Source organism: Gordonia sp. CPCC 206044, from assembly GCF_048537895.1.
GTDB lineage: Bacteria > Actinomycetota > Actinomycetes > Mycobacteriales > Mycobacteriaceae > Gordonia.
Genome location: NZ_JBCLVL010000002.1, coordinates 1 through 461,373 on the forward strand (window position 1 = coordinate 1; position 461,373 = coordinate 461,373).

Consider the following 461,373-nt stretch of genomic DNA (forward strand, 5'->3'; position numbering starts at 1 on the left):
CTACTCGATCAGCAGGTACAGGCCCACCCCGCTGGCTCCGACGCTACTGAATTCGGCAGGCACACATACTGCTGGTCGAGTAGGCGCCGAGGCGCCAGCCGAGGCACCGTATCGAGACCAACGACCCGGCGCGAGATCTCGATACGCGGCCTCGCTAGCGCTCGGACGCTACTCGATCAGCAAGTACAGGCCTACCCCACTGGCTCGGACGCTACTCGATCAGCAGACAAGTCCTTCCTTTGTGCAACAACAGGACTGACCATTCCGAACCGTCGGAGGGCGACGCTACAATGGCAGCAAGGTGATGACTGTCGAATTGAAACATAGTGGGGCACAGTGGAATTACCTGTGTACAGCCCTTCCTTGGGCACATATGTTCGACTACAATCGAATCATGTCGTTGGACACCCTGGTTCCGTTGCTCTGCGTGAGGTGACGATCGACGCTGATGCGTCTGGTCGCCAGGTCTTCGAGTCCACGAAGACGTTGATGGACGTGCGTAACCTGGTCGATCATCAGCTGGCCGTGCACGCGGCTGGTCTTGATCGTCTAGGGTTGGCGCAGCGCTCTGGCGGGAAAAACGCGGAGCCTGTTGATCGAGATGGGGGCTGCTCCGGCTGTTGCCGACCGCTGGCTGCGCATCGGGGCCGCCCTGGACCGGTTGGAACGGGTGGCTGCGTATTCTGCGGACGGGGTGTTCTCCGGTGAACACGTCGACGCATTGGTGCGGGGGATGGCCCACATCGACCAACGGGCATCCGAACCACTATCGGCTGGGTCGGTGATCGAACACGAACTGGCGTTGATCGCCCAAGCATTCTCCGGCGCCACCCCACGCGAAGTACTGGCGGCGGCACGCGCGCGAGGCAATCAGATCGCCGAGGATGAGGGTGGGGTGCCGGCGGCCGAAGACCGCTCGATCAACGAGGTCTCCACGACCGTGGCCGCCGATGGCCGGTTGGAGGTGTTCGCCAACCTCGACATCGTCACCGGCGAAAAACTCGTATCCGCTGTCGAATCCTTGTCCCGCAAACGGCCTGAACCCGACGGGTCCGAGGATGCCCGATCAGCCGGGCAGCGGCGCGCTGATGCGTTGGAAATGATCCTCGACGCCGCGGCCAAAGCCACCAGAACAGGTGACGCCGACATGGTGGTCGCCCCGAAAACACAGGTGAATCTGACCGTGCCCGCCGACCACCCCGATCGGGCAACCCTGGAATGGTTGGGACCGGTCTCCCAAACAACCGCCCATCTGGTGGCGTGTGATTCGACCGTCACCATATTCGACCTCGACGAACACGGCGCACCCCTCGGCGTGAGCAACGGGCCACGCCTGTTCACCTCCCAACAACGCAAAGCACTCATCGTGCGTGACCAATGCTGTGTGAAATGCGGAGCCGCCGCCGGATATACCCAGTGTCACCACATCATCTACTGGTCACACGGGGGCGCCACCGTCATCGACAACGGCTGCTTGTTGTGCACCTCGTGCCACGCGCAGATCCACGCGTCGGACTGGGAGATCATCATGGGTGCCGACCGACACCCCTGGTTGATTCCACCGGTCGACGTCGACCCCACACGCACACCGTTACCGGCCTACAACCGACGCACCATGACCCTCGCCGCCTGACACCGGTCACCGCCATCAGGGATGCGTTCGGCATCCAATCCGCACCCTCGACACCCACCCACCGCCGATCGAGTAGCCCGCGAGGCGCAAGCCGAGCGAGCGTATCGAGATCACCCTCCCAACATCGCCACATTCATGGCCATCGAAACAGACTGACCCACCAGGACTTTCACCACGCCTAAACCAGCAACCCGGGACAACCCGGGTTGTGCACGACCCTTGACAACTCCACAGCGTGAAATGGGAAACCCTTCGGGTGCCCGCCGAGCAGTGAGCCAGCGGGCACCCGAACGGTGGGCCCCAGAGCGACGAGCGCACGGTCACCGGATTGCTGCACACTCGTGCGGCCGATACGTCCGAAACCAAGAACGTCGCAAAAGTCGTTTCTGAACGACCAGAGTGTGCCGGACGTCGACCGTCAGGTGCGCGTCGGCGCAGCCATCAACTCCGAAAGCCGTTCCGCGGCCAACGCCTTGATGTCACTCGATTTGATCTTGGCACTGCCCGTCAACGAGATCTGATCGTCGGAGAAGAACAGGACATGCCGCGGAACCTTGTACGCCGCCAACTGTTCTCGGAGGTAGCCGCGCACGCGTTCACCGTCGAGGTCGGCATCGGCGTGCGGAACGATACATGCCACCACCACCTCGCCGAGCGTCTCGTGTGGCACGCCGACCGTACGCGCGACCTTTACCCCAGGATGTCCGATCAGCACTTCGTCCACCTCCAACGGTGAGACGTTGGCCCCACCGGTCTTGATGATGTCGGTGAGACGACCTTCCCAGAACAGCCGATCGTCGGCGTCGAGATATCCGCCGTCGCCGGTGTGGAAGAAGCCCTCGTCGTCGACGGTGTCCATCAGCGCGGTGCCGAGGTAACCGAGCATGAGTGTGGGCCCCTTGACGCAGATCTCGCCCGATTCACCGATCGGGAGGACGGCACCGTCGATCGGGTCGACGATCTTGACGGTGTTCCCGGGCAACGGCAACCCACTGCTTCCCGCGATCATCTCGTCCGGTGTGTTCGCCGGGTAGCAGGTCGTGATGGTGAACGTCTCGGTGTTCCCATAGGCGTGCCCCGGCTCCGTGTAATCGGTGGAAACGCTGTGGTGGCGGGCGATCGGAGTCTGTCGATCCACGAACCGCATGCTGCTCAGATCGACGGACGGCCAGTTCGGCGCTGCCTCCAACTGCGCCCACTGATGCGGCCAGGCGACCGGGAAATCCACCTTCTCCGCCTCCATGAGCTCCAACGCCTCGATCGCATCGAACGTCGACTGCAGTACCAGCGAACCCCCACTGGCCAACGTGGAGCCGAGGGCCATCCCGAAGTTTCCCGACCAAAAGAAGCCGTTGGCCGACCAGCATCGGACGCGATCCTGCGGCGACAGTCCGTACATACGACGGAAACGCCACATCTGGATCGCGACGCCGCGGTGCGCGCTGAGTATGCCCTTCGGTTTACTGGTCGATCCGGAGGAAAAGAAGATCACCGCACTATCGCTCGGAGATGTTGCGGTGCCGGCTGTCTCGACGGTCTCGCGGGTCACCGACCGTCCGTGGTCGAGAAAGTCGCGCCAGCCGTCGATACCATCGGTCGCCTCGCCCACAACTGCCAGGTGACGTAGGAACGGATACGTCACCGACTCCAGTGGTGCGGATCCCCGAGACGCGATCTGCGGCTCCAGCTCGGTCAACACCCTGGCCAGATCGGTGCGCACCACGGTCCGCTCGAACAACAGCACCGACACTCCGGAAACCCGGAGCAGATGGTCGAGTTCGGCCGGCGTGGAGAATGTACTCAGCGGCACGGCAACCCCGCCCGCCAGCGCGGTACCGAACACCGCCGACAACCACTCCGGCCGGTTCGTCATCAGCACCCCGACGCGACAGTCACGACCGATCCCGAGCGCCCGCAGCGAACGGGCCACCTCCACGGATCGCTCCCAGAGGTCTGCGTAGGTCCATCGCACCGTCTCGTCGGCACGCATCACGAGGACCTCACGATCGGCATACTCCGTCGTGACCTCGCGGAGGAATCCCGGGAGGGTCAGTGCCCCCAGCCCTGGCTCGTCTTCGAGTGGCGGACCGACGGCAATCGACGGGGCCTCGGTGGTTGTCGGGGTGCTCATGGCATACCTCGCTTGATGCTTCCGTTGGGCCGCAATCGATCCCGGCCGGTCAGTCGGCGCTAGAGTGGGAGTTCGACCTCTGCCGTGCACGACACCAACATGTCGCCGTCCTGGTTGGTCAGCTTCAGCTTGATCTGGACGAGCGGCACACCCCAGTCGGACTGGGTGATCTTGTCGACGACCTCGCCGTCGAAGTAGGTGACGTCACCTTCGAAAGCAGGACTGCGGAAGTCGGCCTTGGTGTGGCGGACCATGCCGTCGTGCCCCGCCCAGTTCGCCAGGAAGTCGGTACACCAGGCACCCATCGTCGCGCCGTACCCGTACGATCGTGCCATTCCGACCTCGCCGGCCTTCTCGGCGTCGATGTGCCCACGCGACGGGCCGACGTAGAGTCCGTCCCGCTTGCGCGGGTCGATCTTCGCGTCCTCCTCGTCGAATGCGAAACCCTCTGTCCAGCCGGGATCCTGATAGACCCACGGGTCCTCGACACCCTCGGGCGCCACCCACTCGAAGGTTCCCCAGATGTTGAACAGGAAGGCCCGGTACTCGGTGGTGAACGACGCGATGCTGTGCGGACCGATCACGCGCCGCGGCAGCGTGTCACCGACCTTGACCTCGTCGAAATGTGGTGACACACCGAGCCGGTTCGACAGCAGCCACTCGCGACGCAGGCTCTCGATCTCGGACAGTTCCTCGGGTGTCCACCGCTTGACCACGCCCACCTGGTCGTCGTACATGCCGCGCTTGGTGGCCTCTTCGGAGAGATAACGAATCGCCGTCGAACGCTCGCGAGCGACGAGTGCTCCATGTTGATTGGTGTGCGTCGTGTCGCCGCGCGAGAACATCGTAGGCCCGGCGAACTTGGTCTCGGCGATCTTGTAGTCGTGAAACCGTCGCTCCTGGAACAGTTTGTCCCCCGGACGTACCGGAGTCCCGTAGAACCACCACTCCTCACCACCGAAGATCAGGTGGCTACCCGGAATCCGACCGACGCAGGCCGGTGCCGCACCATGCCCGTAGTCGAGGGCGACGGCGATCGACTGCGGCGCGACGATCCCGCCGAACCGCGACTCCTGTGCGAACTTCTCGTCCCAATGGATCGGGTTCGGATTGTCCATCGCCATCACCCATCGACGAATGTCGGAGGTGCTGCACGGATCCCACAGCTGTCCCCCGCCGATGGGTTTTCCGACGCGGTGATCGACGTCGGACAGATCCATCTCGACGGTCTTCTTGGTTCCGGTCTTGGTGGTCATGTGTTCTCCCGACCTATCGATTGACGTCGACGACGATGCGCCCGCGCACCGTGCCGTCCATGAGCTTGTCGGCCGCCGACACCGCGTCGGTCAGCGAGATCTCGGTCGCGACAACGTCGAGCGCGGCCGTGTCCAGATCGCGGGCGAGCCGTTCCCACGCGCGCACACGACGCTGGCGTGGCGCCATCACGCTGTCGATCCCGGCAAGGGTGACACCGCGCAGGATGAAGGGGGCGACGCTGGCCGGGAAGTCCATTCCCTGCGCCAGGCCACAGGCCGCGACGGTGCCGCCGTACCGCGTCTGTGCACAGACGTTGGCCAGGGTGTGGCTACCCGCGGTGTCCACCGCGCCCGCCCAACGTTCCTTCTGCAGGGGTTTGCCCTTCTCGGCGAGCTCGGCACGGTCGATGACCTCGTCGGCGCCCAATTGTCGAAGGTAATCGGCTTCGGACGACTTCCCGGTGGCTGCCGTCACCGCGAAGCCGGCCTTTGCCAGCAGCAGGATGGCGATGCTGCCCACTCCACCGGTGGCCCCGGTGACGACGATGCTCCCCTGATCGGGTGTCACGCCCGCATCGACCAGGGCGTCCACACACAGGGAGGCCGTATAGCCTGCGGTGCCGATCGCCATCGCCTGCTGCGAGGTGAACGCGTCGGGCAGGCCGATCAACCAGTCCCCCTTCAGACGCGCCCGCTGGGCGAGCCCGCCCCAATGCGTTTCACCCACGCCCCAACCGTTCAGGACGACACGGTCACCGCTGTTCCATTCCGGATGTGAGCTCTCGACGACGGTGCCCGCGAGGTCGATTCCGGGCACCATCGGAAATGTGCGGACCACCGGTGACTTTCCGGTGATCGCCAGTGCGTCCTTGAAATTGAGCGTCGAGTGGTCCACATCGATCGTCACATCCCCCTCGGGCAGATCCGCGATGTCAAGGGTCTGCACACCGACCGACTGTCCGGCCTCGCCCTTGTCGATGACCACTGCTGCGAACTTCTGCAAAGCCGTTCCTTTCCGAAGCCGGCACCGTTGGCGCCGACATTACTCAATCCTAGTAAGGATTGAAATACTTGTAGGTCAAATCCTCATCGTGCAGTCCACCCACCGTCGACGACGATGGTCTGACCGGTGACGTAGGCGCCGGCATCGCCGGCCAACCACAACACCGCGCCGACGATGTCGTCGGCGGAACCCTCGCGCGGCAGTGGGGTGTTCCGACGCAAGTATGCGAGCGACCGCTCCCCCTCGTACAGAGGCGCAGTGATCTCGCTGCGGAAGAATCCCGGGGCCACGGTGTTCACCCGGATCGAGTGTCGTGCCCACTGCACCGCCAGTTCGGCGGTCAGCCCCGACAGCCCCGCCTTGCTGGCCGCGTACGACGCCTGCGGGATTCCGGGGATGCCCACTCGTCCGCTGATCGAGGAGATGTTCACAATCGATCCCCGGCCGACGTCGCGCATGTGCGGAAAGACATTCTGCGCGAGCAGGAACGGCGCCACGAGATTGAGATTCATCGTCTGCCGGACGGCTTCGGCCGGCTCGTCCTCCGCGCGTTCCTCGGTGAACATGCTGCCGGCCGCGTTGACCAGGATCTCCGGCGGCCCGAGCGTCTCGACCACGTGTGGCACGACCGCGGCGATGTCCCCCGGATCGCTCAGATCGCAGGCAAGAGCCGTCCCGCCGATGCGCTCGGCGAGGTCGTCGAGCCTGTCCTTTCGCCGGGCCACCACTGCCACCCGGGCCCCCGCGTCGGCGAGCACCTCCGCCACCGCGACACCCAGACCCGACGACGCCCCGGTCACCAGGGCGACGCGGCCACCCAGATCGAATCGAGCCCCTGGGTCACCGGACATGGACCGTCACCCCTTCACCGGAGGTCTCGACGAACTCGGCGAGATCCGCCCGCAGCACCTTCCCCATCGCGTTCACCGGCAGCGCCTTGGTTCGCGACCAGAACTCCGGGACCTTGTAGCCGGACAGCTCACGTCTGCAGAGCCCGACCAGCGAGTCGAAATCGACGTCACCGTCGGCACTTTCGACGACCGCGGCAACACGTTGCCCGAGCCGCTCATCGGGCACCGGGTAGACGGCCACACGAGTCACGTGTGGATCGGTGGCGATCACCCGTTCCACCTCCACCGGGTACACGTTGGCGCCGCCGCGGATGATGACCAGCTTCTTGCGATCGAGCACCGACAGCCAACCGTCGTCGTCGACGGTGCCGATGTCGCCGGTCGCCATCACGGTTTCGGCGATCGGCTTCAGCCCACAGTCGAAATACCCGAGCATGGGTCGCCACCCGTCGCCGCGGCCGTCCCCGGCGGCGGCGATCTTGATCTCTCCCAGTTCTCCTGCCGGTAGGCGGTGTCCATCATCGTCGTATGCGGCGACGTCGAGGTGCCCGAGCACCTGCCCGCTGGCCCGGGGGCGGTGGTCGCGCCCGGGCGGATCGATCGAGACCACCGACGGCGCCTCGGTGAGCCCATATGTCGCACGCGGCGCCAACCCATGTGCGGCCTCGAACTCCGCGCACAGGGCGTCCGAGGTGTCTGCGCCCCCACTCCAGACCTCTTCGAGCGTGCCGAGGTCGATGTCTGGACGACGAGCGAGATCGTAGAGCTGCGCGGGCGCACCGTTCCAGACGGTCACCCGGCGGCTGGTGATCCAGTCGATGACGCCATCGCTGTCGCGGCGGTCGAAGATGACCGCGCACCCACCGGCCTGTGCGGTCAGCAGCGGGGAGAGCACCATGAGATTGAGGATCGTGAGCGGGAAGCTGTCGCCCTTGCGCAGGCTTGGTCCCCACCCACGGCTGTCACGCAGCACCGCACCCGGCAGGAGCAGGTTGTGTTGGCTGTGCACAACGGCTTTCGGTCGCCCCGACGTCCCGCTGGTGAACCCGATGGCAGCCGGAGCGTGGACATCGATCTGCACCTCGGGAGCAGACTCGTCCCGGTCGAGCAACTCGGCCCAGCGGTCGGTCGTTATTCGCGATCCGGACGTCACCGTGTATCGCGCACCGGCCAGGGTGACCGTCGGTTCGCAGAGGTCATGGAGACCCGCCTGCTCTGCCGATGACAGCGCCTCTCCGATTCCCGCCCAGATCGCACCGATCCGCTGTGCACCGTGGAAGGCGACGACTATGTCGAGGTCGTTGGGCAGACATGCTGCGACCCGATCGCCCGGTCGAACACCGAGCGACCACAACGCACCCGCGGCCCGACGCGCCCTGTCGTCGAGCTCTGCATACGAAAGAACTCCCGAAACTGCTTCGACAGCAGGTGAATTCGGCGCGCTGGTCACGGTCGGCCGAAGAACGTCGCCGATGGTGGTGGATTTCCGCACGCACCATTCATACCACTATCCTTGTAAGTATTGATCTGATAGCCTGATCCGGTGACTCGAGGGAGACATGCCCTGGCCGCGCATCGTGCGACACGACACGAATCGCCGTGCGCATGAGTGCCGGCGGCCCTTTGACCGGGGTGCGGGTCGTCGATCTGACGGCCATGGTGATGGGCCCGTACTGCACCCAGATCATGGCCGACATGGGCGCCGACGTGGTGAAGATCGAGCCACCCGCAGGCGACAACACCCGATACATCTCGGTGGGGCCCGAGCCTGCGATGGGTGGGGTCTTCGTCAACGTCAACCGCGGCAAGAAGAGCGTGGTGCTCGATCTGCGCACCGACGACGGCGTCACCGCACTGCGCGAGCTCATCGCCGGAGCCGACGTCTTCATACATTCCATGCGGGCGTCGGCGATCGGCAGACTCGGCTTCGGCTATACCGATGTCGCAGCGATCAACCCGGCGATCGTCTACACGAACTGTTACGGCTACAGCCGCCGGGGACCGGACGCCGATCTCACCGCCTACGACGACACCATCCAGGCCGAGTGCGGACTGCCGTCGGTGCAAGAGCAACTGACCGGCCAGGCCGGCTACGTCGGGACCATCATCGCGGACAAGGTGGCCGGCATGACGGCCCTCTACGCCACCATGATGGCGCTGTTCCATCGCGAACGCACCGGCGAGGGCCAGGAGGTCGAGGTGGCGATGTTCGAGACGATGGCGTCGTTCATGTTGGTGGAGCACGCCAACGGCGCGATGTTCGATCCACCCCTCGGCCCGGCCGTGTATCCGCGCGTCACCGCACCGAACCGAAAACCGTACCGCACCAAGGACGGTCACATCTCCGCGCTGGTATACAACGACAAGCAGTGGTCGGCCTTCGTCGACGCCGTCCAACCGGCGTGGGCAGGCGAACAGTACGCCACGCTGGAGCAGAGGGCTCGACAGATCGACACCGTGTACGCACTGCTCGGCGAGACCTTTGCCGAACGAACCACGGCCGAGTGGCTGGATCTGCTGCGTTCCCTGGACATCCCGGCTGCGCCGGTGCGCAGTCTCGACGAGCTCTTCGACAACCCCCACCTGAACGAGATCGGTTTCTTCGAGGAGGTCGAGACCGCCAACGGGACAGTCCGTTTCCCCGGACCACCGACCTGGTTCTCCCGCACCCCGGGACGGGTGCACGGCCCCGCACCACGACTCGGTGCCGACACCGCCGAGGTGCTGGGATCTCTCCGGTCCCCCGCAGTAGGTTCATCCGAATGATCAGGGAGACAACCGATGACGGTGAACGGCACTGACGCACCGCTGACCGCCGAGATCGATCTGACCCGTATTCTCCGCCCCGGCGACCACATCGTCGTCGGTCAGGCATGTGGTGAGCCGACCACGTTGATCGAGAGTCTGATCGCCCAGAGCCACGCCATTCCCGGGCTCACCGTGTTCGTCGCGACCAGCTTCTCCGACGCCTTCACCGCAACCAAGAACTTCACGTTGTCCAGCATGGGTGCCATCGGATCGCTGCGACCGCTCACGAAAACAGGGGATCTCCAGATCATTCCCTGCCATGTCGGCCAGATCGGACCGATGATCGAATCCGGCCAATTGCGCTGCGACGCAGCATTTGTCCAGGTGAGCGCTCCGGATTCCTCCGGCCGGCACAGCTGTGGATTGATCACCGACCACGTTCGGTCGGCGGTGTCGTGTGCCCGAGTCGTGGTGGCCGAGGTCAACAACCGGGTGCCCTTCACCTTCGGTGAGGCGCTCGACCGTGATGAGATGGACCATGTCGTCGAGGTCTCCCGCCCGCTCGTCGAAGTCGCTTCCGCCCCGGTCGGGGAAATCGACGCGGCGATAGCCGGTCACGCCGCTGCCTTCATCGACGATGGCGCGGTATTGCAGATGGGTGTCGGCGCCGTTCCCGATGCGATGCTGCGTCTGCTGCACGATCGCACCGACCTCGGCGTTCATTCGGGCATGGTCGGCGACGGATTGGTCGACCTCGTCGAGTCCGGCGCAGTCACCAACGCGCGCAAGACCATCGACCGCGGCATGACCATCACGGGTGCCTTGATCGGGACCCGCCGACTGTACGACTTCGCCGATCGCAATGACTCCCTGCGGATGTGCGCGGCGTCCTACACCCATGATGCAGGGGTGATGGCCCGTCTCGACTGCCTCGTCACCATCAACTCCGCGATGGAAGTGGACCTGACCGGACAGGTGAACGCCGAGCAGAGTGGCAACGCGTATGTCGGCGGGACCGGCGGTCAGGTGGACTTCGTCCGGGCCGGTGCCCGCTCTCGCGGTGGGCATGCGCTCATCGCGCTGCCATCGACGGCCAAACGCGGCACCGTGAGCCGGATAACGACTCTGCTGTCCGGACCGGTGACGACGGCACGCAGCGATGTGGACGTCATCGTCACCGAGTTCGGAGCCGCACAACTGGCCGGTCAGACACTTGCCGAGCGGGCTCGTCGCCTCATCGGCATCGCCCATCCGGACTTTCGTGAAGACCTTGAACGAGAAGCACATTCGATTCTGCAGAGAGGATTCTGATGGAGGATGCGGTTCGCTTCGACGTCCTCGACGACACCATCGCGGTGATCACCCTGAATCGGCCCGAGACGCGGAACTGCCTGTCGGCCCCGGTGCGTGACGGCCTCGCGCAGGCATGGTCCCGGTTCGAACGCGACGCCCGGCTTCGCATTGCTATCCTCACCGGTTCCGGCGAGGTGTTCTGTGCCGGAGGCGATCTCAAGGAGATGGTGGATACCGCTATGTCGGTCCCGCCACGCGACATGTTTGCCCTCCCCTACGACACGGTGGAGCTGACCAAACCCACGATTGCCGCAGTGAACGGAGCAGCGTTCGCGGGCGGATGGATGATCGCCCAGGCATGCGATCTGTGTGTGGCCAGTACGTCGGCCCGGTTCGCGGTCACCGAGGTCAAGGTCGGGCGGAGCTCACCGTGGGCGTCGCCGCTGATCCACATGATCCCGCAGCGGGTCATGATGGAGATCCTGCTCACCGGACGACCGATCACGGCACAGCGGGCATACGAGATCGGCTTGGTCAATCGGCTGGCCGAGCCAGAAGAACTGCTACAGTGCGCGATCGACCTCGCTCGAGAGATCTTGAAAGGCGCACCGCTGTCGGTCAAGGCCGCCCGTGAGACCGTCATGCTGGCAACCGAGATGGGGCGATCGGCCGCGCTGGCCGCCGCACGAGCGGCATCGGAACTCTGCTATCACAGCGACGACGCGCAAGAAGGCCCACTGGCCTTTTCCGAGAAACGTTCACCTCGTTGGCGAGGCCGCTGAGCCACACCCCGGCCACACCCCCTGCGGTCGAACACTGCCCGACCCAGCCCAGCCACACCCCCGCCGGTCGAGTAGCGCCCGAGCGCAGCGAGGCCGCGTATCGAGACCGACGCCAACCCACACCGCCACACCCCGGCCACACCCCCGCCGGTCGAGTAGCGTCCGAGCGCAGCGAGGCCGCGTATCGAGACCGACGCCAACCTACGCCGACTGCTCGCCGGCCCGAAACGGCAGAAACGGCGCCAGTCCCGGCTCCGCCTGTATCCCGAGGGATCGCAGGAAGGCGGCGAGCATCGCATAGCAACCCACCGTGAAGATGATGTCCATCAGCCCGCGATCGTCGAAATCCTTTGACAAGACACCCCATGTCGCGTCGTCGATCTTCCCGACGTCGAGGATCTGATCCACCGATGCCAGCAAGGCCGCCTCCGTGTCGCCCCAGCCCACGGCGCCGCCTCCCTCGCGGACACGCGCTATCTCGTCGGGGGTCACCCCGGCGCGTTCGGCGAGGATCACGTGTTGAGCCCATTCGTAGTCGGCGTCTCGGACATGAGCCACTCGCAGTACCAGGAGTTCCCGGTGCCGCACGGTCAATGCCGATCCACCGAGCAGGTGGCGGTTGAAAGTCAGGAACGACGTCGCGAGATCCGGATACCTCGCCAGGGTTCCGAGAAGGTTGTCCCCCGCCTGCCTGCCCTCTTCCGGTCCCGCGCTGGCCACCGATGAGCGGAACCCGTCCACGAACTCACGCATCTCGGGTTCCCAGTCGACCTTGCGGAGAGGTCCGATCCGCAGCGGCTCGTCGAGGCCGCTCACGTGTTCCGACCGCCGTTCACTCCGATGAGTTGGCCGGTGATGTAGCCGGCCTCGTCGCCGACGAGGAATGCGGTTGTCGCAGCGACATCCTCGGGCTGACCGATCCGCCCCACTGGGGTCCGCCCGATCTGTGTGTCCACGTCGACCATGCCCGCATCGACCGTCTTGCGCAGCATCGGGGTGTCGATGAAGCCGGGTGGGATGCTGTTCACCGTGATGCCGTGTTTGCCGAACTCGAGGGCGAGGACCTTGGTCAGTCCGACGACCCCGGATTTCGACGTCACGTAGGCACCGAGTCCTGCCGATCCGCTGTGCACGCTCGACGACGAGATGTTGACGATTCGGCCCCACCCTTCTGCGACCATGTCCGGTATCACCACCTGACAGCAGTCGAAGGCGCTGGTGAGATTCACCGCCAGGGCAGCCTGCCAGGCGTCCCGGGTGATGTCCAGGAAGCCGCAGGCAAGCGTGGCACCCGCACAGTTGACCAGGATCGTCGGCCGGCCCAGCTCGGCGCGGACGGCCTCGATGCCTGACTCGATCTGTGCACGGTCGGTGACATCGACCCCCAGGCCGATCGCCTTCCCACCCGCCTGCACGATCTCGTCGGCAGCGGATTCTGCTGCGGCGCGGTTGATGTCGAGAATCGCCACCAGGTTTCCGTCGGTGGCGAGACGGCGGCTGATCGCGCCGCCGATTCCCGAGGCTCCGCCTGTGACGATCGCGGTGCGGCCGCTCACTTGATCTTCTCCTGACCCGCGACGGTGGATCGGTGCATGACGCGTGGTCGGGTGTGGTCGAAATCGCAGACGCGATGCACCAGGCCGGTGTTGTCCCAGATCACGGTGTCGCCCTCGTTCCAGCTGTGTCGGCACACCTTGCCGGGGCCGGTGGTGCGGTCTCGTAGGTCGTCGAGCAACGCCCGCCCCTTCGCCACGTCCATCCCCACGATGTGTGAAGCGGTGGCACCCAACACCAGTGACCGCCTGCCGGAATCGTGTTCCCACACCAGCGGATGTTCCCGGACGGCTCGCGTCGCCCACTCCTCCAATTGCTCGGGAGTCGGATCGTGATAGGTGAGCCGCTGCACGGCCTCGAAGGTGTGCACCACACGCAGGTTCGCGAAGAGTTCCTTCTCCATGTCCGAAAGCTGGTCATAGGCGTCGTAGGTGCTGGCGAATTCCGTCTCGCCACCGGTTTCGGACGTGACCCGGGCGGTGAGGATGGACGTCTTGGGGGCGATCTCGTCCAGGAGTCCGTCGATGTGCCAGAAGCTGTTACTGGCAAAGTATTCCGCGTTTGGGTTCGAGGGATCGAAGCTGATCTCCATGACCTCGGCCGTCTCAGGCGGTAGGTGAGAGAAGTCGATGAGGGTGCCGAGCTTACGGCAGAATCTCACCAGCGCGTCGTTGCTCGCGTTCAGCTCGGGGAACACCAGAACCCCGAATGTCTCCAGTGCCTCGGCGACCGCGTCCGGAAGGTGGACGTCGTCCACCAGGCGCTCCGTGTCGACGTCGCGTACCAATGCCCCGGTGGTTTCGGTGAGTTCCTCCATCGTCAACGTGCTCATGGTTTCTCCTTGTTCGATGATCTGCGTCAGTCGGGTACGCGCGGTTCGCGCCGATTGGTCAACGGGCGGTGATAGGACGGGTCTGTGTGACTGCGCGCAGGCTCCCCGTTCGCATAGAGATCCGGCACGTCGGCGAACGGGAGTTCTGCGCTGGGGACCATGCCCGACCACTCGATAACGTTGGTACGTAGGCTGATCCTCCACTGGTCGTCTCGACGCTCGAGACGATCGATGTAGCGCCCACCCGCAGTCCAGTTGGACTCGTCGCGATTGCGGCCCACGAACAGGTAGTACGTCTCGGTGTGTGCGATGTCGCCGTCGATGTCACAGGTGTGGTTGAGCAGATTGTGCATCGTCGACCGCTGCCCCTGCTCGTGCATCCGTGTCGCCCACTTGTAGAGATCGATGGGCGATCCGACGAAATCGCCTGCGGCGATGGTCGCATCGGGATGAAATGCGGACAAGAACAGCGTGCGATCGAATCGATCCGTCCCACGACAGAATCGCGTCAGGCAATCCAGGATGTTCTGCCGGTCCAGCAACACCTCCACCGACGTCAACGGCACCGGTTCCGGGATGGTTGTACTCATCGTTCACCTCTCCTCTCGTGTCGCGTGTCAGACCGGCGCCCAGATCGGCTCGCCACGCGTGCGGCGTGATGACGGGATCGTGCTTCCGTCCAGGTCGGTGATCCCGTACATCTGGGCGAGTTCGGCGGTGATGAACGTTCCACCGCTATGTCGCATCAGTTGCGGATCCTCTGCGAGCGCAGCGATGACGCGACCGGGAAACTCTGGTGTGCAACCGTTCTCGGGGCGCGTGGCGGCCTGTTCCCCGAGGCCGGCAATGGTGGCCAGGTTCCTCTCTGCGCGTTCGGTGAACGTGAGGCCCTGCCAGATCGAGATCGACGCGACGCCATATGGTTTGAGTTCGACCGCCATGTCTCGCGCCATGCGATCCGCGGCGGATTTCGCCACTCCGAAGACGACCCCGTAGGTATAGCTCACGCCGGTGTAACCCGATGTCGCCACGATCAGGCCGGACCTTTGCGAGGTCATCAACGGTGCGGCGTGATGGGCGGCGACGAAACTCGATCGCACTCCTACGTCGATCATCTGCCAGTTCGACAGTGGTTTACGCCAGAACGGTTCAGGATCCGTCAGATCGTCGGGGAGGGCAAACGCGTTGTTGACCAGGATATCGATGCGGCCGTGGTCGGACCGGACCCGATCGAACAGTGCGGCCACCTGGTCGTCGTCGGCGTGGTCGACCTGGACAGGTATGCCCTCGCCGCCCCGACGATCGCACTCGGCCGCGGTCGCCCCGACTGTACCGGGCAGATCATGTGACTCGGCATCGACGGTCCGACCGGTGACGTACACCGTCGCGCCGTGGTCGGCAAGAGCAACGGCGATACCCTTACCGATCCCTCGACTTGCTCCGGTGACAACGGCAACCCGCCCCGACAAGCCACTCACGACGAGGCCGGTGTGTATCCGAGGATGCCTTTGGTCTCCAGGTAGTCGTCGAAGCCGAATGCGCCCCACTCGCGGCCGTTGCCGCTCTTCTTGTAGCCGCCGAACGGTGCGCAGAAGTCGAATCCGTCGTTGATCGCCACCGAGCCGGATCGGATGCGACGCGCGATGCTGCGGGCCAGGTCGAGGTCGTCGCCTGCGACGAATGCCGCGAGGCCGTATTCGGTGTCGTTGGCGATCTCCACGGCATGGTCGACACTGTCGTAGCCGATGATGGTGAGCACCGGTCCGAAGATCTCCTCACGGGCGATCGTCATGTCGTTCTTCACATCCGCGAACACGGTCGGCTTGACGTAGAACCCCTTGGCCAGCCCGTCCGGCCGTCCCGGTCCGCCGGCAACCAGCGTCGCCCCCTCGTCGATGCCCTGTTGGATCAGGTTCTGGATCTTGACGAACTGCGATTCCGCCACCACGGGGCCGATGGTCGAGTCCCCCTGCGGGTCACCGACCGTGACGGCTGCCGCCGCCGTGCGGGCGACATCGATGACCTCCTCCATGCGGGCACTCGGCACCAACATGCGCGACGGTGCGCTGCAGGTCTGGCCGGAGTTGAGCATCATCGTGACGACACCTTTACCGACGTTGTCGGCCAGGCTTGCGTCGTCGAGGAGGATGTTCGGTCCCTTGCCGCCCAATTCCTGGGTGACCCGTTTGACTCCGGGCGCGGCGTTCTTGGCGATCTCGACACCGGCCCGGGTCGACCCGGTGAAGGACACCATGTCCACGTCGCGGTGGCCGGACAGCGGCACCCCGACGCTCGGACCGTCGCCCTGCACGACGTTGAACACACCGGCCGGAACGCCTGCCTCGTCGAGGATCTCGGCAAAGATCTGTCCGCTGAAGGGCGAGCGCTCCGAGGGTTTGAGAACCATCGTGCATCCCGTAGCGAGCGCCGGGAACACCTTGACGGCGATCTGGTTGAGCGGCCAGTTCCACGGCGTGATCAACGCGCACACACCGATGGGCTCTCGGACGATCAACGACTGCCCGAGTTCTTGCTCGAAACTGAAGTCCCGCAATGACTCGATCACGGTGCCGAGATGCCCGGCCCCGAGGTCGAGTTGGAACCCGTTGGCCAGCGCGGACGGTGCACCCATCTCCTCGGTGAGCGCGGCCGCCAGATCGTCGCGCCGCTTCGTGTAGACCTCCGAGATCGAACCGAGCAGGTCGACGCGATCGGCGACCGAGCTCACCGACCAGGCCGGAAAGGCCTCGCGTGCCGCGGCAACCGCTCGGTCCACATCTGCGGCCGACCCGACGGAAACCCTGCCCGCCACCTCCTCGGTAGCTGGATTGACGACGTTCATCGTGGCCGACTGCGCCGGATCGACCCAACGACCGCCGATGTAGAACTTCAGGTATTCACGCATGTTGTCCCCTTGTGCTGAAAGGTCTTTCGTTCACCGGATGACGAGGCTCGATGACACTCGGCGCCGCGGGTCCATGTGAACGTCTCGAGGTCATTGCTGCCCCTCGGCGTACCAGGTGCGGAACTCGTCGTAGCTGGGCATCTCCTCGGAGTTCGCCTTCGGGTCGACCGGAACGTGGATCACCCCGGGCTTGCCGCTCGCAAACGCCCTCTTGATCGCCGGCGCGATCTCCTCTTCGTGTTCGACGTACTCGCCGTAACACCCGAGGCCCTCGCCGATCTTGTCGAACCGCGTCTCGGTGCTCCAGTGCACCCCGGTCTCCAGCGAACCCTGCCCGTACGTACGTTTGTAGACGCCGACCTCGAGGCCCCACGCGTAATCGACCGCGACCACACAGACCAGTGGAAGATTCTGTCGGGCAGCCGTTTCCAATTCGGCGATATGGAATTGGAAGGAGGAGTCGCCGGTGATGAGCATCATCGGACGCTTGCCACCGTCGGCGACGCCGGCACCCACCGCATACGGTAGCCCGGTCCCCAGGTGTCCGAAGTTCTGATTCCACATCACGTCATGCGGCTTGGACTGATCGTAGGTCCACCCGAAGATCGTGGTGGCACCACCGTCGCGCACCATGATGCCGTCTGCGGGGAAGTCCTTGGTGGCCTCCACGATGAGACGTGCCGGATGGACCGGGGTCCGCCCGGAGGGCGCGGTCTCGGCGAGTTCTGCCAGACGGGCCGCATCCTCGCGGATCCATCGGTCGAGGTCGGCGGACGGAGTACGCGGCGTATCGGCGAGCGCGGTGACCAGCTGTGGCACAACGGCCCGCAGGTCGCCCACGAGTGGCACGTCGATGGGGCGATTCACCCCGATGGCCGACGGATCCTGCTCGATCAACAGCCATTTGCGGTTCGCCTCCCCGTCGACCCAGTGTCGGCCACGGCCGAAGTGGACCGGTTCGCCGAGTTCGGTTCCGATGGCAAGGCACAGGTCCGAGCCGACCACGGCCTCCACCGCCGACGGGGAGAACCCGTACGGGAAGGTGCGATCCTCCAGCCCCTCGATGTAGGACGTGCCACCGGATGTCTGGATCACCGGACACGCCATGAGGTCCGCCAGGGCCTTCACCGAGGCACCGGCGCGGGCGGTGTGTACTCCGTGCCCGGCGAGGATGATCGGACGTTCGGCATCGCGGATCAGTTGGACGGCATCGGCCACCTGCTCTGCGCCTGCGCTCTGCCCGACGAGCCGATACCGCTCCGGCGGCAACGCATCCGGGACGTCGAGCTCCTCCTGGATCACGTGCGACGGATACTCGATGTACACCGGCCCGGGCGTACCGGACACCGCCTTGCGGATACCTTCGCGGATGATCTCGTCCGTCTGGTCGGCGTATTCGATACTCGCGCTGTACTTCACCGACGGCTCGACCAGTCCCGCCTGTTGAACGAACTGGATCCGACCGCGCCGCACGCGTTGTTCGGTGATTCGTGCCCGCTGTCCGCCGAGGAAGATCACCGGCGAGTTCTCCACTTTCGCGCACATCATCGCACCGGCCATGTTGGCGATGCCCGGTCCGAGCGTCGCGATGCAGACTGCGGGCTTCCCGGTCATCCGCGAGACCGCTTCGGCCATGAAACCTGCAGCTTCTTCGTGATGCGGCGACACCACGTTCCAACCGCGCTCCTCTGCGGTGTGGAACAGATGGACGAAGTTCGGGTCCGGGATGCCGAAAATGGTGTTGATTCCCTCGGCCTCGAAGAGATCGAGGATACGTTCGTAGACCTTAACCGACATGTGCGGCCCCCTCCTTGGTGATCGCGAAGCTTCTGCTGATGTGTTCGTTGTGCCCAGATGGGACGACCGGCAGGATCCACGGGTCGTCGGTGTTGCGGATGGCGTCGATCTGATCGCCGACTTCTTCGACGGTCCAGGACGGTCGATAGACGCCGGACGTCTCGGCGACGAAGGCGCGGGCTATCCGACCCGCGATCGCGACCAGCATCTCGCCGGTGATCGTGCAGGATTCGTGCGCCAGCCATCCCACCGCCGGCGCGACCAGTTCCGGTCCCATCGGCGGATATGCCGAGGTGTCGAGCCCTTCGGCGAGCCGAGTGAGGGCCGCCGGGATGATCACGTTCGAGGTGACCCCGTGCTCGCTCCCCTCCAGCGCCGCGACGTTCGACAGCCCGATGATCCCGGCTTTGGCCGCACCGTAATTCGCGACCCTGTGGTTCCCGTAGATCCCACCGATCGACGACGTCAGCACGATCCTTCCGTAACCGGCATCGCACATTCTCGGAAATGCGGCTCGGACAACGTGAAACGCTCCGCGCAGATGCACGTCGAGAACCGACTCGAAATCCTCGAAGGACATCTCCGACAACGCCGCATAGCGATTGTTGCCCGCGTTGTGGATCAGGATGTCGATCTGCCCGAACGCGTCGATGGCCGTGTCGATGATCGCCTGCCCGCCCGCCGGTGTCGCCACCGAGTCGGTGCACGCGACCGCCTCACCGCCTGCATCCCGGATCTCGTCGACGACCGCGGACGCGGGGCTGAGGTCCGCCCCGTCTCCGGCGATGCTGCTCCCCGGGTCGTTCACCACGACCTTGGCGCCTCGCGACGCGAGCAGCAACGCGTAGGCTCGGCCCAATCCCCGGCCGGCGCCGGTGATCACCGCCACCCGATCGTCGAAACGCGATGCGGTCACTTCTCGACCACCAGACCATCCATCTGTCCGGTGGACCGCCATCCCTCGAGCAGTTCGGTGAGCTCGTAGAACCCACCCCAGTACGGCTCGCCGAGGAAGTTGCGGCCGTTCGGTTCGCCCTCGCTGTTGTAGTAGCCCGGGGTGCATTCGGTGACGAAGGTCGAGTTGTCGACGGTGTTGTCACGGATGGTCTGGATCCACTCTTCCTCGGCCTCTGCCGTCGGTTCGACGTAGGTGGCCCCCCTCGACTGTGCCTCGGCGATGATGTAGGCGATGTGGTCGGCCTGCTGCTCGAACATCAGCGTGGTGGTGGCGGTGACACCGCCTTGGGTGAACCCGGTGGCGAAGTGGTTCGGGAAGCCGTGCGCCATGATCCCGTGCAGGGTCCGGAATCCCTTGCCCCAGTGGTCGTAGAGCGAGATACCGTCTCGGCCCGCGAACGGTTTGATGTCGAACTGCCGGTCCAACGACGTCGTGATCTCGAACCCGCTTGCGAAGACGATGCAGTCGAACTCGTGCTCGACTCCGTTGGCGATGATCCCTTTCTCGGTGATCCGCTCGACTCCCTTGGTCTCCGAGACGTCCACCAGGGTGACGTTGGGCCGGTTGAACGTCGGTAGGTAGTCGTCGTTGAAAACCGGTCGCTTGCACAGGTTTCGGTAGTAGGGCTTGAGTGTTGCGGCCGTGTCCGGGTCGTCGACGATCTCGTCGACACGTTGCCGCAGCCGCTCCATCACCTCGTAGTCGGTGACCTCCTTGAGCTCCATGAACTTCGCGGGATCGGCCAGCGCTGCCCATCCGTTCGTCTCATCGAGTTTGCGGGCCATGTTCCGCGACACCTCGGTCCAGCCGTCGCAGATGAAGTCGGGCTCGCCGGGTGAGTAGAACGCAAAGGTCGCGTTGTGGAAGTTGTGCTGCCGCGCGGCCCGCCAACCGGGTTCGAGGGACGCCACCCACTCCGGGTCGGTCGGATGGTTGGCCCGCTCGAAGATGTACGACGGCGTGCGCTGGAAGACGGTCAGCTGTTTGGCCCCGCGCGCCAGATGAGGAATCGCCTGTACACCACTGGAACCGGTGCCGATCACGGCAATCCGTTTGTCCCCGATCTTGTCCAGACCACCGTGCAGGTTTCCCCCGGTGTAGTCATAGTCCCACCGCGCCGTGTGGAACACGTGGCCCTTGAAGTCTTTGATACCGGGAATGCCGGGGAGTTTCGGCCGGTTGTAGGGCCCTTGACACATGACGACGAAACGAGCGCGGATCTCGTCGTCGCGGTTGGTCTGGATTCGCCACCGATTGATGGTCGGGTCCCACTCCAGCGAGGTGATCAACGTGTGGAAGAGCGCCTTCTCGTAGAAGCCGAAATGCTCACCGATACGCTGCGCCTGCTCATAGCATTCGTCACCCTTGGAGAACTTCTCCTTGGGCATGTACCCGGTCTCCTCGAGCAAGGGCAGGTAGCAGTACGCGTCGGAGTCGATCTGTATGCCGGGATAGCGATTCCAGTACCAGACGCCACCGAAATCCCCGCCGAGTTCGATGATCCGGAAGTCGGTGACACCGGCTTGCTGAAGCCGGTGTGCGGCGATGAGGCCGCAGAAACCCCCGCCGAGCACGGCGACCTCGATCTCGGTATCGAGGGCGTCGCGTGGTTGGACAGGAAGGTGCGGGTCACCTTCGTAGAACTCGGCGAACTCGCCGCCCGCCTCCACGTACTGCTGCTGACCGTCTGATCGCAGTCTCTTGTCGCGTTCGAACAGATACTTCTCGCGGAGGGCCGCGACATCGACTTCAGGGGTCTGCGTACGTTCGCAGTTCTGCATGCTCATTCCTTGCTCGTGTGATGCTCGTCGTGATCGGCGGTGATGAGGTCAGCCGAGATCGGTCGGTTCGCCGGTTCCCATGTACTTGGCCAGGTTGTGGTGCAGGTTCACCACGCTGCGTTCGCGGTACGGGTTGGGTTTGCAGCCCGAGAACCCCTGCGACTTGATGCCCTTCTGCACCGCGGCCATGTTGGAGAAGTCCTGGGGTAGCACGGTGCGCCATTCCGGCGAGCTCTCCGGGGTGAACTCCCATTCTGTCTGGGGCTCTTCACCTTCGGGGAACAGTTCGTAGACCGCCGCCTCGAAGATGCACTTGTCCGGGTCGTCGCCGTACGGTCGGGCGCTGTAGCAGAGCATGTTGTTGAGTGCGTGCCCGATCTGGAAGTTGGGGAAGATCTGCCACGCGGTTCCACTCTTCGCGACGATCTGCGGGTCGACGGTGGGCCAGACGACGCCACGGGCCTCGTCGTCGCGTCGGGCCGATGCCAGCCAATGTGCGAGCACCTCGTTGGGCGGTGTGCCCTCCGGAAGTTCCTCGATCAGACGCTGCGCTGCGTCGACGAGGGTGCGGGTGGTGTTGGTGTTCGCGTTCTCCCAGGTGAAGTTCTGCAGATCGATCGTCGATTTCCGGGCGTCCGGACCGTCGGCCACGCGTAACTTCGCCTGGTTCTCCTCCATGCCCTTGGGCACGTCGTAACCGATGTTGCTGTGTTTGCCCTGGGCGCGCGACCAGCCGAGGAAGGTGCCGTAGGCACGGAACTCGGGATGGGTGTACGGGACGTGATAGGTCTCCATGAATGCCTCGAGCGCGACCTTCCAGTTGCAGTCGAAGACCAGCCACCGGCGCCACCGGTACCGCATGTTCTCCAACTGGAACGGATCGAGCAGCGAGGCAGCCGGTTCCAGATAGTCACGGAGCGGCTCGGCATCAGGGTCTGGGTTGATCCAGATCCACCCTCCCCAGGTGTCGACCTGAACATTGCGCAACCGGGTCTTCTCGTCGGTGAGGCCGGTCGGCCAATCCTCCCTCTCCGCGGCCCAGGTGTTGTTGCCCTCGAGATCGTAAGTCCACCCGTGGAATCCGCAGACGAAGGTTCGGCACTTGCCGTGCGCTTCTCGTTTGCCCTCGGGGGTGTCGACGAGTCTGCGTCCCCGATGCGAACAGACGTTGTGGTAGGCGCGGATCGTGTCCGGGCCCGAGCGAGCGATGATGAACGAGTCGTCCATGATCTCGTAGGTGAGGAAGTCGCCGACGTTCGGGATCTCCTCGACCCGGCCGACCTGCTGCCACACCTTGTGCCACAGTTTGTCCCGCTCGGCGCGGAGGTAATCCCTCGAGATGTAAGCCTCCACGGGGATCTCGACGGGAGTGCTCAGCGCCTCGTTGGTTGCCTCGATGCTCTCGGTCTTGTTGTCGATGGTGTCGGTCATCGCATTCTCCTACCCGAAAGTTGTTGTTTCAGTGCACGATCAGGGCTGGGTGATCGCAGCTCGGAACGACTCGTCCTTGAGGAACAGGGAGGTGTGGTCGGCGCCCATGTGGGTCCATTTGAGATTCAGACCGCCGTCGACCAACAGTGTCTGCCCGGTGATGTAGCTCGACAGGTCGGAGAGCAGGAACAGGATGGCACCTGCTTGCTCCTCCGGCCTCCCCCGTCGTCCCATCGCGATGGCGCGACGGTCTCGATCCACATCTTCGTCGACATAGGTCGTCGACGCCGGTGTGGCCGTCACGCCGGGTGCGACCGCGTTGACGCGGATGTCGTCAGTGGCCAGCTCGACGGCCATGGTGCGGGTCGCCGCAACGAGCGCCGCCTTGGCAGTGCCGTATCCGACGTGGAACGGCGCGGTGTTCATCCCACTGATCGACGAGATCGACACGATCGATCCCCGGCGATGGTGCGACTGGAGCTCGGCCGCAACGGCTTGACTCATGAAGAACATGGTCTCGAGATTTGCGGTGAACAGTTCACGCCAGTCCTGCCGGCTCACCCGCACCGACGGCATCCAGGTCGCCGGGGCGGCTCCGCCTGCGACATTGACCAGGCCGTACATAGGATCGGGCGCACGTCGAGCGGCGTCGATCACGGCGGCGATGCCATCGTCGGTGGCGACGTCGGCGGGTACCGGTATCACCGAAAGGCCGTCGGTGACAAGCGGATCGATGTGAGTCGTGAGGTTGTCGACCGACCGACTGACCGCGATGACGGTGGCACCGGCCTCGGCCACCATTCGGGTGACCGTGGTCCCGATACCGCCTCCCGCAGCGCCGGCGACGATCACCGTGCGCCCGGACAGGTCGACGAAATCGTTGGACATCAGTGGTTCACGCTCCCTTCCGCACGGCCAGGACGCTGCCGTCGGCGTCACCGGAGACGTACAGCGTTCCGTCCGGTCCCGCCGAGATTCCGGCGAACGGCCCCTGAGGCCCCGAGAAGGGCTCCAATCCCCGCAACGGTTTCGGCGTGATCCCCGGAGGCGCGCCGACCGGCAGGTGTTGCGCGATCGTCTGCCTGCTCTTGGTCTCGAGATCGAAGCCGACCAGCGTCTTGGCCGCGGTGTCGACGATGTACAGCGTGCTGCCGACCACCGTGATCCCCTGCGGCGCTTCGAGACCGTCGATGACGGTGTCAGTGCCCGAGCCGCGTACTGCGACGATCCGGCCCGCCCCGGTCTCCGCGACCAGGCAGGTGCCGTCGGTCGTGAAGGCCACGCCGGTCGGGTGATCGAGGTCGCGGGCGGCGACCGTCGAGCTCGATCCGTCGACCATGATCACGGTGCCGGCACCGAGATCGGCAGCCGCGATCACGCCATCGGCGGAGACGGAGACCCCGTAGAGTTGGTCGAATCCTTCTGCGACGACTTCGGACTCATTTCGCGCAGGTGCGTACCGGGAGATGGTGCCGTTGCCGGTGACCACGAACTCGCCGTCACCGGTCGCGGTCAATCCTCTGATGTATCCGGGATAGCCTGGGCTGAAGAGCATTCCGGCCACACTCAAGGTTCCGCCGGTCGTTCGAGCCAAGAGGAAGGTTCCGTCGGCGATGTACAGCGTTCCGTCCGTCCCGACGGTGAGGTCGAGTGGCCAGGTGAGCCCATCCTCGAGCGCGATACGCGTCTCACCGGTCGCGAGGATCTCGGTGATCTGACCGGTGAAGCCGGAGACGAACAGTCGACCGTCGACGAAGGTCAGATTGTCCAGGCCCGGGGACAGTTGGGCGAGGAGGGTCTGCTCCCCGTTACGCGGATCGATGCGCAGCACCTGCCCGGACCCCACCTGGGTGGTGACGATGTTCCCGGCGGCGTCGAACTTGACGGCGTCGGGCCCACCGAGTCCATCGGCAACCCGTTCCGGCTCACCGCCATTCGGATCGATTCGCCAGATCTCGTTGGCACCGAGAAGCGGATAGTAGAGCTTGCCGTCGGGTCCCACCTCCATGGCATTGGGCATCGGCAGGTTGTCTTGCAAGACTTTTGGTGCACCACCGTCGAGCGGCAGTTCCATCAGACGGCCACCCGGACGGCATTCGTTCACGAACAGACGGCCTTGATGGAATGTGATGCCGTTGGCACCCGGCAGATCGTCGCGGAGCAGTTTGGTGGCCCCGTTCGCTTCTCGGATGCTGACGCGGCCGTCGTAGTACTCGGTCACGTACATGTCACCGTTGTCGGCGAACGCGAGATCGTCCGGAGCGATGATGTCACTGCCCTGGGCACTGACGGTCTCCAGAGCCCCGTTGTCGATGTCGATTGCGGTGATCTGACTTCCGGCCACCTGGGCCACGTACACACGCCCGTCGGGTCCGGTGCGGATTCCGTTTGCACCGAACAATCGGCTGGGACTGGTCAATCGTTCGAGATGCCATCCTTCGGCCAGGTCGAAGGATGTGGCAGCGGTGTAGCGGGCCGTCGAGGTCAAGGTCGGCCTCCCGTCGTGAGGAGCGGTGATGTCGGCAAAGCGCGCGGTACCCCCACCACGCGTTCCCACCCCCGGGCTGCCTCGTGATGTAGACCACACTTTGCTGAGTGCCGAGTCTAACCTCATACCCGCAATGTTTACAAGGATTGCGAGTATTGCATTGTCGGGTGACGTCGAGGCCCTCGCCCGGCTTTCTCCGCCGTGGATTCGGACCCACCGCGCCCCTCGGAAACCGCCCCAGAAGTGCGCCCACCAGCGCGTTCTCGGTGACGTGATGTCAACGGCGCCCGTCTGGCGGGCGGTTATCCGGGGCCGCCGATTCTTTGGGTGGGATTTGAGGCCGGGCTCGGGGTGAGGCTTTGGGGGCAGGTTTCGGCAGTGGGCACCGATTCAGGAACGGATCTGGACTGCCCGGCCTCATCGTCCACAAACTCTGAGCTCTCCACAGATCCCGCGCTCCGGCCGTTCGATCGGCCTCGGACCACGGAGATCCGCCCACACTCACGGTGTGGACTTCCAACAGCTCGTCGAGCACAACGGTGTGGTGACACTTCTTCAACAACGAGTAGGAGTCTGTGTCGGCTCGACCGAAGAACACCGGTTACCCACCCACGTGGAGGTTGGGTGCAGACTTTGGTGGTCGGCAAGAGCCTCGGCGAAACGCCAGACGGCCCTTGCGGCGGCCCAGTTCTCCTGGTTCACGCAGGCGCCGCCGCATCCACAGCTGCGGTGAGTTCGCCAATGGTGCGCGGTTGTACCCATTTCCCGTCGAGGAACAACGTGGGGGTGCCCTGCACACCGAGGGCCAGACCGCCTGCAATGTCGGTGCGGATCCGTTCGAGCGTGGCGGGGCTCTTGTAGGCGGTGTCGAAGGTCGCTACGTCGAGGCCGAGGTCGATGGCGAAGCTACGGAACAGGGTCGTCGGCGGGGACCCGCCGTTCGCCCCACTGGGATTGTGTGGTGAACATGCGCTGACACATCTGCTCGAATCGGCCTTGTTGGGCGACGGCTTCGAACGCGCGGGCAGCGCGTTCGGCGTTGAAATGTCCGGACATGGGAAGCAGCGGACGACGAATGTGATTCAGTCGCCTTAGGTGCTTCGTAGGTCCTCGATGATCGGGTAGACGGCGCCGCAGGCTTCGCACTCAAAGTCGAATGTGCGCTCGTTCGAAGTGGTGCCAGCGCTGCTGAGGATGAGCGGCGGAAGCGGCTGCTGCCATCTCGGTGCGGTGGACCCTCTCGCCGGGTCACTGATGCGTGGCATGACCAGTCCCTTCTGTGCTGCAGCAGTCGCACCCATCGGGCTCGCCGGCGCGCTGGCCGATACTGGGTGCGCAGCATGCGTCGCCCTTCCAGGCGTTGATGCCCTCGCGGACTGCGATCGCCGCGATAACCAGCGCCGCGATCGGATCAGCCCACGACCATTCGAGCAGGCTGTTGAGAACCAGCCCGACCAACAGCACTGCCGAGAGGTACGTGCACAGCAACGTCTGTTTGGAGTCGGCGACCGCGCTCAACGAGCCGAGCTCACGGCCGGCGCGACGTTCGGCCCACGACAGCAGCGGCATGATCAGCAAACTGACCGCTGCCAGTGCGATGCCGATCGAGGAGTGACGCGCCTCGTCACCCACACCGAGTAGGGACCGTAGCGAGTCGATACCGACGTAGGCTGCCAGGGCGAAGAAGGAAAGCGCGATGATCCGCAAGGCGACCTTCTCGCGGCGCTCCGGATCGGAACCGGTGAACTGCCACGCGACCGCGGCGGCCGAGGACACTTCGATCACCGAGTCCAGCCCGAAGCCGATCAGTGCCCCTGAGGACACACGTGCGCCCTCGCTGATCGCGATGATGGCCTCGATGACGTTGTAGGTGATGGTCGCGGTGACGAACCAGCGGATGCGGCGCTGCAACAACTCCCGACGCGCACCGTCGAGGGCGGGTCGACCCACCGACGGTAAGCCCAGCTCGGCGGCCATCAGCAGCATCCCTGCTCGTCGGCGGTCGGACAACAGGCCGGGTCGACCGCGAGAACTAATCCGAGGAGGTCATCCAGGGCGTGGGCGATGCGGCCATCGGTCAGCTCGTACCGAGTGCGGCGACCCTCGGGCACTGCAACAACAAGACCACACCCCCGCAGGCAAGCAAGATGGTTCGACAACGCCTGCCGCGACACCCCGATAGCCTCAGCCAACTCCGCAGGATACGCGCCGCTGCCCCGCAGCCGCAACAGCACCTGCGTGCGCGTCGAGTCCGACAACGCGTAACCAAACCTCGTCAGCGCATCGCGCTGACTCACAGCGACAGTCTCCACGAAGCCAACGGTACACGGATTACTGTATTCAGAAAAGAATGAATAATGCTCGATCGGTGACTGTCAATGAACTCGTCGACCTGTCGTGCGGCTGGCGATCTCGCAGTGGCCTGCCGCACCGGGGAGCACCTCAAGGCCGAGCAAAATCCTGGGCGGAATTCGGGCACGCAGGCGACAGACCGGGCAGAAAGCTCGGTGGCGACCAGGAAGCCAGAGCTGGCGGCACCACGTATCCGGACCGGAAACCGTTTGGCGAGCACTTATTTCGAGGTGGACCAAGCCAAACGACCGAGAAACGAGATGCAATCCCAGGAAGCACGCACCCGTCCAAGGCGGACCTCACGAAGCGAGCCGAGATCCCCTGCCGACGTCCGGCCCCCAGCGAAACGGACGACGTCGATACACCCGCGCCTACGCCACCGGCACCGGGAACCCACCTGCGTGCAGGACCGAACCGGGCAAGCGACGACCGAACAGGTCCTCGAGCCACTCTCCCGCCTCGTGCAACGACGACGCGTCCAGACCGTGCCGGATGCCGCTGCGATCCAAGGCGTACACGAGGTCCTCGGTGGCGATGTTGCCCGTGGCGTTGGGCGCGAACGGGCAACCACCGATGCCGCCGAGGCTGGCATCGAGCACCGTCACCCCGGATTCGACGGCCGCCAGCGCGTTGCCGATACCGCAGCTGCGGGTGTCGTGAAAATGTGCCCGAAGTGGTGTCTCGGAGACGAGATCACTTGCCACAGAGAATCGTTCACGCACATCGCGCGGCACCGCGACACCGATGGTGTCGGCCAACGACAGTTCGGTCGGCGGCTCTTCGAGAACGCCGTCGAGCACCGACCGGAGCCGATCCACCGACACCTCGCCCTCGAACGGACAACCAAAGGCGACCGCGATCGTCAGGTTGGCGGTGATGCCGTGTTGGCGCGAGGTCTGTGCGATTCGCTTCCAGATCTCGATGCCACCATCGACGTCGGTGCCCTGATTGCGATTGCTGAACGTATCGGTGCAGTGGACCACCGCATTGATCTCGCCGACACCGGCGGCAACCGCCCGGTCCAGACCACGCTCGTTGAGCACCAACGCGCTGTAGACCACACCGTCGTCGTCGGGCAGCAGGCCGACGAGGTCCTCCGCGTCGGCCATCACCGGGACCTTCTTGGGATGCACGAAGCTCGTGACCTCGACGTTGCGTGCGCCGAAACGCACTGCACGCTGCACCAATTCGAGTTTCTGCCCGGTCGACAGTTCGACCTTCTCGTTCTGCAGTCCATCGCGGGGAGCGACCTCGACGATGGTGACGTGGGGCTGTGTCGAATCGGTCACGCTCATGACGACATCTTACCGAAAGACGAGATGTTCTCGATCGCGGCGTCACTGCCGATGACCCGGAGTTGATTGTCCATCTCGGCCCGCAATGCGCCGGCGAGTCCGTGCGACCACGACTCGTTGAGCATGCGTTTCGTACCAGCCAGAGCGGTCGGTGAGAACGCAGCCAACCGCTGCGCGATCTCGTCGCCGACCCCGCGCAGTTCCTGTTCATCGACGACCCGGTTGATCATCCCCATGGCCAGGGCCTGCTCGGCAGGCAGTTTCTCGCCGAGCAGACACAGCTCCCGCGCCCGACGCTCCCCGATCAGCCTCGGCAGCAGCCAGCTGGCACCGCTGTCCAGCGAGAGTCCTCGATGGATGAACAGCTGCGCGAACCTCGCACGATCACTGGCGTACACGAGGTCGCAGGCCAACGCGAGATTGAGCCCGGAACCGGCCGCGATCCCGTCGACGAGTGCGATCGTGGGGATCGGCAACTCGTGCATCGCGAGTACGCATCCGTTGGAGACCTCGATGCGCTCCGGCAGCGAATCCGGATCGTCGAGCAGGCCTCCGACGTCGGAACCGCCGCAGAATGCGCCACCCGCACCGGTCACCATCAGGACCCGGTCGCGACCGCCGACGTCGAGGCCGTCGAGGTGAGTGGCGAACTGTGCCCACATCTCGTCGGACATGGCGTTGCGTTTCTCGGGACGATCCAGGGTGATCAGCGCGACACCGTCGGCCCGTTCGAGTCGAACAGTCATGACCGACCTCCGGTTGCGGCGAACCCGTAGTCGGATTCGAGTGTGCGACCGATGATCTCACGCATGATCTCGTTGGTTCCGCCGAAGATGGTCTGGATCGGGGCGTCGAGATAGGCGCGGGCGATGGGGTATTCACGCATGAACCCGTACCCGCCGTGAAGCTGCACGCCCAGTTGCACGATGTCCTGCTGCAGCTCGGTGGTCAGCAGTTTCGCCTTGGCCGCATCGTGCCCGGAGACCTCACCGTTGTTGTGGCGCAACACCAGACGATCGAAGAGCATCTCCACCGAGTCGAAACGGGCGGCCAACTCGGCGAGCTTGAAACGGGTGTTCTGCATGTCCAACACTCGCTGACCAAAAGCTTCGCGCTGCGCGCAGTAGTCCACGGTGTGGCCCAGAGCGGTACGGCATGCCGAGATCGCCGAAGCGGACAGCCCCAACCGTTCCTGGGCGAGGTTCTGCATGAGGATGCTGAAACCCTTGCCCTCGCCACCGATGAGGTTGGCGGCGGGTACCCGGGCATCGTCGAAGAACAATTCGGCGGTGTCCTGACTGCGCAGGCCGATCTTGTCCAGGTGACGACCTCGGGTGAAGCCCTCCGTACCGTCCTCGACGGCGATCAGGCTGATGCCCTTGCGTTTCTGGCCGGGGTCGGTCTTGGCGGCGACGACATAGAGGTCGGCATTCAAGCCGTTCGTCACAAATGTCTTGGCACCGTTGATCACCCAGCTGTCTTCGATACGAGCCGCGGTCGTACGGATGGATGCGAGGTCCGAACCCGTCCCCGGTTCGGTCATCGAGATGGCACCCATGATCTCACCGGTGACCATCTTGGGCAGCCAGCGGCGACGCTGGTCGTCATCGGTGGCGTGCATCAGGTAGGGCAGCACCACATCGTTGTGGAGCGTGATGCACATTCCCGATCCGATGACACCTGCACGCTGCAGTTCCTCGCCGATGATGACGTTGAACCGGAAGTCGTCTTGCCCGAGCCCGCCGTATTCCTCGGCCACCGCCATCCCGAGGAATCCGAGTTCGCCCGCCTTGGCGAACATGTCGCGGTCCACTCGACCGGCCTCCTCCCACTTCTCGTGGTGGGGGACGATCTCGGTGGTCACGAACGAACGGAAACTCGCCCGGAAATCCTCGTGTGTCTCGTCATAGATCTCGCGTTTCATCTCGCCGCCTATCGCGCCGTCCAGCCGCCGTCGACGGCCAGGATCTGTCCGGTCAAGAAGGTGCTCGACGGTGATGCCATCATCAGCAGCGGTCCGTCGAGTTCGGAGAGCCGTCCGGGACGACCCATCGGGGTATTGCGCTTGATCCAGGCCGCCGACTTCTCGTTCTCGAACATCTCATCGGTGAGCTCACTCGGAAACCATCCCGGCGCAATGGCATTCACGCGAATGCCCTTCGACGCCCACTCGGCGCCCAGCTGCCGGGTCAGGTTGATCACGCCGCCCTTGGCCGCGCAGTACGCAGCCTGCGCGACCGGCCACGACCCGACCAATCCGAGAATCGAGGCGATGTTGATGATCGAGCCTCCGTCCGGCATGGCTTTGGCCGCCTCGACGGACACCTGGAAGATCGCGGTCAGATCGACGTCCAACGTCTTGCGGAAATGCTCGACCGAGGTCTCCAGCGCAGGTTTGTCGTCGGCCCACCCGGCCGCGTTGACCACGATGTGCGGTCCGCCGAGGCGCTTCGCCGCGCCGATGAGTGCCACCACGTCGTCGGAGTCGGTGACGTCGCATTCCTGCGCAACCGCGGCGCTACCGTCGGCGACCAGTTCGTCGAGACGGTCCTTTCGGCGAGCCGCGGCCACCACCTGGGCCCCGTTGCTGCTCAGGACCGAACAGAAGTGCCGACCGATACCGCTCGATGCCCCGGTGACGACGGCCACCAGGCCGTCGAGATCCGCGCTGACCGTCACGAGAGACGCTCGATGATCGTCGCGTTCGCCATACCGCCGCCTTCGCACATGGTCTGCAGTCCGTAGCGACCGCCGGTCCGCTCGAGCTCGTGCAGCAGGGTAACCATCAGCCGCGCGCCCGACGCACCCAACGGATGCCCCAGGGAGATTCCGCCACCGTTGACGTTGAGCTTGTCGACGTCGGCCTTCAGTTCACGCTGCCAGGCGAGCACGACCGGCGCGAATGCCTCGTTCACCTCGAACAGATCAATGTCGTCGACGCTCAGATCGGCCTTCTCCAAGGCCTTTTGGGTGGCCGGGATCGGCGCGGTCAGCATGGCGACGGGATCGTCGCCGACGACGGTCATCTGTCGGATCGCGGCTCGCGGCTTGAGCCCGAGCTTCTCGGCGACGTCATCGCGCATCACGAGTACGGCGGCGGCGCCGTCGACGATCTGCGAGGCGTTGCCCGCGGTGACGCTGCCTTCGGGGAGGAAGGACGGCTTGAGCGCTGCCAGCCCTTCGGCAGTGGTGTTCTCGCGGATCGGCTCATCGGCGGTGAGCTCACCGTCGATGGTGATCTCGCCGCTGTCCTTGTCGCGCACCTTGCGCGTGACCGCGAAGGTCTCGCGATCGAAGCGTCCCTCGGCACGTGCGGTCGCGGCCCGCTGCTGACTCGCCAGCGCGTAGTCGTCGAGTTCCGCGCGGGTCAAGCCCCACTTCTCCACGATGAGCTCAGCGGAAAGTCCCTGCGGGACAAGCCCGGGTGTGCCAAAGGTCTCCCGATCGGCGTAGCGCGCCTGGAGTTGCTCCCCGTAGACCTCGCGGATGTCACCACCTGGCGCGTTGGAGAACATCGCGACAGTGCTCATGCACTCCACACCCGCCGCGATGACGATGTCCATCGCACCGGACAGGACGGCCTGGGCGGCGAAATGGACAGCCTGCTGGCTTGAGCCACACTGACGGTCGATCGTGGTGCCCGGGACCGTCTCCGGAAGCCCCGCCGCCAACGCAGCATTGCGGGCGATGTTGGTCGACTGCGGCCCGATCTGGGTGACGCACCCGACGATGACGTCGTCGATGAGAGCGGGGTCGATACCTGCACGCTCGACGAGTTCGGCGATGGTGGCACCGGCGAGTTCCACCGGGTGCCATCCCGACAGCGATCCGCGGCGTTTGCCGATCGGTGTCCGGACTGCTTCGACGATGACTGCTGTGGACATGGGGGTGTCCCTTTCGAGATGGGTGGATGAGAGTTGTGTGGTGTGTGCGACGATCCGAGGACGCGGGTACGCCGAGATGCCGCGCGCCGGCAGACGTGCCGCGAACCGTCTCCGGGCCCGCCTGCGCGACGCGGGAACGGGACACGGGTCAGCTCCGCACGGAGCAGGTACTCCGGCAGGGCGCGCGGCCGCGCAGAGGAACGAGCGCTCAGGCGACGGCGTGGACCAACAGGTCCACACAGCCGGAAGCGACTGCGCGGTCACGCAACCGGGCCGGTGTACCACCGATCGCCGCGGTCGCCCGCGAGCGCCGGAAGAACAGATGCGCGTCGTGCTCCCACGTGAAGCCGATGCCTCCGGACACCTGGATGAGTGAACTCGCAGCGGCGGCGAACCCGTCACCCGCATCCGCGCGTGCGAGCAGCGTGAGCTGTTCGGCGGAGACGGCATCGCCGCGGTCGACCGCATCGGCGGCCGCGGCTACGAGTGCCCGCGCCGCGACGGTCGCGACGGCGGTCTGCGCGCATCGATGCTGGATGGCCTGGTAGGTGCCGATGACCTTGCCGAATTGTTCCCGGACGGTGGCATAGTCGACCATTCCGGCCAGGCATCCCTGCGCGCCGCCGACCTGCTCCGCAGCCAACAACAGCGCATCCAGGGTGCGGTGTGCCGTCGCGGCGGCATTGTCACCGCCCGAGGTGAGCAGGACCGCAGGAACGTCGGAGACAACCACGTCGGCCAACGGCGTCGACAGATCGACGGTGGGCACCGAGATGCGCTCCACCCGCGTCGGACGCGCCGCGGGCGCGATCAACGCGATCGCCGGTCCGTCGACCGTCGTCACCGTCGACAGCACGATGTCGGCAACCGCACCGTGGGTGACCGCCCCGAGGCGGCCGGTGACCCGACCGTCCCGGAACTCCGCACCCGACTCACCGACGATCGTGGACACCCCCGCGACGGTTGCGCCACTGAGGAAGTCGCCGATCACCGATCGCAACTCGGTCGGCACGTCGTCGGGGACGATGCCGTGCAGCGCCGCGGCGAGCAGCACGCTTGCGCGCGCCGGCCCCGGGTAGAGAGTGGCCCCGCATTCCTCCACGGCCGCCACGAGATGGGAGGTCGGCAAGCCCAGTCCGCCCCACGTCTCGGGTGCCGCGATACCGGTCAGACCGACCTGTTCGGCCAACACACTCCAACCGTCGCGGTCGAAACCCGCTCCTGCGGCGACGTTCTCGTCATCACGGTTGCGCCGCACCTCGTCGATCCCGGGCCAGTCGCGAAAGTACTCGCGTAGCGACGCGCGCACCTCGTCGACCGAGATCTCCGGTGTCACATGCTGGTCCACGACCGCTCCCCCATCCACTCGCTGATGGTCTCGACGGCCTTGTTGAGGTAGGGGATCTGCTCCTTGCCCGAGTAATAGTGGGTTGCACCCTCGATGGTGTGCAACGTCTTGTCGTGGTATCCGACTGCGTCGTACAGGCGATGCGTATGGCTCGGGGTGCACGCATTGTCGGCCGAGTTGCCGATCACCAGGGTGGGCACCTCGAGATCGGCCGCACAGCGGGGACCGTCGCCGTGGGCGTCGTCGTAGCTCCACTGCGACAACCAGCTCCGCAACGTGGTGAAGCGAGCGAGACCGACCGGACCCATGTTGACGATTCGCGGATCCCCCAGGTAGCAGCCGGGTTTGCGATCGTTGGGGTCCAGGGTGAGATCGAGCCAGCGCGGGTCGGCCATGGTGCCGTGCACGTTGAAGGCACGCTCCATCAAGGGTTCTCCACGGCCGCGCAGGTCGGCGAGCTGTTCTTTGACCCACGCGGTGATCCGACGGTTGCGGTCGATCTGGGCTGTCCGGTAACGCTCGATGAACTCCGGGGTGTACGGCGCCTGGTTCGGATTGTTCGGGTTGTAGATGTCGAGCTCGGGGTCACGCTTGTCCGGGTCGTTCTCGTCGAGGATGGACGGGTCCATCCATTCGGTCAGCGTGCCGTGACGGCTGACGTGAGCGGCGAGCAGCATCATGCCGTCGGCGGCCGGCAGGTCCAGTTGTGTCAGGTCGGGGCCCTCGCCTGCGGGCGTCTGGGTCACGGTCGCGTGCTGTGCCTGCTGCTGGTAATACAGCGACAGCGCACCGCCACCGCTCCAGCCTGCCAGCACGACGTTCTTGTAGCCCAGGCGTTCTCGTGCGTCCTTGACGCACGCGCCGAGATCCTGGACCACCTTCTCCATGATCAGCGCGCTGTCCACGCCGCGGTAACGGCTGTTGCAGTAGATGACGTGGTGTCCGGCACGCGGGAGTGCGTTCGACATCGGCAGGTAGGCGCCGCCGCCGATCGGGTGCATGAAGATGATGACCGTGTCGGCGGGCACCCCCTTGGGCTTGAGCAGGTAGCTCTCGAGGACCACGCTCTCGGTGACGCCTCCGTAGGTGTCCCGGTAGGCGGAGGTGTCGTCGAAGACGACCAGATAGGGGATGCGGTCGTACTCGAAACGCTTGCTGCTCATACCTGAACCTCTTCCTGGACCTCGACGTGCGTCGAGTTGATCATTGCGGGCGTCGGGGTCAGACGCTTGTGGGTGTCGATCGAGATGACCTGCCATTCGACACGCTCGTCCTGCTCGAATCGACGCCGGGCGCGTTCGCGGGCACGCTCGGGAATCCCGTGGTGAATGCCTTGCGGGGCATGGCCGATGAGACCGGGAGGCATGTCGATTCCGAACACGCTGCCCCCGTGGTAGAAGGCGATCTCGTCGAAGTCGGTGTTGCGGTGGTACCACGGCAGACGTTCGACTCCCTTGCGCCCCTCGGCGGGACGCGGCAGGAAGTTCATCACGTACACGCCGGTGGCCTGCATGAACAGGTGCACCGTCGGCGGCAGATGCACCGTCTCCGAGGTGATCACGTCGTAATCGGAGAGGTTGAACGTGAACGCGAAGTTGTCGCCCTTCCAGCCCTCGACGTCGAGGGGGTTGAACGCGTAGAAGATCGAGGTCTTCCCCTCGCGCTGACGGAAACGGACCTCGTACTCCTCACGACCGTCGTCCGGAAAAGCTTCGGCTTCCGGCACCACGGCCAGCGACGAATCGAACGGGAAGAACCGGCCGAGAACACCGGCCTCGGGAACCCGGAACTCCTCGACGGCTTCGATGATCAGGAAGTGACACTGGTCTTCGGGGATCTGACGGTATGTCGTCCCCTTGGGGATGTACACGTAATCGCCTGGGCGATAAGCAAGCTTGCCGAATTCGGTCTCGAAGTGACCGGTGCCCGCATGGACGAAGATCAGCTCGTCTCCGTCCACGTTGCGGGTGTAGAACGGGGCGGTCTCGCTGCGCCGGCTCAGCAGGATGCGGCAGTCGTCGTTGTAGAACATGAGCAACGGCTCGCCCGCAGGATCGATCTGATCTGTCGGCGTGAGGTCGTAGGTCTGTCGGTCGAGGCCGCCGAGGTCGCCGACCGCGCGGTACTGGGTCGGATCGTTGCGGCGGTAGAGATGCGCGGTACGGCCGGTGAACCCGTATCGGCCCAGCTCGTCGTCCTTGAGGTCCTCCACATCTCGGTGGACCTGTCGCGGTGTGCGCCCCTTGCGGTGCTGGATGAATGATTCCATGTCGGAACTCCTGTTGTCTGGGCGATCTGGAAGTTGTTGCGGGGCAGCTATCGGCGCGGCAAGCCGAGGCCGCGCTGCGCGATCACGTTGTGCTGGATCTCGTCGGTACCCCCGGCCAGGTGCAGTGCCGGGACACCGAGCACGAACTCCGACCATGCGAACGCGTCCTTCTCGCCGTGATCGATGAAGGCACGCTCCCCCAACACCGCCTCGGCCAGTTTCGCGATCTCGTCTGCCGCCTGCGCCATCAGCATCTTGAGCACCGAACCTGACACCGGCTCGAGCCCGTGCGACCACGATCCCGGGGAGAGACCCGCGGCCGCGCGCATCGCGGTCACCGCGGCAACAGTTTTCGCTATCTGCGGGCGGTGCACCGGATCTGCGTCTGCGCCCAGACGTTTCACCAGTTCCACGGTGCGTTCCATCACGTAGGGCGTCAACGGCCCGGCCGCCCCGCTCATGGTGGAACGCTCGTTGCCGAGGCTGGTCGAGGCGACCTTCCAGCCCTCGCCGACCCCACCGATGCGCTGACTGTCCGGGATCCGGACTCCGTCGAGGAAGACCTCGTTGAAGGCCGCGCCGCCGGTCATCTGTCGGATGGGCCGGACGGTCACACCCGGCGCGTGCATGTCCACCAGGAACATGGTCAGGCCTGCGTGTTTCGGTGCGTCCGGATCGGTACGGACGAGGGCCTCGCCGACATCGGCGAGGTGTCCCATCGAGGTCCACACCTTCTGCCCGTCGAGTACCCAGTCGTCTCCGTCGCGCACACCTCGGGTGTTCACTCCGGCGAGGTCGGAGCCTGCGCCGGGTTCGGAGAAGAGTTGGCACCCGATGAGGTCACCGCGGTACAACCCCGTCACCACACGCTCGCGAAGTTCGGCCGGGGCGTGATGCACCAGCGCCGGTGCGACGATGTTCAGACCGACGAAAAGAGCTTCCCGCGTCGGGAATCCCATCTCGTCGAGGATCTCGTCGACGACCGTGTCGTGGATCGGGGGCAGCTCCAACCCGCCGAGGTCGGCGGGCCCGCTCGGCCAGGCGATGCCGGCGTCGTACAACACCGACTGCAGTTTGCGCATGCGAGCGACCTGCTCGTCGTGCCCGGCACGCAGTTCCTCGACGGCGGCGATGCGGTCGTCGTCGGTGTCGGAGTCGACGGCTTGGGTGAATTGTCCGACGAAGGGCGCCAACCGTTCCCGCACATGCGCGGCGAAAGATGCCACTTCGTGCGGAACCTGGACAGTCGTCATGCCAGCCCCGCGAGTTCGAGCGCCAACCTCTTGGCCTTGTCCATGTCGTAGTGCTTGCGCGCCACCAACCGCTGCGCGTAGAGGCCGCCACCGGACTGGATCATGGTGACCAACTGCCAGCCGCCGTAGGCGTCAGCGGTGAAGTCACGGATGGCGTGGAAGAGCTTGGTTCGGTACTCGCCGGAGATGCCTTCCTTGGTGGCCATGTACTTCTTGATGAACGGACCGACCTCGTCGTTCTCCAGATCTGCCACCGACGGTGCGGTGAGGATCGACCCACCCCCGATGTCGTGCAGATGGCGCACCATCAGGCTGTATTCCGCTGCGGCGTAATGCTTTGCGGCGTTGGTGTAGAGCTCGCTCGGGAAGTACCAGCCCTCCGGGCTCGGCTCGGCATTGGCGATGGCTGCTTCGAGTCCGGACCGGGTCATGGTCGCGTAGATGACCATCTCGGCGATCTTCTCGCGGATGTGGTTGATCTTCTCGGTGCCGTTGGCCTCGGCGATGAGCTGTGCCAGCCCGACGAGCTGGTCGGCGAACTCGGACATGTGCGCGGTGCCGCCGAGCCGTTCCCAGAGCCCGAGCGCATGCGCGAAGGTGGCCGAGTGGCCTGTCTCGCCTGCGAGGAACACGCGCTCGTGGGGAACGAACACGTCGTCGAGGATGATGAACCCCTCGGGCATGTTGTGCTTCGAGCTGACCGGAAAGTCCTCTTCACGCTCACGCGGCGCATAGCTGGTGTTGACGATCCGCACACCTGGTGCGTTGACCGGGATCGCACAGGCGACCGCGTAGTCCTCTTCCCCGGGCTTCATGTTCTTGGTCGGCATCACGACCAACTCGTGGCAGACCGCCGCCGACGAGATGTGCAGCTTGGCGCCGCGGATGACGATGCCGTCCGGGCGACGCTCGACGATCCGGGTGTAGACGTCGGGATCGGTCTGGGCGCCCGGCGCCACTCGGCGGTCGCCCTTGGCATCGGTGATGGCCTGCACGCACCGCAGGTCGTTGCGCTTGCAGTATTCGAAGTACTCCTCGATGCGCTGCGCGAGCTCGGGGTGGTCGGCACGCATCCGGGCAGCCGCGGTCAACAGCGCGAGCAGGCCCTGGCTGGTGGTCACGGTGACCATGTCCCATTCGAGCAACTCATCGAGGATGACCTTCAGGTCGTCCTTGCTCTTCGGGACCTTGAAATAGGGCCCGCTCGCGTCGTCGCCGGGAACGTGGTTCTGCTCGTAGCCATCGCCGATCGAATCGATCGCGGTGGCGAACTGCGGGTGATGGGCGAGGTCCTTGACCTCTTCCCCTTCGGCGAAGATCCGCCGACCGTCGTCGAGCGACGCAAGGTAGTCATCCCTGGTCATCATCGCCATCTGGTCACTCCTTCGGGGTGGGTTCTCAATCTCGCTTTCTGATGCTAGATTCAGTTTCAGAAAATGACAAGGGCCACCCACCCACATCGGCTGGAGCGGCTCGTAGGACGCCGGCACCGCGGTGAACGGCTCCGATCCCGGACAGCGAGGACGATGCATAATTCAGACAGTGCGCACGCCGACGGCGCGCCGTGTGGTCGGCCCGCTGGACGGGAGACGGAGAGGACAGGAGCGCAGGCAGGTGCCACCAACCACCAAGGGACGACGGACCGAGGCAGCATTCCTCGACGCCGCACGACAGGTCTTCGCGGAGAAGGGCTATCTGAACACCAAGATCTCCGACATCGCGGAGACGGCAGGCCGGTCGACGGGTTCGTTCTACAACTACTACGAGAACAAGGAGCAGTTGCTCGAGGCGCTGCTCGAACAGTTCACCGGCGAGGTGGTCGAGGCATCGCTGTCGACCAAACATCCCGATCCGGAATCCGGCGTCCGGGCGGCGGTGACCGCCTATTGGACCACCTACCGGAAGTATCTGCCGGAGATCGTCGGCCTGTTCCAGATGTCCATGCTCGACGACACGTTCCGCCAACGCTGGCGAGAGAACCGCGCGTCGGGCATCAAGCAGGTCCTGTCGGGCCTGCAGGGGGCAGACCGCGCCGGATATCGCGTCGACCTGCCCCTCGACGTGCTGGCCTCCGCTCTGGTGTCGGCACTCGAATCCTCTTGTTACACATGGCTGGCGGCCGGCGGTGACCTCAATGTGGCACGGCCCGACGACGAGACGGCCATCGACGTTCTCTCAGCTATCTGGTACCGCACCGTCTACGGCCCGGGGACTGCGGACTGACCTGATCTTCCGGGCCACGGAAAGGAACCCGGAATGAGCAAGGGACCATTGGACGGCGTGACCGTCGTCGAACTCGGCGGCTTCATCGCCGGACCGTTTGCCGGTCAGCTGCTGGGCGATTACGGCGCGCGCGTCATCAAGATCGAACCCCCGGCCGGAGATCCCATGCGGCACTGGGGTGTCCAGCACGACGACCGCAGCCTGTGGTGGCCGGGTATCGCCCGGAACAAGGAGTCGGTGGTGCTCGACCTGAAAGACGACTCCGACCGCGCACTGGCACGTGAACTGTTCGTCAAGGCCGACGTCGTGCTGGAGAACTTCGCGCCGGGCAGGCTCGCCGCCTGGGGTCTCGACTACGCGTCGGTCGCACCGGACAACCCGGCGTTGATCATGGCCCACGTCTCCGGATTCGGGCAGGACGGCCCGCGCGCCGCCGATCGCGGCTTCGGCAGTGTCGCCGAGGCGATGGGTGGCCTCCGCGCCCTGATGGGATTCCCCGACCTCCCGCCGGTGCGTGCCGGTATCAGCCTCGGCGATGCGCTCGCGGCCATGTTCGCGGTCATCGGAACCCTGGCGGCGCTGCAGGAACGTGAGCGCACCGGCCACGGCCAAGAGGTCGACGTCGCCCTCTACGAGAGCGTTTTCGCACTGACCGAATCCCTTGTCTCCGACTGGGAACTCGGCGGTGTGGCACGTGGCCGATCGGGCAGCACGCTGCCCGGGGTCGCGCCGTCGAACGTGTACACGGCGAGCGACGGTGTCGAGGTGCTCATCGCGGCCAACGCCGACACCGTCTACCGGCGACTGTGCCAGGCGATGGACCGCCCGGACCTCGCCACCGACGAGCGGTACGCCACGCATCAGGCCCGGGGTGCCAACGCCACGGAACTCGACGGCATCATCGCGCACTGGGCGGCGACGCTCGACGGCGAACAACTCGAGAAGGTGCTCGACCAGTTCGAGATCCCACGGGGCCGCATCTACACACCCGACGACATCCTGTCGGATGTGCAGTATCGCGCCCGAAAGATGATCACTCGCGTCGACGCCCCCGGGTATCCGGCTCCCGTACCGATGCCGAGTGTGGTGCCCAAGTTCACCAAGACCCCGGGCACGATCCGCACGCCGGGCCCGGAACTCGGCGAACACACCGAGTCGGTGCGAGCGGAGTTCCTGCCGGGCTGACCTCACGCGGGCGCCGGGACGACATACATCGTCGCGACTGAATACATTGCTCGCATGAGAATTAGTGGGCCCGCTGTGGGACCCGGACATCGTCGCATCGGCATCGTCGTGTTCGACGACGTCAAGATGCTGGACTTCTCGGGTCCCGCAGAGGTCTTCGTGGAGGCCAACCAGTACGCGAGCGGTTACTCGGTCAGCGTGCTATCTCCTGCGGGCGGCGAGGTGCGGACGTCGGTCGGCGTGCGGGTGAGCACCGAGCCGATCGCTGGCTCTGGAACCTTCGACACCGTACTGATCGCGGGCAGCGAGCTCCCTCCCCCACTGTTCATCACCGACGATCTCGTCGACTCGGTCCGTGACCTCGCGCGTCGGACCCGACGGTTGGCATCGGTGTGCACCGGTTCGTTCGTTCTCGCCGCAGCAGGACTGCTCGACGGACGCGTCGCCACCACTCACTGGAAGTTCACCGCCGACCTGGCTCGCCATCACCCCTCGGTCCGGGTCGATGCCGACGCCATCTTCGTCCGCGACGATTTCGTCTACAGTTCCGCCGGCGTGGTCGCCGGTATCGACCTCAGTCTGGCTCTGGTCGAGGAAGACCACGGAGCAGCGGTGGCACGTCGCACCGCGCAGGGACTGCTCGTGTACATGCAGCGAGGCGGGGGACAGTCCCAGTTCTCGTCCTCGCTGCGCGGACCGGCACCTCGGACGAGCCCGGTGCGCCGAGCAACCGATCACGTTCGCGGCAATCCACACCTTCGACACACGGTGGACAGCCTGTCGTCACATGTGAACGTCAGTGCACGGCAGCTGACGCGCCTGTTCCGCGACGAACTCGACACCACACCGGCCGAGTACGTCGCCACCGCACGATTCGAATTGGCCTGTGACGGTTTACATGCCGGGTACACCGTTTCCGCCGCCGCGCACGCGGCCGGGTACAGCAGCGCCGAGGTCATGCGCCGGGCATTCATCGCCCGCATCGGGATCTCCCCACGCAGATACCAGCAGCGGTTCACCTCGACGAGGACGAGCACGCCGGAACCGGTCGCAAGCGTGGCGCAGATGTAGGTATTCGTGGCGCACAAAGTGGGACCGTCATGCCTTGTCGCACGGCACACTGGAGGTGATCGGGTGACCCTGCGCCGTGACATCTCGCCACACCCGATCTTCACCACCTCGTGAACGGAGTCCACATGCCCACGATCACCACCGACGACGGCGTCGAGATCTTCTACAAGGACTGGGGTACCGGCCAACCGATCGTGTTCAGCCACGGGTGGCCCCTGTCTGCGGACGACTGGGACACCCAGATGATGTTCTTCCTGGCCCAGGGATATCGCGTCGTCGCCCATGACCGCCGCGGTCATGGCCGGTCGTCCCAGGTGTCCGACGGACACGACATGGACCACTACGCCGACGACCTGGCCGCTGTCGTCGAGCATCTCGGACTCACCGACGCGATCCACGTCGGGCACTCCACCGGCGGCGGTGAAGTGGCGCACTATCTCGCCCGCCACGGGCAGGACCGCGCCGCCAAGGCCGTCCTGATCAGTTCGGTGCCACCGATCATGGTCCAGAACGAGAGCAACCCGGGCGGAATCCCCAAAGAGGCGTTCGACGACATCCAGGCACAGGTCGCGACACGACGGGCGGACTTCTTCCGTGCGTTCGCCGAGGGCCCGTTCTACGGATACAACCGACCCGGTGCCGAACCGTCCGAGGGCGTCATCGCGAACTGGTGGCGTCAAGGGATGAACGGGAGCGCAAAAGCGCACTATGACGGTGTCGTCGCCTTCTCCCAAACGGATTTCACCGAAGATCTGAAGCAGATCACGATCCCGACGCTCGTGCTGCACGGTGAAGACGACCAGGTGGTTCCCTTCGAGAACACCGGGGTGCGATCGGCCGAACTCCTGCCGAACAGCACTCTCAAGACCTATCCCGGATTCCCGCACGGCATGCCCACCACCGAGGCTGCGGTGATCAACGCCGATCTCCTCGAGTTCTTCCGGTCCTGACCACGTGGCGGCGGGCGCTTGTCGAACGAGCGCCCGTCGACCATCGTGGTCTACATGACGATCGACGTGCGGCCGGCGACCGTGTTCGACGATGTCGCGACCATGGTCGGGCCGAAACGTCCGGACGCGAACGTCTGCTGGTGCCTCAGCTACCGGATCCCCGGCAAGCTCAATCGTCAACTCGTCCGCCGCGAGCGCGGCGAGTACGTCCGAGCCCTGTGTGAGAGCGAGGCTCCTCTCGGTGTGCTGGCCTACGAGGATGGTGAGGTCGTCGGGTGGGCGGCGGTCGCGCCGCGCGCAGACACCACCTTCGCCACCAACCGCAAGATCCCGCACGTCGACGATCTCGACGTCTGGTCGGTGTGGTGCATACGTGTTCGGCCCGGGCACCGGAAATCCGGCATCTCACATCTGCTGCTCGCCGGCGCCGTCGACCATGCGCGAGCGAGCGGCGCGCCCGCCGTCGAGGGGTACCCGGTGGACAACGCCGGCGCACGGGTCGACCTCACCATGGCCTACGTGGGTACGCGTAAGCTCTTCGAGGACAACGGCTTCCGCAAGGTGGCCGACACCACGTCGGTGCTGGACGGATTTCCGCGCGTCCTGATGCGACTGACCTTCTGAGTGCGGCTCACACCAACTGTCCCACCGTGCACTGCGGCACGTGAATCCACCCCTCGCGCGCTGCGACAGGTGCATCGACCGCCCCCGGCAGACACGTGTGCCCGAGAGCGGCCGCACGTGCGATCAGGGCCGTCACGACGGCATCGAAGGCGTTGTCATCGTGGACCATCCGCTGCCGGTGGGCCGCGAGGTCCAACCACGGAGCCGAGACGCTCAGATCCTCGATCATCTCTCGACGGGTGATGTGGTTGGCCTGCCCCTTGTAACCGCGCGACGTGAATCCCCACTGCTGCAACGCCGCAGCCGGGTACGCCTCCACGACCCAGCCGTTCACCCGGTCGGTCACGCCCAGATCGGCGATCAATCCCACCGCCCGGAACGCGACATGCGCGATCTGGTCGGCGGCGACACTCAGCGGGCGACCCCATCCGTTCTCGATGACCACACGATCGGTGTGCCGGTACGCCAGCCGACGACGGTTCTCGATGTCGTCGAGTCCGCGTCCGCCCGGGAGTTCGCCACGGTGATGCGCGGCAACGAAATCCACGAAATCGTCGGGCCATCCGAGGGGTGCGTCGACACCGATGCGGTGTGCGCCGGCGGCGATCGCCCGGATGCGGGCATCGTCGGCCGGCATCACCAATTCAGCAACACGCGCACCTGAATCGGACCAGTCGACGACAGCGATCGCGGTGTTCTTGGGGGATGCGGCGAGATCGACGCCGACCGTCCGCATCGACGTCATCGGGAGCATCCCGTCGATCAGAAGTTTCCGTTCAGGAACTCCGCGTACGCGGGCAGGTCGAGCTGACCGTGTCCGGACAACCCGATCACCACGACCTCGTCCTTGTCGCTTCCCGCCACATGGGCAGCGCAGGCCGCGATCGCATGCGTCGATTCCGGCGCGGGCACGATCCCCTGGGTGCGCGCGAACTGTACACCGGCCGAGAACGCGTCGTGCTGGCCGATCGCGACCCCCTGCACGAGTCCGAGCTCGACGGTGTGACTCAACGCAGGCGCCATCCCGTGGTATCGCAATCCGCCGGCATGAATCGGGTCGGGCACGAAATCCATTCCGAGCGTGTGCATCTTGAGCAGCGGGGTCAATCCGGCCACGTCGCCGTGGTCGTAGCGATACTCGCCCTGCGTGATCGACGGACATGCGGCGGGCTCGGCGGCCACGACCCGCGGCTGCGACCGCCCGTGCAGCTTTTCCCGCAAGAATGGGAAGGACAGACCAGCTAGATTGGAACCGCCACCCGCACAACCGAACACGACATCGGCGCCGCCTGGCTCGACGGCATAGAGCTGCTCGACCGCCTCCTGACCGATGACACTCTGATGCAGGACCACGTGGTTGAGCACGCTGCCGAGCGCGTAGCGGGTGTCGGGATCACCGGCGGCCACCTCCACGGCCTCGCTGACCGCCATGCCCAAGCTGCCGCTGGTTTTCGGGTCCTTGGCCAGCATGGCACGCCCCGAGGAGGTGAGGTCCGACGGCGACGGGTGCACGGTCCCGCCGTAGGTGCGGATCAGATGCCCGCGATACGGCTTCGAGTCGTACGATGCGCGCACCTGCCAGACCTCGACACCGATACCGAACTGCGCCCCTGCGAAGGCGAGCGCACTGCCCCACTGGCCGGCTCCGGTTTCCGTGGTCAGCTTACGAACGCCGTCGACGCTGTTGTAGTAGGCCTGTGCCACAGCAGAATTGGTCTTGTGGCTGCCGACCGGACTCACGCCTTCATACTTGACGTAGATACGCGCCTTGGTGTCTAGTGCCTGTTCGAATCGACGCGCGCGGATCAGCGGCGACGGCCGCCACATGGTGTAGATGTCTCGAACCGCCTCGGGGATCTCGATGTACGGCTCGGTCGAGACCTCCTGAGCGATCAGCCCGGCAGGGAAGAGCGCGGCCAGGTCGTCGGGCCCGACCGGCTCCTTCGTCCCGGGGTGCAGGTGCGGAGGGATCGGGGTGTCGAGTTCCGCGGCGAGGTTGTACCAGTGTGTCGGCACACCAACGGTGACCAGATCGGAGTTGGTGGCGTCCACGTTCATCGTCATGGGGTCACTGTAGTGCGGTCTTGTGGGGCGGCGGGCATGGTCTCGATACGCACGCTCACTCCGTTCACGGGCTACTCGACCAGCAGAGACGACGGCGGAGCAAGGTCTCGATACGCACACTCACTCCGTTCACGGGCTACTCGACCAGCAGAGACGACGGCGGAGCAAGGTCTCGATACGCACACTCACTCCGTTCACGGGCTACTCGACCGGCAGAGAGGCGCCGGCACTATGACCAGGTCCAGTCCCGGATCTCGGGGAGGTCCTCGAAGTTCTCCCGCACGTAATCATGGTGGCGCGCCAACTGACGCCGACAATGCTCGACGAGGTCCTCGCTGCGTTCGGGCACCCGGCGTGATCGACGCAACGCCTCGATCACCAGGTGATACCGGCTCATCTTGTTCAGCACGACCATGTCGAAGGGGGTCGTGGTGGTGCCCTGCTCGGAGAACCCTCGGACGTGGAAACGGTCTGCGTCCGGCCTGCCGTGCAGGAGCTGATGCACCGCCCGCGGATATCCGTGGAAGGCGAAGATGACGTGGCCGGCCTCGGTGAACAGGTCGATGAAGTCGTCGTCGGACATGCCGTGCGGGTGGTCGTTCTGCGGCAACAACACCATCAGATCCATGACGTTCACGACTCGGACCCGCAGATAGGGCACCCATTCGCGCATGATCTGCGCGGCCGCGAGGATCTCTTGGGTCGGGACGTCGCCCGCGCCGACGAGGACGATGTCCGGATCGTCGACGCTGTCGCCCTCTGTACCGGCCCACGGCCAGATCGATGCGCCCGCCGCCGCCTGTTCACTGGCTTCCTCGAGCGACAGATACTGCAGGTGCGGCTGCTTGTCCACGACGAGCAGGTTCACGTGATCGCGACTACGGAAGCAATGCTCGGCGATGGACAGCAACGAGTTCGAATCCGGCGGCAGCCACACCCGCACCACGTCCGGTGCGAGGGGCAGCACGGCATCGATCAGACCGGGTCCCTGGTGCGAGAAGCCGTTGTGGTCGTTGCGCCAGCACGTGGAGGTCAGCAGAATGTTCAACGACGCCACCGGTTCCCGCCACGACAACTGCGCCGCGTGCTGCATCCACTTGGTGTGCTGGATGACCATCGAAGCGCTGACCATCGCAAAGGCCTCGTAGGTGGCGAACAATCCGTGCCGGCCACTGAGCAGATAGCCCTCCAGCCAGCCTTGGCAGAGATGCTCGCTGAGCACCTCCATCACTCGGCCCGAGGCGGAGAGATTGTCGTCGTGCTCGGTGGTGGGCAGCTGCCAGCAACGGTCGCTGGCCTCGAACACCGCGGCGAGCCGGTTACTGGCCGTCTCGTCGGGGCAGAAGAGACGGAAGCTGCCGCCGCCGTCGGCACTGTTCTCGACGTAGATGTCACGCATGTACTCACCGAGAACCCGGGTCGTCTCATGCAAAGTCGCACCGGGTTTGTCGACATCGAGCGCATACTTCTCGACCGGTGGGAGTTTGAGCGGTGTGAGCAGACGTCCACCGTTGGCGTACGGCGTCGACCCCATCCGCCGGTCCCCGTCAGGAGCGAGCGCGGTGATCGAGCCGACCACCCGACCCGCCTCGTCGAAGATCTCGTCCGGGCGATAGGTCTTGAGCCATTTCTCCAGTATCGCAAGGTGTTCCGGGTTCTCCCGCACCCCCGAGAGCGGCACCTGATGCGCCCAGTGGGTGCCCTCGATGAGTTGGCCGTCGACCTCATGCGGCCCGGTCCATCCCTTCGGGGTCCGCATCACGACGGCGGGCCACTTGGTGTTCGGTGTCGGACCATCGGCTCGCGCGGCGGCCTGGATGTCACGGATCACGCTGTGCGACTGATCGATCGCGGCCTTCAGATCGGCGAACACCTGCCGCGGGTCGTCGCCCTCGACAAAGATCGGCGTCCATCCCTGTCCGCCGAGGTAGTCGGACACCTCCTCGTCTGTGCTGCGTCCCAGCACCGTCGGCGACGCGATCTTGGCGCCGTTGAGATGCAGGATCGGCAGGACCGCACCGTCGCGGGCCGCGTTGAGGAAGGCCGGGATCTTCCATGATCCGGACAGCGGACCGGTTTCGGCTTCACCGTCGCCGACCACACAGGCCACGATGAGCTCGGGATGGTCGTAGGCGGCGCCCGCCGCATGTACGAGTGCGTAGCCGAGTTCGCCGCCCTCGTGGATGCTGCCCGGGGTCTGCACACTCACATGGCTCGGTATCCCACCGGGCGTGGAGAATTGGCGACAGAGGCGACGGAGGCCGTCGGCATCGCGCGAGACGTGCGGGTAGATCTCGGAGTACGTGCCCTCGAGATAGACATTGGCCACCAGGGCGGGGCCACCGTGACCGGGCCCGGTGATGTAGAGCCAGTCGGAGTCGGTCTCGCGGATGACCCGATTGAGGACGGTGTAGATCGCCGACAGGCCCGGGCTCGTTCCCCAGTGGCCCAACAGTCGCGGCTTGATGTGGTCGACGGCGAGCGGTTCACGCAGCAACACGTTGTCTTGGAGATAGATCTGCGCAACGGTGAGATAGTTGGCGGCCGCCCACCACCTCAGATCGTCGTCGAGGTCGTCGTCGCGGTAGGCAGCACGGGCCGCGCGGGTCTCGGTCATCTGGACTCCTTCGGACACTCCGGACGTCAGATTGCTTCCCTCCCTGTCCTATCGTGCCCGAAGGACCGCCTCATGCAGGTCGAACGCGCCAAATGCGTGTCATTGCAGCCCATTGGAGAGGGTGATCGAGTCACCTGAGCGGCAGCGCACGCGATCGGTGACCAACGAGCACACCGTGGCGGCGACGTCTTCGGGCTCCAGCAGGCCGGGGCGGGGCCGTCCCTGCACGAACATCTCCTCCACGTCGTCGCGGCCCGGGTCGGGAAGGTCCGGACGGATCAACCGATAGGTCGCCGGATTGTGGATCATCGGGGTGTTCACCCCCGAGGGCAACACGGCGTTCACCACGATCCCGTACTCGGCCACCTCGTAGGCGACCGACTGCACGAGCGCGACCACGCCCGCCTTCGCGGCTGCGTAGTGTCCGGAGTTGGTCGCGCCGGTGGTCGCGACGATCGACGACGTTGCCACGACATGGCCACGACGGCGGTCGATCATGTGCGGCAGGACCGCGCGAAACGTGTTGAAGACACCGGTGAGATCGACGTCGATCATGGTGCGCCATCGCGCTTCCGACATCGTCGCGATCGAGCCGCTGCTCGCGATACCCGCGTTGGCGACGAGCACGTCGATCCGATCGAACATCGCAACGGTCCGCTCGGCGACATCCTGCATCGAGGCCAGATCACGGACGTCGGCCGTGATCGCGAGACACCGTCGATCCGACGACTCCACTTCCCGCACCGTCTGCGCGAGATCCTCGGGTGTGGCCGGTGCGTAGTCGACCTCGGCCACCGGTGCGGCGATGTCGCAGGCGACGATGTCGGCTCCTTCGCGCGCGAGGGCGAGGGCGTGCGCTCTCCCCTGGCCCCTCGCTGCGCCGGTGATCAGTGCGACCTTGCCGTCGAGTCGGCCCATGATGTGTGCACCTTCCGCAGATCGATGTCGTTGTTCGGGTAGACCGGCCGCGGTCGCGGAACTCGTCGGTCTGCCACGCAGTGATCTCCGCGTCGGTGCACCACCGATCCGCCCTCAATCCGGCAACATGGGCGCATCGTCGCCGTGGTGGCGACCGACGAGAACCGCGCGGGTCACCGCATCTCGACCGAATCGGTCACGTAACTGATCCATCGCGATGTCGAGTTCGGCACCGTGGTCTGCCTCGAAAGGCAGCGTGAGTTGAATGCTGTCGTGGTCGTCGAGGTTGGTCAGCGACAGGCCGATCAACGTGCACCCTCGATCACGGATGAGCGGCATCGCATCGTCGAGCAGGCCACGAGCGACAGCCATGATCATGTCGGTCCGATCGGTGGACTCGAGAAAGGAACGCGACCTCGTCGCGCGACCGAAATCGTCGAACCGGAGTCGCAAGACCACTGTGCGACAGACACGTTCAGCCGTCCGCAGTCGCTTTCCGAGTCGGTCGACGATTGCCACGAGCGTGGCCTCGATATCCGCATCGGATTTCGGACGACGTCCCAGCGCCCGTTGTGACCCGATGGATCGCCTGCGTCGACCGGTCTCGACACGCCGTGGATCTCGCGCCATCGACAACGCGTACAGGTGGCGCCCGACTCCGCCGCCGAGTAGCGAGCACAGCCCGTGTTCGCCGAACCGCGAGAGATCGCCGACCGTACTGATCCCCGCGTCGGCCAGCTTGGCCTCCGTGATCGCTCCGACGCCCCACAGCCGCCGCACCGGCAGCGGATGAAGGAAGTCCAGTTCTGTTCCGGCGACGACCTCGAGCAACCCGTCGGGCTTACCCACCGCGCTGGCCACCTTCGCCAGGAACTTGGTGCGCGCGATCCCGACGGTGATCGGCAACCCGACCTCGGCGGCCACCCGAGCCCGCAGCCGCGTGGCGATCTCCACCGGCGACCCGCTGATCCGCGCCAGCCCGCCGACGTCGAGGAATGCCTCATCGACGGAAATGCCCTCGACGATCGGGCTGGTGTCGCGGAAGATGTCGAACACCGCGTTGCTCGCCTCGACGTAGGCCTCGAAACGGGGCCGCACCACGACGGCTCGCGGACACAGGGCCCTCGCCTCCCGTCCGGGCATGGGGGTTCGCACCCCGAATGCCTTGGCCTCATAGCTGGCCGCGAGCACCACACCTCCGCCGACGATGACCGGCAGGCCCCGCAATGCCGGATTGTCGCGTTGCTCGACCGACGCATAGAAGGAGTCGAGATCGGCATGCAGGATCGTCGCGTCGGCCCGTTCCTTCCGTTCGATACGCACTGCATACACCTCCGGCAATCATCGAACGTATGTACGAATACTAGCTCCGGGGTCGGACACTTTCGACGCCGTAGTGCCGCCGACGGGCGGGGCATGCATCATCCACCCAACCCGGCCGAACAGCAGCGGTGTTGCCATGCCACATCGACAGCTGTCAATATAGATGAATGTCTATATTGGTCGACTCCGAGTTCGCCACCGCCGCGGCCAGGCTCAAGGCGTTGGGAGATCCCGTTCGCCTGCGCCTCTTACAGGCCATGTCCACGCGTCCGGGCGGCGAGTCGTGCGTCTGCGATCTGTTGGGATTGTTCGAGGTATCCCAACCGACGATCTCGCATCATCTCAAGGTGTTGCGGGAGGCGGGCCTCGTGGCGGGCGAACGGCGTGGTACCTGGGTCTACTATCGCGTGGTTCCCGAAGTGGTGCAACAGCTCTCACAGATCCTGGAGCCGCTGGCTGCGGTCACGGGTACGGGAGAGGACTGCCGGTGACCACACGTGACGCTCCCGACATGGTCGTCGGGCGACTGTCGATCCTGGACCGTTGGTTACCCGCGTGGATCGGCGTTGCGATGGTCGCCGGGTTGGCGCTCGGCCGGTTGATACCGAGTATCGGCGAGGGACTCGGTGCGATCGAGGTGGACGGCATCTCACTTCCGATCGCAGTCGGCCTGCTGGTGATGATGTACCCGGTGCTCGCCAAGGTGCGCTACGACCGACTCCACAGCGTGACCGGCGACAGACGCCTCCTGGCGGGCTCGTTGGTACTCAACTGGCTCGTCGGCCCCGCAGTGATGTTCGCACTCGCCTGGCTGATGCTGCCGGATCTACCCGAGTACCGGACGGGCCTCATCGTGGTCGGATTGGCTCGCTGTATCGCGATGGTGATCATCTGGAACGACCTGGCCTGCGGCGACCGCGAGGCCGCCGCGGTGCTGGTGGCACTGAACTCGCTGTTCCAGGTCGTGATGTTCGCCGTGCTCGGCTGGTTCTATCTGTCGGTACTGCCGGGCTGGCTGGGTCTGGAGACCACCGGCATCGAGACGTCACCGTGGCAGATCGCGAAATCGGTTCTCATCTTCCTCGGGATCCCACTTCTGGCCGGTTTTCTCACCCGTCGCTTCGGCGAGAAACTCAAGGGCCGCAATTGGTATGAACACCGCTTCCTACCTCGCCTCGGGCCCTGGGCGCTGTACGGATTGCTGTTCACCATCGTGGTGTTGTTTGCGCTGCAGGGCGATCAGATCACCTCACGACCATGGGATGTGGTCCGTATCGCGGCACCTCTGCTGGCCTATTTCGCGATCATGTGGTGCGCGGGCTATGTCTACGGCGTCCTGTCCCGCCTCGGATACGCACGCACCACGACCATGGCATTCACCGCGGCGGGCAACAACTTCGAACTCGCGATCGCCGTCGCCATCGGCACCTGGGGCGCCACATCCGGCCAGGCTCTGGCAGGGGTCGTCGGACCGCTCATCGAGGTTCCGGTCTTGGTCGGCCTGGTCTACGTGTCGCTGGCGCTACGTCGTCGATGGTCGACCGGCCGCGAGCCCGAGCGGTCGGGCGCGCGATCGGAACAGGAGGTGGCCCAACATGACTGAGCGTCCATCGGTGGTCTTCGTGTGCGTCTCCAACCGAGGGAAATCGGTGATGGCCGCGGCCTTGATGCGCCGGCATGCGGGCGCCACCGTCGACGTGTCGTCGGCAGGAGTTTCGGCGAAGGCCGGCGGCTCGGTCAACGAACTGTCCGCCGAGGTCCTCGCCGAGGTCGATGCCGCCGACGGGCTCGACGACCACGAGCCGCGTCAGCTCACCGAAGCGATCATGACCGAGGCCGACCTGGTGGTGATCGTCGGCCCGGCCGAACTCGATCCACCCGCCAGCGTGACGATCGAGCGATGGGCAGTCGACGAACCTTCCATCCGGGGGATCGACGGGATCGAACGGATGCGTCTCATCCGCGACGACATCGACGGCCGCGTAGCCGATCTCGCCGATCGATTGTCGCGCCGACGCTGATGTCAGGAGCGGGTCCGCACACTCGGCCCCACGCCAGAGCCGTTCAGCAGCAGGCGCTCGTCTGGCCGGAACCGCCGCAACACACTGCACCGGTGGCACTCGAATCCTCTCCGGCCAACAGGTTCGGGCTGCGACCGAACTCTTCGCTGTCGGCGAGTTTCGTGTAGACCTCCCACTTCTCGTCGTCGGGACCGGTCACCCAGACCTTGTCCTGGGTGGCGAAGCAACAGGTCGTGTTGATCTCCTCCTCGGTGAACATCCCGGCATCCGAGAGCCGAGCGATCTCGGAGTGCACGCGGTCGCTGGATTCCACCTCCACGCCGAGATGATTGATCGAGCCACCCCTGCCGGGATTTTCCATCAGGACGAGCTTCAGTGGGGGTTCGGTCACTGCGAAGTTCGCGTAGCCCGGCTTGCGTTTCGCCGGTGCGGTGTTGAACAGCGATGTGTAGAAGTCGATCGCCGCATCCAGATCATCGACGTTGAGCGCCAGCTGCACCCGAGACATGAGAACCTCCACCTGTGAGACTTACATCGAATAGGTACTCACAGCCTCTCACCTTTTCGACATATGTCAAGCATCCGATTAGGCTGGATGCATGCCGAAGTCGTTGCCCGTGATCGACGTGAGCGCCCCCATCTGTTGTGCACCGCTGTCTGCCGAACCCATCGAGGAGGACGCCGCCCTCGAACTGGCCCTGCGACTCAAGGCCTTGGCGGATCCGGTGCGCGTGCGACTTCTGTCGATCTTGCTCACCGCGCAGGCGGGCGAGGTGTGCACGTGCGATCTCGCACCGGCGGTGAGTCTGACCGAGGCAACGGTCAGCCATCATTTGACCCAACTGCGACGGGCCGGACTCGTCGAGTCGCGCCGGCAGGGCATGAACGTTTATCACCACGCCCGCACCGACTCGCTGGAAGCACTGCGTCAGGTGTTGATGCCCAACTGCTGCTGACGGGGCAGCTACCGTCGACGTATGGGTGAGCATGGGCACGATCAGGGTTCCGGCGCCGGGAGCGCAGCGAGCGGGCCGAATGTGACCGGCGCCGGGAGCGCAGCGAGCGGGCCGAATGTGACCGGCGCCGGGAGCGCAGCGAGCGGGCCGAATGTGACCGGCGCCGGGAGCGCAGCGAGCGGGCCGAATGTGACCGGCGCCGGGAGCGCAGCGAGCGGGCCGAATGTGACCGGCGCCGGGAGCGCAGCGAGCGGGCCGAATCAACACGGCGCCGGGAGCGCAGCGAGCGGGCCGGTCATCGACAGCGCGGCGGAGTGGGATGAGCGCTACCGCAATGCGGATCGGCTGTGGACGTCGGACGTCAATCCGGCGTTGATCGCCGAGGTCGCCGAGCTGGCCGCGGGGACAGCACTGGACATCGGCTCGGGTGAGGGAGCGGATGCGCGGTGGCTCGCCGATCAGGGCTGGCAGGTGACCGCGGTCGACATCTCGCAGGTGGCGGTGGATCGGGCGCGGGAGATCGATCCGCGTGACACCATCACGTGGCTGCGGGCGGACGTGTCCGTCGATGCGATTCCGGGGCGCGACTTCGGCCTTGTCTCGCTTCAGTATTTCCCGATTGCGCGAACCGACGAGTCGACGGTGCGCAAGATCCTCGACGCGGTGGGCCCCGGGGGACATCTCCTGGTGGTGTCACATGAGGCCGAGGGCGTGCGGGCGCATGGTCGCAATCCGGATGACTATTACCAGCCTGCCGATTGGGCCTCGCTGGTGGCCGGCGCCGGGAGCGAAGCGAGCGGGCCGAATCAGCACGGCGCCGGGAGCGAAGCGAGCGGGACCGGCGCCGGATGGACGATCGTGACTCACGACAGCCGCGAACGCGGCATCGCCGCGGGCGGCGGCGCTCACACCCACGACGTCGTCTTGCACGCACGTCGCGACTGACCGGTCATCACCCCTCGTTCTTCCCCCGGGTTTCTGTTCTTCCCCCGCTGGTTTCCGGGGGAAGAACAGAAACCCGGGGGAAGAACTGCGCGGAGACCGGGCCGCAGATGGGACCGGCGCGGCTACACGCCGTAGCGGCGATCCAATAACCGGATGCGCCCGCCGGCGACGGCCCGGTCGGGATGCCCCGCCGGCAGTCGGTGTTCCAGACGGCGCCACGCGGCCAGGTCATCACGGCCGTGCACCGACGCGGTCCACTTGCGCAGGGCGCCGACGTCACCTTCGGCGATGATCCGGGATCGCACGTCCTCACGGATTTCTTCGAAGAGTTCCCGTACACCCGGCGCCGACGATTCGACCAGCAGTCCCCCTCGACCGAGTTCGTCGATGACGGAACTCAATTCGCCACCGGACGCCACGCGCTCGCGGATGTCGGAGACGTCCGAGCGCAGGTCGATGGTCAGGCGGTAGGGTCGCGAATCGACCACGTCGTTTCCGAGATCCCTTCGTAGGCGCGAGATCTCGGCCCTGACGGTGACCGGGTCGATACCGTCTTCGGCGAGCATCACCGCCAGTTGCTCGGTGTTGAGCCCGTCGGGATAGGTCTGCAACAGCAGCAGTATCTCGGCGTGGCGACGGGAGAGATTGCGCTCGCCGGCCGCATCGGCACCACGCCGCCACCGGCAGGTGCCTGCGCCCAGCACCGTGAGTCGTGCGCCGCGGGCCGGCACGAACACCGCGGGGTCGGCGAGATCGACGGCACGCGAGTTCAGCTCCCGTTCCACCGCGGCGACTACAGATCGCACCGCGGCGAGCGCGAATGGCGCCGCGACCTCACGCCCGCCGGTCACGTCGACGACGCCGACGACGTGGCCGGTGACCGGGTCGTGCACCGGCGCGGCCGCGCAACTCCACGCCTGCACCGGGCCTGCGAAGTGTTCGGGACCGACAACCTGTACGCCACGGTCCACGGCCAGGGCCAGGCCCGGCGCGTTGGTGCCGACGACATCCTCGCTCCACAGCGAGCCCTCGACGAAGTTGATGTCGGCGGCCTTGTCGCGCGCATCGGTGGCACCTTCGACCCACAGCAGCCGACCCATCTGGTCGGTGAGGGCGACGACGACACCGGTGTCCGCGATGTCGTCGAGCATCAGCGACTGCACCAGCGGTCGCACCGCCGTAATCGGATGCGTGCTGCGGTACTCGGCGAACTCCTCGGCCGTCATCGTCGTGGCGGTGTTCTCCGGAACCGCTTCGCCGGGGTTCACACCCTTCTTGATGGACCGCACCCATGAGTCGCGCACCAGGGATCGGACCGAGTCCCCGGGCGGGGTCACGCCGGAGAGGAAATCCTCGTACGCCTGCCGGACACGCAATGACGCCGCGACCGAATCGCTCATACGCCCTCCGTGCCTCGTACCTGCATCACCCGTCGACGCGCTCACGCTGTGATGGGTGCAACACTCGTGTCTGCCCAGACTAGCGCGTGCCTCCACCGTTCGACCTCACGCGCCGGGGACCGGAACCAGCATCACTCGAACCGCGCGGAGAACTGTCCCGGCGTCATACCGGTGACCGTCCGGAAGTCACGCACGAGGTGTGCTTCGTCGGCGTAGCCCAACTCGGCTGCCAGGGTGGCCAGCGTCTCGCCGGACTCACGTAGGCGTTCGGCGGCCTCCTGCAGGCGCCGACGCTGGATCAACCACTTGGGCGTCAACCCGAGTCGGCGTTGGGTGAGCCGCTGCAAGCTGCGTTCGGTGAGATGGAAACGATCGCAGATCTGGCTCACCGACGTCACCGTCGAATCGGTCTCGACGAACTCCACGATCGCGTTGATCAGCAACCCGTCGTCGTCCACCGGCAAGAGGGTCCGCAACCAGCCCTCGATCAGATCGGTCGCCTCGTGTTGGACCGACACGTCCCCCGGGTCGGCGGCCATGACGGCCCGGACAGCGGAGGCGAGCGTCACACCGACGCCTCCCGCCGCCACCGTCAGATCATCGAACCGATCGGTCCACTCGGCGACCGGACCCCCGGTGATCAGCGATCCTGCGGCCGGCGCCAGCATCGTTCCGACAGCCCAACCGTCGCCGGTGAGCACGGTCTCGGACAGCCCGGTGGAGACGCCGTAGAAACGGCAGTAGTCGGCCGTCACCACAACGAGGCAGACCGGGTACTGCAGCACTTTCTGGGGGGCCGCACGTCCTTCGGGGACGGACCACGTCGGCACCCAGAACCGCCGGATCAGGTCGTCCAAGTCGGGCGAGGGCGCCCACCGTCCGATGGTGAACGACGTGTCGGCCGGATCGACGAGATGGGCGCGTTCCACGTCGCCGACCCGTAGGCCCGCCCCGTCACCGGATCTGTCGGATTTCATCAATCCTCACTCGATTCGAACTCGTTACGTTTCCATCATGACCACTCACTCCGACATCTCCCACAACCACGACCTCGATCTGGTCACCCGTTTCCGACATCTCGCGGATGGCTTCGGTGCGGTACTCGAAGACGCCGACGGCACCGGCACCTGGGCGGCGGCTTCCCCCTGCGAGGGCTGGACGGCACGCGACGTCGTCGGCCACGTGATCGACACACAACGCGACTTCCTCACCGGCCACGGGGTGTCCCTCGGCGAGCAGCCCTCGCTCGACGACCCGGTGGCTGCTTGGCGATCTCACAGCGCAGCAGTCTGCGCCCAGCTCGCCGACCCGGCGGTGGGTGACATGCCGTTCGACGGCTACTTCGGACCGACAACTGTGGGCGAGACACTCATGCGTTTCTACGGCTTCGACATGGTCGCCCATCGATGGGATGTGTCCGTCGCGGCGGGCCGAGAGCTGCGCTTCACCGACGACGAGTTGACGATGATGGAATCGGCAGCCGACGGTTTCGGTCCCGCGTTGTACGGCGACGGCGTCTGCAAGGCGGGTGTCGAGGTCTCCGCGGATGCGGATCGTCAGACCCGACTGTTGGCTCGACTCGGCCGGGCCACCTGACACGTCACGGTTGCCATCCGTTGCGTCGTGGGTGCCGTGCGCGCAACAGACCGTAAAGGTACGTGGACACCAGCAGGATTCCGCCCACGATCACGGCGGGCCAGAGGAAATCGTTGAGCATCGAGTCACGCACCGAGACGACCGCCCAGCCGATGACGAGCAGCACGAGCGCGATGGTCGCGAGGAGTCGCACCGCCAGCACCAGCGTGGTGATCACCGTCAGGAATGCCTCGCGGCCACGGTCACTCACAGCGCCAGGGTAACTGGTCTGCGCTTCCGAGAAGGCGTGACGACGCACACTGCAGCGAAATACCGTTTCATGGCGCCCGGCCGGGTGACAAGCGGACAATGGGGTGATGAAGACCGTTCTCAACGTGATCTGGCTGGTGCTGTGCGGCGTGTGGATGGCCCTCGCGTACGTGGTCGCCGGGATCATCTGCTGCATCCTCATCATCACCATCCCGTTCGGGATCGCGTCCTTCCGGATGGCCAACTACGCGTTGTGGCCCTTCGGGCGCACCGTCGTCCGCAAACCGACGGCCGGAGCCGCGTCGTTGATCGGCAACGTGATCTGGCTGATCTTCGCCGGGATCTGGTTGGCGATCGGTCACATCACCACGGGAATCGCTCTGTGCATCACGATCATCGGCATCCCGCTGGGGATCGCGAGCTTCAAGATGGTGCCGATCTCGCTGCTGCCCCTCGGCGCCCAGATCGTCAGTTCGGATCAGTACATGCCCACGGGCTACTCGCCGTCGCAGCGCCCGGCATGACACCCGGGCCGTAGCCCGAGGGTTCGGCCCACCCATCCGACCGGTGCTCCGCTCCGAACCACAGGCATGAATCCTTCTTCGGGGCGGTCGATCGCCGTCGTCGGGAGCGGCGTCGCAGGATTGGTCGCCGCTCATCTGCTGGCCGATCGCCATCGCGTCATCCTGTTCGAGGCCGATACTCGGCTCGGCGGTCACGCCCACACCCACACCGTTTCGATGCCCGACGGTGACGTCCTCTCGGTCGATTCCGGTTTCATCGTCCACAACCACCGCACCTATCCGACACTGCAGCAGGTCTTTTCCGACCTCGGGATCCAGACCCTGGACACCGACATGTCGATGTCGATCCGCAATGACGTCACCGGACTCGAATACGCGGGGGGTGCGGGATTCGGTGGCTTGTTCCCCACACCGCGCATCCTGACCCGCGGTCGGTATCTCGCGATGTTGGCCGAGGTGCTCCGATTCCATCGGGAAGCGCGCCGACTCCTCGCCACCCCTGATTCCGACGAACCCCTGTCGGAGTTCATCGTTCGCAACCGGTTCTCGGGCTTCTTCACGGAGAACTTCCTCCTGCCGTTGGTCGCCTCGGTGTGGTCGTGCGACGAACGTTCGGCGGCAGCGTATCCGGCCCGCCATCTGTTCACGTTCCTCGACCATCACGGGATGTTGTCGGTACTCGGTTCGCCGCGATGGCGCACCGTCGTCGGCGGATCGAGGACCTATGTCGATCGGATCGCCGATCGGGTCCGGGGCTCCGGCGGTGCCGTACACGTCGACAGCCCGGTCCGCTCGGTGTCGTCCGACGGCACCGGCGTCCGTCTGTGCGTCGGCTCCACCACGGTGGATGCCGACGCCGTCGTTGTCGCAACGCATCCGCACCAGGCCCTCGACCTCCTCGCCGCACCGACCGACACCCAACGACGAGTCCTCTCACGCATCCCCTACTCGGCCAAGGATGCCGTACTGCACACCGACACCTCGCTGTTGCCACGCGCTCGCCGGGCGCGCGCATCCTGGAATCACCAGGTCCGGGCGGACGGCTCGGACGTGGCGGTCACCTACGACCTCACCCGATTGATGCGACTGCCCACCCGACATCCCCGCATGTTGGTCACGTTGGGCCGCACCGATCTGGTCGAGGAATCGACGATCCTCGCCGAGATGAGATATGAACACCCGCTCTACACCACCGATTCCGTGGCGGCACAAGCCCTTCTACCCGACCTGAACACGGACACCATCGTCTTCGCGGGCGCCTATCACGGCTGGGGATTCCATGAGGACGGCGCCCTCTCCGGCGCCCGGGCCGCCGCCGCACTCGGCGCCACCTCACCGAGGATCGCGGGAATCAGCGCATGATCGGCGAAGTACCGACACCATCGGTGGTCCGCACCCGAATCCGGCACGTGCGTACGTCACCCGTCCGTCACGCGTTCACCCATCGGAGCGCGTCATGGCTGGTCGACATCGACGAGATCCCACGACTCGCCTTGGCCATCAGGCAGTTCGCACGATTCCGTCCTGAAGACCACTTCCCCGAACCGGTCCGGCACGGGGAGTCGCTTCGGGATCGTCTGAACCGGCATGTGCTGTCCGCCGGCGTGGATGTCCCGTCCGGGCGGGTGCTCGCGCTCATGTCGCCACGGGTTCTCGGCTACGTGTTCAATCCGCTGAGCGTGTTCTGGTGCCACGACGCCGACGGCGCTCTCGCGTACGCACTTGTCGAGGTCCACAACACCTACGGACAACGACACAGCTACTTCGTGCGACCCGACGAGCACGGACATGCTCGGGTGGACAAGGCATTCTACGTTTCGCCGTTCAACGATGTGGACGGGTCCTACCAGCTGCGTGTTCCCCTTCCCGATCCCGATGGGCGCGTGGCGATCGCGGTCACGTTGCAGCGCGCGGGTGCCGCGCCGTTCGTGGCCACACTCGTCGGCACGGCACGACCGTCGACGTCACGCGAGATACTCCGCGCCCAAGTCGGCGCGCCACTCGCTCCGCTGGTGGTTGCGGCACGCATTCGTTGGCACGGAATCGCCCTGTGGTGCAAAGGCCTTCACGTTCTTCCGCGTCCACCGCACTCGGCGAATACCAGCGTGTCCACCAGGCTTCGGAGATCAGCATGACAAAACCCATCGAGGACATGTGTCCGCACACGATCAGCAACTGGACGGATGTGACCCGGGTGCCGTCGGGTCCGATCTCCGGGATCCGCGGTGGCGTCGCGGCGCGACTCTTTCGCAGCGCCGCCCGGCGGGTCGACGTCGAGGTCGACCATCTCGACGACATCGGAGGCACCCGAGCGTCCGAGGCACATCGTCGGCGACCGGTCCCCAGAATCGTCGTCCGCGACCCCGATGCCTTCGCCCGACGCATCGGCGCATTCGGCCTGATCGGATTCGGCGAGGCCTATATGGCCGGGGACTGGACGGCCGACGACCTCGTGGCCGCACTCACCCCGTTCGCCGCACGGATGAGCCGACTGATCCCCCGGCCGTTGCAGTGGCTGCGCCCGATCGTGCTCCCACGACATCCGCTGTCCGACGACAACTCCGAGTCCAACACCCGATCGAATGTCGCCCATCACTACGATCTGTCGAACGATCTGTTCGAGAGTTTCCTCGACGATACGATGAGCTATTCGAGCGCACTCTTCGCGGATCTGCAGCCCGGAACCCGCGCACCGTGGTCGGATCTCACTGCGGCGCAACACCGTAAGATCGATCGCCTGCTCGACCTCGCCGGCGTCGGTCCCGGGACGCGCCTTCTGGAGATCGGTACCGGGTGGGGTGAACTGTGCCTACGCGCGGCCGCGCGTGGTGCGACAGTACAGTCGGTGACACTGTCGACCGAGCAGTTACATCTGGCCCGGCGACGGGTCGCACAGGCCGGGCTCTCCGATCGGGTGCAGATCGATCTGCTGGACTACCGCCAGGTCCAAGGAACCCATGACGCGGTCGTGTCGGTGGAGATGATCGAAGCCGTCGGCGAGCGGTACTGGCCGGCGTTCTTCGACACGATCGATCGGGTACTGGCGCCCGGCGGACGGGTGGCGATCCAGGCGATCACCATGCCCCACCGTCGGCTGGTCGCCACCCGTCACACCCACACGTGGGTACACAAATACATCTTCCCCGGCGGACAACTCGTGTCGTTGAAAGCGCTCGACGATGTCACTCGTGCACACACGACGTTGCGTCTCAACGGTTCCCACGCCATGGGAACGCATTACGCCGAGACCCTACGGCTCTGGCGTGAACGCTTCCTCTCCGCCCAGGACAGGCTCGCGGGTCTGGGATTCGACGACACCTTCCGACGCATGTGGGAGTTCTATCTCGCGTACTCCGAGGCAGGCTTTCGCGCCGGCTATCTCGACGTGCACCAGGTGCTGTTCACGCGCCCCGAGCAAGGAGGGGCCCGATGATGTCGGGCCAGAGCGGATGGGTCGCCTTCCTCGTGATCGCCGCCGCCTCTGTGGTGTTTCTCGCTGTGCTACACGGCATCACGATGCTGATCGGTCATCGGATAGGTCGATACAACGTCGTCGATGTGGCCTGGGGGCTCGGCTTCGTGGGCATCGCCGCGCTCGCACTGGTACTCGGGCCCGGAGATGTCTTCCGACGCTGGCTGCTGATGATCCTCGTCGGCGTCTGGGGACTACGTCTCTCGTGGCACATGTACCTCAAGTCCGCAGGCAAGGGTGAAGACCCCCGATACACCGAATTGCTGTCGCGGTCCGGTGGTCACGGGCTGCGCACCGTGGCACGGAAGATCTTTGTCATCCAGGGTGTCTCACAGTGGTTCGTCTCGCTCCCGATCCAGGTCTCGGCGGTCACCGAGCCCACCCGCGGCATCGCCCTCGTCGCCGTCGTCGTCGGTGTTGCCCTGTGGCTTCTCGGCTTCACCTTCGAGGCGGTCGGCGACGCACAGTTGCGTCGGTTCACCAGCGACCCGAACTCTCGGGGCACGATCATGGATCGCGGGTTGTGGGCGTGGACCCGACATCCCAATTACTTCGGCGACAGCAGTGTCTGGTGGGGCATCTGGCTGATCGCCGCGTCGTCTTGGCCGGGGGTGCTCACCGTCCTCTCCCCCGTTGCGATGACCTACTTCCTCGTCCACGCGACCGGTGCCAGACTGCTGGAGGAATCGATGAGCCGCCGGCCGGGATATCGCGAGTACCAGCAACGCACGTCGTACTTCCTGCCGTGGCCGCCGCGGGCACCGCGTTCGCCGTGATTTCCCAGCTGTACGACCATCCATTGAGGCTTCGGGTCCAGCCGGTTACGCTGACCGACGATGAGTACTGGACACCCTCGATGACCGTGGACTCCGCCACGGGCGGGACCTCACTCCCGGTCCTGCTGGCGAGGATCGCGTCGGGGGATACGGCGGCGTTCTCCGAGTTCTACGATTCGACGTGCGACCGGGTGTACGGGATGGTCTTTCGCGTCCTGCGCGATCCCGGTTACAGCGAGGAGACCACGCAGGAGGTCTTCCTTCAGGTCTGGCGGTCGGCGGGCACCTACGACCCTCGGGCCGGGTCGGCCATTTCCTGGCTCATCACGGTCGCGCACCGCCGTGCCGTCGATCGGGTACGAGCGGAATCGGCCGCCACACGTCGCGACATCACCTACGGCGCAGAGGACCAGCGGACCGGTTTCGACGAGGTCGCCGAGTCGGTGACCGCGCAGGAGACAGCCCGTGAGGTCGTCGACTGCTTGCAGACGCTCACCGGAATCCAACGTGAATCGGTGGATCTCGCCTACTACCAAGGACTCTCGTATCGCGAGGTCGCCGACCGCCTGTCGGTGGCGCTGCCGACCATCAAGTCCCGGATCCGCGACGGTCTGCGACGCCTCCGCAACTGCCTGGGAGTCGACGATGACTGACGACGAGATCCTCGAACTCGCGGTGCCGGTGGGACTCGACGCGGTGTCCGACGCCGAACTGGCCGATGTCACCGCAGCAGTCGCCGAGGCGTCGCCCGACGTCCGGGCACAGTTCTGGCGCGAGGTCCGAGCCACCCGCGAGGCGATGGCTCGCGTGTCGGACGCAACAGCGATGAGACCCCCGGCCACACTGCGCGCCCGAGTGCTGGCCGTGGTCCGTGCAGAGGTCACCGACGCCGCACAGACGCAAGCCGATCGGTCGGACACGGTACCGGTACCGATCCGCAGCCGCCGTCGCCGATTCGTCTATCTCGCCGCCGCGGCCGTCGTCGCGATCGCCGTCGGCGCCCTCGGCTGGGTGATCGGTGCTTCGTCGAACACCGATGAGTCCGGCCAACAGCCGACAGCCGCACAGGTGTTCGCGGCACAGGACGTACGCACATCGTCTGGCGCAGTCGCGGGCGGTCACGCCACCGTCACCTACTCCCCGTCCGAGGATGCCGGCGTCCTGGTGATGAACGACGTACCACCACCTCAGCCCGGCACGGTCTACCAGATGTGGTTGATCGGTCCGAGCGGCAGCACATCTGCGGGCACGATGACAGACCAGGACGTGGCCCCGTCGACCACCGCGGTCATCCCGGATCTCGGTCAGGCTGCGGCCCTGGGCATCAGCGTCGAACCGCCGGGCGGTTCCGACCAGCCGACCGGACCGATGGTCGCCGAACTGCCGCTGGGCTGATGCTCGCGGAAGATCGACGACCGGAGACCGGAGACCGATCAGGGCAGCATCGTCCGGATCACGTCGATGGTGTCGGCCTGCTCGGACGTCTTGTCGGGGCGATAGCGGACCACCCGGGCGAAACGCAGCGCGACCCCACCGGGATACCGTGAACTGCGCTGCACACCATCGAGTTCGATCTCGACGACGATCTCAGGACTCAGATGCACGGTGTGCGCGTCGCGATGGGTCTCGTGCTTCGGGAACTCGTCGGTCTGCCACTGCAACAGCGCGTCGGTCAGGCCCTTGAACGTCTTGCCCACCATGATCGGCCGCCCACCGTCGGCGTCGCGGGCGCCGAGGTGGAGATTGGACAGGTATCCGGTGCGCCGTCCCGAGCCCCATTCGGCTGCGAGCACCACCAGATCGACGGTGTGGACGGGTTTGACCTTCTGCCAACCTTTTCCGCGCCGCCCGGCCGCGTAATGTCCGTCCAGCGACTTCACCATCACACCTTCGTGACCGGCGGACAGCGCGGCGTCGAAGAACCGCTGGGCCTCGTCCACTCCGGCACCGAGGACGAACGGGATACGCAGCCCCGAGGCAACCGTGGTCAGTGCCGCCAGACGATCTCGCAGCGGCCGGTCGATCAGATCCACCCCGTCGAGGTGTAAGCAGTCGAAGAAGAACGGTTTCAGCACGGATCGCGGGTCGTCACCGAGATCGCCGGACGACCCGAATCTGCTCATGGTGTCCTGGAACGGGCGTGGCCGTCCGTCGTCGTCCAGTGTCAACGTCTCGCCGTCGAAAATTGCTGTACGGCAAGGTAGGTCGCGCACCACCGTGACGATGTCCGGGACCGCTGCGGTCACGTCGCGCAGCGTGCGGGTATAGACCGACACGTCGTCGCCGTTGCGATGCACCTGAATCCGCGCGCCGTCGAGTTTGTAGTCGACGATCAATTCCGGGCCGAGAGAATCGATGGCCGCGCCCAGGGATTCGGCAGGCGTGGCCAGCATAGGCGCGACAGCCCTGCCCACCTCGAGTCCCACCGATGCCAGCGCATCCGAACCACCCTGCACGGCCAGTGCCGCGGTCTCGGTCAACGACCCGGTCAGCATGTGGGCGCGACGGACCAGGTCGACAGATTCACCGGCCACGGCGCCTATCGCGTCGACCATCACGCCCGCCAACGCGCCCTGCCGGAGCTCTCCGGTCAACAGACGCCGGAGAAAGTCCTGCTCGGGAGATGTTGCCGCAGCGAACAACTCGGTCAGGATCGTGGTGCGCAACGCGCCTGACCCGGCTCCGGTGGTCCGCACGAGTCCGCTCAGCAGTTCGTCGACGCCCAGGACCGTGAGTGACGGCGAGTCGGCCACCGCGACATCGAGGGACACCAGCGAGCGCCATCCGACCCCGAGCCGGCCCTGTCGGGCGGCACCGGACAACCACGCCACCACGACCGGGATCTCCTGTCTTGTCGAATCCCCGAGAAGCGCAACGAGTTCGGCGGTCTTCTGCTTGCGAGATCGAGTCGCGGCGACCGCTGCCGACGTCTCCACCACTCGGGCCAGTGCCATCATCGCGGCACCGTCCCGTCTGCTCGCATGACCGCGCCCGCCCGACCTCGGGTGGTCGTGGGCGGGCGCAGGCAGGTCATTGTCAGAGGTTACCCGGCCGATGGTGCCGGACACGGCGGTTCAGGCCCGCCGTCGGCCCGATCAGGAAGCCGGCGCAGGTTCCGGTTCGTCGGCGGCCGATGTGGTCGCCGCGCGCCGGACGCGCAGGTTGTCCACGGCCAGCATGCCCGGGCCGATGAAGACCAGGAGCGCCAGCGACCAGCAGAACATCGCAGACGACTCTCCGTCGTTCTGGATGGGCAGCAGACCGTCGGCCTGATGCTTCCAGAAATAGGCGACCGCCATCGATCCGGAGCCGATGAGCGCCGCCCACCGGGTCTGCCAACCGACGAGCACCAGGCCACCGCCGACGAGCTGGATGATGCCTGCCCACCACGACGGCCATGCCCCGAACTCCGCGGTCGCCCCGCCCTGTGGTTCCACAGGCCATCCGAGCAGCGTGGACGCGCCGTGACAGAAGAACAGAAAGCCCACGACAATCCGGAAAGCACCGATCGCCCACGGCGATTTACTGTTAAGGAAGGTAAGCATTACCTAACCAAAGCAGGCATGTCCGGTTCGGTCCATCTCACATCGCCAGATGTGACCCATGCAACACCGATCAGCTACCGCGTTTGATCCACTCCTCGAGGTGCGGCGCCTCGTCGGCGACCTTCGTCCCCTCGCCGTGACCGGTGTGCACCGCCGTCTCCGGGTCCAGGGTGAAGATCTTGTCGCGGATCGACTCGATGATCGTCGGGAAGCTCGAGAACGACCGGCCGGTCGCGCCCGGACCACCGTGGAACAGCGTGTCACCGGAGAACAGCACCTTGGCCTCGGGCACATGGATCACCGACGAGCCGGGCGAGTGTCCCGGTGTGTTGATGATCTGCAGTGTGGTGCCGGCGACGTCGATTCGCTGTCCGTCCTCGAGGTTCTCATGGGCAACACCGGGATGTGTGTCGTTCCAGAGCATGTCATCGCCGGGATGCAGCCAGATAGGCGCTCCCGTCGCCTCCGACAGCTCGGGCGCGACGGTGACGTGATCGTTGTGACCGTGGGTCAGCACGATCGCCTTCACCGTCCGATCACCGACCGCGTCGAGGATCGGCTGTGCGCTGTGCGCCGCGTCGATGATGACGACCTCGTCGTCGTTTCCGACCAGCCAGATGTTGTTGTCCACGTCCCAGGTCCCGCCGTCGAGCGAGAAGGTGCCCGAGGTGACGACGTTGTCGATGCGCAGGTCGCTCATCTGTTTCAATCCACTCTTTCTTCACGGAGGTCGTGTGCATGAATCGTTTCGACTCCCAGCGTATCGAGCCAGAGCGCTCGGAGAAGTTGCACGTTCCGCGGGTTCGGTAAAGCTCATAGACATGAACCACGCACGGCCGGGACCCTCACCCGCTCTGACCCGCAGAATCCGTGATCTTCTCCGAACGGAAGTGTTGTCCGGAGCATTTCCGGACGGACGGTTGCCGAGCGAAGAAGAACTGCGCACCGAGTTCGGGGCCTCACGAGCGGTAGTCCGTTCGGCACTCGATCAGTTGCAGCGTGAGGGCCTCGTGACCCGCCGCCGCGGCGTCGGCACCGTGGTGACCCACACCAGGACGACAGCCTCGCTCGCCGAATTGCACGGCGTCGTGGACCCGGAACCGTCCGGAATCTGGTCGGGGGTGATGCGAACGCAGATCATCGAATGGGCCGATACACCGGCGGGTGAGGCCTTGGCCAGACGTTTCGACGTGGCGATCGGAACACCTTTGCTCCGTATCGACTACATCGCATTGCTCGGCGACATCCGACTCGGCACTGCCTGCAACTACATGCGCTATCCGCACGCTCACCGTGTCACGCGCCAGATGATCGGCGTCGACTGGTACCGGATGCTGTCGATCGCCGGAATCGGGGTGGGTTCTTCGACCTTCCTCTTCGAGGCGTCGGTCGCCGACGCCCACGACGCCGAACTGATCGATGTGGAGGTCGGAGCACCTGTCTTGCTTGCCGAGCAGCTCATCCGGGACCCCGACGGAACGATATTCGACATCGCCTTCATCCGAAACTCTGCTGATCATGTGGAGTACCGGTCGACCTGGCGCAGCGAGGCGGAAGCAGCCGAGATCTCGGCGCAGCGGCGCCCACCGGCGCCCTGACCAGCACATCCACTCACAGGCGTCGGCGAAACCGCAGCGTTACGCCGACGATATGGGCCGACAATCACCAGAGATCCAGGATTGCTCACATGACGATCACGAATCCCGTCGGACGCCGCGACCGACAGTCCCGATGGCTGCGGGACATCCTGCGTAGCGACATCCTCAACGGCGACAGGCCGTCGCGATCGCACTTGCCTGCTGAGAGCTCGATCATGGTGTCCGAAGGTCAGGTTCGTGCGGCCGTACGCGGAGCGCTGGGACTGTTACGCGACGAGGGCGTCATCGAGAGAATCCCGGGAACCGGAACTCTTGCTGTGGCACAACGGTTCTCCTTCCGGATCACGGAGTTGCACGGATCAGAACCAATCGCTGACCGCGGCGTGACCAATCACGTGCTCGAGAAGACCGTCATACCGATGCCGCGACGTGTCGCAGAAAAACTCGACTGCTCAGTGGGCGAACCATGTCTGCTGCTGGAGTACATCGGCTATCACCGGGGACGCCCGGCCGGCATCTACACCAACTACATCCGCTTCCCGGAGGCCGCCGCAATCGACGCGACCATTTTCTCCGGCGACTGGTGGACCCTCCTCGCCGACGCCGGGTTGTCCGTCGGCGCCACAGAGCTGCGCATCGAGAGTCTTTCTGCGGATGAAGAACTCGCTTCGGTACTCGAGACCGAGGTCGACAATGCGATCCTCGGCATGGAGCAGTTGATCCTGGACGCGGACATGCGGCCCTTCGACTATGCCCTGTTACGCAACAGGGGCGACCGGATCGCGCTCTCCTCCGTGGCCCAGCGTGCCGACCGCGAAATCCCGGAGGCGTGATGGTCGCCTTCTTCTGCCGGCGAATGGCTTTCGCGATCCCGATCCTGTTCGGAGTCGCGGTCATCGTCTTCTTGACCGTCAAACTGATTCCCGGAGACCCCGTCGCCCTCCTGGCAGGCACCGGAGCCTCGGAAGAGACCAAGCAGGCACTCACACAGCAGATGGGCCTGGATCGCGCGCTGCCCGTACAGTTCTGGGAATGGCTCAGCCGGGTTGCCACCGGCGATCTCGGTACCAGCATCTCCCAGCAGCGCCCGGTCTTCGGTATGGTTGTCGATGCGTTCGCGAACACCCTCGTCCTCGCGGTCTACGCGACGGTACTCGCCGTCGGACTCGGCCTCATACTCGGTGCGATCGCAGCTCTTCGTCCGCGTGGCGTCGGCAAGATCGCCTCCGTCAGCAGCTCTGTCGGCCTGTCCGCACCCCAGTACTCGGTGGCGCTGATCCTCATCGTCTACATTGCATTGCCCACCAACCTCTTTCCCGTGTCGGGAATGTCCGGGTTCGGCGACGATCCCGGCGTCCTGGACACGCTCTGGCACGGCTTCCTGCCTGCACTCACCGCAGCCCTCGTTCCCGCCGGTGTCATCGCCCGAACATTCCGGTCATCACTGTCGAGCGTGATGTCGATGGAGTTCATCGAGGCCTTGCGGGCAAGAGGCCTCTCTCGTAATCGGGTGCTGGTGCACGCCTTCCACAACGCGACGCCCAGCCTTATCACCATGATCGGCCTGCAGATCGGTTATCTCCTAGGCGGCGTCGTCTTCGTCGAGACCATCTTCAACTGGCCGGGTCTGGGACTCGTACTGTTCCAATCGATCTCGTCTCGCGACCTGCCGGTGACGCAGGCGGGTGTCCTGATCTGCGCTGTTGCCTTCGTCCTGATCAACATCGTCGTCGACATGACGCTGGCAATGATCGACTCCCGAGTGAGGACCTCATGACCACTGTCGCCACCGAACCCCGTGCGCTCGGCGAACCCGCCGGCCGCACCCGGGTCGCCGACGTCCTCACGTCGACGCGGTCCCGGATACCGACGGGCACACCCGCCCTCTGGATCTACGGAGGTCTGGCGACAGGGCTCGTGCTCCTCTGCGTGGTCGGTCCGTACCTGGTGACGGATCCGACGTCGGGCGATCTGGATCAACGCATGCTGGGGGTCGGCTCCGACGGGCATCTACTCGGGACCGACGGCCTCGGCAGGGACGTACTCGACCGTCTCGTCGCCGGTGCCCGTCCGAGCATGGCCGCCGCATTGCTTCCGGTCATCATCGCGGGCTCCATCGGCTCCTTTCTCGGCATCGCCGCGGGGATGGCCGGTCGCACGGTTCATTCCGGCATCATGCGAACCCTCGACGTCTTCTACGCATTTCCCGCAGTGCTGTTGGCGATCGCGATCGCGACCTCGCTGGGGGCCGGGACCACGAGTACCGTGGTCTCGCTTGCCATCGTGCTCATACCCCCGGTGGCCCGGGTCGCCGAAACCGAGACATTGTCGATCACCGGGATGGATTTCATGGAGACCGCGCGCGTCAGCGGCGCATCCCGCCTCTCGATCGCTTCGCGCCAGATCTTGCCCAACGTCGCGCCCACCTTGGTGGTCTATTGCACAAGCCTTGTGGGGCTCTCCCTCGTGTTCGCCGGTGGACTCTCGTTCCTCGGCCTCGGCGTAGCACCCCCTGATCCGGAATGGGGCCAGATGATCAACGACCAACGCCAGTATCTGTTCTCTCATCCCGCGGCAGCGCTCATCCCTGCGTTCCTGATCTTCGCGGCGTCGTTCATCTTCAACATGCTCGGTGACGCACTCGACACGTCCCTCGACATCCGGCGGCGGACCCGATGAGCCCACGCCTGGAGGTCACTGACCTCACCACGACCTTCGGCGCCGGAGAGTCGGCGGTCCGCGCGCTTCGCGGGGTGTCCCTGAGCGTGAACGCCGGCGCCACCCTGGTCCTCCTTGGTGAAAGTGGTAGCGGGAAGTCGGTGACCGCCCGCAGCATCCTGAGGCTCTACGGATCGTCGGCGCACAGCCGAGGCACCGTACGTTTCGAAGGCCGTGATCTGCTGTCCTTGAGTGAGCCCGACATGCGGTCGATCCGGGGGCGGACCATCGGTATGGTCCCGCAAGATCCCGCCGCAGCGCTCGACCCGTTGCGCAGCGTCGGCGCACAGCTCGCAGAGGTGCTCCACGTGCACCGCATGACCAGGACGCGTCGGCAAACCAACGACCGGTGCGTCGAACTCTTGGGACTCGTGGGAATCGCCGATCCGGTCAGAGTGCTGCGCAGCCGCCCGCATCAGCTCTCCGGAGGGATGCGGCAGCGTGTGGCGATCGCGATCGCGGTCTCGTGTCAACCCGACGTCCTCATCGCCGACGAACCCACCAGCGCCCTCGATGTCAGCGTGCAGGCGCAGGTGCTCGAACTGTTCACCGAGCTGCAGGGCCGCATGGGGATGACACTGGTCATGGTCACCCACGATGTCGGTGTCGCCGAGGAACTCGACGGCCAGGTTGCGGTGATGTACGCCGGAGCCATCGTCGAATCAGGCACGGCCCGTGAGGTTCTCCAAACACCTCGTCACCCGTACACGACGGGCCTTCTGGCCTCGCTGCCGTCACCCACCGCAAGGCGCGGTGAACTGACCGTTATCGGCGGTCGGCCCCCGCTCACCGGCGAGGTCGGCGCCGGATGCGCATTCGCACCTCGCTGCCCGATTGCGCGCGCTGAGTGTCGCGACGAAGAACCCCCACTGATGCAGATCGCGCCGTCCCGGTCATCCGCCTGCCCTGTGACGACCGCCGAATCGCCTGACGCACAGGAGCACGCCGTATGACTGACATCCTGCTCGAGGCCCAGGGCATCACCAAGACTTTCGGCAACGGTGTGCGTGCCGTGAACAACGTGGATCTGACCGTGTCCCGCGGCGAAACGCTCGGCATCGTGGGCGAATCCGGCTGTGGAAAGTCGACGACGATCAAAGTGGTTCTGCGGCTTCTCCAGCCCGACAGCGGGCGGGTGTTCTTCGAGGACGAGGACATCGCACGACTGCGCGGCCGCGGCCTCAAGGAGTTCCGTCGCCGGGTTCAGGTGGTCCCGCAGAATCCGCAGACGAGCCTCAATCCGCGACTGACGCTCTTCGATTCCCTGGCCTTCAACCTCCGCGCGCACGGTCACACGCGGTCCCAGCGCCGACAGCGCATTCCGGACCTACTCGACCGAGTCGGCCTGGACCCCGTGTACGCCGATCGCTATCCGCACCAGATGTCCGGCGGACAGTTGCAACGCGCCGCGATCGCCCGAGCGCTGGCCACCGAACCAGATGTGGTGATCTGCGACGAGGCGGTCAGCGCACTCGACAAGAGCGTGCAAGCACAGATTCTCAACCTGTTGTCGGACCTCCGACGCGATCTCGGCCTTGCGTTCGTGTTCATCAGCCATGACCTGGCCGTGGTTCAGCACGTGTCGGACCGTGTCGCGGTCATGTACCTCGGCCGCATCGTGGAACAGGCTCCTGCAACAGACTTGTGGTCAAACGCATATCACCCGTACACGTCGGCGTTGTTGTCTGCCACCCCTGGCCTCGGACGCGAACGCATCGTGCTCGAAGGTGAGCTACCAAGTCCCACAGCCCCGCCGAGCGGCTGCGGATTTCGCACTCGGTGCCCGGTCTCTGTTGCGGAATGTGCCGAACTGTGGCCGGATCTCCGGGCCAGGGCAGCACAGCATCTTGCGTCCTGTGTCCACCGAGATCCCGCCGAACTGATGTCACCCGCCGTCGGCTGATCCGACCGGCGATCCCGCGGCCCGACACCCGGACCCGCGGCGATATCCCCTGCCCGAAAGGAGGGTCGATGACCCACATCCGGCCGACGCGAGTCGTCGTGGCGCTGCTCACCGCGGTCCTCGTAACGACGGGATGCCAGAGCCAGGACGCGCACGACACCGCCACTCATCCTGGCTCACTGCGGATCGCGATGACCGCGTCCGACATCCCGTCATTGGACACCACCCTGGCCGGGAACCAAGGCTACGAGGGCAACAGATTCGTCGGCAACTCCCTCTATGAGGGACTGACCCGCTACGATCTTCTGCAGTCGAACGAGACGCCGAAAGTCGTACCAGCACTGGCACAGTCATGGGAGATCTCTCCGTCGCGAACCCGGTGGACATTCCATCTCCGTCGGGGCGTGCGGTTCACCGATAACACTCCCTTCGACGCCGACGCGGTCATGTTCAACCTCGACCGCTACCTCGACCCGAAGTCTCCGCAGTACAGCGCTTCCGCCGCCGGCCGTGCCGCGCTGTCCTTGGCAGGTTTCGCCGACTATCACAAGATCGACGACTCGACGATCGCTATCGACACCAACGGGATCTACTCACACCTGCCCGAGGACCTGGTCTTCGTCTATATCGCCAGTCCGTCCGCGATCACGAAGTGGGGCAGCGCATTCGGATCACACCCCGTCGGTACGGGGCCGTTCGTATACGAGTCCATGCGCCGTGGACAACAAGTGGTCTTCCGTGCCAACCCCGACTACTGGCGCGGAGAACCGAAGCTGAAGAGACTCGTGCTCTTACCCGTTCCGGATGCATCATCTCGGCTCGCGGCACTCCGCTCGGGGAGTGTGGACTGGGCCGAGGCACCCAACCCAGATGACATCGCGTGGCTCGACTCACATGGCTACCGAGTCCTGACCAATTCCTACGACCACGCCTGGCCGTGGATCTTCGATGTACGCAAGAAACCTCTCGACGACGTCCGGGTGCGGCAGGCGCTCAACTATGCGATCGACCGGCCTTCGATCGCCGACAACCTCTTGGCAGAGACGGCCGACGCTGCCAACCAGATCGCACCCCGGGCGAGTCTCGCCTATCGGCCAGGCAACGACGTCTACCGCCACGACCCGCACAAAGCGCGCCAGCTGCTCGCCGAAGCTGGTTTCCCGCACGGATTCTCGATGTCGGTCTCCTACCCCACCAGCGGCTCCGGAAATATGCAGCCCGGTTCGATGAATCAGGCGATGCAAGCCGATCTTGCGAAAATCGGCGTCCACGTCGATCTCAAGCCGATCGAATGGGCCACCATGCTCACCGCATTCTCCGGAGGCACGATCCCCGACGACGCCGACGCGATCAACATATCGCTGACCTTCATCCAAGAGGCTTTCTGGACCCTCCTGTTCACCAGTGGATCGCCCACGAATATCGGTCACTACTCGAATCCGGCCGTGGACACGTTGCTGGCCCGTTCAGCGGCCACCATCGACGCCGAAGCTCGCAGTCGGATCTATGCGGAGGTCTCCGGGCTGCTCACACGCGACGCCGCATGGCTCACTGCATTCAACGACCGCGATCCGCGCGCGCTCAGCCCCGCCGTGCACGGCTTCGTCCAACCAAAATCCTGGTTTGTCGACCTCACATCCGTGAGCGTCGCCTGAAAGAGAGGAAAACCGATGGAAGACAAGACCATCGTCGAATCCCTGCTGCAGATGCACGGATTGACCCCGACCGACGACGATCTCGAGTTGTTGGTCGCTGGATTCGCACCCAGCCGCGCTCGTGTGGAGCAGCTCTACGCGATGCCGGGCGTGCGATACGAGGAGCCGGCGCTGACCTTCGACCCGCGTTACCAGAGGAGCTGAGATGCCCACGTTGACCACACTCACAGACGCCGCGACAGCACTTGCCGATGGCTCCGTCTCAAGTTCCGAACTCGTCGAACAGGCGATTGCCGTGGCCGACGCACACGACGAGGCGACGGGCATGTTCCTGAGTCGCTTCACCGACCAGGCACGTCGAGCCGCCCGTCACGCCGATCACGAACGCGCAGCCGGTCGGATCGCAGGTCCGCTGCACGGGATCCCGATCGGCATCAAAGACATCATCACCACATCCGAGGCGCCGTCGACTGCGCAAAGCCTGATTCTCGATGCCGCGTGGGGCCACGGCGACGCAGTCGTGGTTCAGCGGCTGCGGGCCGCCGGGGCCATTATCATGGGCAAGCTGACGACGATGGAATTCGCCATCGGCGCACCCGATTTCGACAAACCTTTTCCGATTCCACGCAATCCCTGGAACACCGATCATTGGACGGGAGGTTCCAGTTCAGGCTCCGGAAACGCGGTGAGTGCGGGCGCAGTACTCGGCGCGCTCGGCACCGACACCGGCGGCAGCATTCGCATTCCGGCCGCCTTCTGCGGTATCACCGGCCTGATGCCCACGTTCGGCCGAGTTCCCAAATCAGGTTGTGTACCACTTGGTTACAGCCTGGACCACATCGGTCCGATGGCACGTAGCGCTCGAGACTGTGCACTCATGCTCGACACTCTTGCCGGCCATCACCCCAGCGATCCGACTGCCATCGACATTCCGGTCGACGACTACTGCGCTGCCCTGTCCGGGGACCTGACGGGTCTGCAGATCGGCGTGGACCGTCTGGAGCGTTTCGTCGGCGATACCGAGGACGAATCACTACCCGCTCTGTGGATCGCGGCACTCGACGACCTCCGCTCCCGAGGCGCGGAGATCGTCGACGTCGAGCTGCCCTACTACGAGGAGATGAGCATCGCCGACATGGTGATCATGCTCAGCGAGGCCCTCGCCTATCATCGCGACGATCTCTCGACGCGGTGGGAGGACTACTTCACCGCGACCCGGATCACCGTGGGCTCGGGTGTGTTCTACAGCGCCGCCGACTATGTGCAGGCACAGCGCTGCCGTCGCGCGGGACGACGCGCCCTTGCCACCCTCCACGAGGATGTCGACGTGATCATCACGCCCACGACTTCCGTGGCAGCCCCGAACTATTCGGAGATGGGCTCGTTTGTCGAGCGTCTGTCAGCGGGCAGCACCGGCCCGATGCACACCGGATATTGGGACACCACTGGCAATCCCGCCCTCAGCGTGCCCATTGGGTGCAATGCAGCCGGGCTCCCCTTGGCGATGCAGATTGCCGGACGGCCGTTCGAGGAGGCGACGATCCTGCGCGTGGGTGACGCCTACCAGCAGGCCACGGCGTGGCACCGCGACGTTCCGGCGCTGCTCGACTCACCAACCGAGGTGCCGGCATGACCGTCGTATCACCGCAGGATTCCACTGCACTCACTCTGACCGACGCCGCCGAGGCCGTCGCGACCGGAAAACTCACGAGCACCGATCTCGTCCGACAGTGTCTCGACACCGCCGATCAGCACGATGCAGCAATCGGAACCTACCTGGCGCGGTTCTCCGAGCAGGCCCTGGCCTCGGCCGCGGCCGCAGACGAAATCCGCTCTAGCGGCCGTCCATTGGGGCCGTTGCACGGTATACCCGTGGGCATCAAGGACATCATCACCACGGCCGAGGTCCCGTCGACTGCTCAGAGCCTCGTCCTGGATCCGGCTTGGAGTCACGGGGATGCCGTGGTGGTCCGCAGACTCCGCGAGGCGGGTGCAGTCATCATGGGCAAACTCGCCACGATGGAATTCGCATCCGGACTCCCAGACCTCGACCGCGATTTTCCCTTGCCTCGTAACCCGTGGAACCTCGAACACTGGCCAGGGGGTTCGAGCTCCGGCACCGGATCAGGGGTGGCCACCGGGATGTTCCTTGGCGGCCTGGGCACGGACACCGGTGGGAGCATCCGCATCCCTGCCGCATACTGCGGCATCACCGGCCTCATGCCCACGTTCGGACGGGTACCCAAATCGGGTTGCGTACCACTCGGTTACAGCCTCGATCACATCGGACCGATGGCACGCAGCGCTCGCGACTGTGCGGTCATGCTCTCCGTGCTGGCCGGGGACGATCCGAGCGATCCGACATCCATCGATACTCCGGTCGACGACTACTTCGCGAACCTCACCGGCGACCTGACCGGGCTGCGAATCGGCGTCGACCTGCGCAGCGGCTTCGATGCAATCGCAGCCGAACCCACTCTCGTACCCCATGTTCTGGCCGCGGTGGCCGTTCTCCGAGCTCGCGGGGCGACGGTGACCGACGTGCGGCTGCCGTACTACGACGAGCTCATCTCGGCGTTGTTGGTGACAAACGCTGGTGAGACCCTCGCATACCACCGGCCGGATGCGCAGAGCAGGCTGGGCGACTATTCACCCTCACTGCGGCTGTCCCTTCCGGGAGGAACCGCCTACAGCGGAGCAGATTATGTTCAGGCGCAGCGTGTCCGACGTGTTGCGCACAAGGCGGTGGGCGATCTGCTGACGGACGTCGACCTGATCGTCACACCCACGTGCTTCACCGGCGCGCTGTCCTACGCAGAACTAGGCGTCGACCTTTCATGGTTCAGCAAGGTCAATACTGCGTACTGGGACGCAGTCGGAAATCCGGCGATATCAGTGCCCATCGGATTCACCGACACGGGGCTCCCGATCGCAATGCAACTCGCCGGACGCCCTTTCGAGGAGTCGGTCGTCCTGCGGGCGGCCGACGCATACCAGCAGGACACCGCGTGGCATCTTGCCGTCCCGGCGATCATCGGAGAATGAACCATGACCACAGCACTTCTCATCATCGACATGCAGAACGGGTTCGCCCACCCGGAAGGTTCTCTACCACTTGCCGGCCGCGGGCTGCCGGACATGGAGCGGGTCATCGCGAGAAATGTCGATGCCGTCGCAGCGGCTCGTGAACGTGGGATCCCGGTGATCTACACACGACATTGCTACCGCGCGGACTTCCTGGACATGCCGACGCTCGTCTCGGGGCCGCTCCCAGCCGACCCACCACCTCTCGTGCGTGGCAGCTGGGACGCCGACGTGATCGACGAGCTGACCCCTCAGCCCGGTGACGTCGTCATCGACAAGAACCGGTTCGACGCCTTTCTCTACACTGATCTCGAGGTTGTCCTGCGCGCGAAAGGCATCACCAGTCTGGTCGTGACCGGCGTGGTGACCAGCGTCTGTGTGGAATCGACGGTGCGCTCGGGGCAGCAGCGCGACTTCGAGATGTTCGTGGCCTCCGACGCGACGTCTGCTCCTCCTGAGCAGCATCAGGCTGCGCTGAACGCGATGGCGGCCATCTTCGGCACGGTCGGCCCGACGCTCGACCTGCTCGAACTCGCCTCGTCGGATCGAACCCCGGCAGCACCGTTGCTCGCCGGGTGATCTGGCGGGGCTCCCTCACTGATCACGAGAGGGAGCCCTGCCAGATCTTGGTCAGAGCTCCACCACCGACCGCAACACTTTGCCTGCCTCCATCGCCGAGAACGCGGCTTCGACGTCACCGAGACCGACCCGCTCGGTGACGAACTTGTCCAACGGCAACCGGCCCTGCTCGTAGAGATCGATCAGCATCGGGAAGTCACGCTCGGGCAGGCAGTCGCCGTACCACGACGACTTCAGTGCCCCGCCGCGCGAGAAGAAGTCCACCAGCGGCAATTCCAGGGTCATCTCGGGCGTCGGCACACCCACCAACACCACGACACCGGCCAGGTCACGGGCGTAGAACGCCTGCTTGTAGGTCTCCGGACGGCCGACCGCGTCGACAACCACATCGACACCGTTGCTGTCGGTCAGATCCTGCACGGCACTGACCACGTCCTCGACCTCGGCGCCGTTGATCGTATGGGTGGCACCCAGATCGGTCGCCCACTCCAGCTTCGCCGCATCCCGATCGATGGCGATGATCGTGGTGGCGCCTGCCAGCTTCGCACCGGCGATCGCCGCGTCGCCGACCCCGCCGCAGCCGATCACCGCGACCGAGTCCCCACGCCCGACGTTGCCGGTGTTCATCGCCGCGCCCAGACCGGCCATCACCCCGCAGCCCAACAGCCCGGCCACAGCCGGATCGGTTTCGGGATTGACCTTGGTGCACTGCAATTCGTGAATCAGGGTCTTCTCGATGAACGCCCCGATCCCCAACGCCGGGGTCAACTCGGTCCCATCGGTGAGCGTCATCGCCTTACTCGCGTTGAAGGTGTCGAAGCAGTACCACGGTCGCCCTCGCTTGCAGGCCCGGCACTCGCCGCACACCGCCCGCCAGTTCAGCACGACGAAGTCCCCGACCGCGACATGGGTCACGTCGGAACCGACCGACTCCACGATGCCCGCGGCCTCGTGTCCGAGCAGGAACGGATACTCGTCGTTGATACCCCCCTGCTTGTACGCGAGGTCGGTGTGACAGACCCCGCACGCCTGGATCGTCACGATCACATCGCGCGCTCCGGGATCGGGCACCACCACGTCGACCAATTCGGTCGCCGCACCCTTGCTCCGTGAAATGACACCCTTGACGGTCTGCGACATTGTCCGCTTGCTTCCTTCCGCGACTGCATACGCTGAACTTCCGGTGGACCCACCCTATGGGCGCGCCACAACGATGTCCACTCAGGTTAAACACTGTTCACCCGAGTCGACTCCGGCTCGACACATCCCATCCTAGACAGGTGTCCAGGCCGTTGCCAGGGGATGCCCGCAGTCGGCGGCGCGCCTTCGGGGAGGTCCGACGGACCGGTGTTCGACACGATCGGGCCCGTCGGTCGGCTCAGACCGATCCCGACCCGTGCGTCTACTGCAATGCCTCGATGAGCTGGGCCTTGGTCATCGAGGAATACCCTTTGATGCCCTTGTCCTTCGCCTGTGCCCGCAACTGGACCACGGTGGGCCCGGTCCGCCGGTCCGGCAGCGACGTCGGCCAGTTCGCGACAGCTTTACGAGCCGGCGATTCCGCGGCGGACTCCGGTGACGGCGGCGCACTTCGCGTGGTCGCCGGTCGTGGCGATGCCTTCTTGGCGGGGGTTTTCCGTGGCGCTGCCTTTCGCGGGGCCACCTCGGGCGAGCTTGGCGTCGTCGGCGTGGTCGCGTCATCATCCGCGGTGGTCGCCGACTTCGACTTGTCGGCAGCGACTTTGATCTCCGGTACCGAGGAGGCGGCCTCGCGATCCGGCTCGCTCGCGGCCGTACCCTTCGACGCTGTCGCCTTCTTCTGTCCGGTGTTCTTCGCAGATTCTGGCGCGGACTCGACTATCGCCGAGTCGGCCTCGCCGCCTTGTTTCTTCCCGGAGCCTGACGAGGACTTGCCGGGCTTGATCTTCGTCGATTCCTTCGTGCCTGCCTTGGCAGACTTCGAGCCATCGCCGCCGGACTTCCCAGCCGGGACGGCTTTCTCGCCGCGGGCGTCCCGGCTCACCCGCTCGCTCAGTTCGGCACGCAGTCGGGCAGCTTCGCGCTCGGCCTTCTTCACCCGCTTGCGCGCCGACTTCTGCGCGTCGGCGAGTTCATTGGTGAGGCGCTCGATCTCGGCCTCGAGCCGTTCGATCAATTTGCGTTTCTTACCCATGTCCACCGCTCCGATCATGAGGAGGTGCTGTCGGGCAAGAGTAGCCACCCGAGCAGGCCGGACCAGGTAGGACACGACGCGACGACGATGATCGATGCTCAGCGGCCCGGGGCCGGTGCCACCGTTTCCCGACGATCCGGTGCCGCCAGCACCCTGGTGACGAACCGCGCCAGATCATCGCGCAGCACATCTCCGGCCTCGAGAGCGCCGAAATGCCCGCCCGCGTCGACGTCCGACCACTGAACGATGTGGTTCGACCGTTCGGCGAACCGCCGGATGGACGGATCTCCCCGCAGCGCGAGAACCGCAGTGGGTACACCGGACGACACGAATGCCTCGGGATCGGCGAACAGGCTGCGGTACTCGGCGTACACGTTGTTGGCGGTGGAGGTGGCGTTGCGCCGGAACCAGTATGCGGAGATGTTGGCCAGCATGAGGAAGCGGAACCGGGCGTCGTCGAGGATGCGCGAATCCCCGGTCCATGCCTCGAATTTCTCCAGCATCCAGGTCAGCAGCGCAACCGGCGAGTCCTCGAGCCCGTAGCCGATTGTTTGCGGGCGAGTGGCCTGAATGACGTTGTAGCCATTGCCATCTGTCAGGAAATCGTCGATCAGCGCCAACCGCTCCAGATCTCGGGAGCTCAGCGCACCGCGCTCGTCGTCGTCGACCGGACCGAACGGCATGAACCCGAGAGTTGCTGCGTTCACGTGTATTCCGAGAACCGAGTCCGGTGCGACGCGCCCCAGATGCGGGCCGATCACCGCACCGTGATCGCCGCCTTGCACGACGAACCTCGCATATCCGAGCAGGCTCATCAGCCGAACATATGCGCGGGCGGTCCGGTCGACTCCCCAACCGGAGGATGTGGTCGGCTCCCCCAGTCCCGTGCCCGGATGTGAAGGGACGACCACATGGAATGCGGGGTGGCCCACCTCTGTCGGTTCGGTGAGCGTCGGCACGATATCGAGGAACTCGATCACCGAGCCCGGCCAGCCGTGTAACAGCAACAACGGCACCGCGTCCGGTCGCGATGATCGTCGATGGACGAAGTGGATCGGCTCGCCGTCGATCTCCACGATGAACTGGGCGAGCCGATTGATCTCGTCCTGTACCGACCGCATGTCCAGCTCACGCCACGCCTGTGCGAATCGCCGGGCATCGGCCACCGGCACCCCGCGGCCACTCTCACCGCCAGGTATCTGCTTCGGCCATCGGGTCCGGTCCAGCCGGGCGTGCAGATCTGCGATCTGCGCTTCGTCGATCGCGAATTCGTAAGGCTCGGGCGCGGTGTCGGTGGCCATGTCGCTGTCCTGTCGGTCGGGATCATCGATGAGTCCGATGATCACCGCCATTGCGGTCAGCTGATGTCCGCGTTCCCGTCGCGACACCCAGCCGCGCCACCCACCGCCCCGACAACGCACGTCAGGACGTGTCGTACCTCAGCATGAAGCGGATGCGGTCCCCTCGGATTCGGCGACGTAGATAGACCGTGGGCCTGCCGGTCTCGTCGACGTTGACGCCGTCCCGGAGCATGACCGGACTCCCGGCGGGAACCGACAGCAACGCGGCATCATCACGGTTCGCCACGATCGCCGTCAACGACCGCCACGCATGCTGTAGCCGCAGACCGTGGTCGTCGCGCAGCAACGCGTACAGTGCGACTCGACTCCCCACCCGATCCGCGAACCCGGGAAACCGCACCGCTTCGAGCCAGTAACTGCACACGAACAGCGGTTGGTCGCCGGTCGCCACGACCGTGTCGATGCGCACGAACGGGCCGTCGACCCCCAGCGCCTCGACAGCATCGTGATCGCGGTCGTCGGAAACCGCGTCCACCAGTGTCTCGGTCTGGCCCTCCTGTACGAACTCGGCGATGGATGCGGTGCTGCCGGCGTCCGCGTCGGTCGACGGCATCCGGGGAAGGTCGACGTCGACGACGACGGGCCTGTCGCTGACATAGGTGCCCGACCCCTGGCGGACCGTCACATGTCCGGCGCGCGCGAGCTCGCCGATGGCCTGACGGATGGTGAGTCTGTTGACGCCCCATTCGACCGCGAGGTCACTCTCGGTGGGCAGCCGCTGTCCCGGCTCCAGTTCGCCCTCCCGGATTCGGCGCAGCACCTCGCTCTCCACCTGACGATAGACCGGCGGCCGGCGTCCACTGCCCTGCTGCTGCCGACTCATCGCAACCCGGAACGGACGAAGGCATTGACAACCTGACGCTGCAAGACCACGTAGACCGCCAGGATCGGCACGCACAATGAGCCGGCAGCCGCCATCATCGCACCGTAGTCGGTGCCTGCCTCGGTGATCAGGCTGCGGAGCCCGATCTGCACGACCGACGCCGGATCGGACAGCACCAGAAGTGGCCAGAAATACTCGTTCCACGCCGTGACGAAGAGCAAGATGGCAAGTGCTGCAAGAGGTCCACGCATCGACGGCACGACAACGGTCCACAGCGTGTTCCAGTGCGATCGACCATCCATCCGCGCGGCGTCGAGCAGTTCACGCGGGAACGAGCGCATGTGTTGACGAAGCAACAACACCGCGAACGGCGCGGTGACCTGCGGAATGATCACCCCGGTCAGAGTATTCAGCCAGCCGAGCTGTGACAAGAGGACGTAGTTGGGCAGCATCGTCACCTGGAACGGCACCAGCCACGTGGCCACGAAGACCAGGAACACCACCTTGTCACCGCGAAACCTCCAACGCCCGAACGCATATGCCGCGAGGAGAGCGGTGAACAGCTGACAGGCGGCGACTCCACAAGCCATCAGTGCAGTGTTCCCGATCAGGCTGCCCAGCGGGAGGAGGTCCGCGGCCACGCGCAGATTGTCCAGGCTCATCCCGTGCGGCAGGACCGAACGATCGAGCACCTCACCGCGAGGCCGCAGAGCCGTGAGATACATCCAGAGGATGGGAACCAAGCTGAACACCGCGATCGCGCCGAGGACCAGGTGTCCTCCGAAGCCCCGAACTCGATCGCGAATGGCGTTGTCAGTCATCATGAAAGCTCCATCGGTCCATCAGCCACACGGCACCCCACGCGATCAGTCCGAAGCCCAGAAAGAACAGGACGCTGGCGGCCGAGGCCAGCCCGACGTCGAACGAACCGAAGGCGGTGTCGTAGAGCAGGTAGTAGAGGTTGGTCGTGGAATCCCCGGGCCCACCCATGGTCAACGTCTGGATCATCGGGAACATCAGCTGGGCGGCCGACAAGATGGTGAGCGTCGCCATGAACAGAAGCGTCGGCGACAGCAGCGGGAGAGTGATCTTGAAGGTGATCTGGCGTTCGGTGGCACCGTCGGTGCGCGCGGCGGCCGCATAGTCCTCGGATATGCCCGACATACCCGCCGACACGACGAGGACTGCGAAGCCGAGCAGTTGCCAACCGACGATCAGCACGATCGACCACATCGCCCAGTTGGGGTCGCGCAGAAAGGAGATCGGCGCGATGCCGAACATCCCGAGTATCTGGTTCACGAGACCGCCGGGGTCGAGCAGCCACCTCCAGATGATGGCGGTGACGACGGGCGCGATCAGGTACGGCGCGAAGATGACCGCACGGTAGAACGCTCGGGCCCTCCCGTGGATGCGCTGTGAGACGAGCACGACGATGACCGGGATGACGATGGTGAACGGAAGCAATCCGATCAGGTACAGCAGGGTGTTGATCGTCGCGCGGCCCAGCTGGGGCAACTGCAGCGCTTCGACGTAGTTGGACCACCCTGCCGGGTGAGCCGGGGACGTGGGGACGAGATTCCAGTCGTAGAACGATAATTGAAAGGTCTGTACCAACGGCGAGTAGACCCAGATCACCAGGCCCGCCAACGCCGGCACCAGGTACAGATACGGAACCGCGGACCCGGCCAGGCGACGCAGCACAGGTCGCTTGGCGACCGGCACCTCACCGGAACGGACTTCCGGCGGTACGCACTCGACGAAACGTCCGGGGGTGCGATACGGGGAGTCGACGAGAGTGGTCATGTCATCTCCTCACTTCTCCATCAGGGCCTGGGCCCCGGATTGTGCGGTGCTCAAGGTGTGCTCCGGATCGGCGTTGCGATACACGATCGCGTCGGCGGCCTTGTTCAGCAGCGTTCGGATCTGCTGATAGTTCGGCCCAGGGAACGACACCCACGGTTCGAGCCGGTCGAGCTGGGCGACGTTGGGCCTGACGAAACCGGGATGCGCATCGGCGAACGACTTGAGGTATTCCGGATCGTCGATCAGAGAGGCCCGCAACGGGACGTACCCGATGTTCTCGGTGATCGTCGTCTCCGACTCCGGACTCGTCAGGAACTTGATCAGCTCCCATGCGGCCCGCTGTTTCGCCGGATCCTTTGCGAGGATGAACAACGCCGAACCCGAGTTCGTCGGCACTGCGGGTGCATTGCCGAAGCCCGGCATCGGCGCAGCCGCCGCCTGCCACTTGCCCTCCGACGATGTCAGGATCGAGTTCTGCAGTGCTGCCGAGGTGAGCAGCATTCCCAGATCGCCTCGGAGAAAGGCGTCTTGGGCATCCGAACCGCTGACGTTGGCGAGTGCGTTCGGACCGGCGTGCGCGATCTTCTGCATCTCGGCGAACGCACTCACGGTGCGTGGATCCGTCCACGGAACGCTCGCCGCGTCCTCGGACAGCAGCCGACCACCTGCCGAACGCACGATCCCGGTCAGACACCAGTCCCCACCGGACGTCGCGTCCAGGCAGCTGAGGTAGGCACCACCCGTGGTCCCCGGCAACCGGCCGATCGCGGCGGCGGCGGTTGCCACCTCGTCCCAGGTCTTCGGAGTCTTCGTGGGATCCAGACCGGCCTTGCGGAACAGGTCGCTGTTGATGAAGAGCATGGGCGTGGAGAACACGTACGGGATTCCGTAGGTCTTGCCGTTCACATCACCGAGCACGGCGGCGCGCGGTGCGTACGGATGTGGACCACCGGTCAGCAGATCCTGGACCTCGCTCTTCCCGACCAGATCGTCGAGGGGTTGAGCGCCGAGGTCCTGTGCGGCATAACGCAGGTCGGCGAAGGTGAGCTGACCGACATCCGGAGGATCGCCCGCGATGACCTGGCGCTGCACACTCTGCGCCACCTCGGCGACGCCGCCTTGCGGGGGCACCGCCTCGACGTGGATGTTGGGATGAGCTCTCTCGAAATCGGCGACCAACTTCTTGGTGGTGTCACCGAAAATGCCTGCGCTGGAGAGGTTGTAGCTCTCCCAACGGATCGACACCTGTTGGTCCGGCGCGAGGGAGGGGATCATCTGGGTGCCCGCGGCAGAATCAGAGGACGCCGTGGGTATGTTCGCGCATCCGGCGATCGTGGCGGTCAGCGCCAGGGCGATCGCCGGAATCACTTGGCGAATGGACATAGGTCGCGACTTTCCGATCACAGGGCCAGCGCCGGAACGGATTCGGACTGCCATGTCAGCCGACGGCCGCTCTGCGCAGAGAACAGGTGGATACGTTCGGGATCGACGGCGAGTGTCGTCGACTGCCCCGACGTCAGACCGATCGGACGCGGACCACGGACACTGATCCGCGTCTCGCCCAGCAGACAGTCGGCAACTTCCTCGCTGCCCAGGTTCTCGACGATGTCGACCCGTCCCCGCAGTGTCGGACCGGGGTGGTTTGCGCTCACCGGGACGAGGTGTTCGGGGCGGATTCCCAGCAGCACAGCTCGTTTCTCGCTCTCGTCGCCGATCATCGGGAGGACCAGATCGACACCGGGTGCACGTACCGCGAGCTGTCCGTCGTCGGAACAGAGTTCGGCAGGTATCAGATTCATGGGCGGTGAGCCCATGAACCCGGCGACGAAAGCGGTCGCCGGCTCGTCGTAGATCTCGACCGGCGTGCCGTACTGCTCGACGCGACCGGCGTTGAGCACCGCCACCCGGGTGGCCATGGTCATCGCATCGATCTGATCATGGGTCACGTACACGAATGTGGTGTCGAGCCGACGATGCAACGAGATGAGTTCGGTGCGGGTACTGGCACGCAGCTTGGCGTCCAGATTCGACAACGGCTCGTCCATCAGGAAAGCCCGTGGTTCACGAACCATCGCTCTTCCCAGGGCAACTCGTTGGCGCTGACCACCGGACAGCTCCTTCGGTCGCCGCCGCAGCAAGGGGCCGAGATCGAGGAGATCGGCCACCTCGGACACTCGCCGACCGATCGACTTCTTCGGCATGTGTCGCACGCCGAGACCGAAGCCGAGATTCTTCTCCACGGTGAGATGCGGGTACAGCGCGTAGTTCTGGAACACCATGGCCAGGTCGCGGTCACGGGGCGGTCGCGTGGTCACATCGTCGCCGTCGACCAGGATGCGTCCGGCACTGGGTTCGAGCAGGCCGGCAATCATACGCAGCAAGGTGGTCTTGCCGCACCCGCTGGGACCGAGCAGAACGAGGAACTCGTTGGCCTCGGTGCTCAGCGAGATGTCGGAAACGGCTGTCGTGTCACCGAAGTGACGCGAGATGCCGTCGAGTTCGAGAGCGGCCACCTCACACCGCCGCGGTCATGGCCTCGATCGCCTTCGCGATCTCGGGCACGTCATGCTGAGTGCGCTGGGCGAGGCCGGGGACGGCACAGAACGACGCCGTCACGTCGGCGTCGGTGACGTCGTACTCGATGTAGCCGAGTTCTTGACGCGTCTCGGGCAACGACTCTCCGTCCGAGGCCAGGAATGCCGTGGCGGGAGCCCACACCTCGAGAGCCGCTCCACGCGCAGTCTGCCGGTGGCAGTGCAGATGCCCGCTACCCACCGCGCGCAGATCGACCTCACCGAGCAGCGACAACAGACGGTCACGCGCCACCGGCCCCACATCGAGTTGGTGATCGGTCGGAACCTCGGAGACGGCCCACAGCGGCTTGTGCAGGAACAGCAGCACGGGCCGGTCGCGACCGATGTCCTCGAGTGTTTGCTGGAGCCAACGCCATTGGTCGGCCTCACGCTGCAGATTGGAGCCGAGCAGCTCGCTGTTGATGCCGATCACTGTGACCGTGTCGATGTCGTGACGCCAGTGACCGGGCCCGAAGACCGACTCGTGGGCGGCAATACGTTCGTCGGTGACGACGAGCCCTGCCCACGCGTTGTTACCGGGCATGCCGACGTCATGGTTTCCCGGGATGACCAGCAACGGCGCATCGACGAGGTCGAGGAGCTGTCGCGAATGCTCACGGTCGCCTGCGTCGTCGGGGTGCAAGACCTGGATGTCCCCGGAGTGCACCACCAGGTCCGGGCGAACCGTCGTGTTCAGATGATCGGCGAGGAGACGGAATGATTCCTCGGTCGGACCGCCGGCAGCGGTCAGGTGGGTGTCGGAGATCTGGACGATCTTCATCGTGGAAGTCCTTTCGGTGTGGCGGTTTTGGGTCTACGAGCGGGTGATCAGTGAGTCGTCGCGGAGGGGGCCGGGCAGGTGAGGGCGGCGCGGAGGCCGTCGAGATCGGCTGCGGGCACGCCGTGTGCGCCCAGATAGGCAGTGGCGCCCCCGTACTCGGCGTTCAGCACACGCAGCATCGCCGTCATCGACCTCGACTCGGCGCCGCGGAACTCCTCGGCGGCGGGATGAGCGGCGCCGGCCTGTGCGGGGACGGTCTCGAAGAACTCGGCCGTCAGGTAGTCGGCGGTGAGCGCGTAGTCCCCGGCGACCACGTCGTCGGGGACGCCGATCGCCGACAGCACCAGGGCGAGCACCACCCCGGTCCGGTCCTTGCCTGCGGCACAGTGCACCAACGCCGGTAGCGCCCCGGGACGGGCCAGGTCCGAGACGATCTCCGCCAGTTGTTCTCCGCGTTCACGAATCAATGCGACGTAGAGGTCCCCGAGTGGATCATCGCCGGGCTCCGCCGACTCGGACATCAGCGATCGAGGATCGAGCGGGCGGTGTCGCACCGACGGGACAACCGCGTCCAGACCGGTCGGAAGGAGGTCACGTTCGGTGTCGTCACGGAGGTCGACAACGGTCTGCAGGCCCAGCCGCATCATCTCGGGGCCGCCGTTCACTCGCGGAGCGTCGGAGCGGAACAGCAGACCCCATTTCGTCTGGAGTCCCTCCGTCAACGGGTATCCGCCGACGTCGCGAAGGTTGAATGTCGCACCCAATGCGAGCCGGCGTAGCTGTGGTGTTGTGGTCACTCCCCTATTCATCTAGATGAAAGTGGCGATCATCTTGTCGAAAGGTGAATCGTTTCTGTCGCCAAGACGTCTAGATGAATCACCGGGTCGGCGTCGGCGAACTCCTCGGCCCGGCGACAAGCCCGATCGATCGGCGTAACGTCGCGTTCAGGTGCTCGAGTTGAGAAGACAGCCGGCAAACCGCAGTCGATCACGATGAAGGAGTCACCATGCCAGACCGCGAACCCGGGCCCTCGGTCAAGGACGACGAGCTCTACGAGAAGCTGCGCGACGAAGGCAATTCGAAGGAGAAGTCCGCTCGCATCGCGAATGCCGCAGCCGCCGAGTCTCGCTCCGAGGTGGGCTCGAAGGGCGGCAGCTCCGGCTCCTACGAGGACTGGACCGTCGATGAATTACAGGATCGCGCAAAGGAACTCGGGATCTCCGGCTATTCGGACCTGAAGAAGGACGACCTGATCGAGAAGCTCCGCAACCATTGAGACTGCAGGGTCATCCCGGCAGCAGACCGAGTCGGCGCGCCGTGATGACCGCCTCGAGCCGTGTCGACGCGCCCAGTTTGCGCATGGCGTCACGCATGTAGCCCTTGGCGGTCTGGACGCCGACGCCCAGTTCTGCGGCGATCCGCGCATTCGGATGGCCGAGAGCGGCCAACGCGACCACGTCGCGCTCTCGACGAGTCAGTGAGATCGCCGGTACCGCAGCGTCGGGTGATTGCTCGACGAGCATGTCGGTGATGCGGTCGATGCGGCTCGCGAAGGCAGCATCGTCGACGGTGCGTGCCAACGCGCGCAGTTGGGCATACGTCTCGGTCAGCCGGTCGCGGAGAACGCTGACCTCCGGAACGGCGGCCGCCGACTCGACGGCGGTCCGCTGGGCGACGATGCGCTGTTCGAGCGTCCGGGCCTCCATGGCCAACACGTCGAGGGTGCGATTGCCGATCGGATCGTCGGTGCGCAGTGCGCCGTAGAGCACCGCGACCGGATCCCGATCGACGATCACCGGCACGGCAGCCATGGCCCGTAGCCCCTCGGTCGCGATCACCGGGTTGTAGCGGTGAGTGATGTCGGGTGTGCGCAGATAGTCGTCCACCGCGACGGGGCGATTGACGCTCACGACCTTGCCCCCGAGGCCGTGCCCGACGTCGACCGACACTCCGGACAGTGCGCCGACGGTGGGGCCGACGAACTGTTCGAGCCGCACGCTCCGGCGTTTGCGCGTCGCCGCGGGCGCCACCATCCCGGCGAAGGCGAGCGACACGCCGCTGGTCTGTCGGATCCGGCGCAAGGCGTCGAGAACGAGGGACGTCTCGCCCATCTCACCTCCACAACACGCCGCCCCCTCTTCGGGGGGTGTTTCCGGCGCCGTTCGACGCGCAGAATGTGACCGAGCTTACTCGTCGTCCCGTGTCGGCCGACGAGGCGATCCGCCCGACCAGCAGTAAGAGGTATCCGATGACGCAGACCGCCCCGATCCCCGCCGATGTCGCCGCGACGCTCGACGACTGGTTGCGCACCTTCGGCGCCGACGACGCCAATGCAGCCGAACTCCTGGTGGACCGCCACGACCCGGAGGCCGTCGCGTTCACCACCATCGATGTGGACGGCGACCAGCTGGTGACGGTGGACCTCACCTATGGCGACCTGGCCGACCGGTCCAAGCGGTTCGCGTCGGCGCTGGCCGACCTCGGCGTCGGTCGGGGCGACACCGTCGGCGTGCTGATGGGCAAGCGTGCCGAACTCGTCGTCGCGCTCTTGGCCATCGCCCGCCTGGGTGCTATCTACATCCCCCTGTTCACGGCGTTCGCCCCGCCCGCCATCGAGATGCGGTTGACGGCAGGCCGAGCACGCGTCGTGGTGACCGAACCGGGTCAGGCGGACAAACTCGACGGGATCGAGGGCATCACCACGATCGTCGCCGGCGAGCAGTTCGACGACATGGTCGCCGCGGGCGATCCGATCGAGGACTCGGTTGCCGTCGGTGGTGACGGGTCGTTGATCCTGTTGTTCACCAGCGGCACGACCGGCGCACCGAAGGGAGTACCCGTTCCCGTTCGGGCACTCGCCTCGTTCAGCTGCTACATGCACTACGGGCTCGACGTCTCGGCCGACGATGTGTTCTGGAATGCCGCCGATCCCGGGTGGGCGTACGGCCTCTACTACGGTGTGCTCGGTCCGCTCGCGACCGGCTGTCGGAACCTGTTGCTGCACGCGGGCTTCTCCCCGGAACTGACGGCGCGCATCCTGCGCGAACTGGATGTCACCAATTTCGCGGCCGCACCGACGGTCTACCGATCGCTGTCCAAGGACGCGTCGTTCACCGGCTTCCGGCTGCGGCGCGCATCGTCGGCGGGCGAGCCCCTCACCCCCGATGTGATCGATTGGGCGCGAACCGCTCTGGACAGCGAGGTGCGTGATCACTACGGCCAGACCGAGCACGGCATGTTCATCAACAACCACTGGCATCCCGATGTCGCCGCGCCTGTCGTACCCGGGTCGATGGGCACCCCCATGCCCGGCTTCGCCGCGGGCATCGTCGACGGGCAGATCGCCATCGACGTCGCCAACAGCCCACTGATCTGGTTCACGGGATACCTCGATGCGCCGGAGAAGACCGCAGCACGCTTCACCGGAGACGGTGCGTGGTACCTCACCGGCGACACGGGCCGTGTCGACGACGACGGGCGTTTCTGGTTCACCGCACGTGACGACGACGTGATCATCATGGCGGGCTACCGGATCGGTCCGTTCGACGTGGAGAGCGTGCTGATCACGCATCCGTCTGTGGTGGACGTGGCCGTCGTCGGGCGCCCGGACGAACTGCGCGGCGAGGTCCTCGAGGCCTTCGTCGTCCTCGCCGACGGGGTTGTCGGATCCGATGATCTCGAGAAGGAGTTGCAGCAACTCGTCAAGACGGGGTTCGCCGCGCACGCCTACCCGCGAGCCGTGCACTTCGTCGACGCGCTGCCCAAGACGCCGAGCGGAAAGATCCAGCGGTTCATCCTGCGGAAACAAGAGTCCTGACCGGCCTCGACGCATTGCGGACCGAAACTGTCCGCAATGCGTCATAGGTTTGTCCTCAGCAAGGCGAAGACACCTCAGCAGGACAACCGAAAGGCTCGATCATGGCCGGCACCTACACCTCCGTCACACTGCCCTTCACCGTCGACGGCGAAAAGGAAGACCTACTCACACTGATCGCCGACCAGCGGGAACTGTTCAAGGTCACCCTTCGGGGCGTCACCGAAGAGCAGGCGCGCAAGCGCACCACCGTGAGCGAGCTGACCCTGGGCGGGCTGGTCAAGCACCTGGCCATCGGTGAGCAGAGCACCCTCGAAGAGTTGGTCGAACGTGACGACACCGCCGAGTTCGACATGTCCAAGGCGGAATTCGGCTACGACCTGCGCCCCGACGAGACGTTCGCCGACTGGCTCGACGAATACGACCGCGCCGCCGCCGCACTCGACGCCTACGTGGCCGGAGTCGAGAGTCTCGACGAACTGATCCCGCAGATGACCGCACCGTGGCAGCCCGAGCGCGAGTGGTGGACGATCCGAAAGATGATGCTGCACAAGCTCCGTGAGACCGCCCACCATTCCGGTCATGCCGACATCATCCGCGAGGCACTCGACGGCCAGTCCACGATGGCCGCGCTCTACACCGGACCAGAACTTTCCTGACCGCGGCCCGGTCGGGTGCCGGCCCTGAAACCGCCCCGCCTCCGGACGGCCCCTGAAATCCGCCCACCGGCGACGTGCCACCGACGCAATGGCACCTGCACCGCCGAGGTGGGTGTCTTTCAGGGGCCGTCCGTCGTCGGGACGCTTTCCGGGGCGTCGCTCACCGCTGCCCACTCCTCGCGCACATTCCCGACGCCATCCGCCGCTGGACACCGACCAGGTCAGCGCGGCACCACCGCGTTCCCGAAGGCGATCTTCGCCTGTTCACGCGCCTCGTCGAGGTTCATCGCGCCACGATCGAGTAGTCCGACGGCCCCGATGACCAGCATCGCCAGCTGACCTGCAGCGAAGACCGGGTCGAGCCGCCCGTCGATCTCACCCTGGATCTGGCCACGACGGATCATGCGGATCACCGGCGCGCTCGCACGGACTTCCGACTCGAACAGCGCCGGATCGCTGCGCCGGTACATGAGGATGAACCGGTATCGCTCGCCGATCGTGATCGCCTCGTCGAGGTAATCGCGCAGGGCCGGAACGACCGGTCCCTCGGTCGGCAATCGATTCGACAGCGCTGCCGTGTCGGCGAGTACCTGCTCGTGTAGCGCGGTGACCAGCTGTTCACGATTCGTGAAATGCCGATACAGGGTCGCCCGATTGACCCCGGCCGCCTCGGCGATCTGCTGCATCGACGCCTGCGGCGACTGGCCGAACAACGCGATCGCGGCCGCGATGATCGCTGCACGATTGCGTTCCACGTCGGCCCGTACTTGCGCAGCGACAGTCACCGGCCTAGCGTACCTGCAACACCGATGTCGCACTTTGGTCCGACTCGGTGACAGTCCGAACAGCTCGCCTGCAGAAGTCGGGACCCTATGACAACAACGCAACACATGGTCGATGGCACGGACACGTCAGGGGCACAGGCGCCGGTGGTCGTCGTCGGCGGCGGGTTGGCAGGCTTGGCCACCGCCGTTTGGCTGGCACGCGAGGGCACCCCGGTCACCCTCGTCGAGAAACGTGGCCGCCTCGGCGGTCGCACCATGTCCTTCGAGTTGCCGGGCACCGACGAACTGGTCGACAACGGACCGCACCTGTTCGCCGGCTTCTACGACGCTCTCCTCGACTACGTACAGACGATCGGCACCGGCGACGACCTGCTCTGGGATGCGCCGCCGTTCGCGATCCGTACCGGGCCGGACCGTCTCCTGGGTTTCGACGGCGGGCCGTCGTGGCTGCCGTTGCGTCTGCGACGAGCAATGGGCGCGATGTGGATGGCGCGGTTGCCGATCCCGTTGCGCGATCGCCCGGCCGCCCTTCTCACGCTGACCCGGATCGCCTGGGCAGCGGCCTTTCCGACGCCGGATCTCGACGGTCACACCGCCGACGGCTGGTTCCGCGCGATCGGCGCCCCACAGTCGTTGCGCGACATCCAACTCGACCAGCTCGTCATCGGGTTGCTCAACGAGAAACCCGATCGGGTCTCCGCCTACACCTTCGTCCAGACCCTGCACGTCGGCCTGCGACGTGCAGTCGCGGGCAATCCGCGCAGCATGGACGCCATCTGGCCGAAGGTGCCGCTCGACGAGCTGTTCGTCGCGCCTGCGATCGAGTACCTGCTCGACCGGGACGCGACCATCATCTCCGGGAACGCGGTCGTCGACCTCGAGGTCACCGACGACACGGTCACCGGGGTTCACTTGTCCGACGGCGGTTTCCGGCCCGCGTCTGCCGTGGTGCTCGCCGTCCCGCCCTGGTCCCTGACCCGCCTGCTCGACAACGGTGTCCTCGGCACCGTCGACCATTTCTCGCCGGTCCGCAAGATCGAGGCAGCACCGATCTCGTCTGTGTACGTGTGGCTCGACCGACCCCTGGGTAACCGACGCCTCGCCGAGAACCTTCGCGACTGCACCATCGAATGGGTCTTCGACACGAGTGGCATGCAGGGTCGCGACGACCATTGCTACGCGCTCGCGGTCAGCGCCTCGTGGGATGTGCTGCACACCCCGCGCGACGAGTTCATCGCCGCCGCTCTGGACTCCCTACGCAAGCACTATCCCGCCTTCGACGATGCCACGGTGCTGCGCACACATGTCATCCACCAGCCACAAGCCACGTTTTCCGCCCAACCGGGCTTCGAAGAACTACGGTTGCCACAACGGACCCCGATCGCCGGACTGTTCCTGACCGGCGATTGGACCGACACCGGCCTCCCATCGACGATGGAGGCCGCGGTCACCAGCGCACGCCGAGCGGTTCCGAAGGTGCTTGCCCACGTGCGTCATTGACCGATCTCGAACAGGAGGTACCGGGGTGAATGAGTTCCAGATCCACGACGATCGCAGGCGTGAGCACCCCGCCCCCGACCACGACGTCATCATCATCGGCGCCGGCCTGTCGGGTATCGATGCCGCCTACCGCCTCCAGGAATCCGACCCGACGATCCGCTACCTGATCCTGGAACGACGTGCGAACATCGGCGGCACCTGGGACCTGTTCCGCTACCCGGGGATTCGTTCGGACAGCGACATCTTCACGCTCAGCTTCCCGTTCGAACCCTGGCGCCGACCCGAAGCCCTGGCGCAGGGGCCGGACATCCGTGACTACGTCACGACGACCGCAGCCAAACACCACATCACCGAGCACATCCGATTCGGTCAGCACGTGCAGACCGCGGACTGGGACTCGACCACCGACACATGGTCGATCGTCGCCGACACCGACGAAGGCGAGGTCACCTACCGCACCCGGTTCGTCTACTTCGCGACCGGCTACTACGACTACGACGAGCCGTACACCCCACACTTCGCGGGTATCGACGACTTCACGGGCACCGTGGTGCATCCACAACACTGGCCGGCCGACCTCGACCATTCCGGCCGGCGGATCGTGGTGATCGGCAGCGGCGCCACCGCCGTCAGCCTCATCCCGTCGCTGTCCGAGCGCGCGGCTCACGTCGTGATGCTGCAGCGCTCCCCGTCCTACATCGCGTCCATGACCCAGCATCACCGCGCCAACACGGTCGTTCGTAAGGTGTTGCCCGCCAAGGCAGCCCACCAGGTCATCCGCACCCGCTACGCCGCCGTCACCGCCGCGATGGTGCACGGCCTGCATCGTTTCCCCAAGATCGGCCGCAAACTCCTCGAGAAAGGTGTGGCCAAGGAACTCCCGGAGGGGTATCCGGTCGACGAGCATTTCAGCCCGTCCTACAACCCGTGGGATCAGCGTATGTGCATGGTTCCCGACGGCGACCTGTTCGCGGCCATCACCGACGGCCGGGTGGAGATGGTGACCGATCGCATCGACCGCATCGATCCCACGGGCGTCGTCCTGACATCGGGCCGTCACCTCGATGCCGACGTGATCGTCACCGCCACCGGTTTGCAACTGCTCGCTTTCGGCGGCATCCGAATCCGGGTCGACGACGCGGAGATCAAACCTCACGACCGATTCGTGTTCAAGAACCATCTCCTCGAGGACGTGCCCAACCTCGCGTGGTCGGTGGGCTACACGAATGCCTCGTGGACGCTGCGCGCCGACATGACCGCTAGAGCGGTGGCGAAGCTGCTGCGTCACATGCGCTCTCACGGGTACACCCACGCGTACCCGCACCTCGGACCCGAGCCCATGGCCGCACAGCCGCTGTGGGCGCTCAAGGCCGGGTACGTGGAGCGCTCACCCGAGGCCCTGCCCAAGTCCGGTACACGCGGGAAGTGGCGGGTCCGGCACAACTACTACCGCGACGCCGTCGACCATTACCTCGACGACGTCGAGGAGTCGATGGTCTTCGGGTAGATCGACGGCTGGTTTCCGATCCGTTCGCCGGGACCGTACCCGGGCCGGTGTGAATCGAGGAGTATGGATGTCCGGTTCGCCCTCACCGTCGAGCACACACCCGGTCGCCACCACGACGTCCGGTCGCGTCGAAGGTCGCGTCGTCACGCACGGCGTCCTGCGTTTCGCGGGCATTCCCTATGCCGCAGCACCTTTCGGGGACAGTCGGATGCTCCCGCCGGCCCCTGTGCCGCCGTGGGACGGCGTGCGGGATGCGTCATCGTTCGGTGCCACCGTCCCCAAGGGCGACTATCCGCCGGCGTATGCGCGCATCCTCGCGGAAGTGACGATCCCGGGCGACGAGTGCCTCAATGTCGCGGTGTGGACCCCGGACACCTCCGGGCCCCTACCCGTACTGGTGTGGATTCACGGCGGTTCCTTCATGAACGGCTCCAACTCGGTGGCCGAATACGATGGCGCCGCCTTCGCACGTGACGGGGTCGTTCTCGTCTCGGTCAATTATCGTCTCGCGGCGGAGGGCTTCCTCCTTCTCGACGACGGCATCGCCAACATCGGACTACAGGATCAGATCGCGGCGCTGCGGTGGGTCCACGAGAACATCGCCGCGTTCGGCGGCGACCCGGATCGGGTCACGGTGGCGGGCGAGTCCGCCGGTGCGATGAGCGTCAGCACGCTGCTGGCCATGCCCGCCGCCAAAGGACTGTTCGCCCAGGCGATCACCCAGTCCGGCGCCACGGCGAACACGATCACCACCGACACCGCGCTGATGGTGGGCCGCAGGTTGGCGGAGTCGGTCGGGGTCGACGACAACCGTGCCGCGATCGTCGCGGCGCCCATCGATCGGGTGGTGCGGGCGGCAGCGGATCTGGTGACAGAAGTGCAGACCGCCGCAGACCCGGCCAAGTGGGGGTCACTCGCATTGAGTCTCTTACCGTTTGCGCCGGTCGTCGACGGTGTCACCCTCGCCGAGCATCCTCTCGACGCCATCGGTTCGGGTAGTTCCGACGGCGTGCGCGTGCTGACCGGATGGACGCGCGACGAGGCCCGCTTGTTCCTGGTCGCCCCGGGAGCGATCGATCATGTCGACGACGCCGCATTGCTGATGTCGGCTGCCGCGTACGGGATCGACGAGGACGCCGTGAACCTGTACCGCCGGAACAGGCCCGACGCGTCACCCGGTGATGTGTTGGCGGCCATCGTCACGGACTGGTTCTTCGCGATCCCTGCCCTTCGCGTCGCCGAGGCCCGAGCGGCACGCACCGCCGCACCGACCTGGGTATACCGATTCGATCACCCCGAGCCCGAGGACAGCCATGGCTTCGGCGCCGCCCACTCCGCGGAGATCCCCTTCGTCTTCGACAACCTCGGCGAACCGACCGTCCTCCCGCGCCTGGGACCACACCCTTCCCAGCAGGTCGCCGACACCACACACAAGATCTGGGTGGACTTCGTGACGTCCGGCGATCCGGGGTGGGCACCGTACGCCACGGACACCCGTACCGTGCGTCTGATCGGCGAACACGTCGTCGACGCCGATGATCCCGCGAGCGACGAACGGCACGTGTGGGACGAGGTCCGCTGAGACCGCCTGGTGCAACGCGGGATACGCGGGCTACCGCGCCGTCCGCACCGGAGCCGCGCGCAGTTCGCGTAATGCGGTGCGCAGGCCGCGCCGGCGTCCCGTCGCCGGATCGACACCGAAGTGTTCGTGCACGCCTTCGCGTACCGCGAACCGGAGCTCGGACGCGGTCTCCGGTGCATCGTCGGAAGTCGCGATCAGCAACGCGTTCGGCAGGGCAAGCTTCGCGATGGTGCGAAACGACTGCACGTACTGGTGCACGATCGAACCCGTCGTGTAGGGAAGGTCGTACTTGTCGCACAGTTGGCGCACTCGCACGGCGATCTCCTCGTACCGATTGCTGGGCAGGTCCGGGAACAGATGATGTTCGATCTGGTGGCTGAGGTTGCCACTCATGAACCGCATCACGCGACCGGCACGAAAGTTGGCCGATCCCAGCATCTGTCGCAGATACCACCGGGGCTGGTCCTCGTTCTCGTACTCCGCGACGGTGAACTTCTCGGCACCGTCGGGGAAGTGCCCGCAGAAGATGACCATGTACGCCCAGTAGTTCCGGACGATGTTGGCGGTGAAGTTGGCGACGACCGTGGTCTTCCAGTTCGGTCCGGACAGTGCGGGAAAGATCAGGTAGTCCTTGGCTGCCTGCTTGCCGACCTTGCGTCCGATCACCCGGAGATCCTTGAACGCCTGCCGGTACGTCTTCTTTCCGGTGCGCAACTTCTCGGTCTCCAGATGGTGCAGTGCCACACCGTATTCGAAGAACGTACCCAGCGTCAGGTTGTAGATCGGGTTGCCCACGTTCCACCATTCCCACGGCTGGTCGCGGGTGACCCGCAGGATGCCGTAGCCGACGTCATCGTCCATACCGACGACGTTCGTGTACTTGTGATGGACGAAATTGTGCGAGTGTTTCCACTGCACGCTCGGGCAGGTGGTGTCCCATTCCCATGACGACGAGTGGATCTCCGGATCGTTCATCCAGTCCCACTGCCCGTGCATGACGTTGTGGCCCAACTCCATGTTCTCGATGATCTTCGCCACCGACAGCATGGCGGTGCCGAGCAGCCAGGCAGGTTTGCGATTGCTGAACACCAGAGCGACGCGTCCGCCCGCGGCGAGACCACGCTGCACTGTGATGGTGCGACGGATGTAGCGGGCGTCGGATTCGCCCCGGGCGTCTTCGACGTCCCGCCGGATCGCGTCGAGTTCGGCTCCGAGCGCGTCGATGTCGGCGTCGGTCAAGTGTGCGTATCGGTCGATGTCGGTGATGGCCACGCGGCCTCCCTAGAGGTCGAAAGTACATTCCCCGGACACGGCGCTGATGCATGTCTGGATTCGTTCACCCTCGCGGTGTTCCTCACCGCTGCGCAGGTCGCGCACGTAGCCTCCGGCGAGCGGAACCACGCAGGTCTGGCAGATACCCATTCGGCAGCCGAAGGGCATCACGATGCCCTGGTCCTCGCCTGCCTCGAGGATCGTTGTGGCACCGTCGATCTCGGCGGTCTTCCCGGATTTCGCAAAGGTCACCGTTCCACCTTCGCCACCCACGTCGGTCCGGGCGATGGCGAAACGCTCGACGTGCAGCTGATCGCGCAGACCTGCCTCACGGTAGCGTTCCTCGATCGCGTCGAGCATGGCGACCGGACCGCATGACCAGCAGTGGCGGTCACGCCAATCGGGCACCACCACATCGAGTTGGTCGATGTCGAACTTCCCGTCCACCGAGGTCAGTTGCAGCTGCAGGTCGTAGGAGAGCAGATCGGCATCCATGCCTTCGAGTTCGTCGAGAAAGATGACGTCGTCGCGAGTGGGCGCGGAGTGCACGTGCACGATGTCGAGAACGGTGTCGTGCGAGCGCAGTGAGCGCAGCATTGCCATGACCGGTGTGATGCCACTGCCCGCGGTGAGGAACAGGATGCTGTCGGGCGGTGGCTCGGGCAGATGGAAGTCGCCCTTGGGTGCGGCAAGCCGGATGACGGTCCCCGGCGCGACACCGTCGACGAGATGGGTGGAGAGGAACCCGTCCGGATTGGCCTTGACCGTGACGGAGATCGTGTCGTCGTGGGTGTCGCCGAAGGACGTCAGCGAGTACGACCGCCAATGCCATCTGCCCTCGACCTGCAGTCCGATCCCCACGTACTGGCCCGGCCGATACGTCTCGGGAAAGCCCCAGCCGGTCCGGATGACGACGGTGGCCGAGTTCTCCGTCTCACGACGCACCTCGACGACACGCCCGCGCAGTTCCCGCGCCGACCACAGCGGATTGATCAGATGCAGATAGTCGTCGGGCAGCAGCGGTGTCGTGGCCCGGGCGATCAGCCCGCGCAGGACGTTGACCTCGGGCTTCTTGGCATCAACCCCGGCTGCAGGGCGTTTGCTCCACTTCAGCAGATCCATGTGGGCTCTTCTCACCCCCTCGATGTAGGCCTGTAAGAAGCGTACGTGAGACCGGTCACACCTGAGAATTTTCCGTGCATCCCGACTCTCCTCAGGTTCCTTGAGGGGAGTTCCCAGCTTCGGGTCGTAACGTCGAAGCCGTGACCGGATTCATCGCTGCGCGCTCTCCCCTCTCCCTTCCGCGCGCACTGATGCTGATGGTCACCCTTTTCGCCGCCGCGGCCGGCATCTTCTGGGTCGCGGTGTGGACCTCCCCCGGCCAACGCATCGACCAATGGCTGTTCGATGCCTCGCGCGATCTTCCCGCGCTCGACGGGATGCCGGAGGTCCTCGATGTCGCGGTGGTGTCCGATCCGCTGTTGTGGCTGGTGTTGGCCGCGGTCGTGGTGATCTCGGTCCAGATCGCCCGGGCGCGCACGCACGCGGGCGTCGGTCGTGGGCTCGCGGTGACCGCTGCCCTGCTGGTGTTCCCGCCGATCATGATCGTGGTGGCGCGGGTCCTGCGCGACGATCTGCTGGTGCGCCCCCACCTGCACGACTGGATCACCCAGACCGAGAACTCGGCACCGAGTGGTCACGCCGCCGCACTGACCGCCGCCGTCGTGCTGCTCGTCCTGATCGTGCCGCCGGTGTTGCGGCCGTGGGTCGGGCTCCTGGGCGCCGCCTGGATCGCCGTCATCGACGTCGGCCTCATCACCTCCGGCTGGCATCGGCCGAGCGATGTGCTGATCTCGTCGCTGCTCGTGGTGGGAGCCGGTGTCCTGCTGCCGGACCCCTGGCGTGCACCGGCGCGGGCCACCGTGCTCCAGCATCCTCGCAACCACCAGGGCGCCGTCGACGACGCACAGTCGGCGGCCGAGGATCGGTGGTCGAGAGCGAACGTCGCCTGACGCTCGGCCCCGCGTTTGGGCTGATGAGCAGGTCGGTACAGCTAGTCGGCGGCGATCTCGAACACCACGCGACCGACGGTCGTCCCGTCGCCGAGCCTGCCGACCCCGTCTGGGACGTCGGCGAATCCCAGTCGTTCTCCGATCAGTGGCTTGATCCGACCGGCGGCGGCCAGGCGGGTGAGCTCGTCGTGGCAGTTGCGTACCGCCTGCAGGTTCTTGTGCTTGTACAGCCCCCAGTGCACGCCGACGATCGAGTAGTTCTTCAGCAGGGCGTGGTTGAGGGTCGCCTGGGAGATCCGTCCGCCGGCGAATCCGATCACGAGGATCGTGCCCTCGAAGGCGATACATTTCGTGGACCGGTCGAAGGTGTCACCGCCCACCGGGTCGTAGATGACGTCTGCTCCCCGGCCGTCGGTGAACTCGCGCACCACGGAGACGAAGTCCTCGGACTGCCGGTCGACGACGACGTCGGCGCCGAGTCGTCGACAGTACTCGGCCTTCCGCGGTCCGCCGACCACCCCGATCACCGTCGCCCCGGCCGCCTTGGCTAGCTCGACCGCGGTGCTGCCGACGCCGCCGGTGGCGGCGTGCACGAGCACCACATCGCCCGGACCGACACTGGTACGGCGATGCAGCGCAAACCAACTCGTCTGATAGCCGATGGTCAGCGACGACGCCTCGGCGTCGTCGAGAGCATCCGGGGCCGGATAGGCGGCGAAATCGTCCATGAGTGCGAACTCGGCGAATCCGCCGTGCGGCATCGCCGAGTTCCCGACCACACGGTCGCCGACGGCATGTGCGCCCACCTCGTCGCCGATCGCGACGACCTCACCGCACAATTCGACGCCCGGGGTGAACGGCGGTTCCGGACGGACCTGGTAGATGCCTCGGCACATCAGGACATCCGGGAAATTCGCCGGGGCCGCCAGCACCTTCACCAGGATCTGGCGCGGTCCGGGAGCCGGCACCGGCACGTCGTCGAGGAACAGGGCCTCACGCGGCTCACCGACGGATTTCACCCGCCAGGCCTTCATGATCGCCTCTCGGTCGGTCGGCGTCAACGCGTCACGCTCCTCCCACCGCGGCGAGCCGCAGGGCCGAATTGTGTACCAGTTTCACTCGCTGCCGACCCGAGGTGCGCCCGGCCGACTTCTCGGCCTTGTCGATGTTCTTCCAGCCGTTCCCGTCGATACGAGAGGCACCACGACGCGCCAGCAGGTCGGTGACATCGTCCCGGCTGGTTGTCGGAGCCGGCAGGCGTCCGGCGATGTGATCGGCCAGTACCGCCGCGGCGGTCTCGTGCCCGCAGAGCCGGTTCATCCCGATCCCTCCGGTGGCGCCGCGTTTGAGCCACCCGGCGACATAGACCCCGCGCACCGGGTCGCCTGCCGGGTCCACCACGCGTCCCGTCTCGTTGGGCACGATGCCGCGGGTGTTGTCGAACGGCAGGCCGTCGACGGGGCGGCCACGATAACCGATGGCCCGCAGCACCATCGGCGTCCGGATGACGATCTCCTGATCGGTGGCCCGCACCCGGCCATCGGATGCAGTGATGAATTCGTTGCGTACACAACGTAACTTGTCGACTGTTCGCTCGCCGACGATCTCCACCGGTGACACCAGGTACCGGAACACCACCCGCCTGTCCTCCCCGGCACCGCCTTGCCGGGCGTACTCCTGCGCCAAGCGGATCTTCGTCGCGATCGTGCTGTCGAGTGTGCCGGCATCGAACGCCTGCCGGGTCTCGTCGTCGAGCCCCAGCTCGTCCGGATCGATCACCACATCGACCCCGTCGAGCTGGCCCATCGCCAAGAACTCCGAGTTGGTGTACGCGGCCTGTGCGATGCCACGCCGTCCCATGATGACCACCTCCCGTACCCGGGACTCGCGCAGTACGGCCAGGGCGTGGTCGGCGATGTCGGTGCGCGCCAGGGCATCCGGGTCCGTCAAGAGGATGCGGGCCACATCGAGCGCCACATTCCCGTTGCCCACGATCACCACACGCTCGGCCGTCAGATCGTAGATGCGCTCGGCGTGGTCGGGGTGCCCGTTGTACCAGGCCACGAAATCGGTGGCCGCGATCGAGCCCGACAGTTCCTCACCGTCGATCCCCAGACGCTTGTCGGTCGAGGCGCCACTGGCGTGGATCACCGCGTGATAGCGGTCGGCGAGTTCCGCGTGAGTGATGTCGGTGCCGACCTCGACAGACAGGAAGTACTCGAAGTTCTTCTTGCTCGCCGTCGAGAGAAACGCTCGCTCAACGCCTTTGGTCGACGGATGATCCGGAGCGACCCCGGCCCGCACGAGGCCGTACGGTGTGGGCAGACGTTCGAACATGTCCACACGTACCGACGACCGACGAACCAGTTCCTCCGCGGCGTAGAACGCCGCGGGCCCCGATCCGACGATCGCGACATGGAGTTCGCCGTCGGGCAGGGGTTGCGCCTTGGTCGGTCGCACGAGCCCGCCCTCGACGTCGTGGTCGTCGTAGTAGGCGGCGTTGATCGCCAGGTACGGTTCGTCACGTTCGTCGAGCTGGTCGTCGGGAATGATTGCCTGGACCGGGCATTCCTCGATGCACGCGCCGCAGTCGATGCACGTCTCCGGGTCGATGTAGAGCATCTCCGCGGTGAGGAACTCCGGCTCGGCGGGGGTCGGGTGAATGCAGTTGACCGGGCAGACGCTGACACAGCTGGCATCGTTGCAGCACGGCTGGGTGACGACGTGAGTCATCTCAGCGTCCCTTCCAGACGGGCGCGCGCTTCTCCTTGAACGCCGATGCCCCTTCGCGCGCATCGTCGGAGGATCGGATGGGCTCGTAGATCTCCCACATCTTGGCGAAGCGTTCCTCGTTGGACCAGTCCCGCGCCTTGGTCATGATCTCCTTGGTACCGCGCACGGCCAGCGGCCCGTTGCGAGCTATCCGCAGGGCAAGATCGACCGCGGCGGGCAGCGCCTCGCCGGGTTCGGTGATCCGGCTGACGAGACCGGCGTCGCGAGCCTCCTGTGCGCCGACGAAATCGCCGGTCAGCGCCCACTCCATGGCCAGTCCGTAGGACACCCGCTCGGGCAGGCGCAGCAGTCCACCGCCGCCGGCGAGCAGGCCCCGCTTGACCTCCGGCAGACCGAACTTCGCCGTCTGCGAGGCCACCACCAGGTCACACGCCAGCACGATCTCGAATCCACCGGCGATGGCGTGTCCTTCGACCGCCGCGATCAGCGGTTTGGCGGGCGCGTCTGAGCGACACCCGCGAAGCCACGCCCTTCGATCGACGGCCGCTCTCCGGCCAGGAATGCCTTGAGATCCATTCCGGTACAGAAGGTCTCCCCTGCGCCGGTGAGCACACCCGCGGTGAGCTCGGGTGTGTTGTCGAGGGTGTCCATCGCGTCGGCGATCGCCTGCGCGGTGGCGGTGTCGATCGCATTGCGGACCTCGGGCCGATCGATGGTGACGATCAGGACCCCGTCCTTGGTCTCGGTGCGTACGGTCATTTCGGTGCCATCCTGATCGCGCCGTCGAGGCGGATGACCTCGCCGTTGAGCATGGGGTTGTCGATGATGGCCATCGCCAGACGCGCGTACTCGTCCGGCTCGCCGAGCCGTGCGGGGTGCGGGATCTGTGCGGCCAGACCGTCCTTGATGTCCTGAGAGAATCGAGACAGGATCGGTGTGTCGAAGATTCCCGGAGCGATGCTGTTGACACGCACCAGTTTTCGAGCGAGATCTCGTGCGGCCACCAGGGTCATCCCGACGACACCGGCCTTGGCCGAAGCGTAGGGGATCTGTCCGATCTGACCTTCCCAGGCTGCGACCGACGCGGTCATGATCACCACACCGCGCTCGCCGTCGACCGGTTCGTTGGTGACCATTCGTGCCGCCGCGAGCCGCAGCACGTTGAAGCTGCCGATCAAGTTGGTCTGGATCAACGACGTGTAGAGATCCAGAGATCCTGGTGCGCCGTCCTTCTCGACGACACGTACCGTCCCGCCGCGGCCCGCGCAGTGCACGGCCGTCCGCAGCGGAGCACGTGAGGTGGCCAGGTCGATGGCGGCGTCGACCGCTTCGGGATCGGCGACATCGGCGGGACCGAACTGTACGAGATCGCCGAGTTCCTCGGCGACGTCCTTGCCCGCGGATTCCGGCAGATCCACGATGACCACGTGCGTGCCGGCGGCCACCAACCGTTTGACGGTGGCCAGTCCGAGACCGGATGCGCCACCGGTGACGATGGCCGACGAATCGGTCAGTTCCATTGCGGTGTTCCTTTCCTGTGTCGACGAACAGCTGTCGACGGTGCTGTCTGGATGGGTTTCGGTGGGTGAATCACGTTGTGGCGTCGCCTCAGACGAGGGACTCGACGATGGTGGCGTTCGCCATACCGCCCGCCTCGCACATGGTCTGCAGTCCGTACCGGCCGCCGGTGGTGGCGAGATGGTTGATCAGCGTCGTCATGATCCGTGCGCCCGACGCACCCAGCGGATGCCCCAGCGCGATGGCACCCCCGACCGGGTTCAGCACGTCGTCGGCGACGCCGAGGTCGTGCTGCCACGCCAGGGGCACCGAGGCGAACGCCTCGTTGACCTCGAAGGCTGCCATGTCGTCGACGGTCAGGCCCGCCTTGTCCAGGACCTTGCGGGTGGCGGGGATGGGCGCGGTGAGCATCAGCAGCGGGTCGTCGCCGACCACCGCGGATGCCACGATCCGCGCCCGCGGCGTCAGCGAGAGTTCGGCGGCCTTCTCCTCGCTCATGATCAACAGCGCCGATGCGCCGTCGGTGATCTGAGAGGAGTTGCCCGCGGTGACCCGCCAGTCGATGTCGGGGAAGCGTTCCCGATTCGGATCGGTCCCGAACACGGCGCGTAATCCGCCCAGCTTCTCCGCGCTCGTGCCAGGGCGGATCGACTCGTCTGTGTCGATCATGCCCGCCGGTGTCGTGATCGGGAGGATCTCGCTGTCGAAGGCACCGCGCGCCGCGGCGGCCGCGGCACGTTCATGTGACCGGGCGGCATAGTCGTCGAGCACGTCCCGGTCGATCTTCCACTTGTCGGCGACCAGCTCGGCGGCCACGCCCTGGGACACCAGGGGGCCGAAACGCTCGGTCACCGCGGGACCGAACGGATCGGCGTCGCCACGGGCACTGCCCATCGGTACCCGGCTCATCGATTCCACCCCGCCTGCGACCACGATGTCGTAGGCACCGGCGATCACACCTTGCACCGCGAAGTCGACGGCCTGCTGGCCCGAACCACATTTGCGCTCGATCGTCGTCGACGGCACGTGCACCGGGAACCCCGCGGCCAACGCCGCCTGGCGACCCGGCGTCGCCGACTGTTCGAGGTTCTGCCCGACGCATCCGACGAGGATGTCGTCGATCGTGCCCGGGTCGATGCCCGACCGCTCGACGAGACCGCCGAGAACCTGGGCGAGCAGGTCGACGGGGTGGACGTCCGACAGCGCCCCGCCCGGCTTGCCCTTACCCATGGGTGTACGGATCGCGTCCACGATGACCGCGCGTCGCATATCTGACCTCCCTCTTTTCCTGAAGATGTCGCGCTCGGCGCTAATTTATGATTATGTTTACCACAGTTACCGAGTGAATGGCGTCACGAGCCGTATTGACTGGGACCTACGCCATATCAGTATAATCATGAGCATGAAAGGGATCACAATGTCTCCGACCACGGTTTCCGACGATCTCGCCGACGTCCGCGCCATCAGAGAACTCGCCGCACAGGTGGCACAGGAGCGCTACGCACCGTTGGCCGCCCAGTGGGACGCCGACCGTACGCCCGTGCCACTCGAGGAACGCCGCTTCCTCGGTTCGCTGGGCTTTCTGGGCATCGCGCTCCCCGAACGCTTCGGCGGCTCCGGTGCGCCCCTGTCCCACGCGCTCACCGTCATCGAGCAGTTCGCCTATCACTGCCGACCGGCCGCGTTCCAGATCTTCGAGGCGAACACCGGACCTGCACAGGTGGTGGCCAGGCTCGGCACCGAGGAACAGAAGCAGCGCTTCCTGCCCGGTATCATCGCCGGCGACATCACCATGGCCGTGGCCATCTCCGAGCCGGACGCCGGGTCTGCGGCCACCGACCTCACCACGAAGGCCGTCGTCGACGGCGACACCGTGCGGGTCACCGGTAACAAGCGGTGGATCTCCAACGGCAGCGAGGCCGACGTCTACCTCGTGTACGCCCGCATGAACGATGCGCCCGGGGCCAAGGGCATCGGCGCCGTGCTCGTCGAGGCCGACCGTGCAGGCGTCAGCTTCGGCGCCCGCGAGAAGCTGATGGGATTCCGTGGCATCCCATCGGCCGACATCTATTTCGACGACGTGTCGGTACCTGCGGCGAACATCGTGGTGGAGCCGGGCGGGTTCCGAAAGTTGTTCACCACCTTCTCGATCGAGCGCCTCGGCAACACCACGATGAGCCTCGCACTCGGTCAGCACGCGCTCGATCTGTCGACCCGCTACGTGCAGGAGCGCACCCAGTTCGGCAAGCCGCTCATCGAGTTCCAGGCGGTGCAGATGACCATCGCCGACATGGCCCTTCAGGTGGAGGCGGCGCGGCTGCTGCTCGAGCGTGCCGCAGCCGACGTGGTCACCGGCGAGGACCTGCCCAACCCCCTGCACGTGTCGCTGGCCAAGTGCACGGCGAACGAGATGGCCAAGAAGGTCACCGATCTCGCCATGCAACTCCACGGCGGCAACGGCTACACCGAGGAGTTCGGGCTCGAACGGATGCACCGTGACGCCCACGGATGGGCACTCGCCGGCGGCACCCCGACCATGCAACGCACCCGAATCGTCTCCGAGATGCTCGGTCGCTCGTTCGACCAGCGCAAGTGAAAGGAACCCCACGCATGAACCGTTACGAGAACCGCATCGCAGCCGTCATCGGTGGCGGATCCGGCATGGGCCGGGCCATCTCCCACCGTCTCGCCTCCGAAGGCGCCTTCGTCTACGTCACCGACCTGTCGGCCGAATCCGCGGAGAAGGTCGCGGCCGAGATCGAGGCCGACGGCGGCAAGGCCAAGGCCGTACGTGTGGACGCCACGAACAACGACGACCTGACCGCGCTGTTCGACACCATCGATTCCGAGCACGGCGTGCTGCACGTGTTGCACGCCCAGGTGGGGATGCCCGGCCCGGGTGGACTCGACCTCGACGACGCCGGATGGCAGAAGAACATCGACGTCAACGTGAAGACCGCCTACTACTCGACCACCCTGGCATTCCCGTTGCTGCGCAAGGCCAACGGCAAGGGATCGGTCACCCTGACCTCGTCGACCTCGGCACTCATCGGATCGCCATTCAGCCCGATCTACTCGATGACCAAGGGCGCACTCGTCCCGTTCGGTCGCGCCCTGGCCCTCAACGGCGCCAAGGACGGCATCCGGGTCAACGTGATCTGCCCGGGTCAGGTCAAGACACCGATGCTTGCCCAGTTCTTCGGTCGTGAACCCGGCGCGGATGTGTCGGCGCTGACCGCGGACTTCGTCGCGACCATCCCGCTCGGCCGCGGTGCCGAGCCCGAGGAGATCGCGTCGGTCATCGCCTTCCTCAACAGCGACGACGCCAGCTACGTGACCGGTACGACCATCCCCGTGGACGGCGGTCTGACTGCCCAGTGATTCTGGGGCACTTGCCGTTTCACTGATCTGCATCGAAGAGAGGACGCACCCATGGTGGACGTCGGATTGGAACTCGTCTCATGACCGTCTACACCGATCTCAAACCCAACTTCCCCAATCCCGAGGATTGGACGTTGGCCACCGTCCTGCGCAGCCACACCGCCGACAACCCGCATGCCTCCTGCCTGCTCGCACCCGAAGAGGGCGTCGAGCTGACCTACGCCGAGTCCCTCGACGCGGCCGAGCGGGTGGCCGGGGCATGGAACGCGGCCGGCGCGCAACGCGGCGACCGTGTGGCGATCATGGCGATGAACTCGTCACGCCTGGTTCTGAGCTGGTGGGCGACCGCAGTCGGCGGCACCGTGCAGGTGCCGATCAACACCAACTACGAGGGTGAGTTCCTGCGCCACCAGCTCACCGTCGTCGACGCCCGATGGGCGGTCATCGACGACACGTTCGCCGAACGCTTCGTGGCCCTCGGCGATCAGGTCCGCGGGATCGAGAAGTTCTGGGTGATCGACACCGGATCGCTCGCCGAAGCCCTCGCGACCCTGCGGGCGGCAGGTCTCGACGCCGCGCCGTGGGACGAGCTGCGGACAGGCGAACCGCTGCTCGCCCCGGCACCCCGACCGCAGGACCTCGGCGCGATCTTCTTCACCTCCGGTACCACCGGGCCGTCGAAGGGTGTGGCGATGCCACACTCCCAGCTCTACTTCTTCGCCCAGGAGGTGGTGTCGCTGACCCGACTCACCGCCGACGACCGCTACCTGACCACCACTCCGCTGTTCCACGGCAACGCCCAGTTCATGGCCGTGTTCCCCGCCCTGGTCGCCGGAGCAAGCGCGGTCATCCGTTCCAAGTTCAGCGCCAGCCGGTGGATCGACCACGTGCGGGATTCCGGCGTGACCGTCACCAACTTCGTCGGCGTCATGATGGATTTCGCGTGGAAGCAGGAGCCTCGGGAGAACGATCTCGACAACAAGCTCCGCTGCATCTACGCGGCGCCGATCGCATCGACGATCGTCGAGCAGTTCAAGTCGCGCTACGGGATCGAGGCATTCGTCAACGCCTTCGGCCTGACCGAGACGTCGGCGCCGATCCTGTCTCCGTACGGTGTGGACATCCCCGCCGGCGCGGCTGGTCTGCAGGCATCGGACTGGTTCGACATCCGACTCGTCGACCCGGAAACCGACCGCGAGGTCGAGGTCGGCGAGGTCGGCGAACTGGTGGTCCGGCCGGTCGCACCGTGGACGTGCAGCATGGGCTACTACGGGATGCCGGAGAAGACCACCGAGGCCTGGCGCAACCTGTGGTTCCACACCGGCGACGCACTGCGCAAGGATTCCGAAGGCTGGTACTACTTCGTCGACCGCTACAAGGACGCCCTGCGTCGGCGCGGCGAGAACATCTCCTCCTACGAGGTCGAGCAGGTGGTCCTGGCCCACCCGGCCGTCGTGGAATGCGCGGTGATCGGTGTCCCGGCCGACGTCGAAGCCGGCGAAGACGAGGTGCTCGCCGCGATCGTGGTCAACGAAGACGTGGACGCAGCCGAGCTGCTCGCCTTCTGCGAGGGACGTATCCCCGCGTTCGCCACCCCGCGTTTCGTCCGTGTGGTCGACGAGCTGCCGAAGACCCCGTCGGAAAAGGTCCGCAAATCGGTCCTCCGTGAGGAGGGCATCACCGCGGACACCTTCGATGCCACCGCGCCGGCCCCCGCACCGGCAAGCGCACACTGAGACCTGCAGCACTTTCTGGAGAAGGATCATCGTGGACTACTCGACAGACCCCACACACGACGACATCCGGCATGCCGTCCGCACCCTGTGCAAAGCGTTCCCCGACGAATACTGGATGGAGCACGACAACTCGCACGAGTTCCCGTGGGAGTTCTACAACGCGATCGCCGAAGGCGGTTGGCTCGGCCTGACCGTGCCCGAGGAGTACGGCGGCGGCGGACTCGGCGTCACCGAGGCGGCCATCGTGGAGCGTGAGATCTCCTCGTCCGGCGCCGGCATGGGTGGTTGCAGCGCGGTGCACATCGGCATCTTCGGATTCGAGCCGATCATCCACCACGGCAGCGAAGAGATGAAGCGCAAGTACCTGCCGCGGGTGGTCAGCGGCGACCTGCACACCTCGTTCGCGGTCACCGAACCCGACGCGGGAACCGACACCACCAACATCAAGACGTTCGCCAAGAAGGTCGACGGCGGCTGGCTGGTCACGGGCAAGAAGGTGTGGATCACCAAGGCGCAGGAAGCGGAGAAGATGCTGCTGCTGTGCCGCACCAGCCCGCGCGACGAGTCCGACAAGCGCACCGCCGGGATGACGTTGCTGTTCGCCGACGTCGACCGCGACAAGGTGCAGATCCGCGAGATCCCCAAGATGGGGCGCAACGCGGTGGACACCAACGAGTTGTTCATCGACGAACTGTTCGTGGCCGACTCCGACGTCGTCGGCGAGGTCGGACACGGATTCCGGACGATCCTCGGCGGGCTCAACGCCGAGCGCGTCATCTCCGCGAACGCCGCGCTCGGAATCGGCGAGGCGGCGCTGCGGCGCGGCGTCCAGTACGCGAAGGACCGCGAGGTGTTCGGCCGTCCGATCGGCAAGAACCAGGGCATCGCATTCCAGCTGGCCGAGGCCCGGATCAGACTCGATGCGGCACAGGCGGTCCTGGACAAGGCCACGTGGATGGTCGACCAGCAGCTGCCGTGCGGTCGAGAGGCCAACGCCGCCAAGTACCTGTGTGCCGAGGCGGGCTTCTTCGCCGCCGACGTCGCCCTGCAGGTGCACGGCGGCTTCGGATTCGGCAAGGAGTTCCACGTCGAGCGCTACTTCCGCGAGGCCCGGTTGATGCGAATCGCACCGATCAGCCAGGAGATGGTGCTCAACTACACGGCCGAGCACGTGCTGGGTCTGCCCCGCAGCTACTGATCGAACCGGAGGTCATCGTGCAGCCGTATCGCTCCATCCTCTTCGTCCCCGGACACCGCCCGGCGTGGGTCGACAAGGCCATCGCCGCCGGCGCCGACTGCGTCGTCCTCGATCTCGAGGACTCGGTTCCCGCCGAGCAGAAGGAACCGGCCCGGGCCACCGTCGCCGACGCGATCCGTCGCGTGCGGGCGACCAATCCCGACGTCGGACTGTTCGTCCGGGTCAACCCGCTGGCCACGCGCCTGACCGGGGGCGACCTCGAGACGGTCGTGGTCCCCGGACTCACCGGCATCTTCGCACCCAAGATCGAAGACGCCGTCGACGTCAAGCAGTACGACGCCCTGCTCGACCATTTCGAGATGCGCAACGGTGTCGACGGACTCGAGTACATCGTGCCCGTCGAGACCGTCAAGGCGATCCAGAACTGTCGGGAGGTCGCCGGCGCATCGCCACGCGTGGGCGCCATGATCGGGCCGTCCGCCGAACACGCCGACATCGCCCGCGAGGTCGGCTACGAATGGACCCCCGAGGGCCTCGAGACGCTCTACCTCCGCAGCCGAGTGCTCCTCGCATGCCGTGAACACGGCCTGCACGCGTTGACCGGGTTGTGGGAGGACCTGGAGAACCTGGACGGCCTGCGCGACTTCGCCGTCCGCGGAAGGCAACTCGGGTTCCGCGGCATGATCGCGATCCACCCCACTCACGTCGCGACGGTCAACGAGGTGTTCAGCCCGTCGGACGAGGACATCGCCTTCTACGAAGGCATGGTGAAGGCCTACGAGGCCGCCGCCGCCGACGGAACCGGCGCGCTGCGCTACCGCGGACTACATATCGACAAGGCACATTACGACAAGGCGATCGGATGGCTGGCCAGGGCCGCGGCGATCACCGGAAAGGCGAACGGACGATGAGAGGGCTCTACTTCGAGGAATTCGAGGTCGGCAAGGAATACAAGCACTCGATGACGCGGACCGTCACCGAGATGGACAACGTGATGTTCACGTCGCTCACCATGAACATCCAGCCGCTGCACCTCGACGAGGAGTTCTGCAAGGGCACCATCCACGGGCAGCGGGTGTTCAACAGCCTGTTCACGGTCGCGCTCATCGGTGCATTCCACGTGCCCGAACTCACCATGGGAACCACTCTGGGAAATCTCGGATACGACGAGATCCGATTCCCCCACCCCGTTTTCCACGGTGACACGCTGCGCGCCGAGACGACGATCCTCGACAAGCGTGAATCCAAGAGCCGCAACGATTCCGGCATCGTCTGGTTCGAGCACCGCGGCTACAACCAGCGCGACGAGATGGTCTGCCTGCTCAAGAGGGTGGGCCTGATGGCCACGATGCCGGCCGAACTGAAGGAAGGTGCCTGACATGACCGCAGTGAACGAGCCGACCACCATCGACCAGAGCTGGGTACCGCCCAACCGCACACTCCTGATCGGCGGCTCCGACGTCGATCCGCAGGGCGAGACCTGGGACGTGTTCAACCCGGCAACCGAAGAGGTCATCGCCACCGTCGGTGGTGCGTCCTCCGATCAGGTCGACGCCGCGGTCGCCGCGGCGCGCGATGCCTTCCCGGCGTGGGCCGCCCTCAGTGGCGCCGAACGCTCGGCACACATCCACCGCTTCGCCGACGCCCTCGAACGCGCCGCCGACCGTCTGCTGCCCTCGATCGTGAACGAGGTGGGCACCCCGGTCTCGCTCGCCGAGTACCTCCAGGTCAAGATGGCCGTCGACGAGCACCTGCGCTGGGCGGCCGAGGCCGCGAAGACCGACCGCACCATCCATCTCGGCGAGTACGACAAACCGGTGCCGACGATGAGCGACGTGGTCCACGATCCGGTCGGTGTGGTCGCCGCGATCACCGGATACAACTATCCGCTCAATCTGGCCATCTTCAAGTTCGGTGCGGCTCTGGCCGCAGGCTGCACGGTGGTGCTGTTCCCGTCGCCGCGCACCCCGCTGACCACCCTGTTCCTCGGTGAGCTCATCCAGGAGTCCGGTCTGCCGCCGGGCGTCATGAACGTCATCGTCGGCGGCACCGAGGTCGGCAAGCAGCTGTCGTCGCACCCGGGCGTCGATCGGGTCTCGTTCACCGGCTCCGACGCGGTCGGCGCCAAGATCATGGAACAGGCGGCCGCGAATCTCGCGGGTGTCACGCTGGAACTCGGCGGCAAGTCCCCGAACATCGTCCTCGAGGGTGTCGACGTCAGCAAGATCGCCGTCGAGATGCACCTGCGCTGGTCCCGCAACGGCGGCCAGGGCTGTGCGGCACTCGCGCGGCTTCTGGTGCACGACAGCCTCTACGACGACTTCCTCGAGGCCGGCGCGACCGCCTTCGACCAGATGGTCGTCGGCGATCCGTGGGACCGTGCCACCAACATCGGCCCGATGATCCGACCCGACCATCAGGCGCGTGTCCGCGGCTTCATCGACGACTCGGTGGCAGCGGGCGGACGCAAGCTGCTCGAAGTGACCAAGCCGCTGCCCGAAAAGGGCTGGTTCGTCAACCCTGTTCTGCTGGGCGATCTTCCGCACGACGCGCGGGCCGTGCAGAACGAGATCTTCGGCCCGGTCGCGGTGATCCTGCCGTTCCGTGACACCGAGGAGGCGATCCGCCTGGCCAACGACACCCCGTACGGCCTGGCCGCCAACGTGTGGTGCGACGATCCGACCGAAGCCCGCCGGGTGGCCGAGCAGATCCGGGCCGGCACGGTGTGGATCAACGGCGGCGGCGCGATGCGTCCCGATGCCCCCTTCGGCGGCTACGGGAAGTCCGGCGTCGGTCGCGAACTCGGCGAGTGGGGTATGCGGGAGTACCTCGAGGTCAAGCACATCCAGTGGAGAATCTGATGAGTGAGTCAGCGCCCCTGCGGGGGATCAAGGTCGTCGAACTGGGCACCATGTATGCCGCTCCCACCGCGGGACGGATGCTGCGTGACTTCGGTGCCGACGTGATCAAGGTCGAGGATCCGAGCACCGGAGACTACGCGCGCCAGTGGATTCCACAGAAAGACGGCCTGTCCCTGGGCTTCTCACGGCTCAACGCCGGGAAGCGATCGGTGGGCGTGGATCTGCGCAACCAGGAGGGGCGTGAGCTCGTCAAGCGCCTGATCGCCGACGCCGACGTCGTGGTGGAGTCCTTCCGTCCCGGCCGTCTCGAGGAGTGGGGACTCGGCCCCGACGAACTGCACGCGATCAATCCGGGTCTGGTGATCGCCCGTGTCTCGGGTTTCGGACAGACCGGGCCGAACCGCCTGCTGCCCGGTTTCGGGACAGTCGCCGAAACCGCCAGCGGCTTCGCGAATGTGAACGGCTGGCCGGACAGTCCGCCCACGTCGCCGCCCTTCGGGTTCGCCGATTCGATCGCGGGACTGTCTGCCGCGATGGGTGTTTCGATGGCGCTGTTCAACCGCGGCCGGACCGGCAAGGGCGAGGTCGTCGACGTCGCCCTGTACGAACCGCTCATGTTCATCGTCGGCGACATGTTCCTGAAGTACACGGCGCTCGGCGAGATCCAGCAACGCATCGGCAACAGCACCGGAGCGGCATCACCGCGTGGCATCTACGAGGCCGCCGACGGGAAGTTCCTGTCGATCGCCGCCTCGAACCAGGCCATCGCGACCCGACTGTTCGCCGCGATGGGGCGGGCCCAGGTGATCGAAGATCCTCGCTACGCGACCAACGCCGCGCGTCTCGAGCACAACGACGAGGTGCAGGCGATGGTGATCGACTGGTGCAAGTCGCTGCCCCGCAACGAGATCCTCACCATCCTGGAGAAGTTCGAGGTGGTGTGCGCACCGGTCAACGATGCCTCCGACGTGGTCGCCGACCCGCACTTCCGCGAACGGACCCTGGTGGAGATCACCGGCAACGAGATCCTGCGCAACACCCTGATGCCGGGACCCGTATTGCACATGTCCGACTACGCGGGACCCACCTACGACGGTGTGCCCACCGTCGGCGAGCACACTCGCGAGATCCTCGGCAGCCAACTCGATCTCGGCGACGATGAGCTCGACCGTCTCGCCGACGCTGGCGTCATCACCGCCTGATCCGACAAGGAGAGAACCATGGGACTACTCGACGGCAAGGTCGCCTTCGTGACCGGCGCGGCCCGCGGACAGGGGCGTGCACACGCGCTGACCCTGGCTGCCGAAGGCGCTGAGATCATCGCCATCGACATCGACAAACCGATCGACAACGTCGCCTACTCACACGCGACCGCGGCAGACCTGGCCGAGACGGCCAAGGCCGTCGAAACGCTCGACCGTCGAATCCTCGCCAAGAACGCCGACGTGCGGTCGAGCGAGGCGCTCGACGAGGTCGTCGCCGAAGGGTTGGCGACCTTCGGCAAGATCGATGTCGTGGTGGCCAACGCCGGCATCTACACGCAGGCCCCGTTCTGGGAGATGGACGAGAAGATGTGGGATGACGTCCAAGACGTCAACCTCAAAGGCGTGTGGCGGACGATGAAGGCGGTTGTGCCGCACATGATCGAACGCAAACGCGGTTCCATCGTCCTGACGTCGTCGGTGAACGGGGTCATCGGTAATCCGAACGCCGCGCACTACGCGGCTTCCAAGCACGGCGTGCTCGGTCTCATGCGCAGCGCGGCGCAGTCGCTCGGCCCGCTGGGCGTCCGGGTCAACTCCGTGGCGCCCGGATTGATCGACACCCCGATGACCAACTTCCAGGGCATGTACGACCAGATGGCCGGCCATCCCGGTGCCGACCGTTCGGACTACGACCGGGCCGCACTGCATTTCGGAATCCTCGGCGCTCAGGGCGCACTGCCGCCGGACACCATCGCCAACGCGGCGGCGTGGCTGGCGTCGGACGGATCGTACGCGGTCACCGGCCAGAACATCGTCGTCGATGCCGGTCACACGATCATGCCGGGATTCAATCCCGCTCCGGTCGAGTCCCTCTGACCCTCGCCGACAGCACCCACTTTCCCGGCGACAGCAACAACATATCCGCCGAGAGCAACCCAAAATCCGTCGACAGCAACCCAGAGTGGTTGCCGTCGGCGGATTTTCGCGCTGATCCGACCCGTTTCACCCCTTGGGATCGGGGTCATATTCATGATAATGTTTGATCTAGATCACTGCCGCCGCTCCGGCCACTCACACGGTGACATCGAGGAGAATTCCGATGACGCAGTCCCCACTTCGACAACGCAACGGTGCCCTGGTCCCCATCGTCTGCTGCATCGCCGTCATCTTCGACGGTTACGACCTCTCGGTCTTCGCGACGACGATCCCGTCCCTGCTCGACTATGAGCCGTGGGATCTCGACGCCGCACAGACCGGACTCATCGCCAGCTATGCGTTCATGGGCATGCTCGTCGGCACGCTCATCTGTGGTTTCGCCACCGACCTCCTCGGTCGACGCAAGATGCTGATGGCAAGCATGAGCTGGTTCTCCGTGTTCATGGCGGCCTGCGCTATCGCGCCGAGTGCAGAGCTGTTCGGCTTCTTCCGATTCCTGTCCGGCGTCGGCCTGGGCGGTCTGCTGCCCACCGCGCTCGCCTTGTCGGTCGAGTTCGCACCCCGCAACCGTCGCAATCTCGTCAATGCCCTGGTGAGTTCCGGCTTCTCGGTCGGCACGATCATCGCCGCACTGCTGGGCCTGGTGATCCTCGAGCCGTTCGGTTTCCGACCGATGTACGCCGTCGGCGTCCTCCCGCTGCTCGTGTTGGTGCCGTTCACCTACTTCATGCTTCCCGAATCGGTGCAGTTCCTCGCGTCCAAGGGACGACTCGAAGAGGCGAAAACCGTTGCCCGTCAGTACGGTCTGGCCGACCCGACAGTGCAATCCGATACCCCTGAGCAGCATTCGCAACTGCGTGACCTGTTCCGCCGCCCGCTCATCACGGTTGCCATCGTGTTCGCCGGGGCGACGTTCATCGGCCAGCTGTTCATCTACGGATTGTCCACCTGGCTCCCGCAGATCATGCGCTCGGCCGGCTATCCGCTCGGCTCCGCGCTCAGCTTCCTGGCGACGATGAGCATCGGCGCCATCGTCGGCGCGGCGACCATGTCGGTGTTCGCCGACCGGATCGGACCCCGACCGGTTGCCCTGAGCGGCTTCGGGATCGGTGTCCTCGCACTGCTGACGATGAGCGCCGGACCGCCGACGGTGATCCTGTACATCGCGGTGTTCTTCGCCGGTGTCGGAGCCAACGGGACCGCGGTGATCCTGAACGGATTCATCGCAACCTGGTTCCCGGCGGCGAACCGGGCCACCGCGTTGGGCACCATCATGACCGTTGCCCGACTCGGCGGCATCTGCGGACCGATCCTGGGCGGATACATCGTCGCCGCCGACTTGTCGGTCAGCTGGAGCTTCTACGTCTTCGTGATCCCTGCCGCCGTCGGCATGGGTCTGGTCTTGCTGCTGCCCCGCAAGCACATTGACGGCCGACCGATCGGTTCTCTGCGCGAGAGCCCGTCGTCGGAGCCCGCGCGGGTCTGAGAACGTCCCGCGCTCGATCCCCCGCCACCCACACGAACGGAGATCGGTGTTGTCGAACACCCACCAGAAAGAGAAGTCGGCGTCGGTGACGCCCACCGAAATGGAGGCCGTCCGCGAACTCCTGTACCGCTATGCCCGCGCGGTGGACACCTCCGACGAGGATCTGCTCGCCGATTGCCTGCACCCCGATGTGGTCCTGCACCGGGTGGACGGCCCGCGACATGGCCGTGACGCCGTACTCGCCTTCTACCGCACCGTCTTCGACGGCCCGACGACGTGGAGCAAACACCTCGTCAGCAACGTCACCTGCACGTCGGGGCCCGACGGCATCGCCGTCCACGCCTACTTCCACGCGGTGTCGACGAACGCCGACGGCGGGTTGTCGGTGTTCGGCGAGTATTCCGACCAGGTCGTCCGGTGCGACGACAACTCGTTGCGCATCGCGGTCAAGTCGATCGATGTCCAACAGACCTTCCCGCTGGAGGTGACCCGTGGCTGATCAACCTGCCGTGGTGATCACCGGTGCCGCACAGGGCATCGGCGCTGCCATCGCGAAACGATATGCGCGCGCCGGTCATACCGTCATCGGGCTCGATCTGGACCTCGATCGCCTGACCTCGGAGGTGGAGTCCTGGGAAGGCGCCGGCCATCACGCGGTGCGAGGCGATGCGGCATCCGCCGAGGACGTCGGTCGAGCCTGCGATCTGGCCGACGGACGGCTGGCGACCTTCGTCGCCAATGCCGGCTTCGCCAAGGCAGGCCCGTCCGCCGACTACACGCTCGACGACTGGGATGCGATGCTGCGCGTGCATCTCACCGGCGCCATGGTCGGAGCCCAACAGGCCGGCTCCCGTATGCCCGGCGGTGGTGCGCTCGTCATGATGTCATCGCTCAACGGGCTCTTCGGCTTTCCCGGCCGTACCGCCTACGGTGCGGCGAAAGCCGGAGTGGCCGGACTCGTGCGCGGGCTGGCCACCGAGTGGGCTCCGAGAGGCATTCGGGTCAACGCGATCGCACCCGGTTCGGTGATCACCGAATTGTCGAAGGACTTTCTGCGGCGCGGTGTGATCCGCGAGCAGGACTTCCTCGACCGCATCCCGATGAACAGATTCGGTGATCCCGACGAGGTCGCCGAACTGGCGTTCTTCCTCGGCACTCCGCTGGCGTCTTACATCACCGGCGTGACGATCCCGATCGACGGCGGGTGGAGCGCCCAGGGCATCGCCTGAATCTCCTCCGCTCGAAGCCATCTCCCGGCCGTTGCATCCATCGGCCGGGAGATGGCTTTCTGCGTCGAGCAACAGGTTCCCCGATTCATCGAACGCCTCAGCTCGCCTCCGCCGCCGGCACCCCTGCGCGGGAGGTGGCCGCCGAACGCCCTCCGCGGTAACCGAACACCAATGCCGGACCGAGTGTGCCCCCGGCCCCGCCGTACACCATCCCGGTCGGTGCGGCCATCGCGTTGCCGACCGCCCACAAGCCCGGGATCACCGCACCGTCGACGTCGAGCACTTCGCAGTCGGCGGTGGTCATCGGCCCGCCCTTGGTACCGAGCGTGCTGCTGTGCAGCGGCGCGGCATAGTACGGTCCCGAATCGACTCGGCCGAGCGTGGCCATCGGACCCGGGTAGTGGTCGCGGTCGCCACACCAACCATCGAAAGCGCTGTCGCCCCTGAGGAAGTCGTCGTCGTGCCCTCGATCGACCTGCTGGTTCCACCTGGCCACGGTCTCCACGAGCGCATCCCGCGGCAGGACGAGGGCGGCCGCGAGCTCGGCGACCGAGTCGGCCCGGACGATCCAGTCGGGCATCTCGCCACCGGCAGGCACACCGTAGCCGCCGTAGCGGTCGACGAACTCCTGGTCGAACAGAATCCAGCACGGTTGGTTCACATGCCGGAACTGCGTCGGGTCGAAAGCGTGGAACGCACCGCCCAAGGCGTTGTAGTTGGCCGCCTCGTTGGTGAATCTCTGCCCGCGGATGTTCACCATGATGGTCCTCGGGAGTGATCTCTCCCGCTGCACGAGTTGCACACCGTTGAGTGCGTACTGTTCGGTGTCGTCTCCCGGTTCCGCGATCACCGGCACCCACCAGGCCTCACGCATCACGCCCAGCTGCGCGCCCACACGCATCGCCATCCGGAGGCCGTCACCGGTGTTCGACGGCGCACCCGCCGGATGGCTCATCGGCCCACGTAGGAATGCGGTGACCAGGGCCGGATCACGCTCGAATCCCCCGGTCGCGATGACGACTCCACGCGTCGCACGCACCACCTCACCCGTGGCGAACGTCGCGCCGCAGACGACACCGTCCTCGACCACCAGGCTGGTCGCGGCGCTGTCGAGGACCGGCTCCACGCCTCGGTCGAGCAATCCCTTGAGAAGACCACCCAGAAGCGCCCGTCCGAGCCCCTCGAGGTTCTCCTGGGCTCTCGCCTGTTCCATGTCCGGGGTGAGAAAGCCTGTCCCGCCTCCGATGGGGGACTCACTCACGTACATGCGGCGTGGCGCGCCGAACACGCGGTCTGCCCAGTCGCCCAGCGAGTCGAACGAGAACAGCTCCGGTTCGACCGATCGGCCGCCGTGTGGTCGGCCACCGGGAAACTCCGGGTGATAGTCGGGATAGCCCGGAACGAGTCGCATCCGCAGCGGTGTCGAGGTCTCCAGCCAGTCGAGCATCGGTTCGACCGTCCGGACGAAGGCCTCGGCCATCTCCGGGCGGATCATCCCGTTGGACAACGACTCGAGGTAGGCCAGCCCGTCCTCGACGGTGTCGGCCACACCGGCCGCAGCGGCATATCGGTTGGCAGGCAACCACGAAACACCGCTCGAGAGGGCCGTGGTCCCTCCGAGAAGGGATGCCTTGTCGTGTACCGCGACCGAGGCCCCTGAATCCGCCGCAGCGAGCGCGGCGGTCAATCCCGAAGCGCCGGTTCCGAGTACGAGTACATCGACGGTCGTCGAGGTCATGTCGACTTCACTCCCGGCGATTCAGCGGTACTGCTTCAGGAAGGCGTTGCCGCTGCTGCGGTAGAGCACCTCCGGCCAGTCTGCGGGGCGTGAATCACCATATGCGCGAATACTGTTGGGATCGCCCAGATCCGTCGGCAACTCGGAGATGGGCATGTAGTACATGTAGCCCATCTTGCGATCCGCGAACCGCCAGCGTCCGTCGACTCGCTTGTAGACGTCCTTGTAGCGCAAGGCGACCTGCATGGCGACGCCGTTTCGGTCCACCTCCGCATGGCCGGCGAGCAGGCCGGTGGCGCGGTCGGGGTCGGCCTCGTCGAAGCGGATGACGTGGCCGTGCGAGTAGTGATTGGTCGGCCCAAGCGCCGCGAACCGTCCCAGGTATGTCGTGACGATCGCGTCGATGCCGTCGGCCGCGAAGACCCCGTCCTCGGATCGAAGGGTGGCGTCGGCACAGAACACCTCGCGGATGCCTTCTTCGTCGCGCTCGTCCATGATGAACCCGTACAGAACGCCCAGCTCTTGAATCGCCATCCGGTCTTCCAGACGCCTGAGCCGATCCTCTGTTGTTGCCGGTGCTGTCATCGTTGTCCTCCTCGACCTGCCCATATGGGTCTTGTCCGTGGTGCTCGACGACCACCGGAAATGGCGCGTTCAGTCCGGCCGCAGTGCGTTCGGCACCCCAATTGCTGATAATAGTATGTATAATACTGGCCTGTGATCTGCGTCAAGATCTGAAGAGGTTGCGACTGGTCTCACATTCCTGATAATCATTAGCTCAGTATGAAGGACCCTGACGGCAATCCCAGGAGGCCGAGATGAGTGCAACAGATCCCGTGATCGTGGTCGGAGCAGGGCTTTCGGGCCTCGCAACCGCCCTTGCGACGGCGGCCAACGGGCGGTCGGTGGTGGTCCTCGAGGCTGCCGATCTGGTCGGCGGGGCCGCAGCGTACTCGGGCGGACAGGTGTGGTGCGGGGCCAATCACGTGGCCGCACGCGAGGGCGTCGAGGACTCGCTGGAACTGACGGAGACCTACATCCGCGACGTCGCATCCCACCTGGCACCGGAAACCCTCGACGAGAAGGCGTTCCTCCGGTGGCTGAACACCTCACCGTCGGCGATGAAGTACTGGGAAGACCTCGAGGCCATCCGGTGGACGATGATCCCCGGCCTGGCCGACTATCACAACGAGGCCGCCGGCGCCCTACCCCAGGGGCGCTACCTCACCAACGCGGTGATCGACGGATCGGTGCTCGGAGACTGGCGTGAAAAGCTCCGATACAGCCCCTACTTCCCGGTCGGCACGACCTACCACGACCTGCTCGACAAGGGTCGTCGAGCCACCTTCGTCGACGACGACGGCCAGACCGGAGAGGCCACCAAGCACTCCCACGCGGGACTACCGGCGTTCGGCCTGACCGACGGCACCGGGTTCGACAGCGCGGAATCCGGCGACCCGCTGACGTACGGGACGGGTGTCGTGGCGTCCTTCCTGAACCGGGTTCTGCAGGAAGAGGACATCGAGATCCGCGTCGGACACCGGGTCACTGCGCTGCTCACCGACGAGGACGGCGCCGTGACCGGGGTCCGCGCCGACACCGCCGACGGCGGGGTGACACTGCACGGACCGGTGGTCCTGGCGACCAGCACCTACGACTGGGACCCGGAACTCGTCAAGACCATCCTCGGTCTCGACGACGAGGACTGGGGTTCGGTTGCGCCGGAATCACTCCGCGGCGACGGCCTGCGTCTGGCGCAGTCGGTGGGCGGGCAACTCGCCCGGATTCCGGCCAACGCCACCCCGATCCTGCCCGGTTGGCGCTCGGAACTCGGCACCGGTTTCGGTTACGGGCCCGAGTACGCGATGCCGCACTCGATGATCGTCGACCGCACCGGCAATCGCTACTGCAACGACTCCTACTGGGTCGACATCTGCCGCAAGACCCTCGATCCGGATGACCGGCATCTGCCGTTCTTCCTCATCTGGGACGATCAGCATCGCAACAAGTACGGTCTGGCGGCCACACCGCCCGGCGGCGAGTACCCCGAGGGTTGGGTGGAGCAGGCGCCGACCCTGCAAGAACTGGGCGACAAGCTCGGGATCGACGGCCAGCAGCTGGAAAAGACGGCCGACCGGTTCAACGGTTTTGCGCGCGATGGCGTCGACAGCGATTTCGGTCGCGGCACCGTCGACTACGTGAACCGTTTCGCCGGCGACCCCGACAACACGCCGAGCCCGGTGCTGGGAGAGCTCACCCAAGCGCCGTTCCACGGCATCCGGCTGCGCTTCGTCGGAACCGGGATCGGGACGAGTGGCGTACACATCGATGGCGACGGTCGGGTCCTCGATGCCGAGGGCACGCCGATCGCCGGGCTCTTCGCGGCCGGTTCGGTCGCCGCGCTCACCACCACCGGAACCGCCTACAACTCCGGGATCGCACTCGGACGGGGACTGACACTCGCATACTTGATCGGTCACGAACTGGCCGGACAACCGATTCCCTGACAACAGCATTCACCTGCGGACCGCCTTGGCCCGCTGACGAAAGGAAGCTCGTGGAGTTCGGATTTCTCCTGGGTGATCAGCCGCTTTCGGTACCTCCGGAGGATCACCTGGATCTGCTGCTACGCAACGTCGAGGCGGGCCAGCGTGCCGGTTTCACCCATTTCACCATCGGCCAGCACTTTCTCTACTCGGACTACCGATGGCTGCAGCCGATTCCGATCCTGGCGCGCCTGGCCGCGGAGATCGACGACCACGTCCGGATCGGCACGACGGTGCTCGTCGGACCGCTGCAGCATCCGGTCCAGTTGGCCGAAGATCTCGCCACCCTGGACATCATCACCGGCGGCAAGCTCATCGTCGGGTTGGGAACCGGCTATCTGGAGCGTGAATACGCTGCGTTCGACAAGCCGTACAAGCAGCGCTACGGAATGCTGGAGGAGCAGATCGAACTGCTCACCGCGCTCTGGACGCAGGACCGCGTCACCTTCGACGGGAAGTACTGGCAGCTCGACGACGTGACCACTCACGTCCACCCGATCCAGCGGCCCCGGCCGCCGATCTGGTTGGGCGCGATGAAGAAGGTCGGCGTCCGCCGGGCCGCTCGCAGCGGTGACGTCTGGACCATCACCCCGCAGCAGACCGTGGACGAGGTCGAGCAACTCGTGCGGATCTACGCGGACGAACGCCGCGCCCTCGGTCTGCCGTTGAATCCGTTCCCGCTGCGCCGAGAACTCCAGGTCGCAGACAGCTACGACGACGCGCTACGTGACTTCGCCACCGTCGCCCGTGGCAAGTATGTGTCGTACGCGAGTCAAGGCATGGGATTGCTGGATCAAGAGCGGGTCGAGCGTGAGTTCTTGGCCAACGTCGCCGATCACGTCCTCCTCGGCACCGGCGAGCAGGTGCGCGACCAGATCGCCGCGATCGCCGCACGCCTGCCGATCGGCCCGCTGCTGGTCCGGCCGCACTGGCCGGGCATGGACGCCGAACAGTCGGCGAGCTATCTGGAACGGGTCGGCCGCGAAGTGGTCGCACCGCTGCGTGATCTGCAGTCGGTGGGCTTCGAGGCTCTCGCGGCCTGACCGCGCCGACACCGAACACCACGTGGGGAGGGCCCGGGACATCCGGGCCCTCCCCACGGGCGTTCTACCGTGCTCCCCCTGCCCCGCGACAGCAACCTTTCCCGCCGACAGCAACCGGTCTCCCGCTGACAGCAACCACTCTCCCGCCGACAGCAACCCCCGCCGGTTGAGTAGCGACGAGCGAGCTTGCGAGCCCGACGCGTATCGAAACCCGCCGAGACACAGGAGGTCTCGATACGCCGCCTCGGCTTGGCGCCTCGGTGGCTACTCGACCGGCGATCGGTTCCGCTCAGGCACCGTCGTCGGCCGACCGGTGGAAGATCCGCTCATGCTCTGGTTGCTGTATCAGCGGAAAAACGGTTGCTGTCGCGGTCACATACCGCCGTCGACGGTGAGGATCGATCCGGTCGTGTAGCTCGACGCATCGCTGGCGAGATAGACTGCTGCACCGACGATCTCGTCCGGTTCGCCACCGCGCTTGGCCGCGAATGTGTCCGCACGCTTGGCGAAGGCGTCCATGTCCCAGGCCGACGAGACGTCGGTGAGGAACGTTCCTGCCATGATCGCGTTCACGCGAACGGCGGGACCGAACGTCTTGGCCAGGCCCATCGTGATTGCGTTGAGCCCGGCCTTGGCCGCCGCATAGGGCAGGACGTCGGGACGTGGACGCATGGACGCCGCGCTCGAGATGTTGATGATCGAGCCGCCGCCGGTCTGCGCCATACGGGTGCCCACGAGTGCGGCAAGGCGAAACGGCCCCTTGAGGTTCACACCGATCACCTTGTCGAACAACGCTTCCGAAATGTCCTCCACACCGTCGTACAGCGGCGACATACCCGCATTGTTGATCAAGATGTCGACCTTGCCGAAGCGGTCGTAACTCTTCTCGACGAGCCCCTCGAGCGCATCCCACTGCCCCACGTGCGCGGCCACCGGCAGCGCCGACCGTCCGGTCTCCTCCTCGATCTCCTTGGCCGTCACCTCGCACGATGCACCGTCGCGGCTCGCGATGATGACATCGGCGCCGGACCGGGCCAACCCGAAGGCCATCGCCTTACCCAGGCCGCGACTCCCACCGGTGATGAGCGCGACACGATCGGTGAGGTCGAACGCCCGGTCGGGACGAAACTCGGCTGCCATGGGAACTCCTTCTGTCCTTCGAGCTAATTCCTTAGTATGGTAATCATAGATTACGAAGTGTGACGCGCGCCATGTCGAGCGCCGACGATGACGGAGACAACCATGAACTCACCTGCCCCCGGCCTGTTCGACCTCCCCGAGACCTACCGCGAGCTGCAATCCCAAGCGCGCGAACTGGCGGTTTCGATGCGTGACATCGCGGCCCGCGCCGACGAGTCCAGCTCCACCGACCCCGATGTGCGCAAACGGTTGGCCGCGTCCGGCCTGACCGGACTCGCCGTACCGGCCCGGTGGGGCGGCCGATTCGACCAGGTCGACTCGCTGGCGATGACCGTGGTGCGCGAGCAGCTCGCCGCCGAGAGCGCGCACCTCGACTCGATGTTCGTGATGCAGGGCATCGGCAGCTACGGTCTGGCCGTCGCCGGCTCCGACGCCGTGCGCGACCGCTGGCTGCCGCAGGTGGCATCGCTCGACGCGATCGCCGCCCTCGGTCTCACCGAGCCGCAGGTGGGCTCGGACCTCAAGGCGATCACCACCACCGCGGTTGTCGACGGCGACCACCTCGTCCTCAATGGCCACAAGTCGTTCATCACCAACGGCGGTGACGCCGACTTCTACAGCATCCTTGCCAAGGAGGGCGACGGCTACTCGCTGATCTGCGTACCGGCGCAGACTCCGGGAGTCAGCACCCACCGACCGCACCAGATCATCGCCCCGCACGTCCTCTCCGACGTCGTGCTCGACGACGTCCGGGTTCCGGTCGATCATCGAATCGGCGAGCCCGGCAAGGGATTTGCCCTGGTGCTGGCGACCCTGGCGACATTCCGCGTGTCGGTCGCCGGAGCGTCGGTCGGCATGGCCGAGGCCGCATTGCGTCTCGCACTCGACCACGCCAACAGCCGTGAGCAGTTCGGTGTGCCGCTGTCGCGGCTGGGTTCCGTGCCGGAGCACCTCGCGAACTGCTGGACCGACATCGAGGCGTCGCGCTCGTTGACCTACCGCGCGGCGGCTGCCGCCGCTCGCGATCCGCGGGCGAACCTGCACCTGTCCTCGATGGCCAAGATCTCCGCCACCGAGATGTGCGGACGTGTCGTCGACCGTTGCGTCCAGATCATGGGCCGCTTCGGCATCACCCGCGACACCGACATCGAGCGCCTGTACCGCGAGGCCCGCCCGATGCGGATCTACGAGGGCTCGACGGAGGTCATCTTCGACTCCCTGGCCAAGCAGTTGATCAAGAATGGGATCTGAGGAACCCTCGCACGCAGCCGGCCGCACGGGCGTCGACGACCTGGAGAACATGCGCCCGATCACCTTGGACGATTCGTCTCGCACGGCGCTGTTCGCCGCGCAGACCGAGTGCACCTTCGTGTTCGCGACCCCGCAGGGCTGGCCCGCGGGCGTCATCGTCTCCTATCTGGTGGACGGCGGATCGGTGTGGTTCACCGCCGCATCGTCACGGCTGCACGTGCGCGCGCTCGCCGACGAACCGCGGGTCAGCCTGGTGGTCTCGAACACCGGCACCGACCTGCCCGGTCGACAGATGGTCACCATCCGCGGCCGGGCCACCGTCCATCGGGACCGAGCGACACGTGACTGGTTCTTTCCGCGCTTCGTCGAGCGGATGCAGCCGAACGACCCGGACGCGTTCGCCCGACTCCTCGACAGCCCCGACCGTGTGGTGGTCGAGGTCGAGGTGGTGCGAATCCCGGTGAGCCACGACTCCACCCGCCTGCCCGGAGACGGTCGCGGCGGCAACGCATGAGTCCGTTGGTCGAGTAGCCGTCACGCCGCTCGCTCCACCGGTTTCGAACCCGCTGGGTCGAGTGCTGACGAGCGAGTCACGCGGTGTCTCGAAACCCGTTGATACTCAGGAGGTCTCGATACGCCACCTCGGCTTTACGCCTCGGTGGCTACTCGACCGGCGGAGAATGGTCCGGCCCGCGACGAACGTACCGACCGGCGGAGAATGGTCCGGCCCGCGACGAACGTACCGATCGGCGGATAATGTTCCGGCGCGCGGCCAGCGTACCGACCGGCGGAGAACCGATGGTCAGACCGCACGCGGGGCGTCGAGCGAGTCCAGGGCCGCCATGAGCGCGGGCGGGATCGGCGTCTTCGCACCATCGGCACCGCGGACCGCGTACGTGATGGCGCCGTGTGCCACCAACTCCTCGCCGCGGGTGAAGTCGAACCCGAGCACATACGAGGTGTTCCCGACTTTCTCGCGAACCACCGTGCACACGAGTTCGTCGAAGACGTGGCAGCTGGTGAAGTACTGACATTCGGACTTCAACCCGACCGTGTACGCCCCGATCTTCTCCAGCATGCTGTCGCTCTCGAGGCCCAGATCGTGCAGCCAGACGCTGTAGGTGCGCTCCATCCACGGGTAGTTGATCGCGAAGTACGAGATGCCCAGTGCGTCGCAATCCCCATAGGACAACTGGAACCGTTGCTGCGTCCGCGCGTCCTCGCGGCCGCGTCCCGTCGACGCCGTCATTTCCGTCTCCTCATTCCCGAAAACTATCCCATTCATGTTCATCATTGTTAGAGTAATCCATGTCACATGAGCCCACAGGAGGTTACGCCATGTCCATCCGCGAAGAGATCGAAAACGTCCTTGCCCGTTACGCTCTCGCCTACGACAGCGGCGACATGGCTGCCGTCGAGAAGGTGTTCGCATCAGACGCCGTCCTGACGCTGGAGATCACCGACGGCGCATCGGTGGGGCCGTTGAACGGCATCGACGAGATCATGGGTCTCTACCGGGGCGCACACGAATCCCAGACAGATCAGCGCCGACACATCACCACGAATCTCGCCGTCGAGCCCCTCGCCGACGACACCGTGAAGACGACGTCGTACCTGCTCATCACATCCGCCGAGAACGGAACCCTCACCCCGCTGTCGACGGGCGTCTACGAGGACGAATGGGTCCGCGGCGGCGAGAGCTGGCAGCTGCGCAGGCGGCACATCGCCCTCGACCTCCCGTACTGACCGCTCTTTCACCGACCAGGAACCATCATGACACTCAACCAGGGGCTGATCCCCGCCAAATGGGCTGCCCTGACCCCGACCGCCCAGGCCATCTACGACGTCCCGAACGACCGTCGCATCACGTTCGCCGATCTGGACTCCCGCGTCCGCCGAATGGCGAACGGGCTGCGCGGCCTGGGACTGCAAAAGGGCGACCGAGTAGCGGTCCTTTCCAAGAACAGCATCGAGTTCCAAGAACTCTTCTTCGCCGTCGGCCGGGCCGGCCTCGTCCTCCAGCCACTCAACTGGCGACTGGCCACACCGTCCCTCGCCGGACTGATCGCCGATGCAACCCCCAAGGTCATCATCACCGCACACGAGTTCCGCTCGGTGGCAGACGAATTGCAGCGGACCGTGGACGTCGAACACTGGTTGGAGTTCGGCACCGACGGCGACGGCAGCTACGAGGATCTGCTCGCACGCTCCGCAGACGACGAGCCGATCTGGACGCCCGACGTCGGCGGCGACGACCCGTTCTTCATCCTGTACACCGGCGGGACAACCGGGGAATCCAAGGGCGCCTTGCACTCCCATCGCAGTGCGGCGGCCGGGATGCTCAACCAGACGGTGGCCGAGCGCGTCGTTCCCACCGACGTCTACATGCTGACCGGCCAGATGTACCACATCCCGGTCGTCCTCTCGATGAACTACATGAAGCACGGTTGCCCGGTCGTGTTGGTCAACTTCGAAGCCAAACAGGCCCTGGAGATCATCGAGACCGAGCGCGTCTCGGCCTTCCTCGGTATCACCACGATGCTCAACTGGATGATGGCCGTGGAGAACTTCGCGTCCTACGACCTGTCGAGTCTGCGCAACATCCAATACGGCGGCGGACCGATGCCGTCGGCGGTGGTGCGCAATGCACTGGAATCGTTCCCGTGCACCCTCATCCAGGGTTATGGCCAGACCGAGGGCACCACCATGTGCTTCCTGTCCCAGGAGGACCATCACGACGCGGTCGCCGGCATCAATGAGCAGCGCCTACGATCCTGTGGCCGTGAGGGATTCGGGACCACGGTGCGCATCCTCGATCCCGACGGAAACGAGGTACCACAAGACGGCACCACGCCCGGCGAGGTCGTCGTGCGGTCGGAGGCCAACATGGTCGGCTACTGGAACAAGCCCGAACTCACCGCACAGACATTGCGAAACGGCTGGATGCACACCGGCGACATCGCCACCTGGGACTCCGATCGCTACGTCTTCATCGTCGATCGCGCCAAGGACATGATCATCTCCGGCGGCGAGAACATCTACAGCATCCAGGTGGAGGAGGCCATCGCGATGCACCCGTCGGTTCTCGAATGCGCGGTCATCGGCATTCCGGACGACGAATGGGGAGAAGTGGTCAAGGCCGTCGTGGTCCTCAAGCCGGGTACTTCGGCCACCGAGGCGGAGATCATCGACACCGCCAAGCGCAACCTGGCGTCCTACCAGAAGCCGCGATCGGTCGATTTCGTCGACGCGCTCCCCAAGGCGCCCACCGGCAAGATCATGAAACGTGAACTGCGCGAACCGTATCTACAGAAGCAGCCGGTGTGAGCGGGGGGTTGTTCCCGGAGGCCGAGCTCGCCACCCGGGTCGGTACACCGTTCCCCGGCGGTGAGGTACGTCTGGACCGCTGGTGGGTTCACCTCGCTCTCGACAGCATCGGCGCCGAACCCGACGACGGTCCCGGCCATCCGGCGCTGGTGTTCCTCATCGCGACGGGCGCGATGGGCTGGAGTTGGACCGAGCTGTTCGAGGTGTTCGACGCTAAGGAGGAGGACGGGCCGATGGCCGGCGAGACGGCCACCACGGTCCGTACGCCGCTGCGTATCGGCTCCACGTACCGGGTGTCCGGTGAAATCGTCTCTGCCCGAAGGAAGACGGGCCGCAGCGTCGGCGTCTTCGACATTGTCGAGTATCGCCTCGAACTCATCGGCGACGACGACATGGTCCACGCGTCCACCACCAACTCCATCATCTTCCCGCGTAGATCGGCCACCGAATGAGCACCCCGACATCTGCGCCGATCGAGGTCGGCCAGGAGATCCCCGAACGCGTCGTCGACGTCGATCCGGCGCGGATGAAGACGCTGTCTGCGCTGATGCGCGACCCCAACCCGATCCATTTCGACTCGGAGTCGACGAACGCGCTCGGCCTCGGCGATCGGACGGTCAACCAGGGACCGAGCAACGTCGCGTACGTCGTCTCCGCACTCGGTGCGTGGGTGGGAGTGCACAACGTCGTGTCGTACCGGTTCCGCTACCTGGCCAACGTGTTCGCCGGCGATCGGGTTCGTGCGGGCGGCCGGGTCGACGAGATCACCGACACCACCGAGGGCCCGATCGCGCACTGTGCGGTCTGGCTCGACGTGGACGGCGGCACCAGAGCTCTCGAGGGCGCGGCAACCGTTCGGTTGCCACACCACACCGAGAACACCGACGAACAGAGGAGTGACCAGTGACGGGACGAGTCGAGGGAAAGGTCGCGTTCGTCACCGGCGCGGCCCGCGGGCAGGGCCGTAGTCATGCGGTGCGGTTGGCAGCCGAGGGTGCCGACATCATCGCGGTGGACATCTGCGAGGACATCGCGACGGTGACACCGTTCTACGATCTGGCCACCGAGGCCGACCTCGCCGAGACGGTACGGCTGGTGGAGGCGCAGGATCGGCGGATCGTCGCCAGGAAAGCCGATGTCCGCGACCGCGATGCGCTGACCGATGTGCTCGCCGCCGGTGTCGCCGAACTCGGCAGCGTCGACATCGTCGTGGCCAACGCAGGCATCGCATCGTACGGTCGCTCGTGGGAACTCACCGCAGACCAGTGGAACGACATGATCGCCGTCAATCTGACCGGTGTGTACAACACCGCGACGGCCGCCATCCCGACGATGATCGAGGCCGGGCGCGGCGGATCGATCATGTTCACCTCGTCCTTCGGCGGTCTCAAGGGAATCCAGAACGTCGCGCACTATGTCGCAGCCAAACACGGCATCGTCGGGCTCATGCGGACGATGGCCAATGAACTGGGCGAGTACAGCATTCGGGTGAACACCATCCATCCGACCAATGTCGACACGCGAATGATCCAGAACCCGGGCACCTACGGGATGTTCGCGCCGGATGATCCAGAACCCACACAGGACAAGGCCATGCCCGGGTTCCTGTCCTTGAACACGTTGCCGGTGCCGTGGGTCGACCCGGCAGACATCAGCAACGCGGTGTTGTTCCTCGCCAGCGACGAGGCCCGCTACATCACCGGGGTGACGTTGCCGGTCGACGCCGGCGCCACTGTCAAGTAGCACCGCCTTCTGAAACGCAAACCGAGAACCGCCCCCGAGGGGTGCCGTCGGCGTACCGCCCGCGGTCGCCCGTGGTGGGCGGTTCTCGGCGAGCGAGGAAATGCCAGAGCGAACGAGGAGAAACACCAGACATGTCCGCCATCGTCACCGGCGCCGGAAGCGGTATCGGGCGAGCCGTCACCATCGAACTCGCGAAGGCGGGTGCATCGGTCCTCGCCGTCGACATCGACCACGACGCCGCCCACGAAACTGCCCGGATGGCGACCGGCCACGTGATCGCGCACCGCGCCGATGTCTCGAAACCCGGCGAGGTCGCCGAGTATGTGTCGACAGCCGTACGCGATGTCGGTGTGCCCGAACAGTTCTTCAACAACGCCGGGATCGTCGGCGCCAACCGCGCGATCGTCGACATGTCGATCGACGAATGGTCGTCGACGATGTCGGTCAACCTCGACAGCATGTTCTACGGACTCAAATACGTTCTCCCGCACATGATCGAGGCCGGGCGCGGACAGGTCGTGAACACCGGCTCGATCGCGAGCCTGCAGGGCGCGGCCAAGCGCGCCGACTACGTGGCCACCAAACACGCGATCCTCGGGCTGACCCGAACCGCGGCCGCCGAGGTACGCGAGCACGGGGTCGCCGTCAACTGCATCTGTCCGGGCTCCACCGACACACCGATCATCGGCAAGTTCCGCGAACTCTTGGCCCGCGACGACCAGCCAATCCCAATGCACGGCGTCGGTGGACGTGGCATGGCCAGCGCCGAAGAGATGGCCCGCGCCGTCACGTTCCTGCTCCGCGCCGACGTTCCGTTTCTCACCGGTGCCGTCCTACCGGTGGACGGTGGCGCCTCCGGCCAGTACTGAACTCCCAGCTCGAGTCCAGTCCTCCCCAACCGAAAACCGCCCCACCACCTGGTCGCGGCCGGCAATACGCCGACAATGCCCCGGTGGTGGGGCGGTTGTGGTCTGCATCGACATCGGGCGGATCTCGGGCCCCGGATGGCCCGGGACCCGAGACACGCGATCAGGAATCGACCCCGCCGACCGGCGCACCCTCGGCGGGCACATCCTCGAGCGCGCTCTCGCCGAGTACGGCATGGACCGCGGCGCGGCTGGCCGACTCCGCCGGACCCGACCACACCGTCACGCCCCTGGTGATGACCGAGACGTTGTCGGCGATTGCCAACCCGGCGTCCGCATTCTGTTCGACGATGAGCACGGCGATGCCGGTGTCGGCGATCTCGCGCACCTTGGCCATCACCGAATCCACCATCGAGGGCGCCAAACCCATCGACGGCTCGTCCATCAGGATGACCTTCGGTTGCGACATCACCGCCCGACCGAATGCCAGCATCTGCTGTTCACCGCCGCTGAGCAGTCCGGCTGCGGTGTTCCGTCGCTCGGACAGGATCGGGAACTGCTCGTACACCTCGGCGAGGGTCCGCTGAACCTTCGCACGGGGAGCCCGGTAGCCGCCCACTCGAAGATTCTCCTCGACCGTCAACGTCGCGAACACCCGTCGCCCTTCGGGCACCAACACCACACCGCGCCGCACCATGCTGTGCGCGCGTTCGCCCGCGACCTCGTCGGTGCCGACCATCACCGAGCCCGACTTGGGTCGGTGGTAGCCGGCGATCGCGCGCAGACTCGTCGTCTTGCCTGCACCGTTCGCGCCGAGGACCAGCGTCACGCGTCCGGCATCGGCCCCGACCGACACGCCCTGCACGGCATTGACCGCGCCATAACTCACATGCAGATCGTCGACCTCAAGCATCTGCTGCCTGCTTTCCCAAGTACGACTCACGAACACCGTCGTCGCGCACCACATCGTCGGGAGCCCCCTGCGCGATCAGCTTCCCGAAGTTCATCGCGAAGAGGTGATCGCACACGGTCACCATCATCTGGACGTCGTGCTCCACCAAGAGCTGGGTGTACCCCTCGCCCTGCAACGACCGGAGCAGATCGCTGATCTCATCACGCTCGGCGGTGTTCATGCCGGCGGTGGGTTCGTCGAGCAGCAGCAGCCTCGGCGTCCCGACGATCGCTCGTGCGATCTCGGTACGTCGTTGCATGCCGTAGGACAATTCGCTGGGGCGCATACGAGCCAGGTCACTGATACCCACCCGCTCCATGACCTCGTCGACTCGCTCACGGGCTTGCTTGCGCCGCCGGCGATCTGCGGTGTCCAGGCCGAGGAGGACGTTGTCCACAACGGAGCGATCGTCGATCAACCGGACCGTCTGGAACGTCCGCGCCACCCCGAGGTGTGCCACGCGGTGCGCCGGAACCTTTTCGTAGGCCCGGCCGTCGAATCGCATGTGCCCTCTGGTCAACGGGTTGAGCCTCGTCATCGCACCGAGCAACGTCGACTTCCCGGAACCGTTCGCTCCGAGGATGCCGTGGATCAGGCCCTCCCGCAGCTGCAGTGACACTCCGTCGACTGCCCGCACCCCACCGAAGTGCACGGCCACGTCGTCGAGCTCCAGGAGCGGATCACGAGGCTGGTCGGCCTCATCGGTCGTGTCGGGGTTCACGGCTCTGCCACCTCCAATTCTTCTGCGGTTCGGTCTGATTCGGCCGAGTCGCGCGCACCGGCTGCCGTCGGCGTGGTGCGCGTGTTCCGTGTGCGGATGCGATGCCAGAGTCCGCGCAGGATGCCGAGGATTCCGTCGGGGAGCAGTACTGCTGCCAGCACCACCAGGATCCCGTAGATGAACTCCTCCCATTCGCCGACAAAAGCGACCCAGGTCGGCAGCCACACGAAGACGACCGACCCGATGAGCACGCCGACCCAGGAGCGGGACCCGCCGACGACGATCACCGTGAGAGCGAGCACCACGAGGTGGAAGTTGACCTCCTCGGGAGTGATGGTGCTGCGCAACAACGTGGTGAGCCCACCGGCAAGGCCGCCGACCATCCCGGAGACCAGGAAGCTGTATCGACGGTACTTTCCGACGTCGATACCCATCGCATTCGCCAGCTCGGGATCCTCACGTACCGCGTCGATCCTGCGCCCCAGACCGCCGGATTCCGTGAACTGGGTGAGCAGCACGACGACCACCGCGACGAGGAAGACCGCGCCCAGGGTCAGATCTCCCAGCGCACCGAACAATCCGGATGCGCCGCCGGTGAGCTCGCCGCCATTGACCGCGACCACTGCCACGATGAGGGTGAACGCGATCGTGGCCATGCCCATGTACAGGCCGTTGAGTCGTTGGACAACGAGCCCCAGCACGTAGACGACGGCACCCGCGAAGACGACGCCGGCCGCGATCGCAGGGAAGGTGCCCCACCCGAGATGGATCATCGCGGCAGCGGCCGTGTAGCCGCCGATACCGAATGCGCCGATGCCGGCGAAAGAGAACACACCCATCCGCATCGGGATCTGGATGCTCAGTGCCATCAGCAAGGTGGTCAGCGTCTGCTGCAACAGAACGGAATTGGCGTCGATCCAGGTGTTCATGTGCGTCGAACCTCCATCCGGCCGAAGAGCCCTTGCGGTCGGAAGATCAGCACCATGAAGATCAGTCCGAACGACACCGCATCCACCCAGGTACCGAAGTGGAAGTGGATCAGGAGCGTCTCCGCGGCCGCGAGGATGTAGGCCCCCAGCACCGCACCGCCCATCGATCCCAGACCACCGAGCACGATGATCGCAAACGCCTTGATCAGCAAGGGATCTCCGGACTCCGGCGCGATAGCCCCCAGTTGGAGCGTGAGCAGCACGCCCGCCAGTCCGGCGAGCGCACCGGCCACCGCCATGGTGCCCAGGGCGAGCGCATTGCGGTTCACCCCCATGCCTTCGCTGACCTCCGCGTCGACGCCGATCGCCCGCAGTGCCAGGCCTTGTCGCGACTTCTTCAGCCAGCTGGTGAGTCCGATCCCGATGCCGAGGGCGGCGATCAGGATGATCAGCACCGTCGTGCTCACGTGTACGCCGCCGATCTGGAACTCACCCGAGCTGTAGCTGGTGGCGAAGCCGAACGGGCTGCTCTCCGTGACGCGCTGCGCGACGGCGATGAGGATCGCCGACACACCGATGCCGCCGATGATGATGCGTAGTTCGGTCGATCGGTGGTCCTTGCTCCGATCGGCGATCCGTTGGAACACCAGGAACTGAGTGACCGACGACAGAGCAGCACCGACTGCCATGGCGACCACCAGGATCACCGGCAGTGGCAGCGATCCGTCCTGCGTGATCAGATGCGCGACGAGCACCGAGAACACGAACGTCGCACCGTGCGCGAAGTTCAGGATTCCGATTGTGCCCCACGCCAAGGCCATACCCAATGCGAACAGTAGGTAGATCGACCCCAGTGCCGCCGCATTCAGCAACTCTTGCATGTCAATCGCCCCCACATGACGCCGGTGTGCGCCGAGCCGAGGCCGACTCCGACCAACTCATTGGAGCAGCGTCTCCTTGCCGTTCTCCCAGCGAACCATCGCACCCGGCACACGCATGTCGTTGCCCTCGAAGGTGATGGCACCCATCGCACCGGTGAAGCCGTCCTTGGCCACCGTGGTCATCCCCTGCTGGATACCGTCCCGCGACGAGCTGTTCGATGCCTTGATGCCGCGTGCCAACCACCACATCGCGTCGTACCCCTCGGCGTCGTACGCATCGGGCAGCTGACCGTACTTCTTCTGGTAGGCCTCGTCGAACTTCTTCGCCTCCGGGGTGTCCATCGCCGACGAGAAGTCGACCGGGTAGACCAGACCGTTCGCGGCCTCACCCGCGGCGGAGACATTGCCTGCACTCTGCACCGACGTGCCGACGACCTGTCCCTGGTATCCGGCCCGGCGCAGCTGCTGGAGGAAGGTCACCGACTGCGGAGCCGTCAGGAGCATGACCACGGCTTGCGGCTTGGCCGCCGCGATCTGCTGGGCCTGCCCGGTGAAATCCTGTGTGGTCGACTGGGTCTCGATCGACTGATTCAGCTTCAGACCGAGTTTGCCTGCCTCGTCGGGGACCACGTCCTTACCCAACGCCGCGAAGGTCGGGAACGTTGCGTTGTAGATGAGCGAGAGGTTGGCGAGTTTGTTGTCGGCCAACCATTTCATCGCGATGTCGTAGTAGCTCTCCATCGGAGCGGTGGCGCGGAAGGTGTAGTCACCGGTCACCACTCCCTGCGATCCCGCCTGGGTGAAGATGGTCGGCATCTTGCGCTGGTTCACGATGGGTGCGACCGCGGCGGCCTGTTGCCCCATGGTGGGTCCCAGAATCGCAGAGATCTCGGAATCGGCGATGGCCGTCGTGGTCTGACTGACAGCCCGGTCGATCTCGCCGGCCGGGTCGCTCTGCTCCATGGAGATCTTGACCCCTTGACCCAGGAACGCCTGCTGGTTGATCTCGTCGATGGCCAGTGCTGCGCCCTTGCTCGCGCCGGTGCCCGCGTAGGCGACCGCACCCGTCTGGTCGTTGATCGCCTGGACCCGGATGCTCTGCGCGATCCCGTCGCCGCCCTGTGCCGTCGACCCGCCGCTCGAACAGGCGGTCGCCGTCAGGATCGTGGCGGCGGCGAGGCACGCCAGCATCGATGTCGTCTTCGTTGTCCTCAACGCTGTTCCTTCTCGTTGTTCGGAGGTCCGTCACGCGATGGCGGTGACGGACCGGGTTTCGCCGGGGTTCGCTTACTTGGCCGTGAAGCCCGCGTCCACCTTGAGTTCGGTTCCGGTCACGTAACGGGCTTCGTCCGAGGCCAGGAACAAGATCGCGTTGCTGATGTCGATCGGCTCCACCCACGGCACCTCGAGCGCATTCGTCGTGGTGAACACCGGTTCGGCCTGCTCTTTCGTCGGATGTTCGACGTCGGGCAGGAACAGCTTGAACGTCGCCTCGTTCAAGATCATGTTCGTGGCCACACCGGTCGGGTGAACAGTGTTGACGCGCACGGCATACGGCGCGAGTTCCAGCGCCAGCGTCCGCATCAGGCCGACGACGCCGTGTTTGCTCGCGGTGTACGCGGCGACGTTCGGGGTGCCCTTGATGCCCGCGGTGGAGCTGGTGAGGATGATCGAACCGCCCGTGCCCTGTTCGATCAGGTGCGGGATGACGGCCTTGCAGGTGTGCCAGACACCTTTCAGGTTCACGTCCTGCACGTCGTCCCAGTCCTGTTCGGCGACCTCATGGGTCTTGTCACCGAACAGGAAGATGCCCGCATTCGCACTCACCACGTCGACGTGACCGAACTCGGCCACCCCGCGCTCGAGTGCCGCCGTGGTCTGCTCCTGATCGCGGACGTCTGCCTTGGTGGCCACGATCCGGCGGTCCAGACGTTCGACGGCCGCCACCGTCTCGGCCAGGTCGTCGTCGGTCGCGCCCGGATAGAACCGTCGGACACTGTCGATCTCCTCGCACAGGTCCATCGCGATGATGTCCGCGCCCTCCTGTGCCATCCGAATCGCGTGACTGCGACCCTGGCCGCGCGCCGCACCGGTGATGAAGGCGACCTTGCCGTCGAGTCTTCCCATGTCGAAACTCCCCTCTGTGGTGAATGATCAAATCGGTGCTGAGGTGTCCACGCCGGTCAGCTCGGCCGCCAGGCGCAGCGCCAGATACTTGTTGTAGAGTCGCGCGAATCCGAGATTGCCTCCGCTGAACCAGAATCCGTCGTGCCCGGACGATCGCCAGACCCCGCGGAGCTCGCCCTCTTCGTCGAGATCCCAGACCGGGCCCACCGCGTCGGCCACCGCGTCGCCGAAGATGCGGCGGGCGGTGTCGACGATCCCCCGGAAGCCGGTTGCGAGGATCACGGCATCCACGTCGAGGCGTCGTCCGTCGTTCAGCCGCAGCCCATCCCGATCCAGTCGGTCGATGCCGGCTCCGGAGACGACCCCGATCTCGCCGTCGATGATCAGCTGCGACGCACCCACATCGATGTAGTAGCCACCGTTGCGGGTCAGGAACAGCATCATCGAACCGGTCCCGTCCACGCCGCTCGAGAGTTGGAACCCGCGCCTGGTGAGGCCTTCGTGAATCTCCTTGTCCAACTCCGCCATCGCCGCGGTGGCCTGCTGTAGTCCGGCGGTCGTGGCCGTCGCGCGGTGGGGCATCGACGCACCGATCAGATCGGAGGTCTCGGTGTCCGGCGCGTGCTCACTGTACGAACCGCTCATCATCACGGCCTCGACTGTCTCGGCGCCCACCACGAAGGTCGGCCCGCGCTGCACGAGCGTGACGTTCGCCCCGTGCCGATGGAGGTCCTGAGCGACATCGTGCCCGCTGTTGCCGGTGCCGATCACCGCCACCCGTTTGCCCGACAGCGACGTTCCGTCGGTGTACTCGCTCGAGTGCATCAAGGCGCCGGCGAACTCGTCTTGCCCGTCGAACGTCGGGACCAAAGGCTCGGTGCCGCTGAGCCCCGTCGCCAGGACCACGTGTCGCGGCCGCAGTTCACGGGACTCACCGTCCCGGTCGACCCGGACCAGCCAACGAGCCGATGACCGGTCGTAGCTGCTCGTGTCGATCGAGCTGCTCGTCCAGACATTCAGTTCCATGGCGCGCGAGTAGATCTCGAGCCAGTCCCCCATCTTGTCCTTGGGGGTGAAGACCGGCCAGCCGGGCGGGAATTTCATCAGCGGCATGTGGTCGTACCACACCGGATCGTGCAGCACGAGTGATTCGTACCGACGACGCCAGTTGTCCCCGACCCGCTCGTTCTTGTCGATGACGAGCGTGCTGACTCCCAGGGCTCCGAGATAGGCGGCGAGGCCGAGGCCGCTGTGGCCGGCACCCACCACCAGGACGTCGAGTTCTCCGGTGCTGCACTCCTGTTCGGCCTGCCTGCGTGCCGACCATGACGGCGCACCTGGGTCCGGTGTACCCGAGGGTCGCCTGGTACCCACCGCGAAGTCACGGTCGGCCAAGGACTCGAGGCTGGTGAGGAGTGTGACCGCGCGCCACCCGTTCCCACCGGCCGCCGGGGTCAACCGCACCAGCCCGCGGCCCGGCCCGGCAGCGGTCCGGAAGTCGAAGAACGCCTGCACCATTCGCGGTGCGCCGGGCGTGTCGATGAGCATCGGCGGCATGTCGTCGGCCGGCGTGAAACCGTCGGCGGACAATCCACGCGCCGTGGTCATCAGCGGACCGATCGCGTCCTCACCATGGAGGCTGCGCAGGTCCCAGGTGAAGGCCAACAGGTCCCGCCACCAGGCGTCGGTGTCGAACAGGTCCTCGTATCGTCCGGCATCCCCGGATCGGAGCGCATCGCGCAGGTCGTCCAACCAGGCCCGCGATGCATCGTCGGCGAGGGTGTCGTCGACGGAATCGGCCACTGCTGTCATCGCAACCTCATGGAATCCGTTGGGCCGCCATTGTGTTCCGCATGCATGGTCAGACGTCGAATCCGGCCATCTGCGGGGTCGTCAACGGCTCGATGACACGTTCGGAGATCTTCCACCCGTCCGGCGTGCGGACGTAACGGTCCTTGTTGAGGGCGATCGCCTTGATGGCACCACCCGACTTCATCTCGCCTTCGGCGTAGACGTAGTTGGTGCCGTGCGCGGTGTCGTCGCCGTCGAAATCGATGAGGTGATTGGTGATGATGTGGCACTGCTTGTCCACCGCCGCGGCATCCGCCTCGAAGAAGGCGAGCAGATCGGCCTCACCCTCGTATCGCTTCAGTCCGACCGCGGTTGCGTCCCACACACAGTCCGGGGTGAAGGCCGACACTGCTTCCTTGGAATCATGCAGGTCCAACCCGCGCGCATAGGTGTGGGTGGCCTTGATGATGTCGTTGATGTCGTCTGCCCGCATGTCGTGTCTCCTCAGCGGTCGGTGGTGTCGTTGTCTCGGAATGTGTTCCACGTCGGCGCCGACTCGGGGTAGTCGGCATCGCGATACCTGTTCTGGGGCCATCGAATCCGTGCACGCGTGCCGAAGCTGGCGCCCATCGATTCCACCGGCACCGCGTACATGAAGGTCACGTGGCGTTCGCTGAACAGCCAGCGTCCGTCGACCCGCGCGTATCGATCGCGATACCGGTAGGCGGTGACCATCAGAGTGTCGCGCAAGGCCAGTTCGGCATGTCCGCTCGCACGACCGGTGGCGCGGTCGTCGGATTCGATGGTCACCAGGTGCGTGTCGGGGGTGTGCAGCATGGTGTGGAATCTCCCCATGCTGACGACGAAGGACTGGCGGATCTCCTGGTGACCGCAGGCGATCTCTCCACCGACGTCGAAGGTGGCGTCGGCGGTGAACGTGCCGACCACGGTGTCGATGTCGTGATCGTCGACCGCCCAGGCGTATGCCATGGCGAGATCTCTGATCTCGTCCTTAGCGACGAGCTCCGCGACTCGGGCATCGACACCGTGATCGTGTTGCATCGGCGGATCAGAGGTCGTACATGATGACGCCGCGAATGTTCTTGCCTTCGCGCATGTCCGCGATCGCCTCGTTGATCTGCTCGAGTTCGTATGTCTTGGTGACCAACTCGTCGAGCTTGTACTCGCCGCGGCGGTACATGTCGGCGATCAGCGGAATGTCCCGGCGCGCGGTGGTGGTGCCGTACAGCGTGCCCTGCAGACGCTTGCCGCTCATGGCGAACGTGAACAGGTCGAAAGGTACGTCACGCTGGGTGACCGGTGCGGCGGAGGTGAGCACGAGGGTGCCACCGCGGCGCACCATCTCCTGGGCGGGGTTCAGCAGGTGCCCGTAGGCGACGTCGACGGTGATAATCACCTTGTCAGCGCCCTGGCCGTTGGTCAGGCTCGCCACCAGATCCGCTGCCTGCTCGTAGTTCTCGACGGTGTGGGTGGCACCGAACAGCTTGGCCTGGTCCCGCTTGAACAACACCGGATCGATCGTGATGATGTTCTTCGCGCCCTTGTGCCGCGCACCCTGTACGGCGTTCATACCGACTCCGCCGGTACCGACGATGACGACGGTCTCGCCGAGTTCGATCTCGGCGGCGTACACCGACGATCCCCAGCCGGTGGGCACTCCACAACCGATGAGTGCAGCCTTGTCGAGGGGGATGTCCTTGCCGATCTTCACGCACGAGTCGATGTTGACCACGACGTAGGGCGAGAAGGTGCCCAGATAGGAGAACGGTCCGACACCCTGTCCGCGCGCGTGCACGCGATGGGTGCCGTCGGGGGCGAATCCACCGAGAACTCCGGCTCCGCGCTCGCACATGTTGGAGCGCCCGATGGTGCACATCGCACATTGTCCGCAGGAGGGAAGGAAGGAGAGCACGACGTGATCGCCGACCTCGAATCCGGTGACGTCGGGCCCGACCTCTTCGACGATGCCGGCACCCTCGTGGCCGCCGATGATCGGCGCCCAGTCCAGCGGGATGTCGCCGGTGTCCACGTGATCGTCACTGTGACAGATGCCGGAGGCCGCCAGCTTGACGCGGACCTCTCGGCTCTTGGGCGGATCGATCTCGATCTCCTCGACGCTCCAGCCGGAACGTGTGCCGGGCTCCCAGATCAGTGCGCCAATGGTTTTCATGATTCTCCTTGGTCCGGTCCAGTCGATGCGGGGAAGTGGCCGATCGAGTGAACTGTTCGACGGCGATCACACTCGGTGATGCAAATCACGATAACCATTATCATGGTATTTGTATAGAGCCTCCGCAATGAATCGAAAGGAATCAGGTGACGGACACCCTTGATCGCTTGTCCGGTCAACGCGAGCGGGTGATCCGCGCACGCTGCGGACGGGCGGCGACCACGGGTTTCGCCCTGCTCGTCGTCGGCTCCAACATCCCCGCGCCGATCCTGCCGATCTACCGAGATGAACTGCAGCTGAGCACGTTTACCGTCACGGCGCTGTTCGCGGTGTACCTGTTCGCCCTGGTGGGCACCTTCACCACCGTCGCCACCAGCTCGTTGACCCGATGGGCTCCGCGGGTGTTACCGGTGTCCCTGGGCGTCGGAATGCTGGGTGATCTGGCTTTTCTCGCGGGGCATGCCCAGGTCGTGTGGCTGTTCGTGGGCCGCGTTCTCACCGGCATCGCGGTCGGGCTCGGCACCGGCGCAGCGGCAACGATCGCCGTGGCGACGCGCGGTGATCGAGGTCGAGCGATCGCGGCCACGGCGACGCTCGCCGGCTCGTTCCTCGGCCTGGTCGGGGCATCCGCGGTGGTGCAGTTGCTCCCCGGCCCCACGATCACCATCTACGTGATCCATCTCTGCTTGCTCGCCACGACGATGGGCATCGTCGTCCTGGCGCTCGGATCGGCCCGTGCGGTCCTGCATGCCGAACTGCGCCGCACCACAACGGATTCCACGGTGGATGTCGTCGCACCGGCCATTCGCGAGTCCGGCAGATCGGGGCGCGGTCCGGCGTGGCGTCTCCGTTGGGCCGGTTACGGACTGGGCATCGCCGGCTGGGCGATCGGCGGCATCGTAGTCGGTGTACTCCCGACGCTCGTTGCCGACGAATGGGATTCGCCGTCGGTCATGATGACCATGCTGGCCCCGATCGTCGTCCTCGGTGTGGCATGCCTGAGCCCGTATGTGTTCCGGACGATGCACCCGGGGCTGGCTGTTGCCGTGATCGGATCCGCTGCGGTCCTCTGCGTCGTCGGGGTCTGGCTCGCCAATCTCCCGACGATCCTCGCCTGCTGTGCCATCTGGGGTGTCGGACAAGGATTCGCGTACGCAACAGGCCTGCGGATCGTCACCGCAGGCCTGTCACCGGTCGATCAGGGCAGAGTCGCGTCACGTTACGCATCGATCTGCTACGGCTTCACCGGATTATTGTCGCTGTGCACCGGTGCGGCCGCGACCGCGTGGGGGCCACTGCCTTCCATGTTTCTCATGGCAGGTGTGTTCGTGACCCTGAGCGTCTCGGTCTCGGTTCTGGGACATCGCCGTTGGCCGTGACCGCCACGGCAACGGCGCCGGCCTCACTCCGGCTCGGGAAACCGAGCGCGCCGCTTCTCCAGGAACGCCGTCGCGCCCTCGACCATGTCCGCACTGCCCACGGCCTGCACCAGCATGCCCAGGCCCGATGCGAAATTGTCCCGCGCCGAGTTCCACCACAGGTTCGAACTGACCTTTGCGATCTCGAGGTAGCGGGGGCTGAGCGCCTCGAACTCTGCGCACATGCCCTGCACGGTCGAGATGAGCGCGTCGTCGTCGACGACCTCGTTGACCAGTCCCATCTCGTATGCGCGCTCGGCCGGGTAGCGGCGGCACAGCAACGACAACTCCTTGGCCCGCTTCTCCCCGATCTGGACGCCCATCACGTTGGTGGCGCCGGTGACCGGCGCCGATCCGACCCGCGGGCCGGTCTGCCCGAACGTCGCCGACCGTGCCGCGACAGCCAGATCGCAGGCCACGACCAACTCGTTACCCCCACCTGCCGCAGCACCGTTCACGGCTGCGATGACCGGCCGGGGGCACGATCGGATGGCGTCGAACAGCCGCAGCGAAGCGCGGTACAGACCGCGCATCTCCGCGGTGGTCGGCGCGCTCAGTTTCGCCAGGGAACCGCCTGCACAGAAGCTGTCGCCGGATCCCGTGATCACCACGCTCCGGAATCCGGACGCGCCCTCGAGCGCATCGGCGATGTCGGCAGCCATGTCGGCGTCGTACGCGTTCTTTCGCTCGGGACGATTGAGGGTGATCCAGAGAGTGGTCCCGTCTTCTTTGACGATCACGTCCGAGGACATCTGTTACTCCGCTCTGTTGTGGGCCGATGTGGGTTGTGGCCCGTTGTGGCACTTCGTCGTCGGCAATTGCTTATAATCATAAGCCTTAAGACTCTTCGAAGAAAGGATCGGCGGTGACCACGACCTCCCGTGCACCCAAGGCGGCCATGGTCGTCGCCCAGCAGATCGTCAGGGACACGCTGCGTGACGGAATCGGCTCCGGAGAACTCCTCGACCCCGAACGCGTGATGCTCGAGAAGTATCAGATCGGCCGGGGCACGCTACGAGAAGCGTTGCGAATCCTGGAAGTTCAGGGTGTCATCGCCCTGAAGCCGGGCCCCCGCGGCGGACCCATCCTGCTCGATCCCGACGCCAGCCACCTGGCATCGACGGTGATCTTGTTGATGCAGTTGAAGAATGCGCCGTTCGCGGCCATCGCGGAGGCCCGCGTGGCACTCGAACCGATGATCAGCAGGCTGGCCGCCGACCGCATGAGCGACGACGCCCTGTCCGATCTACGCGGCACGATCGTGACGATGCGGGACTCACTCGACGACCAGCACGTGTTCCTCGAGGCCAACAAACGCTTCCATGACGTCATCGCCTGGTCGTCGGGCAATCCGCTCTTCGGCTATCTGGTGGACTCGCTGCTCGGGATCATGGACGGCACGATCATCGGCATCGACTACCCGGCGCCGCGGCGCGCGGCCATCCTCGAGGCTCATCAGTCCATCGAGGAGGCGCTCGCGGCGCGCGATGCGGATCTGTCCCGCGATCGGATGGCTCAGCACATCAACGAGTACATGCGGTACGCGCGACGGAAGTTCCCCGACGTGATGGACTCGGTCATCCCCTGGGACCGCGCGCTGTAGGGCCCGGCACCGCCGGGCCCCGCGCGCCTGCACGCGCGATCAGTCGACGCTGATCGCGCGTTCCGGGCATGACGCCGCACCCGCCTTGGCCTCGCCGGCGTGCTCGGGTGCGTCGCCGTCGGGCAGCACATACGCATGTCCGTCGTCGTCGCGCAGCGCGAACACATCGGGCGAGGTCATGAAGCACAGCCCATGGCCCTGACACTGGTTCTCATCGACAGATACCTTCACAACAGGCCTCCTCATGTGATCTTGACAACACTGGAATCTAGTATAACCATTATCAGTACTTCAAGTCTTCAAGCGATCTACTCCCCTCCCCCCCTCGATCGCACCGACCCAAGGAGAGCCCATGACCTCGACCGTGCCCACCGCGCTGCAGAGTTACGACAAACTCCTCATCGGCGGCCGCTGGACAGACCCGGCAGGCGACGAGGTGATCGAGGTGGTCTCGCCGATCACCGAAGAGGTCCTGGCGACCGTGCCCGAGGCCACGACCGCCGACGTCGACAAGGCGGTTGCTGCGGCCCGCAAGGCATTCGACGAGGGGCCGTGGCCGCGTCTGACGGCCGCCGAACGCGCCGAATACCTCACCCGGGTCGGCGCCGAGGTCGCCAAGCGCTTCGACTCGATGGCCGAGGCGTTCACCGCCGAGATCGGTGCTCCCGCAGCGGCTTCCACCGCCTTCCACAACAACGCGATCAAGATGTGGGGCGACGCCTCCACCCTCCACGAGCGGTTCGACTTCGAGGAAGAACGTGAATGGGAAGGCGGACACGGCACGGTCGTCCGCGAGCCGGTCGGCGTGGTCGCGACCATCATCCCGTGGAACGGCCCGGTCGCCACCGCATCGCTCAAGATCGGACCTGCGCTGGCCGCGGGCTGCACCGTGGTCCTCAAGCCCGCCCCCGAAGGTCCCGTCAGCACCATGCTGCTCGCCGAGGCGCTCGAGGCCGCAGGCCTGCCCGAAGGCGTGGTGAGCGTGCTGCCGGGTGGCCGTGAGGTCGGCGAACACCTCGTCACGCACCCCTCGGTCGACAAGGTGGCGTTCACCGGGTCGACGGCCGCCGGGCGCCGGATCATGAGCCTGTGCGGCGACCGGATCGCCCGGGTCACCCTGGAACTGGGCGGCAAGTCGGCGGGCATCATCGCCGACGACATCGCCCTCGACCAGGTGTTTCCCGATCTCGCCTTCGCCGGGATCGGTCACAGCGGTCAGGTGTGCGCCGCCATCACCCGCGTGCTGGTGCCCCGCGACCGCCAGGACGAGGTCGTCGAGACGATGAAGACGATCTTCGAGTCGGTCAGCATCGGTGACCCGCGCGACGAGTCCACGGTCCTCGGGCCGCTGGCGGCCGAACGTCAGCGGACCCGCGTGCTCGACTACATCGAGATCGGCAAGGCCGAAGGAGCGCGACTGGTCACCGGCGGTGGGCGACCCGACGGACTCGAACGCGGCTGGTACGTGCAGCCCACGCTGTTCGCCGATGTCACCCCGGACATGCGGATCGCGCAGGAGGAGATCTTCGGACCGGTCGTCGTCGTGATCCCCTTCGACTCGATCGACGAGGCCGTCGACATCGCCAACGGCACCGACTACGGGCTGTCCGGCGCGGTCTACGCACGCGATGCCGCGCTGGCCGAGAAGGTCGCGCGACGGGTGCGCACCGGCCAGATCTCCATCAACAGCTGGGACATGTGTGTGGTGCAGCCGTTCGGCGGCTACAAGCAGTCCGGCCTCGGCCGAGAAGGCAACGTGGAGGGGCTGTCGGCCTACCTGGAGACCAAGCTGATCCAGAAGCCCGCCTGATCCGACCGGACACGCGAGGAGCCCGGCTCCCCTCCGAGGAGGGGAGCCGGGCTTTCTCTCTCTCACAAGCTGATCGACAGCAGACTCGCTTCTCGCGTGTCGCGCCGCTGGTGCTCCGACGACGACGGTGCGGCACACCCGAACAGCACATCACCCGCGTCACCACCCAGCGCGCAGGCGAAAACACCGGTGGGAAAAGCCTTCTCATCGAGAATCCGACCACCCTCGGCCACCTGGATGACACGCTGGTGCAACGCGTCGGCGACCCAGATGGTGCCGTCGACACCCGCGCAGATGCCGTCCGGTGCGACCTGCGCGGCGCCCATCGCGTCCCGCACCGACGTCCGTGGCACCTCGGGCCCGAACGCCGCCCAGACCCGCCGCCCCGACAACGCGCCCGCCCGGTCGATGTCGAAGGCGGTCAAGCGGTTCCCCATGCTCTCGGCGATGACCAGCGTGCGAACCGGATCGCCCGGCTCCCCGAAGATGACCGACCCGTTCGGGAAGAGCAGATCGCCGGCTGCCACCTCGGCCTGCCCGTCCGGGGCCACGTGGATCGCGACCGCCGACTCCACGTAGGAGCGTGATCGGAACTCGAAGCCGAAGGTGGAGATGTAGGCGTGCCCGTCCGCATCGACGACCATGTCGTTGAGCTTGCCGGTGGCCAGCGACGACACGTCCGCGTGCACAGCCAACGAGGTCGGATCGTCGGAGTCCTGACGTACCAACAGTTTTCCGTCGACCATCGACACGATGAGCAGCCGGCCGTCGGGCAGCCAACCGAGACCGGACGGCTGATCGGTCAGGGTCGCCTCCACACGCACGTCGGTGCCGTCGACGTCGAGCGAGAGGACCTCCCCCGCATAGAGATCGGACACCCAGAGCCGTCCGTCGTGCCACCGCGGGCACTCGAGGAAGGCTCGTCCGTCGAGGACGGTCGTGACGGTCGATGAGGTGGTCATGAAAGTACTACTCCTTCTGAGACGACAGCGGCCGCCGACGGATCGTCGGCGGCCGCGTTCAGGGCTTGGGTCACTTGTCTCCACGCCGTGGACCCGGCGTGAAAGTGGCGGGCAGACTGCGATATCCGACGTTCACACCCTGCCGTTCGTAGTTGACGGTGTGCTCTTCGTCGATCACGTAGTCGGGCATACGCTCCAGGATCTGGGTGATCAGCTCCTTGGCCATCGCCCGGCCGATATGCGACCCCGCGCACCGATGGGCACCCACGCCGAACGCCGTGTGCCGGTTGGGCCAGCGGTGGATGTCGAGTTCGTCGGGATCGTCGAAGCCCGCCGCCTCGTCCCGGTTGGCCGACGCCCAGCTGAGCAGGACCCGGTCGCCCGTCCGCATCGGGCACCCGTGGAACTCGACATCATGGGTGACCGTCCTGGCCAACGCCTGGGTCGGTGAGAAGAACCGGAGGAACTCCTCGAGCGCATGGTCGATGAGAGACGGATCCTCGATGAGCTGTTCACGCACGTCGTGGTGCTGATGCAGCCACATGAGGGATTGGCCGACCAGCGATGCCGTCGTGCCGACGCCACCGGAGATCAGGAGTTCGACGATCGAGAAGGTCTCTTCCTCGGTGATCTGTCGTCCGTTGATCTCGGAATGGACCAGGAAGCTGATCGCATCCTCTTTCGGCTCGGCACGACGCTCGGCGATGCGCTTCTTGACCTTCTCCGTCAGGACCGGGAGTTCGTCGTTGACCGCGTGGAGGAACTCCGGGCTGTCCTGCGGGAAGGCCAGCGTGGCGCGATGCGCCTCCGAGTAGCGTTCCCAATCCTCGACGTCGAGCCCCAGCCAGTCGATGGTGACGATCGACGGCACACCGATGATCGACGCGAAGTCGCATGTGCCGCTCTCGATGACCTCGTCGAGGAACCAGGTCGTGTGCTCGGCGATCATCGGCCGCATCTTCTCGACCGCCGCCGGAGCGGTGATCTTGTTGACGACCTTGCGATACGGGGCCAGCTCCGGCGGGTCCAGCTCGATCGGGATGTGATCGTGCATCGGCGTCTTGGGAATCACCACCGACAGTCCCTCGCCGCCGTACTCGGTGCGGCGGGAGGTGAACGTGTCGTCGTCGCGGGCCGCCTCGAACACCGGCTCGTATCCGGCGAGAATCCAGTAGCCGCCGTTGGCTTCGCTCCACGCGACCTCGTGCTCGGATCGCAGCTCACGGTATGACTCGACCGGATGCTCGGAATGATCCGGCGAATTGTGGTCGAATCCGACCACCGGGCAGCGGGGCTTCGTCGTGGTCATCGGGGATTCCTCCTCGCGGTAGTCAATGACAATGATGCGCACGAATGGCTTGAGTCACACAGTAGAGGCTGTTCCCCGCTTTGTCCACGGCCGATTTGCCGGCCGCCCTCTTTTGACACAGTGTGCCATAAGTGTGACGGGCACCGCGAGTGTCGTCCAGATGTGACCGTTGACATAGTTTTCAATACGTATTTATGATGCGCATCATTATCCGATACTGCTTCAAGGAGATCAGATGAGCGTCACGGATACCCACCCCGAGACCGAGGTCGACGCGGTCGTCGTCGGCGCAGGGTTCGCAGGGTTGTACTCCCTGTGGAAGCTGCGCGAACAGGGCTGCACGGTCCGCGTGATCGAGGCAGGCGACGAGGTCGGCGGCACCTGGTTCTGGAACCGCTACCCCGGCGCACGGTGCGACGTGGAGAGCGTCGACTACTCGTTCTCCTTCGACGACCAACTCCAGCAGGACTGGGTCTGGAGCGAACGCTACCCCGCGCAACCGGAGATCCTCGAGTATCTCAAGCACGTCGCCGACCGCTTCGACATGCGCTCGGACATCAGCCTCGGGACGCGCGTGACCTCGGCAACCTACGACGAGACCGGCCAGACCTGGACCGTGGACACCGACTCCGGCGGACGGTGGCGGGCACGATTCCTGATCATGGCGACCGGCTGCCTTTCGGTTCCACAGGTCCCCGAACTCGCCGGCCTCGACGATTTCACCGGCACCGTGCTGCACACGGGGTCGTGGCCCGAGGAACCCGTCGACTTCACCGGTCAACGTGTCGCCGTCGTGGGTACCGGATCGTCGGGCATCCAGCTGATCCCCGAGGTGGCCAAGCAGGCCGACAAGCTCACCGTGCTGCAGCGCACCGCCAGCTTCTCGGTGCCCGCCTTCAACCGTCCGCTCGAGCCCGACGAACTCGCCGCGGTGAAGGCCGAGTACCCGGCGCGTCGCAAGCGCGCCCGCGCATCGGCGGCGGGCGTCGAGCGCGGTGACAATCCCGAACTCGCCTTCGACGTCAGCGCCGACGAACGGCAGCGCCAATTCGACAGCCGCTACAAGACAGGCGGTTTCGGACTCCTGGGGTCTTACGCCGATCTGATGGCGACCGATGAGGCCAACGCCACCGTCTCCGACTACGTCCGGGAAAAGATCCGTGGCTACGTCGACGATCCGGACACCGCCGAAGACCTGATCCCGCACGGGTATCCCCTCGGTGCCAAGCGGATCTGCGTGGACACCGACTACTTCCAGACCTACAACCGCGACAACGTCGAACTGGTCAACCTGCGCACCACCCCGATCGAGACCTTCACACCCTCGGGCATGCGCACTGCCGACGGCACGGAACGTGAGTTCGATGTCGTGTGTCTGGCAACGGGTTTCGATGCCATGACCGGAGCACTCAACCGGATCGACATCCGCGGCGTCGAGGGTGTGAGCCTGCGGGAGCGCTGGGACGCAGGCCCGGTCACCTATCTCGGGCTCGGGGTGTCCGGATTCCCCAACATGTTCCTGCTGGCCGGTTCCGGCAGCCCGTCGGTGCTGGCCAACGTCGTCACCGCGATCGAGCAGCACGTGGAGTGGACCGCCGATTGCCTGGCCTATCTCGACGAGCACGGCTACACGACCATCGAGGCCACCGGCGACGCCGAGACCGCGTGGGTCGAGCATGTCAACGAGATCGCCCACCAGACGATCTTCCCGAAAGCCGCCTCGTGGTACATGGGCGCCAACATCCCCGGCAAACCCCGCATCTTCATGCCCTACGTCGGCGGCATGGTCGAGTACGAGAAGAAGTGCGACGAGGTCGCCTCCGAGGGCTACGCCGGATTCACCCTCAAATGATCCACCCATCCCCTACCTTCTGACACAGACAAGGAATCTCCCATGGCACTGGACGAAGCGACGTCGTCGTTCCTGGCGCAAGCCGCAGAATCGGGCGCAAAGGCGCTCTACGAGATGACTCCCGACGAGGTCCGCGTGATGAACGACGGATTCATCGAGCTCTACGGACCGGGTCCGGAGATGGCGTCGGTGGAGAATCTCACCGTGGCGACCTCCGACGGTGACTCCATCCCCGTCCGCGTCCTCACTCCCGGCCCGACCCCGGCCGGTGTGCTCATCTACTTCCACGGAGGCGGATGGGTCGTCGGCAGTCCCGACCAGTTCGACACGCTCGCACGCAAACTCGCCGCGGGAACCAACTGCGTCGTCGTGTTGCCGGACTACCGGTTGGCTCCCGAGCACATCTATCCCACGGCCGCCAACGACGCGTGGGACGTGGCGACGTGGACCGCCCAGCGGTTCGCCGACCTTCCGCTGCTGGTCGGCGGCGACAGTTCGGGCGGCAATCTCGCCGCCGTCGTCGCACAGCGGTCCGTGCGCGAGGGCGGGCCCGCCATCGCGCTGCAGGTGCTCGTCTATCCGGTGACCGACAGTGATACCGACAACGACACCTACCGCGATCCCGACAATCAGCTCATGCTCGACGCCCGATCCATGGTGTGGTTCTGGGATCTCTACACACCCGACACCACCACGCGCGGCAATTGGGATGTGTCCCCGTTGCAGGGCGACGTCACCGACGTCGCGCCCGCGGTGGTCCTGATCGCCGAGCACGACGTGTTGCGCGGCGAGGGAGAAGCCTACGCGAAGAAGCTCGCCGACAACGGAATCCCGGTGCAGACCAAGGTGTTCGACGGTCAGATGCACGGGTTCTTCCAGTTCGTCAACATCCTGCCCGGCTCCGACGCCGGCATCGACTACGTGACCACCGCCGTCACGACGCACCTCGCCGCGAACTGAGAAGGGACGAGACATGTTTCGCATCACCGTTGCCTACAACCACCCCGAGGACCCCGAGCAGTTCCTGAACCACTACCGGAGCGTGCACGCGCCACTGACCGCGTCCATGCCTGGAATCACGTCGTTCGAGTGGGGCGTCTGTGAAACGCTCGACGGCTCGACACCAGACCACTTCGTGATCGGTGTCCTCACCTTCCCGTCCAAGGAGATCGCGCTCTCGGGACTCGCCTCACCGGAGGGCCAGCAGGGCAACGCTGATCTCGCCAACTTCGCCGGCGCGGGCGCGAGCATCGACATGCATGAGGTGATCATCGCCTGATTCACCCGCCACTGCCCCGACGTGCGTCATCTGTTCGTATCCGTCGGTGCGGAACTGCCGTGTCGGAGGACAATTCCTGGCAAACATAGGTACGTTAGCACCGACAGATGACGTCAAGGATCGTGGTCCGACCTCGGTCGGAGCGTAGGGGGTACGCAGTGCAGCACAACGAGGCACCACTCACCGGGGCGTCGGCATGACCGCCGGTGGTCGTTCGCCGAAGGCGGCGGTGGTGGTGAGCCAACGGATCATCCAGGAGGCGCTCGACGCCGGGCTCGGGCCCGGCGATCTGCTGCCACCGGAGAAGGTCATGGTCGAGCGTTATCAGATCGGCCGCGGCACACTGCGTGAGGCACTGCGCCTCCTGGAGTTCCAGGGTGTCATCGTCATGAAGCCGGGCCCGCGCGGCGGCCCGGTGCTGCAAGAGCCAACCGCATCCTTCCTCTCCGGGGCATTCGTGCTGCTCATGCAGTTGAAGAACGCCCCGTTGAAGTCCATCTTCGAGGCGCGCCTGGCGATCGAGCCGGTCATCACGCGGGCCGCGGCGGCGAACATCTCCGGCGATCGACTGGACGAGATCGGCCAGACGATCGAGCAGATGCGCACGTCGCTCAACGGCGACCGGTACGTGTTCCTCGAAGCCAACAAGCAGTTCCACGACATCATCGCGTGGTCCACGGACAATCCGTTGCTGGGCTACCTGGCCGACTCCCTGCTCGAGGTCACCAACAACACCATCGTGGGGTTGGATTTCCCGTTGGCCCGGCGCAAGGCGACGATGGCCGCCCACGAATCGATCTTCCGCGCCATGCAGGACCGCGACGCGGGAGCGTCGCAGGCGGAGATGTCCGAGCACATCGACGAGTACCTGCGGTACGCGGAGAAGAAGTTCCCCGACGTGATGCGATCCGTGGTCCGCTGGGACCGCGCACTCTAGTTCGGCACGGCCTCTGCGGTCTCACCTGCGAACATTGGTGTCTTTTACCCCTCCCCATCTGGTGTGATCGGTGTCACACTGATGTGGTATGACAACTATTTCCCACCCCGTCGAACACGACGAGCTCGATCGCATGATCGGCGAGCTCGAAGTCGGGGCGCGCGCGTGGGCGGCGACCACTCTGTACGACCGCGCCGCCCTGATGATCCGTACCCACACCACCGTGCGGGACGCCGCGCAGGAGTGGGCGCAGACCGCACTCCGGATCAAGAAGACCCCGCCGTCGGTGGCCGGCGAGGAATGGCTCGCCGGCCCGTACATCACGATGGCGACACTCACCGAGACAGCGAGAACGCTCGCCACCCTGGCCGCCGGACGCGGTCCTCTCGACGACGTCCCGATCACCGCGGCACCCGGTGGGCGCATCGCTCTGCAACTGCTCCCCGTCGGTGCTCAGGAGAAGCTGCTGCTGAACGGATTCTCCGGTGAGGTGTGGATGCCACCGGGAACCGACGCCGAGCAGGCGCGCGCGGCCGCCGGACTCGCCGCGCGTCATCCCGACCGCAACGGCGGAGTCGGGTTGGTTCTCGGCGCAGGCAACGTCACGCTGATCGGACCGCTCGACGCCATCTATCAGCTCGTCGCGTACAACCGCGTCAGTGTGCTCAAACTGAACCCCACCTTCCACGACCTGTTGCCGGTGTACCAGAAGGCGTTCGCGCCCCTGATCAAACGTGATCTGTTGCGAATCATCAACGGTGCGAGCGAGATCGGCGCCTACATCACCAATCATCCGGACATCGCCCACGTCCACATCACCGGCAGTGGCGCCACCCACGACGCGATCGTGTGGGGTACCGGACCCGAAGCCGAACGTCGGCGTACCGCGCATCAGCCGCTGCTGCGCACCGAGATCACGAGCGAACTCGGCGGCGTCTCACCGATCATCGTCGTGCCGGGCAAATGGTCGGCCGCCGACCTCCGGTATCAGGCCGAGAACGTCGCGACCCAGAAACTGCAGAACTGCGGGCACAATTGCATTGCGGGACAGGCGATGATCATGAGCTCGTCCTGGCCGCAGGCCGAGGAGTTCCTGGATGCGATCCGCCGGGTGTTCGACCGGCTGCCGCCGCGAGAGGTCTGGTATCCGGGCAGCGAACGCCGGATGGCTCAGGCCGAGCACACCTATCCGCGAGCGGAACGCCATTGCGGGCGACTGCTCGTGAAGGTCGACGATTCGACGTCCGACGAGTTGTTCCACACCGAATACTTCTCGCCTGTCCTCGGTTACACCACGTTGCCGGGCAGCGGGATCGACTTCTTACGCGCCGCGATCGGCTTCGCCAACGAGCGCCTCACCGGCACGCTCGGTGCAAGCATCCTCGTCGCCCCGAGAGACCGCCGCAAGATGGGCCCCGGGTTCACCGAGGCCCTCGCCGAGTTGCGCTACGGCACCATCGGCGTCAATTGCTGGTCGGCGACCGGGTATCTCGCGCCCGCGCTCCCGTGGGGTGCCTTCCCCGGCAACGCCATCGACGATGTCGGCAGCGGTATCGGTTTCGTGCACAACACCCGACTCATCGCGAATCCCGAACGTGTCGTTGTGACGGGGCCGTTCCGACCGTTCCCCCGCTCCTGGTTCGGAGGCGAGTCCTCGATGGCGCCGCCGCTGCCGTATCTGGTGACGTCGAAGGCCAACACGTCGTCGGCGAAGGCGCTGACCCACTATGCCGCGCACCCCGGGTGGGGTTCGATCCCACAGGTGTTCAAGTCGATCCTCGCGCCCTGACCCGACGCTGCGCTCGCGCTCGCGCCGCACGGTCGCCGCGACTCGGGGTGTCCGACCGATGTGGGGTCTAGGCGGTCACTGCAGAGAGGAAGGCCGCGGCCCGGAAGACGATTGCGAGTCCGTCAAGTCCTACTCCTACACCTGCGCATCGAACGCGCGAGCATCTCGGTCTGTCGGCAGGTGGTTTTCGGGCGTCGCGATATGGCCGCCGTTCGGGTGCCCGCCGTGTCGCTGGTTGGCGGGCACCCGAAAGGTTTCCCTGTTCACACTGTGGAGTTTTCAAGGGTCGTGCACGTCCCGGGGCTGTCCTGGGTCGTTGGTCTAGGTATTGGTGAGAGTTGTGGTGGGTCAGCTTGTTTCGGCTATGTGGTTGCGCTCGGTATCGAATCCGCGCCCGGGATGCTCACCCACCGCCGATCGAGTAGCCCGCGAGGCGCAAGCCGAGCGAGCGTATCGAGATCAACCTCCTGACTATGCCTCCACGGCGGGCGGTGGCCGCTGTGCCGCAGGGACCGGGGCAGGCGGTTACTCGGTCGGGGCTGGCTCAGGCGGCCAGGGTCATGGTGCGCCTGTTGTACGCGGGTAGCGGTGTGCGTGCCGGATCGATCTCGGCGGGTGGGATCAGCCACGGATGTCGATCGGCACCCATGATGATCTCCCAGTCCGACGCATGGATCTGCGCGTGGCAGGCGGTGCACAGTAGGCAGCCGTTGTCGATGACGGTCGCACCACCGCGTGACCAGTAGATGATGTGGTGACACTGGGTGAATCCGGCGGCCGCTCCGCACTTCACACAGCATTGGTCACGCACGATCAACGCTTTGCGTTGTTGGGCGGTGAACAGGCGTGGCCCGTTGCTCACCTCGAGAGGTGCGCCGTGCTCATCGACGTCGAACACCGTGACGCTGGCATCACACGCCACCAGATGTGCCGTGGTTTGGGAGACCGGTCCCAGCCATTCCAGGGTTGCCCGATCGGGGTGGTCGGCGGGCACGGTCAGACTGACCTGTGTTTTCGGGGCGACCACCATGTCGGCGTCACCTGTTCTGGTGGCTTTGGCCGCCGCGTCCAGGATCATGTCCAACGCATCGGCGCGACGCTGCCCGGCTGACCGGGCGTCGGGCGACCCATCCGGCTCGGGCCGCTTGTGTGCGAGGGATTCGACCGCGGAGACGAGTTTTTCGCCGGTCACGATGTCGAGGTTGGCGAACACTTCCAACCGGCCATCCGCGGTCGGGGTGGTCGATAGGTCGTTGATCGTCCGGTCTTCGGCGGCCGGCACCCCACCTTGGTCGTCGGCGATCTGATTGCCGCGCGAGCGCGCCACCGCCAGCACCTCGCGTGGGGTGGCGCCGGAGAAGGCTTGGGCGATCAACGCCAGTTCGTGTTCGATCACCGACCCCGCAGACAAGGGTTCGGGTGCCCGTTGGTCGATGTGGGCCATCCCCCGCACCAACGCGTCGACGTGTTCACCGGAGAACACCCCGTCCGCAGCATAGGCAGCCACGCGTTCCAGCCGGTCCAGCGCGGTCCCGATGCGTAGCCAGCGGTCGGCGACAGCCGGAGCAGCCCCCATCTCGATCAGCAGTCGTCGGGTGCGGCCGCCGGAACGCTGTGCCACTCCGAGACGATCCATCGCCACAGCGTGCACGGCCAATTGGTGATCGACCAGGTTACGTAGGTCCATCAATGTCTTCGTGGTCTCGAAGACCTGGCGACCAGACGCATCAGCGTCGATCGTCACCTCACGCAGCAACGGAATCAGGGTGTCCAACGGCATGACTCGATTGTAGTCGAACATGCGTGCCCATGGAAGAGTTCATCCACAGTTATTGTGCTGTGCCACACCATGTTTCAACCCCGCAGTGGTCACCTAACTGCCATTGTAGAGGCACCCTCTGACAGGTTCGGGGTGGTGAGTCCTGTTGGTGCACAGGGAGGGCTTGGTCTGCTGATTGAGCGGCGTCCGAGCGCGCTGAGGTGTCCCTGAGTCCGCTGATCGAGTAGCGTCCGAGCGTAGCGAGGCCGCGTATCGAGATCCCCTGCCGGAACGCAGGTCTCGATACGGTGCCTCGGCTGGCGCCTCGGCGCCTACTCGACCAGCAAGAGTGGGGCGCCTCGGCGCCTACTCGACCAGCGGTGGAATCAGCCCTGTATCCGCTGATCGAGTAGCGTCCGAGCGCAGCGAGGTGAGCTTGCTGTCTGCTGATCGAGTAGCGTCCGAGCGCTAGCGAGGCCGCGTATCGAGATCCCGTACGAGAGCGTTGGTCTCGATACAGTGCCTCGGCTGGCAATGGGCCGTGTCGGTGCACAGGGTTATTCACAACACGGCTTTGACGAAAGAGAACAGTCATTCTCCCCGGGATCAGTGCCCCGCGAATGCTTCTGCGAGCCACCAGGAGCCTCCGTCGTTCGCGATCTTCGCGTCGATCACCAACGGCGGCATCGTCCCGGTCGCGGCGTATCCGTCGACCCACGCACGCACCGCGTCCAGATCGTCGCGAGCTCGAACCGTCACCCCCATACAGCCGAATCCCCGGGCGATGGCGGCGATGTCGGTGTCCGGGAAGGTCACCGTGGCCACGTCGGAATCGCCGAAATGGTGTACCTCGGCACCGTAGGCCGCGTCGTTGTAGACGATCACCACCAACGGCATCCGGCCGCGTACCGCGGTCTCCAATTCCGATACCGCCATGAGGAATCCGCCGTCCCCGACGCCCACCACCGCGAGCCGGTCCGGCCGGGCGACGGCCGCACCGATCCCGGTGTGCAGACCCAACCCGATCGACTGGAACGCCTGGGTGAAGCAGAATCCGAACTCGTCGGGCACCGTCAGATGGGTGGCCGGGTAGCCCATGAAATTGCCCGAGTCGATGGACACCACGCGATCCGCGGGCAGGATCTCGTCGAGCGCGATGGTCAGGGCCCGGGGATCGACCCGCTCGGTGGTCGACGAGTCGTCGACCGGAACATCCTGCCAGCGTGACGATCTCGCGATCGTCTCCGCCACCTCGTCGGTGCGATAACGCACCGACCCGGCGATGTCGGCAGCAGTCAACACGCCCAGCACGTCCTGCGCGACCAGTGCGCAGTCCCCGACCACACCGAACGCGACGTCACGATGGGCACCGATCGCGTCGACGTCGTCGTCGACCTGCACGACGACGGTGTCGGGCCCGATCAGTCGTCCGTGCCGCATCGTCCACATGTTGAGCGCGCAACCGAACCCGACGACGAGATCGGCGTCGGAGATGAGTTCGGCGGTGGTCGGCGACGAGAATCCGCCCGAGATCCCGAGCGCGAACTCGTCCTCGGTGAACAGGCCGTTCGCCACGGCCGAGGTGGCCAGCAGCGCCCCGGTCGCCGCGGCGAGTTCGGCGATCTCCGGACCCGCGCCGCGGCCGCCACGACCGGCCACGAAAACCGGTCGCGACGACGCACGGATGGCATCGGCGAGGCGTGTCACCGAATCGTTGTTCGGCCGCACCCGGGGCGCCTCGACGGTTGCGGTGATCGGCCCGGCCACGGTCGCGGGTGACGCGGCGACGTCGATCGCCACGTTGAGGACCACGGTCCGGCGTCGGGTGACGGCGATCCGGTGAGCGCGCATGACGTCGGCGACCACCGTGTCGGCCGAGTAGACCCGTTCGCTGACCGCGCCCACCGCGGTGACCATCGCGTCTTGGTCGATGCGAAAGTTGGAGCGCAGCGCGGCAGCAGGGCTGTCGGCGGTCAGCACGATCATCGGGGTGCGGCTCTTGGCGGCCTCGGTGATGCCCGTCATGGCATTCGTCAGGCCGCATCCCTGGTGCAACGACACCACCCCGACGCGCGACGACATCCGGCCGTACGCGTCGGCCATCGTCGCGGCGCCGCCCTCGTGTCGCGCCGCAGTGAACCCGACCCCGCCGGCGCGCAGAGCATTGGTCATCACGAAGTTGCCGCTCCCGACGACACCGAACACGTGGCCCACACCGAGATCGGCGAGCACACGTCCGACGACGTCGGCGACGGATGGTCCGTAATCGGTCATCCCTGCGCTCCGGCGATCACCGCCAGCACACGTGACGGGCTGCCCGTGCCGCCGACGATGGGCAGGGGGCTGACCACCAGAACCGCGCCGGTCGCCGGTAGCCGCCCGAGATTGCGGAGCGAGGTGATGCCGTACTTGTCGTTGCCGAGAAAGTGATGGTGGACCGGGAAGGGCGGATCGAATCCCCCGGCGAGTCCCGCATCGACACCCACGGTCTCCACCCCCAGCCCGGTGATGCTGCGCTCGGTGGCGAGCCAGTGCGCACAATCGACGGCCACACCCGGCGTGTGCGAACCGGTCTCGTCGGCATTGAGGAACTCGGCCTCGGACCCACCGCGTGATTCCCAGCCCGTGCGCAGCAGCAACCAGGTGCCCTCGGTCAGCTGCCCGTGCTCGGCCTCCCATGCCTCGACGTCGGCGACGCCGAGAAGGTGATCGGGGTCCGCGGCGACCTGCTCGGTGAGGTCGATGACCGAGGCCGTCCCGATGAGCCGTCGCACCGGGATCTGCGAGACGTCGTCGCCGTCGCGACCGGTGATCCAGTGCACCGGCGCATCGAGGTGGGTGCCGATGTGCTCACCGGTGTGGATGTTGTTGTGCCGCCAGAACGGACCGGGCTCGTTGTAGGCGCTGACCTCTTCGAGGCTGAAATCGATCAGGTTGACGAAGGGCTCGGGCAGACGCAACGCCGGGGTGCCGGCGTGCAACGGGGTCGTCAGATCGACGACCTCGACGCTGCCGTCGGCGATTGCCGCGGCGAAACCGGCAAGCAGGGTGGTGGTCTGTGGGTTGGCCATGGGATTCCTTCGCTCGGTCAGAGATGGCGTGCTCACCATGATCCCAATGGTCGGTGAGTCGGGCGTCGGCCGGTGCCGATTCGGCCGAGCCCGAGCAGCCGGCCGTCGAACCGGGCCGGCGCAGGTCAGCACAACGGTCGCCGACGCCGAGGGCGATCTCGCGATGCCTACTGTGGGAACCATGCGTTTTGTCATCTACGGTGCCGGCGCCGTCGGCGGTGTCATCGGTGCTCATCTGTTCCGTGCGGGGATTCCGACAACGGTGGTGGCCCGCGGTGCTCATCTCGCGGCCATTCGCGACAGCGGTCTTGTCCTCGACACCGCAGACGGCCGGTTCACCTGTGACATCACCGCGGCGGCCAACGCCTCCGAGGTCGACTGGACCGACGACTCCGTCGTGTTGCTCTGTGTGAAGTCGCAGCAGACGGCCGCCGCCCTCGACGATCTTGCCGTGCACGCGCCGCGGACCATCACGGTCGTGTCCGCCCAGAACGGTGTCGCCAACGAGGCCGCGATCCTGCGGCGGTTCGCGGCCACCTACTCGGTGTGCGTGATGCTGCCCGCGCTCCACCTCGAACCGGGTGTGGTGGTGCAGGGATCGTCGGCGGCACCGGGCATCCTCGACATCGGGCGTTTCCCGATCGGCTGCGACGACGTGGCCGAACAGATCGCGAGTCATCTGCGCGCAGCGTCGTTCCGGTCACGGGCCCGCGACGACATCATGGCGTGGAAGTACCGCAAGCTCATCCTGAACCTCGGCAACGGTGTGGACGCCGCATTCCGCCGCGACGGTGCGGCCGACGCCGAACTCATGCGCCGGGCACGGGCCGAAGGCGAGACCGTTCTCGCCGCCGCCGGCATCGAGGTGATCAGCGAGGCCGCCGATCAGGAGCGCCGGGGCGACCACATCGTCCGCCGCGACACCGGTCAGGACAGTCTGGTGAGCTCGACGTGGCAGAGCCTCGCCCGGGCGGCCGGCGAATCCGAGATCGACTACCTCTCCGGTGAGATCGTGTTGCTCGGCCGCCTGCACGGTGTGCCGACCCCGGTCAACGAACTGATCCAGGCGGAGACGACCCGGCTGGTGAGCGCCGGGGACGATCCGGGGACGCTGGATCCGCAGGTCGCGTTGGCTCGGCTGACGGGGTGATCCTCAGGCGTCGAAGCTGCCGATGTGCACGGTGGCATCGTCACCGAGGGGACGTCGCAGTACCCAGCGTTCGGTGAGGGTGCTGGCCGACATCTTCCAGCGACCGTCCTCGAGGACATACTCGTCGTCGTAGTCGCCGGTGAGGAGCGTTTCGGTCCGATCCATCAGATTGACCTGCCGGAACTTCAGCGTCCAGCGGCCGGTCGCGGTGGTCTCCGACGTGAGCGTGATGTCGGGATGCATGCCGTGGTGCATGTCGAAGATGACGTACTCGCCGTCGACCTTGTGCAGGGCGACCTGTCCGAAGATCTCCGCCAACGGGTCGGCGTCGTCGTAACTGCCGAGCGACCCGTAGTCGATGCGCGCGCCGGAGCCGATGAAGCAGGAACGGAAGGCCTTGAGGTCCTTGCCATCACACGCCCGCCAGTACCGGTGCTTGAGTCGTTTGATGGCCTCGATCCGGTCCAGGTCGTCGAGGCGGCGGGCGAGGTCGGCGGACGTCATGAGTCCACACTAGGGTGCCCGTTCGGTCTCCCGCTCACCCACTTCGTTCCCGCTCACCCGACTGAGTGAGCGGGAACGAAACAGATGAGCGGTAATCGTCAGCGGCTCAGGAAGTGAGTGTCGGGGTGAACTCGGCGAGCACCTCGCGCGTGTGCTCCCCGTGCCGCGGCGGGGCCGTCCGCAACGGGGGCCGCACGCCCGAATAGCTCACCGGGAAACCGATCTGGCGCAGATCACCGGTGTGGTGTTCGACGGTGCCGATCATGCCGATCGCCTCGGTGTGCGGATCGTCGTAGATCTCGTCGAGGTGCTTGATCGCCGACACCGGCACCTGATGCTGCTTGAGCAGGGTGACCCAGTGCTCGACGGTGTCGGTGGCGAATGCCTCCGACAGGATCTCGGCAAGCCGTTCGCGGTTCTCCACCCGATCTCGGTTGCGACGGAACGCGTCGGCGACGGCCAGATCCGGACGACCGATGGCGACACACAACGACTCGAACAACCCGTCGTTGCCGACCGCGATCACGAAGTAGCCGTCCGTGGCCGGAAACGCTTGATAGGGCGCCAGGTTCGGATGTGCCGAACCCAGACCGTGCGGGCGCTTACCGTCGGCGAAGTAGTTGGTGGCCCAGTTGACGTGCATGGCCAGCTGGCATTCGAACAGTGACGTCGTGACGTACTGGCCACGTCCGGTCCGAGCTCGCTCGACCAACGCCGAGAGCACGCCGATCACACCGAAGAGACCGGCGCCGAGGTCTCCCATCGCGTATCCGGCCTTCATCGGTGGCCCGCCCGGCTCCCCGGTCAGGGACATGAGTCCGCCTGCGGCCTGCGCGACCATGTCGTAGCCGGGCTCGTCGCGCAGCGGGCCCTCTTCGCCGAATGCCGAGATGTGCAGGACCACCAGCTGCGGGTGACGCGCCGACAGTTCTCGGTAGTCGAAGATCTTCTGCAGACTGCTGCCGGGGCGGAAGTTCTCCACCACCACATCGGCATCCTCCAGCATGCGGTCGATGAGGCGCTGTCCCTCTTCACTTTTGAGGTCGATCGTGACCGACTTCTTACCCCGATTGATCGCCAGGTAGTAGGTGGCGTCCTCACCCACGAAGGGCGGTCCCCACCCACGTGTGGGATCGCCACCTTCGGGATGTTCGACCTTGATGACCTCGGCGCCCAGGTCGGCGAACGACATTGTGGCGTACGGTCCGGCGAGGATCTTGGACAGGTCGACGACCTTGATGCCCGCCAGCGGTGCGGGTCCTCCGGGAGTGATGTCGGTGGTCATCGGTGCGCTCCTGCCAACGTGCGGGGCGCGGCTGCGCGGGCGATGTCGGCATCGACGTCGGTGCCCTCGGCGATCGCGTCGAGATGATCGAGCGCGACGGTGGACGCCTCGCCGTCGAGGCCTGCGAGGAATGCGTTGGCGACCAACAGCGAACGATACCCGCGCCCGGCGGCGATCCGCCGCGACGCGATGTCGAACAAGACGGTAGCCATCACCGCCCGCGCCAGGTCATCGGCGTAACGAGCACAACCGATCTCGGCGGTGTCGGACTCCCCGGCGAGCAGTTCGTCGCCGTCGGCGGCCAGTCGGTGCCATCGCTCCTCGAGTGCCGCTGCGCCCGAGTCGCAGTCGGACTCGAGATCGGCGAGCAGCGCCAGCATGGCCGAAGCCAGGTGCCGGTGCGCGTCCTGCTTGCGCATGCAGCGCAGTACGTCGAGCGCGATGACGTTCGACGACCCTTCCCAGATCGACCCCAGGTGGGCGTCGCGTACGAGCTTGGCGAATCCCCACTCCTCGATGTATCCGTTACCACCGCGGATCTCCATCGCCTCGCCGGTGACGAACCGCGCTCGTTTGCACACATGGTGCTTCGCGATGGGGGTGAGAATCCGGATCAGGTTGCGCGCGTCGGGGTCGCCCGCATCGGCGCGCTGCAGACAGTGCGCGCTGTAGCCGACGAGCGCCAGCGCCGCTTCCGCGTCGAGCAGCAGCGGCAGCAGGGTGGCCCGCATGAGTGGCTGCTCGAACAATGCCTTGCCGAACACGATTCGCTGGTGTGTGTGCTCGACGGCATCCCGAACCGACCGACGCATCAGCGCGGCCGAGCGCATCGCGTTGGACAACCGAGAGGTGTTGACCATCTCGGCCATCTGGCGGAATCCGCGGTCGAGGTCACCCACCTGGATGCCGTATGCGCCGTCGAGGGTGACCTCGCCGCTGGGCATCGACCGGGTGCCGAGTTTGTCCTTGAGCCGGTCGATGGTGTAGCTGTTGCGGGTCCCGTTCGCGAGTCGCTTGGGCACCATGAACATTCCGACGCCTCGCGTCGAACCTTCCGGGCCGCCGGGATATCGGGCGAGCGTGATGATGACGTCGGCGTCGGGGTTGGACGCGAACCATTTCTTACCGGACAGACGCCATCCCTGTCCGTCTCGCACCGCGGTCGTCTCGGTCTGCGCGATGTCGGTACCGGCCTGTGGTTCGGTCATGAACATGGCCCCGGTCATCGCGTTGTCCGGCTCGGTGGAGGTGAGGCCGTCGATCCAGGGCGTGAAGATCTCGGGATCGCCGAACATCCGCAGCGTGCGCGCGGCAGCATCGGTCATCGAGACCGGGCAGGCGAGTCCGAACTCGGACTGAACGAACAGGTACGACGCGAGGTATTTGACGAGATGCGGCGGTTTGATGTCCCAGCCGTGCACCGGCCGGTGCGACAGCGCCGACAGACCGTATTCGTGGAAAGCGGCCCGGCACAGTTCCAGATAGGCAGGGTGATAGTCGATCTCGTCGATGCGATTACCGTCCCGGTCGAATTGTCGCAGTGTCGGCGGGTGCTGGTCGGCGACGGCCGCGAGGCCGGTGAGTCGTTCTCCGTCGGCGCCCAGTCGGGTCAGGAGAGCATCGGTTCGTTCGCGGTCGGCCGCGGGAATCCAGCGGTCGACGACGGCTTCGAGTGCCGGATCGCGGTGTGCGTAGTTCATTGTTGGCCTTTCGGTTTCGAAGTGTTCAGGCGAGTGATGCCGACGCCGCGGCCGGTTCCGGCTCCGCGCGCGAGGCCGCCGCATCGCCTTTCGGTCGCAGCAGAGCCCGCATGCAGATCAGCGAGATCAGCACGTAACCGAGTCCGAGTCCGACGACCGGCCAGATCGAGTCCGTTCTGGTCAGCAGGAACTGGCTGACCATCGGTGCGGTGCCGGCGAAGACCGCCGTCGACACCTGGTAGGCAAGGGAGATGCCGGTGTAGCGCACCTGGGTCGGGAAGCGTTGCGCGAGAATGCCCGCCAGTGCGGAGTAGTACATCGAGTGCGGTGCGGTCGCCAGGGCCATACCGATGATCGCCAACGTCAGCGACCCGGTCTGGACCAGAAGGAACATCATCGGCAGCAGCACCAACTCGGGCAAGAGCATCACGGCCACGGCCCGTCGCTGGTCCATACGGCCGGCCAGGACCGCACCGAAGGGTTGCACGACCACCTGGACCACGAGCGAGATCGTGACCACCAACAGGAACTCGCTGCGGCCGAAGCCGAGGTCTGCGGTTGCCCAGGCCAGCGCGAAGGTGGTCTTGATGTAGGTGATCGCGACGCCCGCCACCACGGCCCCGACACCGAGCAGCACCGTACCGGCGTGGTCGCGCAGGACTTCGACGATCGGAATGCGGTTGCGCTCCTGCGCAGCGGCTGCCTCACGCATCTCCGGGGTCTCGGAGATCTTGAGTCGGATGTAGAGCGCCACCGCGACCAGGAGCGCGGAACCGAGGAACGGCAGACGCCATCCCCAGGTGTCGAACACGGAATCCGACAGCACCGACAGTCCCAGGAACGCCAGGGTGGCAAGGAGATTACCGACGGGTGAGCCCTGCTGGGCGAATGCGCCGTAGAGCACCTTCTTGTTCTCCGGGGCGAACTCGGTGGCGATCAGCACTGCCCCACCCCATTCGCCACCCATCGCGACACCCTGCAGCACTCGCAGCAGTACCAGCAGGATCGGCGCCCAGATGCCGATGGTCTCGTACGTCGGCAGCAATCCGACCCCGACGGTGCCTGCGCCCATCAGTGCCAGCGTCACGATGACCGCGTTCTTGCGGCCGAACTTGTCGCCGAAGTGGCCGAAGATGACCCCACCGAGAGGCCGCGCGATGAAGCCGACGGCGAAGGTCGCGAAGGCCGCGAGCGTCCCGATCGCCGGCGACACATCCGGAAAGAACAGCCGACCGAGGACCAGTGCGGACGCGGTGCCGTAGATGTAGAAGTCGAACCACTCGATGGTGGTACCGACGAACGCCGTCACCCCCGCCCGACGAGCCTGCCGGACGTCGTGCCGCGGCGGGTCGGCACTCGCGTCTGGGCCGTCCGGTTCAGCGATCGGGGCTGATGAGGTCACCGCGTCCTCCTCTGATGTGACACGCCAACACGCGTCGAGCTGATGAGACCTCTATCACTGTCCGTGCAACATCTTGTAAAGTCCAAGACCTAATTTGACATGACTAAGTGGATTTCCAGACATAAAGGCGGTGACCAGTGGAATTGCGCCAGATCCGAGCCTTCCTGGCTGTTGCCGAGGAGCTGCATTTCGGCCGTGCCGCGGCGCGACTGCACATCGCCCAATCGCCGCTGAGCCAGATGATCCGGTCGTTGGAGAAGGAACTCGACGCCGAACTGTTCGTCCGGACGACTCGGTCGGTGCAGCTGTCGGCCGCCGGGACCGCACTGCTCGGGCCTGCCCGGATCATCGACACCCAGGTGCAGGCCGCCCGGGCGGTGACTCGAGCTGCGGCCACAGGTGAGACCGGGGTGGTGCGTATCGGCTTCGGCGGCGCAAGCGGCTACGTCGCGCTGTCGGCGTTGACTCGGGCCATGGCCGAGCGACATCCCGGCATCCACCTGGATCTTCGCCCGCAGACCTACACCGGCGAGGTCATCGAGCTGCTCGACGACGGCACGATCGACATGGGGATCGTCGCACTGCCCGTCGCCGCGGAATTGTCGACGGTCACCATGCGCATCGAACCGTTGGTCGTGGCCATGCCCGCGGCGCATCCGCTTGCCGCACACACGAGCGTGTCGGTGGGCGACCTGATCGACGAACCGTTCGTCGTCTACCCGTCGGCCCACGGCTCGAAGGTCCGAGACGCAGCATTCGCACTGTGCTCGGGGGCGGGTTTCGTACCCCGGATTGCGCGCGAGGCACCGGATCCGTACAGCCTGTTGGCATTGGTGGGTGTCGGGATCGGAGTTGCCGTGGTGGTCGCGGCGACGACACACATCTCGGTCGACGGTGTGGTGTATCGCCCCATCGACGGAGACGTGCCGGAACTCCGAATCGCGTTGGCGTGGCGGACGGATCGAATGTCGCCCGTCGTCGACCGCGTGGTGGAAATGATTCGCGAGACGCACCGTTGATGTGCCGCCGCTCCTGGTTCCCGCTCACCCACTTCGTTCCCGCTCACCCGACTGAGTGAGCGGGAACGAAACAGATGAGCGGGAATCGCCGATGGGCGCGCTCAGTTGATCCGTCGATCGGTCAGCACCACCGTGCCGTCGTCGAGCACCGCGGCGTTGCAGTCGAAGGTGTTCTTCGGTCCGTACCGGGCGCCGCTACGTGCGAATCCCGGAATCGACACGTCGCCCCGGACATCCCAGTTCACGTCCACCGACGTGAGGGCGTGGCCTGCATTGCGCAACAACGTCTTCGCGTCGTCGCTGATGCTCGTCGTACGTGTTCGGACATCGGCGAACTCGGCCGCGTCGGCGAGATGTGTGCTCTCGTCCGAGGTGTTGCCCGCCGTGACGAAGGCGTCCTGGATGTCCGCCCGGATCGCCGTGGTGCACCGATCCGTGGCCTCGGACTTCCCTTGTTCGCGATCGTGCACGGTCGAACGACCGTGCCACAGTGAGACCCCCGCGATCACCACCACGACCGCGGCGACGGCGATCCACAGGGCGCGGCGTCGGGTCATCCGAGAAGTACAGCACACACGAGCACGTCTCCCGCCCCCTCATGTCGTTCCCGCGCACTCGACTGAGTGCGCGGAAACGAGATAGATGAGCGGGAATGCCTCGCAGCCGGTGCGCCCGGCCGCACGCTCACGCCGTGCGGTACCCCAAGGTGAACAACGACCACACCTCTTTCTGGTCGTCGGCCCACGGGTCGTAGACGAACGGGGCGTGACGCAGTGCCATACCCGCCTGCCGCGGTGTGCGATTGGCCTTGAAGCCGTTACACGACTTGCAGGCGGCCACCTGGTTGCCGTACGTACTCTGCCCGCCCCGCGACTGCGGGACGATGTGGTCGACGGTGTCGGCGGGGCCTTCGCAGTAGGCGCAGATCCACTGGTCACGGCGCAGGATGATCTCGCCCGACGCGTAGGAATCCATCGACTTGCCTGCGTAGGGCCGATACGCATCACGTTTGATAGCGATGACCTTGTGGATCGGCTGGGTGATGGTCGGCGAGTGCACCACTCGCACCAGCGGCACGCCCTCGATATTGCGGGCGACCCCCGAGGTCAACAGGACGGCGGCGCGTTGCCAGGTGACACGCGCCAAGATCTGTAATCCGGCGTTGGTGACGAAGACGGTCATGGCAGTCACTCCTCGATGCGGCGGCGAACGATGATGCGCGCCGACCGACGGGGATTCAGCCGAGGGTGACGCAGTGCGTGAGATCGCTGGTTGTGCACCAGCTCAGCGTGTGAGCACGAGGTTCACGCGGACAATCGAGTTCGCGGCCAAAGCGCAAATTCTCGGTGGACACCTGCGTCTACTCCTTCCTGGTCTTGTCGAGTGGTATTCGGCCGGGCTCGACCGACACGACCCAGCGTAGTCACGACCACACAACGATGTCGACGACATTGTGCCCGGGTCGCGCCTTCTGCGCCCGCACGTTTTGCCCGGTCGGCCTACTGCGCCCGCACCTTCGCGGGCACGTCCCAGCCCGCACTCGTGCCGTCGACGTGGTCGACATCGGCCTCCCACGGCACCGCATAGGTGCCCGCCACCAGATCCTGCATGAACGTGTACGGGCAGTCCTGTGCCCCGCCTTCGACGGCGGAGTACCCGCGGTGACCGAGCTGGTAGATGTTGTTCTCGACACCCCACGTCCGTCTGGCCTCGTCGGCACGCGCCGGGACCACCTCGGCCGTCACCACCCGATCGGGGGTGCCGTCCCCGCGGACCAGAACCGTTCCGTCGACATCGCAGACCATCGCCTCGCCCTGGGACCAGATGTTGTTCTGGTCGGGTCCGGCCAGTGCCACCGACACGGTGTATGCCAGATTCTGGAAAGCGTTGGCCTGATTGGTGATCTGCCACGCCTGCTGAATCGGATAGGTGTACCCCGCGGTTCGTAGGATGACGTTCGCACCCTTGTAGGCGGCCTCCCGCGCCATCTCGGGCAGCATGCCGTCGTGGCAGATGATCAGTGCCAGCTTGGATCCGGCGGGCCCGTCGCACACCGGGACACCGAGATCGCCCGGACACCAGGGTTCGGCCGGGACCCACGGATGCATCTTGCGGTAGTAGAGGCGTTCGCGCCCTTGGTTGTCGATGATGAGCCCGCTGTTCCAGGGCGCACCGTCGGGGTTGCGTTCTATGATCGAGAAGCAACCCCACACATCGGCGTCGCGGCAGGCGTCGGCCAGCATCGCCATCTCTGGACCGTCGCGATCGCACAGGAGCGAATCGTCGAGCCACGTCTGTGGCTCCAAGCCGTTGATGCTGTACTCCGGCATCACGATCAGGTCGAGGGTGGGCATGCCACGTTTGGCGCGCCTCACGATGTCGGCGAGACGCTCGGCGGTCGCCTTGAGGTCGACGGGTGCCGCGATCGTCGGTACCTGGGCCTGTACCAAGCCCACCACCAGGGCTCCCGGTGTGGGATTGAGTCCGTCGAGTCCGGTCATCGGGTGAGTTCCTCTCGGGTCGGGTCTGGCGTCGGCAGATCGGGCCACCGGTCACGCCACGGCCGTTGCTGCTCGAACAGCCCGGCCGCCGACAACACGTCGGCGTCGCCGAGATGCGGTCCGACGATCTGCATTCCGACGGGCAGGCCGTCGTCGGTGAATCCGGCCGGGACCGACATCGCCGGCTGGCCGGTCAGATTGAAGATGTTGAGGAAACCCAACCAACTCCCGGAATCCACCATGCGGCCGCCGATGAGTTCGGGCCCCTGCATCCCCACCGGAAACGCCGGGACCGCCAGGGTCGGTGTCAGCAGCAGGTCGTAATTCTGCATGAACCGCCACATCTGGTTGACTACACGCTTACGGACCATCTGGGCATTCGTGAATTCCTCTGCAGTCCATGGCCGTTCGATCAGTTCGACCAGATGCGCAGACATCTGATCCCGATGCTCGGCGACCATACGGCGCATCCCGGCCAGGTCGCTGTCGGCCATGACGATGGGCCAGATGTGTGCACGCGGGTCGTCGATGCCGGGATCGACCTCCACGATCGTCGCACCCAGCTCCTCGAACGCCGTGACCGCCGACCCGACCACCGATCGGACCTGTGGGTCGACCGGCAGGTATCCGAGATCGGCCGAGTAGGCGATCCGTTTGCCGGCCAGGCCTCGATCTGCCAGGCCGGACATCGCACTGCGCCAATCGACATCGCCGGCCGGTAGCGAGTGGCGATCCCGCGGGTCCGGTCCGGCGATCACCGACATCAGCAGCGCGGTGTCCTCGACCGTGCGGGTCATCGGGCCGATGTGTTCGAGTGTCTCCCAACTCGATACACCGGGAAACCGCTCGTCCCGGCACCCCGGATACAGCGGCACCCGGCCCATCGACGCCTTGAAGCCCACCAGACCGCACAGCGATGCCGGTATCCGTACCGAGCCGCCGCCATCGCTGCCCAACGCCAACGGCGACATCCCGGTGGCCACCGCGATCGCCGAACCCGCCGACGATCCGCCCGGGGTCAGCGACGGGTTCCAGGGGTTGCGCGCCGCGGGCGACACCGGATTGTGGCCGACCCCGCTGTACCCGAACTCCGGCACCGTCGTCTTGCCCAAGATCACCGCGCCGGCGCCCTTGACCCGCTCCACGACGATGTCGTCCTCGTCGGGAACCCAATCCGCGTAGGCGACCGACCCGTTCCGGGTCGGCACGCCTGCGGTGGCGATCAGGTCCTTGATGGCGATCGGCACGCCGGCCAGCGGTCCCGGGTCGTCGCCACGGGCGAGAGCGGCGTCGACGTCAGCGGCCTGTGATCGGGCCAAGGCATCGGTGCGTTCGACGAAGGCATGCAGACGGTCGTCGACGGCGTCGACCCGGGCGAGGGCGCTCTCCACCACCTCGGCGGCGGTGATCACCCCCGTCCTGATCAGCGATGCGATCTCGACCGCCGATGCCCGCTGCAGGTCGACGTCGGCGGCGACCGTCATCCGGCGACCTCGATTTCCGTGGTGCTGCGCGTCGTGGTCTTGCTGATCCGATCCGGAAGGACGGCCTCGATGATGAGGTAGGCGACGGCGGCGCACACCATCCCGACGATTGCTTCGCTCAGCTGAGGAGCCCAGTGGTGCACCGCGTACGCACATGCTGCGCCGATGACCCACGCCGCGAACGGCTGCATCCGGAAGCCGGTGATCTCACGCGCGGCGGCACGTCGGGTGATCAGCTGATCGACGATGAGCACCGCACCGATCGACGGGACGAAGATGCCCAGCAGGTTGAGCCAGGTGCTGAAGTGACTCCACACCCCGGCCAGCGCGATCACGAGACCGACCGCACCCAGCAGGATCGTCAGCAGTCGCATCTTGGATCCGGTGAGCTGGCTCCACCCGACGGCACCGTTGTACAGGCAGTGCGCGCATACCGAGCCGAGGTTGACGAACACGAAGATCACCGCGAGAACCGTCAGCACCGCACCGTGTTCGGTGAGGATCGGCAGGAAGTCGCCGCCGTTCTTGGCCGGATCGATCGCAGCACCTGCGGCGACCACGATTCCACCGACGATCATCGCGATCATGTTCGCGATCGGGAAGGCGCTGAAGGTGGCGACGACGGCTTCCTTGCCGTTGCGCGACCACCGGGTGAAATCGGCTGTCATGGTGCCGGAGTCGACGAAACCTGCGATGACGATCGTGACCGCGGCACCGATCGAGAGAACGGTGGCGTCACTGGCGCCCTGGAAGGAGGTGATCGAACCGACGCCGTCGGTCCGGGTGGCGATCACGACGGCGACGATGCCGAGCGCGATGAACAGCGGCGCGGCAATGAGTCCGATGACGGTCAATGCACGAATGCCGATGAAGGTGACGCCGATGTAGAGCAGACCGGCGATCAGCGCGAGAAGTGTGGCGTTCCATCCGAGGGAGGTTTCCAGGGTCGCGCCGGTCAACCCGGTCTGGAAGGCGAACCACCCGATCACCACGGTCGACAGGAAGCCCGCGACGATCTTGGCGCCGTTGCGCCCGAATGTCTCTGCGGCGCTGAGTGCGAAGTTCTTTCCCGTCTTGCCCGCGAGGTACGAGAGCGAACCGACGTAGGCGAACAGCACGAGGTTGCCGATGACGATGGACAGGATGCCCTTCCAGAACCCCAGGCCGTAGACGATGGTGCCGCCGAAGATCGCCGAGGTGAGCACCATCGGGAAGCCGAACCACACCGCCGACACGGAGAACACCGATCGCCGGTGTGATTGTGGGACGGGTACGTTCTCGAACTCTTCCTCGAGCCCACCGTGGTGTTCTTGTTCGACGTCGGGTCGGCGCCTGGATCGCAGCGAGCGGGACGAGGGTGCACTTGGTGGTGTGGTCTCGGTTCGCGATGTCATACGAGTCCCTCCTGTTTCATTGGGTTCTGGGTCGCGCACCGCATGAGCTCGCCGTCGAGCGTGGCGGTGGGCGCGGCAAAGGAGTAGCCCGCGTCGATGAGGGCGGTCCGTAACGTCGGCAGCAGTGCCGGCGCGTTGGTCGTGTCGCTGTGCATGCACACCGTGGCGATCTGCGCGCGGTGTGGTCCGCGCAGTTGCGCGAGTGTTCTGGCGATGACGGCATCGGCGTCGCCGACGTCGCCGACGGTGCGGTTGTACATCTGGACCGCGTCGTCGCGGTACGGTCGGTCGGCGAAGATCTCCGGCATCACCGGAAGTCCGGCATCGCTTGCCCGGCGGTGTAATTCCGAATCAGGCAGGACGTACAGGAACAGCGTCGGGTCCCAGCTCAGGACGGCCCGACAGATCGCCTCGGCGAGGTCTGGATCGCGGTTGGCCATCATGTACAGCGCCCCATGGGGTTTGACGTGTTGCATGCGCGCGCCGGATGCCCGGACGAAGGCCTCGAGCGCGCCGATCTGATAGAGGCACAGGTCGTAGGCCTGCTGTGCGGTCGTGGGCACCTCACGCCGACCGAACCCGATCCGGTCGTCCAGGCCCACATGCGCTCCGATCGCAACACCCTGTGTCACAGCCTGTTCCACGGATTCACGCATCACCGCGGGGTCGCCGCCGTGGAATCCGCAGGCGATGTTGGCCGACGTGATCAGGGGCATCATCTCCTCGTCGGCCCCGTACGAGTAGACGCCGAAGCCTTCCCCCAGATCGCAGTTGATGTCGAGGATCATCGGCTCACGCGGACGCTCGGGAGACGAGTTCCGCCGGCCGCCGCGGACTCGCGGCCAGTTCCCAGGCTCGGGCGAAGCGCAGCAGGGACAGTTCGGACATCGGTCGGCCGAGCACCTCCACACCCACCGGCAGGCCGGTGTCGGTGAATCCGCCGGGAATGCTCATGGCCGGCATGGAGGTCTGGGATGCGATGACCGTGTTGGTCGGAAAGTCCAGCGCCGTCCATCGCTTTGCTTCCAGATCGGCGCGGGTGGGCGCCGGGACCTGGACAGTGGGATAGACCAGGAAGTCGACGCCCGCCTCCGACATCAGCGCGATGAGGGTGCGCCGCCATTCCTCCTGCCGCAGCCGTCCACGCAGGTAGACCGGGTCGTCATCCGGGTTGTCCGGCGCGGAGATCAGGTCGCCGAACAGATCGGTGAGCGGGTGGAACTTTCCGGCCGCGACGATCTCTTCGACCGACGACGCGGGCGCCTGGGGACGGGCCGCCAGAAACCCGTCGATATCCGACTTGGAACCGAGCGTGTAGAGGGAGGTGTCCGCGATCCATGTCGTCAGATCGCCGAGTTCCAGCCCGTCGACCACGTCCACGCCGAGCCGTTCGAGTTCGGTGATCGCCGAGCGCACCACCGCGTTCGTCGATTCCTGGTCGACGCCCTCTCCGAACGCGTCGGTCAGCACGCCGATCCGGAAAGTGCCTGCGGTGTCGGCATTCACCTCGCCGACGGCGGCAGCATAGTTCCCGATGTCGGTGTTGGCGGTCGCCGTGCCGGTGTAGGTATCGGTGGCGTCGTAACCGGCGATGACGTCGAGGACGGCCGCCAGATCGGTCACCGAACGCGCCATCGGACCGGGTGTGTCCTGGAAGTGCAGCAGCGGGGAGAAGCCGGTACGCGGGATGAGGCCGGTGGTCACGCGCAGTCCGAAGAGATTCGTGAACGACGACGGCAGCCGGATGGACCCGCCGGTGTCCTCGCCGATGCCGACGAGGCACAGGTTTGCGGTGACGGCGGCAGCGGTTCCCGCGCTCGAACCGCCTGTCTCCCTGTCGGTGTCGTAGGGGTTCTTGGTGTGTCCGGACCGCGACGAGAAGGAGAACCAGCCTGCCGCGAAGTCGCACATCGTGGTCTTGCCGAGTATCACCGCGCCGGCGTCGCGGAGTCTGCGCACCACCACGGCATCGGTGTCCGGGACGTAGTCGGCGAACACCTCGGAACCGAATGAGGTGGCGATGCCTTGTGTTTCACCCTGGTCCTTGACGAGGATCGGCACGCCGTGCAGTGGGCCGACCAGCTTTCCCGTGCGCGCGAACTGCTCGTCGAGTCGAGTGGCATCTTGCAGTGCCGTCGGGTTCACCGTCACCACCGAGTTGATCCCCGGACCGTCGGGGTTCTCGACCGAGTCGATGTCGGCGATCCGCTCCAGATACCACCGGGTCAGTTTCGTACTCGTCGTCTCACCGCCCTCGAGCATCCGATGGAACGAATCGACCGACAGTTCTTCGTAGTTCACGTGTTTCTCCTTCTCCGCCGTACGAGGCCCGGCGAGTGCGCCGACGATGGCCTCGGCGGTGTGTTCGAGGTGGTGACGAGTGGCATCCAGCAGTTCTTCGAGGCTGCGCTCGACCATCAGCCGAAACATGTGCTCGTGCTGCTGTCTCGCGTCGTCGAGGTTGTGCACCTGCGACGCGTAGATCGCCATGTAGGGCTGGATCCGGTCCCAGATGTTGTGGATCAGTTCGATGAGGTAGCGACTCTGCGCATGGCCGTAGAAGGTCTGGTGGAACTCCCGGTTGAGTTCTCGCCACACATCTGGGGCAATGCACGGATCGGACATCTCGTCGAGAACCGCACGCATGGCGACGATCCCGTCGCCGTCGAGACGATTCAAGGCCCATTCGGTGGCCAGCAACTCGAGCCTCAGCCTGATGGCGAAGAGTTGACGGATCTCGTCGGCATCGAGCGCCGTCACCGTGACCGCTCGGCGGTCGAATGCGACCAAACCTTCGAATTGCAGGCGCTTCAGCGCTTCCCGGGTGGGCATGGTCGAGACACCCGACGATTGCGCCAGGGATCGGATGGACACACGCGTCCCGGGCTTGATGCGCCCGTCGACGATGCTGCGTCGGATCTCCTGATACACCGACTCCGCCACCGTCGGCTCTGCCGAATCAATGGTCATTGTGATATCACCTCCCCTGTGCCGTGTGGCGTGATCACACTGAGGGAAGTGTTGTCCGGCGCAATGACGTCAGTGTTCGCGTTGCGTTACGACCGTGTGACGGTGGCGGCCGGCCCCACCGACCGAGCGGTTGCGACGTTCGGGACTCAGACCTGTTGGGTCCGTGTGTGTATCAGTACCGCGCACATATCAACACGACGAAACGTGGTTACCGGGTCTGCACCGTCCACCCGGACTGCGTCGCGAAGTCGTGGGCGATGTCGAGACCTCGCGCCAGCTCGACAGAATCGGCCTGGGCTTGCATCCAGTTGAGATACCAGGTCGCCGTGGCGGTCGGGGCCAGCGGCGTCCAGGTGAAGGCCTCGGGAACATCCGATGCCACCGATTCCAGGCATACGAACAAGCAGTGGTCGTCGGTGACCATGTCGCTGCCGGCGACGATGCCGAACACCGCGGAGGTGGTCCACCGTGGCCGCTTGCCCTGCTCGCGCATCCAACCGGTGACCCACCGGTTCCACCGACTGAGCTGGTCGTCGATGGACACCACGGGATACCGCTCGAGATCGTCCGCCGTCACCACGGCTGCGTCGATGAGCGGATGCTCGCGTGTCATCAACGCACCCACACGTTCGCTGCGGATGGGTTCGCTCACCGCGCCCGGCACACGGATGGGTTCGCCGATGGTGACCGACAGCTGCGCCCGCGCCGAGTCGTCCCCCGTCAGCGAGCGTGGCAGGGTCGTCAAGTGGACCGACAGATCTGGATCGGTGGCGCGCAACGCGGCCATCAGTCGGCGTGGCGTCTCCAGAGCGGGTTCGCTGACGTGCACGGTGAGCACCTGCGGCGGCCGACCCGTCACATTGGTCACGGCCACCCGCACCCGGTCGATGATGTCGCGGGCCTCCCTCGCGAACTCCTCACCGGCCGGTGTCGGTTCCACACGACGGCTCGTACGTTCGAAAAGCGACACCCCGAGACGACGTTCCAACCGGATGATCGCCTGGCTGAGGGCGGGTTGGGCCATGTGTAGGTGACGTGCGGCGCGGGTGAAGCCGCGTTCGCGATGCACCGCCACGACGTACTCAAGCTCCCGCAGCGACACATCTAGCATCCTCCGATACTAGATCGATAGGCAATCGGTGTTGGTGATTCACCGAGGTCAGCCGCGACGATGTCGTCATGCCTGACTCCGTCGTCGATGCTCACGTACACCTCTGGGATCTGACCAACCCCTGGTATCCCGGTTTGCAGGCGATGGCCGACGACCTCGGGCGACCCGACCTCTGGCCGAGCTTCGGACTCGACGAGTACGCCGCGGCGGCGGATGGCTTTCCCGTGGAACGGTTCGTCCATGTCTCCGCGGCGACGGCACCACGCGCGTATCTGGACGAGTTGCGTTGGGTGAGCGGCATCGCGGCCGACCGCGGCGCAGACATGCGGTTCATCGGCACCGTCGACCCGACTCTGCCGGAGTCCGACGTTCTCGCCGACCTCGACACCCAACTCGCGACGACCCCGCACTTTCGTGGCGCGCGAGTGCTGTACGACTTCGCACCGGACTCACCGGCCGCGCGCACGGTGCTGCACTGGCTCGACGATCACGAACTGGTCTTCGACCTCGTGACCCATCCCGGCACCATGGACGATTGGCTGCGTACATTGGCCGGGTTTCCCGACCTCACCGTCGTTCTCGAACACACCGGTTGGCCCACCGGCACCGACGACACCGCCTGGTCGCAGTGGCAACAGGCGATGACCCGCTGCGCTGAGCAATCGCGCGCCCGGTGCAAGATCTCCGGATTAGGGATGACGACGATGGATCTGTCTCCGAACACGTTGCGTCCGTGGATCGAACACGCGGTGAGCGCGTTCGGTTGGGACCGGGTCATGTTCGGCAGCAACATCCCGATCGAGCACATGGCCGGCAGTTACAAGCAACTACGCGCGTCACTGGACGACATCGTCGGCGAGTCGACATCGGCCGATCAGGATCGCTTCTATCGCGACAACGCCGCGGCCGTCTACGGATTCGGGGAGTGATGACGCCCGATCTGTCGGGGCGGATCGCATGGGTCACCGGCGGCGCCCGCGGGCAGGGCCGCAGCCACGCCCGGGCCCTTGCCGCAGTAGGCGCACATGTCTACGTCAGCGACATCGCGCACCAGGTCGACACCGTCAACTATCCGCTGGCGACGCCTGCGGAGTTGGAGACGACCGTCGCCGAGATCGTCGACGCGGGCGGCCAAGCGACCGCGGTCCAGCTCGATGTGCGCGATTCCACCGCGGTCACCGAACTCGTCGACCACATCGTGGATCAGCACGGCCGCCTCGACATCCTCGTCGCCAATGCCGGTATCTGCGCCTTCGTACCGCTCGAGGACATGACCGACGAACAGTGGGCCGACATGGTGGGCACCAACCTCACCGGCACCTTTCACTGTGTCCGCGCCGCCGTGACCGCGATGAAGCGCAATCGCTTCGGCCGTGTCGTCGGGGTGTCGTCGGGCGCCGGGCGCGGCGGTATGAAGGACCTGTCGCACTACTCCGCCACCAAGTGGGGAATCATCGGGTTCGTCAAATCGGTGGCGCTCGAGGTGGGTTCGTACGGAATCACCGCGAACGTCGTCTGCCCGACCTCGGTGGACACACCGATGGTCATGAACGAGACCACCTTGCGACGCTTCCGTCCCGATCTCGACGATCCGTCACCCGACGATGCCAAGCCGGTGTTCGCCGGCCTCGGGCCTCTCGGCATCCCGTGGCTCGAACCCGAGGACGTCACTCGTGCCGTCATGTACTTCGTCGACGACCCGGGCCTCACCACCGGCACCGTCCTCGAGGTCAACCTGGGCACTTCCGCGAACCGGATCTGACGCCGGTCGAGTCGCCACCTCCCCCATCGCCGGTCGAGTAGCCACTTCCCCCACCCCGGTCGAGTAACCCCGATCGCCGGTCGAGTAGCCACTTCCCTCACGCCGGTCGAGTAGCCCCCCGTCGCCGGTCGAGTAGCCACTTCCCTCACGCCGGTCGAGTAGCCCCCCGTCGCCGGTCGAGTAGCCACTTCCCTCACGCCGGTCGAGTAGCCCCCCGTCGCCGGTCGAGTAGCCACTTCCCTCACGCCGGTCGAGTAGCCCCCCGTCGCCGGTCGAGTAGCCACGAGCGAGCGCAGCGAGCCCGAGGCGTATCGAGACCACCCACCGCCGGTCGAGAAGCCCCCCACCGCCGGTCGAGTAGCCACTTTCCCCACGCCGGTCGAGTAGCCACGAGCGAGCGCAGCGAGCCCGAGGCGTATCGAGACCACGAGACCACGAGACCAATCCAGCCCCACCCCACGACACACAAAGCCCCTACCGCGGGCTGAGCTCCTTGCGGTAGAGCACCTTTCCACCCGCGTCACACAGACCGACGGTGAGCACCTTGGTGTCGGCAGCGATGCCGACCTCACCGAAGTGCTGGAACCCTTCGGCCGGCGAGGTGTTCTCCTCGGTCGGTGCGTGGACGAACTCGTATCGGGCACCGAACGTACCGTCGAGCGGACTCTGCGGGAACGCACCCGCATGCAGCGGGCCGGAGACGAATTCCCAGAAGGGTGCGAAGTCCTTGAACGAGGCCCGCTCCGGCTCGTAGGAGATGGCGGCGGTGTAATGCACGTCGGCGGTGAGGAACACCATCCCGGTGACATCCTTGGTCTGGGACAGGATGCGCGAGAACGCGATCTCGCGTCCACGTGGGGCAGCGTTGTCGCCTTGGGCCACCGCCTCCATGGACGCGGGCCCGTTGTCGGGGTCGGTGTTCTTGTCGGGCACCACGATGGACAGCGGCAGATCGTTGGCGATCACCTTCCACGTGGCGGTGGAGCGCTTGAGCGAGTCGATGAGCCACTGTGTCTGCTCCGCTCCCAACAACCCGGCGTCGTCCTCGGTCGACCACGCATTCGGATTGGGGTCCTTGTGACTGCGCATGTCCAGGAGGAAGACGTCGAGCAGCGGCCCGTAGGAGACGGTGCGGTACAGCCGATTCGACGGACCGAGCTGCACCGGCTGCCATTCGGACCACGCTTGTCGCGCGCTTGCGGCCAAGGTGTCCACATGCATCTGGGTGTAGCCGTCCCGCTTCTGACCGGTGAGATCCTCTCCCGGGAACCAGTTGTTGATGACCTCGTGATCGTCCCATTGGACGAGTTGCGGCACGGTCGCGTTGAACCGGCGGTAATGCTTGTCCGTCAGGTTGTAGGCATAGTTGCCGCGATAGTCGTCGACGGTCTGCGCCACATGCGATTTGGCGGGTGAGGTGATGTTGCGGTAGATCTCCCCGTTGTTCTGTTCCTGGGTGGCCTCGATGGGACCGTCGGCGTAGATGGCGTCCCCGGAGTGGATGAAGAAGTCGGGTCCACGGTCGGCCATCGTGCCGAAGATGGTCAACCCGTCCATCTCGGGATTGATCCCCCAGCCCTGTCCGACGACGTCGCCCGACCACAGGAAGTGGATGTCTTTGGCCACCACCGGCGCCGTCGTGAACACTCCGGTCGCCGGCTCACCGACCGCACCGTCTTCTCCCTCGAGGGTGACGCGGTAGTGCACGGTCTGTCCGGGTTCGAGACCCGCCACCCGCAGATGGCCGGTGCCGTCACTGTTCGGGGTGAGCCGCGGTCCGCGGAACGTTCGCGCGTTGGTGAAGGATTCGGTTGCCGAGGTCTCCACGATCATCGTCGCCGGTGCGTCCGAACGCGCCCAGACGACGGCCCCTCCGGAGGTGACCTCTCCGGTTGCGACTCCGTGGGTCAGCGTCGGCCGCGCACGAGTGATCCCGGGACCGGAGTTGGAGTCACCGCAGGCGGCCACCATGGAACCGGCCGGGACGAACAAAGCACCGGCGGCAACACCACGCAGGACAGATCTGCGGGACAGGGACGAGCGACGCGGATTGGCAGGCATTCGCTCAGACTTGCTCATCTGTCCCACGATTCGGCGAACGCGTGGTGACCACGAGGTGACACACGTCCCTGCTCTGTCGACAGCGCCGCGTCGCCGGTCGGCTTATCCTGGCCAGATGAACACCGACCCGGATCTCACCGCATCACTCAGAGAGCCGGCGACACGGGAGGCCATCGCCTCGGCGATTCGCGACGATGTCCTCGACGGGAATCTGCGTCCCGGCGACCGTCTGCCCGAGCCGATGCTCGCCGAACGTTTCGGTGTGTCACGGGTGCCGGTCCGAGAGGCACTGTCCCAGTTGCAAAGCGAAGGGTTCGTCAATCTCGAACGCTACAAGGGTGCAACCGTCTCCGGGGCCTCGCGGGCCGATGCGCTCGAGGTGATGCAGGTTCGTCGCGGACTGGAGGTCTTCGGCGCCCGCCTTGCCGCCGAACGGCTCGGCGGCGATTTCGCCGACGATCTGCGGCTGGTCACCGAATCCGGTACACGCGCCGAACGATCCAAGCAGCACCACCAGGTTCCGCCGCTGGTGATGCGATTCCATTCACTCGTCGCGGCGGCATCGGGGAACCAGGAGTTGTCACGCACCCTGGAACACACGCTGCGGCGTATCGCCTGGGTCTTCGACCGCAACGTCGAGAATCGCGCCGATCGTTGCTGGCGTGACCACACCGCGATCGCGGGTGCGATCCTCGACGGCTCGCCCGTCCAGGCCGGATATCTGATGGACGAGCACGTCAAGAAGGACGAGGATCTGGTTCGTGCGCTGTTGTGAACCGCTGATTCGTATACGAATCTGAGCCGGTTTACGCATCTGTAACGGTGACTAACGCTGACGACACGTGAAACGTATACGAATGTCGTATGCGAAACCTCTCCCTGAGCAGGGTGGGCGGATTATCCGGCCTCGGGCGTGCCGGCATCTTCGGCGCCCAACACGTCATCGTCATGTACACGGGCTGTGTCACCGTCCCCCTGGTGTTCGGGGCGGCGCTCGACCTGGACAAACGCACGGTCGGCCTGTTGGTGAACGCCGACCTCCTGATCGCAGGCATCATCACCATCATCCAGGCCGCCGGTGTCGGCAAGGTGTTGGGCGCGCGGATGCCGGTGGTCGCAGGCGCCTCGTTCACCGCGGTCACCCCGATGATCATGATCGGGCAGGAGTACGGCCTGAATGCGGTGTACGGCTCCATGATCGGGGCCGGCGTGTTCGCGGTCCTCATGGCGGTGCCGTTCTCGAAGCTGTTGCGCTACTTCCCACCGGCGGTCCGCGGCGCGGCGGTCACGATGATCGGGCTGTCCTTGATCGGCAAGGCGGTGTCGATGATCTTCGACGACGGACCCGCCGACGGATCGCGACTGTCGCTCGCGCTGGGCATCATCATCATCGTCGTCGCATTGATGCGCTACGGCCGTGGATTCGTCCGGCAGGCAGCAGTTCTGATCGCACTCGTTCTCGGTACGATTGCGGCCGCGGCGATGTCGCTGACGGACTTCTCGGGAGTCGGCGGCGCCGCCTGGTTCGGGATTCCGGAACCGTTCTTGTTCGGCGCGCCGAGCTTCCCTCTCGCAGGGATCATCTCGATGAGCATCGTGATGATGGTGATCTTCATCGAGTCGACGGCCTACATGATGGCGATCTCCGAGACGACCGGAATCGACGCCGACCCACCGCGCATCGCTCGGGGCCTGGCCGCCGACGGCGTCTCCGCGGTTCTGGCCGGAGCCTGGACATCGTTCCCGGACACCATCTTTGCTCAGAATGTCAGTTTGGTACGGATCACCAGGATCACCAGTCGCGCCGTAGTGGTGATGGCCGGTGCGATCCTGATCGTTCTCGCGGTGATCCCGAAACTCGGTGAGACCATCGCAAGTCTCCCCGGCGCGGTGATCGGATCGGTCAGCCTCGTGATGTTCGCAACCGTCGCCGGAACCGGGATCAGCACACTGTCCAAGGTCGACTACCGCGACAACGACAACCTGCTCATCGTCTCGCTGGCGCTCGGTGCGGGCATGATCCCGGTGGTGTCGAAGGACGTGTACTCGAACTTCCCCGCCGAGGTGCAGATCATCTTCGGCAACGCCATCAGCAGCGCCGTGATCGTGGCCTTCGTGCTCAACATCTTCTTCCACCATCTACCTCGGCGCGGCGGACCTTCCGGCCCGCCCACGTCAGATCCCATCCCCGACAAGGAGGTCGTGGCATGACCGGAGTTCGATTGTTCACCTCACCCACCGCAGGTCCCGACGATGTGAGTGCCCTGAAACTGTTGTCCCCAAAGGGTATCGGCGCGGAGAAGATACTCGCGGTGGTCGGCAAGACAGAAGGCAACGGCTGCGTCAACGATTTCAGCCGTACCCTGGCCGCTGCGGCCTGGGAACCGCAATTGGGCGCCGATGCCGTCACGGTGTTCTCCGGTGGCACCGAAGGGGTGCTGGCACCGCACGTCAACCTGCTGATCGCCGACGACACCAATGACTCTCGCCACGATCGCGGGCTGGTCGCGGCCGCCGGCAACACCAGCCCGATCCCTCCCGAGGAGGTCGGTCGGGCCGGTCAGATGGAAGCCGTTCGCGACACCGTCGCGAAGCTGGTCGCCGAACTCGGCATCGCCTCCACCGACGTCCACCTGGTTCTGGTCAAGTGTCCGCTGCTGACCTCCACCGACATCGCGGGTCTTCGGGCGCGCGGCATCGAACCGATCTGCGACGACACCTATGAGTCGATGGCGCGCTCGCGGGCGGCGAGTTCCCTGGGTATCGCGCTGTCGCTGGGCGAGATCGACGGTGACACCGCCACCGCGGCCCTCGCCGGTACGCGGACGGCGTGGTCGAATCGCGCGTCGGCGAGCTCCGGCGCCGAACTGGACTCGTGCCATGTGCTGGTCGTCGGCGAGAGCGCCCACGTGTCCAACCCGTTGCGCGCCCTGCACACCGAGATGAAAGACGCCTACGACCTGGACTCCCTGATGGATGCCGCGTCCACCGTGGCCGAGCACGGCGGCCGGATCCGACAGCTGTTCGTCAAGGCCGAGGCCGACCCGAGCGGCAGCATCCGCAACCTCCGGCACACCATGCTGACGGACTCCGACGTCAACGCGACGAGGCACGCACGGGCCGCGGTCGGTGCACTCGTCGCCGCGATCAAGGGCGACGGAGCCGTGTATGTCTCCGGTGGCGCCGAGCACCAGGGCCGTCCCGGCGGCGGCAGCGTGACCGTCATCTACGAGGTCGACCCGGCCCGACCCGACCACCACGACACCGATTCGGAAGGCACACCATCATGACCGACAGCACCGTGGACGCCCATCCGTATGCCTGGCCTTACGACGGCGCACTGAACCCCCAACGCACCGCGCTGCTCCTCATCGACTGGCAGGTCGACTTCTGCGGGCCCGGCGGTTATGTGGATTCGATGGGCTACGACCTCTCGCTGACCCGCGCCGGACTCGCTCCGACCGCCGAGGTGCTCGCCGCATGTCGAGCCGCGGGAATGCTGGTGGTCCACACCCGCGAAGGACATCGACCCGATCTCAGCGATCTGCCCGAGAACAAACGCTGGCGATCGGCGCGCGCCGGCGCCGAGATCGGGTCCGTGGGCCCGTGCGGGCGCATCTTGGTCCGGGGCGAACCCGGGTGGGAGATCGTGCCCGAGGTCGCGCCGCAGCCCGGCGAACCGATCATCGACAAACCCGGCAAGGGCGCCTTCTACGCGACCGACCTGGACCTGATCCTGCGCAGCGCGGGCATCACGCACCTGATCCTCACCGGCATCACCACCGACGTGTGCGTGCACACCACGATGCGGGAGGCCAACGACCGCGGATTCGAGTGTCTGGTGCTCTCCGACTGCACCGGCGCCACCGATCACAATCATCACCTGGCGGCACTGAGCATGATCGCCATGCAGGGTGGGGTGTTCGGCGCGACGGCGACGTCGGAGCAACTGTTGTCGGCGTTGCATCCGCTCTCCGCGCTCACCACGACATGACCCGGCGGGCGGTCTTGCTGTGTGGTGTGGCAACCGATGCGACGGTGTGGCGTGCCACCGCGAACCTGATTGCCGCGCGCGGTTTCTCGGTCAGTGTTCCCGAGCGGCCGCGGTCCGGAGACCTGACCCAAGAGGTCGAGTTCCTGGCGCCGCTGTGTGACGGTGCCGTGGTGTTCGGGGTCAGTGGCGGCGCCACACTAGGCCTCGAACTGGCGGCCCACGGAGTCGGCATGGCGGGAGCTTGGCTACACGAACCGGCCGCGGGCTCGTTGGCCCCCGGGCTGCTGGCGCACGTGGTCGAGGCTTTCGACACCGATGGCGTCCCCGGATTCGGTTCCGCGCTGTACGGCCCCGCGTGGGACCCGACGATGACGTCGTCGGACCGGACGACCGTGGCACGAGAGTTGGCGATGTTCCGTGCGTTCGAACCACGCGGCCCGATGATCGATCCGGCAACCTTGACCCTCACCGTCGGTGAACTCTCCCCTCCCCGGCGACATGCTTCCGTCGATTCGCTGTGCGAGGCATTCGGTTTCGGCCGTCGCGTGCTGCTGAACACCTCCCACGCCGCACACCTCGACAACGCCTTCCACCCCATCGTCGACGAACTGGCACCCCACCCACCCACGCCCCCAACGCCGGTCGAGTAGCCACCCCAGTCCCCTCGCCACCTCTCGCGCCTCGCCGGTCGAGTAGCCATCCCAATTCGATCCTCGCCCCTCGCCGGTCGAGTAGCCCCGAGCGAGCGCAGCGAGCCCGAGGCGTATCGAGACCAACACCACACCACACCACCCCTCGCCCCTCGCCCCATCGCCCCCTCGCCGGTCGAGACCACACCAGGCGAACACCCGATGAACACCCGATGACCCTTGCCCCACAAGGGATTGCGCGATCAACCGACTTCCCCTAGCGTTCGACTTCATGCGCCTGGGGACCTCTGGACGACGCCTGACCACGGCCGCGCTGTCGGCCCTCACCGCCATCGGCATCTTCACCGTCACACCGCAGGCGGACGCAGCGCCACCCGGACCAGGCCCCACCTACCGCACCACTTCCTTCGACCTGCAGGCACATCGGGGTGGACGCGGCGAGCACACCGAGGAATCGCTGTACGGATTCGAGAAGTCCCTACGGCTGGGTGTCAGCACGCTCGAGCTCGACGTGGTGCTCACCCGCGACCGCCAACCGATCGTCTGGCACGACCCCACCATCCAGGCCGACAAGTGCCGTGACACCGCACCCGCAACCGCCGGTGACCGACAATTCCCTTACGTCGGAAAGGTTGTCCACGACCTCACCTACGCCCAGATCGCCACGCTGCGCTGCGACGAGCGTCTCGCCGACTATCCGGAGGCCGAACCGGTGATCGGCAACCGGATCGCCCTTCTTCCCGACGTCTTCGCCCTGACCCGACGACTCGGGGCACGCCACGTCGGCTTCAACATCGAGACCAAAATCGAGGCCGAGAAACGTTGGCAGTCGGCCACACCCGAGGAGTACGTCGCCGTGACGGTGGCCGCCATCCGCGCGGCGTCGGTCGCCCAGGGCAGCCCGGTGCGCGCCACACTGCAGAGCTTCGACTGGCGGACCCTGGACATCGCAGCACGCGTCGCGCCCGACATCCCGCGCGTGGCGTTGTGGGATGAGACCACCTGGAAGGCTGGTTCCCGCTGGCTCGGGCCGGTTTCCTACGCGGCCGCACGTGGCGACGTCATCGACGGGGCCCGGCAGGTCGCTTCCATACTCTCACCGGGCTATTCGGTACCCTACGGCGGCAAGGTGGGCGAACCGGGATTCCGCCTGGTCGCCGACCGCGCATTCGTCGCCCGCGCCCACCGGCTCGGCCTCACGGTGATCCCCTGGACCGTCAACGACCCGGCCACCATGCACGCCTCGATCGACGCCGGCGTCGACGGCATCATCACCGACTACCCGACTCGGCTGCGGGCAGTGCTGCGCGAACGCGGCATGCCGTTGCCGGCTCCGGTGCGCTGACCACACACGACCGGCACACGAGCCCTCGACTACGTTCCCGATCGCTGTCGCAGCACGTTCTTCTGGATCTTTCCGGTCGAGGTCTTCGGCAGGTCGGCGAACACGATCTCCTTGGGAACCTTGAACCGCGCCAGGTGCTCCCGCGCGTACCCGACGAGGTCGTCCGCGGCGATCTGCGCTCCGGCGCGCACCGTCACGTATGCGATCGGAACCTCGCCCCAACGGTCGTCGGGTCGGGCCACGACTGCCGACTCGACGACGTCGGGGTGACTGTCCAGGACACGTTCGATCTCCACCGACGCGATGTTCTCACCACCTGAGATGATGACATCCTTGCTGCGGTCGCGGATCTCGGCGTAGCCGTCGGGATGCATCACCGCGATGTCACCGGTGCGCAGCCAGCCTCGCACAGTTGCCGCGGCGGTTGCTTGCGCGTCACGGTAATACCCCAGCATCACGTTGTTGCCGCGCGCCACCAGCTCTCCCTCGGTGGTGCCGTCGGCGGGCACGTCGTCTCCCTCCGCGGTCAGCACGCGCAGGACACCGGCGGAGATGTTGCCGATTCCCTGTCTGGCCTTGAGGATTGCGCGTTCGGAGGCGGTCCCGTCATTCCATTCTGGCTGCCACTGGTTGACGGCGATGGGGCCAAAGGTCTCGGTCAGCCCGTACAGGTGGGTCACCTCGACTCCGAGATCGCTCATCCGGGCGAGCAAAGCAGGCGAGGGCGGGGCGCCTCCCGTACTCGCCTGCACCGTGGGCTCCACGGGGCTCGCGGCCGGGTCCTCGGCGATCATGGTCAGCACCGTGGGCGCAGCGCTGAAATGAGTGATGCCGTCGCGGGTCAGGTGCTGCCAGATCCGGGCGGTGTCGATGGCGCGCAGACACACGTGGGTCCCGCCTGCGGCGGTGATGGCCCACGTGAAACACCAACCGTCACAATGGAACATCGGTAGCGTCCACAGATAGTTCGACGCCGGGCCGATACCCGTGTGGTAGGCCATGGCCAACGACTGCAGGTATGCGCCTCGATGGTGATACATGACGCCCTTGGGCCGGCCGGTGGTGCCCGAGGTGTAGTTGATGGCGAGCAGTCCGCGTTCGTCGGGTTCACGCCACACCGACTCGCCGCCGTCGACCAGCAGCGACTCGTAGTCATCGAGTTCGACGACGACGCGGACACCCGCCGCGGCGCCGACCGCCCGCGCGCGCTCGGCGAACTCCACGGTCGCCACCAGCACGCTCGCACCGCTGTGGTCGAGTATGTAGGACAGTTCGGGCTCGGAGAGCCGAATGTTCAACGGCACCAACACCGCACCCATTGTCGGTACCGCGTTGTGCAGTTCGAGCATCACATGGCTGTTGCCGCACAAGGCCGCCACTCGATCCCCGGGCCGTAATCCGATGCCGGCGAGCCCAGCGGTCAGCCGTCCGACCCGGCTGTGGAACTCCGCGTAGCTGAAGGTCTTGTCGCCGTCGATGATGGCGGTGCGATCGGCGAACGCCTCGGCTGCGCGCGGTAGAAACGAGACGGGCGTCAGTGCGGCGAACGTGAAATCCGCCGGGATCGGGGTCTCTGGTGGTGCGCTGTCCGGCATCCGCGTCGGCCTCCCTGGGTACACAGTGGTGTGAGGCCGATGGTAGCGGTGATCAACCGGATCGGATCCGACGACCGCAACGGCGTCGCCCTGGAGGTCAGCTGTTCTGTTGCGGCCTCTCACCTGCGCACGTCGGGCCGGATCACTTTCCCGGTGGTGGGGTTCCCCGCAGGATCGACGTCATCTTCTTGCCCTTGGCCACCTCGTCGACCAGCTTGTCCATGTACCGGATCTTCTGCATCATCGGGTCGTCGATGTCTTCGACCCGATGCCCACAGATCACCCCGGTGATGAGTTCGGCGTTGGGGTTGAAGTCGGGTGCCTCGTCGAAGAATGTCTGTAGATCGATCTCGGAGTCGATCACCGTCGCGAGACCCGCATCGTCGTAGCCGGTGAGCCAGGAGATTACGAGATCGACCTCCTCCTTGGTGTGGCCCTTGCGCTCCGCCTTGGTCACGTAGTGCGGATAGATGCTGGCGAAGCTGGTCGCGAAGATCTTGTGCCCTGCCATCTCCGTCTCCTTCCGTGTCACCGTCGCTCTTGGCTCGTCGCTGATTATGCCATTCAGCATGGTTCGTTCCGAACTACAGCGTCGCGCAATAGGTCAACGCCCCACGAACTCAGGCCGACCAACACTGCCGAACGGATACCGCCGTCGAAACTCTGCCGCCGCGTGCGCCATCGTCACGAACTCGACGCCGTCGAAGGACGCCCATCGGTCCAGCAACCGTTCGAGCATGAGTAGCACTTGAGGGCGTCCAGAGACGTCAGGATGCAGGGTCATCGGTATCACCGCATAGTCGAGTTCCCGGTATACCCAACCAAATTGGTCATTCCACAGCTGCTCGATGTCTCGGGGGTTGACGAATCCGTGAGAGTTCGGGTGGTCCTTGATGAACATCATCGGCGGAAGGTCGTCGACGTACCAGTTGCCGCAGAACTCGACCAAGTCGATTTCATGGCCGTGCCGGAGCGGTTTCATCCAATGCGAGGCGGGTTTGCTGGTGTCGATCGGCGTCCACTCGTCACCCACACGGGCGTAGAACGGTACGAAGTCGTTGTAGTTCTGCGAGTGATCGTAGACGAACCCGTGCTCGACGAGGATCGACGCCGTGTGCTCACTCATCTCCCACCACGGCGCCACATAGCCCTGCGGCCGTTCTCCACACAATTGCTCGATGAGGTCCACGCTGGTCGCCATCACGTCACGTTCCTGTTGAAGCGACAGCGACCGCGGATTCTCGTGGCTGTAGCCGTGCGCACCGATCTCGTGACCGGCATCGACGCACATCTCGGCCTGACGCGGAAAGGTCTCGATGGAGTGCCCCGGCCAGAACCAGGTTGCGGTGATACCCCGTCGTTCGAGCAGTCGCAGCATGCGCGGCACACCGACCTCGCCGGCGAATACGCCTCGCTGCATGTCGTTCGGTGAATCCTGTCCACCGTAGGAACCCAACCAACCGGCGCAGGAGTCCACGTCGATGCCGACGGTGACCTGAATTCTCTTGTCGGTCACGCGTTGATGCCCCTCCGCCGGATGGTCGAGCCCCGATCCAACAGGTGCCCCCACCCGCCGATGTGGGTGTCGGCGCCGGCGATGTCGAGCGCACACCAGAGTGTCGCCGCGATACTGTCGATCACAGGTCGCCCGATGGCGGCCTCCACGCGAGGTGTGACGGCAGTACCGTCCACGTTGGTACAGATCAGCGCCAGTGCATCCACATCGACATTCGCCGCTGCCTCCACCATCAGCTCCGCCACATCCATCGACGACGCAGCGGCAAAGGAGAAGTTGTCGCTCAACCCCCATTCTGCGTGCCCGGTCACCGCGACACCGTGCTTCGCGTACTCGGCGATGATGCGATCGACGATGTCGCCGGTGTACGGCGACGCGACGGCCAGTTCATCGACCCCGAGATGTCGGCAGGCCCGCAGGATGGCGAGCGTCGAGGTCGTGGCAGGCACGCCGGTGGCGGCGGCGATCGCAGTGCACACTGCATCGTCGTGGTCCACACCGAGCCACGACCCCGCGGTGCCATTCCACACGATCACATCGGGCCGGGCGTCGGCGAGCAGCAGCGCGGCATCGACCATCGAGTCGATGCCGAACGCCGCTCCGCCGCTGTCGGAACTGATTGTCTGAACGCGCACACGCGTGGATACGACAAGTACGTCGCCACGAGAGGCGAGCAGCCGTATGGTCGCGTCCTCGACAACGGTGTTCGACGAGGGCACGATCATGCCGATACGGATCATGTGAAACTCCTCTGTGAAATCGGGTGGTAGCGGTGTCCGAACGCCATCGGGGCCGGCATCACCGAACGGGACCCGTCCCCGATTCCGCAGTTGCGGTGTCACTTTCGGATATCCAGGACTCCTGGGTGGTCCACCATCGCGCGATGTCGATGCGGGTCCCGAACCAGACCTGTGGGTGCGACGTCGCGTAGTCCAGGAATCTGCGCAATGCTCTGCTCCGCGCTGGTCGGCCGACCAACCGGAGGTGCAGTCCGACGCTCATCATGCGAGGTGAATCCGAGTGCCCTGCGACGAGTTCGTCCAGGGTGTCGATGAGTTCGTCGGCGAGGTCCCGTCCGCGTGTCCACCCAGGCGTGGTCGCGAAGCGCATGTCGTTCGTGTCGAAGGCATACGGCACCACCAGATGCGCACGCCCGAAAGTCGGGTCTACGTATGGCAGTTCGTCGTCGTAGGCGTCGCTGTCGTAGACGAACCCACCTTCTTCCACCACGAGTCGTCGGGTCCGGGGGCTGGTCCGTCCCGTGTACCACCCGCGAGGCCGATCACCCGTCGCCGCGGTGATCGCCGCGACGGTCCGGGCGATGTGGTCACGTTCGGTGTCCTCGGCCACATCGTGGTAGTCGATCCACCGATACCCGTGTCCGCAGAGTTCGTGTCCGCGACCGGCGAACTCGGCAGCGAGTTCCGGATAGCGCTCAACGGCCATGCCGCAGGCGAACACCGACGCGGGAACCCGGTACTCGTCGAGAATGTCGAGCACCCTCCACACACCGACTCGGGTGCCGAAGTTGTACATCGATTCGGTACGCAGGTCCCTCGAACCGAGCCGTGGCCGGCCATCCGCAACATCACATCCGGCGTTCTCGGACGAGCCGTCGCCGTGCAGGATGTTGTGTTCGGCGCCTTCTTCCCAGTTGATCACCACACTGACCGCGACCTGCGCGTCCTTCGGCCACCGCCATGTCGGTCGCTGCTCGGCATATCCGCGAAGGTCCCGGGGGTAGAGTTCACTCATCGCGTGCCGCCCGGTGCGCCTGCCGGTAGGTCGTCGTCGCCCCGGCAAGGCATGCCGCCTGCCAGACCGTGGCGATCGCCGAGTCGACGGCACATTCAACGGCGGTGCTCACGTTGGTCGAGACGACCGCAACCGGCCGCCCCTCTGCGCCTGCGAGTTCGTTGATCGTCGCGTCGAGTTCTGATTGTGGGATCTTCGCGAAGTCGAGGTTGCGGGTGATACCGCCCTGCGCGTCCGCGTCGATCCCAAAACCCTTACGGCTCAGATGATCCAGCACCCGCTGGTGCAGCGCGGCAGAGTTGGGCGTGTACAACCCGATCCGTCTGGCACCCACATCGTCCAGCGCTGCCAATACTGCGCGATGAGTCGAGGTCGCCGGCACTCCGGTACGCTCGGCCATCGCGGACACGATCTCATCGTCGGCCGCTTCGCTGAGCCAGAATCCCGTCGTCCCGGCCCACGTGATCAGGTCGCATTCGCATTCGCCCAGCAATTCCGCGGCGTCGGCCAGGTTGCTCGCCGTGAATTGGGGTTCCGCGACGGCGGCCTCATCCATCGCCCGCACACTCACACGTGTGCACACGGCCGAGATTCCGAGAGCCGCCAGCAAGCCGGTGGAGTTGAACAGCCTCTCCATGGTCGGATTCGAGGACGGCACGACGAAGCCGATACGTGCCCGGATCATGGTGTCCTTTCATACGAGTTCGGCCCGATCGTCGCCGGACCAGGGTGGGGCACTGCGGCCAAACGCTCGGCGAGTGCACACAGTCGGAGCTCCGAACCCATCGCACCGACGAGTTGGACAGACACCGGCCGACCGGCATCGTCGCAGCCGGTCGGTATCACCAGCGAGGGGAGTCCCGTGAGTGACACAGCACGGCAGTGTCCCATCAGCTCGTGCCCCGTCAGAGTCGTCATGCCGACCTGAACCGGTTCGCCGAATCCGACAGCGCCGCTGGGTGCACAGGGCACGATGACCGCGTCATATTCAGCGAGACTCCGATGGATTCTGTGCCGGATTCGCATGGCGGCTGCCCATGCATCCCGGACAACAGTGTCCACACGAGGTTCCGGTGGCGCGTTGTCCAGCACGGCACGGGTCTGGGAACACAACAGGTCCTCACGGCCGCGCACGATCCGTCGCACGTCAGAATGGTCGTCGAGCCGCGCGCGCAGCGTCGCGTACGCCTCCAGGGCGCCGATGAACAGCCCCTCGGCATCGTCCGTCGTCAGCCCATCGTCACGGGCTCGTGCTTCGACCGCTGCCAACGCCTTCCGCACACCCTCGCGAACGGGCCCGATCTCCGTGCCATCGGTCACCAGAATGCGACCTTGTGGCTCTTGGCTTTTCGTCGGAGGACCTGTGATCGCCTGCATGACGTGTCCGATCTTGCGGGGTGTCCGCGCCATCACACCGATCACCTCGAGCTCGGCCGACAACTGCCAGGGAGCCCGGGACAGACCCAGCGGATCGTCGAAGTCTGCCCCGAGGCCACCGATGCGTCCGTCACCAGGTGTCGCGCCGACTCCGGGTCGCAGTCCGTAGATGCCCAAAGCTTGTGCGGGCCAGCGAATCGATCCGCCATAGTCACCTGCGAGCGCGAAGTCGACGACACCGGTGGCCACAGCGACTGCATCGCCACCGCTGGACCCACCCGGCGACAGGTCGTCGCGCCACGGGTGCCGAACACGTCCACCGAGGCGGGTCTCGGTATCCGTGCCGAAACCGAACTCGGCGCAGTTGGACTTACCGAAGAACCGTGCGCCCACACGCCGCACACGCCGCACCACCGTGGCATCGACACGCGGCCGATAACCCTCGAGAGCCAGACTGCCTGCCCGCGAGGGAACTCCGGACACGGCAAATAGGTCCTTGACGCTGAACAGGTCATCCCGGAGATGACCGTCGCGGACAGCTGCGGACTCGCGACGCACTGCGTCGGGGTCGACGTGGACGAAAGCATTAGTCCAGCGATATTCCTCCCACCGTCCCAACGCTTCGGTCGCACGTACAGCGGTCACCGGACCTGCTCGCGCTCTGCTCGCACTCCGGATTCGATGCGATCGGCGATCGTCCGACGCAGCGCAATGAACTCCGCGGCCGTCACGTCGCGGGGGTGCGCAGCATCGACCTCGAAGATCTCCGTTACCCGACCTGCTGCCATCGTCGCGAGTCGATCGCTGAGGACCAGCGCCTCCTCGATCGAGTGTGTGACGAACAATGTCGTCACCTTGCGTTCCTGCTGAAGGCGAACCGCGAGTTCCTGCATCTCCCTACGCACGTAGGCGTCGAGCGCTGCGAAGGGCTCGTCCATGACGAGCACGTCCGGCTGCATCGCCAGAGCGCGTGCGATCCCCACGCGCTGCGCCATTCCGCCGGACATCTGGTGGGGATGGCGGGTGGCGGCGTGCTCCAGTCCTACCTCCGCGAGATGGTGCAGCGCCCGCTCTTTGCGTTCCGAGTGCGACAAACGGAGATGTCGCAGGCCTTCGGCAACGTTCCCGGCCGCCGTCAACCACGGATAGAGTGTCGGCGCCTGGAAGACCACTGCGCGATCGGGTCCGGCTCCCCGCACCTCTCGGCTGCCGACACGAACCTGGCCGGAATCCGGACGCTCGAACCCGGCGAGGAGGTTGAGCAGGGTCGTCTTGCCGGTGCCACTCGGGCCGAGCAGCGAAAAGAACTCACCGGCACGGATATCGAGCGTGCAATCGGCCAACGCCGTGGTGCAACGCCCGTTCTGCCAGTACTGCTTGGTGACATTCTCGAGACAGACCGTCGTCGACGTGGACACTGTCGGCGTCATCCGCGCACTCCCGTCGCCGCATGCCAGCGCAGTGCCGACGCGGTCATTGCTCGCAACGCCATATCGGTTGCCAGACCGCAGATCCCGAGCACGATCATGGCTGCGAACACCCCGGGATAGTCGAGATAGTTGTAGCAGTTCCAGATGGTGTACCCCAGACCTGAACGAACCGCCAACATCTCCGAGGTCACGGCCATCATCCACGCCAGCCCGAGCCCGATACGCAGCCCGCCGACGATGCCGGGCAAGGCTGCCGGCAGTACGACGGCGAACGTGGTCCCCAGCCGTGAGCGACCCATCATGCGAGCGGCTCGCAACAGGTCTCGTGAAACGCCGGACACGGCCACGGTGCTCGATGCCGCTATGGGGAAGACAGCTCCGAGGAACACGAGAAAGTAGTTGGTCACGGCACCGATGCCCAGAATCACGATGCATACCGGAATCCACGTTGTCGGTGGCACCGGCCCGAGGATCCGCATGGTCGGTGTCAACAGCTCGTCGGCCCAGCGTGACACCCCGATCAGGAGGCCGAGTAGCACCCCGACGAGGGCCGCCGAGGCGTAGCCGATCGCAACCCTCTCCAACGTTGCGCCGACATCGACGAGAAGTTTTCCGCTGTAGAACATTCCGCCATGCGATCCGGTGGCCCAGTCGTTCAGGGTGGACAACACCATCGCGGGCGACGGGATGAGCGCCTTCGGGAAGATCTCGGCACGGACCACGAGGTCCCAGCCCACCAGGATCAAGACCGGCACTACAGCACCCAGGGCGACTCGGCGAACCATCGCAGTGCGTGTGTTGTCACGCCGAGAGGGCGCCGGTGACGGTGCAGCGTGGTCGCCGCCCTCGTCGATTGATCGCGGCGATTCGGTCAACACCATCGCGTCACTCATCGGCTGTCTCCGAGTTCTTGTGACGTTGCTCCGGTTGCCTCCGCAAGCATCGTGTAGTCGATGTGCTCGCGAAGCTGCGCGTCGGTGAGGGGCTCGGGAATCAGCTTTTGTGCATGCATTGCATCGGCGATGGCCTTGATCTGCGTGAATGGCATGTGCACGCTCGGCGACAGCTGAGGCATTGCCTGGTCGATGGCCTCGGCGGGCACATTCGTGTACTTCTTGATCGCGGAGATCCAGTCCTTCTGTCCCTCAGCAGTTTTGAGGTACGGGATCAATTCGCCCATGCCGCGGGCAATCGCCTTCACCTTGTCGGGTTGCTCAGAAAGGTAACTCTTGCTGACAACGACAACGTTGGTCAGGTCACCTGCGGCTTGGTCATACGGGTATGCGAAGTGCTTGCCGAACTGCTGGTCGATGATCTCGGCGGCGAACGGCTGGGCCGGAATCGCCGCGTCGACAGAATCATTCGCGAGCGCCTGGCCCATGCCCTCGTAGGGCACATTCGTCATCTCCACATCCGAGTTGGGATCGATCCCCTTCATCGGCAGTTCGAGACGTAATTCGATGTCCTGCACGGTACCGAACTGCGACGCGATCCTGAGCGGTTCGCCGTCGTCCTTCGCCTTCTTGACGGCCGCCTGAAACGCCGGCCAATCATTCTCACGCAAACCGAGTTTCGCGCTAGTCACGAAATCGGAGCCACCGTTGACCTGCCCGCTGATGGCAACGATCGGCAGACCCTTCGACACCAGGCTGACCAAAGCGGTGTAGTCGATCTGGCCGACGCTGATCGCCCCGGAGGCCAGTCCGGTACTCAGATCCGACAACTTGGTGAAGTTCTGATAGATCACTTGTTCGCCAGGCATCTTGTCCGGCAGGAGAGACATCGACAGGCAGTGCGCGCACTGCGGAGAGGCGACCACGATCTCGTCGGATGCCGTGTCGCTCCCACATGCCGCGAACAGGCCCGCAGACGCGGCAACGGCAACCGCCGCGATCGTCGTGGTGAGTCTCGTCTTGAATTGTGCTCGGCGCATATCTGCGCTCCTCCATCTCGCTCATGACGCGGTTGAGGCCCTTCGGCCGACGTGATGAACGGTAGGGAGGTGCAGTTGCCCGACCGTAACGCGAGGATCAAGGATGATTACGTAAGTGGTCTTACCAATTCTGATTTCGACCAGGCACCCGCGGCTACGTCCGTGAATTGTCGGTGCGCCGACGGCGCACCCGACCCAGTCGAGGCTCGTCACCACCGAAGAGGTCGCCGCCTATCCGGCGCAGGTGCACCTCCATTGCGGTGGCGGCGCCGTCTTCGTCGCCGAGCGCGATCGCCTCGAGGATCTGCCGATGCTCTTCGGCCTGCATGTCGGATTGGTTCGTGGTCTCGCTCGACCCGTTGAGCAGCGCCCACATCGGGTGCGAGGCAACGTCGACCATCTGCCGGGTCATGCCAGAGACGACCGAGTTTCCGCAGTAGCCGGCCAACTCCGAGTGAAATGCCTGGCTCAGCTGGAAGTAGTTTCCGAACCCGTGGTCCCGCCCAGGCTTCACCTCGCCGGTGTCGGACGCATCGATCAACGCGTTCAGTCGTCGGATCGCTGTGAGATCCAGGCGGCCGGCGCACATCCGCGCCATCGTCGGCTCGAGATGTAGCCGCGCCTCGAGCAATTCGCGAGGCGATGCGTCCAACAATCCCAGCGCTGGATTCTGCATGTGACGACCGCGTTCGGTGACGTAACAACCTGAGCCACGGCGGATCTCGACGACGCCGAACAGTTCCAGTGCCAACAGGGCGTCACGAACCGTCGGTCGCGAGGTGCCGCACTCGATCGCCAGTTCGCGCTCGTTGGGCAACCTGTCCCCAGAACTGAGCCGACCTGCACTGATCGCAATGAGCACCTGGTTGACCACCTGCATGTACTTACGGCCGGCGCCGGGAACCTGCGGCATCGTTTCGGACACGCGCCCAGGCTAGTTGGTCTGACCACTGTTCGCAGATGATGGATCACCCAGGTGCACGGGCTGATCGGCGATGCGCCCGAGCGGTCCGCCGACTCCGGTGTCGGACGCCTTTGTTTGCTCGACACCGACACCAGCCGTGCCCGACCAGCCGTTTCGGTCGGCGTTGCACCAGCGGGCATGAATGTTCCCACCGTCGTTCGGATGAACTCGACGCCTTCCGGATACCCGATCGGCTGCCTAGCGTGAACGCGGACCACGAGAACACCATCTGCTCACGAAGTCAGGGGAAACGATGAAGCACACCCGTAGGCTGTCCGCGATTGTCGTCGCCGCGGCGATCGCGGTGTCCGTTCCGGCCGGGGTCGCGTCGGCCGAACCAGACCGGGGTCCGCACAAGAGCGTCCCGGGCGGCACCAACAACGACGATCACGCGCGTCGCGGCGCCGAGCCGGACCGGAGCCCGCACAAGAGCGTTCCCGGCGGAAACAACAACGACAATCATCCGCGCGTCGGCGCCGAGCCCGACCGCAGTCCGCACAAGTTCTCGCCCGGAGAAACCGGGGACCAGATCGCTCCGATCACACCGAGTGGCCCGGATCGGTCAGACGATGACGACACGACCGGACCGACGGACTCCGAGTCGTCACCCTCGAGATCGGAAGATGATGGGGCACAGACTCCGTCACCGGTCGAGCCGTCGGCGCCAGAACCGACCGAGCCGGAGCCGACCGAGCCAAGGCCATCGGTGCCCGAGTCGCAAGAGGCTCCCGCCCCGGCGCCACCATCATCGGCTCCGCAACCGCAGAGCCCCTCGCCGACCACTCAGCCCCCGACAACACAACAGACTGCCCCGGCCACACCGAAGGCACCTTTCGTCGATGCCAGGAGTATCGAAGGCAGCCCGGACCTACCGGGCTCCGCCATCGTCGCCGACGACTGCCCCAGCGGCTGCATCGTGAGCGATCACCACACCGGGACGACCCGTGTGTTCGATCTGGATCGGATGCCTTCTGGCGGCGATCCGCGCACCACCGCCCGGGTGATCGATCCGGATAGAAACGACGGTGCCACGGGAACGTTCTCGAAGAATCTGATCAAGCCCAACCCGCTGACGAATCAGGGTGTCGGTGTGCCGTTCGCGCAGGGTTCGGAACCGAACACGGCACCCGGCGCGGGCGGACAGGTCAATCCCGGTCGTCAAGCCGGCACGGTCGACATCCAGGGTCGTTCTCAGATCCGCTTGCGAGTGGTCCGGGCGGTCCCGGACGGCACCTCCCCGGTGACCACTGTCGGCGGCCCCGGCGTTGCGGTCCATTACCGCTACGAATACGAGGCGCAGACCCTGAAGGGTGCTGACATCAACGGCATCCACATCTTCGGCAAGAGCGGGTGGAACCGAGTCAGTCAAGGCCAGGTCAACGACTTCGTCAAACAGGGTGTCCCGCTCCCGAGCGTCCGCTGACCGTCATCTCCCGGTGAACCCCAGTTCCGAATGATCCACCAACACAACCCTGCTGGGCTCGTTCACCGGATGCACTCGCAACGTCAGATGCGGGTTGGGTGTGTCGTCCAGGATCACCACCCTGCCGGTGCCTGTCGGAAGGTCGACCTCCCAACCCGTGTCGTCGGTGAGATCGTCGACCAAGGCCACGGCGATCCGGCCCGCGAGGTCAGTTTGGTCGTAGCAGATCGGGACGGGATCGCCCAGGACATCTGCGGTGCCACGATCAGACCGGGGCGGGTACAACAGCAGTCGATCGTGCATCCGCACCCGACACTGCTCGGCGAGACGCAACGCGCGCTCGGGGTCCGCGAGCAGGTCATCGAACACCGCCTCATCGATCCCGTAGTACTCCTCGAACCCGACGGGGTCGCCGATTATCGGGATCGAGATGTAGTGGCGGCCGAGCTCGCGGTCGATGCCCAGCGAGTACCGATGTGCGTGCGACGTGAAGCGATGATCGGTCATCGACTCGCACCCCACCACGCGCACGATGACCCTCCGGGGCCGGCCGGCCGGCGCCGACAATGGCCCTCGACGGGGCCGCGCAGATGGTGTTCGACCGGGCTGACCATGAGCACACCATGCCACCGGTGACGCCTGTCCTCAACGGTTGATCACGGCAGACGCCACGCGTAGACGGGGAACACGCTGTCGTCCCATTTGACGTAGCCGTCGCTGTACCCCTTCATGATCAGGCCCGAATGGTGCGGGCCGGCGAAGACCACGACCTCACCCGGCTTCAACGTCAGTTCGAGCGCCACGGCCGCCGCGGGCTCTGCAAGCTTCTCGTCCGGGGCTCCCCAGACGGCCGTCAACCACGACTGCAGTGTCGGCACCCACACCACATAGTTCTGGCCATCTCCCGCAACGCCTTTGAACGTCACCGACGGGTCGTTTCGCTGTCCCCGGCCCACCGAGAAGCCCGCCCGGTTGAGCGCCCAACTCACACGCGCGGAGCAGGTTTCACCGCCGTAGTCACTTCCGGCCGATGCTGCCACCGATGAACTCCCAGACATTGTTCACCTGATCCTTACCCGACCACACGTTGTATCCGATCTGCGAGTACGCCGCCCACACCGCACTGCCGGTCGGCCGCACCGGCACCTTCTTGGACCGTGCCCGGCCATCGAGGGCGGTCAGGATCGCCGCCTGCCCGGGCCACCCCGACAGGTGCACCTCGATCGCGGTTCTCGCCACCTGCAGACGGTCAGACGGGATATACGCGACAGCGTTGTTCATATCCGACGCGGCGAACCCGTTGAGACGGACCGCAACGTCTTTCCACTTCGACGGATCGGACTGTGCGGCAGCGACCTCCGCCTTCAGCGCCGCGATGTTCTCCGCTCGTGTGGGCGCCTCGCGCGCAACGGTCGAGCCGGCGGCCCGGTTGCCCGCGGAGCGCTGCAGTCTGGCCAGGTCGGCCGCGGCGCCGGTCGCTTCGGGAGCCTGGTACGAATCGGTCGAACGCACACCGGCAACGGCGTTGCGACCGTTGTTCGGCAATCTCTCGCGCACGCCACGTCACCTCCGAGTTCGATCCCGTGAGCGTCACATGGCCGAGGCCGCCTGTGCACGCACGTGAGGTCATACATCCGGACCACGTCTCCTGCTCGATCGGGCATCGCCGCTCTGCCCGCGGATGAACGTGGAGCGTCGAATCCCCACCGCCGGAACACCGATTACCGCCTTCCGGGCACCGTCTGTTCATCGATCGTGAAGGTTGCCGTCACGATCGCTCGGCGAGTCACCGAGATTCGTCTGTTCGGTGTCGTACAAACAGACGTAATCGGTTCGCGGACAACGGTGATCACCGTCCGGGCTGGCATCATTGCTGATCAGCACCGACGATACGTCTGTGCCTGACGACAATGACGAGGGGTAATGATGACCCGGATACGGGCCATACTCATCACGCTGTTTCTCACAACTCTTATCGCCGCCGGAATCCACTCGGTTCCCGGTATGTCGGCACCCGCAGGCGCCGCGACGAACTGCTCGACTCTCCAGGGCCGCATCGCCGGTCACAATGCCGATGCGCGGAACTACAACGCACAGGTCACGGCGATCAATGCCCGCGGCGGCGGCAATGCAAGCCAGGTTGCGTACTACAACGCGTGGCGTGCGCGCGGCATCGCACGTGGAAACGCCCTGAATGCCGAACTCCTCGAGTGTCAGCGACACGGGCAGCTCTCGGGTGTGCGACCTCCCGTGCAACCCGGTGGACAGCGTCCTGCGCCACCGCCCCGGGCGACCCCGAAGCCACGCTCCAACCCGACACCGCGTGCGCAGCCGCAGCGAACCAATCCGACCCCCGGCTACCGTGCGCCGAGCGGCCTCTCGGCGAAAGCTCGGAAGAACGGCATCACCTCACGCGAGTCCCGACAGGGTGAACGAATCCTGCGCGCTCGTGACGGCGGCAATCAGACCTATCAACGCATGCTGCCCGGCCGCAGCGGCCCGTCGCGGGCAGCGTCCGGCGCCAGCGCTGTGCTCTCACCAAAGATGCGCTACACCGGAACCGCCACCCGAAGTGGCCGCACCGGCGACCGGCCTCCCGGTTTTCGTCCCGGCGGACGATGCCAACGCGGCCATCTGATCGGCAGCCAGCTCGGCGGCATGGGCACCGACCCGCGCAACATCGTCACCCTGAGCCGCTCTGCGAACATCGCCATGCGGTCCGTCGAGAACCAGGTGGGCCGGTATGTCGATCAGGGCATTCGGGTCAACTATCGCGTGATCCCCATCTACGGCAACGGCCCCAATGCCCAACCGACCACGATTCGGATGATCGCCTACGGTCTAGGCATGGTCCCGATCTTCAAGGACATCCCCAACCCGAGGTGCTGGTGACGTGGCAATAATCGACGATCTGATCGAGCTGGTTCCGCCGCCCGCCGAACCACCCACATTCGACTTCGAAGCGTGCGAGCACGCACTCGGAGTCCCGCTACCCGACGACTACCGGAACCTGGTCGCCACGTACGGACTCGGCGAGTTCGACGACGACCTCATGGTATGGGTGCCACCGCACCCAGAAGTCGAGGCGGACAACACCATCACGTCGATGAGCGGTGCGGCACGGGATGCTCTGATACAGCTTCGCCCGACGATCCCCGACACCGCGACCTGGCTCCTCCCCGACGGCACCGAGCACCAGGTGGAACTCGGGTCCGAGAATCCCCCGCCCTTCATCGGCTGGGGGCGGAGCAACGGCGGCATGTACGGGTTCTGGCACATCATCGGTGACGACCCGAACGCCTGGCCGGTTGTCTACACCGACCTCGGCGGCGCCTGGGACTACGACCCTCGTGGTCTCCTCGAGTTCGTCTTCGCCAAGGTGAGCGGACTCTATCCGGACAGCCGGACCGGCAACTACGACCCGCAGGACCCGTACTTCAGCAGCTTCTTCTGAGGTGCACCGCACACGCTCCGGCGGTCGAGACGACCGTCGGAGCGTTGTCGAATCAGGTCGATGACAGTGCGGACCAGAAGGATTCGAGCTTCTCCGCGGTGATCACGGTGCCGAAGTTCTGTGCGACCACCGACACCGATGCCTCGTGCGCGGCGCGCGAGTAGGTGGCTGCGCAATCCTCCACCAGTGTCACCCAGTACTCGTGGAACAACGCGTGCCGCAACGTCGACTCGACGCACACCTCGGTGGCGACTCCGGTGAAGAGCAGAGAATCGACACCGAGTGAGCGCAGCGTGAGGTCGAGGTTGGTCCCCACGAAGCCGCTGAATCGATTCTTGGTGATCACCACATCGTCGTCGTCGACTTCGATGCCATAGAAGTCTGCGCCGGGCGTTCCTGTGCGACAGGTGATGCCGGTGCGTACCGCGTCGGGCTCATCACCGATGCGACCCAGCCACTGGGGCGTGTCCGTGGTTGCGTCGTGCAGTGTGCGGACGAACACCACGCGAACGTCGGCCGCCCGTGCCAGTCCGATGAGCCGTTCCAGGCGTGGGGCCATGGCGACGGCCGCGCCGACGTCGAATCCTCGCTGCGCGAGCGACCCCTGCGGAGAGCAGAAGTCGTTCTGCATGTCGATGACAACGAGCGCACATCGTGTGGGGTCGTACCGAAACGGGATCGAGTCCATACGTGAAGTCCTTTCTGGGCGAGTCTGGTAACGGTGTGACCGGCTACCAGATGATGACCGCGACACCGGTCGCGAGAAGAAGGCCGACCATAACCGGCACCACCAGATGTCGGATCAGTTCACCGACCGGTACCCGGCAGAAGCCGGCAACCACCACCAGCGACGACCAGATCACCAGGGTGCCGCCACCGGTCCACGTGGCGCCGTTCTGTGCGATGGCCGCCAGGGTTGCCGTGTCCATCCCGGATTGTGGTGCGAGCGCGGCCGACAAGCTGCCGGTGAGAGGCAGACCGGCCCATCCGGACCCGTCGAGGCCGACCGCCATACCGATGAAAAGCATACTGAGCGCCACGAATACGCCGTTGTCGGGAATGTAGGGCTGCACGCGCTCGACGGCATCGAACAGGAAGGCCGGACCGGTGGCGTCGTCGGGTAGCCCCAGGATGCCACCCGAGTAGTCGGGTATGCCCATGTAGACGAATCCGGCGACGGGAAGGATGATCCCCATGGCCTTGAACGCATACGACAGGCCGTCGACGAAATGCGTGGCGCCGGCTTCCAATGCCTCGTTGCGGCGAGACGTGAGCGTCACCAGGACCATCAGGATGATGGCGGTGCCTCCGACCAATGAGGCACCTGCACCGTCCTCCCACGGAACGAGGTCGGTGAAGCGCCCGATCAGCATGTAGATCAGGACCGCGCCGAACGCCGCGGGCACGCCGATCGCCCAGCCACGAGTGAGCCTCGGCCGGTCGGTGATGGCGATACTGGCGTCGTACCCGGGCAGTTCGTCTTCGAGCACCTCAGTCGCGGACGGAGCACTCTGCGGACTCGCCGGACTCCCCGCATCTCCCGGATCTACTGTCGGCGCAGTGGATCCGGCCGGGACCCGAGTTCCCTCACCTGGCTGCGCACCGCCGGCAGCGGCGACACCGCCACGCATCTTGCGTCGCACCGACAGGAAGTAGGCGAGGACACCCGCGGTGATGCCGACGATCAGCGAGATCACCAGGGCCCGGTTGGCGATGTCCCCGGCCGGCACGCCTGCCCCGCTGGCCGAGATCGACGGTGCGAGGCCGATCACGTAGTCCGAGGCGATCGACATGCCCTGACCGGAGATCGCCAGCACTACGGCCGCTCCGAGCGGTGGCAGGCCCGCCTTGATCGCGGCCGGCAGCAAGACCGCGCCGATCAGGGCAAGTGCCGGGGTCGGCCAAAAGAACAGCGAGAGCAGATAGGTGAAGACGAACAACACCACGTAGGCAACTCGTCCGTTGACCATCCACCGGCTGACCGGCTGCACCATCAATTCGTCGGCACCGATCGTGCGCATCGCGGCGAGCATCGACGTGACCGCGGCGATGACGATGAAGATGTCGAAAAGCGTGGAGCCGGAGGTGATCGTGGCGCGAAAGACCGACATGATGGCGCCCGGGACGCTGTGACTGTAGGCGAGTGCCGTCGCAAATGTGGCGAGCACCGCGGGGATCATGACGTTCTTGCGCAACGCCATGGCCGCGATCAGCGCGGCCAGTCCGATCAGATAAACGATCTGGGCTACACCCACGTTGACTCCTGTGTCAGATTTGTTGAGAGTGGCCCTGGCGCACCACACCTCGGGCCTGTCGCCTCACGATCCTGGCGGTTCCCGCCCAGCGGTTCCACGTCAAAACAACCACGCGGAACCGTGATCGATGTGCGATCTACCCACCATGTGACGACCGTGTTTCGGGCCGCGTCGATCGTGAAACGTTTACGGGGTACGCGCGGCCTACCGGACATGTCAGACATTTCGTCGGGGCTCGCGTACACTGCCGCAATGACCCCGGGACGAGCACCCCTTCCTGATGATCGCGGTGGGCTCCGCGCGCGGCTCGAGGAAGTCTGGCTGGAGTCGGCCAGGGCGGGATCGCCCATGCCCGGCGAACCGGCACTCGCCGAGCGACTGGCCGCGTCGCGGCCGGCGGTGCGGGAGGCACTGGTTCGACTCGAGGAGCGGGGCTATATCCGCAGGCGTCAGGGCGCGGACACCGCCATCAATCGGCGCATGCTGGATGTCTCGGCGCGGATCGACGAGCAGATCGACCGATCGGAGCTGATCGCCTCCACAGGTCGACGTGCGTCGATGGTGGTGGTGGAGAACAAGATCGACAGCCCTTCCGCGCTCGAGGTCGAGCAGTTCGAGGTGTCGCCGGACGCACGCCTGTTGCGTACCACCAAGGTCTGGTACGCCGACGACACCCCGGTGATCCGCGCCAACGACTCGATCGTCCTGCCGGATGCGTCGACCACCGAGATCGACGCCACCAAACCGGTTTTCGACATCGCCGCACAGTTCGGCATCGGTGCCACGGAGTGGGAGATCGTCTACCCGTCGGCCACGGCCGTGAGCGCACGAGATGCACGGCTACTCGAGATCCCCAAGGGCAAGCCCGCCCTCACCATGGAGGTGGTCGGTGTGTGTCGAGCCGGCGTCACCGCGTATTGGGCCTCCGAACTGCATTCCACCAACGCGTTCCAGCACACCATGATCCGACTCGTCCGGCGATGACCGGTCATCCACCGACGAGGGCGGGTTCGATCTGCGGCCACACCTGCGAGGCGAACAATTCCATCGACCGCCGGGTGTATTCGGCGGGTAACCGCGGAAACTGGACCAGCAGATCCAACCGATCCACCCCGGTGATGTCGACGTAGTCCGCGAGTGCCTCGGCCACCTGGTCCGGGGACCCGAGGATCACGTTGGCCTGATACAGCCATTCGTCGATCGTCTGCGGGCGTTCGGGCAGCAGACCGGCCTCGACTGCTTCGCGCGTGTAGCGCGCGTCCGGGCCCGCGATCATCACGCTGTACATCTCGAACGCCGCCTCGAACTCTGTCCAGGCACGTTCACGCGACTCGGCGATGTAGACCGCACGTACCCCGCGGACCTGTCCGGAACCTCCGGACTCGCGGTAGTGGCGAATGTGGTCGGCCTGGGCGCGGGCATTCTCAGCCTGCCCCACAACGAAATTCAATCCATGTCGCGCGGCGTGCGCGACGGAGACGTCATCACGGCACGCGGCCCAGAGGTTCGCGCGTACCCGGGCACCGTCGTCAAAGGTCAGCATCGGCAGGTCGGCGGACACGTCACCGTCGAGCAGCGGCAGGATCTCGTCCAACCGCTGCCGGAACACCCCCTGGCGCCGCAGCCGTTCGTCGCCCACATGACCGGTGCCCTGCCCGACACCGAAGTCGGCACGTCCGCCGGTGAGCAGATCGAGCATGCACATCTCCTCGGCCGCCCGGGTCGCGCTCACATCCGGCAGCACCTTGACCCCCGTGCCGAACCGTATTCGCGGGATCTCGGCGGCGGCCTTCGCGAGCAGCATCTCCGGGTGTGCGATCCGCCCGTAGAAGCCCCGCCCGGCGGGAACGAAGTGGTGCTCGCCGACCCACACGGCGTCGAAACCGAGATCGGCAGCCAGCCGGAAGTCACCGAGTGCGCGTTCCACCAGGGCGGCCGTCGACACATCCGGCGTCTCCCACATCTGGTACAGCAGCCCCACGGGCAGGCCAACACTCATCGGTGGTCTCCTTTCACCGCGACCAACTCGATCCCTCCGAACCAATGATTCTGGTGATCCACCTGATTCGTGTCGTCGAGTTCGAGATTGAAGAACGACATCGACGTCGTCTCGAAGAACGGACCGGCATGCCAGGTTCCGCGGTGCAGCAACACCGCGACATCACCGGGCACCCGGAAGACGGCGACATCGTCGATCATCGGCCGGGTGTCGGGGTCGTCGACATCTCCGGGCGGCGCCACTGCCAACAACCAGTCGGCCCCTCCGACACCGGCAAGTGTCTGCGTCACCCGCCGATGTCGAGTCACCGAGGTGAATCGTGCCGGTCGATCGTGCAGCGACATCACATAGAAGCGTGGGGTTCCTCGCGACAGATCCAGCAGACGCTCCCCGGGCCGTGGCGCATCGCCATCGGGGACAGCAGGCAACACCGCACCGAACGGTTCGAACGTTTCCTCGGTGAGCACTCGGATCGGGATCTGTCGCGTCGAGACGACAGCACTCATCGGTCACCTCCAGCAGATCGTGGTGGCGCCGACGCTAACACATGTCAGACATGTTGAACGGAATTGTCACGTGGGCGAAACAAACGAAGTGCACGCTGGGACCATGAGTACCCGTGTCGAATCCTCGGTTCCCGTCATCGATGACGCCAATTCTGCTCTCATACAGGCTTTCTGGCGGTACGAGGCCGCCTTGATGGCCAACGACGTGGCGGCCCTGGACGATCTGTTCTGGAATGACGAGAAGACCGTCCGTGCCGATCATTCCGCGGTGCTCCTGGGTCACGACGCGATCGCGCGCTTCCGCGCCGCCCGCAACCAGGGCGCGCCGCCCCGCACCGTCACCGACGTCCATGTCCGTGACATCACCGACGATGCAGCCGTGATCTTGGCGCAGACCTGCCGCCCGACCGGGGCGCGTGGCCTACAGACCCAGGTCTGGCGCCGCACCGACGAAGGGTGGAAGGTCGCATACGCACACGTCAGCGCGAGTGCACCTCGCGACGCGACGGTGTGGCGCAAGGTCGGCGCGCCGTTGGTCGCCGCCACCGGTTCGGGACCGCTGACGGGGACGTCGGTGGCGGTGAAGGATCTGTTCGCCCTGGCCGGCGAGTCCATCGGCGGTGGCACCCCACATCACCTCGAACATGCTCCGATCGAGCCTGCCCACGCCGCCGCCGTCGACCGACTCCTGGCCTGTGGCGCAACCATCACCGGGATCGCGCACACCGACGAACTGGCCTACAGCCTCGGCGGTGTAAACCCCCATTACGGCACACCACCGAACCCGGCTGCGCCCAAACGCATCCCCGGTGGTTCCAGCAGCGGGCCCGCGGTCGCGGTGTCGTCGGGCGAGGTCGATCTCGGACTCGGAACCGACACCGCCGGTTCGATCCGGGTTCCCGCCTCGTATCAGGGGATCTGGGGATTCCGTCCGAGTCACGGCACCATCGACACCGCGGGGGTACTGCCGCTGGCCCCGTCCTTCGACACCGTCGGGTTGCTCGCCCGTGACATCGACACCCTCACCAGAGGCGCCGACGCGCTGCTGGCGCCTCAGTCGCCCGAGGACATCACCGCGGTCGTCATCGACCCGACACTCCTGGGGTATGCCGAGCCCGAGGTCGCCCAGTCGTTCTGGGCATACGCGCGTCGGATCGGCGCCAAGATCCCTGTCGCCCATCGTGACATCACCGGCGGGCATCTCGAACAGTGGTTCCTCGCCTTCCGCACCGTGCAGGCGCACGAGGCCTGGCAGGTACACGGACAGTTCCTGTCCGAACACCCTGATGCGGTGACCAGTGATGTCGCCCAGCGTTTCCGGAGTGCCGCCGAGGTCACCGACCGTCAAGCCGAGGATGCGCGCGCCGTCCTGCGCACCGCCCGCGATCACCTGGCGACGCATCTCGGGGCATCGTCTGCGCTACTGCTGCCCACGGCATCCAGCGCGGCACCGTTGCGGACGAGCGGGTCGGTCGAGCGTGCGCGAACGGCGACCCTTCATCTGACCTGTCTCGCCAGCCTGTCCGGACGGCCGGCGTTGTCGGCACCTTGCTTGAGCGCCGACGCCGCACCGGTCGGCATCAGTGTCGTCGGCGCAGTCGGGTGCGACGGCGCAGTGTTACGTTTCGGCAAGGAACACTTGGCATTCGACGTCTGATCCAAGTTCGCCAGGGGCCCGCACCGATCGGTGCGGGCCTTTGTGTTTCGGCGGTATTTCCTTCGTCAACAGCTTGTTGCAGCACCGCTCGTCGCCTCGCGCACCGACTCATCGCCGCCATACGATGTGTTCATCAGATGGTCGGACCAATCAGTCCAATCTCCTCAGTCCTCCTTGGGGGTCCCCGTGACAGAGCTTCCGCAGCTAGCGGGCTTCGTGCGCCGCTCGACGTCGATCGGCGCCGAGATCGTCGCGCACTTCGAGCGACTGATCTCCACCGGAGAACTCGCACCGGGGACGCGGTTGCCCTCCGAACGGGATCTGGCCTCCTCGCTCAACGTGTCACGCACGTCGCTGCGAGAAGCCATGCACGAGTTGGAAGTCAAGAACATGGTGGCGCGTCGCCCGGGCCGCGGGACCGTGGTCACCGAACCGTCCACACAGGCGAACGACCTGTACGACCGCATCTCCGAGGCCGAGCGCACGTTGCGTGACGTGGCCGAACTACGCGAGACCATCGAACCACGGTTCGCCGAACTCGCGGCCCATCGCATCACCGACTCCACACTGCTCGCGCTCGAGGCGGTACTGGAGGCAACCCGGCAGCCACTGACACAGGATGAGTCGATCAAGCAGGACATCGCCTTTCACATGCTCGTGGCGCAGGCTTCACAGAACCGACTGCTCGTCTCGCTGGGCACGTTGGCCAACGAATGGACCGCATCCACACGCGCCCTCTCCCACGCCGACGCACCGTCGCGCCGGTTGTCCCACGATGGGCACCAACGCATCTACGAGTGTCTCCTGCGGCGCGATCCCGAAGCAGCCAGACAGTCCATGCTGCAACATCTTTCCGATGTCGCGGCACTGACGCGTTCTCATCATCCCTCGTTCTGATCAGCGTCGATCACCCGATCCACCCTCCACACAGAAGGTTTCACATATGGATTCAGCACGTCCCCGCAGGCGGCTCCTCCGCGTGGCGGTCGCCCTGGTTGCGTCCGCCCTGGCATTGGGCACCGCAGCATGCGGCTCCGACTCGTCCACCGATTCGGGCGCGACCAAGATGACCGTCGTACTCCCGTGGTACGCCGATCCCGAAGGCCGCGGTTACTTCGCCGCCCAGGCGGAGAATCTCTACCAGGACAACGATCTCGACGTGACCCTGCAGCCGGGCGGCCCCCAGGTCTCGGCCACCCAGCTTGTTGCCTCCGGCCGTGCACAGATCGGCCACACCGATGCGGCCGGCATCGTGCAGGCGCAGCAGCAAGGCATTCCGGTTGTCGCGATCGGCGCTCTGTACCAGGACAATCCGGTCGGCATCCTGTCACACAAGGATCAGAACATCACCTCATTCGACGCGATGAAAGGTCACACGCTCGTCAGTCAGGCCGGCGCGCTCTACCCCATGTGGCTCGACAAGGAACTCGGGGTGCCACTGAAGACCATGCAGTACCAGGGTTCGATCGCCAACTTCCTCAAGGACCCGACACTTCTGCAGCAGGGCTGGCCCACCAACGAGGTACGGCAGGCCGAGGAAGCGGGCGTGCCGGTGAACTTCATCCCCTACTCGGAGTCGGGCTTCAACCCCTACAACGATGTGGTCTTCACCTCCAAGGACTACTTCGAGTCCCACAAGGATGAACTTAAGGCCTTCTTGGACACCAGTATTCAGGGCTGGCACGACTACATGGCCGACGTCCAGGTCGCGACCGACGCGAACCAGGCGATCCTGAAGGCCAACAGCGAACAGTCCGACGAGTCCGTCTGGTACGCCTGGGATGCGCAGCGCAAGTACGTGGTGTCCGGTGACGGCGCGAAGCAGATCGGTGCGATGACCGATCAGCGGTGGTCGACATTGATCGACCAGCTGAAGGAAATGGGACAGATCCAGAAGGACGTGACGCCCGCGGACCTGTTCGATGCGAGCCTGCTGCCCACGATCGCTTCACCGACCGACCTGCCGCCCGCGCCGTCCGGCGCCAACTGACTGGCCCAACCGCATAGTCCGCACGGTCGGTCATCCCGACCGCCTACCCCATGAGAACAGGCAGAAACCCGCAATGAGAACGGTATTCACTGGAGGCTCGATCATCATCGATGCCTTCGCCGAGATGCCGTCGGGCCACGTCGTGGTCGACGACGGTGTGATCACCGCCGTCGGCGACGGCGTGGCCGCGGGTGACCTGCTGGCCACCGCCGACCGTGTGGTCGACACCTCCGGGCAGGCAGTCATGCCCGGATTCATCAACGCACATTGCCACCTCTTCCAAGCGATGTTGCGAGGGATCAGCACCACACACTGTCTCGAGGACTGGCTGGCCAACGACATCTGGCCGTACACCGCGAGATTCGAACCCGACGACATGTACCTGGCCGCCACCGCGGGGTTGATCGAGAACCTGCGCTCGGGTGTCACCACGGTCCTGGAGAACCAGTACGTACACCATCATCCCGAGAACACCGCCCACGTGGCGCGTGCCTTCCGAGACATCGGCATCCGCGGCCTCATCGCCCGAGGTGGCGTCGACATGGACGCGTCGGGGACCCGCACGTCGCGCCTGGAGAGCATCGACGAATACCTCGACAACGTGACGTCGTTCGTATCCGACTGGGACGGTGCGGGCGGCGGCCGCATCCGCTGCGAGGCCGCGATCCAGACCACCTGGCTGGCATCTCCGGCACTCTGCGAGCGCGTCGGTGCACATCTGGCACGCACCGGCCTCGGGTTGCACGCACACTGCGCCGAGACCCGCACCAGTGTGCAGTCCACCCTCGACAGCCACGGTCGACGAGAGGTCGACTACTTCCGCGACCACGGCCTGGTCGGCCCGACCACCCAGCTCGTGCACTGCGTGTGGCTCGAACCCGACGAGCGCGCGCTGATCGCCGAGCTGGGTTCGACCGTGGTCACCTGCCCGACGTCCAATGCCTATCTCGCTTCCGGCCCCGCACCGGTGTCCGAGCTTCGTTCGCTCGGCGTCCCGGTGGCGATCGGTTGCGACGGACCGGGAAGCAACAACGGGCAGAACATGTTCGAGGCCGTCAAATGGTCCGTCCTGTCCGACCGGCTGCGCACCCTCGACGCGAGTCGGCTCAGCGAGGTCGACGCACTCGACATGGCCTGGCGGGGCGGAGCCCGGGCCGTCGGCCTGCCGAATGACCTCGGCGCCATCCGTGTCGGCTACCGGGCCGACCTGGTCTCCATCGACATCGAGTCGCCCGGATACTCCGGATCATCCACGCTGCGCCGCGGCGTGGTGTTCGCCGGTACCCCCGCCGATGTCCGGGGCGTGTGGGTCGAGGGCACCCAGGTGGTCGACGACGGAGAGGTACTGACCGTCGACCGACGAGACATCCATCGATCGATGCGTGTCCGACGCGCCTCGATCATCCACCACGACGACATGGCGGTGAACCGATGACCATGACGATGACCGATTCCGACGCTCGATCCACTTCAGACGATCTTGTCGCCTTCCACTCTGCGGACAAGGTGTACGGCAACGGCTTTCGTGCTCTGGCACCGATCGACCTGGCGGTCCGACGCGGTGAGATCACCGTGCTGGTCGGACCGTCGGGATGCGGCAAGACCACGATCCTGCGGATGGCGGCCGGCCTGACCGATCCCACCTCGGGCACGATGGACCGCGATACCGATCGGATGTCCTATGTCTTCCAGGACCCCACCCTCCTCGCCTGGCGCACCGTGCAGGCCAACGTCGAGGTGATCGCGAAACTGCAGAAGGTGCCACGTCACGAGCGACGCGAACGCGCCGAACAGGCGATCAAGATGGTCGGCCTCGACGGCTTCCAGAAGTCCTACCCTCGGGAGCTCTCCGGCGGCATGAAGATGCGGGCGTCGTTGGCCAGGTCGGTGACGAGCGACCCGGAGCTCCTCCTGATGGACGAACCGTTCGCAGCGCTCGACGAGTTCACTCGCGAGAAGATGGGCGCAGAGCTGTTACGCCTCTGGCGGGAGAAGCGTTTCAGCGTCCTGTTCATCACACACTCCATCTACGAGGCGTGCACGTTGGGGCACCAGATCGCGATCATGAACACCGGTCCCGGCCACGTCGTCGAGGTGATCAAGTCGCCGAGTCCGCCGTCGCTTGATCCAGATGTCGAGCGGGACGAAACCGCCCTGCGCGCACTTCAGGAACAGATCTCCATCACACTCGGGAGCTTTCGCGAATGACCGTCATCGATTCCCCCTCCTTGTTGACCAGGATCGTCAAACCCAGGACGCCGGCCCCCGTGACCGCGCGGACACGCTCGGTGCGTTCCCGGATCGGTCGCGCGCTACCACCGCTGGGCGCCTTTGTGATCGGCATTGCGTTGTGGCAGTTGATCATCGTCGTCTTCGACGTCCCGTCGTACATGCTGCCGTCGCCGTGGACACTGCTCCAGACGATCTGGGAGGAACGCACGGCGATCTGGCAGCCCACCTGGGTCACCGTTCAGGAGTCCTACCTGGCCTTCGTGGTGGCCACGCTCGCCGGTGTGGCTGTCGCATTGGTCATGGCCCGATGGAACATCACCGAACGCGGCTTCTATCCGTATCTCATCGTGCTGCAGACGATCCCGATCGTCGCGATCGCGCCGCTGTTCGTCGTGTGGATCGGACCGGGGCAGACCACCAACATGCTGGTCGGCGCGATGATCGCCCTCTTCCCGGTGGCGGCCAACACCTTGCACGGGCTCAAATCGGTCGACCGCAATCTGGTGCAGCTCTATTCGATGGCCGGCGCCCCGCCGCGGGTGACTCTGTTCTCGCTCCGGCTCCCCGGCGCATCGCCGTCGATCCTGACCGGCATGCGTATCGCCGCGGGTTCCTCGGTCATCGGCGCGATCGTCGGCGAGTTCGTCGCCGGTGTGGGCGGCGGCGAAGGCGGCCTCGGCTACATCATCACCCAGAGCGCGGTGCAGCTGCGCACGCCACAACTGTTCGTCGCCGTCGTGATGGCCAGCGTGGTCTCCCTGGTGCTGTTCGGCTTCGTGGTGCTGCTCGAACGACTGTTGCTGTCCCGGTGGCACGAATCCGCACTGCCCGACGACGAATGAGCCATACGACGAATGAGGAACCGACCATGACACGGATATTCCATCTCGCCCACCTGACCACCACGGATGTGGAGGCCATCGACAAGACCGACGCGGTGGTGGTCCAGCCGATCGGAGCAGTCGAGCAGCACGGACCACACCTGCCGCTGATCACCGACGCCATGCACGCAGAGGTGATCTCCGCCGCCGCCGTCGACAGCCTTCCCGACGACAGCAACATCTGGGTCCTGCCGACCCTGCATTACGGCAAGTCGACCGAGCACCTCGGCCGGTCCGGAACCATCGCGATGTCTGCGACCACCTTGATGGCGGTGTGCATGGATCTCGGAGACTCTCTGGCGGCCAGCGGTTTCCGCAAGCTGGTGTTCGTCAACGGACACGGCGGCCAGCCGGGTCTGCTCGATGTGGTCGCTCGTGACATCCGATATCGGACCGGTCTGGAGGTGTTCCCGGTGATGCCGATGCGGTTCCCGGCCCCTCCCGAGGTCGACCGGCAACAGGACGGGTTCGACATCCACGGCGGGTACGGCGAGACGTCGATCATGATGGCGATCGCTCCCGAACTGGTGCACCACGAACGCGCCTTCGCCGACGGACAAGCCGCCGCTGCCGAGTTCGACAAGTACGAGCATCTGACCCTGGAGGGTGTGCTGCCCACCGCGTGGCTCACCGATGACATTTCCGCATCTGGCACCGTCGGGGATCCCACCAATGCCAGCGCCGACGTCGGCAAGGCTCTCCTCGCCTCGGCCGCCGAGCATCTCGCCCAATCCCTCATGGAAGTACAGGCATTCAGTTTTCCGGTGGGAGCACGATCATGACCCGAAACCTGTGGTCACTCTCTCCCGGCCACGCCGATCTCCGACGCCCCGACCCTGCACCCCAGCCTCTCGCGATTGCCGCCGAGCCGTCGAGCATCACCATCGACGTCGCGAGGACCGCGATGATCGTGGTCGACATGCAGAACGACTTCGTCACCGAGGGCGGCTGGATGCACCACATCGGTGTCGATGTCTCCGGTGCGGCGGGCGCGGTGGAATCGCTCTACAACGGCCTGCCGGCGATGCGGCGGGCGGGTATCCCGGTCATCTGGGTCAACTGGGGCAATCGTCTCGACAAGGCCAATCTGCCGCCCGGCGTGTTGCACGTGTACGACGCCGACGGTGCCGGTGGCGGTATCGGCGAACGGGCCGGCCGGTCGGAAGCGGTTCTCACACGCGGGAGTTGGGGTGCCGCGATCACGTCTGAACTCAAGCCGGAGGACGACGACATCTTCGTCGACAAGTACCGGATGAGCGGCTTCTTCGACACCGAACTCGAGTCGATACTGCGGAATCTTCGCGTCGACACGCTTCTCTTCGCCGGTGTCAACGCCGATCAGTGTGTGTACTCGACGTTGGTGGACGCTGCATGCTCCGGTTTCGACGTGGTGATGCTCGAGGATGCCGTGGCCACCACCTCGCCGTCGTACTGCATGGACGCCACGATCTACAACGTTCGCCTCTGCTACGGATTCACCACGCGTCTCGACGACCTGGTCACCGGAATCGAGGAATCATGACACCCGCCCCGATCGTGCACGACATCGCCGACCTGACCGCGTACAAGATCAGCGCCGACGACACCGTGGTGCTCGTCGTGTTGTCCGGGCCCACCACGTCCGGATCGGACACCACCGTCTGCTTCGAGATCTGGGAGCCAGGAGGCTCGCAGCCCGACAACTCCCACCCGGAATCCACCGAGACCTTCGTGGTGTTGCGGGGCGAGGCGGATGCACACAGCGACGAACACGTCGCCAGGCTCGGTCCCGGTTCGGTGATCGTCTTGCCGACCGGATCCGTCCACCGCATCGTCAACACGTCGGCAACCGAGAAGTTGTACACGGTCACCGTGATGGAGCACGACGGTGGTTTCGAGGATCTCATCCTCCAGGGTGTCCCGACCGAGTTGACCGCAGAAGACAGGGCAGTGCTGGCCTCGCACGCGAACGGAGTCACCGCATCGTGAACACCACGACCACCGACGGGGCTGTCGGTGTCCATCACTTGTCCTCCACGCCGGACACGGTGCTGTGGGGCGAACTTCCCTGCGCCGACGATGCAGCGGCCGCCGTCGTGCAACCCGGCGAACTGATCACCATCGACACCGTGAGCCACGAGGGCATCCTGCCCGACCAGGGCGGCGATCCCCGAGAGTTCTTCGCCCGCTTCGGTGTTCCACACCGCGATGTACTTCCCGATGCCATCGACATCGCGGCCTCCGGACTGCGCACCGACAGCACGTTCGGACCTCATGTGGTGACCGGACCGATCGCCGTCCCGGGCGCCGCGCCGGGCGATCTCCTCGCCGTCACCGTCGTCGATCTGCAACGGCGCGCCGACTACGGCATCGTGTCGTCGCGGCACGGGAAAGGCGCACTACCGGAGAGCTTTCCGGTCGGGGATGTCCACAGTGTGTTCTGTCGGGCGGCCGGTGATCGGGGGTTCCTTCCGCTGGCCCAGGACGAATCGGCCTACGCCGGGTCGGGGCGTTCGATTCGCTTCCCGCTCAGCCCGTTCCTCGGGATCATCGGTGTCGCCGCCGCCGGTTCCGAACGGCCCAACTCGGTGCCGCCCGGTCTGTACGGCGGCAACCTGGACGTCACCCACCTGGGCATAGGCGCGACGCTGTACCTTCCGGTGCAGGTCGCAGATGCGCTGCTCTACGTCGGCGACCCGCATTACGCGCAGGGGGACGGTGAGGTGGCGTTGACCGCCTTCGAGGCACCGCTGCGGAGCACCCTGCGGGTGGACGTGATTCCGGGAGGCGCCCACGCAGCCAACGGTCGACCGTTCGCCGAGACGAGCGACCTGCTGATCAGCATCGGGCTCGACGCAGATCTGGACGAGGCCTGCCGGGACAGCGTCCGGGCGGCCCTGGATCTGTTGGCACACCGCTACCAGGTGCCACGCCATCTCGCCTATGCATACCTCAGCGCCGCAGGCGATGTGCGAATCTCGCAGGTGGTGGATCAGGTGAAGGGGTGTCACACGGTGATCCGCAAAGCCGACTTCGTGGAGTGGTCGTGACCGATGGTTGGTTTGCGGTGCGTGCCTACGGTTCCGGCGTTCATCTGATCTCCGAACCGGGGCACGTCAACAGCTATCTTGTCGTCGGCGACGAGCGTGCCCTTCTGTTCGACACCGGGCTGGGCATCGGCAATATCGATGACGCCGTGCGCGGTATCACCGACCTCCCCGTGGTCGTGGTCAACTCCCATCATCACTTCGACCATCGCGGCGGAAACCAGCACGTCGCCGCCACGGAGTTCCTGTCTCACAGCTCCGGCGTGGATCTCTACGGCGAGATCCCGTCGGCCGAGTTGACGGACTACGTTGCCGCGGCCAAGCGAATGTTCGAGACCTACAGTCGGTTTCGCGAGTTGGACAAGGTGAAGTTCTTCCTCACGCCGGATGATCTGACGATGCGGCCGATCCCCGATCTCGGCGCGTGGTCGATTCCGGCGACTCCGCCGACACGGGTCCTCGACCATGGTGACGTCATCGATCTGGGAGGCCGATCTCTGGTGGCGCTGCACACGCCCGGCCACGTCCCCGACTCGCTGTGCCTGTGGGAAGAGGACACCGGCTTCCTCTTCTGCGGCGACACCCTGTTGACGACGACCTATTGGGCGCACCTCCCCGACAGCGACGTCGCGGTGTTCGCGGCGTCGCTGTCGGCCCTCGCCGAGCTTCCCGTGACCAAGGCATTCGTCGGCCACAACCTGGTGGCCGACGTCGACCGCGCCTTCGTCCGACGCGTGGCCGACGCCTTCGCCCAGTTGGCGGCCGGCCAAGTCGTCGGCGAGACCGTCGATGGGCCGCACGGAGTTCCCGTGCGGCGCACCGAGGGGGACGGGTTCGCGATCTTGTCGCGGATGTGACGGATTCTTCGGCTCAGCCCCGGTCTCCCCCGGCGACCTCCAGCACCGTCCCGGTGATGTAGCTCGCCGCATCGGAAGCCAGGAACAGGATCGGTTCCACCTGTTCGTCAATCGTGCTGTATCGCTTGAGAAATGTGCTCTGCGTGCTCTGCTCGACGGTCTGCTGATGCCAGACCTCTTCCTGCGGGCTCGGCGGCTCCGGGTTACGCGGGATGGTGCTGCGCGGCGCCTCGGTCCCCCCGGGCGCGGTGGCAACCACACGAATTCCCTTGCTCGCGGCCTCGAAGGCGAGGGATGCCGTCAGCGCGTTGACGCCACCCTTCGCCGCCGCGTAGGGCACCCGGTTGATGCTGCGCGTCGCATTCGACGACACGTTGACGATGACCCCACTGGCACGGTCGATCATGTGCGGCAGTACCGCCCGCGCACACCACATCGTCGGCATCAGCGATCTGGTGATCTCGGCGAGGATCTGCGACTCGTCGTAGAACTCCAACGGTTTACGCCAGATCGTCCCGCCGACGTTGTTGACGAGCACATCGATCCGGCCGAACTCGCCGGCCGCGAACTGCATCAGATCCTCGGCGCCACGATAGGTTTCGAGATCACAGAGGAACGATCGGGCCGAGCCGCCGGCCGCGGTGATCTCCGCCGCCACATCCTCGGCGAGTGCGGACCGATCGGCGAGCACCACTGAACCGCCCTCGAAAGCGATCGTGCGTGCGACGCCTTCACCGATGCCCTGCGCAGCACCCGTGACGACGACCACCTTGTCGGCAAATCTGCTCATCGACAGCCCCCTGACCGATCCGACGCCTGTTTCACCGCTTGTCCGAGGTCAGCTCGCCGAGCGCGTCGCTCGTCAGTACATCGGTCTCTGCGGCAGCCGCCGCGGTCGGGCGACGGAACAGCAACGTGGCCAGGGCCGCGATGACCAGTGGTACGGCGATGAAGGCGAAGTATCCGCTCACACCGCCGACCGCCAGCAGCCAGCCGCCGAGGGCCGAACCGATGATCGAACCGGTCCGTCCGATGCCGATGGAGAATCCGGTGGCCGTGCCGCGCAGCTGCGTCGGATACGACTGGGCGATCAGATAATTGAGCACCAGCTGCTGGCCACCGATGCCGAGCCCGGCCACTGCGATGAGCGCGAAGGTGAGTGTCCAGTTGGTGCCGCTGATCGACAGGCCCAGCGCCACGGCGATACCCAACCCGAACATGGCGAGCAGCAACGCCCGGATCGCCACCCGCGACAGTAGCGCGGTGACCAAGAACGAGAACACGATGAACGCGCCGTTGACCACGATGGTGCCGGCCGCCGCCTCCTCTTTGGTGAGCCCGGCGTCGTGCAGCGCGGTCGGTGTCCACTGCAGGAGCAGGAACCAGGCAACCCAGTTGGCCAGGTAGATCGCGCAGATGGTGATCGTGGTGCGGCGATAGGTGTCGGTGAACAGCGATCGGATCGACCCCGACGCCTCGTCACTCGATTCGGCCACCAACTCCACATCGTCCGGTATCCGGGTGCCGGTGACACGTTGCAGGAGGGCGCGTGCCTTGGTCTGGCTGGCCGAATCGTCGCGGGTGGCGAGGTAGGCAGCCGACTCGGGCAGCGCGGCGATGGCCGCGAACAGGATGATCGGCAGCAATCCGCCGACAAAGAAGATGCCGCGCCAACCGAGGGTGGGCAGCCACGCTGCCGCCACGACTCCGCCGAGCATCGCGCCGCCTGGCAGGCCGAGCAGGACGAGTGTCATCGACAGTCCACGTCGCCGCGCGGAGCTGTACTCCGCGGCCAATGCCAGCAGAGACGGCGTCGCGCCGCCCATACCGAGGCCGATCAGGAAGCGCAGCAACACGATCTGCCAGGGCGCCTGCGCGAAGGCTCCGAGGAGGGAGAAGACACCGAAGATGGTCAGAGCCAACAGGATTGCTCGCTTGCGGCCGACCCGGTCACCCAGAGAGCCGAGGGTGACGGCACCGAGCGCCATGCCGACCGTGCTCGCGGTGATGACCGCGGTCATCGATGCCGTCGACATGTCGAACTCGTCGGCGATGGACGAGCCGATGAACGCGATCGACTGGGTGTCGAAGCCGTCGAGTAGTGCGACGGTGAAACACAGGACGACGACCGACCAACGCTTCGGATTCATCGACGTGGAGTCGATGACCGACTGCACACTGAGCCGACTTGCAGACATGACTGGTTCCCTTTCGAGCCCGGGACGGTTGCTGTGAGCCACCACCCATTCGGGGTGGCCTCGCCAAGTACGCCATACCGGGTGGTCGGCGATCCAGCAGCGCTACCGGTAATCTCGCTATGCGGAACAAAATGGGACGTGATGACTGCTCTTTGGCTGTTTTGTTTCGGCATGTGGGACACTTTTCGGTCATGGCACGCGAATCGGAACCCATCGGGGAGTATCTGACCTCCCTCGACGCCGGACTCCAGGTGATGATGATGTTCGCCGCCGCCGACAGCATCAACGTCACGGCGGTGTCCGATGAACTCGGCGTCTCGCGCTCCAGCGCCTACCGCATCCTCAACACCCTGCGGCATCGCGGCATCGTCATCCTGGGGCCCACCGGCCGCGGCTACTTTCCCGGCCCGGTCTTGTTGGATCTCGCGCGCCCCCGCGGCCTCGACGCCGGCGACCGCCATCGACTCCGGCCGGTCATCAAGGAAGCCGTTGCCATCACTGGCGAGACCGTGCACGTCGCAACGCTGATCGGCACGCAGATCCTGTTCTTCGACGGTGAGGAGCCCGACCGTCCGGTCCGGGCCACTCTCCGACAGGGCTATCTGCGTCCGGCGCATGCGATCTCGGCCGGCAAGCTGTTGCTCTCACAACTGACCGACGATCAGGTGCAGGCCCTGTATCCGATACCGGAGTTGACCAAGCTGACCCCGTGGACCATCGGTTCGGTGCCCGACCTCCTCGCCGAGTTGGCCACCATCCGGGACACCGGCCACGCCTTCAGCAAGCAGGAGACCGAGGTGGGTCTGTGCGGAACAGCCGTCGCGCTCAAGGGACGATCGTGGCGTGAACGTGTCGCGTTGTGCGCCACCGTCCCTCACGACCGCGGCGACGAAGAGAGTTTGCTCGAGGTCCAACGCGGGCTGATGGAGGCGGCGCAGCGATTGTGATCATCGCGCCCCGTGGTCACCCAGAATCGCGACGATCTCGAATTGCCCGAGACGCTCGGCATTGTCGAGGGCGGTGCGGCCGTTGGCATCCCGGATCGACGGATCTGCTCCCGCATCGAGCAGGGCGGTGACGGTGCGCTGATACCGCTGCGAGCCGTCTCCGTAGACGATGGCCTCCTGCAAGGCGGTCCAGCGCGGCGTGTTGATGTGATTGACGTCGACACCCGCCTCGATCAGTAGGTGCACGGTGCTGACATAACCGTGTTCGCTCGCCGGGATCAGCGCGGTACCGCCGAAACGGTTGACGGCGCGCAGATTTGCGCCGTGGCGCAAGGTCATCACGAGGATGTCGTCGAACCCCTCGGCGCCGGCATACAGGTACGCCGAGTCCTGGATGGCGTCCGCCGCGTTGACGTCGGCGCCCGCATCGATCAGAACCCGGGCCGCCGCAGTTGCGTGGTTCTTGGTGGCAGCGACGAGCGGTGTGCGGCCGCGGTCGTCGCGCGTATCGATGTTCGCACCGGCGGTGAGGGCCGCGCGCACGGCATCGGCATCGTTGGCGGCGGCTGCCCGCAGCAGCGACGCGTTGGCTGCCGGATTGGCCAGGCGTGTGGTCGGCGGTGCGGGCGTGGACACCGTCGTCGTGCGGCTGGAAGTGGAGGAGCCGGAACCGTCTGCCGCCTCGTCGGGCGCACATGCGGCGAGGACGGACGCGGTGATCATGGCTGCGACGAGGGTGGTGCCGGTGCGGGTCATGTGGGTCATCGGGGTCCTATCTGTGACCACTCCACTCTGCCCGAGCGGCGCCCGGGATTCGACCGTCAGGTAGACATCGTCACCCGAAACCGACAGTTGCGATCAGCCCCGAACCTCTATGCAAAAGATCGGAGTTATGCATAAACTGCGGTGTGACGTAGACCACCTGGTCTGCAGTGAACGAGAGGTACACACCATGGTTCGTCGGGTCGTGACAGGTTCGGACAGCAAAGGATCGTCAGTGATCACCGACGACGGTCCCACCGCCGCAACTGTCTACAAGCACACTCCGGGGTTCGAGAGTTCGGTGGTGTGGACGACGGCGGCAGCACCGATCGCACGCGGAATGGAAGCGGCAGCGCCTCCGTCGAACTACATCCCAGGCCCCGGGGAGTCGATCGCCCTGACGGTCACCTTTCCGCCGGACAGCGTCTTCGCGTCCGAAGACTTCGATCCCGAGGCCGCCGTCGCCGAGAATCTGGCCAACACTCCTGGTCTCGCCGACCTGTTCGAGCCCGATGCTCCCGGAATGCACACCACACCCACCGTCGACTATGCCGTAGTTCTCAGCGGCACAGTCGTTCTCGAGGTCGACGGTGAGGTTCGGACGGAGCTGCATCCCGGAGACATCGTCGTGCAGAACGCGACGCGCCACGCCTGGCGTGTTCCCGGTGACGAACCGGCAACCATCTTCGTCGTTCTCATCGGCCACGCCGGCTGACCACGATCCGATCACGAAAGGGCCCACGATGACAGACACCATGCTCGCCGCGCGGATGCACAACGTCGCCGAACAGATGCGTTTGGAGCAAGTACCACAGCCGATCCCTGGTCTCGGCGAGGTGCGCGTCCGCGTCCACGCGGTCAACATCGTTCCGAATCTCAGCAACATTCTCGAGAACTGGACGACGTGGTTCCCCGAGGATCCGCTGCCGACCCTGCCGGCCATCTTCGGACTCGATCCCGCAGGTGTGGTCGAGGAAGTCGGGGACGGAGTCATCGGCTGGGAGGTCGGCGACCGCGTCTACGTCAATCCCGGCCGGTATTGCCTCGCCTGTGAGGCGTGCCGGGACGGCGACTTGATCAACTGTTCGAGCTACGCATTCGCCGGCTATTTCGGATTCACCCCGACCTCGGTCGCGCTGCTCGATCGTTATCCCGGCGGCCTGGCCGAGTCCATGCTCGCTCCCGCGTATTCGTTGGTCCGGCTGCCCGACAACCTCGACTTCAACACGGCTGCACGGTTCGGCTACCTCGGCACCATGTACTCGGCGCTGAAGAAGGCGAACGCACGGCCGGGAAGGACCGTTCTCGTCAACGGGATCAGCGGCACGCTTGGCCTCAGCGCTGCGCTGCTGGCGCCCGCGATGGGCCTGACCACCCTTTACGGCACCGCCCGCAACCGCGAACTACTCAAGTCCGTTGCTGACCTCATGCCCGACCGTCTGCACACGCACTCGCTTCTCGACGGGCCGGTCGACACGTGGATTCAAGAGCAGACCAATGGACGCGGCGTGGACATCTACATCGACGCCCTCGGCCCCGGTGCCGACCACGAGACCTTCCGCGAGGGCATGCGATCCCTGCGGCGCGGAGGTGTGTGCGTCGACATCGGCGCGATGATGGGCGAGCTGTCCATCGATATCCACCGCGTGATGGACCAGCAGCTACGGATCATCGGTTCGGCATGGTCGACGGCCCGCGAGTGTCAGGAGATGGCCGACATGGTGGCCGCCGGAACCCTCGACCTGTCCCCGCTCGAACATCACGTCTACCCACTCCGAGATGTGAACAGCGCGATCAGCGGTATCGCCGAACGCAACGGCGGCTTCAGCAACTACATCGTCTCACCGACGGCGTGACGGGCCGGCGACGTGATCGTCGACAACAGCTGTTCGGGGGCTTCGCCGCTGCATAACCGCAGCTTTGTGCATAGAATTGCGGAATGAGTACCGGGACCGTACCCCCGCCTCTCGTCGAGGTGACCATCGCTCGGCTGCGGCAGGATCTACTGTCGAACGTCCACCAGGCGGGCGACAAGCTGAAGGTCGATCACCTTCGCGAACAGTACGGCTGCTCCAGCAGCCCGCTGCGTGAAGCATTGAACCGGTTGACCTATGAAGGATTGGTCATCGCCGACGAGCGGCGGGGATTCCGGGTGGCGGCGATGTCGGTCGAGGATTTCAACGACATCACACGCTTGCGGTTGATACTCGACATGCAGGCACTCGAGGAGTCGATCGAACGCGGCGGGGATGAATGGGAGGCCCAGGCGATCGCATCGTTCTACCGCCTGCAGAAGGTCGAGGAGCGTCTGCCCGATGGACCCTTGGTGCTCAACAGCGAATGGTCCATGCTGCACAAGAGCTTCCATATGACCCTGCTCTCGGCCACGACCTCCCCGAGACTTCTGCAGTCGTGTTCCAACCTGTTCGATCAGGCCGAGCGGTACCGACGATTCTCCGCGGCACATCGGACACAGTCGCGGTCCAAGTCGGGTGAACACGAAGCGATCCTCAACGCCACCATCGGGCGTGACAAAGACGAGGCCGTCGCCTTGCTGACCCACCACATAACGCGCACACAACGGGACATCGCAGCCATCATCGGGTCACTGCCGTCCTGAATCATCTCCGATGACAACAAGTTTTGCCCTCCACAGATCCTTGTGGAGGGCAAACTTGTTGTGCGGCAGGACGGACTCACATACCTGACACGTAGCTCGTCTTGGTGCTGGTGTAGAAGTCGCGAGCATCGCGTCCTTGCTCTCGCGGTCCGAACGACGATCCGCGTCGGCCACCGAACGGGACGTGATAGTCGACGCCTGCTGTTGGCAGATTGACCATGACCATCCCCGCGGTGGACTGCCGCCGGAATCTGGTCGCGGCCGACAACGATGTTGTGTATATCCCTGCGGTCAGCCCGAATTCGGTGTCGTTGGCAACAGCGATCGCCTCGTCGAGATCGTTGACTCTGATCACCGACGCGACCGGACCGAATACCTCCTCCCGGTTGACCACGTGGTCGTTGCGGGTACCGACGAGCAGCGCGGGTGCCAGGTAATGGCCGGGGGTGCCGAGATCGAGGAGCTCGCCGCCCACCACCTCGGCGCCTTCGGCGGCCGCGACGTCGAGGTAGCGACGATCCTGGGCCAACTGATCCGCGTCCACCACCGGCCCCATCGTCGTGTCGGGATGCCGCGCATCGCCCACGATGATCTCGTTGCGCGCGGCGGTCAGCCGCTGCACGAACTCGTCGTGGATGCGATCGGTCACCACCAGCCGGGACGACGCCGTGCATCGCTGGCCGGTGGAGCCGAACGAGCCTTCCACCGCACCAGCAACCGTCGCGTCGAGATCGGCGTCGTCGAGGATGATCAACGGGTTCTTGCCGCCCATCTCCAATTGCACTCGCGCCCCGTGCGACTGGGCCGATTCTCGGACCCGTCGGCCGGTCGACGTGGACCCGGTGAACGACACCGCATCGACGCGCTCGTCGCCGGTGAGCACGTCGCCGATCTCGCGCCCGGAGCCCATCACCAGATTCAGCACACCCTCCGGCAGGCCCGCACGAATCAACACGTCCACCAGGCTCCAGGCCGACGACGGCACGAGGTCAGCGGGTTTGAACACCACGGCGTTACCGTGCGCCAGCGCCGGCGCGATCTTCCACGCGGGGATCGCCATCGGGAAGTTCCACGGGGTGATGACGCTGACCACCCCGACCGGCTCCCTGGACACCACGATCTCGACATCCGCACGCACCGAACCGAGGAACTCGCCAGGGTTTCGGACCGCCTCTCCCGCATGGAACTTGACGATCTGTCCAGCACGTCGAACTTCGGCCACGCCCTCGGTGAGCGTCTTTCCCTCTTCGCGCGACAGGGCGTCCCCGAGCTCCTCGCATCGTGCCAGGAGCTCCCCGCCCGCCCGGTCGAGGATCTCGGCACGTGCAGCGCCAGGCAATGCGGCCCAGCCCTTCTGCGCATCGACCGCCGCGGCGATGGCCGCCTCTGCCTGAGTGGCATCCGCACGAGCGAACTCGCCGATCACGTCGCCTAGATCGGAGGGATTGACGTCCGGGCGCGCATCCGGACCGGTAAGCCATTGTCCGCCAATGTAATTTGCATTCACCATTCGAGTCCCATTCGGTTCCGGGGCGTCGAGTCATCCGAGCAGGTCAATCCCAGATCTCGTCGCCGGCGCGCTGCTGTCACGTGCGCCTTCCCGAAGGGAACCACACTCCGCACACCTGGGCAACAAAATGCACGTTCTCTTGTTTTGTGCATGAAACTGTCGTAGGTTGAGCTTGCGGGTGTTCGAGGTCACATGCAGAACACCGAACACACATGAACCAGCGAGGTAACAGATGAAGCTCATGTCTTTCTCCCACTCGGGTCGCGAATCGTTCGGTGCGGTCGTCGACGACACAGTCGTCGACCTGTCGGAGGCGGCCGGCGTTGACACGCTCGCGGAGTTCATCGCCGGAGACAAGTACGCCGACCGCGAAGCGCTGGTCGCTCAGGGAACTCCGATCGCTCTCGGCGAGATCACCTACCTCCCGGTCATCCCGAAGCCGGAGAAGATCGTCGCGTCCGTGCGCAACTACATGGATCACCACCAGGAGGCCCTGGCCGCCGGTTTGAAGCGCGAGCTGTCCGACTTCCCACCGATCTTCTTGCGCGTGTGGAGGTCACAGACGGCCCATGAGGCGGCGATCGTCCGGCCGAATGCGTCGGAGACCCTCGACTGGGAGGGCGAGCTCGCCGTCATCATCGGCCGCGGCGGCCGCGACATCCCCGTCGATTCCGCATGGGAGCACGTTGCGGGCTACAGCTGCTACAACGATGGCTCCGTCCGCGAGTTCCAGTTTCACGCCAAACAGATCGCCGCGGGCAAGAACTTCGAGGCCACCGGTGGATTCGGCCCGTGGATGGTCACCGCCGACGAGATCGAGCCGGGCCGTCGGCTGAAGCTCGAGACCCGGCTCAACGACGAAGTGGTGCAGTCGGGCGACACCGGGCAGATGATCTTCGACATCCCCCAGCTCATCAACTACGCGTCGACGATCTTCACCCTCACGCCAGGCGACGTCATCATCACCGGAACCCCGTCGGGCGTGGGGTTCTCACGCAAACCGCCTCGCTACATGAAGCCCGGCGATGTCGTCGAAGTGGAGATCGAGGCCGTCGGGACCCTCCGCAATCCGATCGAAGCCCAGAAATGACCGCTGATGCGGCGCCCGACCTCGTGCGCGTCCGCAAGCGTCAGCTGACGGTGGAGACGGTGTTCCACGAGTTCGGACCACAGCCGGAACGGCCGGTACGTCTGGCTGCGGCAGCGGCCGTCGTGGCCAATCCGTTCGCGGGACGCTACGTCGAGGATCTCACCGCGTTCATGAGCGCGCTACGCCCATTGGGCGCGTCGTTGGCGACCGAACTCATTGACGCACTCGGCGGCGTCGAGCACGTCGAGGCGTACGGCAAGGCCAGCATCGTCGGGGTGAATGGTGAACTCGAGCATGGCGCGGTCTGGCATGAGGCGGGCGGTTGGGCGATGCGCGAGAGCCTTGGCGAGCCCAAAGCCATCGTCCCCTCCGCAAAGGCGGTGGCGGCCACCGGGTTCCGTCTGATGGTGCCACTCCACTATGTGCACGCAGCGTATGTTCGTAGTCATTACAACGTGTTCGAGGTGGGTATCCAGGATTCTCCCCGCCCGAACGAGATCGTCTTCGCACTCGTGATGTCCGACGGTGGCCGCATTCACTCACGTCTCGGTGGGTTGACCACGGCCGACGTCAGCGTTCACGACGGACAGCGCTGACTGCATTTCTGAACAGGAGACCACGCCATGTCCACACCCACAACCTTTCGACCGACCCTCTCCCATTTCGGTGTCTTCTGCCGCGATCTGGACGCGATGGTCGATTTCTACACCTCGGTTTTCGGCATGGTCCAGACCGATCGGGGCGAAGGCAAGACCATGCCGTTCACCATCGCCTTCCTGTCTGGCAACCCAGCGCAACATCACCAGCTGGCGCTCGCCTCGGGTCGCGCCGCGGACGCACCGAGCACGGTCATGCAGCTGTCGTTCAAGGTTGCCGTGATCGACGACCTCCGCGAAGCCTGGACACGGGCAACCTCGGCGGGCGCCACCAAGCTACGTGGGCTCAATCATGGCAATGCCCTGTCCATCTACTTCTCCGACATCGAAGACAACACCGTGGAGGTCTACCTCGACACCCCCTGGTATGTCGCACAGCCGCACGGTGACCCGCTCGACCTCACAGAATCCGACGACCAGATCTGGTCGCAGACCGAGAAGGTCTGTCGAGACGATCCGACATTCATGCCTGTCGAAGAATGGCAGCGCCAGCAGTTCGGCGATCGATGACATCGCGGGATACGGACGTCGACATCCTCGTCGTCGGCATGGGTCCGACCGGTGCGGCACTGGCCGGGCTCCTCGGCCAGCACGGTGTCCGCGTCGCGGTGTTTGATCAGCTTCCCGGGCTGTACCCTCTTCCGCGCGCGGCCGGCATGGACCACGAGGTCATGCGGATTGCGCAGGAACTCGGCATCGCCGACGCCCTGCAACCTCACGTGGTGCCCTACCGCGCAAGCGAATACCGGGGAGTCGACGGTCAGGTGATCAAACGGCTCGACTCCCCGCCGAGCCCGTACCGACTCGGATGGGATCCGATGTTCGCGTTCGACCAGCCTGCGTTCGAGGGCCTGTTGCGCGAGCGCGTCGGATCCTTGCCGTCGGTGACAGTGACGTTGGAGACCAGCGTCATCGACGTCGGCCAAAACGCCGAGACCGTGTGGGTCGACGTACAACGAGGTGATTCGCGGGTCGAACGCATCACCGGCCGCTACCTGGTGGCGTGCGACGGCGGCTCGAGCCACGTCCGGCGGCAGCTCGGGATCACGCTGACAGACTTGGGATTCCACGAGAACTTTCTGGTCGTGGACGCCATCGTCGGCGACGACGCGTTGTCCCGGCTGCCGAACACCCAGGTGCAGTACTGCGAACCCACACGTCCGTCGACCTTTGTTGCGCTTGCCGGTCGACACCGACGCTGGGAAATCATGCTCGATCCGGACGAGTTGCCTGCCGGTCCGGTCGCCGACGCCGACGCGTGGCCGTTTCTGGAACGCTGGATTCGTCCTGGCGAAGCAGACTTGTGGCGCTCGGCCGCATATACATTCCACGGTCTCGTCGCAGACGAGTGGCGGCGTGGACGCATCCTCCTCGCCGGTGATGCCGCGCATATGACGCCACCGTTCATGGCGCAGGGCATGGCCCAGGGCATGCGCGACGCCCAGAACCTGGCATGGAAACTGCGAACGGCACTGGCCTCACCGGATGCCGGTGACGCCCTGCTCGACACGTATCAGAAGGAACGACGACCGCATGTGGTCGCAACCACCGGCCACACAATCTATCTCGGCCGCATCATCTGCGAACGCGACGAGACCGTGGCGCGAGAACGCGATGTTCGGCTGAGGGGCACCGCTGACGATGTTCCGGTCACCTACCGATCCACACTTCTGCCGGCCCTCACCGGCGGACTCATCGCGAACGAGACTCGAGGTGCAGGCGAGATCCTTCCGCAGCCATGGGTTTTCGGTCCTGACGGTTCGCCCACACTGCTCGATGATCTGACAGGCTGCGGATTCCGAGTCATCGCCACGTCCGACCTCGACGCCGAGCAACGCGATCTGCTGACGACGGCCATCGAGCCCCTCGACGGCACCGTCATCTGTGTGTCGTCTGGAACGGAGCGACGCACCGATGTCGGGCAGACGGTGGTCGAGCGGGAGAACTTGTTGTCGTCGTGGACGGCTGCGTTCGAGCGGACCCTGGTGATCGCGCGCCCGGATCATGTCGTCTATGCAACTGCGGACAGCATGTCCGAGTGCTGCACGTTGCTCGAACATCTCGTGACCGAGGTGCGCGGCCGGGTCCGAGAGGTGGAGACGCTGTCCTGATCGTTGTTTGGGCCCGGCCAGGCGAGTTGCCTTGGCCGGGCCCGTTGCGAGGGTCCCGGCAGGCGTGCGACCCGAGGGTGCGGATGGCGCAATATCCTGCTGCGCTCTCGCGGTCCGCGCACGACACGTCCCAGCCGGAAGCACGATCTGTACGCCCGTCGAATTCGTAGAACTACCTGGTGCATTCCCGCTCCGTGGACCCGCTGTCACTCGGCCAGCAACTTATCGCCATTCTCGAAGGAACAACACTGTTCAACAGCTGACCCCCTTGACGAGGCGAATGCCTATAACGACTGGTGGAACTGTGTCACACCCAGCATCTGTTGGCCGTCGCCGATCAAAGCCACGTCACTCGGGCCGAGGCGGACTATGGGTCGTCAGTCGTCGGAGAAACTCGGCATAGGAACACCTTCGACTCCCGGGATTCCGTGAGCATATGTCTCGTTCAGCTCACGCCAGGTCATGTTCAGCCGAAACGACGTCTCTCCGTCGCCGGCATCAGTGAAGTAGAACCGACCCGGTTCGTCCTCCTTGAAATACCTTGTTGCCGGCTCGAATCCATTCGGATTGGGCTCGTTTGATTCGATCCAGCCTGGTGCTGGACCACGATCAAGCCACCGGAGATTCACGATGGGGAGATTCAGGTTCAGTCGCATCCGAGTCGACTCACCGACATACGAGCCGATGAAGTGCTTGCAGAGATCGTTCAGTGTCCCAAACCACGCTTCGACAACATCGGCGTAGACGTCCGCACGTGATCGACCAGACTCCCGAAGCGTAAACCACTTGCCATCATTGAGTATTGAGTCCTGCCGGAAACCATCCGAATCCTCGGCCCGCCCCGGGCCGTTGGGGATCATCAATCGCTGTCCGTCGAGGTAGGGCAGATCGTAGAGCGCGACCTCATCGGCTACGGCAAGACCAGACTCGGCACAATGCCGCTGAACCCGCATCCAGTAGTCCATTGAACTGTGGAAGTCTGCCAAGCCCGTCCAGTCATCCACTGTGTGCTCACCCTCACTTGGTTGATTGACTCTATCCGTCACGTATGACGCCTGCCCGTTTCAAGGCTTCAATGCTGACGGCTTTCCCTGTCTTAGTGTCGACTAGAACCCATTGGTGTCCACCACCCGGCTGACCAAAAGCCGAGGCAATCGGGCCGTCGCGGACCTCCCAATCGGGACGCAGTGGATGCCCCGTCGCGACATATTCATGGTATGCGTTTGCATTGCCGGGCGAGAGGGCACGTGCTCCGTACGAGTCCCCTTCTCTACCAAGAAACTCCCCCGACTCGCCACCGATCCGATCCAGCTCAGTTCCGGCTGGAATGCTGTTGGAAACATGAGGATTGCCGCTGAAGCCCTGATTGGGCGGGTAGTCCCACCCTTTCGTCGACGTGTTCCAGTACCGGTCAACGATCTGGTCGGGGGTCATATTGCGGTATGGGTTGTTAGCAACTGCGTCGTCGATGACATTCTTGGGAATGCCAGCCTGCTCCATCGACTTCCGCAGGAAGTCAGGGTCAACCGCTCGTTTCAACTCGTCGTGGGCCCACGTCGGCAGCCTCCTGAGTGCCTGCGTAAGTTCTGCAGCACGGACCGAACCTCTAGACATCTCCATCGAGAACATCGCGGCCCGCGAACCCATTAGAGCACCAAGGTCTCCCGCAGCAGCGCCGACCGGATCGAGCACGTACATCAGAGGTCGCACTACACGCCCGGCGACGAGCGAGAGCCCACGGATCATCGTGGCGATCCTCGCCCCGGTCTGTGTCGCCTTTGCTACCCCAGCGGCGGTAGCCAACAGGTCACTGAGACCGCCAGTGACAAGTGTCAAGGCGATGCCGATCGCCGCCGCCGCCAACAGCTCGCAGGACAGTTCCTTGACCTCGTCGCCGATACTCTCCCTTGTCTCGCGGACATTGGTGGCGAACTCGTTGCAGAGCTTGGCTACCGCATCGCAAGAATCGGCGATGCCGCCGAGATGCTGCTTGATCAGCCCTGCCTGGTCCTGCGCAGGCTCTACTTCAGCCGAACGTTCATGCGCGATGTGCGCGATCGCCGAATCGACAGACTGCTGTAAGTTGCGGAGGTCGGTGGCGGCACGAGTCCATGCGCTGCCGGCCTGTTCGAGCTTGCTTGGGTCCCCGTCGGGGAAGATCTCGCCCTGAATGAACTCCTTGAGCTTCTCCCAGTTACTCGGCTCGCCTGGGCCTCCAAACGAGCTTCCGTTGGATACGACTGGGATCGACTCGAGGTTCTTCGGGTTGCCTGATGGGTTCGTCGGGGAGCACACCCCGATCGCATTGTCGACGTTGGTGTGGTTGACGGCCGAGGCGTCGAGGAGTTCCGCCATCTTGCCACACGCATTGCCCATCAAGGCGATTCCGGCCAGCAGGCTCTGGTCACCGTTGACGGTCTTGTCGTAACTCTGGGCAAACATCCGGCCAGATCGATCGCTGCCGGCCATCTGCCCTGAGGCACCCAGAGCGAGGTACAGGCTGTCCAGCACCCCACGAATATCCGAACGGGCCTCTTCAAATGCTTTCGCCGACTCACCGAAGGAGGCGGGGCGCACCTCGACGACCGGCGTTGTCACGGCCACATCTTCCGGTGAAGTTCCTGCACCCCCACAAACGCCGTGTGTGACCGTTGGGCCGCTTGGCGGATATCGGCCATCGCCTGACGGATCTCTACAGCGCCCGACCGCCACCGGTCATGCGCATCACGGTGGGCGCTGGCAGCCTCACCTGTCCACGAGACATGAAGATCGTCGATACGCGCATCGAGCGCGCCAACCCGGTCTTCGACGAACTTGACAAAGTCACCAAGCGCGTCTGTGAACACTTCAACCTCGTTCAGATCAACGCGATAGGAGTCCCGGGAGGTCATGAGAGGTTCAGTCCACCGTCCGGCACCACACCCTCGATCGACGCAACGGTCGCCGACTCCCGCACCGCGTACGACTCGCCGACTTCGACCAACAAACGTCCCATCATTTCGAGGCTCTCAAGGACCTTCTCGAATCCATCGCAGCACTCTGACCACGGCTCGGCATAGGAGTCAGCGGCTGCTCCCGTCCAGGTTCCGCCGAACAGCTCTTCGGCGCGTTTCGAGATCGTCGCCCACTTGTCGACAGCATCTCCGTGTACTTGCGCTACTTCGTTGGAAGCGACGCGCAACCTCTCGATATCCGCAGTGAAATCCATTGGCCCCCGATCAACGGGCGCGACGATACCACCCAGTATTTGCCGTGGAGACTCACGCGATTGCGATCACGAGGAGCCGTCGTCAGGCTTGTCCGATTTGCGGGTTTTGATCCCGTCCCGTCGTCCAATTTGCGGAGTTTTAGGCCTCTTTGACAATCGCCGCGGTCATCATTCGGCTGAATGATGACCCACATCGTTCGATTCTCGAGCTCGTAAAACCCTACGAAACGATGGCGTGAGGCTAGTCCGTGCTTATAGCGTTCCGCTAGACACCCAACGGTGTTCTGGAAGGTGGCCGCCCCGCCCAAGGTGCGACACGCGTTCTCCACCGGCACTCCTCAGTGGAGCGCCGCAGCAGATCAACCTCTGCGCCGTTCGACGTCACCTGGCCCGCGCGGTGGGTTGATGCGCCGCGCCGGTTCCCGGCCTCAGCCCACCTCGCGTCTCGGCCTACGGTCGACGAGCGCCGGCCTCCTCCTCGCGGCCGAAATCATCCAACGCCAAGAGCTCCTGACTGCCGAGATGCCGCGCCGGGTCTGCTCGGCCCCCCGCGAACGAAAGACCTTCTGATTCGAGTATGGAGATCACGTCGCGACGATCGTCAGCGTCGTGCCACACAAAGCCGTCTGCGATCGCTCCACCGTTTCGAAGAATCCTGTACGCGTTGGAACATTGCCGACACCCTGTTACGTGATTGCCGACAGGTTGCGGCGACGTTCCGACTGCGTCCGCGAGATCACCGTATGTGGTCCAGTATCCCTCGGGGAGCCGCTCGAGAATCGTGTGCAGTGGTGACCAATCAAAGCGCTTACGCGTCTCAGGCTTCTGACCAGTGAAGCGATCGCGCACTTCTTCGAGTTGGCGCCCATCGGCAACTCGCCAGAACTTCCATCCGTTCGTACTGCCGCCACGAATATGTGCCGCTGCACCCGACGGTGACGAGAACCGTTGTCCGTCAACCTCGATCTTGCCGTCTTCCAAGATGGTTGCGGTCTGAGTGACGTACTGGCCAGGCCGCGGAACGAGCTGATCGCCCGAGCGCAGCAAGCCGGCGGCAAGCAGGTGCTTGATCTCCACCCATCCGTTGGCTTTCGCCTGCGGGTCGACGACAACGCCTTGGTGCCCCTCAGGTACTGGCCAGATTGCCAACAGAACATCTATCAACTCATCTGTGCGAGAGTCGATCGCGAACTCATCCCACTCCGATTGTTCTGCAGTCAACAGTCTTCCGGTCAGATTGATGGTGTTGTGCTTCAGGAATGCCGCACGTTTCGACGACCAGGAACTGTTGGACACCTTCGGGTTCAGCTTTGCCGTGAGCAACGTGAGATTGCCAAGCCGGTGCACGTGCTCGGCCCTGTCCATCTGCGCCTCGGGATCGTCGACGTACCAGTGGTCGTGCCAACTCTGCGGCAGAATGTGCTCGATCGGATACCCTTTGCGTTCGATCTGCGATTCGCCGGTCTCAGCGCGGTAGCGGTCTTCGATGGCTTCGAGGACCATTCGGAGACGCGGAGGTCGCAAACGCTGGTAGACGGGATCCAGCCGGAGTGACTCACGAATCTCAGCGTCGGCCGGCCAGTACGTACTGGTCACATTGAGTCTCGATAGGAACCCGGAAACACGTTGAGTGAGTTCACTATCGGGAACGTCACGGTGTTCATTCACGAGGTCGGCGACGATACGCCCGAGATCGGAACCTGAAAGCCGCAGAAGGAGACGACGCATTACCCAGCTCTCGACGTACCGGACAACTGTACCGATTGTCGCTGGCGTGAAGGACCTTCCTGGTTCATGCAGCCAGATCAGGAGCGGCTTGAGTAGTTCGAGGCGAGCGACCTGCATGCGGTAGACCGACTTTTCGACGGCGCCGAGCTGTCTGGTCGGATCCTGCGCGGCTAGCGTCCACTGCTCGTACAAGGCAGCTTGCTCTTTGATCACCGGGAGGAGGTCCTGCATCTTCAGCGGGGACTCGTGCTCGACGTAGGACTTGAAGCGATTGAAGGTAGACCGTGGTCCGATCTCGTCTCCGGTCCTCGACACCAACCATTGATTCAGGAACAGCGAGCTACGACCAATTGTGTACCGCCCCACCGACACTTGTTCCTGCCAGAAGCCGGTCTCGAACGGCCAGTCGTGACTGTAGGCCTTCCGCGTGTCACCACCGTCTGCCTCGACGCGCTGAAACACATAGTTGCGGATCAGGTCCGCGGCGGTGAGCGGGGTACCCCGGGCATTCAACGTCTCGAAGATCTCCTGCGAGTTCTCCGCGGCGGTGAGATCGATCGTGACCAACTGGATGCCCTGACTCAGCACATACACCAGCGCGCGGGCCCGGCCCGCGGAGTTGTCTGCCGCAAGCCACTGCCTGATCTCGGAGGCGAAGTACTCGTGGGCACGGACGACGAGCGCGCCCGTGTGCTCGAGAGCCCCGTAACCGATGGGGATGTCCGCACTCATGACCTCTTCAAATGCCGCGCGGTCTTTATTGGAGTGCCGGATCTTAAGCTGCGATTCCCCTGATCGCACGAAAATGGTGTCGTTGTGCGTGAGCTTTTCCAGCTGTGCCGACGACTGCTCAGCGTCGATCTCGGCAAGTTCACCACTAGCCGCGTCCATTAGTAGCTGCAGCGTCGTCAGCCTCTGCTGACCGTCGATCACATTACGTATCTGTAGGTTGCCGAGCGCCCCGACCTGCGCTTGGACGACGATCGCACCGAGGAAGTGCGTCGGATTGGCATGCGGTTCCTTCATCCAGAGCTCAGCAAGTCGTCGGACATCACCCCACAACGGCGCCCATTGGTCCTCCTGCTCCCACACATACGGACGCTGGAACAGCGGGATCACGAAATGCTGCGGGTGGATGAAGATATCCATCGGAGTGCGCACATGTGTTTCCACAATTGGTAGTGTGCCACTAGTATTTAGACAGCCTTCGTGGTTTGGGAGGCGCAGAGTGCATCTCACCAATGGGCGTTACCAAACCAGCTTTCGAACGCCGTGCGCCCAAGGCGTTACACATACCGCTCACTAAGGGTCCGACATGTCGGAAAACGATCAGCGTTTTCGCTTTGACGGTGGCGCAGGCACTTATCTCGGCCCCGGACTACTGGCATTTCTCATCACCATCTGCACCCTTGGGGTCTGCTATCCATTCGCGTTGGTACTCAAGGGGCCATACCGAGATTCGACGGTTTGATGTCCCGGTGGGCGATCGCGGCTGCGTCGAGGGCCACGACGGTGTCGAGCAATTCGGTGCCCCACGTCTGCAGCTGAGTCTCGTTGAGCGCCATGTGCCGGACCAGATCGGACAGGCTCTGCTCGCCACAGTCGGTGAGGAGCAGCGTCGTATGGCCGCCGATATCGAGGGGCCGGCCGATGATCTCGACCAAGCCGGGGATCTTGGGATTCTGTTGCCCCAGTTGGGTGAGAACGTCGGCTTCGTCGTGCAGCACCGAGGCCTTGGAGTCGTCGAGGCCGACTTTCGGCACGCGCCGCGCGCCCGCGTCCTCATGGTCGATCACCAGGGCACCGCGCGCCGTGGAACCCGAACCGAGGACCTTGACCACCTCGAACCGGCTGTCAGCGAGCTCTGATCCGGGCAGCGGATTCATTGGATCAGCCTCGGGCTCGACCTCTTTGAGTCGCTCTGCCGAGTACTTCTCGAGTTCGGCACGGAACTCGGTGGCACCGAACCGCGGCAGCCCGGTCTTGGCATCGGTGTCTACCCGCTTGGACACCAGCGGATTGGTCGCCCGCAGAACGAGGTCGCGAAGGTGTTCGTCGACGAATCGCCCGCCCGATGCGGCGAGGTCGAGTCCGTTGTCTGCGCGCAGGCGGCTGACCAGATCCGCACGATTGCGTGCCGGCGCCTCGTCGGAGAAGCGGAAGTAGGCCAGTGCTCCCAGTGAGAACACGTCGACGGCGATCCGGTCGGCGCTCGGTGACCACCGATCCTCTGGCGCCTGATAGACATCGTCATCCGGCGTCGACACACGTGTCGGTGACCCGAGCAGGGTGGTCGACGGCGAGTTGGTCGAATGGATTCGGCTGGCCCACGACCAGTCGGCGAGGCGGATCTCCACCTTGTGGTCGTCGTCGAGCAAGCCGGTGTTGATCAGGACCGAGCTCGAACTCAGGCCACGGTTCGAGACCTGGTTGCGGTGCGCATACGCCACCGCGTCGGCCACCTGCGACAGGACCTCGATCTGCTGTTCGGCAGTGAGGCTGCGGTTGACGACGGCGAGGTCGAGCGGCTCGTAGTCGGCGAGCTGCGGATAGATGAGGACGGTGTTGCCGTCGTCCTGTGCAAGGTCCCCCGGAGGGACGATCGACTCCTGGTGCAGCGACTTGATGAGCGTGTACTCGCGCTGAATCCGCCGATGCGCCGCGGCCCGCTCCTGCGGCGGTGCGCCGCGACGGGTGGTGACGATGCGGCCCTGCCCACCGGTGACCTTGTGGATGACCTCGAACTCCTGCCAATCCTCGCCAGCGGCGGTCGTCGAGCCGGTGATGGTCCACGATCCGGCGTCGCGCTCGGTACGCCGCGCCGCGCCGAGTTCGCGTAGTGCGAGGGCGACAATGACGCTCATGTCCTCGCCGTAGCGACCGCGACCCTCGCTGAGCGGTTCCAGGAGCCGGTCGGCGATCCCTGGCAGTTGCGTGTCGGCCTCCCGTCCGTCGATGCCGAACAGATTCGACTTGGCCAGATCCGACAGGTTCACTCGGAAATGGTCGCCGTGGAAGAAGACCTCTTCCTGGACGAACGGGCAGGCCACGCATCACGCCGACCTGGAGACCTCGATCCACCGATCGTCTTCTGCTACGTCACCCGCCTGTTGAGATCGTCGCTACCTGCAGGCACAGACCGTATCAAGATACCTCCGGCATAGAGGCCGCAGCTTTCTGTTCGCGCCGTTGGCAAAATCGCACTCGAGCGACGCCATCCAACGCCCACTGCGGGATCGACATGGGCAACGCTTCCGATGTCCAATCGCAGTTCTGGCAGTTTGTGGGTGCCGCCGGCTACCATCATTCCCATGCCGCCGGGATCAGTTTCGACCGACAATGAACACCGGATCATCGATCTCTTCGCCGGGCCTGGCGGCCTCGACGTCGGAGCGGCATGGCTCGGTATACCCGCAACCGGCATCGAGCTCGACGACAATGCGTGCGCCACACGAGCGGCAGCAGAGCTCGCCACCGTGCACGGAGATGTCCGAGAGTACGGGCCCTCCGACTTCCCAGCAGCCACCGTCCTCACCGGGGGCCCACCTTGCCAGACATTCACCGTTGCCGGAAATGGTTCAGGTAGAAGAGCTTTGCACGATGTCATCGACTTGCTCGGCAAGATGGCCGCCGGAGATGACGCAGCCGACAGCCTGACGGTCTTCGAGGACGAACGGACTGGTCTGGTCTTGGAGCCGATGCGATGGGTTCTCGAAGCGCTCCGAGCCGATGCACCATACGAGGCGATCGTTCTGGAGCAGGTGCCAGCCGTACTGCCGATCTGGGCTGCGTTTCGCAAAGTCTTGGAGAAGTACGGCTACGGCGTCGACCACAACATCGTGAAGACCGAGGAGTTCGGTGTCCCACAGACACGACGTCGAGCCGTTCTGATCGCGCGACTGGACGACGAGGAGGTGGAACTACCCCGCCCGACGCATCAGGCCTACCGAAGGGGAGCACCGCGACAGGCGGCACTCGGCCTTGATCCGTGGGTGTCGATGGCCCAAGCGCTCGATCGCGACCGGAGCTTCACGGTCGTCTCCAACTACGGGAGCGGTGGAGATCCGAGCAATCGCGGTCGACGTCGATCGGATGAACCGTCTGCGACTGTGACCGGCAAGGTGATGAGGAACCGTCTCGAGCTTGCCAACGGCGACCGAGATCGCCTGACCCACCACGAGGCGGGCCGCCTCCAGACCTTCCCGGGCGACTATCCATGGTCTGGAAGCGACATAGGTCAGCAGATCGGTAACGCGATACCACCGCGCCTCGCAGTGCACATTCTGGCGGCTGCCCTCGGAATCTTGATCGACGGGTACGAACTCGATCGCTGCGTGCGTACCTCGTGGGACAGTTCGCGACAGGGTGGTGTCGGCAGAGAACTGCTCCGACCGCATGCCGAACTCATGAGTCTCGTCGACTAGAGCGAACAGCATCGAGGCGAGCACCGATCACATCGGCCACAGCTTCCGGATCTTCGTGCTCCCAGAACCTCATCACTGTCCAACCTCTCCTCGCGAGTTCGGCGTCAGTTCGTCTGTCACGTCGAATGTTGTTGTCCAGTTTCTCAGCCCACCATGCGGCATTGGCGCGGGGACGCGTCGCGTGCTCAGGGCACCCATGCCAGAAGCATCCGTCGATGAACACCGCAACGTGCAATCCACGCCAGGCGATATCGGCATTGGCCCGCAGGTCCGGTTCCAGCTTGGTGTCGACCCGGAACCGTAGGCCCCGAGCATGGAGCAGGCGCCTGATCCGCAACTCGGCTTCGGTGTCGCGTCGCTTCTGCTTGCTCATCCTCACTCGGACACTCGCCGACGACGCGGGAGGTCTGGACTCGCTTCGCTGTTCCTCAGATCGGCTCATGTCTGGTCGACAACAACGTCTTCCGGGCGTTCCGAATTGACCACAGTCCATCGGATCAAGCCGCTTCGTGGCGTGGCCTTGGCTGGGATCGCCATCGAGATCAGGCCGACCAGGTCCTTCCTGTCGGCGGGGGCCCTGCCGTCATCGTCGAGTCGGTCGGGAACCAGCGACACCAATATGACTCCCCTCGTCGGCGAAGCTCCGAGAGAAGCAACGGCCTGGCCATGAGCGATCGGCCGGGCCGCCGCACGATGCTTACGATCTGACCCGATGAAATCCCGTCGGCCACTACGCCGCTTACGCTTGACGATCGGAACCTGCCCACCCAGTTCTGGGATGTCGACAACTCGTCCCGCCGTCTTCGGCGACGGCCACACGACTGCCCAATCGGTGATCCGCTTGTCTTCGGTTGCTCTGCCGATGAACGCACGGATCGCCCGCATACCAGGCTCATACTCCTCGTTCCAGGCGAGGCCATCGAACAGCGCCAAGAACTCGGCGGCGGGCACCAAACCGACTCGTGCCGGTTGCACACCAGGCCTCGGCTGCGCGCCAGGCCTGGTTTCCAGCTCATACGGGAGGGCAACGGTGGTCGTTGCACGCGCAAGCAGCGGAATCACCACCTGCTCGAAGTTCTCGCGATTCTCCTGGTCACCCTGATCGGGCAGTCCATACAGATCTTGGACATCAGTGGGGGCCTTGTCCGTGATCACGGCGTTCCACATCTTGTTCCGCGCAGTGGGTTTGAGCCACGGGAGATGCTGGCTGACCAGGGGTGGAATCTGTCGCGGCTCGAGCGTGGGCATGCCGTTCTCGTCGAACCCCTCGTACTGGCGCAGTTCTGAACGGAACGCGTCCTCGTCCAGCAGCAGCGCTTCGAACGCCTCGTACAGGTCGACCTTCTCGTCGCGGCGGATGTACAGCCGGACCAGATCCCGATACCCGGGACGGAATCCGAACCATCGTCCGGCCTGCATCAGAGTGTCCGCTTGTCCCGCCTTGCGCCTGAAGTACGAGATGGTCAGGCCTTCTACGGTGTAACCGCGGCTGAGCTGCGTACCCCCCACGAGGATTCGCCAGACCTTGCCCGCTTCGAAATCGAGCTTTTGCTGTTGCGCTTGGATCTCTTTGTCCGAGTTCAGGATCAGGACAGGAACGCCGTCAATTGTCATCTCTGCCAGCGCATCGGCAACATACGTCTTGAGCACATCGAAAGATCCCGGGATCGGGACTCCCTCGACTGCACGAGCACCCATGACGGGAAGGAAGTCCTCCACGAAGAGCTTCTCTAGCCGCGACAAGCCGGCAGCCGAACTGAACCTCGCATTGCGCCATAATGTGCGCACGACGTCCGCGGTCTCCGCGTGGTCGTTCTTCTTCACCGATTCGTGGACCAGCAGAGTGTGATGGCGGAACTTGAACGAGGATCGCGCTTCGCGATACTTCTTGATCGCACCGGACACCACCCAGGCATCAAGTGCCTCTTGCAATTCCAGCTCGCGTTGGTCTGGGTCCGTTTTGACATCTCCGACCAATGACCTGACATAGGCGAGTTCGTTGGAGTTCGCGACGTTCTTCTCTTCGTCGTCCCAACGACGCCCGACATCGTGAAAGGCCTGGACACCCATGTAGCCGGGCGGACGGTTCAGGGACAGAACGAAGTCCGCCGGAAAGAGGTCTCGCTCGTCATCGGGGTCGACGAACACATTGGCAAATGGCGTTGCCGTGTAACCCACGTATTGTGCGCGAGGGCAGATCTCGAGAATCTCGGTGATCAGCCCGTTGATCGCCGTCCGGTGACGTTCGGCGTTCGAACTCTTCTTCCACTTCGAGGGGTTCGTCGTGTCCACCGACGCCTGGTCGGACTCGTCGTCGATGATCAGCACCGGAAGTTCCGCGAGGTCGTTCCTCAGTGGCTTGAGATCCTGGATGAGCTTCTTGAGAGGAGCACTGTTCTTCTTGATGACGGCAACGTAGGCACCTGAGTTGAAGAGATTCTCTTCGTCATTGAGAGGCTTCTGTTTGTTCTTTCGCGCAAACTTCAACTTGGTCATCGCCATCGGAAGTCGTTTGTAATCGCTGTGGTGGCTTGTCACACGGGATATCTCGACCACTCCGGGCAGCTCGAGCGTCTTACCGTGACTCACGAACCGGCCCGCCTGCCAGTCGGTGTCCTGCTGGTAGTCGAGTTCCTTGGCAACCTCAGGATCGGACGGATCTTGGCCGGCCAGGATGTTCTCGACCCCCATCAGCTCCATGTCCATCCGCCGCTGTGTCTGCTCCCGGAGGATCTCGATGGTCCCGGTGAGAACGATCACGAGCCGATACCCCACATCGATCGCCTTGGCCGCCACTCCCGTGAAGTTGGCCGTCTTCCCACTCTGCACATAGCCGACGACGATGCCCTTGGTCCGTTTGCTCCCCGCTCGCGTCGGTCGGCTCAGACGCTCGATCACCTGGGTGGTGGATTCGTCTAGCGAAGCTATAGAGTCTGCAGGCCACTTCTTGACCGTCTGCAGATACGACTCGTAGTGATCCCAGTAGACACTGGCCCTGCGCTTCCGCTCGGCCGCATACCACGGTTCGAAGACCTTCGAGATGACCGTGGTGGGTGCTTGGAAAACGCCGGCCCTGGCAGTGAACGCATCGGCCACAGCGACCGACACCTTCAGGTCACTGTAGATTGCCTCACGGCGTTCATTTGTCCGCGGAAGAGTCGGATTTCCCTCTGCGTCTGGATAATCGGCGAGGCGGTCCCACTCTGCCAATGCGATCCTGGCCTGCGTCAACGCCCGGTCGTTCTCATCGGCGCCTGTCAGGTATCCAGCCAACTCCGACTGTGTCACGTCCACACCGGCCAGAGCCGCCAAGATCGGCTGCAATGCCTTCGGGTGCTGATTCTTCAGTGCACCGAAGGCATTCGCGAATGCCTCGACCCATTCGGGATGCTGCGTCGTCATCGATTCAACCTTCCCCTAGACCAGCGAATCCACTCATCGGTTCGGGCAGCGGGTCACTCGACACGCCAGTCAGATCCACCGCATACGACACGTCGGACAACAGTCCGGCGTTGGGGACGACCCGGGCAACCCTGTCCGGCGTCAAAGCCGGAAACTCCTCTCCCACAACGTACGCCCTGGGCTCAGATCTCAATTCCCACACGGTTGGATACAAGTCAGCGTCGTCTACGGCCCACCCGGATGCCTCCAGCGCTGCATCCAAACCCGCTGAATGTCCGGCTGCATTGTTGCGCACCTGAGCGATGAGCTCAGAGAGCGTCCTGCCACTGTTCGGTGCACCTCGAGTCAGCTGAATGGACAACACCATGAGGGGCGCATCCCCTGCGGGTACCAGCTGTCCGAGTCCGTGGATCACGTGCTTTCGCTGCTCGCTACTCGTGCACTTGATCTCGACGTGCACGGTCTCGAAGACAAAATCGTGTTCCTCGGCGACCGGTCCCTGCCAGGCAGCCAGCGCAGGCCCGGCACCGATCGTGTGCATGAGGAAATCGAGAAACAGCAATTCGCCGAAAAGCCCGACTTCCCTCTGGAGTGTGAGTGCCCCACGATTCGCGATCACATCACGGTGACGGCCCAGCGCATCACTGACTGCGACCGCAAGTGGCACCTTGCGGATCTGTAGACCGTCCGCGACGTCGGCGAGCAAGCTGTACGCGCCGTGTGCGCTTCTCTCGACTCGGACCGTGATCTCTCCGAACTCCTCGCGGCCTGACGTGTACGCATCGAACCGGATATTCCTGAACTTGGCGAGGTCAGGCTCCGGCCGTGAGAATTCGGTCACCAGCCGGAGCAGTCTGTTCTCGGGATCGAGTTGCAGACGGCATGCAGGGTCGCCGACCACCGGTAACTCGATGGGAGCTCCACTCGCCCAGAGCTCGTCGAGCGTGGTCAAACTCAGATGGCGGGCATCGCTCGACGACGGTGTCATGACCAATTCCCCACGCTCCCTTCACTCACCGCGCATCTTCTCTTCGGCGACCACGGCTGCACTCAGGACACTCTTCCAGAGCGCGATCTGATCCTTGTCTCGCGCGCCGAGGTGCTGACCCTCGTATACTTCGTGCGCCAGCAGGTAGAGCAACGCCTTGAGCACCGGGGCGTCGTTGAGACTCCCTCGGCCCGGTGCGAAGAGCGCGCGGTAGCGACTGTTCAGCCACAGCGTTCCTGTCGGGTAATCCACATCGAGGAACTCACCTTCTGGCAACCGTTTCCACTTGATGTCGAGCCCGTCGATGTGCATGTAGTCGAGCTCGGCACCGATTCGCCTGTGCAAGGCCGGCGGAAACCCTTTGCCTGGTCGGATCACCGGCTTACGGACCCGTTTCCGCTTGTTCGAGTTCACGAAGACGGTCTCGGCATCTTGCAGGTACTCGAGGAAAGTCGTCCCATCCGGCGCCTTGGCCTTAGCGATGGCGTCGTGGAAGATGGGCTCGAACTTGAGTCCACTCTTCTCCGGATTCATGGTGAGGAAACGGTCCAGGGCCGTGGTGTCGTCGATGACCACCCTTGCGAGCTGCCGGGATGCGCTGAAGGTCGCGGTATCGGACCATCCACCGATCTGCAAGAGTCTGTCGTTTCGGTAGATGTAGAACCCCTGGAACTGGCTACCTGGCTTACCTCCGATGCGAAACCCCGTCACATCGGACTTGGCCGGCCAGACATGGCACGTCAGCTGCACCTGTGTCCCACCCGCTGCTGCCGTCAGAACTTTCGGGTATCCCGGATGCCCTGGGGTTCGGTATCCGAAAGGGTCGATCGGCAGGACAGGGAGTCCTAGACCAGCAGCCGCATCAGCAAGTTCATCGACCAAGATCTCAATCCTGAGCCGCTTCTCCGCCAGGAGTCGGTGGTAGGTCACACCGAGGTGCGCGGTCAGCGAATCCTGCCTCTTCGAGAGCCATGTCCGCGCCTCCTCTGAACTGTGGCCTCGGTATGAATTTCGGAGCTCGGTCCAGACGATCGTCGTCCCGGACTCCCCGCCGACCAGCCCTGCTCGTTCCGCGGCGTGCTCCGCGGCAGCAGAAGACGACAACACCTCACACGTGAAGTCTCGCGAGTAGTCAAGCCGACGAATCCGCCTCCCGACCGGGGCCTCGTCAAATTTGGCGGACCACACCGTCAGCACGTCGCTGTGCCCGAAGGATGCGGCTTTCAGCCCCATGCCGAAATGCCCGAGATCACCTGGGGTGTAGTCACGCTGACGTCCGATCGTCATGGCAGCGTCGATCGCGGTGGCACCCATGCCACTGCCGTTGTCGACCACCTCGACCTGCATCAACCGATCATCCTGGGTCAGCAGCCTCACGGACACGTGCGTTGCGCCAGCATCCACGCTGTTGTCGATCAGATCCGCAACCGCAGACTCCAGTGTGTGGTTCGCACCGAGACTCTTGACCAGGCCAGGGTCAGGTTGCAACCGAATCTTGTTCACGACATCGAGATCTTGAGCCTCTCCCACGCCAAGCGTCCTCCGGTCGTCTACGCATTCACTTGTGACCATAGAACTCTGCCGGCCGGATGTCTCAGATTGGCGGAGTGTGGTTCTGCGGCACATCGCGACCGACCGTCATGGATTCGCAGGCCATGCTCCGGTCAGCAGCCCGTCACCGGATGTGGTTTCGAGCCCGACGAGAGATGCGCGATCCAGGTAGCGGTTCTGCCACTCGCAGGAAACCTCTGGTGCCAGCAGACACGAGTGGCATGCCGCGAGATTCGTCGCGCCGGCACCAGTCGAGACCGATTCCAGACATACAGGATCGGCCGAACACCACTGAGCAGATTCGGTCGCCGACTCCATGATGCGGGAAATGTTCTTCATCGATCCGTGCGAACAGAGTCCCCCCAGGCTTCCGGCTGCGTCGGCAGTCGCGGTGTACAGGAGAACGCCCGACTGTTGTGGCTCTGCGTAGATGCGCTCGCGGATCGATGACGCGGGATACCCCGTGTCCAGCACAAGCTCTCGCATCAGAGTGTGCGCCAAGGTGTGCAGGACGAGGAAACGCACAGAAACGGCAGGACCCCGGGCGCCTTGTGGCGCCGCAGCATGTATTGCGGTTGTCAGTACACCGATTCGATCCTGCGCAAAATCCGTTTCCTCCCATGCCTTCAGCGCGTCTTCACGTATCCGGACGAACACTCCCTCACCGAGCACTTCAATTGCAGGCAACCATCCGGCACGTTTCCTGGACAAGGCGCCGAATGGGTTGGATGCCGATTCGGGACCCGCACTGACACGCGCGAACCCACTGAGCACCCGCACTTCGCGCAGCCGCGTGACCCGTGAAACCAGTTCTACCAGGCCGACCGCCGGACCAACTTCGGTGGAATTGCGCTCCGGGACACAGACAAAGGTCTTGTCAGCTCCGTCTGGATGCAATCGCCCGAGAGCCTCGTACTCTGCAGCCCGAAGATCCTTGCTCCCCTGGGCGAAGTCACGTGGTTTGTCGCTCTGCCGTCGGTAGGCTGCGACGAGCTCGTCGGCATCCACGCCGTGTTGACGCGCCTTGATCCCCAGCAAGACAGCCAGATCGGTATCTGGAACCCCTTCGAGTTCGGGAAGTATCCGCTCGAGCAACTCCTCCGCGGCGGTGAGGTTTCTGTCCACCGTCAGCGCAGACCGGACGTCCGCAAACCAGACATTCGAAGCTCCGCGTTGCAGGCCGACAAGACTCTCCGAACACTCATCGCGCAACTTGTCGAGCCACGGGGAGTTCCCACCACAACGCAGTCCGATTGCACCACTACCGAGCGCACCCTCCAATGAGCGCACCGCGCCACACGTGCAGTTGACGGTTATACCGGCCAGGCTCGAGTCACTCGGGTCCGTGTGGATACGGAGCGAGTGCTCCGAGTCATCGGCCGACACCGTTCCTCGATGCGTCCAGTATCGGTATGGAAAGTCCTGGATGTGGCCCGCGGGGCAGCAGGCCACAAAGCGCGACGGGACCAAGCGAGGTGTCACACAGTGCCTACATTTGTTGACGTAGTCCCCGTTCACCTTGTCTGCCAACCGCCAGAACTTGTCGAGCCGGTGACATATCGGACACGAAACCCACTCCGGGAAGCGGACCATCGGAACTTTGGACGCCCCTTCCCCACCCGGCGGGCTGTACAACCTGTCGACACCGAGAAGCCTGCACAGTCTCGGTTCATCGATCCGATGCTCGTCCCGGGGCGACCAATGTTCCAACCCCGTGACCATGAAGCTCTCGGATTCGACGGGCAGGATCGCCCCGGTTCCGTATGTCGTGATGAGCTGCGATCGCCGTACGGTCGCCTTCGTCGGGGCCGATTTTCGCAAGGTACGTGACAGTGCCATTAGGAGTCCTCTTTGAGGTATTTGACGTAGAGATCCGTCTCGGCGTCCACATCGCGCATACTCGACAGTGCAGGCCAAGGTGGTTCTCCCACTGGATAACTCGCGGGATCGGGATAGCTTCCACCGGCGGACATGAGCAACGGGTGCCCCTTTGCCGGCTTGCGATCGCGCGGATGCCTGAGCGTTCCGTATCGATCGACCAACCCGCTGGACGCGCAATCCGCCCAAGTCCTGACCAGTCCGTCCAACTGGTCGGCGAACGAATCCACTTCGTCTGGCGAAATCCGGTGCGCACGAGCAACAAACCCCGCAATCACTGCGTCCACTTCGGACCGGAACTCGTCGATCCTTCCCGCCGACCCGTCTTCCCGGAGAGCCGCCACGATCATCCGAACCGCCGCCACGAGGGTTCCATGCGCTCCACGGTCCCGGGCACGTGAGGCAAAAGGCGTCGCCGTCGTCGGCTCCACCTCTCGGTAGAGGGCCCGGTGAAATGGGACAAACGACTCGTAATGGGAAGCGTCTCTTGATCTCTGCGCATTCAGAGCAACGACCACGAGCCCCGGATTCCGGCGACCGACCCGGCTCGTCGACTGGATGTACTCGGACGTGCTTTGCGGCTGACCCGCCACCACCATCAATCCCAGCCTGTTGATGTCGAGGCCAACCGAGATCATGTTCGTAGCCAACACCAGGTCCGGACTGTCCGCTTGCGGATAGGACGTCTCCAGGAGACCCATCGCCTCCGGAATCTTTGTCTGATCCACACGCGAGGTGAGTTCGACAGGCTCCTTGTCCTTCGATATCTCCCTTGCATCTCTCTCATGCCGCTCCGCAAGCACATCGATGCGATGCGGAATGTCGTCGAGGACCTGGAGATACGTCGAGCCCAACACTCTCAGACTGTTGAAGTAGCCCAACAGGGTCCAATAGTCGTCCCTGACATCGTCGTCGACGTCCAACTCGTTGACGGACTGAAGGATCGCCGAATAGATCCAGATGAGCATAGTCGCCTGGCTGATTCCGGGAGCCATCACACCCACATAACGGCGAGTCCCCTTCTGCTCCGGGGATGCCTCCACGGCGAAATAGTTGTCTGCCGGGTCAAGACCTGGGGGAGGGAATTGAACCGAGCATCGGTCGAACACATTTCGGACCTGTTGCTCAGCGCGTCGAATCGTCGCGGTCGAAGCCAAGACCTTCGGACGGCCGGCGCCTGTGCAGGCAAGATCGAATGCCGACTCGTACAGTCCGACCATCGTTCCCAGCGGCCCCGAGATCAGATGCAACTCATCCTGCACGATGAGATCCGGCCGGGAGTCGGGTCCATCAACCGACAGCAGCCGACCGACCTCGGACCGCCAGGTCATCAACGCGAACTTGTCGACGGTGCCGATGACGAGAGAGGGGCGAACCCGATAAACATCGTCGTCCGTGACGTAGAGGGGTAGTTCGTCATCGAACTCGCAGTCGCGCGACAAGCACCTCATGACGAGTCTGCCCTTTTCGACCACATCGTAATTGGTGTGGTCCATGTCCGAACCACACCATGGGCATCGGAGCAGTTGGACAGGGGTCGACCCCTCAGGACGCTCCCCCGCCGCCATCTTCTCGAGAATGGCACCGGCGTCATGGACCTTGTTCGGTGTGGCCTGGTTTCCCACCCAGAGTCCGAGCGAGATCGGGGTGGCCGCGGGAAGTTCCCGCCGTCGGACGAGTTCGAGCGCGCATATCAAACCCGCCGCACGTTCGAACTGCTGTCGCGTCAACAGCCGCAACGTATAACGCATGACCGCGGAGACACCACCGTCATCCGCCCGACGAAGACGGCGAAGCAGAATGCTGAACGCGATGCACCCGAGATACGCCTCGGTCTTTCCACCACCCGTAGGGAACCAGAGCAGATCAACGACATCGCGGTCGCCGTGATCACTCGATGCGAGCGCCGGAATGTTCATGAGGATGAAGGCGATCTGGAACGGTCGCCAGCGTTGGCCGGACAGCGGCACCCCGCGAGCGCGGTCCTGAGCATCGCGCTGATTGACCATCGCCTCGTTCATCAGCCGAAAGGCTCTCCCGATCTGCGGATCGCCACTCTCGACGGCATCGATCCCCGCTCTGATCCTGCGTGCACACTCCTCGGCGAGTCCCAGGTGGGTGTACGCCTGGTCCCTGTACGGCGCGGTCATCGCGTCCGCGCCCGCGCGACGCGCCTGAATCCACTTCTCATATGCATCGGCCATGGCCCTGAGGTCAGCAGTATCACACTGAACAGCAAGGGATCTCATCGCAAGGTCGTAGGTCCCGAACGGGTCGAGGTCGTCTCCACCCGAAGGCCTGGCGAGTGGCACCTCGTGAGAGGGCAAGAACGTGGTGGTGACCTCGGCCACCGAGTCCGAGTCGCCACTCCACGTGACCGCACAACCGTGCCCGACCGCCAGGACAGGTTCGTCACGGTAGAGAAAGTCTGACGACCGGACATCCTGGTCATCCGCGATCGCCACCCGAGCCGAGCGGCGGTCGACGAACTCGCCGGCGACGACGCTCACTTTGATCTGTGGACGAAACCAACATAGTGCATCGGTCCGAGCGCCCTTGTCCGAGTCGTTGGTGTTGACGATCGAAAGCGTGACACGGATCAGGCCGCCCACAGCCTTCCGGACGACACCTACCAACCGGAGTTCCTCGTCACCCGAGATCTGATATTCTATCGGACCTGATGTCCCGCAGTCGATCTCCAGATCGTCCACCGACCGGACATCCACCGGCGCCCACCGCCGGTCTTCCAATTCTCGGTATCGGCGCGCACTCGCCTCCACGCGTATCCGCGGAGCCGATGACGACACTGTGAATGTCAGTCCGATGGAAGACGGTTTGAAGGCACGCGAAAGCGCGACAGCAGAATCAGGGTCCCCGTCCTGCCGCGAGCCGGCACCCATGTCACCCGACTGCAGCGCCTCGTCACCTTCGAGGCCTTCATGGAACTCCGGCTCTGAAATCGCACTCTTCCGCGGGTGGAGCACTCCGACGATGATCCTGTTCAGAGGTGGTTCATCGATCTGCACGGCTTCGATCGGCCCCATCAGTTCCCGCTCGAGATCCACCACGATCTGATCGCGCGCCTCGTACCGAGCTCCGAGGCCACCCCGCTCCGTCATTCCGCCCCCCATGTCACCTCTGCCATCCCGAACGGCCTGGGCACGAGCCACATCTGCAGGCCATTCGACGTCGCCCAGACCGTTTCCACGCCATCCGTCGGTACCGACCCGAGGCTCGGCCATCTGTGAGGACGCCCGGCCACGGCCGCGAGACGCCGACCGAAGCACTTTGATGTGACTCCCACAGTCGTCCCCTCGATGCGGCATCTATAGGTCGGCCACTCCGCAGCACCCGACTCGAGCAAGTCGAATTCGACCGGTGCATTCCTGTCACAGCTGCCGAGAACTTGTTGTGCCTCACGCCCGCCGGACGGCTTGTCCGTACGGATCACGTCCGGCGTGAGTTGCACAGCCGTCGGTTGACGGTTCTTCGGGTGTGGCACATACCTGAGGCCACCACCCGGTCTGCTCTTGGTGAACGGCGAGCGCCAGTCGACGACCACCACCCGGTCACGTGCGCGGGACAGCGCCACGGACAGCAACTCCGTTTCCGGATCTCGGCACCCTACATCCCGCAGAAGCCCCTCGGCATCGACCACTGCAACGTTGTCCCACTCGAGTCCCTTCGACTGGTGGATGGTCGACACCAGGACATCAGATTCCGGAACCACGTACCAGGGGCTCGATGGGTCGACCCCGGCCCGCAGGCTCCTGACCAACTTCTGCCAGTCGACCGAGTCGCCGCCATCACCCTCCGTCAGCATGAGGCGGAACCACTCGGAGTCGAGGTGAGCCCCAGACGCGGCAAACACCATGAAATCCCTTCTTGTCAAAGGATTTCCGTCGACCGATGCCCACAGCTGTGCGACCCAGGGCGCAACTCTCGGGCGGGGTCGACCCGGTTCGTTCCATCCGCATGCAACGCCTGCCGAAGCGATGGTCTCGAAGAGATGGGTCGCATCCAAATTCGTCCTGGTCAGCACTGCGGTAGTGCCGGTCCAGCCACGAGAATCGGCCACGAACTCCCCTATTTCGAGGTGGGTCAGATCCGTGATCAGATCATCTAGCAAACTCACTTGCTGTCGAGAACCAGCCGATCTCAGACCGTCGATGACCGCGGCAACTTTCTTGGGTCCTCGTCGACGTGCACGGTGTGCGCCGTCGAGAACGTACGTTGCCGTGATCGACCGGGCAGCGAGTCCTGCGACCAATGACTCCCAGGCGCTTTCAACACCGTCAGATGCTGTGTCCAGAAATTCGTAGATGGACTGTAGCGGATCTCCGAACACCGTGACACCCGCATCGTCGGGCAGTCTGTCGATGATCGCGTACAGAAAGTCACGCCTCACTGTCGACATGTCCTGCGCCTCATCGACTATCAGGTGTGCAACAGCGTCGATCTCTTCGTCGTAGTCGGACCTGAGCTTCTCCGTCGCACGTCGGATCACGTTCTCGAAATCAGGTTCCGGGCCGTGTGGATCGCCACTGGTCTCCGTCAGCTGCCATGCCAGGGAGTCCAGGGTCATGGCGGCCACGTCCACCAACGCTGGCTCGGCTGTACTACCGAACGACGTGAACGCGGCCGCCATCGCCGCTCTCGAGAACGACACGAACAGCACAGCTCGATCATCACCGGTGGGTGATTGACGATCACCGATCTCACGCGCCAGCTCAATGCTGGCCGTCGTCTTTCCTGCGCCCGGGCCCGCGATGACCACCCGGCGCTCCGTGGTCGGGGCGTCCAGCAACCTGCGCTGGGCATCATCCAACGAGAGCGTCACTCTGAGTGTCACTTTCTTCGATGATCTCCTTCAAACTGTCGAAGACGATACTGTCGGCGAACTCGACGAGGTTGTCGAGTACGTTGACGATGAGCACATCCTCGCTGCCACCGTTGTTGGGACCACGCAATCCTCGTCCCACCATCTGCATGTACTTGACCTCGCTGCTGGTCGGTCGGGTGATGTAGACGGCCCGAGTGCTCGGTGCATCGAACCCCTGCGACAACACGGCGTAATTCGTCAGGACTCGGAGCTCTCCTGCTTTGAATCTATCGATCGCCGATCGCCGATCCTCCGGGCTGGTGTCCTGGTCGATGGATGCGGCCGGGCGTCCCGCCAACGTCAGCAGAGTCGCGAGAGTCTGCGCGTTCTCCACGGACGCGGCGAAAACGACGATAGGCCAATCGTCCGGCTTGCTCAGAATCGATTCGATGATCTTCCGCGTGCGCTGTTCGTTTCGGCCGAGCTTCCGGGCCGCATCCGCAGGAAGCCAGTACATGTCCCTGAAGAATTGGATGTCCTTGTCGGACAGATCGGCCGACTCTCCATGCAAGATCTCGAGGCTCGTACGAGCAAGGTACCTCTCACGCTGTAGGCGGACCTGCGGATGCTCGTCACCGAACACTCCCCGATCGAGGATGTTGTCGTCGAAACGCTTCAGGAGCCGTTCAGTCTCCTCGTTGTCGCGACGACCTCGGAACGGTGTCGCGGTCAACCCCAGCAGCAGTTTGTCCCGACGAGCATGTGTGCGCCCGGTCCATTCCAGAATCTGCGTGTAGGAGGGATGCAGCGCACCGTGCGCTTCGTCGATCACCACCAGAGGTGATTCGGCAAGCCAGGCATAGTCGGGATTGTCGACCGCGCGCTTCTTCACCTTCTGCCAGTTGGCAACCACCACTTGGACGCCACCGGACTCTTCCTCGGTTTCGTAGGTCGACCAGAACCGGCTCAACACCAGTTGTGTGTCCTGCCTACCGTAGGAACGCCACAGATACGACCAGGCCTCAATTGCCTGCTCGCACAGCTCTTCCCCATCCGCCAGCCACAGGATGGGTCCCGCAAACGGACTCTCCGCGCCGTCCAACGACCCCGCCTTGATCGTCTCGATGATCGTCTGTACAGCGACTCGCGTCTTACCGGCGCCGGTGGGCAACGAGATGATCCCGCGCTTCGGGCCATCGCTCGTCAGCATTGCCATCAGACGCTCCGACACGATCCTCTGGTAATCGTGAAGTGGCTTGAGCTCGGTCGGCCCTTCCACATATTCGGTCGGCTTGTTGCGCTTGCGGGCCTTCGTTCCTGCCCACTCCTCTCCGAAACCCAAGTTTTGCACCCACTTTCGGGTCTCATACGAACCGTGCCAAGCCTTGGGAGGAGCCGTGGGGAGTCCCTGCGGTTCGACCTTGCACACACGTTCCAACGCGCGGACACCGAGCATCGTGATGCACAGGCGTGCGAGGTCCACACCCGCCGGCTCACCAGATTCGGAGTGCCTCAGGTACTCGAATGCGTCCTTCTGGATGAGCGTCGTGAGCCGCTGCTCGCCTGCGAATGCCAACAGTCGCGACTCGTTGTCCGGCGCTGCCCTAATACTCCGGATCAACTTTGTGTTGTGCTTCCGCCGCATCCGCTCCAGCAAGACATCGACCTGTTCATCGGAGTCGTCCAGCGCCAGACTTCCGAGTACCTGCTTGAGGATCTCGTTGTCGTCGTTGCCGGTCACGAGGATCGTGTCACCATCCCGCGCATGCGTACACGAGACCCGCACTTCCGGTCTCCCCGGGACTGCGGCGACCTTGCTGATCGATAGACACTTCTGCAAAGTCAGCTCTTCCGGATCATCATCGAGCTCCAGCTCGTCGAAGACATCGAACACGTCCACGAGACAGGCCGGCTCGGCGCTGGTCTCGAACGAATAGTCCACGGGCAGTCGGTTTCCCGCAAGACAACCCCAGAGGTCGGTCAGGTTGTACGCGTCCTCGACACTGTCCACCATCACGCAGGGGATTCCGAACGAGTCCAACTCGCCAACCGTCTCGCGGCCCATCACCACCGCGACCGAAGCTCGCGGTTCCTCAGACCACATCCCACCCCTCCTCACCCAGAGACTCTCGGGCGGAGTTTCTGGGTGTGTATAACACCACCATGCGTAGATCCTCCCTACCCGGGCGAGATCATCACGCTCCACATGAATTCTGGCCACTTCCGCAAACTCGCCCGTTGTGAGCGACCCGATGTCCTGATTGAGATCGAGCACCTTCTCCATTTCTTCGCTGAGGACGATCTCCGTGAGAGCGGGTAAAAGGCCTTCGAACTCGTCCTCGTTCAGACTCGGCGAAAGACCGCACCGACGGGCCTGGGGCCGAGGGCGGTCGGCAACATCCCGTGCTCGATTGCCCACCAGACCTCAGGTGCCACATAACGTGCCGTACCGTTCGTGACGTCGGGGTGGCTGACGCGAACTCGAGGTGTGTGGATCTCGTCGAGGACCGCAACTGTAAGTGCCATACGGTTGGTCGCGCTCAACTCCGGCAAGTTCTGGAGCGGGCCCAACGGCGAATCGATGGACTCGATACGAATGTTGTCGCGCGCCTGTATACCGAGTTTCATCCGGTCACCGACCGCAGCTTTGACCTCACTCCAATACTTGCCGACCCAGGTCTCGTGAGCGTGAGTCGATGAACGAATCGGCCTCGACCGCACCTCCAACAGCGCAAGGATGTCGTGGTCTGCAGCGTGGTAGTCCGAGTCCGCGAGATAGGCCCCGTCCTCCTTCAGCGCCTTGAGCAATTCCCCGGCAACCATCAGTCCGGCCGGGAGGACCCACTTCCCGAGACCGTTGCGTACATGCACGAGCTTGGCTGCCTTGCCTTCGAGGATGCTGTCGAACGCCGAGCCGACCCGCGACACTCCGGAACCGCGCAGCGCGACCCACAACCGATCCCAGTCGACCGTCCCGTTCTTCCGCAGATCTGCGAGCAACTGAAGCATTTCACCGCTGTCCTCGAACTCGGTTATCCCGAGGCGCTTCAAGGATTCGAGAGCGCTCGTAACACTCGCCACCTCACCGTCGACGAAGACCGCTCCGTCCTGGTCCGGCTTCGTCCTGATGAAGCATCTTCCCTGAACTGGCTGCTGCAGGGTCCCGTTCTCCAAGAGAACGATCTTCGCGTCACGGACATCCTTCTCTGCGTTGGCTCCCGCACCGACGACGACGGCGGCGAGTTCGACAGCGGCAACCGAGTGCGCGGCGTCCGACGCAGACACGACATCCTGGAGCCAGTGGAGCACTCTCCCCACCGACACCGGGATCTCCTGCATCAGCCTCTCGACCTTGGAACGGCGTTCGTTGTTGGTCGTGCAGTCCGGATGCACCCATGCAGATCGATTGCCGACCACCGAAATCCATTGATCGGCAAACTTGTCCACCGCTTCGGGAACGCGCTTCACCGAATTCGGTGAACGGAGGACACCGTCGAGATCCGGAAGACACCGGTGATCACGAAGCGCCGAGTAGACGGGTTCGTTGAGGACCGAGTCCGCCCAGCTTCGAGTTTCTCGGCCTCGTGCTGGAAGAACGTCGATGTAGCGGCCGTACCTCCCCTCAGCGATGAGGTCTTTGCGGGCATCGACCACCAGCTGCGGTACCACGTCGATGAGAATCTCACGATTGAACGTGCATTCGATGACATTGATCCGGTCATCAGAGAGCTTCCAGGGAGCATTGACCTTACCGCTGAGAGTCAGATCGGACTTCACCGGGAAGAACGCACTCAGCTGTCCGACACCTGCTTTACCTGTCACCGGCACGGCCCAGCTGACATCGACAGACTCTCGGCGCGCAGCATGCCCGGCCGATTCGAGAGTAGCGTCCGAAGGCTCATGCTTGCGCGAGACCACCAGCCACTCACGTTGGCCGTCTTCGGTCGTGAGCGTGATACGACTACCCCGCTTGACCGAAGAGAAGTGGCGATTGTCGCCTCGGACCTCATCCCGGAGGCCCAGCTCACGAACATGAGGAGCGAAGAGGATGAACGACTCGTCGAACTTCTCGATCTCCTCGGACAGTTGCAGTGCAGCGCCGGGCAGAAGCGGCACCTTGACGATCGTCACCGCCCACGCCGACAACCCGGTCAGAATGTCATCCGATCGGAACTCCGACAGCGGATCGGAGATGGTCCATGCAAGACGAAGAGACGGAACATCCTTAGGTCCGAAGCTTCTGTCGAGTTCCGCAGACAAGACGCTCGCAGCCTGGGCCCGATTGAACTCGAACGACACAGACCGACTGAAGAGCTGTGGACCATCCGAGATACCGCTGATGGACTTAAACCCGAGTCCGAACCGACCGATCTCTGTTCCGGTCTTGTTCGACAAGTGCGTGTAGAGGAGCGCACGGACACCGGTGTCTGTGAAAGGCGCACCCTCGTTCGCTACATAGAGATGATCCGACGTCAGGACGACCTCGACTCGCCCGGGTGATTCTTGGAGCGCGTCTGCCGAGTTCTGAATCAGCTCCTGGATCTGCTTCCGGCCGTACCCGCCCTCCGCGATACCGCGTTCCTTGCCGGCATCCTCCTGAACGCGGTTGGCGTCTTCCTTGTAGACCTTCGTGCAACGGCTGCGGAAATCGTTGACCAATCCCTCCAATGCGTTGTCCGGATTGCTCCAGCCTTTGCCTGCCATCATCTTCCTCCACTGCTCCGAACGAACCTGGTGCTAGTCCACTCCGAGGAGATGAATTTCGCTTTGATCGAGTTCTATCAGCTACCACCGACAGCCGTCACAGTTCCCTTCGAACACGATGCAGGTCACGTTACGGATGCTCGTGACATCGCTCCGAATGGAACTTTCACTGGACGTGATTTCGGGTCGACGGTCTGTGGATCAGCCATTCGAGACTGCTTCATTCCGCCACGACATGATTGGGATAGATCTCCGAACCGAAGCTAGTAACCAGGTTCCTTGAAAGTGAGGGGATCCAGGCCTATCTCAGTGCACAGGGACCAGGTTTCAGGCGTCCTAAGAGCCGCCTTCATTCCCACATTCCCAGGACCCACGTTCGAGTCGTCCGTTGATGGCTTCGACGGGCCTGTTGGAGACGCCGAAGTCGAAGTAGCCCAGGTTCTCCCTGCCTATGCGTCGTTGCGGATGCTCGTAGGCAGCGATGACCTGCAGATACTCCTGGTCGGTGAACTTGGTCGCGCACACCCATCCGCGTGGAGCGGCCGGTGATCATGTCGAGCAGCCGGGCAGGCCCGGTGCCGTCGATGACCGGAGTGAGATCCATCAGCACGGTCACCCAACTCGACTCTCGTGTCCGCAAACATGTTTCCACTTTGTGTTCATCGACCCCATGGATGGCGCACACGAACCGCGGAACCGCCACGTGCACACGCCAGGTGGCCGCCAGCAGGCGGATCAGTCCGGACCCCGAACGGCCCGATCACGCGACCACCCTGCGATTCCACAGTCGAGGCCGCGTGCATCTGGCGCGAGAACCTCGCAGAAGATCTGAGTCCGTTCATCGCCGTCGACGGCCGCCCGGGTCTCGGGTCTCGACCACACCGTCTCCTCTGACTCTCGTCGCTGCGCGCCCGACAACGCCGAGAAGAATAGAACTTGCGTACCCACAGGGGACTTGCCCACGGAAAGCAAGTTCGCAGTGACTCAAGAGCTACGGCTTGGCCTTGGCCCTGTCACCCCTACGTGATCTACTCACCCTGTGCCGAAGTTCCCACCCGCCGAATGCGAATCCCTGTTCTTCGACATCCCTCACAGCGAGTGGATCGCGCCAATCAATCCGCCTTCGCGATCTGCGATGGCTACCCGGTGACGCCCGGGCACGCCCTGGTGATCACGCGCCGGCATATCGGCGACTGGTGGCAGGCCACGCCCGCCGAGCGGACCGACTTGTTCGCTCTCGTCGACGAGATACGGGCGACGATCATCGCCCGGCATTCCCCCACGTCGGTTTCAACGCCGGTGCGGCGGCCGGGCAGACAGTCGATCACCTGCATCTTCCACCTCGAATCGGACCGGATCGTACCGTCGTTCACGATCGAGCCCGATCATCGCGCCCCTTCGAGGCGATGGCGTCCGAACTGATCGAGTACCGTCTCGCGAGGTACGTGACTTGATAACTGGGCAGAACTTCCCGTCCCAACCGTAGGAAATCGAGTGAACCTGGTGCCGACAGAGACCTCAGTGTTTCCGTCCGTCTGCCCAGTGCGCCGTTTCATCCATCCCTTTCAATATCGGTACGTACAGTCAAACCGGCTCAATCCGGCAAGACAACTCGCATTCTCTCCGCATCCGTTGTAACGAGCAGCCGCTTTCCTGCGATCCTTTCGTCATCTACGAACTACCGCCAGGGAGGCGTAATGATGCGTCGTATCCAACATTTCGCAATTTCGACTGTCATCGGAGTCGGCGTCACGATCTCGATCACTTCATGTAGCGGGGCCGACGAGCCGCAAGCCACCACGACACTCACATCGACTGCAACGGAAACCGTGGCGGTCGATACACAACGCACCACGGTCGAGGCCACCACACCAATCGCGGCGCCCCCGGTCACCGAGACGGCCTCTGCACAACCCCAGGAAAGTTCGGCAATCATGCCGGATGTCGTCTGTTTGAATCTTCAAGACGCACAGAACAAGATCCAGGACGCCGGCGTCTTTTTCTCGAGAAGCGCTGATGCCACCGGCCAGGGGCGCTCCCAGATTCTCGATCGCAACTGGGTTGTCGTTGCTCAGACTCCACAACCGGGCACCCCCTTCGGTGAAGGCGACGCCGTGTTGTCGGCGGTGAAGATCGGTGAGCCCAGTCCCTGTTGATCGGGTACTACCCATCGTGCTGTGCGCCTACGCGTCTGGATGTCCGGGCAGTCCACGACACGAGGTGGCCGCAGCTCGGGCAGTTCCGACACCACAGCCGCCCTCGAGCGGCCTCCGTCGCCCCCATTGATCTTCGGCCCTCACCTGGTCTGACGGACTTCAGCTACGCGCCTCTGGTCCAGACTTCGCCAGGCGACCCTCCGCGAGCATCGTCCCGTGCCCAACCACAGCCACTACCCCACCCAGAACCGCAGCCACCGCGAACACCAGCCACAACGCGATCTCTACGAGTAGCGCACCAACCAATGCCCCCAACAGAATCGCCACGATCGCCGCGATTCGACGGTTCAGGATCGTCGCGCGGCTGGGGCGGGCGAACATGTCGACGGCCCAGACGGTGATCGTCGAGGTGACGACCACGGTGGTGACGTCGGCGACGCCGACCTTCCGTGCCGCGGCGGCCTGCATGCCCATCGCAAACGCTGTCATGGCGGCGGCCACGACCTTCACGTCGTCGGAGGAGGCGAAGCCGATCAGGATCGCCGTCGCGGCGACGAGGAGGACCGAACCGACGACGACCGCGCTGAGTCGTGGACTCCATCCGGCCGGGCTGGAGCGCATCGACAATCCGGCGATGCCGGCACCAAAGATGAAGGTGGCCAAGGCCAGTGCCGGGCCCAGAACCGGGAGTCCGTCGGCACCGGCGGCGCCCATGCCGAGGATCACCACGTTGCCGGTCATGTTGCCGACGAACACGCGGTCGAGGCCGAGGTAGCCGCCGGCGTCGACCAGTCCGGTGACGAAGGTCAGGGCGATCATCAGCCCGAGATGCCGTGAAGCGGGGTTCATGCGGGTCAATGATTCCATCGGAGTGGATCGGCGCGTGGGAGTTGCTGTTGTCATGTGCTTTCAGGTGGTTGTGTTGGCCCGCATCATGACGCGGGCGCTCCGGAGCTCCCGATGATCGCCCAGTTCAGCAAGCGTCGGGAGCGAGGACTGTCTCAGGACGCAACGGCCTCGGCGACGAGCGCGATTTCGACCGGCGACCCACCGGGCAACGCGTAGACGCCGACCGCACTGCGGGCGGGCAGACCGTCGACACCGAACTCGGCGGCCAACACGTCCGATGCGCCGTCGGCGACCGACGAATGCTCGGTGAAGTCGCCGTCGCAGGCGACGTAGACGGTCATCTCCGCACACCGCAACCGCTCCCCCTCGGCCAACAGCGATCGCGCGGCGATCAACGCGTTGCGCACCGCAACTGCGGCGGCATCGCGGGCCTGCAGCACCGACACATCGATCCCCACCCGCCCGGTGAGCAACAACCGTCCATCGCGTCGCGGGGTCATGCCGGCGGTCCGGATGGTCGTCGAGACCCGGGTCGCGGGCACATAGCGTCCCTGCGGCGCCGGAACAGAAACGGCAGCAGCGTCATTCGAGGCCAAGTGCCACTCCTTCCTGCCGGGGATCGCTGCCGCCGAGCAGAAATCCCTGAGGATCCACCGAGATCACCTGGGCGCTGCCCGCCTCACCGAACGGCTCGACATCGCGGACGGCATGTCCCCGACGACGCAGTTCGTCGCGAGTCTCAGCCGCCACACCGGTCTCGATGCGGATCTCGTGCTCCTTGCCGATCGTGTTGGCGTCCGAGCCGGGAAACACGGTGAACCTCGGCGCCGAGACCGCTTCCTGCGGATCGAGGCCATGGTCGAACAGATGAGACAGCACCTGCATGTTCCACTGCACCTGCCCGTCACCACCGGGAGTGTTGCCGACGGCCATCAGATGTCCGTCGTCGTCGGTGGCGACCCAGGCGTTCAAGGTGTGTAATGGCTTTCGGCGTGGCTTCACCTCGTTGGGATGTCCGTCGATCAGGTATGCCCCGCGGCCCAGCCGGTTGTTGAGCACGATGCCGGTCCCGGGCACGCTGAACTTGGCACCAAACGTGAAGGCCAGCGAATGGATGAAGCTCACCGAGCGTCCCTCGTCGTCGACGACGACCAGCGACGTGGTGTCACCACCGGCGACAGCGAAATCGCGTGTGCCGAGCGCAGACGCCATGCGACGACGGCCCTCGGCGATCGCCTCGGCCCCCAGGACGCCGACAACACCGTCGTTGTCGGAACCGCAGCTCTCGAAGCGGTCCTCGAACGCGATCCGCGCCGCCACCGCCATGGTCTCGATGGCATCGGCACCCATCCACGGCGTCATGCCGAGCTCGGGACCGCACAACTGCGCCTGCTGCAACACCATCCAGCCCGCCGACGGCGACGGCGTCTGATGAATCACCGCATCGCCGTAGCGCGCGGCCAGTGCGGCCTCGGGCGCAACCGATCCCGACGCCTGCCATTCGTCGCCGCTGAACGGCGCACCACCGGCCACCAACGCGTCCACGCACCGCTGCGCGATCTCGCCGCGGTAGAACGACGCCGGATCGGCAGCGAGCCGTCGGATGGTGGCCGCCAGCTCCGGCTGGCCACGCCGCGATCCCACCAGCGGCACCTGGCCGCCGTCGGTGAACGCCGCCCGGAGCGTCTCGTCGGCGAGAACCGGCCCCAACGCCTCGCGCACGTCGTCACGGGTCTTGACCGAACAGGGCAGTCCGCGCTCGGCGATCCGCGCGGCCGGCTCCCACAGCTCGGTCAGACTCCGGGTGGCGCCCCGAGAGTGCAACGCCGACAAGGCAGCCGGGGCACCGGGCACCGTCACGGCGAGCGGACCGTCGAGCGGGATAGCCGACATGCCCTGCTCGCGATAGAAGTCCGGCGTGCCACCGTCGGGGCCGTAGCCGCTGCCGTTGACCGTCCACACCGATCCGTCGGGTTCGGACACCACCGCGAACGCATCACCGCCGATACCGCATTGGCCGGGCAGGGTCATCCAGGTGACGGCTGCTGCCGCGAGCGCCGCGTCGACGGCGTTGCCACCTTCGGACAGCACCCGCAGCCCGGCGGCACTGGCCAACGGATGACTCGTGGCCACCATGCCGCGGGTGGCCATTGTCGGTGGGCGAGTGATCATGTCGCGGCCCGCAGCTTGCGCCGACGCGGCCCCTCCGGCGGTTCGGCCGGGTCGATCCCGACGAAGATCTCGCCGTCACGCTCCTCGCACGGATAGGTCTTGATCGGCTCGGTGGCCGGCGGGCAGATCGGCTCGCCGGTCTCCAGGTCGAAAGCGCTTCCGTGGCAGGAGCACCCGATGCCGTCCTGCACCAACTTGCCCGACGAGAGCAGGCAGTCGAGATGCGAGCAGTAGTTGGACGTGGCGTACGCCTTGCCGTCCAGGCGCGACACCGCCACCTCGTACTCGTCGGCGTAGAAGCGCCGCACGATGCCCTCGGGGACCTGGCCCGACCGGGCAACCCGCTTGAATTCCATGGCTTTTCCTCCTGGTCGAACGGTGGTCGTGGGTCCGTCAGCCGGCCGGCGTCAGGTAGATGGTCTTCTCGGACTGGTAGAACTGCATCATCGAGGCGCCCGCCTGTTCCTTGAACGTCTGGGTACTCGATGCCTTGTACCCGCCGAACGGGGCGTTCATCGCCATGCCGGTGGTGGGTTGGTTGATCTTCACCAGCCCGGTCTGCGAGGCACTCGCGAACTCCATGGCGCGCTGCAGGTCTCGAGTGAGGATCGCGGCACTCATACCGAAACGGGTGGCGTTGGCCAACTCCAGTGCCTCGGCATGGTCGCGAGCGCGCTGCACGGCCAGTACGGGCCCGAAGATCTCCTCACGCACGATCCGCATGTCGGGGGTGGCATCGGTGAACACCGCGGGCAGGGCGAAGTAGCCTCCGCGCTCGTCGTCGACCCGCGGGGTGCGCAGCACCGCGCCTTCGGCGACACCGATCTCCACGTACTCGCGGTACTTGCGCAACTGCGCAGCGCTGGCCAGCGGCCCCACCGTGACGTCGGCGTCCACACCTGCACCGACGACGAGTTTCTCGACGCGGGCCAGCACCGCATCGACGAGTGCGTCGTGGATCTCGTCGACGACGATCAGTCGGCTGGTGCCGGTGCACGCCTGCCCCGACAACCCGAACGCTCCCTTCACCACCGTGGCGGCCGCCGTCTCGATGTCCGCGTCGCCGAGCACGACGGTCGGATTCTTGCCGCCCATCTCCAACTGCACACGGCGCTGCGGCCCGACCTGCCGATGGATGGCGTGTCCGACGTCGGTGGACCCGGTGAAGGTCACCGCGTCGACGCGCTCGTCGGCGGCGACGGCCGCACCGGCCGCTCCCCCGCCCTGCACCAACGCGATGGCACCGCCGGGTAGTCCGCCCGCCAGCAGCGCCTCGACGAGGCGCTGGCCCATCAGCGGGGTGATCTCGGAAGGCTTGAACAGCACCGTGTTTCCGGCGGCAAGTGCCGGACCGAGCTTGCGGGACGGGATGTTGAGCGGAAAGTTCCACGGCGTGATCGCACCGACGCACCCCACCGGTTCACGCACCGTGTACACCATGCTGCCCGGCGTCGCCGGATAGGTGCTGCCGCCGGCGCGGACGGCCTCGGCCGCGTAGAACCGCAGGTTCATCGGGGTGCGGCTCACCTCCATGGTGGCCTCGGCACGCGTCTTGCCCTCTTCACGCACCATCTCCTCGACCAGCTGCGGTGCGCGCGATTCGAGCTCGGCCGCGGCGGCTTCGAGGATTCGTGCCCGACGTTCCGGAGGTGTGGCCGCCCATTCGGGCGCGGACTTCTCCAGGGCATCGACGGCGGCACGGACGTCGTCGGCGCCGGAGTCCGGGAAGGTGCCGACCACGCGGCTGGGATCGGCCGGGTCCACGCTGTCGAAGGTGGCACCCGATGCGGCCGGAATCCATTGGCCGTCGATGTGATTGGCCCCGATGACGGGGGTGTGTTCGGTCATGTCAGTGCACCACTTCCTCGCCGAGCTCCCACAGGTCGACGTCCTCGTCGGCGAGCATCGTGCGGTCGAAGGTTCGGCCGAGCATTTCGCGGGCGGCCATGATGTCCTCGCCACGGTCGATGGCGAATGCGGCGGTCAGCTGCCCGCCGCGGAGGTAGAAGGCGGAGAACTCGTTGTCGGCGACGATGCCCCGCACCACGAGATCGTCGGCGCCCTGGTGGTTTCCGGTGAACTGGATGTTGTACTCGTACTGATCCGACCAGAACCAGTGCGCGCTGTCGTCTGGCTTGTCCTCACCGAGGATCGCCCGGGCCACCACGGCGCCCTGCCGGTTCGCGTTGTCGACGTGTTCGACCCGCACGTGACGGCCGGCGGCCTGCGAGTAGCGGGCCGCGACATCTCCGACCGCGTAGATCCCGGGTACCGACGTCCGCCCGACCGCATCGACGACGACGCCGTTGGCGACGTCGAGTCCCGCACCCACGGCGAGTTCGGTGTTCGGGTCGATGCCGACACCGACCACGACGTCGTCGACGTCGAGCACGCTCTCATCGGTCAGCGTCAGTCGCACTCCGGCGGCACCGGTGTCCACCGATGCGACACCGACGCCGCAGCGCAGGTCGACCCCGTTGCCTCGGTGCAGGTCGGCGCACAGTCCGGCGATCTGCGTGCCGAGTCGTGGTTCGAGGATCTGTGCGCCGACCTCGATGACGGTCACATCCAGACCGAAGCCCCGTGCAGTGGCGGCGATCTCGAGACCGATGAATCCGCCGCCGACGATGGCCAGGCGCGCACCGGCCTGCAGTCGGTCACGTAACCGGGTCGCGTCGTCGAGGGTGCGCAGGTAGTGGACGCGGGGCGATCCCATCGGGAAACCAGGGAGCTCGCGGGGCCGGCCACCGGTGGCCAGCACCACGGCGTCGGCGGTCACCGACTCCCCGCCGCTCAGGCTCAGCGACCTGGCAATCGGATCGAGACTCTGCACGTGCGCCCCGGTGCGGATGGTGATGTCGTTGTCGGCGATCACCTTGGGGGTCAGCAGGGCGAGCGAGGTGTCGTCGGCGGTGCCGGCGAGGAACTCCTTGGACAGCGGCGGACGCTGGTAGGGCGCATGTGTCTCGTCGCCGAAAAGGGTGATGCTGCCGTCGAATCCGCGGCGGCGGAGGGTGCGGGCGGTGACCGTGGCGGCATGACCGGTACCGACCACCGCAACGCTGGTGATGCTCATGAGATCGTCCTCTCCGGGGAGTCGACGCCCCGCGGGGTCAGGTCGACGTAGATGACGTCGTCGTCGACCCGCACGGGGTAGGTGGGCTGACAGAGGTCTTGATCCGGTTCGTACCCGGTTTCCAGATCGAACTGCCACTGATGGCCGGGGCAGATGACGCGGCCGTGCAGCAGCGTGCCCTTGGCGAGTGACCGGTCCTGGTGTACGCACAGGTCGGCGAACGCGTAGACCTTCTCGCCCGCGGAGAACAAGGCGATGGCCGTGTCGGCCACCTCGACGCGTAACTTGCGTCGCCGCTTGAGTTCTCGCGTGGTGGCGGCCGCAACCCAGCGCCCGGTGTCCGGTACGAGAGTTCCTGTTTCGTCAGCCATCTGGTCCCTTCCCTCCGATGGCGAGCCGCCGTGAGACGCCGGGAATGTCCCGGCACCTCACGGCGATTCACGATGATCAGACGCCGGCCGGCTCCAGGTCGGGCGCGACGTAGGTGTCGTAGAGGCCCTTGGTGTAGGAGAAGCGCATCTCGGCGCCCCACCGCACCAACTGCAGGCTGCGCTGCTGCAGCTCCGGGGTGTCGGCGCAGTCGAGCACGATCTGGTAGCCACGCTCGCCGTGCACCACGTCCGAGGTGATGTGCAGGTCGAAGAACTCGATCTCGTCCTCGGTGAAGCCGTACACCTCGCGCAGCGGGATGATCTGCTTCTTGTAGATGCTCGGCACCTGCGACTCGAGCCCCACCACCAATGCAGCGGTGGCGACCACGAAGTGCTCACGCTGGGAGACCGCGTAGCACCACGACTGCAGGCCGCGGGTGATGGCGTTCATGTTGCTCGGATCCTCGATCCGCTCCTTGGTGGTGCCGCAGGCCTCACCGAACTTGATGAGCAGGTCGGTGTGCCGGATGTCGGCCAGTTCCTCCTCATACATGTTCTGCAGGGTGAAGTCCTTGGCATCGGTGAAGTGGTCGGGGGTGTTGGCGTAGATGTTGGCCAGGTAGTCGGCGAACGGCCCCACGTAGTGGTAGTGGTTCTCCGCCCACCGGGCGAAGTGATCCTTGGTGAGGGTGCCTTCGGCCCAGGCCTTGCTGAACGATGCGTTCTTGGCCTCGCGGCCCTTGATCGCGTTCTCGAGCGCGGCCCGGAACTCGTCACGTCCCATGAGAGCAGTCATGGTGGATGTCCTTTCGAATGAGTGAAATCAGTGGTTGTTTGTCGGGCTGTAGAGGTGGAACTCCCGCTACGTTGCGGGTCGAATCGAAAAGCCCTCACCCAGATGGCCTTTCGATACCGGCGACACTAGGAGCGCCACGCGGTGGCTGCCACGGTCACTGTGTCCGGCCATCCGGGTCGGATCCGGTCAATGTGCACGCTCAGCTGACGCCTGCGGACACCACGGCCTCGAATTCGGCCAGCATCGCCGCGCCGACGGCCTTGTCCTGTTCGCCGTTGCCACCACTGATCCCGACGCCGCCGACGATCTGCCCCTCGTGCACCAGCGGGAAGCCTCCGACGAAGGTGGCGAACTTGCCGGGCAGCATGTGGGAGATACCGAACGCCTCGTTGCCGGGCAGTGCCGGACCGTTGGGCGGTTCGTTGAACAGGTGGGTCGCCCGTTCGTGGCCGGCCGCCGTGTAGGCCTTGGCCATCGAGATCTCCACCCCGGTGATGCGGGCACCCGGAAGACGGTGCAGGGCAATCACGTTGCCGCCGTCGTCGCAGACGCACAGGGTCTGCTTGACGCCGATCTCGGCGGCCTTGGCGGCGCCGGCCGCGAGGATCGGCAGAGCGTCGTCGAGCGTGATGCGCAGAATCCGATGCATATGAGTCAACCTTCGATCGCGAGTGTGGTCTGGGGAGCTGTCGCCGTTCGACTGCGGCGTGGTGCTCATGAAACCCGATCGAGCGCGATCGCGAACCTGTCAAGATGACCTGAGAATCACGGATCTGTTGACTATTGTGCACATAGTGATGGACGGATTGCCTTGGTATCGATCAGGTACGTTCCACAACAGCCACGCGCCCAACACTCCGGCAGCCCCCGGTGAAAGCAGGTCCCGATGGAATCGCACCCCCGATTGACCCTCGGCGGACTCCTCGACGAAACGCTCATGGAGGGCGCCCGCGTCATCTCCGACCACGCGGACAGCCACGCACCGGTGACCTGGGCGCTGCCCTTCGCCGAGGTGATGACCCGGTACGACGACCTCGACGCGACCGTCGTGTACACCCGCCCCGAGTCGCTGGCCGCCAAACCGACGAGCATGAGTTCCCTTGCCGCACGCGGCGCCTCGGCCGTCATCGTCGACGGCCCGTTGCCTCCCGGGGTCACCCGCGAGCACATGCCTGCCGGACTCGTGGTCATCGAGATGGGATTCCCGATCGGCTTCCCCGCGCTGAACCGCCTGCTCGCCGAACGCACCCTCACCCAGGAGGTGCACGTCATGCGGTACGCGACTCACGTGCATCAGTCGCTGGCCGGGCTGCTGCATCGGGGCGCGGGGATGTCGATGCTGCTGCGTGAGGTGTCCGCATTGTCGCATTCGCCCGCGCTGGTGCTCGACGCCCGCTGCGAGACCGTCGCGCACAACGGATTGGAGAAGTCGACCCTCGAACTGGTCGTCCCTCCACTGCGCGCAGGGCTGACCGGCCGCGACGACATCCGCGATCACCACGACGCCGCCACGGTGACGGTGTCGACGTCCGACGGCGAATGGACCGGCACCGTGGCGCCGATCCGGTTGGGCAAGTATTTCGAGGGGTGGGTGGTGATCCTGCATCGTGGCGGCCGGCCGGGTGAGCACGACCTGGCTCAGCACGAGGTGGTCGCGAGCCAGGCCACTGCGATCATCGGCTCGGAGATGTTGCGACAACGCAGTGTGGAGGAGGCCGAGGAGCGCGCCCGCGGTGACTTCGTGCAGGCGCTGGTGCACGGCGGTTTCGGCACCGAGTACGAGATGCGCACACGTGCGGAGTACCACGACATCGATCTCGACGCGACGTTCGCCGTGTTCGCCACCCGAACGTCGGCATCACGCACCGACACCACCGATCCGCAGGCCGACCGGACGTTGTTGAGGCTGGCACGCTATGCGGCAAGCCTGTTGCCGCACAAGGATGTCCGCTCCTACATCACGGTGCTCGGCGACATCGTGGTGGTGGTGCGCACGGTGCGCGGCACCACCCCGACCGAGATCGACGATGAAGTCCGCGAGTACGCGGTCGCGATGGCCGAGGACCTCACCGCGCGCGGACACGCGCTGTCGGCGGTGGCCTACGGCACCGCCGCGGCGGGTGCCGCCCAGATCCGGGAGAGCTATCGGGAGGCGCGCGTCGCTCTCGACATCGCCGACCGCATGCACATCACCGGTGCCGTCGCCCATCAGGAGCTGCGGTCGTTCGGGGTGCTCGAGCAGATCGCCGACACCGAACGCAGCCGACAGTTCACCGCCGACGTGCTCGGACCGATCCGGCTGGGCACCGAACTGCACACCGTGCTGCTCGCCTATCTCGAACACGGCGGCAACGTGAACGCCGCCGCCCGGGCCCTCAACATGCACCGCAACACGATGCTGTCCAAGCTGGATCGGCTGTCGCGGGCGTGCGGCTGCGACATCCGGGTGCCGGAGAACCAGTTCACGGTGTGGCTGGCGTTGCGGCTGGAGTTGCTCGACAGCCTGGGGTCGTCGTTGGCCCGGGAGATGAGTTATCGCTGAGCTGCGAGCGCGGGTTCGGTCACCGCGGTGGTCTCCGGGTTGCGGCCGACGAACGACGCCGCGAACCCGACCGCCACGATGAGCGTGGTGACCACGAACAGCACCGGATAGTCCCAGCGGTGCAGGGCCACCGACACCCAGGCCGCCCCGAGCGCTGATCCGCCGAACCGCAGCAGGTTGAACAGGCCGAGCCCGGTGCCCTGCGCACCGGCGACCGACCGGGTGGAGCCGGCGGCGGCCGGCGTCTGCACCATCGCCACCCCGATCCCGGTGCACACCAGGACCACGGCCATCAACCATCCGATCCCCAGCGAGATCCCGGTGACCACGGCCAACAACACCTGGGCGACGATCAGCGTGAGCAGTCCGGCCCGCAGGATCGGGCGGGCACCGAGGCGGTCGCTGAGACGACCGACGGGTGGGGCCAACAGCGCCATCGTGGCGGGCATCGCGAACAGCAGGATGCCCGCGGTCGTGGTGCTGGCCCCCTCGGCCACCGCATACAGCGGGATCGCCAGCAACGTCGCACCGAGCGCGAACATCTGCGCGAACGCGGCACAGGCGCTGCGGACGAAGCGGGGTTCGGTGACCGCCCGCATGTCGATGAACGGCACGGGCACCCGCAGGCAATGCCACACCGCATAGGCGAGCAAGACCACCGACGCGGCCAGGAGACCGAGGATGACCCAGCCCGACGTCGATTCCGCGCCGACCAGCGTGACGCCGAGAATGAGCAACGCCGCGCCGAACGTCAACGCGGCGGCGCCGACCAGATCCAGGCGCATCGCACGTCCCGGGTAACGCGGCACGCTGCGCAACGTGAGCAGCCATCCGATCAGTGCGATCGGGGCGAGCGGGACGAACACCCAGCGCCAGCCCGCGGCGTCGGCGAGGAAACCACCGATCGACGGGCCGACGGCCTGACCGATGCCGTTCACGCTGGCCCACGCCCCCACCACCCGGGCGCGACGATGCGGCCCGAACAGCCACGCGATCAACCCCATCACCGCCGGCGCGAACACCGCGGCCGCCAGGCCGGCCGTCGCGCGCCAGGCGATCAGGACCTCCAACGTGGGCGCCGTCGCCGCGCCCACCGAACAGATCGCCGTGATGACCAGCGCGGCACAGTAGATACGACGCCGCCCGAAGCGGTCGCCGATGTAGCCGGCAAGCGGCATCGCCGCGGCAAAGGTCAGCAGGAACCCGACGACGACGAGCACGCCGCTGCCCAGCGGTGCGTCGAAGTCGGCCAGGATGTCCGACAGCGGCACATTGACCACACCATTGCTGACGGTCCCGACAAAAGTGCCGGTGAGCAGCGCCGCCAGAGCCACCGGAGTGCCCGAGTCGTCGCCCGGGGGCACGCCGGGGGCGGGTCTGTGTGCCGTCATCTGGTCCTCTGCTCACGTCCACGGGAATTCCGAAACCGCCGTCGGAAACCCTCACTTCTCGTCACGATGTTTCCACTCGGACGGGAGGAGACGAACTCATGACGACCCACACACTGCCCATGGATTGCCGGTGCGCCCTGTGCACAGTGTCCATCGACAGCACGGTCCGATTTTGAGCCGCGACCACCGTCGAAACAGCCCGTTCGTTTCCGGGTTACACCGCGGTCACAGTCCGCGACGAAACTTCGAAAAACGTTCACTGTGCACACGAATACCGCAGACGACGTGTGCACCGTACTGATTGACCGGCGGGAGAGGCGGGTGGAGTGTCGTCTCCATCACAGCCCCTTTCGTTCACTCTCCCGTTAAGGATTCACCACTGTGCAGCCCGTTGATCTCACCGCCGCCCACTGGGTGTACCTGGCCGGCGTCATCGTCATCATCGCGACGATGGTCATGCGCAAGAACATCGTCGTGCCGGCCGTCATCGCCACGTTCCTCACCGCGTTCGCCTTCTCGGACAGCATCGTCACGGCCATCGCGTCGATCTTCAATGCGAGCCTCGTCGCGGCGGAGGAACTGTTCAACATCTTCCTGATCATCGCGCTGGTCACCGCGATGCTCGGTGGTCTGCGTCAGATGGGTGCCGACCGGCTGATGATCGCCCCGTTCCGCAGGGTGATGCGCAGTCCGACAAGCAGTTTCATCGTGTTGGCGGTGGTCACCTATGTGATCTCGCTGTTCTTCTGGCCCACTCCGGCGGTGCCACTGGTGGGTGCGGTGCTGATCCCGGTGGCCATCCGGGCCGGGCTGTCGCCGATGTCGGTGGGCATGGTGATCGCTATTTCCGGACAGGGCATGGCGTTGTCGTCGGACTACGTGATGAAGGTGGCCCCGGGCATCTCGGCGAAGGCTGCCGGCATCGATCCGGATGCGGTGGCCGACAAGGCATTGATCCTGTCGCTGATCATCGGTGCGGTTGCCGTGGTGATCACCTGGGTGATGCAACGACGCACCTGGCGTGCACCGTCGGCGGAGTTGCTGACGGAGTGGGAGAGCGCGGCGGACAGTCACATCGTCGCGACCACGACGACCACGAAGAATGCACCGGCAAGCGGTGAGATCGAGGTCGCGACAACCACATCCACCGGCGGACACGGCTCCACCGCGACCGCGCATGCCGCGGGTGGCTCCGGCGACTCGACGAGCACGCCCGGCGATGCGGTGGGTACCGCGGTCATCGACCCGGCGACCGGGTCCGGCGGCGACGACGGGCTCGGTGGCTCGGGCTCCGACGCCGACTTCGGCCGCAGTTACAAGGCAACTGTTTTCGCATGCCTGGTGCCGTTGGTGTATTTGGTGTTCATCGCCTACCTGGCCCTCGGCAAGATGGGTGTGGTCCCCGCGCTGGAGGGTGGCGAGGCAGCCGCCATGGTCGGCGGAATCGCCGCGCTGTTGCTGTTCGCGGTGTGCGCCGCCGACGAACCGACCAAGTTCTTGGAGACCACGGCCGAACACCTCGTCGACGGTCTGGTGTTCGCATTCAAGGCCATGGGCATCGTGCTCCCGATCGCCGGGTTCTTCCTCATCGGCAGCGCCGATTTTGCCGGCAAGATCCTCGGTCTCGCCGACGACGCCCCCGGCCCGGCCCTGCTGTTCGACCTGGTGACCGCCGCCGAGTCGCACCTGCCGAACGTCCCGATCGTCACCACCTTCGGTGTCCTCATCGTCGGCCTGATCGCCGGTCTGGAAGGGTCGGGCTTCAGCGGCCTGCCGCTGACCGGCGCGCTCGCCGGCGCTCTGGCCCCCGGCTCGGGCATGGACCCGGCGACACTCGCCGCGATCGGTCAGATGGGCAACATCTGGTCGGGTGGCGGCACCCTGGTCGCGTGGTCGTCGCTCGTCGCGGTGGCCGGGTTCGCTCGAGTGCCCGTGTTGAGTCTGGCCCGCAAGTGCTTCGTTCCGGTGATGAGCGGCCTCGTGATCGCGACCGTGATCGCGACGTATCTGTTGTAACGGTCGCTCGTGTAACCTCCTCGTCCCCAGCACTTTTCGCTCTTCCCCCGGGTTTCTGTTCTTCCCCCGCGTGCACGCGGGGGAAGGTCGCAAACCCGGGGGAAGAAGTGTGTTCGCCTCCCACCCCGTGACGATTCGCGATCGACTATTAGGTTACCCTACGCTTACTTAACGATAGTTGGATTGTGAATAGAGAACGGCAGGATCGAACATGTCACGTGCACGACGTTTCCGGCGAAAGGGACGCGCTCCCGCATTGACCGCGCTCACGCTGACCGCGGCGCTCGCCCTCACGGTCGGTTGCTCATCCCGCGAAGAAGTGCAGGATTCGGCGTCCACCGGCGAGACGATCACGGTGACCGACCAGCGCGGCAAGACGCTGACCCTCGACGGCCCGGCCGCAAAGGTGGCCTTCACCGTCATGCCCGCCCCGTCGATCTTCGCCGCGGTGGATCGCAGTTACGACCGGATCGTCGGCATCAACCAGTCGACGCTCACCGCCAACCAGGGCGGGATGTTCGGCAAGATGTTCCCGGCATCGAAGAGCACCGAGGTCATCGCGGGCAGCGACTTCGTCCCGAACGTCGAGACAGTCACCCAACTGAACCCCGACGTCGTCGTCCAGTGGGGTGACCGTGGCCCCGGCGTGACCGAACCGCTCGAGGCTGCCGGATACCCGGTACTCGGCCTCGAATACGGCACGCAGGAAGACCTCGAAGCGTGGATCACGCTGTTCTCGGAAATCATCGGCAAGCCCGAGCGCGGCAAGGAACTGGTCGACTGGCAGCACGACGAGCTGGCGTCGATCCGCAAGACCGTCGCGAGCCAGCCCGGCCCCCGACCACGCGCCATGATCCTGTCCAAGACCGGCGACACGTTCAGCACCACGTCTCCCGACGGCTATGACGGCTTCCAATTCCCGCTTGTCGGTGCCGATCTCGTCAGCAAAGGTGTCTCCTCCGACAGCGGACAGATCAACCCCGAGCAGATCATCGCCTGGGACCCCCAGGTGATCATGCTGAGCGGCTTCGACAAGTCGACCCCGGCCGACATCTACTCCGATGCCCGATTTGCGAATGTTGCGGCAGTCAAGGAGAAGCGGGTCTACAAGACACCGCTCGGCGCGTACCGGTGGCAGGTGCCCAGCATGGAGTCTCCGCTGATGTGGCAGTGGATGAATCGCTTGCTCTACCCGGGCCGCACCGACAATACCCTTCGCTCCCAGGTCCGTTCGGCCTTCGACGACCTGTACGGCTACGAGATCACCGAGGACGAGATCGACCAGGTGCTCCGGGTCGACGTGAACCGCGATGCGGCCAACTATGACCAGTTCCTCCGTTGACGTCCAGGCGCCCGCATCGGACGACGCCGTCCCGCCGCCCGGACAACCGCGGCGGCGTCTGCGGAGCCGGGTGGGAGCCGACGCGACACTGATCATCGCGTTCGCCGTCGTCCTGCTGATCGTCGCGATCGGCGCGCTGGCGGTGGGCCGATACACGGTGCCGCCCAACGAGATCGTCAGAATGCTGCTCGGTCAGGTGTTCCCGCTGCAGCACACCTGGTATCCGCAGGAGGAGTCGGTGGTTCTCGACGTCCGCCTCCCTCGGGTGCTCCTGGTGATCCTGGTGGGTGCCGGGTTGTCGTTGACCGGCGCGGTGATGCAGGCGGTGTTCCGCAATCCTCTTGCCAGCGCCCAGATTCTCGGGGTGTCGTCGGGAGCGTCGTTCGGCGGCGTGCTCGCCCTGCTGTTCGGACTCGGCAGCGTCGCCCTGGTCAGTGGCGCCTTCTTCGGCGGCATCCTCGCCTTGGTCCTCGTGCTCGCCATCGCACGCGCCGTCCCGGGCGCACCGCTGCTGATGATCATCCTCGGCGGCACCGTGGTGGGTGCGATGTTCCAGGCGATGGTCTCGTTCATCACCTACATCGCCGATCCGTCCAGCGAGCTGCCGTCGATCGTGTTCTGGCTCATGGGTTCGTTCGCCACCGCGTCGTACAGCAAGATCCTCATCGCCGCGGTGCCGATCATCCCGGCCGCCGTGGTGATGCTGGCACTCCGCTGGCGGGTCAACATCTTGTCGATGGGCGACGAGGATGCCATCGCGATCGGGCTACGGCCACAACGACTTCGGCTCGTGCTGCTGCTGTGCGTCGCGCTCATCACGGCCGGTTCGGTCGCGGTGGCCGGTGTGGTCTCCTGGGTGGGACTCGTGGTGCCGCACCTGGTGCGCATGATCGTGGGCACCGACAACCGTCGGGTGCTGCCGATCAGCGCGCTGCTCGGCGCCACCTACCTGTTGGTGATCGACACCTTGTCCCGGACGATCAACTCGGCCGAGATCCCGATCGGCATCCTCACCGCGGTGATCGGCGCCCCGTTCTTCATCGCGCTGCTGATCAAGAACCGCAACCGATTGTGGGGGTCGGCGAATGCTTGACGTGCAGACCATCTCGTTCCGCTACTCGTCGCGGAGTCCGTGGATCTTCACCGATCTCACGGTCCGCGCCGAGCAGGGCGAGGTGCTCGCCATCCTCGGCCCCAACGCCCGCGGCAAGACGACGACGCTGAAGACCATGGCCGGCCTGCTGCGCCCGAGCTCGGGGAAGGTGATCACCTCCGGCCCGGTCGGCTATGTACCGCAAAGCCATTCGGCAGTGTTCTCCTTCACCGCGCTCGACATCGTGCTGATGGGCCGTGCCCGCAAGGTGCGGATCTACGAAACTCCGCGCAGTGCGGACCGCGTGGCTGCCCACGAGGCGTTGGCCCGTATCGGGGCCGAGCATCTCGCCACCCGCGACTACACCGGTCTCAGTGGCGGCGAACGCCAACTCGTCCTCATCGCCCGGGCACTGGTCTCGGAGTGCGACTCGCTGGTGCTCGACGAACCCGCCTCCGCCCTGGATCTGCGCAACCAGGCGCTCGTCCTCACCGTGCTGCGTGACCTCGCCGACCAGGGCATGACCGTGGTGATGACGACGCATCATCCCGACCACGCCCTGCACATCGCCGAACGGTCGATGCTCATGGTGGGGCCCGGCGACCAGCGCATCGGCCCGACCCGCGAACTGCTCACCGAGCAGCAACTCACGGAGCTGTACGGGGTGCCGATCGTCGCAGCCGACGTCGAGACACCCAGTGGCCCGAGGCGTTTGGCCGTACCCGATTTCGGAAGTGGTGTGCGATGACGATTCTGCATGCGGTGATGGCTCCCGCGGACGCCGGTGTCGTGCAGGACATGCGCGAGGTGGACGTCTACGACCTACCGGCCTCACTCTCCGACGACGTAACCGGCGTCCATCTGGCGGGTGATGTCGATCAGGAGTTCCTCGTCGAACATCGGGAAGCGCTGTCCGAGTTCGTCTCCCACGGTGGTCGAGTGATGGTGAACGGACACGTGCAGCGGATCTTCCTGGACGGATTGGTCCGATGGCGGAAGCTGGACTTCCGCACACCCGCCGATCTGGCCCTGACCCGTGTCGGCGAACACCCGGTGTGGGCGGGCATCGATCCGGATGCCCTGCTCTACAACACCGGCATGAAGGGGATCATCGACCTCGCCGAGCGTGAGCGCATCGGCGTCGCAGGGTTTTACGGCCGCGGGTGCTACCTACATCTGCCCGCCGAGACCCTGGTGGTACACACGATCGGCGCCACCGCGGCACCCCTCGACTACGAGTATCCCCTCGGTCGCGGACAAGTACTGGTTCACGGAGGAAACGACCTGCTGCAATTCGCCACCGCAGACCGCGGCACCGCCCGGATGCGTGATCAGCTCCTGACCTGGCTGAGTGGCCGATGACGGCCCCCGCAACCGTCGTCATGCTGCACGGCGGAAGTCACGCCCAACTCGCCACCCTCGATGATCCGGCGCTGCGCCCCTACCGGATTCGCCCGCTGCACATCCGGACGGCGGCAGTCGATGACCTGTCGTCGGCCGACGTGGTGATCGTCGCCGATCGCCTGCGCCCGGATCTGCTGGCACGGTGGCATGTTCATATCCTCGCCTGCCTCGACCGCGGCGCCACGGTGATGGTGTACGGCGAGAACCATGTCGGCGACTGGCTGCCCGGAGTCCGCGAACAGCCACGCCCCACGAACTTCTGGTGGTGGCGGACCGGCGAGGATTCGCGTCTTCGTCGGCGCGCCGACGACCACCCGGCGTGGGGATACTTCTCGGAACGATCGGTGATCTGGCACTACCACGGCGCGCTCACCGCGCCCGGCACCGTCAGCCTGGTGGATCTGCTCACCGTCGACGGCGAGACCGACGGCTCCGTCCTGCTCGTCGACGAACACACCCATCCAGGACGACTGCTGGTGACCACGATGGATCCCGTCTACCACCACGGTTCCGGATTCATGCCCGGCGCAACACAACTGCTGTACTCGTCCCTGCGGTGGGCGACCCGATGAAGAGGAGAACACAATGCTGACAGTCCACGAGGGCGACACCGCGATCGAGTTGTCGGTGGCCGACGTGATGAAGTACCACGGCCCCGGCTATCCCGGTGGCGTCGCACACGCATATCTGGCGTTACAGCAGGCACTCGTCTCACTCGGCCCGGTGCAGCGTCGAGAGGTGGTGGTACGCACCGCATTCCCAGGTCCGGGCGGTCGCGATGCGCTGGAGATGGCGCTGCGCGCGGTGACCGACGAGCGCTACACGGTCGATTCAGGCCTCGCACGACCGGATCGGGGCGTGACGTTGGCGCGCTATGTGTGGCAGTTCGGCTACCGCGGCCACGAGGTGACGGTGCAACTGCGCGACGGCGGATTCGTCACCTCCGAGTTCATCGAACTCGGCGCCACCTCCGGACGCACCGCCGAGCAGGAAGCCCGACTGGTGGTGCTCAAGCAGGAGATGACCGACCGACTCCTGGCGGCAGGCCCGGGTGAGGCGTACGAGACGGTCGAGGTGCAGGCCGCAGCATCCTGATCAGCCAGGTGTGGGTCCCCCAGAAACCTGTCTGACCCACTCGCGACAATGGGCCCATGAGCACCATCGACCGTCCCATGCCGCCGCTGAACGCCGACGAACGCACCACCCTCGAGGGCTGGCTCGACTTTCATCGCGCGACGCTCGCCGTCAAGTGCGATGGTCTCGACGATGCGCAGGCGGCCACGGCGTCGGCGCCGCCGTCGGGATTCACGTTGACAGGTCTCGTGCAGCACATGGCGGAGGTGGAACGGAACTGGTTCCGGCGTGTACTGACCGGCGAGCGGGTGGCGCCCATCTACGATCCGCAGGCTGATCCAGACGGCCCGGACGGCGGCTTCGCTGTCGCCGAGGGCGCCACCCTGCGCGACGCCCTGACCACCTGGCAGGCGGAGATCACCCGGTCTCGCGAGCTCTGCGCGGCCCGCAGCCTGACCGACACCGGCAGCATCCGCGGCCAGGCGGTCAGTCTGCGCTGGATCTACGTCCACATGATCGAGGAGTACGCGCGACACAACGGTCATGCGGATCTGCTTCGGGAGCGCATCGACGGTATGACGGGTGTGTAGGTTCGTGGCCTGACCTGACAGATGCACGCAGAACTTCCAAAAACACACGGAGCGTTGCGTGTTTCTGAGAGTTCTGCGTGATGTCGATACAGCCGATCTGGCCAATCGACGGCCGGACGGACCACGTCATCCACCCGAACGACACCGCTCGACGTAGACAGGCACCGGCCGCGACCTCGACTACTGTGCGCGTGCGCAACCGGCTACATTCGTCGCAACACCGCGCGGCTCGAACTGCGCAGCCCGAGCGATGAGGACAACCATGAACGCACCCCAGCCGCCCTATGGACAGCAGCCGTACCCGCAGCAGTACGGATCGACGCCATACGGCGCCGCGCCGCAGCAGACGTATCCCGCCGTGCCCCAGTATCAGCCTCAGCCCGGGACACCTCCGCCGTATCCGGCTGCACAACAACCGTATCCACAAGCCGGCTACCCGTCGACCGCACCGCCGAACCCACAGACGCAGTACGCACCGCAGCAGTACGCACAGGCCCAGAAGTACGGCGCACCACAGGCGGCCGTGCAGGGCATCGGGTTGACCACCGAGTTCTTTCCGCTCGCCTGGGTGTTCTTCTTCATCAAGCCGTCGATCTCGGTGAACGGTTACGAACTGCCCCGCTCTCCATGGGGCCGGACCGTGATTCCACTGCCGCCGGGGCAGCACCACGTGCATGTGCACGTCCCCTACCTGCTGCCCAGCCGTCTTGGCCCGGCCGACACTGTCATCCCGGTGCATCCCAACCAGGTGACAGAAACCGAGTACAAGGCGCCGCTGTGGGCCTTCAGTCCGGGTTCGCTGGGAATGGGTCCCCAGTCGTACAACGGTGTCGGAGCGACAATCGCGATCGCCGCGATCTCGTTCGTACTGTTCCTCCTGGTGCTGATCCTGCCGTTGATCGCCACCGCGGCGGCGTAACGCCGTTCAGCGTCTCTTCAGCTTCACCGACGCACAATCCATGGAACTGTCGGAATGGTTTGTGGGAGCAAAGGATGAACTGGACTCGTCGTGTGGGAGCCGTTCCGCTGCTCGCCCTGACCGCGGTGGTTGCACCGATGCTGACCGATGCGTCCGCGCAGGCCGCCACTGAGCGCGCTCGGTCGTCGGTGAGCAGCCCACCCGAGTCACCGCCGCCGGGCGCGCTGCTCTCGGCGTTCGCAGGCAATCAGCTGAAGTACTGCTCGCTCATCTGTCCGCACATCATTGACGGTCTCGTCCAGGTGCCGATCGCTCTGGTGCGTGCACCGGGAGTCTTCGTCGATGCCCGCGCACGAACCGGATCCACCGACCGCGCAACGGGTATCGCCGCAGCCTCGGTCACCGGGCCGGCCAACTCGGCGATGGCCGGCATCATCGGCGACGACCTCGATCTGGTGTTGCCCCGGGCTCAGAACGCTCTCGAAGTGGCGGTGGTCGAGATGATCGCCGTCGCCGACAAAGCCCGGGCAGGCGCACCACCGGCGACCGTCGGCACGGCCTTCAACACCGCGCGCGGAAAGACTCTGGAAGCGCTCAACGCGCCGATCGTCCCGAATCCGCCCGACATCGCCACCCCGCACACTGCGGCGCAGGCCGCGGCGCTCGATGCCATCGACGTCGGTTCGGCGATCCTGTTCCAGGCCCCCGAACAGGTGATGGCCGGCGCGACCGATGCGGCCGACATCGCTGCGCGCCGACTCGCCGCGACCGGCGACGTGAACAGCGCTCGCGCAACAGGAATGGCACACCTTAACGACACCGTCGCCCAGGCCGGCGAGGCGATCCGTCGGTCGATCACCAATCACCATGTGCCGCAAGGGGACGGCTAGGCGGCGCAGCCACGCCGGTGCGCGATCCTGTAGCCACCTCACCTTGAGGTTGCCACCTTCGCGCGCGCGAAGGTACGTACCGCGAAACGAGGTGACTGCGCGACCGACTCGAGAACTCGGCAAGGCTGCTGGCACACGTGGCCCACACCAGCACACCTGCCACGCGGACGCACGACCGAGTAGACACCCCATCTCACAGTTGCCACCTTCGCGCAAGCGAAGGTGGCAACCACGAGATGAGGTGAACGAACTACCGGTGCCCCGTCACTCGGCGGCGCCCACGGCCCACGCTTGTGTGCCGTTGTGCGTGTCCCGCACACTCGTCTCGTCGGCGTCCACCTCGTCGTCCACCGATCGATTCCGCGTTTCCCGGAGGCCGAGCACGAACGCCAGGCAGAGGGCCAGCGCCACCGCGGCCCCGACGAAGATGCCCGACATGTGCACGATCGGCAGCGCCGCGCCGACCGCGATCGGACCGATCAGTGCACCGACCTTGCCGAACATCGATGCGCAGCCCTGACCCGAGGATCGGATGGCCGTCGGATAGCTCTCCGGCGTCAGGGTGTAGATCACCGCGAAGCATCCGTTCATCAGGAACGAGAGCGCCGACCCGGCCAACACGATCGTGAGCGACGACCCGGCGAGACTGAATCCGATGGCGGCCAGCACCGAGAGCCCGAACAGCATTGCCAGGGTGTAGCGCCGGCCGAGTCGGGTGTCCTGGACGAACGACATCGAGATCCCGCCGAAGATGGCCGCGGCGTTCATGATGAAGGTGTAGCCGAGGGAGTCGAGCAGCGAGTATCCGCGGTCGACCAACATACTCGGCAGCCACAGCAAGAACGTGTAGTACACCATCTGCAGGAAGAACCAGACGCCCCAGATGCGGGCCGTGGTGCTGGCGAACGGCCGCGACCACACCGCCAGGATCGCCTGCTTGAATCCCGCCTTCTGCGTATCCGACTCACCACGAGCAGCGTCGGCCGCGGGCCGCCACGAGCCACCGAGCGAGGTGACGATGGTGCTCGCTTCGTCTGCGCGGCCGTGCAATTCGAGCCAGCGGGGCGATTCCGGCACGTTGCGACGCATGAACACCACGTACAGCGCGGGCAGTCCGGCCAGTCCCAGCGCCCAACGCCAGCCGTCGTCGCTCATCGGGATCACGGCCAGACCGATCAACGTGGCCAACGGCAATCCGACGGTGAAGAACGTGTCACCCAGCCCGGCCAGTCGGCCGCGGAACTTCTTGGGCATCATCTCGATGATGTAGGGCGTCAGCAGCGCTGCCTCTCCACCGATTCCGATACCCGCGAAGAAGCGCAGCACCGCAAAGCTCTCGGCGTTCCAGGCGAACGCCGAGATGATGGTGAGGACCGTGAACACCAGGATGGTGATCCGCATCATCCGCGCGCGGCCGAATCTGTCGGCCAGGATGCCGACCATGGCGACACCGATCATGTAGCCGGCCAATGCGGCGTTACTGATCAATCCCATGGAGAAGCTGCCGAGATCGAAGTGGTCCTTCAGGACCGGCAGCACGGCGCCGACGATGGTCAGATCGACGGCTTCGATCAGAAAACCCACGGATGCCATTGCCCAGATGGTCAGATGCTTTCGCGACAGGGGCAGGTTCTCCATGGTCGCCGCGAGCGACTTGTGATCCTGTGTGGTCATGGTTGTTCCGCTCTGAGGTTTGGGGGCTGACGATACGAAGAGACCAAACCGGCAGGCTCAGCCTATGCGTACGAGCGCCGATCAGGTGCCTCGAGATCCCACGGTCGTGAACTCCCCGGAATCCCGACTCAACTGCAGTTTCTGCGCGTCGAGTGATTCGACTATCGCCACTTGTAGGACAACTGTCAATAGCTGACTCTCTATTTTTCATGAGCGTGACACGGATTTAACGAGCCCCCTCGCGGGTCTCTCGAACCGCTTTTCCACCAGCCCAAATCGTGATAGACAGATGGCAGTTGTCCTACAAGTTGAAGGAGTGTCGATGGACGCAGCACTTGCGCTACGTCGTGCCGACGTCGTCACCGAGACCGGCATCCGACAAGCCGACGTACTCGTCGATGACGGAATGATCGTGGCTGTCGGGACAGAGCTGACCGTCGATTCCGCAATACGGACCGTCGACGCGACCGGCCTGCTGCTGTGCCCCGGCTTCATCGATCTCCACGCGCATTCCGCACTGCAGCCCTTCGACGATCCGCTGTTGTCGGCGAAGGTCGGGCAGGGCTTCACGACGGAACTGATCTGTCCGGATGGCCTGGGCCCGGCACCGGTCACCGACGCGACCACCGATATCCGACGACGCTATCTCCAAGGTCTGGAACCGAGCGTCGACGCAGCGTGGGAGTGGCGATCGATGCAGTCGTACCTCGACGCGCTGCAGGGCACCGCGCCCGCCGCCAACATGACGAGCTGTGTACCGCACAGTGCGGTCCGGGAATCGGTGATGGGCAACGCCAACCGTGCGCCCGATCGTCGAGAGATGGCCGCCATGAAGGATCTGGTCGCCGAATCGCTGGCGGCCGGGGCGCGCGCCGTCTCGTTCGGCATGATCTATGCGCCCGGCCTCTATGCCGACACAGACGAACTGCGCCAGATCGCCGAGACAGCCGCCGCCTACGAGGTGCCGCTGGTTCCGCATGTCCGCAACGAGGCCGCCGGCGTCATCGAATCCATCGCGGAGTTCGTCCGGGTGTGTGAGGAGACAGGTGCGCACCTGCACATCTCACATGTGAAGCTCGTCGGCGTCCCCCACCTTCTCACCGATCTCCTGGACGAGCTGTCGGGGGCGCACGACCGCATCCGACTGACCTGCGACCAGTACCCGTACGGGGCAGGCAGCACCCTGCTCTCGGCGCTGCTCCCCGGCTACGCATTCGATGGAGGTCCACAGGCCACCCTCGAGCGGGTCTCGGATCGCGCAGAGCGGGAACGGATGGCCCGGGACATGCATGCCGGGTTGCCCAACTGGGAGAACCTCTTCGCGGCCTGCGGTCCCGACAACATCGTCATCACGCAGGCGGCCGGCACCCGCGGCGACACCGTGTCGAAGACCGTCGCGCAGATCGCCGACGACACGAACACCGATCCCGCGTTTGCGGTGATCGACCTGCTCCGTGACACCGAACTCGATGCCTGCATGATCGACCACTACGCGACCGAGACCGTCGTCCGCGAGATCTTCACGTCGTCGGGCGCACTCGTCGGATCGGACGGTGTGTTCAACCCGCATCCGCACCCCCGGCTGTACGGAACGGCACCACGGGTACTCGGACGATATGCACTGCGGGAGAAGTTGATCAGCGTTCCCGAGGCCATCCGACGCTTGAGTGCCGGGCCGGCCCAAGTCCTCGGCCTCGATGACCGCGGCGTCATCGCACCGGGCAAGCGTGCCGATCTGGTCCTCATCGATCCCGCCCGGTACGTCGACACCGCAACCTACGCCGATCCCCATCAGACACCGCCCGGCGTCGAACTGGTCACGGTAGGTGGTCAGGCTGTGTGGGAGAACGGGAGTCACACCGGCGCACGCCCCGGCCTGGTCTCCGGCGCAGCGACCGATGCAATCGACGGGAGCAGCCGATGACCCTCCAGCCCGACGTCTCCTCGGTCCCCGACACAGCGCTCGCCGCCACCGTCCTCGAACTCGTCAACGCGACCAGCGTCTCACCGGACACCGAGGCGGGTTCGGCCGCGCTGACCGGCCTTCTCACCACGCACGGATTCGACGTCCGGACCGACGACTGGGGAAATGTCCTGGGCCGGATGGTGTTCGGGCCAGGACCGACGGTGCTCTACGACGCGCACGTGGACACCGTCGAGGTCGGCGACCCGGCGGGTTGGCGATACGACCCGCGCGGGGAGCAGGTCGGCGACCGCATCGTGGGCCGCGGCACCGTCGACACCAAGGGCCCACTCGCCGCGGCCATCCACGCCGCAGACCGGCTACGCGACGACCCGACGGTGTCGGGCACCTTGATCGTGTCCGGTTCGGTCGACGAGGAGCTGGCGGAGGGGCCTGCCCTGGGCCGCATCCTCGACGACGTCTCCCCCGACGTGGTGGTGATCGGCGAACCCTCGGGAAACGTCCTACACATCGGACAGCGCGGACGTGCGGAGGTGGTCGTCGAGGTCATCGGCGTCTCGTCGCACTCGGCCTTCCCCACCGCGGGGGTGAACGCCGTCGAGGTGATGGCCGACCTTCTCCAAGCATTGCGCAGCATGCCGTTTCGCGCCGACGCGAATCTGGGTTCCGGCCAACTGACCTTGGTGAGCATCCGTTCTGCACCGTATCCGAGTCAGTCGACGGTGCCGTCCTCGTGCGTCGCCGTCTTCGACCGGCGCACCGTGGTCGGCGAGACCGAGGAGCAAGTGCTCGACGAAGTCCGCTCGATCGTCGAACCGATCGCACGCGCGAACGATGCGCGCGTCGAGGTGTCCCTTGCCCGCGCGCGTTGGCGCACGTGGCGCGGACACGACGTCGACGTCCCGGTGTTCGCACCGGCCTGGCATCAGGCCGCTGACAGCTGGCCCGTCGACCAGGTGGTGGCAGGCCTCGAACGACGCGGACTGCCATCGGCGACGAGCACATGGCCGTTCTGCACCCACGGGTCGGAGAGCGCCGGCCATCGCAGGATTCCCACGATCGGATACGGGCCGGGCGACCCATCGCTGGCGCACACCGCAGACGAATCGATCTCGATGACGCAACTACAGAGGGGCGTCGAGGGATACCACGCCATCTTCACGAGCCTGCTGCACCAGGACGGCGCCGCCGGCTCATCCCTCCCGGCGCCGTCGTAACTGAAAGGTGAACGATTCCGGGCTCAGCCAGGCCTCGCTGCGATTGACGATCTCGCCCGATTCGTCTCGGGTGAGCTCGCTCAACTGCAGCAGGGCCGACGCCGAGCCACCGAACCGCGTGGACATCTCTGCGTCGGGCACGACCGGCGTGATCTGGCAGTCCGAATATGCCGCAAGCCCGCGCTCCAGCAACACGTCGAGGACGGACCCGTCGAACATCCTGCGCATCTCGTCGGTGGTCAGCACGGTGTCGGGCACGTAATCGACGATGAACGCCACGACGCGATCGTCGATCAACTTGGTTCGGCTCACCCGCGTGAAACCGTCTGCAGCGTCGAAGATCTCGGTGTTCTCATCGTCGCCCGCGGCGAGATGCACGATGTCCACGTCGCCGGAATCGATAGGTCGACCGGAATTCGACGCGAAGGTGTCAAAGGAGACCAGACGGTCGAGGCCGGAATGAATCGACTCGGGCCGGGGCAGCACCCAGGAGCCCGAACCACGCACGATGCGAATGTATCCGGCGTCCTTGAGTCCCTGCATCGCCGTCCGGATGGTGACCCGGGAGGCACCGAAGATCTCGCACAGTTCGGTTTCCGACGGCATCTTGTCGCCGGGCTGCAGCCGCCCGGACAGGATGAACTCGCCGAGGATGGTCTCGCGAATCTCCGATTGCAGCGGGCGCCTGGAGCGGATTCGCGAAATATCTTTGCTCACAGCCGGTTTCGTCGAGGACGCCATCCGAACCTCCCTCTTCGCCACGCGGCGAGACCTGCGTCCGGCGCACGGTGCGCTCGGAAGCAGGGTAACAGATCTGAACCAATAAGTATCTTGACAGTTGTCATACAACTTATTACTTTGGGCATCACCGACCGAAGGAGAATCGCTGTGCGTGACCCCCGGCTTGTAGCCAACTCCCTCCATGCCCCAACGCAGGTCAACCGGCTCACCACAGCGCCGGAACGGTTTCACCGGACGCTGCCCGGCTACGCGCCGACCCCCCTCGTCGATGCGCCTCACGCGGCCGCACGACTCGGTGTCGGCACGGTGCGTGTGAAAGACGAATCGGGCCGACTCGGCATGCCGTCGTTCAAGGTGCTCGGCGCGTCGTGGGCCACATACCGCGTGCTGCTCCGCCACCTCGGCGCCACCGTCGACGAGATCCCCACGCTGGATGCGCTCGCCCAACGCGTGCAAGGCTCGGGCCTTCGGCTGTGCGCGGCCACCGACGGCAATCACGGTCGCGCGGTGGCGCGGATGGCTCAGCTGCTCGGCCTCGACGCCGCCATCCTGGTGCCGGCGGACATGGTGCCGGAACGTATTTCGGCGATCGAGGCCGAAGGCGCCACGGTGGAGATCGTCGACGGTGGTTACGACGACGCGATCATGCGCAGCGCGGCAATGGCCTCCGACACGACGCTCGTGGTGTCGGACACCTCATGGGAGGGATACGTCGATCCCCCGAGCTGGGTGGTCGACGGATACTCGACGATGATCGCCGAGATCCTCGATCAGTACCGCACTCAGGGCGTTCCCGCGCCGACCGTGGTCGCCGCACAGATCGGCGTCGGGGCATTCGCCGCAGCCGTCGCTCGTGGATTCGCCGACTCCGACAGCACCCGACTGGTGGGAGTCGAACCGACACAGGCCGATTGCATGACGACCAGCATCGAGACCGGCTCGGTGACCACCATCCCCGGCCCCCAGCTGTCCATCATGGCCGGACTGAACTGTGGCACACCGTCTCTCATCGCATGGCCGGACGTCTCGTCGGGTTACGACAGCTTTGTCACCATCACCGACGATCAGGTGGCCGACGCCATGCGGCTGATGGCCGACGACGGCATCGTCTCCGGAGAGAGCGGCGCCGCAGGCCTCGGCGGGCTGCTCGCGCACCGAAACGCGCTGGGGCTCACCCCGTCCGACTCGGTACTGGTGATCTCCACCGAAGGCGCCACGGATCTGGCGAGCTACCGAGCGATCGTCGGCAGCACCGCGGCATCCGAAGCCGATGCGAAGGAGATGGTCCGATGACTGTCGAGACGGTCGACACAGCAGTTCTGCGGGTCGACTCCGAACGATTGTGGGACTCGCTGAGCGAGCTTGCCCAGATCGGCGCGTACGCCGACACCGACACCGGGCTGGACGGCGTCTGCCGACTGGCGTTGACCGACGAGGACCTGGCCGGACGGCGTCTGGTGTTGGGCTGGATGGAACAAGCGGGCCTCACCATCCGCATCGACGAGATCGGCAACGTCTACGCACGCCGCGCAGGGCGCGACGACGCGCTGGCCCCCGTGTTGGTCGGCAGTCACATCGACAGTGTCGCGACGGCCGGCCGGTTCGACGGATGCCTCGGAGTGCTCGGCGGATTGGAGATCGCCCGCACACTCGACCAGCACGGCATCACGACCCGTCGCCCGTTCGAGGTGGCGATCTTCACCGAGGAAGAAGGCGCCCGATTTGGCACCGACATGCTCGGCAGTGCCACCGCGGCCGGCCGGATCTCCCTGTCGGAAGCACGTTCTCGACAGGATCGTGACGGGGTCACCGTCGGCGAGGAGTTGGACCGACACGGAATCGTCGGCGCGCAGACCGTCCCGATGCCCAGCCCTCCATACGCCTACCTCGAATGCCACATCGAGCAGGGGCCGATCCTCACCGAGCATGCCGTCGACGTCGGTGTGGTCCGTGGCGTCCAGGCCATCACATGGCTCGAGCTGCAGATCTCCGGCCGCGCAGCGCATGCCGGTGCGACGCCCAACGCGTTGCGCCACGACGCGGGTCTTGCCGCCGCACAGATTCGAGTCCTGCTCGACGAGATGGTCACCTCCGGCGAGTACGGCACGATGCTGTCCACTGTGGGGCGTCACGAGGTGCGACCCAATCTCGTCAACATCGTGCCGTCGCACGTGCTCATGACCGTCGACCTGCGCAACCACGACGGCGACGCGATGGAACGAGCTTTGACCGATCTCAACGACCACCTGCGCGTCGTCGAAGACCGCACCGGGACGACCATCTCGGTCAAGATCACCGCCCAGACGCCGCCGGTGCATTTCCCGTCGGACATGCAGGCGCTGGTGGCGAAGTCGGCGGCGAACCTCGGACTCGACCACGAAGACATCACCTCCGGAGCAGGCCACGATGCCGGGGAGATCGCGGCATTGTGCCCCGCCGGAATGGTTTTCGTCCCTGGGCTCTACGACGGGATCAGCCACAATCCGCGCGAGTACTCCACCCCTGAAGCGTGCGCGAACGGGATCAACGTGTTGATGCACGCCGTTCTCGAGTTGGCGAATCAGCAGTAGATCGGTTGGTGTCGCCACGGGATCGGACGTCCACCTCATCTCGCGGTTGCTACCTTCGCGCGCGCGAAGGTACGTACCGCGACATGAGGTGAAGCCCTCCGATCCCAAAGTCACCGTCCCCGCGGGACGGCAGTCGACGTGCTGGGCCACCAGATCCGATCCCCGATGGCGCTCATCGCCGCGGGCACCAGGACCGTCCGGACGATGGCGATGTCGAGCAGCAAACCGACACCGATGGTGAAGCCGATCTGCACCAGGTTCAGCACCGTTCCGCTCATCAACGCGAACATGGTGAGCGCGAAGACGATTCCAGCGGTGGTGATCACCCCTCCGGTGCTGCCGAAGCCGCGAATGATACCGCGGACCATGCCGTTACCACGGGATTCCTCGCGGATGCGGTCGGCGAACAGCATCGAATAGTCGGCGCCGACGGCGATGACGGCCATGAACGACACGGGGATGACCGACCAATCGAGATCGAAGCCGATGATGTGCTGCCACACCAGAACGCTCACACCGACGGCCGAGCAGAACGACAATACAACGGTCGCCACCAGCAGGACCGGCGCGAGAATGCTGCGCAACAGGACCATGAGAATCAGCAGCACGGCGAGCACCGCGATGGTCGCGAAGACGAGAAAGTCTCGCCACACCTGATCCTGCATGTCGGCCGAGAGCGACGCGAGACCCGACGTCGAGACCTGGGCATCGGCGAGGGTCGTGTTCTGTAGTGCACGGTGCGCCACGTCGGGCAGCCGACGGCTGGCGGTCATCGCCTCCTGGCTGTAGGGATTCACCTTCCAGGTCACCAGCATGCGGGCCGTCTTGCCGTCGGGCGAGATGAGGAGTCTGCTGCCCTCGACGAACCTCGGATTCGACATCGCCTGGGCCGGAAGATAGAAGCCCGCGCCCGGACCCGTCGTGGTGGCGGCACTCATGGTGCTCAGGTACTCGTCGGCTTCTTTCAGTCCGGCGGTCAGTTGACCGGTCAACGATACGGTCTTGTCGGTGCCGGCCTTGACCTGGTGCAGTCCGTCGGCGAGCTGGGACATGCCGTCGCTGAGCCTGCCCACCCCGCTGTCCAGACGTTGCAGGTCGGCGCGTACCTGGTCGGTGTCGCGATCCCCGAGTCGGGCGATCAGTTGCTCGACGGTGTCCAACGCTGCCTGCACCTGAGGTAGCGTTGCGCGGGCCCGGGCAACACCGTCGGGCGGGATCGCCGCGAGTTCGTCGAGGCCACGCAACGCTTGCGATGGTCGTCCGCCCATCGCCTGATCGAACTGCGCGAACGCCGACCGGGCGGCGAGGCAGGCCGCATCAGTCCGGCATGCCGCGGACGGCGCACCGATCAGCGGCGCGAACACGTCGTCGAGTCGACGTACGGCGGCCAACGACGCATCGGCCGGTTCGGCGAGGTCGGTCAGCAGGGCAGTCATCGACTGCACTGTGGTCCGCAACGCGGGCAGAGCGTCCTCGAGGGTGCCACCGCCCGTGGCGGTCGCGGCGATGCGATCGGCCTGGTCGACTCCGGTGAGCACAGAGTTGGCCATGCTGACGACTTCTCTGGTTCCCGACACCAGTTCGGGTAGTTGCGTCATCGCGTCGTCGGCGCCGGCTCCGAGTTGATCGACCCCGGCCGCGAGACGATGCAGTTCCGGTGTGGCCGAGACCATTTGACGATGAGCATCGCCGAGACGCGAACCCACCACCCCGGTCTGGTAACCGGTGGCTGCTTCGGGAAGGGGTTTGCCATCGGGTCGGGTGATGGATCGGACCATCGCCACCTGGGGTTCGTTGGACATCGCGATGGCGGCCATCTCCAGGGCGGCCAGATCACCTGTGGTGCGCAGATCGTGATCACTGCGAACCGTGACGTACTCCGGCGCGATCTCGTTGGTCCCGTAATGCGCCAGCACGGCGTCGTACCCACGGGTGGAGTCGCTGGGGTGTATCGGCATCGCCGATTCGTCCCAGTTGAGACGCAGGGTCGTGGTGAACAGCGCGGTGCCGATCAGAAAGACCAGTGCCGCAACGGTGTACACGCCGGCGTGACGGATGATGCGTGCACCACGATGCCGCCAGCGTCGCTCGGTCGACGGCTTCGGCTCGGCCCAGCCACGGCGACCCGCGAAGGACAGCAGGGCGATCGGGAGCGTCATCGCGATGGCCAGCGTGATGAGAACAGCGAGCGCGGTGGGCGGCCCGGCGGTGGTGAACATGCCGATCTTCGTGAAGACCATCGACGAACAGGCGGCCGCGATGGTCAGCGCCGACGCGATCAGGATCGGACCCGTGCGAGCGGATGCGCTGCTCACGGCGGCACCGACGGATTGATGCCTTCGTCGCGCGTCGTGATAGTTGGCGATGGTGAAGATCGCGTAGTCGGTGCCGGCGCCGAGCACCAACGCGGTCATGATCGCGATGGTGAAATTGGAGATCGAGATCAGTTGGTGCGCACCGAGAATCGAGATGATGGGGCGAACCACGGCCAGGGTGATGCCGATGGTGGCGAGCGGGATGAGCGCGGTGACGAGGTCACGGTAGGCGACGAAGAGCAGAGCGCTGATCAGCACGATCGACACACCGGTGATCAGCAGAAGCGACACGTCGATGGCGGAGAAGAGATCCGAGAGTGTCGGCGTCGGTCCGCTGTAATGCACCGTCATACCTGCGGGGCGGGCGACCGCATCGATCTGCGCACGTATTCCCTGCGTCGAATGGTGTGCACGCGTCGAGCCCACCGATCCCTGCGCCGCGACGACGAGATTGATCGCCTTGCGGTCGGGACTCACGGCGATGTCCCGGGTGACCGGATTGCCGTAGGTGTCGAGGAGGTAGGCGACGTTCTCGTGGTCGTCGACGAGCTTGGTGACCAGTTGTCGGTAATAGCCCTCTTCGGCGGGGCCGATACCGTCGTCGGCGACGAGCACGATGCTGCCGACCGCGTTGGATCGCGAGACGCCGAAGTCGTCAGCCATCCGTTCGAGACTCTGATTGGCAGGCAGGTCCGACGGCAAGAAGTCGGCCGAGTTGCGGGCAACCGTTTGTTCCAGCTGCGGGATCGCCACATTGAGGACGCCGGCGATCCCGATCCAGAACACCAGCACCCACGCCGCATGTCGATGCACGAAGGAACCCAGGGCGGTCAGGGCCTTGCTCTGTCCGTGCGCCATCGGCTCCCCAGCTCTCCATAACCCTGACAACGTTCATTGTTATGTACAGCACCATAGAGGGTGGGTGCAAGTGCTCGAAGGTCTGGCCGAGGCGGATTCCGGCCGCGCATCACCGTGGGATCAGGCGCTTACGACAGCTTCTACTCGGCGTCGATGGCCTGGGTGCCGAGCACGATCGCGAGGTCGAGGCGGTGCGCGTCGTCGGTGCCGGGTTCGGTCGTGTAGACCATGATCCGTAGATCGTCTCCGGCGACGACCAGCGTGTCGCAGTCCACCGTGATCGGGCCGACCGTCGGATGATCGATGATCTTGTGCCGGGCCTGGTCCGTCGTCGGCGAGTCCGCGACGGTGTCCCAGAGGTGCACGAACCAGATACTGGCGGAACGCATTTCGTCGATGAGTCGGTGCAGCTGCGGATCGTCGACATAGCGGGCGGCGGCCATGCGGAGGTCGCCGACGAGCAGCTCCACCTGTCGCTCGTGTTCCTCGGGCGTCTGCCGAGCACGAGAGGCCGGACCGAAGAGGTTGCGCCACACCCCGTTGCGATCATTCCCCCGCAGCAACGACGTCTCCCCCATCAGCGCGTCATATGCCCGGTTGGCGACCACGAGGTTCCAGGCGGCGTCGTAGACGACCACGGGTGTGTTGGCGAGGCGATCCAATAGCCGCTGAACGCTCGGCGAGATGCGCGTCGGCACGACGCCCGGTCCGGGGGCCGACAATCCGGCGTGCAGGAAAAGGTGCTCGCGTTCGACGTCCGACAGACGCAGCGCGCGGGCAAGGGACTCGACGACCTGCGACGACGGTGAGGTGGCGCGTCCTTGCTCGAGCCTGGTGAGGTAGTCGACAGAGATGCCGGACAACAGCGCCAGCTCTTCGCGACGTAATCCCGGTGCCCGGCGTCGACCACCCGTCGGCAAGCCGACCGTCGCCGGGGAGATGTGCTCCCGTCGACGCCGCACGGCGCGGCCGAACTCACTGTCCACGCCTACAGTCTGCTCGCACGCGCGACCGTTGTCCTGGCACCGACAGTCCTACGACAACCGGACGACTGCCTGACCCAGTTCGACAAGCGCACGCTCGATGCATGACAACAACACTCATCACCGGGGCCAACAAGGGTCTCGGCAAGGAAACCGCACGACTGCTCATCGAGTCCGGACACACCGTGTACATCGGCGCACGAGACGAGAACCGTGGACGGTCGGCGGCAGCGGAGATCGGTGCGCGGTTCGTGCAACTCGACGTCACCGACGATGCATCGGTCGCCGCCGCCTTCGCACAGATCGACGCCGACGGTGGCCTCGATGTGCTCGTCAACAACGCCGGTATCGCCAAGCGCACCGCTGACGGTGCCGGCGAGTCGCTCGACGGTCCCAGCGCACTCGACGTGTTCGACACGAACGCGGTCGGCGTCGTTCGTGTCACCGAGGCGGCGCTGCCGCTGCTGGCCAGGTCGGCGAATCCCGTCGTCGTGAACGTCTCGAGCGCCCTCGGGTCCTTCTGGGCGACACACGAGCCGACCCGCCCGGCGTCGAGCTTCGTCTCGATCGTCTACGGATCCAGCAAGGCCGCCGTGTCGATGCTCACCGTGCAGTACGCCAAGGCATACCCCGGCATCAAGTTCAACGCGGTCGAACCCGGTATCACCGCAACCGAACTCGGCGGCGGCGAGCCCGGCAGCCACCCCGGCCGGCCCGCCGCCGTGAGCGCGAAGATCGTCGCGCAGTACGCATTGATCGGCCCGGACGGCCCCACCGGCACATTCGCCGAGGACGACGGCGAGCTGGGCTGGTAGACGGCAGGCGTCGTGTGAGTCGGTTCCGGTCGGGGTGCATGAGTCGCGTGCCGAAGTCGGTCGTGCCCGAGTCGCGTTCACCTCATCTCGCGGTGGCCACCTTCGCGCGCGCCAAGGTGGCTACCGCGATCCGAGGTGCCTGCGCCTGGATGACTGCGCCGATCCGGGGTGACTGCGCCTTTCCGGGGTGACTGCGCCGATCTGAGGTGCCTGCGCCGGTCTGGTGAACGTGGCGGTGGTGCCGACGCGCCGAGGCCGACGACTCTTGCGTCCCCCACCCCTGCGCGGTTGGCTGCACATCATGAAACGCACCGCTTCGTTGTTCGCCGTCTGCGCGGCCGTCCTCGGGATGACCACCGCATGCGGCGGCAACTCGCCCGACGACACCCTCGAGCGATTCGCCGACGCACTCGCGCAGGGCAAGGTCGACGAAGCGTCGGCGGCCACCTCCGACCCGGCAGCCGCCAAGACCGCGTTGCAGTCCATGTTCGACGGCATGGGAGCCAAGGCGAAGGTGTCCACGTCGTCGCGTGTCGTCGATGACAAGAAGGTGACCGGCACCATCGACTACCACTGGACGATCCGTGACACTCACAAGGTCGACTACCAGTCGACCGTGATGCTCGCCAAGAACGACGACAACTGGACGGTGACCTGGCAACCCACCGTCTTGCATCCGCAATTGAAGTCCGGACAGACGTTCTCCTACAGCGACGACATGGACTACCGCACACCCGTTCTGGACCGCAACGGACTGCCCCTGATGAATTGGCAGCCGGTGTCCGTGGTGAGCCTGCAGCGCACTCACCTGGATTCCGCCGACCAACTGGCACAAGTATTGCGTGCAGTCGATCCGACGGTGACCGCAGCCGGCATCCGCCACCAGTTCGACACCGCCAAGGGGGCCAGCCAGACCGTCATCCGTTTGCGGTCATCGGATTTCGACAAGGTCGGTAAGCAACTCGCGACGATCGAAGGCGTTGGCGTCACCGAACAGGGCACCCTGTTGAGCACATCCAAGGCGTTGCATTCGCCTGCGATGTCGGGGCTCGAGGACGTGTGGCGGCAGACCATCACCCCGAACGCCGGATGGTCGGTGAGCCTCGTCGATCAGCACGGCACACCGACCGACGTCGTCAAACAGGTTGCGCCGCAATTCACCCCGTCGATCCGCACCGGCCTCGACCGGGACATCCAGACACAGGCTCAGACGGCTGTGGACAGCCAACGCAAACCGGCCGTGTTGGTGGCGATCGCGCCGTCGACCGGCGAGATCGTCGCGGTGGCACAGAACGACGCCGCCGACAAGTCCGGGGCGATCGCGCTGTCAGGACTCTACCCTCCGGGCTCGACTTTCAAGACCATCACCACCGCGTCCGGACTGGAATCCGGTGCTGTGCAACCGAACACTCGACTCGCGTGTCCCGGCCGAACGACAATCGAAGGTCGCACCATCCCCAACGAGGACGACTTCGACCTCGGTACCGTGCCGCTGTCGACGGCATTCGCCCAATCGTGCAACACCACCATGGGCGCACTTGCCAACCGGCTGCCCGCCGACGCCTTGCCCACGACGGCAAAGCAATTCGGAATCGGCGTGGACTACGTGATCCCCGGTGTCACCACGGTGACCGGCAAGGTCGACGCCGCCACCACACCGGCACAACGAGTGGAGAACGGGATCGGCCAGGGCACGGTCTCGGTCAGTCCCTTCGGGCTAGCCGTCGCCGAGGCCAGCCTGGCCAACGGCGAAACCGTCACACCCACGCTCATCGCCGGTCGCCGGACGACATCGGATGGCGCGCCGCAGAAGATCCCGGCAGACGTGGTCAGCGAACTGCGCGCGATGATGCGCCAAACCGTGACGTCGGGAACGGCGACCGCGTTGCGTGACGTGCCGGGGCTCGGCGGTAAGACGGGCACGGCCGAGTACGGCGACAACAAGAACCCGCACGGATGGTTCGCGGGCATCGTCGGCGACCTGGCCTTCGCATCGCTTGTCGTCGGTGGCGGATCGTCGGAGCCCGCGGTCGAGATGACCGGGGAGTTCCTGCGGCCGCTGAGTCGCTGAGTCGCTGAGTCCCGGGGGGTAACGAGGTCTCGATACGCTCGCTCGGCTTGCGCCTCGCGGGCTACTCGACCAGCGAGGGGGCGGCGGGCTACTCGACCGGCGAGGGGGCGGCGGGCTACTCGGACGGCGAAAGGCCAGACCGGCGAAGGCGGAACAGGCTGTGACCCCGCCGCGACAGCGAGGTCTACGACGGGGTCACATGGCATGGGCACCGAGGGGCGGTCGTCCGTCGCCACACCCCGGCTCATCGTCGGCGTGACGATGGGTCGCGGTCTGCGCGACGGTCCGTCCGGGCCCGGCGGCCCGTGTGGTCCGGGAGCCTTCGCTCCGACACCTTCGAGCCTGCCGCGCCAATCTGCGCGCGGGATCGACGTTGTCTGAGAACAGGCTTCGAAAGCCGGGTGCAGACCGCGCGAACTTCTCGAGTCGGTCGTCGAGATCGCGACGTCGGCGCGTGACCTAGTGTGACGGCATGTCCGTCACGCCGTCCACCAGGACCCTGCACGTCAACGGGATCGACCTGTCCGTCACCGAGCAGGGCGCCGGGGTGCCGGTGGTGCTGTGCCACGGATTTCCCGGACTGGGCTATTCCTGGCGGCATCAGATCCCTGCTCTCGCCGACGCCGGGTGGCACGCGATCGCGCCGGACATGCGCGGATACGGTCACAGCAGCGCACCCCGCGATGCCGGCTCCTATGATCGCGCCACCACGGTCGCCGACATCACCGGTCTGCTCGACGCATTAGGTGCGCAGCAAGCGGTTTTCGTCGGACACGACTTCGGTGCGCAGCTGGTCTGGGACCTGGCCCGCTGGATTCCGGAGCGGGTGGCCGGTCTGGTCGTGCTGAGCGTGCCACTGACACCGCGAGCGCCGATGCGGCCCAGCGACATCAACGCCACGCTCGCCGCCGAACACTTCTTCCATATGCAGTACTTCCAGGAACCGGGCGTCGCCGAACGCGAACTCGACGCAAACGCACACGAGTTCCTGCGCAGGTTGTTCTGGGCGTTGAGCGACAGCGACCGGTATCTCTCCTGTTGGGAGCATCCGTCGGCAGGCAACGGCTACCTCGACGTACTACCTCCGGCGCCCGAGCTGCCCTGGCCCTGGTTACGTGTCGACGAGTTCGACCAGTACGTCGCCGAATTCGATCGCACCGGCTTCACCGGTGGCCTCAACTGGTATCGCGCCGCCGACCTCGTCTGGGAGCAGAACGCGGCGGTCTGCGACGAACCGATCACGGCACCGACGCTGTTCCTCGTCGGAGATCGCGACCCTGTGCTCAGCATGATGGGCCGCGATCCGCTGGAGTCGACGCGCACACTCGTCCCCGGTCTTCATCACATCGAGATCGTGCCCGGTGCAGGCCATTTCGTGCAGATGCAGGAACCTGCGCGCGTGAACACCGCGATCACCGACTTCCTCGCGGGATTGCGGCGCTCCGAGACCTCCTCGGGCGGCTGAACACACGACAAGGTGTCCGTCCCAGCGGGTGACGCGGTCGTTTCCGGTCCCGCGCTATCGTCGAGACGTGGTGAGTGGCAGGCCCGAGGACTCGACATCCCTCGCATCCGACCAGGACGTGACCCTGCTCGACAATCCTGCGCTCGCCGCCCTCACCGGTCCGCACGCCCGCTTCGCACAGCGCGCCGGAAACGCCGTGCGCTATGACCCCGAGGTGTGTGGGATGGTCGCGCTGCCCGACCACCCCACCGCCGAGGACTGGGCCGATGCCGCCGAGCTCATCGGCCCCGGTGGATCGATGTTCCTGCCGGTGGTGCCGGTGACCCCGCCCGACGGTTGGACGGTCCGGATGAGTCTGCCCGGCGTGCAGATGGTCGACGACCATGTCGCCACCTCCCTGGACGCCGATGTCGTGAACCTGACCGTCGACGACGTGGCCGAGATGATCGATCTCGTGCAGCGCACCAAGCCGGGTCCGTTCGAGAAACGCACCATCGAGATGGGCACCTACCTGGGCATCCGGCGAGCGGGGCAACTGATCGCGATGGCCGGCGAGCGGCTGCACATTCCGGGTGGGACCGAGATCAGCGCGGTGTGCACGGATCCCGACTTCCGCGGACAGGGGCTGGGAACTCGGCTCGTGCTCGCCGTGGCACACGGCATCCGCTTGCGCGGGGAGCTACCGTTCCTGCACGCCGACGGCGCGAACACCGGCGCGATCGGACTCTATGAGCACCTCGGATTCCGCTTGCGCAAACGGGTGATGTTCCAGGTGTTCACCGCGCCCGATTAGATCTCACCGCACGACCAATCCCAGTGAGCGCAGCCGTCGGACCAGCAGGCTGCGTTCCCACTGCGGGTCGCCGACGATGTCGAATCCTGTTGTCGCGTCGAGCAGGAAGTCGATGGCGATGCGGGCTTCCATCCGCGCCAGCGCCGCGCCGACGCACAGGTGGATGCCTTTTCCGAAGGCCATGTGCGTTGGCCGCGTCGAGGTGTCCAGGGAGATCGCGTCCGGGTTGTCGAAACGTCCGTCGTCGCGGTTGGCCGAACCCCACAGGAGGTACAGGCGAGCACCGGCGGGGATCTGTGTGTCGCCGAGAACGGTGTCGGTGGTGACGTGTCGATAATGACCGCGGAACGGCGATTCCAGACGCAACGCCTCCTCGACGAAGACCGGGACCAGCGCCCGGTCGGCGCGCAGCCGGGACTCGATCTCGGGATGCGACCCCAGCAGACGCACGGCGGTGCCCAACAGGCTGACCGTCGATTCCGCACCGGCGGCGACCAGTTGGATCAGGAGCACCAGCGCGGTGGTCCGGTCGATGACACCGGTACCCACATGTCCGGCGAGGACGCCCATCACGTCGTCCCCCGGCGCATCCATCGCGCCGGCAAGTGCGGCGTCGAGGTGGGCGGTCAGCTCGGCAACCGCGCGTCCGGCGTCGTCCAGCTGCCCGGGTGTGACCACCGCATCCATGACCATCGTGCTCGCGAATGCCCAGCGGAGCAGGTCGTCGATGTCGTAGGCGTCGAGCCCGAGCAGTTCGGCGACCACGGCCATCGGGAGCCGCTGCGCAATCGCGGTCACCCAGTCGATGTGACCGTCGCGGAGCCCGTCGCCCCACAGGTCGGCCAGTGTGGCGACGATGAACTGTTCGAGTTCGCGGATCCGGCCGGGAACCAGAGACGGCATCACGAGCTTGCGATGGAGACGATGCGTCGGCCCGTCAGCGGTCGCGAGAACGTGCAGCGGCGCCCCGAGTTCGGCGATCGGAAAGTCGGTGATGGTCCCGTCCGGATGCCACACCATCGTCGCCGTGAGATTCGACGAGAACTCCTCAGGCCTGGCGACCACATCCTGGATCAGCTCCCACGAGGCGACCGCGTAGAACCCGGAGTCACCGAGCCGAGCCACCGGCGAATGCGTGCGCAGCGACGCGTAGTACGTGTAGGGATCGTCGAGATCATGCATGTGAGCAGGCTCGATCATCCCCGACCGGATGACAAGGTCTGCGCCGGAAGTCGACATTCACGGTGCGCGCACCCGACCGTGTGCGGTCTCATCCGCGCCATCCGACCACCGCAAACACCTGACACAGATCTCTGTGTTGTCTCATTATGAGATATGAGCAACGACTGGTTGGTCGGCGGCAATCGTGGTGACAGCGCGCGCGAGCGGCTCGTGGATCTGGCGACCGAGCTCATCGCGCAGCGCGGGGTCGAAGGTCTCGACATCAACGAACTCGCGGTCCGTGCCCACTGTTCGCGGGCGACCATCTATCGCCACACCGGGGGCAAGTCGCAGATCGTCGAGGCGGTCCTCGCCCGCACGTCTGCCGCGATCGCCACACAGATTCGCGTGGCCATCACCGGGACCGCCGGAACCGAAAGAGCCGCGATCGCGCTGACCACCGCGTTGGATGCGATCCACGGTGATCGGGTCGCGCAGCAGTTCGTCCGTTCACCGCGGGTCATCCAGCAGGCACGGACCGTAGTCGAGTCGCCGACCGTGACCGCCCTGGCCGCCGACCTGATCGGCGTCGACGCACAGGACACGGTCACCATGTCGTTCGCGGTCCGGTCCGTGCTCGCGTTGGTCCTCTGGCCTCCGGAGAATCGGGACGACGCCAAACGGCATGTCGCACTTCTGAGCGCGGCCATCACCGCGTGAGGTCCGGCGGTCCCCTTTCGCCGACAACCCTCCCCAACCAAGCACTTGCTTTGCTAGCGTTCCCTGACGATGGGATTCCTGAAGCAGACCACCCCGACGATCGACTTCCCGACCTGGAGCCAAGGCACCCGGGCGGAAAAGATCCGACCCATGGCGCGGCATTGGGCCGAGGTCGGGTTCGGCACACCGGTCGTGTTGCACCTGTTCTATGTCGCGAAGATCCTGCTGTACGTGTTCGTCGGCTGGGTGATCGTGATCTCCACGCCCGGTATCGACGGCTTCTTCGACGTGACCGCCTGGTACGACGAACCGATCGTCTTCCAGAAGGTCGTGTTGTACACGATGCTGATCGAGGTCGTCGGCCTCGGCTGCGGATTCGGACCGCTCAACAACCGTTACTTCCCGCCGTTCGGTTCGATCCTGTACTGGTTGCGGCCCAAGACGATTCGCCAACCCCCGTGGCCAGGTCGCGTTCCTGCGACCAGGGGCGACACACGCCAGCTCGTCGACGTGGTGCTGTATGCGGCGTTCTTGGTGGTGATCGTCGTCGCGCTGTTCAGTTCGGGATCCGGACCGATGCCCGCGCTCGACTCCGGTGTCGGCGTGCTGCCGGTATGGGAGATCTGGACGATCCTGGTGTTGCTCGCGGTGCTCGGGCTGCGCGACAAGACGATTTTCCTGGCCGCCCGGGGCGAGGTGTACGGCGCGTTCTGTGTGACCTTCCTGTTCACCGGTGTGGACATGATCATCGGCGCCAAGCTGGTCTTCTTGTGCATCTGGTTGGGCGCCGCGGCGTCCAAGCTCAACAAGCACTTCCCGTTCGTGATCGCGACGATGATGTCGAACAATCCGATCTGGCGCTCCTCGCGGATCAAGCGGACCTTCTTCGAGAGTTTCCCCGACGACCTCCGGCCGGGCAGACGCGCCCGCTGGATCGCGCACTTCTCCACCGTCGTCGAAGGTTTGGTGCCGATCGTGCTGTTCTTCTCCGGTGGCGGATGGCTGACCTGGGTGGCCGCGGCGATCATGCTGATCTTCCACTTCGGAATCCTGTCGTCGATCCCGATGGGCGTGCCACTCGAATGGAATGTCTTCATGATGTTCGGCGTGCTGGCGATCTTCGTCGGACATGCCGACGTCGGTCTCGCCGATCTCACATCTCCGTGGCCGGTTGTCTTGTTCGCCGTCTTGGTGGCCACCGTCGTCGTCGGCAATCTCTCGCCACGGACGGTCTCGTTCCTCCCGGGTATGCGGTATTACGCCGGGAACTGGGACACCACGCTGTGGTGCATCAAGCCGTCGGCGTCGGCGAAGATCGAACAGAATGTCGTCGCGATCGCCGCGATGCCGGCCTCCCAGATCGAGCGGTTCTACGGCAGCGCCGAGGCGGCGCAGATCATGCTCTACATGGGATATGCGTTCCGCGCGTTCAACTCTCATGGACGTGCGTTGTTCACGCTGGCTCATCGTGCCATGGCCGGCGCCGGGAGCGAAGCGAGCGGGCCGGATGTGGCCGGCGCCGGGAGCGAAGCGAGCGGGCCGAATGTGACCGGCCAGGAGGTGGGCGAGAATGCGACGGCCGTCGTCGACGAGGCCGCGGAGGCGGCGTACATGATCACCGACGGTGAACGGATCTGCAGTACCGCCATGGGATGGAACTTCGGCGACGGCCATCTGTCCAACGAGCAGTTGATCGCGTCGCTGCAGAAGCGCTGCGGGTTCGAACCCGGAGAGGTGCGTGTGGTGCTGCTCGACGGTCAGCCGATCCATCGGCAGACCCAGCAGTATCGGCTGATCGATCCGGCGACCGGCGAGTTCGAACGCGGTTTCGTTCGCGTGGCCGATCTCGTCACCCGTCAGCCGTGGGACGACCAGGTTCCGGTGAACATCACCTGGCGCCGTGGATGACTCGGTGTCGATAGATCGCCGCGATGGTGCCTGCCGCAGACAGACCACGACCCCGCTGCCGAGGGGGAGAGGCAACGGGGTCGTGATCGTGGGGTCAGGTCACTGCCAGACCCAGATCCAGCGGCGCTGACGCTGGTCGAACTTGCGGACGCGGCGCCGACGACGCTGCGGGGCAACGGGGTTCTTCTTGTTGTTCTTCTGCGGTGTCGGCATCATTGCCCTCTCTGTTAGGTCCGGCCGGGGCCGGGTCGCTCTGACATCCACTACTATGCGGCGCGAACCTGGTAGGGCCATTGCGCGTCCCTGTCAGCTCACTGGGAGCACGTCGCCACCGTCGGTGCGTCGTCGTCTGCACGACGGACCGTGCGAGTCCGCGGCCGAGGAGTGTCGGATGGTCCGGAGCTGTCCCGGCTCACCACCCAGGTCGCACCGAGCGCCAGTGCCAGTCCGAGAGCTGTTGTCCACGTGAACGGTTCACCGAACATCGCGCTCCCCCACACCGCTGTCACGGGCGGCATCAAGAACATCAGCGAGTTGACCGAGGTGACGCCCAATCGATGCAGCAGCACCCAGTAGAGGCCGTAGCCGCCGAGCGTGGAGAAGACGATCAGCCAGGCGATCGCAGCCCAGAACCCCAGCTGCGCAGGCGGTGTCACCGTCCCGGTCGCCACACAGACCAGGGTGAACAACACAGCCGACGTCGCGCAGTGAACGGTGAGGGTCTGCAAGGAGCTCAGCGTGCGCCGCCCGCCCTTCTCGAGGAAGGTCGCGGCCACGAGGCAGGCCATGCCGAGCAGTGGCACGAGATATCCCCACCAGCGGGTCTGTCCACCGGCAGCCATCGCGTCGGTCCACGTCACGATCACGACGCCGGCGGCACCGACGCCGACCCCGATCCACTGTCGTCCGGTGGTGGCCAGGCCGAGGATCGGTCCGGCGAGCGCGGCGACCACCAGTGGTTGCACGCCGTCGATCAGTGCGGTGGTGCCGGTACTCACCCCGAGGTCGATCGCCCAGTACACGGTGGCGAGGTAGCCACCCTGCGAGAGCGCGCCGATCAGGATCTGTCGACGCCACTCGCGTGGACCGACGGTCATCCGCGGACCTCGGCGCGCACGGATCCAGACCACGAGGGCGAGTACTGCGGCGATCGGCACGAAACGCCACATCAGCGTCGTCGGCACGGGCACGTCACCGCCCAGTTTGGCGCCGATGAAACCCGACGACCAGCTCACCACGAACAGGCCGCCCAGGATTCCGGTCACCCAGCGTTCAGGTATACCGATCGGTGAAGTCATCATGCGACCGACTTTACCGATCGGTGTAGTCTTTGTCATATGAGCCAGACAAGTCATGTGAGTACCGACGTCGAGTGGACGCCCAAAGCCCGCGAGATCTTGAGCGCGGCGTCCGAACTCTTCTACGCCCAGGGCATTCACGCGGTCGGTGTGGAGGCGATCGCGGCGCGGGCAGGCGTCACAAAACGCACGCTCTATGACCGATTCGGGTCCAAGGACCGGCTCGTGGTCGAGTACCTACACGCCCGTGACGTCACGTGGCGGGAGTACCTGACCGACCACCTGACCGGCGTCCCCGACGACCCGCGTGCGCGACTGGCAGCGGTGTTCGATGCCACGCGGGAGTGGGCAGCCGAGCGTAACCCCAAGGGCTGCAGCATGATCAACGCATATGCGGAGATCAGCGATCCCGACCACCCGGCCTATCCGATCATCGTCGGACAGAAGCGCTGGATGCTCGAATTGTTCGCCGGGATCGCGGCCGACGCCGTCGCCCGCAATCCTCGACAACTCGGAGAACGACTCCTGATGGTGCACGACGGCGCGCTGGTCACCGCCGGCATGGGCGTGGTTCCGGATGCCTATGAGCAGGCACGTGCGATGGCACTGATGCTGCTCGATGCCGGCTGACGTCGGTAGTCGGTACGCCGATCGACGGATCACACACTGCTCAGACCTCGTACCGACTGAATTAGTCTGCTAATTTAGTCGGCGTGGACCTCGCTTTCGAGCTGCATGACCTCGTACGCACTCTTGACCGACACGCGGAAAAGCTGCTGCGCGCCGAGGATTTGAGCTACAACCGCTTCGTTGCGCTGGTGATCCTCTCGGAGCACCCAGGGCTCACCGTGCGTCAACTCGCGGGTGCGCTGGGCATCAGCGATCCGTCGGCGAGCGCGCTGGTCCGCAAGCTGGTTGCGGCCGGCTTCGTCGAGAATGTTGCGCCGCCCGGCTCGGGAAACATGCGGCTGCTCACCATCACCGAGGAAGGACGGACCAAACAGCGGATTTGCTCTGCCTTGCTCGGTAATTCGCTCGACGACAACGCAGCACGTGTGGGCATCGATCCCGACGATCTCGCCCGGACGATCCGCGCGCTGCACACAGTGGTGCAGACGACCCACACCGACCAGGGAGCATGATGAACGCTGCCGACACCACCTCGGAGATCTCCCGCCTGCGACGTGAACATTCGGCCCGAAAGGGCTTGTGGTTCAACATCGTCATCACGTGCGTCGAGGTCGGTGGCGCGATCGTGTTGTTTCGGCTGGCGCGATCGGCCGGCGCGAGCGAGGTGGCCGCCTACCTCCTCGGCAGCGTGGCCCCGATCGTCGGCGCGCTCTCGATCTGGTTGCGGTCGCGTCGATTCAGCGGCGCGTCCGCAGCGATACTGGCATTCACACTGATGTCGGCCGTCGTCACCGTCGTCGGGAGTACCGCACCGAAGATGCTGCTGTACAAGGACTGTGCGGTCACCGCGGTGATCGGCATCATCTTTGCGGCTTCGTGCCTGCTGGCCAAACCCGTCCTGTTCTACTTCGCCCAGCGCTACGCGAGCGACGGCACACGTGACGGCATGCGGGTGTTCGACCTGATGTGGGAAGCGAATCCGCGTTTTCGGACCGCCATGTACGCGATGAGTCTGGCCTGGGCCGTCACCTACCTCGTACAGGCGGGCGTGACGTCGGTGGTCATCGCCGAGACCCCCTTCGACACCGCCTACACGTGGGACCAAATCCTGCCGATGGTGGCGACCGCCGTCGCAGTGGTCTGCACCGTCGCGATCGGCCGGCGGATGCGTGCCCCTGCCGGTTCCGCGACCTGAGGTGCCGCGGTACCCGACTCACTCCTGCGAGCGAACACCGCGCAGCGGCCCGGACTTGTCACACCCCACGCCTACCCTTTGGGGCGACGGTGACCGGATCGGCCACCTACAGCCCGGCCCCGAAGGAGTGCTCATGTCCGACTTCGACCGCGACCTCGACGAGGCCTGGACCACCTTCACCATCGACCTGACCATGCGGCTTCGGCAACTCGAGCGCGGTGACTCCTTCGACATCACGCAGCTACGCGACGTCGAGTCCGGTCCCCACGCAGCATTGCGCTTCACGCGCGCGGGCCGGTGGCGCTGCACCGTCGACAGCCGCGATCTTTCCACGATGGCCGCGCTGCGCGACGACCAGTTCGACGCCCTCCGCGACGGCGGATGGCGCGAGTTGCGCAACGGCACACTGATCTTCGAGGTCGGTAGTCGTCGGCTCGGCGCACTCGCCGCAGCGGGGACCCATGCGTTGCGTCAGGTCTGGGAGATCATCCATCCCGCATTCCTGGCCGGTTCCGTCGCCGACCCTATCGTCGAGGCACCACTCGACATCAGCCCTGGACAATCCGGCCTCGACGATGAGCACATCCCCGACAGTGGCACGCTGCCTCGCGCTCTTCCCACCCAGCCTGCCGACGACGCCTGCCTCGACGACGGGGTGCCCGACTTCCTCGTCAAACTCATCGAACTCGACAAAGAGGCGCCACTGACGCCGATCCAGGTGGCCTACGTCTGCCGGTACGACGTGCCGATGATCGTCGGGCATCTCGAGATCTGTCGTCGAGAGCTACGGGAATGGCGCGAGAACCTTCGGTCGGCGCACAGCCACCTCGCGGCGCGCGAGGACATCCGTCGTTGCGAGGACGAGGCCCAGGGGTGGCGACGGTTCGTCGGCCTCTTCGAGCAGGCTCAGCAGATCGCGACGGCCGCGAACTGATGGCGCCGAAACCCAGCCGATCAGATTGGCACGATCGTTCCACGTGAAACCAAACCGTTACCTTTGAGTTGAGGTCGAGGTGCTGACTGCGCCCGGACTCGAACGTCGTCGAGTACAGCGAGCCATCCCTCACCGAGATCGCGTCGAGCGCCCATCGCCCCTCACGACCCGTGGGTGGTAGGGCTCGATCGGTGCGCGTGGTTGCTGTCGGCAGGATTGCAGTTGCTGTCGGCAGGATTGCAGTTGCTGTCGGCGGACATGTGGTTGCTCTCGACGGAAAAACGGGTTGCTGTCGGCGAAGAACCGTTTGCCTCGGAAAGACCGGTGGCCTCGGCGAAAAACCGGTTGGTGTCAAGTTTGCCACGATGCCGGAGTCGTTCGTCCGAATGAGGCGGCGGGTCGGTGAAAGTGGCCGGGGCAGCACCGATTACAGTGCGAAGGACCGTCTGCCCCGCATCCGAGGACACCGTGACCGACATCGATCCGCTCCTTCTGCCCGGCGGTCCACGCCGTCGACCCGCGCGGCCGTGGGCGCGGCGCCTGCACGTCCCGCCCGCACTCGGTGCGGTGACCTCGTCGTTTCGTGCACCTCGGCCGACCTCTCAGGGCGTGGGGATCACCTGCCATTGCCATCTACCCGGGCACGGCATGCTGGTGACGGGTCCGCGCATCGTACTGAACGGCCTCGAACTGGTGCCGACCCGTTGGGGCAGAATCGAACTCCCACTCCCGGCCGGACAGCACCATCTGCGGATGTACCTGCCGCACGGCCGACGACCGAAACACGCGGCGGAGTGCACCGTGCACGTACCACCGCACGAGATCATCGAACTCATGTATCACGTGCCGCAGAGGCTGTTCCGAGCTCCATCGCTAGCCCCCACGCGCTAGTCGAACGCTCCGCCATTCAGCGCCCGTTCGCTCCTCCGATCCTCGTTCGCTCCCCCGAGCAAAGGGGCGAACCGACAATGAGGGAGCGAAGCCGGTGACCCGGTCACGCGACGCCCCTCTCCAGCGTGTTCGGGTACCCGGGTCCCGGCTAACGTGGCGGATGTGAATCAACCTCCTGCCGACCTACGACCACTCGAGTGGGGCCGCTACGCGACCCTGGCCGACGTCTTACCGGCGGTCGATGACGCGTTCCGCGGCGAGCCGTCATCCGATGTGCCGATACCGCCGAGCAAGGACGTGGTCCTCATGCTGATCGACGGTCTGGGCGACGAGTTGCTCACCCGGCACGCCGACGTCGCCCCGACGCTGACCGCGATGCGCACCGCCACGATCCGAGCGGGCTTCCCGGCCACGACGGCGACGAGCATCACCAGCCTGATGGCCGGTGTCCAGTGTGGCAGCCACGGCATCATCGGCTATTCGTTCCGCACCGATCGAAACGCCACCCGCGGTCCGGGACGGCAGACGTTGAACGCCCTGCGATGGACCTTGAACCGTTCCGATGGCCGATCGGCATTGGAAACCTATGCACCGGAATCGGTTCAACCACTCGACGGTTCGCTCGCGGACATGGCTCGCCGCGGCGTCGAGGTGTCCTATGTGATGCCCCTGCTCTATCGCGGCTCCGGTTTCAGCCGTGCCGCGTTCCGTGTGGAGGGCTCCTACGTCGGCGCCCAGACCCCGGACGAGATCCGTGACGGGGTTGGGCGATCACTGGCAAACGACGTGGCCGGACACAGGTTCGTCTACGCCTACTGGCCAGACCTCGACGCGGCCGGCCACCTGTTCGGACCGGGCTCACCACAATGGGTGAGCACTCTTGCCGTGGTGGATCGGCTCGTCGCCGACCTGGCCGCCGACCTGCCACGCGAAACGACTCTGTTGGTGACCGGCGACCACGGAATGATCCAGGCCGACAAGCGAATCGACATCGACACCACCGACGAGATGCTCAAGGGAGTCGAAGCGGTGGCCGGCGAGATGCGGGTACGCCAGGTGTACACGCGCCCGGGTGCTCGCGATGACGTCCAGTCATTCTGGACCGACATCGTCGGCGAGGATGCCCACGTGGTGACGCACGAGCAGGTGCTCGACGAACGCTGGTTCGGAGACGAGGTGACCGACTTCGTCGACGAACGGATCGGTGACCTGGTCGTGGTGGCCCGCGGGACCACGATCCTCACCCGCAGCCTCACCGAACCCGAACCGGAGACGACGATGCTCGGCCACCACGGGGCGTGGACGTTCGACGAGCAGTTGGTGCCGCTTCTGGTTCAGCGCGGCTGACCTCGGGGTTCTCGAGTCTCTTTGGGGCTCAGCGGGTGTGGTCTCGATACGGCACCTCGGCTAGCGCCTCAGCACCTACTCGACCAGCAAAAGCAGCACCGATGGTCGAGCCTCTCTGGGGCACAACGGGTATGGTCTCGATACGCCACCTCGGCTAGCGCCTCGGCACCTACTCGACCAGCAAAGGGGGAGCCAGTGATCGAGCAGCGGTGCCTCCTCAGCCGCTCGAGTCTCTCTGGGGCACAGTGGATATGGTCTCGATACGGCACCTCGGCTAGCGCCTCGGCACCTACTCGACCGGCAGAAGAGGCACCAATGGCCGCCACACCTACTCGACCAGCAAAAGCAGCACCGCTGGTCGCCGCACCTACTCGACAAGCAAAGGGGGAACTGCTGGTCGAGTAGCGGCGACGAAGGAGCCGCGTATCGAGACCCTGCCCTGTCAGGTGGTGATGGTGTCGCGCAACAGGTCACCGAGTTGGGATCGGGCGCGGTTGAGCCTCGACTTCACGGTTTGTACCCCGATGCCCTGGTGGGCGGCGATGTCGGCGTAGCTCAGGTCACCGAACTCACGGAGTACCACGGCTTCTCGGAAGTCGTCGGGCAGTTTGGCGAGGGCGTCCCGGACCGCGTCCTGCAAGGCCACACGTTCGTCGAAGGTGGTGCCGCCGTCGTCGTCAGCGAGCTGAACGGCTTGCTCCGGGTCGTCGAAGTCGGTGAGCGTGGTGTTGGCCTTACGTCGGCGCACGACCATGAGCGCATTGTTGGAGGCGATGCGGTGCAGCCAGGTGGAGAAGCGTGCTTCACCACGGAACTTGTGCAGGTTCTGCCATGCGGCGACCAGCGTGTTCTGCAGCGCGTCTTCGGCGTCGTGATGGTTGCCGCAGATGTTCAGACACACCGCCCACACCTGCGTGCGGTGCGCACCCGCGAGTTGCGCGAAGGCATGTTGATCACCTTCGCGTGCCTGCATCAGCAACACCGCTTCGTCCATCAGCGCCCCTGGCTCGATTCAGCTGTCGACGTCTCAGAGATCATGGTGGCCTTCATCGTGGATCTCGTGATGATGATCGGCCGACAGATCGTCGGTGTCGCCGTGGTCGATGTGATCGTCGAAGCTCGGGTCGTCCGCGTCGTCGAACAACACCGGCTCCGCTCCCCCGTGCACATCGGCCGTGTCCGCGTGATGCTCCGGTCCGGCATGGTCGGGATGATCGGCGTCGTCGACGATGATCTCGTCGTCGAGATCATCGGGGGGTGTGTCGTCCATCTCCGGCACTGTGTCCGGATCTGCCTGCGCCGCCGGGTCGAAGGCCGCGGCCAGGGCGGCCTCCCAGACGTCGGGTGCCGGTTCGGTGAGCGTGGTGGGGTCGATGCCGAGCGAAGCCAGAATCGACGGCTCCTCCTCTTGCATGTGCTGACCTCCGATCGAGTGTTGGTCCGTTGCCACCATCCTGCGGTGGTCCGTCCCAGATGAGATGCTACCCGGCCTACCCTTTGTTCCCGCGACGCAACCGCAGACGCGACACCGTGTAACCGATCAGCACGAGAGCCGTCAGCAGCAGCGCGCTGTATCCGAGCACCGCGTTGGTGACCGTCGGCTCCCAGAGTTCGGCGTCCGCGGTCTGCGGGGTGTGCGGCGCCAGCGCATTGATGTCGATTGCACCGCCCGCCAACGCGTATCCCCAGTAGGACGGGAACAACCACGACAGCTGCGCGAGACCGGGAGCGGTGAGTTTGAACAGGCCACCGCAGAACACCAGCTGTGAGATCACCACGATCACCAGAGGTGGCATGGTCTGTTCGTTCGATCGGACGGTCGCCGAGATGGCTAGCCCGACGAGGGCACTGACACAGGCGAGTGCGGCCACCGCACAGAACAATTCGACCGGCGCGGCTCCGAACACTCCACCTTCGGGCAGACCTTTGCCCGCGAACGCGATGGCGACCATGACCAGCGACTGGAGAATCGCGGCCGCGAAGTAGACCATCACCTTGGCGCCGAGGTAGGCGCCCGGTTGCAGGCCCACTGCCCGTTCGCGTTCGAAGATGTCGCGTTCGCCGACGAGGTCACGCACGGTGAGTGCGGTACCCATGAAGGTCGCACCGACCACGAGGATGATGAGGATCTGCAAGACCTCGCCGCCGGAATTCGCGCCGAAACCCCGCGATCCGGGGATGACGAGCACCAGCAACCCCAGTACCACCGGCATGGCCGCCAGGAACACGAGGTAGCCGGTGTCGGCGAGGATCAACCGGACCTGCCGTCGCGCGACGGTTCCGGCCTGCCGTAGTCCACTGGACTCCGGCGGTCGCGGCGGCGGACCCGCCGACGGGCGCGGTGGTTGCGCACGCCCGGACGACCCGCGTCGGCGCAGATGACGCTGGTGGGCCTGTTCGGGCTGTGCGGCAACGAATCCGAAGACTTCCGCCCAGTCGTCGGTGCCCATCGCCTGCGCCACGTGGTCGGGTTCGCCGACGTAGGCGGTCTTACCGCCCGGCGCCAGCAGCAACACCTGATCACACATGGACAGGTAGGTCAGGGAGTGCGTCACGACCAGCACCACACGGCCGGCGTCGGCAAGCCGTCGCAGCGTGGCCATCACCTGGCGGTCCAACGCCGGGTCGAGACCGGACGTCGGCTCGTCGAGGATCAGCAGCGACGGCCCGGTGAGCAGTTCCATCGCCACCGATGCCCGCTTCTGCTGTCCACCGGACAACTTGTCCACGCGGGTGTCGAGATGTTCGGTCAACTGCAACTCGCCGAGCACACCGGCGATCACCGCGTCCCGGTCGTCCGCCGACAGGTCCGGGGGTAGCCGCAGTTCGGCTGCGTAGCCCAGGGCCTGACGCAGGGTGAGCTTGCGGTGCAACACGTCTCGCTGGGGCACCATGCCGATACGGGTGCGCATCGCCTCGTAGTCGGCGTGCACGTCACGTCCCTCGAACGTGACCCGACCGACAGTCGGGGTGAGCAGACCGGCAGCGACCTTCGACACCGTCGACTTGCCGGCACCGGACGGACCGATCACCGCCGTCAGGGTTCCGGGCCGAGCACTGAGGTCGACGTCATGGAGTAGTTCCTTGTCACCGTCGACCACCAGTCCGATGCCGGTGAGGTGCAGACCGTCGGCCGACGCCGACGCCTGACCACGCACCAGACGTTGTCCGTCCACCACGAGATCGCTGTTGCCGATGGTGATCACGGCACCGTCGGACAGCCGTGCGGTGTCGATCCGGTGACCGTTGACGAAGGTGCCGTTGACGCTGCCCAGATCTTCGAGGAGCAGGCCGGTCGGTGCCGCGGTGATGCGCGCGTGGTGACGAGAGACCAGCATGTCGTCGACGACGACGTCGTTGTCGGGGGTGCGGCCGATCGTGTGGACACGACTCAGGGTGGTCGCGGGGCCACCGTCGGCGTTGTGTTGCATCGGCTGCAGATGCGGTGCACCACTGAGCTTTCGGGGCATCGCCGAGGCGGGGGTCGGGGACGACACCACCGGACCGACGACGGGGACCTGCGGCGTGGCCGACGGGGCCGCCGGTGCGGTGGCGAGAACCACCACGAGTGCGGGTCCGGTGGCCGCGTTGCCCAGGTGCACCTGGGCCGACGTCGTGATCGGCAGTTCGGCGACGGGTTGTCCGGCGCTGATGATGCGGGCGGTGGTGTCGACGACGCGCATCCACCACCCGTTGCCCCGCCATTCGATCCGCAGATGGTGATCGGTGACCTGCGGATGATCGACGACGATGTCGTTGTCTCCGGCGGTTCCCACGGTGACCGTCGGCCGGTCCCCGACGGGGTGCAGATGTCCCTGTACCGACACACTGCCGGGCGTCATCGTGGTCACGTCATTCCTGCTTCTGCTGGTTCTCAACAAGTTTCGGGTGGCTCGCGACGCTCACGTCGAGGGCCGGATACACCGACGCCGGGGGCGGCGATGGTGTCGCCGCCCCCGGCCGGGTGCAGTGTGGATCAGAGTCCGTGCGAATCCTGATGGTGGTCGTCGGCGCCGTAGCCGTGGCTGTCGGCGCCGCTGTCCGCGAGGCTGTCGTGCGTCAGGCTGTCCTCGGCGGAGGTGTCGTCGGTCGCGGCCGAGGGGTCCTCGGAGTGCGGCACACCGTCGGGGCCACCGTTGATGTAGCTGATGTGGTCGGGCTGCGAGTCACCGTTGGTGTCGTGCAGCACGGTGTCGGCAGTGCCGTCGTCATCGGTGTCGAGGACGGTGGCGTCGAAGCCTCCGTCACCGTCGGTGTCCACAAGCTGCACGTCGAACTTGCCGTCGGCGTCGACGTCGAGCAGCGAACTGGTGACCTGACCGTTGGCGCCGATGTCGTCGACCTCGCGCAGATTGCCCGCGGAGTCGAACTTGGCCAGGGTGTCGGCGGTGCCGTCGTTGTCGGAGTCGACCTCGACGAAGGTCGAACCGCCCGGGCCCTCGTAGGCGATCGTGTCGATCGATCCGTCACCGTCGGTGTCGGCCTCGACCAGGATCACATTGCCCTCACCGTCGAGGTAGCTGTTGACCTGGTTGCCTGCGTCGTCGGTGGAGTGGACGACGTCGGGCTTGCCGTCCCGGTCGACGTCGACGGCCTTGTCGGCCGGAGCGCCGTGGGTGGGGCTCTCGGTCCCGCCCTGCGAGCCGGCCGGATCCTGCGCGGCAGTCCCGGTGGAGTCGTGTGCGCCGGAAAGGTCCGGGGTGGCAGCCGAATCCGGGGTCGCAGGGGCGGGCGCCGAGCCTGCGGCCGGGTTCGAATCGGAGGCGGCCGGGGCGTCCGCGGTGGCCGGCGCATCCGAGGTGGCGGAGTCGGAGGTGTCGGAGTCGGAGGTGGCCGAATCCGAGGCCGCCGAGGGCGCCTGGGCCGCAGTCGGATCCGAGGTGTCCGAGGTGCCCTGCGGGACGTCGACCGTGGCGCCGGTCTCACTGTCCGCCGACGCGGTGGCCTCAGCCGGAGCCTGCGCGTCAGCCGGAGCCTGCGCGTCGGCCGAGGCCTGCGTTCCGGTCGACGACTGAGCGGCGGGGTCGTACGGCTGGTCGGGGGTGATGATCGGGTTCTCCGGGGTGGTGTCGGTCTGGGCGCTGGTGGCGGTGCTGTCGGACATTGTTGTCACCTTTCAGGTGTGGAAAGTGTCTCCGTCGTGCTGTCGAAGATTGGATGCGGTGGTGGAGCGAGAATGTTCCCGGCGTCAGGAAATCAATCCGGAACGGTTCAGGAAGGCCTTCGCGTCGTCGACGGTCTTGAGTCCGTCCACCGTGATGACCAGGCCGTTCGCGGTGTTCGCGTAGCGGATGGTGTGTGATTCCTTCCCGTCGACCGACGCATCGATGATGTCGGCCGCGGCCACTCGGTCGGCGTCCTCGACGAGGGTGCCCTTCCCGTTGCCGTAGATGCCCTTACGGATGTTGATGATCTCGCTGCCCGCCTCGGCCTGGTCTCCGACGATGTTCGTGAACATCGCGAACACAGACGTCCCGAGGTCGACGAGGTCGCTGTCCTCGGAGAGCCTGCAGCCCAGCTCGATCGCCTTGCTGCTGGTGTATCCCAACTCCTGGCAGGTCGCGATCGACTGCTGCAGGGACTCCGGCAACGCACCGAGCAACGCGGCCTTGTCGGTGTAGACCTTGTTGCCGTCGGCGTCGGTCTGCACGCCACTCGCTGTTGCCGAATCGGCCGCCGCAGCGGCCGACGGCTTGCCACCGCCGCCCGGAGTCACCGGGGTGTCCTCATCCCCGCCGCGCAACGCCATCACGCCGAACACCACACCCACGATCGCGACCACGGCGACCACCGCGATGCCGATCCGCCCCCAAGGCTTCTTCGGTGCCGACGGCTCAGCCGGGTCGGCGAAACGTGGTGTCGCGGGACGGCCGTCGGCCGGCGACTGGGACTGTCCGACCGGTCGGGTCGGTGCGCCCAGCCCGGCCGCCGCCGCAACGGCGGCCTGCTGTCCCGGCCAGCCGGCTCCCGCATCGGGGCCGGGCACGGCCGCGCGTCCGCCGGTCACCGGCGCCGCCTCGGCCAGCGCGGTGACGAGCGCACCCTGCGCGACGACCGTCTTGGGGTCGTCGAGGGTGGCGACCGGACCGAGCTCGTTCAGCTTCTGCTGGATCAGCGGAATCCGCGACGAACCACCGGTCAGGTACAGCGCGGTGAGTTGTTCGGCGTGGGCGATCCCGGCGTCGAGCAGCGTGGCCTTCGTCAGCGAGAGCGCCTGCTCGACGGCGGGCCCGATGAGTTCCTCGAACTCGTCACGGGTGATCTGCAAAGTCTGTCGACCGGCCGGGGTGGGCACCGTGATCGTCGCCGACGGTGTCTCCGACAGCAGCTCCTTGGCCCGACGGATCGAGTCCTGCAGGCTCTGCACCACATCGACCGGCGCCTGTCTGCGCAAATAGGTGACCAACTGTGGATCGCGTTCCTCGAGTCGGTCCTCCACCCACCGTTGCACCAGCGCGTCGAGATTCTTGCCGCCGAGCCCGTTGTTGCCGCGGGCGGCGACCACCCCGAAGACGTTCTCGTTGGTGACGGTGAGGACCGCGATGTCGAGGGTGCCGCCACCGAAGTCGAAGACCGCGATCTTGGCACCGGGCTGCATGGCGTGCGAGCGCGAGTAGTGGGCGGCCGCGGCGCGCGGTTCGGAGATGGTGGTGATGCGCGCCGGATCGATACCCGCGTGCACCGCGGCGTCGAAGAGCACCTTGATCTGCTGGTGCGCCCACGCCTCAGGGTGTGTGAGCACCACCTGGGCGGGCGGCCGTCCGGCGTGGGCAGCCTTGCCGCGCACCAGGATCGCGTTCATCACGGCGGCGACCAGCACGAAGGTGGGCAGCGTGTGACCGCCCACCGTGGAGTTCGGGTCCGGCCCGATCAACCGTTTCGGGGACGCCACGAAACCGGCCGGGTTCTGCTGCGCCTGATTGATCGCGGCCTCGCCGACGACGATCCGGTCGGGCGCGGCGACGAATACCGACGACGGCATCAGGTTGCTCGCGTGCGACAGAGCGAGCGTTTCGATACCCCCGCTGGTCGCGCCGGAGTGTGCGGCGGCGCTGTTGGAGGTACCGAAGTCGATCGCGAGGGTCCACGAGCCCGCGTCCCGGGGGTTGGGTGTCATCTGCTTTCCTGTGCTTTCTCGGTGGCCGTAGACGGTGGGCTATAGGTAGACGGGCTATAGGTAGACGGGCTATCGACCCGTGCTCAACGGGGTGTAGGTGCGGATGAGGGTCACCAGCGCCGCGTCCTCGGCGGCCGACCTGGTGGCCAAGGTGCGCTGCTGGGCCATCACCAGACGGCGTTGCGCCTCCGCGGTGACCGCATGCCCGGGCGCGTCGTCGGGCAGCCCGACCTGCCCGGCACGGGTTGTCGCGGTGAGGATGGTGTGCAGGTCTTCGGTGACCGGGGCCTGCGGATCGGTCCGCAGCATGCGCTGGTAATCCTCCAACACCGTCACCAGATGCAGCGCAGGCGAACCCCGCAACTGTGCGGTCAACGACCTGATGTGATCCCGGGCCGGATGCGTGAACGCCAGCTGATCCAGGCGCGCCAGGATCCGGTGCGCGCGGTGCAGCACGGCGAAACGCGCGGTGGAGGCGTCGAGCGCCCGATGCAGGGCCCCGATCCCCGACCGGGCCGACAGCCATTCGTTGAGGGCGGCCGCGCCGCCGGTGGCGATCCGACGGCCGTTGAGAACCCCGTATTCGCCCAGCAATCCCAACAACTGCTCTCGCACGGCCGGCGGTAGCGGGCCGTCGGCTGCGTCGTCGTCGAAGGTACGCAACACGTCCAGCGGTGACATCGGCTGCAACCGCGCCAGCGCGGCCGCATGCTGTTCGGTGAGCATGCCGGTGTGGCTGGTCTGGGCCATCAACCCCGAGATCGGGACGACACTGTGAACGGTCCCGGACAGTTGGGTGGCGAGTCGGGTGGCGTGCTCGGCGGCGTGATCCAACGGGTCACGACGGCCGAGCGCTCCTTCGCCGAAGGAGTCGGCGCGCGAGAGCACGCCCAACATGTTCAACGGGGTGAAGGGCAGACGGGCCAGGAACTCGGTCTCGTCGAGCCGGGGCGCCGCGTCGAACAGGAAGACCGCCGCGTCCGCGTCCACCGACGCGGTCCGTGTCTGTTCGAAGCCGTCTATCATCACCCGCCGCGTCGCCGAGTCGTTGGCGACGGTGAGCGTGGACAGACCTGGGGTGTCGATGAGGGTCAATCTGCGCAGTGCGGCAGACGGCATCCACCGATCGACGTAGGCGATGTCGGGGGTTTCCAACGGAAGTCCGATGGTGCGGTCACGGTGGACGGTGACCGGGTGGCGCTGCCCGTCGGCACCGACGACCTCGGCGCGCGACGGTGAGCCGTCTTGATAGACGGTGACGACGTTGGTCGCCTCGAGGGCCGCCGTCTCCGCGACGGGCGCCCCGATGAGGGCATTCACCAGAGTGGACTTGCCCGCTTTGAGGCGACCGACGACCACCACCCGGGGTGGTGACCACAGGATGGTCCCGATCGCGTTGGCTTGTTCGACCAGGTCGCCGCCCAAGGCGGCCAGTTGATGAAGTCCGTTGTCGAGGGCGGCGTGGACGGGATCCCCGTGCGGCGCGGTCATCGTGGGACCCCGGCCAACAGTTTCTCGGCGGACGCGATCCGCTTGTCGACGATGTCGAGGTTGGTGGTGAGCCGCTGTCGGGACTTGTCCCGGGTCGCCGCGTCGGCGGCGGCGCTCTTCTGGACCTCGTTGATGGTTTGCTGCAGCTGTTCGATGTTGACCCGCAAGTACTCTCGGTAGCGGATGATGATCTCGGGCCGAGACTGTGCGACCGCGCTGTCGAGCAGACGTCCGGTGGCCGCCTTGGTGGCCGCGATCGTCTCCCGAAGCCAGCCCAGCAGGTTCGCCTTGCCCGCGCGAATCGCCCGGAATCCCAGGTTGATCCCCACCCATACGGTGCCGACGGCGACACCGACCCCCATGAGGGCGGACAGTCCGAGCAGGCCGCCGAGTGTGGACGAGCCGACCACACCCATGGTCAGCAGGGTCGGGTCCAGGAGACCGTGGCGTTTGCTGCCCACCTGGTGTGTCTCGATCTTCTTGTCCTGCATGGACGCAACGATCTGTGCGCTCAGCTCCTCCCAGACACTCGGGTCCTCGGAGAATCGCGGTTGGATCACCTCGTCGTGCAGACGTTGCAGGAAACCCGACAGGGTCTCGGCCATCGCGAGCTGCAAGTCGGACTGCATGTCGGCGGTGAACTTCTGCGCACTGCGCCGCAAGACCTGCATCCCGTGCGTGTTCACGTAGGTCGTCCACTTGTCGCGCACCTCGTCGAGGCGTCGTTCGAGATCGTCGACGGCCGATTGGCGCAGCAGTGTGAGGTCGCGGGACAGGTACTGCTCCCATTGTCGGGCCTGTGACTGGAACTCGGTGAGCCGTTCCATCTCCGCGGTCAGATCCGGGAGCGCCTCGGTACCCGCCTCCACGGCGTCGAGTTCGCGCGCCACGCGGGCCCGAACCACGCGCAGTCCTTCCATGCAGGTGCGGATCGCGTCGATGTGCGGTAGTGCCGCCGAACCGTCGAGGCGCCGAACGATCTCGGCACGCAGGGCCGCTATCCCGCTCTCGGTCTCGAGGCGCTCCCGTTCGTTCGGATCCGTGCTCTCCGCCCCCATCACCGCGAGCAGGCTGGAGACCCCCATGACCCGGATCGGACGTTGTAGGTGATCGGCCAGGATGCGTTCGTTCTCGGCGACGATCTCCCGCCACCGCCGCAGATTCTTGTCGGTCTTGGTCACCACGACCACCACCGAGTCGACCGTCGCACTCGACTCCCGCACGAACTCCATCTCGGGGGCGGTCAGCGGACTCGACGCGTCACAGACCAGCACCAGCACGCACGCCTGCTGCGCCGACTGTGCGGCCAGCCGTGCCAACCCGACGTCGAGGCCGCCGACACCCGGGGTGTCGACGAGGGTCACGTCGGTCATCCGTGCTTCGCGCACCGCGACCGCGGCCGCGGTGGGCAGTTCCTCGATCTGCGGATCACGGACCTTGGCGCCGCCCGTCGTCACCCAATCGGCGAGTTCGGCGAGTGGTGCGGGGCGGGCGCCGGACGGAAAGAACAGCTCGGCCGTGCCGTCGTGATCCAGCTCGGCATCGGCGGTGACGCTCACCGAGACCGACGAGGTGACATCGACGCCGACCGGACACAGATCCCGACGACCGATCAAGGCGTTGACCAGCGAACTCTTTCCCCGCTGCACCTCTCCGACGACCACCACGGTGCGGGTTTGCCGGTCACCCGAGAGCTTCTGGACGGCCACGTCGGCGAGCGCGTCCATCTGATATGCCCGGAGCACCTTGACCGAACCGTCGACGACCTGTGCGGCGACCTTGGCCGACGCAGCGTCGGACGCCGTCGCCACTGGCGACGCTGCCTCACCCATCGATCGCAATCCCCTGGTTCACACCCCACACAAAACCCGCTGACGTCCATGATTGCCAATGAAAGGACCGAATCACCCGGCTTATCGGGAAGTTTTCGGTGGAATTAGTCCGACGAGATGACATGACACCCCCTTCTTCTCGTGTGCACTAATCTGCACGCTTGGTCACGATTGCCGAAATCTCATCGCCGCGGGAACCTTTCCTGCATCCGCTGCATCGAAGTATCGACAGGGATCGACCAGACGACAGAGTCACCTGTCGACCATCGGGTCGATCAGCGTGCACGGAAGAGGGGCAAGACAGATGAAGAGTTGGCAACCGGTGATCCGCTGGACCGGTCTGGCAGCGGCGGCGGTGGCACTCGCAGCCTGCTCGACCGACGGAGAGGCGAGCACGGAACAGGGCAGCAAGCCGTCCGCCGCATCGTCGAGTGTCGCTCCGACGACACCGTCGGTCGATGTCGCTGCACTCGACACCGGCAAGTATCCGACGACGCCGCGCGCTCCGTTCGGTGAGACCACCCACGACAACCTCATCCAGGTCGAGGGCCAACGCATGGCGCAGTACATCGTGGTCCCGTTCGAGATCGACGCGGAGCTCACCAAGCCCACGAATCCGACGATGGTGATCATCGGCCGCGACTCCATGCGACCGCTGTTGCCCAAGGAGTCGTGGGATGTGCGGGCCAACGCCGCGCTGGTGGGTGGCTTCGTGAGCACCGCGTCCACACCGGACGAGATGATCCGGAGCGGAAAGAACAGGGCGCTCAACAACATGGTCGTCCGCTACCTCACCCCGGCCGATGCCAAGGCCGCCGCACAGCAGATGGCCGAGGGGATGGCGGCGAAGAACAACACCACCACGACCTCACTGCCGGGATCGCCGGAGTCGCTGGTGATCCGGACCTCTCTGCAGGATCAGAAGATGATCTCGGTGTTCACCCCGCACGGCAGGTATGTGCTGTTCCAGTGGTATCAGGTGCGGGATGGGCAGGAGGACAAGCTCGTTCCGACGGTGAGCAAGGCCATCAAACTCCAGTCGGCGCTGATCGATCAGTTCCCGGCGACACCGACCAAGGCGGAGAAGGCTGCGGGCGACCCCGGGCGAGTCAAGGTCGTCATGGATGAGAACCGCGTCCTGATCTACGCACTTCCGTTCCCCGACGAACAGGTTCGCGAGGGCGCCAACGGAATCCCCGGCGCCAACGTTCGCGCCGTCTACGGTCCGCGCGGCATGGCCCACGTCTCGTCCGACCCGTCCGGCACGTTCAAGCTGCTCAACCAGGTTGGCTCCACCGCCAACGGCATCGAGCGTTCGACCGTGTACCGCGCCAAGGACGATGCCGGTGCCACCACCTTGATCAACTCGATGACCTCGTCGGCGAAGGGCAGCGGTTGGAAGGACATCGCACCTCCGCCCGGGCTCCCGGTCGCGCACTGCCAGAGCACTGCCGCCCCGAAGACCAACTACGCCTGCTATGTGCAGCTCGGTCGATACGTCGGTGAAGTGCATTCGACCGACAAGACCGATGCCTACCAACAGATCTCGGCTCAGTACGTGATCTTCACCAAGGCCGATCAGAACGCGAAGTAGCCGCGTCATCGGTCGACCCGTGTGACGTACGGACGGGTCGATTCCCTGCCGGCTGACATGGCCGACACCGCTCGAAACTCCAGGGCTGCCCATGGCAGCCATGCCTCGGGACAGGTGGCGGCCATGTCGGCGACGGCACTTTCGCTCAGCTCATCACACTGAACAGGAGTCCACATGCGTTGGTATCACAAGAGCGTTGCGGCGGCGGTGATCATCGGTGCAGCGTCCGTTGCACCCACCGTCACCGCCCCCACCGCTTCCGCCGACCCCATCGCCTGCGGGCTGGTGACCGCCCAGACGGCGGCCGTCAGCGCGCAGGTCGCTTCCCTCAACACCCGAATCCTGGCGCACAATGCCGGAGCTCCGGCGGCCATGGCGGGCGGCACCGTCGCGCAGATCGCCTACAACGGCAACGCTGCTGCACTCGCCGCTGAGAAGGCCACGCTGATGGCGGCCATCGGTGCAGTCGAGGCGCAGGCGTTGGCGTGCCACACCCCCACGAAGATCCCGGAGATCGTGGGCAACAAGGCGCCGTCGCCCAAGGCCCCGGCGCCCCAGGCTCCCCCGGCCGCACCGCAAGGGGCACCACAGATCGCTCCGCGGCCCGCTCCCCCGGCACCCGCCCCGGCTCCGCGAGTGCCGTCACTGGCGCTGCCGCGCAGTCCCCTGGCTCCGACGCCGCCACCCAGTACGCTGGCCGGGCCGACGGCGTCGTTGAGTCATCCGGCGCAGCCCGCCATCGACACCTCCGGGCTCACCAACGTGGTCCCCGTCCAGGATCTCCCGGGGGCCGCTCCCGTCAACACGGCCTACAACCCGGCCGAGATGTTCGGACCACATGGCCTGCAACCGGCCTCCTTGCCCAACTCGGCGATCAACGGCGCCAATGCCTTTCGCTGGGCGGTGGCACCGGCCAATGCCGTCGGTCCGGGCATGACGCACGACCAGATGATCGCACTGTCGTTCGCCCACACCGCCATGGATCTCTTCCCGGCGGGTTCGATCCCTTCCAACGCCAGGGGCGACGCCTACGGGCTGTGGCTGCCGCCGGGTCTGTCGGCTGCCACCAACAGCGTGCCGATGGTGGTCTACCGTGGCACCACCAAGATCTACGCCGGACCGCTCGACATGTTCGGACGACCGACCGCCGTGGTGGCCTATGTGACGCCGGATGGCATCAAGCAGGGCGGCGGTACCGTGTCCGAGGTCCCCATTCCCGGCGCGCCGAAGGGCGGCAAGTACCACAAAGGCCATTTGTGCCCCAACGCCTTCGGGTGCCCGGGCAACATCGCCCAGTTCCTGTCCCCGGAGCTGCAGACGATCAACACCGGCACGGGCGCCCAGCTGGAGAAGCTCGTACGCGAGGTCGTGATGGGCCACGCGCATGGCGTGCCGCAGCAGAACGTCACCTGGTGGCGGGTCCCCCTCTACGACGGCAACCACATCCGGCCCTACGCGTACATGGTGACCGCCTACGGCGACAAGGGCTGGTACATCGCCCCGCACTACATCCAGAACTACTGAGCTACTGAGCTACTGAGCTACTGGATCGTGCGCGATTGCCGCTGACACGAACGACACCGCTGCGGGTGCACACGCGGATTGTGCAGCCAACACCCCGCAGAGGTGTCGTTCATGTCGGGCCGGGCGGGCCTGTCAGGTCCGTCGAGCACGTCGAGCCCGTCACGCAACCAGCTCGGTCGCCTCGATCGTCGGCACCGCGGCCAGCAACTCCCGTGTGTAGGGATGATCCGGGTGGTCGAACACCTTGTCGGCGTTGCCGTACTCCACCACGTCGCCGTCCCGCATCACCAGGATGTCGTCCGCGACGTGGTGGATCACGCCGAGATCGTGCGAGATGAACACCAGTGCCACACCGGTTTCCGCCTGCAGACGCGCCAACAGATCGAGGATGCGTGCCTGGATCGAGACGTCGAGGGCGGAGACGGGTTCGTCGCAGACGATGACCGACGGCTGCGGGGCCAGCGCCCGGGCGATCGCCACGCGCTGGCGTTGACCACCCGACAGATGCAGCGGGTGCCGGTCACGGAACCCGCCCGAGAGTCCCACCTGTTCGAGCAACTCGGTGATCCGGGCGTCGAGGGCGGCTCCACGGAGCCTCCGCGAGCGCAGACTGTCCCGCAGGATGCGCTCGACGTTCCAGCGCGGGTCGAACGAACTCAGCGGGTCCTGGTAGATCACCGAGATCTGATGCCGATCGGCCCGCCGCTGGGCATCGGTCAACTCACTCCAGGGCCGGCCGTTGACCTCGACGGTGCCGGAATCCGGTGCGGTGAGCCCCAGCACGATGCGGGCAGTGGTCGTCTTGCCGGAGCCCGACTCGCCGACGATCCCGAGAGTACGTCCCGGGGCCAGATCGAAGCTGACCCCACGTACCGCGGCATGCGACGACTTGTCCTTGCGGAGAAAGGCTTTCCGCACATCGCGCACCCGCACCGCGAGAGGCCGGTCGGCGTCGGTGATCTCGGGCAGCTCCGGCAGGGTTTCACCGCTGGTGAGCAGTGTTCCCTTGGACGTCCGTGACGGCACGGACGCCAACAACCCGCGGGTGTACTCGTGCCGCGGTCGCAGCAGCACGTCCGCCGCGGCACCGTATTCGACGACCTCACCGCTGCGCATCACCGCGACCCGATCGGCGAGGCGCGCGACGACCGCGAGGTCATGCGAGATCAGGATGACCGCGTTGCCGCGTTCCTTGGCGTCGGCGAGAACGTCGAGGATCTGTGCCTGCACGGTGGCATCGAGGGCGGTGGTCGGCTCGTCGGCGATCAGCAGCTTCGGGTCCTGTGCGAGTGCCGAAGCGATCAGTGCGCGCTGACGCAGACCTCCCGACAACTCGTGCGGTCGTTGTCCGGCCCGGACACGCGGCTCCGGCACACCGACCAGCGAGAGGAGTTCGACGACCTTCTCGTCGCGTTCGGCACGCCGCCGCGCCGCGTTCGGCCCGCGTACCGATCGGTGTGCGCCCCACGCCTCCCCGATCTCGCTGCCCACGGTGCGTAGCTGGTCCAGTGACACGAGCGCGTCCTGCAGCACGAAACCGATGTCGCGACCACGGATTCCACGCCACTGCCGATCGGTGAGCCCGATCAGTGACCGGCCGTCGAAGGTGATGGCCTCGGCATCGATCCGTGCGCCGTCACCGGTCAGGCCGATGAGCGTGCGTGCGGTGACCGACTTGCCCGAGCCGCTCTCACCGACGATGGCGAGGCATTCGCCCGCCGCGACACTCATCGAGACGCCCTTGACCACCTCGCGGCCGTCGAACGAGACATGCAGGTCGCGGATCTCGGCGAGCGGTGTGCGGTCGCGGGCGACAGCAGGCTCGGAGGACAGCAGGGTGCTCATCGGGATGCTCCTTCCAGGCGGGCGCCCAGGTGGCGGCCCAAGGTGGTGAATGCGAGTGCGACGATCACGATGACCAGGCCGGGGAAGATCTCCAGCCACCACGCCACGGTGATGTAGGTACGCCCGGCGTCGAGCAGTGCACCCCATTCCGGTGCCGGTGGGGCGACGCCGAGCCCCAGGTAGGCCAGCCCGGACGCCCAGATGATGGCCTGACCGATACCCAGGGTTGCGGTGACGATCATCGGTCGCAACGCGTTGGGTGCGATGTGCTGCACCAGGATCCGGCCGGGCGAATGTCCGAGTGCGGTGGCGGCCTCGACGTAGGGTGCGTTGCGGACCGCGAGGACCTGCCCACGGACGATGCGCGCATATCCGGGCGCGATTCCTATACCGATCGCAAAGATCAGTGTGGCGGCGCCGGGTCCGAACACCGAGGTGAGAAGCAATCCGAGCAGGATCGTCGGGAACGCGAACATGACGTCGATCCAGCGGTTGGCCAGCGCCGCACCGATCCGCCGCGACAGCCCGGCCGCGATACCGAGCGCGACGGCCAGGACCAGGGCGACCCCGACCGCACCCAGCCCGATGCCCAGTGACTGCCGGGTCCCGAAGATCACCCGGCTGAACAGATCTCGGCCGGAGAGGTCGGTCCCGAACCAGTGCGCCCAACTCGGCGGCGACAATGTGGCATCGAGATCGATGGCCAACGGATCGTGGGGTGCCAACACACCCGGCGCGATGACCGCGATGAGCAACAGCACCAGGACCACGCCGGCCGCCGCGGCGGACACCGGCACGGCGGCCCGCGGTGTCCTCTTCTGCTCGGACCGCTGCTCGCGGCGTGTCGTCAGGACGGTCATGGGACCTCGATCCGTGGGTCGATGACGGTATAGAGAAAGTCCACCAGGAGGTTCGCGACCGTGTAGATCGCGGCGACGAGCACCACGATGCCGCCGACCAGAGGCACATCACGAGAACTGGCCGCGGCGACCAGCGTCTGTCCGATACCTGCTCGGGCGAAAACGGTTTCGGCGATGACCGCGCCCGACAGCAGGGCGCCCATCGCCCATCCGGAGACGGTGATCGCGGGTAGCACCGAGTGACGAAGCACGTGTCGGGCGCGCACCGAGAGGTCTCCGAGCCCGCGACTGCGGGCGGTGAGGACGAACGGCTGATCCAGGGCGCGCGCGAACTCGTCACGGGCAACGCTGCCGAGGAAGCCTGCGAGCGGGATCGCCAACGTCAGCACCGGGAGGACGAGTCCGTGGATGCCGGTTCCGCTCTCCACCGGGAACCAGGCGAGGTTGATCGCAAAGACCACCAGCAGGATCGAACCCAGCCAGTACTGGGGCAAGCCGGCGCTGACGGTTTCCAGCAGGGCACCGAATGCGCCGAGTGGTCCGCGGCGCCCCGCGGTCAGCGTGGTGGTCACCAGGACCAGCAGCCAGGCCACGACGAGGGCCGACACCGTGAGGATCAGCGTGGGGCCGATCTGTTCCACGATCACCTCGGTGACCGGTTGTTGCAGTTGGTAGCTCGTACCCAGATCGCCGTGCAGCAATCCCTTCAGGTAGTGCAGGTACTGCTGCCACACCGGATCGGTGAACCCGTACTCCGAGTTGACCGGCGCGATCTCGTCCGGGGTGCGCTCGCGACTCTCCCCCGACGACAGGTTCAGCAACAGGGTCGCACGATCACCGGGCGCGAGTACCTGCAACAGGAAGGTGATGGTCGCCGCCGCCCACAACACGAAGATCGCGGAGCCGAGCTTGGCCAACCAACGTAGCCACGGGCCACCACGCGGCGGGCGTGCCACGACTGCCTCGTCGGTGTGTGTCGACTGTTCGGACACCGTTGTCATCGCACGAACCTCGCATCCGAGAAGACCGGTTCACCCTGGGACTTCTCCACCCACACGTCATGCAGCCGCGGCGTACTCGCGATCGACGTGGTCTGGGTGTAGAGCCCGATGGACAGGGCCTGGTCGCCGATGAACCTCTGGACCTGACCGTAGAGTTGTTGTTGCTCCGCGGGATCCGACGACGCGTTGGCCTGCTCGATGAGTCCCTGCAATCGCGGATCGTTGTAGAAGGCGGTGTTGTGCGGGTTCGGATTGTCGTCGAGCCGCTGCCGCCAGTTGATGTAGAGCAGACCGGGGGTCGGGCTCGTCCAGTAACCGACGTAGGCGTCATAGGTCCCGGCCTTGGCGTACCTGCCGCCGAAGTACTCGCTCTGCGTGGCCGGTACGAGGTCGATGTCGAATCCGACCTCGCGGGCCTGATAGGCGATGTCCTGCAGGATCGCCGAACCCTCGGGGCCGACGATGGCGTCGGCCGCGTACACGATGTGTGCGGTCAGGCGACGTCCGTCCTTGACCCGGACACCGTCGTCGTCTCGGGCGGTCCACCCGGCTTGGTCGAGGAGCGCGTTCGCCTTCGCCGGGTCATGACCGTAGGTACCGGCCGACGGATCGTAGTCGGGTGTGCTCTGGCTCAGCGCACCGTTCGGGTTGTACGGCACCACACCGAGATACGCGGTCTCGACGGCCTTGCGCCGATCTGCGGAGTAGGCAAATGCCTGACGCACCCGGACGTCGTCGAACGGCGCGTGTTCGACGTTGAGGGTGATCGCGTTGGGACGGCCGGGAGTGACGTACTGGTCGGTCTGGAAACGCGTGGTCGCGTCGGCCCAGTTGAGCGCGGGCACGTTGTAGATCACGTCGGATGATCCGCTGGTAAGGGAGCCGTATCGGAGCACCGGGTCCTTGAGGAACTTCCAGATCACCTTGTCGACGTAGGCCGGCCCTTGGTGTTTCGCGTTCGCCGGTGCCGAGTTGTAGTTCGGGTTCCGCACGAAGGTGATGCTTCGATTGCGATCCCAGCGGTCGATGATGAACGGCCCCGAACCGACCGGTTGTGAGCAGTTCGCCTCAGGCCCGCGAGCCAGCGCTGTGGGTGACTGGATGCCGAAGTAGCCCTGCGTCAGGACGGTGAGCAACGGGCTGTACGGCGACTTCAGGTGCAGCGCAAACGTATTGCGATCGATGACCTCACCGCTGTCGTAATACTGCCCGATGTAGGCGGCGACGGTTCCGTTCGGCTTGTCCGGGTTCAGATAGGTGTCGAAGTTGGTCTTGACCGCGGCCGCGTCGAGCACTGAGCCGTCGGTGAACCTGACGTCAGGCCTGAGGTGAAAGGTGTAGGTCCGACGGTCCGGCGAGATCTGCCAGTCGGTGGCCAACCACGGCACGACCTTGCCCGCATCGTCGAGCGAAACCAGGTTGTCGAGGTACTGCCGCGCCAGATAGGCGTTCTGCACCCATCCACCGTGGATGCACGGCGGTTCCTGTTCGTGCCCGTACTCGATGACGCCACCGGAGACGTACTCGCCAGCAGTGGCGGGTACGCCCGGCGACGTGCCGTCACCGGTTTCGGGTCTGCTCCCGCAGGCGGCCAGCAGTGTCACCACGGACAGGCCGACCGCCAGCAGGGTTCGGGTCCGCACACGGCGGACGGATCTGGACACGGCTGGTCTCCTCGACTCGACTGGGGCCGCGGCGCATGTGGGGCCTCGACACACAGTCCGACGGCAACCGGGGCGCCTCGATGCGCACCCGGGGATTCGGCGTGAACGGTAGCGAGCTGCGCACGGCCAGTCATCTCTTCGGTTCACCGTGAATACAACGTCTCGTCCGAAGGGGCATCGTGGCTATCGTCAGGCAAGTGGCACAACCGAAACCTCTGCGCTATTCCGCATTCGTGATGAACACGACCTCGCACATCCTGCACGGGGCGTGGCGGGCTCCCGACGCCCACCAGACCGACTTCAATTCGTTGCAGCATTGGATCGATCTGGCAAAAGCCTTGGAGGAAGCCCGGTTCGACTTCATCTTCTTCGCCGATGTGGTCGGTCTCTACGACGACTACCAGGGTGACTGGCGCAAGTTCGTCGACACCGGGCTGCAGATCCCGAGCAATGACCCGCTCGTGCTGGCCTCCGCCCTGGCCTCACACACCGAGAACCTGGGTATCGCGATCACCAGCTCCATCCTGCAAGAGCATCCGTTCGACTTCGCCCGCAAGATCTCCACACTCGATCACGCCTCGCAGGGGCGGATCGCCTGGAACATCGTCACCAGCCTGTCCGACAACGCGTGGCGGAACTTCGGTCACGACGGCATCAACGGTCACGACGACCGGTACGCGTGGGCCGATGAGTACGTCGATGTGGTGTACAAGCTGTGGGAAGGGTCCTGGGACGACGGCGCCCTTGTCCAGGACAAGGCACGCGGCATCCACGCCGATTTCGACAAGGTGCACAAGATCCACCACGTCGGTGATCGATACCGCGTCGAGGGACCGCATCTGGTCGCACCCTCTCCGCAGCGCACTCCGATTCTGTTCCAGGCCGGCTCGTCGCAGACCGGCCGCCGGTTCGCGGCGCGCAATGCGGAGGCCCAGTTCATCGTCTCGCCCAATCCTGATGCGGCACGCGGACTCGTCGACGACACCCGTCGATTGGTGGCCGAAGCGGGACGCGATCCACACGACCTGCAGTTCTTCCAGGGCCTGTCATTCGTCATCGGCAGCACGGAGGAGGAGGCGCGGCGTAAGTCCGCCGAACTCGACGAATTGATCGATCCGGGCACGATGATCGCGCATTCCGCGGGTGGGTTGGGGATCGATCTCGGGTTCTACGATCTGGACACCCCGATCGGCGAGATCCGCACCGAGGGCACGCAGAGCACTCTCCTGTGGCTGCGCGAAGCGGTACCCGACCGCGAGCCGACGGTGCGCGACCTTGCCGAACTGCGAAGTCGCAGTGGTCGTGTGGTGGGCACCCCGGAACAGATCGCGGATCGGCTCGAGCAGTGGCGCGACGCCGGGGTCGACGGCATCAACGTCATCAACGCGACCATCCCGGGCAGCTACCTCGAGTTCGCCGAGCACGTGTTGCCGGTGCTGCGTGAGCGCGGCCTGGCCCAGCGCGAGTACGCGCCGGGAACGGTGCGCCGCAAGCTGACCGGGCAGGATCGTCTACCGGACAGTCATCCCGCCGCGCGGTATCGCGGGGCGTTCAGCGAACTCGCCGAGGCGACCGCGTGACCGCCATCGCCGCGCGGGTGCGTTCGGATCAGACCGCGGTGCTCGCCGAGATCGCGGCCGGCGCCGCCGATCGGGAGCGCACCGGAACCGATCCGCACGAACAGATCCGCCTGCTCGCCGAGTCAGGCTTCACGGCGTTTCCGCTCGAGGACGATGCCAGTGTCGTCGAGATCTTTGAGTTCCTGATCGCATTGGCACGGGCCGACCCGATCGTCGCCCACATCCTGCGCGCACATTTCTGGTTCGTCGAACAGGTACGTCGTCTCCGTGACGGGCCCGACCGCGACCGCTGGGCCACCGAGATCCGTTCCGGAAAGATCTTCGGCAACGCGACCAGCGAGCGGACCGGTTCGGCAGGTGCCCGACAGTTCCAGACGGCACTGTCGCCGGCCGCCGGAGGGTGGCAGCTCACCGGGGCGAAGTTCTACAGCACCGGAACCGCGTTCTCCGACTTGGTGGCGGTGACCGCCACGGTTCAGGGCGGCGACCACGACGGGCACATCGCGAAGATCGTGCTCCCCGTCGATCGCCCCGGTGTGACCATCGTCGACGATTGGGACGGGATCGGACAGCACCGCACCGGAACCGGATCGACCACGTTCACCGACGTGTCCGTCACCGACGTCGACATCGTGGAACTCCTCGACCCGGCGGCGGACCGGCCGGTGGCCAACGACGCGGCGTTTCTCCAGCTCTATCTCCAGGCGCTCATCACCGGCATCCTGTTCTCGGTGGGCGACGACGTAGCAGCCCTCCTCCGCTCGCGCACAAGGACATTCGACCACGCCCAACACGCCGAGCCGCGACACGACGCCGTCCTGTTGCAGACCGTCGGTGAGATCGACGCCGCCGCCCACGTGTCGCGAGCGGCGGTGTTGTCGGCGGCGGCGGACGTGGAGAAGGCGTTCGCCACTGCGCGCGCAGGTCAGATCGACACCGAACTCTTTGCAACCGCATCGCTCGCGGCGGCCCGGGTCAAGGTCCACGTCGACCAGGTCGGATTACGCGCCGCGACAGCGTTGTTCGATGCGGGTGGCGCGTCGTCGGCGAGCCGGGCGAAGAACCTGGACCGCCACTGGCGCAACATCCGGACGGTGACACTGCACAATCCGACGTCGTACAAGGCGGTCGCAGTCGGCGACCACCTGGTCAACGGCGCTCCGCTCCCCCGTAACGGCTACTTCTGAGAGGACACGGATCGGGGCAGGCGGCCGTCGGTGGGCCGGAGGAAGCGACGCCTCTCACGCCACTCGCCCACCATGCGTCGTTGCTGGAATCGGAGGTCGTCCACCACCTCGCGTGACGGATGATCGGGGTTGCGTAACGCGTGCGTGACGGCACCGAGGAGCGTGTTCATCGGCATCATTGCCGACGGCGGCCGCACCCGGTTGTAGATGTCGCTGAGTGTGTGGGCGAAATCCGGTCGCTGTTGTGCCTGCATGTACAGCTCGTACTCGAGGGGTGACGGTTCGCTGCCTGCGGCAAGGAAGTTCGTCCACTGGTACACCTCGATGCAGCCACGTTCGCGGTCCGCCGCCCATGTGGCCGTGGCCCGATCGAGCGCATCGAGATCGACGCCGTCGCGGGCGCCGAGGACGGGTGCGATGGCCTCACCGAGCAGCCGACCGTACCGCAGACCGTCACGAATCCCTTGCGCGGTGACCGGATCCTTGAAATGTCCGGAGTCGCCCGGCAGCGCCCAACCCGGCCCGCTGGATCGACGAAAGTACGATTCGATGCCGGTGCAGGAACGGACCGTCGACACCATCTCGCAACCGTCGAGTCGGCGTGCCAGGCCGGGCAATGACTCGATGCCCGCGAGATAGGCGTCGTGCGCTCTGCGCCCACGGAAATCGGGTGCGAGGTCGGCCGGCGGCTGCAACAGCGACAGGAGACCGCCGCCGTCGCACGGGAACGCGGTGCCGAGCAGCCGTCCCGTCCGCCACTGGGAAGCGATGTGCCGCAGATCGGTTCGGTGATCCTTCCAGTATGCGTAGTAGCAGGCACGGCCGCTCGGCGCGGCCAACGTCGGTGTTCGCACCCCCACCCGTTCGGCGACAAAGCTCCTGCGGCCGTCCGCGCCGACGACGATGGGGGCGTGCACCTCGTGGGTGTTGTCGTCACCGTCGGTGAAGATCACCCCGGCGATCCGGCCGGCTCGCTCGACCAGTCCGGTAGCGGTGCAACGGTCACGGAGATCGGCACCGGCGGCTGTGGCCGTGTCGACGAGGATCCGGTCGAGATGGGTGCGGCGCACGCACAGTGCGTAGTCGATCCCGGCCACAGCCGAATAGACGGTGCGCCAACCGATGTCGTCGAGGGTCGCCTCGGCGATCGGCATCCGCGGGGCTCCGGTGGCCGACACCGCAGGCAGTGCGCCGAGTGCCTGGACCTCGGCCACCGTCGTCGGCCAGAGCAGATGCGTGGACAGGGTGTCCGAGCCGAATCGCGCGGAGTCGACGGCGAGTACACGCAGTCCTCGTTGCGCCAGTGCGATGGCGGTGGCACATCCGGCGATCCGCGCACCCACGATGATTGCGTCGAACTCTTCGACCTCGGCGCTCATCGGCGCTCCTCCCGCCCTCAGACAGATTGTCTGACACAGTGTCAGGCCGACGTTATGCCTGCACAGTCGGGGTGTCAAGGACACGCGTAGCATCAGGCGCATGGGTTCGGTGACCAGATCGCAGACCGCGCATGTCGTCGCGCGTCGCGCCGGAGTGGCCGAGCGGGTACTCGCGGCCGTGGAGGAGTTGCTGGCCACCGGCGAGCGGTTCACCGAGATCCCGGTGCAACGCATCGCCGAGCGTTCGGGCATGTCGCGCACGAACTTCTATCAGTACTTCCCGAACAAGAGTCAGGTGCTGATCGAGGTGGCCGACGTGGCGTCGGCCGAGTTCTTCGCCGCACCGACGTCCTGGTTCGCCGACGATGCGTCGCTCGATGCCGGCGTGGCAGGTGTCGAGCGGGCGATCGGGGCCATGGTCGACGAGTTCCGCAAGCACTGGCCGCTGATGCGAGCACTGAGCGAGGTCGCTGCCTACGACACCGAGGTCGCCGCGTTCTGGTTCGGTCGCATCGATGAGTTCATCGGGTTCGCGAGCAATCGGGTCGCGCACTGGCGGGTCGCCGGCCGGATCGACCCTGCGGTGACCGGCGAGTCGGTCGCCGCCATCACCTGGATGGTGGAACGCAGTGTCACACAGCATGTCCTGCATGGCCGCGACACTGCCGACGAGCAGATGGTGGCAGCGCTGTCCCGGACCATCTGGCTGACGATCACCGCAGGCGCGCGGTGACCTTTGATCACTGAGGTTGTCGGACCCGGGTCGTAGTGTGCCTTCATCGCGAACCGACGGTGGGAGGGCGATGACACTCGCAGACAGCACATTCAGGGACCACTGGCGGTCACGGCTCGGCACGGTCACGACCTTGCAGCGCAACCAACTGCGGTGCGATCGCCGCCTCGTCGCCCGTCACGCTCGAAATCCTCGGGGCGAACGGATTCGACAACTCGAGGAGGAACTGACGGGTCTGACGGCCGCCCTCCGCGACATCGACATGGCGATCAACGACGAGCGCTGTGTCTTGGTACCCGACGGCACCGAGGGGTTACACCGCGCCCTGAACCGTCGGTGGGTCATCCGACAGCGGATTCGCGAGGTCTCGCGTCACCTGTCCGACCTGTCTGTTCAGCCACCCGATTCCGTCCTACGGTCCGTGCTCGGTCGTTTCGTGGTGACTCCCGGATGCGTCGTCGAGATCCGCTTCGCCGACCAGACCACGCCGGATCGGGTCGAGCTCATCACCGAGCACGACGTGCGGGATGAGCGGTGTTCCACCAGGTCACCGCTGGGACGGGCCCTCCTCGGGAAGCGGCCCGGTCAGGTCGCTCGGTACCGCACCTGCGCGGGTACCGAGCAGACGGCCACGGTGATCCGCATCGTCAGGACCGCTTGACCACAGAGTTACGAAGATGGTCGATCTCGTTCAACGACAACACTTCTCGCCGCCCGTCGGACACCAGGATCCGCGACACCGACGTGTAGAAGGGGTCGGTGAAGAACATGTGTGAGGTGCCCAGGACGTACGAGAGGTAGGCATTGATGACACCGCCGTGACAGAACACTGCCACCGCCGATGCGTCGGCGCGGGCAGCGGCGTCGACACCGGCGACGACGCGAGCGCGGAACTGCTCGGGATCGAACGTGTTCGCGCCCAGACGTCCCGCGTTCATGTCGTCGAAGAGCTGTTGGCGATCCGAATAACCTGCAGCGGCCCCATAGGTCGTCCACCCGTGCGAAAGCTCCACGAGCCGCTCGTCGACGGTCGGGCGCACCGCGATCGCGGCGCCGACGTGCTGCGCGGTCTGCAGGGCGCGCCGCACAGGACTGCTCACCAGGTGATCGATCTGTCCGTACCGACCGTCGGCCACGGCCGCGGCGAGCCGCGCGGCTTGATCCTCACCTTCCGGGGTCAGCGCCGGATCGGCACCGTTCGGGTCGGTCACGCGAAACGGAAGTGCGTGGCGGATGAGGAGCAATTCCATACGGTCAGTTCATCGCATCGCGGTCAGGGGTGCGACGCCGGGTCCGTTCGGTGACCCAGGGACCGCAGCGCCGACGACGCCGCGTGATAGCCGCACAAACCGTGAATCCCGGCGCCGGGCGGTGTCGACTGCGAACAGACGAACACTCCGTCGACACCCGTCGCGTACGGGTCGACGGCGAACCGCGGGCGCAGCAGTAGCTGGAGTCCGTCGTTGGCCCCGCCGATGATGTCTCCGCCGAGATAGTTGGGATTGTGAGCGTGGAGCTGCTCGGTGCCGGTGCTGCGGACTGCGACGATGCGCTCGCGGAAACCCGGGGCGAACCGCTCGATCTGCGCGGTGACGACCTCGGTGGCGTCCCCCGAATATCCGCCGGGTACGTGCGCGTATGCCCAGATCGGGTTGATGGTGCCGTTGCTGCGGGTGGGGTCGGCCAGGTACTGCTGTCCGACGAGGACAAACGGTCGCTCGGCCATCACGCCTGCGGCACGCTGCTTCTCGGTTGCGGCGATCTCGGCGAAGGTCCCGCCCAGGTGCACGGTGCCGGCACGGCTGCATTCCGGGTTACGCCAGGGGATGTCGCCGTCGATCGCGAAGTCCACCTTGAATGCCGCCGCTCCGGTACGAAAACGTCGGTAGGACCGCCGAATTCGTCCGGGCATGAGGTCGCCGTACAGGGAGAGGACCTGGGCGACCGACAGATCCAGCAATACGACATCGGCGTCCGGGATCTGCGACCGGGAACCGACCCGGACTCCGGTCTCGATCTTGCCGCCGGCGGCGCCGAGTGCTGCGGCGGCGGCCGCGGTGATCGCGCCGGAACCGCCCTCGGCCACCGGCCAACCGAACCGATGACCACTGGCGAGGATCATCAGACCCAGCGACGCGGTCAGTGGTCGATCGAGGCGGTTGAACGCGTGAGCGGCCACCCCTCCGAACAGCGCACGCGCGGGCTCGGTGCGGAAGAAACGCGCGACGGCGCCGGCGGGAAGCAGCGCGCGCGGCCCGAAAGCAGCCAGCCGGAGGGGATGTCGGGGGACGTTCATGATCGGTCGCAGCAGATCGTCACCGAGGTCGTCGAAACCCGCGGCCAGGTCCCCGAGTGCCAGCCGCCACCGCCGTTCGTCTGCGCCCAGGCCGGAGGCGGTCGCGTCCAGCGACTGGAACAGCACACCGACGTCACCGTTGTCGAGAGGATGGGCGCAGTCGATCTCGGGCCAGCGCCAACGCAATCCGTACGACTCGAGGTCCACGGCGCGCCAGAACGGTGAACCCACACCGAGCGGGTGAAAGGCCGAACAGTGATCGTGTACGACACCCGGGACCGTGAGCTCACCCGACCGGGCACCGCCACCGACCGTGTCGGCTGCCTCCAGCACCTGGACGTCGACACCGTTGCGGGCGAGATGCAGTGCGGCGGCCAGACCGTTGGGGCCGGCGCCGACGACGACGGCCGTGGGCTGTGCAGACGACATCTCCCCACAGTGCCGTTGGTCGGATGGCGGAGTCAATGGCGGGTGGTGGTGACCTCGGCTCGCGCCTCAGCTCACCAGATCGACGTCGCCCGGGCGACGGTTGACCGTCAGGCCGCGGCGACCTTGTCCACGGCCTTGGTCAAGATCGACTCGAAGGCGTCCGCGTCCGGTGTGCCGAGCGCGCCGCCCGACGACACGGCCACGCTGTAGCCGTTCACCACGGCCCATGCGGAGAACGAGGTGGCATTCACCTTCTGCCCGTTGACCGTCGAAGTGGAGGTCTGCTTGACGGCGAACACGTCGTCGGCCTTCAGATCGGGCACCTCCAGCGGCGCATATTCGATGGTGGTGGAGACACCGGCGGCCTCACCGGCCGCCATGGTGGCCGACACCTTGGCGCAATCGCCGGTCATGGCCTCACGCATGTCACCGAGGTCGTTGCTGCCCGGCATCACGCTCTCGGTGAGAGTCGAGGAACCGGAGGCAGCGACCAGCATGCCGATCTTGGACACATCGAAGTGGTCGGGAATCGCTTTGGGCGGTGCACATTTCGCGGGTTCTACCGAACCTCCGTGCATCGAGTTCACCAGGTTGTCGGCGGCCTGCTGCACCTGGGACTGTGGGATCGGCATCACCTGATAGCCCGCCGGTAGATCGGCCTTGGTGAGCACGAGGTCCTTCGCGGGCACCGTCGCCTGGGCGTCGGCGGCTGTCGCCGCGCCGGGTCCGGCACTCGTTGCGTCGGCAGAATCCGCGGAGTCGGAGTCACCACAACCCGCCATCAGGACCACGGCTGCCGCAGCCGCGATCACCCCTGTCGTCGCCCGCATCGCCACCCGCATCGCCGCCCCACCCCCGTGTCGAAGAAAATATCGGATGCAGCTTAGCGGACGATCGACGGTGCGAGTCCTCAGGCGTCGGCGATGCCGCGCTCGACCAGCAGCGAGAGAACCCGACCGGCGAGCTCCTCGATGTCTTGTCCGGTGGTGTCGAACCGCAGGTCCGGCTGAGCCGGCTTCTCGTAGGGCGCGTCGATTCCGGTGAGGCCCTTGAGTTCGCCGCTGCGGGCACGCGCGTATAGCCCCTTGGGATCGCGACGCTCGCACTCCGACACCGGCGTGCTCACGTGGACCTCGACGAAATCGAGGTCGGCAGCCCGGTGCAGTTCGCGGGCGATCTCTCGATCGGAACGCAGCGGCGACACCATCGACGCGATCGACACCACTCCGGCGTCTGCGAACAGTCGCGCGAGATGGCCGACGCGCCGGATGTTCTCGGCCCGATCGCCCGGGGAGAAGCCGAGATCGTCCGAGATGCCGTGCCGGATGTTGTCACCGTCGATGAGGTAGGCCACCCGACCCCGACCCACAAGTGCGCGTTCGAGTGCCACAGCCACCGTCGACTTGCCGGACGCCGGCAAGCCGGTCAGCCACACGGTTGCCCCGCGCTGTCCGGTTTTCCGCCAGCGCTCACCACGGCCGAGGGAACTCGGATGCCACTTGATGTCATTGCGGGTGGCCTTGCCCGGCACCACCTCTCGCGCCTCGCTGATGGTCCCGGCGCCGACGGTGTCGTTTGTCGACTCACCGATCAAGATGAAGGCGCCGGTGTCCCGGTTCTCGACGTATCGGTCGGCAACCACCACCGACGACGTTCGCAACGTGATGGTGCCGATGTCGTTGAGGTCCAGCGTGCTCGGTCCGACCTGTTCGATCAGCGTCTCCGGATCGAGACGTCGTTCCAGCGACTGCACGGTGGCACGGACCGTGGCGGCACCATGCTTGAGCGCCACACGGTCGCCGGCGTGCAGTGGGGTGTCCGACAACCAGCAGACCGTCGCGTCCAGTTCGCGGGCGAGCACGGGCACATGCGCGGACTCCGCGGCATTGACGATGACATCGCCACGTCCGACATCGATGTCATCGGCGAGCTCCACCGAGATCGACAGGGGCGCAACGGCAAATGTCCGATCATCGTCCAGCGTGTCGACGGCGGTGACGACACTGCTGACCCCCGACGGCACGACCGTGACCGTATCGCCCACGTGCAGACGCCCGGCGGCCAGACGCCCGTAGTAACGCCTGCGATGCAGTTCGGTGGGCCGCGACACCCATTGGATCGGCAGACGCAGTTCGTCGGTGGTCGGCGATGGTGCCGCCAGATCGACATTCTCGAGGTACTCGAGCAGTGTCGGACCCGTGTACCACGGTGTGCGGTCGGAGCGGTTGACGACATTGTCACCGTGCTTGGCAGCCACCGGGATTGCCGAGATGTGGTCGATGCCGACCTGAGTTGCCAGTTCCTCCAGGTCTTCCTCGATCTCGGCGAAGCGCGCCGCCGAGTACGCGACGAGGTCGATCTTGTTGACCGCCGCGATCACGTGGGGCACACCGACCAGGGCGGCTATCCGTGCGTGGCGTCGGGTCTGTATCTGTAATCCGTTGCGGGCGTCCACGAGAAGCACGGCTACGTGGGCGTTGGAGGCACCCGTGAAGGTGTTTCGGGTGTACCGCTCGTGACCGGGGGTGTCGGCGAGTACGTACGCACGGGTGTCGGTGGAGAAGAAACGGTAGGCGACGTCGATGGTGATGCCCTGTTCGCGCTCGGCGCGCAAGCCATCGGACAGGGCTGCCAGATCGGCGACTCCCTCGTCGTCGGTGACAGCTTCGAGGTGATCGGTCGGCAGACTGCCGGTGTCGTGCAGGAGCCGTCCGATGAGCGTCGACTTGCCGTCGTCGACGCTACCGGCGGTCGCCAGACGGAGAATCTGGCGGCGACGGGATCCCGGTGCGAGGTCATTGGTGTTGGGCAGAGCGGTCGTGGTCATCAGAAGTACCCCTCGCGTTTGCGATCCTCCATGGCCGCCGACGACGTCCGGTCGTCGGCACGGGTCTCACCCCGCTCCGACACGGTGGCATCGGAGATCTCGGCGATGATCTCCGGGATGGTGGTGGCCCGGGATCGGACCGCGCCGGTGATGGTGAGGTCTCCGACCGTGCGATAGCGAACCGATTCGGTTGTCACGGTCTCCCCGACGCGTGGGCGGCTGAACGGGGAGACGGCGAGCAGGATGCCGTCGCGGTCGAACACCTCGCGGTCTGCGGCATAGTAGATCGACGGGAGGTCCAGTTCCTCGAGCTGGATGTATCGCCAGATGTCGAGTTCGGTCCAATTGGACAACGGAAACACCCGCACGGATTCCTTGGGCCGGATGCGCCCGTTGTAGATCGACCACGGTTCGGCGCGTTGCGATCTCGGATCCCACTGTCCGAACTCGTCGCGGAAGGAGAACACTCGTTCCTTGGCGCGGGCGCGGTCTTCGTCGCGGCGAGCGCCGCCGAAGGCTGCGTCAAAGTTCCCGGCCTCCAGCGCGTCGAGAAGAGTTCGGGTCTGCAGGCGGTTACGCGAGCCGGACGGATCGGTGGACTCGGCCACCCTGCCCGCGTCGATCGAGTCCTGCACCGACGCGATGATGAGTTTGATGCCGGCCGGATTTGCGTCGGTGGGTGCCACACGACGGTCCCGGAACGCGATGACCTCGTCGAAGTTGTGCCCGGTGTCCACGTGCAGGATCGGAAACGGTAGTGGGTGCGGGCGGAAGGCCTTCTCCGCCAACCGGAGCAACACGATGGAATCCTTGCCCCCGGAGAACAGCAGCACCGGCCGTTCGAGTTCGGCGACCACCTCGCGGATGATGTGCACAGACTCAGCCTCGAGTACACGAAGGTCGGCCACGTGATCGAAGTCGACGGCGGGCCGTTCGGTGACCGGGTCGTCGGCGACGGTGGGTTCAGCGGTCATAGCGGATATCCGTTCCGTGCGGCGTCGTCTCGGTAGCGCTGCGCCCATTCCTTTGAGCGCGTGTTGGATTGAGGCTTGAGCGGTGGTGGTGGCGCCAGATCGGGATCCTGACCGATCGCCTCGAGCACCCGGGCGGTGGTCTCGGTGGGATTGCGCACCAAGTCGGTGAACCCGACCTCCACGGGTTCGATCGATTCCGCGGCGAACCAGCGGCGCCAGTGGCGATCCTGTTCCAGCAGGATTGCGGCCAGATGGGCGATCCCGCCCGCGTGGTAGACCGCGCCGTCGTCGTGATCGGCGTGGACACCGTCCTGGTCACGCCAGACCTGGGTCTGTACCGCCCGCCACATCGAGACCGCCTGCGGCACCACGTCTTCGCGGTACACGTGTACGTACACGGGGTCGACACCGTCGAACAGGGCACGGACCGCGGTGCGCAACGATCCTGAACCGACGCGGCTGCGTGCGATCAGCAGCGGCGTCTGATTCCACATCAGTTTGCCGCCCCACACGCCGTTCGGTGACCGGCCCTGATCGAGCACATGCTCGCGCCACTCCTGGCTGCTGCGGATGTCGACGACCCCGTGGTCGACGGGTGCGAGCAGGTCGATGATGTCCGGGTCGGTGACACCCGTGAACCACTCTCGGGGCTGCGGCGACTGCGAAGAGGTCGCGAAGTACTGAAAGAACTCCTGCGGCTTTCCGGCAATGCCGGTGGCGGCAAGCGACTCCACCAGCAGGGTGCTGCCACTGCGCTGGCTCGCGCACACGAGGTAGTTCGAAACGTCGGACACGCGGGTCAGTGTAGCGGCCCCGAAACCGGCTGCAACCTGGGATTTTTCGGTCAGGTGCGCAGAAAGTCTTTACAAACTCGCGGCCATGTGCGTGGGGCCCGATCACTCGCGTTCGGCATCGCGGACGGTGGAGATCTCGCCGGTCAGATCGCGACGTTCACCTCGCGGACGACGTGACGGCAGGGCCTCTTCTTCTGCTTCGTTCGCGTCGGCCTTGGCGTAGAACGCCGCCATGAACCGCTCCGCGATCGCGGTGCCCTCCCGATCGTCGGGGATCACGTCCTCGGTGGTGACGCGCCACTGCGCCAGGACGTCTTCCAACCGCTGCCGGGTGTCGGCGTAGACCGGGTCGTCGGCGAGGTTGTGACGTTCGAGGGGATCGGTGGCGAGGTCGTAGAGTTCGTGACGCGGTCGTGGCGCGTCGATGTCGTCGTGATCCAGCGACCGGGCCGACGGGCTGTCGGCGATGTCCAACGGCAACAACAGATTCGGCCGCTCCGCAAAGTTCTCGATGTAGCTGAACTCCTTGGTGCGCACCGCACGGATCGGGTCGAATGCATCGTGGTAGGTCTTCTCGCTGAAAACCTCTGTGCGGGCTGGGCTCTCGAGGTCGGCGAGGAGTTGGGTGGCGTGGGACACCCCGTCGACGCCCGAGGGCGTGGGCACCGACAGCAACTCCAGCAGAGTCGGGGTCAGGTCTACGCCGGAGAAGAGGTCGTCGTAGGTGTGCGGGGTGATCGCGCGGCGACCGGGAGGGCGGACGATGAATGCGATTCCCGTGCCCTCGGCGTACAAGGTGGACTTGGCGCGGGGGAAGGCCAGGCCGTGGTCGGTGAAGAAGACGATCCACGTCGTCTCGTCGAGGCCGAGTTCGCGGACCGTGTCGAGGAGCCGACCGACTGCGGCGTCGGCCTGGGTGATGCTGCCGTGCAAGCCGGAGAGATCGTCGCGCACGTCGTCGGTGTCGGGCAAGAAGTCGGGGACCGTGACGGTCGACGGATCGACATGCTTGTACTGGTCCGCCGGATAGGGACGATGGGTCTCGAAGAATCCGGCGGTCAACAGGAACGGGCGCTCGTCGGATGTCTGGGCGCGCCGGCGCAGCCAGTCCTGGGAGCGGGCGACGACGTAATCGCACAGCGAATCCGACACATCGATCGTGTCGAAACCGAGACCGGTCGGATCTGCGCTCTCGTGCTGCATGCCGAACAACACCGTCCGGTAGCCCACCTCGGCGAGCACAGCCGGCAGGGTGCGTACATCGCTGCGGTATTCGAAGCCGTGATGTGCGAGACCGACCAGTCCGTTTGTGTGCGGGTAGCGACCGGTGAACAGCGAACCGCGCGAGGGCGAGCACAACGGTGCGGTGGCATGAGCGTCGGTCAGCCGGATTCCGTCGGCTGCCAATGCATCCAGATTGGGACTCTCGACGCCATCGACCCCGTAACACGCGAGGTGGCGTCCGAGATCGTGCCAATGGATCAGGAGGACGTTCTCGCGTGGCGCGGCGCTGCTCTGCCCATCAGCACCTCTCACGCCATTCGCATCGGAGCTCGGCATTCTCCCATCATGCACGATGCCTCTCACCTGCACGAATAGGATCGCGCGCAGCGCATGCCGATACCGGCGGCTGCCTGTTCGGATCAGCGTGAGCAGAAGTCGTGGACCGGTCCCGCTGCCGGGGAAACCCGGACCTTGAACCTGAACTCAGTGTCAGATAATCTCGCGTTCTCGGCGCCCGAGGCGTCAGCTCGACCCAAGGAGCCACCATGGCAAGTCTCGTCGCCGATTTCTGGCGTATCGCAGGAGAGTCGCCCGACCGCCCGGCGGTGCGCAGCGGGCAGCAGGTCTTGACCTACGGTGAACTGCGCAAGCACGTTGCCCACCGGGCCGGGCATCTGCTCGATGTGGGTGTGCGCGAGGGGGACCGCGCGGTGTTGGTCGCGCCGTCGGTGCCGGAGTTTGTCGTCGACTACTACGCCCTGCAGGCCGTCGGGGCTGTGGTGATCACCGTGAACGTGATGTCTACGGTGCCCGAGATCGGCTATGTCCTCGAGGATTCGGGCACGTCGCTGGTGCTGGCGTGGCACGAGTGTGCCGACGCGGCCAGGTCGGCCGCGGCGACGGCCGACATCCCGTTCTTCGTGATCGAGCCGTTCGAGGATGCCGGCGAGTCGTCGAAGGCGGTGCGGTCACCGGTCGACCGCGACGAGAACGCCGTGGCGGTGATCCTCTACACGTCGGGAACGACGGGCAGGCCCAAGGGTGCCGCGTTGACGGTCGCCAACATCAATTCGTGTGTGCCATCGTTTCGTACGGTGCTCGCGCTCGGCCCGGACGAACGGTGGGCGACCGCGTTGCCCCTGTTCCACGTCTTCGGGCAGGGCGTCGTGATGAACACGTCGCTCTCGACCGGCGCGAGTCTGACACTGCAGCATCCGTTCTCGCCCGGCGCGTTCATGGACCTGCTCCGCGACGAGCGGATCACCATCGCCTGCGGAGTACCGACCATGTGGAACGCCATGCTACAGGCGGCCGGTGATCATCGGCCGGCCGACTTCGCCGAGTTGCGTCTCGCGTCGTCGGGCGGCGCATCCATGCCCGGAGAGCTGATCCGCGCGTTTCAGCATCGCTTCGGCTGCTGCATTCTCGAGGGCTATGGGCTCACCGAGAGCACCGGTGCCGCAACGTATCGTGGGCCCGACGATCCTGTCGGGACGGTCGGCAAAGCGGTACCCGGGATGATGGTCGAGGTCCGGGATCCCGACGGCCGGCCGGTGGCGACCGGTGATGTCGGAGAGGTCTTCGTCAAGGGACCGGGCGTGATGAAGGGTTACTGGAACAGGCCGGAGGCGACGGCCGCAGAGCTCGTCGACGGGTGGCTCCGCACCGGCGATCTCGGCTCCCTCGACGAGGAGGGCATGCTGCGGATCGTCGATCGTGCGAAGGATCTCATCATCCGGGGTGGCTACAACGTGTACCCACGGGAGGTGGAGGAGGTGCTCTACGCGCACCCGGACATCGTCGAGGTCGCCGTTGTCGGCGTCCCCGACGACCATTACGGCGAGGAGATCGCCGCGGTCATCACCCCGCGTCCGGGTGCCACGATCAGGTCAGATGAGCTGCGGGACTGGGCGAAAGACCGACTCAGTGCCTACAAGGTGCCGCGGATCGTGCATTGCGTCGAGGAGCTGCCCAAGGGCGCGACCGGAAAGATCCTGAAACGGGCGATCGATCGGGACGTGTTGCGGATCCGTTCGATGGTCGAGTAACCCAAGCCCGGCGCTCCAACTCACCCTTGCCGGTCGAGTAGCCACGAGCGAGCGCAGCGAGCCCGAGGCGTATCGAGACTGAGGCACAAAGATCTCGACACCATTCCCCCGACCCCACCACTCGCCGGTCGAGTAGCCACGAGCGAGCGCAGCGAGCCCGAGGCGTATCGAGACCCCTACGAACATCTCGATACGCGATGGACGAGGCAATCACCCACCATCCGGACCTCAGCGTAGCGAACGCAGCCCGATCCCGTTGACCCACAATCGAGTTGCCGTGAAGACGAGATCGTCCATGTCGACCTCCTCGCTGACGGCAAAGGCGTGGTAGGCCATCCGCGACACCATTCCCGACAGTGCACGTGCTGCCTGCAGGGCATCGAGGTCGGGATCGGCGAGGCCTCGGGTCTGCAGTTCGCGGATGTGCTTGGCGTTGCGCTCGACGAACACCTGTCCGCGTCGTCGACGGATCTCGCGGAAATCGGGACTGATACCGGCGACCTGTTCGCGCACCAACATCAGTCCGGCATTCCGGCGATACGCCTCGAAGTAGGCGCGATTGGCGGCCTCGATCACCGCGGTCGGGTCGTCGGGGGAGGTGGGCTCCACATGTGGTCCGCCCGGGTGCAACATGTCCTCCTGCGCTTCGGCGAGGACCGCGTCGAGAATGTCTTCCTTGCTGTCGAAGTAGGTGTAGAACGACCCCGTCGCGCAGTTCGCCTCTGCCGTGATGTCGGTGAGTCGGGAATCGGCGAATCCGTCCCGCTCGAACACCGTGCGGGCCGCACCGACCAGTGCCGCACGCGTCCGTTCTCCGCGGGCGGTGAGCGGCGCCTTGCCGGTGTCGGTCGAACCCTTCGGCATGGCCCTATATCCCTGCGTCGGCGGCGGCCGCCATCGCACGCGCGACGTATCCGTCGACGTGTTCGGCCGTCGGCACCCCTGCCGCAGCACGGTTGGCAGGGTTCTCTTGCGCCCGGCGCACCACACCTTCCGCGATGATCGACACCTTCCACAGGCCAAGCGTGTACCAGAATTTCAGGGCTTGCGGATCGCGGCCGGTGCGGTCGAGGTACGCCTGCGCCAACCCGGCACGGTCGGGGAAGCCGTCCATGAGTTCGACCGGCTCACCGCGCAGTACCGTGTCGGTCGCCTCCGGCCAGTACGCCAGCGAGCTCCCGATGTCGGCCAGGGGATCGCCAAGTGTCGACAGCTCCCAGTCCAGGGCGGCGGTCACCGATCCGGTCGCCGGGTCGATCATCACGTTGCGCAGGTGGAAGTCCCCGTGCACCAGCGTGGTCTCGGTCTGTTCCGGCGCGCTCGCGGCCAGCCTGCGGGTGAGCTCATCCACCGCCGGGATGTCGCGGGTGCGGGAGCGCTCCCACTGGGTGCTCCACCGCTTGAGCTGCCGCGGCGCATACGGTTTGTGACTCGCGAGATCCGCCAGACCCACGTCATCGAGATCGACCGCATGGATTCGGGCGAGTACGTCGGTCATCGCCATTCCGACCTCGTGACGTGTCGACGCGGAAATCGGCTCGGCGACACTGCGATCCGACAACACGGCACCGCTGACGTATTCCATCACGACCAATGGTGCGGCACTGACCGTTTCGTCGGTACACACACCGTGGACCCGTGGCACCGGCACGTCGGTGTCGGCCAGCGCCGACAGGATGCGGGCCTCGCGGACCACGTCGTGCGCCGAGGCGAGCAGGTGCCCGACCGGGGGTCGGCGCAGCACCCATTCGCCGTCGGCCGCATCGCGCAAGACGTAGGTGAGGTTCGACTGACCCAATCCGACCCGCGACGCTGTCACCTCGCCCTCGACGTCGAGTCCGATCGCCGACAGCCAGGTGCGCAGAGCCTGCGGGTCGACGTCGGGAATCGTCGTCGGCGACGGCTCGGTGCTCATCGAGAGACGAGCGCCTGATCAGACACGCCGGCAACGGTTTCGGGTGTCGCGGCACCGTGCCGGTACGGGCGTAGCTCACGGCGCGCGATCGCGCGCTTGTGTACCTCGTCGGGCCCGTCGGCGAGCCGGAGCGTGCGGACGTGCGCGTAGGCCATGGCCAGCGGGAAATCGTCGGTGACACCACCACCGCCGTGCACCTGGATGGCCCGGTCGATGATCTTGAGCGCGATGTTGGGAGCCGCGACCTTGATCGCGGCGATCTCGGTGGCCGCCGCCTTGTTGCCCACGGTGTCCATCATGGCGGCCGCCTTGAGCGTGAGCAGCCGCACCATCTCGATGTCGATGCGCGCCTCGGCGATCCAGTCCTGGATGTTGGCCCGGTCGGCGATCGGCTGCCCGAAGGTGACCCGCGACGATGCTCGGGCGCACATCAACTCGAGCGCGCGTTCGGCGACGCCGATGGTGCGCATGCAGTGGTGGATGCGGCCGGGCCCCAGGCGGGCCTGACTGATCGCGAAGCCCTCGCCCTCGCCCTTGAGCACATCCTTGGCGGGCACCCGGACGTTCTCGAAGACCAGTTCGCCGTGGCCCTCTCGATCGACGTAGCCGAACACCGGGAGGTTGCGCACGATGGTCAGGCCGGGTGCATCGGTGGGGACGACCATCATCGACTGCTGCCGGTGCGTGGCGGCCGACGGATCGGTCTTGCCCATCACGATGAGAACCTTGCAGTCGGGTCGCATCACGTTGGACGCGAACCACTTCCGGCCGTTCAGCACGTATTCGTCGCCGTCACGTTCCATGGACAGCTCGACGTTGGTCGCATCCGAGCTGGCCACGCCGGGTTCGGTCATCGCGAAGGCAGACGCGATCTCGCCGTCGAGCAACGGACGGAGATAGCGGTCCTTGTGTTCGTCGGTGCCGAAGAGGGTGAGCACCTCGATGTTCCCGGTGTCGGGGGCGTTGCAGTTGAAGACCTCGGATGCCCACGTGACCCGCCCCATGATCTCGGCGAGCGGAGCGTACTCCAGGTTGGACAGACCCGGACCCCACTCCGAGTGCGGATGGAAGAGGTTCCACAACCCGGCTTCCTTTGCCTTTGCCTTGAGTTCGATGAGGATCGGCGGTGTGGCATGTGGATCCTCGGACGTGCGCATCTGCTCCTCGTAGACCGCCTCGTTGGGGTACACATGCGTGTCCATGAACTCGAGCAGGCTGGTGCGGTATTGCTCGCTACGCTCGGACGGGTTGAGCAGGTCCATCTGTGTCTCCTTTGTGGCTGCTACGGAAGAGGTTTCGACGGCGGGAATGCCGGGTCAGGCGGGTGGTTCGACGAGCCCACGCTGGTAGCGCCGCATTCCGCGCAACCAACGGTCGTAGTCGGCGCCCTTGTGGCGGTACATCTCCAGCACCTCCGGATGGGGCAGGATGAGGAAACGCTCGTCGTCGAGCGCCTCGAGCACCGTGGCGGCGACCTCGTCGGGGGTCAGGACCCGGCCGGCGGTCTCCACGGCCCGTTGGGCGAGGCGCGCGGACTCGTCGGGCGCGTCGTCGGGGCGCAGCAGCTTGGTGTCAACACCCATCGGGCACAGGCAACTGACCCGGATGCCCTGGTCGCCGTACGTCACGTTCAGCCATTCGGCGAAGCCGACGGCCGCGTGCTTGGTGGTCGAATACGTCGCCGACCCGATCTGCGTCAGCAATCCGGCCGCCGAGGCCGTGGACACGAAGTACCCGCGGCCTCGCTCGATCCATTCCGGCACGAGTCGACGGGCGGCGCGGATGTGCGCGAGGACATTGATGTCGATGGTCGTGGCCCAGGCTTCGTCGGTGGCGTCGAGTCCAGGGGCACCCATGATCCCGGCGTTGGCGAAGTAGAGGTCGACCGGCCCGAAACGCTCCTCGGCGAGACGGATCGTGGCATCGATGTGGTCAGACGAGGTGGCGTCCCCGGCCAGCGACGCCACCGCGTCGGCAGCACCAGCGCCGACCCGGTCGACGGCCTGCGCCAAGGCACCTGCATCGATGTCGGTGAGCACCACCCGTCCACCCGCTGAGACCAGGGCCGACGCGATTGCCGCCCCGATCCCGCCGCCTGCACCGGTGACGACCGCCACGGTCCCGTCGAGTTGCATGAACACATCCCTCCGCCGACGTTGGCCCGGCTGCCGTGGGCCTCCGGGAGATGGATGCGAACGTACTTGAATCCGCCTTCATGTTCAAGTATTCGATGGCGCCGGAGCGACGTGATTCGCAGGGGTAAAGATGTAACGCAGGTCACACTTTTCCCGAATGATCTCACGGCGGCCGCAAAGGCCCGCGCACGCACTCGGTCGGCCGAATGGCCCGCGAAGTTCGTTGCGCCGACCGCTGATCGGCTGCGCATCGAGTCGGTTCGGACGGAAGGGAGGTGATCGGCATGTTCGGAGAGATTGCGCAGTTCCTCTACCAGCTCTTCAGCGCCATCGGCGGGCTGCTCTGGTGATCGTCACGTCGGGGGCCGGCGTCGTTGCACGCCGGACCGTCGGGGACTGATGCGGTCACACGACGGCCGTCGGTACGCCCACGGTCTGCTCGCGACGGTCCCTCCGTGGTCGATGACGATGGCACGCAACGGTTCTGGCGCGCCCGTGGGTCACAGTCACCGTTCCGGCACTACCGCTCGCATCGTCATCTGATCGGTGCACGTAATCGACCACCGGGTGTGATCTGGATTACACTGAGATCCTTCGATTCGGCGATGACATCGAAGGGAGGTGCCCTCTCATGTTCGGACTGATCTCAGAACTCGTCCTCAACATCATTCGTGCGGTAGGCAGTTTCCTCTGGTAGCCCGGGCCACAGCTCGGCCGACCTGCGTGACACGCCCATGTTCTTCCAATTCCCTTGTCCCACAGTCTGTGAACGCCTGACCTGATCGGCCGGGCGGTCGACTGCGCCCTCCGCACCGGTTAGGGTGAGGCGGACCGGCCATGCCACCGCCGAGGAGGACAGGATGTCGACGACACCGGACGTCCGAGTGCGACGCGTCTACGCCGAGCCCGAGCCTTCGGACGGGCACCGCGTACTCGTCGACCGTTTGTGGCCGCGCGGGATCAGCAAGCAGCGGGCCGAATTGTTCGCCTGGCGAAAGGATGTCGCGCCGTCGACAGATCTTCGTAAGTGGTATGCCCACGACCCGACCAAGTTCGAGGAGTTCGCCGCCCGCTACCGGGAGGAGCTGTCGGACTCCGACCGTGCCGCGGCCCTCGACGACCTGCAAACACTGGCCGGCAAGGGAACGCTGACGCTGCTGACCGCGGCCAAGCGTGCCGACATCAGTGAAGCGACAGTGCTGCAGGCGATCCTGACCGGGTCGTCGGCGACGTCGGAAAGCGAGTCCGGGTCAGGTCAGTGACGCGATCGTCCGGTCGGTCACGGTCGGCGCGAAATAGTCGATGGCGGGCAGAATCGCGCGCAGGGCCGCAGGGGACACCTCGGTCGGTTGATGCGTCACCGCCCGCACGATCCATCGTCCGGCCTCGTCGGCGGCAAGCGCGTGCACATCATCGTATTCGGCTGTCGGAGCGATCATCTCCGTACGAACCAGCGGATAGTAGATGTTCGTCGCCCGGACGCCGCGGTGCCGGTTCTCCGCGTTGAGGCTGCGACCGAAGATCGCCAGCGCGTTCTTCGACGCGGCGTATGCGGAGAATCTCGGAAAGGTGTGTGCCATCAGACCCCACGTACAGACGTTCACGATCTGACCGCGGCCCCGCTCGACCATGCCGGGCAACAGTCCCAGGGTCAGCTGCACCGCGGCGAAGTAGTTGAGCTGCATGGTCCGCTGGTAATCGTGCAGTCGTTCCGTCGAATCCAGAATGGAGCGCCGGATCGACCGGCCGGCATTGTTGATGAGTACGTCGATGTCACGACCGGCCAGGTCGGCGAGCAATTCCGTGATGGCCGCCTCGTCGGACAGATCGCAGGTTCGGAACTCGCAGCCGGTTTCGTCTGCGAGAGAGCGCAGTTCGTCTTCACGCCGCGCGACGGCGATGACATGCGCGCCGCGAGCGGACAGTTGGACTGCGGCCTCCCGACCGATCCCGGCCGACGCCCCGGTGATGACGATGGTGAGCCCGGCGACGTCGCGGCCCGGTCCGGCCAACGCCTTCTCGATCCCTCCGGGCAGCCAGCTACGACGCTGCGCCAGGTCGGTGATCATGCCGGACAGGGACAGTGAGGTCATGGTGCTTCTCCTGGGTATCGGTTGCCGACAACGGCGACGATGCGTCGTGCGCGGTCGGACATCTCGGTGGCGCTGCGGTCCGGATGGCGTAACCACCAATGCACCATCGCGGTGACGGTGTTCATCCAGATGTCGGTGAGGATCGAGGCGTCGTCTGCGTCGAGCCCCGCCACGTCGGCGAGTAGGGCCGCACCGCGCGCCGAGTGCTCGGCAATCGCACGACGATGGCGACGAGCTGCATCCGACGGCGGGCCGTCCGGCGCGGTGCGGTCGTTGAGCACATTCCAGTCATGCGGGCGCGGCTCCAGAGCGGCGAACACCGCGACCAGGGCCGCCGACGCGAGGTCGACCGGCACATCGTGCCGAGCCATCACGTCCTCGACGTGCTCGACCAGGTTTGCACCGGCACGCTCGGCACACGCAACGTACAGACCCTCTTTGGAGCCGAAGTAGTTGAGCACCAGAGGTTTTGACACACCTGATCGCCGCGCGACATCTGCCACCGTGGCCCGTGCAAACCCCGCTGCACCGAACACGTCGGTCGCCGCATCGAGAATCTGTTGTTCACGCTCGGGCCGCGGCACACCTTTGGTGCCCGCTTTGCTGACGGCGGCGTCCGTGCTCATCGCCCTCCTCGAATTGACCGTTGGGGAAGTTACCTGGTGGTCAATTCGTCGTCAAGGGTGGTGGGAATGCACGTGGTCGGCGGGCGGATGGGTCTCGGAGCCCGCCTGATTGCACGGGCGCGGCCCGGGAAGAACGAAAAGAGCCAGGCTGCTGATCTGCAACCTGGCTCTGAACTCGATGCGGTTTTGAACCGCTCGTGGTATCCACACACAAGGACACGTTCGTCCGGCAGCGATGTCGGCAACGACGTGTAGGTGAGACATATGAGTATCCGCGGCTTGACCCCGGCAAAGACGCTCGACCAGCTACGACAACATCGCTGTCTATACCCGAACACAGCCGCATGCCTGCATCCAGAATGCGCGAACCGCGTTGACTATCCAGGCGATGGTCCCGGCCGTCGTCCCTTGTTCTGCTCCAGGAGCTGCACCCAGGACTATGCAGCGCACAGATTCGTGCTGCACAAAGAGATCGCCGCGCTCGAAAGCGCCATCAACGACGCTGGTCCCGGCAGCAGCAACGCGCGATCTTCATACGCAGCTCTCGCACGCAATGTGGCACCTTGCAAGATACGGGGGATGATGTAGCCCCGCTCTCGGGGTGAGCCTTCGTTCTTACAGGCGGATTTTGCTCTCGACGGCACGACGTCCGGCACTCCATCCTCGTTCGAGGTTTCAACGGTGTCCGTCGAAGAGTTGCGAGGCTCGGGCGTCAGGTTCGATCAGGTAGCGGTAGCGGGAGTTTCCGGTGCTGCCGTGGCCGTCCAGTGGATGCACCGGACTACGTGAGGTGTTGGTGGACAACCTGGAGATCCCGCGCATGGTCACGGTCGATCTTCCGCGACCTCAGCACGAACTCCGACTTCTCGATCACGACGAGCCGCAGCCCGTGCTCGGGGATCAGCATCCGTTTCCGCTCGTCGTAGCGGCGGCGCTGCTCACCGCGACCCATCCCCGAGACGGTATGCCGGCGGTCGAAGAATGGGGACGGTGCCGAGTGTTGCTCCTCCTGGAACTCGACCACGAGCCGAAGGTCCGACCAATACCCGTCCACGGGGAGCTTCGTGCCGCGCGCACGTGCGGGTGAGGGATCGCCGCGCAGCCAGTCGAATCTCGCCTGACGAGTCCCGGGTACGCCGAGGATCTCGTCGCAGAGGGTCAGCACGTAGTACTCGTCAGAGTCAGCGCGGTGGGCCATGGTGCGATTCTGACAGGTCGAATCCGAGTCATCGTGGCCGTGACACACCGACCGACTTACTCCACGATCGGCACGGTGTCGGTGGGTTGAACGGAGACGAGCATACGAAGTTCCCGACGCCGCAGTGGACACGATCGGGTTGGAGCACGAGGAGCCGTCCATGCCCGTGAGTCGACATCGAAACCTGTACGAGCGTCTGCGCGATTCTTAGTCCCGCTTGATCCGGCGAGTCCGATGGTTAAATGAGTTCAGTAGCAGGCACATTCGGAGCAGGACCTTCGCTCCAGAGCATGAGGGGGCGAAGCGGGTATGCGTCTGTCCAAGGTGGCAATCACAAATCACAGCCGGATCCAGGATCTGACTTTCGAGGTTCGCAGGCACGCAGTCATCGTTGGCGCGAACGACGTGGGCAAGTCCTCGATCCTGCGCATGCTGAACCTGCTCCTGGGGACGAGCTCTGCTGGCCTCTACCAGGCGCTCAAACCCGGCGACCTACGCGATCAGGAGCAGCGTCTCGTGGTAAACGCTCTATGGTCTGGATTCACGGATGAGGATCGTCGAGCCTTCCCTTCGGAGATCAGCATCGCTAAAGACCAGGTCGGCGAGTACCTCTGGGTCCAGATGGTGATCGAGGTGGACCCAGAGGACGATGAATCGGTGTCTATCCGCCGCTGGTTCCCGGAGAGCGGTCATGAACGAGCACCCAGCCGCGAGCAGCTGGAGGCGTTCGGCTGGCGCTATCTGAAGGCGACTCGCGGCGCGTCGATGATGGAGGGCGCGAACAGCCCGGTCCGGACACTCCTGGCCGCCGCCGATCTCGGTGCAAACGAGGACGGTTTGAAGGCCATCCTCGGCAAGTTCAACCAGGAACTCGCGGGCAACGAGTCGGTCGGGGATTTGCTCGGCCGCGTCGCGAGTCATCTCAGCCGTTCGATGCCGCGGAACGTCACTAAGGATGATTTCTCGGTCCGGAGCGTGACCGATCCGTCCAGCGACGTCCTCCAGGACGTGACGATCTTCCTCAACCGCGGCGACAGCCAGGTCGCGCTTTCGGAGCAGTCTGATGGGGTCCGCCAGCTCATGTCTATGACGCTCTTCGACCTGGCCGAGGGAACGGCGAACGTCCTCGCTATCGACGAGCCGGAGATCCATCTGCACCCGACCAGTCAGCGGACAGCAGCCGAACTCCTGAGCGGCGAAGGGAATCAGAAGATCATTGTCACCCATTCGCCTTACATCCTCCATCGTTTCGAACCCTCGGAGGTCATAGCGGTCGACCGCCACGGCAAGTGCCGCCAGATCGGAGATGCCAAGCTATCGAAGGTCGAGAAGGTGCGCGCGCACTGGTGGTCACCGCGACTTCTGGAGGCCCTGACTGCGCGCTTCGTTGTCCTCGTCGAGGGCGACGCCGACCGGGTGATCGTCAAGGCTGTGGCACAGAAGCTGGGCATCGATCTCGACCGGCTCGGCGCTGTGGTTGTCGAACTGGACGGAGCGGACAAGTTCAGCAACGTCTTCCCGCTCCTCGGCCCCGACGGCTTTGGTCCGACCCTGCTCGGACTGGTGGACGAGCGGGAGAGCGGAAAGTGGGTCAACGCCTTCAAAGGCAAGCGGAGCACTGTCGTAGACAAGAAGGTCTTTATCTCCGACATTGACCTTGAGGACGAGTACACCCGCGCCCTCGGCGGTCCGGTTGCGGCAAAAGCCCTCATCGATGGAAAGCTCTGCACGGAACAGGGACTGCTGCAATCGACGGGCGTTGAGTCGATCGAGAAGCTCGGTCCGGAGGCGGTAGCGAAGTTCTGCAGAAGCAAGGGCAAAGTCGAGGCGGCGACATGCATCGCTGAAGTACTGCCGCCCGATGCGGCGGAGAAGATTGGCAGCGTGTCGCGTCTCGTGCGCACGCTTGACGAGCTGAGCAAGCAGTGAGCGAGTTCTCGCTCAGTGAAGAGCAGCGCACTGCAGCGGCCTCCACGAAGGCGCACCTCCTGATCATCGCGCCACCCGGATGCGGCAAGACCGAGATTCTGGCGCACCGCGTCGCCCATCAAATCGATTTCCTCGAGCAGAACCAGCGCGTACTCGCTTTGACCTTTACCAAGCGTGCTCGGTCTAACCTCGAGGAGCGTCTCCGCTCCGTGCTGGGTCACGCACGGGCGCGTCGACAAATCGTCGTCCGCAACCTCCACGGCTTCGCGACGCAGGTGGTCCTCGCCCATGGCAGCACCATCGGCCTCGATATGAATGAACTGGAGCTGCCGAAGACCAGCACCATGCGGCGGGCGATGGAGACTGCGGGTGGCGGGCCCGCCATGTACGACGCGGAGCAGATCCTGAGCGAGATCAAGCGAGGACCGCTCTCGGACGCCGAGGTGTTAGCGGCTATCCAGCAGCGAGGTCCCGCGCCGGAGGTCGTGCTTGCGGAGAAGGTGGAGCGGTCGCGACAGGAGTCGAACCAGCTGCACTACGACGATCTCCTCCGGCACGCACAGCGCCTGCTCCGCATCCCCGCCGTCGCGCGGCTCTACCAAGCGCATTTCGGCGCGGTACTCGTCGACGAGTTCCAAGATCTCTCGATGCAACAGCTCGATCTTGCCCTGCTGAGCTGTACGTCCAGGCGGACGTTCGCCGGTGATCCGCTCCAGGGAATCTACTCGTGGGCAGGGGCCGCGCCTGACGTGGTCGAGGAGGAAATCAGAAAGACCTGCGGCGAGCCAATCAGGCTGCACGAGTCCTATCGCTCCTCGCCGAAGGTGCTAGAGACGGTCAACTCCGTGAGCAAGCTGGTCGATCCGGACTCTTACCTGGTGTCCGCGCAGCCAGAGCGGTGGCCGGGCAGGGGCTGCTCCGCCGCCCTTGTGCTCCAGGACCGCGCGGCCGAGGCGGAATTGCTGAGGCGCCTTGCGGGATCGATCCTGGACCGGATGCCTGAAGCATCCATCGGGATCATCGCTCGCGCGGGATGGCGCAGAGAGAGCATCGACGCGGCGTTCGTGGAGGAGAAGTCCTTCCCAGTCCGCCGTTGGGACCTCGCGATCGACGACCCTGGAATCGTCGCCCTTATCCAATCGACCGTCGCGACCCTGGCACATGGAGCGAGCATCATGGACGCGCGGCAGGCGGTGCTCGACGCCGTCGATCCCGCCGACGTCGACGCCTGCGAACTGGTCGACAACGCGTTCGACGCTCTAGAGCAGCAGCGCGACGCAGTCACGGCGAAGGCGGCGGTGAAGTCGATCAGGGCGTCCGACCACAAACAGACGATCGGCCCCGGCGTCCACCTGCTCAACGCGCACACCGGCAAAGGCCAGCAATTCGACTGGGTGTTCGCCATCGGCCTGGAGGAAGGGCACCTGCCGGGCAAGCGGAACAGCCAGGGAGACGCTCTGGCCGAGGAGCAGCGCGTCCTACTGGTCATGCTCTCCAGGGCTCGTCACGGCCTAGTCGTCACGAGAACACGGATGGCGGACGGAATGTACGAGCCATACCCGGCCACACAGAGCCGATGGTGGCCCAGGATTCGAGCACAGTGCTCCTTGGCAGAGGAGATCGAAGCACATCTGGAAGCGGAACTTCCGGCCTTGCCGCCGAGTCCATCGTAGTCGACGACATACCCGATCCCTTCGACGGACGGATTCCAAGAGTTGGGTAGCGGATCGACTGCAGTTTTGGAACGGCCTCATCCACAGCGCAACGTGGACGGGCCTCAAGTCGAGGTGAATCCTCCTGTGACAGCCGCAATCGCCGCAATGGTTAACGCCTGCGGAGCCTCGCCTGACACTGTCGACGGTCACGTAATTCCCCAGGGGTGTCTACAAGCAATTCCCCAAGTTCGGGTGTGCCAGGTTCAGCGTAGCGGTGACGAGTAGGGGCTCGTGATGCCTATGGCCATGAGACGGGGTAGTGGCCGGCGCCTCGAGCTGACGGCATTGCGGTGGTGTTTAATCGGGGCGTGGTGGTCTCGCAATCGGTAGGAATCGCCGTCAATTCTGAGGACCGCTGAGCGGTGTAGCAGCCGGTCGAGCATGCCTGCGGCCACATTGGGGTCGCCGAGAACCTCTCCCCATACAGAGACGCTGCGGTGGGTGGTTATCACGACCAAGGTCTTCAAATACCGTTGCGCCACAACCTGAAACAGGACGGATGCGGCCTCGGCGGGCAACGGTAGATAACCAACCTCGTCGAGGACGAGAAACGGTGGTCCGGCATAGAAACCGCATGCAAGTGGCCCATCGACCCTCGATCGCCGCTTTGTGGCAGCGGGCCGCCAATCCGCTGCGGTCGTTACATACGTGCCGTGACTCGGCATGCACCGCAGCCCGAGCCAGACCGACCGCCAAATGAGACTCCCCCGTGCCCAGCGGGCCATGAGCTCGGGCTCGATACGGTCTAGCTTGACCTCGGATGCGAGGCGTGAGCCCAGGCCCTACGCATCGCGGTGGTTGCTCACCGCTGCCCTACTTGCTCGGTCGATCGGCAAGGATCGGTGCGTCGGACGGAGTGCGTCTCAATCCGCAGGGCAAGATGAGTTCGTCAGCGCCGAGCCGAGGGAGTCGTAGCTGTGGGGTCGATCCACGAAGTCATTGACGCATTCCGGCAAGCGCCGTCGAACTCGGAGCGCGGGACGAAGTTCGAAAAGCTGATGGTCCGCTACTTCGAACTGGACCCGATGCTCGCACAGCGCTACGAGTCTGTGTGCCGATGGATCGACTGGGACGGCGCGACGGCAAGTCAGACACAGGAATCGACCTCGTCGCCCGCGCGACGGGCGAGATGACAGCGATCCAGTGCAAGTTCTATGAGCCTGAACACCGACTGTCGAAGGGAGACATCGACAGCTTCTTCACCGCCCTCGGCAAAGCTCCATTCACTCGGGGAATCATCATTTCCACCACTGACCGATGGGGCAAGAACGCCGAAGACGCGTTGGACGACCAGTCCAAACCTGTGCAGCGCATCGGACTCGATGTGCTGGCCGAGTCTCCGATCGACTGGCAGATCGAGTGGGCAGACGACACCTTCACTGTCGGTGTGGAACAGCTCACCCGGCACAAGCCGAAAGAGCATCAGCAGCGCGCGATCGACAAGGTCTTCGTTGGCTTTGCCGCCGGCAATGATCGCGGCAAACTGATCATGGCCTGCGGCACCGGCAAGACGTTCGCGGCACTCCAGATCGCCGAGCGCACCGCCATCGAGAACGGTGGACGCGCACGGATCGTCTTCTGCGTTCCGTCGATCTCGTTGCTGTCCCAGACATTGCGGGAGTGGACCGCGCAGGCCTCGATGCCGGTGCGCGCGTTCGCTGTCTGTTCCGACCAGAAGGTCTCGCGAGCTGCCGAGGACTCTCGCGCCTACGACGTGGCTATCCCGGTCACCACCGACTCGAAGAAGCTCACCGCATCTCTCACGAGTGCCGATGACGGTGATGGCCTGACGGTTGTGTTCACCACATACCAGTCCCTGCCAGTCGTCTCCGACGCCCAGGCCAACGGGCTGCCCGACTTTGATCTGGTGCTCTGCGACGAGGCGCACCGCACCACCGGCGTCACTCTCACCGGGGCGGATGAGTCGAACTTCGTCAAGGTCCACGACCCCGATTTCCTCAAATCGGCCCGCCGCCTGTATCTCACCGCCACCCCACGTATCTACGACCAGAAGCTCAAGGACAAGGCCGAAGATCACTCGGCAGAAGTCGCGTCCATGGACAACGAGGAACTGTTCGGACCCGAGTTTCACCACCTCGGATTCGGCGAGGCCGTCGAGAAGGGCCTACTCACCGACTACAAGGTCCTGGTCCTGACCGTCGACCAGTCACTGGTCGCGGGCCCAATGCAGGAACAGCTCGCCGGACCCGACAACGAACTGAGCCTCGACGACGCCACCCGCATCGTCGGCTGCTGGAACGGATTGGCCAAACGCGCCGGAGCTGCCATCGACGGCTCCACCTTCTCGCCCGGTGAGAACCCGATGCGCCGTGCCGTGGCGTTCGCCCGAGACATCGCATCGTCGAAGTCGGTTGCCGGCATGTTCCCCGCGGTGGTCGACGCCTACCGCGACACCCTCGACGACGAGGACGGCGACGACCCCGCCACCAACAACACCGACCTCTACTGCACCGTCGAGCACGTCGACGGCACCTACAACGCCCTGGAACGCACCTCGCGGATCAACTGGCTCAAAGGCATCAGCGCGCCGCTGTCAGACAACGAATGCCGCATCCTCACCAACGCCCGATGCCTGTCCGAGGGCGTCGACGTGCCCGCCCTCGACGCCGTGCTATTTCTGCACCCCGGAACTCCATCGTCGATGTCGTCCAGGCCGTCGGCCGAGTCATGCGCCTCTCCGAAGGCAAGGACTACGGCTACATCATCCTGCCGGTGGCTGTCCCGCCGAGATGAGTCCATCAGAAGCTTTGCAGGACAACAAGAGATTCAAAGTCGTCTGGGAAGTTCTCAACGCGTTGCGATCCCACGACGAGCGATTCGACGCCCACGTCAACGCCATCAACCTCAACACCGCCGACGTCAAGAAGCTCGGCACCGGCACCGATTCGCTGATGGGCGGTCACATCGGACCCGCTGCCACCGACGAGACCGAAACGATCGGACCCGCCGACGACGGTCAGTCCGCTACTACCGATGCCGACTTCACCTCCCAACTGGCGCTGTTCTCGTTGTCGCAGTGGCGACAGGCGATCTTCGCCCGCATCGTCGACAAGGTCGGCACCCGCACCTATTGGGAAGACTGGGCCCACGATGTCGCCGACATCTCGGCTGCCCAAGTCACCCGCATCAAAGCCAGTCTCGCCCAGGGTGATCCGGCTATCGAAACCGAGTTCGGCAAGTTCGTCGACGGGCTGCGCGACAACCTCAACGACAGCATCGGCACCGATGACGCGATCAGCATGCTCTCCCAGCACCTGATCACCAAACCCGTTTTCGACGCCCTGTTCAGCGAACACGACTTCGCCTCCCACAATCCCGTCTCGATCGTCATGCAACGCATGATCGACACCCTCGGCGACAGCGGACTTGAATCCGAAACCGCCAGCCTGGACACCTTCTACGACTCTGTACGCCTACGTGCCTCCCAGGTCACCAGCGCCGAAGGCAAGCAACGCATCATCGCCGACCTCTACGAACGCTTCTTCAAGATCGGGTTCGCCAAGCAGGCCGCCCAGCTCGGCATCGTCTACACCCCAGTCCAGGTCGTCGACTGGATACTGCACGCCGCCGACACTGTCTCCCGCGAGCACTTCGGCAAAGGGCTGACCGCCGACAACGTCCATATCCTCGACCCCTTCACCGGCACCGGCACCTTCCTCACCAGGCTCATGCAGACCGGACTGGTCACTCCACATGATTTGGCGCGCAAGTACACTCAGGAGCTTCACGCCAACGAGATCATGTTGCTGGCCTACTACGTGGCTGCGGTGAACATCGAAGCCACCTACCATGCCCTCGCGGGCAAGGCCGACACCGCCGACTACCAGCCGTTCCCCGGCATCGTCCTCGCCGACACCTTTCAGATCAGCGAAGCCGACGACACCATGGACGCCGAAATGTTCCCGGCCAACAACGACCGCATCACCCGACAGCTCGGCACCAAGATCAACGTCATCGTCGGCAACCCGCCCTACTCCGTCGGCCAGGACAGTGCCAACGACAACAACGCAAATATCAAATACCCCACCCTCGACGGCCACATCGAAACCACCTACGCCGCAAGGTCAACCGCCACCGACAAGAACAGCCTCTACGACTCCTACATCCGCACCTTCCGCTGGGCCACCAACCGCATCGGCGACCAAGGCATCGTCGCCTTCGTCTCCAACGGCGGCTGGATCGACGGCAACACCGCCGACGGCATGCGCCTCACCCTCGCCGACGACTACAGCAGCATCTACGTCTACAACCTCCGCGGAAACCAACGCACCGCAGGCGAACTCAGCCGAAAAGAGGGTGGCAAAGTGTTCGGCGGTGGGAGTCGCAACACCGTGGCGATCTTCATCGGCGTCAAGGACCCGAGCCATACCGGTCCCGCCACTATCCACTACCGCGACGTCGGCGATTACCTCACCCGCGACGACAAACTCCGAATCCTCGACACCGACCCGCTACCCACCATCGACTGGGCCACCATCACCCCCAACGCTGCAGGCGACTGGATCAACCAACGTGACGACACCTTCAGCAAATTCCCTGCCATCGGCCGCAAAGACGGAGCAGGCACCGGCGTCTTTGACGGCTATTCACGTGGATTGGCGACAGCGCGCGACGCGTGGTGCTACAACGCATCGAAGTCTGGGGTGGAAGGCAACATGCGGCACATGATCGACTTTTACAACCAGCAGGTTCACGACTTCGCGAAGACCGAACCGCCGACGGACCGCAAGGAACGCGCCGAGGCCATCGACAAATTCATCGACAACGACCCAATGAAGATTAGCTGGAACCGCGGTACCAAGCAGGATCTCGCACGCGACGTCACGTACACATTCGACAGCAACGCGCTGCGACTGGGCACCTACCGCCCGTTCGAAAAGCGATGGGTCTACTTCGACCGCAAGTTGAACGACATGGTCTACAAGCTCCCGACCATGTTCCCGACGCCTCACCACACGAACATTGGCTTCTACCAAGTTGGTGCCGGGTCTGCGGTGCCGTTCTCCGTTCTGGCTCTTCGCGACGTGCCCAACCTCCACGTCACCGGCGCGGGCAGCGGTGGACAATTCTTCCCGCGCTACACCTACCGCAAACTAGATGCTGCTGATGGAGCGCTGGATTTCTCGACGGGCGAGGACGAGGTGGACGAATGGGGCTACCAGCGCGTCGACAACATCACCGACGAGATCACGTCGATCTACCGGTCGAAGCTCGGCGATGACGTCAGCAAAGACGACATCTTCTGCTTCGTGTACGGGCTCCTGCATTCGCAGACCTACCGCGCCACCTATGCCGCCGATCTGAAGAAGATGCTGCCCCACATCCCGACACCGGAGTCTCGCGCTGAGTTCGACACTTTCGCCAACGCCGGCCGGCAACTGCTGCTTGTGCACGCCGACTATGATGAGGCCGACCCCTTCCCACTGGATGTTTTGGTGAAGAAGGGCCACGACGCGGATGATCCCAACACCTGGCGCGTCCAGAAGATGAAGTGGCGCAACAAGAGTGATCACTCCACAATCGTCTACAACCCGTACGTGACCATCAGCGGTATCCCGGAAGAGGCCGAACGCTACCTGCTCGGCTCACGAACTGCCCTCGGCTGGATCATCGAGCGATACCAAGTCAAGACCGACAAGGACTCGAAGATCGTCAACGACCCCAACGACTGGTGCGACGAGCACGACGACCCGACCTACATCGTCGACCTCATACGCAAGGTCACCACTGTCGCCGTCGAGACGATGAAGATCGTCGACGCGCTGCCTTGAAGCCACCAATGTCTGCACGACGTCCAGGGCCAAGGGCAAGCATGGCTGTTGCAGCTGCCGCGCCGTCGAATAGCCGGCCCCTACGGTCCGCAGCCGGATTGGCAACTGTCGGACGGCGGTGCTACGTTGGTGGCAATCGACCCCCTCCCAAGCCTCTCAGCGATGCTCAAATGGGAGGGGCCTTTTCTTTCCGAGGTAGGCAGTGAAGCCGTCGTTGTCGTGGGACGAGCAGGTCAGCCTGCTTGTCAGCCGCGGACTCGACATTGACGACGAGCGCGAATGCGCAGAGTTCCTGTCTGTTCACAACTACTACCGCTTCTCGGGCTACATGCGGTACTTCCAGATTGCGCCGCATCATAGCGACGACAACTTCGTCCCCGGCACCACGCTCAACCAGATCCGGGCGCTCTACGACGCCGACCAAGTTCTGCGCTCAGCACTCACCGAGCAGCTCACAACAGCCGAACTACTCCTGCGCACCCACACGGCGCACGTCATCGCCAACGACCATGGGCCACGCGGGCACTACTTGCAGGCCGAGTTCTACTCGGATGCCAGTAGCTCCGAACCAACGGTCGAGTCCTGCCTGCGAGACATCGAGCGGAGCCGGGAACGCCATATCCTGCGGTATGCCGTCCCCGGCGATCGAATGCCCGACTTCGGCGAGCTACCCGTGTGGTCGGCCGTCGAGGCCTGGTCGTTTGGGACGCTGTCGAAGTGCATCGAACGAGGCGCGCAGGGCTCCCTGGCAGACGCGGTAGCAACCAGCCTCGGCGTCGCCAAGGCCGGTTTCGCGTACCGAGTCCGGGCGTTGGTCTACATGCGCAACCGGTGCGCCCATCACAGCCGAATCTGGAACCACTCGATCATCGATGCCGGGCCCACCCCCAACAACGTCCGAGTCAAGGCCAAGCGTATCGCTGGGCAGTTCGAGCCCAGATCAGCACTCGACGTCATCGCCTCGCTCGATGACATCGTCGACCGCGGCAAGGCCGGATTGCATATGCTTCCGAAGCTGGTGGAAGCCCACAAGCAACACGCCGATTTTTGGAAAGGCCTGTCGCACCCACAGAACCCCCAGGACCATCGCCTATAACCAACGATCTCGGTGCGGGTATCGCCAGCGGCCTGAGAGTGCTTGTGGCCTCGGGGGTTACAGGTTGATCTTTGGCCCAACTCGCACCGAATTGGGAACCAGCCCGGCCAATCTTGAACGCGTTCGCAGCAGTTAACCCAGGGGCGCGCTGATGCGTGGGCCAGCCCGTCGGTGGTCGTTCGTATGCTCACTAGATGGTCGATCAGGACTTCCCCCACACACTCGACGGAATCCGCCAGTTCGCAGAGCGGGCGACGCTGTGGGGAAATGCGGTGGCTCAGTTCGCTCTGGGATCGGCGTACTTCTCGACGGCCTACCAGGAGCCTGGAGAGGAGTCGATCGACGCGATCGACGCCGAGGTAGGCAGCAAGGCGGACGTGGAGGGGCCACTGCTCACCGCGCACCGCCTGGCGAAGTTCTACGTCATCTCGTGCGGCGACGCGCTGTCCTCGTGCAGCGAGCTGATCCGCAAGGACCATCCGATGCACATCGGCTCCGCTGCGCTGGCGCGGACGGCCGCCGAACACTCGTCGAAGGCGATGTATCTGTCAGACCCCGCGATCGATTGGAAGCAGCGGGTGCTGAGAACCCACGAGCTGTTCAAGTCCAGCCTGCAGGAGTACAAGTCGTCGAACGACATGGGCGCAAAGAAGCTGATCGACGATTGGCAAAGGTGGCGCGCGAGGACGGGATCGACCTTCTCCGACGTCGCGCGCCAGACTGTCGGCAGCAACCGCACACTGATCGAGAGGCACTTCCCGCACGCGCTGGCCTACGACGAGCTAAGCAGGCCCACGCACGGCAACGCTACGTGGCTGACGCTGGCGGTGATCCAGGAGCAGAAGGGCACGAACTACACGTGGTGCGCGACGCTCCGCAACTTCTGCTTCGCGATGGATGTGTGCGTCGCTGCGGCGGATCGCCTCTGCGAGCTTTGGAGTCTGGACCGGGATGCGGTGCTGCGCATGATGGCCGAACGCAACTCGGCCGAGCCGATCTCATGGGACGACTTCAACGCGATGTGCGAGTGGGTCCGTCTAGGCGTCGACCACCTGACGGACAACGTCGTCGTGGACGCCCGGGAGGACCCGCAACCACGGCGGTGACTTCGTCGGACTCCGACGTGCTCACGGCGCTCACTTCGTCGACACACGCCCTCTGAGCGAGTCTTAGCTCGGAATCGCGTTTGCAGCCACATGCGCCTTGAATGCGAGCACGACTGAATCGAGTGGAGGAGGTTCACCGGGGACGCTGCCCGGCAGGGTCCCCGATCAAGGGCGATCCTCCAGAACTCGCCGTAACTCCCGAAATAACAAAAGGTCAGGCCGCATATCCGCAACCTGACCCTATGTACCGAATTGAGCTGAACTGCTCGTGGTGGGCGAAGGGGGACTTGAACCCCCACGTCCCGAAGGACACTGGCACCTGAAGCCAGCGCGTCTGCCATTCCGCCACTCGCCCGTGGCTGTCTGCGTGAGACTGGAAGACGATAGCAAGATGCCGGGTCCGATGCCAAACCGGCTCGATCCGTGACCGCCTGCGGCGGGTAGGGCGCGGATTTTCCTGGCAAAAGTGGGTGTAGCAACGCACAGATTTGGCTGGTGGGTCCGCGTTTGCTGAGTTCTATGGGCTGTTCAGCATCGGGAATGTGCGCTGAACACGCAGGTCACCCTCGACGAGAAGATAACGTGGAGACAACAATCTCGGTGATACCGGTGTTGCGTACGGTGCTGCATTGACGGGAACCGGGGCGTAATGGGCAGAATCGGTATCATCTATCAAGGCCACATGCACGGCGACACGCCAGAAGCCGTGTGAGTCAAGCCGCGAAGGGAGGTCGACGGTGGGAATTCTGCAGCGCATCGAGCGCAAACTCGAGGGCGCCGTCGACGGCGGGTTCGCGCGGGTTTTCGGAGGTCAGGTCGCTCCGCAGGAGATCGAGAACGGTCTGCAGCGGGAGGCCGAGGGGGCCCTCGAAGACCTCGGTGACGGCGCGATCCTGGCACCGAACAGCTACACCTTGCTGTTCAGTCCGACCGACTTCACCCACATCGCGGCCGAGTACGAGCTCAATCGTCGGACCTTCTCGAAGCACCTAGAGAATTACATCGCCGACAACGGCTGGCAGACCTACGGCAGGGTCGTCGTAGAGTTCGATCAGTCGCCGTCATTGCATACCGGCATGTTCCGTGCGCGCGGAGCGGTGAATCCGGACGTGAGACCGCGCCCGGTGCCATCCGGGCCGTCCGGACCACGAGGACAACAGCACCAAGTACGTGCCAACCAACCAGTAGGAGCCCCAGAGATGACCAACAACCCCGGATACGACCAGCGCAGGGGTGCCGCCGACCCGGCGTTCGACCAGGGTGGCCAAGAAGGCGGCTACGACTACCAGCAGAGCGGCTACGACCAGCCCGGTTACGACCAGGGATACGGCCAGCCCGGCTACACCCAACAGGGATACGACCAGGGCTACGGCCAGCAGCCCGGCTACAGCCAGCCCGGCTACGACCAGGGATACGGCCAGCCCGGCTACACCCAACAGGGATACGACCAGGGCTACGGCCAGCAGCCCGGCTACGACCAGGGTTACGGCCAGCAGCCCGGTTACGACCAGGCCTACGGGCAGCAGGTCGGCTACGACTACCAGCAGGCCGATTACCAGCAGCAGGGTTACGGTCAGCCGCAGCCGGGCTACGGCTACCAGCAGGGCGGGTACGACTACGGCCAGCCGGGTGCCTACGCGCCGGCCTCCATCACGCTGCTGCTCGAGGACGGCAGCAACCGGACTTTCCAGCTGCGTGACGGATCCAACATCATCGGCCGCGGACAGGACGCACAGTTCCGTCTGCCGGACACCGGCGTCTCGCGTCGCCACGTCGAGATCCGCTGGGACGGCCAGACCGCGATGCTCAGCGATCTGAACTCCACCAACGGCACCACCGTCAATGACCTGCAGGTGAGCAGCTGGGAGCTCGCCGACGGCGACCGTATCCGCATCGGCCACTCCGACATCTCCGTCCGGTTCCAGTAGCCGCAGCGCGCGCTGTCGACGTCCGAGTCGTCCCCGGGTGACCCGGCCTTGGGTCGTGTCCGGGCCCCGGTGAGACGTGCCGTCGATACTGAACTGTCACATCGGAATGACGGCGATCGCGCGCACTGCCCATAAGATGCACTCGGGTCCTTTTCTACGACCGGCGCCCGGGGTGGGAAACGAGCGGGCCGCAAGAGGTGATGGCGCTGGAGGTGAACACTTAAATGCAGGGCTTGGTGCTGCAGCTGACCCGTATCGGGTTCCTGCTGCTGCTCTGGCTGTTCGTCTACGCCGTCATCCGGACCCTACGGGCCGACATCGCCACCGCAGGCGGAAATCGCCTCACGCGCTATACACGCAGCGACAAGCGGCAACGCAGCAACACGCGGGCCGCACGCGGCTCGGCCCGCTACCTGGTGGTGACCCAGGGTGCGTTGTCGAACACCCGCATCACGCTGGGGGCACAACCCGTGCTGCTCGGGCGCGCCGACGACTCCACGCTGGTGCTCACCGACGACTACGCATCGGAACGTCATGCGCGGCTGTCGCGCCGGGGTGACGACTGGTACGTCGAGGACCTCGGTTCCACCAACGGCACGTATCTCGACCGGTCCAAGGTGACGACCGCGGTCAAGGTCCCGATCAACACGCCGATCCGTATCGGCAAGACCGTGATCGAGTTGCGCCCGTGACACTTGTGTTGCGCTACATCGCGCGAAGCGACCGTGGGCTGGTGCGCTCGAACAACGAGGACTCGGTGTACGCCGGTGCGCGACTACTCGCGTTGGCCGACGGCATGGGCGGACATGCAGCCGGGGAGGTCGCCAGCCAGCTGGTGATCCAGGCGATGCGCGGTCTCGACGACGACGAGCCCGGCGGCGATCTGCTCGCCCAACTCGACCGCGCCACCCACACCGGTAACGCGGCCATCGCCGCACAGGTGGAACGCGCTCCCGAACTCGACGGCATGGGCACCACGCTCACCGCAATCCTGTTCGCAGGCAGTCGCATCGGTCTGTGCCACATCGGCGACTCGCGGGGTTACCTGTACCGCGACGGTCAGCTCACCCAGATCACCCGCGACGACACATTCGTGCAAACCCTCGTCGACGAGGGCCGTATCACCCCGGAACAAGCGCACACCCACCCGCAGCGGTCGCTCATCATGCGTGCGTTGACCGGGCAGGAAGTGGAACCGACGCTGACCATCCGGGAGGCTCGCGCGGGCGATCGGTATCTGCTGTGCAGCGACGGCCTGTCCGATGTCGTCAGCGAGGAAACCCTTGCCGACACCCTCGGTTCCATTGCCGATCACAAGGAGTGCGCGGACCGGCTCATCGAGCTCGCGTTGCGCGGCGGCGGTCCGGACAACGTGACGGTGATCGTCGCCGACGTCGTCGATACCGAGTACGGGGAATCGCGGCCCATCGTCGGCGGTGCGGCCGGTCTCGACGACGAGGGCTACACGCCCAATCCGGCGACGGCCGCCGGACGGGCCGCGGCATTGCGCCCGCCGGCCGCGGAACCGCAGCGGCCCACGATCATGCATGACGACGACGAGCCACCGCACCGCAGTCCGTGGCGGCGGTGGCTGGTCCTGGGGACCGCGGTCGCCGTCATCGCACTGCTCATCGCAGGTTTCTTCGTGACCCGCGCGATGGTGCGCAACAACTACTACGTCGGCGCCCAGGACGGCAACGTGGTGGTCTTCCAGGGATCCCCCGACAAAGTGTTGTTCCTCGATCTCAGTTCCGGAGCGCAGAGCGTATGCGTCACCGGGCTCGACCAGGCCGAGCCGCAACTCGCCTTCGTCGACTACAACGCCGACGACACCTGCACCCCGCTGCAGACGTCGGATCTGGCCGAACTCGACCGCAACGCCATCGACGACCAGTCGATCCGCAACATGTCCCTCGACGACGCCCAGAACCGTGTCCGGCAGTTGAACTTCCTGCCGTTGTGCTCGGCATCGGCCACGCCTGCGCCGATCCCGACACCGGCGCCCTCCCCGAACGCACCGGCACCGTCGCCGCCGAGACCCTCTGCACCGAATCCCTCTGCACCCGCCCCTCCCGGGTCGACCGAGACCTCCGCACAGCTGCCTCCGCACTACGACAGCAACGGGAACAAGATCTGTCGGGGCAATTAGATGAGCCAACCGTCGACGTCCAATCACGCCCCACCGCGCCGGCCACCGGAGCAGACCGGGCGCACCGCCGAAATGGTGCTCCTCGGTTTCGCCATCGGTCTGGTGACGGTGGCGCTGCTCATCGTCCAAGCCGCGCAGGGTGAATCGCTCACCTGGAACATCGTCAAGTACGTGCTCGCCTACATCGGGCTGTTCGGTGTGGCGCACTTGGTGATCCGGCGTTACGCACCGCATGCGGACCCGTTGTTGCTGCCCGTCGTCGCGGTGCTCAACGGGCTCGGACTGGTCGTCATCCACCGTCTGGATCTGGGCACCGGTCGCACCGGCGAGACCGTCAACGTCACCGACGTCACGCACAACGCCGACCAACAGCTGCTGTGGGCGGTCCTGGGCATCATCGCGTTCTCCGCGATCCTGATCCTGGTGCGCGATCACCGCACCCTGTCCCGCTATTCGTACACGTTGGGTCTGGGCGGCCTTGTGCTGCTGATCATCCCGGCGATCCTGCCGTCGTCGGTGTCGGAGATCAACGGATCGAAGAACTGGATCGTCACCCCGTTCTTCTCGATCCAGCCCAGCGAGTTCGCGAAGATCCTCATCATCATCTTCACCGCGGCCTTCCTGGTGTCCAAGCGCGATCTGTTCACCACGGCCGGAAAGCACTTCCTGGGCATGGACTTTCCCCGTGCCCGCGATCTCGGTCCGCTGTTGGCCGCCTGGTTCGTGTCCATCGCAGTGCTCGCGTACTCGTCGGATCTGGGTAGCTCGCTGCTGATCTTCTCGACGATGCTCACGATGGTCTACGTCGCGACCGGACGGTCGAGCTGGCTGGTGCTCGGTGTCACACTCTTCATCGTCGGCGCGCTGATCGCCTATCAGCTGTTCTCGCATCTGCAGGTGCGCGTGGAGATCTGGCGGGATCCGTTCAGCGACTTCAACGGTGCCGGTTACCAGATCGGGCAGAGCCTGTTCGGACTCGCGACCGGCGGATTGTTCGGCACCGGACTGGGATCGGGCCGACCGAACATCGTGCCCTTCGCCAACACCGACTTCATCATCGCTTCCATCGGTGAGGAACTCGGCCTCGTCGGTCTGGCCGCGATCCTGGTGCTGTATCTGGTCTTCGTGATGCGCGGGTTGCGGACCGGCATCGCCGTGCGCGACAGCTTCGGCAAGCTGCTGGCGACCGGTCTGTCGTTCACGATCGCCGTGCAGGTGTTCGTCGTCGTCGGCGGTGTCACGAAACTGATCCCGCTGACCGGCCTCACCACCCCGTTCCTCTCGTACGGCGGGTCGTCGCTGCTGGCCAACTACATCCTGTTGGCGCTGCTGATCCGCATCTCCAACGCGGCCCGCGAGCCCGATCCGACACGGCATCGGCCGCCACCGCGGAACATCGAGACGCTGCCCACCCAGGCGGTGCGCCGATGAACAAACAGATCCAACGGGTGTCCGTCGCGGTCATCGTGATGGTGGTCGCCCTCCTGGCCAACGCCACCTACGTACAGGTCTTCAAGGCCGATTCGTTGCGCTCGGATCCGCGCAACAACCGGGTGCTGCTCGACGAGTACGCCCGCCAGCGTGGATCGATCACCGCCGACGCCGGCTCGGTGATCGCCGTGTCGGAACCGACCGACAGCCGACTGAAGTTCCTCCGCACCTATCCGGGCGCGAGCGCCACCGCGTTCGCACCGGTCACGGGCTACTACTCGTTCCAGTACGGCAGTACCGGAATCGAGTTGTACGAGAACTCGATCCTCAACGGCAACGACGACCGGTTGTTCGGGCAGCGGTTCATGGACATGTTCTCCGGTCGCGATCCGCGTGGCGGCAACGTGGTCACCACCATCAACCCCCGCCTGCAGCGAGTCGCCTACGACGGCCTGCGCAACGGGTGCGAGGGCGGCTGCCGCGGATCTGTCGTGGCCATCCAACCGAACACCGGCAAGATCCTCGCCATGGCGTCGTCGCCCAGCTACGACCCCAACAAACTCGCCAGCCACGACCAGACGGTTCGCGAGAACAGTTGGGCCGCCTGGAATCAGCCGGGCGACATCGACACACCGATGCTCAACCGGGCTATCAATCAGCTCTACCCGCCGGGTTCGACCTTCAAGACGATCACCACGGCCGCAGCGCTACGTGACGGCATCACACCGGACATCCGGCTGACCGCCGCTCCGTCGATCGTGTTGCCCGACACCGCAACCTCACTCACCAATTACGGCGGCCAGACGTGCCCGGGGTCGTCGGGCGGGACGGTGTCGCTGGAGCAGGCCTTCAAGTATTCGTGTAACACCGCGTTCGTGGATCTGACGACCAACAAGATGCGCGACCCGATCACGGTGTTCCGCGAGACGGCGCAACGGTTCGGCCTGGACGAGAAGCAGCCCGACACGCCGCTGCCGGTGGCGCGTTCCACGGTCGGCGCGATCCCGGATCTCGCCGCTCTCGGCCAGGCGTCCATCGGGCAGCGCGACGTGCGCGTCACACCGATGCAGATGGCGATGGTCGCCTCGACCGTCGCCAACGGTGGTGTGCGGATGCAGCCGTACCTGGTGGACAAGTTGCAGGCCGCCGATCTGCGCACGCTGCAGACCACCCAGCCGACCACCATCAACGAGCCGATCAGTTCGGATCAGGCGGCGACGATGACGTCGTTGATGATCGAGTCCGAGCGCAACACGCAGGGTGCGGGTGGCCCGGTGTCGATCGCCTCGAAGACGGGCACGGCAGAACATTCGGCGACCTCCGACGTCGAGGCGGAGACCCCCTATTCCTGGTACATCGCGTTCGCACCATCGTCGAACGCACAGATCGCAGTGGCCGTCGTCGTGGAGAATGGCGATCCCGGGCCCGCATCGACAGGAGGCGCGGTGGCGGCACCGATCGGACGAGCAGTGATCAACGCCTTGGCGGGAGGTGCAGGCGGATGAGTCTTCAGAGTGGCACCACCATTGCCGACCGGTACCGGCTGATGCGACTGATCGCGACCGGTGGCATGGGACAGGTGTGGGAATCGCTCGACACACGACTGAATCGTCGGGTGGCGGTGAAGGTCCTCAAGGCCGAGTACTCCAATGATCCGGAGTTCACGGCCCGGTTCCGCGCGGAAGCACAGACGACGGCGAAGCTGAACGACCCGGGCATCGCCAATGTCTTCGACTACGGCGAGACCCCTGACCGGGGCGGCGGCGATCCGCTGGCATACCTGGTGATGGAGCTCGTCGACGGCGAACCGTTGAACTCGGTGATCGCCCGCATGGGACGCCTGTCGCTGACCAACACCCTCGACATGCTGGAACAGACCGGACGTGCGCTGCAGGCCGCACACAGTCAGGGTCTGGTGCACCGCGACGTCAAACCGGGCAACATCCTGATCACCCCGACCGGCCAGGTGAAGATCACCGACTTCGGCATCGCGAAGGCGGTCGATTCGGCACCGGTCACCCAGACCGGCATGGTGATGGGCACCGCTCAGTACATCTCGCCCGAGCAGGCCACCGGCGACGAGGCGACAGCGGCGTCGGACGTGTACTCGCTCGGTGTCGTCGGATACGAGTCGCTGACGGGCCGCCGCCCGTTCCTCGGCGACGGCGCGATCACGGTCGCCATGAAGCACATCCGTGAGACGCCGCCGCCGCTGCCGAACACGGTGCCCGCGAACGTGCGTGAGCTGATCGACACCACGATGGCCAAGGATCCGAAGCAGCGCTACGCCAACGGCGGCGAGTTCGCCGACGCCGTTGCTGCCGTGCGGGCCGGTCAGCGACCGCCACGCCCCGGTGCCATCGCAGGTGCTGCCGCGGCGGGAGCGGTCGCCGGTGCGGCAATGCAGTCGACGCGGGCGATGAGCCCGACGGCCGCCACTCGCGGCCCGTCAACCGCACGCACCACCAGCCGACCACCGAGCAAACCGGTGCCGCCCGCCGACGACAACAGCTGGACCACCGGCCAGAAGGTACTGGCCGGTGTGGCCGCGGTCCTCGTGGCCGCCGCCCTCGGTCTGATCGTCTACTGGCTGATGAACCTCAGTTCGTCGTCGCCGGAGACGCCGGCCCCGTCGTCGGTGACCACGGTCACCGAGACCACCACGGCGGAGACAACGTTCGACGAGCCGAACGAGGAACCACAGCAGCAGGTCCCCACCACGACACGCCCGCCGACAACGACTCAGGAGCCGCCCACCACGACCACCGAGGAACCGACCACCACCGAGGAGACCACCGAGACGACGGACCCGGGCGCCCCGACGGCGAACATCCCGACGTTCTCGTTCACGATCCCGGGGTTCGGAAATTGATGAGTTGGCGATAATGGATGAGGTGTGGTGTCGGATGACGGTGACCGATCGGCTTACCGGCACTGTGGTGCGTGATCATGGCTTGCGGACGTTCTTGCGAAAGATGGAGAGCACAGGGTGATGTCGACACCGCACCATCTCTCCGATCGCTACGAACTCGGCGAGACACTCGGCTTCGGTGGTATGTCCGAAGTCCATTTCGCACGCGATCTGCGGCTGCACCGCGACGTCGCGGTCAAGGTGCTGCGTGCCGACCTCGCCCGCGATCCCACCTTTTATCTGCGATTCCGTCGTGAGGCGCAGAACGCGGCGAAACTGAACCATCCGACGATCGTCCAGGTCTTCGACACCGGCGAAGCCGAAACCGAGGACGGCCCACTGCCGTTCATCGTCATGGAGTACGTCGACGGCGACACGCTGCGCGACGTGCTGCGGTCCAACGGCTCGGTGTCGCCGCGCCAGGCGATGACCTGGATGGCAGACGTGGCCGCCGCGATGGATTTCTCACACCGCAACGGCATCGTGCACCGCGACATGAAGCCGGCCAACGTGATGATCGACAAATCCGGCGCGGTCAAGGTGATGGACTTCGGCATCGCGCGAGCGATGAGCGATTCGACCTCCACGATGACGCAGACCTCCGCGGTGATGGGCACCGCGCAGTATCTGTCTCCCGAACAGGCACGCGGCATCAAGGTGGACCCGCGCAGCGACATCTACTCGATGGGCTGTGTGTTGTTCGAATTGCTCACCGGCGAACCGCCGTTCACCGGGGACTCGCCCGTCGCCGTCGCCCACCAGCACGTCCACGAGGATCCGCCGTGGCCGTCGTCGATCCGACCCGAGATCCCGCGTGAGCTGGATTCTGTGGTGCTCAAGGCGATGAGCAAGAACCCGGCCAACCGGTATCAGTCCGCCGCCGACCTGCGCTCGGATCTGATCAAGGTGCTCGCCGGCGGCAAGCCGTCGGCACCGATGCTGTTGTCCGACGAGGATCGCACCGAGTTCATGGACCTCGGCCCGCGACGGTCGGCTGCCGGCGAGTCCGGGCCGCGGCGCGCGGTCAGTTCGTACCGTCGCGACGAGGGTGACGGGGAGGACGACACCGTCCCTCACCGTAGACGGTTGCGTGGCCTGCTCATCGGCGCGGCCGCCCTGGTCGTGGTGCTGGTGGCCGGCTTGATGTTGTGGTCGCCGTGGAGTGCGGGCTCCGCCCGTCAGATCCCGGTGCCGACCGTGGCAGGCAAGCCGGCGACCGAGGCCCGCGACGATCTCGAACACGCCGGATTCCAGGTCAAACAGCTCGACGAGCCGAGCCTGGACGTGGCGTCGGGGTCGGCCACACGGTCGGCGCCCGCCGAAAACGTGCTGGCCGCCGAGGGATCCGAGATCACGCTGTACATCTCCAGCGGCCCGCAACGACACCAGATGCCAGACCTGCGCGGCAAGACACCCGACGAAGCCACCGAAGCGCTTCGCGTGCTCGGCTTCTCGAACGTCAAGACCGATCGAGTCGACTCTTCCGGCGAGCTCAAGGACAAGGTTGTCAGCACGACCCCGCCGATCGGCGCGGAAGCGCCCGTGAACGGCGCCGTGGTCGTGCACGTCGGCAACGGACCCAAGGAGATCACCGTGCCGGACGTGTCCGGGCAGACCGAGGACGCGGCACGCACGGTACTCGAACAGGTCGGTTTGCAGGTGGTCGCGGTGGCCGGCGATTCCGAGCTGCCGACCGGACGGGTGGTCAGCAGTTCACCACCGGCCGGCACCTCCGTCGAGCAAGGTGACACGGTGCAGATCACCGTCTCGCGCGGCAACATGTTCGTGATGCCGAACCTGCGCGGCCAGACGCCTGCGCAGGCCCGCGCAACCCTCGCGGCGGCCGGCTGGGAGGACTCCACCCTCACCCGGTCGTCGCGGAATGTCCCGATCACCAGCTCCGACGACGGCAAAGTGGTCTCCCAGGAGCCGTCTGCGGGTTCGCGAGTGCGCAAGAACGATTCGGTGTCCGTGGTCATCGGACAGGCGAGCCTGCTGCCGGGTTGAATGCGACCGAACGGCTGAGAACGTCCCCGTCAGCGGGCGCCGCGGGCATTCGCCCTCGATGGTCGCCGACGGGGACGTTCTCGTCGCGCGTCTGATGTCGGGTCCGCAGATCTCATCCGATCGCGGCGGCCATCTCCACCTCGAGCGCCGCGACACGTGATTCGTCGACGGCGATGCCGCACACCCGGAGCCAGTTGGCCAACATCCGGTGACCACCCTGGGTGAGCACACTTTCCGGATGAAACTGCACGCCGTGGATCGGGAGCTCGCGATGGGCCATCGCCATCACGATCCCCGATTCGGTGCGGCCGGTCACGACCAGCTCGTCGGGGATCGTCTCGGGCACCACGGTCAGTGAGTGGTAGCGCGTCGCGGTGAACGGATCCGGAAGTCCGGCGAGCACACCCTGACCGCTGTGATGCACCAGGGACGTCTTGCCGTGCAGGAGTTCCGGTGCCCGGTCGACAGTGCCGCCGAACGCGGCGCCGATCGCCTGATGTCCCAGACACACCCCGAGGAGCGGTAGGCCTCGTTCGCGCGCGACGCCGACCATGGGGATGGTCGCACCGGCTCGCTGCGGCGTGCCCGGACCCGGGCTCAGGAGCACTCCGTCGAAACCGTCCACAGCGACCGACGGATCGTCGAGCTGGGGATCGTCATTGCGCCACACCACGGCGTCGACGCCGAGCTGGCCCAGGTACTGGACCAGGTTGTAGACGAAGCTGTCGTAGTTGTCGATGACCAAGATGCGGGCGGTGGCGGCACCCCCGTGCGCGGGCGGCTGATTCACCCCGTCAGGCTATCGTGCCCGTGCCGTCCGAGGTCACCGGGTTTTCCCTGGACAAGAGGCTGACTGTGACGTTGCTGTGTCGGCGACCAGGTGAGATACCGTAGATATCAGTTCTTGCGAAAGCATTTCAGCACTACAGAGGAAGTCATGCCGAAGTCAAAAGTCCGGAAGAAGACCGATTACACCATCAACCCGGCAAGTCGCACGCCGGTCAAGGTCAAGGCCGGACCGTCGAGTGCCATCTACGTGTCGGTCATGTTGGGCCTCATGCTCCTCGGTCTGGCGTGGCTCATCGTGTTCTATCTCGTCGCCACGCCCACCGCGCTGGGCGCCGAGGGCAAGGCACTGCATTGGATGAACGAGCTCGGGCCGTGGAACTTCCTGATCGGTTTCGCCTTGATGGTCGTGGGCCTGTTGATGACGATGCGGTGGCGCTGACCGGGCGATTCGGTCATTCCGATGGGGGTAACTCACATGTGTGTAATTCATCCACACTGTGGAAATCACATGTGTGTAAGTCATCCCCACTGTGAGTAACTGCTGTGGATAACTCTGCCGATCTGTCCACACGAACGTGGTCGACCCCGCGCGGCGCCGGCATCGCCATGGCCGTCGGCGGGGTGATCCTCATCGTCGGGGCCGCGTTGACCGCTGCGGATCCGGTCGGTTTGGTGCTGTTGGGCCTGGCAGGCCTGCTGCTCCTGGCATTTGCCGCGTACGCGTTGCTGGTCAGGCCGCGGTTGGCGCTGGCGGCGCGCGCCGACGGCCCCGCGGTCATCGTTCGGACGCTCCGCGGCTCACATGTTTATCCACAGGTGCGTGTGCATCGCGTGCGAGTACTGGATTTCCGTCGCATCGGCCGGCGCTCCGGGCAGCTGGAGCTCGAGATCCTGCCCGCCGGTGCCATGCCCAGCGCTACGCCGGACGAGTTGCGCGATGACACCCGACTGATCGTGTTCGGGCGGTGGGATCTCGGCGCCGATGTCGGCGAGGTGGCCGACGAACTGGCCCGCGCGGGTTTCGCGGTCGAGAATCGGCGACGCTGAGCGGTCGGGCTCTAGAAGGTCAGGACGTGACTGTTCGCGTAGGCGATCCCGACGCCGATACCGACGGCGAGAGCCACGATCAGCAACGCGGCGATCGAGATCCAACCGACACGGGACACGTTGGTGGCCGTCCGGCGCTCGGGTGACAGAACCCACTGCGGCAAGACGATGATGCCGGCGGTTGCTGCCGCTCCGAACACCAGGCCGCCCATGTGCGCCAGCAATGAGATGCCGGGGATGGTCACCGACAAGACAAGGTTCAGCACGATGATGGAGATGACCGGGACCGGCGAGGCCTTGGCCTTGAGGACCACCACCAGTACGGCGCCCATCAGTCCGTAGATGGCACCGGACGCGCCTGCGTTGATCGCCGTGTCCGAACCGAAGAGCATGACCGCGGCGCTGCCGCCGAGCAGAGCGGTGCAATAGACGCCGAGGTAACGCGGAATCCCGATGGCGATCTCGAGATCTCGTCCGAGGATGTAGAGCGAGATCATGTTGACCGCGACGTGGGTCACCGTGAAGTGCAGGAATCCGGCGGTGAACAACCGCCAGTAGTCGCCGCCGGCGACCCACGGTTTCACCAGGGCCCAGTCCACGAACAGACGCGAATCGCGCCATTCGAAGCCCTGCGCTTGGTAGACCCAGATCGCGAAGACGATCAGGTTGACCGCGATGAGCGCATAGGTCGCATACGGCTTGGAGGCGACCATCGGCTTGGCGACCATCGGATGGATCCCGCGGTCGCCGAACTGGGGCGCGGTGCTGCGTTGCACGCCGTCGTTGCGTAGACAGTCCACACAGTGCTGTCCGACGGAGGCGGGACGCAGACATTCCGGGCACGCTGGTCGGCCGCACCGACTACAGGATAGTCCGGTCGGGCGGTCGGGATGCCGGAAGCACACCGCCGGCGGACCGGCGGTGTGCTGCGGGCCAGAGAGGTTTGGGCCGCTCAGCTGAGTTCGATCTTCTCGATGCGGACTTCGTCGGCCGGGCGGTCGGCGCGGTCGGTGGAGGTGGCGGCGATCGCATCGACGACCTTCTGCGACTCCGGATCCTTCACCTCACCGAAGATGGTGTGCCGACGGTTCAGGTGCGGGGTCGGGCCGACCGTGATGAAGAACTGCGACCCGTTGGTGCCCGGTCCGGCGTTGGCCATGGCCAGCAGGTACGGACGATCGAACTGCAGCTCCGGGTGGAACTCGTCCTCGAACTGGTAGCCGGGTCCGCCACGGCCGGTGCCGGTGGGGTCGCCGCCCTGGATCATGAAGCCGGAGATGACGCGATGGAAGATCGAGCCGTCGTAGAACGGGCCGGAGGTGCCGCCGGACGCGTTCTTCTGGCTGTAGTCCTTGGAACCGTCGGCGAGGCCGACGAAGTTCGCGACCGTCTTCGGTGCGTGATTCGGGAACAGTTCGACAACGATGTCGCCGCGATTGGTGTGCAGTGTCGCGGTCTGGTTCTGAGTAGTCACCCCACCATCCAACCACTTCGCACGCGCTGTGTACCCCGGCGTCGCCGCAGTGACGCCGACAACCCGACGTGGCAGACCGCGGCGCCACCTGGCACGCTGGACCCATGCCCAAGAAATACTCGCTGATCGCGGTTGCAGCGCTGGTCGCGGCGCTCTCCGCCGGCGTCGCGGCGTTGCTGGTGCGGCGATCCCGCAACGAGCACCCGCCCGTGTCCGCGACCGTTCCGCGTATCGAAGAACTGCGCGGACCGTCCGACGACTCGGCGCCGGCGGCGTCCTGACCGTGTCGTCGGGGTGGTGGAATGCGACAGGCCTCTCACGGGTGGCGCCACGCTTCACGCCCGCGCAACGGTAATTTGTAGTCGTGACCTCTGACGAGACCCCGAACTCCGCCGCCGGCCGCGGTTCTGCGCCGGGACCGGCGAAGGACGACGACGCCGAGGCGACGCCGAGTCCCCAGGTGGCGGCGCCGTGGGAGCGACCTCCGACGGGTCCCATCACCGCACCCGGTCCGATCCCCGGCGGGGATTCGATGCGCGCACAGCGGTCGTCGCTGCCGCCGACGGGGCCGTCACGTGGATCCCAAGGTCCCCCACCGGCACCCGGTGGTCCCAGATCGCGCCCTCCGCAGGCGGGTGGCCCGCCGCCACCCGGTCAGCGAGCGCCCGGACCACGTCCCGGTGATCTGAATCTTCCGCCCAACGGACCCCGACCCGGTGGTGGTAATCCCCCACCGTGGTCGAGCACGCCACCCGGTGGTCGAGGTGCACCCCCCGGTCGCGGCGGTCCTCCGCCACCCGGATATCGGCCGCCGCCCGGACGGCGCCCACCGCCCCCTGGCCAAGCAGGTCCCCCACCCTCCGGTGCACCCGGTCCGGGGCCCGCGGGTCCTGGGCCCGGACGACCCCCGCAGAACGGTCCCGGCCGGCCTGGACCCGGTGCACCGCCGCAGGGCACTCCCCCGCCACGTGCGGCCGGTGGCCCGCCGACGGGACCATCTATGCCGAGCGCTGCGCCGACTCGCGCGACCTCCAGGCCCGGAGTCGCGGTTCCGCCTGGATCGGACGCCCCTCGACCGGATTCGTCCGAGGGACCCATCGGTCGCTACGGTGCGTCGACGACCCGTTTGGGTGGGCCGTCGGCCGACGCCGCGACCCAGGCTGCGCGCCCGGCACCTTTCCTCGATGACGACTTCGCGCCATCCGACACGTCCAATGCCCACGGGGCGGCATCGGACACATCGAGTGGCACGACATCCGAACGGCCTCTTGCCTATTCGGCTTCCAGCTCCAACGACGCCCCGGAGGAAACCGTGCCCGCGCGGACGCACACCGAATCGCCTCGACCCAATCGGCCTGCGGTGTCCCGCGGCACCAACCAGACGGCGATCCTGGCATTGGTGCTCTCTGTCCTGGGTATCACGTCACCGATCGGTCTGTACCTCGGCTATCGGGCAAAGGCGACCATCGCCCGCACGCGCGAATTGGGGGAACCCTTTGCACGCGTTGCCATCTGGATCGGTTGGCTGTACATCGTCGTGATCGTACTGGCACTGATCACGTACTTCTGGATAGCCGGGCAGGGGTCGTAGGACTCGCGCAGAGAACCAGCAGATTCTCCGACGACACTATTCGTCGGGTGATTGCTGCTTACTGGCGTCCGTTTACGGTTGCCGCGGCAAGCGCCTGCAGAGACGCCCAGGTCGCCGGCGCAAAACGTTGCTGCGCATCACGATCGAGCGCGGTGCCCTCGCCGAGGACCGGTTCGTACTCGAAGCCGACGACGCCGGCGACCTTCCCGGACACCACACCGATGAGCATGTCCGTGAGTGCCTTGTGATTCAGGCCCGGAATCTGGTTGCAGATGACCACGATCGCGCGGCGCAACACACCGGTCTGATCCCACTCCGTGAAGATCTCTCGTGCTCTGTTGAGGAGGTCCGGGCGCGGTCCGACCACCAAAACCGGTGTCACGTCGACCATTTCGGGCTCGGTCAGATCATCGAGAACAGTCAGCGGCCTGGCTCCCGCATCGACAACCGGAGTCGAACCGAATCGCCATGCGTTGAGGATCGCGTCGGTGACCGTGGCGTCCTCGGGTAACGGCCACAACCCGGCCCCGAGCGTGGATCGAAGTAGCGCTGGATCGCCGGTGGCGCGAAGCCGCTGATGGAGGTCGCCGTCGTTGCCCGCGGCGTCGACCCACCAGGACGATCCCCCGAGACTTGCAGCGGCCCGGTACTCGGCCAGCAACGCCGAGATCACCGAGGTGCCCACGCCACCGGCTGTCCCGGCGACGACGACCGTGCGCTCAGCAGTGGCCGGAGGGTTGATCGGTTCCGTGGAGCCCTGTGCTTCTTCGCTCATCGTCTCAGTCGATTCCCGTTCTGTTCGTGCGCTCCTCACGCCACTCACCCGGGCAGTAACGCTCCCCGAGCGCGTTCCATCGTCAGTCTAGGCAGTCCCGCTTCGCAGATCGTCCCGCACCGCCGAACTCGGGCGGTGCGGGACGACATGCGCATGTGCTCAGGCCGGCGCCACTTCTTGCGGCCACGCGATGTCGGCTCCCGGCAGCGCCTGCTTGATGTTCGGCTCGTTCTGCTTCGTCGACTTGCGGGCGTTGTCCTTCTGCTGTGCGCCGCCTGCGCCGAGCGCGCGGTACGGGGCATCCGCCTGCTCGAAGGACCAACCGGTCTTGAAGGTGCCGATCTGCAGGTTCACATCGCCGCGGTGGTTCACGACGTAATCGACCTGAGGCAGGCCGGCCTGGCGCGCCTTCTCTTTGCTGAAATGCAGCTCGTACTGGTTCGCGCCCGGATTTGGCAGCGGCTTGGCCTTGGGACGTGGCTGACCCTGCTTCCAGGGCTCCTTGGGCTTTGCACCCGGATCGCCTGCGCCGAGCGCGTAAGCGAGCGAGCCGCCGGCGACACCACCGATTACCGCACCGACCGCGGCACCCGCTGCACCAACACCCGCGGCTCCGATCGCTGTCCCTGCCGCAAGGCCGATGCCAGCCCCAGCGGCGGTACCCAGGAGAATCATCGGTGGTACGTATCCGAACAGAATCAGGTTGTTAACGGTTCCTGCAACCGCGCCAACAGCCGTGCCCACCACAGCACCACCGAGGGCCCCAACCGCTGCAGCTGGGATTCCGAGCGCTGCCGCGCCAGCCGCACCACCCGACATCACACCGATGATTGTCGACGCAGCCTGACGGGACGCTTCATCCTGCGGCACTCCTACAGAAATCAGCCCCTGTGCAATCTTCGCTTCGCCATAAGCTGACCAAGCATTGACGGAATTCACATCCTTCGTCGACATTCCCTGCGGAATATCGGTGATGAAGTTCCCGACACGGATCTTCTTCGGCGGCGGCGCAATCGGTCGCACCGGTGCGGTCGGCTTCGGGGCCGAGAGAGGCGCGTTCGGAACAGCGTTGTACGCATTGTCATACGACGGGGCGCTGTAGCTGCCCTGTTCGACGTACGGCTGGTACGGGGCCTCTTGTGGCGGGCCCGGGATGCGGCCAGGCCCCGGCGTACTGACCGGTGGCGTCGGCGTTGTGCCGCCCTGCTCGGGCGTGCCCGGGCTCGGGGTCGGTGTCGTGCCGCCCTGCTGCGGTGCCGTATCGCTCGGGCTCGTACCGCCCTGCTCCGGAGCGGCCTGAGCCAGGCCGGCGCCGAGACCGGTCGCGATCGAAGCCGCCAGTGCCGCAGACGTGACAGACATGAGCACCGGAGATGGCCGATCATTGACCGGCATGTGACGATGCCGCCCTCGCTTCGATGGCTTGGCCATGGTCGGCGACTTCCTTTCGTTCCGGCCGTCGGAGACGGCCGCCTGGTCATGCGGTACTGCGCTGCGTCTGTGCAGCCTGTCTGGTGCGATTGGGATTACTCGTCGGCCTTGATCGATGCGATCCAGGTCTTTCCACGGGATTCGACTGTCCGAATCGTCTGACGGTAGACGATGGGGTCGGCCGAGGGATCTGGAGGTATCTCGGTCAATACCACCGAGTACGTGTTGTTCCCACGGTCGGTGATCGACAGGCAGTGCTTGGTGCCCGGTTCTCGTTGATCGATGTACTTCTGCATCACCGGCTGCGTCGCGACCGCATTGGGGGCGGCCACTGCGCGCGCCGCCTTTGCGGATCGATCCACGTAGTAGGCGTGGTTGAACGCCAAGATGACGCCTGGCCCGGATGCTTGATCGCCCGGGCCGTCGCCCGTTGTGACCGCCCCGTCCACGATGGACTCGCAGGTCTCGGCCGGCGTCGTGGATGTGGAGGTCGTCGATGTCGGTCCGACTGCGTCTGTGGAGCTTTCGCTGTCGTCGCCGCCGAGTTGAGACACGGTGATGCCCGCAGCAACCGCGATGACGATGACCGCTGCGGCGGCGCCGATGATCGGCCCGCGATGGTTCTTCCAGAACTTCGTCGGCCCGGCCTCGTCCTTCTTGGCAGTCGGACGGACCCGCATGTTCTCGAACAGGCTGTCGTCGAGCGACTCCGCGCGCGGCTTTTCTTGATCGCCCTGCGGACCGAAGGCGGAGGGGAATTCGGTGTTCGGGGGGCGCGGCGAGTCCGGCTGTTGCTCCCGCGCGAAGTCTTGCTGCCGTTGCTCCTCGTTGCGAGGTTGCCGTACGGGCGCGGAACTGGGCATTTTGTCGGTGACCTGGTCGTCAGGTGACACCGGATCGTCTACCGCCGATGCGCCGGTGGCAAGCCGGGCCGCCGCGAGTGCCTGGGCGAGTTCATAAGCCGGCGATCCGCCGGTCGGCGACCATGCGGGGACATCGGCAAACCACTCCGGCCGACTCTGCGTCATCATGGCTTCCTCCCCTCGCGAACCGGAGATCCCGGACGGAACTCCACAGGACACGACGAGGGTCGCACAATGCCCGACAACAGACAGGGGCTGGGTGACGGGATCTGCGCGGACACGGTCAAACGCTCGATTGTTGGACGGATTCGTCAGCTGACACGACGAGAGGACAGCCGTGTTGTTGCAGCGTGGCAGCGACAACGAGCCCCGGTCGTGTCGCCTTCACCCCACTCACAGGCCCCCCGAATGCCAGCATTTCCATCCTCACCCCGACGATGCTCGGTCGCAGAATACCTAAGTTTCGTCCCGATTATCACGTTGGATATACCACGTCGGACGAGTCTCTCAACACCTGCAATGCGGCTTATGCGGCATGTTCGTTCGTTCGAACGATCCACCTCTCAGCGGTTCGTGTGCCACATCACAGCAAGTTGTCTCCGGCGACAGCTCGTTGCACGCCTGAGTGCCCGATCGGATGCAGTCAGGGCACGACGGTGTAGAAAGTGCTTCCGTAGCCCTGCGACACACGGAGCGGGTTGTGCGCAGCGTACGGCCAGACACTCAGAACTGCCGGGCCCGAGCCGGTGTAGATGTCGCGAACCACCTTGTCCCCGCGACGTGGTCCGAAGGTCGCCGGGACGAAAATCTCTCTGGCGCCAACACTTGGGCTGGCATAGTTGATGTCCATCAGGACCCGACACCTAGGGTTGCGCTTCCAACCCGCGCCGTTTCCAGTGAAGCCAAATGATGTCAGCGTCAGCCGGATAACTCCCCGTTTTCCCTTCGGCGCCACCATTCCGACGTTGAAGGTTCCGTGACAGAAGTCGTGATCCCCGAACGTTCCGATGTTCTCGCTGTATTGGACAACTCGGGGTAGTTGTGGTTCCGCGGCCGCCGCTCCCACCCCCGCCATGGTCAGCCCAGCGACGACTAGAGCAACCAGCATCACACCGAATTTTCGCAACTTTCGACTCCCCTGGATCGACCGGCACGCAACTCATTCAACCTAGAGGGGTCCTGCCCCCCTGACAAACCAGTGCTCTGTATCCAATGAGATAACGACCGCGCGTGGGTGACCGGGGTAGGCAAATTGCCTCCCGTCAATCACGGAATATTCGTATATGTCGTCGCCCCATACCCCTGAGGAACACGGACCTGGTTGTTGATCGCGTATGTCCCTAGTCCCAGCTGAGCGGGCCCCGACCCCAGCCGGACATCGTGGACGACCCTCTCTCCCCGTTCCGGACCGAATGCAGCCGGGAAGAAGTGGTCGCTCGCGAACCCGTGGGCGTTCGTCGAAGACACGTCCATCAGGTACCGGCACTTCGGATTCCGCTGCCAACTCCTGCCTTCGCCAGTGAATCCGAAAGACGTCAGTGTCACTCGGACAACACCTCGTTTGCCCTTGGGGGTCACCATGCTGACGTTGAACGTTCCGTGGCAGTAGCTGTGATCACCGAAGGTGGTGAGATTCTCCGTGTAGAGGGTGACCCGCGGCAGTTGGGGCTCCGCTGATACGGAACCTGCTGCAAACCACGTCATGCCTATGACAAGTACACCGACAACTGACGCACAGATCTTTCGCACCCGAGACCCCCAAATCGACCGCTGGGCAACTCATCCAACGTATCCGGACCTGCTCGCGCGCCGAAACCTCCTCGTGGCGAGGTCCATTCGTTCGAATGACCGACCGGCGTCGCTTTCGGTCGGATCCCGTGATCGACCGACAAGCTCAGTTGGTGCTCAGGCGGTCAGGGAACGAGGGAGTAGTAGCCGGCCCGTACCCCTGCAGTGCACGGATTGGACGTTGATCGCATTCGTCGCCACGGTAACCCACAGCGCCGTGAGGTAGGCCGATCTCACCGGGTATGCGAATGCAGGACGGGGCGGTACGTGAGTTCTTGTGTCCGGCCGTCGAGGGTCCGGTGATCGATCAGTTCGAGGTCGTAGTCCTCTGCACCGTCGAAGATCCGATCCACACCGCTCTCGCCACAGATCACCGGGAAGATCGTCACCTGGACGCGATCCACGAGGCCGGCCGCCAGAAGTGTCCGGTTCAGCCGGAGACTGCCGTGTGAGCGCAGCGGCACGTCGGACGCTGCCTTGAGACGTGCGATGACATCGACGGGATCACCGCTCGCCACGACGGCATCGGGCCAGTCGAGAGGTTCCTCGAGCGTGCTCGAGAGGATCGTTGCCGGTAGGTCCCTCATCCGAGTGACCCAGGGGTCGAGGGCGTCGAGATCGAGGCCTGCTTGCAGCATCTGCGCGTGTGCCCGATAGGTGTTGGCTCCGAAGATCATTCGATGCTGCTCGCTGTAGATGGCGAGCCGATGCGCCAGCAGTTCGGGACCTTGCTTGCCCCAGTATCCACCCCAGTCGCCGTGGTGCGCGCCGAAGCCGTCGAGAGTGGAGAACACGTCGAATGTGTATTCGCCAGGCATGCTGATACTCCTCGCCGTCTGCAATTTCCTGGGGTCGGATGCATGCTCAGGCGCTGTTCGGGCCGGTAGCCCCGTAGGTCGTGCGCTTCAGAACGGTGGATCGTGTCGCCTGCTGTCAGAATCCTACGCCCGCATCAGGCTCTGCGAAGACGACTACCGACACTGCGACCACAGAAACCGGTGGCCGGCGAACCGGGCGTTCTATGACCGGCTGGAGATCACCGAGGAGAGCTACGCCGTCTCCTCGCGGAATCGTTCGTGACCATCATCCACAAGATCACTGGAACAGAAGGGATACTCCCAACGTCCGATGCCGGGTGTTGCTCGCGCCGCATCTTTGGTCACCAGACAAACCCGCGTCACCCGACCGAATGAAAGCCGAGGAGAGCCCTCGGAGACGAAAGAAAATGGTGGAGCCTAGGAGATTCGAACTCCTGACATCCGCCTTGCAAAGGCGGCGCTCTACCAACTGAGCTAAGGCCCCGTGCCTGCCGGATGAACCGTCGGCGTGGGTGTGCGAATCGAGGTGAATCACCTCTCGCAGTGGGCCTAGGAGGACTTGAACCTCCGACCTCTTCGTTATCAGCGAAGCGCTCTAACCGCCTGAGCTATAGGCCCTTGAACCGAAGTGGAAGATTACCCGACCGGACGCCAGGAACCAAAACGGCTGGTCAGTCGAGGTCTGCCAGGGTCACCTCGGCACCACCGATCATGTCGGCGCACAGGTTGTAGATGTAGGCACCCAAGGTGGCGAGCGCCGTCAGAAGAATGGCATTGATCACACCCAGCAGCGCTGCCCAACCGAAGACGGTGCCCGCCCCGATGATGTCGCCTTCGCTACTCGAGCCGTCCGCCGTCACCAAGGTGCCAAACGAACTGTTCACCTGATCCCAGACGCCCATGCCGTCGAGAATCATGTAGAGCACCGCGACGGCGATCATCCAGATCAGGAAGCCCGCCACCGACAACACGGCCGCGATCTTGAACGTGGCCCACGGATCGAATCGACGGATCTGCACGGCGGCCCGCAACGGGCGGATCGCCCCCACCTCCGTCGGCGTCGAGCGTACCGACGCGACGGCCGGCGGCGCGTCGTTCACGTGGTGAATCGCGTCGAGGTTGGGTAGGTCGTGGCCCGGCAGGTTGTTGCGCTCGATGTTGCGCGTCGGAGATTCGACGAACCGATCATCGGGCGCCGTCTCGCCGACAGGATTGTCGAGCTTGGTGACCGGCGCCTGCTGACCGCTCATACTCGCCGCGGCCGTCCCCGTGGCGCTGACGATGCCGCGCGGGGGTGGTCCCGGGCGCGTGCCCGCGACCACCTCCCGGCCGTTCGTGTCGCCGTGGGTCGTGCTCGAGTGCTGGTCAGCCGGTCCTCGATCCCACGGCGGAACCACATTTCCCGGACCCTGGCCGGACGCACCCGGACCCGAGGCGCCATGGGGACCGAGATCCCCATTGGTCGGCTTCTTGTCGTCCGGTGTGTTCGGTGAGCTCACTGAAAATCCCTCATTCGGTGGTCGTACGACCCACACTAACGGCTACTCCAGCAGAACCCCGACGCTACTTGCCGGAACCCGCCGATCCACTCGGTTCCTCTTCCGGTTCGTCCGCATTTCGGGCGATGGCGATGACGGTGGTGCCCTCGTCGATGTTCATCAGGCGCACCCCCTTGGTCTGCCGGCCGGCCTTGCGGACCTGCTTGGCACCCGTCCTGATCACACCACCACCGGAGGTGATGGCGTACAGCTCGGAATCGTCGTCGACCATGAGCGCACCGATCAACTCTCCGCGCCGCCGGTCGTGCTGAATCGTCAACACACCCTTGCCGCCACGTCCCTGCACCGGGTAGTCGTCCATCGCCGTGCGCTTCGCATAGCCGCCCGAGGTGGCCACCAACAGGTAGCTGCCCTCGTGCACCACGTTGAGTGACAGCAGCTGATCGTCACCGTTGAACCGCATGCCCTGCACACCCGAGGTCTGGCGGCCCATCGGGCGCAGCGCCTCGTCGTCGGCGTGGAAGCGGATCGACTGCCCCTTCTGCGAGACCAGCAGCAGGTCGTCGTCGGCAGAGCACAGCTGCGCGCCGACCAACTCGTCCTCACCGCGCAGATTGATCGCGGCGATGCCGCCGGACCGGTTCGAGTCGAAGTCCACGAGGCGGGACTTCTTGACCAGACCGTTGCGGGTGGCGAGCACCAGGTACGGCGCATCCTCGTAGGTCTTGAGCTGGATGACCTGTGCGATGCGCTCCTCTGGCTGGAAGGCCAACAGGTTCGCGACGTGCTGGCCGCGTGCGGTGCGGTTGGCTTCCGGCAGTTCGTACGCCTTGGCCCGATACACGCGGCCCTTGGTGGTGAAGAACAGGATCCAGTCGTGGGTGGAGCTCACGAAGAAGTGCTTGACGATGTCGTCCTGCTTGAGTCCGGCACCCTGCACTCCCTTGCCGCCGCGTCGCTGGCTGCGATACAGGTCGGTCTTGGTGCGCTTGGCGTAGCCGGTCTCGGTGATGGTGACGACGACGTCCTCGCGGGCGATCAGGTCCTCATCGGTGACGTCACCGTCGGCGGCGATGATCTTGGTACGCCGCTCGTCGCCGTACTTGTCGACGACCTCCTTGAGCTCGTCGCGCACGATCGCTCGCTGACGTTCCGGCTTGGCCAGGATGTCCTGCAGGTCGGCGATCTCTCGCTCGATCTCGGCCAACTCGTCGACGATCTTCTGGCGCTCCAACGCAGACAGTCGACGCAGCTGCATCGCGAGGATGGCCTCGGCCTGGATCTCGTCGATGTCGAGCAGACCCATCAACCCGGTACGCGCTTCCTCGGTGTTGGCCGAGCTGCGGATCAGCGCGATCACCTCGTCGAGAGCGTCGAGCGCCTTGACCAGACCACGCAAGATGTGTGCGCGCTCTTCGGCCTTGCGCAGCAGATAACGCGTACGTCGCACGATCACGTCGATCTGGTGTGTCACGTACAGACGGATCATCTGATCCAGGCGCAGCGTGCGCGGCACACCGTCGACGATGGACAGCATGTTGGCGCCGAAGCTGGTCTGCAGCTGGCTGTGCTTGTACAGGTTGTTCAGCACCACCTTGGCGACCGCGTCACGCCGCAGGGTCACCACGATCCGCATGCCGACACGATCCGAGGACTGATCCTCGATTCGGCTGATGCCCTTGAGTTTTCCTTCGTTCACCTGCTCGGCGATCGACTGAATCAGGTTGTCTGGGTTGACCTGATACGGCAGCTCGGTGGCCACCAGTGTGGTGGTGCCCTTGTGTTCCTCGATGTCGACGACGCTGCGCATCCGGATGCTGCCGCGCCCGGTGGTGTAGGCATCCCTGATGCCCTGGCTACCGACGATGAGTCCGGCGGTCGGGAAGTCCGGCCCCTTGACGGCCTCCATACAGGCGGCGAGTGTCGTCTCGTCGTCGGCCTCCGGGTTCTCCAACGCCCAGAACACCGCGTCGGCAACCTCGTTCAGGTTGTGCGGCGGGATGTTGGTGGCCATGCCGACGGCGATACCGCCCGACCCGTTGATCAGCAGATTGGGAATACGCGACGGCAACACCGTCGGTTCGTTGGTCTTGCCGTCGTAGTTGGGCGTGAAATCGACTGTCTCCTTGTCGATGTCACGCAGCATCTCCATCGCGAGCGGGGTCAGACGCGCCTCGGTGTAACGCATTGCGGCCGCACCGTCGTTGCCGCGAGAACCGAAGTTGCCCTGACCGTCGATCAGCGGGTAGCGCATCGACCACGGCTGGGCCAGACGGACCAGCGCGTCATAGATCGCCGTGTCGCCGTGCGGATGGTAGTTACCCATCGTCTCCGCAACGGGTTTCGCCGATTTCACATAGCTGCGGTCGGGCCGGAAGCCGGCATCGAAGGATGCGTAGAGCAGACGGCGATGCACCGGCTTGAGTCCGTCACGCACCTCGGGCAGCGCGCGACCGACGATGACGCTCATCGCGTAATCGATGTAGCTGTTCTGCATCTCCTGGCCGAGATCGACCGGTTCGACGCGATCGCCGGCGCCGTCGGGTGGCAGCGTGGTGTCAGTCATGTCAGTTCCTTCTTGCGATCACCGGTCGCCGGAGTCGTCGTCGACGCTCGTCCTGGGACCGGCGGGGTCATGGGTTTCGCTCAGACGTCCAGGAAGCGAACGTCTTTGGCGTTGCGTGCGATGAAGCTGCGGCGTGCGGCGACGTCCTCACCCATCAGGATGGAGAACAGTTCGTCGGCTGCGGCCGCATCGTCGAGCGTCACCTGACGCAGGATGCGCACCTCCGGGTCCATGGTGGTTTCCCACAGCTCCTTGGCATTCATCTCGCCGAGACCCTTGTAACGCTGGATACCGTCGTCGGAGTTGATCTTCTTACCCGCGGTGCGGCCGGCCTCGAGCAGGCCGTCACGCTCGCGGTCGGAGTAGGCGAACTCGGGTTCGGTCTTCTGCCACTTCAGTTTGTAGAGCGGCGGCTGTGCCAGATACACGTGACCGTGCTCGATGAGCGGCCGCATGAAGCGGAAGAGCAGGGTCAGCAGCAACGTCGAGATGTGCTGACCGTCGACGTCGGCGTCGGCCATCAGCACGATCTTGTGATAGCGCAGCTTGGTGATGTCGAACTCGTCGTGGATACCGGTTCCGAAGGCTGTGATGATCGACTGGACCTCGGCGTTCTTCAGGACGCGGTCGATCCTGGCCTTCTCGACGTTGATGATCTTGCCGCGCAACGGCAGGATCGCCTGATACATCGAATCGCGGCCCGACTTGGCGCTGCCGCCTGCCGAGTCGCCCTCCACGATGTAGACCTCGCACTTGGACGGGTCGTTGCTGCGGCAGTCGGCCAGCTTGCCGGGAAGACCGCCGATGTCTGTTGCGGTCTTGCGGCGCACCAACTCTCGGGCTTTACGGGCAGCCATTCTGGCCTGGGCGGAATCGACGGCCTTCTTGATGATGGTCTTCGCCTCGGCCGGATTCGCCTCGAACCAGTGCCCCAGATGCTCGTTGCACATCTTCTGGACGAAGCTCTTGACCTCGGTGTTGCCCAGTTTGGTCTTGGTCTGACCTTCGAACTGCGGATCGCCGACCTTCACCGAGATGACAGCGGCGAGGCCCTCGCGGATGTCGTCACCGGTGAGCTTGCCGTCTTTCTCCTTGAGGAGCTTCTTGTCGTACGCGTACTTGTTGACCGTGCTGGTCAGCGCCGCGCGGAAACCCTCCTCATGGGTACCGCCCTCGTGCGTGTTGATCGTGTTGGCGAAGGTGTGCACCGATTCGGAGTAACCGGCGTTCCACTGCATCGCGATCTCCACCTCGTGGCCGGTGCCCTTGGCGGTGAAGCCGATGACCGACTGGTGGATCGGATTCTTGGTGCGGTTGAGGTGCTTGATGTAGTCGACCAGGCCGTCGGGATAGTGGTAGGTGCGGGTGCGCACCTTGGCGACCTGCTCCTTCTTCTCTTCCTCGGACTTGATGGTCTCGGCGGTGTCGTCACCCTCGGCGTCCATGCCGGCTTCCGCGGCCGCGACCTCCGGGGTCTTCCGGTTGTCGGTGAGGGTGATGGTCAGGCCCTTGTTCAGGAATGCCATCTCCTGCAGGCGACGCGCCACCGTCTCGGCGCTGAACGTGGTGGTCTCGAAGATCTCCGAGTCCGGCCAGAAGCGGACGGTGGTGCCCGTCTTACGAGTGGCCTCCCCCTTGTCGAGGGGACTGGGCTTGGCATGGTCATAATGCTGTTCCCAGTGGAAGCCGCCGTAGTTGATCGCGAGCTCGACACGCGTGGACAGCGCGTTCACCACGGAGATGCCGACGCCGTGTAGACCGCCCGAGACCGCATAGGCGTCGGAGTCGAACTTGCCGCCCGCGTGCAACTGGGTCATCACGACCTCGACGGTGGGTACCCCCGTCGCGTGCATGTCGGTGGGAATGCCTCGACCGTCGTCGACGACCTCGACGCCGCCGTCTTCCAGAAGGGTCACATCGACCTTGCTGGCGTAACCGGCCATCGCCTCGTCCACCGAGTTGTCGACGACCTCCCAGATGAGGTGGTGCAGGCCGCGTTCACCGGTGGATCCGATGTACATACCGGGCCGCTTGCGGACCGCCTCGAGACCTTCGAGGATGCTGATGGAATCGGCGCTGTACTCGCCGGATTTCTTGGCGGGCTTACGGCTCTTCTTCGCCGCAGCGCTATCGGACCCGTTGGTGTCGTTGGTGTCGGCCACGAGGTGCGTCCGCTCCTGTTCTTTCTCGGTGATACCGACAAGAATGAACACACGTCGACTCAGCCGCGCCGGTGACGCGGACGAGAACGGAATGCAGCACGGGTTCTGACCCGGCCGACGTCCACCCCTGTCGGGACAACTCCCACCAGTGTACTGCCTGACTCGAACAGAAATAGGTATCCGGGGCCGCTAACGCGCTCACAGATCGATTTTTTTCGGTCGATGCCGGTCCGATTGTGGATCGGCATCAATTCTGGCGTCTGCGGACCGCTCGCTCGATTTCCGACATCGAATCTGGTAGGCATCCGGCGCCTGCGGTGCTCAGCCGTAGGTGTCGCGCGGGCCTCGACCCGGGATGTGTCGGGGTCCCTTGCGCCACGACGGAGCCTTGGGCCCGGTGATCTTCAGGCTCGTCACCACGCCGTCGCCGACGGCACCGGCGATCTTCGCCAGGATCGTCGACTGCATGTACCGCAGTTGCGTCGCCCACGCGGTGGATTCCGCTTGGATGTGTAAGACCTTGTCGTGCAAGGCAGTCGGCTGGGCGTGCGCAGCGATGTCGGCGCCGACGATGCGCTCCCAGCTGCCGAACAGTGCACCCTGTCCGATCTGCGACTGCCATCCGCGCTCTTGCGCGATGCGCCCGGCAAGGCGACCGAACGGTTGTGGATCGCGAGAATCCGGACCGGATCCGGACCACCGACGACGCTGCCCACCGGCCCGGCGGGGTCGCACGGCCGGAGACGATCGGCCCTGACCGACGGACTTGCCTGCCGCGCGCGCAGCCGCGCGGGCCTCTTCCAACGCACGACGTGCCACCTCGTAACCCGCCGAATGCCCAGGTGTGGAGTCACCGGTCACCGAATCCCGTGCCCCTGAATCCCGTGCCTCTGAATCTGCGGTCATGTCGCACCCTCCCCCGTCGTGATCTCCGTCACGATCGACTGCCGAGTGCCATTCTCCTCCGCGACACCGACACCCACACGCCGACCGCCGATGCTCGACGGGATGTCGTCGGGAACCGCAGCGGTGATGAGCAGCTGTTCGGCGGATTCGGTGAAGCCCACGAGTTGGGCGCGTCGATGCGCGTCGAGTTCGGCGAAGACGTCGTCGAGCATGATGACCGGCTCGATCCCCTCGGCGCGGATCAACTCGACCGAGGCGAGCCGCAGGGCCAATGCCAACGACCAGGACTCACCGTGACTGGCGAACCCCTTGGCGACATCGTCGCCGAGGACGATGTCGAGATCGTCGCGGTGCGGACCGACCAGACTCACGCCGCGTTCGATCTCCTTGGATCGCAACTCACCGAGACGTGTCAACAGCACCTGGGCGATCTGCTCGACAGCGGCAGGCTCGTCGGCAACGGGCAGGACCTCCGGACCGGCGGCCGCCCGATATCCGAGGGTCGCGGGCCGCGAATGCGGGGCGATTGCCGCATAGGTGGCCGTGAAATGCGGTGTCAATTCCCGTAATACGTCGATCCGGGCGGCGGTGACCTGAGCGCCGAGGTCGGCCAGTTGACCGTCCCACACATCCAGGGTGCTGATCACCGAGTCGGCGTCGGATCCCCCTCGACGCAGGGCCGCACCCGCGGTCTTGAGCAGTGCCGATCGTTGTCGCAGGACCCGATCGTAATCGGAACGTGCTGCGGCCCAACGGGGTCCGCGTTGCGCAACGAGTTCGTCGATGAAACGTCTGCGCTCGGAGGGATCCCCGCGGACCAGCATCAGGTCCTCGGGTGCGAACATCACCGCTCGCAGGATCCCGAGGATGTCTCGTGCGCGTCGGGCCGGACTCGTGTTGATGGTGGCCTTGTTGGCGCCCTCGGCGTTGATCTGCAACTGCACGGTGAGCTCACGCCCGATGTTCTCCACGGTGCCGGTCACCGTGGCGGATGCGGCACCACTGTGCACCAACGGTGCGTCCGAACTCACCCGGTGCGAGCGCAGATGGGCCAGGTAGTAGACCGCCTCGACGAGATTGGTCTTTCCGAATCCGTTGCGCCCCACGAAGATCGTGGGTTCCGGCTTCAGTGTGAGATCGACCTCGCGCCAGGACCGGAAGTCGCGCAGGCGCAGTTCCCGGACGAACACGTCAGGCTACTGGCGGCGTTCCGGTCTCGCCCACCGAACGCCCCAATTTGTCGGTGACCGCGTGCCCGCCGAACTGATTCCGCAACGCGGACACCGCTTTCAAAGCGGGGGATCCGTGCTCTTGTCGCGAGGCGAAACGCGCGAACAACGCGGCGGAGATGACATTGGCAGGCACCGAGTGGCGGATCGCCTCCTCGACGGTCCATCGTCCCTCACCGGAATCGGTGGTGTAGTCGGAGATCTCGGCCAGCCCCGGATCCTCGTCGAGCGCGCGCACCAGCAGATCGAGCAGCCACGACCGCACCACGGTGCCCTTCGTCCAGGCACGCAGCGTGCCCTCGACATCGGTGATCAGTGGTTCGGCGCACAGCAATTCGTAGCCCTCGCCGTAGGCGTGCATGAGTCCGTACTCGACGCCGTTGTGCACCATCTTCGCGTAGTGACCGGCACCGACCGGACCGGCGTGGACGAAGCCGTCGGCCTGCTCGCCCTCCGGGCGCAAGGCGTCGAAGATCGGCATCAGACGCGTGACGTGGTCGTCGGAACCGCCGACCATGAGTCCGTAACCGTTCTCGAGCCCCCACACGCCACCGGAGACACCGCAGTCGACATAGCCGATACCGTTGTCTCCCAACAGTTTCGCGTTGGGCAGGTCGTCGGTGTACTTCGAGTTGCCACCGTCGACGACCAGGTCACCGGGTTCGAGGAGTTCGGCGAGCTGGGAAATCGTGGTGCGGGTGGGATCCCCGGACGGCACCATCACCCACACCGCTCGCGGAGCAGTGAGGCTCGACACGAGCTCCTGCAACGACGCGACATCGGACACCTCGGGCCGAGGATCGTAGCCGACGACGTCGTGTCCGCCCTGCTGGATCCGGGTGCGCATGTTGGCACCCATCTTGCCGAGTCCGACCAGCCCGAGTTGCATCAGACCTCCTTCCGCCGTGGAGCGTGTGGTGTGCGCGGTGACGCCGCGCGCGGTGCGCGATCCTCAGGGGATCGGATCCGACGGTCAGCCCGGGAGGCGAACCGGCATCAGCAGGTAGGTGAACGCGCTGTCGGGCGCGACGAAGGCGCCGGACTCGTCGGCGACGGGCTCCTCACCCGTCGACGGCCGCAGCACGGCGGGACGGCTGGGCGTGGTGAAACCGAAGTCGACGGTGGGCACCCCGATCGCCGACAACCCATCCTGCAGATAGCCCGGGTTGAACGCGATCGTCAGCGGCTCGCCCCAGAACTGGACGGGCATCTCTTCCTCGGCCTTACCGGCCTCGTCGCCACCGGCGGTGAGCAGCAGGGATCCGTCGCTGAACTCCATGCGGACCTGTGCGCCTCGCTCGGCGACCAGGGCGACACGCTTGATGGCCTCGATGAGCGGGGCGCTCTCGATCGTGGCGACCGCGGTGTGACTTGCCGGCAGCAGCTGACGGAACTTGGGGAACTCGGCATCGAGCAGTCGGGTGGTGGTGCGCTTGTTCTCGCCCAGGATCCCGAGGATTCCTTCGCCACCGATCGCCGATCCGGATCCGAATGCCAGGGAGACGTCGCCGGTTCCGCCTGCGCCGGCGGTCTTGGCGGATTCGGACAGGGTCTTGGCCGGCACCAGAACCGCTCCGGTGGTGTCCTCGGCGGTGGGCGCCCATTCGAGTTCGCGGACCGCGAGGCGGAATCGGTCGGTGGCGGCCAGAACCACACGTCGGCCGTCGATCTCCACGCGCACACCGGTGAGCATGGGGAGCGTGTCATCCTTGCCCGCCGCCACGGCTACCTGCGAAATCGCCTCGGCGAACACCTGTGTCGGGATCGTTCCGGTCACGGTCGGCGACTTGGGGAGCTCGGGGTAATCCTCCACGGGCATCGTGGGCAGGGAGAACTTGGCGCTGCCGCACGTGATGGCCACACGAGAGCCATCGAGGCTCACGTCGACCGGTTTGTTGGGCAAGGCGCGGGTGATGTCGGCGAGCAGACGGCCGGAGACCAGGACCTTGCCCGGCTCGGCGATCTCTGCGGCGATCGACTCCTGGGCCGAGACCTCGTAGTCGAAGCCGGATACCTCCAGGCCGTCGCCGTTGGCACCGGCCGAGTCGCCTGCGGTCAAGACCACGCAACCGAGTACGGGCACCGGTGGACGCGCCGGCAGGCTGCGGGCCACCCAGGCAACGGAATCTGCGAACTCGTCACGCGCCACACGGAACTTCATGCTGGGTGGTTGCCCTTCTCTGTCTGTCGTTCTCGCCCCGATGCCATTTCCCGGGCCCGATCCGGTCGGATCCGGCCCGCGCAGGGTTCGCCGTCCGGTTCGTGGATGGGGATCCCCACTCTAGAACGAGGGTGCCAGACCGTGGGCTCTTGGGGGGAACTGGTTGCCACCTTGTCGGGTGAGGATCGAACGCCCGGAGGGCTCTGTACACACACCCTTCTTTTGAACTGAATTCTCAAGGAAGAAATTCATGACAGTAATAGGGGCTGTGAAACTGTGTAGAACTCCGGATCCGCCCTGGTCATCGTCGTCGAACGGGTGTGGATCGGTGGTGGATGACTGGGGAGGGATCCGGCGCGACTGTGTGGAGTGTGTAGTTCGTTCCACCACTGTCCACGTGCCGTGCACAACTTGTCCCTTGTTATCCCGAGGTTTATCCACACCTGGTGATGAGCGGATCCGAGGCCGGGATCCGTCGAAATCGGTCGGGTTCGCGCGGATCCGGAATGACAAAAGTCTGCCGTGGACATCGAGAGTTGGGCGTACGTCGGCCATGTCGGCCGTGGATCGCGACGACGTTCGTGTGACAGATCCCGGCGTGGCGGCGTCGGTGGCACTCGTGGTCGCCGCAGCCGCAGTCGGTCGTGGTGGCGGTTTAGGAGCACAGCGGTATCGGACCGCAGTCGTGGTGGCCGGCGCCGTGTGGAACATCGCCGGGATGGCCGTGCGACGTGCGCGGCCCGGGCCCGGGTTGGACGGTCGAAACGTCAGAGATCGCCGATGAGGCCGTCAGAGAACGTCTGGGGCTCAGACGGCCCGCTGCTTGATCCGTGCGGTGAGTTCCTGCACGTGGTCGTACACCTTGCGCCGCTCGGCCATCTCCTTGCGGATCTTGCGTTCGGCGTACATGACCGTGGTGTGGTCACGATCGAACGTCTCGCCGATCTTGGGCAGCGAGAGGTCGGTCAGCTCGCGACACAGATACATGGAGATCTGTCGTGCCTGGGCGATCGAGCGGGTCTTGCCGGGTCCGCGTAGCTCCTCGACCGAGATGTCGAAGTATTCGGCTGTGATCGCCAGGATGCTCGCAGCGCTCACCTCGAGCGTGCCTGCGTTGGGCAGAAGCGCCTGCAGGACAACCTCGGCCAGCGACTTGTCGAGTTCGGCGTTGTTGAGGGAAGCGAACGCGGTCACGCGGATGAGCGCACCCTCGAGTTCGCGGATGTTGCGTTCGATCTTGGACGCGATCAGTTCGAGCACGTCGTCGGGGACCGCGATGTTGTCCATCTGCGCCTTCTTGCGCAGGATCGCGATACGGGTCTCCAGATCCGGCGGCTGGACGTCGGTGATGAGACCCCACTCGAACCGGGTGCGCAGCCGATCTTCCAGTGTCGCAAGCTGTTTCGGCGGGCGATCGGACGAGATGACGATCTGCTTGCTGGAATTGTGCAGCGTGTTGAAGGTGTGGAAGAACTCTTCCTGGATACCCTCTTTGCCGATCAGGAACTGGATGTCGTCGACCAGCAGGACGTCGACGTCGCGGTAGCGACGTTTGAACGCGACACGACGGTCGTCACGCAGTGAGTTGATGAAGTCGTTGGTGAACTCCTCGGTGGACACGTACTTGACGCGCATCCCCGGGAACAGTCGCTGGGCGTAGTGACCGGCCGCATGGAGCAGATGAGTTTTGCCCAGACCGGACTCGCCCCAGATGAACAGCGGGTTGTACGCGCGTGCCGGGGCCTCGGCGACGGCCACGGCCGAGGCGTGTGCGAAACGGTTGGAGGCACCGATCACGAACGTGTCGAAGGTGTACTTCGGGCTGAGATTGGCACTCGACGGCGACTGGCTCGCAGTCGGGCGTTCGGCGAAGTAGGTCGACCAGTCCGCCGGTTCGGGTCCGGTAGGTCGATCGGTGCGACCGTCGAAGGTGCTCGGAGTGCCCGCAGGCGCGGGGGCGGCGACCGAGACGGCCAATCCGTCGGGCTCCTCGGCAGGTGCCGCAACCGCAGGTGTCGTCGGAGCGGGATCCGGAGTGGGTTCCTCGATGACGGGAGTGGAGATGCGGACACCGAGATCGACCGGCTGTCCGAGATGACGGCTGAGGACCGATCGGATGGTGTCGCGGAGATTGCGCTCGATCTGTTCCTGGACCAACGGGGTCGGAACGGTCAGCAATGCGAAACCCTCGGCGAGGGTGAGTGGTTGGACGAGTGACAGCCAGGCCTTCTGCTGGCGGGTCAGCGGCTCGTGGTCGTGCGCCGCCGCATCGTTGTTGAGCTCGGTGACGACGTTCTGCCACACCTCGCCGAACGAATCACGATCACTCGTCACGGTTACCTTCCTCCCGGAAACGACCAGCCTCGGCCAGTCACGATGCCACAGAGAATGTCACCGCGAAGATGTCACCATGCCGCACTCGACGCGAGTTGTCCACATGGTTATCCACAGCTGTGTACAGATCATCCGAGATGAGGTGAGTGCTCTCGCGGCCGGAAGGGGGTCCACTGAATCGTCTCTTCATTGACTCTGCGCCGAAGTTAACAGAGTGCAGAGCGACCGACAAAGTGAATCGGAGGATTCGTCTGGTCGTGAGCGAAACCAAGTGACCAAGATGACGGCGTGTCCTCGGCGAGGGGTGGCGCCGATCACGTACGGGCGGGTGTAAGGGCCGCTCGTTTGATTTGCTCGGTCGTACTCAGTAGTCTCGACTGGTCATCCAGGTTGCGGATTTGCGTGGTGGCGTGTGGTCGTGTGTCGACGAACTCCGAGGTCATCGGGGGTTGTCGAGAGAACACCCGTCGTCATCCAACCGGCATCAGTTCGGCACCGGGCCCGGATCAAGAAGACCACCTAAAGATTGTGGTGCACGCGCGCAGTTGGCGTGATGCCACACAGGAGCACAAGGAGTCACCCATGGCCAAGGGCAAGCGGACTTTTCAGCCCAACAACCGCCGTCGCGGACGCGTCCACGGTTTCCGGTTGCGCATGCGCACCCGTGCCGGTCGTGCGATCGTCAACGGCCGTCGCAGCAAGGGCCGCGCGAAGCTCACCGCCTGAGCCGTCGGCGTACTCACCGGCGGTGGCCTGGCCACCGCCGGTTTGCTGGTATTGATGGTGGCTCCCGCTCATCGGATCTCACGTGGATCCGACTTCACCCGCACATTGAGATCTGGTGTGCGGGTGAATACGCGTGATCTGGTGATTCATTTCCTACCGGTGCCGGTGACTCCTGTCGGCGAGGCGGATGGACTCCGCACCGCCGATCTGGCGTCCGCGGGAGGCCCGCGGCTCGGACTCATCGTGAGCAAGTCTGTCGGCAATGCAGTGATCCGGCATCGGACTGCTCGGCGACTGCGGGCGGCGTTCGAGCAATGCCTCCCCCACTTCCCCACCACGCAGCTGTTGGTGGTCATCCGCGCACGGCCCCAGGCCGCGATGTCCAGTAGCACCGCCCTGGCCGAACAGTTGTCGGGTGCGCTGACCCATCGTCGACTGGTGGCCGCGATCGAGCCTGCGGATCGTCGGGTCGCACCATGAGGTCTCGTCGTGCGTGACCCGGACCCTGCGCCCTCGCGGGCCGGCGCGCTCGACTGGCTCCATCTCCTCCCCCGGCGGATCCTGATCTTCCTGATCGAGCTCTACCGCACGTGGATCTCGCCGATGCGCCTCCCGACATGTCGGTTCGAGCCGACATGTTCGGGCTACGCGGTAGAGGCACTGGAACGCCACGGCTTCTTCTACGGCGGATGGCTGTCGATCGTGCGGCTGCTGAAATGCGGCCCTTGGCACAAACCCGGGTACGACCCGGTTCCCGAACGGAGTCTCGGTGAGATCCTGACCCGGACACGAAGCGTCGCGCACGAAAGTGCACATCCGGTCGACGCACAGGCAGAAGACACATGCACAGACACGTCGAGAGTCGTGACACCGACAGAGGTTAAGGGGTAACTGACCCGTGCTGAACTTCATCTACTACCCGGTCTCCTGGATCATGTGGGTCTGGCATTGGCTGTTCAGCCACATCACGCCGGACACACCGGGTGGCAACGGCATCGCGTGGGCTCTCTCGGTGGTGTTCCTGGTGTTCACGCTGCGCGCGATCCTGTTCAAGCCCTTCGTGAAGCAGATCCGCACCACGAAGAAGATGCAGGAGATCAACCCGCAGCTGCAGGCGATCCGGAAGAAGTACGCCAAGGATCGCGTCAAGATGACCGAGGAGATGCAGAAGCTCCAGAAGGAGCACGGGTTCAATCCGCTCCTGGGCTGTCTGCCGATGCTGCTGCAGATCCCCGTGTTCATCGGTTTGTTCCACGTGTTGCGCTCGTTCAACCGGATGGCGACCGGCATGGGTCAGCTGGGCATGTCGGCCGAGGAGACCCGCAGCCTCGGCAACTACGCCTTCAGCCCGGAGCTGGTGCAGAACTTCCTGGACGCTCGTCTCTTCGGAGTTCCGCTGTCGTCGTTCATCACCGAGCCCATCGCCGAGTTCCAGGCGTTCGTCGAGCCCGGCTCCCCGATCGACTTCACCCGCACGCAGATCATCATCGTGGTGATCCCGATGATGATCATCGCGTCGATCGCAACGCACATGAACTCGCGCGCATCGGTGGCTCGCCAGCCCGAGGCGGCGTTGGAGAACCCGCAGACCCGCATGATGAACACCCTGGCGCTGTACGTCTTCCCGCTGGGCATCCTTGTCACGGGTGCGTTCTTCCCCGTTGCCATCCTCCTGTACTGGATGAGTAACAACCTCTGGACCTACGGTCAGCAGCACATCGTCTTCGGTGCCATCGAGCGCGAAGAAGAGGAAGCGCGTCAGGCGAAGGCAGAGAAACAGAAAGCCAATGCACCCAAGCCGGGTGCCCGCCCGGATCCGGCGCGAAAGCTGGGCAAGTCCGCTGCCAATGACGCCGTCGCCGACGAGGTCGAGGACTCGGCCGCGACCGACGTGCCCGCTCCCCCGGTGACCCCGGTCAAGCGGTTGCAGCGCATGTTCAACCGTGACGGCCGTGCGACGAAGCCGGCCGCGGTGACCGACGGCGAGGGATCCGATAACGAGGGATCCGATACCGACGACGACGCCCCGCAGTCGCAGGAGGGGTCGGCATCGAAGGGGTCGGCATCGAAGGGATCTGGGGCGACGGGATCTGCGGCGACGGGCACGACCACGAGTTCGGGTTCCGGCAAAGCAGCGGGCACGAATAAGTCCGGCGGTACGCAGGCCGGGCAGAAGTCGGGTACCGCGCATGTCGCGGGCAAGAACCGCAAGGGCGGATCGAAGCGCAAGAAGGGTGGACGTCCGGGCGGACGTCACTGATTCCGCACAGGGTGGCCACTCCCCCGCTCACCGAGTGGCGCAGACGTTGATGAGAAGCACAGTTAGGTGGATGTGAGATGACAGCAGAGACCACGGCACAGGACCAGGAGACCCGGGAGAACGAGACCCGGGACGCGGAGTCTGCAGTGACCGAGACGACGGTGGATCCGGCGGCAGACGCCTCGACGATCACCGAGAGCAACGACGACACCAATGGTGCCGACACGGACGAGGACACCGACGCAGCTGCCGGGGATGCCGAGTCGGCGGACGACAGCGATGATGAGGACGACGAGCTCGACGAAGAAGACCGCCTGATCGAGGAAGGCGAGATCGCCGGCGACTATCTGGAGCAGTTGCTCGACGTGCTCGATTTCGATGGGGACATCGATCTCGATGTCGACGGTGACCGTGCGGTCGTGAGCATCGACGGCGGCGAGGATCTGACCAAACTCGTGGGCCGTAAGGGCGACGTCCTGGACGCCTTGCAGGAGTTGACGCGGCTCGCCGTGCAGCAGTCCACAGGCGTGCGTAGCCGACTGATGCTTGATGTGGCCCGGTGGCGGGCCGATCGTCGGGACCGTCTCGCCCGTCTGGGGACCGAGGTCGCCGAACGAGTGCGTGACTCGGGTGAGCGGGAAGAGCTCGATCCGATGACGCCGTTCGAGCGGAAGATCGTTCACGACGCCGTCGCCGCGGTCGACGGTGTGGTCAGTGAGAGCGAGGGCGTCGAGCCCAAGCGCCGGGTCGTGGTCTTGCGATCGAGTTAGGTGACGTACTCGCCGGATGTCGTGACGTCCGGTAGAGATAAGGAGTGACAGACGAAGTCCCGGCTGCGGCCGGGACTTTGTTTGTCTCTGGACTGGAAATTACAGGGATGTAGTTCGGTGCGGGCGAGGCTTCCGCACCGGGTGTGCCGGACACGGGAACCGTGGTTTCACGTGAAACCGACGCACAAGTCGTTGATCCTCGAGGAGGACGTTTCACGTGAAACCGAGCGAACCGCTCGAACCATCGGGTCCGGAACCAACCGGCCCATCCCCCACTCCCCCGACGGCCCGAGAGGTGTTCGGCGACCGTCTGCATCTGGCTGAGCGCTACCACGCGGCTCTCGCCGACGATGGTGTGAAGCTCGGTCTCATCGGGCCGCGTGAGGTTCCCCGTCTGTGGGAACGGCACATCTTGAACTGTGCGGTCCTCGGAGAACTCATCGCAGCGGACCTTCGTGTCGTCGACATCGGCAGTGGCGCCGGTCTACCGGGAGTCCCCCTCGCAATCGCGCGGCCGGATCTGCGGGTGACTCTGGTGGAGCCGCTGTTGCGACGCAGCGACTTCCTCCGCCGAATCGTCGAGGAGTTGGGCATCGACGTCGTTGTCCTACGCGGCAGGGCCGAGGAGAAGGAGATTCGAGCGACCGCCGGTGACGCTGATGTCGTGACGTCGAGAGCGGTGGCCCCGCTGGAGCGGTTGGCGAAGTGGTCGGCACCGTTGATTCGTGACGGTGGCCGATTGGTGGCCATCAAAGGCTCATCTGCCGCCGAAGAGATCGAACGCGATCGTGTCGCGGCCGGTCGATGCGGCATCTCGGAGCTTCACGTGGAAAAGTGTGGAGAGGCGATTGTGGACGTCCCGACAACCGTGATTGTCGGTGTGAAGCGCAATATTGGGGGCTCCGCGGGCAAGCGATCGAATCGGTCCCGTGGTGCCCGAAGGAAGGGGTGACCGGGTTGGTGTGGAGTCCTCGGAAGGCGCAGAATAGACGGAGCGCCAACGACGCGGCAGCGCCGCGAGTCGAGGCCGAATCCTCTCCTTCTGGAGATGCTGTCGAAGGTTATGAAGTAGGGCGAAGGAGTCCCAGCGTGGTCGAACAGGAACCGAGTGTTTCACGTGAAACCACTCTCGATGGCTCCTCCTCCCCTCGTCCCGCCCCGGATTTCGCGGATACCCCGATAGCTGCGGCGGCTGCCCGTGCCAGTCAGGTACTGACTCCGGGAGGTGCGGGCGAACTCCCCCGCCCCACCAAGACCCGGATCCTGACGGTCGCGAACCAGAAGGGCGGAGTCGGCAAGACCACCACCGCGGTCAACCTCGCAGCGGGACTGTCGTTGCACGGTCTCGGTGTCTTGGTGATCGACCTCGACCCTCAGGGCAACGCGAGTACCGCGTTGGGGATCGATCATCGTGACCCGGACATCGCGTCGGTGTACGAGCTCCTCCTGGGCGAGGTGACTCTGGCCGAAGCGATTCAGAAGTCACCGACGAGTGACCGACTGTTCTGTGTGCCTGCCACGCTGGATCTGGCCGGCGCCGAGATCGAGTTGGTGTCGCTGGTCGCTCGCGAGAACCGACTACGCAACGCGCTCGACGAGAAGGCGTTGGAAGAGTTCGGTATCGACTACGTGCTCATCGACTGTCCCCCGTCACTCGGCCTGTTGACCGTCAACGCGATGGTCGCGGCCCGCGAGGTACTGATTCCGATCCAGTGCGAGTACTACGCGCTGGAAGGTGTCGGGCAGCTCCTGCGCAACATCGAGCTCGTGCAGGCGCATCTCAATCCGGCACTGCATGTGTCGACCGTCGTCCTGACCATGTACGACGGTCGCACCAAGCTCGCCGATCAGGTGGCCGACGAAGTGCGGCGCCATTTCGGCGACAAGGTGCTCACGACGATCATCCCGCGAAGTGTGAAGGTGTCGGAAGCTCCTGGTTTCGGAATGACCATCATCGAATACGACCCGGGTTCGCGCGGTTCGATGAGCTATCTCGATGCTTCGCGAGAGCTGGCGATGCGGGGAGTCGAATGATGGTTCCGGTGAACGCGAAGATCCGATGATCAGTTCTGGTGCGACCTTCGAGCCCGGAGCGCCGTTGTTTCGAGCACCGTGGTTTCACGTGAAACCTTGTGGACGGCAACTCGGGTGTATCCGGTGATTGCGATTAGGATTCGGAGACGTGACGTTGTCGGGTTCCATCCCGCAGCGACGAGGGGAGGACGGCAGTGAGCCAGCGTGATTCCACACAGCGTCGGGGAGGGCTCGGACGTGGTCTGGCCGCGCTGATTCCGACCGGTCCGCCGGACGGTGACGGGCAGACACAGTCGGGTCCTCGACTCGGCAACGCCGCCGCCGATGTGGTGATCGGCAGGAGTGCTCCGGCAACCTCGGCGGCGCCGAACACGGGCAAGACCGGTGCATCCTCCCCCACAGAACCGGCCACCGGTTCCACGTCGAACGATGAACCGACGACCGTCGACACGTCCGGTGACCACTCACCCACTGCCGATGAGATGGGTGCGGTGTATCGCGAGATCGCACCCGCGGAGATCCAGCCGAATCCGCAGCAACCTCGGACCGTCTTCGACGAAGAAGCGATGGCCGAGCTCGTGCATTCGATCCGCGAATTCGGTCTCATGCAGCCGATCGTCGTGCGGCGACTCTCCGAGGCGACCGCGGACGGTATTCGTTATCAGCTCATCATGGGCGAGCGGCGCTGGCGTGCCGCACAAGAAGCCGGACTCGAAGCCATTCCGACGATCATTCGTGAGACGTCGGATGCAGACATGCTGCGAGATGCGCTGCTGGAAAACATCCACCGCGCACAGCTCAATCCGTTGGAAGAGGCAGCTGCGTATCAGCAGTTGCTCGATGAATTCGGGGTCACCCACGAGGAACTCGCCAACCGACTCGGCCGGTCACGTCCGCTCATCACCAACATGATCCGGTTGCTCAAGCTGCCGATCCCCGTGCAGCGACGCGTCGCAGCAGGCGTGTTGTCGGCGGGTCACGCGCGAGCGTTGTTGTCGCTCGACACCGGAAGCGATGCCCAAGAGGCGCTCGCGGCGCGCATCGTCGCCGAAGGTCTCTCCGTGCGCGCGACCGAAGAAGCGGTGACACTCGCCAATCGGGGCGATGGTGATCTCACGCCGAGCACCTCCCCCGCCAAGCGTCGGCCGATGCAGATGCCGGGACTCCAGGACGTGGCCGAACGGCTCTCCGATCGGCTGGACACCCGAGTGACGGTGAGTCTGGGCAAGCGCAAGGGCAAGATCGTCGTGGAGTTCGGATCCGTCGACGACCTCGAGCGAATTGTCCGCGAGATGGACACCCGAGGTACCACCTGAGGTCGTGATGTGGTGACCCAGGGATACCAGGGAATATCGTCACAGTGACAATTGAGCAGCGAGGGTGACAGTGAAAACGCGAAAGATGTTGTGGCTCATCACTTTCGACTGCTCATATGGTTGCCGGGCAGGGATTCGACGATGAATCTCGCGGTCACTCGTCTCGATCTCGAATCTTTCGAGTCGTTACCGCCGCACACCCGCAAGTGTGTTTTCTGGGAGGTCGATCCACGGCCGGCGGAGTCGGATTCCGACGCGGTCTTCTTCGGAGAGTACGACGGCTTCGAGAGTGAGTTCGACAAGGAGGCGTGGATCTCCGGCGTACTGCTCGAGTGGGGAACGTGCGGGCAACTCGCCGTCGACGGGCACACCGGCAACATCGTCGGGACCGCGTTTTATGCCCCACCCGGTCGTGTCCCACGGTCGGGTTTGTTCCCCACGTCGCCGGTCAGCGCAGACGCCGTGTTGCTGACGTCGATCCGTACCGAGCCCGGCTTCGAAGAAGGCGCACCCATCTTGCTCGACGCAGTACTCAGCAACCTGGTGCGCCGCGGTGTGCGGGCGGTGGAGGCCTTCGGTATCGTCCGGACACCGGCGGAGTCGACCGGCCCCGGCTCGCTCGCGGCCCCCGAGGTGTCGTCGGATCCCGTCATACCCGCCGACCTCGGTGCGTTGGAATCGATGTCGAGCGAACTGAACTTCTGGGCCGATGAGGCGATCATCGAGATCAGCCGTGCCATGCACGACAGTCCGCTTCCCGGGTTGTGTACCGAATGTGTCATGGACGCAGCGTTTCTCAAGGACTCGGGGTTCGATGTCGTTGCGTCACATCCGCGTTTCCCTCGGTTCCGTCTGGAGTTGGACGAGGGCCTCGGATGGAAGCACGAAGTCGAGCATGCGCTCGAGAAGCTGGTGGTGATGGCTGCGATCGATCTCGCCGGCCGAGAGCGCGAGACCAGGGTGCCGGTGGGGTCGTCGTGTCGCGCACAGACCGAGAAGTCGGCCGAGTCGAATGCCCGGTCGACCGGGTCAGCTGGAAAGGCGCTCCGCGGCAAGTAGTTCCGCGAACGTATACGTTCCCGTCGGTCGATCGTTCTCACCGAGCAGATACAGTCGCTTGACCGCGACGAGGATCGCCTCGGCGATCACATCACGCATCTGCGGATCGTCGAGCACGGTCGCATCGGTCGGATTGGTGATGTAACCGACGTCGATGAGAGTGACGGGCATCCGGGTCAGGCGCAGGACATCCCAGGTGCGTTCATGCGTGCGACAGTCGGAAAGTGGTGTGCGGGCGACGATTTCACGCTGGATGAAGCCGGCGAGATTGCGTCCGATGGTGGAGAACGACCCGTGTGAATTACCGAAGTAGAACGAGGCCACGCCATGGGCGCCCTCATTGGGGTAGTGCGCGCAGCGAAGGGCGATCATGAGATCGGCGTCCACCATGTTGGCCACACGCGCACGCTCGTCGTCGCCGGGACGGCCACGGCCGTCGTGAGACAGGAATGTCTCCATACCGGCGGCCGCCATGCGGCCCTCCAGGCGCCGTCCGAGATCCCACAGCACCTCGGACTCGAGGTCGGCGGTGGCACCGGTGGAGAACTCGTGCAATCCGCCGGAGCCGGGATCGATCAGGATCCGCTTACCGGACAGCTGAGGACCCGATCGACGGACGTGCTCCTCCTCGCGGATCGCATGCGGCGAGCCGCCGGTCACCCGGGTTCCGAGACGCTCGAGGGACCGCAACGTCGACGGTCCGCAGATGCCATCCGAGGACAGTCCGTATTCGCTTTGGTAGAGGCAGACGGCGTTGTGGGTGGACTCGCCGAACGTGCCGTCGACCAGTCCCGTGTAATAGCCGAGGTTCTGTAGCCGGGACTGCAGTTTGGCCACGTCGTCGCCCACCATCGGCGCGGACAGGCGATACAGCAGCACACGGGTACCGAGTTGGTACGACGCCTCGCGCAGCGCGCGGTAGGTCGCCGGTCCGACGATGCCGTCGACGATCAGTCCACGTTCCTGCTGGAACGCTCGAACGGCACGGTCGGAGGCCTCATCGAAGACCGCTTCGGGTGGAGTCCACCCGTTGGAGGTATCGGTCGTGCGAGCGGAGGCCGGGCCGGAGTCCAGCAGCCCGAGTCCGACGAGGATGTTCCGGATCTCGGCGACAGCCGAGCCTTGATCCCCGAGTCGGAACAGCGGCATCAGCAACTCCTATGCAGGCGTGCGGTCGGTTGGTCGGCAGTGTCAGCGTCCCCCGCTTTCGGTGCTCACCGAGCACCCCGCAAACACCGTGCATTCTCTCAGGTCCCGGCGGTGCGACCAAATGGTGGCGCCCATGAGGGCGCCACCAATGATCCCGCTTTGTCGGGCGAGCGCTTTCGCGCTCATATTGTCGCAGGTAGGACGGCGGATCAGGCTGAGGTGCCGATCACCGTGTCGAGCTCGCGCAGCAGCGCGGCCTTGCCCTTGGCACCGACGATCGTCTTGCTGGGCTTACCGTTCTCGAACAGGATCATGGTCGGGATCGACATGATCTGGAAGTCGCGGGCAACGCCGGGACTCTCGTCGACGTCGAGCTTGGCGACGGTCAACTTGTCGGCATGGTCACCGGCGATCTCTTCGAGGACCGGTGCCACCATGCGGCACGGCCCGCACCAGGTCGCCCAGAAGTCGACCAGAACCGGCTTGTCCGAACCCAGCACCTCGTCCTTGAACGTGGCGTCGGTCACGGCGACGGTGTTTGCTCCCATTGTTGTCCTCCTTGTTGGACGTGAGTCGTGGTCGGCCCTGGCGCCGGTGAGGCGGGGGCCGAGAGATGTGGTCAGGCGTTCGCGCCGGCATCGACGACGACGAATGCGTCTTCGAGTCCCGGGGTGATGTCCGCGTCGCCCTGTTCGGCCAGCCAGCGTTCCGCGTCGATGGCCGCCGAACAGCCGCTGCCTGCCGCGGTGATCGCCTGACGGTAGGTGTGGTCGACGAGGTCGCCTGCGGCGAAGACGCCGGGCAGCGACGTGAATGTGGTGCGGCCCTGGACCTGCACGTAGCCCTCGTCGTCGAGGTCGATCTGACCGCGGACGAGCTCACTGCGCGGATCGTGGCCGATCGCCACGAACATCCCGGTGACGTCGATGGTGCGATCCTCGCCGGTGACCGTGTCGGTCAGCTGCAGACCGGTCACCGAGGTGTCGCCGACGACGCCGGACACCGCGGCGTTGGTGACGAAACGGATCTTGTCGTTGGCGCGAGCACGTTCGAGCATGATCTTCGACGCGCGGAATTCCTCGCGACGATGAATGATCGTGACGCTGCGGGCGAACTTGGTGAGGAACGTCGCCTCCTCCATGGCGGAATCGCCGCCGCCGATGACGGCGATGTCCTGGTCCTTGAAGAAGAACCCGTCACACGTTGCGCAGGCCGACACGCCGCGGCCGAGCAGGGTCTGCTCGTTCTCGACGCCGAGATAGCGTGCTGCCGCACCCATCGCCAGGATCACGGCCTTCGCACGATGGACCTCGCCGCCGACCTCGACCTCCTTCACAGGACCCTCGAGTCGGACGGTGTCGACGTCTTCCATCCGCAGGTCGGCACCGAAGCGGATCGCCTGTTCGCGCATCTCGTCCATCAGTGCCGGGCCCTGGATGCCGCCCTGGAAGCCGGGGAAGTTCTCGACCTCGGTCGTCGTCATCAGGGCGCCGCCGAACTGCGTGCCCTCGAACACGATCGGAGCCAGTTCGGCACGCGCAGCGTAGATCGCCGCGGTGTATCCGGCGGGACCTGAACCGATGATGATCAGGTCGTGGATCTGCTGGCTGTCTGGCTGGGTCATCCGTCCTCCGTGCTCGACGGCGCGGGGAGGTGTCTTGCGAAGCCCCGGCCGGTTGGTCTGCGTGTCTCAACACCAGGGTAAGGGCAGATGTTCCCTGCGCTCGCCGATGCCGGGCGCGTCACACTGCCCGGTGGGCCGGCTTCAGCCGCCGATGAGGGTGCGGGAGATGGTCGACGGTCGCCCGACGGCGCAGTCGGGACCGACGACCAGCGCATCGAACCGGCCGGCGACGCCGGTCGACAGCAGGATGACGACTGCGTCGCCGCCCCGCAGAGTGATCGGTCCGGATCCGAGGACGGTCGTGGAATCGGGCACACCGTTGGCGGCGGTGCAGCGACGCAGAGCGGCCTCGGTGGGGAACGGGGCGAAATCGTCGTGTCCGAGCACCGTCAGCGCAGACATCTTCTCCCCTGCGTCGAGGTGGTGTTCGGCAGGCGCTGCCACCGGGGTCCCCATATCCGGGTCGGCGTCGGTGTCCGTGGGGCGCAGCGTGCCGACCGAGAACGCGAGCACCGCGACGGCGGCCGCTGCCACGCCGCCGCCGGCCAGCATCCACCGTCGCCGCCGCTGATGGCGGCCGCGATCGATCGACGTCACCGAACCGGTGCCGGCGGTCTCGTCGTCGATCTGATCGAGCGTGGCGCGCGTGAGGGCCGCGACCGATGACGGCATCGGCGTTGCGGGCAGCGGCATGGCGCGCAGATCGGCCGTCGTGCGATCGAGTGCCCGCAGCACGGCCTGGGCGTCGGGGTCATCGTTGATGGCAGACCAGACCTCGTCGGCCACGTCGGGTGGGAGCACCCCCGCGTGGAAGTCGGCGAGCACGTCCGGAGAGTACGGCGGCTGGGGACGACCGGCCATCGCGTCGCCACGCTCGTCGTCTGCTCCCGGCGGGATCATCGATCCACTCTCCCACTTCTCTTCATCCGATGATGTGCGGGACACCGTCGAAGTGTGTCCGCTGTCTCGGCGGTCGGGCGGCTGTGTGGATCGACCCGTTCGGGACATCCCGAACCGGTCGGGACCCGCAGGCCGACGCGATCGTCAACACTAGGACGCAGCGGCCGCCGGTCTGGTTCCGTGTGGGTCGACCAAATGACACCACCCGAAACCTCGGAATACACCACCGGTCTCGCCATCAGACGGACTTCAGGTGGCCGAGCAGTTGTGCCAGTCTCAATCGTCCACGCGAACACCGACTCTTCACGGTCCCGACGGGTACGCCGAGCTTCTCGGCGGCTTCTGCGACGGAGTAGCCCTCGACATCGACCGCGATGATCGCGGCCCGCTGATCGGGAGGCAGCGTGTCGAGGGCACGCCCGATCGACACCGACAGATCCACCGCCGCCATCTGGTCGCGCTCGTCGGCCATCGGGAGCACGTCGTACTCGGGGATCGCGACGGTCAGGTGTGATCGATTCCTCCGGATCCGATCCAGGCAGGCGTTGACCACGATGCGATGCAGCCAGCTGGTGACCTTGGCGTCCGAGCGGAAGCGGTCGGCCATGCGGTGCGCGTTGAACAGTGCATCCTGCAGTGCGTCGGCGGCATCGTCGGGATTGTCACTCGTGCGGCACGCCAGTGACCACAGATACGTCTGGTGCCGATCGATGAGGGTGGCGAAGGCGCCCGGCTCTCCGTGCACGTGTGCGCGCAGCAGATCTTCGTCGCTGCGCGCATCGCCGCTCCCCCGACTCATGCGAAGAAGGCTAGTGGAACGCACGGCCCCGGGAGGGCATGACCTGCAGGTTGTCCACAGGCGGAACGAAAATCGCCCGATGTGGTGTGTGTGGGGCGGCGACGGTCAGGGTGACCGTTTCACCAGGAGTCGTCCGTGGGCGGCGATGAACAGCTCGACCGACGTGGTCACGATCGCCTCGAGCTCGAACAGGTCGGCGGATTCCTCACCGATGATGCCGAATTGCCCCGTGGACGTCGTGTACCAGTCCACCAGCAACTGGGTGACGGCTCCGACGAGGCCGATGGCGGCGAGGCGTTGCGCACGGTCAGGGATCTGCCGGCCGAGTGCCAGCGTGAGGATCAGATCGGCCCAGCCGTGGATCGCCGACAGTCGCAAGCGCTCGATGTCCGGATTGACGCCCACCACCTCGACGAGAATGATCCGCGCCCGCCGCGGATCCCCGGCCAGAGCGCCGATGAAGGCATCGAGTGCCGCGTGTGCCGCCGCCGGGATGTCGGCGGCGGCAACCGCTCCGTCGCCGTCGTTCTCGCCGTCGTGCAGATACTGGGCGACCGCGTCGACGGTCCGCGACCGTGCATCCGCGACGCAATTCTCGTAGACGGCGGCGAGAATCGCCTGCCGGTCGGCGAAGGACTCGTAGAAGTACCGCTGAGTGAGGCCGGCGTGATCGCAGAGCCGCTTCACCGAGACGTTGGCGAATCCCTCCGAGCCGAAGAGTTCGAGGCCGGCCGACAGCAGATCGGCTCGTCGACGCAGGCGCCGCTCCTCCGGATCGGCCCCGGCATAGCGACGACCATCGGGAGCGGACATCGGCAGGACTCCTCACGTGTGGGCTGGGCGAGTCTTTACACACCCTATCTGACACGCTACCGTGTCAGAATCCGACCAAGTGACATGAACTCGTGTCAGATGGGCTGAGTCCAGGAGAACCACGATGCTCGACTTCCTTCCCGATGCGATGCGGGAACCCACCGTGCTCGCGATCCCGTTCTTCGTGCTGATGGTCGCGCTGGAGTGGACGTCGGCGTGGAAGTCCGAACACATCGAGAACCGGCGGCCGTCCCAAGAAGACATGCGCACGCCTTCGACGCCGGGCACCTACAACCCGCGTGATTCGCGTACGAGTCTGCTCATGGGCCTGGTCTCGGTCGGGACCAGTGCCGGATGGAAGATCCTCGGACTGTTGGCGTATGCGGCCGTCTTCACCTACCTGGCGCCGTGGCATCTGCCCGGCGGTGCCTGGTACACGTGGGTGTTCGCGTTCGTCGGTCTCGACCTGCTGTTCTACCTCGAACATCGCATCGCCCACCGTGTCCGCCTGGTCTGGGCGACGCATCAGGCACACCATTCCAGCGAATACTTCAACTTCACCACCGCACTGCGACAGAAATGGAACAACACCGCCGGCTTGGTGATGTGGCTGCCGCTGCCCCTGCTCGGTGTCCCACCGGCCATCGTCTTCGCCGTCTACTCCCTGAATCTCGTCTATCAGTTCTGGATTCACACCGAGCGGGTCGGACGGCTCTGGGCCCCGATCGAGTTCGTGTTCAACACCCCGTCACACCACCGGGTACACCACGGCAGCGACAGCGAATACCTCGACAAGAACTACGGGGGTGTCCTGATCATCTGGGACCGGCTGTTGGGAACCTTCACCGAGGAGGGTCGCCGGCCCACCTACGGACTGACGAAACCCGTTGACACATACAATATCTGGCGCCTACAGACGCACGAGTACGTGGCGATCGTCCGCGACGTTCGTGCGGCCCGCGGAGTGCGTGCACGGCTGGGTCACATCTTCGGCCCGCCGGGCTGGGCGCCGCGCACACCGCCGGATGATGTGGAATATGAAGGGCTGGAGCAGGTTCCGGAAGCGACGACGTGACGCCGAGTGGCCGGTTGGTGTCGACGCGACAGGAACAGTGCGGGCAGGAATGCCAGGGCCAGAATGACGGCCACCCACACATAGGTGCACCGGAACGCGTCCGCAAGGTCCGGGAGAGATGACGCGGGTAGCAGGAACGCCTGCTCGAGATCCTGGATCTGCGGGAGCCTTTCATTGACGGAATTCGCGAGGCGGGCGGAGATCACCGCCGTGCCCAGCGCGATCGCGACCTGTTGGATGATCATCAGCCCGGTGCTCGCCGAAGGCGCCTCGTCGTGGGTGAGGCCGCGCGTCCCCGCTGCCGTGGCCGGCATGAGAGTCATTCCGATGCCGCATCCCATCACCGCCGTCGCCGCCATCAGTTGCCAGTACGGGGTATCGGCTGAGACGAGGGCAATGAACAGCAGAACTCCGATCGGCGCGAGGATCGTGCCCAGCGCAATCACCCGGCCGGGTGGGACCCGGTCGACGAGACGGGTGGCCACCTGCATCGTGATACCCGTGGCGAGAACCTGGGGGACGTTCAACAGCCCCGTGGTGAGTGCGTCCTCGCCGCGGACCGTCTGATAGTAGAGCGGCAGCACCACCATGGACCCGAAATAGGCTGCGGCCGCGAATGTCACAGTGAGAGCTGAAGCGGCGAGCCTGCGACGACAGAACAACCGCACTTCGATGAGTGGCTGGTCGGTGGTGACGGACCGGACGACGAATCCTGCTCCGAGTCCGCCACCGAGGATGGCAGCGGCGAAGCCGCCGCCGGTGAGCCCGAAGATCAGCAGCGCGAGGCCGGAGGACAGCAGTAGTAGCCCGATCCAGTCGAGGCTGCGCCGGGTGCGGCCTGGGTCGGTCGGGAGGAGGCGGCCGGCGAGAAGCGCGCCGACGAGGCCGACGGGTACGTTTATCAAGAAGATCCAGCGCCACGATGTCGCGTCGATCAGGACACCGCCGAGGACGGGACCGATCAGGGGCCCGATGAGCGGTGGGATCCCGAGAAAGCTCATCAGCCGACCGTTTTCTCCTTCGCCCGCAGCGCGGAGCACGATGGTCATGCCGACGGGTAAGAGCATGCCGCCTCCGAGGCCCTGTAGGACACGAAACGCGACCAGCGACCACATATCCCATGCACATGCGCACAACACCGAGCCGGCCACGAACAGAACGATCGCGGTGAGATAGAGCCTCTTGGTTCCGAAGCGGCCGACTGCCCACGCGGTGATCGGGATGACGGTGACCAACCCGAGAATGTATCCGGTTGTCACCCATTGGATGTTGGTCATGGTGGCGTGGAACTCGAGGGCGAGGGTGCCGACGGCGATGTGCACGATCGTGGTGTCGAGCACGACCATCATCATGTTGAGGACGACGACCAGCGCCACGGTGACCGGGCGGGCCGCGACGCGCGGGGCGGCCGTGCCGAGAACGACGGTCACGCCGGCACTCGCAGTGATTTCAGCGCTGCAGACCAGGCGGATACTTCGTCGACCATGGTGGTCAGTGCCCGTTGCTGATGCTCGCCGGGCGTGAGAGTCCCTGGGTCGAGGGGATCGGTGAGATCGAAGTCGTGATGCAGCGACAGCCCGACCTGGGTACGGACGGTCGCGACCTTCACCTCGGCCAACACCAGCCGCAAGTGCTCCGCTGCCCGGACCCCGCCGGCCTGAACACCGTAGGTGACGAAGCCGGCCGCCTTGTCCGCCCACTCACCGAACAGGAAGTCGATCGCATCCTTCAGCACTCCGGGGAAGGAGTGGTTGTATTCCGGTGCGACGAAGATGAATCCGTTGTACGACCCGACGGTGTCGGCCCATCGTTGCGTGGACGGGTTCTCGTACGTCCCGAAGATCGCGGGTGCGGCTTCGTCGAGGTGCGGGAGGTTGTAGTCGTGCAGATCCACTACGTCGAAGGTCACTTCCGGTCGGTGCTGTTGTGCGGTCTCGCGGACCCAGTGCGCCACGAGCGCACCGCGACGTCCGGGGCGGGTGGTGCCGACAACGATTGCTATGCGTGTCATGCGGAAACTCCTCAGGTCGGTGGACACATCGGTAAAGTACAACGAGTAATGTAGAAAATGCAATAGATGTTGTACTTACTAAGGTGTCGACCATGGCGTTGCGTGCTGACAAGCGAGAAGCGATTCTGACCGGGGCGCTGGGGGTGTTCGCGCGCGACGGTTACACGCGGGCGAGCATCGAGATGATCGCGAAAGGGGCGGGCGTCTCGACCCGGACCATCTACAACCATTTCCGCGACAAGGCCACGCTCTTCGAGGTGGTGATCTCCGAGAGTGCCGGCAAGGTCGCCGCCGGGCACATCGCCGTGATCGACAACTACCTGCGCAAGGTCACAGACCTCGAGGACGACCTCACCGACCTCGGCGTCGCATTGCAGGGAAATGACGATTTCACAACGCATTTCGCGCTGGTCCGGCAAATCCAGGCAGACGCCGAACACATTCCGGAGGAGGCCGTCCGGGCGTGGCAACAGGCAGGACCTCTGCGTGTTCGCCAGCACCTCGCCGACCAACTCGGGACGGTCAAGGGCCTGAAGCTAGACGACCCGCCGCTCGCAGCTGTCCACTTCTTGGCGCTGATCAGCCAGGACTCGATCCGTCGACCCGGCGGTTCGATCGAAGCTCACGTGCGGGCCGGAGTGAGAGTGTTCCTACACGGCTACTGCGACTGAAGCTCGACGCCCCACCGAGATCCAGCGCCGTCGGAACACCGGCGGTCGGCCAACGCGTTGTCGGGAGCCGGCCGGGAATAGTCGCCGGTCCCCTCGTGTCAGCGGTCGACCGTGATGTGGCCGATCTTCGCCTGGTAGCCACCGGGTCCGGGCGGCAGCGAGGTCATCCAGACCATGAGGTAGGGACTCGCCCGAGGATTGTCGATGGTGAACGTGGTCGTCGGCTGTGCCACCGGGCCTGATGCCACCTCGGTGGTGTCGGCCAGGGCGGCAGGTGTCGCGGTTTGCGCCGTGCGGACCGACACCGCGAAGCCCGGCGTGGGCGTTGCGATCGTCACGGTCTTGGCGGCGTTGTCACCACCGAGATCGAACATCAGACCCAGGCCCTGCTTGAGGCCGCCGAAGTTCGGGGAGCCACGGTAGGAGTCGGTCTGCCAGGGCGGGGCGGCACCGGAGATCACGTTGGGCAGGTTTGGTGAGTTGTCCGGCGGCTGACCCGAGAAATCGACGAGGGTGACACCACGTAGAGCGATCGGACCGGCGGCGGCCGGCTCGGCAGGCGGGGCCGGTGCCGCAGGCGTGGCCGGCGCCGACGACGTAGGTGTGATGATCGAGTCGATGTCGGCCGATCCGTCGTCGGAACCGAACAGATTGGTCGCCCAGACCACCACGGCCAGCACCACGAACAGCGTCAACAGGCCCGCGCCGATCAGCAGCGCGAGATTGCGTCGTCCGGGTTGGCTCTCCGTGCGCTCCCGGCCGGCCATCGCGATCGGCGGATCGTCGGTCTTGATCGCGGGCAGCATGTCGGTGTTGAGGTCGATGACCGTCGCCTGGTCGAGGACGTGCTGCACGGTTCCGGCGGTCCTGATGCCGCGCTGACCGTCGAGGGCCCGAGCGGCCACGGCAGAGATCTCGAACGGGATCTCCGGGCGCGATTCCCGGGGCTCGATCGGTCGGCCTGCGGAGTCGGGTTCGGCGACGGGCAGGCCACCGACCGGTTCGGTGCTGTCTCGGGTGGTGCTCAGTTCGGAACCGGTCGCTCCGTCGAGCGGCCAATGCGCCAGCAGCAGGGCGTAGAGGACTGCCCCGAGCCCTCGCACATCCGACGATTTGTCGTCGCCTGCGAGCGTGCCGGGGAAGGCCAGCACGGCATTGCCGTCGGTGCTGATGCGAATGCGGTCGGGATGGTCGATGGACAGTGCGCCGCCGGAGCGATGGGTGATCTCGGCGGCCGCCGCGAGGGCGCGCACGGCACGGGCGGCGCCGATCGGTGACGGACTCGTGCGGGCCACCTCGGCCAACGACGAGCCCGGAACCCATTCGCTCACCACGATGCCGCCCGAGGACGCCCGCACCACGTCGAGGACACGAGCGATGCCGGACGAGGAGACCTGGCCCAGGCGCAGGGTGCGGGACAGAACGCCCTGCGGTCCCTCGTCGGTCACCTTGACGGTCTCACCGCGGCGCGGTGGAGGCGCGAGTTGATCGGCGTCGACGAAGGTCAGTCCGACCTCTCGATCGAGATTGGTGTCCTGTGCGCGCCAGAACTGCAGGCCGCGCGTACCGCCGTGATGGTCGAGCAGGCGATACCGGCCGCCGGCGATCGCGGCGCCGGGCACCAGTCGCGGACCGCGCGGCCGCGGTGACGCCCCGGCCGGGCCCGCCGGAGTGGACTCGTTCGTGGATGCGGTTGGCTCCGAGGTGGTTTCGTCAGCGGTCTGCGTGGACTGATCGGTCTGGGCGGACTCATCGGCCTGGCCGGAATCCGCGGCCTGATCGGTCACGGCACGAGTCGGGGTCTGCGACGACGGGTCGTCGACGGTGATCGAGCCGGCGTCGGAGTCCCGAGTGTCGCGGATGATCTCGGTGTCCTGCGTGGTTCCGATCTCGGTGTCACTCACGCGCGGGCCTCCTCTCCTGCGGTAACGCATGTCGCGGGGTGGTTGGACCCGGACCCCGCCGCCATCGCGAATGTGAGCAGCTCCACCGGTGTGAACGGCGTACGACTGCCACGTGGCCGTGCCCCGGTCGAATCGCCGGAGCACCTGTACTTGACCAGAGTACGGGAGCGATTCGTCGGTGGTGACGCGCGGAAACTGAACCGTGATCGACGGTGCCGATTCTGTTATCGCATTCTCAGGTGGCGCGAGTGCCGGGATGAAGCGACCGAGCATGCGCCGCACCGACATTCCGATCGACACGACGTCGGGAACCTTCGCCGCGGCGAGCCCCGCGTAGGTGACGCCGAGTACCACCACCGCGGTCAGCAGGAGATAGACCAGGGATCCGATTTTCCCGAATTCCGTCGCGAGACGGTGCATTCCGGACAGATCCGCCACTGCCCACACGATGAAGGCGACACCGACCGAGATGCCGATCGTGACCCATGTGGTGCGCATGACGTCGGCGAGGCGGGCGTTGTGCAAACGCTTGCGCAGCAGACGATGACCGACGATCGCGCCGACGAGATAGCCGAGCCCGTTGGACAACGCGAGCCAGCGCACCACCAGGTCGGGATCGGAGAACAGCACCGGGCCCAGATAGGACGCCACGACCTTGACCGCGGTGATGCCGAGCACCATCAGCGTCGGGGTCCAGGCATCCTCTCGGGCGTAGAACACGCGCAGCTGAACCAGCGTCATCGCGTACGGGATGAGGGTGAACGCACCCCACGCCAGGGTGGAACCGAGCTGCGACGCGACCGTCGCGTCGAACTTGCCGAAGTTGAACACCGCGACGCCGATGGCCGGTCCGAAGAAGGTCATGAAGGCGACCGTCGGCACCAACGCGACCATGGTGAGACGGGTGGCCAACGAGAGGTCGTCGACCACGGCCTTGTCGTCGTCGGCCGCCGCGTTGCGCGAGAGCCTCGGCATGATCGCGGTCAGGATCGTCACACCGAGCACGCCGTACGGCAACTGCAACAGCTGCCAGTGCGTGGCGTAGACGCTGATGCCCGAGGAGTCCGCGTGGGCGGCGATCCGATAGGTGATCACCAGACCGACCTGCAGGATCGCCACGTACATGACGATCGCCAAGGCCATGTTGCCGAAGCGTCGCAGTCGGGCGTCGAGGCCCCACTGCATCTGAAGGCGGACGCCCGCCCGCTTCAACCACGGCACCAGCACGGCCGCCTGGACGACGACACCGATGGTGGTACCGATTCCGAGCACCAACAGCTGGGGATCCGACATCCGAACCGGATTGAGGGTGATCTCCCCCGGCATCGCCGCGTAGAGCACCAGCGTGGCGATCTGCACGATGTTGTTCAGGACCGGTGCCCACGCACCCGGTTTGAAGAACCCCTTCATGTTCAGGATCGCCATGAACAGCGCGGACAATCCGTAGAACAGGATCTCTGGCAGGAGTAGATACGCGAGCGCCGTGGTCAACGGCCGGTTCACATCGCCGTCGCCGACGTTGAGGTAGGTGAGCAGCGGCGCGGCGATCAGGGCGATGACCGTCGCCGTGCCCAGCGTCGCCACCGTCAGGGTGAAGATGCGGTTGATGAACGCCCGGCCGCCGTCGTCGTCCTCGGCTTCGGCGCGCACCAGCACCGGGATCACGATCGCGGTGAGCACGGCACCCAGCACGACCTCGGCGATCATGTTCGGCAGCACGTAGGCGGCCTGGAACGCGGACGCGATCGCCGGGCCGAGCATGGCGAGCACCAGGACGGTTCGGATGAAACCGGTGATGCGGCTCGTCAGGGTCGCCAGCGCGATGGATCCGCTGGTGCGCAAGATGCTGGCGTCGGAGTCACGCGCCAGACCGGTCGACGAGTCGTCGGGATGGTCGGCGCCGTCGTGCACGTCGTTCGTGCGGTCACGGACGGTCGTGGTCGCGGCCCGGAGATCGGGCCGAGCCGGGATCTGCCGCGGCGGTCGGGGTGGTCGTGGCGGCGGCGCACCGCGGGACAGCGGAGGCTGATCGGCGACCGGACCGGACAGCGGCGTCGGGCCGACGGGTGGGCCCTGGCGTCGTTCGCGGGGCGGCCGGCCCTGCTCCCCTGCCGACGGAATCCGGCGAGGAGCAGCGCGGTTCGGCTCGCGTGGTCCCTGGTCGGTCATGTCCTGTCTCGATCGCTCTCGGTCGGTTCTGCACCGGTGGTCTCGGGCTCGGCGTGTTCGGGCCCAGTGTGTTCGGGCCCAGTGTGTTCGGTCTCGAGGGCGCCGTCTTCTTGTTGCAGGGTACGGCGACGCTGTTGATAGGTGCTGCCGGCCAGCATGCGGGCGTGTTCGTCGGGATCCGGTCGATCCTCGTCGGCCGGATCCGGCTCGCCGCGGAAACGATGCCAGAGTCGGCGCGCGGTGAGCAGCACCAGGGCGACACCGGCGACGATGGTGATCCAGAACAGCGTCTTGCCGTATGCGTTGGAGTGCACCGAGAGCCGGATCGGCGACCCGATCGGAACGCCACTCGACGTCTCCAGCGACATCGTCACGGTGATCGCCTCCGAGGTGCCCGCGCGCGTGGGCAGCTGGATCTGCCGGGTACCGCGTGCGGGGATCTCGATGACGCCGATGTCGCCGACGTCGAGGTCCGAGGGTGCCGCGACGTTCATCCGCACCCGGATGGGCAGCGACAGGTCGTTGCGCACCACGAGCAGCAGTGGACTGCGCTCGGAGGCCAGGGTGTAGCGCCCGCCCGGATCGAGGATGGTCACGGCGTTGCGCATCCGCTGCAACGTCGATCCCACCGCCGTGACCCGTCCGTCGCGCTGACTTCGGATGTCGGCGCGTTCGCCTGCCGACGACGTGTTGGGCGTCCGGATCGCCCGCAGCAGATCTTCACGCAGGGGCGCCATGTAGCGCTCCGGACTCGCCGCGACGTCGGCAGAGCGCATCAGCGAGGCTTGGAGCTGCCACGACAGCTCGGCATGGGCCTGCATGGTGCCGGTGACCGGTGACTGCACCGATGCACCGAGCGTGGACAGCGGACCGACCCCGGGGGGCGCGACGAAGCGGGCGTCGTCGTCGGCGGTGTCCATGTCGCGGACGACGTCGGGGAGCGGTCCGGGTGCCGCGGCTCCGGATTCCAGGAGCAGCGTCGCGGTGGTGAGCAACGCGTTCGTGTCGTCGGCGGACGGCGCCCAGTACGTGGGCGGTACGACGAATGCGCTGCGTCCGGCCACCGGCATCGGCGTCGGCGGCGCGTCGTCGGATGCGGGTGCGGGTGCCGCGATCGATGGATAGGCCAGCGCGGCCACCGCGGCCTGCCTGCGGGACACCGCCGATTCGTCGTCGAGCGCGACCCGTTGGGATTGCGGTGCCAGCGGCGGTGTCGTCGGTGCGGCACCGAGCGCGGCGAGGGCGGCGGTCACCGGGGCCTCGGCGGTCTGCACGCGCAGGTCACCGATGCGATAACGGCCGGTTCCGGCGTTGCGTCTGGGATCCACGCTGCTCGTCGACGTCACCGCGCCGTGGATCGATTCACCGGTCAGCACACCCGCGCCGGTGGCGTCGAGGGCGCCGAGGGCAGGCACGGTGATGCCGCGGACGCTGCGGACCCCGAGGATGGCGTCGATCACGCCGGCAGGAGTGGACAGCGCTGCGGTGGTGAGTCCGGGATTGTCGATCCGCGCCAGGGACGTCAGGTCGGCCTGTGCGAACGGCAATGCGACGACGCAGGTGCGGGCGGCCAGCTCGCGCAGCTCGTTCAGCCATTGTCCGGCGGCGGCCTGGCCGGTGCCCGTCGTCGTCGCCGACAACGGGTCGAGCGGGTCGTCGGAGACCAGGTACCCCAGCGACATCGCGCGCACCGTCACCAGCAGGTCCGGATCCACCGCGAGACACATGCTCTGCTGCAGTTTGGACGCCTCGGGAGCCGGGGTACTCGGAGCGTCGCCGGTGGACTCACCGGGCGACGCGGAAGCCGATGCGGGTGGTTGCGCGGCACCGTTTCCGCTCGTCGCCGGCGACGACGCGGTGTTGTCGGCCGAGTCGTTCGCCGCCTCGCCGGACCCATCGTTGCCATCGTCGTCGTTTCCGCCATCGGCCGACGCAGAGTCCCCGGCGACCGATCGCGCGGCCTCGAGGAGGGTGCTGAGTCGGCCACCGGGGGCCAGGGAGCGCGCCAGGTCGTCGCCGACCAGCCGCACCGGTTCGGTGTTGCCGCCGAGCACACCGGGCGTGAGCTGCGGGGGTGCGGCCAGCGGCCAGAGCATTGTCAGTCGCGACGGACTCGACAGGTTGGCCGAGACCGATCCGTCCGGCCCGAGGTCGGTGTCCTCGGCGGTGTCGTCAACGGTCGGCCCCACGTAGTCGGCGGCCCTTGTGCGGTCCGGCGGCAGCGACAGGACCGGCAGCAGGGTGCGTGACTCCGCGAGTTTGGCGGGATTGCCGTAGTCGGGCAGGCCGTTGACGTTGACCTGGATCGGGAACACGCCGGTCCGCTGGATGTCGAGGCCGTCGGACCCCGACAACGGTGCGGTGATCGTGAACCGCGCGGACTTGCCCGGCGCCAGGTCGTCGGACAGACCGCGGAACGGCGTCGCCACCGTGGCCGGGTCGGGCATCGTCACGAGGTCGCTGCGCAGACCGTTCGCGGTGCGCACCGGATCGCCGCGCTCGAGTCGCACGGTGAGGTCGTGCAGCATCCGGTCGCCGACATTGTCCACGTGACCGCTGACGGTCACCGTGGAAGACCCGCTGCTGGTCACCATCGACGGGGTCATCGAGTCGATGGACAGCTGCAGAAAGCTGTCCGGGACGGCATCGTCGGTGCCGGTCTGATCGGAACCGGGGGCCGCGACGGCGGGCCCGGCCGAGATGAGACAGATCAGCAGGGTGGCCAGGATCGTGGCACAGATCTGTACGGATCGTCGGGGGCTCGCGGAAGGTCGGCACGCGGATGACCGGGCGGGGCGGCGGTCAGGCATCGCCCGCCGGTGGACGCCGAGGCCGGCGCCGACGCCGACGAGACCGCTGCGGTGGCGGCGGCTCGTTGCGGCGCTGGTTGCGGGCGGCTGCGGCTCTCTCATAGGCGTTCGGTTCGGTGCGAATGCTCTCGGCCTCGGACTGGGCCAACCGGTTCGGGTCGGCGGCGAGATCGGCGATGACGCCACGGGCCATCCGGGCCAGTCGCCGCTCGTCAGAGTACGTGAGCTTGCGGGGCAGCTCGGCCAGCGGCACCCAGGCCACCTCACTGACCTCGTAGTCGGCGTCGGACAACTCGCCGCCGACGCTGCGCAACAGATAATGGTGCACGGTCTTGTGGATCCGGCGTCCCTCGCTGACGAACCAGTAGTCGATCTTGCCGAGCGGCGCGACCACGGTGCCCTGGATCCCGGTCTCCTCGGCGACCTCGCGGATCGCGGTCTGTTCGGCCGTCTCACCGGTTTCGATGTGGCCCTTCGGCAGCGACCACATCATCCGGCCGCGCCGATCCATCCGCCCGATGAGGGCGGCGGAGAGCTCGTCGATCGGCAGATCCAGATCGGAGATCACCAGGCCGCCCGCGGACGTCTCGCGCACGGTGCGCAACTTCTCCTGGCCACGGTCGTTGCGGTTGGGGCGCCGACGGTTCTTGCCCTTCGTGGTCGTCGCCGGATTCTCCGGCGCCACGGTGTGGGTGAGACCGGTCTTGGTGATCTTCGCGGTCACCGCCACCAGGTCCGACGGTTTCGGCGGCGACACCCGCGTGTGCGTCGGGGTCGATTCGTCGACGACGCCGACCCGTTCTGGGTCGGTGCGTTTGGGCATCGGCCCCGGCTTGGGCACGTTGCGTCGCTCGACCGGACGCGGCGTGGGCGTGTCGTCGGCGGACTCGGTGGACGGAGCGCTCACGGGCGCCGGCCGCCTCCCCCGTCGTCGACGTCCCCGCTGACCCCGGCGACGCTGTCCGCCTCCTCCGGAGGGTGCGTCGTCGGGTGTGACGCCGCGGGTGCCATTGCGGGCCAGATCCGCCGGTGTCACGCGCCGACCACCACCGTTGGCGGTGTCCCGGGACTTGTCGTTCGGGCCGCGTCCACCGGCCGTGACGTCGGAAGAGACGTCAGAGGGGTCGGTGGACGGATCGGCGGACACGCTCTCGATGCTAGCCGTTGGTCACCTGCCGTTTGCCTTCGATGGCTCGCGCAGGCACCGGTGTCGCCGCCACGGATCGCCGAGGTCCATGCGGATCCGGCGATTTGTGGTCGTCGGACACCGCGACGGTAGGCTGACATGCCGTGAGCGACCCCGAACGCCGTACCCGACTGCTGGCCTCGGCAGCGGTGTCGCTGCGGGAACTCGCCGACGTCCTGGTGCCGCTCGGTGCGCTGTTCGCCGACGCCGGACACGAGTTGTTCCTGGTCGGCGGGTCGGTGCGCGACGCGGTCCTCGGCCGCCTCGGCAACGACCTCGACTTCACCACCGACGCGCGCCCCGACGAGTTGGAGCGACTGCTGTCGGGCTGGGCCGACGCCGTCTGGGACACCGGAATCGCATTCGGCACGATCAGCGCCCGAAAAGGTGACCAGATGGTGGAGGTGACCACGTACCGTGCGGATTCCTATGACCGTGTCGGGCGCAATCCGGAGGTCGCCTTCGGTGAGTCACTCGACGCCGACCTGGTGCGACGCGATTTCACCATCAATGCCATGGCCGTGCGGATCGGCCGCGAGGGTCCGGCCGAGTTCTGCGACCCGCTCGACGGCATGACGGCGCTGCTGGCCGGTGCGATCGACACCCCGGCCACTCCCGAGGAATCCTTCAACGACGACCCGCTGCGCATGCTGCGTGCGGTCCGATTCGTCTCTCAACTGGGTTTTCGCGTCGCGCCCCGCGTTTTCGACGCCATTTCCGAGATGTCCGACCAGATCAATCGCATCACCGCCGAGCGGGTGCGCACAGAGCTCGACAAGACGATCCTCGGCGATCATCCGCTCGAGGCCATCGATCTGATGGTCGACTCCGGCCTGGCAGTCCACGTCCTCCCGGAGATTCCCGGGATGAAGCTCACCATCGACGAGCACCACCAGCACAAGGACGTCTACCAGCACTCGTTGACGGTGCTCAAGCAGGCGATGGATCTCGAGGAGTCCGATCCCGACCTGGTGCTGCGATGGGCCGCGTTGCTGCACGACATCGGTAAACCGGCCACGCGACGCCACGAGACCGGCGGTGGCGTGAGCTTTCACCACCACGAGGTGGTCGGCGCCAAGATGGTCCGCAAACGGATGCGTGCCCTGAAGTATCCGAAGGCCGTGGTCGACGAGGTGTCCCAGCTGGTCTTCCTCCACCTGCGCTTCCACGGTTACGGCGACGGCGCGTGGACGGATTCGGCGGTACGCCGCTATGTGACCGACGCGGGGCCGCTGCTGGACCGACTGCACAAATTGGTGCGCGCCGACTGCACGACCCGCAACAAGAGGCGTGCTCGCCGTCTGCAGGAGAACTACGACGACCTCGAACGGCGCATCGCGGCGCTGCAGGCCGCCGAGGATCTCGATCGCGTGCGCCCCGACCTCGACGGCAACGCGATCATGGAGTTGCTCGACATCCCGGCCGGTCCCCTCGTCGGTCAGGCCTGGCGATATCTGAAGGAACTGCGGCTCGACCGCGGGCCGCTGTCTCGCGAGGAGGCCGAGGAGGCGTTGCGGGAATGGTGGTCTCAGCGCGGCTGACGACCGCGGCAGCGGCGGATCAGCCGACCGGGGTCAGGAAGGTCACCGCCCGCGGGAGCGCCTCGAACACGGCAGGCAGTTCACCGACGAGATCACCGTCGACGGACACGAGTGCAGGCGGATCGCAGTAGAGCTCGATCTCCCGCCCACGCATCGTGCGCACCATCGGATGGGAGATGTGCTCGCCGGTGAAGACCTTCGGGAAGACCCTGGCCACCGTCGTGCGTGCGAACCGCGCCGGCCGCAACGCCACGGTCACGTCGAGTTGTCCGTCGGTCATCGAGGCGTTCGGCGTGATCTGCATCCCGCCGCCGTACGAGGTGGTGTTCCCGATCGCGGCAAAGGCCAGGTCGCCGTGGAGTTTCTGGTCGTCGGCGCGCACGTCGTAATGGCGTGAACGCAGTCCGGCGAGTTCGACGAGCGCCGCGATCGTGTACCGCGCCTGCCCCTTCGGCCAGGCCATGCGATTCGCCCGGGCGGTGACCGAGGCATCGAATCCCGTTGCCGCGATGGTGCAGAACAGTTCGGTGCGACCGTCCGGGAACGTCACCCGGCCCAGGTCGACGGTGCTGCGGTGGCCGCCGACGACGACATCCACCGCGGCCGCGACGTCGTCGACCGGCACGCCCAGGTTGCGGGCGACGTCGTTGCCGCTGCCCGCGGGGATGATGCCCAACGGGATGCCGGATCCGTGTGCCGCCTGGACGGCCAGGCGTAAGGTGCCGTCGCCGCCCACCACGGCCAGTGCGTCGGTGTCGGCGGCGAGTGCCGCGGCGGTCAGGGTGGCGGCGTGGTCGGCGTCGCGCCCCACGATCAGCTCTATGTCGACGCCGCGATCGGCGAAGGCGTCGACCGCTTGTTCGGCGATCGCCTGGCCTGCCCCATGCCGTGAGTGAGGGTTCACCAGTACTGTGGCGTGGCGAACGCGGTGGCAGTGAGGCATATCAGAGCCCATGGGTTACAGTGTTACACATCATGTCAATCTGTAAAGAAGACATCGGGGACCAGGTTCTCGACGCGGCCCGCCGGTGTCTTGTGCGCAACGACGGCCGCAAGGTGACGATCGCCGAGGTCGCCCGCGAGGCCGGTGTCAGCCGTCCGACGGTGTACCGGCGCTGGCCGGACATGTCGGAGATGATCCGTGCCCTGCTGACCCGCGAGGTGCTCGGCATCGTCGCCGCCGTCACCGAGGCGACACCGCTGCGCACCGCGGACTTCGACGCCGCGATCGATCAGGTCGTCCGGGTGGTCGCCGCGCTGCGCGACGACGAACTCGTCGCCGCCCTGTGGCGCGAACAACGCGATTTCATGACGCCCTACGTGTTCGATCGTCTGGGCACCAGCCAGCGTGGAGTCCTCGATCTGCTGTCCGGCGTCATCTCTCGTGGACAGACCGAGGGTCAGGTCCGTGACGGTGACCCGGCCAAGATGGCCTCGATGGTCCTGCTGATCACGCAGTCGGCCATCCAGTCCCGCGCACTCGTCGAGTCGATCCTCGGCGATGAGTGGAGCATCGAACTCCACCACGCACTCACTTCCTATTTGCGTCGACCCGACGACTTACCTCCGGCCAACTGATGGCCGTGCTCGATGCCCGTCACCGTCGTTCGGTCCTCGCGGCGCTCGCCGATGCGACCGAACCCCTGGACGTTCTCGTCGTCGGTGGCGGCATCACGGGTGCCGGCGTCGCGCTCGACGCGGCCACCCGCGGGTTGCGTGTCGCACTCGTCGAGGCCCACGACCTGGCGTTCGGCACCTCGCGCTGGAGCAGCAAACTCGTGCACGGCGGACTGCGATACCTCGCCGCCGGCCAGCTACCGATCGCCTACGAGAGCGCGATCGAACGCCACCATCTGATGACCGCCATCGCGCCCCATCTCATCCGGCCGCTGCGCCAGGTGATCCCCGACCACGGTTCGTCGGGTCGCACGGCTCTCATCCGCGCCGGATTCGGGGCCGGAGATCTGTTGCGGCGCACGGCCGGAACGCCGTCGTCGGTTCTGCCGGGGCCGGTTCGGTTGTCCGCCACCGAGACTCTCGAACTGTGCCCGGCCACCCGCCGTGCCGGACTGCGCGGCGCGGTCGGTGGTGCCGACGGACAGCTCGTCGACGACGCTCGTCTCGTGGTCGCGGTGGCGCGGACCGCTGCGGCGTTCGGTGCGTCGATATGCACCCGCACCCGGGCCGACCGGGTCACCGGCACCGGTGCACGGCTGACCGACACGCTGACCGGGGAATCCTTCGACGTCGCGGCGCGTAGCGTGATCAACGCCGCGGGCGTGTGGGCCGGTCAGGTCGACAACTCGCTGCATCTGCGGCCCAGCCGCGGCACCCACCTCGTCTTCGACGCCCAGCGCTTCGGAAACCCGACCGGCGCGCTGACCGTGCCGATCGCGGGATCGTTGTCGCGCTTCGTCTTTGCTCTTCCCGAGCAGCTCGGTCGGGTGTACGTCGGCCTGACCGATGTGGACGCACCCGGCGCGATCCCGGATGTGCCGACGTCGTCGGATGCCGAGATCGACTTCCTGCTCGACTCGATCAACGCCGCGCTCGAGGAACCGGTCTCCCGGGCCGACATCCGCGGCACCTTCGCCGGCCTGCGTCCGCTGATCGGTACACGTCATGGTGGAAGTTCATCGGACACAGAGGATCTCGCCGACGTGTCGCGCCGTCATCGGGTTCGCGTCACCGACGACACACTCGTCGGCGTGATCGGTGGAAAGCTCACGACCTATCGTCGGATGGCCCAGGATGCGGTCGACGCCGCGGTCACCGCGGCCGGGTTGCGGTGCGGTGCCTGCGTCACCACCACGACCCCGCTGGTCGGTGCCGCCGGAGCCCCGGCGAGCAGCGACCTTCCCGCGTCATTGATCGCCCGATTCGGTTCGGAGGCAACGAAAGTCGCCGACGCCACGGCCATCGATCGACCGCTGGAACCGATCGCGGAAGACCTCGACGTGACGCGCGCCGAGGTGGCGTTCGCGGTGACCCACGAGGGAGCGCTCACCGTCGACGACGTCCTGCACCGCCGGACCCGGATAGGCCTCGTGGACGCCGACGCGGACCTGGCCCGCGCGGCGGTCACCGACGTCGTGGATGCGCTGTCGCCCTGAGGGGTTCGCTGCGCGATTCGGAACGAGAGAGTGGTCCCGGGTCAGTAACCCATCGTGCGCAGCGCGTCGGCGAGCCGATCGAGATCCGCACGCTCGACGTCGAGGTGCGGGCTGATCCGCAGCACCGACTGCTCGGTGGCCAACGGTGCGCGCCACGAGTCGGCGCAGGTCACCAGGATGCCCAGGGACAGCAGTTTGTCCCGAGCGGCCGCGACATCCGACGGTTGCCAGCCCGGCGGCGGTGCCAGGGTGGTGATCGCCGACGGTTCGTCGATCGGTTCGAGCACTTCCCAACTCCCGATACCGTCGAGCCGTTCCCGGGTGTGACGACCGATCGCCGCGAGTTCTCGGAACACGCGCTGCTGGCCGATGGACAGCACCTCGGACACGGCGACACCCAGGCCGAGGCGTCCGGCCACGAACGCCTCCGACGTCTCCACCTCGACGTGGCGAAGCGCGTCCTTGCGTACCGCGACGAAGCCGACACCGCGCGGACCGGTGAGCCACTTGCGGCTCGTCCCGTAGACGACGTCGGCACCGGTCACGGTCGGCACGTGGCCCGCGGACTGCGCCATGTCGACGACCACCGGCACGTCGGCGGCGTGGGCGATCTCGACGATCCGGGTGATGGGCTGGACCACACCGGACATCGACCCGATGTGGCAGATGTGGATGAAGTCGGGCTGCTCGAACTGCAGCATGTTCTCGAGGGCGTCGGTGTCGACGTGTCCGACGACGTCGGCGTCGGGCAGCGGCCGCACCGCGAAACCCCGGCGCTCGAACTCGACCAGGTTGGGCCCGAACTCGTTCTTCGCCACCCACACGGTGGTGGTGACGGGAAGGTTCCAGTACGTCAGCAGGGCGCGCAGCGCGGCGCGTGCGCTCTCCCGGAACGCCAACTCGTCGGAGGTGTGACCGATCAGCGAGGCGAGGTCGCGTTTGTCGCGGGCGATCTCGGTGGCACGGTCGTCGGCGGCGATGTAGGAGCCGCGCTCGGTCTCACGCCACAGATGAGCCGAGATCGCACCGATCACGGCATTCGAGGAACGCCCGGCAGCCGCCGAGTCGAGATGCACAATCTCCGGGCGAAGGCGGGCACGGTGAAACTGCTCGCCCAATTCGCTCACGTACATAGGCCCTGAACCTACCGGTTTGTGCCGATCAGCGCGGAAAGGGGGTCGCCGCGGAACCGGTGGGTGGCGCGCAGCGTCCAACCATCATGGGTTCCGACATCCACTACCTCTTCGGGATCGGCGACGGGCACACCACACCGTGGATCTCGGCGGCCGACACCGACCTCGACGGGGACCGACACCCGGACGCGGTCGGTCTCGATTTCGACGGTGACGGGCGACGTGACGATGCGATGTGGGATACCGACGCCGACGGTCGTGCCGACGTCGCCGCGCTCGATCGCGACGACGACGGTGAGCCCGAGATCTTCTACCGCGACGACGGCACCGGGGTGTGGGGTGAGCGGGTCGAGCGGCCGGTCGGCCTCGGGTCACCGTCGGAAGGATCGCCCGACGGATACGCGCAGCCCGGCGCACCCGAGGTGCCGCCTCCTGCGGGCCGCCTCACCGATCCGACTCATCGGGAGTCCGAACCCACGGTCGGGGACGAGGACGCCGAGACGACCGTGGTCCGCTCGACCGATCTCGACGGAGACGGTCGCACCGACGTCGAGGTGGTGGGGACGCGGCGTGCCGGGGTGGCCGTCGCCGAGCGGTTGTTCATCGACGAGGACGGCGACTCGGAGTTCGATCGGGTGCTGGTCGACGAGAACGGCGACGGCCGTGCCGACGTCAGCTTCGACGACCGTTCGCCTCGATTCGATCGTCGCTGAAGGATCCGTGGTCGGGGCCGGGCGGCGTGTGCAGCAGCCGCACCACCACGGCACCGATCAGATACAGGACGGTGCCCAGCACCGGCAGCAGCGCCGAACGTCCGTCGGTGGGGACGAGCACCGCCGCGAGGGTGACGGCACCGACGTAGGCGATGTTGAAGATCGCGTCCTGCACGGAGAACACCTGACCGCGGACCGCGTCGTCGATGTCCACCTGCATCGCCACGTCTCCGCACAGCTTGGCGACCTGTCCGATCAGCCCGAGCACGAAGGCCGCGATCCCGATGACGATCGGGTGCAGACCCAACAGGGAGATCTCGGCGATGGCGCCGACGAGTAGGGCCACCACGAGGGTGGCACGCCTGCCGGCCCGTGCGACCGCGACGGGGGTGACCACGGCCGCGAGGAACGCACCACCTGCGGTGAAACCCGCGACCACACCGATCCCGACGAGACCGTCGCCCGAGCCCGCATGTTTGGTGAGGACCAGCAGCATCAGCGTGTTCATGCCGAACACCAAGCGGTGTGCACCGATCGCCGACAGGGCCGCCGACACCGTCGGTGAATGTGCGACCGCACGTATGCCGTGCAGCAATCCGACGGTGACCGCGTGCACGGCAGACCGCCCCGGGTCGTCCGGCTCGTCGGGACCGAGTTGCAGGTGTGCGAAACCATGCGCGAGGGTCGCGGCGATGAGCGCGATGACGACGCCGCCGAGCGTGGTCATCGCGCTGCCGGTGTTGTCGGGGCCGAACACCGCGCGCAGGACGGCCGCGATCCCGGCACCGACGGCGAGCATGCCGGCACCGAGCGTGGTGAACAACGCGTTGGTCCCGACGATGACGTCGCGATGGGCGACGTGGGGCAGACCCGCGGACAGCCCGGACGCCACGAAGCGGCTGGCCCCGGTCACCGCGAGCGCACCGATCAGCACGATCGTGTCGCTGGCGCCGGTGGCGATCGCGACCGCGACGAGACCGATCATCGTCGCGCGAATGATGTTGGCGTACACCAGCACATTGCGGCGATCCCAGTGGTCGAGCAGGGCACCCGCGAACGGCCCGATCAACGAATACGGCAGCAACAACACGGCCAGTCCCCCGGCCACGGCCAGCGGGTCGGCGTGTCGCTCCGGATTGAACAGAATCGACGCGAACAACGCCGCCTGAAAGACGCCGTCGGTGATCTGGCTGGTCAGACGGACCGCGAGCAGTCGTCCGAGACCGGGTGAGTGGCCGAGCGAACGCACAAATCCCCGTAGTCCGGGGGTGCCGTGAGAAGGCCCTGACATCACTGATCAAGAGTACCGACCCTCGACGGGGAGAACATGCGATGATGGGGACGTGGCCGGCGGCGACGATCCCGAGGAACCGACCCCCGAGTTCTACTCGGAGGGCGTCCCAGACGCTGGTCCGGACATCTCGCAGGTCGGCCGCGTCCGGCCCGGAACCCTGTTGCTCGCCTCCACCGACCTCATCGAGCCGACCTTCGCCCGCACGGTCATCTACGTCATGGAGCACAACGAGGCAGGCAGTCTGGGCGTCATCCTGAACCGGATGAGCCAGACCGCGGTGCACAACCTGTTGCCGCAGTGGACGGATCTGTCGGCGTCCCCGCAGGCGTTGTTCGTCGGCGGTCCCGTCAAACAGGATTCGGCGATGTGTCTCGGTGTCGTGAAGCCTGGTGCCGACATCGACGGGCTCGACGCACTGCGGCCCGTCGACGGCCGCGTGGTGCTCGTCGATCTCGACGCCGATCCGTCCGAACTCGACGGGGTGCTCGAGGGCATCCGGTTGTTCGCGGGATACGCGGGTTGGGGAATCGGCCAGCTCGACGGCGAGCTCGAACAGGACAGCTGGATGCTGGCTTCTGCCCTGCCGCGCGATCTGCTGGCACCGGCGACCGTCGATCTCTGGAGTGCGGTGCTGCGTCGCCAACCGTGGCCCACCCCGCTGCTCGCCACGCATCCGATCGACATCAGCCGCAACTGACCCGTCGCGCACCCGGGGGTCGGCGAATTCCGTGTGAACAGATGAGTGACGCAGGCCACCGTTTCTGCTAATTTACTGACGCTTGGTCAACACGGATGGGGGATCGGTGTCGTGCGGGTGGGGATGATGTTCGCGGCCCTGGTGGCCACAGTCTCGGTGTTGTTGTTGCCGGCGAGTGCGGGTGCCGCACCCATGCCGCCGAGCGGTGGGGCGGCCGGCGCCCGCTGGGTGGCCTCGCATGACGGGGCCCACCCCTATCCCGGTGTGTCGGTGAGCTGGGACGTCCCGATCCGGATGAGTGACGGAACGGTGTTGCGCGCCAACGTCTATCGGCCTGCCGATGGCAAGGGGCGCGCGGCGGGCGAACGCAAACCGGTCATCGTGAACATGACGCCCTACACCAAACTCGTCACCGCGCTCGGATCGGCGATCATGCAGCACCCGGTCCTCGAACCGTTGTTCATGCAGATCGCCGGTGCGATCAATCTGCACGGCACCCCGATCGACGGCATCACCGACATCGCGCAGACACTGCACGACGGCGGCGCGCGCACCTTCATGGTGGATTACGACCTGGTGCGCAGCGGGTACACGCAGGTGGTCGTCGACGTGCGCGGCACGGGTTTCTCACAGGGCGTCTGGGACGTCTTCCAGAGCCGCGAGCAGACCGACACGGTCGAGGTGATCGACTGGGCCGCACGACAACGCTGGTCGAACGGCAAGGTCGGCATGTCCGGGGTGTCGTATTCGGCGATCAACCAGATCCAGGCGGCCAACAAGAACCCGGAGGCGCTCAAGGCCATCTTCCCCGTGGAGCCGGGCGGCGATCTGATCCGCGACATCGTGGCACCGGGCGGCGCGCTCGGCGTCGGCTTCCTGCCGATGTGGCTGTCGCTGGTGAACACCACCAAGATGGTTCCCAACGTGGCCTCGATGCTGAACGGCACATTCGACTGGAAGTGGTTGGCGGACCGCATCTCCGACCCGCTGACCTTCTATCCGCAGTTGTTCGCCGCGCTTCTGACACCGGATGTCCCGTCTGTTCCGGACAACCTGAAAGCATTGCTGGAGACCGATTCCGAACCTCGAAAGGCGTGGCTCGACCACGCGGATCGGATCACGACACCGACGCTGATCTATGGCGGCTGGTTCGATCTGTTCACCAACAGCGAGGTCCGGATGTACAACCGCATCCCGCTCGCGCCCGGACGCAAACAACTGATCATGGGCGACGGCTATCACCTGACCATCGGTGGCGGGCAGGGCCGACCGGGAACGCCGGTGCGCCTCGATGCACTTCAGAAGGCCTGGTTCGACAAGTGGCTCAAGGGAATCGACAACGGAGTGGATTCCTATGGTCCGGTGAACCTCAAGCGGGTCGGCGACAACTGGATCTCCGCGGACCAGTACCCGCGTGCGGGGATGTCCAGGCAACGGTTGTATCTGGGTGATCGGCGCACCGGCACGGCTGCACATGCGGTACGCGACGGAAGCCTCACCGCAGCGCCCTCCGGATCGCGGGGTCGGATGACGATCTCGCCGGGTCTGCTCACGCTGTGCTCGCGGGACTCGGCCCAGCAGACCGCAGGCGCCACCGCCCTGTTCCCGTTCTGCGCCAAGGACGCCCGCATCTCCGAACGCAACGCCCTGAGCTTCACCACTGCCCCGGTGTCGACCGCTCGCAGTATCTCCGGGTACACCAACGTGCACCTCAACACCGTGCTCGACGCCACCGACGGGTATTGGACGGCGACGCTCAACGACGTTGCCCCGGACGGGACCTCGAAGGTGATCAGTTCCGGCCAGGTGATGGCGTCGTTGCGTGGCTACGACCGTGCGCAGTCGCAGTTCGCGCCGAACGGCGATGTGATCGACCCGTTCTACAAGCTCACCCTGTCGACGCGACAGCCCGTGACACCAGGGCGCGCGGTGGGCGTCGACATCGGGCTCCTGCCCACCGAGGCCATCCTCAAACCCGGGCACCGGCTGCGTGTGGACGTGTTCGCGATGAATCTCCCCCGTGGGCTCCCGTTGCGTCCGTTGCTCAACGAATCACAGCTCAAGCCCCAGCACATCCAGTTGGATCCGACACGGCCGAGTTTCGTGAACCTGCCGGTGTCGAAGCCGCTGCGCCGGTAGCGTGATTCGCTTCCAGGTCGTGGGCTGTCGGGCGCAGCATCACCAGTGCGCGTGCCTCGCAATGGATCTCGTCGTCAACGGTCATCTCGACCTGGACGCGGGCCAGTGTGCGCTGCTTGGTGCGGACCCGAGCGGTCACCACCAGTAGTCCTGCGGGAACCGGCCGGAGGTATTCGGTCTGCAGTGAGACGGTGCGCAACGAGTGGTCGTCGTCGAGGACGGAATACACTGCCTGACTTGCCACCTGGTCGGCCACGCACGCGAGGTAACCGCCGAACACACTGCCGCCGGAGTTGAAGACCGACGGGGTGATCTCGACATGGCTGACCACGAAGCCGGGTCCCCACTCGTGGATGCCGGGCATGTGCAGGGTTTCGGCGAACGGCGGTCGGACCTGCTCGCCACGGGCGATGGCGTCCAGTCGTCGTTGCCAACGTGACGGTGTGTTGTCGGCCTTCGGTGTTCCGCTACTCGGTGTCACCGTCGATCACTCACCGGTGTGGTTGTCCGGATATGCGGTCACGGCGAGGAAGCGGATCGGCAACCGCACCAGATCGTGCGGACCGTGGATGCCCTCGCCGTCGAGCAGCAAACTGTCGCCCGGGCGCAGCGTGTACTCGGCGTTGCCGTGCCCGTAGACCATCACGCCTTCGAGCATGTGCAGCAGTTCGGTGCCCGGATGTTGAAAGCGAGGAAACACCTCGCTGTCGTCGGTCAATGTGACGAGGACGGGTTCGAGGCGTTTGTGCTGTCCGCGTAGTGAACCGAGCAACTCGTAGTGATGGCCGACGCGGGTACCTCGTCCGACGATCACCGCACCCTTCCCCGACTCGGTGTAGACGGCCTCGCGTTCCACGTCGGCGCCCCGGAACAGCGAGGTCACCGGGACGTCGAGGCCTGCGGCGAGACGAGCCAGAGTGGAGAGACTGCAGGAGGTCTGGGCGTTTTCGATCTTCGACAACATGGCCTTGGAGATACCGACCTTGGCGGCCATGTCGGCGACCGACAGGCCGGCGTTGCGCCGCAGGAGTCGCACCTGTCGCGCGATGGCGGCCTCCAGGTCTCCCCCGGTCGGTGGATCACCGAGCACCTCGCGATGCACCGGGGCCGGATCACCGGTGTCGCGGACCGTGTTGGCACCATCGGCAGTCATGCCACGCAGTTTAGCGAACGTGGTTTCCTGATAGTGGACTGAATGCAGCCGCTCCCCCGCTCACGACGGGGCAGGCGCCTCGGCGGCATCGAACTCGCGCCCGTAGCGGCCGGCCAGCCACGAACACAGGATCAGCTGGATCTGATGGAAGATCATCAACGGCAACACGATGAGGCCGACGGTGGACCCGGCGAAAAGAACTGTCGCCATGGGCAGTCCGGTGGCCAGGCTCTTCTTGGTGCCGCAGAACTGGATGGCGATGGTGTCGGCACGGTCGAATCCGAGTCGCTGCGGTATCCAGTGGGTGACCACCAACATCACCACGACGAAGATGAGCGATATCACCGAGACGGCGATGATCTGACCCACGTCGACGATCGACCAGATGCCCTCGCGGACACCCTCACTGAACGCGGAGTAGACCACGAGCACGATCGAGCTTCGGTCGGCATACTTCGTCGCCTTCGCATGCCGACCGAAGAATCCACCCACCCACGGTCGGGCCAGCTGCCCGATGATGAACGGGACCAGGATCTGCGCGACGATCTTCAGGACCGACGACGCGTCGATCTGGATGCCGCTGCTGGTGGTCATCAACGCCACCACGAGCAGCGGGGTGAGGAAGACGCCGAGGATGTTCGACGCGGATGCGCTGACGATGGCACCGGGCACATTGCCCCGAGCGATCGAGGTGAACGCGATCGACGACTGCACCGTCGACGGCACCAGGCACAGGTACAGCAGTCCGCTGTAGAGGTCGTTGCCGATGATCGGCTCGACGATCGGCTTGATCGCCAGGCCGACGATGGGGAACAGCACGAACGTGAAGGCGAGGATCGTGGTGTGCAGTCGCCAGTGTTTGAGCCCGTCGAGCGCCTCACGCGGATGCAGTCGCGTGCCGTAGAGGAAGAACAGCAGGGCGATGGCGATGGTCACGACCCAGTCGAGGACCTCGGCGGCGTCACCGCGTGCGGGCAGGAAGGCGGCGACAACCACGGCTGCCACGATGGCCAGGATGAATCCGTCGATGGGTGACCGGTTCAGCAGGTCACGACCGACCGCGAGGGGGTTGATCACGAAGGCTCAGGCCTGCGCGGATTCGTTCGAACAGATGCCGCGCAGCGAGCACGCGCCGCAGCTGGAGGTGCCGCAGTCGGCAGCGTGGTCGGCGGCGTCGGAGGCCGACGTCGCCGCCGGTGACGACTCCTCGTGGTCGTGTGATGAGCAGCACGAGCAGCCGCCGTCGTCGGCGGGTACCGCGCCGGCCGCCCGGACGCCGTAGGCGCTCACCACGCCCACCACGAACAGACCCGCGACGACCCCGACCACGGCGAACACCAGCGACCAGTAGCCGCCCACGCCGAGTGTCAGGACGCCGGCCAGGACGAGAATGCCCGCAGCAGCCAACATGCCGGGCGCAGCGACGCGGTTCGCGGCGACAAACGCCTGGTCAGAGCGCATGGACTCATCAGCACGCACACCCAACCAACGGTTGCGGGGCAGACGGCCGGTCAATCCCAGTACACCTACCGTCGCCCACACCGCGGCCAGCACGAAGACGAGGACGGCGACGACGACAGGCAGGGCACTCACAGCGACAACGATACGACCGACTGCGGTGATGAGCCGAATCAGCGTCGGCAGGACTTGCTCACACTCGATTCACACTCTGCTCGTCCTCTGCTCGTCGAGGTACAGACCACGCCCGTTGACCAGCTGTGGAAACGGACGATTTACGCTGGTCGGGTGACTTCAGCTGATTCTTCGCCCGCCACGGTGCCCGGACACCGTTACACCGCAGAGCTCGCCGGCGAGATCGAGACCCGGTGGCAGCGGAACTGGGCGAACCAGCATGCGTACGAGGCCCCCAATCCGGTGGGTCCGCTCGCCGGTGACCTGACCCCGTTCGGCGGTGGCGCACCCGATGCCTCGGCGAAGCTCTTCGTCCAGGACATGTTCCCCTACCCGTCGGGCTCCGGTCTGCATGTCGGTCACCCGCTCGGATTCATCGCCAGCGACGTGTTCGCGCGGTATCAGCGGATGACCGGTCGCAACGTCCTGCACACGATGGGCTTCGATTCCTTCGGCCTGCCCGCCGAGCAGTACGCGGTGCAGACCGGGACACATCCCCGCACCACCACCGAGGCCAACATCGAGCGCTATCTCGAGCAGATCCGTCGTCTCGGGCTCGGCCACGACGAGCGGCGTCGGGTGGCGACCACCGACGTCGACTTCTATCGCTGGACGCAGTGGATCTTCCTGCAGATCTACAACGCCTGGTACGACACCGACCAGCGCAAGGCGCGGCGGATGTCCGAGCTGGTCGACGAATTCGATTCGGGTGCACGCACTCTCGACGACGGCAGGAAATGGTCGGCGCTCTCGGCCGCCGAACGCAAGGACGTGCTCGACGGGTATCGGCTTGTGTACCAGAGCGATTCGTTGGTCAACTGGTGTCCCGGACTGGGCACCGTGCTGGCCAACGAAGAGGTGACCGCCGACGGGCGCAGCGACCGCGGCAATTTCCCGGTGTTCCGCAAGCATCTGCGGCAATGGATGATGCGCATCACCGCGTACTCCGATCGGCTCCTCGACGACCTGGATCTGCTGGACTGGCCGGACAAGGTCAAGACGATGCAGCGCAACTGGATCGGTCGCTCGCGGGGAGCGCAGGTCGCGTTCCCGGTGCCGGGGTTGTCGGCCGACGGTGTCGACGGCTCGTCGGTGACCATCGAGGTGTTCACCACCCGGCCCGACACCCTCTTCGGTGCGACCTACATGGTCCTCGCTCCCGAGCACCCGCTCGTCGAGGAGCTGACCGCTACCGCGTGGCCGGAGGGTACCGACGACCGGTGGACCGGCGGCGCGGAGAATCCGGCAGACGCGATCAAGGCCTACCGCGCCGCGATCGCCGCGAAGTCCGATCTCGAACGCCAGGAGAACAAGGAGAAGACCGGTGTGTTCACCGGTACGTTCGCGACGAATCCGGTGAACGGGGAACAGGTCCCGGTGTTCATCGCCGATTATGTGCTGATGGGCTACGGCACCGGTGCGATCATGGCCGTGCCCGCCCACGACGGTCGCGACTACGAGTTCGCCACCGTGTTCGGGCTGCCGATCCGTGAGGTGATCGGGTCCGATCAGGGCATCGAGACCGACGCGTACGTCGGGGACGGGCCCGCGGTGAACTCCGACTTCCTCGACGGCCTTCAGGTCGACGACGCCAAGGCGGCGATGATCGAGTGGCTGGAGGGCCACGGCGTGGGGACCGGCACCATCCAGTACAAGTTGCGCGACTGGCTGTTCGCCCGGCAGCGCTACTGGGGTGAACCCTTCCCCATCGTCTACGACGCCGACGGCCAGGCCCATCCGCTGCCGGAATCGCTTCTGCCGGTGGAACTCCCCGAGGTCGAAGATTATGCGCCGGTCTCCTTCGACCCCGACGACGCCGACAGTGAGCCGTCGCCGCCGTTGGCCAAGGCCACCGACTGGATGACCGTCGAACTCGACCTGGGTGACGGGGTGAAGACCTACACGCGCGACGCGAACGTCATGCCCCAGTGGGCCGGCAGCTCGTGGTACCAGCTGCGCTACATCGACCCGACCAACGAGGACACGTTCTGCGCCAAGGAGAACGAGGCGTACTGGATGGGTCCGCGCCCCGCCGAACACGGACCCGACGATCCCGGCGGTCTGGACCTCTACATCGGCGGCGTCGAGCATGCCGTGCTGCACCTGCTGTATTCGCGGTTCTGGCACAAGGTCCTCTTCGACCTGGGCTACGTGACGAGCCGCGAGCCCTACCGGAAGCTGTTCAACCAGGGCATGATCCAGGCGTATGCCTACACCGATTCGCGTGGGGTCTACGTGCCTGCCGACGAGGTCGAGGAGCGAGACGGACAGTTCTTCTTCGACGGCGAGCAGGTGCATCAGGAATACGGAAAGATGGGCAAGTCGCTCAAGAACTCCGTTGCACCCGACGACATCTGCCGTGATTACGGCGCCGACACGCTGCGCGTCTACGAGATGTTCATGGGGCCGCTCGATCAGTCGCGGCCGTGGGCGACCAAAGACGTCGTCGGATCACAGCGCTTCCTGCAGCGCATCTGGCGACTGGTCGTCGACGAGGAGTCGGGGGCGGTACGCTGCTCCGACGACGACCTCGACGACGACACCAAGCGTCTGCTGAACAAGACGATCGCCGGTGTGCGCGACGACTATTCGGAGTTGCGCAACAACACCGCGGTGGCGAAGCTGACCGTGCTGACCAATCATCTGACGAAGAACTTCGAGAAGTCGGGTGCGCCGCGAGCTGCCGTCGAGCCGCTGGTGATCATGCTGGCGCCGCTGGCCCCGCACATCGCCGAGGAACTGTGGCAGCGCCTCGGCCACGAGACCCTGCTGGCGCGCGGGCCGTTCCCGACGGCCGACGAGCAATGGCTCGTGGAGGACACCGTCGAGATCCCGATCCAGGTGAAGGGCAAGGTGCGCAGCCGCATCACGGTTGCCGCCGACGCCGACGAGGCGACCGTGCGTGCCGCAGCTCTCGCCGACGAGAAGATCGCTCCCCTGCTCGACGGTGAGCCACGCAAGGTGATCGTGGTGCCCGGCCGCATGGTCAACGTGGTGCCCTGACGCACTGACCCGCACGGCTCACCCACCACCGCCGTATCCCCCACCTGCCGTGGTCCTCGCGGTACAACGGGACAATGGACGACGCGTGGATACCCGTACGGGCTGGTCTGGAGGACGAACTCGCGAGGTTGGGCGCCGGTGACGCCCTGGTGGTGAGCGAGCCGGATCCGCCCGGCGACTCGTCGGCCCGAAAAGGCGGTCTGCTCGGCAGGCTTCGCTCGCGGCCCGCGACATCGGTGCGTTACGTGCAGTTCCGACGTCTCGATGACGTCCGAATTGCGGCCGAGTGTGTCGGCCATGCGTATCGCGAGATCACGGCGGAGCAGGATGCCCGACTGATCCAACTCGGATGGAGTCCGCCGCAGGGCCTGTACGAGTATCAGTCCGACAACTTCGTCCGGCTGTTCCCGGCGGCGGACGCTGCGCGGGCGGCCCAGGTGGGCGTGGAGGCGTTGGGTGTCCTCGGTGGCGACGCGGCGACCGCATGGACGTGGGAGCGCATCAGCGACTGATGTTCCCGGGTGAGGCGGAGACATTGGCCCATCGACGTGGGAGGCCGCTGTCGTGGCCGACAGCAGCTCGTTTCAGCTGCGTCGTGCGTGGATGATCAGCAGGCCGGTGGCCGCACCGATCGTGGCGATCGCGCCGACTCCGGTGGCCACCCACATGTTCTGGTCATTGTGCGCGGCCTGTTCGTCGCGAGAGCGGCCCATCGACGTAGGTACCGAGCGGATCTGTGCGTACACGTCGTCGAGTGCCGGATCCGGGGCGAAGTCGTCGAGATCGACCGGACGTTGCGGCAGCTGCGCGAGATCGTCCTCGGTCACGAGGGACTCGCCGTCACCGTCGGCGGTCGTGACACAGCGGTCGCCCGCCGCCATCGACTGGCGGCCGCAGGTCACGTCGTCGGTGATGAGATGAAAGCCGCAGTAGCCGACGATGAAGATCCCGAGGATCAGCAGCCCGACCAGCCGTACCGGTACGCGGCCCGATCTCGCATTCTTTCCGCGGAGTCGTCGTTCACCTGCCACACCGGAGATTCTGCACGGTCACTTCGGTGGCAGTTTGCGCGCGTAGGCGGCGCCCAGGGTGACCCAGCGCTGCAACTGTCGCTCGGTGCGGATGCCGTCGTCGGAGATCTGGAGCCATCCGCTGGGCTGGCGGTCGGCGACCGTCATGGGGGTGGTGTGTTCGAACTCGAGGAGTACCTCGGTCTCCTCGGGCGGTACCCGGACCATCAGGCCGCCCTGGTCGCTCGCGGCGACGGCCATGTTCCCGTTGATCAAGAACGCCAGCCCGCCGAACATCGAACGTTCGTCGACGCCGCACTCCTCCGCCAGCATGCCGCGAATACGGAAGGCGAGACCGTCGTCGTAAGTCACGCGTTCGAGAGTAAGCCCTCAACGGGGGTTGGAAAAGAACTTACCGGCCAGTAAGATTGCCGCATGGCGATCAACCTCGAGCTCCCGTCGACTTTCGATTCCACGGTCGAGCGCACACACCTGGCTGCCGAACACTTCCTGCGGCCGGTGTCGCGCAAGTACGACAAGGCCGAACACGAGTACCCGGTGGAACTCGACGAACTCGCGAAGCTCGCCAAGAAGGGCGGTGGCGCGTCGTCCGGGGGCGACCGGCCCAGCGGTGCGAGCATCGGTGCGGTCGTCGCTGCGCGGGAGATGAGCTGGGGAGACGTCGGCCTGTTGCTCTCGATGCCGGGGCAAGGGCTCGGCAACGCGGCGATCGCCGCGGTCGCGAGCCCCGAGCAGCTCGAGGAGTTCTCGGGTGTCTGGGCTGCGATGGCGATCACCGAGCCGAGTTTCGGCTCCGACTCCGCGGCGGTCTCGACGACCGCGGTCCGCGACGGCGACGACTACGTGATCAACGGGGAGAAGATCTTCGTCACCGCAGGTTCGCGGGCCGACCACGTGGTCGTGTGGGCGACGGTGGATCGCAGCGCAGGCCGGGCCGCCATCAAGAGTTTCGTGGTGCCGATGGACACCGAGGGCGTCACCGTCGCGCGGCTCGAACACAAGCTGGGAATCAAGGCCTCGGACACGGCCGTTCTCCGCTTCGAGAACGCTCGGGTGCCCGCGGGCAACCTGCTCGGGTCGCCCGAGGTGGACACCAAGAAGGCGTTCGGCGGGGTCATGCAGACCTTCGACAACACGCGTCCGGTGGTGGCCGCGATGGCCGTCGGTCTCGGCCGGGCGGCGCTCGAGGAACTCCGCCGTGTCCTGGAAGAGGCAGGCCACACGGTCGACTACGACCGTCCGGCCGCCGCCCAGCACGCCGCCGTCAGCGAGTTCATCCGGCTCGAATCCGATTGGGAGGCTTCGTGGTTGCTCACGTTGCGTGCCGCGTGGATGGCCGACGAGAAGCAGCCGAACTCGGCGGAGGCATCCATGTCGAAGGCCAAGGCCGGACGCATGGTCACCGACGTCACCAACAAGGCCGTGGAAATCGCGGCGACGCCCGGTTTCTCCGAGACCTCGTTGCTCGAGAAGTGGGCTCGCGACGCCAAGATCCTCGACATCTTCGAGGGCACCCAGCAGATCCAGCAGCTGATCATCGCCCGTCGTGTGCTGGGGCGGTCGAGCGCCGATCTGAAGTGAGGATCCGCTCGTCGGTGCGGACCGCGGGTGCTACCGTCTCGAAGTAGAACACGTTCTACTTCGACGAAAGGCATTCCGGATGACCGTGGAGCAGGCAACGCTGGCCGAGAAGATCAACGCGACCGTGGACGCGTATGTGAATCTGCTCAACTCGGGTACGGCCGAGCAGATCGCAGACCTCTACGCGGCCACCGCGACCGTCGAGGATCCGATCGGCGCAGAGGTGCGCAACACCCGTGAGCAGCTCGTGGAGTTCTATTCGGTGATCACCGGCATGGACGAGCGGACGGCGACCCTCAAGTGGAAGAAGATCGCGGGCGATACCGCGGTGTTCGAGTTCACCCTGGTCACCGGCACGTCGGGGATGAAGTTCGAGATCACCCCCATCGACATCATGGTGTTCGACGACGAGGGCAAGGTGTCGTCGATGCGCGCGGTCTGGGAGCAGTCGGACCTCAAGCAGCTCTGATCACGAGTGACCGAAATCGTCCCCGTGAGGATGGTCCGTGGGGTATCCCCCAACAGGACCCGTCACGGGGACGTTTTCAGCCGCGCCCGGTCGGCCGCAGCACGATCTCCTCTGGGTGCGCATCAGCCGGTGTCGCGATCGCCTGCACCACGCTGGTCGCGACGGTCGCCGGCGACAGGAACGCCGACGGATCGTAAGCCCGCCCCTCGATCGCCACGATGTCGCGTTGCATGTCGGTGTCGATCCGGCCGGGGAACACCGACGTCACACGCAGTGACGTCTCCTCGGCGCGCAGGGCGTCGGCGAGCGCCCGCAGTCCGAACTTGCTGGCCGCGTACGGCGCCCACCCGGGATTGGCGCGACGACCCGCACCGGAATTGATGAAGACCACATGGCCGGCGGCGTCGCGCAGTGCCGGGAGCAGCAGTCGTGTGAGCTCAGCCGCGGCCACGAGATTCACCTCGAGGACGTGATGCCACTCCTCCACTGTCGTGTCGGCCACCGGTTCGAGGCTGGTGCCGACCCCGGCGCTGTGGACGAGGACGTCCAGCGACGAGATGGCCTCGACGGCAGCCTCGACCTCGTCGTAATCGGTGAGCTCGACGGCAAACGTGCTGGCGCCGTCGAGTTCGGTGGCGAGTCGGTCGAGTTCGGCCGAGGGGCGTCCGCCGAGCAGAAGGTCGTGGGTCGGGGCGAGTTGACGGGCGATTTCGGCACCGAGACCTCGGCTTGCTCCGGTGATCAAAGCGGTTGGCACATCATCGAGATTAGTGCGTGCCCGTCGACTGTCCGGATCACCCGATGCGCGACGCCGCGACGGGCAGGGCAGAATCGACGCGTGGCCCGGTATGGATTCACCCCGACTCAGTTGTCCGCGCGTGCCGCGTATCTGCTCCGCGGCAACGATCTGGGGACCATGACCAGTGCCGCCCCCAAGCTCTACCCACACATGTGGAGCTGGGATGCCGCATTCGTGACGGTCGGGTTGGCGCCGTTGTCGGTGGAGCGGGCCGTGATCGAGATGGACACCCTGCTGTCTGCGCAGTGGGCGAACGGCATGATCCCGCACATCGTGTTCGCGAACGGCCGTGACGGTTACTTCCCGGGGCCGGCGCGCTGGGAGTGCGCGCGCCTGGCCGACTGTGCCCCCGACTATCCGGACACCTCCGGCATCACCCAACCACCCGTGCATGCGATTGCCGTGCAACGCATTCTGGATCATTCGCGCCGGCACGGTCGCACCACACGCGCGGTCGCCAACGAGTTCATCGACCGACGGTGGGGCGCGCTGGTGCGTTGGCATCGGTGGCTCGCCCATGCCCGTGACCCGCACGGCAACGGACGGATCACCCTCTTCCACGGCTGGGAGTCGGGTATGGACAACTCGCCGCGGTGGGACACCGCTTACGCGAATGTGGTTCCGGGGCAAGATCTTCCGCCGTACGAGCGCGCCGACCTCGATCATGTGACGGACGAGTCGATGCGGCCGACCGACCTCGAGTACGACCGCTACATCTGGCTCGTCGAGCAGATGAAACGCGCTCACTACGACGACGACCTGCTGCCCAAGGTGATGAGCTTCGCGGTCGAGGACGTCTTCGTCAGCGCGATCTTCTCGGTCGCCTGCGACGTGCTCGCGACCATCGGCGAGGACTACTCCAAACCCCGATCCGACGTCCGTGACCTCCGTGCCTGGGCCGACCGGTTCCGTGCCGGCGTGGTGGCTGCTGCCAACGATCGCAACGGCGCGGCCCGCGACTACGACCTACGGGCCGACGCGTGGATCACCACCGAGACGATCGCCGCGTTCGCGCCGCTGATCTGCGGTGGTCTGTCCCGGGAACGTGAGCGGGCGCTGCTGCGGCTGTTCGACGGTCCCCGCTTTTGCGGGCATCCCGACCTCCGCTACGCCGTGCCCCCGTCGACGTCGCCGATCTCGATGGACTTTCGTCCGCGCGAGTACTGGCGCGGGCCCGTCTGGCCGGTGATGACGTGGCTGTTCAGTTGGGCGTTCGCGCGGCGCGGTTGGACCGAACGGTCGGCGCGACTCCGCGAGGAGGGGCTGCGGCAGGCCACCGACGGCGCATTCGCGGAGTACTACGAGCCGTTCACGGGCGAACCGTTGGGCAGCATGCAGCAGAGTTGGACCGCGGCCGCGGTGTTGGACTGGCTGGACTGAGCGTCGTGGTGGAGTGCTCCTGCGACAGGAGACGGTCATCGCCACCGCGGCACTGCTCCCCACATGCCCGTGGATTCTCCGCCACCGGACGTCGACGGTAGGTCCTTCGGCCTCACTGGTCAGCGTGCGCGCGTCGCCACGTCGACGGACTCTGGTCGAATCGTCGACGGAACCAACGTGAGAAGTTGCCTGGGGATGAGAATCCCAGCAGGTCAGCGACTTCCGTGAGGCTGTGTCGTCGGCCGGCCACCATGTGTCGCGCGAGTTCGACACGGGTGACGTCGAGCACGGTCGTGAACGTCTGTCCCTCGGCCGCCAGCTTGCGGTGTACGGTCCGGCGGTCCACTCCGAGGCTCCGGGCGACTTGATCGACCGAGCAACGGCCAGTCGGCAACAGGAGTTCGATGAGCTCGCGCACCCTTCGCTCGGTTGTCGGACCAGCAGATGCGGCGATCTCGTCCAGGAACTGGTGGGTGTATCGCCGTAGTTCCGGGTCCGCCAGACCGTTCGGTGTGTCGAGATCCCGGGCGTACAGCGAGATCCCGTCGAAATCCTGATCGAACTGAACCGTAGTGCCGAAGAAGCGGTGGTGATGCGTGGGATCGACCGGGGCCCGATGGGTGAAAGACACCCCTAACGGCTGCCAGTCCGCCGAGATGAATCCTCGGATCAAACTGTGCACCACACCGACCGCGAGATCCATCGATTGCGGAAAGGTGCCCTCCCGGCCGACATCCACCGTGATCGCGATCGTCGCGATTCCGCTCATCTCGGTCAGTCGTGTGCGGACTGCTTCGTTGTACATGTGTTGATGGCGGATCAGGACCTCGAGTGCGCTGCGGACGTCGGGCTCCTCTCGGATGGCGAGGCTCAACGGCCCGAGGTTGGCGAGTCGGCGGTACCCGGCGAGAGTGAGCCCAACGTCTGATCGGCCGGATACACCCGCGGCCAGCTCGAGCAATTCGGCGATCGCGTCGGCCGGGACCCAGCGATCGTGCAGCCGCAGGCTCGCGGGGTCGAGCCCGACCTCTCGGACGAGCTGGGCCGGATCGAACCCGAGAGTGTGCCCGAGCTCGACGAAATTGTTCAGCGACGCGTACCGGGCGAGAGGTTTCATACGTTCACCCTACGTCCCGAAATGATCAGTTCTCTGTCACGTGGGGAAAAGCAAGCCATGCCGCGCCAACCTAATGTCATCTGCATCACATCGGATCGTCGACAGCAGCGACCATCACATCGAGGAGGAGACATCGTGGCAAAAGCTGTGCGCTTCTATGAGACCGGCGGCCCGGAGGTCTTGCGTTGGGAGACCGTCGCGGTCGGGGATCCGGCACCCGGCGAAGTGCGGATCGAGCACAAGGCCGTCGGACTCAACTTCGCCGACACCTATTTTCGGACCGGCTTGTACCCGGCGCCGCTGCCGGCCGGAATGGGAGTCGAGGGCGCCGGCGTGATCACCGCCGTGGGTGAAGGGGTCACGACGGTGTGCACCGGTGATCGGGTGACCTACACCGGAAGTCCGCTCGGGGCGTACAGCACCGAACGGGTGATGCCCGCAGACAGTCTGATTCCCCTTCCCGACGGGGTTGCTTTCGACGTCGCGGCGGCGATGACGATGCGGGGCTTGACGACCGCCTATCTACTGCGGCGGATATGGCCGTTGGTGGCCGGGGACACGGTGTTGCTGCACGCCGCTGCCGGTGGGGTGGGGCTGATCTTCTGCCAGTGGGCGAAGCTTCTGGGTCTCCGTGTGATCGGTACGGTGTCCACCGACCAGAAGGCGGATGTGGCGCGGCGACACGGCTGTGATCACGTCATCGTGTACACCCGCGAGAACGTCGTCGATCGCGTACGCGAACTGACGGACGGCGTAGGTGTGCCGGTGGTCTTCGACAGCATCGGCGCCACCACCTTCCAGTCCTCGTTGCAGTGTGTGGCACGTCGTGGATTACTGGTGTGCTTCGGCACAGCGGCGGGTCCGATCCCGCCGATTGATGCGATGCAACTGGCGACTCAGGGATCGGTGTTCGTCACACGCCCGGCCCTTGCCGACTACATCGCCGATCCCATGGAACGTGCGGTCCTTGCCGGCGAACTGTTCTCCCATGTCCGCGACGGGGGCATCAGCATCGAGATCAATCAGCGCTACGACCTGTCCGATGCTGTTGCAGCACACCGGGATCTAGAGACCGGACGCAGCATCGGCTCGTCGGTCTTCTCGGTCTGAACCACGTCATCCGCGTTCGAGAAAGGACGAATCACATGACCACTGCAACCCGGACGCCGGCACCGACCGCGCTTCGGCACGAACCGCTGACGTGCTCGATCGGAGCCGAGGTGTTCGACGTCGATCTCGGAGAAGTGTCCCGAGACGATGACCTTTTCAGTGAACTGCGAGCGTTGCTCACGCAGCACAAGGTGCTGTTCTTCCGTGACCAAGACTTCACTCGGGCCGAGCACGTGGCACTCGCCGAGCGGTTCGGCCCACTCGAGGATCATCCCGTTGTCGGTAGCGATCCCGATCATCCTGGCCTCGTTCGCATCTACAAGGATCTCGACAGTCCGCCAGAGCATTTCGAGAACGCTTTTCACTGCGACGCGACTTGGCGGGAGAACCCGCCGTTCGGCTGCGTGCTCCGTTGTGTCGAGACGCCGCCGGTGGGTGGGGACACCATCTGGGTCAACATGGCCGAGGCCTACCGCCGTCTCCCAGAGACGCTCAAGGCGCGGATCGCTGGTCTGCGGGCCCGCCACAGCATCGAAGCGACTTTCGGTGCGCGCATGCTCCCCGAACAGCGCCAGGCGTTGCACGAGCGGTACCCCGATGCCGAACATCCAGTGGTGCGTACCCATCCGGAGACCGGCGAGCAGATTCTGTTCGTCAACTCGTTCACCACCCACCTGGTCAACTACCACACCGCTGACAACGTCCGGTTCGGTATCGACTACTCCCCGGGCGCCGGAAACCTGTTGCAGTACCTGATCAGTCAAGCCTCGATTCCCGAGTATCAGGTCCGGTGGCGATGGACTGAGAACAGTGTCGCCATCTGGGACAACAGATGCACCCAACACTATGCGGTGCAGGACTACTGGCCGGCTGTTCGAAAGATGGAGCGCGCCGGCATCCGCGGCGACGTGCCGGCTTGACCAACCAATTCAACTGTCCACCAAACATATCCGAAGGAGATCACCATGCACTTCCACGACGACGCGCTGTTCCCCGAACTGCAGGAGAAGCTCGTCATAACTGCGGCGCCCTATGGGCCCGAATGGGAACTCGACGACTTCCGCGAGGACTTGCCGCTCACCATGGACGAGCACGTGCAGAAGGCCGTGGACTGCTATGACGCCGGGGCCACCGTGCTGCACATCCATGTCCGCGAACTCGACGGCAAGGGAAGCAAGCGGTTGTCGAAGTTCAACGAGTTGCTTGCCGGACTTCGGGAAGCAGTGCCGGAGATGATCCTCCAGGTGGGCGGCTCCATCTCGTTCGCGCCGGAAGGTGATGGGGCCGAGGCGAAGTGGCTGTCCGATGACACCCGCCACATGCTGGCAGAACTGGACCCGGCACCCGACCAGGTGACCATCGCGATCAACACCAGCCAGATGAACATCATGGAACTGATGACCGCCGACGACATCGCAGGGACATCGCTGATGCGACCCGATCTGTCGACGACATACCGCGAGATGACGGTTCCGGCCGGGCCGAGTTGGGTGGAGGAGCACCTGCGACGGCTGCAGGCCGCGGGCATCCAGCCGCACTTCCAGCTCTCGAGCATTCCGCAGCTCGAGACCGTGGAGCGGCTCATCCGCCGGGGTGTCTACACGGGTCCGCTGAACCTCACCTGGGTCGGAATCGGTGGTGGATTCGACGGGCCGAACCCGTACAACATCATGAACTTCATCCAGCGCGTCCCCGATGGTGCCTGCCTGACGCTCGAGACGTTGATGCGCTCGGTCTTGCCGGTCAACGCGATGGCAATCGCGATGGGATTGCACACGCGTTGCGGCAATGAGGACACCATCTGGGGTCGCGTCGGCGAGAAGTTCACGTCCGTCCAGCAGATCCAGCAGCTGGTGCGTATCGCGGGCGAACTGGGCCGCGAGGTGGCCACGGGCAAGGAGGCCCGCGAAATATATCGGATCGGGGACACCTACCGCGACGCCGACGAGACTCTGGCCAAGCTCGGCTACGCACCCAATCGTCGATCGGGCCAAGTCGGCTTCACCCAGCACGCCTGACTCGGCCACCTCCACCCACCAGGAGTCATCATGGGTACCCCCGTCTCGGCCGCGACATCTGCCGCGGTACCCCCATCACCGACCTCTCGATCCCGGCGCACACGGGTCTACCCGTGGATCGTTTTCGCGCTCACCTTTGGACTTCTCTTGTCGGACTACATGTCCCGGCAGGTGCTGAGCGCAGTCTTCCCGTTCCTCAAGGATTCGTGGGCGCTGACCGATTCCGAGTTGGCGTCCCTGACGAGTGTCGTTGCCCTCATGGTCGGTCTGTTGACTCTCCCCCTGTCACTGGTCGCCGACCGATGGGGACGAGTCCGCAGTCTCGTACTGATGGCGGTCCTCTGGTCGATCGCCACGATCCTGTGTGCGGTGGCCGGCAACTATGAGCAGATGCTGGGGGCTCGATTCCTGGTCGGGGTGGGTGAGGCCGCATACGGCAGTGTGGGAATCGCTTTGGTACTCAGCATCTTCGCACCGCGCGTCCATGCCACATTGAGCGGCGCGTTCATGGCCGGCGGGTCCTTTGGGTCTGTACTCGGCGTGGCCCTGGGTGGAGTGATCGCCGTTCATCTCGGCTGGCGCTGGTCGTTCGCGGCCATGGCGGTCCTGGGCCTGTTGTTGGTCGCTCTCTTTCGGGCATTGGTCACCGAGGACCGGCTGAGCCGGTACGGGAACGACTACACCGCGCCCTCCAGCTCCACCGGAGAACGCGCACCTGTGTCGAGCCTGTTCACGAACCCTGCCGTGCTCTGTGCCTATGTCGGCGGAGGACTGCAGATGTTCACCGCAGCCATCCTGCTGGCCTGGATGCCGAGCTTCTTCAACCGCTATTACGATCTCGCGCCGGATCGGGCCGGAGTCGCGGCGGGTGCGGTGGTCGTCCTCGTGGGTACCGGGATGGTGGTTTGTGGGATGGTCACCGACCGATTGGGTCGTCACGACATCACTCGTAAGTGGTTGAGTGCCATCGCATTTTGTGTCATCTCGCTCGTCTGTCTCACTGCCGGCTTCGGGTTCGGAACCGGAATGACGCAGCTCGTACTGGTCGGGATCGGCGCCTTCTTCTCGGCAGGGTCATCGGGACCGACAGCGGCGATGGTGGCCAACCTGACCCATTCGTCGGTCCGGGCATCGGCGATGGGCACGCTGACCGTTGCCAACAATCTTCTCGGCCTCGCGTTGGGACCATTCGTGGTGGGCGTTCTCGCCGACCACATCGGTTTGTCCGGCGCACTACAGCTTTCGCCTCTCGTCTACATTCTCGCGATCATCGCTTTGGTGGCCGGCCGACGCCTGCACCCGATGGGGCTGCGCAAGCTTGCCGCACTGAACCTCAGGAGCACCTCATGACCACCGCCACAGCCAACTCACCGCGCCCTACCGTGGTGATCGTTCCCGGCCTGAGGGACCACGTCGCCGAGCACTGGCAGACGCACCTCGCCGACGAACTCGAACGTGTCCGGACCGTGCCTCCGCTCGACCAGGACAAACTGAGCCGGCAGGCCAGAGTTGCCGTTCTCGACAGCGTGATCCGCGAGATCGACGGGCCGATCGTGATTGTCGCCCACAGTGCAGGTGTGATCACGACCGTGCACTGGGCGCACCAGAGCGATCGTGAGATCGCAGGGGCTCTTCTCGTGACTCCTGCTGACCTGGAACTTCCATTGCCACCGGGATATCCCACAACCGCGGAGATCGACCGGGGCGGCTGGAACCCCGTTCCGCGACGCCGGTTGCCATTCGCGAGCATCGTCGCCGCGAGTCGCACGGATGCGCTCGGCGGATTCCGAAGGATCACCGGTATGGCGGAGCACTGGGGTAGTCGCGTCGTCGACCTCGGCGACGTCGGCCATCTGAACCCGGCGGCCGGTTACGGTCGGTGGTCCCGCGCAACGGAACTGCTCGACGAGTTGATCGCGGTGACGGCAACTCCGATCGCGGGGAGCGCTGTCGCGGAAAGGAAGCGATGATGACCGACATCTGTGCGACGGCGTCCGAGGCGGTCGCCGATATCAACACCGGGGCGTCCCTGGTGGTCGGCGGGTTCGGGTTGGCCGGTATTCCCGATCAACTCATCCGTGCACTGGCCGACGGGACCGCCACCGACCTCGAAGTGATATCCAACAACTGCGGGATCGACGGCCATGGATTGGGAATCTTGTTGGACGGACACAGGATCAGGCGCGTCACCGCGTCGTACGTGGGTGGAAATAGGGAGTTCTCGCGCCAGTACCTTGCCGGGGAGCTGGAGGTGGAACTGATACCTCAAGGGACACTCGCCGAGAAGATGCGGGCGGGTGGGGCGGGGATTCCGGCGTTCTTCACCCCGGCCGGGGTCGGAACTCCGATTGCCGAGGGTGGTCTGCCGTGGCGCTATCGTGGCGACGGCACAGTTGCGGTCGCGTCCGCGCCGAAGGAGGTTCGAGCGTTCGACGGTGCATGGGGCGGGAAGCGGTATGTGCTCGAGGAATCGGTCGTCGCGGATTTCGCACTGGTACATGCCATTCGTGGCGACACCGACGGGAACCTGGTGTTCAACAAGGCGGCGATGAACTTCAATCCCCTTGCCGCGACGGCTGGTAGAACCTGCATAGCCCAGGTCGAGGAGCTGGTGCCGGCGGGTCAGATCGATCCAGGTGCCGTACATCTGCCGGGAATCTACGTGGATCGTCTGGTGTGCACGGGAATTCAGCACAAGACGATTGAACGGCTGACCACAGCAGCACCGGGGAGGGCGCCACGATGATCACCGGAGACATCACGGGAGTGAGTGGCTGGTCGCGCACCGAGATGGCTGCGCGGGCGGCGGGAGAATTGCCACGAGGGAGCTACGTCAATCTCGGTATCGGACTGCCCACGAACATTCCGGACCATCTACGCGACGGGCACGATCTGCGGTTGCACAGTGAGAACGGCATCCTCGGCACCGGCGGTTACCCGGATCCGAGCCAGGTCGACCCCGATCTGATCAATGCTGGAAAGGAGACCGTGACGGTCAACGCAGGTGCTGCATTCTTCGACTCGGCAGCGAGCTTCGGAATGATCCGCGGCGGGCATGTCGACGTGGCCGTCCTGGGGGGCATGCAGGTCTCCGCGTACGGCGACTTGGCGAACTGGATGGTGCCGGGCGCCATGGTCAAGGGCATGGGCGGCGCGATGGACCTTGTGCATGGCGCGCGCACCGTGATCGTGTTGATGGAGCACCGGGACAAGCATGGTGCACCAAAGGTGGTCGATCGATGCACGCTCCCCCTGACCGGAGAGGGCGTGGTCGACTGCATCATCACCGATCTCGCGGTCATCGACGTCACCGGAAACGGCCTGATGCTGCGCGAATGCGCCCCTGGCGTCAGTGTCGACGATGTCCGATCCGCAACCGGTGCGCCGGTACGCTCTCACTGACGAAGGACTCCAGTGCTCAATCTTGCTGTGATGTTGGAGGATTCGGCTCGCCGGCATCCTGATCGCGTTGCCGTCGTCTGCGGTGACGAGCGGATCACGTATACCGAACTCGATGTGCGCGCCGCGTTGGTGGCCGGCATGCTGACGGCCCGGGGGATACGGCCCGGTGACGCGGTCGCGTTGTCGTGCCCGAACATCGCAGAGTTCGTTGCGATCTACTTCGGCATCCTCAAAGCGGGAGCAGTCGTCGTCCCGCTCAACATTCTCCTGAAGCCCCGTGAGATCGCCTATCATCTCGACGATTCCGGGGCCAAGGTCTATCTCTGTTTCGAGGGCACCTCGGCCCTGCCCATGGGTGCCGACGGATGGGACGGTCGTACCAGCTCCACCGGGCGACCGGACATGGTGGTGATCACCGCCGACCCCAACGCACCGTCGCCGATTCCCGGCACCATGACACTGACGCAGGCGATTACCGAGCATCGGGACGTTCCGCACGACACGGTCAGCCGCGCACCCGACGACACGGCGGTGATCCTGTACACCAGCGGCACCACGGGCAAGCCGAAGGGTGCCGAACTCACTCACGCGAACATGGTCCTCAACGCTTTGACCGCCAATCGTCAGTTCGACAACGATCCCAGCCGGCCGGACACCTTTCTCGTGACCCTTCCGCTCTTTCACTCGTTCGGTCAGACCGTGATGATGAACTCCGGATTGTCCGTGGGTGCGACGCTCGTCCTGGTGCCCCGATTCGCCGCGGCCGATGCGCTGGATCTGATGCTCGTCGAGAATGTCACCGTGTTCGCCGGCGTGCCGACGATGTACTGGGCGCTGCTCGCGGAACTCGATATCCCGGGCACGGTCGACGCGGTGGACGTCGCGCGCATCGCCGCGACAATGCGATGTGCGATCTCGGGAGGGTCGGCACTGCCCGCCGACATCCTCGAGCGTTTCGAACAGCGGATGGGGATTCTCATCCGCGAGGGCTATGGGTTGTCGGAGACATCGCCGCTTGCCCTGTTCGGTGACCCCGAACGGCCGCCCCGCCCCGGCAGTGTCGGCGTACCCGTGTGGGGAGTGCAGGCGCGACTGATCGACAGCGAGGGGCGCATCGTCGAGGGCCCGAGCGAGATCGGGGAACTGGTCCTGCGCGGCCACAACGTGATGAAGGGATACCTGGGCAGGCCCGACGCCACGGCCGCGACGATGACTGAGGGCGGCTGGTTCCGTACCGGTGATCTCGCTCGCCGCGATCACGACGGCTTCTACTACATCGTCGACCGGTCCAAGGACCTCATTGTTCGAGGCGGGTTCAACGTCTACCCACGCGAGATCGAGGAGGTGCTGTCGTCGCACCCCGCCGTGTCGTTGGCTGCCGTGGTCAGCGTGCACGACGAACGTCATGGCGAGGAAGTGGCTGCTGTCGTCGTTTGTGCAGACGGCGCCCATGTCACCGAGGACGAACTGATCGACTGGTGCAGAGGGCAGATGGCCGCCTACAAGTATCCGCGCAGCATTGCATTCACGACGGAGTTGCCGATGACTGCGACGGGCAAGATCCTCAAACGGGAACTCAAGGTGCCGTCGCGGGCCGGTACCGCCGGATGAGCGCCGCACGGGACAGACGCCAGGATCGTGGGATCGCAGAGCCGGGGATCGTCGCGGCCATGAAGGCCGACGGAACCTGGAATGACATGTGGGACGGGCTCGACGACCTCGATCCGGACTGGGCCGAGCAGTATCTGACGGCGGTGATGGAGCCGTACACCAGTGGCGTCCTCTCCCCCAAGGTCGTCCAGCTGTTGTGTATCGCGGTCGATGCGGCGTGTACACATATGTATGCCCCTGGTCTGCGCCGCCACATTCGCGCCGCGTTGTCGCTTGGGGTAACGAAGACGGAGATTTTGGAAGTGCTCAAACTGTCGACGTCAGTGGGAATCCACGCAATCAACGTCGGTCTGCCGATTCTCCTCGAGGAGACTCAGAACTCCTCGGCCCCGACGAGGGCGGCGTCCTCGTCGACGTGATGTGAGTCGGCCTTGACCGAGCGCACCAGCGAGACCGAGGCGACGGCCACGGCGCAGTAGCCGACTGCGAACCAGAACGGCGCCGACGGTGCGAACCACTCGGCCAGGTAGGCGACCAGCACGGCGGATGCGGCGCCGCCCATCCAGCGCAGGAAGCTGTAGCCGGCACTGGCGACCGACCGCGGCTTGCTCGGGTCCGCCGACGACATCGCGACACCGGTGAACAGGGTGTTGAGAATGCCCGACGGCAACCCGGACAGGACGATCGCGAGTCCGGTCAGCCACACCTGGTCGGTGATCACGCCGATGCCGGCGAGCGCCATCGCGACACCATAGCCGCCGATGGCGGCGATCACGCCGCCCTTCTGGCCGAGCCACTCGGCGAGCCGCGGCGCGACGAACACGCCCGACACCGCGGTCAGCAGGCCCCAGCCGAAGAACACCACACCGGCCGGGATCGGCGAGAGCCCCATGGCCAGCGGTGCATAGGCGATGACGGTGAACAACGCGCCGGTGTAGAAGGCCGAGCCGATGGAGGTGACCAGCAGGGTACGGTTGCGCAGCGCCTTGATCGGATCGATGACACTCACCGGAACGCGGTCGCCACGTGGCCCGTCCTTCGGCAACATCAACGCACACAGAACCGCGCCGATCAGCATCAGCAGCGCCGTCCCCGCGAACGGTCCGCGCCAGGTCCACACGCCCAGAAGGGCGCCGACCAGGGGCCCGACCGCGAGACCGACACCGAGCGCTGCCTCGTACAGGAGGATCGCGCCGTGCTGTCCGCCGCGTGCCGAGCCGACGATGAAGGCCAGCGCGGTGGCCATGAACAAGGCGTTGCCCAGGCCCCAGAGCACACGCAGGGCGATGAGTTGGTCGATGTCACCGGCAAAGGTCGACACCCCGGCCGCGATCACGATCAGTGCGAGGCCGACGGTCAGTGTCCGCTTGGGGCCGAATCGGTAGGCCGACCACCCGGTGATCAGCATGGCCACCACCTGGACGCCGAGGTAGACGGCGAACAGCAGGGTCAACTTCGACGGCGGAGCGTTGAGCGCCTCGCGGATCGTGTTCAGGATCGGGTCGACGAGGCCGATGCCCATGAAGGCGATGACCGCCGCGAAGGCGGTCACCCAGACGGCGCGCGGCTGTTGTCGAAATGTCGCCAGCAGCGACTCATGGTGTTCGGTGGATGGTGTCGTCGACGACGGCGCCACCTCGTGTTCGGTGACAGTCATACATCTTCCTCTGTGTTCAATCTGCGGCGCCGGGCGCGGAGCAGGCGTCGAGCTGCTGCCGGAGGGCCCGGAGAGCTGGAGCGGCCGCGGCGAGTGACTCGCGCTCGTCGTCGGTCAGTGCGCTGAGTGCAGCGGTCAGGATGCTGTCCCGCTGTCCCCCGACCGCGGCGAGGACGTCTCGGCCGTGATCGGTGAGTGCGACGAGCACGGCGCGACGATCCTCGGGATCGGGTCGGCGTTCGACCAGACCGTTGCGGGTCAATCCGTCGATGAGTGCGGTCGCCGTGGGCATCCGGATCGACTCGCGGTCGGCGAGTTCGCCCATCCGCATCGGTCCGTGATCCAGCAGGACGGCGAGCGCAGACGCCTGCGCGGCGGTGTACTCGCGGATCGGTGTATGCCGTCGCAGGGCCAGGTAGAGCCTGGTCAGCGTCGGGCGCAGTGCGACCGCGAGTTCGGTCACCTCGTTCTCAGACACCTTAGTAAGCCTAATACTTAGGATTACGAAATAAAAGGCTGACTACTGTGAGATACATGACCGACCGCAAGAAGTTCAACCAACTCCCACCCCGCTCGCGAGCCCTCATCATCGTCGGAGCGGTCGTCCAGTTGGGCCTGCAGGCGGCCGCACTGCGCGACATCAAGAAGCGCCCGGCCGCCCAGGTCAAGGGGCCCAAGCCGGTCTGGGCGGCGTTGAGTTTCGTGAATTATTTCGGGCCGATCGCCTACTTCGTGGTCGGCCGCAAGACCGACTGACACCCGACGGGCGCACCGACACGACGGCCGTCATGTCGGGATCTCCGACATGACGGCCGCGGATGCCGACGAACCGGTCAGACGCCGATCGGCGTGTTGTCGTCACGCCACACGGCCACCACCGATGGGCGGGGCAGACTGTCGCCACCGTCGGGCCAGTGCGAGTAGGGCTTGTCCGCGGAGTAGCCGTCCTCTTCGCCGGGATGCTGGACGCACACCATGACCCGGGAACCTTCGATGATCGGCCCACACGTCTCGGCGCCGCGCGGCACGGTGAGGAACTGTTTCGTCTCGCCGCGTCGGTCGCCGTCGAGGGCGACCGCGAAGAGTCCGTCATTGCTCTTCAAAGCGTTGCCGTCGGTGGAGATCCACAGGTTCCCGTGCGGATCGAACGCCACGTTGTCGGGACACGAGATCGGGCTGACCTTGCTCTTGTCGAAGCCGCCGTAATAGGTGTCGGCCGCCGCCGGATCGCCACAGACGAGCAGCAGATCCCAGGTGAGATCGGTGCCCGCATGGTTGTCGGTGATCTCGATGATCTGCCCGTTCTTGTTCTCGTTGCGCGGGTTGGCCTCGTCGGCAGCGGCCTCACCGTCGGTACCGCGGTCGTCGTTGTTGGTCAACGCGCAGTACAGCTTTCCGGTGGTCGGATGCGGTTCGATGTCCTCGGGCCGGTCCATCTTGGTGGCGCCTGCCTTGTCGGCGGCCAGCCGGGTGAACACGGCGACCTCCTGGGCGCTCATGCCGTCGATGTGCGAGGTGGCGGTGCCGTCGGCTTTGACGGTGAGCAGCGGATGCCACTCCCCCTTGCCTGCGAACGAGCCACTCTCCGGAAGCTTTCCGGAACCGTCGATGTCCCCGGGTTCGTTGCCGGTGAACGAAGCGACGTAGAGGGTGCCCTCGTCGAGGATGCCGACGTTGTGCGAGCGCGCGGTCGCCGACAATCCGGTCTTCATCTTCCGGCTGGACACGAACTTGTAGATGTACTCGAACTTCTCGTCGTCGCCGCTGTAGGCCACCACGGTCCCGGCATCGGGTCCCGACGACACGACATGGATGGTCGCGGACTCGTGCTTGAGACGTCCCAGGGCGCTGTGCTTGATCGGGGTCGAGGCCGGGTCGTGCGGATCGACCTCGACGACGTAGCCGAATCGATTGGCCTCGTTGGGTTCCTGGGCCAGGTCGAAACGCTTCTCGAAGCGTCCCCACTGGTGCTCGTCCTCGTCGTCGGCGAAGCTGTACCGGTCGAGACGATCCTTGCTTGCCGGGTCGGTGACCTTGCCGGCGTTGGCGAAGTAGTTGTTGAAGTTCTCTTCTCCGGAGAGCATCGTGCCCCACGGTGTGAGACCGCCGGAGCAGTTGCCGATGGTGCCCAGGATCGTGGTACCGGCCGGATCCGCCGACGTGGTGACGAACTCGCTGCCCGCCGCGGGGCCGGTCAACCGGATCGGGGTGGTCGCGGTTATTCGCCTATTCCGTTGTCCGACAACAGGTGTGAGTGCTCCGGAGCCGGGGGTGGCGGCAACCTCGACGACGGTGATGCCGTGTGCGGCCATCGCGGTGCGGGCCTGATTCTCCGTCGGTTGCTTGGGCACGTAACCGGGGAACATGAACTCCTCGGTCGTGTACTCCTGATTACACACCAGGTAGTGGTGGTCGCGGGCGCCGTCAACGGGGATCAATCCGGCGAAGTCGTTGTTGAAGCCGAACTGTTTCGCCTGGGCCTCCGGGGTCTGGGAGTGCACGTCGAATGCCGGAGCTCCGGGCAGCACGGGATCTCCCCAGCGGATCACCACCTGCTGCTGGTAACCCTCCGGGATCACCAGGGCGTCTTCGGTATTCGCCGCAACAGGGGCGAAGTTCATCCCCGGCGCCGGCGTGCCAGATGAACTCGACGACGACGAGGGCGCGGCGGTGTCGTCGGAGCCGCAGGCGGCCAACAGTGATGTCGCTCCGGCAGCGACCGCGGCTCCCGCCGACGACCGAAGCACAGTTCGGCGAGAGACGCGCGACCGCAACACATCGCGGAAGTAGGTGTTGTCGCTGGTGTTTCCGGGATCGTGCCAGCATGCGTCGCCGCATTTGTAGCGACAGGTGACCCGGGCGCGGTTCGACCCGCCCGCCCGGTCACCGGACGACTCGAAGAGCTGCAACGGAATACGCACGACGGCTTCCTCCCCCATGACGTTCACTCTGGGCTGGTTCGCGAACCTTCGTGACGCTAAGGGGATCAGACAAAGCAACTGCCACGTGTGGGTGAACGGCAGTCGAACAGCGTGCGTCGCCGGCGCTGTGTGGCAGCGACGGCACCTGCGGCGTACTCCGCGACGGCGGACGTCAGGCGACTCAGAAGCGGCCGCCGACCCCGATCCGGCCCGAACTCCCGGAGCCGCCGAAGGATCCGGGGCTGCGGCCACCACTGCTGTATCCGCCGCCGCCCCAACCGCGCCCGCCACCGCCGAGCGTGCCGCGCAGGAAGCTGTCGACGAGGATGCCGCCGAGCACCGCGCCGCCGATCGACCCGCCGGAGGATTGCGGCCGTTGATTCTGTTGTTGCCACTGCACGACGTCGCCCTGAGCCGCCATCAGAGCCTGATCGGCCAGGGTGCCTGCCCGCCGGGCGGCGTCGGCCGCGGTGGCCGGGTCGGAGCCTGCGGAGTCGGTCGCCTCCTGCAGCAGACGCTGGGACTCGGCGAGGCGAGTACGGGCGATCGACTGCACCGCCCCGCGTCGGGTCGCGATGAAATCGCTTGCGGCCGAGACCTTCGCTTGCGCCGAGGTGATCGCAGAGTTGACCAGTTCGGCACGGCGCTTGCGGTCGGCGGCCGCCGACCGCGCGGAATCGAGCGCGTCGTCGAGTTCGGCATCGGCGTCGACGAGTGCGGTGAACGTACCCAGCGGGTCGTTCTCGAACTCGCTGCGCGCCGCGGTGATCGCCGCTGTCGCGGTGGCCACCGCGGTGGCCAGTGCCGGACCCCCGTCGGTGGAGAGGGCAGCCGCCTCGGCGAGCTCTCCGTCGACCTCCTCGATCAAGGCCGGCATCTGTGCGTGGGCCGCGGTGATGTTGCGGTCGGCGTTGTCGATGGCGTCGAGGAGTTTGTTGGCCTGGTCGATGGCGCCCTCCGCGGAACGGATCGCGGCGACCGCCGGGCCCTGCTCGCCGGCGGGCGCCGAGGCCGCGGCCCGTCCTTGATCGGCGCTGCGCTCGGCGAAGTCGACCTCTTCGACGGCGAGCAGGACGTTGTGGACGATCGACGCCAGCGTCGCCTCACCGTGTTTGGCGACGAGCCCGTCGAGTTTGCCCTGCGCCGACTCGATCCGCGCGCGCAACGCCACGAGTTTCTGGGTGAGTTCGGTCAGCCGGCTGTCGGCGTTGATGAGCAGATTGCGCATCGCGTCGAAACTCTCCACCTGGGCGTCGAGCGCGTCGTCCACGTCGGTGCAGGTGGTGATGATCTGCACCAGCATCGAGCGTTGTTCGTCAGGTGTCTCGGGGATGGAGTCGTCCAGACGCTGGCGTAGCGTGAACGATTCTGCGAGGCCCTTTTTCGCCTCGGCCAAGGCGTCGGAGAACGGCGCCGTCTCGGCCTCACCGAACTCGCCGATCGCCAGCTGCAGTTCTTCCTCGCTGGTGCGGATCGCGTTGTCGGTGTCGGTCAGCACCTCCCGCGACCAGGGATCGAGCACATCGAGCGGCTGCGCGGCGAGTTGGTCGCCGGTCAGCTCCTGCTCGCGCATCGCCTCGAGGCTTGCCTCCACGCGCTGCTTCTTGCGGCGCCTCGAGTAGACGACCGCGCCCGCGCCGCCGACGACGACCACACCGCCGACGGTCGCCGCGGTGATCAACCCGGTGTTCGACGGCGCCATCGCATCGTTGATCCCGCCGATCGCCGCATCGGCTGCGCCGGCCCAGTCGCCGTCCTTGAGATGCGGGACGATGTCGCTGCGCCCGATGTCCCCGAGCGTGTCCTGGTCGAGGCCGTCGATGGTGTCCGGTGACGAGAAGTAGTACCCGCGATCGTCTGTCGCGACCGCCAGCAGGACGTCACGGTCGCCGAGATCGCTCTCTGCCACGGTGCGCTGTGCCCATTGCTCGGCGGACATGCCGTCGAAGGTGCGGACGTAGGTCACCCAGAGCTGGATCTCGTGATCGGTGTAGAGCTGATCGATCGACGATTGCAGCTCGGAGCGCTGTGCCTCGGTGAGGACGTTCGCCGAATCGACCACCTGGGTGGGCAGGCGTGACGGCGGCTCGGCGTGCGCCGCGCCGGTGCCGAACACACCGGCGGCGGACAACACGAGGAAACCCACGGCCGCGACGAGCACACCGAGGCGACCGAACAGAACGCCGGCTCGGGTACCCGTCCGCGACCAGGACGACATCCGTGCGGAGGAGAACATGCGAACCAATCTAATCGCGGCGTCCGGCCGGATCTCGACCCCCGGCGTGTCGTCGTGTGGATTCGGTGGGCGTGGATTCAGGAGTTGTGTTGGTCGCGCCAGCGACAGAGAGCCTCGAGCGTCCGGAGGTCGTAATCAGGACCCGTCGATCCGACGGTGATCAGCGAGATACCGGCCTTGACCAGTTCGTCCACCTTGCGCAACGCATCGTCGGGCTCCTTGGAATCGAGACCGGCGGAGTGCTCGATGAGCGCCGGGTCACGCCCCACCGCGGCGCAGTGCTCCTCGAGGATCGCGGACTTGCGCTCATAGGTGGGTACGTCGACGAAGTAGTGCCAGATGTCGGCGTGTTGGGCGACATGCCGCAGTGTCTTCTTCTCGCCGCCACCGCCGATGAGAACCGGGATGTCGCGGGTCGGAGCGGGATTGAGTGCGCCGAGCCGCTTCTCGATCCGCGGCAGGGCTTCGCCGAGCTCGTCGAGGCGGCTGCCCGCGGTCCCGAACTCATATCCGTATTCGTCGTAGTCCTTCTCGAACCAGCCCGACCCGATGCCGAGGATGAGCCGACCGTCGGAGATGTGATCGACAGTGCGCGCCATGTCGGCCAACAGCTCCGGGTTCCGGTACGAGTTGCACGTCACGAGCGCGCCGATCTCGACGCGCGACGTCTGTTCGGCCCAGGCGCCCAGCATCGTCCAGCACTCGAAATGTTCGCCGTCGGGGTTGCCGTAGAGCGGGAAGAAGTGGTCCCAGTTGAAGGCGACATCGACGCCGAGATCCTCCGCGCGACGGACCGCGTCGCGGATCTGCCCGTACTCGGGCGCGTGCTGCGGTTGGAGTTGGATACCGATACGGACGGGGAAATCGCGTGCGGTGAAGGTCATGCCGCCAGTCTGCCGAACGAATGGTCTCGCCGTCACTGTCCGATTCGGTCGCCAGGACGTCTCGTCGATCCTCGTTCGTGCGACACCGCGTGATCGCGAAAGCGCTCTGAACAGCGCGTTCGATGGGTTGCACCAATGGGTACGGAACTGCAACGCATGTGCAACGCCGATGCTCCTATTCTGTGGAACAGATCACACCGGCACCTCTGACGTGGCGCGTGTGACACCACACTCGTTCAGACGACCGTGAGGAGTCGAGATGACCGTCTACGCGAAGCCGGGTGCCGAGGGATCGGTGATGGGCTACGAGTCCCGTTACGACAACTGGATCGGCGGACAGTGGACACCACCGGTGAAGGGACAGTACTTCGAGAATCCCTCGCCTGTGGATGGCAAGACCTTCTGTGAGGTCGCGCGGTCGACCGCCGAGGACATCGAACTCGCGCTCGATGCCGCGCACAAGGCGGCCCCGCAGTGGGGCAAGGTCCCGCCGGCGGAACGGTCGCTGGCGCTGTTGCGCATCGCCGACCGTATGGAGGAGAACCTCGAGAAGCTCGCGGTCGCCGAGACCTGGGACAACGGCAAGGCCATCCGGGAAACCCTGGCGGCCGACATACCGCTCGCCATCGACCATTTCCGCTACTTCGCCGGCGCGCTGCGTGCCCAGGAGGGGTCGATCTCCGAGGTCGACGAGGACACGGTGGCCTATCACTTCCACGAGCCGCTCGGTGTTGTCGGACAGATCATTCCGTGGAATTTCCCGATTCTGATGGCGGTGTGGAAGTTGGCCCCGGCGCTGGCCGCCGGAAATGCGGTCGTGCTCAAGCCCGCCGAGCAGACTCCTGCATCGATCCTCTACCTGATGAGCCTCATCAGCGACCTGCTGCCTGCAGGCGTGATCAACATCGTCAACGGTTTCGGTGTCGAGGCGGGCAAGCCGCTCGCATCGAGCAATCGCATCCGCAAGATCGCATTCACCGGCGAGACCACCACCGGCCGACTGATCATGCAGTACGCCTCGGAGAATCTGATCCCGGTCACCCTGGAACTCGGTGGCAAGAGCCCGAACATCTTCTTCAACGACGTGATGTCGGCCGACGACGGTTTCCTCGACCGTGCGCTGGAAGGCTTTTCGATGTTCGCCCTGAATCAGGGTGAGGTGTGCACCTGCCCGAGCCGCGCGCTCATCCAGGAGGACATCTACGACGATTTCATGGCCAGGGCCGTCGATCGGGTCTCGAAGATCAAGCAGGGCGATCCCCTCGACACCGAGACGATGATGGGTGCGCAGGCCTCCAACGATCAGTTCGAGAAGATCAACTCGTATCTGACCATCGGCAAGGAGGAAGGCGCCAAGGTCCTGATCGGCGGTGAGCCCGCCGATCTCGGCGGCGATCTGTCCGGCGGTTACTACATCAAGCCGACGGTCTTCAACGGTCAGAACAACATGCGGATCTTCCAGGAGGAGATCTTCGGCCCGGTGCTCGCCGTGACGACCTTCAAGGACTACGCGGACGCGATCCACATCGCCAACGACACCCTCTACGGACTCGGTGCCGGTGTGTGGAGCCGTGACGGTGCGACCGCCTATCGCGCCGGCCGGGAGATCCAGGCAGGGCGTGTGTGGACGAACACCTATCACGACTACCCGGCTCACGCTGCCTTCGGTGGCTACAAGCAGTCGGGGATCGGCCGCGAGACACACCTGATGATGCTCGAGCACTATCAGCAGACGAAGAACCTGCTGGTCGGTTACGCTCAGAACGCGAAGGGCTTCTTCTGAGAGAGAGGTGGATCCCCGTGTCAGAACAGACAGTTCCTGATCGGGTGGTCGCCACGGACGCCGCCGTGCAGCTCCTGACCAAGTTGTCGGAGCTGCACGGCGGTCTCATGATTCACCAGTCCGGTGGATGCTGTGACGGCTCGGCCCCGATGTGTTACCCGGTCGGGGAGTACCGCGTCGGACAGCGAGATGTGTTGGTCGGCGAGATCGAGTTGCCGGATCCGCTGCCGGATGTGCGGGTGTGGATCAATGGTGATCAGTTCGAACTCTGGAAACACACCCAGCTGATCCTCGACGTGGTGCCCGGGCGAGGCGCCGGGTTCAGTCTCGAGGCCCCCGAGGGTGTCCGGTTCCTCTCGCGGGCAAGGGCTTTCACGGCGGAGGAGAACGACGTGTTGTCGGAGAATCCGCCGCTGACCGGTGCCGCGGTCGGCGTCTGACGGCGGCTGCATCGAGGTGATGTGCTGATGCTGTTCCTCGAACCGTTCGCGGCAGCGCAGCGTGACCGTATCCGTGCGAGCGTGCGCGCCCACGCCGGGCCCGACGGTGTGGCCGATCTCGAGTCCCGGGTGGACCCGGACACCGCGTACGCGGAGTGGATCATCGATCTTCTCGGCGCCAACGTCCACGTTCGTCCGGACGGCACCCCGGAGGGGGATGCGGACGACATCATCTCCGTGATCGATGCGGTCACCGAGCGCTGGACCTGAACGTGACGAGAGCGAGTCCGGCGACGACGAGGATGCCGACGTAGACCGCCACCCCGATCCATCCGAACGCGGCGAATGCGAGTCCGCCGAGCGCGCCGACGACGGAGCTGCCCAGGTAGTAGTGGAACAGGTAGAGCGACGACGCCTCGGCCCGGTGCTCGGTGGCGCGGGCCGAAACCCAAGCGCTGGCAACCGAATGCGCGGCGAAGAACCCCGCCGTGAACAGCAGTGTGCCGAGCAGGACCGTCGAGAGGTGGTCGGGCACGGTCACGGCCAAGCCGACCAGCATCGTGATCACCGATGTCACCACCACACGTCTGCGGCCCATGCGGTCGGCCAGGCGGCCGGCGATCGCGGACGAGAAGGTCCCGGCGAGATACATGAAAAACACTGTGGCGACGACCGATTCATCCAGATCGAACGGATCCCTCAGAAGTCGGTAGCCCAGGTAGTTGTACACCGTGACGAATCCGCCCATCAGGACGAACGCGAGGACGAACAGCGGCCGCAGACCAGGGTCTCGCAGGTGTGCGAGCAGGTTCCGCACGGTGATCGACGGGCTGATCCGCTTCGGCTCGAAGAACTTCGACGCTGGAATGGTGCGCCAGAACAGCAAGGCAAAGCCCAGGGAGACAAGACAGGCGATCTCCATCGCCCACTGCCAGGACACGGCGTCGACCGCGAAACCGGGGATGAGCCGACCGGTCAATCCGCCGATCGTGGTGCCCGCGACGTAGCGTCCCATCGCTGTGCCGAGTGCGGCGCCTTCGACCTCTTCGGCGAGGTAGGCCATGGCGACGGCGGGCACGCCTGCGCACAGCACGCCCTGGAGGGCGCGGCCGGCGAGGAGCAGTTCGATCGACGGGACCCAGGGGAGGACCACGCCGAGTGCTGCAGCCGACAGCGCCGAGATCACCATCACCCGCACACGGCCGAGCCGCTCCGACAACACGCTGGCCGGGATGATCGCGGCGGCCAGCAAGCCGGTCGTCAGGGAGACCGTCAGTGCCGACGTCGCGGGCGACACACCGAAATGATCGGAGAGCTGGGGGAGCAGTGCCTGGATGTAATAGAGCGACATGAACGCCGTCATGCCCGCGGCGAAGAGGGCGACGGTGGCCTTCCGATAGCCTGCGGAACCGAGCGCGTGTCGCGTCGGCGTCAGTACGGGTGCGGCGTTCGTGGTGCTCATCGGAGTCCAGGATGACCGGACTTTGTTTACATGTGAAATGAAACATTGTCGATTGAGGCATTCATATCTGAATCACCGCAGGTAACCTCGTGTTGTGGACGACGAGCTGCGATGGTTCATCGCGATCGCGGAGGCCGAGA

At 65.5% G+C, this 461,373-nt stretch carries 410 protein-coding genes, 3 tRNA genes and 4 pseudogenes (1 of these 417 only partly in view); 192 read left to right on the forward strand and 225 right to left on the reverse strand.

Annotated features, from left to right (window positions below):
• The first annotated feature begins 373 nt into the window (after window positions 1-373).
• Window positions 374-1,633, forward strand: a pseudogene (locus tag AAFP35_RS02540) (HNH endonuclease).
• A 418-nt stretch (window positions 1,634-2,051) separates the two neighbouring features.
• Here the strand turns inward: AAFP35_RS02540 and AAFP35_RS02545 are convergent.
• The 5 genes from AAFP35_RS02545 to AAFP35_RS02565 form a co-directional block, all read right to left on the reverse strand.
• On the reverse strand, window positions 2,052-3,764 hold the full coding sequence (locus AAFP35_RS02545; RefSeq protein ID WP_419219971.1) for a class I adenylate-forming enzyme family protein: 1,713 nt from the start codon (window positions 3,762-3,764) through the stop codon (window positions 2,052-2,054).
• 59 nt (window positions 3,765-3,823) lie between these two features.
• Entirely contained in the window at window positions 3,824-5,020 is a 1,197-nt protein-coding gene (locus tag AAFP35_RS02550; protein WP_419219972.1) for an FAS1-like dehydratase domain-containing protein, read from the reverse strand.
• Window positions 5,021-5,033: 13 nt separating this feature from the next.
• The gene (locus tag AAFP35_RS02555; RefSeq protein ID WP_419219973.1) at window positions 5,034-6,023 is read right to left on the reverse strand and encodes an MDR family oxidoreductase; all 990 of its coding nucleotides are present in this window, start codon (window positions 6,021-6,023) and stop codon (window positions 5,034-5,036) included.
• Window positions 6,024-6,106: 83 nt separating this feature from the next.
• Window positions 6,107-6,874 (reverse strand): SDR family NAD(P)-dependent oxidoreductase, encoded by a 768-nt coding sequence (locus tag AAFP35_RS02560; protein ID WP_419219974.1) that lies wholly within the window; start codon window positions 6,872-6,874, stop codon window positions 6,107-6,109.
• Window positions 6,864-8,366 carry a class I adenylate-forming enzyme family protein gene (locus AAFP35_RS02565; protein ID WP_419219975.1) on the reverse strand — a complete coding sequence of 501 codons (1,503 nt, stop codon included), beginning with the start codon at window positions 8,364-8,366 and terminating at the stop codon, window positions 6,864-6,866. Before AAFP35_RS02565 ends, AAFP35_RS02560 begins: the two co-directional genes overlap by 11 nt.
• A gap of 113 nt (window positions 8,367-8,479) precedes the next feature.
• On the opposite strand from AAFP35_RS02565, the gene AAFP35_RS02570 reads away from it, so the two are divergent.
• The 3 genes from AAFP35_RS02570 to AAFP35_RS02580 are packed head-to-tail and all read left to right on the forward strand — an operon-like array spanning window position 8,480 to window position 11,697.
• A complete protein-coding gene (locus AAFP35_RS02570) occupies window positions 8,480-9,640 on the forward strand; it encodes a CaiB/BaiF CoA transferase family protein (RefSeq protein ID WP_419219976.1) in 1,161 nt (386 codons plus the stop codon).
• 15 nt (window positions 9,641-9,655) lie between these two features.
• Window positions 9,656-10,933, forward strand: coding sequence for an acetyl-CoA hydrolase/transferase family protein (locus tag AAFP35_RS02575; protein WP_419219977.1), 1,278 nt, complete (start codon window positions 9,656-9,658; stop codon window positions 10,931-10,933).
• Window positions 10,930-11,697: an enoyl-CoA hydratase/isomerase family protein gene (locus AAFP35_RS02580; protein ID WP_419220437.1), complete on the forward strand. Its 768-nt coding sequence runs from the start codon at window positions 10,930-10,932 to the stop codon at window positions 11,695-11,697. The genes AAFP35_RS02575 and AAFP35_RS02580 overlap by 4 nt, the downstream gene beginning before the upstream one ends.
• 201 nt (window positions 11,698-11,898) lie before the next feature.
• Here AAFP35_RS02580 and AAFP35_RS02585 read toward each other — a convergent pair whose 3' ends face one another.
• From AAFP35_RS02585 to AAFP35_RS02710, 26 genes are all read right to left on the reverse strand, one after another.
• Complete coding sequence (locus tag AAFP35_RS02585) at window positions 11,899-12,513, reverse strand: carboxymuconolactone decarboxylase family protein (protein ID WP_419219978.1); 615 nt, start codon at window positions 12,511-12,513, stop codon at window positions 11,899-11,901.
• Window positions 12,510-13,253: an SDR family NAD(P)-dependent oxidoreductase gene (locus AAFP35_RS02590; RefSeq protein ID WP_419219979.1), complete on the reverse strand. Its 744-nt coding sequence runs from the start codon at window positions 13,251-13,253 to the stop codon at window positions 12,510-12,512. The genes AAFP35_RS02585 and AAFP35_RS02590 overlap by 4 nt, the downstream gene beginning before the upstream one ends.
• Window positions 13,250-14,083, reverse strand: coding sequence for a TauD/TfdA dioxygenase family protein (locus tag AAFP35_RS02595; protein WP_419219980.1), 834 nt, complete (start codon window positions 14,081-14,083; stop codon window positions 13,250-13,252). The genes AAFP35_RS02590 and AAFP35_RS02595 overlap by 4 nt, the downstream gene beginning before the upstream one ends.
• Window positions 14,084-14,109: 26 nt before the next feature.
• Window positions 14,110-14,673: a nuclear transport factor 2 family protein gene (locus AAFP35_RS02600; RefSeq protein ID WP_419219981.1), complete on the reverse strand. Its 564-nt coding sequence runs from the start codon at window positions 14,671-14,673 to the stop codon at window positions 14,110-14,112.
• Between the two features lie 27 nt (window positions 14,674-14,700).
• Window positions 14,701-15,561 carry an SDR family NAD(P)-dependent oxidoreductase gene (locus AAFP35_RS02605; protein WP_419219982.1) on the reverse strand — a complete coding sequence of 287 codons (861 nt, stop codon included), beginning with the start codon at window positions 15,559-15,561 and terminating at the stop codon, window positions 14,701-14,703.
• Window positions 15,558-16,988: an aldehyde dehydrogenase family protein gene (locus tag AAFP35_RS02610; RefSeq protein ID WP_419219983.1), complete on the reverse strand. Its 1,431-nt coding sequence runs from the start codon at window positions 16,986-16,988 to the stop codon at window positions 15,558-15,560. The genes AAFP35_RS02605 and AAFP35_RS02610 overlap by 4 nt, the downstream gene beginning before the upstream one ends.
• A 90-nt stretch (window positions 16,989-17,078) precedes the next feature.
• Window positions 17,079-18,785 (reverse strand): thiamine pyrophosphate-binding protein, encoded by a 1,707-nt coding sequence (locus AAFP35_RS02615; protein WP_419219984.1) that lies wholly within the window; start codon window positions 18,783-18,785, stop codon window positions 17,079-17,081.
• Window positions 18,775-19,701, reverse strand: coding sequence for an SDR family NAD(P)-dependent oxidoreductase (locus tag AAFP35_RS02620; RefSeq protein ID WP_419219986.1), 927 nt, complete (start codon window positions 19,699-19,701; stop codon window positions 18,775-18,777). The genes AAFP35_RS02615 and AAFP35_RS02620 overlap by 11 nt, the downstream gene beginning before the upstream one ends.
• Window positions 19,698-21,530, reverse strand: a complete 1,833-nt coding sequence (locus tag AAFP35_RS02625) for a flavin-containing monooxygenase (protein WP_419219987.1) — start codon at window positions 21,528-21,530, stop codon at window positions 19,698-19,700. The genes AAFP35_RS02620 and AAFP35_RS02625 overlap by 4 nt, the downstream gene beginning before the upstream one ends.
• A gap of 42 nt (window positions 21,531-21,572) precedes the next feature.
• Window positions 21,573-22,955, reverse strand: a complete 1,383-nt coding sequence (locus tag AAFP35_RS02630; protein WP_419219988.1) for an aromatic ring-hydroxylating oxygenase subunit alpha — start codon at window positions 22,953-22,955, stop codon at window positions 21,573-21,575.
• Between the two features lie 39 nt (window positions 22,956-22,994).
• On the reverse strand, window positions 22,995-23,843 hold the full coding sequence (locus AAFP35_RS02635) for an SDR family NAD(P)-dependent oxidoreductase (RefSeq protein ID WP_419219989.1): 849 nt from the start codon (window positions 23,841-23,843) through the stop codon (window positions 22,995-22,997).
• A 7-nt stretch (window positions 23,844-23,850) separates the two neighbouring features.
• The gene (locus AAFP35_RS02640) at window positions 23,851-25,443 is read right to left on the reverse strand and encodes an SMP-30/gluconolactonase/LRE family protein (RefSeq protein ID WP_419219990.1); all 1,593 of its coding nucleotides are present in this window, start codon (window positions 25,441-25,443) and stop codon (window positions 23,851-23,853) included.
• 698 nt (window positions 25,444-26,141) lie between these two features.
• A complete protein-coding gene (locus AAFP35_RS02645; protein ID WP_419220438.1) occupies window positions 26,142-26,360 on the reverse strand; it encodes a DsbA family protein in 219 nt (72 codons plus the stop codon).
• Window positions 26,350-26,499 carry a hypothetical protein gene (locus AAFP35_RS02650; RefSeq protein ID WP_419219991.1) on the reverse strand — a complete coding sequence of 50 codons (150 nt, stop codon included), beginning with the start codon at window positions 26,497-26,499 and terminating at the stop codon, window positions 26,350-26,352. The genes AAFP35_RS02645 and AAFP35_RS02650 overlap by 11 nt, the downstream gene beginning before the upstream one ends.
• 192 nt (window positions 26,500-26,691) lie before the next feature.
• The gene (locus tag AAFP35_RS02655) at window positions 26,692-27,420 is read right to left on the reverse strand and encodes a cation transporter (protein ID WP_419219992.1); all 729 of its coding nucleotides are present in this window, start codon (window positions 27,418-27,420) and stop codon (window positions 26,692-26,694) included.
• Window positions 27,420-27,755, reverse strand: a complete 336-nt coding sequence (locus AAFP35_RS02660) for an ArsR/SmtB family transcription factor (RefSeq protein ID WP_419219993.1) — start codon at window positions 27,753-27,755, stop codon at window positions 27,420-27,422. The genes AAFP35_RS02655 and AAFP35_RS02660 overlap by 1 nt, the downstream gene beginning before the upstream one ends.
• A gap of 411 nt (window positions 27,756-28,166) precedes the next feature.
• Window positions 28,167-29,090 (reverse strand): hydroxymethylglutaryl-CoA lyase, encoded by a 924-nt coding sequence (locus AAFP35_RS02665; protein WP_419219994.1) that lies wholly within the window; start codon window positions 29,088-29,090, stop codon window positions 28,167-28,169.
• Window positions 29,087-29,836 carry an enoyl-CoA hydratase/isomerase family protein gene (locus AAFP35_RS02670; RefSeq protein WP_419219995.1) on the reverse strand — a complete coding sequence of 250 codons (750 nt, stop codon included), beginning with the start codon at window positions 29,834-29,836 and terminating at the stop codon, window positions 29,087-29,089. Before AAFP35_RS02670 ends, AAFP35_RS02665 begins: the two co-directional genes overlap by 4 nt.
• On the reverse strand, window positions 29,833-31,014 hold the full coding sequence (locus AAFP35_RS02675) for an acyl-CoA dehydrogenase family protein (RefSeq protein ID WP_419219996.1): 1,182 nt from the start codon (window positions 31,012-31,014) through the stop codon (window positions 29,833-29,835). The genes AAFP35_RS02670 and AAFP35_RS02675 overlap by 4 nt, the downstream gene beginning before the upstream one ends.
• Window positions 31,015-31,022: 8 nt before the next feature.
• Window positions 31,023-31,769, reverse strand: a complete 747-nt coding sequence (locus tag AAFP35_RS02680; protein ID WP_419219997.1) for an SDR family NAD(P)-dependent oxidoreductase — start codon at window positions 31,767-31,769, stop codon at window positions 31,023-31,025.
• Window positions 31,766-32,974: a thiolase family protein gene (locus AAFP35_RS02685; protein WP_419219998.1), complete on the reverse strand. Its 1,209-nt coding sequence runs from the start codon at window positions 32,972-32,974 to the stop codon at window positions 31,766-31,768. The genes AAFP35_RS02680 and AAFP35_RS02685 overlap by 4 nt, the downstream gene beginning before the upstream one ends.
• A 208-nt stretch (window positions 32,975-33,182) precedes the next feature.
• Window positions 33,183-34,322 carry an acyl-CoA dehydrogenase family protein gene (locus AAFP35_RS02690; RefSeq protein WP_419219999.1) on the reverse strand — a complete coding sequence of 380 codons (1,140 nt, stop codon included), beginning with the start codon at window positions 34,320-34,322 and terminating at the stop codon, window positions 33,183-33,185.
• Entirely contained in the window at window positions 34,307-35,485 is a 1,179-nt protein-coding gene (locus tag AAFP35_RS02695; RefSeq protein ID WP_419220000.1) for an alpha/beta fold hydrolase, read from the reverse strand. The genes AAFP35_RS02690 and AAFP35_RS02695 overlap by 16 nt, the downstream gene beginning before the upstream one ends.
• Window positions 35,482-36,591 carry a homogentisate 1,2-dioxygenase gene (locus AAFP35_RS02700; protein WP_419220001.1) on the reverse strand — a complete coding sequence of 370 codons (1,110 nt, stop codon included), beginning with the start codon at window positions 36,589-36,591 and terminating at the stop codon, window positions 35,482-35,484. The genes AAFP35_RS02695 and AAFP35_RS02700 overlap by 4 nt, the downstream gene beginning before the upstream one ends.
• A gap of 47 nt (window positions 36,592-36,638) precedes the next feature.
• Window positions 36,639-37,844 carry an acyl-CoA dehydrogenase family protein gene (locus tag AAFP35_RS02705; protein ID WP_419220002.1) on the reverse strand — a complete coding sequence of 402 codons (1,206 nt, stop codon included), beginning with the start codon at window positions 37,842-37,844 and terminating at the stop codon, window positions 36,639-36,641.
• A complete protein-coding gene (locus tag AAFP35_RS02710; RefSeq protein ID WP_419220003.1) occupies window positions 37,841-39,217 on the reverse strand; it encodes a 4-hydroxyphenylacetate 3-hydroxylase N-terminal domain-containing protein in 1,377 nt (458 codons plus the stop codon). Before AAFP35_RS02710 ends, AAFP35_RS02705 begins: the two co-directional genes overlap by 4 nt.
• A 241-nt stretch (window positions 39,218-39,458) precedes the next feature.
• Between AAFP35_RS02710 and AAFP35_RS02715 the strand changes: the two genes are divergently transcribed.
• The 5 genes from AAFP35_RS02715 (at window position 39,459) to AAFP35_RS02735 (ending at window position 43,897) form a co-directional block, all read left to right on the forward strand.
• Window positions 39,459-40,067, forward strand: a complete 609-nt coding sequence (locus AAFP35_RS02715; protein WP_419220005.1) for a TetR/AcrR family transcriptional regulator — start codon at window positions 39,459-39,461, stop codon at window positions 40,065-40,067.
• Between the two features lie 33 nt (window positions 40,068-40,100).
• Entirely contained in the window at window positions 40,101-41,252 is a 1,152-nt protein-coding gene (locus AAFP35_RS02720; protein ID WP_419220006.1) for a CaiB/BaiF CoA transferase family protein, read from the forward strand.
• Between the two features lie 54 nt (window positions 41,253-41,306).
• Window positions 41,307-42,323, forward strand: a complete 1,017-nt coding sequence (locus AAFP35_RS02725) for a GlxA family transcriptional regulator (RefSeq protein ID WP_419220007.1) — start codon at window positions 41,307-41,309, stop codon at window positions 42,321-42,323.
• Between the two features lie 125 nt (window positions 42,324-42,448).
• Window positions 42,449-43,273, forward strand: a complete 825-nt coding sequence (locus tag AAFP35_RS02730) for an alpha/beta fold hydrolase (protein ID WP_419220008.1) — start codon at window positions 42,449-42,451, stop codon at window positions 43,271-43,273.
• A gap of 54 nt (window positions 43,274-43,327) precedes the next feature.
• Window positions 43,328-43,897 carry an N-acetyltransferase family protein gene (locus tag AAFP35_RS02735; RefSeq protein WP_419220009.1) on the forward strand — a complete coding sequence of 190 codons (570 nt, stop codon included), beginning with the start codon at window positions 43,328-43,330 and terminating at the stop codon, window positions 43,895-43,897.
• 7 nt (window positions 43,898-43,904) lie between these two features.
• Here the strand turns inward: AAFP35_RS02735 and AAFP35_RS02740 are convergent, their stop codons facing one another.
• From AAFP35_RS02740 to dinB, 5 genes are all read right to left on the reverse strand, one after another.
• Window positions 43,905-44,633, reverse strand: coding sequence for a DUF429 domain-containing protein (locus tag AAFP35_RS02740; RefSeq protein ID WP_419220439.1), 729 nt, complete (start codon window positions 44,631-44,633; stop codon window positions 43,905-43,907).
• 26 nt (window positions 44,634-44,659) lie between these two features.
• Window positions 44,660-45,961 carry a TrpB-like pyridoxal phosphate-dependent enzyme gene (locus tag AAFP35_RS02745; protein ID WP_419220010.1) on the reverse strand — a complete coding sequence of 434 codons (1,302 nt, stop codon included), beginning with the start codon at window positions 45,959-45,961 and terminating at the stop codon, window positions 44,660-44,662.
• 229 nt (window positions 45,962-46,190) lie between these two features.
• Window positions 46,191-48,578, reverse strand: coding sequence for a phosphoketolase (locus AAFP35_RS02750; RefSeq protein WP_419220011.1), 2,388 nt, complete (start codon window positions 48,576-48,578; stop codon window positions 46,191-46,193).
• A 99-nt stretch (window positions 48,579-48,677) separates the two neighbouring features.
• Complete coding sequence (locus AAFP35_RS02755; protein WP_419220012.1) at window positions 48,678-49,496, reverse strand: mycofactocin-coupled SDR family oxidoreductase; 819 nt, start codon at window positions 49,494-49,496, stop codon at window positions 48,678-48,680.
• Between the two features lie 114 nt (window positions 49,497-49,610).
• A complete protein-coding gene (gene dinB, locus AAFP35_RS02760; protein ID WP_419220013.1) occupies window positions 49,611-50,819 on the reverse strand; it encodes a DNA polymerase IV in 1,209 nt (402 codons plus the stop codon).
• 167 nt (window positions 50,820-50,986) lie between these two features.
• On the opposite strand from dinB, the gene AAFP35_RS02765 reads away from it, so the two are divergent.
• Genes AAFP35_RS02765 through AAFP35_RS02775 form a run of 3 tightly spaced genes read left to right on the forward strand, consistent with a single transcriptional unit; the run spans window position 50,987 to window position 52,840 of the window.
• Window positions 50,987-51,310 (forward strand): ArsR/SmtB family transcription factor, encoded by a 324-nt coding sequence (locus AAFP35_RS02765; RefSeq protein WP_419220014.1) that lies wholly within the window; start codon window positions 50,987-50,989, stop codon window positions 51,308-51,310.
• Window positions 51,311-51,330: 20 nt separating this feature from the next.
• On the forward strand, window positions 51,331-52,422 hold the full coding sequence (arsB, locus tag AAFP35_RS02770) for an ACR3 family arsenite efflux transporter (protein WP_419220440.1): 1,092 nt from the start codon (window positions 51,331-51,333) through the stop codon (window positions 52,420-52,422).
• On the forward strand, window positions 52,415-52,840 hold the full coding sequence (locus tag AAFP35_RS02775; protein ID WP_419220015.1) for a low molecular weight phosphatase family protein: 426 nt from the start codon (window positions 52,415-52,417) through the stop codon (window positions 52,838-52,840). The genes arsB and AAFP35_RS02775 overlap by 8 nt, the downstream gene beginning before the upstream one ends.
• A 43-nt stretch (window positions 52,841-52,883) precedes the next feature.
• Here the strand turns inward: AAFP35_RS02775 and AAFP35_RS02780 are convergent, their stop codons facing one another.
• Window positions 52,884-53,348 (reverse strand): ArsI/CadI family heavy metal resistance metalloenzyme, encoded by a 465-nt coding sequence (locus AAFP35_RS02780; protein ID WP_419220016.1) that lies wholly within the window; start codon window positions 53,346-53,348, stop codon window positions 52,884-52,886.
• A gap of 91 nt (window positions 53,349-53,439) precedes the next feature.
• Between AAFP35_RS02780 and AAFP35_RS02785 the strand changes: the two genes are divergently transcribed.
• Window positions 53,440-53,796, forward strand: a complete 357-nt coding sequence (locus tag AAFP35_RS02785; protein ID WP_419220017.1) for an Rv2640c family ArsR-like transcriptional regulator — start codon at window positions 53,440-53,442, stop codon at window positions 53,794-53,796.
• Between the two features lie 297 nt (window positions 53,797-54,093).
• Entirely contained in the window at window positions 54,094-54,741 is a 648-nt protein-coding gene (locus tag AAFP35_RS02790) for a class I SAM-dependent methyltransferase (RefSeq protein ID WP_419220441.1), read from the forward strand.
• A gap of 122 nt (window positions 54,742-54,863) precedes the next feature.
• On the opposite strand, the gene AAFP35_RS02795 is transcribed toward AAFP35_RS02790, so the two are convergent.
• Both AAFP35_RS02795 and AAFP35_RS02800 read right to left on the reverse strand, forming a co-directional pair.
• Window positions 54,864-56,141 (reverse strand): GAF domain-containing protein, encoded by a 1,278-nt coding sequence (locus AAFP35_RS02795; protein WP_419220019.1) that lies wholly within the window; start codon window positions 56,139-56,141, stop codon window positions 54,864-54,866.
• A 131-nt stretch (window positions 56,142-56,272) separates the two neighbouring features.
• A complete protein-coding gene (locus tag AAFP35_RS02800) occupies window positions 56,273-57,118 on the reverse strand; it encodes a helix-turn-helix domain-containing protein (protein ID WP_419220020.1) in 846 nt (281 codons plus the stop codon).
• A gap of 37 nt (window positions 57,119-57,155) precedes the next feature.
• Between AAFP35_RS02800 and AAFP35_RS02805 the strand changes: the two genes are divergently transcribed.
• The gene (locus tag AAFP35_RS02805) at window positions 57,156-57,737 is read left to right on the forward strand and encodes a maleylpyruvate isomerase family mycothiol-dependent enzyme (protein WP_419220021.1); all 582 of its coding nucleotides are present in this window, start codon (window positions 57,156-57,158) and stop codon (window positions 57,735-57,737) included.
• Window positions 57,738-57,741: 4 nt separating this feature from the next.
• On the opposite strand, the gene AAFP35_RS02810 is transcribed toward AAFP35_RS02805, so the two are convergent.
• Window positions 57,742-57,987 carry a hypothetical protein gene (locus tag AAFP35_RS02810; RefSeq protein ID WP_419220022.1) on the reverse strand — a complete coding sequence of 82 codons (246 nt, stop codon included), beginning with the start codon at window positions 57,985-57,987 and terminating at the stop codon, window positions 57,742-57,744.
• Window positions 57,988-58,093: 106 nt separating this feature from the next.
• Here AAFP35_RS02810 and AAFP35_RS02815 point away from each other — a divergent pair, with 106 nt between their 5' ends.
• The 7 genes from AAFP35_RS02815 to AAFP35_RS02845 all read left to right on the forward strand — a co-directional run bounded on the left by AAFP35_RS02815 (window position 58,094) and on the right by AAFP35_RS02845 (window position 64,153).
• Window positions 58,094-58,510 (forward strand): YccF domain-containing protein, encoded by a 417-nt coding sequence (locus AAFP35_RS02815; protein WP_419220023.1) that lies wholly within the window; start codon window positions 58,094-58,096, stop codon window positions 58,508-58,510.
• 66 nt (window positions 58,511-58,576) lie between these two features.
• The gene (locus tag AAFP35_RS02820) at window positions 58,577-59,872 is read left to right on the forward strand and encodes an NAD(P)/FAD-dependent oxidoreductase (RefSeq protein WP_419220024.1); all 1,296 of its coding nucleotides are present in this window, start codon (window positions 58,577-58,579) and stop codon (window positions 59,870-59,872) included.
• Entirely contained in the window at window positions 59,869-60,645 is a 777-nt protein-coding gene (locus tag AAFP35_RS02825) for a DUF1365 domain-containing protein (protein ID WP_419220025.1), read from the forward strand. Before AAFP35_RS02820 ends, AAFP35_RS02825 begins: the two co-directional genes overlap by 4 nt.
• Window positions 60,642-61,943, forward strand: coding sequence for a class I SAM-dependent methyltransferase (locus AAFP35_RS02830; RefSeq protein ID WP_419220026.1), 1,302 nt, complete (start codon window positions 60,642-60,644; stop codon window positions 61,941-61,943). The genes AAFP35_RS02825 and AAFP35_RS02830 overlap by 4 nt, the downstream gene beginning before the upstream one ends.
• Complete coding sequence (locus AAFP35_RS02835) at window positions 61,943-62,758, forward strand: DUF1295 domain-containing protein (protein WP_419220442.1); 816 nt, start codon at window positions 61,943-61,945, stop codon at window positions 62,756-62,758. The genes AAFP35_RS02830 and AAFP35_RS02835 overlap by 1 nt, the downstream gene beginning before the upstream one ends.
• Window positions 62,759-62,838: 80 nt before the next feature.
• Window positions 62,839-63,411 carry an ECF RNA polymerase sigma factor SigK gene (sigK, locus tag AAFP35_RS02840; RefSeq protein WP_419220027.1) on the forward strand — a complete coding sequence of 191 codons (573 nt, stop codon included), beginning with the start codon at window positions 62,839-62,841 and terminating at the stop codon, window positions 63,409-63,411.
• Window positions 63,404-64,153, forward strand: coding sequence for an anti-sigma factor (locus AAFP35_RS02845; RefSeq protein ID WP_419220028.1), 750 nt, complete (start codon window positions 63,404-63,406; stop codon window positions 64,151-64,153). Before sigK ends, AAFP35_RS02845 begins: the two co-directional genes overlap by 8 nt.
• 38 nt (window positions 64,154-64,191) lie before the next feature.
• On the opposite strand, the gene AAFP35_RS02850 is transcribed toward AAFP35_RS02845, so the two are convergent.
• The 3 genes from AAFP35_RS02850 to AAFP35_RS02860 all read right to left on the reverse strand — a co-directional run bounded on the left by AAFP35_RS02850 (window position 64,192) and on the right by AAFP35_RS02860 (window position 67,003).
• Window positions 64,192-65,712 carry an ATP-dependent DNA ligase gene (locus AAFP35_RS02850; protein ID WP_419220029.1) on the reverse strand — a complete coding sequence of 507 codons (1,521 nt, stop codon included), beginning with the start codon at window positions 65,710-65,712 and terminating at the stop codon, window positions 64,192-64,194.
• A 141-nt stretch (window positions 65,713-65,853) separates the two neighbouring features.
• Entirely contained in the window at window positions 65,854-66,303 is a 450-nt protein-coding gene (locus AAFP35_RS02855) for a DoxX family protein (RefSeq protein ID WP_419220030.1), read from the reverse strand.
• A gap of 70 nt (window positions 66,304-66,373) precedes the next feature.
• Window positions 66,374-67,003 carry an MBL fold metallo-hydrolase gene (locus AAFP35_RS02860; RefSeq protein ID WP_419220031.1) on the reverse strand — a complete coding sequence of 210 codons (630 nt, stop codon included), beginning with the start codon at window positions 67,001-67,003 and terminating at the stop codon, window positions 66,374-66,376.
• Between the two features lie 121 nt (window positions 67,004-67,124).
• Between AAFP35_RS02860 and AAFP35_RS02865 the strand changes: the two genes are divergently transcribed.
• The 11 genes from AAFP35_RS02865 to AAFP35_RS02915 all read left to right on the forward strand — a co-directional run bounded on the left by AAFP35_RS02865 (window position 67,125) and on the right by AAFP35_RS02915 (window position 77,840).
• Window positions 67,125-67,901: a GntR family transcriptional regulator gene (locus tag AAFP35_RS02865; protein ID WP_419220032.1), complete on the forward strand. Its 777-nt coding sequence runs from the start codon at window positions 67,125-67,127 to the stop codon at window positions 67,899-67,901.
• A gap of 89 nt (window positions 67,902-67,990) precedes the next feature.
• Window positions 67,991-68,734, forward strand: a complete 744-nt coding sequence (locus AAFP35_RS02870) for a GntR family transcriptional regulator (protein ID WP_419220033.1) — start codon at window positions 67,991-67,993, stop codon at window positions 68,732-68,734.
• The gene (locus AAFP35_RS02875; protein WP_419220034.1) at window positions 68,734-69,678 is read left to right on the forward strand and encodes an ABC transporter permease; all 945 of its coding nucleotides are present in this window, start codon (window positions 68,734-68,736) and stop codon (window positions 69,676-69,678) included. Before AAFP35_RS02870 ends, AAFP35_RS02875 begins: the two co-directional genes overlap by 1 nt.
• Window positions 69,675-70,580, forward strand: coding sequence for an ABC transporter permease (locus AAFP35_RS02880; protein ID WP_419220035.1), 906 nt, complete (start codon window positions 69,675-69,677; stop codon window positions 70,578-70,580). Before AAFP35_RS02875 ends, AAFP35_RS02880 begins: the two co-directional genes overlap by 4 nt.
• The gene (locus AAFP35_RS02885) at window positions 70,577-71,572 is read left to right on the forward strand and encodes an ABC transporter ATP-binding protein (protein ID WP_419220036.1); all 996 of its coding nucleotides are present in this window, start codon (window positions 70,577-70,579) and stop codon (window positions 71,570-71,572) included. Before AAFP35_RS02880 ends, AAFP35_RS02885 begins: the two co-directional genes overlap by 4 nt.
• A complete protein-coding gene (locus AAFP35_RS02890) occupies window positions 71,569-72,522 on the forward strand; it encodes an ABC transporter ATP-binding protein (RefSeq protein ID WP_419220037.1) in 954 nt (317 codons plus the stop codon). Before AAFP35_RS02885 ends, AAFP35_RS02890 begins: the two co-directional genes overlap by 4 nt.
• 68 nt (window positions 72,523-72,590) lie before the next feature.
• Entirely contained in the window at window positions 72,591-74,177 is a 1,587-nt protein-coding gene (locus AAFP35_RS02895; RefSeq protein WP_419220038.1) for an ABC transporter substrate-binding protein, read from the forward strand.
• 15 nt (window positions 74,178-74,192) lie between these two features.
• Entirely contained in the window at window positions 74,193-74,381 is a 189-nt protein-coding gene (locus AAFP35_RS02900; protein ID WP_419220039.1) for a hypothetical protein, read from the forward strand.
• A gap of 1 nt (window position 74,382) precedes the next feature.
• Window positions 74,383-75,810 carry an amidase gene (locus AAFP35_RS02905; protein WP_419220040.1) on the forward strand — a complete coding sequence of 476 codons (1,428 nt, stop codon included), beginning with the start codon at window positions 74,383-74,385 and terminating at the stop codon, window positions 75,808-75,810.
• On the forward strand, window positions 75,807-77,222 hold the full coding sequence (locus AAFP35_RS02910; RefSeq protein ID WP_419220042.1) for an amidase: 1,416 nt from the start codon (window positions 75,807-75,809) through the stop codon (window positions 77,220-77,222). Before AAFP35_RS02905 ends, AAFP35_RS02910 begins: the two co-directional genes overlap by 4 nt.
• Before the next feature lie 3 nt (window positions 77,223-77,225).
• A complete protein-coding gene (locus AAFP35_RS02915) occupies window positions 77,226-77,840 on the forward strand; it encodes a cysteine hydrolase family protein (RefSeq protein ID WP_419220043.1) in 615 nt (204 codons plus the stop codon).
• A 51-nt stretch (window positions 77,841-77,891) separates the two neighbouring features.
• Here AAFP35_RS02915 and AAFP35_RS02920 read toward each other — a convergent pair whose 3' ends face one another.
• The 10 genes from AAFP35_RS02920 to AAFP35_RS02965 all read right to left on the reverse strand — a co-directional run bounded on the left by AAFP35_RS02920 (window position 77,892) and on the right by AAFP35_RS02965 (window position 88,151).
• A complete protein-coding gene (locus AAFP35_RS02920) occupies window positions 77,892-78,980 on the reverse strand; it encodes an S-(hydroxymethyl)mycothiol dehydrogenase (protein ID WP_419220044.1) in 1,089 nt (362 codons plus the stop codon).
• Window positions 78,981-79,242: 262 nt separating this feature from the next.
• The gene (locus AAFP35_RS02925; protein WP_419220443.1) at window positions 79,243-80,013 is read right to left on the reverse strand and encodes a Rho termination factor N-terminal domain-containing protein; all 771 of its coding nucleotides are present in this window, start codon (window positions 80,011-80,013) and stop codon (window positions 79,243-79,245) included.
• A gap of 98 nt (window positions 80,014-80,111) precedes the next feature.
• The gene (locus tag AAFP35_RS02930) at window positions 80,112-81,401 is read right to left on the reverse strand and encodes an epoxide hydrolase family protein (protein WP_419220045.1); all 1,290 of its coding nucleotides are present in this window, start codon (window positions 81,399-81,401) and stop codon (window positions 80,112-80,114) included.
• A 34-nt stretch (window positions 81,402-81,435) separates the two neighbouring features.
• Window positions 81,436-82,197, reverse strand: a complete 762-nt coding sequence (locus tag AAFP35_RS02935) for a GntR family transcriptional regulator (protein WP_419220046.1) — start codon at window positions 82,195-82,197, stop codon at window positions 81,436-81,438.
• Complete coding sequence (locus AAFP35_RS02940; RefSeq protein WP_419220047.1) at window positions 82,194-83,021, reverse strand: carbohydrate ABC transporter permease; 828 nt, start codon at window positions 83,019-83,021, stop codon at window positions 82,194-82,196. The genes AAFP35_RS02935 and AAFP35_RS02940 overlap by 4 nt, the downstream gene beginning before the upstream one ends.
• Window positions 83,011-84,000 (reverse strand): carbohydrate ABC transporter permease, encoded by a 990-nt coding sequence (locus AAFP35_RS02945; protein ID WP_419220048.1) that lies wholly within the window; start codon window positions 83,998-84,000, stop codon window positions 83,011-83,013. Before AAFP35_RS02945 ends, AAFP35_RS02940 begins: the two co-directional genes overlap by 11 nt.
• A 9-nt stretch (window positions 84,001-84,009) precedes the next feature.
• Window positions 84,010-85,383 carry an ABC transporter substrate-binding protein gene (locus AAFP35_RS02950; RefSeq protein WP_419220049.1) on the reverse strand — a complete coding sequence of 458 codons (1,374 nt, stop codon included), beginning with the start codon at window positions 85,381-85,383 and terminating at the stop codon, window positions 84,010-84,012.
• Window positions 85,384-85,400: 17 nt separating this feature from the next.
• Complete coding sequence (locus tag AAFP35_RS02955) at window positions 85,401-86,513, reverse strand: ABC transporter ATP-binding protein (RefSeq protein ID WP_419220050.1); 1,113 nt, start codon at window positions 86,511-86,513, stop codon at window positions 85,401-85,403.
• Between the two features lies 1 nt (window position 86,514).
• Window positions 86,515-87,354, reverse strand: coding sequence for a metallophosphoesterase family protein (locus tag AAFP35_RS02960; RefSeq protein ID WP_419220051.1), 840 nt, complete (start codon window positions 87,352-87,354; stop codon window positions 86,515-86,517).
• Window positions 87,355-87,401: 47 nt separating this feature from the next.
• Window positions 87,402-88,151 (reverse strand): tyrosine-protein phosphatase, encoded by a 750-nt coding sequence (locus AAFP35_RS02965; RefSeq protein WP_419220052.1) that lies wholly within the window; start codon window positions 88,149-88,151, stop codon window positions 87,402-87,404.
• 209 nt (window positions 88,152-88,360) lie between these two features.
• Between AAFP35_RS02965 and AAFP35_RS02970 the strand changes: the two genes are divergently transcribed.
• Window positions 88,361-88,630, forward strand: a complete 270-nt coding sequence (locus AAFP35_RS02970) for a DUF7218 family protein (protein WP_419220053.1) — start codon at window positions 88,361-88,363, stop codon at window positions 88,628-88,630.
• Between the two features lie 10 nt (window positions 88,631-88,640).
• Here AAFP35_RS02970 and AAFP35_RS02975 read toward each other — a convergent pair whose 3' ends face one another.
• Entirely contained in the window at window positions 88,641-89,465 is an 825-nt protein-coding gene (locus AAFP35_RS02975) for a LuxR C-terminal-related transcriptional regulator (protein ID WP_419220054.1), read from the reverse strand.
• 137 nt (window positions 89,466-89,602) lie between these two features.
• On the opposite strand from AAFP35_RS02975, the gene AAFP35_RS02980 reads away from it, so the two are divergent.
• Window positions 89,603-91,171, forward strand: coding sequence for an AMP-binding protein (locus tag AAFP35_RS02980; protein ID WP_419220055.1), 1,569 nt, complete (start codon window positions 89,603-89,605; stop codon window positions 91,169-91,171).
• 101 nt (window positions 91,172-91,272) lie between these two features.
• Window positions 91,273-91,827, forward strand: coding sequence for a DUF664 domain-containing protein (locus AAFP35_RS02985; protein ID WP_419220056.1), 555 nt, complete (start codon window positions 91,273-91,275; stop codon window positions 91,825-91,827).
• Between the two features lie 221 nt (window positions 91,828-92,048).
• On the opposite strand, the gene AAFP35_RS02990 is transcribed toward AAFP35_RS02985, so the two are convergent.
• On the reverse strand, window positions 92,049-92,612 hold the full coding sequence (locus tag AAFP35_RS02990) for a TetR/AcrR family transcriptional regulator (protein WP_419220057.1): 564 nt from the start codon (window positions 92,610-92,612) through the stop codon (window positions 92,049-92,051).
• 105 nt (window positions 92,613-92,717) lie between these two features.
• On the opposite strand from AAFP35_RS02990, the gene hpnE reads away from it, so the two are divergent.
• From hpnE to AAFP35_RS03005, 3 genes are all read left to right on the forward strand, one after another.
• Window positions 92,718-94,112: a hydroxysqualene dehydroxylase HpnE gene (gene hpnE / locus AAFP35_RS02995; RefSeq protein ID WP_419220058.1), complete on the forward strand. Its 1,395-nt coding sequence runs from the start codon at window positions 92,718-92,720 to the stop codon at window positions 94,110-94,112.
• A 25-nt stretch (window positions 94,113-94,137) separates the two neighbouring features.
• Window positions 94,138-95,619: a flavin-containing monooxygenase gene (locus tag AAFP35_RS03000; protein ID WP_419220059.1), complete on the forward strand. Its 1,482-nt coding sequence runs from the start codon at window positions 94,138-94,140 to the stop codon at window positions 95,617-95,619.
• A gap of 67 nt (window positions 95,620-95,686) precedes the next feature.
• Window positions 95,687-97,201, forward strand: a complete 1,515-nt coding sequence (locus AAFP35_RS03005; RefSeq protein WP_419220060.1) for a carboxylesterase/lipase family protein — start codon at window positions 95,687-95,689, stop codon at window positions 97,199-97,201.
• A 30-nt stretch (window positions 97,202-97,231) separates the two neighbouring features.
• Here AAFP35_RS03005 and AAFP35_RS03010 read toward each other — a convergent pair whose 3' ends face one another.
• Both AAFP35_RS03010 and AAFP35_RS03015 read right to left on the reverse strand, forming a co-directional pair.
• Window positions 97,232-98,473, reverse strand: a complete 1,242-nt coding sequence (locus AAFP35_RS03010; protein WP_419220061.1) for a fatty acid desaturase family protein — start codon at window positions 98,471-98,473, stop codon at window positions 97,232-97,234.
• Window positions 98,474-98,482: 9 nt separating this feature from the next.
• Window positions 98,483-99,595, reverse strand: coding sequence for a ferredoxin reductase (locus tag AAFP35_RS03015; RefSeq protein ID WP_419220062.1), 1,113 nt, complete (start codon window positions 99,593-99,595; stop codon window positions 98,483-98,485).
• A 140-nt stretch (window positions 99,596-99,735) separates the two neighbouring features.
• On the opposite strand from AAFP35_RS03015, the gene AAFP35_RS03020 reads away from it, so the two are divergent.
• Window positions 99,736-100,485, forward strand: a complete 750-nt coding sequence (locus AAFP35_RS03020; protein WP_419220063.1) for a phosphatase PAP2 family protein — start codon at window positions 99,736-99,738, stop codon at window positions 100,483-100,485.
• 41 nt (window positions 100,486-100,526) lie between these two features.
• On the opposite strand, the gene AAFP35_RS03025 is transcribed toward AAFP35_RS03020, so the two are convergent.
• The 5 genes and pseudogenes from AAFP35_RS03025 to AAFP35_RS03045 form a co-directional block, all read right to left on the reverse strand.
• Entirely contained in the window at window positions 100,527-101,519 is a 993-nt protein-coding gene (locus AAFP35_RS03025) for an NADPH:quinone oxidoreductase family protein (RefSeq protein WP_419220444.1), read from the reverse strand.
• Window positions 101,520-101,550: 31 nt separating this feature from the next.
• On the reverse strand, window positions 101,551-103,218 hold the full coding sequence (locus AAFP35_RS03030) for an FAD-dependent oxidoreductase (protein ID WP_419220064.1): 1,668 nt from the start codon (window positions 103,216-103,218) through the stop codon (window positions 101,551-101,553).
• A gap of 1 nt (window position 103,219) precedes the next feature.
• Window positions 103,220-103,977 (reverse strand): annotated as a pseudogene (locus tag AAFP35_RS03035) (crotonase/enoyl-CoA hydratase family protein).
• Window positions 103,974-104,738 carry an SDR family NAD(P)-dependent oxidoreductase gene (locus AAFP35_RS03040; protein WP_419220065.1) on the reverse strand — a complete coding sequence of 255 codons (765 nt, stop codon included), beginning with the start codon at window positions 104,736-104,738 and terminating at the stop codon, window positions 103,974-103,976. Before AAFP35_RS03040 ends, AAFP35_RS03035 begins: the two are co-directional and overlap by 4 nt.
• Before the next feature lie 88 nt (window positions 104,739-104,826).
• A complete protein-coding gene (locus AAFP35_RS03045; RefSeq protein ID WP_419220066.1) occupies window positions 104,827-106,005 on the reverse strand; it encodes a thiolase family protein in 1,179 nt (392 codons plus the stop codon).
• Between the two features lie 127 nt (window positions 106,006-106,132).
• Here AAFP35_RS03045 and AAFP35_RS03050 point away from each other — a divergent pair, with 127 nt between their 5' ends.
• From AAFP35_RS03050 to AAFP35_RS03105, 12 genes are all read left to right on the forward strand, one after another.
• On the forward strand, window positions 106,133-107,332 hold the full coding sequence (locus AAFP35_RS03050; RefSeq protein WP_419220067.1) for an acyl-CoA dehydrogenase family protein: 1,200 nt from the start codon (window positions 106,133-106,135) through the stop codon (window positions 107,330-107,332).
• 14 nt (window positions 107,333-107,346) lie between these two features.
• Entirely contained in the window at window positions 107,347-108,117 is a 771-nt protein-coding gene (locus AAFP35_RS03055; protein WP_419220068.1) for an SDR family NAD(P)-dependent oxidoreductase, read from the forward strand.
• 80 nt (window positions 108,118-108,197) lie between these two features.
• Complete coding sequence (locus AAFP35_RS03060) at window positions 108,198-109,853, forward strand: AMP-binding protein (RefSeq protein ID WP_419220069.1); 1,656 nt, start codon at window positions 108,198-108,200, stop codon at window positions 109,851-109,853.
• A gap of 31 nt (window positions 109,854-109,884) precedes the next feature.
• Entirely contained in the window at window positions 109,885-111,051 is a 1,167-nt protein-coding gene (locus AAFP35_RS03065) for an acyl-CoA dehydrogenase family protein (RefSeq protein ID WP_419220070.1), read from the forward strand.
• A gap of 17 nt (window positions 111,052-111,068) precedes the next feature.
• Entirely contained in the window at window positions 111,069-111,962 is an 894-nt protein-coding gene (locus AAFP35_RS03070) for an HpcH/HpaI aldolase/citrate lyase family protein (protein WP_419220071.1), read from the forward strand.
• Window positions 111,959-112,429 (forward strand): MaoC family dehydratase, encoded by a 471-nt coding sequence (locus tag AAFP35_RS03075; protein ID WP_419220073.1) that lies wholly within the window; start codon window positions 111,959-111,961, stop codon window positions 112,427-112,429. Before AAFP35_RS03070 ends, AAFP35_RS03075 begins: the two co-directional genes overlap by 4 nt.
• A 1-nt stretch (window position 112,430) precedes the next feature.
• Window positions 112,431-113,912, forward strand: a complete 1,482-nt coding sequence (locus AAFP35_RS03080; RefSeq protein WP_419220074.1) for an aldehyde dehydrogenase family protein — start codon at window positions 112,431-112,433, stop codon at window positions 113,910-113,912.
• Entirely contained in the window at window positions 113,912-115,114 is a 1,203-nt protein-coding gene (locus AAFP35_RS03085) for a CaiB/BaiF CoA transferase family protein (protein ID WP_419220075.1), read from the forward strand. Before AAFP35_RS03080 ends, AAFP35_RS03085 begins: the two co-directional genes overlap by 1 nt.
• A gap of 18 nt (window positions 115,115-115,132) precedes the next feature.
• Window positions 115,133-115,993, forward strand: a complete 861-nt coding sequence (locus tag AAFP35_RS03090) for a mycofactocin-coupled SDR family oxidoreductase (RefSeq protein WP_419220076.1) — start codon at window positions 115,133-115,135, stop codon at window positions 115,991-115,993.
• Window positions 115,994-116,216: 223 nt separating this feature from the next.
• Window positions 116,217-117,539, forward strand: a complete 1,323-nt coding sequence (locus tag AAFP35_RS03095) for an MFS transporter (protein WP_419220077.1) — start codon at window positions 116,217-116,219, stop codon at window positions 117,537-117,539.
• A gap of 46 nt (window positions 117,540-117,585) precedes the next feature.
• A complete protein-coding gene (locus AAFP35_RS03100; protein ID WP_419220078.1) occupies window positions 117,586-118,038 on the forward strand; it encodes a nuclear transport factor 2 family protein in 453 nt (150 codons plus the stop codon).
• Window positions 118,031-118,768 (forward strand): SDR family NAD(P)-dependent oxidoreductase, encoded by a 738-nt coding sequence (locus tag AAFP35_RS03105; protein WP_419220079.1) that lies wholly within the window; start codon window positions 118,031-118,033, stop codon window positions 118,766-118,768. Before AAFP35_RS03100 ends, AAFP35_RS03105 begins: the two co-directional genes overlap by 8 nt.
• Before the next feature lie 97 nt (window positions 118,769-118,865).
• Here the strand turns inward: AAFP35_RS03105 and AAFP35_RS03110 are convergent, their stop codons facing one another.
• Window positions 118,866-120,506 (reverse strand): FAD-dependent oxidoreductase, encoded by a 1,641-nt coding sequence (locus tag AAFP35_RS03110; RefSeq protein WP_419220081.1) that lies wholly within the window; start codon window positions 120,504-120,506, stop codon window positions 118,866-118,868.
• Between the two features lie 21 nt (window positions 120,507-120,527).
• Window positions 120,528-121,091, reverse strand: a complete 564-nt coding sequence (locus tag AAFP35_RS03115; protein ID WP_419220082.1) for a nuclear transport factor 2 family protein — start codon at window positions 121,089-121,091, stop codon at window positions 120,528-120,530.
• A gap of 233 nt (window positions 121,092-121,324) precedes the next feature.
• Between AAFP35_RS03115 and AAFP35_RS03120 the strand changes: the two genes are divergently transcribed.
• Both AAFP35_RS03120 and AAFP35_RS03125 read left to right on the forward strand, forming a co-directional pair.
• Entirely contained in the window at window positions 121,325-123,013 is a 1,689-nt protein-coding gene (locus AAFP35_RS03120; RefSeq protein ID WP_419220083.1) for an FAD-dependent oxidoreductase, read from the forward strand.
• A gap of 50 nt (window positions 123,014-123,063) precedes the next feature.
• The gene (locus AAFP35_RS03125) at window positions 123,064-124,095 is read left to right on the forward strand and encodes an LLM class flavin-dependent oxidoreductase (protein WP_419220085.1); all 1,032 of its coding nucleotides are present in this window, start codon (window positions 123,064-123,066) and stop codon (window positions 124,093-124,095) included.
• 372 nt (window positions 124,096-124,467) lie between these two features.
• On the opposite strand, the gene AAFP35_RS03130 is transcribed toward AAFP35_RS03125, so the two are convergent.
• Window positions 124,468-125,235, reverse strand: a complete 768-nt coding sequence (locus AAFP35_RS03130) for an SDR family NAD(P)-dependent oxidoreductase (RefSeq protein ID WP_419220086.1) — start codon at window positions 125,233-125,235, stop codon at window positions 124,468-124,470.
• Between the two features lie 102 nt (window positions 125,236-125,337).
• On the opposite strand from AAFP35_RS03130, the gene AAFP35_RS03135 reads away from it, so the two are divergent.
• Window positions 125,338-126,486 (forward strand): acyl-CoA dehydrogenase family protein, encoded by a 1,149-nt coding sequence (locus AAFP35_RS03135; protein ID WP_419220087.1) that lies wholly within the window; start codon window positions 125,338-125,340, stop codon window positions 126,484-126,486.
• Window positions 126,476-127,000 carry a pyridoxamine 5'-phosphate oxidase family protein gene (locus AAFP35_RS03140; protein ID WP_419220088.1) on the forward strand — a complete coding sequence of 175 codons (525 nt, stop codon included), beginning with the start codon at window positions 126,476-126,478 and terminating at the stop codon, window positions 126,998-127,000. Before AAFP35_RS03135 ends, AAFP35_RS03140 begins: the two co-directional genes overlap by 11 nt.
• 288 nt (window positions 127,001-127,288) lie before the next feature.
• Here the strand turns inward: AAFP35_RS03140 and AAFP35_RS03145 are convergent, their stop codons facing one another.
• Window positions 127,289-127,735 carry an acyl-CoA thioesterase gene (locus AAFP35_RS03145; protein ID WP_419220089.1) on the reverse strand — a complete coding sequence of 149 codons (447 nt, stop codon included), beginning with the start codon at window positions 127,733-127,735 and terminating at the stop codon, window positions 127,289-127,291.
• Between the two features lie 89 nt (window positions 127,736-127,824).
• On the opposite strand from AAFP35_RS03145, the gene AAFP35_RS03150 reads away from it, so the two are divergent.
• The 6 genes from AAFP35_RS03150 to AAFP35_RS03175 all read left to right on the forward strand — a co-directional run bounded on the left by AAFP35_RS03150 (window position 127,825) and on the right by AAFP35_RS03175 (window position 132,425).
• Window positions 127,825-128,232: a nuclear transport factor 2 family protein gene (locus AAFP35_RS03150; protein ID WP_419220090.1), complete on the forward strand. Its 408-nt coding sequence runs from the start codon at window positions 127,825-127,827 to the stop codon at window positions 128,230-128,232.
• 27 nt (window positions 128,233-128,259) lie between these two features.
• Entirely contained in the window at window positions 128,260-129,813 is a 1,554-nt protein-coding gene (locus tag AAFP35_RS03155) for an AMP-binding protein (RefSeq protein ID WP_419220091.1), read from the forward strand.
• Window positions 129,810-130,265 carry a hypothetical protein gene (locus AAFP35_RS03160; RefSeq protein ID WP_419220092.1) on the forward strand — a complete coding sequence of 152 codons (456 nt, stop codon included), beginning with the start codon at window positions 129,810-129,812 and terminating at the stop codon, window positions 130,263-130,265. The genes AAFP35_RS03155 and AAFP35_RS03160 overlap by 4 nt, the downstream gene beginning before the upstream one ends.
• Entirely contained in the window at window positions 130,262-130,720 is a 459-nt protein-coding gene (locus AAFP35_RS03165) for a MaoC family dehydratase (RefSeq protein ID WP_419220093.1), read from the forward strand. The genes AAFP35_RS03160 and AAFP35_RS03165 overlap by 4 nt, the downstream gene beginning before the upstream one ends.
• A complete protein-coding gene (locus tag AAFP35_RS03170; protein ID WP_419220094.1) occupies window positions 130,717-131,556 on the forward strand; it encodes a mycofactocin-coupled SDR family oxidoreductase in 840 nt (279 codons plus the stop codon). Before AAFP35_RS03165 ends, AAFP35_RS03170 begins: the two co-directional genes overlap by 4 nt.
• A 131-nt stretch (window positions 131,557-131,687) precedes the next feature.
• Complete coding sequence (locus AAFP35_RS03175; protein ID WP_419220095.1) at window positions 131,688-132,425, forward strand: SDR family NAD(P)-dependent oxidoreductase; 738 nt, start codon at window positions 131,688-131,690, stop codon at window positions 132,423-132,425.
• Between the two features lie 160 nt (window positions 132,426-132,585).
• Here the strand turns inward: AAFP35_RS03175 and AAFP35_RS03180 are convergent, their stop codons facing one another.
• The 10 genes from AAFP35_RS03180 to AAFP35_RS03225 form a co-directional block, all read right to left on the reverse strand.
• A complete protein-coding gene (locus AAFP35_RS03180; RefSeq protein WP_419220096.1) occupies window positions 132,586-133,335 on the reverse strand; it encodes an ABC transporter ATP-binding protein in 750 nt (249 codons plus the stop codon).
• The gene (locus AAFP35_RS03185) at window positions 133,328-134,095 is read right to left on the reverse strand and encodes an ABC transporter ATP-binding protein (RefSeq protein WP_419220097.1); all 768 of its coding nucleotides are present in this window, start codon (window positions 134,093-134,095) and stop codon (window positions 133,328-133,330) included. Before AAFP35_RS03185 ends, AAFP35_RS03180 begins: the two co-directional genes overlap by 8 nt.
• Window positions 134,092-135,024 (reverse strand): branched-chain amino acid ABC transporter permease, encoded by a 933-nt coding sequence (locus AAFP35_RS03190; protein WP_419220098.1) that lies wholly within the window; start codon window positions 135,022-135,024, stop codon window positions 134,092-134,094. The genes AAFP35_RS03185 and AAFP35_RS03190 overlap by 4 nt, the downstream gene beginning before the upstream one ends.
• On the reverse strand, window positions 135,021-135,905 hold the full coding sequence (locus tag AAFP35_RS03195; RefSeq protein ID WP_419220099.1) for a branched-chain amino acid ABC transporter permease: 885 nt from the start codon (window positions 135,903-135,905) through the stop codon (window positions 135,021-135,023). Before AAFP35_RS03195 ends, AAFP35_RS03190 begins: the two co-directional genes overlap by 4 nt.
• Window positions 135,906-135,962: 57 nt before the next feature.
• The gene (locus tag AAFP35_RS03200) at window positions 135,963-137,120 is read right to left on the reverse strand and encodes an ABC transporter substrate-binding protein (RefSeq protein ID WP_419220101.1); all 1,158 of its coding nucleotides are present in this window, start codon (window positions 137,118-137,120) and stop codon (window positions 135,963-135,965) included.
• A gap of 72 nt (window positions 137,121-137,192) precedes the next feature.
• The gene (locus tag AAFP35_RS03205; protein ID WP_419220102.1) at window positions 137,193-138,032 is read right to left on the reverse strand and encodes a mycofactocin-coupled SDR family oxidoreductase; all 840 of its coding nucleotides are present in this window, start codon (window positions 138,030-138,032) and stop codon (window positions 137,193-137,195) included.
• A 27-nt stretch (window positions 138,033-138,059) separates the two neighbouring features.
• On the reverse strand, window positions 138,060-139,844 hold the full coding sequence (locus AAFP35_RS03210; RefSeq protein ID WP_419220103.1) for a flavin-containing monooxygenase: 1,785 nt from the start codon (window positions 139,842-139,844) through the stop codon (window positions 138,060-138,062).
• Window positions 139,845-139,893: 49 nt separating this feature from the next.
• The gene (locus AAFP35_RS03215; RefSeq protein ID WP_419220104.1) at window positions 139,894-140,316 is read right to left on the reverse strand and encodes a nuclear transport factor 2 family protein; all 423 of its coding nucleotides are present in this window, start codon (window positions 140,314-140,316) and stop codon (window positions 139,894-139,896) included.
• A gap of 11 nt (window positions 140,317-140,327) precedes the next feature.
• Window positions 140,328-140,885: a nuclear transport factor 2 family protein gene (locus tag AAFP35_RS03220; protein WP_419220106.1), complete on the reverse strand. Its 558-nt coding sequence runs from the start codon at window positions 140,883-140,885 to the stop codon at window positions 140,328-140,330.
• A gap of 7 nt (window positions 140,886-140,892) precedes the next feature.
• Window positions 140,893-142,014 (reverse strand): NDMA-dependent alcohol dehydrogenase, encoded by a 1,122-nt coding sequence (locus tag AAFP35_RS03225; RefSeq protein WP_419220107.1) that lies wholly within the window; start codon window positions 142,012-142,014, stop codon window positions 140,893-140,895.
• 146 nt (window positions 142,015-142,160) lie between these two features.
• Here AAFP35_RS03225 and AAFP35_RS03230 point away from each other — a divergent pair, with 146 nt between their 5' ends.
• Window positions 142,161-143,393 carry an MFS transporter gene (locus AAFP35_RS03230; RefSeq protein WP_419220108.1) on the forward strand — a complete coding sequence of 411 codons (1,233 nt, stop codon included), beginning with the start codon at window positions 142,161-142,163 and terminating at the stop codon, window positions 143,391-143,393.
• A 23-nt stretch (window positions 143,394-143,416) separates the two neighbouring features.
• Here AAFP35_RS03230 and AAFP35_RS03235 read toward each other — a convergent pair whose 3' ends face one another.
• Window positions 143,417-144,184 (reverse strand): enoyl-CoA hydratase/isomerase family protein, encoded by a 768-nt coding sequence (locus tag AAFP35_RS03235; RefSeq protein ID WP_419220109.1) that lies wholly within the window; start codon window positions 144,182-144,184, stop codon window positions 143,417-143,419.
• Window positions 144,185-144,297: 113 nt separating this feature from the next.
• On the opposite strand from AAFP35_RS03235, the gene AAFP35_RS03240 reads away from it, so the two are divergent.
• On the forward strand, window positions 144,298-145,035 hold the full coding sequence (locus AAFP35_RS03240) for a FadR/GntR family transcriptional regulator (protein WP_419220110.1): 738 nt from the start codon (window positions 144,298-144,300) through the stop codon (window positions 145,033-145,035).
• Between the two features lie 39 nt (window positions 145,036-145,074).
• On the opposite strand, the gene AAFP35_RS03245 is transcribed toward AAFP35_RS03240, so the two are convergent.
• Complete coding sequence (locus AAFP35_RS03245) at window positions 145,075-145,281, reverse strand: ferredoxin (RefSeq protein ID WP_419220111.1); 207 nt, start codon at window positions 145,279-145,281, stop codon at window positions 145,075-145,077.
• 106 nt (window positions 145,282-145,387) lie between these two features.
• On the opposite strand from AAFP35_RS03245, the gene AAFP35_RS03250 reads away from it, so the two are divergent.
• Entirely contained in the window at window positions 145,388-146,845 is a 1,458-nt protein-coding gene (locus tag AAFP35_RS03250) for an aldehyde dehydrogenase (protein WP_419220112.1), read from the forward strand.
• Window positions 146,846-146,907: 62 nt separating this feature from the next.
• On the opposite strand, the gene AAFP35_RS03255 is transcribed toward AAFP35_RS03250, so the two are convergent.
• Together AAFP35_RS03255 and AAFP35_RS03260 are read right to left on the reverse strand one after the other, a co-directional pair.
• Complete coding sequence (locus AAFP35_RS03255) at window positions 146,908-147,807, reverse strand: SMP-30/gluconolactonase/LRE family protein (protein ID WP_419220113.1); 900 nt, start codon at window positions 147,805-147,807, stop codon at window positions 146,908-146,910.
• Between the two features lie 70 nt (window positions 147,808-147,877).
• On the reverse strand, window positions 147,878-149,116 hold the full coding sequence (locus AAFP35_RS03260) for a cytochrome P450 (RefSeq protein ID WP_419220114.1): 1,239 nt from the start codon (window positions 149,114-149,116) through the stop codon (window positions 147,878-147,880).
• A 235-nt stretch (window positions 149,117-149,351) separates the two neighbouring features.
• On the opposite strand from AAFP35_RS03260, the gene AAFP35_RS03265 reads away from it, so the two are divergent.
• From AAFP35_RS03265 to AAFP35_RS03285, 5 genes are all read left to right on the forward strand, one after another.
• Window positions 149,352-150,968: a flavin-containing monooxygenase gene (locus tag AAFP35_RS03265; RefSeq protein ID WP_419220115.1), complete on the forward strand. Its 1,617-nt coding sequence runs from the start codon at window positions 149,352-149,354 to the stop codon at window positions 150,966-150,968.
• A 42-nt stretch (window positions 150,969-151,010) separates the two neighbouring features.
• Window positions 151,011-151,928: an alpha/beta hydrolase gene (locus AAFP35_RS03270; RefSeq protein WP_419220116.1), complete on the forward strand. Its 918-nt coding sequence runs from the start codon at window positions 151,011-151,013 to the stop codon at window positions 151,926-151,928.
• Between the two features lie 13 nt (window positions 151,929-151,941).
• On the forward strand, window positions 151,942-152,247 hold the full coding sequence (locus AAFP35_RS03275) for an EthD family reductase (protein ID WP_419220117.1): 306 nt from the start codon (window positions 151,942-151,944) through the stop codon (window positions 152,245-152,247).
• Between the two features lie 196 nt (window positions 152,248-152,443).
• Window positions 152,444-153,184, forward strand: coding sequence for a FadR/GntR family transcriptional regulator (locus tag AAFP35_RS03280; protein ID WP_419220118.1), 741 nt, complete (start codon window positions 152,444-152,446; stop codon window positions 153,182-153,184).
• Between the two features lie 88 nt (window positions 153,185-153,272).
• On the forward strand, window positions 153,273-154,973 hold the full coding sequence (locus tag AAFP35_RS03285) for an aldehyde dehydrogenase family protein (RefSeq protein WP_419220119.1): 1,701 nt from the start codon (window positions 153,273-153,275) through the stop codon (window positions 154,971-154,973).
• A gap of 544 nt (window positions 154,974-155,517) precedes the next feature.
• On the opposite strand, the gene AAFP35_RS03290 is transcribed toward AAFP35_RS03285, so the two are convergent.
• From AAFP35_RS03290 to AAFP35_RS03300, 3 genes are all read right to left on the reverse strand, one after another.
• Complete coding sequence (locus AAFP35_RS03290; RefSeq protein ID WP_419220120.1) at window positions 155,518-156,774, reverse strand: DUF222 domain-containing protein; 1,257 nt, start codon at window positions 156,772-156,774, stop codon at window positions 155,518-155,520.
• A 564-nt stretch (window positions 156,775-157,338) separates the two neighbouring features.
• Window positions 157,339-159,006 (reverse strand): thiamine pyrophosphate-binding protein, encoded by a 1,668-nt coding sequence (locus AAFP35_RS03295; RefSeq protein ID WP_419220121.1) that lies wholly within the window; start codon window positions 159,004-159,006, stop codon window positions 157,339-157,341.
• Window positions 159,003-159,803, reverse strand: a complete 801-nt coding sequence (locus AAFP35_RS03300; protein ID WP_419220122.1) for a cyclase family protein — start codon at window positions 159,801-159,803, stop codon at window positions 159,003-159,005. The genes AAFP35_RS03295 and AAFP35_RS03300 overlap by 4 nt, the downstream gene beginning before the upstream one ends.
• Before the next feature lie 181 nt (window positions 159,804-159,984).
• On the opposite strand from AAFP35_RS03300, the gene AAFP35_RS03305 reads away from it, so the two are divergent.
• A complete protein-coding gene (locus AAFP35_RS03305) occupies window positions 159,985-160,953 on the forward strand; it encodes a ketopantoate reductase family protein (RefSeq protein ID WP_419220123.1) in 969 nt (322 codons plus the stop codon).
• A gap of 3 nt (window positions 160,954-160,956) precedes the next feature.
• Here AAFP35_RS03305 and AAFP35_RS03310 read toward each other — a convergent pair whose 3' ends face one another.
• The 4 genes from AAFP35_RS03310 to AAFP35_RS03325 form a co-directional block, all read right to left on the reverse strand.
• Window positions 160,957-161,457, reverse strand: coding sequence for a nuclear transport factor 2 family protein (locus AAFP35_RS03310; protein ID WP_419220124.1), 501 nt, complete (start codon window positions 161,455-161,457; stop codon window positions 160,957-160,959).
• A 106-nt stretch (window positions 161,458-161,563) separates the two neighbouring features.
• Entirely contained in the window at window positions 161,564-162,742 is a 1,179-nt protein-coding gene (locus AAFP35_RS03315) for a CaiB/BaiF CoA transferase family protein (protein WP_419220125.1), read from the reverse strand.
• Window positions 162,739-164,442 (reverse strand): acyl-CoA dehydrogenase family protein, encoded by a 1,704-nt coding sequence (locus tag AAFP35_RS03320; protein ID WP_419220126.1) that lies wholly within the window; start codon window positions 164,440-164,442, stop codon window positions 162,739-162,741. Before AAFP35_RS03320 ends, AAFP35_RS03315 begins: the two co-directional genes overlap by 4 nt.
• A 25-nt stretch (window positions 164,443-164,467) precedes the next feature.
• Complete coding sequence (locus tag AAFP35_RS03325) at window positions 164,468-165,826, reverse strand: MFS transporter (RefSeq protein WP_419220445.1); 1,359 nt, start codon at window positions 165,824-165,826, stop codon at window positions 164,468-164,470.
• Between the two features lie 155 nt (window positions 165,827-165,981).
• Here AAFP35_RS03325 and AAFP35_RS03330 point away from each other — a divergent pair, with 155 nt between their 5' ends.
• Window positions 165,982-166,863: a LysR family transcriptional regulator gene (locus AAFP35_RS03330; protein WP_419220127.1), complete on the forward strand. Its 882-nt coding sequence runs from the start codon at window positions 165,982-165,984 to the stop codon at window positions 166,861-166,863.
• 101 nt (window positions 166,864-166,964) lie between these two features.
• On the opposite strand, the gene AAFP35_RS03335 is transcribed toward AAFP35_RS03330, so the two are convergent.
• From AAFP35_RS03335 to AAFP35_RS03370, 8 genes are all read right to left on the reverse strand, one after another.
• Complete coding sequence (locus AAFP35_RS03335) at window positions 166,965-167,420, reverse strand: hypothetical protein (RefSeq protein ID WP_419220128.1); 456 nt, start codon at window positions 167,418-167,420, stop codon at window positions 166,965-166,967.
• A 127-nt stretch (window positions 167,421-167,547) separates the two neighbouring features.
• Window positions 167,548-168,045, reverse strand: coding sequence for an HNH endonuclease (locus AAFP35_RS03340; protein ID WP_419220129.1), 498 nt, complete (start codon window positions 168,043-168,045; stop codon window positions 167,548-167,550).
• Between the two features lie 317 nt (window positions 168,046-168,362).
• Window positions 168,363-169,364 (reverse strand): formamidase, encoded by a 1,002-nt coding sequence (locus tag AAFP35_RS03345; RefSeq protein WP_419220130.1) that lies wholly within the window; start codon window positions 169,362-169,364, stop codon window positions 168,363-168,365.
• A complete protein-coding gene (locus tag AAFP35_RS03350; protein ID WP_419220131.1) occupies window positions 169,361-170,848 on the reverse strand; it encodes an amidase in 1,488 nt (495 codons plus the stop codon). The genes AAFP35_RS03345 and AAFP35_RS03350 overlap by 4 nt, the downstream gene beginning before the upstream one ends.
• Window positions 170,845-172,242: a cytosine permease gene (locus tag AAFP35_RS03355; RefSeq protein WP_419220132.1), complete on the reverse strand. Its 1,398-nt coding sequence runs from the start codon at window positions 172,240-172,242 to the stop codon at window positions 170,845-170,847. Before AAFP35_RS03355 ends, AAFP35_RS03350 begins: the two co-directional genes overlap by 4 nt.
• Entirely contained in the window at window positions 172,239-173,030 is a 792-nt protein-coding gene (locus AAFP35_RS03360; RefSeq protein WP_419220133.1) for a 5-oxoprolinase subunit PxpA, read from the reverse strand. The genes AAFP35_RS03355 and AAFP35_RS03360 overlap by 4 nt, the downstream gene beginning before the upstream one ends.
• Window positions 173,031-173,034: 4 nt before the next feature.
• Complete coding sequence (locus AAFP35_RS03365; protein WP_419220134.1) at window positions 173,035-175,212, reverse strand: amidase family protein; 2,178 nt, start codon at window positions 175,210-175,212, stop codon at window positions 173,035-173,037.
• A 208-nt stretch (window positions 175,213-175,420) separates the two neighbouring features.
• Entirely contained in the window at window positions 175,421-176,323 is a 903-nt protein-coding gene (locus AAFP35_RS03370) for a LysR family transcriptional regulator (protein WP_419220135.1), read from the reverse strand.
• A 68-nt stretch (window positions 176,324-176,391) separates the two neighbouring features.
• Here AAFP35_RS03370 and AAFP35_RS03375 point away from each other — a divergent pair, with 68 nt between their 5' ends.
• Window positions 176,392-177,252 (forward strand): amidohydrolase family protein, encoded by an 861-nt coding sequence (locus AAFP35_RS03375; RefSeq protein WP_419220136.1) that lies wholly within the window; start codon window positions 176,392-176,394, stop codon window positions 177,250-177,252.
• Window positions 177,252-178,085 carry a mycofactocin-coupled SDR family oxidoreductase gene (locus tag AAFP35_RS03380; protein WP_419220137.1) on the forward strand — a complete coding sequence of 278 codons (834 nt, stop codon included), beginning with the start codon at window positions 177,252-177,254 and terminating at the stop codon, window positions 178,083-178,085. Before AAFP35_RS03375 ends, AAFP35_RS03380 begins: the two co-directional genes overlap by 1 nt.
• A 474-nt stretch (window positions 178,086-178,559) precedes the next feature.
• On the opposite strand, the gene AAFP35_RS03385 is transcribed toward AAFP35_RS03380, so the two are convergent.
• Window positions 178,560-180,164 (reverse strand): alkaline phosphatase D family protein, encoded by a 1,605-nt coding sequence (locus tag AAFP35_RS03385; RefSeq protein WP_419220138.1) that lies wholly within the window; start codon window positions 180,162-180,164, stop codon window positions 178,560-178,562.
• A 97-nt stretch (window positions 180,165-180,261) separates the two neighbouring features.
• On the opposite strand from AAFP35_RS03385, the gene AAFP35_RS03390 reads away from it, so the two are divergent.
• The 6 genes from AAFP35_RS03390 (at window position 180,262) to AAFP35_RS03415 (ending at window position 186,135) form a co-directional block, all read left to right on the forward strand.
• Entirely contained in the window at window positions 180,262-180,921 is a 660-nt protein-coding gene (locus AAFP35_RS03390; RefSeq protein ID WP_419220139.1) for a GntR family transcriptional regulator, read from the forward strand.
• An 89-nt stretch (window positions 180,922-181,010) separates the two neighbouring features.
• Complete coding sequence (locus tag AAFP35_RS03395) at window positions 181,011-182,357, forward strand: nucleobase:cation symporter-2 family protein (RefSeq protein ID WP_419220140.1); 1,347 nt, start codon at window positions 181,011-181,013, stop codon at window positions 182,355-182,357.
• Window positions 182,354-183,436 (forward strand): ring-opening amidohydrolase, encoded by a 1,083-nt coding sequence (locus tag AAFP35_RS03400; protein ID WP_419220141.1) that lies wholly within the window; start codon window positions 182,354-182,356, stop codon window positions 183,434-183,436. The genes AAFP35_RS03395 and AAFP35_RS03400 overlap by 4 nt, the downstream gene beginning before the upstream one ends.
• Window positions 183,433-184,140, forward strand: a complete 708-nt coding sequence (locus tag AAFP35_RS03405; RefSeq protein WP_419220142.1) for a cysteine hydrolase family protein — start codon at window positions 183,433-183,435, stop codon at window positions 184,138-184,140. The genes AAFP35_RS03400 and AAFP35_RS03405 overlap by 4 nt, the downstream gene beginning before the upstream one ends.
• A 26-nt stretch (window positions 184,141-184,166) precedes the next feature.
• Window positions 184,167-184,790 carry an alpha/beta hydrolase gene (locus AAFP35_RS03410; protein WP_419220143.1) on the forward strand — a complete coding sequence of 208 codons (624 nt, stop codon included), beginning with the start codon at window positions 184,167-184,169 and terminating at the stop codon, window positions 184,788-184,790.
• A 271-nt stretch (window positions 184,791-185,061) separates the two neighbouring features.
• Entirely contained in the window at window positions 185,062-186,135 is a 1,074-nt protein-coding gene (locus tag AAFP35_RS03415) for a glycerophosphodiester phosphodiesterase family protein (RefSeq protein ID WP_419220144.1), read from the forward strand.
• 29 nt (window positions 186,136-186,164) lie between these two features.
• On the opposite strand, the gene AAFP35_RS03420 is transcribed toward AAFP35_RS03415, so the two are convergent.
• The 11 genes from AAFP35_RS03420 to AAFP35_RS03470 form a co-directional block, all read right to left on the reverse strand.
• Entirely contained in the window at window positions 186,165-187,730 is a 1,566-nt protein-coding gene (locus AAFP35_RS03420; RefSeq protein ID WP_419220145.1) for an AMP-binding protein, read from the reverse strand.
• 142 nt (window positions 187,731-187,872) lie between these two features.
• Window positions 187,873-188,241 (reverse strand): DUF2200 domain-containing protein, encoded by a 369-nt coding sequence (locus AAFP35_RS03425; protein WP_419220146.1) that lies wholly within the window; start codon window positions 188,239-188,241, stop codon window positions 187,873-187,875.
• A gap of 93 nt (window positions 188,242-188,334) precedes the next feature.
• Window positions 188,335-189,246 (reverse strand): polysaccharide deacetylase family protein, encoded by a 912-nt coding sequence (locus tag AAFP35_RS03430; RefSeq protein WP_419220147.1) that lies wholly within the window; start codon window positions 189,244-189,246, stop codon window positions 188,335-188,337.
• Window positions 189,243-189,986, reverse strand: a complete 744-nt coding sequence (locus AAFP35_RS03435) for an Asp/Glu racemase (protein ID WP_419220148.1) — start codon at window positions 189,984-189,986, stop codon at window positions 189,243-189,245. The genes AAFP35_RS03430 and AAFP35_RS03435 overlap by 4 nt, the downstream gene beginning before the upstream one ends.
• Before the next feature lie 58 nt (window positions 189,987-190,044).
• A complete protein-coding gene (locus tag AAFP35_RS03440; RefSeq protein WP_419220149.1) occupies window positions 190,045-191,001 on the reverse strand; it encodes a polysaccharide deacetylase family protein in 957 nt (318 codons plus the stop codon).
• On the reverse strand, window positions 190,994-191,686 hold the full coding sequence (locus tag AAFP35_RS03445; protein ID WP_419220150.1) for a hypothetical protein: 693 nt from the start codon (window positions 191,684-191,686) through the stop codon (window positions 190,994-190,996). The genes AAFP35_RS03440 and AAFP35_RS03445 overlap by 8 nt, the downstream gene beginning before the upstream one ends.
• Complete coding sequence (locus tag AAFP35_RS03450) at window positions 191,683-193,023, reverse strand: amidase (RefSeq protein ID WP_419220151.1); 1,341 nt, start codon at window positions 193,021-193,023, stop codon at window positions 191,683-191,685. The genes AAFP35_RS03445 and AAFP35_RS03450 overlap by 4 nt, the downstream gene beginning before the upstream one ends.
• Complete coding sequence (locus AAFP35_RS03455; RefSeq protein ID WP_419220152.1) at window positions 193,020-193,808, reverse strand: ABC transporter ATP-binding protein; 789 nt, start codon at window positions 193,806-193,808, stop codon at window positions 193,020-193,022. Before AAFP35_RS03455 ends, AAFP35_RS03450 begins: the two co-directional genes overlap by 4 nt.
• Window positions 193,805-194,563, reverse strand: coding sequence for an ABC transporter permease (locus AAFP35_RS03460; protein WP_419220153.1), 759 nt, complete (start codon window positions 194,561-194,563; stop codon window positions 193,805-193,807). Before AAFP35_RS03460 ends, AAFP35_RS03455 begins: the two co-directional genes overlap by 4 nt.
• A gap of 134 nt (window positions 194,564-194,697) precedes the next feature.
• A complete protein-coding gene (locus tag AAFP35_RS03465; protein WP_419220154.1) occupies window positions 194,698-195,741 on the reverse strand; it encodes an ABC transporter substrate-binding protein in 1,044 nt (347 codons plus the stop codon).
• A gap of 154 nt (window positions 195,742-195,895) precedes the next feature.
• Window positions 195,896-196,666 (reverse strand): FadR/GntR family transcriptional regulator, encoded by a 771-nt coding sequence (locus tag AAFP35_RS03470; RefSeq protein WP_419220155.1) that lies wholly within the window; start codon window positions 196,664-196,666, stop codon window positions 195,896-195,898.
• A gap of 292 nt (window positions 196,667-196,958) precedes the next feature.
• Here AAFP35_RS03470 and AAFP35_RS03475 point away from each other — a divergent pair, with 292 nt between their 5' ends.
• Window positions 196,959-198,128, forward strand: coding sequence for a hypothetical protein (locus tag AAFP35_RS03475; RefSeq protein ID WP_419220156.1), 1,170 nt, complete (start codon window positions 196,959-196,961; stop codon window positions 198,126-198,128).
• Window positions 198,129-198,131: 3 nt separating this feature from the next.
• Here AAFP35_RS03475 and AAFP35_RS03480 read toward each other — a convergent pair whose 3' ends face one another.
• The 3 genes from AAFP35_RS03480 to AAFP35_RS03490 form a co-directional block, all read right to left on the reverse strand.
• Window positions 198,132-198,635 carry a DUF7161 family protein gene (locus AAFP35_RS03480; protein ID WP_419220157.1) on the reverse strand — a complete coding sequence of 168 codons (504 nt, stop codon included), beginning with the start codon at window positions 198,633-198,635 and terminating at the stop codon, window positions 198,132-198,134.
• A gap of 149 nt (window positions 198,636-198,784) precedes the next feature.
• Window positions 198,785-199,168, reverse strand: coding sequence for a T6SS effector amidase Tae4 family protein (locus AAFP35_RS03485; protein ID WP_419220158.1), 384 nt, complete (start codon window positions 199,166-199,168; stop codon window positions 198,785-198,787).
• Window positions 199,146-199,685 (reverse strand): hypothetical protein, encoded by a 540-nt coding sequence (locus tag AAFP35_RS03490; protein WP_419220159.1) that lies wholly within the window; start codon window positions 199,683-199,685, stop codon window positions 199,146-199,148. Before AAFP35_RS03490 ends, AAFP35_RS03485 begins: the two co-directional genes overlap by 23 nt.
• Before the next feature lie 369 nt (window positions 199,686-200,054).
• On the opposite strand from AAFP35_RS03490, the gene AAFP35_RS03495 reads away from it, so the two are divergent.
• The gene (locus AAFP35_RS03495; protein WP_419220160.1) at window positions 200,055-201,020 is read left to right on the forward strand and encodes a DNA/RNA non-specific endonuclease; all 966 of its coding nucleotides are present in this window, start codon (window positions 200,055-200,057) and stop codon (window positions 201,018-201,020) included.
• Window position 201,021: 1 nt separating this feature from the next.
• Window positions 201,022-201,582: a hypothetical protein gene (locus tag AAFP35_RS03500; protein ID WP_419220161.1), complete on the forward strand. Its 561-nt coding sequence runs from the start codon at window positions 201,022-201,024 to the stop codon at window positions 201,580-201,582.
• 52 nt (window positions 201,583-201,634) lie between these two features.
• On the opposite strand, the gene AAFP35_RS03505 is transcribed toward AAFP35_RS03500, so the two are convergent.
• Both AAFP35_RS03505 and AAFP35_RS03510 read right to left on the reverse strand, forming a co-directional pair.
• Complete coding sequence (locus AAFP35_RS03505; protein WP_419220162.1) at window positions 201,635-202,270, reverse strand: cysteine hydrolase family protein; 636 nt, start codon at window positions 202,268-202,270, stop codon at window positions 201,635-201,637.
• 43 nt (window positions 202,271-202,313) lie between these two features.
• The gene (locus tag AAFP35_RS03510) at window positions 202,314-203,837 is read right to left on the reverse strand and encodes a permease (RefSeq protein ID WP_419220163.1); all 1,524 of its coding nucleotides are present in this window, start codon (window positions 203,835-203,837) and stop codon (window positions 202,314-202,316) included.
• A gap of 252 nt (window positions 203,838-204,089) precedes the next feature.
• Between AAFP35_RS03510 and AAFP35_RS03515 the strand changes: the two genes are divergently transcribed.
• Window positions 204,090-204,821 carry a GntR family transcriptional regulator gene (locus AAFP35_RS03515; RefSeq protein WP_419220164.1) on the forward strand — a complete coding sequence of 244 codons (732 nt, stop codon included), beginning with the start codon at window positions 204,090-204,092 and terminating at the stop codon, window positions 204,819-204,821.
• 4 nt (window positions 204,822-204,825) lie between these two features.
• Here the strand turns inward: AAFP35_RS03515 and AAFP35_RS03520 are convergent, their stop codons facing one another.
• Entirely contained in the window at window positions 204,826-205,836 is a 1,011-nt protein-coding gene (locus AAFP35_RS03520; RefSeq protein WP_419220165.1) for an LLM class flavin-dependent oxidoreductase, read from the reverse strand.
• Complete coding sequence (locus AAFP35_RS03525) at window positions 205,833-206,342, reverse strand: ureidoglycolate lyase (protein WP_419220166.1); 510 nt, start codon at window positions 206,340-206,342, stop codon at window positions 205,833-205,835. Before AAFP35_RS03525 ends, AAFP35_RS03520 begins: the two co-directional genes overlap by 4 nt.
• Window positions 206,343-206,445: 103 nt before the next feature.
• On the opposite strand from AAFP35_RS03525, the gene AAFP35_RS03530 reads away from it, so the two are divergent.
• From AAFP35_RS03530 to AAFP35_RS03580, 11 genes are all read left to right on the forward strand, one after another.
• The gene (locus AAFP35_RS03530) at window positions 206,446-207,999 is read left to right on the forward strand and encodes an AtzH-like domain-containing protein (RefSeq protein WP_419220167.1); all 1,554 of its coding nucleotides are present in this window, start codon (window positions 206,446-206,448) and stop codon (window positions 207,997-207,999) included.
• Between the two features lie 186 nt (window positions 208,000-208,185).
• The gene (locus tag AAFP35_RS03535; RefSeq protein ID WP_419220168.1) at window positions 208,186-208,896 is read left to right on the forward strand and encodes a FadR/GntR family transcriptional regulator; all 711 of its coding nucleotides are present in this window, start codon (window positions 208,186-208,188) and stop codon (window positions 208,894-208,896) included.
• Between the two features lie 46 nt (window positions 208,897-208,942).
• Window positions 208,943-209,989, forward strand: a complete 1,047-nt coding sequence (locus AAFP35_RS03540) for an ABC transporter substrate-binding protein (RefSeq protein ID WP_419220169.1) — start codon at window positions 208,943-208,945, stop codon at window positions 209,987-209,989.
• 73 nt (window positions 209,990-210,062) lie between these two features.
• Window positions 210,063-211,424, forward strand: a complete 1,362-nt coding sequence (locus AAFP35_RS03545) for an amidohydrolase family protein (protein ID WP_419220170.1) — start codon at window positions 210,063-210,065, stop codon at window positions 211,422-211,424.
• Window positions 211,425-211,432: 8 nt separating this feature from the next.
• The gene (locus AAFP35_RS03550; RefSeq protein WP_419220171.1) at window positions 211,433-212,197 is read left to right on the forward strand and encodes an ABC transporter ATP-binding protein; all 765 of its coding nucleotides are present in this window, start codon (window positions 211,433-211,435) and stop codon (window positions 212,195-212,197) included.
• Between the two features lie 59 nt (window positions 212,198-212,256).
• A complete protein-coding gene (locus AAFP35_RS03555; RefSeq protein ID WP_419220172.1) occupies window positions 212,257-213,063 on the forward strand; it encodes an ABC transporter permease in 807 nt (268 codons plus the stop codon).
• A gap of 26 nt (window positions 213,064-213,089) precedes the next feature.
• The gene (locus AAFP35_RS03560) at window positions 213,090-213,884 is read left to right on the forward strand and encodes a creatininase family protein (protein ID WP_419220173.1); all 795 of its coding nucleotides are present in this window, start codon (window positions 213,090-213,092) and stop codon (window positions 213,882-213,884) included.
• Window positions 213,881-214,624: a cysteine hydrolase family protein gene (locus AAFP35_RS03565; protein WP_419220174.1), complete on the forward strand. Its 744-nt coding sequence runs from the start codon at window positions 213,881-213,883 to the stop codon at window positions 214,622-214,624. Before AAFP35_RS03560 ends, AAFP35_RS03565 begins: the two co-directional genes overlap by 4 nt.
• Window positions 214,621-215,070 carry a cupin domain-containing protein gene (locus AAFP35_RS03570; protein WP_419220175.1) on the forward strand — a complete coding sequence of 150 codons (450 nt, stop codon included), beginning with the start codon at window positions 214,621-214,623 and terminating at the stop codon, window positions 215,068-215,070. The genes AAFP35_RS03565 and AAFP35_RS03570 overlap by 4 nt, the downstream gene beginning before the upstream one ends.
• Window positions 215,067-216,131: an acetamidase/formamidase family protein gene (locus AAFP35_RS03575; protein ID WP_419220176.1), complete on the forward strand. Its 1,065-nt coding sequence runs from the start codon at window positions 215,067-215,069 to the stop codon at window positions 216,129-216,131. The genes AAFP35_RS03570 and AAFP35_RS03575 overlap by 4 nt, the downstream gene beginning before the upstream one ends.
• Window positions 216,128-216,985, forward strand: a complete 858-nt coding sequence (locus AAFP35_RS03580) for an MBL fold metallo-hydrolase (RefSeq protein WP_419220177.1) — start codon at window positions 216,128-216,130, stop codon at window positions 216,983-216,985. Before AAFP35_RS03575 ends, AAFP35_RS03580 begins: the two co-directional genes overlap by 4 nt.
• Before the next feature lie 13 nt (window positions 216,986-216,998).
• Here AAFP35_RS03580 and AAFP35_RS03585 read toward each other — a convergent pair whose 3' ends face one another.
• Window positions 216,999-217,775: a 1,6-dihydroxycyclohexa-2,4-diene-1-carboxylate dehydrogenase gene (locus AAFP35_RS03585; protein WP_419220178.1), complete on the reverse strand. Its 777-nt coding sequence runs from the start codon at window positions 217,773-217,775 to the stop codon at window positions 216,999-217,001.
• 31 nt (window positions 217,776-217,806) lie between these two features.
• Window positions 217,807-219,183, reverse strand: coding sequence for an MFS transporter (locus AAFP35_RS03590; protein WP_419220179.1), 1,377 nt, complete (start codon window positions 219,181-219,183; stop codon window positions 217,807-217,809).
• Window positions 219,184-219,374: 191 nt separating this feature from the next.
• Between AAFP35_RS03590 and AAFP35_RS03595 the strand changes: the two genes are divergently transcribed.
• On the forward strand, window positions 219,375-220,130 hold the full coding sequence (locus tag AAFP35_RS03595) for an IclR family transcriptional regulator (RefSeq protein ID WP_419220180.1): 756 nt from the start codon (window positions 219,375-219,377) through the stop codon (window positions 220,128-220,130).
• Here AAFP35_RS03595 and AAFP35_RS03600 read toward each other — a convergent pair whose 3' ends face one another.
• On the reverse strand, window positions 220,131-220,895 hold the full coding sequence (locus tag AAFP35_RS03600; protein ID WP_419220181.1) for an ankyrin repeat domain-containing protein: 765 nt from the start codon (window positions 220,893-220,895) through the stop codon (window positions 220,131-220,133).
• Window positions 220,896-221,127: 232 nt separating this feature from the next.
• On the opposite strand from AAFP35_RS03600, the gene AAFP35_RS03605 reads away from it, so the two are divergent.
• The 3 genes from AAFP35_RS03605 (at window position 221,128) to AAFP35_RS03615 (ending at window position 223,512) form a co-directional block, all read left to right on the forward strand.
• Window positions 221,128-221,607 carry a cupin domain-containing protein gene (locus tag AAFP35_RS03605; RefSeq protein WP_419220182.1) on the forward strand — a complete coding sequence of 160 codons (480 nt, stop codon included), beginning with the start codon at window positions 221,128-221,130 and terminating at the stop codon, window positions 221,605-221,607.
• Window positions 221,608-221,635: 28 nt separating this feature from the next.
• Entirely contained in the window at window positions 221,636-222,748 is a 1,113-nt protein-coding gene (locus AAFP35_RS03610; RefSeq protein ID WP_419220183.1) for an alcohol dehydrogenase catalytic domain-containing protein, read from the forward strand.
• An 83-nt stretch (window positions 222,749-222,831) separates the two neighbouring features.
• Complete coding sequence (locus AAFP35_RS03615; RefSeq protein WP_419220184.1) at window positions 222,832-223,512, forward strand: GntR family transcriptional regulator; 681 nt, start codon at window positions 222,832-222,834, stop codon at window positions 223,510-223,512.
• 76 nt (window positions 223,513-223,588) lie between these two features.
• Here AAFP35_RS03615 and AAFP35_RS03620 read toward each other — a convergent pair whose 3' ends face one another.
• Window positions 223,589-225,022: an aldehyde dehydrogenase family protein gene (locus tag AAFP35_RS03620; protein ID WP_419220185.1), complete on the reverse strand. Its 1,434-nt coding sequence runs from the start codon at window positions 225,020-225,022 to the stop codon at window positions 223,589-223,591.
• A gap of 232 nt (window positions 225,023-225,254) precedes the next feature.
• On the opposite strand from AAFP35_RS03620, the gene AAFP35_RS03625 reads away from it, so the two are divergent.
• The 4 genes from AAFP35_RS03625 to AAFP35_RS03640 are packed head-to-tail and all read left to right on the forward strand — an operon-like array spanning window position 225,255 to window position 228,879.
• The gene (locus tag AAFP35_RS03625) at window positions 225,255-226,112 is read left to right on the forward strand and encodes a fumarylacetoacetate hydrolase family protein (RefSeq protein WP_419220186.1); all 858 of its coding nucleotides are present in this window, start codon (window positions 225,255-225,257) and stop codon (window positions 226,110-226,112) included.
• Window positions 226,109-226,708 carry an amino acid synthesis family protein gene (locus AAFP35_RS03630; RefSeq protein WP_419220187.1) on the forward strand — a complete coding sequence of 200 codons (600 nt, stop codon included), beginning with the start codon at window positions 226,109-226,111 and terminating at the stop codon, window positions 226,706-226,708. Before AAFP35_RS03625 ends, AAFP35_RS03630 begins: the two co-directional genes overlap by 4 nt.
• 27 nt (window positions 226,709-226,735) lie before the next feature.
• On the forward strand, window positions 226,736-227,278 hold the full coding sequence (locus AAFP35_RS03635; RefSeq protein ID WP_419220188.1) for a VOC family protein: 543 nt from the start codon (window positions 226,736-226,738) through the stop codon (window positions 227,276-227,278).
• Complete coding sequence (locus AAFP35_RS03640) at window positions 227,275-228,879, forward strand: bifunctional 3-(3-hydroxy-phenyl)propionate/3-hydroxycinnamic acid hydroxylase (RefSeq protein WP_419220189.1); 1,605 nt, start codon at window positions 227,275-227,277, stop codon at window positions 228,877-228,879. The genes AAFP35_RS03635 and AAFP35_RS03640 overlap by 4 nt, the downstream gene beginning before the upstream one ends.
• 377 nt (window positions 228,880-229,256) lie before the next feature.
• On the opposite strand, the gene AAFP35_RS03645 is transcribed toward AAFP35_RS03640, so the two are convergent.
• The 6 genes from AAFP35_RS03645 to AAFP35_RS03670 all read right to left on the reverse strand — a co-directional run bounded on the left by AAFP35_RS03645 (window position 229,257) and on the right by AAFP35_RS03670 (window position 236,865).
• Window positions 229,257-229,883 (reverse strand): hypothetical protein, encoded by a 627-nt coding sequence (locus tag AAFP35_RS03645; RefSeq protein WP_419220190.1) that lies wholly within the window; start codon window positions 229,881-229,883, stop codon window positions 229,257-229,259.
• A 31-nt stretch (window positions 229,884-229,914) separates the two neighbouring features.
• A complete protein-coding gene (locus AAFP35_RS03650) occupies window positions 229,915-231,477 on the reverse strand; it encodes a TNT domain-containing protein (RefSeq protein WP_419220191.1) in 1,563 nt (520 codons plus the stop codon).
• Window positions 231,474-231,770 carry a WXG100 family type VII secretion target gene (locus AAFP35_RS03655; protein ID WP_419220192.1) on the reverse strand — a complete coding sequence of 99 codons (297 nt, stop codon included), beginning with the start codon at window positions 231,768-231,770 and terminating at the stop codon, window positions 231,474-231,476. The genes AAFP35_RS03650 and AAFP35_RS03655 overlap by 4 nt, the downstream gene beginning before the upstream one ends.
• The gene (locus AAFP35_RS03660; protein WP_419220193.1) at window positions 231,767-232,087 is read right to left on the reverse strand and encodes a WXG100 family type VII secretion target; all 321 of its coding nucleotides are present in this window, start codon (window positions 232,085-232,087) and stop codon (window positions 231,767-231,769) included. Before AAFP35_RS03660 ends, AAFP35_RS03655 begins: the two co-directional genes overlap by 4 nt.
• Before the next feature lie 450 nt (window positions 232,088-232,537).
• A complete protein-coding gene (locus AAFP35_RS03665) occupies window positions 232,538-234,964 on the reverse strand; it encodes a GmrSD restriction endonuclease domain-containing protein (protein ID WP_419220194.1) in 2,427 nt (808 codons plus the stop codon).
• A 290-nt stretch (window positions 234,965-235,254) separates the two neighbouring features.
• Window positions 235,255-236,865: a protein kinase domain-containing protein gene (locus tag AAFP35_RS03670; protein WP_419220195.1), complete on the reverse strand. Its 1,611-nt coding sequence runs from the start codon at window positions 236,863-236,865 to the stop codon at window positions 235,255-235,257.
• 261 nt (window positions 236,866-237,126) lie between these two features.
• Here AAFP35_RS03670 and AAFP35_RS03675 point away from each other — a divergent pair, with 261 nt between their 5' ends.
• The gene (locus tag AAFP35_RS03675; RefSeq protein WP_419220196.1) at window positions 237,127-238,239 is read left to right on the forward strand and encodes a DNA cytosine methyltransferase; all 1,113 of its coding nucleotides are present in this window, start codon (window positions 237,127-237,129) and stop codon (window positions 238,237-238,239) included.
• On the opposite strand, the gene AAFP35_RS03680 is transcribed toward AAFP35_RS03675, so the two are convergent.
• The 10 genes from AAFP35_RS03680 to AAFP35_RS03725 form a co-directional block, all read right to left on the reverse strand.
• Window positions 238,220-238,681 (reverse strand): very short patch repair endonuclease, encoded by a 462-nt coding sequence (locus AAFP35_RS03680; RefSeq protein ID WP_419220197.1) that lies wholly within the window; start codon window positions 238,679-238,681, stop codon window positions 238,220-238,222. The two genes, AAFP35_RS03675 and AAFP35_RS03680, sit on opposite strands and share 20 nt — an antisense overlap.
• The gene (locus tag AAFP35_RS03685; protein WP_419220198.1) at window positions 238,678-241,527 is read right to left on the reverse strand and encodes a Z1 domain-containing protein; all 2,850 of its coding nucleotides are present in this window, start codon (window positions 241,525-241,527) and stop codon (window positions 238,678-238,680) included. Before AAFP35_RS03685 ends, AAFP35_RS03680 begins: the two co-directional genes overlap by 4 nt.
• A gap of 118 nt (window positions 241,528-241,645) precedes the next feature.
• Window positions 241,646-242,629 carry a PD-(D/E)XK motif protein gene (locus tag AAFP35_RS03690; RefSeq protein ID WP_419220199.1) on the reverse strand — a complete coding sequence of 328 codons (984 nt, stop codon included), beginning with the start codon at window positions 242,627-242,629 and terminating at the stop codon, window positions 241,646-241,648.
• Window positions 242,630-242,650: 21 nt separating this feature from the next.
• On the reverse strand, window positions 242,651-244,255 hold the full coding sequence (locus tag AAFP35_RS03695; protein WP_419220200.1) for an ATP-binding protein: 1,605 nt from the start codon (window positions 244,253-244,255) through the stop codon (window positions 242,651-242,653).
• 12 nt (window positions 244,256-244,267) lie between these two features.
• Window positions 244,268-246,019: a DrmB family protein gene (drmB, locus tag AAFP35_RS03700; RefSeq protein ID WP_419220446.1), complete on the reverse strand. Its 1,752-nt coding sequence runs from the start codon at window positions 246,017-246,019 to the stop codon at window positions 244,268-244,270.
• On the reverse strand, window positions 246,019-248,409 hold the full coding sequence (locus AAFP35_RS03705; protein ID WP_419220201.1) for a helicase-related protein: 2,391 nt from the start codon (window positions 248,407-248,409) through the stop codon (window positions 246,019-246,021). The genes drmB and AAFP35_RS03705 overlap by 1 nt, the downstream gene beginning before the upstream one ends.
• 764 nt (window positions 248,410-249,173) lie before the next feature.
• The gene (locus AAFP35_RS03710; protein WP_419220202.1) at window positions 249,174-250,898 is read right to left on the reverse strand and encodes an AAA family ATPase; all 1,725 of its coding nucleotides are present in this window, start codon (window positions 250,896-250,898) and stop codon (window positions 249,174-249,176) included.
• The gene (locus AAFP35_RS03715; protein WP_419220203.1) at window positions 250,879-252,984 is read right to left on the reverse strand and encodes a DEAD/DEAH box helicase; all 2,106 of its coding nucleotides are present in this window, start codon (window positions 252,982-252,984) and stop codon (window positions 250,879-250,881) included. Before AAFP35_RS03715 ends, AAFP35_RS03710 begins: the two co-directional genes overlap by 20 nt.
• A 239-nt stretch (window positions 252,985-253,223) precedes the next feature.
• Window positions 253,224-255,584, reverse strand: coding sequence for a sacsin N-terminal ATP-binding-like domain-containing protein (locus tag AAFP35_RS03720; protein ID WP_419220204.1), 2,361 nt, complete (start codon window positions 255,582-255,584; stop codon window positions 253,224-253,226).
• Between the two features lie 336 nt (window positions 255,585-255,920).
• Window positions 255,921-256,109 (reverse strand): hypothetical protein, encoded by a 189-nt coding sequence (locus AAFP35_RS03725; protein WP_419220459.1) that lies wholly within the window; start codon window positions 256,107-256,109, stop codon window positions 255,921-255,923.
• Window positions 256,110-256,646: 537 nt separating this feature from the next.
• On the opposite strand from AAFP35_RS03725, the gene AAFP35_RS03730 reads away from it, so the two are divergent.
• Both AAFP35_RS03730 and AAFP35_RS03735 read left to right on the forward strand, forming a co-directional pair.
• The gene (locus tag AAFP35_RS03730) at window positions 256,647-257,006 is read left to right on the forward strand and encodes an HIT family protein (RefSeq protein ID WP_419220205.1); all 360 of its coding nucleotides are present in this window, start codon (window positions 256,647-256,649) and stop codon (window positions 257,004-257,006) included.
• 275 nt (window positions 257,007-257,281) lie between these two features.
• Complete coding sequence (locus AAFP35_RS03735) at window positions 257,282-257,740, forward strand: PASTA domain-containing protein (RefSeq protein WP_419220206.1); 459 nt, start codon at window positions 257,282-257,284, stop codon at window positions 257,738-257,740.
• A gap of 159 nt (window positions 257,741-257,899) precedes the next feature.
• Here the strand turns inward: AAFP35_RS03735 and AAFP35_RS03740 are convergent, their stop codons facing one another.
• From AAFP35_RS03740 to AAFP35_RS03780, 9 genes are all read right to left on the reverse strand, one after another.
• Window positions 257,900-258,589, reverse strand: coding sequence for a YoaK family protein (locus AAFP35_RS03740; protein WP_419220207.1), 690 nt, complete (start codon window positions 258,587-258,589; stop codon window positions 257,900-257,902).
• A 152-nt stretch (window positions 258,590-258,741) separates the two neighbouring features.
• The gene (locus AAFP35_RS03745; protein ID WP_419220208.1) at window positions 258,742-259,185 is read right to left on the reverse strand and encodes a RidA family protein; all 444 of its coding nucleotides are present in this window, start codon (window positions 259,183-259,185) and stop codon (window positions 258,742-258,744) included.
• On the reverse strand, window positions 259,172-260,761 hold the full coding sequence (locus AAFP35_RS03750) for a gamma-glutamyltransferase family protein (RefSeq protein WP_419220209.1): 1,590 nt from the start codon (window positions 260,759-260,761) through the stop codon (window positions 259,172-259,174). Before AAFP35_RS03750 ends, AAFP35_RS03745 begins: the two co-directional genes overlap by 14 nt.
• Window positions 260,758-261,117 carry a Rieske (2Fe-2S) protein gene (locus AAFP35_RS03755; protein ID WP_419220210.1) on the reverse strand — a complete coding sequence of 120 codons (360 nt, stop codon included), beginning with the start codon at window positions 261,115-261,117 and terminating at the stop codon, window positions 260,758-260,760. Before AAFP35_RS03755 ends, AAFP35_RS03750 begins: the two co-directional genes overlap by 4 nt.
• A 37-nt stretch (window positions 261,118-261,154) precedes the next feature.
• Complete coding sequence (locus AAFP35_RS03760) at window positions 261,155-262,609, reverse strand: aldehyde dehydrogenase family protein (protein ID WP_419220211.1); 1,455 nt, start codon at window positions 262,607-262,609, stop codon at window positions 261,155-261,157.
• A gap of 1 nt (window position 262,610) precedes the next feature.
• On the reverse strand, window positions 262,611-263,837 hold the full coding sequence (locus AAFP35_RS03765) for an NAD(P)/FAD-dependent oxidoreductase (protein WP_419220212.1): 1,227 nt from the start codon (window positions 263,835-263,837) through the stop codon (window positions 262,611-262,613).
• A complete protein-coding gene (locus tag AAFP35_RS03770) occupies window positions 263,834-264,208 on the reverse strand; it encodes a Rieske (2Fe-2S) protein (RefSeq protein WP_419220213.1) in 375 nt (124 codons plus the stop codon). Before AAFP35_RS03770 ends, AAFP35_RS03765 begins: the two co-directional genes overlap by 4 nt.
• 76 nt (window positions 264,209-264,284) lie before the next feature.
• Window positions 264,285-265,004 carry a TenA family transcriptional regulator gene (locus AAFP35_RS03775; protein WP_419220214.1) on the reverse strand — a complete coding sequence of 240 codons (720 nt, stop codon included), beginning with the start codon at window positions 265,002-265,004 and terminating at the stop codon, window positions 264,285-264,287.
• A 199-nt stretch (window positions 265,005-265,203) separates the two neighbouring features.
• Entirely contained in the window at window positions 265,204-265,653 is a 450-nt protein-coding gene (locus tag AAFP35_RS03780) for a heme-binding protein (protein ID WP_164310167.1), read from the reverse strand.
• Between the two features lie 237 nt (window positions 265,654-265,890).
• Here AAFP35_RS03780 and AAFP35_RS03785 point away from each other — a divergent pair, with 237 nt between their 5' ends.
• Window positions 265,891-267,546, forward strand: a complete 1,656-nt coding sequence (locus AAFP35_RS03785; protein ID WP_419220215.1) for a PucR family transcriptional regulator — start codon at window positions 265,891-265,893, stop codon at window positions 267,544-267,546.
• Here AAFP35_RS03785 and AAFP35_RS03790 read toward each other — a convergent pair.
• On the reverse strand, window positions 267,537-268,937 hold the full coding sequence (locus tag AAFP35_RS03790; RefSeq protein WP_419220216.1) for an MFS transporter: 1,401 nt from the start codon (window positions 268,935-268,937) through the stop codon (window positions 267,537-267,539). The two genes, AAFP35_RS03785 and AAFP35_RS03790, sit on opposite strands and share 10 nt — an antisense overlap.
• Before the next feature lie 450 nt (window positions 268,938-269,387).
• Between AAFP35_RS03790 and AAFP35_RS03795 the strand changes: the two genes are divergently transcribed.
• The 10 genes from AAFP35_RS03795 to AAFP35_RS03840 all read left to right on the forward strand — a co-directional run bounded on the left by AAFP35_RS03795 (window position 269,388) and on the right by AAFP35_RS03840 (window position 278,265).
• Window positions 269,388-270,953, forward strand: a complete 1,566-nt coding sequence (locus AAFP35_RS03795) for a hypothetical protein (protein WP_419220447.1) — start codon at window positions 269,388-269,390, stop codon at window positions 270,951-270,953.
• A 211-nt stretch (window positions 270,954-271,164) separates the two neighbouring features.
• A complete protein-coding gene (locus AAFP35_RS03800; RefSeq protein WP_419220217.1) occupies window positions 271,165-272,295 on the forward strand; it encodes an ABC transporter substrate-binding protein in 1,131 nt (376 codons plus the stop codon).
• Window positions 272,276-273,388 carry a FecCD family ABC transporter permease gene (locus AAFP35_RS03805; RefSeq protein ID WP_419220218.1) on the forward strand — a complete coding sequence of 371 codons (1,113 nt, stop codon included), beginning with the start codon at window positions 272,276-272,278 and terminating at the stop codon, window positions 273,386-273,388. The genes AAFP35_RS03800 and AAFP35_RS03805 overlap by 20 nt, the downstream gene beginning before the upstream one ends.
• Window positions 273,381-274,136: an ABC transporter ATP-binding protein gene (locus AAFP35_RS03810; RefSeq protein ID WP_419220219.1), complete on the forward strand. Its 756-nt coding sequence runs from the start codon at window positions 273,381-273,383 to the stop codon at window positions 274,134-274,136. The genes AAFP35_RS03805 and AAFP35_RS03810 overlap by 8 nt, the downstream gene beginning before the upstream one ends.
• A complete protein-coding gene (locus tag AAFP35_RS03815) occupies window positions 274,133-274,750 on the forward strand; it encodes a hypothetical protein (protein WP_419220220.1) in 618 nt (205 codons plus the stop codon). Before AAFP35_RS03810 ends, AAFP35_RS03815 begins: the two co-directional genes overlap by 4 nt.
• Window positions 274,747-275,364, forward strand: a complete 618-nt coding sequence (locus AAFP35_RS03820; protein WP_419220221.1) for a hypothetical protein — start codon at window positions 274,747-274,749, stop codon at window positions 275,362-275,364. Before AAFP35_RS03815 ends, AAFP35_RS03820 begins: the two co-directional genes overlap by 4 nt.
• A gap of 13 nt (window positions 275,365-275,377) precedes the next feature.
• Window positions 275,378-275,887 carry a hypothetical protein gene (locus tag AAFP35_RS03825; RefSeq protein WP_419220222.1) on the forward strand — a complete coding sequence of 170 codons (510 nt, stop codon included), beginning with the start codon at window positions 275,378-275,380 and terminating at the stop codon, window positions 275,885-275,887.
• A gap of 56 nt (window positions 275,888-275,943) precedes the next feature.
• Window positions 275,944-276,456: a DinB family protein gene (locus AAFP35_RS03830; RefSeq protein WP_419220223.1), complete on the forward strand. Its 513-nt coding sequence runs from the start codon at window positions 275,944-275,946 to the stop codon at window positions 276,454-276,456.
• 262 nt (window positions 276,457-276,718) lie between these two features.
• A complete protein-coding gene (locus AAFP35_RS03835; RefSeq protein WP_419220224.1) occupies window positions 276,719-277,375 on the forward strand; it encodes a hypothetical protein in 657 nt (218 codons plus the stop codon).
• A gap of 74 nt (window positions 277,376-277,449) precedes the next feature.
• Window positions 277,450-278,265 carry a hypothetical protein gene (locus AAFP35_RS03840; protein ID WP_419220225.1) on the forward strand — a complete coding sequence of 272 codons (816 nt, stop codon included), beginning with the start codon at window positions 277,450-277,452 and terminating at the stop codon, window positions 278,263-278,265.
• Between the two features lie 264 nt (window positions 278,266-278,529).
• On the opposite strand, the gene AAFP35_RS03845 is transcribed toward AAFP35_RS03840, so the two are convergent.
• Window positions 278,530-279,939, reverse strand: a complete 1,410-nt coding sequence (locus AAFP35_RS03845; protein ID WP_419220226.1) for an MFS transporter — start codon at window positions 279,937-279,939, stop codon at window positions 278,530-278,532.
• Window positions 279,940-280,261: 322 nt separating this feature from the next.
• On the opposite strand from AAFP35_RS03845, the gene AAFP35_RS03850 reads away from it, so the two are divergent.
• The gene (locus tag AAFP35_RS03850; protein WP_419220227.1) at window positions 280,262-281,863 is read left to right on the forward strand and encodes an N-acyl-D-amino-acid deacylase family protein; all 1,602 of its coding nucleotides are present in this window, start codon (window positions 280,262-280,264) and stop codon (window positions 281,861-281,863) included.
• On the forward strand, window positions 281,860-283,080 hold the full coding sequence (locus AAFP35_RS03855; protein WP_419220228.1) for a YgeY family selenium metabolism-linked hydrolase: 1,221 nt from the start codon (window positions 281,860-281,862) through the stop codon (window positions 283,078-283,080). Before AAFP35_RS03850 ends, AAFP35_RS03855 begins: the two co-directional genes overlap by 4 nt.
• On the opposite strand, the gene AAFP35_RS03860 is transcribed toward AAFP35_RS03855, so the two are convergent.
• Window positions 283,057-283,797 (reverse strand): GntR family transcriptional regulator, encoded by a 741-nt coding sequence (locus AAFP35_RS03860; protein WP_419220229.1) that lies wholly within the window; start codon window positions 283,795-283,797, stop codon window positions 283,057-283,059. The two genes, AAFP35_RS03855 and AAFP35_RS03860, sit on opposite strands and share 24 nt — an antisense overlap.
• A gap of 171 nt (window positions 283,798-283,968) precedes the next feature.
• Between AAFP35_RS03860 and AAFP35_RS03865 the strand changes: the two genes are divergently transcribed.
• Window positions 283,969-285,114, forward strand: coding sequence for a diaminopropionate ammonia-lyase (locus tag AAFP35_RS03865; RefSeq protein WP_419220230.1), 1,146 nt, complete (start codon window positions 283,969-283,971; stop codon window positions 285,112-285,114).
• Window positions 285,111-286,391: a Zn-dependent hydrolase gene (locus tag AAFP35_RS03870; protein WP_419220231.1), complete on the forward strand. Its 1,281-nt coding sequence runs from the start codon at window positions 285,111-285,113 to the stop codon at window positions 286,389-286,391. Before AAFP35_RS03865 ends, AAFP35_RS03870 begins: the two co-directional genes overlap by 4 nt.
• A gap of 110 nt (window positions 286,392-286,501) precedes the next feature.
• On the opposite strand, the gene AAFP35_RS03875 is transcribed toward AAFP35_RS03870, so the two are convergent.
• On the reverse strand, window positions 286,502-289,564 hold the full coding sequence (locus AAFP35_RS03875) for an RND family transporter (protein WP_419220232.1): 3,063 nt from the start codon (window positions 289,562-289,564) through the stop codon (window positions 286,502-286,504).
• Between the two features lie 140 nt (window positions 289,565-289,704).
• Window positions 289,705-290,550 (reverse strand): helix-turn-helix transcriptional regulator, encoded by an 846-nt coding sequence (locus tag AAFP35_RS03880; protein WP_419220233.1) that lies wholly within the window; start codon window positions 290,548-290,550, stop codon window positions 289,705-289,707.
• A 101-nt stretch (window positions 290,551-290,651) separates the two neighbouring features.
• On the opposite strand from AAFP35_RS03880, the gene AAFP35_RS03885 reads away from it, so the two are divergent.
• The 4 genes from AAFP35_RS03885 (at window position 290,652) to AAFP35_RS03900 (ending at window position 295,691) form a co-directional block, all read left to right on the forward strand.
• Window positions 290,652-291,362 (forward strand): SDR family NAD(P)-dependent oxidoreductase, encoded by a 711-nt coding sequence (locus AAFP35_RS03885; RefSeq protein WP_419220234.1) that lies wholly within the window; start codon window positions 290,652-290,654, stop codon window positions 291,360-291,362.
• 301 nt (window positions 291,363-291,663) lie between these two features.
• Window positions 291,664-293,433 carry a penicillin-binding transpeptidase domain-containing protein gene (locus AAFP35_RS03890; RefSeq protein ID WP_419220235.1) on the forward strand — a complete coding sequence of 590 codons (1,770 nt, stop codon included), beginning with the start codon at window positions 291,664-291,666 and terminating at the stop codon, window positions 293,431-293,433.
• 472 nt (window positions 293,434-293,905) lie between these two features.
• Entirely contained in the window at window positions 293,906-294,898 is a 993-nt protein-coding gene (locus AAFP35_RS03895; protein WP_419220236.1) for an alpha/beta fold hydrolase, read from the forward strand.
• A 70-nt stretch (window positions 294,899-294,968) separates the two neighbouring features.
• Entirely contained in the window at window positions 294,969-295,691 is a 723-nt protein-coding gene (locus AAFP35_RS03900) for a GNAT family N-acetyltransferase (protein WP_419220448.1), read from the forward strand.
• Between the two features lie 3 nt (window positions 295,692-295,694).
• Here AAFP35_RS03900 and AAFP35_RS03905 read toward each other — a convergent pair whose 3' ends face one another.
• Window positions 295,695-296,873 carry a cytochrome P450 gene (locus AAFP35_RS03905; protein WP_419220237.1) on the reverse strand — a complete coding sequence of 393 codons (1,179 nt, stop codon included), beginning with the start codon at window positions 296,871-296,873 and terminating at the stop codon, window positions 295,695-295,697.
• Window positions 296,874-297,026: 153 nt separating this feature from the next.
• On the opposite strand from AAFP35_RS03905, the gene AAFP35_RS03910 reads away from it, so the two are divergent.
• Window positions 297,027-297,572, forward strand: coding sequence for a TetR/AcrR family transcriptional regulator (locus AAFP35_RS03910; protein WP_419220238.1), 546 nt, complete (start codon window positions 297,027-297,029; stop codon window positions 297,570-297,572).
• A gap of 69 nt (window positions 297,573-297,641) precedes the next feature.
• A complete protein-coding gene (locus AAFP35_RS03915; protein WP_419220239.1) occupies window positions 297,642-299,480 on the forward strand; it encodes a DUF3556 domain-containing protein in 1,839 nt (612 codons plus the stop codon).
• Between the two features lie 311 nt (window positions 299,481-299,791).
• On the opposite strand, the gene AAFP35_RS03920 is transcribed toward AAFP35_RS03915, so the two are convergent.
• The gene (locus AAFP35_RS03920; RefSeq protein ID WP_419220240.1) at window positions 299,792-300,781 is read right to left on the reverse strand and encodes a DMT family transporter; all 990 of its coding nucleotides are present in this window, start codon (window positions 300,779-300,781) and stop codon (window positions 299,792-299,794) included.
• Between the two features lie 36 nt (window positions 300,782-300,817).
• Here AAFP35_RS03920 and AAFP35_RS03925 point away from each other — a divergent pair, with 36 nt between their 5' ends.
• The 4 genes from AAFP35_RS03925 to AAFP35_RS03940 all read left to right on the forward strand — a co-directional run bounded on the left by AAFP35_RS03925 (window position 300,818) and on the right by AAFP35_RS03940 (window position 303,537).
• Window positions 300,818-301,408 carry a TetR/AcrR family transcriptional regulator gene (locus tag AAFP35_RS03925; RefSeq protein WP_419220241.1) on the forward strand — a complete coding sequence of 197 codons (591 nt, stop codon included), beginning with the start codon at window positions 300,818-300,820 and terminating at the stop codon, window positions 301,406-301,408.
• Between the two features lie 83 nt (window positions 301,409-301,491).
• A complete protein-coding gene (locus AAFP35_RS03930; protein ID WP_419220242.1) occupies window positions 301,492-301,920 on the forward strand; it encodes a MarR family winged helix-turn-helix transcriptional regulator in 429 nt (142 codons plus the stop codon).
• Complete coding sequence (locus AAFP35_RS03935) at window positions 301,920-302,603, forward strand: VC0807 family protein (protein ID WP_419220243.1); 684 nt, start codon at window positions 301,920-301,922, stop codon at window positions 302,601-302,603. Before AAFP35_RS03930 ends, AAFP35_RS03935 begins: the two co-directional genes overlap by 1 nt.
• A 133-nt stretch (window positions 302,604-302,736) precedes the next feature.
• Window positions 302,737-303,537, forward strand: coding sequence for a TY-Chap domain-containing protein (locus AAFP35_RS03940; RefSeq protein WP_419220244.1), 801 nt, complete (start codon window positions 302,737-302,739; stop codon window positions 303,535-303,537).
• 161 nt (window positions 303,538-303,698) lie between these two features.
• Here AAFP35_RS03940 and AAFP35_RS03945 read toward each other — a convergent pair whose 3' ends face one another.
• Window positions 303,699-304,016, reverse strand: coding sequence for a hypothetical protein (locus AAFP35_RS03945; protein ID WP_419220245.1), 318 nt, complete (start codon window positions 304,014-304,016; stop codon window positions 303,699-303,701).
• Between the two features lie 574 nt (window positions 304,017-304,590).
• Here AAFP35_RS03945 and AAFP35_RS03950 point away from each other — a divergent pair.
• On the forward strand, window positions 304,591-305,775 hold the full coding sequence (locus AAFP35_RS03950) for an alkaline phosphatase family protein (RefSeq protein ID WP_419220246.1): 1,185 nt from the start codon (window positions 304,591-304,593) through the stop codon (window positions 305,773-305,775).
• A 442-nt stretch (window positions 305,776-306,217) separates the two neighbouring features.
• On the opposite strand, the gene AAFP35_RS03955 is transcribed toward AAFP35_RS03950, so the two are convergent.
• The 7 genes from AAFP35_RS03955 to AAFP35_RS03985 form a co-directional block, all read right to left on the reverse strand.
• Window positions 306,218-306,769: an RNA polymerase sigma factor gene (locus AAFP35_RS03955; protein ID WP_419220247.1), complete on the reverse strand. Its 552-nt coding sequence runs from the start codon at window positions 306,767-306,769 to the stop codon at window positions 306,218-306,220.
• Between the two features lie 33 nt (window positions 306,770-306,802).
• A complete protein-coding gene (locus AAFP35_RS03960) occupies window positions 306,803-307,189 on the reverse strand; it encodes a hypothetical protein (RefSeq protein ID WP_419220248.1) in 387 nt (128 codons plus the stop codon).
• A 76-nt stretch (window positions 307,190-307,265) separates the two neighbouring features.
• Complete coding sequence (locus AAFP35_RS03965) at window positions 307,266-309,617, reverse strand: ATP-binding cassette domain-containing protein (protein WP_419220449.1); 2,352 nt, start codon at window positions 309,615-309,617, stop codon at window positions 307,266-307,268.
• Between the two features lie 134 nt (window positions 309,618-309,751).
• A complete protein-coding gene (locus tag AAFP35_RS03970; protein WP_419220249.1) occupies window positions 309,752-310,879 on the reverse strand; it encodes a hypothetical protein in 1,128 nt (375 codons plus the stop codon).
• Between the two features lie 84 nt (window positions 310,880-310,963).
• Window positions 310,964-312,892, reverse strand: a complete 1,929-nt coding sequence (locus AAFP35_RS03975) for an Hsp70 family protein (RefSeq protein WP_419220250.1) — start codon at window positions 312,890-312,892, stop codon at window positions 310,964-310,966.
• 69 nt (window positions 312,893-312,961) lie between these two features.
• Entirely contained in the window at window positions 312,962-314,383 is a 1,422-nt protein-coding gene (locus AAFP35_RS03980; RefSeq protein ID WP_419220251.1) for a dynamin family protein, read from the reverse strand.
• Window positions 314,380-316,215, reverse strand: a complete 1,836-nt coding sequence (locus AAFP35_RS03985; protein WP_419220252.1) for a dynamin family protein — start codon at window positions 316,213-316,215, stop codon at window positions 314,380-314,382. The genes AAFP35_RS03980 and AAFP35_RS03985 overlap by 4 nt, the downstream gene beginning before the upstream one ends.
• 304 nt (window positions 316,216-316,519) lie before the next feature.
• Between AAFP35_RS03985 and AAFP35_RS03990 the strand changes: the two genes are divergently transcribed.
• Window positions 316,520-317,809, forward strand: coding sequence for a DUF7373 family lipoprotein (locus AAFP35_RS03990; protein ID WP_419220253.1), 1,290 nt, complete (start codon window positions 316,520-316,522; stop codon window positions 317,807-317,809).
• A 174-nt stretch (window positions 317,810-317,983) separates the two neighbouring features.
• Window positions 317,984-319,333, forward strand: coding sequence for a hypothetical protein (locus AAFP35_RS03995; protein ID WP_419220254.1), 1,350 nt, complete (start codon window positions 317,984-317,986; stop codon window positions 319,331-319,333).
• Window positions 319,334-319,492: 159 nt separating this feature from the next.
• Here AAFP35_RS03995 and AAFP35_RS04000 read toward each other — a convergent pair whose 3' ends face one another.
• The 4 genes from AAFP35_RS04000 to AAFP35_RS04015 are packed head-to-tail and all read right to left on the reverse strand — an operon-like array spanning window position 319,493 to window position 324,703.
• Entirely contained in the window at window positions 319,493-321,178 is a 1,686-nt protein-coding gene (locus AAFP35_RS04000; protein WP_419220255.1) for a dipeptide ABC transporter ATP-binding protein, read from the reverse strand.
• The gene (locus AAFP35_RS04005) at window positions 321,175-322,038 is read right to left on the reverse strand and encodes an ABC transporter permease (RefSeq protein ID WP_419220256.1); all 864 of its coding nucleotides are present in this window, start codon (window positions 322,036-322,038) and stop codon (window positions 321,175-321,177) included. The genes AAFP35_RS04000 and AAFP35_RS04005 overlap by 4 nt, the downstream gene beginning before the upstream one ends.
• Window positions 322,035-323,039, reverse strand: coding sequence for an ABC transporter permease (locus tag AAFP35_RS04010; RefSeq protein ID WP_419220257.1), 1,005 nt, complete (start codon window positions 323,037-323,039; stop codon window positions 322,035-322,037). The genes AAFP35_RS04005 and AAFP35_RS04010 overlap by 4 nt, the downstream gene beginning before the upstream one ends.
• Entirely contained in the window at window positions 323,036-324,703 is a 1,668-nt protein-coding gene (locus tag AAFP35_RS04015) for an ABC transporter substrate-binding protein (RefSeq protein ID WP_419220258.1), read from the reverse strand. Before AAFP35_RS04015 ends, AAFP35_RS04010 begins: the two co-directional genes overlap by 4 nt.
• Before the next feature lie 197 nt (window positions 324,704-324,900).
• Between AAFP35_RS04015 and AAFP35_RS04020 the strand changes: the two genes are divergently transcribed.
• Both AAFP35_RS04020 and AAFP35_RS04025 read left to right on the forward strand, forming a co-directional pair.
• Window positions 324,901-326,283: an LLM class flavin-dependent oxidoreductase gene (locus AAFP35_RS04020; RefSeq protein ID WP_419220259.1), complete on the forward strand. Its 1,383-nt coding sequence runs from the start codon at window positions 324,901-324,903 to the stop codon at window positions 326,281-326,283.
• Window positions 326,280-327,470: an acyl-CoA dehydrogenase family protein gene (locus tag AAFP35_RS04025; protein WP_419220260.1), complete on the forward strand. Its 1,191-nt coding sequence runs from the start codon at window positions 326,280-326,282 to the stop codon at window positions 327,468-327,470. The genes AAFP35_RS04020 and AAFP35_RS04025 overlap by 4 nt, the downstream gene beginning before the upstream one ends.
• Here the strand turns inward: AAFP35_RS04025 and AAFP35_RS04030 are convergent.
• Window positions 327,461-328,849: an NAD(P)/FAD-dependent oxidoreductase gene (locus AAFP35_RS04030; RefSeq protein WP_419220261.1), complete on the reverse strand. Its 1,389-nt coding sequence runs from the start codon at window positions 328,847-328,849 to the stop codon at window positions 327,461-327,463. The genes AAFP35_RS04025 and AAFP35_RS04030 overlap by 10 nt on opposite strands.
• A 100-nt stretch (window positions 328,850-328,949) precedes the next feature.
• On the opposite strand from AAFP35_RS04030, the gene AAFP35_RS04035 reads away from it, so the two are divergent.
• Together AAFP35_RS04035 and AAFP35_RS04040 are read left to right on the forward strand one after the other, a co-directional pair.
• The gene (locus AAFP35_RS04035; RefSeq protein ID WP_419220262.1) at window positions 328,950-329,582 is read left to right on the forward strand and encodes a TetR/AcrR family transcriptional regulator; all 633 of its coding nucleotides are present in this window, start codon (window positions 328,950-328,952) and stop codon (window positions 329,580-329,582) included.
• 70 nt (window positions 329,583-329,652) lie between these two features.
• Window positions 329,653-330,243, forward strand: a complete 591-nt coding sequence (locus AAFP35_RS04040; RefSeq protein ID WP_419220263.1) for a GreA/GreB family elongation factor — start codon at window positions 329,653-329,655, stop codon at window positions 330,241-330,243.
• Here AAFP35_RS04040 and AAFP35_RS04045 read toward each other — a convergent pair.
• The 7 genes from AAFP35_RS04045 to AAFP35_RS04075 all read right to left on the reverse strand — a co-directional run bounded on the left by AAFP35_RS04045 (window position 330,230) and on the right by AAFP35_RS04075 (window position 338,462).
• Window positions 330,230-330,832: a histidine phosphatase family protein gene (locus tag AAFP35_RS04045; protein WP_419220264.1), complete on the reverse strand. Its 603-nt coding sequence runs from the start codon at window positions 330,830-330,832 to the stop codon at window positions 330,230-330,232. The two genes, AAFP35_RS04040 and AAFP35_RS04045, sit on opposite strands and share 14 nt — an antisense overlap.
• A 23-nt stretch (window positions 330,833-330,855) precedes the next feature.
• On the reverse strand, window positions 330,856-332,307 hold the full coding sequence (locus AAFP35_RS04050) for a phytoene desaturase family protein (RefSeq protein ID WP_419220265.1): 1,452 nt from the start codon (window positions 332,305-332,307) through the stop codon (window positions 330,856-330,858).
• Window positions 332,308-332,414: 107 nt separating this feature from the next.
• Entirely contained in the window at window positions 332,415-333,137 is a 723-nt protein-coding gene (locus tag AAFP35_RS04055; protein ID WP_419220266.1) for a hypothetical protein, read from the reverse strand.
• An 80-nt stretch (window positions 333,138-333,217) separates the two neighbouring features.
• Entirely contained in the window at window positions 333,218-335,134 is a 1,917-nt protein-coding gene (gene cysC, locus AAFP35_RS04060; protein ID WP_419220267.1) for an adenylyl-sulfate kinase, read from the reverse strand.
• On the reverse strand, window positions 335,134-336,108 hold the full coding sequence (gene cysD, locus AAFP35_RS04065; protein WP_419220268.1) for a sulfate adenylyltransferase subunit CysD: 975 nt from the start codon (window positions 336,106-336,108) through the stop codon (window positions 335,134-335,136). Before cysD ends, cysC begins: the two co-directional genes overlap by 1 nt.
• Window positions 336,105-336,902, reverse strand: coding sequence for a trehalose 2-sulfotransferase (gene stf0 / locus AAFP35_RS04070; protein ID WP_419220269.1), 798 nt, complete (start codon window positions 336,900-336,902; stop codon window positions 336,105-336,107). Before stf0 ends, cysD begins: the two co-directional genes overlap by 4 nt.
• 102 nt (window positions 336,903-337,004) lie before the next feature.
• Window positions 337,005-338,462 carry a sulfatase gene (locus tag AAFP35_RS04075; RefSeq protein ID WP_419220270.1) on the reverse strand — a complete coding sequence of 486 codons (1,458 nt, stop codon included), beginning with the start codon at window positions 338,460-338,462 and terminating at the stop codon, window positions 337,005-337,007.
• A 209-nt stretch (window positions 338,463-338,671) separates the two neighbouring features.
• On the opposite strand from AAFP35_RS04075, the gene AAFP35_RS04080 reads away from it, so the two are divergent.
• Window positions 338,672-340,174, forward strand: a complete 1,503-nt coding sequence (locus tag AAFP35_RS04080; RefSeq protein ID WP_419220271.1) for an AMP-binding protein — start codon at window positions 338,672-338,674, stop codon at window positions 340,172-340,174.
• A gap of 228 nt (window positions 340,175-340,402) precedes the next feature.
• Here AAFP35_RS04080 and AAFP35_RS04085 read toward each other — a convergent pair whose 3' ends face one another.
• The 4 genes from AAFP35_RS04085 to AAFP35_RS04100 are packed head-to-tail and all read right to left on the reverse strand — an operon-like array spanning window position 340,403 to window position 344,224.
• Window positions 340,403-341,038 carry a TetR/AcrR family transcriptional regulator gene (locus AAFP35_RS04085; RefSeq protein WP_419220272.1) on the reverse strand — a complete coding sequence of 212 codons (636 nt, stop codon included), beginning with the start codon at window positions 341,036-341,038 and terminating at the stop codon, window positions 340,403-340,405.
• Window positions 341,039-341,042: 4 nt separating this feature from the next.
• Complete coding sequence (locus tag AAFP35_RS04090; RefSeq protein WP_419220273.1) at window positions 341,043-342,089, reverse strand: phosphotransferase family protein; 1,047 nt, start codon at window positions 342,087-342,089, stop codon at window positions 341,043-341,045.
• Window positions 342,086-343,351 carry an acyl-CoA dehydrogenase family protein gene (locus AAFP35_RS04095; RefSeq protein ID WP_419220274.1) on the reverse strand — a complete coding sequence of 422 codons (1,266 nt, stop codon included), beginning with the start codon at window positions 343,349-343,351 and terminating at the stop codon, window positions 342,086-342,088. The genes AAFP35_RS04090 and AAFP35_RS04095 overlap by 4 nt, the downstream gene beginning before the upstream one ends.
• A gap of 54 nt (window positions 343,352-343,405) precedes the next feature.
• The gene (locus AAFP35_RS04100; protein WP_419220275.1) at window positions 343,406-344,224 is read right to left on the reverse strand and encodes an SDR family oxidoreductase; all 819 of its coding nucleotides are present in this window, start codon (window positions 344,222-344,224) and stop codon (window positions 343,406-343,408) included.
• Window positions 344,225-345,084: 860 nt separating this feature from the next.
• On the opposite strand from AAFP35_RS04100, the gene AAFP35_RS04105 reads away from it, so the two are divergent.
• Entirely contained in the window at window positions 345,085-345,486 is a 402-nt protein-coding gene (locus AAFP35_RS04105) for a DUF488 domain-containing protein (protein ID WP_419220276.1), read from the forward strand.
• Here AAFP35_RS04105 and AAFP35_RS04110 read toward each other — a convergent pair.
• From AAFP35_RS04110 to AAFP35_RS04120, 3 genes are all read right to left on the reverse strand, one after another.
• On the reverse strand, window positions 345,475-346,308 hold the full coding sequence (locus AAFP35_RS04110; RefSeq protein WP_419220450.1) for an SDR family NAD(P)-dependent oxidoreductase: 834 nt from the start codon (window positions 346,306-346,308) through the stop codon (window positions 345,475-345,477). The two genes, AAFP35_RS04105 and AAFP35_RS04110, sit on opposite strands and share 12 nt — an antisense overlap.
• Window positions 346,309-346,313: 5 nt before the next feature.
• A complete protein-coding gene (locus AAFP35_RS04115; RefSeq protein WP_419220277.1) occupies window positions 346,314-346,943 on the reverse strand; it encodes a TetR/AcrR family transcriptional regulator in 630 nt (209 codons plus the stop codon).
• Between the two features lie 781 nt (window positions 346,944-347,724).
• On the reverse strand, window positions 347,725-348,141 hold the full coding sequence (locus AAFP35_RS04120) for a hypothetical protein (RefSeq protein ID WP_419220278.1): 417 nt from the start codon (window positions 348,139-348,141) through the stop codon (window positions 347,725-347,727).
• A gap of 309 nt (window positions 348,142-348,450) precedes the next feature.
• On the opposite strand from AAFP35_RS04120, the gene AAFP35_RS04125 reads away from it, so the two are divergent.
• Together AAFP35_RS04125 and AAFP35_RS04130 are read left to right on the forward strand one after the other, a co-directional pair.
• Window positions 348,451-350,070 carry an ATP-dependent nuclease gene (locus AAFP35_RS04125; RefSeq protein WP_419220279.1) on the forward strand — a complete coding sequence of 540 codons (1,620 nt, stop codon included), beginning with the start codon at window positions 348,451-348,453 and terminating at the stop codon, window positions 350,068-350,070.
• A complete protein-coding gene (locus tag AAFP35_RS04130; RefSeq protein WP_419220280.1) occupies window positions 350,067-351,743 on the forward strand; it encodes a UvrD-helicase domain-containing protein in 1,677 nt (558 codons plus the stop codon). Before AAFP35_RS04125 ends, AAFP35_RS04130 begins: the two co-directional genes overlap by 4 nt.
• Before the next feature lie 245 nt (window positions 351,744-351,988).
• Here AAFP35_RS04130 and AAFP35_RS04135 read toward each other — a convergent pair.
• Window positions 351,989-352,508: pseudogene (locus AAFP35_RS04135) on the reverse strand (ATP-binding protein); the annotation flags it as partial.
• A gap of 194 nt (window positions 352,509-352,702) precedes the next feature.
• On the opposite strand from AAFP35_RS04135, the pseudogene AAFP35_RS04140 reads away from it, so the two are divergent.
• From AAFP35_RS04140 to AAFP35_RS04150, 3 genes and pseudogenes are all read left to right on the forward strand, one after another.
• Window positions 352,703-357,577: pseudogene (locus tag AAFP35_RS04140) on the forward strand (DEAD/DEAH box helicase).
• 202 nt (window positions 357,578-357,779) lie between these two features.
• Window positions 357,780-358,673 carry an Abi family protein gene (locus AAFP35_RS04145; RefSeq protein WP_419220281.1) on the forward strand — a complete coding sequence of 298 codons (894 nt, stop codon included), beginning with the start codon at window positions 357,780-357,782 and terminating at the stop codon, window positions 358,671-358,673.
• A gap of 194 nt (window positions 358,674-358,867) precedes the next feature.
• Window positions 358,868-359,779 (forward strand): hypothetical protein, encoded by a 912-nt coding sequence (locus AAFP35_RS04150; protein ID WP_419220282.1) that lies wholly within the window; start codon window positions 358,868-358,870, stop codon window positions 359,777-359,779.
• Window positions 359,780-360,048: 269 nt separating this feature from the next.
• Here the strand turns inward: AAFP35_RS04150 and AAFP35_RS04155 are convergent.
• Window positions 360,049-360,134: transfer RNA gene (locus AAFP35_RS04155), tRNA-Leu, on the reverse strand.
• A 382-nt stretch (window positions 360,135-360,516) separates the two neighbouring features.
• Between AAFP35_RS04155 and AAFP35_RS04160 the strand changes: the two genes are divergently transcribed.
• The 7 genes from AAFP35_RS04160 (at window position 360,517) to pknB (ending at window position 370,205) form a co-directional block, all read left to right on the forward strand.
• Complete coding sequence (locus tag AAFP35_RS04160) at window positions 360,517-361,707, forward strand: FhaA domain-containing protein (RefSeq protein WP_419220283.1); 1,191 nt, start codon at window positions 360,517-360,519, stop codon at window positions 361,705-361,707.
• 224 nt (window positions 361,708-361,931) lie between these two features.
• A complete protein-coding gene (locus AAFP35_RS04165; protein ID WP_419220284.1) occupies window positions 361,932-362,399 on the forward strand; it encodes an FHA domain-containing protein FhaB/FipA in 468 nt (155 codons plus the stop codon).
• Window positions 362,396-363,856 (forward strand): PP2C family protein-serine/threonine phosphatase, encoded by a 1,461-nt coding sequence (locus tag AAFP35_RS04170; RefSeq protein ID WP_419220285.1) that lies wholly within the window; start codon window positions 362,396-362,398, stop codon window positions 363,854-363,856. The genes AAFP35_RS04165 and AAFP35_RS04170 overlap by 4 nt, the downstream gene beginning before the upstream one ends.
• Window positions 363,857-365,287 carry an FtsW/RodA/SpoVE family cell cycle protein gene (locus tag AAFP35_RS04175; RefSeq protein ID WP_419220286.1) on the forward strand — a complete coding sequence of 477 codons (1,431 nt, stop codon included), beginning with the start codon at window positions 363,857-363,859 and terminating at the stop codon, window positions 365,285-365,287.
• Window positions 365,284-366,792 (forward strand): peptidoglycan D,D-transpeptidase FtsI family protein, encoded by a 1,509-nt coding sequence (locus AAFP35_RS04180; protein WP_419220287.1) that lies wholly within the window; start codon window positions 365,284-365,286, stop codon window positions 366,790-366,792. Before AAFP35_RS04175 ends, AAFP35_RS04180 begins: the two co-directional genes overlap by 4 nt.
• Window positions 366,789-368,159 carry a protein kinase domain-containing protein gene (locus AAFP35_RS04185; protein WP_419220288.1) on the forward strand — a complete coding sequence of 457 codons (1,371 nt, stop codon included), beginning with the start codon at window positions 366,789-366,791 and terminating at the stop codon, window positions 368,157-368,159. Before AAFP35_RS04180 ends, AAFP35_RS04185 begins: the two co-directional genes overlap by 4 nt.
• A 120-nt stretch (window positions 368,160-368,279) precedes the next feature.
• Window positions 368,280-370,205 carry a Stk1 family PASTA domain-containing Ser/Thr kinase gene (gene pknB, locus AAFP35_RS04190; protein ID WP_419220289.1) on the forward strand — a complete coding sequence of 642 codons (1,926 nt, stop codon included), beginning with the start codon at window positions 368,280-368,282 and terminating at the stop codon, window positions 370,203-370,205.
• A 112-nt stretch (window positions 370,206-370,317) separates the two neighbouring features.
• On the opposite strand, the gene AAFP35_RS04195 is transcribed toward pknB, so the two are convergent.
• A complete protein-coding gene (locus AAFP35_RS04195) occupies window positions 370,318-370,995 on the reverse strand; it encodes an aminodeoxychorismate/anthranilate synthase component II (protein ID WP_419220290.1) in 678 nt (225 codons plus the stop codon).
• Between the two features lie 147 nt (window positions 370,996-371,142).
• On the opposite strand from AAFP35_RS04195, the gene crgA reads away from it, so the two are divergent.
• Window positions 371,143-371,433, forward strand: a complete 291-nt coding sequence (crgA, locus tag AAFP35_RS04200) for a cell division protein CrgA (RefSeq protein ID WP_419220291.1) — start codon at window positions 371,143-371,145, stop codon at window positions 371,431-371,433.
• A gap of 104 nt (window positions 371,434-371,537) precedes the next feature.
• Window positions 371,538-372,041: a PH domain-containing protein gene (locus AAFP35_RS04205; RefSeq protein WP_419220292.1), complete on the forward strand. Its 504-nt coding sequence runs from the start codon at window positions 371,538-371,540 to the stop codon at window positions 372,039-372,041.
• A gap of 11 nt (window positions 372,042-372,052) precedes the next feature.
• Here AAFP35_RS04205 and AAFP35_RS04210 read toward each other — a convergent pair whose 3' ends face one another.
• Together AAFP35_RS04210 and AAFP35_RS04215 are read right to left on the reverse strand one after the other, a co-directional pair.
• Window positions 372,053-372,817 carry a rhomboid family intramembrane serine protease gene (locus tag AAFP35_RS04210; RefSeq protein ID WP_419220293.1) on the reverse strand — a complete coding sequence of 255 codons (765 nt, stop codon included), beginning with the start codon at window positions 372,815-372,817 and terminating at the stop codon, window positions 372,053-372,055.
• 176 nt (window positions 372,818-372,993) lie between these two features.
• Complete coding sequence (locus tag AAFP35_RS04215) at window positions 372,994-373,515, reverse strand: peptidylprolyl isomerase (RefSeq protein WP_419220294.1); 522 nt, start codon at window positions 373,513-373,515, stop codon at window positions 372,994-372,996.
• Window positions 373,516-373,619: 104 nt separating this feature from the next.
• On the opposite strand from AAFP35_RS04215, the gene AAFP35_RS04220 reads away from it, so the two are divergent.
• The gene (locus AAFP35_RS04220; protein ID WP_419220295.1) at window positions 373,620-373,796 is read left to right on the forward strand and encodes a hypothetical protein; all 177 of its coding nucleotides are present in this window, start codon (window positions 373,620-373,622) and stop codon (window positions 373,794-373,796) included.
• Window positions 373,797-374,827: 1,031 nt separating this feature from the next.
• On the forward strand, window positions 374,828-375,106 hold the full coding sequence (locus tag AAFP35_RS04225; RefSeq protein ID WP_419220296.1) for a DUF4190 domain-containing protein: 279 nt from the start codon (window positions 374,828-374,830) through the stop codon (window positions 375,104-375,106).
• A gap of 58 nt (window positions 375,107-375,164) precedes the next feature.
• Here the strand turns inward: AAFP35_RS04225 and AAFP35_RS04230 are convergent, their stop codons facing one another.
• The 15 genes from AAFP35_RS04230 to dnaA all read right to left on the reverse strand — a co-directional run bounded on the left by AAFP35_RS04230 (window position 375,165) and on the right by dnaA (window position 393,638).
• Window positions 375,165-375,881, reverse strand: a complete 717-nt coding sequence (locus AAFP35_RS04230; protein ID WP_419220297.1) for a hypothetical protein — start codon at window positions 375,879-375,881, stop codon at window positions 375,165-375,167.
• Between the two features lie 159 nt (window positions 375,882-376,040).
• Window positions 376,041-377,312 carry a hypothetical protein gene (locus AAFP35_RS04235; RefSeq protein WP_419220298.1) on the reverse strand — a complete coding sequence of 424 codons (1,272 nt, stop codon included), beginning with the start codon at window positions 377,310-377,312 and terminating at the stop codon, window positions 376,041-376,043.
• Window positions 377,313-377,407: 95 nt separating this feature from the next.
• Window positions 377,408-378,343 carry a hypothetical protein gene (locus AAFP35_RS04240; RefSeq protein WP_419220299.1) on the reverse strand — a complete coding sequence of 312 codons (936 nt, stop codon included), beginning with the start codon at window positions 378,341-378,343 and terminating at the stop codon, window positions 377,408-377,410.
• Between the two features lie 475 nt (window positions 378,344-378,818).
• The gene (locus AAFP35_RS04245) at window positions 378,819-379,301 is read right to left on the reverse strand and encodes an enoyl-CoA hydratase (RefSeq protein ID WP_419220300.1); all 483 of its coding nucleotides are present in this window, start codon (window positions 379,299-379,301) and stop codon (window positions 378,819-378,821) included.
• An 895-nt stretch (window positions 379,302-380,196) separates the two neighbouring features.
• Window positions 380,197-380,781 (reverse strand): dihydrofolate reductase family protein, encoded by a 585-nt coding sequence (locus tag AAFP35_RS04250; protein WP_419220301.1) that lies wholly within the window; start codon window positions 380,779-380,781, stop codon window positions 380,197-380,199.
• A gap of 408 nt (window positions 380,782-381,189) precedes the next feature.
• Window positions 381,190-381,265: transfer RNA gene (locus AAFP35_RS04255), tRNA-Ala, on the reverse strand.
• Between the two features lie 60 nt (window positions 381,266-381,325).
• A tRNA-Ile gene (locus AAFP35_RS04260) sits at window positions 381,326-381,399 on the reverse strand.
• Window positions 381,400-381,452: 53 nt separating this feature from the next.
• Window positions 381,453-382,280 (reverse strand): DUF3566 domain-containing protein, encoded by an 828-nt coding sequence (locus tag AAFP35_RS04265; RefSeq protein WP_419220302.1) that lies wholly within the window; start codon window positions 382,278-382,280, stop codon window positions 381,453-381,455.
• Between the two features lie 64 nt (window positions 382,281-382,344).
• On the reverse strand, window positions 382,345-384,846 hold the full coding sequence (gene gyrA / locus AAFP35_RS04270; RefSeq protein WP_419220303.1) for a DNA gyrase subunit A: 2,502 nt from the start codon (window positions 384,844-384,846) through the stop codon (window positions 382,345-382,347).
• 80 nt (window positions 384,847-384,926) lie between these two features.
• Complete coding sequence (gyrB, locus tag AAFP35_RS04275) at window positions 384,927-387,008, reverse strand: DNA topoisomerase (ATP-hydrolyzing) subunit B (RefSeq protein WP_419220451.1); 2,082 nt, start codon at window positions 387,006-387,008, stop codon at window positions 384,927-384,929.
• Between the two features lie 321 nt (window positions 387,009-387,329).
• Complete coding sequence (locus tag AAFP35_RS04280) at window positions 387,330-387,914, reverse strand: DUF721 family protein (protein WP_419220304.1); 585 nt, start codon at window positions 387,912-387,914, stop codon at window positions 387,330-387,332.
• Window positions 387,911-389,104, reverse strand: a complete 1,194-nt coding sequence (gene recF / locus AAFP35_RS04285) for a DNA replication/repair protein RecF (RefSeq protein ID WP_419220305.1) — start codon at window positions 389,102-389,104, stop codon at window positions 387,911-387,913. Before recF ends, AAFP35_RS04280 begins: the two co-directional genes overlap by 4 nt.
• A gap of 1 nt (window position 389,105) precedes the next feature.
• Window positions 389,106-390,032 (reverse strand): phosphogluconate dehydrogenase (NAD(+)-dependent, decarboxylating), encoded by a 927-nt coding sequence (gene gnd / locus AAFP35_RS04290; protein ID WP_419220306.1) that lies wholly within the window; start codon window positions 390,030-390,032, stop codon window positions 389,106-389,108.
• Between the two features lie 84 nt (window positions 390,033-390,116).
• Entirely contained in the window at window positions 390,117-391,304 is a 1,188-nt protein-coding gene (gene dnaN / locus AAFP35_RS04295) for a DNA polymerase III subunit beta (RefSeq protein WP_419220307.1), read from the reverse strand.
• 807 nt (window positions 391,305-392,111) lie between these two features.
• A complete protein-coding gene (gene dnaA, locus AAFP35_RS04300; protein ID WP_419220308.1) occupies window positions 392,112-393,638 on the reverse strand; it encodes a chromosomal replication initiator protein DnaA in 1,527 nt (508 codons plus the stop codon).
• 582 nt (window positions 393,639-394,220) lie between these two features.
• Between dnaA and rpmH the strand changes: the two genes are divergently transcribed.
• The 9 genes from rpmH to AAFP35_RS04345 all read left to right on the forward strand — a co-directional run bounded on the left by rpmH (window position 394,221) and on the right by AAFP35_RS04345 (window position 401,803).
• A complete protein-coding gene (gene rpmH, locus AAFP35_RS04305) occupies window positions 394,221-394,364 on the forward strand; it encodes a 50S ribosomal protein L34 (protein ID WP_419220309.1) in 144 nt (47 codons plus the stop codon).
• 54 nt (window positions 394,365-394,418) lie between these two features.
• Complete coding sequence (gene rnpA / locus AAFP35_RS04310) at window positions 394,419-394,844, forward strand: ribonuclease P protein component (protein ID WP_419220310.1); 426 nt, start codon at window positions 394,419-394,421, stop codon at window positions 394,842-394,844.
• Window positions 394,845-394,853: 9 nt separating this feature from the next.
• On the forward strand, window positions 394,854-395,255 hold the full coding sequence (yidD, locus tag AAFP35_RS04315; protein ID WP_419220311.1) for a membrane protein insertion efficiency factor YidD: 402 nt from the start codon (window positions 394,854-394,856) through the stop codon (window positions 395,253-395,255).
• A 7-nt stretch (window positions 395,256-395,262) separates the two neighbouring features.
• The gene (gene yidC / locus AAFP35_RS04320; protein ID WP_419220312.1) at window positions 395,263-396,624 is read left to right on the forward strand and encodes a membrane protein insertase YidC; all 1,362 of its coding nucleotides are present in this window, start codon (window positions 395,263-395,265) and stop codon (window positions 396,622-396,624) included.
• Between the two features lie 77 nt (window positions 396,625-396,701).
• Window positions 396,702-397,394, forward strand: a complete 693-nt coding sequence (locus tag AAFP35_RS04325) for a protein jag (RefSeq protein WP_419220313.1) — start codon at window positions 396,702-396,704, stop codon at window positions 397,392-397,394.
• A gap of 217 nt (window positions 397,395-397,611) precedes the next feature.
• Window positions 397,612-398,346 carry a 16S rRNA (guanine(527)-N(7))-methyltransferase RsmG gene (rsmG, locus tag AAFP35_RS04330; RefSeq protein ID WP_419220314.1) on the forward strand — a complete coding sequence of 245 codons (735 nt, stop codon included), beginning with the start codon at window positions 397,612-397,614 and terminating at the stop codon, window positions 398,344-398,346.
• A 137-nt stretch (window positions 398,347-398,483) separates the two neighbouring features.
• Window positions 398,484-399,428, forward strand: a complete 945-nt coding sequence (locus tag AAFP35_RS04335; protein WP_419220315.1) for a ParA family protein — start codon at window positions 398,484-398,486, stop codon at window positions 399,426-399,428.
• A 194-nt stretch (window positions 399,429-399,622) separates the two neighbouring features.
• Entirely contained in the window at window positions 399,623-400,744 is a 1,122-nt protein-coding gene (locus tag AAFP35_RS04340; protein WP_419220316.1) for a ParB/RepB/Spo0J family partition protein, read from the forward strand.
• 141 nt (window positions 400,745-400,885) lie between these two features.
• Window positions 400,886-401,803 carry a hypothetical protein gene (locus AAFP35_RS04345; RefSeq protein ID WP_419220317.1) on the forward strand — a complete coding sequence of 306 codons (918 nt, stop codon included), beginning with the start codon at window positions 400,886-400,888 and terminating at the stop codon, window positions 401,801-401,803.
• On the opposite strand, the gene AAFP35_RS04350 is transcribed toward AAFP35_RS04345, so the two are convergent.
• The 6 genes from AAFP35_RS04350 to AAFP35_RS04375 form a co-directional block, all read right to left on the reverse strand.
• A complete protein-coding gene (locus AAFP35_RS04350; protein WP_419220318.1) occupies window positions 401,774-402,952 on the reverse strand; it encodes an N-acetylmuramoyl-L-alanine amidase in 1,179 nt (392 codons plus the stop codon). The two genes, AAFP35_RS04345 and AAFP35_RS04350, sit on opposite strands and share 30 nt — an antisense overlap.
• 209 nt (window positions 402,953-403,161) lie before the next feature.
• Entirely contained in the window at window positions 403,162-403,500 is a 339-nt protein-coding gene (gene trxA, locus AAFP35_RS04355; RefSeq protein WP_419220319.1) for a thioredoxin, read from the reverse strand.
• Window positions 403,501-403,571: 71 nt separating this feature from the next.
• A complete protein-coding gene (gene trxB, locus AAFP35_RS04360; RefSeq protein WP_419220320.1) occupies window positions 403,572-404,576 on the reverse strand; it encodes a thioredoxin-disulfide reductase in 1,005 nt (334 codons plus the stop codon).
• 141 nt (window positions 404,577-404,717) lie between these two features.
• Window positions 404,718-405,521, reverse strand: a complete 804-nt coding sequence (locus tag AAFP35_RS04365; protein ID WP_419220321.1) for a hypothetical protein — start codon at window positions 405,519-405,521, stop codon at window positions 404,718-404,720.
• A 193-nt stretch (window positions 405,522-405,714) separates the two neighbouring features.
• On the reverse strand, window positions 405,715-406,275 hold the full coding sequence (gene sigM / locus AAFP35_RS04370; RefSeq protein WP_419220322.1) for an RNA polymerase sigma factor SigM: 561 nt from the start codon (window positions 406,273-406,275) through the stop codon (window positions 405,715-405,717).
• Between the two features lie 105 nt (window positions 406,276-406,380).
• Window positions 406,381-407,088: a TetR/AcrR family transcriptional regulator gene (locus AAFP35_RS04375; RefSeq protein ID WP_419220323.1), complete on the reverse strand. Its 708-nt coding sequence runs from the start codon at window positions 407,086-407,088 to the stop codon at window positions 406,381-406,383.
• Window positions 407,089-407,212: 124 nt separating this feature from the next.
• On the opposite strand from AAFP35_RS04375, the gene AAFP35_RS04380 reads away from it, so the two are divergent.
• Window positions 407,213-408,163 carry a sterol desaturase family protein gene (locus AAFP35_RS04380; RefSeq protein ID WP_419220324.1) on the forward strand — a complete coding sequence of 317 codons (951 nt, stop codon included), beginning with the start codon at window positions 407,213-407,215 and terminating at the stop codon, window positions 408,161-408,163.
• Here AAFP35_RS04380 and AAFP35_RS04385 read toward each other — a convergent pair.
• Together AAFP35_RS04385 and AAFP35_RS04390 are read right to left on the reverse strand one after the other, a co-directional pair.
• Entirely contained in the window at window positions 408,070-409,593 is a 1,524-nt protein-coding gene (locus tag AAFP35_RS04385; RefSeq protein WP_419220325.1) for an MDR family MFS transporter, read from the reverse strand. The genes AAFP35_RS04380 and AAFP35_RS04385 overlap by 94 nt on opposite strands.
• On the reverse strand, window positions 409,590-410,174 hold the full coding sequence (locus tag AAFP35_RS04390; protein ID WP_419220326.1) for an NADPH-dependent FMN reductase: 585 nt from the start codon (window positions 410,172-410,174) through the stop codon (window positions 409,590-409,592). Before AAFP35_RS04390 ends, AAFP35_RS04385 begins: the two co-directional genes overlap by 4 nt.
• Before the next feature lie 92 nt (window positions 410,175-410,266).
• Here AAFP35_RS04390 and AAFP35_RS04395 point away from each other — a divergent pair, with 92 nt between their 5' ends.
• Entirely contained in the window at window positions 410,267-410,845 is a 579-nt protein-coding gene (locus AAFP35_RS04395; RefSeq protein ID WP_419220327.1) for a TetR/AcrR family transcriptional regulator, read from the forward strand.
• A gap of 98 nt (window positions 410,846-410,943) precedes the next feature.
• On the opposite strand, the gene murJ is transcribed toward AAFP35_RS04395, so the two are convergent.
• The 3 genes from murJ to AAFP35_RS04410 are packed head-to-tail and all read right to left on the reverse strand — an operon-like array spanning window position 410,944 to window position 418,875.
• Window positions 410,944-414,918, reverse strand: a complete 3,975-nt coding sequence (gene murJ / locus AAFP35_RS04400) for a murein biosynthesis integral membrane protein MurJ (protein WP_419220328.1) — start codon at window positions 414,916-414,918, stop codon at window positions 410,944-410,946.
• The gene (locus tag AAFP35_RS04405; protein WP_419220329.1) at window positions 414,915-417,728 is read right to left on the reverse strand and encodes a DUF6049 family protein; all 2,814 of its coding nucleotides are present in this window, start codon (window positions 417,726-417,728) and stop codon (window positions 414,915-414,917) included. The genes murJ and AAFP35_RS04405 overlap by 4 nt, the downstream gene beginning before the upstream one ends.
• Window positions 417,721-418,875, reverse strand: coding sequence for an NUDIX hydrolase (locus tag AAFP35_RS04410; RefSeq protein ID WP_419220330.1), 1,155 nt, complete (start codon window positions 418,873-418,875; stop codon window positions 417,721-417,723). The genes AAFP35_RS04405 and AAFP35_RS04410 overlap by 8 nt, the downstream gene beginning before the upstream one ends.
• Before the next feature lie 143 nt (window positions 418,876-419,018).
• On the opposite strand from AAFP35_RS04410, the gene AAFP35_RS04415 reads away from it, so the two are divergent.
• Window positions 419,019-420,455, forward strand: coding sequence for a CCA tRNA nucleotidyltransferase (locus tag AAFP35_RS04415; RefSeq protein WP_419220331.1), 1,437 nt, complete (start codon window positions 419,019-419,021; stop codon window positions 420,453-420,455).
• Between the two features lie 19 nt (window positions 420,456-420,474).
• Here the strand turns inward: AAFP35_RS04415 and AAFP35_RS04420 are convergent, their stop codons facing one another.
• Window positions 420,475-421,410, reverse strand: a complete 936-nt coding sequence (locus AAFP35_RS04420) for a diacylglycerol kinase (protein WP_419220332.1) — start codon at window positions 421,408-421,410, stop codon at window positions 420,475-420,477.
• 20 nt (window positions 421,411-421,430) lie between these two features.
• Here AAFP35_RS04420 and AAFP35_RS04425 point away from each other — a divergent pair, with 20 nt between their 5' ends.
• Both AAFP35_RS04425 and AAFP35_RS04430 read left to right on the forward strand, forming a co-directional pair.
• Window positions 421,431-422,033, forward strand: a complete 603-nt coding sequence (locus AAFP35_RS04425) for a TetR/AcrR family transcriptional regulator (protein ID WP_419220333.1) — start codon at window positions 421,431-421,433, stop codon at window positions 422,031-422,033.
• On the forward strand, window positions 422,033-423,568 hold the full coding sequence (locus AAFP35_RS04430) for an FAD-dependent oxidoreductase (RefSeq protein ID WP_419220334.1): 1,536 nt from the start codon (window positions 422,033-422,035) through the stop codon (window positions 423,566-423,568). The genes AAFP35_RS04425 and AAFP35_RS04430 overlap by 1 nt, the downstream gene beginning before the upstream one ends.
• Before the next feature lie 41 nt (window positions 423,569-423,609).
• Here the strand turns inward: AAFP35_RS04430 and AAFP35_RS04435 are convergent, their stop codons facing one another.
• On the reverse strand, window positions 423,610-424,701 hold the full coding sequence (locus AAFP35_RS04435; RefSeq protein ID WP_419220335.1) for an aminotransferase class V-fold PLP-dependent enzyme: 1,092 nt from the start codon (window positions 424,699-424,701) through the stop codon (window positions 423,610-423,612).
• An 86-nt stretch (window positions 424,702-424,787) separates the two neighbouring features.
• On the opposite strand from AAFP35_RS04435, the gene AAFP35_RS04440 reads away from it, so the two are divergent.
• The gene (locus tag AAFP35_RS04440; RefSeq protein WP_419220336.1) at window positions 424,788-425,414 is read left to right on the forward strand and encodes a hypothetical protein; all 627 of its coding nucleotides are present in this window, start codon (window positions 424,788-424,790) and stop codon (window positions 425,412-425,414) included.
• Here the strand turns inward: AAFP35_RS04440 and AAFP35_RS04445 are convergent.
• A complete protein-coding gene (locus AAFP35_RS04445) occupies window positions 425,374-426,705 on the reverse strand; it encodes an MFS transporter (RefSeq protein ID WP_419220337.1) in 1,332 nt (443 codons plus the stop codon). The two genes, AAFP35_RS04440 and AAFP35_RS04445, sit on opposite strands and share 41 nt — an antisense overlap.
• A gap of 52 nt (window positions 426,706-426,757) precedes the next feature.
• Here AAFP35_RS04445 and AAFP35_RS04450 point away from each other — a divergent pair, with 52 nt between their 5' ends.
• Together AAFP35_RS04450 and AAFP35_RS04455 are read left to right on the forward strand one after the other, a co-directional pair.
• Complete coding sequence (locus tag AAFP35_RS04450) at window positions 426,758-427,405, forward strand: YqgE/AlgH family protein (RefSeq protein WP_419220338.1); 648 nt, start codon at window positions 426,758-426,760, stop codon at window positions 427,403-427,405.
• 123 nt (window positions 427,406-427,528) lie between these two features.
• The gene (locus AAFP35_RS04455) at window positions 427,529-429,544 is read left to right on the forward strand and encodes a CocE/NonD family hydrolase (protein WP_419220452.1); all 2,016 of its coding nucleotides are present in this window, start codon (window positions 427,529-427,531) and stop codon (window positions 429,542-429,544) included.
• Here AAFP35_RS04455 and AAFP35_RS04460 read toward each other — a convergent pair.
• Genes AAFP35_RS04460 through AAFP35_RS04475 form a run of 4 tightly spaced genes read right to left on the reverse strand, consistent with a single transcriptional unit; the run spans window position 429,465 to window position 432,290 of the window.
• Window positions 429,465-430,025 carry a PaaI family thioesterase gene (locus AAFP35_RS04460; protein ID WP_419220339.1) on the reverse strand — a complete coding sequence of 187 codons (561 nt, stop codon included), beginning with the start codon at window positions 430,023-430,025 and terminating at the stop codon, window positions 429,465-429,467. The two genes, AAFP35_RS04455 and AAFP35_RS04460, sit on opposite strands and share 80 nt — an antisense overlap.
• A 6-nt stretch (window positions 430,026-430,031) precedes the next feature.
• Window positions 430,032-430,697, reverse strand: coding sequence for a helix-turn-helix domain-containing protein (locus tag AAFP35_RS04465; protein WP_419220340.1), 666 nt, complete (start codon window positions 430,695-430,697; stop codon window positions 430,032-430,034).
• A 60-nt stretch (window positions 430,698-430,757) separates the two neighbouring features.
• Window positions 430,758-431,774, reverse strand: coding sequence for a bile acid:sodium symporter family protein (locus AAFP35_RS04470; protein WP_419220341.1), 1,017 nt, complete (start codon window positions 431,772-431,774; stop codon window positions 430,758-430,760).
• Between the two features lie 6 nt (window positions 431,775-431,780).
• Window positions 431,781-432,290 carry an SdpI family protein gene (locus AAFP35_RS04475; protein ID WP_419220342.1) on the reverse strand — a complete coding sequence of 170 codons (510 nt, stop codon included), beginning with the start codon at window positions 432,288-432,290 and terminating at the stop codon, window positions 431,781-431,783.
• Window positions 432,291-432,443: 153 nt separating this feature from the next.
• Here AAFP35_RS04475 and leuS point away from each other — a divergent pair, with 153 nt between their 5' ends.
• Complete coding sequence (gene leuS, locus AAFP35_RS04480) at window positions 432,444-435,332, forward strand: leucine--tRNA ligase (protein WP_419220343.1); 2,889 nt, start codon at window positions 432,444-432,446, stop codon at window positions 435,330-435,332.
• A gap of 74 nt (window positions 435,333-435,406) precedes the next feature.
• On the forward strand, window positions 435,407-435,844 hold the full coding sequence (locus AAFP35_RS04485; RefSeq protein WP_419220344.1) for a TY-Chap domain-containing protein: 438 nt from the start codon (window positions 435,407-435,409) through the stop codon (window positions 435,842-435,844).
• Between the two features lie 72 nt (window positions 435,845-435,916).
• Here the strand turns inward: AAFP35_RS04485 and AAFP35_RS04490 are convergent, their stop codons facing one another.
• Together AAFP35_RS04490 and AAFP35_RS04495 are read right to left on the reverse strand one after the other, a co-directional pair.
• Window positions 435,917-436,363 carry a hypothetical protein gene (locus AAFP35_RS04490; RefSeq protein WP_419220345.1) on the reverse strand — a complete coding sequence of 149 codons (447 nt, stop codon included), beginning with the start codon at window positions 436,361-436,363 and terminating at the stop codon, window positions 435,917-435,919.
• Window positions 436,364-436,381: 18 nt separating this feature from the next.
• On the reverse strand, window positions 436,382-436,714 hold the full coding sequence (locus tag AAFP35_RS04495; RefSeq protein WP_419220346.1) for a TfoX/Sxy family protein: 333 nt from the start codon (window positions 436,712-436,714) through the stop codon (window positions 436,382-436,384).
• 63 nt (window positions 436,715-436,777) lie between these two features.
• Here AAFP35_RS04495 and AAFP35_RS04500 point away from each other — a divergent pair, with 63 nt between their 5' ends.
• Together AAFP35_RS04500 and AAFP35_RS04505 are read left to right on the forward strand one after the other, a co-directional pair.
• Window positions 436,778-437,944: an acyl-CoA dehydrogenase family protein gene (locus AAFP35_RS04500; protein WP_419220347.1), complete on the forward strand. Its 1,167-nt coding sequence runs from the start codon at window positions 436,778-436,780 to the stop codon at window positions 437,942-437,944.
• A 79-nt stretch (window positions 437,945-438,023) separates the two neighbouring features.
• Complete coding sequence (locus AAFP35_RS04505) at window positions 438,024-438,413, forward strand: nuclear transport factor 2 family protein (protein ID WP_419220348.1); 390 nt, start codon at window positions 438,024-438,026, stop codon at window positions 438,411-438,413.
• 76 nt (window positions 438,414-438,489) lie between these two features.
• On the opposite strand, the gene AAFP35_RS04510 is transcribed toward AAFP35_RS04505, so the two are convergent.
• Window positions 438,490-439,170 (reverse strand): SDR family oxidoreductase, encoded by a 681-nt coding sequence (locus AAFP35_RS04510; protein ID WP_419220349.1) that lies wholly within the window; start codon window positions 439,168-439,170, stop codon window positions 438,490-438,492.
• Window positions 439,171-439,251: 81 nt separating this feature from the next.
• Here AAFP35_RS04510 and ggh point away from each other — a divergent pair, with 81 nt between their 5' ends.
• A complete protein-coding gene (gene ggh, locus AAFP35_RS04515; RefSeq protein WP_419220350.1) occupies window positions 439,252-440,592 on the forward strand; it encodes a glucosylglycerate hydrolase in 1,341 nt (446 codons plus the stop codon).
• A gap of 112 nt (window positions 440,593-440,704) precedes the next feature.
• Here the strand turns inward: ggh and AAFP35_RS04520 are convergent, their stop codons facing one another.
• The gene (locus AAFP35_RS04520; RefSeq protein ID WP_419220351.1) at window positions 440,705-441,709 is read right to left on the reverse strand and encodes an AraC family transcriptional regulator; all 1,005 of its coding nucleotides are present in this window, start codon (window positions 441,707-441,709) and stop codon (window positions 440,705-440,707) included.
• 135 nt (window positions 441,710-441,844) lie between these two features.
• Between AAFP35_RS04520 and AAFP35_RS04525 the strand changes: the two genes are divergently transcribed.
• The 9 genes from AAFP35_RS04525 to AAFP35_RS04565 all read left to right on the forward strand — a co-directional run bounded on the left by AAFP35_RS04525 (window position 441,845) and on the right by AAFP35_RS04565 (window position 450,269).
• Window positions 441,845-442,819, forward strand: coding sequence for a quinone oxidoreductase family protein (locus tag AAFP35_RS04525; RefSeq protein ID WP_419220352.1), 975 nt, complete (start codon window positions 441,845-441,847; stop codon window positions 442,817-442,819).
• A 35-nt stretch (window positions 442,820-442,854) separates the two neighbouring features.
• On the forward strand, window positions 442,855-443,739 hold the full coding sequence (locus tag AAFP35_RS04530) for a TauD/TfdA dioxygenase family protein (protein ID WP_419220353.1): 885 nt from the start codon (window positions 442,855-442,857) through the stop codon (window positions 443,737-443,739).
• Between the two features lie 45 nt (window positions 443,740-443,784).
• A complete protein-coding gene (locus AAFP35_RS04535) occupies window positions 443,785-444,837 on the forward strand; it encodes a 3-keto-5-aminohexanoate cleavage protein (RefSeq protein WP_419220354.1) in 1,053 nt (350 codons plus the stop codon).
• Window positions 444,838-444,867: 30 nt separating this feature from the next.
• Window positions 444,868-446,187: an MFS transporter gene (locus AAFP35_RS04540; RefSeq protein WP_419220355.1), complete on the forward strand. Its 1,320-nt coding sequence runs from the start codon at window positions 444,868-444,870 to the stop codon at window positions 446,185-446,187.
• Entirely contained in the window at window positions 446,184-446,807 is a 624-nt protein-coding gene (locus AAFP35_RS04545) for an RBBP9/YdeN family alpha/beta hydrolase (RefSeq protein WP_419220356.1), read from the forward strand. Before AAFP35_RS04540 ends, AAFP35_RS04545 begins: the two co-directional genes overlap by 4 nt.
• A complete protein-coding gene (locus AAFP35_RS04550; protein ID WP_419220357.1) occupies window positions 446,807-447,583 on the forward strand; it encodes a CoA transferase subunit A in 777 nt (258 codons plus the stop codon). The genes AAFP35_RS04545 and AAFP35_RS04550 overlap by 1 nt, the downstream gene beginning before the upstream one ends.
• Entirely contained in the window at window positions 447,580-448,239 is a 660-nt protein-coding gene (locus tag AAFP35_RS04555; protein WP_419220358.1) for a 3-oxoacid CoA-transferase subunit B, read from the forward strand. Before AAFP35_RS04550 ends, AAFP35_RS04555 begins: the two co-directional genes overlap by 4 nt.
• A gap of 12 nt (window positions 448,240-448,251) precedes the next feature.
• Complete coding sequence (locus tag AAFP35_RS04560) at window positions 448,252-449,850, forward strand: long-chain-fatty-acid--CoA ligase (protein WP_419220359.1); 1,599 nt, start codon at window positions 448,252-448,254, stop codon at window positions 449,848-449,850.
• 86 nt (window positions 449,851-449,936) lie between these two features.
• Window positions 449,937-450,269 (forward strand): carboxymuconolactone decarboxylase family protein, encoded by a 333-nt coding sequence (locus AAFP35_RS04565; protein WP_419220453.1) that lies wholly within the window; start codon window positions 449,937-449,939, stop codon window positions 450,267-450,269.
• On the opposite strand, the gene AAFP35_RS04570 is transcribed toward AAFP35_RS04565, so the two are convergent.
• Window positions 450,224-451,507, reverse strand: a complete 1,284-nt coding sequence (locus tag AAFP35_RS04570) for an MFS transporter (RefSeq protein ID WP_419220360.1) — start codon at window positions 451,505-451,507, stop codon at window positions 450,224-450,226. The genes AAFP35_RS04565 and AAFP35_RS04570 overlap by 46 nt on opposite strands.
• A gap of 16 nt (window positions 451,508-451,523) precedes the next feature.
• On the reverse strand, window positions 451,524-451,985 hold the full coding sequence (locus AAFP35_RS04575) for a MarR family winged helix-turn-helix transcriptional regulator (RefSeq protein ID WP_419220361.1): 462 nt from the start codon (window positions 451,983-451,985) through the stop codon (window positions 451,524-451,526).
• Window positions 451,986-452,041: 56 nt separating this feature from the next.
• Here AAFP35_RS04575 and AAFP35_RS04580 point away from each other — a divergent pair, with 56 nt between their 5' ends.
• The gene (locus AAFP35_RS04580) at window positions 452,042-452,263 is read left to right on the forward strand and encodes a PLDc N-terminal domain-containing protein (RefSeq protein WP_419220362.1); all 222 of its coding nucleotides are present in this window, start codon (window positions 452,042-452,044) and stop codon (window positions 452,261-452,263) included.
• Window positions 452,264-452,340: 77 nt separating this feature from the next.
• Here AAFP35_RS04580 and AAFP35_RS04585 read toward each other — a convergent pair whose 3' ends face one another.
• The 3 genes from AAFP35_RS04585 to AAFP35_RS04595 all read right to left on the reverse strand — a co-directional run bounded on the left by AAFP35_RS04585 (window position 452,341) and on the right by AAFP35_RS04595 (window position 457,548).
• A complete protein-coding gene (locus AAFP35_RS04585; protein ID WP_419220454.1) occupies window positions 452,341-454,428 on the reverse strand; it encodes a PhoX family protein in 2,088 nt (695 codons plus the stop codon).
• A gap of 181 nt (window positions 454,429-454,609) precedes the next feature.
• Window positions 454,610-456,664, reverse strand: coding sequence for a TPM domain-containing protein (locus AAFP35_RS04590; RefSeq protein ID WP_419220363.1), 2,055 nt, complete (start codon window positions 456,662-456,664; stop codon window positions 454,610-454,612).
• A gap of 77 nt (window positions 456,665-456,741) precedes the next feature.
• Window positions 456,742-457,548: an LLM class F420-dependent oxidoreductase gene (locus tag AAFP35_RS04595; protein ID WP_419220364.1), complete on the reverse strand. Its 807-nt coding sequence runs from the start codon at window positions 457,546-457,548 to the stop codon at window positions 456,742-456,744.
• Window positions 457,549-457,807: 259 nt separating this feature from the next.
• On the opposite strand from AAFP35_RS04595, the gene adh reads away from it, so the two are divergent.
• The 3 genes from adh to AAFP35_RS04610 are packed head-to-tail and all read left to right on the forward strand — an operon-like array spanning window position 457,808 to window position 460,041.
• Complete coding sequence (gene adh / locus AAFP35_RS04600; protein WP_419220365.1) at window positions 457,808-459,331, forward strand: aldehyde dehydrogenase; 1,524 nt, start codon at window positions 457,808-457,810, stop codon at window positions 459,329-459,331.
• 17 nt (window positions 459,332-459,348) lie between these two features.
• Entirely contained in the window at window positions 459,349-459,771 is a 423-nt protein-coding gene (locus AAFP35_RS04605) for a DUF779 domain-containing protein (protein ID WP_419220366.1), read from the forward strand.
• A 27-nt stretch (window positions 459,772-459,798) separates the two neighbouring features.
• Window positions 459,799-460,041, forward strand: a complete 243-nt coding sequence (locus AAFP35_RS04610; protein ID WP_419220367.1) for a hypothetical protein — start codon at window positions 459,799-459,801, stop codon at window positions 460,039-460,041.
• Here AAFP35_RS04610 and AAFP35_RS04615 read toward each other — a convergent pair.
• Window positions 460,022-461,233: an MFS transporter gene (locus AAFP35_RS04615; RefSeq protein WP_419220368.1), complete on the reverse strand. Its 1,212-nt coding sequence runs from the start codon at window positions 461,231-461,233 to the stop codon at window positions 460,022-460,024. The two genes, AAFP35_RS04610 and AAFP35_RS04615, sit on opposite strands and share 20 nt — an antisense overlap.
• A 94-nt stretch (window positions 461,234-461,327) precedes the next feature.
• Between AAFP35_RS04615 and AAFP35_RS04620 the strand changes: the two genes are divergently transcribed.
• Window positions 461,328-461,373, forward strand: partial view of a LysR substrate-binding domain-containing protein gene (locus AAFP35_RS04620; RefSeq protein WP_419220369.1) — the 5' end (the start) only. Its footprint extends 824 nt past the window's final position; only the first 46 of its 870 coding nucleotides appear in the window; its start codon is at window positions 461,328-461,330; its stop codon lies beyond the right edge, outside the window.

Bases quoted from the DNA above. Each gene is read 5' to 3' on its own strand.
- AAFP35_RS03435 (WP_419220148.1), bottom strand. From the start codon at position 189,986: ATGATCCGTATCGGCATGATCGTGCCCTCGTCGAACACCGTTGTCGAG.
- AAFP35_RS03740 (WP_419220207.1), bottom strand. From the start codon at position 258,589: ATGAACCCCGCTTCACGGCATCTCGGGCTGATGATCGCCCTGACCTTC.
- AAFP35_RS03280 (WP_419220118.1), top strand. From the start codon at position 152,444: ATGACCGCCGGTGGTCGTTCGCCGAAGGCGGCGGTGGTGGTGAGCCAA.
- AAFP35_RS03815 (WP_419220220.1), top strand. From the start codon at position 274,133: ATGACGATTCTGCATGCGGTGATGGCTCCCGCGGACGCCGGTGTCGTG.
- AAFP35_RS03515 (WP_419220164.1), top strand. From the start codon at position 204,090: ATGACCCCGGGACGAGCACCCCTTCCTGATGATCGCGGTGGGCTCCGC.
- AAFP35_RS03830 (WP_419220223.1), top strand. From the start codon at position 275,944: ATGAGCACCATCGACCGTCCCATGCCGCCGCTGAACGCCGACGAACGC.
- AAFP35_RS03720 (WP_419220204.1), bottom strand. From the start codon at position 255,584: ATGGCAGGCAAAGGCTGGAGCAATCCGGACAACGCATTGGAGGGATTG.
- AAFP35_RS03250 (WP_419220112.1), top strand. From the start codon at position 145,388: ATGACCTCGACCGTGCCCACCGCGCTGCAGAGTTACGACAAACTCCTC.
- AAFP35_RS03375 (WP_419220136.1), top strand. From the start codon at position 176,392: ATGCCTGACTCCGTCGTCGATGCTCACGTACACCTCTGGGATCTGACC.
- AAFP35_RS03030 (WP_419220064.1), bottom strand. From the start codon at position 103,218: ATGACTCACGTCGTCACCCAGCCGTGCTGCAACGATGCCAGCTGTGTC.
- AAFP35_RS04610 (WP_419220367.1), top strand. From the start codon at position 459,799: ATGCTGTTCCTCGAACCGTTCGCGGCAGCGCAGCGTGACCGTATCCGT.
- AAFP35_RS04075 (WP_419220270.1), bottom strand. From the start codon at position 338,462: ATGCCGAGCTCCGATGCGAATGGCGTGAGAGGTGCTGATGGGCAGAGC.
- AAFP35_RS03820 (WP_419220221.1), top strand. From the start codon at position 274,747: ATGACGGCCCCCGCAACCGTCGTCATGCTGCACGGCGGAAGTCACGCC.
- AAFP35_RS04045 (WP_419220264.1), bottom strand. From the start codon at position 330,832: ATGGAATTGCTCCTCATCCGCCACGCACTTCCGTTTCGCGTGACCGAC.
- AAFP35_RS02890 (WP_419220037.1), top strand. From the start codon at position 71,569: ATGACTGACATCCTGCTCGAGGCCCAGGGCATCACCAAGACTTTCGGC.
- AAFP35_RS03985 (WP_419220252.1), bottom strand. From the start codon at position 316,215: ATGGGTGAGGCAGCGTCGCCAGTGGCGACGGCGTCCGACGCTGCGTCG.
- AAFP35_RS02795 (WP_419220019.1), bottom strand. From the start codon at position 56,141: ATGAGCGATTCGGTCGCGGCGTCATTGCGTGTCCGGCAGGCGTACGAG.
- trxA (WP_419220319.1), bottom strand. From the start codon at position 403,500: ATGGGAGCAAACACCGTCGCCGTGACCGACGCCACGTTCAAGGACGAG.
- AAFP35_RS02805 (WP_419220021.1), top strand. From the start codon at position 57,156: ATGACCACTCACTCCGACATCTCCCACAACCACGACCTCGATCTGGTC.
- AAFP35_RS03140 (WP_419220088.1), top strand. From the start codon at position 126,476: ATGGGATCTGAGGAACCCTCGCACGCAGCCGGCCGCACGGGCGTCGAC.
- gyrA (WP_419220303.1), bottom strand. From the start codon at position 384,846: ATGACTGACACCACGCTGCCACCCGACGGCGCCGGCGATCGCGTCGAA.
- AAFP35_RS02730 (WP_419220008.1), top strand. From the start codon at position 42,449: ATGCCCACGATCACCACCGACGACGGCGTCGAGATCTTCTACAAGGAC.
- AAFP35_RS02880 (WP_419220035.1), top strand. From the start codon at position 69,675: ATGACCACTGTCGCCACCGAACCCCGTGCGCTCGGCGAACCCGCCGGC.
- AAFP35_RS04100 (WP_419220275.1), bottom strand. From the start codon at position 344,224: ATGCAACTCGACGGGACCGTGGCGGTCGTCACCGGTGCAGGCGGCGGG.
- AAFP35_RS03150 (WP_419220090.1), top strand. From the start codon at position 127,825: ATGTCCATCCGCGAAGAGATCGAAAACGTCCTTGCCCGTTACGCTCTC.
- AAFP35_RS04465 (WP_419220340.1), bottom strand. From the start codon at position 430,697: ATGACTGCCGATGGTGCCAACACGGTCCGCGACACCGGTGATCCGGCC.
- AAFP35_RS03640 (WP_419220189.1), top strand. From the start codon at position 227,275: ATGACATCGCGGGATACGGACGTCGACATCCTCGTCGTCGGCATGGGT.
- AAFP35_RS03265 (WP_419220115.1), top strand. From the start codon at position 149,352: ATGAGCGTCACGGATACCCACCCCGAGACCGAGGTCGACGCGGTCGTC.
- AAFP35_RS03060 (WP_419220069.1), top strand. From the start codon at position 108,198: ATGACCGTCTACACCGATCTCAAACCCAACTTCCCCAATCCCGAGGAT.
- AAFP35_RS03660 (WP_419220193.1), bottom strand. From the start codon at position 232,087: ATGGATTTCACTGCGGATATCGAGAGGTTGCGCGTCGCTTCCAACGAA.
- AAFP35_RS03825 (WP_419220222.1), top strand. From the start codon at position 275,378: ATGCTGACAGTCCACGAGGGCGACACCGCGATCGAGTTGTCGGTGGCC.
- AAFP35_RS02970 (WP_419220053.1), top strand. From the start codon at position 88,361: ATGCCAGACCGCGAACCCGGGCCCTCGGTCAAGGACGACGAGCTCTAC.
- AAFP35_RS03380 (WP_419220137.1), top strand. From the start codon at position 177,252: ATGACGCCCGATCTGTCGGGGCGGATCGCATGGGTCACCGGCGGCGCC.
- AAFP35_RS03260 (WP_419220114.1), bottom strand. From the start codon at position 149,116: ATGACCACGACGAAGCCCCGCTGCCCGGTGGTCGGATTCGACCACAAT.
- AAFP35_RS03585 (WP_419220178.1), bottom strand. From the start codon at position 217,775: ATGAGCAGATTTGCCGACAAGGTGGTCGTCGTCACGGGTGCTGCGCAG.
- AAFP35_RS03290 (WP_419220120.1), bottom strand. From the start codon at position 156,774: ATGTTCGACTACAATCGAGTCATGCCGTTGGACACCCTGATTCCGTTG.
- AAFP35_RS03455 (WP_419220152.1), bottom strand. From the start codon at position 193,808: ATGACGCCGACAGTGTCCACGTCGACGACGGTCTGTCTCGAGAATGTC.
- AAFP35_RS03835 (WP_419220224.1), top strand. From the start codon at position 276,719: ATGAACGCACCCCAGCCGCCCTATGGACAGCAGCCGTACCCGCAGCAG.
- AAFP35_RS03425 (WP_419220146.1), bottom strand. From the start codon at position 188,241: ATGGCAGGGCACAAGATCTTCGCGACCAGCTTCGCCAGCATCTATCCG.
- AAFP35_RS03445 (WP_419220150.1), bottom strand. From the start codon at position 191,686: ATGATCCGGGCACGTATCGGCTTCGTCGTGCCGTCCTCGAATCCGACC.
- AAFP35_RS02860 (WP_419220031.1), bottom strand. From the start codon at position 67,003: ATGAGCGACCTGCGCATCGACAACGTCGTCACCTCGGGCACCTTCTCG.
- AAFP35_RS04090 (WP_419220273.1), bottom strand. From the start codon at position 342,089: ATGAGCACCGAGCCGTCGCCGACGACGATTCCCGACGTCGACCCGCAG.
- AAFP35_RS03775 (WP_419220214.1), bottom strand. From the start codon at position 265,004: ATGACTGCTCTCATGGGACGTGACGAGTTCCGGGCCGCGCTCGAGAAC.
- AAFP35_RS03715 (WP_419220203.1), bottom strand. From the start codon at position 252,984: ATGTGGTCTGAGGAACCGCGAGCTTCGGTCGCGGTGGTGATGGGCCGC.
- AAFP35_RS03855 (WP_419220228.1), top strand. From the start codon at position 281,860: ATGACCCTCCAGCCCGACGTCTCCTCGGTCCCCGACACAGCGCTCGCC.
- AAFP35_RS02845 (WP_419220028.1), top strand. From the start codon at position 63,404: ATGACTGACGACGAGATCCTCGAACTCGCGGTGCCGGTGGGACTCGAC.
- AAFP35_RS04485 (WP_419220344.1), top strand. From the start codon at position 435,407: ATGGACGACGCGTGGATACCCGTACGGGCTGGTCTGGAGGACGAACTC.
- AAFP35_RS03850 (WP_419220227.1), top strand. From the start codon at position 280,262: ATGGACGCAGCACTTGCGCTACGTCGTGCCGACGTCGTCACCGAGACC.
- AAFP35_RS03690 (WP_419220199.1), bottom strand. From the start codon at position 242,629: ATGACACCGTCGTCGAGCGATGCCCGCCATCTGAGTTTGACCACGCTC.
- AAFP35_RS02755 (WP_419220012.1), bottom strand. From the start codon at position 49,496: ATGGGCCGACTCGACGGCAAGGTCGCACTGATCACCGGCGCAGCGAGG.
- AAFP35_RS03590 (WP_419220179.1), bottom strand. From the start codon at position 219,183: ATGTCTGCAAGTCGGCTCAGTGTGCAGTCGGTCATCGACTCCACGTCG.
- rpmH (WP_419220309.1), top strand. From the start codon at position 394,221: ATGGCCAAGGGCAAGCGGACTTTTCAGCCCAACAACCGCCGTCGCGGA.
- AAFP35_RS03220 (WP_419220106.1), bottom strand. From the start codon at position 140,885: ATGCAACACGATCACGGTGTCGATGCCCGAGTCGCGGAGCTCGTCGCT.
- AAFP35_RS03620 (WP_419220185.1), bottom strand. From the start codon at position 225,022: ATGGTGAATGCAAATTACATTGGCGGACAATGGCTTACCGGTCCGGAT.
- AAFP35_RS04000 (WP_419220255.1), bottom strand. From the start codon at position 321,178: ATGAGCACCCTGCTGTCCTCCGAGCCTGCTGTCGCCCGCGACCGCACA.
- AAFP35_RS04180 (WP_419220287.1), top strand. From the start codon at position 365,284: ATGAACAAACAGATCCAACGGGTGTCCGTCGCGGTCATCGTGATGGTG.
- AAFP35_RS02915 (WP_419220043.1), top strand. From the start codon at position 77,226: ATGACCACAGCACTTCTCATCATCGACATGCAGAACGGGTTCGCCCAC.
- AAFP35_RS03165 (WP_419220093.1), top strand. From the start codon at position 130,262: ATGAGCACCCCGACATCTGCGCCGATCGAGGTCGGCCAGGAGATCCCC.
- AAFP35_RS02720 (WP_419220006.1), top strand. From the start codon at position 40,101: ATGAGCAAGGGACCATTGGACGGCGTGACCGTCGTCGAACTCGGCGGC.
- AAFP35_RS02855 (WP_419220030.1), bottom strand. From the start codon at position 66,303: ATGCTTACCTTCCTTAACAGTAAATCGCCGTGGGCGATCGGTGCTTTC.
- AAFP35_RS03610 (WP_419220183.1), top strand. From the start codon at position 221,636: ATGACAGACACCATGCTCGCCGCGCGGATGCACAACGTCGCCGAACAG.
- AAFP35_RS03195 (WP_419220099.1), bottom strand. From the start codon at position 135,905: ATGCAAGAGTTGCTGAATGCGGCGGCACTGGGGTCGATCTACCTACTG.
- AAFP35_RS03110 (WP_419220081.1), bottom strand. From the start codon at position 120,506: ATGACCTCGACGACCGTCGATGTACTCGTACTCGGAACCGGCGCTTCG.
- AAFP35_RS03550 (WP_419220171.1), top strand. From the start codon at position 211,433: ATGACCGATTCCGACGCTCGATCCACTTCAGACGATCTTGTCGCCTTC.
- AAFP35_RS02785 (WP_419220017.1), top strand. From the start codon at position 53,440: ATGCCGAAGTCGTTGCCCGTGATCGACGTGAGCGCCCCCATCTGTTGT.
- gnd (WP_419220306.1), bottom strand. From the start codon at position 390,032: ATGCAACTCGGGCTGGTCGGACTCGGCAAGATGGGTGCCAACATGCGC.
- AAFP35_RS04150 (WP_419220282.1), top strand. From the start codon at position 358,868: ATGGTCGATCAGGACTTCCCCCACACACTCGACGGAATCCGCCAGTTC.
- hpnE (WP_419220058.1), top strand. From the start codon at position 92,718: ATGGTCGATGGCACGGACACGTCAGGGGCACAGGCGCCGGTGGTCGTC.
- AAFP35_RS03025 (WP_419220444.1), bottom strand. From the start codon at position 101,519: ATGAAGGCCTGGCGGGTGAAATCCGTCGGTGAGCCGCGTGAGGCCCTG.
- AAFP35_RS02575 (WP_419219977.1), top strand. From the start codon at position 9,656: ATGACGGTGAACGGCACTGACGCACCGCTGACCGCCGAGATCGATCTG.
- AAFP35_RS04230 (WP_419220297.1), bottom strand. From the start codon at position 375,881: ATGAGCGAAGAAGCACAGGGCTCCACGGAACCGATCAACCCTCCGGCC.
- AAFP35_RS02900 (WP_419220039.1), top strand. From the start codon at position 74,193: ATGGAAGACAAGACCATCGTCGAATCCCTGCTGCAGATGCACGGATTG.
- AAFP35_RS03760 (WP_419220211.1), bottom strand. From the start codon at position 262,609: ATGACCGAACACACCCCCGTCATCGGGGCCAATCACATCGACGGCCAA.
- rnpA (WP_419220310.1), top strand. From the start codon at position 394,419: ATGGTGGCTCCCGCTCATCGGATCTCACGTGGATCCGACTTCACCCGC.
- AAFP35_RS03075 (WP_419220073.1), top strand. From the start codon at position 111,959: ATGAGAGGGCTCTACTTCGAGGAATTCGAGGTCGGCAAGGAATACAAG.
- AAFP35_RS03040 (WP_419220065.1), bottom strand. From the start codon at position 104,738: ATGGAACTGACCGATTCGTCGGCCATCGTCACCGGTGGCGCATCCGGT.
- AAFP35_RS02595 (WP_419219980.1), bottom strand. From the start codon at position 14,083: ATGAGCACGTTGACGATGGAGGAACTCACCGAAACCACCGGGGCATTG.
- AAFP35_RS02650 (WP_419219991.1), bottom strand. From the start codon at position 26,499: ATGTCCGGACATTTCAACGCCGAACGCGCTGCCCGCGCGTTCGAAGCC.
- AAFP35_RS02935 (WP_419220046.1), bottom strand. From the start codon at position 82,197: ATGAGTCGGCAGCAGCAGGGCAGTGGACGCCGGCCGCCGGTCTATCGT.
- AAFP35_RS02765 (WP_419220014.1), top strand. From the start codon at position 50,987: ATGTCTATATTGGTCGACTCCGAGTTCGCCACCGCCGCGGCCAGGCTC.
- AAFP35_RS02735 (WP_419220009.1), top strand. From the start codon at position 43,328: ATGACGATCGACGTGCGGCCGGCGACCGTGTTCGACGATGTCGCGACC.
- AAFP35_RS03135 (WP_419220087.1), top strand. From the start codon at position 125,338: ATGAACTCACCTGCCCCCGGCCTGTTCGACCTCCCCGAGACCTACCGC.
- cysD (WP_419220268.1), bottom strand. From the start codon at position 336,108: ATGACCGCTGAACCCACCGTCGCCGACGACCCGGTCACCGAACGGCCC.
- AAFP35_RS02700 (WP_419220001.1), bottom strand. From the start codon at position 36,591: ATGGAATCATTCATCCAGCACCGCAAGGGGCGCACACCGCGACAGGTC.
- AAFP35_RS03730 (WP_419220205.1), top strand. From the start codon at position 256,647: ATGCGAATCCCTGTTCTTCGACATCCCTCACAGCGAGTGGATCGCGCC.
- AAFP35_RS03360 (WP_419220133.1), bottom strand. From the start codon at position 173,030: ATGATCCTCGACATCAACTGCGATCTGGGGGAAGGCTTCGGCGTCTAC.
- AAFP35_RS03395 (WP_419220140.1), top strand. From the start codon at position 181,011: ATGCGAAACCTCTCCCTGAGCAGGGTGGGCGGATTATCCGGCCTCGGG.
- AAFP35_RS03305 (WP_419220123.1), top strand. From the start codon at position 159,985: ATGCGTTTTGTCATCTACGGTGCCGGCGCCGTCGGCGGTGTCATCGGT.
- AAFP35_RS02835 (WP_419220442.1), top strand. From the start codon at position 61,943: ATGTCGGGCCAGAGCGGATGGGTCGCCTTCCTCGTGATCGCCGCCGCC.
- arsB (WP_419220440.1), top strand. From the start codon at position 51,331: ATGGTCGTCGGGCGACTGTCGATCCTGGACCGTTGGTTACCCGCGTGG.
- AAFP35_RS03440 (WP_419220149.1), bottom strand. From the start codon at position 191,001: ATGAGTGAACTCTACCCCCGGGACCTTCGCGGATATGCCGAGCAGCGA.
- AAFP35_RS02825 (WP_419220025.1), top strand. From the start codon at position 59,869: ATGATCGGCGAAGTACCGACACCATCGGTGGTCCGCACCCGAATCCGG.
- crgA (WP_419220291.1), top strand. From the start codon at position 371,143: ATGCCGAAGTCAAAAGTCCGGAAGAAGACCGATTACACCATCAACCCG.
- AAFP35_RS02610 (WP_419219983.1), bottom strand. From the start codon at position 16,988: ATGCGTGAATACCTGAAGTTCTACATCGGCGGTCGTTGGGTCGATCCG.
- AAFP35_RS04520 (WP_419220351.1), bottom strand. From the start codon at position 441,709: ATGAAACCTCTCGCCCGGTACGCGTCGCTGAACAATTTCGTCGAGCTC.
- AAFP35_RS03940 (WP_419220244.1), top strand. From the start codon at position 302,737: ATGTCCGACTTCGACCGCGACCTCGACGAGGCCTGGACCACCTTCACC.
- AAFP35_RS04500 (WP_419220347.1), top strand. From the start codon at position 436,778: ATGGCGATCAACCTCGAGCTCCCGTCGACTTTCGATTCCACGGTCGAG.
- AAFP35_RS03665 (WP_419220194.1), bottom strand. From the start codon at position 234,964: ATGGATATCTTCATCCACCCGCAGCATTTCGTGATCCCGCTGTTCCAG.
- AAFP35_RS03995 (WP_419220254.1), top strand. From the start codon at position 317,984: ATGCGTTGGTATCACAAGAGCGTTGCGGCGGCGGTGATCATCGGTGCA.
- AAFP35_RS02885 (WP_419220036.1), top strand. From the start codon at position 70,577: ATGAGCCCACGCCTGGAGGTCACTGACCTCACCACGACCTTCGGCGCC.
- AAFP35_RS03565 (WP_419220174.1), top strand. From the start codon at position 213,881: ATGACCCGAAACCTGTGGTCACTCTCTCCCGGCCACGCCGATCTCCGA.
- AAFP35_RS03205 (WP_419220102.1), bottom strand. From the start codon at position 138,032: ATGGGAAGACTCGACGGCAAGGTCGCCTTCATCACCGGTGCGGCGCGC.
- AAFP35_RS03495 (WP_419220160.1), top strand. From the start codon at position 200,055: ATGACCCGGATACGGGCCATACTCATCACGCTGTTTCTCACAACTCTT.
- AAFP35_RS02600 (WP_419219981.1), bottom strand. From the start codon at position 14,673: ATGAGTACAACCATCCCGGAACCGGTGCCGTTGACGTCGGTGGAGGTG.
- AAFP35_RS04010 (WP_419220257.1), bottom strand. From the start codon at position 323,039: ATGACAACGGTGTCCGAACAGTCGACACACACCGACGAGGCAGTCGTG.
- AAFP35_RS03255 (WP_419220113.1), bottom strand. From the start codon at position 147,807: ATGACCACCTCATCGACCGTCACGACCGTCCTCGACGGACGAGCCTTC.
- AAFP35_RS04250 (WP_419220301.1), bottom strand. From the start codon at position 380,781: ATGCCTGGCGAATACACATTCGACGTGTTCTCCACTCTCGACGGCTTC.
- AAFP35_RS03675 (WP_419220196.1), top strand. From the start codon at position 237,127: ATGCCGCCGGGATCAGTTTCGACCGACAATGAACACCGGATCATCGAT.
- AAFP35_RS03525 (WP_419220166.1), bottom strand. From the start codon at position 206,342: ATGAGTGCTGTCGTCTCGACGCGACAGATCCCGATCCGAGTGCTCACC.
- AAFP35_RS02940 (WP_419220047.1), bottom strand. From the start codon at position 83,021: ATGATGACTGACAACGCCATTCGCGATCGAGTTCGGGGCTTCGGAGGA.
- cysC (WP_419220267.1), bottom strand. From the start codon at position 335,134: ATGACCACGACCGCTCTGCCCAACACCAATGACCTCGCACCGGGATCC.
- AAFP35_RS03520 (WP_419220165.1), bottom strand. From the start codon at position 205,836: ATGAGTGTTGGCCTGCCCGTGGGGCTGCTGTACCAGATGTGGGAGACG.
- AAFP35_RS04220 (WP_419220295.1), top strand. From the start codon at position 373,620: ATGCCCAAGAAATACTCGCTGATCGCGGTTGCAGCGCTGGTCGCGGCG.
- AAFP35_RS04280 (WP_419220304.1), bottom strand. From the start codon at position 387,914: ATGACCGCAGATTCAGAGGCACGGGATTCAGGGGCACGGGATTCGGTG.
- AAFP35_RS03885 (WP_419220234.1), top strand. From the start codon at position 290,652: ATGACAACAACACTCATCACCGGGGCCAACAAGGGTCTCGGCAAGGAA.
- AAFP35_RS02570 (WP_419219976.1), top strand. From the start codon at position 8,480: ATGAGTGCCGGCGGCCCTTTGACCGGGGTGCGGGTCGTCGATCTGACG.
- AAFP35_RS03895 (WP_419220236.1), top strand. From the start codon at position 293,906: ATGTCCGTCACGCCGTCCACCAGGACCCTGCACGTCAACGGGATCGAC.
- AAFP35_RS03370 (WP_419220135.1), bottom strand. From the start codon at position 176,323: ATGCTAGATGTGTCGCTGCGGGAGCTTGAGTACGTCGTGGCGGTGCAT.
- AAFP35_RS03045 (WP_419220066.1), bottom strand. From the start codon at position 106,005: ATGCGACGCGCGGTCATCGTGGACGCGATCCGTACACCCATGGGTAAG.
- AAFP35_RS03465 (WP_419220154.1), bottom strand. From the start codon at position 195,741: ATGCGCCGAGCACAATTCAAGACGAGACTCACCACGACGATCGCGGCG.
- AAFP35_RS03735 (WP_419220206.1), top strand. From the start codon at position 257,282: ATGATGCGTCGTATCCAACATTTCGCAATTTCGACTGTCATCGGAGTC.
- AAFP35_RS04570 (WP_419220360.1), bottom strand. From the start codon at position 451,507: ATGACTGTCACCGAACACGAGGTGGCGCCGTCGTCGACGACACCATCC.
- AAFP35_RS04115 (WP_419220277.1), bottom strand. From the start codon at position 346,943: ATGAGCACGGACGCCGCCGTCAGCAAAGCGGGCACCAAAGGTGTGCCG.
- AAFP35_RS02815 (WP_419220023.1), top strand. From the start codon at position 58,094: ATGAAGACCGTTCTCAACGTGATCTGGCTGGTGCTGTGCGGCGTGTGG.
- AAFP35_RS02545 (WP_419219971.1), bottom strand. From the start codon at position 3,764: ATGAGCACCCCGACAACCACCGAGGCCCCGTCGATTGCCGTCGGTCCG.
- AAFP35_RS03890 (WP_419220235.1), top strand. From the start codon at position 291,664: ATGAAACGCACCGCTTCGTTGTTCGCCGTCTGCGCGGCCGTCCTCGGG.
- AAFP35_RS03385 (WP_419220138.1), bottom strand. From the start codon at position 180,164: ATGAGCAAGTCTGAGCGAATGCCTGCCAATCCGCGTCGCTCGTCCCTG.
- AAFP35_RS03770 (WP_419220213.1), bottom strand. From the start codon at position 264,208: ATGGCTGACGAAACAGGAACTCTCGTACCGGACACCGGGCGCTGGGTT.
- AAFP35_RS03090 (WP_419220076.1), top strand. From the start codon at position 115,133: ATGGGACTACTCGACGGCAAGGTCGCCTTCGTGACCGGCGCGGCCCGC.
- AAFP35_RS02800 (WP_419220020.1), bottom strand. From the start codon at position 57,118: ATGAAATCCGACAGATCCGGTGACGGGGCGGGCCTACGGGTCGGCGAC.
- AAFP35_RS04005 (WP_419220256.1), bottom strand. From the start codon at position 322,038: ATGACCGTCCTGACGACACGCCGCGAGCAGCGGTCCGAGCAGAAGAGG.
- AAFP35_RS03785 (WP_419220215.1), top strand. From the start codon at position 265,891: ATGGAATCGCACCCCCGATTGACCCTCGGCGGACTCCTCGACGAAACG.
- AAFP35_RS04050 (WP_419220265.1), bottom strand. From the start codon at position 332,307: ATGTCGTCTGCACAGCCCACGGCCGTCGTCGTCGGCGCCGGCCCCAAC.
- AAFP35_RS02775 (WP_419220015.1), top strand. From the start codon at position 52,415: ATGACTGAGCGTCCATCGGTGGTCTTCGTGTGCGTCTCCAACCGAGGG.
- AAFP35_RS02895 (WP_419220038.1), top strand. From the start codon at position 72,591: ATGACCCACATCCGGCCGACGCGAGTCGTCGTGGCGCTGCTCACCGCG.
- AAFP35_RS04095 (WP_419220274.1), bottom strand. From the start codon at position 343,351: ATGGACCTGCTCAACCCGTCCGAGCGTAGCGAGCAATACCGCACCAGC.
- AAFP35_RS03180 (WP_419220096.1), bottom strand. From the start codon at position 133,335: ATGCTTGAGGTCGACGATCTGCATGTGAGTTATGGCGCGGTCAATGCC.
- AAFP35_RS04345 (WP_419220317.1), top strand. From the start codon at position 400,886: ATGAATCTCGCGGTCACTCGTCTCGATCTCGAATCTTTCGAGTCGTTA.
- AAFP35_RS04030 (WP_419220261.1), bottom strand. From the start codon at position 328,849: ATGAGCGCCGAGGTCGAAGAGTTCGACGCAATCATCGTGGGTGCGCGG.
- AAFP35_RS03990 (WP_419220253.1), top strand. From the start codon at position 316,520: ATGAAGAGTTGGCAACCGGTGATCCGCTGGACCGGTCTGGCAGCGGCG.
- AAFP35_RS03615 (WP_419220184.1), top strand. From the start codon at position 222,832: ATGAGTACCGGGACCGTACCCCCGCCTCTCGTCGAGGTGACCATCGCT.
- AAFP35_RS04580 (WP_419220362.1), top strand. From the start codon at position 452,042: ATGACCGACCGCAAGAAGTTCAACCAACTCCCACCCCGCTCGCGAGCC.
- AAFP35_RS04085 (WP_419220272.1), bottom strand. From the start codon at position 341,038: ATGCCGAAGGGTTCGACCGACACCGGCAAGGCGCCGCTCACCGCCCGC.
- AAFP35_RS02745 (WP_419220010.1), bottom strand. From the start codon at position 45,961: ATGACGATGAACGTGGACGCCACCAACTCCGATCTGGTCACCGTTGGT.
- AAFP35_RS03845 (WP_419220226.1), bottom strand. From the start codon at position 279,939: ATGACCACACAGGATCACAAGTCGCTCGCGGCGACCATGGAGAACCTG.
- AAFP35_RS03625 (WP_419220186.1), top strand. From the start codon at position 225,255: ATGAAGCTCATGTCTTTCTCCCACTCGGGTCGCGAATCGTTCGGTGCG.
- AAFP35_RS02925 (WP_419220443.1), bottom strand. From the start codon at position 80,013: ATGGGTAAGAAACGCAAATTGATCGAACGGCTCGAGGCCGAGATCGAG.
- AAFP35_RS04405 (WP_419220329.1), bottom strand. From the start codon at position 417,728: ATGCCTGACCGCCGCCCCGCCCGGTCATCCGCGTGCCGACCTTCCGCG.
- murJ (WP_419220328.1), bottom strand. From the start codon at position 414,918: ATGACCGACCAGGGACCACGCGAGCCGAACCGCGCTGCTCCTCGCCGG.
- AAFP35_RS03505 (WP_419220162.1), bottom strand. From the start codon at position 202,270: ATGGACTCGATCCCGTTTCGGTACGACCCCACACGATGTGCGCTCGTT.
- sigM (WP_419220322.1), bottom strand. From the start codon at position 406,275: ATGAGTCGGGGGAGCGGCGATGCGCGCAGCGACGAAGATCTGCTGCGC.
- AAFP35_RS03055 (WP_419220068.1), top strand. From the start codon at position 107,347: ATGAACCGTTACGAGAACCGCATCGCAGCCGTCATCGGTGGCGGATCC.
- AAFP35_RS02655 (WP_419219992.1), bottom strand. From the start codon at position 27,420: ATGGCCGCCGAGCTGGGCTTACCGTCGGTGGGTCGACCCGCCCTCGAC.
- AAFP35_RS03355 (WP_419220132.1), bottom strand. From the start codon at position 172,242: ATGACATCGCGAACCGAGACCACACCACCAAGTGCACCCTCGTCCCGC.
- AAFP35_RS04235 (WP_419220298.1), bottom strand. From the start codon at position 377,312: ATGGCCAAGCCATCGAAGCGAGGGCGGCATCGTCACATGCCGGTCAAT.
- AAFP35_RS03420 (WP_419220145.1), bottom strand. From the start codon at position 187,730: ATGCCGGACAGCGCACCACCAGAGACCCCGATCCCGGCGGATTTCACG.
- AAFP35_RS02635 (WP_419219989.1), bottom strand. From the start codon at position 23,843: ATGTCCAACGATTTCGTCGACCTGTCCGGGCGCACGGTGATCGTCGCC.
- AAFP35_RS03320 (WP_419220126.1), bottom strand. From the start codon at position 164,442: ATGAACTACGCACACCGCGATCCGGCACTCGAAGCCGTCGTCGACCGC.
- AAFP35_RS02905 (WP_419220040.1), top strand. From the start codon at position 74,383: ATGCCCACGTTGACCACACTCACAGACGCCGCGACAGCACTTGCCGAT.
- AAFP35_RS04035 (WP_419220262.1), top strand. From the start codon at position 328,950: ATGGGTTCGGTGACCAGATCGCAGACCGCGCATGTCGTCGCGCGTCGC.
- AAFP35_RS02870 (WP_419220033.1), top strand. From the start codon at position 67,991: ATGACGATCACGAATCCCGTCGGACGCCGCGACCGACAGTCCCGATGG.
- AAFP35_RS03235 (WP_419220109.1), bottom strand. From the start codon at position 144,184: ATGTCCTCGGACGTGATCGTCAAAGAAGACGGGACCACTCTCTGGATC.
- AAFP35_RS03350 (WP_419220131.1), bottom strand. From the start codon at position 170,848: ATGACGGTCGCCGCCGACGTCGACCTGCAGCGGGCATCGGCGGTCGAG.
- AAFP35_RS04540 (WP_419220355.1), top strand. From the start codon at position 444,868: ATGGGTACCCCCGTCTCGGCCGCGACATCTGCCGCGGTACCCCCATCA.
- AAFP35_RS03795 (WP_419220447.1), top strand. From the start codon at position 269,388: ATGGTCATGCGCAAGAACATCGTCGTGCCGGCCGTCATCGCCACGTTC.
- AAFP35_RS03695 (WP_419220200.1), bottom strand. From the start codon at position 244,255: ATGTGCCGCAGAACCACACTCCGCCAATCTGAGACATCCGGCCGGCAG.
- AAFP35_RS04455 (WP_419220452.1), top strand. From the start codon at position 427,529: ATGATGTTCGCGGCCCTGGTGGCCACAGTCTCGGTGTTGTTGTTGCCG.
- AAFP35_RS03405 (WP_419220142.1), top strand. From the start codon at position 183,433: ATGACCGACAGCACCGTGGACGCCCATCCGTATGCCTGGCCTTACGAC.
- AAFP35_RS03015 (WP_419220062.1), bottom strand. From the start codon at position 99,595: ATGGATCTGCTGAAGTGGAGCAAACGCCCTGCAGCCGGGGTTGATGCC.
- AAFP35_RS03840 (WP_419220225.1), top strand. From the start codon at position 277,450: ATGAACTGGACTCGTCGTGTGGGAGCCGTTCCGCTGCTCGCCCTGACC.
- AAFP35_RS03955 (WP_419220247.1), bottom strand. From the start codon at position 306,769: ATGGACGAAGCGGTGTTGCTGATGCAGGCACGCGAAGGTGATCAACAT.
- AAFP35_RS03805 (WP_419220218.1), top strand. From the start codon at position 272,276: ATGACCAGTTCCTCCGTTGACGTCCAGGCGCCCGCATCGGACGACGCC.
- AAFP35_RS04425 (WP_419220333.1), top strand. From the start codon at position 421,431: ATGTCAATCTGTAAAGAAGACATCGGGGACCAGGTTCTCGACGCGGCC.
- AAFP35_RS03540 (WP_419220169.1), top strand. From the start codon at position 208,943: ATGGATTCAGCACGTCCCCGCAGGCGGCTCCTCCGCGTGGCGGTCGCC.
- AAFP35_RS03415 (WP_419220144.1), top strand. From the start codon at position 185,062: ATGCGCCTGGGGACCTCTGGACGACGCCTGACCACGGCCGCGCTGTCG.
- AAFP35_RS03310 (WP_419220124.1), bottom strand. From the start codon at position 161,457: ATGACGTCCGCCGACCTCGCCCGCCGCCTCGACGACCTGGACCGGATC.
- AAFP35_RS03970 (WP_419220249.1), bottom strand. From the start codon at position 310,879: ATGTCCGACAGCACCGCCACCAGCGCCCAGACCGACACCACCCCGGAG.
- AAFP35_RS02625 (WP_419219987.1), bottom strand. From the start codon at position 21,530: ATGAGCATGCAGAACTGCGAACGTACGCAGACCCCTGAAGTCGATGTC.
- AAFP35_RS03925 (WP_419220241.1), top strand. From the start codon at position 300,818: ATGAGCCAGACAAGTCATGTGAGTACCGACGTCGAGTGGACGCCCAAA.
- AAFP35_RS04420 (WP_419220332.1), bottom strand. From the start codon at position 421,410: ATGGGCTCTGATATGCCTCACTGCCACCGCGTTCGCCACGCCACAGTA.
- AAFP35_RS03945 (WP_419220245.1), bottom strand. From the start codon at position 304,016: ATGTCGGTCACGGTGTCCTCGGATGCGGGGCAGACGGTCCTTCGCACT.
- AAFP35_RS03210 (WP_419220103.1), bottom strand. From the start codon at position 139,844: ATGACAGCAGTGGCCGATTCCGTCGACGACACCCTCGCCGACGATGCA.
- sigK (WP_419220027.1), top strand. From the start codon at position 62,839: ATGACCGTGGACTCCGCCACGGGCGGGACCTCACTCCCGGTCCTGCTG.
- AAFP35_RS03095 (WP_419220077.1), top strand. From the start codon at position 116,217: ATGACGCAGTCCCCACTTCGACAACGCAACGGTGCCCTGGTCCCCATC.
- AAFP35_RS03245 (WP_419220111.1), bottom strand. From the start codon at position 145,281: ATGAGGAGGCCTGTTGTGAAGGTATCTGTCGATGAGAACCAGTGTCAG.
- AAFP35_RS04595 (WP_419220364.1), bottom strand. From the start codon at position 457,548: ATGACCTTCACCGCACGCGATTTCCCCGTCCGTATCGGTATCCAACTC.
- AAFP35_RS02875 (WP_419220034.1), top strand. From the start codon at position 68,734: ATGGTCGCCTTCTTCTGCCGGCGAATGGCTTTCGCGATCCCGATCCTG.
- AAFP35_RS03215 (WP_419220104.1), bottom strand. From the start codon at position 140,316: ATGCGGGCAGACGACATCAACGACATCATCAAGGCCACCCACACCTAT.
- AAFP35_RS03755 (WP_419220210.1), bottom strand. From the start codon at position 261,117: ATGGAATTCAAGCGGGTTGCCCGGTCGGGCCAGGTCCCCGAGGGCATC.
- AAFP35_RS02725 (WP_419220007.1), top strand. From the start codon at position 41,307: ATGAGAATTAGTGGGCCCGCTGTGGGACCCGGACATCGTCGCATCGGC.
- AAFP35_RS04505 (WP_419220348.1), top strand. From the start codon at position 438,024: ATGACCGTGGAGCAGGCAACGCTGGCCGAGAAGATCAACGCGACCGTG.
- AAFP35_RS04380 (WP_419220324.1), top strand. From the start codon at position 407,213: ATGCTCGACTTCCTTCCCGATGCGATGCGGGAACCCACCGTGCTCGCG.
- AAFP35_RS02975 (WP_419220054.1), bottom strand. From the start codon at position 89,465: ATGGGCGAGACGTCCCTCGTTCTCGACGCCTTGCGCCGGATCCGACAG.
- AAFP35_RS03085 (WP_419220075.1), top strand. From the start codon at position 113,912: ATGAGTGAGTCAGCGCCCCTGCGGGGGATCAAGGTCGTCGAACTGGGC.
- AAFP35_RS04105 (WP_419220276.1), top strand. From the start codon at position 345,085: ATGTCGACGACACCGGACGTCCGAGTGCGACGCGTCTACGCCGAGCCC.
- AAFP35_RS03390 (WP_419220139.1), top strand. From the start codon at position 180,262: ATGAACACCGACCCGGATCTCACCGCATCACTCAGAGAGCCGGCGACA.
- AAFP35_RS04240 (WP_419220299.1), bottom strand. From the start codon at position 378,343: ATGATGACGCAGAGTCGGCCGGAGTGGTTTGCCGATGTCCCCGCATGG.
- AAFP35_RS03920 (WP_419220240.1), bottom strand. From the start codon at position 300,781: ATGATGACTTCACCGATCGGTATACCTGAACGCTGGGTGACCGGAATC.
- AAFP35_RS03910 (WP_419220238.1), top strand. From the start codon at position 297,027: ATGAGCAACGACTGGTTGGTCGGCGGCAATCGTGGTGACAGCGCGCGC.
- AAFP35_RS03225 (WP_419220107.1), bottom strand. From the start codon at position 142,014: ATGAAAACCATTGGCGCACTGATCTGGGAGCCCGGCACACGTTCCGGC.
- AAFP35_RS03275 (WP_419220117.1), top strand. From the start codon at position 151,942: ATGTTTCGCATCACCGTTGCCTACAACCACCCCGAGGACCCCGAGCAG.
- AAFP35_RS03315 (WP_419220125.1), bottom strand. From the start codon at position 162,742: ATGACCACCGACATCACTCCCGGAGGACCCGCACCGCTGGCGGGCATC.
- AAFP35_RS03980 (WP_419220251.1), bottom strand. From the start codon at position 314,383: ATGACCGCGCCGCACGGGGATCCCGTCCACGCCGCCCTCGACAACGGA.
- AAFP35_RS02560 (WP_419219974.1), bottom strand. From the start codon at position 6,874: ATGTCCGGTGACCCAGGGGCTCGATTCGATCTGGGTGGCCGCGTCGCC.
- AAFP35_RS02780 (WP_419220016.1), bottom strand. From the start codon at position 53,348: ATGTCTCGGGTGCAGCTGGCGCTCAACGTCGATGATCTGGATGCGGCG.
- AAFP35_RS02920 (WP_419220044.1), bottom strand. From the start codon at position 78,980: ATGTCGCAGACCGTCAAGGGTGTCATTTCACGGAGCAAGGGTGCGGCG.
- AAFP35_RS03400 (WP_419220141.1), top strand. From the start codon at position 182,354: ATGACCGGAGTTCGATTGTTCACCTCACCCACCGCAGGTCCCGACGAT.
- AAFP35_RS02980 (WP_419220055.1), top strand. From the start codon at position 89,603: ATGACGCAGACCGCCCCGATCCCCGCCGATGTCGCCGCGACGCTCGAC.
- AAFP35_RS03285 (WP_419220119.1), top strand. From the start codon at position 153,273: ATGACAACTATTTCCCACCCCGTCGAACACGACGAGCTCGATCGCATG.
- AAFP35_RS04535 (WP_419220354.1), top strand. From the start codon at position 443,785: ATGCACTTCCACGACGACGCGCTGTTCCCCGAACTGCAGGAGAAGCTC.
- AAFP35_RS02910 (WP_419220042.1), top strand. From the start codon at position 75,807: ATGACCGTCGTATCACCGCAGGATTCCACTGCACTCACTCTGACCGAC.
- AAFP35_RS03480 (WP_419220157.1), bottom strand. From the start codon at position 198,635: ATGACCGATCATCGCTTCACGTCGCACGCACATCGGTACTCGCTGGGC.
- AAFP35_RS04390 (WP_419220326.1), bottom strand. From the start codon at position 410,174: ATGACACGCATAGCAATCGTTGTCGGCACCACCCGCCCCGGACGTCGC.
- AAFP35_RS04325 (WP_419220313.1), top strand. From the start codon at position 396,702: ATGACAGCAGAGACCACGGCACAGGACCAGGAGACCCGGGAGAACGAG.
- AAFP35_RS03190 (WP_419220098.1), bottom strand. From the start codon at position 135,024: ATGAACACCTGGATCGACGCCAATTCCGTTCTGTTGCAGCAGACGCTG.
- pknB (WP_419220289.1), top strand. From the start codon at position 368,280: ATGTCGACACCGCACCATCTCTCCGATCGCTACGAACTCGGCGAGACA.
- AAFP35_RS02820 (WP_419220024.1), top strand. From the start codon at position 58,577: ATGAATCCTTCTTCGGGGCGGTCGATCGCCGTCGTCGGGAGCGGCGTC.
- AAFP35_RS03270 (WP_419220116.1), top strand. From the start codon at position 151,011: ATGGCACTGGACGAAGCGACGTCGTCGTTCCTGGCGCAAGCCGCAGAA.
- AAFP35_RS02550 (WP_419219972.1), bottom strand. From the start codon at position 5,020: ATGACCACCAAGACCGGAACCAAGAAGACCGTCGAGATGGATCTGTCC.
- adh (WP_419220365.1), top strand. From the start codon at position 457,808: ATGACCGTCTACGCGAAGCCGGGTGCCGAGGGATCGGTGATGGGCTAC.
- AAFP35_RS04125 (WP_419220279.1), top strand. From the start codon at position 348,451: ATGCGTCTGTCCAAGGTGGCAATCACAAATCACAGCCGGATCCAGGAT.
- AAFP35_RS04430 (WP_419220334.1), top strand. From the start codon at position 422,033: ATGGCCGTGCTCGATGCCCGTCACCGTCGTTCGGTCCTCGCGGCGCTC.
- AAFP35_RS03005 (WP_419220060.1), top strand. From the start codon at position 95,687: ATGTCCGGTTCGCCCTCACCGTCGAGCACACACCCGGTCGCCACCACG.
- AAFP35_RS03905 (WP_419220237.1), bottom strand. From the start codon at position 296,873: ATGCATGATCTCGACGATCCCTACACGTACTACGCGTCGCTGCGCACG.
- AAFP35_RS04445 (WP_419220337.1), bottom strand. From the start codon at position 426,705: ATGTCAGGGCCTTCTCACGGCACCCCCGGACTACGGGGATTTGTGCGT.
- AAFP35_RS03545 (WP_419220170.1), top strand. From the start codon at position 210,063: ATGAGAACGGTATTCACTGGAGGCTCGATCATCATCGATGCCTTCGCC.
- AAFP35_RS03870 (WP_419220231.1), top strand. From the start codon at position 285,111: ATGACTGTCGAGACGGTCGACACAGCAGTTCTGCGGGTCGACTCCGAA.
- AAFP35_RS02710 (WP_419220003.1), bottom strand. From the start codon at position 39,217: ATGGCGATGATGACCAGGGATGACTACCTTGCGTCGCTCGACGACGGT.
- AAFP35_RS02750 (WP_419220011.1), bottom strand. From the start codon at position 48,578: ATGACCGAGACCCGCGCGGCCCGTGCTGCCTACCGCGACGACGACCTC.
- AAFP35_RS04375 (WP_419220323.1), bottom strand. From the start codon at position 407,088: ATGTCCGCTCCCGATGGTCGTCGCTATGCCGGGGCCGATCCGGAGGAG.
- AAFP35_RS03960 (WP_419220248.1), bottom strand. From the start codon at position 307,189: ATGCAAGAGGAGGAGCCGTCGATTCTGGCTTCGCTCGGCATCGACCCC.
- AAFP35_RS04545 (WP_419220356.1), top strand. From the start codon at position 446,184: ATGACCACCGCCACAGCCAACTCACCGCGCCCTACCGTGGTGATCGTT.
- AAFP35_RS03335 (WP_419220128.1), bottom strand. From the start codon at position 167,420: ATGACCCGACGCCGCGCCCTGTGGATCGCCGTCGCCGCGGTCGTGGTG.
- AAFP35_RS03655 (WP_419220192.1), bottom strand. From the start codon at position 231,770: ATGACCTCCCGGGACTCCTATCGCGTTGATCTGAACGAGGTTGAAGTG.
- AAFP35_RS03145 (WP_419220089.1), bottom strand. From the start codon at position 127,735: ATGACGGCGTCGACGGGACGCGGCCGCGAGGACGCGCGGACGCAGCAA.
- AAFP35_RS03340 (WP_419220129.1), bottom strand. From the start codon at position 168,045: ATGACCGTCTTCGTCACCAACGCCGGATTACAGATCTTGGCGCGTGTC.
- AAFP35_RS02945 (WP_419220048.1), bottom strand. From the start codon at position 84,000: ATGACCACTCTCGTCGACTCCCCGTATCGCACCCCCGGACGTTTCGTC.
- AAFP35_RS04055 (WP_419220266.1), bottom strand. From the start codon at position 333,137: ATGCGGGCGACGACAGGGGTGATCGCGGCTGCGGCAGCCGTGGTCCTG.
- AAFP35_RS04565 (WP_419220453.1), top strand. From the start codon at position 449,937: ATGTGGGACGGGCTCGACGACCTCGATCCGGACTGGGCCGAGCAGTAT.
- AAFP35_RS04080 (WP_419220271.1), top strand. From the start codon at position 338,672: ATGGCAAGTCTCGTCGCCGATTTCTGGCGTATCGCAGGAGAGTCGCCC.
- AAFP35_RS02705 (WP_419220002.1), bottom strand. From the start codon at position 37,844: ATGACGACTGTCCAGGTTCCGCACGAAGTGGCATCTTTCGCCGCGCAT.
- AAFP35_RS02830 (WP_419220026.1), top strand. From the start codon at position 60,642: ATGACAAAACCCATCGAGGACATGTGTCCGCACACGATCAGCAACTGG.
- AAFP35_RS04550 (WP_419220357.1), top strand. From the start codon at position 446,807: ATGACCGACATCTGTGCGACGGCGTCCGAGGCGGTCGCCGATATCAAC.
- AAFP35_RS03530 (WP_419220167.1), top strand. From the start codon at position 206,446: ATGAGTACCCGTGTCGAATCCTCGGTTCCCGTCATCGATGACGCCAAT.
- AAFP35_RS04350 (WP_419220318.1), bottom strand. From the start codon at position 402,952: ATGCCGCTGTTCCGACTCGGGGATCAAGGCTCGGCTGTCGCCGAGATC.
- AAFP35_RS04040 (WP_419220263.1), top strand. From the start codon at position 329,653: ATGACACTCGCAGACAGCACATTCAGGGACCACTGGCGGTCACGGCTC.
- AAFP35_RS03680 (WP_419220197.1), bottom strand. From the start codon at position 238,681: ATGAGCCGATCTGAGGAACAGCGAAGCGAGTCCAGACCTCCCGCGTCG.
- AAFP35_RS03130 (WP_419220086.1), bottom strand. From the start codon at position 125,235: ATGGCAGCCGAGTTTCGTCCCGACCGGGCGTTCGACCTCACCGATCGT.
- AAFP35_RS02685 (WP_419219998.1), bottom strand. From the start codon at position 32,974: ATGTCCACAGCAGTCATCGTCGAAGCAGTCCGGACACCGATCGGCAAA.
- AAFP35_RS03790 (WP_419220216.1), bottom strand. From the start codon at position 268,937: ATGACGGCACACAGACCCGCCCCCGGCGTGCCCCCGGGCGACGACTCG.
- AAFP35_RS03345 (WP_419220130.1), bottom strand. From the start codon at position 169,364: ATGACCGGACTCGACGGACTCAATCCCACACCGGGAGCCCTGGTGGTG.
- AAFP35_RS03765 (WP_419220212.1), bottom strand. From the start codon at position 263,837: ATGAGCATCACCAGCGTTGCGGTGGTCGGTACCGGTCATGCCGCCACG.
- AAFP35_RS03935 (WP_419220243.1), top strand. From the start codon at position 301,920: ATGAACGCTGCCGACACCACCTCGGAGATCTCCCGCCTGCGACGTGAA.
- AAFP35_RS04395 (WP_419220327.1), top strand. From the start codon at position 410,267: ATGGCGTTGCGTGCTGACAAGCGAGAAGCGATTCTGACCGGGGCGCTG.
- AAFP35_RS03635 (WP_419220188.1), top strand. From the start codon at position 226,736: ATGTCCACACCCACAACCTTTCGACCGACCCTCTCCCATTTCGGTGTC.
- AAFP35_RS02850 (WP_419220029.1), bottom strand. From the start codon at position 65,712: ATGGCACTGGCCCGAGTGGTGGAGACGTCGGCAGCGGTCGCCGCGACT.
- AAFP35_RS03300 (WP_419220122.1), bottom strand. From the start codon at position 159,803: ATGGCCAACCCACAGACCACCACCCTGCTTGCCGGTTTCGCCGCGGCA.
- AAFP35_RS03295 (WP_419220121.1), bottom strand. From the start codon at position 159,006: ATGACCGATTACGGACCATCCGTCGCCGACGTCGTCGGACGTGTGCTC.
- AAFP35_RS03570 (WP_419220175.1), top strand. From the start codon at position 214,621: ATGACACCCGCCCCGATCGTGCACGACATCGCCGACCTGACCGCGTAC.
- AAFP35_RS03875 (WP_419220232.1), bottom strand. From the start codon at position 289,564: ATGGCGCACGGACAGAGCAAGGCCCTGACCGCCCTGGGTTCCTTCGTG.
- AAFP35_RS04120 (WP_419220278.1), bottom strand. From the start codon at position 348,141: ATGGCCCACCGCGCTGACTCTGACGAGTACTACGTGCTGACCCTCTGC.
- AAFP35_RS03080 (WP_419220074.1), top strand. From the start codon at position 112,431: ATGACCGCAGTGAACGAGCCGACCACCATCGACCAGAGCTGGGTACCG.
- AAFP35_RS03810 (WP_419220219.1), top strand. From the start codon at position 273,381: ATGCTTGACGTGCAGACCATCTCGTTCCGCTACTCGTCGCGGAGTCCG.
- AAFP35_RS02665 (WP_419219994.1), bottom strand. From the start codon at position 29,090: ATGAGCGTGACCGATTCGACACAGCCCCACGTCACCATCGTCGAGGTC.
- AAFP35_RS03915 (WP_419220239.1), top strand. From the start codon at position 297,642: ATGGGATTCCTGAAGCAGACCACCCCGACGATCGACTTCCCGACCTGG.
- drmB (WP_419220446.1), bottom strand. From the start codon at position 246,019: ATGGCACTGTCACGTACCTTGCGAAAATCGGCCCCGACGAAGGCGACC.
- AAFP35_RS04435 (WP_419220335.1), bottom strand. From the start codon at position 424,701: ATGTACGTGAGCGAATTGGGCGAGCAGTTTCACCGTGCCCGCCTTCGC.
- AAFP35_RS04590 (WP_419220363.1), bottom strand. From the start codon at position 456,664: ATGTTCTCCTCCGCACGGATGTCGTCCTGGTCGCGGACGGGTACCCGA.
- dnaN (WP_419220307.1), bottom strand. From the start codon at position 391,304: ATGAAGTTCCGTGTGGCGCGTGACGAGTTCGCAGATTCCGTTGCCTGG.
- AAFP35_RS03365 (WP_419220134.1), bottom strand. From the start codon at position 175,212: ATGACCATTGATTCGGCAGAGCCGACGGTGGCGGAGTCGGTGTATCAG.
- AAFP35_RS04615 (WP_419220368.1), bottom strand. From the start codon at position 461,233: ATGAGCACCACGAACGCCGCACCCGTACTGACGCCGACGCGACACGCG.
- AAFP35_RS04165 (WP_419220284.1), top strand. From the start codon at position 361,932: ATGCAGGGCTTGGTGCTGCAGCTGACCCGTATCGGGTTCCTGCTGCTG.
- AAFP35_RS02985 (WP_419220056.1), top strand. From the start codon at position 91,273: ATGGCCGGCACCTACACCTCCGTCACACTGCCCTTCACCGTCGACGGC.
- AAFP35_RS03800 (WP_419220217.1), top strand. From the start codon at position 271,165: ATGTCACGTGCACGACGTTTCCGGCGAAAGGGACGCGCTCCCGCATTG.
- AAFP35_RS03115 (WP_419220082.1), bottom strand. From the start codon at position 121,091: ATGACAGCACCGGCAACAACAGAGGATCGGCTCAGGCGTCTGGAAGAC.
- AAFP35_RS04175 (WP_419220286.1), top strand. From the start codon at position 363,857: ATGAGCCAACCGTCGACGTCCAATCACGCCCCACCGCGCCGGCCACCG.
- AAFP35_RS03120 (WP_419220083.1), top strand. From the start codon at position 121,325: ATGAGTGCAACAGATCCCGTGATCGTGGTCGGAGCAGGGCTTTCGGGC.
- AAFP35_RS03600 (WP_419220181.1), bottom strand. From the start codon at position 220,895: ATGACCCACATGACCCGCACCGGCACCACCCTCGTCGCAGCCATGATC.
- AAFP35_RS02675 (WP_419219996.1), bottom strand. From the start codon at position 31,014: ATGAAACGCGAGATCTATGACGAGACACACGAGGATTTCCGGGCGAGT.
- AAFP35_RS03475 (WP_419220156.1), top strand. From the start codon at position 196,959: ATGAAGCACACCCGTAGGCTGTCCGCGATTGTCGTCGCCGCGGCGATC.
- AAFP35_RS02740 (WP_419220439.1), bottom strand. From the start codon at position 44,633: ATGCGGACGGTCGGCGTCGATCTCGCCGCATCCCCCAAGAACACCGCG.
- AAFP35_RS03780 (WP_164310167.1), bottom strand. From the start codon at position 265,653: ATGCATCGGATTCTGCGCATCACGCTCGACGACGCTCTGCCGATCCTC.
- AAFP35_RS03630 (WP_419220187.1), top strand. From the start codon at position 226,109: ATGACCGCTGATGCGGCGCCCGACCTCGTGCGCGTCCGCAAGCGTCAG.
- AAFP35_RS03560 (WP_419220173.1), top strand. From the start codon at position 213,090: ATGACACGGATATTCCATCTCGCCCACCTGACCACCACGGATGTGGAG.
- AAFP35_RS02615 (WP_419219984.1), bottom strand. From the start codon at position 18,785: ATGTCGGTTAAGGTCTACGAACGTATCCTCGATCTCTTCGAGGCCGAG.
- AAFP35_RS03965 (WP_419220449.1), bottom strand. From the start codon at position 309,617: ATGACGCCCGGCAGTGTGTCGGTACAGGGACATCTGCACCCCGTCGGG.
- AAFP35_RS02670 (WP_419219995.1), bottom strand. From the start codon at position 29,836: ATGACTGTTCGACTCGAACGGGCCGACGGTGTCGCGCTGATCACCCTG.
- AAFP35_RS02960 (WP_419220051.1), bottom strand. From the start codon at position 87,354: ATGAAGATCGTCCAGATCTCCGACACCCACCTGACCGCTGCCGGCGGT.
- AAFP35_RS02865 (WP_419220032.1), top strand. From the start codon at position 67,125: ATGAACCACGCACGGCCGGGACCCTCACCCGCTCTGACCCGCAGAATC.
- AAFP35_RS04185 (WP_419220288.1), top strand. From the start codon at position 366,789: ATGAGTCTTCAGAGTGGCACCACCATTGCCGACCGGTACCGGCTGATG.
- AAFP35_RS03750 (WP_419220209.1), bottom strand. From the start codon at position 260,761: ATGATCACTCGCCCACCGACAATGGCCACCCGCGGCATGGTGGCCACG.
- AAFP35_RS03050 (WP_419220067.1), top strand. From the start codon at position 106,133: ATGAGCATGAAAGGGATCACAATGTCTCCGACCACGGTTTCCGACGAT.
- AAFP35_RS02630 (WP_419219988.1), bottom strand. From the start codon at position 22,955: ATGACCGACACCATCGACAACAAGACCGAGAGCATCGAGGCAACCAAC.
- AAFP35_RS03155 (WP_419220091.1), top strand. From the start codon at position 128,260: ATGACACTCAACCAGGGGCTGATCCCCGCCAAATGGGCTGCCCTGACC.
- AAFP35_RS03975 (WP_419220250.1), bottom strand. From the start codon at position 312,892: ATGACACCCAACCCCCGGGACGCGGGCTCGTGGACCCTCGCGATCGAC.
- trxB (WP_419220320.1), bottom strand. From the start codon at position 404,576: ATGACCCAGCCAGACAGCCAGCAGATCCACGACCTGATCATCATCGGT.
- AAFP35_RS03595 (WP_419220180.1), top strand. From the start codon at position 219,375: ATGGCACGCGAATCGGAACCCATCGGGGAGTATCTGACCTCCCTCGAC.
- AAFP35_RS02695 (WP_419220000.1), bottom strand. From the start codon at position 35,485: ATGAGCAGCAAGCGTTTCGAGTACGACCGCATCCCCTATCTGGTCGTC.
- AAFP35_RS04440 (WP_419220336.1), top strand. From the start codon at position 424,788: ATGGGTTCCGACATCCACTACCTCTTCGGGATCGGCGACGGGCACACC.
- AAFP35_RS04530 (WP_419220353.1), top strand. From the start codon at position 442,855: ATGACCACTGCAACCCGGACGCCGGCACCGACCGCGCTTCGGCACGAA.
- AAFP35_RS03175 (WP_419220095.1), top strand. From the start codon at position 131,688: ATGTCCGCCATCGTCACCGGCGCCGGAAGCGGTATCGGGCGAGCCGTC.
- AAFP35_RS04555 (WP_419220358.1), top strand. From the start codon at position 447,580: ATGATCACCGGAGACATCACGGGAGTGAGTGGCTGGTCGCGCACCGAG.
- AAFP35_RS02950 (WP_419220049.1), bottom strand. From the start codon at position 85,383: ATGTCCATTCGCCAAGTGATTCCGGCGATCGCCCTGGCGCTGACCGCC.